396 protein-coding genes, 4 tRNA genes, 1 pseudogene and 1 riboswitch (1 of these 402 running past the window's edge) are annotated in these 454,178 nt (G+C 66.5%); of the genes and pseudogenes, 231 read left to right on the top strand and 170 right to left on the bottom strand.

The annotated features are described in order from the left end of the window. Positions 1–240: 240 nt before the first annotated feature. The 3 genes from Herbaro_RS13350 to prfB form a co-directional block, all read right to left on the bottom strand. The gene (locus tag Herbaro_RS13350) at positions 241–855 is read right to left on the bottom strand and encodes a glycine zipper 2TM domain-containing protein (protein ID WP_275010118.1); all 615 of its coding nucleotides are present in this window, start codon (positions 853–855) and stop codon (positions 241–243) included. Positions 856–1,147: 292 nt separating this feature from the next. Then, positions 1,148–2,689: a lysine--tRNA ligase gene (gene lysS, locus Herbaro_RS13345; RefSeq protein ID WP_275010117.1), complete on the bottom strand. Its 1,542-nt coding sequence runs from the start codon at positions 2,687–2,689 to the stop codon at positions 1,148–1,150. A gap of 72 nt (positions 2,690–2,761) precedes the next feature. Further along, positions 2,762–3,866 (bottom strand): peptide chain release factor 2 gene (gene prfB / locus Herbaro_RS13340; protein WP_275010116.1). Its coding sequence is split into 2 segments (ribosomal slippage): positions 2,762–3,784 and positions 3,786–3,866, totalling 1,104 coding nucleotides; the frame shifts between segments, so codons are not numbered across the junction. Positions 3,867–4,056: 190 nt separating this feature from the next. Here prfB and Herbaro_RS13335 point away from each other — a divergent pair. Beyond that, positions 4,057–6,000, top strand: a complete 1,944-nt coding sequence (locus Herbaro_RS13335) for a PhoX family protein (protein ID WP_275010115.1) — start codon at positions 4,057–4,059, stop codon at positions 5,998–6,000. A gap of 625 nt (positions 6,001–6,625) precedes the next feature. Next, the gene (locus tag Herbaro_RS13330) at positions 6,626–7,357 is read left to right on the top strand and encodes a hypothetical protein (RefSeq protein ID WP_275010114.1); all 732 of its coding nucleotides are present in this window, start codon (positions 6,626–6,628) and stop codon (positions 7,355–7,357) included. On the opposite strand, the gene Herbaro_RS13325 is transcribed toward Herbaro_RS13330, so the two are convergent. The 4 genes from Herbaro_RS13325 to Herbaro_RS13310 form a co-directional block, all read right to left on the bottom strand. Continuing rightward, positions 7,299–8,981 carry a bifunctional diguanylate cyclase/phosphodiesterase gene (locus tag Herbaro_RS13325; protein WP_275010113.1) on the bottom strand — a complete coding sequence of 561 codons (1,683 nt, stop codon included), beginning with the start codon at positions 8,979–8,981 and terminating at the stop codon, positions 7,299–7,301. The genes Herbaro_RS13330 and Herbaro_RS13325 overlap by 59 nt on opposite strands. A gap of 168 nt (positions 8,982–9,149) precedes the next feature. After that, entirely contained in the window at positions 9,150–10,844 is a 1,695-nt protein-coding gene (gene recJ, locus Herbaro_RS13320) for a single-stranded-DNA-specific exonuclease RecJ (RefSeq protein ID WP_275010112.1), read from the bottom strand. Further along, positions 10,841–11,872 carry a hypothetical protein gene (locus tag Herbaro_RS13315; RefSeq protein ID WP_275010111.1) on the bottom strand — a complete coding sequence of 344 codons (1,032 nt, stop codon included), beginning with the start codon at positions 11,870–11,872 and terminating at the stop codon, positions 10,841–10,843. Before Herbaro_RS13315 ends, recJ begins: the two co-directional genes overlap by 4 nt. 342 nt (positions 11,873–12,214) lie before the next feature. Next, positions 12,215–14,332 (bottom strand): ATP-dependent helicase, encoded by a 2,118-nt coding sequence (locus tag Herbaro_RS13310; RefSeq protein ID WP_275010110.1) that lies wholly within the window; start codon positions 14,330–14,332, stop codon positions 12,215–12,217. A gap of 363 nt (positions 14,333–14,695) precedes the next feature. On the opposite strand from Herbaro_RS13310, the gene Herbaro_RS13305 reads away from it, so the two are divergent. The 11 genes from Herbaro_RS13305 (at position 14,696) to pnuC (ending at position 27,742) form a co-directional block, all read left to right on the top strand. Beyond that, on the top strand, positions 14,696–15,961 hold the full coding sequence (locus Herbaro_RS13305) for a lipoprotein-releasing ABC transporter permease subunit (RefSeq protein ID WP_275010109.1): 1,266 nt from the start codon (positions 14,696–14,698) through the stop codon (positions 15,959–15,961). Positions 15,962–15,965: 4 nt separating this feature from the next. Beyond that, positions 15,966–16,661, top strand: coding sequence for a lipoprotein-releasing ABC transporter ATP-binding protein LolD (lolD, locus tag Herbaro_RS13300; protein WP_275010108.1), 696 nt, complete (start codon positions 15,966–15,968; stop codon positions 16,659–16,661). Positions 16,662–16,756: 95 nt separating this feature from the next. Then, positions 16,757–17,929 (top strand): acetylornithine deacetylase, encoded by a 1,173-nt coding sequence (argE, locus tag Herbaro_RS13295; protein WP_275010107.1) that lies wholly within the window; start codon positions 16,757–16,759, stop codon positions 17,927–17,929. A gap of 367 nt (positions 17,930–18,296) precedes the next feature. Then, entirely contained in the window at positions 18,297–19,103 is an 807-nt protein-coding gene (locus Herbaro_RS13290) for a TatD family hydrolase (RefSeq protein ID WP_275010106.1), read from the top strand. Next, a complete protein-coding gene (locus Herbaro_RS13285) occupies positions 19,103–21,577 on the top strand; it encodes a DNA internalization-related competence protein ComEC/Rec2 (protein WP_275010105.1) in 2,475 nt (824 codons plus the stop codon). Before Herbaro_RS13290 ends, Herbaro_RS13285 begins: the two co-directional genes overlap by 1 nt. A 108-nt stretch (positions 21,578–21,685) precedes the next feature. Beyond that, the gene (locus Herbaro_RS13280; protein ID WP_275010104.1) at positions 21,686–22,510 is read left to right on the top strand and encodes an alpha/beta fold hydrolase; all 825 of its coding nucleotides are present in this window, start codon (positions 21,686–21,688) and stop codon (positions 22,508–22,510) included. Between the two features lie 162 nt (positions 22,511–22,672). Next, a complete protein-coding gene (locus Herbaro_RS13275; protein ID WP_275010103.1) occupies positions 22,673–24,328 on the top strand; it encodes a CTP synthase in 1,656 nt (551 codons plus the stop codon). Then, positions 24,325–25,179 carry a 3-deoxy-8-phosphooctulonate synthase gene (gene kdsA, locus Herbaro_RS13270; protein WP_275010102.1) on the top strand — a complete coding sequence of 285 codons (855 nt, stop codon included), beginning with the start codon at positions 24,325–24,327 and terminating at the stop codon, positions 25,177–25,179. Before Herbaro_RS13275 ends, kdsA begins: the two co-directional genes overlap by 4 nt. A 126-nt stretch (positions 25,180–25,305) precedes the next feature. Next, a complete protein-coding gene (eno, locus tag Herbaro_RS13265; RefSeq protein WP_275010101.1) occupies positions 25,306–26,589 on the top strand; it encodes a phosphopyruvate hydratase in 1,284 nt (427 codons plus the stop codon). Between the two features lie 59 nt (positions 26,590–26,648). Beyond that, positions 26,649–27,050, top strand: a complete 402-nt coding sequence (gene ftsB, locus Herbaro_RS13260; protein ID WP_275010100.1) for a cell division protein FtsB — start codon at positions 26,649–26,651, stop codon at positions 27,048–27,050. 74 nt (positions 27,051–27,124) lie between these two features. Then, positions 27,125–27,742, top strand: a complete 618-nt coding sequence (pnuC, locus tag Herbaro_RS13255; protein ID WP_275010099.1) for a nicotinamide riboside transporter PnuC — start codon at positions 27,125–27,127, stop codon at positions 27,740–27,742. A 54-nt stretch (positions 27,743–27,796) separates the two neighbouring features. On the opposite strand, the gene Herbaro_RS13250 is transcribed toward pnuC, so the two are convergent. The 3 genes from Herbaro_RS13250 to Herbaro_RS13240 all read right to left on the bottom strand — a co-directional run bounded on the left by Herbaro_RS13250 (position 27,797) and on the right by Herbaro_RS13240 (position 31,050). After that, entirely contained in the window at positions 27,797–29,398 is a 1,602-nt protein-coding gene (locus Herbaro_RS13250; RefSeq protein WP_275010098.1) for a diguanylate cyclase, read from the bottom strand. Between the two features lie 270 nt (positions 29,399–29,668). Continuing rightward, the gene (locus Herbaro_RS13245) at positions 29,669–30,322 is read right to left on the bottom strand and encodes a response regulator (RefSeq protein WP_275010097.1); all 654 of its coding nucleotides are present in this window, start codon (positions 30,320–30,322) and stop codon (positions 29,669–29,671) included. Between the two features lie 53 nt (positions 30,323–30,375). Next, complete coding sequence (locus Herbaro_RS13240) at positions 30,376–31,050, bottom strand: sensor histidine kinase (RefSeq protein ID WP_275010096.1); 675 nt, start codon at positions 31,048–31,050, stop codon at positions 30,376–30,378. A 185-nt stretch (positions 31,051–31,235) separates the two neighbouring features. Here Herbaro_RS13240 and Herbaro_RS13235 point away from each other — a divergent pair. Beyond that, positions 31,236–31,312, top strand: a tRNA-Arg gene (locus tag Herbaro_RS13235). Between the two features lie 188 nt (positions 31,313–31,500). On the opposite strand, the gene Herbaro_RS13230 is transcribed toward Herbaro_RS13235, so the two are convergent. Both Herbaro_RS13230 and Herbaro_RS13225 read right to left on the bottom strand, forming a co-directional pair. Then, a complete protein-coding gene (locus tag Herbaro_RS13230) occupies positions 31,501–33,237 on the bottom strand; it encodes a methyl-accepting chemotaxis protein (RefSeq protein WP_275010095.1) in 1,737 nt (578 codons plus the stop codon). A gap of 238 nt (positions 33,238–33,475) precedes the next feature. Beyond that, positions 33,476–33,907: a response regulator gene (locus Herbaro_RS13225; protein ID WP_275010094.1), complete on the bottom strand. Its 432-nt coding sequence runs from the start codon at positions 33,905–33,907 to the stop codon at positions 33,476–33,478. Between the two features lie 435 nt (positions 33,908–34,342). Here Herbaro_RS13225 and Herbaro_RS13220 point away from each other — a divergent pair, with 435 nt between their 5' ends. The 8 genes from Herbaro_RS13220 (at position 34,343) to Herbaro_RS13185 (ending at position 42,515) form a co-directional block, all read left to right on the top strand. Next, entirely contained in the window at positions 34,343–35,458 is a 1,116-nt protein-coding gene (locus Herbaro_RS13220; RefSeq protein ID WP_275010093.1) for a patatin-like phospholipase family protein, read from the top strand. A gap of 156 nt (positions 35,459–35,614) precedes the next feature. Continuing rightward, complete coding sequence (locus Herbaro_RS13215) at positions 35,615–37,282, top strand: methyl-accepting chemotaxis protein (RefSeq protein ID WP_275010092.1); 1,668 nt, start codon at positions 35,615–35,617, stop codon at positions 37,280–37,282. 174 nt (positions 37,283–37,456) lie between these two features. Further along, the gene (locus tag Herbaro_RS13210) at positions 37,457–38,011 is read left to right on the top strand and encodes an iron transporter (protein WP_275010091.1); all 555 of its coding nucleotides are present in this window, start codon (positions 37,457–37,459) and stop codon (positions 38,009–38,011) included. A gap of 135 nt (positions 38,012–38,146) precedes the next feature. After that, positions 38,147–38,488 carry a cupredoxin domain-containing protein gene (locus Herbaro_RS13205; protein WP_275010090.1) on the top strand — a complete coding sequence of 114 codons (342 nt, stop codon included), beginning with the start codon at positions 38,147–38,149 and terminating at the stop codon, positions 38,486–38,488. A gap of 159 nt (positions 38,489–38,647) precedes the next feature. Then, positions 38,648–39,520, top strand: coding sequence for an FTR1 family iron permease (locus Herbaro_RS13200; RefSeq protein WP_275010089.1), 873 nt, complete (start codon positions 38,648–38,650; stop codon positions 39,518–39,520). A 58-nt stretch (positions 39,521–39,578) separates the two neighbouring features. Further along, positions 39,579–40,916 carry a 4Fe-4S binding protein gene (locus Herbaro_RS13195; protein ID WP_275014015.1) on the top strand — a complete coding sequence of 446 codons (1,338 nt, stop codon included), beginning with the start codon at positions 39,579–39,581 and terminating at the stop codon, positions 40,914–40,916. Between the two features lie 155 nt (positions 40,917–41,071). After that, positions 41,072–41,410, top strand: coding sequence for a zinc ribbon domain-containing protein YjdM (locus Herbaro_RS13190; protein ID WP_275010088.1), 339 nt, complete (start codon positions 41,072–41,074; stop codon positions 41,408–41,410). Positions 41,411–41,510: 100 nt separating this feature from the next. Continuing rightward, on the top strand, positions 41,511–42,515 hold the full coding sequence (locus tag Herbaro_RS13185; RefSeq protein WP_275010087.1) for a bile acid:sodium symporter family protein: 1,005 nt from the start codon (positions 41,511–41,513) through the stop codon (positions 42,513–42,515). A 71-nt stretch (positions 42,516–42,586) separates the two neighbouring features. Here Herbaro_RS13185 and Herbaro_RS13180 read toward each other — a convergent pair whose 3' ends face one another. Continuing rightward, positions 42,587–43,636, bottom strand: a complete 1,050-nt coding sequence (locus Herbaro_RS13180) for an NADP(H)-dependent aldo-keto reductase (RefSeq protein WP_275010086.1) — start codon at positions 43,634–43,636, stop codon at positions 42,587–42,589. Positions 43,637–43,841: 205 nt separating this feature from the next. On the opposite strand from Herbaro_RS13180, the gene Herbaro_RS13175 reads away from it, so the two are divergent. After that, the gene (locus Herbaro_RS13175; RefSeq protein ID WP_275010085.1) at positions 43,842–45,104 is read left to right on the top strand and encodes an MFS transporter; all 1,263 of its coding nucleotides are present in this window, start codon (positions 43,842–43,844) and stop codon (positions 45,102–45,104) included. A gap of 28 nt (positions 45,105–45,132) precedes the next feature. Here Herbaro_RS13175 and Herbaro_RS13170 read toward each other — a convergent pair whose 3' ends face one another. Continuing rightward, positions 45,133–48,336, bottom strand: a complete 3,204-nt coding sequence (locus Herbaro_RS13170) for an EAL domain-containing protein (protein WP_275010084.1) — start codon at positions 48,334–48,336, stop codon at positions 45,133–45,135. Positions 48,337–49,134: 798 nt separating this feature from the next. On the opposite strand from Herbaro_RS13170, the gene fghA reads away from it, so the two are divergent. Further along, entirely contained in the window at positions 49,135–49,983 is an 849-nt protein-coding gene (fghA, locus tag Herbaro_RS13165; protein ID WP_275014014.1) for an S-formylglutathione hydrolase, read from the top strand. Between the two features lie 79 nt (positions 49,984–50,062). Here fghA and Herbaro_RS13160 read toward each other — a convergent pair whose 3' ends face one another. From Herbaro_RS13160 to Herbaro_RS13150, 3 genes are all read right to left on the bottom strand, one after another. Beyond that, a complete protein-coding gene (locus tag Herbaro_RS13160) occupies positions 50,063–51,637 on the bottom strand; it encodes a DHA2 family efflux MFS transporter permease subunit (protein ID WP_275010083.1) in 1,575 nt (524 codons plus the stop codon). Between the two features lie 42 nt (positions 51,638–51,679). Continuing rightward, entirely contained in the window at positions 51,680–52,924 is a 1,245-nt protein-coding gene (locus tag Herbaro_RS13155) for an HlyD family secretion protein (protein ID WP_275010082.1), read from the bottom strand. A 126-nt stretch (positions 52,925–53,050) separates the two neighbouring features. Next, a complete protein-coding gene (locus Herbaro_RS13150; protein ID WP_275010081.1) occupies positions 53,051–54,586 on the bottom strand; it encodes an efflux transporter outer membrane subunit in 1,536 nt (511 codons plus the stop codon). 276 nt (positions 54,587–54,862) lie between these two features. Here Herbaro_RS13150 and Herbaro_RS13145 point away from each other — a divergent pair, with 276 nt between their 5' ends. The 13 genes from Herbaro_RS13145 to Herbaro_RS13085 all read left to right on the top strand — a co-directional run bounded on the left by Herbaro_RS13145 (position 54,863) and on the right by Herbaro_RS13085 (position 65,880). Beyond that, positions 54,863–55,489 carry a TetR/AcrR family transcriptional regulator gene (locus Herbaro_RS13145; RefSeq protein ID WP_275010080.1) on the top strand — a complete coding sequence of 209 codons (627 nt, stop codon included), beginning with the start codon at positions 54,863–54,865 and terminating at the stop codon, positions 55,487–55,489. A gap of 156 nt (positions 55,490–55,645) precedes the next feature. Next, on the top strand, positions 55,646–56,278 hold the full coding sequence (locus Herbaro_RS13140) for a methylamine utilization protein (RefSeq protein WP_275010079.1): 633 nt from the start codon (positions 55,646–55,648) through the stop codon (positions 56,276–56,278). A 43-nt stretch (positions 56,279–56,321) separates the two neighbouring features. Then, positions 56,322–58,712, top strand: coding sequence for a putative bifunctional diguanylate cyclase/phosphodiesterase (locus Herbaro_RS13135; RefSeq protein ID WP_275010078.1), 2,391 nt, complete (start codon positions 56,322–56,324; stop codon positions 58,710–58,712). A 113-nt stretch (positions 58,713–58,825) separates the two neighbouring features. Next, positions 58,826–59,857, top strand: coding sequence for a DUF3034 family protein (locus Herbaro_RS13130; protein ID WP_446719269.1), 1,032 nt, complete (start codon positions 58,826–58,828; stop codon positions 59,855–59,857). A gap of 10 nt (positions 59,858–59,867) precedes the next feature. Further along, positions 59,868–60,323, top strand: coding sequence for a group I truncated hemoglobin (locus Herbaro_RS13125; RefSeq protein WP_275010077.1), 456 nt, complete (start codon positions 59,868–59,870; stop codon positions 60,321–60,323). 120 nt (positions 60,324–60,443) lie between these two features. Next, entirely contained in the window at positions 60,444–60,824 is a 381-nt protein-coding gene (locus tag Herbaro_RS13120; RefSeq protein WP_275010076.1) for a COG4315 family predicted lipoprotein, read from the top strand. A gap of 22 nt (positions 60,825–60,846) precedes the next feature. After that, positions 60,847–61,410 carry an RNA polymerase sigma factor gene (locus Herbaro_RS13115; protein ID WP_275010075.1) on the top strand — a complete coding sequence of 188 codons (564 nt, stop codon included), beginning with the start codon at positions 60,847–60,849 and terminating at the stop codon, positions 61,408–61,410. Beyond that, on the top strand, positions 61,407–62,267 hold the full coding sequence (locus tag Herbaro_RS13110; protein ID WP_275010074.1) for an anti-sigma factor family protein: 861 nt from the start codon (positions 61,407–61,409) through the stop codon (positions 62,265–62,267). Before Herbaro_RS13115 ends, Herbaro_RS13110 begins: the two co-directional genes overlap by 4 nt. Before the next feature lie 196 nt (positions 62,268–62,463). Then, positions 62,464–62,652, top strand: a complete 189-nt coding sequence (locus Herbaro_RS13105) for a hypothetical protein (RefSeq protein WP_275010073.1) — start codon at positions 62,464–62,466, stop codon at positions 62,650–62,652. A 300-nt stretch (positions 62,653–62,952) separates the two neighbouring features. Further along, positions 62,953–63,141: a YjfB family protein gene (locus Herbaro_RS13100; RefSeq protein WP_275010072.1), complete on the top strand. Its 189-nt coding sequence runs from the start codon at positions 62,953–62,955 to the stop codon at positions 63,139–63,141. A gap of 200 nt (positions 63,142–63,341) precedes the next feature. After that, positions 63,342–63,650, top strand: a complete 309-nt coding sequence (locus Herbaro_RS13095) for a helix-turn-helix domain-containing protein (protein ID WP_275010071.1) — start codon at positions 63,342–63,344, stop codon at positions 63,648–63,650. After that, positions 63,647–64,984, top strand: coding sequence for a type II toxin-antitoxin system HipA family toxin (locus Herbaro_RS13090; protein WP_342456492.1), 1,338 nt, complete (start codon positions 63,647–63,649; stop codon positions 64,982–64,984). The genes Herbaro_RS13095 and Herbaro_RS13090 overlap by 4 nt, the downstream gene beginning before the upstream one ends. Beyond that, on the top strand, positions 64,981–65,880 hold the full coding sequence (locus tag Herbaro_RS13085) for a pseudouridine synthase (RefSeq protein ID WP_275010069.1): 900 nt from the start codon (positions 64,981–64,983) through the stop codon (positions 65,878–65,880). Before Herbaro_RS13090 ends, Herbaro_RS13085 begins: the two co-directional genes overlap by 4 nt. Before the next feature lie 12 nt (positions 65,881–65,892). On the opposite strand, the gene Herbaro_RS13080 is transcribed toward Herbaro_RS13085, so the two are convergent. Beyond that, positions 65,893–66,561: a GntR family transcriptional regulator gene (locus tag Herbaro_RS13080; RefSeq protein ID WP_275010068.1), complete on the bottom strand. Its 669-nt coding sequence runs from the start codon at positions 66,559–66,561 to the stop codon at positions 65,893–65,895. A 166-nt stretch (positions 66,562–66,727) separates the two neighbouring features. On the opposite strand from Herbaro_RS13080, the gene dctP reads away from it, so the two are divergent. The 14 genes from dctP (at position 66,728) to Herbaro_RS13010 (ending at position 78,447) form a co-directional block, all read left to right on the top strand. Then, on the top strand, positions 66,728–67,753 hold the full coding sequence (gene dctP / locus Herbaro_RS13075) for a TRAP transporter substrate-binding protein DctP (RefSeq protein WP_275010067.1): 1,026 nt from the start codon (positions 66,728–66,730) through the stop codon (positions 67,751–67,753). Next, positions 67,750–68,322, top strand: a complete 573-nt coding sequence (locus tag Herbaro_RS13070) for a TRAP transporter small permease (RefSeq protein WP_275010066.1) — start codon at positions 67,750–67,752, stop codon at positions 68,320–68,322. The genes dctP and Herbaro_RS13070 overlap by 4 nt, the downstream gene beginning before the upstream one ends. Then, positions 68,322–69,671, top strand: a complete 1,350-nt coding sequence (locus Herbaro_RS13065) for a TRAP transporter large permease (RefSeq protein WP_275010065.1) — start codon at positions 68,322–68,324, stop codon at positions 69,669–69,671. The genes Herbaro_RS13070 and Herbaro_RS13065 overlap by 1 nt, the downstream gene beginning before the upstream one ends. Position 69,672: 1 nt before the next feature. Next, complete coding sequence (mdcA, locus tag Herbaro_RS13060; protein ID WP_275010064.1) at positions 69,673–71,340, top strand: malonate decarboxylase subunit alpha; 1,668 nt, start codon at positions 69,673–69,675, stop codon at positions 71,338–71,340. A 1-nt stretch (position 71,341) separates the two neighbouring features. Beyond that, positions 71,342–71,656: a malonate decarboxylase acyl carrier protein gene (gene mdcC, locus Herbaro_RS13055; protein ID WP_275010063.1), complete on the top strand. Its 315-nt coding sequence runs from the start codon at positions 71,342–71,344 to the stop codon at positions 71,654–71,656. Beyond that, positions 71,653–72,549, top strand: coding sequence for a biotin-independent malonate decarboxylase subunit beta (locus Herbaro_RS13050; protein WP_275010062.1), 897 nt, complete (start codon positions 71,653–71,655; stop codon positions 72,547–72,549). Before mdcC ends, Herbaro_RS13050 begins: the two co-directional genes overlap by 4 nt. 12 nt (positions 72,550–72,561) lie before the next feature. After that, entirely contained in the window at positions 72,562–73,308 is a 747-nt protein-coding gene (mdcE, locus tag Herbaro_RS13045) for a biotin-independent malonate decarboxylase subunit gamma (RefSeq protein WP_275010061.1), read from the top strand. A 6-nt stretch (positions 73,309–73,314) separates the two neighbouring features. Next, positions 73,315–74,022 (top strand): malonate decarboxylase holo-[acyl-carrier-protein] synthase, encoded by a 708-nt coding sequence (gene mdcG, locus Herbaro_RS13040; protein WP_275010060.1) that lies wholly within the window; start codon positions 73,315–73,317, stop codon positions 74,020–74,022. After that, the gene (gene mdcB, locus Herbaro_RS13035) at positions 74,010–74,954 is read left to right on the top strand and encodes a triphosphoribosyl-dephospho-CoA synthase MdcB (RefSeq protein WP_275010059.1); all 945 of its coding nucleotides are present in this window, start codon (positions 74,010–74,012) and stop codon (positions 74,952–74,954) included. Before mdcG ends, mdcB begins: the two co-directional genes overlap by 13 nt. Next, positions 74,951–75,883, top strand: coding sequence for an ACP S-malonyltransferase (locus Herbaro_RS13030; RefSeq protein WP_275010058.1), 933 nt, complete (start codon positions 74,951–74,953; stop codon positions 75,881–75,883). Before mdcB ends, Herbaro_RS13030 begins: the two co-directional genes overlap by 4 nt. Before the next feature lie 236 nt (positions 75,884–76,119). Next, positions 76,120–76,395 carry a DUF6139 family protein gene (locus Herbaro_RS13025; protein WP_275010057.1) on the top strand — a complete coding sequence of 92 codons (276 nt, stop codon included), beginning with the start codon at positions 76,120–76,122 and terminating at the stop codon, positions 76,393–76,395. A gap of 55 nt (positions 76,396–76,450) precedes the next feature. Beyond that, positions 76,451–76,702, top strand: a complete 252-nt coding sequence (locus Herbaro_RS13020; protein ID WP_275010056.1) for a hypothetical protein — start codon at positions 76,451–76,453, stop codon at positions 76,700–76,702. Positions 76,703–76,856: 154 nt separating this feature from the next. Beyond that, positions 76,857–77,789, top strand: a complete 933-nt coding sequence (locus Herbaro_RS13015) for a 2-hydroxyacid dehydrogenase (RefSeq protein WP_275010055.1) — start codon at positions 76,857–76,859, stop codon at positions 77,787–77,789. A 178-nt stretch (positions 77,790–77,967) separates the two neighbouring features. Beyond that, positions 77,968–78,447, top strand: coding sequence for an acyl-CoA thioesterase (locus tag Herbaro_RS13010; protein ID WP_275010054.1), 480 nt, complete (start codon positions 77,968–77,970; stop codon positions 78,445–78,447). Between the two features lie 86 nt (positions 78,448–78,533). Here the strand turns inward: Herbaro_RS13010 and Herbaro_RS13005 are convergent, their stop codons facing one another. Continuing rightward, positions 78,534–79,322 (bottom strand): 2-keto-4-pentenoate hydratase, encoded by a 789-nt coding sequence (locus Herbaro_RS13005; RefSeq protein WP_275010053.1) that lies wholly within the window; start codon positions 79,320–79,322, stop codon positions 78,534–78,536. A 135-nt stretch (positions 79,323–79,457) separates the two neighbouring features. Continuing rightward, positions 79,458–79,907 carry a CopD family protein gene (locus tag Herbaro_RS13000; protein ID WP_275010052.1) on the bottom strand — a complete coding sequence of 150 codons (450 nt, stop codon included), beginning with the start codon at positions 79,905–79,907 and terminating at the stop codon, positions 79,458–79,460. A 162-nt stretch (positions 79,908–80,069) separates the two neighbouring features. On the opposite strand from Herbaro_RS13000, the gene Herbaro_RS12995 reads away from it, so the two are divergent. Then, complete coding sequence (locus tag Herbaro_RS12995; RefSeq protein WP_275010051.1) at positions 80,070–80,930, top strand: MOSC domain-containing protein; 861 nt, start codon at positions 80,070–80,072, stop codon at positions 80,928–80,930. Positions 80,931–81,026: 96 nt separating this feature from the next. Further along, positions 81,027–82,175, top strand: a complete 1,149-nt coding sequence (locus Herbaro_RS12990; protein ID WP_275010050.1) for a branched-chain amino acid ABC transporter substrate-binding protein — start codon at positions 81,027–81,029, stop codon at positions 82,173–82,175. Between the two features lie 1,080 nt (positions 82,176–83,255). Here the strand turns inward: Herbaro_RS12990 and Herbaro_RS12985 are convergent. The 3 genes from Herbaro_RS12985 to Herbaro_RS12975 all read right to left on the bottom strand — a co-directional run bounded on the left by Herbaro_RS12985 (position 83,256) and on the right by Herbaro_RS12975 (position 85,804). After that, complete coding sequence (locus Herbaro_RS12985; RefSeq protein ID WP_275010049.1) at positions 83,256–83,771, bottom strand: hypothetical protein; 516 nt, start codon at positions 83,769–83,771, stop codon at positions 83,256–83,258. A gap of 387 nt (positions 83,772–84,158) precedes the next feature. After that, the gene (galU, locus tag Herbaro_RS12980) at positions 84,159–85,190 is read right to left on the bottom strand and encodes a UTP--glucose-1-phosphate uridylyltransferase GalU (RefSeq protein WP_275010048.1); all 1,032 of its coding nucleotides are present in this window, start codon (positions 85,188–85,190) and stop codon (positions 84,159–84,161) included. 80 nt (positions 85,191–85,270) lie between these two features. After that, positions 85,271–85,804 (bottom strand): hypothetical protein, encoded by a 534-nt coding sequence (locus Herbaro_RS12975; protein ID WP_275010047.1) that lies wholly within the window; start codon positions 85,802–85,804, stop codon positions 85,271–85,273. 292 nt (positions 85,805–86,096) lie between these two features. On the opposite strand from Herbaro_RS12975, the gene Herbaro_RS12970 reads away from it, so the two are divergent. The 25 genes from Herbaro_RS12970 to Herbaro_RS12850 all read left to right on the top strand — a co-directional run bounded on the left by Herbaro_RS12970 (position 86,097) and on the right by Herbaro_RS12850 (position 112,956). Beyond that, the gene (locus tag Herbaro_RS12970) at positions 86,097–86,351 is read left to right on the top strand and encodes a GlsB/YeaQ/YmgE family stress response membrane protein (protein WP_275010046.1); all 255 of its coding nucleotides are present in this window, start codon (positions 86,097–86,099) and stop codon (positions 86,349–86,351) included. A gap of 195 nt (positions 86,352–86,546) precedes the next feature. After that, positions 86,547–88,196 carry a phosphoglucomutase (alpha-D-glucose-1,6-bisphosphate-dependent) gene (gene pgm / locus Herbaro_RS12965; protein ID WP_275010045.1) on the top strand — a complete coding sequence of 550 codons (1,650 nt, stop codon included), beginning with the start codon at positions 86,547–86,549 and terminating at the stop codon, positions 88,194–88,196. 300 nt (positions 88,197–88,496) lie between these two features. Continuing rightward, positions 88,497–88,793, top strand: a complete 297-nt coding sequence (locus Herbaro_RS12960; protein WP_275010044.1) for a hypothetical protein — start codon at positions 88,497–88,499, stop codon at positions 88,791–88,793. A gap of 171 nt (positions 88,794–88,964) precedes the next feature. Further along, positions 88,965–89,111 (top strand): hypothetical protein, encoded by a 147-nt coding sequence (locus Herbaro_RS12955; RefSeq protein ID WP_275010043.1) that lies wholly within the window; start codon positions 88,965–88,967, stop codon positions 89,109–89,111. Between the two features lie 64 nt (positions 89,112–89,175). Beyond that, positions 89,176–89,454, top strand: a complete 279-nt coding sequence (locus Herbaro_RS12950) for a hypothetical protein (protein WP_275010042.1) — start codon at positions 89,176–89,178, stop codon at positions 89,452–89,454. 95 nt (positions 89,455–89,549) lie between these two features. Further along, positions 89,550–89,778, top strand: a riboswitch (cobalamin riboswitch). 143 nt (positions 89,779–89,921) lie between these two features. Then, positions 89,922–90,128 carry a CbtB domain-containing protein gene (locus Herbaro_RS12945; RefSeq protein WP_275010041.1) on the top strand — a complete coding sequence of 69 codons (207 nt, stop codon included), beginning with the start codon at positions 89,922–89,924 and terminating at the stop codon, positions 90,126–90,128. Between the two features lie 9 nt (positions 90,129–90,137). Then, entirely contained in the window at positions 90,138–90,863 is a 726-nt protein-coding gene (locus tag Herbaro_RS12940; protein WP_275010040.1) for a CbtA family protein, read from the top strand. 263 nt (positions 90,864–91,126) lie between these two features. Beyond that, positions 91,127–91,468, top strand: coding sequence for a (2Fe-2S) ferredoxin domain-containing protein (locus tag Herbaro_RS12935; protein WP_275010039.1), 342 nt, complete (start codon positions 91,127–91,129; stop codon positions 91,466–91,468). Beyond that, a complete protein-coding gene (locus tag Herbaro_RS12930) occupies positions 91,461–95,612 on the top strand; it encodes a cobaltochelatase subunit CobN (protein ID WP_275010038.1) in 4,152 nt (1,383 codons plus the stop codon). The genes Herbaro_RS12935 and Herbaro_RS12930 overlap by 8 nt, the downstream gene beginning before the upstream one ends. After that, on the top strand, positions 95,609–97,582 hold the full coding sequence (locus tag Herbaro_RS12925) for a putative cobaltochelatase (RefSeq protein ID WP_275010037.1): 1,974 nt from the start codon (positions 95,609–95,611) through the stop codon (positions 97,580–97,582). The genes Herbaro_RS12930 and Herbaro_RS12925 overlap by 4 nt, the downstream gene beginning before the upstream one ends. A 21-nt stretch (positions 97,583–97,603) precedes the next feature. Then, positions 97,604–98,317: a cobalt-precorrin-7 (C(5))-methyltransferase gene (locus Herbaro_RS12920; RefSeq protein ID WP_275010036.1), complete on the top strand. Its 714-nt coding sequence runs from the start codon at positions 97,604–97,606 to the stop codon at positions 98,315–98,317. After that, complete coding sequence (locus tag Herbaro_RS12915; protein ID WP_275010035.1) at positions 98,314–99,900, top strand: precorrin-8X methylmutase; 1,587 nt, start codon at positions 98,314–98,316, stop codon at positions 99,898–99,900. Before Herbaro_RS12920 ends, Herbaro_RS12915 begins: the two co-directional genes overlap by 4 nt. Then, positions 99,900–101,108 carry a cobalt-precorrin-5B (C(1))-methyltransferase CbiD gene (gene cbiD, locus Herbaro_RS12910; RefSeq protein WP_275010034.1) on the top strand — a complete coding sequence of 403 codons (1,209 nt, stop codon included), beginning with the start codon at positions 99,900–99,902 and terminating at the stop codon, positions 101,106–101,108. Before Herbaro_RS12915 ends, cbiD begins: the two co-directional genes overlap by 1 nt. Next, positions 101,105–101,857, top strand: coding sequence for a precorrin-2 C(20)-methyltransferase (gene cobI, locus Herbaro_RS12905; protein ID WP_275010033.1), 753 nt, complete (start codon positions 101,105–101,107; stop codon positions 101,855–101,857). The genes cbiD and cobI overlap by 4 nt, the downstream gene beginning before the upstream one ends. Then, positions 101,854–102,657 carry a precorrin-4 C(11)-methyltransferase gene (gene cobM / locus Herbaro_RS12900; RefSeq protein WP_275010032.1) on the top strand — a complete coding sequence of 268 codons (804 nt, stop codon included), beginning with the start codon at positions 101,854–101,856 and terminating at the stop codon, positions 102,655–102,657. The genes cobI and cobM overlap by 4 nt, the downstream gene beginning before the upstream one ends. Further along, positions 102,654–103,454: a cobalamin biosynthesis protein gene (locus Herbaro_RS12895; RefSeq protein WP_275010031.1), complete on the top strand. Its 801-nt coding sequence runs from the start codon at positions 102,654–102,656 to the stop codon at positions 103,452–103,454. The genes cobM and Herbaro_RS12895 overlap by 4 nt, the downstream gene beginning before the upstream one ends. A gap of 147 nt (positions 103,455–103,601) precedes the next feature. Continuing rightward, positions 103,602–105,170: a precorrin-3B C(17)-methyltransferase gene (gene cobJ, locus Herbaro_RS12890; protein WP_275010030.1), complete on the top strand. Its 1,569-nt coding sequence runs from the start codon at positions 103,602–103,604 to the stop codon at positions 105,168–105,170. A gap of 2 nt (positions 105,171–105,172) precedes the next feature. Further along, a complete protein-coding gene (locus Herbaro_RS12885) occupies positions 105,173–106,324 on the top strand; it encodes a CobW family GTP-binding protein (RefSeq protein ID WP_275010029.1) in 1,152 nt (383 codons plus the stop codon). Positions 106,325–106,343: 19 nt separating this feature from the next. Beyond that, entirely contained in the window at positions 106,344–106,946 is a 603-nt protein-coding gene (gene cobO, locus Herbaro_RS12880) for a cob(I)yrinic acid a,c-diamide adenosyltransferase (protein ID WP_275010028.1), read from the top strand. Next, positions 106,946–108,280, top strand: coding sequence for a cobyrinic acid a,c-diamide synthase CobB (locus Herbaro_RS12875; protein WP_275010027.1), 1,335 nt, complete (start codon positions 106,946–106,948; stop codon positions 108,278–108,280). Before cobO ends, Herbaro_RS12875 begins: the two co-directional genes overlap by 1 nt. Beyond that, positions 108,277–108,939 carry a 5,6-dimethylbenzimidazole synthase gene (bluB, locus tag Herbaro_RS12870; protein ID WP_275010026.1) on the top strand — a complete coding sequence of 221 codons (663 nt, stop codon included), beginning with the start codon at positions 108,277–108,279 and terminating at the stop codon, positions 108,937–108,939. The genes Herbaro_RS12875 and bluB overlap by 4 nt, the downstream gene beginning before the upstream one ends. Further along, complete coding sequence (gene cobU / locus Herbaro_RS12865) at positions 108,936–109,541, top strand: bifunctional adenosylcobinamide kinase/adenosylcobinamide-phosphate guanylyltransferase (RefSeq protein ID WP_275010025.1); 606 nt, start codon at positions 108,936–108,938, stop codon at positions 109,539–109,541. Before bluB ends, cobU begins: the two co-directional genes overlap by 4 nt. Further along, complete coding sequence (gene cbiB, locus Herbaro_RS12860; protein ID WP_275010024.1) at positions 109,535–110,482, top strand: adenosylcobinamide-phosphate synthase CbiB; 948 nt, start codon at positions 109,535–109,537, stop codon at positions 110,480–110,482. Before cobU ends, cbiB begins: the two co-directional genes overlap by 7 nt. Continuing rightward, entirely contained in the window at positions 110,475–111,485 is a 1,011-nt protein-coding gene (gene cobD, locus Herbaro_RS12855) for a threonine-phosphate decarboxylase CobD (RefSeq protein WP_275010023.1), read from the top strand. Before cbiB ends, cobD begins: the two co-directional genes overlap by 8 nt. Further along, positions 111,475–112,956, top strand: a complete 1,482-nt coding sequence (locus Herbaro_RS12850) for a cobyric acid synthase (RefSeq protein ID WP_275010022.1) — start codon at positions 111,475–111,477, stop codon at positions 112,954–112,956. The genes cobD and Herbaro_RS12850 overlap by 11 nt, the downstream gene beginning before the upstream one ends. A 164-nt stretch (positions 112,957–113,120) precedes the next feature. Here the strand turns inward: Herbaro_RS12850 and Herbaro_RS12845 are convergent, their stop codons facing one another. The 3 genes from Herbaro_RS12845 to Herbaro_RS12835 all read right to left on the bottom strand — a co-directional run bounded on the left by Herbaro_RS12845 (position 113,121) and on the right by Herbaro_RS12835 (position 117,839). Then, positions 113,121–113,321 carry a hypothetical protein gene (locus Herbaro_RS12845; protein WP_275010021.1) on the bottom strand — a complete coding sequence of 67 codons (201 nt, stop codon included), beginning with the start codon at positions 113,319–113,321 and terminating at the stop codon, positions 113,121–113,123. A gap of 119 nt (positions 113,322–113,440) precedes the next feature. Beyond that, entirely contained in the window at positions 113,441–114,439 is a 999-nt protein-coding gene (locus tag Herbaro_RS12840) for a response regulator transcription factor (RefSeq protein WP_275010020.1), read from the bottom strand. Beyond that, positions 114,417–117,839: an ATP-binding protein gene (locus tag Herbaro_RS12835; RefSeq protein WP_275010019.1), complete on the bottom strand. Its 3,423-nt coding sequence runs from the start codon at positions 117,837–117,839 to the stop codon at positions 114,417–114,419. The genes Herbaro_RS12840 and Herbaro_RS12835 overlap by 23 nt, the downstream gene beginning before the upstream one ends. Before the next feature lie 505 nt (positions 117,840–118,344). Between Herbaro_RS12835 and urtA the strand changes: the two genes are divergently transcribed. The 8 genes from urtA (at position 118,345) to Herbaro_RS12795 (ending at position 126,216) form a co-directional block, all read left to right on the top strand. After that, positions 118,345–119,601: an urea ABC transporter substrate-binding protein gene (gene urtA, locus Herbaro_RS12830; RefSeq protein ID WP_275010018.1), complete on the top strand. Its 1,257-nt coding sequence runs from the start codon at positions 118,345–118,347 to the stop codon at positions 119,599–119,601. A 107-nt stretch (positions 119,602–119,708) separates the two neighbouring features. Next, on the top strand, positions 119,709–120,626 hold the full coding sequence (gene urtB, locus Herbaro_RS12825; RefSeq protein WP_275010017.1) for an urea ABC transporter permease subunit UrtB: 918 nt from the start codon (positions 119,709–119,711) through the stop codon (positions 120,624–120,626). 40 nt (positions 120,627–120,666) lie between these two features. Then, the gene (gene urtC, locus Herbaro_RS12820) at positions 120,667–121,863 is read left to right on the top strand and encodes an urea ABC transporter permease subunit UrtC (protein ID WP_275010016.1); all 1,197 of its coding nucleotides are present in this window, start codon (positions 120,667–120,669) and stop codon (positions 121,861–121,863) included. Beyond that, entirely contained in the window at positions 121,860–122,627 is a 768-nt protein-coding gene (gene urtD, locus Herbaro_RS12815; protein WP_275010015.1) for an urea ABC transporter ATP-binding protein UrtD, read from the top strand. The genes urtC and urtD overlap by 4 nt, the downstream gene beginning before the upstream one ends. 28 nt (positions 122,628–122,655) lie before the next feature. Beyond that, a complete protein-coding gene (urtE, locus tag Herbaro_RS12810) occupies positions 122,656–123,345 on the top strand; it encodes an urea ABC transporter ATP-binding subunit UrtE (RefSeq protein WP_275010014.1) in 690 nt (229 codons plus the stop codon). A 38-nt stretch (positions 123,346–123,383) separates the two neighbouring features. Further along, a complete protein-coding gene (locus Herbaro_RS12805; RefSeq protein WP_275010013.1) occupies positions 123,384–124,415 on the top strand; it encodes an aliphatic amidase in 1,032 nt (343 codons plus the stop codon). Positions 124,416–124,657: 242 nt separating this feature from the next. Next, the gene (gene fmdA / locus Herbaro_RS12800; protein WP_275010012.1) at positions 124,658–125,836 is read left to right on the top strand and encodes a formamidase; all 1,179 of its coding nucleotides are present in this window, start codon (positions 124,658–124,660) and stop codon (positions 125,834–125,836) included. Between the two features lie 83 nt (positions 125,837–125,919). After that, positions 125,920–126,216, top strand: coding sequence for an FmdB family zinc ribbon protein (locus Herbaro_RS12795; RefSeq protein WP_275010011.1), 297 nt, complete (start codon positions 125,920–125,922; stop codon positions 126,214–126,216). Between the two features lie 25 nt (positions 126,217–126,241). Here the strand turns inward: Herbaro_RS12795 and Herbaro_RS12790 are convergent, their stop codons facing one another. Both Herbaro_RS12790 and Herbaro_RS12785 read right to left on the bottom strand, forming a co-directional pair. Beyond that, entirely contained in the window at positions 126,242–126,472 is a 231-nt protein-coding gene (locus Herbaro_RS12790; RefSeq protein ID WP_446719268.1) for a hypothetical protein, read from the bottom strand. 10 nt (positions 126,473–126,482) lie between these two features. Then, entirely contained in the window at positions 126,483–127,355 is an 873-nt protein-coding gene (locus tag Herbaro_RS12785) for an HDOD domain-containing protein (RefSeq protein ID WP_275010010.1), read from the bottom strand. A gap of 130 nt (positions 127,356–127,485) precedes the next feature. Between Herbaro_RS12785 and Herbaro_RS12780 the strand changes: the two genes are divergently transcribed. Continuing rightward, the gene (locus Herbaro_RS12780; RefSeq protein WP_275010009.1) at positions 127,486–129,915 is read left to right on the top strand and encodes a DUF3141 domain-containing protein; all 2,430 of its coding nucleotides are present in this window, start codon (positions 127,486–127,488) and stop codon (positions 129,913–129,915) included. Here the strand turns inward: Herbaro_RS12780 and Herbaro_RS12775 are convergent, their stop codons facing one another. From Herbaro_RS12775 to phnD, 6 genes are all read right to left on the bottom strand, one after another. Further along, positions 129,916–130,647 carry a sulfite exporter TauE/SafE family protein gene (locus Herbaro_RS12775; RefSeq protein ID WP_275010008.1) on the bottom strand — a complete coding sequence of 244 codons (732 nt, stop codon included), beginning with the start codon at positions 130,645–130,647 and terminating at the stop codon, positions 129,916–129,918. Positions 130,648–130,901: 254 nt separating this feature from the next. Continuing rightward, complete coding sequence (phnX, locus tag Herbaro_RS12770) at positions 130,902–131,726, bottom strand: phosphonoacetaldehyde hydrolase (protein ID WP_275010007.1); 825 nt, start codon at positions 131,724–131,726, stop codon at positions 130,902–130,904. Positions 131,727–131,762: 36 nt separating this feature from the next. Then, positions 131,763–132,848, bottom strand: a complete 1,086-nt coding sequence (psrA, locus tag Herbaro_RS12765) for an iron-containing alcohol dehydrogenase PsrA (RefSeq protein ID WP_275010006.1) — start codon at positions 132,846–132,848, stop codon at positions 131,763–131,765. A 28-nt stretch (positions 132,849–132,876) separates the two neighbouring features. Continuing rightward, positions 132,877–133,725 (bottom strand): phosphonate ABC transporter, permease protein PhnE, encoded by an 849-nt coding sequence (gene phnE, locus Herbaro_RS12760; protein ID WP_275010005.1) that lies wholly within the window; start codon positions 133,723–133,725, stop codon positions 132,877–132,879. Continuing rightward, positions 133,725–134,525 (bottom strand): phosphonate ABC transporter ATP-binding protein, encoded by an 801-nt coding sequence (gene phnC / locus Herbaro_RS12755; RefSeq protein ID WP_275010004.1) that lies wholly within the window; start codon positions 134,523–134,525, stop codon positions 133,725–133,727. Before phnC ends, phnE begins: the two co-directional genes overlap by 1 nt. Beyond that, positions 134,522–135,394: a phosphonate ABC transporter substrate-binding protein gene (gene phnD, locus Herbaro_RS12750; protein ID WP_275010003.1), complete on the bottom strand. Its 873-nt coding sequence runs from the start codon at positions 135,392–135,394 to the stop codon at positions 134,522–134,524. The genes phnC and phnD overlap by 4 nt, the downstream gene beginning before the upstream one ends. 190 nt (positions 135,395–135,584) lie before the next feature. On the opposite strand from phnD, the gene Herbaro_RS12745 reads away from it, so the two are divergent. From Herbaro_RS12745 to Herbaro_RS12730, 4 genes are all read left to right on the top strand, one after another. After that, positions 135,585–136,445: a LysR substrate-binding domain-containing protein gene (locus Herbaro_RS12745; protein ID WP_275010002.1), complete on the top strand. Its 861-nt coding sequence runs from the start codon at positions 135,585–135,587 to the stop codon at positions 136,443–136,445. Positions 136,446–136,518: 73 nt separating this feature from the next. After that, the gene (locus Herbaro_RS12740; RefSeq protein ID WP_275010001.1) at positions 136,519–136,821 is read left to right on the top strand and encodes a Dabb family protein; all 303 of its coding nucleotides are present in this window, start codon (positions 136,519–136,521) and stop codon (positions 136,819–136,821) included. A gap of 11 nt (positions 136,822–136,832) precedes the next feature. Continuing rightward, a complete protein-coding gene (locus Herbaro_RS12735) occupies positions 136,833–137,264 on the top strand; it encodes a PaaI family thioesterase (protein WP_275010000.1) in 432 nt (143 codons plus the stop codon). A gap of 46 nt (positions 137,265–137,310) precedes the next feature. Next, entirely contained in the window at positions 137,311–137,730 is a 420-nt protein-coding gene (locus tag Herbaro_RS12730) for a GNAT family N-acetyltransferase (RefSeq protein WP_275009999.1), read from the top strand. Between the two features lie 63 nt (positions 137,731–137,793). Here the strand turns inward: Herbaro_RS12730 and Herbaro_RS12725 are convergent, their stop codons facing one another. Then, a complete protein-coding gene (locus Herbaro_RS12725) occupies positions 137,794–139,377 on the bottom strand; it encodes a HAMP domain-containing methyl-accepting chemotaxis protein (protein WP_275009998.1) in 1,584 nt (527 codons plus the stop codon). A 305-nt stretch (positions 139,378–139,682) separates the two neighbouring features. On the opposite strand from Herbaro_RS12725, the gene Herbaro_RS12720 reads away from it, so the two are divergent. Next, entirely contained in the window at positions 139,683–141,008 is a 1,326-nt protein-coding gene (locus Herbaro_RS12720; protein ID WP_275009997.1) for a dicarboxylate/amino acid:cation symporter, read from the top strand. Positions 141,009–141,350: 342 nt separating this feature from the next. Here the strand turns inward: Herbaro_RS12720 and Herbaro_RS12715 are convergent, their stop codons facing one another. From Herbaro_RS12715 to ygfZ, 3 genes are read right to left on the bottom strand one after another with little or no spacing between them, the layout of a single operon-like run. Beyond that, a complete protein-coding gene (locus tag Herbaro_RS12715; protein WP_275009996.1) occupies positions 141,351–142,223 on the bottom strand; it encodes an NRDE family protein in 873 nt (290 codons plus the stop codon). Continuing rightward, positions 142,214–142,513 (bottom strand): DUF4936 family protein, encoded by a 300-nt coding sequence (locus Herbaro_RS12710; protein ID WP_275009995.1) that lies wholly within the window; start codon positions 142,511–142,513, stop codon positions 142,214–142,216. Before Herbaro_RS12710 ends, Herbaro_RS12715 begins: the two co-directional genes overlap by 10 nt. A gap of 13 nt (positions 142,514–142,526) precedes the next feature. Continuing rightward, positions 142,527–143,591 carry a CAF17-like 4Fe-4S cluster assembly/insertion protein YgfZ gene (gene ygfZ / locus Herbaro_RS12705; protein WP_275009994.1) on the bottom strand — a complete coding sequence of 355 codons (1,065 nt, stop codon included), beginning with the start codon at positions 143,589–143,591 and terminating at the stop codon, positions 142,527–142,529. Between the two features lie 176 nt (positions 143,592–143,767). On the opposite strand from ygfZ, the gene mltG reads away from it, so the two are divergent. From mltG to Herbaro_RS22475, 4 genes and pseudogenes are all read left to right on the top strand, one after another. Continuing rightward, a complete protein-coding gene (gene mltG, locus Herbaro_RS12700) occupies positions 143,768–144,748 on the top strand; it encodes an endolytic transglycosylase MltG (RefSeq protein ID WP_275009993.1) in 981 nt (326 codons plus the stop codon). Positions 144,749–144,778: 30 nt separating this feature from the next. Then, positions 144,779–145,387, top strand: coding sequence for a dTMP kinase (tmk, locus tag Herbaro_RS12695; protein WP_275009992.1), 609 nt, complete (start codon positions 144,779–144,781; stop codon positions 145,385–145,387). Positions 145,388–145,399: 12 nt separating this feature from the next. Continuing rightward, positions 145,400–146,434 (top strand): DNA polymerase III subunit delta', encoded by a 1,035-nt coding sequence (locus tag Herbaro_RS12690; RefSeq protein WP_275009991.1) that lies wholly within the window; start codon positions 145,400–145,402, stop codon positions 146,432–146,434. Between the two features lie 67 nt (positions 146,435–146,501). Then, positions 146,502–146,774: pseudogene (locus tag Herbaro_RS22475) on the top strand (hypothetical protein). 82 nt (positions 146,775–146,856) lie between these two features. On the opposite strand, the gene Herbaro_RS12685 reads toward Herbaro_RS22475, so the two are convergent. Next, positions 146,857–149,064 carry a TonB-dependent receptor gene (locus tag Herbaro_RS12685; RefSeq protein WP_275009990.1) on the bottom strand — a complete coding sequence of 736 codons (2,208 nt, stop codon included), beginning with the start codon at positions 149,062–149,064 and terminating at the stop codon, positions 146,857–146,859. Positions 149,065–149,312: 248 nt separating this feature from the next. Here Herbaro_RS12685 and Herbaro_RS12680 point away from each other — a divergent pair, with 248 nt between their 5' ends. From Herbaro_RS12680 to Herbaro_RS12655, 6 genes are all read left to right on the top strand, one after another. Further along, positions 149,313–150,464 carry a PepSY-associated TM helix domain-containing protein gene (locus Herbaro_RS12680; protein ID WP_275009989.1) on the top strand — a complete coding sequence of 384 codons (1,152 nt, stop codon included), beginning with the start codon at positions 149,313–149,315 and terminating at the stop codon, positions 150,462–150,464. 70 nt (positions 150,465–150,534) lie between these two features. Further along, the gene (locus Herbaro_RS12675; protein WP_275009988.1) at positions 150,535–150,741 is read left to right on the top strand and encodes a hypothetical protein; all 207 of its coding nucleotides are present in this window, start codon (positions 150,535–150,537) and stop codon (positions 150,739–150,741) included. Positions 150,742–150,761: 20 nt separating this feature from the next. Further along, positions 150,762–152,093: an ATP-binding protein gene (locus tag Herbaro_RS12670; protein ID WP_275009987.1), complete on the top strand. Its 1,332-nt coding sequence runs from the start codon at positions 150,762–150,764 to the stop codon at positions 152,091–152,093. A 28-nt stretch (positions 152,094–152,121) separates the two neighbouring features. Continuing rightward, positions 152,122–152,658 carry a response regulator transcription factor gene (locus Herbaro_RS12665; protein WP_275009986.1) on the top strand — a complete coding sequence of 179 codons (537 nt, stop codon included), beginning with the start codon at positions 152,122–152,124 and terminating at the stop codon, positions 152,656–152,658. A 73-nt stretch (positions 152,659–152,731) separates the two neighbouring features. Further along, positions 152,732–153,511, top strand: a complete 780-nt coding sequence (locus Herbaro_RS12660) for a TatD family hydrolase (protein ID WP_275009985.1) — start codon at positions 152,732–152,734, stop codon at positions 153,509–153,511. Continuing rightward, the gene (locus tag Herbaro_RS12655; RefSeq protein ID WP_275014011.1) at positions 153,511–154,200 is read left to right on the top strand and encodes an ankyrin repeat domain-containing protein; all 690 of its coding nucleotides are present in this window, start codon (positions 153,511–153,513) and stop codon (positions 154,198–154,200) included. The genes Herbaro_RS12660 and Herbaro_RS12655 overlap by 1 nt, the downstream gene beginning before the upstream one ends. 104 nt (positions 154,201–154,304) lie before the next feature. Here Herbaro_RS12655 and Herbaro_RS12650 read toward each other — a convergent pair whose 3' ends face one another. From Herbaro_RS12650 to hpnD, 3 genes are all read right to left on the bottom strand, one after another. Next, the gene (locus Herbaro_RS12650) at positions 154,305–155,447 is read right to left on the bottom strand and encodes an alpha-hydroxy acid oxidase (RefSeq protein WP_275009984.1); all 1,143 of its coding nucleotides are present in this window, start codon (positions 155,445–155,447) and stop codon (positions 154,305–154,307) included. A 186-nt stretch (positions 155,448–155,633) separates the two neighbouring features. Next, positions 155,634–156,962 carry a hydroxysqualene dehydroxylase HpnE gene (gene hpnE, locus Herbaro_RS12645; protein ID WP_275009983.1) on the bottom strand — a complete coding sequence of 443 codons (1,329 nt, stop codon included), beginning with the start codon at positions 156,960–156,962 and terminating at the stop codon, positions 155,634–155,636. A gap of 19 nt (positions 156,963–156,981) precedes the next feature. Then, entirely contained in the window at positions 156,982–157,815 is an 834-nt protein-coding gene (gene hpnD, locus Herbaro_RS12640; RefSeq protein WP_275009982.1) for a presqualene diphosphate synthase HpnD, read from the bottom strand. 246 nt (positions 157,816–158,061) lie between these two features. Between hpnD and Herbaro_RS12635 the strand changes: the two genes are divergently transcribed. After that, complete coding sequence (locus tag Herbaro_RS12635) at positions 158,062–158,898, top strand: HDOD domain-containing protein (RefSeq protein WP_275009981.1); 837 nt, start codon at positions 158,062–158,064, stop codon at positions 158,896–158,898. 46 nt (positions 158,899–158,944) lie between these two features. Here Herbaro_RS12635 and hpnC read toward each other — a convergent pair whose 3' ends face one another. Both hpnC and Herbaro_RS12625 read right to left on the bottom strand, forming a co-directional pair. Beyond that, positions 158,945–159,754, bottom strand: a complete 810-nt coding sequence (gene hpnC, locus Herbaro_RS12630) for a squalene synthase HpnC (protein WP_275009980.1) — start codon at positions 159,752–159,754, stop codon at positions 158,945–158,947. A gap of 64 nt (positions 159,755–159,818) precedes the next feature. After that, positions 159,819–160,997 carry a GGDEF domain-containing protein gene (locus tag Herbaro_RS12625; protein ID WP_275009979.1) on the bottom strand — a complete coding sequence of 393 codons (1,179 nt, stop codon included), beginning with the start codon at positions 160,995–160,997 and terminating at the stop codon, positions 159,819–159,821. 104 nt (positions 160,998–161,101) lie between these two features. On the opposite strand from Herbaro_RS12625, the gene Herbaro_RS12620 reads away from it, so the two are divergent. Continuing rightward, on the top strand, positions 161,102–161,239 hold the full coding sequence (locus Herbaro_RS12620; protein WP_275009978.1) for a hypothetical protein: 138 nt from the start codon (positions 161,102–161,104) through the stop codon (positions 161,237–161,239). Between the two features lie 41 nt (positions 161,240–161,280). Here Herbaro_RS12620 and Herbaro_RS12615 read toward each other — a convergent pair whose 3' ends face one another. Then, the gene (locus Herbaro_RS12615) at positions 161,281–161,565 is read right to left on the bottom strand and encodes a hypothetical protein (RefSeq protein ID WP_275009977.1); all 285 of its coding nucleotides are present in this window, start codon (positions 161,563–161,565) and stop codon (positions 161,281–161,283) included. An 89-nt stretch (positions 161,566–161,654) separates the two neighbouring features. After that, a tRNA-Leu gene (locus Herbaro_RS12610) sits at positions 161,655–161,741 on the bottom strand. A gap of 213 nt (positions 161,742–161,954) precedes the next feature. Between Herbaro_RS12610 and Herbaro_RS12605 the strand changes: the two genes are divergently transcribed. From Herbaro_RS12605 to Herbaro_RS12565, 9 genes are all read left to right on the top strand, one after another. Beyond that, entirely contained in the window at positions 161,955–162,149 is a 195-nt protein-coding gene (locus Herbaro_RS12605) for a DUF1653 domain-containing protein (protein ID WP_275009976.1), read from the top strand. Between the two features lie 24 nt (positions 162,150–162,173). After that, positions 162,174–162,662: a CreA family protein gene (locus Herbaro_RS12600; protein ID WP_275009975.1), complete on the top strand. Its 489-nt coding sequence runs from the start codon at positions 162,174–162,176 to the stop codon at positions 162,660–162,662. A 261-nt stretch (positions 162,663–162,923) separates the two neighbouring features. Further along, positions 162,924–164,273 carry a trigger factor gene (gene tig / locus Herbaro_RS12595; RefSeq protein WP_275009974.1) on the top strand — a complete coding sequence of 450 codons (1,350 nt, stop codon included), beginning with the start codon at positions 162,924–162,926 and terminating at the stop codon, positions 164,271–164,273. 52 nt (positions 164,274–164,325) lie between these two features. Continuing rightward, positions 164,326–164,952: an ATP-dependent Clp endopeptidase proteolytic subunit ClpP gene (gene clpP, locus Herbaro_RS12590; RefSeq protein ID WP_275009973.1), complete on the top strand. Its 627-nt coding sequence runs from the start codon at positions 164,326–164,328 to the stop codon at positions 164,950–164,952. Positions 164,953–165,193: 241 nt separating this feature from the next. Then, positions 165,194–166,459 (top strand): ATP-dependent Clp protease ATP-binding subunit ClpX, encoded by a 1,266-nt coding sequence (clpX, locus tag Herbaro_RS12585; protein WP_275009972.1) that lies wholly within the window; start codon positions 165,194–165,196, stop codon positions 166,457–166,459. A gap of 294 nt (positions 166,460–166,753) precedes the next feature. Beyond that, positions 166,754–169,162, top strand: coding sequence for an endopeptidase La (lon, locus tag Herbaro_RS12580; protein ID WP_275009971.1), 2,409 nt, complete (start codon positions 166,754–166,756; stop codon positions 169,160–169,162). Between the two features lie 271 nt (positions 169,163–169,433). After that, positions 169,434–169,706: an HU family DNA-binding protein gene (locus Herbaro_RS12575; protein ID WP_275009970.1), complete on the top strand. Its 273-nt coding sequence runs from the start codon at positions 169,434–169,436 to the stop codon at positions 169,704–169,706. A gap of 46 nt (positions 169,707–169,752) precedes the next feature. Next, a tRNA-Val gene (locus Herbaro_RS12570) sits at positions 169,753–169,828 on the top strand. A gap of 25 nt (positions 169,829–169,853) precedes the next feature. Further along, positions 169,854–169,930 (top strand) — tRNA-Asp (locus Herbaro_RS12565). A 518-nt stretch (positions 169,931–170,448) separates the two neighbouring features. Here Herbaro_RS12565 and Herbaro_RS12560 read toward each other — a convergent pair. The 5 genes from Herbaro_RS12560 to Herbaro_RS12540 all read right to left on the bottom strand — a co-directional run bounded on the left by Herbaro_RS12560 (position 170,449) and on the right by Herbaro_RS12540 (position 175,425). Then, on the bottom strand, positions 170,449–170,946 hold the full coding sequence (locus Herbaro_RS12560) for a Csu type fimbrial protein (RefSeq protein ID WP_275009969.1): 498 nt from the start codon (positions 170,944–170,946) through the stop codon (positions 170,449–170,451). A gap of 208 nt (positions 170,947–171,154) precedes the next feature. After that, positions 171,155–171,625, bottom strand: a complete 471-nt coding sequence (locus tag Herbaro_RS12555) for a Csu type fimbrial protein (protein ID WP_275009968.1) — start codon at positions 171,623–171,625, stop codon at positions 171,155–171,157. A 16-nt stretch (positions 171,626–171,641) separates the two neighbouring features. Beyond that, the gene (locus tag Herbaro_RS12550; RefSeq protein WP_275009967.1) at positions 171,642–173,894 is read right to left on the bottom strand and encodes a fimbria/pilus outer membrane usher protein; all 2,253 of its coding nucleotides are present in this window, start codon (positions 173,892–173,894) and stop codon (positions 171,642–171,644) included. 41 nt (positions 173,895–173,935) lie between these two features. Next, positions 173,936–174,556, bottom strand: a complete 621-nt coding sequence (locus tag Herbaro_RS12545) for a fimbrial biogenesis chaperone (RefSeq protein WP_275009966.1) — start codon at positions 174,554–174,556, stop codon at positions 173,936–173,938. 380 nt (positions 174,557–174,936) lie between these two features. Beyond that, on the bottom strand, positions 174,937–175,425 hold the full coding sequence (locus Herbaro_RS12540; RefSeq protein WP_446719267.1) for a Csu type fimbrial protein: 489 nt from the start codon (positions 175,423–175,425) through the stop codon (positions 174,937–174,939). A 518-nt stretch (positions 175,426–175,943) separates the two neighbouring features. Here Herbaro_RS12540 and Herbaro_RS12535 point away from each other — a divergent pair. The 4 genes from Herbaro_RS12535 (at position 175,944) to Herbaro_RS12520 (ending at position 180,745) form a co-directional block, all read left to right on the top strand. Beyond that, positions 175,944–177,728 carry a sensor histidine kinase gene (locus Herbaro_RS12535; protein ID WP_275009964.1) on the top strand — a complete coding sequence of 595 codons (1,785 nt, stop codon included), beginning with the start codon at positions 175,944–175,946 and terminating at the stop codon, positions 177,726–177,728. A gap of 72 nt (positions 177,729–177,800) precedes the next feature. After that, positions 177,801–179,264, top strand: coding sequence for a hybrid sensor histidine kinase/response regulator (locus Herbaro_RS12530; RefSeq protein ID WP_275009963.1), 1,464 nt, complete (start codon positions 177,801–177,803; stop codon positions 179,262–179,264). A 2-nt stretch (positions 179,265–179,266) separates the two neighbouring features. Next, positions 179,267–179,917 carry a response regulator gene (locus Herbaro_RS12525; RefSeq protein ID WP_275009962.1) on the top strand — a complete coding sequence of 217 codons (651 nt, stop codon included), beginning with the start codon at positions 179,267–179,269 and terminating at the stop codon, positions 179,915–179,917. A 351-nt stretch (positions 179,918–180,268) separates the two neighbouring features. Continuing rightward, a complete protein-coding gene (locus tag Herbaro_RS12520; protein ID WP_275009961.1) occupies positions 180,269–180,745 on the top strand; it encodes a response regulator in 477 nt (158 codons plus the stop codon). 77 nt (positions 180,746–180,822) lie between these two features. Here Herbaro_RS12520 and Herbaro_RS12515 read toward each other — a convergent pair whose 3' ends face one another. Then, the gene (locus Herbaro_RS12515) at positions 180,823–181,479 is read right to left on the bottom strand and encodes a Crp/Fnr family transcriptional regulator (protein WP_245200433.1); all 657 of its coding nucleotides are present in this window, start codon (positions 181,477–181,479) and stop codon (positions 180,823–180,825) included. A gap of 259 nt (positions 181,480–181,738) precedes the next feature. Here Herbaro_RS12515 and Herbaro_RS12510 point away from each other — a divergent pair, with 259 nt between their 5' ends. From Herbaro_RS12510 to alaC, 8 genes are all read left to right on the top strand, one after another. Further along, positions 181,739–183,700 (top strand): AMP-dependent synthetase/ligase, encoded by a 1,962-nt coding sequence (locus Herbaro_RS12510; RefSeq protein WP_275009960.1) that lies wholly within the window; start codon positions 181,739–181,741, stop codon positions 183,698–183,700. A gap of 86 nt (positions 183,701–183,786) precedes the next feature. Continuing rightward, positions 183,787–184,680: an ABC transporter ATP-binding protein gene (locus Herbaro_RS12505; RefSeq protein ID WP_275009959.1), complete on the top strand. Its 894-nt coding sequence runs from the start codon at positions 183,787–183,789 to the stop codon at positions 184,678–184,680. Between the two features lie 59 nt (positions 184,681–184,739). Beyond that, positions 184,740–185,654, top strand: coding sequence for a branched-chain amino acid ABC transporter permease (locus Herbaro_RS12500; RefSeq protein WP_275009958.1), 915 nt, complete (start codon positions 184,740–184,742; stop codon positions 185,652–185,654). 179 nt (positions 185,655–185,833) lie between these two features. Further along, positions 185,834–186,910, top strand: a complete 1,077-nt coding sequence (locus Herbaro_RS12495; RefSeq protein WP_275009957.1) for a branched-chain amino acid ABC transporter permease — start codon at positions 185,834–185,836, stop codon at positions 186,908–186,910. An 89-nt stretch (positions 186,911–186,999) separates the two neighbouring features. Beyond that, a complete protein-coding gene (locus Herbaro_RS12490; RefSeq protein ID WP_275009956.1) occupies positions 187,000–188,322 on the top strand; it encodes an ABC transporter substrate-binding protein in 1,323 nt (440 codons plus the stop codon). A 61-nt stretch (positions 188,323–188,383) separates the two neighbouring features. Continuing rightward, positions 188,384–189,205 carry an ABC transporter ATP-binding protein gene (locus tag Herbaro_RS12485; protein ID WP_275009955.1) on the top strand — a complete coding sequence of 274 codons (822 nt, stop codon included), beginning with the start codon at positions 188,384–188,386 and terminating at the stop codon, positions 189,203–189,205. A gap of 23 nt (positions 189,206–189,228) precedes the next feature. Continuing rightward, positions 189,229–190,500, top strand: a complete 1,272-nt coding sequence (locus Herbaro_RS12480) for a phenylacetate--CoA ligase family protein (RefSeq protein ID WP_275009954.1) — start codon at positions 189,229–189,231, stop codon at positions 190,498–190,500. Positions 190,501–190,711: 211 nt separating this feature from the next. Beyond that, a complete protein-coding gene (gene alaC / locus Herbaro_RS12475) occupies positions 190,712–191,986 on the top strand; it encodes an alanine transaminase (protein ID WP_275009953.1) in 1,275 nt (424 codons plus the stop codon). Between the two features lie 60 nt (positions 191,987–192,046). On the opposite strand, the gene Herbaro_RS12470 is transcribed toward alaC, so the two are convergent. After that, positions 192,047–192,427, bottom strand: a complete 381-nt coding sequence (locus Herbaro_RS12470; RefSeq protein WP_275009952.1) for a cupin domain-containing protein — start codon at positions 192,425–192,427, stop codon at positions 192,047–192,049. Positions 192,428–192,526: 99 nt separating this feature from the next. Continuing rightward, positions 192,527–193,348 carry an AraC family transcriptional regulator gene (locus tag Herbaro_RS12465; protein WP_275009951.1) on the bottom strand — a complete coding sequence of 274 codons (822 nt, stop codon included), beginning with the start codon at positions 193,346–193,348 and terminating at the stop codon, positions 192,527–192,529. Between the two features lie 158 nt (positions 193,349–193,506). On the opposite strand from Herbaro_RS12465, the gene Herbaro_RS12460 reads away from it, so the two are divergent. The 14 genes from Herbaro_RS12460 (at position 193,507) to Herbaro_RS12395 (ending at position 207,420) form a co-directional block, all read left to right on the top strand. Beyond that, the gene (locus Herbaro_RS12460; protein ID WP_275009950.1) at positions 193,507–193,911 is read left to right on the top strand and encodes a YXWGXW repeat-containing protein; all 405 of its coding nucleotides are present in this window, start codon (positions 193,507–193,509) and stop codon (positions 193,909–193,911) included. A 296-nt stretch (positions 193,912–194,207) separates the two neighbouring features. Continuing rightward, the gene (locus Herbaro_RS12455) at positions 194,208–195,155 is read left to right on the top strand and encodes an NAD-dependent epimerase/dehydratase family protein (RefSeq protein ID WP_275009949.1); all 948 of its coding nucleotides are present in this window, start codon (positions 194,208–194,210) and stop codon (positions 195,153–195,155) included. Beyond that, positions 195,152–195,760 carry an SIS domain-containing protein gene (locus tag Herbaro_RS12450; RefSeq protein WP_275009948.1) on the top strand — a complete coding sequence of 203 codons (609 nt, stop codon included), beginning with the start codon at positions 195,152–195,154 and terminating at the stop codon, positions 195,758–195,760. The genes Herbaro_RS12455 and Herbaro_RS12450 overlap by 4 nt, the downstream gene beginning before the upstream one ends. Beyond that, entirely contained in the window at positions 195,726–196,754 is a 1,029-nt protein-coding gene (locus tag Herbaro_RS12445; protein ID WP_275009947.1) for a GDP-mannose 4,6-dehydratase, read from the top strand. Before Herbaro_RS12450 ends, Herbaro_RS12445 begins: the two co-directional genes overlap by 35 nt. 11 nt (positions 196,755–196,765) lie before the next feature. Continuing rightward, complete coding sequence (locus tag Herbaro_RS12440) at positions 196,766–197,425, top strand: class I SAM-dependent methyltransferase (protein WP_275009946.1); 660 nt, start codon at positions 196,766–196,768, stop codon at positions 197,423–197,425. Beyond that, positions 197,422–198,387, top strand: coding sequence for a thiamine pyrophosphate-dependent dehydrogenase E1 component subunit alpha (locus Herbaro_RS12435; RefSeq protein WP_275009945.1), 966 nt, complete (start codon positions 197,422–197,424; stop codon positions 198,385–198,387). The genes Herbaro_RS12440 and Herbaro_RS12435 overlap by 4 nt, the downstream gene beginning before the upstream one ends. Then, on the top strand, positions 198,362–199,459 hold the full coding sequence (locus Herbaro_RS12430) for an alpha-ketoacid dehydrogenase subunit beta (RefSeq protein WP_275009944.1): 1,098 nt from the start codon (positions 198,362–198,364) through the stop codon (positions 199,457–199,459). Before Herbaro_RS12435 ends, Herbaro_RS12430 begins: the two co-directional genes overlap by 26 nt. Continuing rightward, positions 199,459–200,256 (top strand): SDR family oxidoreductase, encoded by a 798-nt coding sequence (locus tag Herbaro_RS12425; RefSeq protein ID WP_275009943.1) that lies wholly within the window; start codon positions 199,459–199,461, stop codon positions 200,254–200,256. Before Herbaro_RS12430 ends, Herbaro_RS12425 begins: the two co-directional genes overlap by 1 nt. An 18-nt stretch (positions 200,257–200,274) precedes the next feature. After that, positions 200,275–202,041 carry a thiamine pyrophosphate-binding protein gene (locus tag Herbaro_RS12420; protein ID WP_275009942.1) on the top strand — a complete coding sequence of 589 codons (1,767 nt, stop codon included), beginning with the start codon at positions 200,275–200,277 and terminating at the stop codon, positions 202,039–202,041. An 8-nt stretch (positions 202,042–202,049) separates the two neighbouring features. Beyond that, the gene (locus tag Herbaro_RS12415) at positions 202,050–202,907 is read left to right on the top strand and encodes an FkbM family methyltransferase (protein WP_275009941.1); all 858 of its coding nucleotides are present in this window, start codon (positions 202,050–202,052) and stop codon (positions 202,905–202,907) included. A 23-nt stretch (positions 202,908–202,930) separates the two neighbouring features. After that, complete coding sequence (locus tag Herbaro_RS12410; RefSeq protein ID WP_275009940.1) at positions 202,931–203,995, top strand: zinc-binding dehydrogenase; 1,065 nt, start codon at positions 202,931–202,933, stop codon at positions 203,993–203,995. Further along, positions 203,992–205,473, top strand: a complete 1,482-nt coding sequence (locus tag Herbaro_RS12405) for a PfkB family carbohydrate kinase (RefSeq protein ID WP_275009939.1) — start codon at positions 203,992–203,994, stop codon at positions 205,471–205,473. The genes Herbaro_RS12410 and Herbaro_RS12405 overlap by 4 nt, the downstream gene beginning before the upstream one ends. A 2-nt stretch (positions 205,474–205,475) precedes the next feature. After that, complete coding sequence (locus Herbaro_RS12400; protein ID WP_275009938.1) at positions 205,476–206,288, top strand: nucleotidyltransferase family protein; 813 nt, start codon at positions 205,476–205,478, stop codon at positions 206,286–206,288. A gap of 7 nt (positions 206,289–206,295) precedes the next feature. Beyond that, positions 206,296–207,420 carry a hypothetical protein gene (locus Herbaro_RS12395; protein WP_275009937.1) on the top strand — a complete coding sequence of 375 codons (1,125 nt, stop codon included), beginning with the start codon at positions 206,296–206,298 and terminating at the stop codon, positions 207,418–207,420. A gap of 60 nt (positions 207,421–207,480) precedes the next feature. Here Herbaro_RS12395 and Herbaro_RS12390 read toward each other — a convergent pair whose 3' ends face one another. From Herbaro_RS12390 to Herbaro_RS12365, 6 genes are all read right to left on the bottom strand, one after another. Further along, positions 207,481–207,636, bottom strand: coding sequence for a hypothetical protein (locus Herbaro_RS12390; protein WP_169801830.1), 156 nt, complete (start codon positions 207,634–207,636; stop codon positions 207,481–207,483). Positions 207,637–207,699: 63 nt separating this feature from the next. Next, on the bottom strand, positions 207,700–208,704 hold the full coding sequence (locus Herbaro_RS12385; protein ID WP_275009936.1) for a CE1 family esterase: 1,005 nt from the start codon (positions 208,702–208,704) through the stop codon (positions 207,700–207,702). 158 nt (positions 208,705–208,862) lie between these two features. Beyond that, positions 208,863–209,570 (bottom strand): glutathione S-transferase N-terminal domain-containing protein, encoded by a 708-nt coding sequence (locus Herbaro_RS12380; RefSeq protein WP_275009935.1) that lies wholly within the window; start codon positions 209,568–209,570, stop codon positions 208,863–208,865. A gap of 9 nt (positions 209,571–209,579) precedes the next feature. After that, on the bottom strand, positions 209,580–212,690 hold the full coding sequence (locus Herbaro_RS12375) for a bifunctional diguanylate cyclase/phosphodiesterase (RefSeq protein WP_275009934.1): 3,111 nt from the start codon (positions 212,688–212,690) through the stop codon (positions 209,580–209,582). Further along, complete coding sequence (locus tag Herbaro_RS12370) at positions 212,687–213,457, bottom strand: substrate-binding periplasmic protein (protein ID WP_275014010.1); 771 nt, start codon at positions 213,455–213,457, stop codon at positions 212,687–212,689. The genes Herbaro_RS12375 and Herbaro_RS12370 overlap by 4 nt, the downstream gene beginning before the upstream one ends. A 546-nt stretch (positions 213,458–214,003) precedes the next feature. After that, positions 214,004–214,780 (bottom strand): SDR family NAD(P)-dependent oxidoreductase, encoded by a 777-nt coding sequence (locus Herbaro_RS12365; protein ID WP_275009933.1) that lies wholly within the window; start codon positions 214,778–214,780, stop codon positions 214,004–214,006. Positions 214,781–214,932: 152 nt separating this feature from the next. Here Herbaro_RS12365 and Herbaro_RS12360 point away from each other — a divergent pair, with 152 nt between their 5' ends. Beyond that, positions 214,933–215,856, top strand: a complete 924-nt coding sequence (locus Herbaro_RS12360; RefSeq protein WP_275009932.1) for a LysR family transcriptional regulator — start codon at positions 214,933–214,935, stop codon at positions 215,854–215,856. Positions 215,857–215,870: 14 nt separating this feature from the next. Here the strand turns inward: Herbaro_RS12360 and Herbaro_RS12355 are convergent, their stop codons facing one another. Both Herbaro_RS12355 and Herbaro_RS12350 read right to left on the bottom strand, forming a co-directional pair. After that, on the bottom strand, positions 215,871–216,761 hold the full coding sequence (locus Herbaro_RS12355) for a PhzF family protein (RefSeq protein WP_275009931.1): 891 nt from the start codon (positions 216,759–216,761) through the stop codon (positions 215,871–215,873). Positions 216,762–216,842: 81 nt separating this feature from the next. After that, a complete protein-coding gene (locus tag Herbaro_RS12350; protein ID WP_446719336.1) occupies positions 216,843–217,763 on the bottom strand; it encodes a sensor domain-containing diguanylate cyclase in 921 nt (306 codons plus the stop codon). Positions 217,764–218,148: 385 nt separating this feature from the next. Here Herbaro_RS12350 and Herbaro_RS12345 point away from each other — a divergent pair, with 385 nt between their 5' ends. The 5 genes from Herbaro_RS12345 to Herbaro_RS12325 all read left to right on the top strand — a co-directional run bounded on the left by Herbaro_RS12345 (position 218,149) and on the right by Herbaro_RS12325 (position 225,083). Next, positions 218,149–221,826, top strand: coding sequence for an indolepyruvate ferredoxin oxidoreductase family protein (locus Herbaro_RS12345; protein WP_275009929.1), 3,678 nt, complete (start codon positions 218,149–218,151; stop codon positions 221,824–221,826). A 231-nt stretch (positions 221,827–222,057) separates the two neighbouring features. After that, complete coding sequence (locus tag Herbaro_RS12340) at positions 222,058–223,218, top strand: acyl-CoA dehydrogenase family protein (RefSeq protein WP_275009928.1); 1,161 nt, start codon at positions 222,058–222,060, stop codon at positions 223,216–223,218. 13 nt (positions 223,219–223,231) lie between these two features. Beyond that, the gene (locus Herbaro_RS12335) at positions 223,232–224,011 is read left to right on the top strand and encodes an enoyl-CoA hydratase (RefSeq protein WP_275009927.1); all 780 of its coding nucleotides are present in this window, start codon (positions 223,232–223,234) and stop codon (positions 224,009–224,011) included. Positions 224,012–224,150: 139 nt separating this feature from the next. After that, positions 224,151–224,564 (top strand): GNAT family N-acetyltransferase, encoded by a 414-nt coding sequence (locus Herbaro_RS12330; RefSeq protein ID WP_275009926.1) that lies wholly within the window; start codon positions 224,151–224,153, stop codon positions 224,562–224,564. 33 nt (positions 224,565–224,597) lie between these two features. Further along, positions 224,598–225,083, top strand: coding sequence for a GNAT family N-acetyltransferase (locus Herbaro_RS12325; RefSeq protein ID WP_275009925.1), 486 nt, complete (start codon positions 224,598–224,600; stop codon positions 225,081–225,083). 539 nt (positions 225,084–225,622) lie between these two features. On the opposite strand, the gene Herbaro_RS12320 is transcribed toward Herbaro_RS12325, so the two are convergent. From Herbaro_RS12320 to zigA, 3 genes are all read right to left on the bottom strand, one after another. Next, positions 225,623–226,591 carry a M14 family metallopeptidase gene (locus tag Herbaro_RS12320; protein ID WP_275009924.1) on the bottom strand — a complete coding sequence of 323 codons (969 nt, stop codon included), beginning with the start codon at positions 226,589–226,591 and terminating at the stop codon, positions 225,623–225,625. A 70-nt stretch (positions 226,592–226,661) separates the two neighbouring features. Continuing rightward, on the bottom strand, positions 226,662–227,570 hold the full coding sequence (folE2, locus tag Herbaro_RS12315) for a GTP cyclohydrolase FolE2 (protein ID WP_275009923.1): 909 nt from the start codon (positions 227,568–227,570) through the stop codon (positions 226,662–226,664). A 2-nt stretch (positions 227,571–227,572) separates the two neighbouring features. Then, positions 227,573–228,787 (bottom strand): zinc metallochaperone GTPase ZigA, encoded by a 1,215-nt coding sequence (zigA, locus tag Herbaro_RS12310; RefSeq protein WP_275009922.1) that lies wholly within the window; start codon positions 228,785–228,787, stop codon positions 227,573–227,575. Positions 228,788–228,990: 203 nt separating this feature from the next. On the opposite strand from zigA, the gene Herbaro_RS12305 reads away from it, so the two are divergent. Then, positions 228,991–229,215 (top strand): hypothetical protein, encoded by a 225-nt coding sequence (locus Herbaro_RS12305; protein ID WP_275009921.1) that lies wholly within the window; start codon positions 228,991–228,993, stop codon positions 229,213–229,215. A gap of 119 nt (positions 229,216–229,334) precedes the next feature. Here the strand turns inward: Herbaro_RS12305 and Herbaro_RS12300 are convergent, their stop codons facing one another. The 5 genes from Herbaro_RS12300 to Herbaro_RS12280 all read right to left on the bottom strand — a co-directional run bounded on the left by Herbaro_RS12300 (position 229,335) and on the right by Herbaro_RS12280 (position 233,533). Next, entirely contained in the window at positions 229,335–230,204 is an 870-nt protein-coding gene (locus Herbaro_RS12300; RefSeq protein WP_275009920.1) for a metallophosphoesterase family protein, read from the bottom strand. Continuing rightward, positions 230,204–231,208 carry a diacylglycerol/lipid kinase family protein gene (locus tag Herbaro_RS12295; protein ID WP_275009919.1) on the bottom strand — a complete coding sequence of 335 codons (1,005 nt, stop codon included), beginning with the start codon at positions 231,206–231,208 and terminating at the stop codon, positions 230,204–230,206. Before Herbaro_RS12295 ends, Herbaro_RS12300 begins: the two co-directional genes overlap by 1 nt. A gap of 61 nt (positions 231,209–231,269) precedes the next feature. Beyond that, a complete protein-coding gene (locus Herbaro_RS12290) occupies positions 231,270–232,007 on the bottom strand; it encodes a phosphatase PAP2 family protein (RefSeq protein ID WP_275009918.1) in 738 nt (245 codons plus the stop codon). Between the two features lie 51 nt (positions 232,008–232,058). Next, positions 232,059–232,832, bottom strand: a complete 774-nt coding sequence (gene fnr, locus Herbaro_RS12285) for a fumarate/nitrate reduction transcriptional regulator Fnr (RefSeq protein ID WP_275009917.1) — start codon at positions 232,830–232,832, stop codon at positions 232,059–232,061. Positions 232,833–233,002: 170 nt separating this feature from the next. Further along, positions 233,003–233,533, bottom strand: a complete 531-nt coding sequence (locus Herbaro_RS12280; RefSeq protein WP_275009916.1) for an isochorismatase family protein — start codon at positions 233,531–233,533, stop codon at positions 233,003–233,005. A gap of 121 nt (positions 233,534–233,654) precedes the next feature. Here Herbaro_RS12280 and Herbaro_RS12275 point away from each other — a divergent pair, with 121 nt between their 5' ends. Further along, entirely contained in the window at positions 233,655–234,932 is a 1,278-nt protein-coding gene (locus Herbaro_RS12275; protein WP_275009915.1) for an MFS transporter, read from the top strand. Positions 234,933–234,971: 39 nt separating this feature from the next. After that, on the top strand, positions 234,972–235,982 hold the full coding sequence (locus Herbaro_RS12270) for a GlxA family transcriptional regulator (RefSeq protein ID WP_275009913.1): 1,011 nt from the start codon (positions 234,972–234,974) through the stop codon (positions 235,980–235,982). Positions 235,983–235,991: 9 nt separating this feature from the next. Here Herbaro_RS12270 and Herbaro_RS12265 read toward each other — a convergent pair whose 3' ends face one another. Continuing rightward, positions 235,992–236,909, bottom strand: coding sequence for a LysR family transcriptional regulator (locus Herbaro_RS12265; RefSeq protein ID WP_275009912.1), 918 nt, complete (start codon positions 236,907–236,909; stop codon positions 235,992–235,994). Positions 236,910–237,115: 206 nt separating this feature from the next. Between Herbaro_RS12265 and Herbaro_RS12260 the strand changes: the two genes are divergently transcribed. The 3 genes from Herbaro_RS12260 (at position 237,116) to Herbaro_RS12250 (ending at position 239,400) form a co-directional block, all read left to right on the top strand. Continuing rightward, on the top strand, positions 237,116–237,511 hold the full coding sequence (locus Herbaro_RS12260; protein WP_275009911.1) for a DoxX family protein: 396 nt from the start codon (positions 237,116–237,118) through the stop codon (positions 237,509–237,511). Positions 237,512–237,596: 85 nt separating this feature from the next. After that, positions 237,597–238,454 carry a pirin family protein gene (locus Herbaro_RS12255; RefSeq protein WP_275009910.1) on the top strand — a complete coding sequence of 286 codons (858 nt, stop codon included), beginning with the start codon at positions 237,597–237,599 and terminating at the stop codon, positions 238,452–238,454. A gap of 67 nt (positions 238,455–238,521) precedes the next feature. After that, positions 238,522–239,400, top strand: coding sequence for a pirin family protein (locus tag Herbaro_RS12250; protein ID WP_275009909.1), 879 nt, complete (start codon positions 238,522–238,524; stop codon positions 239,398–239,400). Between the two features lie 81 nt (positions 239,401–239,481). Here the strand turns inward: Herbaro_RS12250 and Herbaro_RS12245 are convergent, their stop codons facing one another. Next, positions 239,482–239,766 carry a hypothetical protein gene (locus Herbaro_RS12245; RefSeq protein WP_275009908.1) on the bottom strand — a complete coding sequence of 95 codons (285 nt, stop codon included), beginning with the start codon at positions 239,764–239,766 and terminating at the stop codon, positions 239,482–239,484. A gap of 214 nt (positions 239,767–239,980) precedes the next feature. On the opposite strand from Herbaro_RS12245, the gene Herbaro_RS12240 reads away from it, so the two are divergent. Both Herbaro_RS12240 and Herbaro_RS12235 read left to right on the top strand, forming a co-directional pair. Further along, positions 239,981–241,159 carry a 50S ribosomal protein L11 methyltransferase gene (locus tag Herbaro_RS12240; RefSeq protein WP_275009907.1) on the top strand — a complete coding sequence of 393 codons (1,179 nt, stop codon included), beginning with the start codon at positions 239,981–239,983 and terminating at the stop codon, positions 241,157–241,159. A 45-nt stretch (positions 241,160–241,204) separates the two neighbouring features. Beyond that, positions 241,205–241,654: a hypothetical protein gene (locus Herbaro_RS12235; RefSeq protein ID WP_275009906.1), complete on the top strand. Its 450-nt coding sequence runs from the start codon at positions 241,205–241,207 to the stop codon at positions 241,652–241,654. Positions 241,655–241,686: 32 nt separating this feature from the next. On the opposite strand, the gene Herbaro_RS12230 is transcribed toward Herbaro_RS12235, so the two are convergent. Beyond that, positions 241,687–242,631 (bottom strand): LysR family transcriptional regulator, encoded by a 945-nt coding sequence (locus Herbaro_RS12230; protein WP_275009905.1) that lies wholly within the window; start codon positions 242,629–242,631, stop codon positions 241,687–241,689. A 235-nt stretch (positions 242,632–242,866) separates the two neighbouring features. Between Herbaro_RS12230 and Herbaro_RS12225 the strand changes: the two genes are divergently transcribed. Beyond that, positions 242,867–244,147 carry a cation:dicarboxylate symporter family transporter gene (locus Herbaro_RS12225; protein ID WP_275009904.1) on the top strand — a complete coding sequence of 427 codons (1,281 nt, stop codon included), beginning with the start codon at positions 242,867–242,869 and terminating at the stop codon, positions 244,145–244,147. Here the strand turns inward: Herbaro_RS12225 and Herbaro_RS12220 are convergent. Next, positions 244,144–245,547 (bottom strand): sensor histidine kinase, encoded by a 1,404-nt coding sequence (locus tag Herbaro_RS12220; RefSeq protein ID WP_446719266.1) that lies wholly within the window; start codon positions 245,545–245,547, stop codon positions 244,144–244,146. The two genes, Herbaro_RS12225 and Herbaro_RS12220, sit on opposite strands and share 4 nt — an antisense overlap. Then, positions 245,547–246,236 carry a response regulator transcription factor gene (locus tag Herbaro_RS12215; protein WP_275009903.1) on the bottom strand — a complete coding sequence of 230 codons (690 nt, stop codon included), beginning with the start codon at positions 246,234–246,236 and terminating at the stop codon, positions 245,547–245,549. The genes Herbaro_RS12220 and Herbaro_RS12215 overlap by 1 nt, the downstream gene beginning before the upstream one ends. A gap of 181 nt (positions 246,237–246,417) precedes the next feature. Here Herbaro_RS12215 and Herbaro_RS12210 point away from each other — a divergent pair, with 181 nt between their 5' ends. The 3 genes from Herbaro_RS12210 to Herbaro_RS12200 are packed head-to-tail and all read left to right on the top strand — an operon-like array spanning position 246,418 to position 249,164. Continuing rightward, on the top strand, positions 246,418–247,212 hold the full coding sequence (locus Herbaro_RS12210; RefSeq protein WP_275009902.1) for an ABC transporter ATP-binding protein: 795 nt from the start codon (positions 246,418–246,420) through the stop codon (positions 247,210–247,212). A 22-nt stretch (positions 247,213–247,234) separates the two neighbouring features. Beyond that, positions 247,235–248,104: an ABC transporter permease gene (locus tag Herbaro_RS12205; protein ID WP_275009901.1), complete on the top strand. Its 870-nt coding sequence runs from the start codon at positions 247,235–247,237 to the stop codon at positions 248,102–248,104. Positions 248,105–248,147: 43 nt separating this feature from the next. Continuing rightward, on the top strand, positions 248,148–249,164 hold the full coding sequence (locus Herbaro_RS12200; protein ID WP_275009900.1) for an ABC transporter substrate-binding protein: 1,017 nt from the start codon (positions 248,148–248,150) through the stop codon (positions 249,162–249,164). A gap of 62 nt (positions 249,165–249,226) precedes the next feature. Here Herbaro_RS12200 and Herbaro_RS12195 read toward each other — a convergent pair whose 3' ends face one another. The 7 genes from Herbaro_RS12195 to tcuC all read right to left on the bottom strand — a co-directional run bounded on the left by Herbaro_RS12195 (position 249,227) and on the right by tcuC (position 266,894). After that, positions 249,227–251,101: a peptide transporter gene (locus Herbaro_RS12195; protein WP_275009899.1), complete on the bottom strand. Its 1,875-nt coding sequence runs from the start codon at positions 251,099–251,101 to the stop codon at positions 249,227–249,229. 149 nt (positions 251,102–251,250) lie between these two features. Next, positions 251,251–252,771 carry an argininosuccinate lyase gene (locus tag Herbaro_RS12190; protein WP_275009898.1) on the bottom strand — a complete coding sequence of 507 codons (1,521 nt, stop codon included), beginning with the start codon at positions 252,769–252,771 and terminating at the stop codon, positions 251,251–251,253. A gap of 35 nt (positions 252,772–252,806) precedes the next feature. Further along, positions 252,807–256,637, bottom strand: coding sequence for a beta strand repeat-containing protein (locus Herbaro_RS12185; protein ID WP_275009897.1), 3,831 nt, complete (start codon positions 256,635–256,637; stop codon positions 252,807–252,809). A gap of 37 nt (positions 256,638–256,674) precedes the next feature. Then, entirely contained in the window at positions 256,675–259,725 is a 3,051-nt protein-coding gene (locus Herbaro_RS12180; protein ID WP_275009896.1) for a ShlB/FhaC/HecB family hemolysin secretion/activation protein, read from the bottom strand. 116 nt (positions 259,726–259,841) lie between these two features. Beyond that, complete coding sequence (locus tag Herbaro_RS12175) at positions 259,842–260,966, bottom strand: hypothetical protein (protein ID WP_275009895.1); 1,125 nt, start codon at positions 260,964–260,966, stop codon at positions 259,842–259,844. A 2,037-nt stretch (positions 260,967–263,003) separates the two neighbouring features. After that, a complete protein-coding gene (locus Herbaro_RS12170) occupies positions 263,004–265,232 on the bottom strand; it encodes an NADP-dependent isocitrate dehydrogenase (RefSeq protein ID WP_275009894.1) in 2,229 nt (742 codons plus the stop codon). A gap of 375 nt (positions 265,233–265,607) precedes the next feature. Beyond that, a complete protein-coding gene (tcuC, locus tag Herbaro_RS12165) occupies positions 265,608–266,894 on the bottom strand; it encodes an MFS transporter (protein WP_275009893.1) in 1,287 nt (428 codons plus the stop codon). Positions 266,895–267,284: 390 nt separating this feature from the next. On the opposite strand from tcuC, the gene Herbaro_RS12160 reads away from it, so the two are divergent. Beyond that, the gene (locus tag Herbaro_RS12160) at positions 267,285–268,280 is read left to right on the top strand and encodes a 2-hydroxyacid dehydrogenase (RefSeq protein ID WP_275009892.1); all 996 of its coding nucleotides are present in this window, start codon (positions 267,285–267,287) and stop codon (positions 268,278–268,280) included. A 24-nt stretch (positions 268,281–268,304) separates the two neighbouring features. On the opposite strand, the gene Herbaro_RS12155 is transcribed toward Herbaro_RS12160, so the two are convergent. From Herbaro_RS12155 to hmpA, 3 genes are all read right to left on the bottom strand, one after another. Next, on the bottom strand, positions 268,305–268,652 hold the full coding sequence (locus tag Herbaro_RS12155) for a hypothetical protein (protein ID WP_275009891.1): 348 nt from the start codon (positions 268,650–268,652) through the stop codon (positions 268,305–268,307). 120 nt (positions 268,653–268,772) lie between these two features. Next, the gene (locus Herbaro_RS12150) at positions 268,773–269,180 is read right to left on the bottom strand and encodes a hemerythrin domain-containing protein (protein ID WP_275009890.1); all 408 of its coding nucleotides are present in this window, start codon (positions 269,178–269,180) and stop codon (positions 268,773–268,775) included. 29 nt (positions 269,181–269,209) lie between these two features. After that, the gene (hmpA, locus tag Herbaro_RS12145) at positions 269,210–270,403 is read right to left on the bottom strand and encodes an NO-inducible flavohemoprotein (protein WP_275009889.1); all 1,194 of its coding nucleotides are present in this window, start codon (positions 270,401–270,403) and stop codon (positions 269,210–269,212) included. 172 nt (positions 270,404–270,575) lie between these two features. Between hmpA and norR the strand changes: the two genes are divergently transcribed. Then, on the top strand, positions 270,576–272,147 hold the full coding sequence (gene norR, locus Herbaro_RS12140; protein WP_275009888.1) for a nitric oxide reductase transcriptional regulator NorR: 1,572 nt from the start codon (positions 270,576–270,578) through the stop codon (positions 272,145–272,147). A 215-nt stretch (positions 272,148–272,362) separates the two neighbouring features. On the opposite strand, the gene Herbaro_RS12135 is transcribed toward norR, so the two are convergent. Beyond that, complete coding sequence (locus tag Herbaro_RS12135) at positions 272,363–272,545, bottom strand: hypothetical protein (RefSeq protein WP_275009887.1); 183 nt, start codon at positions 272,543–272,545, stop codon at positions 272,363–272,365. Positions 272,546–272,822: 277 nt separating this feature from the next. Between Herbaro_RS12135 and Herbaro_RS12130 the strand changes: the two genes are divergently transcribed. From Herbaro_RS12130 to Herbaro_RS12075, 12 genes are all read left to right on the top strand, one after another. After that, positions 272,823–273,050 carry a dodecin gene (locus tag Herbaro_RS12130; RefSeq protein ID WP_275009886.1) on the top strand — a complete coding sequence of 76 codons (228 nt, stop codon included), beginning with the start codon at positions 272,823–272,825 and terminating at the stop codon, positions 273,048–273,050. A gap of 696 nt (positions 273,051–273,746) precedes the next feature. Next, complete coding sequence (gene glgA, locus Herbaro_RS12125; RefSeq protein WP_275009885.1) at positions 273,747–275,351, top strand: glycogen synthase GlgA; 1,605 nt, start codon at positions 273,747–273,749, stop codon at positions 275,349–275,351. 223 nt (positions 275,352–275,574) lie between these two features. Further along, complete coding sequence (gene glgB / locus Herbaro_RS12120; protein ID WP_275009884.1) at positions 275,575–277,881, top strand: 1,4-alpha-glucan branching protein GlgB; 2,307 nt, start codon at positions 275,575–275,577, stop codon at positions 277,879–277,881. A gap of 1 nt (position 277,882) precedes the next feature. Further along, positions 277,883–280,141 (top strand): glycogen debranching protein GlgX, encoded by a 2,259-nt coding sequence (gene glgX / locus Herbaro_RS12115; RefSeq protein WP_275009883.1) that lies wholly within the window; start codon positions 277,883–277,885, stop codon positions 280,139–280,141. Continuing rightward, the gene (gene treZ / locus Herbaro_RS12110; RefSeq protein ID WP_275009882.1) at positions 280,138–282,015 is read left to right on the top strand and encodes a malto-oligosyltrehalose trehalohydrolase; all 1,878 of its coding nucleotides are present in this window, start codon (positions 280,138–280,140) and stop codon (positions 282,013–282,015) included. Before glgX ends, treZ begins: the two co-directional genes overlap by 4 nt. A gap of 8 nt (positions 282,016–282,023) precedes the next feature. Continuing rightward, complete coding sequence (gene malQ / locus Herbaro_RS12105; RefSeq protein WP_275014008.1) at positions 282,024–284,312, top strand: 4-alpha-glucanotransferase; 2,289 nt, start codon at positions 282,024–282,026, stop codon at positions 284,310–284,312. Next, entirely contained in the window at positions 284,309–287,383 is a 3,075-nt protein-coding gene (locus tag Herbaro_RS12100) for a malto-oligosyltrehalose synthase (protein WP_275009881.1), read from the top strand. The genes malQ and Herbaro_RS12100 overlap by 4 nt, the downstream gene beginning before the upstream one ends. 321 nt (positions 287,384–287,704) lie before the next feature. Continuing rightward, a complete protein-coding gene (gene pgi / locus Herbaro_RS12095; protein WP_275009880.1) occupies positions 287,705–289,414 on the top strand; it encodes a glucose-6-phosphate isomerase in 1,710 nt (569 codons plus the stop codon). Between the two features lie 51 nt (positions 289,415–289,465). Continuing rightward, entirely contained in the window at positions 289,466–290,008 is a 543-nt protein-coding gene (locus Herbaro_RS12090; RefSeq protein ID WP_275009879.1) for a hypothetical protein, read from the top strand. A gap of 382 nt (positions 290,009–290,390) precedes the next feature. Further along, a complete protein-coding gene (locus Herbaro_RS12085) occupies positions 290,391–291,992 on the top strand; it encodes a sensor histidine kinase (RefSeq protein WP_275009878.1) in 1,602 nt (533 codons plus the stop codon). A 51-nt stretch (positions 291,993–292,043) separates the two neighbouring features. Further along, a complete protein-coding gene (locus Herbaro_RS12080; RefSeq protein ID WP_275009877.1) occupies positions 292,044–292,496 on the top strand; it encodes a response regulator in 453 nt (150 codons plus the stop codon). A 6-nt stretch (positions 292,497–292,502) separates the two neighbouring features. Next, positions 292,503–294,524: a hybrid sensor histidine kinase/response regulator gene (locus tag Herbaro_RS12075; protein WP_275009876.1), complete on the top strand. Its 2,022-nt coding sequence runs from the start codon at positions 292,503–292,505 to the stop codon at positions 294,522–294,524. A 73-nt stretch (positions 294,525–294,597) separates the two neighbouring features. Here Herbaro_RS12075 and Herbaro_RS12070 read toward each other — a convergent pair whose 3' ends face one another. Beyond that, positions 294,598–296,817, bottom strand: a complete 2,220-nt coding sequence (locus Herbaro_RS12070) for an ATP-binding protein (RefSeq protein WP_275009875.1) — start codon at positions 296,815–296,817, stop codon at positions 294,598–294,600. 692 nt (positions 296,818–297,509) lie between these two features. On the opposite strand from Herbaro_RS12070, the gene Herbaro_RS12065 reads away from it, so the two are divergent. From Herbaro_RS12065 to Herbaro_RS12055, 3 genes are all read left to right on the top strand, one after another. Then, positions 297,510–297,902: a hypothetical protein gene (locus Herbaro_RS12065; RefSeq protein ID WP_275009874.1), complete on the top strand. Its 393-nt coding sequence runs from the start codon at positions 297,510–297,512 to the stop codon at positions 297,900–297,902. A 342-nt stretch (positions 297,903–298,244) separates the two neighbouring features. After that, positions 298,245–302,168 carry a PAS domain S-box protein gene (locus Herbaro_RS12060; RefSeq protein WP_275009873.1) on the top strand — a complete coding sequence of 1,308 codons (3,924 nt, stop codon included), beginning with the start codon at positions 298,245–298,247 and terminating at the stop codon, positions 302,166–302,168. A 112-nt stretch (positions 302,169–302,280) separates the two neighbouring features. After that, positions 302,281–303,528, top strand: coding sequence for a PepSY-associated TM helix domain-containing protein (locus Herbaro_RS12055; RefSeq protein WP_275009872.1), 1,248 nt, complete (start codon positions 302,281–302,283; stop codon positions 303,526–303,528). A 10-nt stretch (positions 303,529–303,538) separates the two neighbouring features. On the opposite strand, the gene Herbaro_RS12050 is transcribed toward Herbaro_RS12055, so the two are convergent. The 3 genes from Herbaro_RS12050 to Herbaro_RS12040 form a co-directional block, all read right to left on the bottom strand. After that, the gene (locus tag Herbaro_RS12050) at positions 303,539–304,333 is read right to left on the bottom strand and encodes a 2OG-Fe(II) oxygenase (RefSeq protein ID WP_446719265.1); all 795 of its coding nucleotides are present in this window, start codon (positions 304,331–304,333) and stop codon (positions 303,539–303,541) included. A gap of 101 nt (positions 304,334–304,434) precedes the next feature. Then, positions 304,435–305,259: a universal stress protein gene (locus Herbaro_RS12045; protein ID WP_275009870.1), complete on the bottom strand. Its 825-nt coding sequence runs from the start codon at positions 305,257–305,259 to the stop codon at positions 304,435–304,437. A 140-nt stretch (positions 305,260–305,399) separates the two neighbouring features. Next, positions 305,400–306,266 (bottom strand): LysR substrate-binding domain-containing protein, encoded by an 867-nt coding sequence (locus Herbaro_RS12040; protein WP_275009869.1) that lies wholly within the window; start codon positions 306,264–306,266, stop codon positions 305,400–305,402. Positions 306,267–306,364: 98 nt separating this feature from the next. Between Herbaro_RS12040 and Herbaro_RS12035 the strand changes: the two genes are divergently transcribed. Then, entirely contained in the window at positions 306,365–306,781 is a 417-nt protein-coding gene (locus Herbaro_RS12035; RefSeq protein WP_275009868.1) for a VOC family protein, read from the top strand. Next, on the top strand, positions 306,778–307,728 hold the full coding sequence (locus Herbaro_RS12030) for a 2-hydroxyacid dehydrogenase (RefSeq protein ID WP_275009867.1): 951 nt from the start codon (positions 306,778–306,780) through the stop codon (positions 307,726–307,728). Before Herbaro_RS12035 ends, Herbaro_RS12030 begins: the two co-directional genes overlap by 4 nt. Before the next feature lie 1,205 nt (positions 307,729–308,933). On the opposite strand, the gene Herbaro_RS12025 is transcribed toward Herbaro_RS12030, so the two are convergent. From Herbaro_RS12025 to Herbaro_RS11970, 12 genes are all read right to left on the bottom strand, one after another. Then, positions 308,934–309,845: a bestrophin family protein gene (locus tag Herbaro_RS12025; RefSeq protein WP_275009866.1), complete on the bottom strand. Its 912-nt coding sequence runs from the start codon at positions 309,843–309,845 to the stop codon at positions 308,934–308,936. 100 nt (positions 309,846–309,945) lie between these two features. Further along, on the bottom strand, positions 309,946–311,385 hold the full coding sequence (locus tag Herbaro_RS12020) for a heavy metal sensor histidine kinase (RefSeq protein ID WP_275009865.1): 1,440 nt from the start codon (positions 311,383–311,385) through the stop codon (positions 309,946–309,948). Positions 311,386–311,392: 7 nt separating this feature from the next. Then, on the bottom strand, positions 311,393–312,085 hold the full coding sequence (locus Herbaro_RS12015) for a heavy metal response regulator transcription factor (RefSeq protein ID WP_275009864.1): 693 nt from the start codon (positions 312,083–312,085) through the stop codon (positions 311,393–311,395). 132 nt (positions 312,086–312,217) lie between these two features. Further along, positions 312,218–315,376: an efflux RND transporter permease subunit gene (locus tag Herbaro_RS12010; RefSeq protein ID WP_275009863.1), complete on the bottom strand. Its 3,159-nt coding sequence runs from the start codon at positions 315,374–315,376 to the stop codon at positions 312,218–312,220. Beyond that, positions 315,373–316,575, bottom strand: a complete 1,203-nt coding sequence (locus Herbaro_RS12005) for an efflux RND transporter periplasmic adaptor subunit (RefSeq protein WP_275009862.1) — start codon at positions 316,573–316,575, stop codon at positions 315,373–315,375. Before Herbaro_RS12005 ends, Herbaro_RS12010 begins: the two co-directional genes overlap by 4 nt. A gap of 52 nt (positions 316,576–316,627) precedes the next feature. Beyond that, positions 316,628–318,094, bottom strand: coding sequence for an efflux transporter outer membrane subunit (locus Herbaro_RS12000; RefSeq protein ID WP_275009861.1), 1,467 nt, complete (start codon positions 318,092–318,094; stop codon positions 316,628–316,630). A gap of 250 nt (positions 318,095–318,344) precedes the next feature. Next, positions 318,345–319,586 carry a multidrug effflux MFS transporter gene (locus Herbaro_RS11995; RefSeq protein ID WP_275009860.1) on the bottom strand — a complete coding sequence of 414 codons (1,242 nt, stop codon included), beginning with the start codon at positions 319,584–319,586 and terminating at the stop codon, positions 318,345–318,347. Between the two features lie 97 nt (positions 319,587–319,683). Continuing rightward, on the bottom strand, positions 319,684–320,748 hold the full coding sequence (locus Herbaro_RS11990) for a YncE family protein (RefSeq protein ID WP_275009859.1): 1,065 nt from the start codon (positions 320,746–320,748) through the stop codon (positions 319,684–319,686). 2 nt (positions 320,749–320,750) lie between these two features. Next, positions 320,751–323,207, bottom strand: a complete 2,457-nt coding sequence (locus tag Herbaro_RS11985) for a TonB-dependent siderophore receptor (protein ID WP_275009858.1) — start codon at positions 323,205–323,207, stop codon at positions 320,751–320,753. Positions 323,208–323,300: 93 nt separating this feature from the next. Further along, positions 323,301–324,347: a FecR domain-containing protein gene (locus Herbaro_RS11980; RefSeq protein ID WP_275009857.1), complete on the bottom strand. Its 1,047-nt coding sequence runs from the start codon at positions 324,345–324,347 to the stop codon at positions 323,301–323,303. Between the two features lie 38 nt (positions 324,348–324,385). Further along, positions 324,386–324,898 carry a sigma-70 family RNA polymerase sigma factor gene (locus Herbaro_RS11975; RefSeq protein ID WP_275009856.1) on the bottom strand — a complete coding sequence of 171 codons (513 nt, stop codon included), beginning with the start codon at positions 324,896–324,898 and terminating at the stop codon, positions 324,386–324,388. 215 nt (positions 324,899–325,113) lie between these two features. After that, positions 325,114–326,313, bottom strand: a complete 1,200-nt coding sequence (locus Herbaro_RS11970) for a citrate synthase family protein (protein WP_275009855.1) — start codon at positions 326,311–326,313, stop codon at positions 325,114–325,116. 112 nt (positions 326,314–326,425) lie between these two features. Between Herbaro_RS11970 and Herbaro_RS11965 the strand changes: the two genes are divergently transcribed. The 4 genes from Herbaro_RS11965 (at position 326,426) to Herbaro_RS11950 (ending at position 330,149) form a co-directional block, all read left to right on the top strand. Next, positions 326,426–327,826 (top strand): CoA transferase, encoded by a 1,401-nt coding sequence (locus Herbaro_RS11965; protein ID WP_275009854.1) that lies wholly within the window; start codon positions 326,426–326,428, stop codon positions 327,824–327,826. A gap of 80 nt (positions 327,827–327,906) precedes the next feature. Further along, positions 327,907–328,599, top strand: a complete 693-nt coding sequence (gene lepB / locus Herbaro_RS11960; protein ID WP_275009853.1) for a signal peptidase I — start codon at positions 327,907–327,909, stop codon at positions 328,597–328,599. A 189-nt stretch (positions 328,600–328,788) separates the two neighbouring features. Continuing rightward, entirely contained in the window at positions 328,789–329,448 is a 660-nt protein-coding gene (locus Herbaro_RS11955; protein ID WP_275009852.1) for a TetR/AcrR family transcriptional regulator, read from the top strand. A gap of 365 nt (positions 329,449–329,813) precedes the next feature. Continuing rightward, entirely contained in the window at positions 329,814–330,149 is a 336-nt protein-coding gene (locus Herbaro_RS11950; RefSeq protein WP_275009851.1) for a hypothetical protein, read from the top strand. A gap of 9 nt (positions 330,150–330,158) precedes the next feature. Here the strand turns inward: Herbaro_RS11950 and Herbaro_RS11945 are convergent, their stop codons facing one another. The 4 genes from Herbaro_RS11945 to Herbaro_RS11930 are packed head-to-tail and all read right to left on the bottom strand — an operon-like array spanning position 330,159 to position 333,731. Further along, positions 330,159–330,932: an endonuclease/exonuclease/phosphatase family protein gene (locus Herbaro_RS11945; protein ID WP_275009850.1), complete on the bottom strand. Its 774-nt coding sequence runs from the start codon at positions 330,930–330,932 to the stop codon at positions 330,159–330,161. Positions 330,933–330,943: 11 nt separating this feature from the next. Next, entirely contained in the window at positions 330,944–333,274 is a 2,331-nt protein-coding gene (locus tag Herbaro_RS11940; protein WP_275009849.1) for a VTT domain-containing protein, read from the bottom strand. 28 nt (positions 333,275–333,302) lie between these two features. Continuing rightward, positions 333,303–333,488 (bottom strand): hypothetical protein, encoded by a 186-nt coding sequence (locus Herbaro_RS11935; protein WP_275009848.1) that lies wholly within the window; start codon positions 333,486–333,488, stop codon positions 333,303–333,305. 33 nt (positions 333,489–333,521) lie between these two features. Continuing rightward, the gene (locus Herbaro_RS11930; protein WP_275009847.1) at positions 333,522–333,731 is read right to left on the bottom strand and encodes a hypothetical protein; all 210 of its coding nucleotides are present in this window, start codon (positions 333,729–333,731) and stop codon (positions 333,522–333,524) included. Between the two features lie 343 nt (positions 333,732–334,074). Between Herbaro_RS11930 and Herbaro_RS11925 the strand changes: the two genes are divergently transcribed. From Herbaro_RS11925 to Herbaro_RS11905, 5 genes are all read left to right on the top strand, one after another. Beyond that, positions 334,075–336,507, top strand: a complete 2,433-nt coding sequence (locus Herbaro_RS11925; protein WP_275009846.1) for an ATP-binding protein — start codon at positions 334,075–334,077, stop codon at positions 336,505–336,507. 42 nt (positions 336,508–336,549) lie between these two features. Further along, positions 336,550–337,275: a methyl-accepting chemotaxis protein gene (locus Herbaro_RS11920; protein ID WP_275009845.1), complete on the top strand. Its 726-nt coding sequence runs from the start codon at positions 336,550–336,552 to the stop codon at positions 337,273–337,275. A gap of 8 nt (positions 337,276–337,283) precedes the next feature. Further along, positions 337,284–337,850 carry a hypothetical protein gene (locus tag Herbaro_RS11915; protein WP_275009844.1) on the top strand — a complete coding sequence of 189 codons (567 nt, stop codon included), beginning with the start codon at positions 337,284–337,286 and terminating at the stop codon, positions 337,848–337,850. Positions 337,851–337,890: 40 nt separating this feature from the next. Next, positions 337,891–338,832 (top strand): chemotaxis protein CheX, encoded by a 942-nt coding sequence (locus Herbaro_RS11910; RefSeq protein ID WP_275009843.1) that lies wholly within the window; start codon positions 337,891–337,893, stop codon positions 338,830–338,832. A gap of 64 nt (positions 338,833–338,896) precedes the next feature. Further along, entirely contained in the window at positions 338,897–339,265 is a 369-nt protein-coding gene (locus tag Herbaro_RS11905; protein ID WP_275009842.1) for a response regulator, read from the top strand. A 286-nt stretch (positions 339,266–339,551) separates the two neighbouring features. On the opposite strand, the gene Herbaro_RS11900 is transcribed toward Herbaro_RS11905, so the two are convergent. Then, positions 339,552–340,433, bottom strand: a complete 882-nt coding sequence (locus Herbaro_RS11900; protein WP_275009841.1) for a PCC domain-containing protein — start codon at positions 340,431–340,433, stop codon at positions 339,552–339,554. A gap of 136 nt (positions 340,434–340,569) precedes the next feature. Beyond that, positions 340,570–340,866, bottom strand: coding sequence for a YciI-like protein (locus Herbaro_RS11895; protein WP_275009840.1), 297 nt, complete (start codon positions 340,864–340,866; stop codon positions 340,570–340,572). Between the two features lie 248 nt (positions 340,867–341,114). On the opposite strand from Herbaro_RS11895, the gene bla reads away from it, so the two are divergent. Beyond that, positions 341,115–342,011 (top strand): class A beta-lactamase, encoded by an 897-nt coding sequence (gene bla, locus Herbaro_RS11890; RefSeq protein WP_275009839.1) that lies wholly within the window; start codon positions 341,115–341,117, stop codon positions 342,009–342,011. Positions 342,012–342,122: 111 nt separating this feature from the next. Continuing rightward, complete coding sequence (locus Herbaro_RS11885) at positions 342,123–343,199, top strand: zinc-binding metallopeptidase family protein (protein ID WP_275009838.1); 1,077 nt, start codon at positions 342,123–342,125, stop codon at positions 343,197–343,199. On the opposite strand, the gene Herbaro_RS11880 is transcribed toward Herbaro_RS11885, so the two are convergent. Both Herbaro_RS11880 and Herbaro_RS11875 read right to left on the bottom strand, forming a co-directional pair. Next, complete coding sequence (locus tag Herbaro_RS11880; protein WP_275009837.1) at positions 343,193–343,690, bottom strand: Csu type fimbrial protein; 498 nt, start codon at positions 343,688–343,690, stop codon at positions 343,193–343,195. The two genes, Herbaro_RS11885 and Herbaro_RS11880, sit on opposite strands and share 7 nt — an antisense overlap. 274 nt (positions 343,691–343,964) lie before the next feature. Beyond that, entirely contained in the window at positions 343,965–345,308 is a 1,344-nt protein-coding gene (locus Herbaro_RS11875; RefSeq protein WP_275009836.1) for an MFS transporter, read from the bottom strand. 154 nt (positions 345,309–345,462) lie between these two features. Between Herbaro_RS11875 and cyoA the strand changes: the two genes are divergently transcribed. From cyoA to Herbaro_RS11815, 12 genes are all read left to right on the top strand, one after another. Further along, entirely contained in the window at positions 345,463–346,395 is a 933-nt protein-coding gene (gene cyoA, locus Herbaro_RS11870; RefSeq protein WP_275009835.1) for a ubiquinol oxidase subunit II, read from the top strand. Positions 346,396–346,473: 78 nt separating this feature from the next. Next, positions 346,474–348,477, top strand: a complete 2,004-nt coding sequence (cyoB, locus tag Herbaro_RS11865) for a cytochrome o ubiquinol oxidase subunit I (RefSeq protein ID WP_275009834.1) — start codon at positions 346,474–346,476, stop codon at positions 348,475–348,477. After that, a complete protein-coding gene (cyoC, locus tag Herbaro_RS11860; protein WP_275009833.1) occupies positions 348,470–349,096 on the top strand; it encodes a cytochrome o ubiquinol oxidase subunit III in 627 nt (208 codons plus the stop codon). The genes cyoB and cyoC overlap by 8 nt, the downstream gene beginning before the upstream one ends. Next, positions 349,093–349,584, top strand: a complete 492-nt coding sequence (cyoD, locus tag Herbaro_RS11855; protein WP_275009832.1) for a cytochrome o ubiquinol oxidase subunit IV — start codon at positions 349,093–349,095, stop codon at positions 349,582–349,584. Before cyoC ends, cyoD begins: the two co-directional genes overlap by 4 nt. Continuing rightward, a complete protein-coding gene (locus tag Herbaro_RS11850) occupies positions 349,581–350,411 on the top strand; it encodes an SURF1 family protein (RefSeq protein WP_275009831.1) in 831 nt (276 codons plus the stop codon). The genes cyoD and Herbaro_RS11850 overlap by 4 nt, the downstream gene beginning before the upstream one ends. Beyond that, a complete protein-coding gene (locus Herbaro_RS11845) occupies positions 350,408–351,763 on the top strand; it encodes an ATP-binding protein (protein WP_275009830.1) in 1,356 nt (451 codons plus the stop codon). Before Herbaro_RS11850 ends, Herbaro_RS11845 begins: the two co-directional genes overlap by 4 nt. A 156-nt stretch (positions 351,764–351,919) precedes the next feature. Beyond that, positions 351,920–352,456: a response regulator transcription factor gene (locus Herbaro_RS11840; RefSeq protein ID WP_275009829.1), complete on the top strand. Its 537-nt coding sequence runs from the start codon at positions 351,920–351,922 to the stop codon at positions 352,454–352,456. 123 nt (positions 352,457–352,579) lie between these two features. Further along, a complete protein-coding gene (locus tag Herbaro_RS11835; protein WP_446719264.1) occupies positions 352,580–353,797 on the top strand; it encodes an ABC transporter substrate-binding protein in 1,218 nt (405 codons plus the stop codon). 40 nt (positions 353,798–353,837) lie between these two features. Further along, on the top strand, positions 353,838–355,727 hold the full coding sequence (locus tag Herbaro_RS11830; RefSeq protein ID WP_275009828.1) for an ABC transporter permease: 1,890 nt from the start codon (positions 353,838–353,840) through the stop codon (positions 355,725–355,727). Continuing rightward, the gene (locus tag Herbaro_RS11825) at positions 355,724–356,488 is read left to right on the top strand and encodes an ABC transporter ATP-binding protein (protein WP_275009827.1); all 765 of its coding nucleotides are present in this window, start codon (positions 355,724–355,726) and stop codon (positions 356,486–356,488) included. Before Herbaro_RS11830 ends, Herbaro_RS11825 begins: the two co-directional genes overlap by 4 nt. After that, the gene (locus tag Herbaro_RS11820) at positions 356,485–357,186 is read left to right on the top strand and encodes an ABC transporter ATP-binding protein (protein WP_275009826.1); all 702 of its coding nucleotides are present in this window, start codon (positions 356,485–356,487) and stop codon (positions 357,184–357,186) included. The genes Herbaro_RS11825 and Herbaro_RS11820 overlap by 4 nt, the downstream gene beginning before the upstream one ends. Positions 357,187–357,337: 151 nt before the next feature. Then, the gene (locus Herbaro_RS11815) at positions 357,338–357,934 is read left to right on the top strand and encodes a DUF6988 family protein (RefSeq protein WP_275009825.1); all 597 of its coding nucleotides are present in this window, start codon (positions 357,338–357,340) and stop codon (positions 357,932–357,934) included. Here the strand turns inward: Herbaro_RS11815 and bioD are convergent. The 5 genes from bioD to bioB are packed head-to-tail and all read right to left on the bottom strand — an operon-like array spanning position 357,931 to position 363,253. Then, complete coding sequence (gene bioD, locus Herbaro_RS11810; RefSeq protein WP_275009824.1) at positions 357,931–358,632, bottom strand: dethiobiotin synthase; 702 nt, start codon at positions 358,630–358,632, stop codon at positions 357,931–357,933. The two genes, Herbaro_RS11815 and bioD, sit on opposite strands and share 4 nt — an antisense overlap. Continuing rightward, positions 358,629–359,972, bottom strand: coding sequence for an adenosylmethionine--8-amino-7-oxononanoate transaminase (gene bioA / locus Herbaro_RS11805; protein ID WP_275009823.1), 1,344 nt, complete (start codon positions 359,970–359,972; stop codon positions 358,629–358,631). The genes bioD and bioA overlap by 4 nt, the downstream gene beginning before the upstream one ends. Then, on the bottom strand, positions 359,969–361,135 hold the full coding sequence (bioF, locus tag Herbaro_RS11800) for an 8-amino-7-oxononanoate synthase (RefSeq protein ID WP_275009822.1): 1,167 nt from the start codon (positions 361,133–361,135) through the stop codon (positions 359,969–359,971). Before bioF ends, bioA begins: the two co-directional genes overlap by 4 nt. Then, a complete protein-coding gene (locus Herbaro_RS11795) occupies positions 361,128–362,321 on the bottom strand; it encodes a cytochrome P450 (RefSeq protein WP_275009821.1) in 1,194 nt (397 codons plus the stop codon). Before Herbaro_RS11795 ends, bioF begins: the two co-directional genes overlap by 8 nt. Continuing rightward, on the bottom strand, positions 362,321–363,253 hold the full coding sequence (gene bioB / locus Herbaro_RS11790; protein ID WP_275014006.1) for a biotin synthase BioB: 933 nt from the start codon (positions 363,251–363,253) through the stop codon (positions 362,321–362,323). The genes Herbaro_RS11795 and bioB overlap by 1 nt, the downstream gene beginning before the upstream one ends. Positions 363,254–363,456: 203 nt before the next feature. Here bioB and Herbaro_RS11785 point away from each other — a divergent pair, with 203 nt between their 5' ends. Then, positions 363,457–364,098, top strand: a complete 642-nt coding sequence (locus Herbaro_RS11785; protein ID WP_275009820.1) for a GntR family transcriptional regulator — start codon at positions 363,457–363,459, stop codon at positions 364,096–364,098. A 27-nt stretch (positions 364,099–364,125) separates the two neighbouring features. On the opposite strand, the gene prpE is transcribed toward Herbaro_RS11785, so the two are convergent. From prpE to Herbaro_RS11740, 9 genes are read right to left on the bottom strand one after another with little or no spacing between them, the layout of a single operon-like run. Next, on the bottom strand, positions 364,126–366,078 hold the full coding sequence (prpE, locus tag Herbaro_RS11780; protein WP_275009819.1) for a propionate--CoA ligase: 1,953 nt from the start codon (positions 366,076–366,078) through the stop codon (positions 364,126–364,128). Between the two features lie 14 nt (positions 366,079–366,092). Continuing rightward, the gene (locus Herbaro_RS11775) at positions 366,093–367,376 is read right to left on the bottom strand and encodes an MSMEG_0569 family flavin-dependent oxidoreductase (protein WP_275009818.1); all 1,284 of its coding nucleotides are present in this window, start codon (positions 367,374–367,376) and stop codon (positions 366,093–366,095) included. A 36-nt stretch (positions 367,377–367,412) separates the two neighbouring features. Next, the gene (locus Herbaro_RS11770) at positions 367,413–367,700 is read right to left on the bottom strand and encodes an MSMEG_0570 family nitrogen starvation response protein (RefSeq protein WP_275009817.1); all 288 of its coding nucleotides are present in this window, start codon (positions 367,698–367,700) and stop codon (positions 367,413–367,415) included. After that, positions 367,693–368,895, bottom strand: coding sequence for an MSMEG_0565 family glycosyltransferase (locus tag Herbaro_RS11765; protein ID WP_275009816.1), 1,203 nt, complete (start codon positions 368,893–368,895; stop codon positions 367,693–367,695). Before Herbaro_RS11765 ends, Herbaro_RS11770 begins: the two co-directional genes overlap by 8 nt. Next, positions 368,892–369,899 (bottom strand): sll0787 family AIR synthase-like protein, encoded by a 1,008-nt coding sequence (locus Herbaro_RS11760; protein ID WP_275009815.1) that lies wholly within the window; start codon positions 369,897–369,899, stop codon positions 368,892–368,894. The genes Herbaro_RS11765 and Herbaro_RS11760 overlap by 4 nt, the downstream gene beginning before the upstream one ends. Next, positions 369,896–370,462 (bottom strand): MSMEG_0567/Sll0786 family nitrogen starvation N-acetyltransferase, encoded by a 567-nt coding sequence (locus Herbaro_RS11755; RefSeq protein ID WP_275009814.1) that lies wholly within the window; start codon positions 370,460–370,462, stop codon positions 369,896–369,898. Before Herbaro_RS11755 ends, Herbaro_RS11760 begins: the two co-directional genes overlap by 4 nt. Positions 370,463–370,464: 2 nt before the next feature. Next, complete coding sequence (locus tag Herbaro_RS11750; protein WP_275009813.1) at positions 370,465–371,592, bottom strand: MSMEG_0568 family radical SAM protein; 1,128 nt, start codon at positions 371,590–371,592, stop codon at positions 370,465–370,467. After that, positions 371,504–372,586 (bottom strand): Nit6803 family nitrilase, encoded by a 1,083-nt coding sequence (locus Herbaro_RS11745; protein ID WP_275009812.1) that lies wholly within the window; start codon positions 372,584–372,586, stop codon positions 371,504–371,506. Before Herbaro_RS11745 ends, Herbaro_RS11750 begins: the two co-directional genes overlap by 89 nt. 17 nt (positions 372,587–372,603) lie before the next feature. Beyond that, positions 372,604–373,086: an MSMEG_0572/Sll0783 family nitrogen starvation response protein gene (locus Herbaro_RS11740; protein WP_275009811.1), complete on the bottom strand. Its 483-nt coding sequence runs from the start codon at positions 373,084–373,086 to the stop codon at positions 372,604–372,606. A gap of 443 nt (positions 373,087–373,529) precedes the next feature. Here Herbaro_RS11740 and Herbaro_RS11735 point away from each other — a divergent pair, with 443 nt between their 5' ends. Further along, a complete protein-coding gene (locus Herbaro_RS11735) occupies positions 373,530–374,924 on the top strand; it encodes an aminotransferase-like domain-containing protein (protein ID WP_275009810.1) in 1,395 nt (464 codons plus the stop codon). Positions 374,925–374,936: 12 nt separating this feature from the next. On the opposite strand, the gene Herbaro_RS11730 is transcribed toward Herbaro_RS11735, so the two are convergent. Next, positions 374,937–375,875, bottom strand: a complete 939-nt coding sequence (locus Herbaro_RS11730; RefSeq protein ID WP_275009809.1) for an AraC family transcriptional regulator — start codon at positions 375,873–375,875, stop codon at positions 374,937–374,939. A 99-nt stretch (positions 375,876–375,974) separates the two neighbouring features. Between Herbaro_RS11730 and Herbaro_RS11725 the strand changes: the two genes are divergently transcribed. Continuing rightward, positions 375,975–376,718 (top strand): SDR family oxidoreductase, encoded by a 744-nt coding sequence (locus tag Herbaro_RS11725; RefSeq protein ID WP_275009808.1) that lies wholly within the window; start codon positions 375,975–375,977, stop codon positions 376,716–376,718. A 3-nt stretch (positions 376,719–376,721) separates the two neighbouring features. On the opposite strand, the gene Herbaro_RS11720 is transcribed toward Herbaro_RS11725, so the two are convergent. After that, on the bottom strand, positions 376,722–377,444 hold the full coding sequence (locus Herbaro_RS11720) for an alpha/beta fold hydrolase (protein WP_275009807.1): 723 nt from the start codon (positions 377,442–377,444) through the stop codon (positions 376,722–376,724). A gap of 195 nt (positions 377,445–377,639) precedes the next feature. On the opposite strand from Herbaro_RS11720, the gene Herbaro_RS11715 reads away from it, so the two are divergent. Next, positions 377,640–379,031: an aminotransferase-like domain-containing protein gene (locus Herbaro_RS11715; RefSeq protein WP_275009806.1), complete on the top strand. Its 1,392-nt coding sequence runs from the start codon at positions 377,640–377,642 to the stop codon at positions 379,029–379,031. A 10-nt stretch (positions 379,032–379,041) separates the two neighbouring features. On the opposite strand, the gene Herbaro_RS11710 is transcribed toward Herbaro_RS11715, so the two are convergent. From Herbaro_RS11710 to Herbaro_RS11695, 4 genes are all read right to left on the bottom strand, one after another. Then, positions 379,042–379,833: an alpha/beta fold hydrolase gene (locus Herbaro_RS11710; RefSeq protein ID WP_275009805.1), complete on the bottom strand. Its 792-nt coding sequence runs from the start codon at positions 379,831–379,833 to the stop codon at positions 379,042–379,044. A 140-nt stretch (positions 379,834–379,973) separates the two neighbouring features. Beyond that, a complete protein-coding gene (locus Herbaro_RS11705; RefSeq protein ID WP_275009804.1) occupies positions 379,974–380,738 on the bottom strand; it encodes an anti-sigma factor family protein in 765 nt (254 codons plus the stop codon). Continuing rightward, on the bottom strand, positions 380,735–381,247 hold the full coding sequence (locus Herbaro_RS11700) for a sigma-70 family RNA polymerase sigma factor (protein WP_275009803.1): 513 nt from the start codon (positions 381,245–381,247) through the stop codon (positions 380,735–380,737). Before Herbaro_RS11700 ends, Herbaro_RS11705 begins: the two co-directional genes overlap by 4 nt. 154 nt (positions 381,248–381,401) lie before the next feature. After that, complete coding sequence (locus Herbaro_RS11695) at positions 381,402–382,211, bottom strand: lysozyme inhibitor LprI family protein (RefSeq protein WP_275009802.1); 810 nt, start codon at positions 382,209–382,211, stop codon at positions 381,402–381,404. A gap of 218 nt (positions 382,212–382,429) precedes the next feature. Between Herbaro_RS11695 and Herbaro_RS11690 the strand changes: the two genes are divergently transcribed. Together Herbaro_RS11690 and Herbaro_RS11685 are read left to right on the top strand one after the other, a co-directional pair. Next, the gene (locus Herbaro_RS11690) at positions 382,430–384,838 is read left to right on the top strand and encodes a DNA polymerase II (RefSeq protein WP_275009801.1); all 2,409 of its coding nucleotides are present in this window, start codon (positions 382,430–382,432) and stop codon (positions 384,836–384,838) included. Between the two features lie 68 nt (positions 384,839–384,906). Next, on the top strand, positions 384,907–385,596 hold the full coding sequence (locus Herbaro_RS11685; RefSeq protein WP_275009800.1) for an MBL fold metallo-hydrolase: 690 nt from the start codon (positions 384,907–384,909) through the stop codon (positions 385,594–385,596). A gap of 158 nt (positions 385,597–385,754) precedes the next feature. On the opposite strand, the gene Herbaro_RS11680 is transcribed toward Herbaro_RS11685, so the two are convergent. From Herbaro_RS11680 to Herbaro_RS11670, 3 genes are all read right to left on the bottom strand, one after another. Next, entirely contained in the window at positions 385,755–385,937 is a 183-nt protein-coding gene (locus Herbaro_RS11680) for a hypothetical protein (RefSeq protein ID WP_275009799.1), read from the bottom strand. Between the two features lie 329 nt (positions 385,938–386,266). After that, the gene (locus tag Herbaro_RS11675; RefSeq protein WP_275009798.1) at positions 386,267–387,508 is read right to left on the bottom strand and encodes a multidrug effflux MFS transporter; all 1,242 of its coding nucleotides are present in this window, start codon (positions 387,506–387,508) and stop codon (positions 386,267–386,269) included. A 115-nt stretch (positions 387,509–387,623) separates the two neighbouring features. Then, the gene (locus tag Herbaro_RS11670) at positions 387,624–388,607 is read right to left on the bottom strand and encodes an AraC family transcriptional regulator (RefSeq protein WP_275009797.1); all 984 of its coding nucleotides are present in this window, start codon (positions 388,605–388,607) and stop codon (positions 387,624–387,626) included. A gap of 158 nt (positions 388,608–388,765) precedes the next feature. On the opposite strand from Herbaro_RS11670, the gene Herbaro_RS11665 reads away from it, so the two are divergent. The 3 genes from Herbaro_RS11665 (at position 388,766) to Herbaro_RS11655 (ending at position 392,531) form a co-directional block, all read left to right on the top strand. After that, entirely contained in the window at positions 388,766–389,971 is a 1,206-nt protein-coding gene (locus Herbaro_RS11665; protein WP_275009796.1) for an MFS transporter, read from the top strand. A 164-nt stretch (positions 389,972–390,135) separates the two neighbouring features. Further along, entirely contained in the window at positions 390,136–392,106 is a 1,971-nt protein-coding gene (locus tag Herbaro_RS11660) for an AsmA family protein (RefSeq protein WP_275009795.1), read from the top strand. A gap of 107 nt (positions 392,107–392,213) precedes the next feature. After that, complete coding sequence (locus tag Herbaro_RS11655) at positions 392,214–392,531, top strand: hypothetical protein (RefSeq protein WP_275009794.1); 318 nt, start codon at positions 392,214–392,216, stop codon at positions 392,529–392,531. A 16-nt stretch (positions 392,532–392,547) separates the two neighbouring features. Here the strand turns inward: Herbaro_RS11655 and Herbaro_RS11650 are convergent, their stop codons facing one another. The 7 genes from Herbaro_RS11650 to Herbaro_RS11620 form a co-directional block, all read right to left on the bottom strand. After that, positions 392,548–394,305: a sensor domain-containing diguanylate cyclase gene (locus Herbaro_RS11650; protein ID WP_275009793.1), complete on the bottom strand. Its 1,758-nt coding sequence runs from the start codon at positions 394,303–394,305 to the stop codon at positions 392,548–392,550. A 116-nt stretch (positions 394,306–394,421) separates the two neighbouring features. Then, positions 394,422–395,174, bottom strand: a complete 753-nt coding sequence (locus tag Herbaro_RS11645) for an amino acid ABC transporter permease (protein WP_275014005.1) — start codon at positions 395,172–395,174, stop codon at positions 394,422–394,424. Further along, on the bottom strand, positions 395,174–395,944 hold the full coding sequence (locus Herbaro_RS11640; protein ID WP_275009792.1) for an amino acid ABC transporter permease: 771 nt from the start codon (positions 395,942–395,944) through the stop codon (positions 395,174–395,176). Before Herbaro_RS11640 ends, Herbaro_RS11645 begins: the two co-directional genes overlap by 1 nt. An 85-nt stretch (positions 395,945–396,029) precedes the next feature. Continuing rightward, positions 396,030–396,854, bottom strand: a complete 825-nt coding sequence (locus tag Herbaro_RS11635) for an ABC transporter substrate-binding protein (RefSeq protein ID WP_275009791.1) — start codon at positions 396,852–396,854, stop codon at positions 396,030–396,032. 163 nt (positions 396,855–397,017) lie between these two features. Beyond that, positions 397,018–397,836, bottom strand: coding sequence for an HAD-IIB family hydrolase (locus tag Herbaro_RS11630; protein ID WP_275009790.1), 819 nt, complete (start codon positions 397,834–397,836; stop codon positions 397,018–397,020). Between the two features lie 4 nt (positions 397,837–397,840). Beyond that, complete coding sequence (locus Herbaro_RS11625) at positions 397,841–399,175, bottom strand: LLM class flavin-dependent oxidoreductase (RefSeq protein WP_275009789.1); 1,335 nt, start codon at positions 399,173–399,175, stop codon at positions 397,841–397,843. 9 nt (positions 399,176–399,184) lie between these two features. Next, positions 399,185–400,636: an FAD/NAD(P)-binding protein gene (locus Herbaro_RS11620; RefSeq protein ID WP_275009788.1), complete on the bottom strand. Its 1,452-nt coding sequence runs from the start codon at positions 400,634–400,636 to the stop codon at positions 399,185–399,187. Positions 400,637–400,831: 195 nt separating this feature from the next. Here Herbaro_RS11620 and Herbaro_RS11615 point away from each other — a divergent pair, with 195 nt between their 5' ends. Further along, the gene (locus Herbaro_RS11615; protein WP_275009787.1) at positions 400,832–401,398 is read left to right on the top strand and encodes a DUF4865 family protein; all 567 of its coding nucleotides are present in this window, start codon (positions 400,832–400,834) and stop codon (positions 401,396–401,398) included. Between the two features lie 68 nt (positions 401,399–401,466). Here the strand turns inward: Herbaro_RS11615 and Herbaro_RS11610 are convergent, their stop codons facing one another. The 5 genes from Herbaro_RS11610 to Herbaro_RS11590 all read right to left on the bottom strand — a co-directional run bounded on the left by Herbaro_RS11610 (position 401,467) and on the right by Herbaro_RS11590 (position 406,174). Next, positions 401,467–403,326: a family 2A encapsulin nanocompartment cargo protein cysteine desulfurase gene (locus Herbaro_RS11610; RefSeq protein ID WP_275014004.1), complete on the bottom strand. Its 1,860-nt coding sequence runs from the start codon at positions 403,324–403,326 to the stop codon at positions 401,467–401,469. Between the two features lie 18 nt (positions 403,327–403,344). Next, complete coding sequence (locus Herbaro_RS11605; RefSeq protein WP_275009786.1) at positions 403,345–404,277, bottom strand: family 2A encapsulin nanocompartment shell protein; 933 nt, start codon at positions 404,275–404,277, stop codon at positions 403,345–403,347. Positions 404,278–404,356: 79 nt separating this feature from the next. Beyond that, positions 404,357–404,677 carry a helix-turn-helix domain-containing protein gene (locus tag Herbaro_RS11600; RefSeq protein WP_275009785.1) on the bottom strand — a complete coding sequence of 107 codons (321 nt, stop codon included), beginning with the start codon at positions 404,675–404,677 and terminating at the stop codon, positions 404,357–404,359. 11 nt (positions 404,678–404,688) lie between these two features. Further along, the gene (gene epsC, locus Herbaro_RS11595) at positions 404,689–405,612 is read right to left on the bottom strand and encodes a serine O-acetyltransferase EpsC (RefSeq protein WP_275009784.1); all 924 of its coding nucleotides are present in this window, start codon (positions 405,610–405,612) and stop codon (positions 404,689–404,691) included. A gap of 61 nt (positions 405,613–405,673) precedes the next feature. Continuing rightward, positions 405,674–406,174, bottom strand: a complete 501-nt coding sequence (locus Herbaro_RS11590) for a rhodanese-like domain-containing protein (RefSeq protein ID WP_275009783.1) — start codon at positions 406,172–406,174, stop codon at positions 405,674–405,676. A gap of 363 nt (positions 406,175–406,537) precedes the next feature. Here Herbaro_RS11590 and Herbaro_RS11585 point away from each other — a divergent pair, with 363 nt between their 5' ends. The 8 genes from Herbaro_RS11585 to Herbaro_RS11550 all read left to right on the top strand — a co-directional run bounded on the left by Herbaro_RS11585 (position 406,538) and on the right by Herbaro_RS11550 (position 415,140). Next, positions 406,538–408,136 carry an ABC transporter substrate-binding protein gene (locus tag Herbaro_RS11585; RefSeq protein WP_275009782.1) on the top strand — a complete coding sequence of 533 codons (1,599 nt, stop codon included), beginning with the start codon at positions 406,538–406,540 and terminating at the stop codon, positions 408,134–408,136. Between the two features lie 9 nt (positions 408,137–408,145). Continuing rightward, a complete protein-coding gene (locus Herbaro_RS11580) occupies positions 408,146–409,123 on the top strand; it encodes an ABC transporter permease (protein ID WP_275009781.1) in 978 nt (325 codons plus the stop codon). Between the two features lie 7 nt (positions 409,124–409,130). Next, positions 409,131–409,961 (top strand): ABC transporter permease, encoded by an 831-nt coding sequence (locus Herbaro_RS11575; protein WP_275009780.1) that lies wholly within the window; start codon positions 409,131–409,133, stop codon positions 409,959–409,961. Further along, positions 409,958–411,637: an ABC transporter ATP-binding protein gene (locus Herbaro_RS11570; protein ID WP_275009779.1), complete on the top strand. Its 1,680-nt coding sequence runs from the start codon at positions 409,958–409,960 to the stop codon at positions 411,635–411,637. Before Herbaro_RS11575 ends, Herbaro_RS11570 begins: the two co-directional genes overlap by 4 nt. Before the next feature lie 17 nt (positions 411,638–411,654). Beyond that, complete coding sequence (locus Herbaro_RS11565; RefSeq protein ID WP_275009778.1) at positions 411,655–412,497, top strand: VOC family protein; 843 nt, start codon at positions 411,655–411,657, stop codon at positions 412,495–412,497. 120 nt (positions 412,498–412,617) lie between these two features. Further along, complete coding sequence (locus Herbaro_RS11560; RefSeq protein WP_275009777.1) at positions 412,618–413,595, top strand: aliphatic sulfonate ABC transporter substrate-binding protein; 978 nt, start codon at positions 412,618–412,620, stop codon at positions 413,593–413,595. Between the two features lies 1 nt (position 413,596). Then, a complete protein-coding gene (locus Herbaro_RS11555) occupies positions 413,597–414,427 on the top strand; it encodes an ABC transporter permease (RefSeq protein ID WP_275009776.1) in 831 nt (276 codons plus the stop codon). Further along, positions 414,424–415,140: an ABC transporter ATP-binding protein gene (locus tag Herbaro_RS11550; RefSeq protein ID WP_275009775.1), complete on the top strand. Its 717-nt coding sequence runs from the start codon at positions 414,424–414,426 to the stop codon at positions 415,138–415,140. Before Herbaro_RS11555 ends, Herbaro_RS11550 begins: the two co-directional genes overlap by 4 nt. Positions 415,141–415,272: 132 nt before the next feature. Here the strand turns inward: Herbaro_RS11550 and Herbaro_RS11545 are convergent, their stop codons facing one another. The 3 genes from Herbaro_RS11545 to Herbaro_RS11535 form a co-directional block, all read right to left on the bottom strand. Beyond that, positions 415,273–415,395: a hypothetical protein gene (locus Herbaro_RS11545; protein WP_275009774.1), complete on the bottom strand. Its 123-nt coding sequence runs from the start codon at positions 415,393–415,395 to the stop codon at positions 415,273–415,275. A gap of 130 nt (positions 415,396–415,525) precedes the next feature. Beyond that, on the bottom strand, positions 415,526–415,918 hold the full coding sequence (locus Herbaro_RS11540) for a VOC family protein (RefSeq protein WP_275009773.1): 393 nt from the start codon (positions 415,916–415,918) through the stop codon (positions 415,526–415,528). Positions 415,919–415,945: 27 nt separating this feature from the next. Then, positions 415,946–416,704, bottom strand: coding sequence for an SDR family oxidoreductase (locus tag Herbaro_RS11535; protein WP_275009772.1), 759 nt, complete (start codon positions 416,702–416,704; stop codon positions 415,946–415,948). Between the two features lie 552 nt (positions 416,705–417,256). On the opposite strand from Herbaro_RS11535, the gene Herbaro_RS11530 reads away from it, so the two are divergent. Next, positions 417,257–418,831: a rhodanese-like domain-containing protein gene (locus tag Herbaro_RS11530; RefSeq protein ID WP_275009771.1), complete on the top strand. Its 1,575-nt coding sequence runs from the start codon at positions 417,257–417,259 to the stop codon at positions 418,829–418,831. A gap of 45 nt (positions 418,832–418,876) precedes the next feature. Here Herbaro_RS11530 and Herbaro_RS11525 read toward each other — a convergent pair whose 3' ends face one another. From Herbaro_RS11525 to Herbaro_RS11490, 8 genes are all read right to left on the bottom strand, one after another. Then, on the bottom strand, positions 418,877–419,836 hold the full coding sequence (locus Herbaro_RS11525) for an aliphatic sulfonate ABC transporter substrate-binding protein (protein WP_275009770.1): 960 nt from the start codon (positions 419,834–419,836) through the stop codon (positions 418,877–418,879). Positions 419,837–420,039: 203 nt separating this feature from the next. Further along, positions 420,040–421,086 (bottom strand): ABC transporter substrate-binding protein, encoded by a 1,047-nt coding sequence (locus Herbaro_RS11520; protein ID WP_275009769.1) that lies wholly within the window; start codon positions 421,084–421,086, stop codon positions 420,040–420,042. After that, a complete protein-coding gene (locus Herbaro_RS11515) occupies positions 421,083–422,252 on the bottom strand; it encodes an NAD(P)/FAD-dependent oxidoreductase (protein ID WP_275009768.1) in 1,170 nt (389 codons plus the stop codon). Before Herbaro_RS11515 ends, Herbaro_RS11520 begins: the two co-directional genes overlap by 4 nt. Beyond that, a complete protein-coding gene (locus Herbaro_RS11510) occupies positions 422,249–423,685 on the bottom strand; it encodes an FAD/NAD(P)-dependent oxidoreductase (RefSeq protein WP_275009767.1) in 1,437 nt (478 codons plus the stop codon). The genes Herbaro_RS11515 and Herbaro_RS11510 overlap by 4 nt, the downstream gene beginning before the upstream one ends. Then, complete coding sequence (locus Herbaro_RS11505) at positions 423,682–423,999, bottom strand: (2Fe-2S)-binding protein (RefSeq protein WP_275009766.1); 318 nt, start codon at positions 423,997–423,999, stop codon at positions 423,682–423,684. Before Herbaro_RS11505 ends, Herbaro_RS11510 begins: the two co-directional genes overlap by 4 nt. Then, positions 423,996–424,790: an ABC transporter permease gene (locus Herbaro_RS11500; protein ID WP_275009765.1), complete on the bottom strand. Its 795-nt coding sequence runs from the start codon at positions 424,788–424,790 to the stop codon at positions 423,996–423,998. Before Herbaro_RS11500 ends, Herbaro_RS11505 begins: the two co-directional genes overlap by 4 nt. A gap of 3 nt (positions 424,791–424,793) precedes the next feature. Further along, positions 424,794–425,681 (bottom strand): ABC transporter permease, encoded by an 888-nt coding sequence (locus Herbaro_RS11495; protein WP_275009764.1) that lies wholly within the window; start codon positions 425,679–425,681, stop codon positions 424,794–424,796. Continuing rightward, positions 425,678–426,763, bottom strand: coding sequence for an ABC transporter ATP-binding protein (locus Herbaro_RS11490; RefSeq protein WP_275009763.1), 1,086 nt, complete (start codon positions 426,761–426,763; stop codon positions 425,678–425,680). The genes Herbaro_RS11495 and Herbaro_RS11490 overlap by 4 nt, the downstream gene beginning before the upstream one ends. Positions 426,764–426,963: 200 nt before the next feature. On the opposite strand from Herbaro_RS11490, the gene Herbaro_RS11485 reads away from it, so the two are divergent. Together Herbaro_RS11485 and Herbaro_RS11480 are read left to right on the top strand one after the other, a co-directional pair. Beyond that, positions 426,964–427,806 carry an IclR family transcriptional regulator gene (locus Herbaro_RS11485; RefSeq protein WP_275009761.1) on the top strand — a complete coding sequence of 281 codons (843 nt, stop codon included), beginning with the start codon at positions 426,964–426,966 and terminating at the stop codon, positions 427,804–427,806. An 18-nt stretch (positions 427,807–427,824) separates the two neighbouring features. Next, positions 427,825–428,784 (top strand): 2-hydroxyacid dehydrogenase, encoded by a 960-nt coding sequence (locus Herbaro_RS11480; protein WP_275009760.1) that lies wholly within the window; start codon positions 427,825–427,827, stop codon positions 428,782–428,784. A gap of 3 nt (positions 428,785–428,787) precedes the next feature. On the opposite strand, the gene Herbaro_RS11475 is transcribed toward Herbaro_RS11480, so the two are convergent. Further along, complete coding sequence (locus Herbaro_RS11475) at positions 428,788–429,525, bottom strand: type 1 glutamine amidotransferase (RefSeq protein WP_275009759.1); 738 nt, start codon at positions 429,523–429,525, stop codon at positions 428,788–428,790. Between the two features lie 201 nt (positions 429,526–429,726). Between Herbaro_RS11475 and gcvA the strand changes: the two genes are divergently transcribed. From gcvA to Herbaro_RS11460, 3 genes are all read left to right on the top strand, one after another. Further along, positions 429,727–430,629 carry a transcriptional regulator GcvA gene (gcvA, locus tag Herbaro_RS11470; protein ID WP_275009758.1) on the top strand — a complete coding sequence of 301 codons (903 nt, stop codon included), beginning with the start codon at positions 429,727–429,729 and terminating at the stop codon, positions 430,627–430,629. An 88-nt stretch (positions 430,630–430,717) separates the two neighbouring features. Further along, positions 430,718–431,554 (top strand): EamA family transporter, encoded by an 837-nt coding sequence (locus Herbaro_RS11465; protein WP_275009757.1) that lies wholly within the window; start codon positions 430,718–430,720, stop codon positions 431,552–431,554. A 46-nt stretch (positions 431,555–431,600) separates the two neighbouring features. Continuing rightward, positions 431,601–432,362, top strand: a complete 762-nt coding sequence (locus Herbaro_RS11460; protein WP_275009756.1) for an SDR family oxidoreductase — start codon at positions 431,601–431,603, stop codon at positions 432,360–432,362. 53 nt (positions 432,363–432,415) lie between these two features. Here Herbaro_RS11460 and Herbaro_RS11455 read toward each other — a convergent pair whose 3' ends face one another. Together Herbaro_RS11455 and Herbaro_RS11450 are read right to left on the bottom strand one after the other, a co-directional pair. Then, positions 432,416–433,339, bottom strand: a complete 924-nt coding sequence (locus Herbaro_RS11455; RefSeq protein ID WP_275009755.1) for a Gfo/Idh/MocA family protein — start codon at positions 433,337–433,339, stop codon at positions 432,416–432,418. Between the two features lie 37 nt (positions 433,340–433,376). Beyond that, entirely contained in the window at positions 433,377–434,363 is a 987-nt protein-coding gene (locus tag Herbaro_RS11450) for an aldo/keto reductase (protein ID WP_275009754.1), read from the bottom strand. A gap of 134 nt (positions 434,364–434,497) precedes the next feature. Here Herbaro_RS11450 and Herbaro_RS11445 point away from each other — a divergent pair, with 134 nt between their 5' ends. The 3 genes from Herbaro_RS11445 to Herbaro_RS11435 all read left to right on the top strand — a co-directional run bounded on the left by Herbaro_RS11445 (position 434,498) and on the right by Herbaro_RS11435 (position 437,061). Next, positions 434,498–435,415: a LysR family transcriptional regulator gene (locus Herbaro_RS11445; RefSeq protein WP_275009753.1), complete on the top strand. Its 918-nt coding sequence runs from the start codon at positions 434,498–434,500 to the stop codon at positions 435,413–435,415. A gap of 204 nt (positions 435,416–435,619) precedes the next feature. Next, positions 435,620–436,492, top strand: a complete 873-nt coding sequence (locus tag Herbaro_RS11440; RefSeq protein ID WP_275009752.1) for a hypothetical protein — start codon at positions 435,620–435,622, stop codon at positions 436,490–436,492. Between the two features lie 188 nt (positions 436,493–436,680). Next, positions 436,681–437,061 (top strand): response regulator, encoded by a 381-nt coding sequence (locus Herbaro_RS11435; RefSeq protein ID WP_275009751.1) that lies wholly within the window; start codon positions 436,681–436,683, stop codon positions 437,059–437,061. Between the two features lie 46 nt (positions 437,062–437,107). Here Herbaro_RS11435 and Herbaro_RS11430 read toward each other — a convergent pair whose 3' ends face one another. The 3 genes from Herbaro_RS11430 to Herbaro_RS11420 form a co-directional block, all read right to left on the bottom strand. Then, the gene (locus Herbaro_RS11430; RefSeq protein WP_275009750.1) at positions 437,108–437,332 is read right to left on the bottom strand and encodes a hypothetical protein; all 225 of its coding nucleotides are present in this window, start codon (positions 437,330–437,332) and stop codon (positions 437,108–437,110) included. A gap of 74 nt (positions 437,333–437,406) precedes the next feature. Then, entirely contained in the window at positions 437,407–438,612 is a 1,206-nt protein-coding gene (locus Herbaro_RS11425) for an alcohol dehydrogenase catalytic domain-containing protein (protein ID WP_275009749.1), read from the bottom strand. Between the two features lie 100 nt (positions 438,613–438,712). Beyond that, positions 438,713–439,924 (bottom strand): GAF domain-containing sensor histidine kinase, encoded by a 1,212-nt coding sequence (locus Herbaro_RS11420; protein WP_275009748.1) that lies wholly within the window; start codon positions 439,922–439,924, stop codon positions 438,713–438,715. A 356-nt stretch (positions 439,925–440,280) separates the two neighbouring features. Here Herbaro_RS11420 and Herbaro_RS11415 point away from each other — a divergent pair, with 356 nt between their 5' ends. The 3 genes from Herbaro_RS11415 to Herbaro_RS11405 all read left to right on the top strand — a co-directional run bounded on the left by Herbaro_RS11415 (position 440,281) and on the right by Herbaro_RS11405 (position 444,292). Then, on the top strand, positions 440,281–440,973 hold the full coding sequence (locus tag Herbaro_RS11415; protein ID WP_275009747.1) for a gluconate 2-dehydrogenase subunit 3 family protein: 693 nt from the start codon (positions 440,281–440,283) through the stop codon (positions 440,971–440,973). A 70-nt stretch (positions 440,974–441,043) separates the two neighbouring features. Further along, positions 441,044–442,825 (top strand): GMC family oxidoreductase, encoded by a 1,782-nt coding sequence (locus tag Herbaro_RS11410; RefSeq protein WP_275009746.1) that lies wholly within the window; start codon positions 441,044–441,046, stop codon positions 442,823–442,825. A gap of 15 nt (positions 442,826–442,840) precedes the next feature. Beyond that, positions 442,841–444,292 carry a cytochrome c gene (locus Herbaro_RS11405; RefSeq protein ID WP_275009745.1) on the top strand — a complete coding sequence of 484 codons (1,452 nt, stop codon included), beginning with the start codon at positions 442,841–442,843 and terminating at the stop codon, positions 444,290–444,292. 137 nt (positions 444,293–444,429) lie between these two features. Here the strand turns inward: Herbaro_RS11405 and Herbaro_RS11400 are convergent, their stop codons facing one another. The 6 genes from Herbaro_RS11400 to Herbaro_RS11375 form a co-directional block, all read right to left on the bottom strand. Beyond that, positions 444,430–445,614, bottom strand: coding sequence for an extracellular catalytic domain type 1 short-chain-length polyhydroxyalkanoate depolymerase (locus Herbaro_RS11400; protein ID WP_275009744.1), 1,185 nt, complete (start codon positions 445,612–445,614; stop codon positions 444,430–444,432). 22 nt (positions 445,615–445,636) lie between these two features. Beyond that, positions 445,637–446,050 carry a ribbon-helix-helix domain-containing protein gene (locus Herbaro_RS11395; protein WP_275009743.1) on the bottom strand — a complete coding sequence of 138 codons (414 nt, stop codon included), beginning with the start codon at positions 446,048–446,050 and terminating at the stop codon, positions 445,637–445,639. Positions 446,051–446,237: 187 nt separating this feature from the next. Next, positions 446,238–447,398, bottom strand: a complete 1,161-nt coding sequence (locus tag Herbaro_RS11390; protein WP_275009742.1) for a zinc-dependent alcohol dehydrogenase — start codon at positions 447,396–447,398, stop codon at positions 446,238–446,240. 217 nt (positions 447,399–447,615) lie between these two features. Continuing rightward, the gene (chrA, locus tag Herbaro_RS11385) at positions 447,616–448,845 is read right to left on the bottom strand and encodes a chromate efflux transporter (RefSeq protein WP_275009741.1); all 1,230 of its coding nucleotides are present in this window, start codon (positions 448,843–448,845) and stop codon (positions 447,616–447,618) included. 286 nt (positions 448,846–449,131) lie between these two features. Then, positions 449,132–450,628 (bottom strand): monocarboxylate uptake permease MctP, encoded by a 1,497-nt coding sequence (gene mctP, locus Herbaro_RS11380; protein WP_275013935.1) that lies wholly within the window; start codon positions 450,626–450,628, stop codon positions 449,132–449,134. After that, positions 450,629–450,850: a DUF3311 domain-containing protein gene (locus tag Herbaro_RS11375; RefSeq protein ID WP_446719322.1), complete on the bottom strand. Its 222-nt coding sequence runs from the start codon at positions 450,848–450,850 to the stop codon at positions 450,629–450,631. Between the two features lie 323 nt (positions 450,851–451,173). Between Herbaro_RS11375 and Herbaro_RS11370 the strand changes: the two genes are divergently transcribed. Both Herbaro_RS11370 and Herbaro_RS11365 read left to right on the top strand, forming a co-directional pair. Further along, positions 451,174–452,544 (top strand): cache domain-containing protein, encoded by a 1,371-nt coding sequence (locus Herbaro_RS11370; protein ID WP_275013934.1) that lies wholly within the window; start codon positions 451,174–451,176, stop codon positions 452,542–452,544. Further along, entirely contained in the window at positions 452,537–453,175 is a 639-nt protein-coding gene (locus Herbaro_RS11365) for a response regulator transcription factor (protein WP_275013933.1), read from the top strand. The genes Herbaro_RS11370 and Herbaro_RS11365 overlap by 8 nt, the downstream gene beginning before the upstream one ends. Positions 453,176–453,266: 91 nt before the next feature. Here Herbaro_RS11365 and Herbaro_RS11360 read toward each other — a convergent pair whose 3' ends face one another. Together Herbaro_RS11360 and Herbaro_RS11355 are read right to left on the bottom strand one after the other, a co-directional pair. After that, a complete protein-coding gene (locus tag Herbaro_RS11360; RefSeq protein WP_275013932.1) occupies positions 453,267–454,022 on the bottom strand; it encodes a S1 family peptidase in 756 nt (251 codons plus the stop codon). 44 nt (positions 454,023–454,066) lie between these two features. Beyond that, positions 454,067–454,178, bottom strand: the 3' portion of a protein-coding gene (locus Herbaro_RS11355) for a hypothetical protein (protein ID WP_275013931.1). The gene runs 383 nt beyond the window's last position; 112 of the gene's 495 nt are visible here — the last part of the coding sequence; the start codon falls outside the window, past its right edge; it ends in the stop codon at positions 454,067–454,069.

The raw sequence follows: 454,178 nt of genomic DNA, 5'->3' as shown, positions 1-454,178 counted from the left end.
CGCAATGTTGCCAGTGTTAATCGTCTGCCCTGGCAGGTTTGACGTCATTGTGCACAAGCGAGTTTCATGCGGCGGGAACCGGCGGACTTGCCTTCCCCTGCCATTACAACGCGCAAGCCGGGCTTTGGTGCACCTGCCAGGCAATGTTGCTTATCGGATAATTTTTCCAGCGGCCTCGCGCCAACAAAAAAGCCCTTCGACTCGCATCGAAGGGCTTGGGGACCGAAGCCGCGCGGCAGATCAGCCGCGGCCTTGCAGGTGGCCGTTGACCACGCGCACCTGGTCGCCGGCGCGCCAGTTGTCGGCGCTCTGCGGGAAGCTGCGGGTCTTGCCGTTTTCCATGCGGACGTCGACCACATAGCTGGTGGTGGTGCGGGTGCGCTTCTCGACTTCGTTGCCGGCGTAACCGCCGCCGACCGCGCCGGCGATGGTGGCCAGGGTGCGGCCCGTGCCGCCGCCCACCTGGTTGCCCAGCAGGCCGCCGACTACCGCGCCGCCGGCGATGCCCACGCCGCTGGTGCTGGGGGTGTGCTGCACGGCGCGAACGCCGACGACTTCACCGCAGCTGTTGCAGACGGCGGGGGCGGGCGCTTGCGCCGGATAGGCCGGGGCAGCTTGCTTGAGCGGCGCCTGTTGCTGCGCCAGTTGTTGTTGTTGTTGCTGTTGCGGTTGTTGCGCCGCGTTCGGATCCATGGCCGCCATTTGCTGCGGCGAATTGGTGCTGTTGGAGCTGGGCAGAAGGCCTGTCATCGCGGCCACGCCGATCAGGCTGACCAGGATCAGGGCGATGGCGGCGCCTGCGACCAGCGGGTGCAGGCGGTTGGAAGATGACTTGGCGACAGTTGTGGTTTCCATGATGGGGGCCTCTCCGTTTATTGGTGTTGATGGTGACCTGATTATGGAGTGCCGAAAGGCCAAAAAAAATCCCGATTCTGTGTCAGTTGTAAAAACTTGTAATGCCCTGGAAGGCTCGCCCATGGCCGCTTTGAGCCGATGCGGCAGGCGTGAGGCGACAACCCCGCAAGCCTTGTTGCCGGCATGGCAATATCGTCGGAGGCGTCGTGAGGGAGAGCAATGCCGCATCCCGGGAGCGGGATGCGGGCGGGGGCGGGGAGGATCATCCGGCGCAGGACGATCCCATCGGCGTTCAGTCTTCGCGGCGCAGGTGCGGGAACAGGATGACGTCGCGGATGTTGGGCGAGTCGGTGATCAGCATCATCAGGCGGTCGATGCCGATGCCGCAGCCGCCGGCCGGCGGCATGCCGTATTCGAGCGCGCGGATGTAGTCGGCGTCGTAATACATGGCTTCCTCGTCGCCGGCGTCCTTGGCGGCCACCTGCGCGTGGAAGCGCGCGGCCTGGTCTTCGGCGTCGTTAAGCTCGGAGAAGCCGTTGGCGATCTCGCGGCCGGTGATGAACAGCTCGAAGCGCTCGGTGATGCCCGGCACCGTGTCGGAGGCGCGCGCCAGCGGCGAGACCTCGACCGGGTAGTCGATGATGTAGGTCGGGTTCCACAGCTGGGATTCGGCTGTCTCTTCGAACAGCGCCAGTTGCAGCGCGCCGATGCCGGCGCCGGCCAGGGGCGCCTGGTCGGTCTTGACGCCGAACTTCCTGAGTTCGGCGCGCAGGAACTCGATGTCGCCCAGTTGCGCCTCGGTGTACTGCGGGGCGTACTTCAGGATGGCGCCGCTGATGGTCAGGCGGTCGAAGGGCTTGGAGAGGTCCAGCTCGCGGCCCTGGTAGGTCAGGGTGGCGGTGCCGTGGGCGTCGATCGCGGCCTGGCGGATCACTTGCTCGGTGAAGCCCATCAGCCACTGGTAATCCACGTAGGCGGCGTAGAACTCCATCATCGTGAATTCAGGATTGTGGCGGGGCGAGACGCCTTCGTTGCGGAAGTTGCGGTTGACCTCGAACACGCGTTCGAAGCCGCCCACCACCAGGCGCTTCAGGTACAGCTCGGGGGCGATGCGCATGAACATCTGCATGTCCAGCGCGTTGTGGTGGGTGATGAAAGGCTTGGCCGCGGCGCCGCCCGGGATCGGGTGCAGCATCGGGGTTTCCACTTCCATGAAGCCGTTGGTTTCCATGAAGCGGCGGATCGACGACATCGCCGCGGTGCGCGCCTTGAAGGTGCGGCGGGTTTCCTCGCTGACGATCAGGTCGACGTAGCGCTGGCGATACTTCATTTCCTGGTCGGCCAGGCCGTGGAACTTGTCCGGCAGCGGGCGCAGCGACTTGGTGATCAGCTTCAAGGTGGTCACCTTGATCGACAGCTCGCCGGTCTTGGTCTTGAACAGCGTGCCTTCGGCGCCCAGGATGTCGCCCAGGTCGTAGTGCTTGAAGGCGGCCATGGCTTCTTCGCCGGTGACGTCGCGGGTCACGTAGAGCTGGATGCGGCCGTCGGCGCGCGCGCCGGAGGAATCCTGCAGGGTGGCGAAGGCCGCCTTGCCCATGACGCGCTTCAACATCATGCGGCCGGCCACCGACACGCTCACCGGATTGGCTTCCAGCGCCTCGTTGTCCAGCTCGCCGTACTTGGCGTGCAGGTCGGCAGCCTTGTCGGCCGGACGGAAATCGTTGGGGAAGGCGATGCCTTGCTCGCGGATGGCGGCCAGCTTGGCGCGGCGCTCGGCGATGATGCTGTTTTCGTCAGCTGCCGGCTGGGCGGCGTTGTTGTTTTGCGTGGTCATGGTTGGAAATCTTGAGTGTTGAACGGTCGGCCGGGGGATATCGCCGCGCAGCGGACTGCGCGGCGGGATCGGTCAGACGCCCTGTTTCAGCGAGGCGGCGATGAAGTCGTCCAGGTCGCCGTCGAGCACGGCCTTGGTGTTGCCGGTTTCATGGTTGGTGCGCAGGTCCTTGATGCGGGACTGGTCCAGCACGTAGGAGCGGATCTGGTGGCCCCAGCCGACGTCGGTCTTGGAGTCTTCCAGCTTCTGCTGCTCGCTCATGCGCTTGCGCAGTTCCAGTTCGAACAGCTTGGCGCGCAGCATGTCCCAGGCCTCGGCGCGGTTGCGGTGCTGGCTGCGGTCGTTCTGGCATTGCACGACGATGCCGCTGGGGCCGTGCGTCAGGCGCACCGCGGAGTCGGTCTTGTTGATGTGCTGGCCGCCGGCGCCGGAGGCGCGGTAGGTGTCTACGCGCACATCGGCCGGGTTGATCTCGATCTCGAAGGATTCATCCACTTCCGGATACACGAACAGGCTGGAGAACGAGGTATGGCGGCCGTTGCTGGAGTCGAACGGCGACTTGCGCACCAGGCGGTGCACGCCGGTCTCGGTGCGCAGGAAACCGTAGGCGTATTCGCCCTCGACCTTCAGGGTGGCGGTCTTGATGCCGGCCACTTCACCGTCGGACTGTTCCATGATCTCGACCTTGAAGCCCTTGCGCTCGCAGTAGCGCAGGTACTGGCGCAGCAGCATGGAGGCCCAGTCCTGGGCCTCGGTGCCGCCGGCGCCGGCCTGGATGTCGATGAAGCAGTTGTTGGCGTCCATCTGGCCGCTGAACATGCGGCGGAATTCCATTTCCTCCACCAGCTTCTTCAGGCCATCGGCATCGGCTTCGATGGCGGCGATGGTGTCCTCGTCCTTTTCCTCGCGCGCCATGTCGAACAGGTCGCGGGCATCGGTCAGATCGGTATCGATCTTGATCAGGGTGTGGACGATCGCTTCCAGCGATTTCTTTTCCTTGCCGAGGTCCTGGGCCCGCTTCTGGTCGTTCCAGACGTTCGGGTCTTCCAGTTCGGCGTTGACTTGCTCGAGTTTCTCCGACTTCACATCGAAGTCAAAGATACCTCCGTAGCTCGGTGGCGCGCGTGGCCAGGTCTTCGAGCAGGGATTGGAGGGAATTGAGGCGTTCTGCTTCCATGATGGTTTCTTTTGCGATCAAACCGCACATTATACAAGAGGAGCGGGCCGATTCGTCGGCTCGCCCGTCACAAGCCTGTCATTTTCGACCGCTACCATCGCAGCGCTTTGCATGACTGACAAAATACTGACAGCTGCGCCGACCTCAGGTTGCGCCGCGGCTGTTTTTCTGTTGATACGGAGAAACCACGATGAGACAGCCCGAGCCGCACGCCATCCAATCCCCCACGGCCGAGGCGCCGCAAGCCGGCCGCCGCAGCCTGCTCAAGGCCTTCGCCGCCGCGCCGCTGCTGCCGCTGGCCGGCGGCGCCGCCGCGCTGCTGTCGGCCTGCGCCGCGCCCGGCGCGGGCAAGCCCTTCGCCTCGGCGCGCTTTACCGGCATGCCGGCGCCGACGCTGGCCGATCCGGCCGCGATGGCCTCCACCACGGTCGGCTCGGCGCTGGAAGTGAGTTTCGCCGACGGCAGCAGGCAGAGCTACAAGTTGGCTTACCAGCCCTTCTTCATGACCGGCGACATGGTGCCGGACGGTCGCGGCGGCAGCATCCTGGCCGGCGGCTACGTGGACATCGACAACCGTCCCATCATCGACCGCTCGGTGCCGGGCCGCGAACGCCAGTTCTTCTCGGACTGCCCGGACGGCTCCTCGCTGCTCTCCATCAAGGGCGCCAGCGTGCCGGGCGTGAAGGGCAACACGGTGTTCGCCGTGGTCCAGTTCGAGTACACCACGCGCGACCAGAAACAGGCCGCCATGTACGGCCAGCTGCCGTCGCCGATCGCGGTGCTGACGCTGGACCAGGATCCGTCCACCGGCAAGCTGTCGCTGGTCAAGTACCACAACGTCGACACCTCGCAGGTCAACGGCTTGTGGATCACCTGCGGCGCCAGCCTGTCGCCGTGGAATACCCACCTGTCGTCGGAAGAGTATGAGCCGGACGCCTCGGCCATCGCTTCCAACCCGCAATTCAAGGGCTTCAGCCGCAACCTCTACGGCGATGAGGCCAAGGCCAATCCATACCACTACGGCCACCTGCCGGAAGTCACCGTCAACGCCGACGGCACCGGTTCGATCAGGAAGCACTATTGCCTGGGCCGCATCTCGCACGAGCTGGTGCAGGTCATGCCCGACCAGCGCACCGTGCTCATGGGCGACGATGCCACCAACGGCGGCCTGTTCATGTTCATCGCCGACCGCGCCGCCGACTTGTCGGCCGGCACGCTCTACGTGGCGCGCTGGGAGCAGGTCTCGGGCGAGGGGCCGGGCGCCGGCAAGCTGTCGTGGGTGAAACTGGGCAGCGCCACCAGCGCCGAGGTCAAGGCCATGGCCGACCGCTACAAGTCGACCGACATCATGGACATCCGCACCAGCGACCCGGCCGACGGCTCGTTCTCGAAGATCCCGTTCAACGGCAAGTTCAACTGGGTGCGCGTCAAGCCCGGCATGCAGAAGGCCGCCGCCTTCCTGGAAACCCACCGCTACGCGGCGCTGGCCGGCGGCAGCCTGGGCTTCACCAAGATGGAGGGCACCACCGTCAACGCGCGCGACAAGGTCGCCTACTCGGCCATGTCCTATGTACAGGCCTCGATGCTGGACGGCTCGGGCCACATCAAGGTGCAAGGCCCCAAGGCCGGCGCGGTGTACGCGCTGAACCTGCGCGGCGGCCAGCGCGACGCCGCCGGCGCGGCCATCGACAGCCAGTGGACGCCCGTCGACATGGCGCCGCCGGCTGAACTGGTGGGCGTGGACCTGAAGACGCCGGACGCCCTGGGCAACCTGGCCGCGCAGGACCGCATCGCCAATCCCGACAACATCAAGTTCTCGGAGAAGCTGCGCACCCTGTTCATCGGCGAGGACAGCGGCATGCACGTCAACAATTTCCTGTGGGCCTACAACGTCGACACGAAGGCGCTCACGCGCGTGCTGTCTTGCCCGGCCGGCGCCGAATCGACCGGCCTGCACGCGGTCGACGAGATCAACGGCTGGACCTACGTGATGAGCAATTTCCAGCACGCCGGCGACTGGGAGAAGGGCTTGCACGACAAGGTCAAGGACACCCTGGACCCGCTGGTGCGCGCCAACTACAAGGACCGCTTCGGCGCCACGGTGGGCTACCTGACGGGGCTGCCGCAGGTCTGACCGCAGCATCCGGGCCAGGCGCGCCTTCGATACGCGCCTGCGGCGCTACTCAGTCCGAACGGTGGTTGGGGATGTCGCGGCAGGAGAACCGCCCATCCGTTCGGGCTGAGTAGCCGCGCAGCGGCGTATCGAAGCATCCCGGGCAGGCGCGCCTTCGATACGCGCCTGCGGCGCTACTCAGTCCGAACGGTGGTCGGGGATGTCGCGGCAGAACCACCCATCCGTTCGGGCTGAGTAGCCGCGCAGCGGCGTATCGAAGCATCCCGGGCAGGTGCGCCTTCGATACGCGCCTGCGGCGCTACTCAGTCCGAACGGTGGTTGGGGATGTCGCGGTAGAAGAAGCACCTGTCCGTTCGCGCTGAGTAGCCGCGCAGCGGCGTATCGAAGCATCCCGGGCAGGTGCGCCTTCGATACGCGCCTGCGGCGCTGCTCGGTCGGAACGGAGGTCGGGGATGTCGCGGCAGGAGAACCGCCCATCCGTTCGGGCTGAGTAGCCGCGCAGCGGCGTATCGAAGCGGCGCCGACAGACGCGCCTGCAAGCGCATGGCGCGCCGCTGAAATATCAGGCGCCGGGAACGCAATCTGCTACGATCCGGTCGTATCAGCTTGCTCCGCCCGCCTGCCGATGACAAAAACGAAAACGAGACTGCTGTTCCCGCTGCTGTTAGGCGCCGCCGCCCTGGCCGGCTGCGCGGGGTCTCCGACGCCGCATGGCGAGGTCAAGGGATCGTCGGCCAGCTCGCGCGAAATGGCGCAGTCCGATACCAATCGCGTCGCCACCCTGGCCATGCGCGCCAACCTCGATGCGCTCTACCTGCTGATGGACAAGCTCTATCGCCGCAATCCGGGCGAATGGAAGAAGACCACAGTGGGGCGGGAAGAGGCGGAAAAGAAAGTCAGGGATGCCGTCGAATTGCGCCAACCCTGGCCGGAGCTGCAGGGCAAGCGCGACATCGCCGCCATGGCGCTGGCCCTGTCGCCGGATTTCAAGGGCGACCGCGTGGCCGCCTTCACCCATGCCACCGCCGACATGCTCATCGTTGCCCACGGCAACAAGATCGAGTTCTACCTGGTCGACGGGCTGGACGCCCAGCACCTCTACAACGCCGCGCGCAACGTCGAGATCGGCGCCTGGATCCTGGCCAGCCGGCGCAACGCCGCCGGCGCGCCGCTGCTGCTGTCCGACGAGATCGGCAGCGACGTGCGCAACCTCAGTTTCGAGCGGGAGTTCGGCAAGATCGTGGGCCGGCTCGACCTGATGGCGCTGTTCGTCACCGAGAAATACCGCCGCGCCGGCATCAGCTATGTGCAGAACCTGCTGGGCGGTTCGTTCCTGCAGTTCCTGCCGGTGCGTTGACCGCCGACTGGCCGCAACCCTCGCCGTGGGGCGCGATCACGTAGCCGCCGCGGCCGCTGGCCTTGGCGTGGTACATGGCCTTGTCGGCCGCCTGCAGCAGGCTGTCGGCGTCGCAGTTGCCGTCGCACAGCACGATGCCGATCGATACCCCGAGATGGAACTGCGCCGAGGCCAGCCATAGCGGCTCGGACACCGCCTTGATGCATTTCTCGGCCAGCACGCGGGCGCCGTGTTCCAACGGCGCTTCCAGGTCGGTCGCCAGCAGCACGAACTCATCGCCGCCCACCCGCGCCAGCGTGTCGCTGCGGCGCGCCACATGGCGCAGGCGCCGCGACACTTCCTGCAAGACCTGGTCGCCGGCCTTGTGGCCCAACTGGTCGTTGATCGGCTTGAAACCGTCGAGGTCGAGGAACAGCAGGACGATGCCGCTCTTGAGGCGGCTGGCGCGCGCCAGCGCTTCTCCCATGCGTTCGGCCAGCATCACGCGGTTGGGCAGGCCGGTCAGCACGTCGTGGTGGGCCTGGTGCTGCAGTTCCGACTGGTGCAGCTTGAGGCGGGCCAGCAGGCCGTTGAAAGCCATGGTGAGATGGCCGACCTCGTCGCGCCGCGCCACCGGCAGCGGCGACAGCGGGATCTCGCCGCGCGTCATCCCGTCGGCCAGCGCCGCGGCCAGGCGCAGCGGCCGGAAAAACCAGAAATAGGCCAGCACCACCAGCAGGAAGATCACGCCGCCCTGGATCATGCCGCCGCGCGCGATCAGGGCGCGCATGCGCTGCACCGTCGGCAGGGCCTGCGCCAGCGGCTGGCGCACTTCCACGAACCAGCTGGTGCCGGGCACCGAGGCGAAGGCCTTGATTTCATTCACGCCGTCGGCGTCGGGGCCGATGCCATGACCGCGAAAGCCCTGTACGGCGCTATCGAGCAAGCCGTCGGCGCCGGCCGGCAGCGGCTTGAAGATCAGCGCCGGATCGTTGGAGGCGATCACCAGCCGGCGCGCCGGGGAAACCAGCAGGAAGCTGCCGGCGATGCCCAGCCTGGCCTCTTGCAAGTGATTGAGGAAGCCCTCGGCATCGAGTTCGGTGGATGCGCCCAGCACGCCGGCGACCTTGCCCGAGGCGTCTTTCAGCGGCGCCAGCATGGCCAGGATCGGTTCCTTCGAGGCGGGGCTGATCAGCGGTTCGCTGATGACGACGGCGCCGTCCATCACCATCCGGTAGTCGGCGTAGGAGGCCAGCGAGAGGGCGCGGCGGCCGCTGATGGTGGGGTAGTCGAGTACGATCAGGCCGTCGTTGTTGGCTACGAACAGGCCGCGCGCGAAGATGGGTTGCAGCTCCTGCCGTTCCTTGATCCATTCGAGCAGGCCGGCCGGATCTTCCAGCAGCGCCGGCGGCACCTGGGCCGCCAGGCGTTCGAGGAAGTGGCGCCGCTCCTGGATGCGGTAGCCGATGTCCTGCGCCAGGTAGCCGGCGATGGTGCTTTGCTGCTCGGCGGCGACCTTGGCCTGGTCTTCTTCGAGGAAGCCGACCAGGATCTTGTAGCGGGCGATGGCGCTGATGACGACGACCAGGATGCCGAACAGCACGAGGCGGGTGATGAGGCTGTTGGCGAAGCGTCGGATCTTCATCGGCGGCGTTGGTCTTGTTTTTCTGCCTGGGCGCGCGATCCCTGTTTTCCGCGCGCGGCGTTTTCCCCCTTGGAAAACGGGCATTGCCCGCCATTGTGCCACCGCGCGGGAATTTTGTCGGGACGATTACATGCGTAACGATCCGGGGGCGCCGCCGGCGACAGCCCCTTACGCCGGCTCGGCGTGTTCCACCATCAGTTGCACCGTGGTCTTGCCGTTGTATTCGTTGGCGTCCAGGCGGAAGGCCACGGTGGCGTAGTCGGGCAGGGCGTCTGCGTGGCCGAACCAGATGGCGTCGTACTTGCGGCCGTCCTTCTCCAACTGCAACTTCAGGTGCTTTTCCTTGAGGATGCGCTGGTTGAGGACCCGGAAGCGGTCGCAGAACACCGGCGGCGCGAAGCCCTGGCCCCAGACCTGCTCGTCCATGACGCCGATGAACTGCACCGAATAGTAGGCGTCCTCCAGCGCGCCGTCGGTCTCGATCACGCGCTCCAGCTGGTTCTGCGTGAGCCAGTCGCGGCCGACTTCCTCGAAGGCCTGGCTGAAGGCGTCGAAGGCGTGGGCGTGGATGGTCAGGCCGGCCGCCATGGCGTGGCCGCCGAACTTGGTGATGACCGAGGGCGCGTGCTTGGACACCAGGTCGAGCGCGTCGCGCAGGTGGAAGCCGGCGATCGAGCGGCCGGAACCCTTGATGAAGCCTTCGTCGCCGGGCGCGAAGGTGATGGTGGGGCGATAGAAGCGGTCCTTCAGGCGCGAGGCCACGATGCCGATCACGCCCTGGTGCCAGGAGGGATCGAACACCGAGATGGTGCGGCGGTCGGCCGGGTTGAAGTCGTCCAGCAGGTTCAGCGCGGTGTCTTGCATGCCGGCTTCGATGTCGCGCCGCTCGCGGTTGATGGCGTCGAGCTGCTGGGCGATGGCCCAGGCGCGGCCCTCGTCGTCGGTGGTCAGGCATTCGATGCCCAGCGCCATGTCGGCCAGGCGGCCGGCGGCGTTCAGGCGCGGGCCGACGGCAAATCCCAGGTCGAACGGCGTGGCGCGCCGCGCCTCGCGTCCGGCGGCGCGAAACAGCGCGGCGATCCCGGGGTGCATCTTGCCGCTGCGCATGCGCTTCAAGCCCTGCGCCACCAGGATGCGGTTGTTGGCGTCGAGCTTGACCACGTCGGCCACGGTGCCCAGCGCCACCAGGTCCAGCAGGGCGTCCAGGCGCGGCTGGGTCTGGGCGTCGAAGATGCCGCGCTTGCGCATCTCCGCGCGCAGCGCCAGCAGCACGTAGAACATCACGCCCACGCCGGCCAGGTTCTTGCTGGGGAAGCCGCATTCGGGCTGGTTCGGGTTCACGATCACGCGCGCGTCGGGCAGGGTGTCGCCCGGCAAGTGGTGGTCGGTCACCACCACGTCGATGCCGCGCCGCTTGGCTTCGGCCACGCCGTCGATGCTGGCGATGCCGTTGTCGACCGTGACGATGATGTCCGGCGCCTTCTCGCGCACGGTCAGCTCGACGATCTCGGGCGTGAGGCCGTAGCCGTACTCGAAGCGGTTGGGCACGATGTAGTCGACCTGCGCGCCCAGCAAGCGCAGGCCACGCAGGCCGACCGCGCAGGCAGTGGCGCCGTCGCAGTCGTAGTCGGCCACGATGACTAGCTTCTTCTTGGCGGCGATGGCGTCGGCCAGGTACTGCGCGGCGGCGTCGATGTGTTTCAGGCCGGAAGGGGCGATCAGGGCGTTGAGCTCGCTGGACAGGTCGCGCGCGCTGGACAGGCCGCGCGCCGCATAGACGCGGGCGAGCACCGGATGCACGCCCTCGGCGATCAGCTGCTCGGCTTGCGGGATGGAGTAGGAACGGGTGGCGATGCGAATCATGCGGACAGTTTGGACAAGGAGGGTTGGCGCCAGAACTTGCGCAACGCGCCGCGTGTGACGGCGATGCCGGCCAGCCGGTCGGCGCCGCTCAGCAGCAGGTTGACGGCGTCGACGCCGCCGCTGCGCAGCGACTCCAACAGCGGCGAAAACCACTCGCGATCCAGTTCTTCCATGCGCTGCAGCCACAGGCCCCATTCCTCGGCCAGCGCCAACTCGCTCAGTTGATCCAGCAGCAGCAGGCGATGGCCGGAGCCGCCGATGACTTGGGCCGCTGCGGCCGACGCGGCCGGGCCGAAGGCGCGGGCCCAGCCGTCCAGCCCGAAGCTGGCGGCGTAGGGCGATTGCGCGGCCGCCGCGACGTCGGCGCCGCCCCAGATCCAGATCGAGTTGACGGCCTTCAGGCCCTGCATCTCGCGCTCCTCGTTGAGCGCTTCGGAGAACCACTGCATCTGCACTTCGTTCTGCAGCTTGCGCCAGGCCAGTTCGCCCGGGCCTTCCGGCATCCAGATGTCGATGTTGCGGCCGCTGGCGGCCGCCGGGGTCGAAGTGCGCAGGCCGTCCCAGGCGTCGGCGCGCAGGAACCAGGTGCGGGCGTCGCCGTAGACCAGCTCGTGGCCGATTTCGGTGAACAGCGGCGCGGCCGAGGCGAACAGCCGCCGCGACTGCGCCTCGTCCAGCGCCAGCTGGCCGATGTCGGTCAGCACCAGGTGGTCGCGCGCGACGTGGATGTGCGCCGGATGCAGCACGAACCAGCGGCCGGCTTGCGGCGCGTGTCCCAGCCCGCGCATGAGCGCGGCCGCTACCGCCGGGCTGCTGTCGGCGCCGCCGCGCGGCAGGCCGAAGCGCTGCGCCAGCCAGTGCTCGTGCGGCAGCGCGCGCGAGAAGGGGTCGTGCTCCTGCGCCGGCGCGGCGGCCCGGCCGCGGCCCAGCAGCATCGCCAGCGCCGGCGCCTGGCACTGGCGCAGCAGGTCGCGCGCGAGTTCGGCCGGGGGCAGGGCGAAGGGGATGAGGATGTCGAGTTGATTCATGGGACGGTATTTTAACGGGTGGCGGCGCGGGCTGGGCTGCGGCTGGAAAAAGGGAGCCGGTGCATTGAACGACGCTGGGTTCCTGCTTTCGCAGGAACGACAGGCAAGAGGGGCTCGAACAGGGAGAGGGGGGCACCTCCCCAGCGTCGTCCCCGCGAAAGCGGGGATCCAGTGACGTATGTCATGCATCAACGAAAGTCACTGGGTCCCGGCCTGCGCCGGGACGACACGCAGAAGAGAACTTGAACCCCCCGGTTGTTCGAGCCCATCCCTGACCTGTCGTCCCGGCGCAGGCCGGGACCCAGTGTCGTTCAGCGCAAATCGATATGCCGCCGAACTCGTCTATGTCTTCTTCCACGCATTCTTCGCCCGCTGCCGCACCAGCATCTTCACGCTGTCCGGCACCGGGGTGCGGGCGCCGTTGGTTTCGGCCGAGAGCCACAGGCTGTCCTCGAAGTGCGGCAGCATGCGCGGCGTGACGAAGCGGCTGCGGATGGCGTTGACGTGGCGGTCGCCCTGGGGCGTCTGCTGCGTGATGTAGAAGCGCTGCGGCACCACCAGGTGCAGGTGTTCCTTGGCGCGCGTCATGGCCACGTAGAGCAGGCGCCGCTCTTCGGCGATCTCGGCCTCGTTGCCGGTGGCCAGGTCGGACGGGATGCAGCCGTCCACCACGTTCAACACATGCACCGAACGCCATTCCTGGCCCTTGGCCGAATGGATGGTGGACAGCGTCAGGTAATCCTCGTCGCGGTAGGGCGGGGCGGAGTAGTCGCTGCTGGACTCGGGCGGGTCGAGCGTGAGCTCGGTCAGGAATTTCTCGCGCGAGGCGTAGCCGCCGGCCAGCGCGGCCAGTTGCTCGATATCGGCGGCGCGGGCGGAGGCGTCTTCATATTTGCGTTCCAGCTGCGGCAGGTACCAGTCGCGCGCGGCGTTGACGTCGGTCGGCCAGGGCGCGGCGGCGCGGCGCATCAGCGCGTAGGTGTCGGCGAAGGCCTGCCATTGCAGCGCGATGTTGGCCGGCGCGGCGAAGTTGAGGAGGATGTCGGCCGGATCCTGCGCCGCCGCCATCAGGTCCAGCACTTTCCTGGCGGTGGCCGGGCCCACGCCGGGGATCAGCTGCAGCGCGCGAAAGCCCGCCATGCGGCCGCTGGGGTTGTGCGCCAGCCGCAGCAGCGAGAGCAGGTCCTTGATGTGCGTGCTTTCCAGGAATTTCAGGCCGCCGAACTTGACGAAGGGGATGTTGCGCCGGGCCAGTTCCAGCTCCAGCGCCGCGCTGTGGGTGGCGGTGCGAAACAGCACCGCCTGCGACTTGAGCGTCATGCCCTCCTCGCGGTGCGCCAGCACCCGGTTGGCGACCCAGCGGGCCTGCTCCACCTCGTCCGGGATCAGCACCAGCTGCGGCTTCTGCGAGGACGGCCTGTCGCTCCACAGGTTTTTATGATGGCGCTCCGGCGCGTCGGCGATGACGGCGTTGGAAGCGGCCAGGATCGGTTGCGTGGAGCGGTAGTTCTGCTCCAGCGTCAGCACCCGCGCGGGTTGGGCGAACAGGGCCGGGAAGTCGAGGATGTTGCGCACCGTGGCGCCGCGGAAGGAGTAGATCGACTGGGCGTCGTCGCCTACCGCGGTGACGCCGGCGCCGTCGGGCTTCATACGGCGGAGGATATCGGCCTGCAGGCGGTTGGTGTCCTGGTACTCGTCCACCAGCACATGGTCGAAGCGCTCGCCCACCAGGCGTGCGAGCTCCTCGTCGCTGAGCATGTCGCACCAGAACAGCAGCAGGTCGTCGTAGTCCAGCACGTGCTGTTCTTCCTTGGCGTCGACGTAGCGCTCGAACAGCCCGGCCAATTGCGCCTCCCATTCGCGGCACCAGGGGAAGTGCGCCTGCAGCACCTGGCCCAGGTCTTCGCGGGTGTTGACCGCGCGCGAGTATATGTTGAGGCAGGTGCCCTTCAGCGGAAAGCGCTTGTCGGTGGCTGAGAGCCCCAGCTCATGGCGCAGCAGGCCCATCAGGTCCTCGGAGTCGCCGCGATCCTGGATGGTGAAGTCCGGCTCCAGCCCGATCTGCGCCGCGTAGTCGCGCAACAGGCGCGCGCCGATGGCGTGGAAGGTGCCCGACCACTGCAGCTCGGGCGGCGCGGCCGAAGGCGCCAGGCCCATCACCTGGCGGATCACCTGGCCCACGCGCCGGCCCATGTCGGCGGCGGCGCGGCGCGAGAAGGTGAGCAGCAGGATGCGGTGCGGATCGGCGCCGTCCAGGACCAGCCGGGCCACGCGATGCGCCAGCGTATTGGTCTTGCCGGAGCCGGCCCCGGCCACGATCAGCAGCGGGCTTTGCCGGGCCGGCGGCAGCTTGCTGCCGTGCTCGACGGCGGCGCGCTGTTCGGCGTTGAGCCTGGCGAAGGGATCGGCCGCGGTAGGGGGCAGGGCGTCGGCGTCGGGCGTGGCGAGATCGGGAGGCATGGGCGTGTTGCTCGGGCGGGTGCGGCGGGAAAGTCTGGTACTGTATATATAACCAGTCCACCCCGCAATACGGCCGGCGCGGCTGTTACCAAATCGCAGCGAAAGATTGCCCGCATGGCAACGAAAGCGGCGCGGCGGCCCCGGCCAAGTGTAAGCGTCGGTATCGGCCGCGAACCTCTGCCGTGATGCGCGCTCTATCGGTGACGGCCGGCGGGGCATGAGGACGGCGGGGCGGAACCCGGGGATGGGCCGCCTCTTCATTCTGTGGCAAACTTCGCGTTTCGCCTGTCGGATCGCATCGGCTCGCCCGGTCTTGATGACCTGGCCGAACCGACTTTCGTGGGTCCCTCTCTCGGAGCAATTTTGAGTCTGATTAAAAACCTGCCGTTCGAATGGCTGGTCGGCATCCGCTATACGCGCGCCGGCAAGCGCAGCGGCCGCAACAGCTTCATCTCTTTCATTTCCCTCATTTCCATGGCCGGCATCGCGCTGGGCGTGGCCGCGCTGATCGTGGTGCTCTCGGTCATGAACGGCTTCCAAAAGGAAGTGCGCGACCGCATGCTGTCGGTGCTGGCGCATATCGAAGTGTTCGACGCTTCGGGCGCCATGCGCGACTGGGAGGCCGTGGCCAAGCAGACCTTCCAGAACAAGGAAGTGCTGGGCGCCGCGCCCTACGTGGCGGCGCAGGCCATGATGACACGCGACGACAACGTGCGCGGCGTGCTGGTGCGCGGCGTGCTGCCGGACCAGGAGCCGAAGGTCTCGGACGTGGCCAAGCAAATCAAGCAGGGCGACTTCGGCGCGCTCAAGGCCGGCGAATTCAACATCGTGCTGGGCGGCGAACTGGCGCGCAGCCTGCGCGTGGGCCTGGGCGACAAGGTCACGCTGATCGCGCCGCAGGGGCAGGTCACGCCGGCCGGCGTGCTGCCGCGCCTGAAGCAGTTTACGGTGGGCGGCATCTTCGAGGCCGGCCACTATGAGTTCGACTCCTCGCTGGCCTTCATCCACCTGCAGGACGCGGAAACCCTGTTCCGCCTCGACGCCCCGACCGGCGTGCGGCTGCGCATCCGCGACATGCTGCAGGCGCCGCAGGTGACCCAGCAGCTGGCCGGCACGCTGACTGGCGACCTCTACCTGCGCGACTGGTCGCAGCAGAACAGCAACTGGTTCGCCGCGGTCAAGACCGAGAAGCGCATGATGTTCATCATCCTCACGCTGATCATCGCGGTGGCCGCCTTCAACCTGGTCTCGACGCTGGTGATGACGGTCACCGACAAGCAGGCCGACATCGCCATCCTGCGCACGCTGGGCGCCTCGCCCGGCTCCATCCTCAAGATCTTCATGATCCAGGGCGCGCTGGTGGGCCTGATCGGCACCGCCATCGGCATCGGCCTGGGCGTGGCGGTGGCGCTGAACATCGACGTGGTGGTGCCGGCCATCGAACGCGCCTTTCACGTGCAGTTCCTGCCCAAGAGCATCTATGTGATTTCCGAGCTGCCGTCCGACCTGATCTGGTCCGACGTCTACACCATCGGCGGGGTGGCGGTGGTGCTGGCCTTCCTGGCCACGCTCTACCCGAGCTGGTCGGCCGCCCGCGTCAAACCGGCGGAGGCGCTGCGCTATGAGTAATGACATGAACGACAACGGCAACAACGAGGTGGTATTGGCCGCGCGCGGCCTGGGCAAGACCTTCACCCAGGGCAAGTATTCGGTCAAGGTGTTGCAGGGCATCGACATCGACGTCAGGCGCGGCGAGCAGGCCGCCATCGTCGGCGCTTCCGGTTCCGGCAAGTCCACGCTGCTGCATTTGCTGGGCGGGCTGGATACGCCCAGCGCCGGTTCGGTAACGCTGATGGGCCGCGATTTCGCCACCCTGGGCGAATCGGCGCGCGGCGAGATGCGCAACAAGACGCTGGGCTTCGTCTACCAGTTCCACCACCTGCTGCCGGAATTCTCGGCGCTGGACAACGTGGCCATGCCGCTGATGATCCGCCGCATGAAGCGCAGCGAGGCGCAGCAGCAGGCGCGCGAGATGCTGGCCCGGGTCGGCCTGGAGCAGCGCGTCTCGCATGTGCCGGGCGAGCTCTCCGGCGGCGAGCGCCAGCGCGTGGCGCTGGCGCGCGCGCTGGTGACGCGCCCGGCCTGCGTGCTGGCCGACGAGCCCACCGGCAACCTCGACCGCGGCACCGCCGACAAGACCTTCGCGCTGATGATCGAGCTGTCGCAGACCCTGGGCACGGCCTTCGTCATCGTCACCCACGACAACGAGCTGGCCGGCCGCTGCGGTCGCGTGCTGCGCTTGTCCGAGCAGGGCTTGCAGCAGGATTGAGGCATTCCGGGTAAGCTTGCGGGATGCCGCAGGCAAGCCGCAGCAAACGAGCCGCGCGGGGAGCGCCGGCCTGAATTGAAATAGGAGCACTACGAATGAATACCCGCCAATGGCTGGAAACGCTGGTCGGCTTCGACACCACCAGCCGCAATTCCAACCTTGAACTGATCACGACCATCCGCGACAACCTGGAGCAGCAGGGCATCAAGTCCTGGCTTGCCCACAACAAGGAAAAGACCAAGGCCAACCTGTTCGCGACGCTGCCGGCCACGGCCGGCGCCAACGCCGGCGCGACCGAGGGCGGCATTGTGCTGTCCGGGCATACCGACGTGGTGCCGGTGGACGGCCAGAAGTGGGACACCGATCCGTTCAAGCTGGTCGAGAAGGACGGCGCCCTGTTCGCCCGCGGCAGCTGCGACATGAAGGGCTTCATCGCCACCGCCATGGCCATGGTGCCGGAATTCATGGCCATGCCGCGCGTCAAGCCCATGCACCTGGCGTTCTCGTACGACGAGGAAATCGGCTGCATCGGCGCGCCGGTGATGCTCGAGGAAATCGTCAGGCGCGGCATCAAGGTCGACGGCTGCGTGGTCGGCGAGCCCACCAGCATGAACGTGGTGGTGGCGCACAAGGGCATCAACGTGTTCGCCTGCAAGGTGCACGGCAAGTCGGCGCACTCGTCGCTGACACCGCAGGGCTGCAACGCCATCGAATACGCCGCGCGCATGATCTGCGCCATCCGCGATTTCGCCGACGCCTACAAGGCCAACGGCCCGTACGACCAGTTCTTCGATGTGCCGTTCACCACCATGACCACCAACCAGATCCGCGGCGGCATCGCGGTCAACACCATTCCCGAGCTGTGCGAGTTCACCTACGAGTTCCGCAACCTGCCGGGCATGACGGTGGCCGACATCCAGGCCCAGATCGATACCTACGTCAAGGAATCGCTGTTGCCGAAGATGCGCGCCGAGTTCGCCGACGCCCGCGTCGAGATCGACAACTTCGCCGGCAGCCCGGCGCTGGAAGCGGCCGAACAGGCGGCCATGACCGAGCTGGTGCGCGCGCTGACGGGCGACCGAGAAACCCGCAAGGTGGCCTACGGCACCGAGGCCGGGCTGTTCCAGAAGATCGGCATCCCGACCATCGTCTGCGGCCCCGGCGACATCGGCAACGCCCACAAGCCCAACGAGTTCGTGACCCTGGACCAGATGGCGCGCTGCGAGCAGTTCCTGCGCAAGCTGGGAACCTCGCTGCAAAGCGCGTAAGCGGCGCCGATCGCGGCGGCGCTTACAAGGCTCAGGAAAAAAGGACGCAAGCGATTGCGTCCTTTTTGTTTGCGCCATGCGGGTTTGTGCGGTTCTGCGTTAAATTCGGTGCGGGCGATTCTTTACTCATGTTAAGAGTTGCAAGCGGCGGTAAAACGGGCGACTTCACGGTAAACTCCCGCTTCCGAACCCGGTCTGAAACCGGGTATGCTGCGACGGAACGCAGCTCGCGCCGCTGGACGGCATGGGCTCCAATAACAATACGCTTCGGGGGAAGCATGCCAATCAGACAATGGCTGGCCCTCGGCGCGTGCGCCGCCCGACCCGGGCGTCGTCCTGATTCGGTTTCTGTTTTCACGCCAAGCACATGTGGGTCGACACGCACTGCCATCTCGACGCCGGGGAATTCGGCGGCCATTCTGTCTCCGTTGCCGACGACGCGGCGCAGGCAGGGGTGCGCGCCATCGTGATCCCGGCCATCGCGCGCGCAAACTTCGGCGCCGTGGCGCAGTTGGCGCGCGCGGTCGGCAACGGCGTCTATGCGCTGGGTATCCATCCGCTGTACGTGCCGACGGCCAAGGAGTCCGACCTTGAGGTCCTGCGCGCGGCCATCGAGGCGGCGCTGGCCGATCCGCTGTTCGTCGGCATCGGCGAGATCGGGCTGGATTTCTTCGTGCCCGAGCTGACCGAGCCGGCCATGCGCGAGAAGCAGGAGTTCTTCTTCGCCGGCCAGCTCAAGCTGGCGCGCGACTTCGGATTGCCGGTGCTGCTGCACGTGCGCCGCTCGCAGGACATCATCCTCAAGCACCTGCGACGCATCCGCGTGCCGGGCGGCATCGCCCACGCCTTCAACGGCAGCTTCCAGCAGGCGCAGACCTTCATCGAGCTGGGGCTGCGGCTGGGCTTCGGCGGCGCCATGACCTTCCCGCGCTCGCTGCAGATCCGCCGGCTGGCGGCCGAGCTGCCGTTGTCGTCCATCGTGCTGGAGACCGACGCGCCCGATATTTCCCCGGCCTGGCGCCATCCCGACGCCAACACGCCGGACCAGATCCCGCGCATCGGCGAGGTGCTGGCCGAACTGCGCGGCATGGCCGCGCCGGACGTCGCCGCCGCCACCACCGCCAATGCCCTGGCCGCCTTGCCGCGGCTGGCATCAGCCGGATTGCCGCTCTGATGCGCAGCCTCATCATCGGTTTCGCCATCGGCATCGGCTTGCTGCAGATGCAGGCCCGCTTGCCGGGCCTGGAGTGGTACGTGGCCGGCCTTGTGCTGGCGGCGCTGCTGGCCTTCACCGCCTGGAAATTCTGGCAACCCTTCCTGCGCGTGCCGCTGCTGCTGACCTGCGGCGCCTGGCTGGGCTTCCTGTGGGCGGCGGCGTTCGCCCAGTATTACCTCGACCAGGAGTTGCCGGCGGCCTGGGAAGGGCGCGAGGTCACCGTGATCGGCACCGTCGCCGATCTGCCTGATCGCGACGCGCAAGGGCTGCGCCTGCGCTTCGACATCGAGCAGGTGGTGATGCAGGGCATGGTCATCCCGCCGGTGCCGCCGCGGGTGTCGCTGGCCTGGTACGGCAACCGCCGCCAGCAGGCGCCGGCCGAGGACGGCGAGCAGGCCGCGCCGGCGCGCATCGCGCTGCCGGAGATGCAGCCGGGCTCGCGCTGGAAGCTCAACGTGCGGCTCAAGCGCCCCCATGGCAACGCCAATCCGGACGGCTTCGACTATGAGGTCTGGCTGCTGCAGGACGATGTGCGCGCCACCGGCTACGTGGTGGGCGCGCCGGCGCCGGCCGCCGCGGTCAACCGCCGCATCGACGCTTTCGTCTGGACCCCGTCCCACGCCGTCGAGTACGCGCGCGGCTGGCTGCGCGACCGCATCCTGGCGGCCTTGCCGGGCCAGCCCTATGCGCCGGCCATCGCCGCGCTCGTCATGGGCGACCAGCGCGGCATCAGCCAGTCCGACTGGAGCATTTTCAACCGCACCGGCGTGGGTCACCTGATGGCCATCTCCGGCCTGCACATCACCATGCTGGCGGCGTTGTTCGGCGGGCTGGCCAGCTGGCTTTGGCGGCGTTCCTTCTTCACGCGCGCGCAGCTGCCGCTGCGCTTCCCGGCGCAAAAGGTGGCGGTGGCGGCGGGCATCCTGACCGCCTTGCTGTACGTCGCGCTGGCCGGCTTCGGCGTGCCGGCGCAGCGCACCCTGTACATGCTGGTGGTGGTCGGCATCGCCTTCTGGCGCGCCCGCATCATGCGCGTGTCGGTGGTGCTGTGCCTGGCGCTGGGCCTGGTGCTGCTGCTCGATCCCTGGTCGCTGCTGTGGCCGGGCTTCTGGCTGTCCTTCGGGGCGGTGGGCTTGCTGATGTACGGCACGGTGGGGCGCATGCAGCCGCGCTACGCGATGGAGGCGGCGGCGCGCACGCTGTGGTGGCGCAAGCTATGGCTGGCGGTGAAGGAGGGCGCGCGCGCGCAATACATCGTGACGCTGGGGCTGGTGCCGCTGACCATGCTGCTGTTCGGCCAGTATTCGCTGGTCAGCCCGATCGCCAATGCCGTCGCCATTCCTCTGGTGGGCCTGGTGATCACGCCGCTGGCGCTGCTGGGCAGCCTGCTGCCGGCGTTCGCCGCCGAGTACGCGCTGCAGTTGCCGCACCAGCTGCTGGGTTGGCTGGCGGAGTTCCTGCAGTGGCTGGACGGCATGCCCTTCGCGGTCTGGCAGACGCCGCTGCCGAGCTGGTGGATGTTCCTGCTGGCGCTGGGCGGCACCATGCTGATGCTGGCGCCGCGCGGCTGGCCGGCGCGCTGGCTGGGGTTGTTCGGCTGGCTGCCGCTGGTCCTGAACGCGCCTACCGCGCCGCCCGACGGCAGCATGCGCGTGACCGCCTTCGACGTCGGCCAGGGCATGGCGCTGCTGGTGGAAACGCCGACCCATCGCCTGCTGTACGACACCGGCCCGTATTACACGCCGGAGTCCGACGGCGCCACCCGGGTGATCCTGCCTTACCTGCGCGCGCGCGGCATCGACCGCCTGGACCGGGTGGTGATCTCGCACAACGACAACGACCATTCCGGCGGCGCCGTCTCGCTGTTCAAGGGCATGCGGGTGGACAGCGTATATTCCTCGCTGGCCGGCAACAGCCCGATCCTGCGGGCGGCGCCGGCGCACACGCGCTGCATGGCGGGGCAGTCCTGGAACTGGGACGGCATCGGCTTCACCATGCTGCATCCCACGCCGGAGAGCTACGACAGCGACAAGTGGAAGCCCAACGCCCGCAGCTGCGTGCTGAAGGTGCAGATCGGCCGCCAGTCCATCCTGCTGGCCGGCGATATCGAGGCGGTCCAGGAAGACCAGTTGCTCAACGGCGCCGCCGCCGAGCAGTTGCAGTCCACCGTGCTGCTGGCGCCGCACCACGGCAGCGGCACCTCGTCGACCGAACCCTTCCTGCGCGCGGTGCGGCCGGAGCTGGCGATCTTCCAGGTCGGCTACCGCAACCGCTTCAACCATCCCAAGCCGGAAGTCTTCGAGCGTTACCGGCAGCTGGGCATCCGCCGCCTGCGCACCGACGATTCGGGCGCCATCATCATGAACCTGGGCGACCAGCTGGCGGCGGAGGGCTACCGCCAGGAGCATCCGCGCTACTGGTACGGACGCTGAACCGCGGTCGGGCTTTTTTCGCGCATTTCGCGATCCGGGAAAATAGCACGCTACGGCCGCGCGCCGTTTTGCTATGCTGCCGCCACAGCCTCTCCAGCCTTGCCCGACATGAGTTCTCCCAGCCTCCCCATTTTGCATTTCGCCCATGCCAACAGCTACCCGGCGGGTACCTACGGCATGTTCTTTGAACAACTGCGCCGGCACTACGACGTGCGCGCGCTGGCCATGCACGCGCACAATCCGCGCTATCCGGTCGACGACGGCTGGCGCAAGCTTTCGCGGGAGCTGATCGAGGAGCTGGAGCAGCGCTATCGCGAGCCGGTGATCCTGGTCGGGCATTCGATGGGCGGGATCCTCTCGCTGATGGCGGCGCGCAAGCGCCCCGAGCTGGTGCGCTGCGTGCTGCTGCTGGATTCGCCGGTGGTGGCCGGCTGGCGCGCCCAGCTGCTGCGGGCGGCCAAGTTCCTCAACTATGAGAGCCGGCGCTCGCCGGCGCTGGCCTCGGTCAAGCGTCGCAACGCCTGGCCGGACATGGAGGCGGCCTACCAGCACTACGCCGCCAAGGCCATGTTCGCGGCCTGGCCGCAGCGGGTGCTGCGCGACTACGTCGAGCACGGCGTCGAGCCGCACGAGGAGGGTGGGGTGCGCCTGCGCTTCACGCGCGAGGCCGAGACCGCGGTCTACCGCACCATTCCCCATCATCTCGGTTGCCTGACGCGCCGGCCGTATCCGGTGCCCATCGGGTTCGTCGGCGGCATCGATTCGGTGGAGTGCCGCCTGGCCGGATTGGACGCCACCAGGCGCCTGGTCGGGCGGCATTTCCGCCAGATCCCGGGCGGCCACCTGTTCCCCATGGAAGCGCCGGTGGCGGCGGCGCAGGCGGCCCACGGGATGATCGCCGAACTGCTGGCGGGCGAGGCGCGCCGGAACTGAAGCCCGGGCTCGCCGGTCAAGACGGGAGGCCCCGAGGGCGCGTGTTTTTCCCATGCAAGTTTCGCCGCGGCGAGACAGATATCGGAGATGGGGATTAAAAAAACGAGCGCTTTTGGGGTATAATTTGAATTTCCCGCATGTGCCGTTCGGCACTCATCTGTAATGACCAAGTTTGTATTTGTCACTGGCGGCGTCGTGTCTTCCCTGGGTAAAGGGATTGCCGCCGCGTCCCTGGCTGCCATCCTAGAATCGCGCGGCCTCAAAGTCACCCTCCTCAAGCTCGATCCCTATATCAACGTCGACCCCGGCACCATGAGCCCGCTGCAGCACGGCGAAGTGTTCGTGACCGACGACGGCGCCGAGACCGACCTCGACCTGGGCCACTATGAGCGCTTCATCTCCGCGAAGATGAAGAAGGTGAACAACTTCACCACCGGCCAGGTCTACGAATCGGTCATCCGCAAGGAGCGCCGCGGCGAGTACCTGGGCAAGACCGTGCAGGTGATCCCGCACATCACCAACGAGATCCAGGAATTCATCCATCGCGGCGCCGAAGGCTACGAGGTTGCCCTGGTGGAAATCGGCGGCACCGTCGGCGACATCGAGTCGCTGCCCTTCCTGGAAGCCGCCCGCCAGCTGAGCCTGCGCTCGGGCCGCAACGCCACCGCCTTCGTGCACCTGACCCTGGTGCCGTTCCTGGCCTCGGCCGGCGAGCTCAAGACCAAGCCGACCCAGCACAGCGTGCAGAAGCTGCGTGAAATCGGCATCTTGCCGGACGCGCTGCTGTGCCGCGCCGACCGCCGCATTCCCGACGACGAGCGCGACAAGATCTCGCTGTTCTCCAACGTGCCGACCGACGCCGTGATTTCGGTGTGGGACGCAGATAGCATCTATAAGATTCCGCAGATGCTGCACGACCAGGGACTGGATACCATCATCTGCGAAAAGCTGGGCCTGTCGCCGAAGGCGGCCGACCTGTCGATGTGGGACAAGCTGATCGACGCGCAGAACAATCCTTCGCATGAAGTGACCATCGGCATGGTCGGCAAGTACGTCGACCTGACCGAGTCGTACAAGTCGCTGACCGAAGCGCTGCGCCACGCCGGCATCCATACCGGCAGCCGCGTGAACATCGAATACCTGGATTCGGAAGAGATCGAGGCCAACGGCACCGACAGCCTGGCCAAGTACGATGCGATCCTGGTGCCGGGCGGTTTCGGCAAGCGCGGCGTGGAAGGCAAGATCGCCGCCGCCCGCTACGCCCGCGAGAACCAGGTGCCTTACCTGGGCATCTGCCTGGGCATGCAGGTGGCGCTGCTGGAATACGCGCGCAACAAGGCCGGCCTGGCCAAGGCCAACTCGACCGAGTTCGATCCTGAGACCGAGCAGCCGGTGGTGGCGCTGATCGACGAGTGGCAGAACCACGACGGCAAGGTCGAGCGCCGCGACGCCAATTCCGACCTGGGCGGCACCATGCGCCTGGGCGCGCAGACCTGCGCGGTCAAGCCGGGCACGCTGGCCGCGGAGATCTACGGCGACAGCGTGACCGAGCGTCACCGTCATCGTTATGAAGCGAACAACTTCTATCTCGGCCGCGTGGAAGAGGCCGGCATGGTGGTCTCGGCGCGTACGCCGTCCGAAGACCTGTGCGAGATCATGGAGCTGCCGCGCGTGGGCGAGAACGCCCACCCGTTCTACATCGGCGTGCAGTATCACCCGGAGTTCAAGTCGACCCCGCGTGACGGACACCCGCTGTTCATTTCGTACATCCGCGCCGCGCTGTCGCACCACGACGCGGCTGCAAAGGGCAAAGCATGAAACTCTGCGGTTTTGAGGTCGGCCTCGACCAGCCGTTCTTCCTGATCGCCGGCACCTGCGTCATCGAGTCCGAGCAGATGGCGCTGGACACCGCCGGCACGTTGAAGGAAATCACCGGCGAACTGGGCATCCCGTTCATCTACAAGTCGTCCTTCGACAAGGCCAACCGTTCCTCGGGCTCCTCGTTCCGCGGGCTGGGCATGGAGAAGGGCCTGGAGATCCTGGCCAAGGTCAGGAAGGAAATCGGCGTGCCGGTCTTGACCGACATCCACGAGATCGACGAGATCAAGCCCGTCGCCGCCGTGGTGGACGTGCTGCAGACCCCGGCCTTCCTGTGCCGCCAGACCGACTTCATCCGCGCCTGCGCGCAGTCCGGCAAGCCGGTGAACATCAAGAAGGGCCAGTTCCTGGCGCCGCACGACATGGTCAACGTGATCGACAAGGCCCGCGCCGCCGCAAAGGAAGCCGGCCTGCCGACCGACCAGTTCATGGCCTGCGAACGCGGCGTGTCCTTCGGCTACAACAACCTGGTCTCCGACATGCGCAGCCTGGCCATCATGCGCGAGACCGGCGCCCCCGTGGTGTTCGACGCCACCCACTCGGTGCAGCTGCCGGGCGGCCAGGGCACGTCCTCCGGCGGCCAGCGCGAGTTCGTGCCGGTGCTGGCGCGCGCCGCCATCGCCACCGGCGTGTCGGGCGTGTTCATGGAAACCCACCCGAATCCGGCCGAAGCCAAGTCGGACGGTCCCAATGCCGTGCCGCTGGCGCGCATGAAGGACTTGCTGGGCACGATGATCGAGCTCGATCGCATCGTGAAGAAAGCGGGCTTCCTGGAAAACAATTTTTCCTGATCGCACCTCAAACGGCTGCCGCCCGGCGGCCGTTTGAATATGAGGAGGCGCAAGAGGCGCCTGCTCCCGCCGGGCCGAGCGCCCCGCGTCCGCCAACAATTTTTAAAACCTCGATGGAGATCTGGAATGAGTGCAATCGTTGATATTATCGGCCGTGAAGTGATCGACTCGCGCGGCAATCCCACCGTGGAATGCGACGTGCTGCTGGAATCCGGCGTGCTGGGCCGCGCCGCCGTGCCGTCGGGCGCCTCGACCGGTTCGCGCGAAGCGATCGAACTGCGCGACGGCGACAAGAGCCGCTACTTCGGCAAGGGCGTGCTGCAAGCCTGCGAGAACATCAATACCGAGATCTCGGAAGCCATCATGGGCCTGGACGCCAATGAGCAAGCCTTCCTGGACCGCACCCTGATCGACCTGGACGGCACCGAGAACAAGAGCCGCCTGGGCGCCAACGCCATGCTGGCCGTCTCGATGGCCGTGGCCAAGGCCGCCGCCGAGGAATCGGGCCTGCCGCTGTACCGCTATTTCGGCGGCAGCGGTTCGATGCAGATGCCGGTGCCGATGATGAACGTCATCAACGGCGGCGCGCACGCCGACAACAACCTGGACATCCAGGAATTCATGATCATCCCGGTGGGCGCGCCGAGCTTCCGTGAAGCGCTGCGCTACGGCGCCGAGGTGTTCCACACCCTGAAGAAGATCCTGCACGACCGCGGCCTGGCGACCTCGGTGGGCGACGAAGGCGGCTTCGCGCCGAACGTCTCCAGCCATGAAGAAGCGATCAAGCTGATCATCGAAGCCATCGAGAAGGCCGGCTACGAGCCGGGTACGCAGATCGCCCTGGGCCTGGATTGCGCCGCTTCCGAGTACTACAAGGACGGCAACTATCACCTGGCTGGCGAGAACATGGTGCTGACCCCGGCGCAGAAGACCGGCCTCTTGGCATCGTGGTGCGACAAGTACCCGATCATCAGCATCGAGGACGGCATGGCCGAGAACGACTGGGCCGGCTGGAAGCTGCTGACCGAAACCCTGGGCAAGAAGGTGCAGCTGGTGGGCGACGACCTGTTCGTCACCAACACCAAGATCCTGAAGGAAGGCATCGACAAGGGCATCGGCAACTCGATCCTGATCAAGATCAACCAGATCGGCACCCTGACCGAGACCTTCGCCGCCATCGAGATGGCCAAGCGCGCCGGCTACACCGCCGTGATCTCGCACCGCTCGGGCGAAACCGAAGACTCGACCATCGCCGACATCGCCGTGGGCATGAACGCGCTGCAGATCAAGACCGGTTCCATGTCCCGTTCGGACCGCATGGCCAAGTACAACCAGCTGCTGCGCATCGAAGAAGACCTGGGCGATATCGCCACCTATCCGGGCCGTTCGGCGTTCTACAACCTGAAGTAAGAAGCAAGCGGCGCCTGCCTCGCGATGCGGGGCGGGTGCCGCGCTGAGAGCTCCCGGCTATGCGCCTGATTATCCTTTGCCTGTCCGTCCTGCTGGTGCTGATCCAGTATCCGCTTTGGCTTGGCAAAGGCGGATGGTTCAAGGTCTGGGAGTTCGACCGCCAGGTCCAGCAGGCGCGCAAGAAGAACGACGAGCTGCGCGAGCGCAACGCCAAGCTGGCTTCCGAAGTCGACGACCTGAAGCAGAGCAAGGGCGCGGTGGAAGAACGCGCACGTTTCGAGCTGGGCATGATCAAGCAGAACGAAGTCTTCGTCCAGGTGCTCGACGGCGCTTCGGGCAAGCCGTTCTCTTCGCCCAATCCGAATCCCTACATGCCGGGTTCCGGCCAGCCCAACAGCGTCTCGGTGCCCGTCGCGGCGCCGCCGGCGGCCAGCGGCGAGGCCGCAAGGCGCGCGCACTAGGCGATGTCGCGGCGGCCTGCCATGCACGCCTGACTGCGCTCTTTCTTTCCTCCTTCCTCCTCACATCGCGCCGCATGTCCATCGATACGCCGCTGTCGCTGTTGGGCCTGTCCACCACGCCGCTGGAGCTGGTGTCCTTCCTGCTGTCGGCGCTCACGGTCTGGCTCAATATCCGCCAGAACCATTGGGCCTGGCTGTTCTCCATCCTGGCTTCGCTGCTGTATGCGGCCGTGTTCGCCGATGCGCGCCTGTACGGCGACGCCGGATTGCAGTTCGTGTTCGTGGCGGTCTCGGTCTGGGGGTGGCGCCAGTGGCTGCGCGGCGGCGAGGCGCAGCGGCCGCTGCAGGTGTCGCGCCTGCAGGCCCGCGGCTGGATCTGGATGGCCATCGCCTGGGGCCTCGGTTTCCTGGCGCTTTCGTGGTTCCTGCACCGTTATACCGACACCGACGTGCCGCACATGGATGGCTTCCTGACTGCCGGCAGCCTGGTGGGGCAATTCCTGCTGTCGCGCAAGAAGATCGAGAACTGGCTGGTATGGATCGCGGTCGACGTGCTCTATGTCGGCCTGTACGTGTACAAGCACCTGACGCTGACGGCCGTGCTGTATGCGCTGTTCGTCGTCATGGCGGCGGCCGGCTGGCGCAGCTGGCAGCGTTCGGCCAGGCAGTGCGGGGACGTCGCGCCGGCCTGAAAAAAAGCCGGGGATCGCCCCGGCTTTTGATTGCCCTGTTGGTCCGCCTGCCGCTCAGGCGGCCGGCAGTGCGGCCGGCGCCGGCGGATCGGCGAACACGATGCGGTTCTTGCCGGCGTTCTTGGCCTTGTACAGCGCGACGTCGGCGCGCTTCAACAGCTCGGCCTGGTTTTCGTCCTTGTGATGCAGCGCCACGCCGGCGCTGAAGGTGATCAGCAGGCGCTGGCTCTCATGCATGAAGATGCGCTTGGTCAGCTCGCGCTGTACGCGGGTGATGATCTGCACCGCGTCTTCAGGTTCGGTCTCCGGCATCAGCACGATGAACTCCTCGCCGCCGAAGCGCGCGATCACATCCAGCTTGCGCAGCGTCTCGCGGATCACCTTGACCATGTGGATCAATACCTCGTCGCCGGTGGCGTGGCCGTGGGTGTCGTTGATGCGCTTGAAATCGTCCAGGTCGAGCAGGGCGATGCACAGGGGCGTGTCGCGGCGTTCGGCGTTGATGATCTCGCGATCCAGCGATTCGTCCATGCCGCGGCGATTCAGGCTGCCGGTGAGCTGGTCCTCGCGCACCAGTTCGCCCATCTGCACCAGCTGGTTCTCCAGCGCATGGATGCGCGCCTCGGCCTTTTCCACTTCCTGGCGCGCGCCTTCCATGGCGTCGCGCGAGCGGGTGGCCTCGTCCTGCGCGTTTTGCGTCTCGCGCATGATCTCGTTCAGGACCGTGTTCAGGTCGCTGATGTTGCCGGCCTGGCTGATCTGCTGCGAGAAGCCGCTGATGGTCTTCTGGTAGTTGTCGGTGGTCGAGACCATCGCCGAGAGGCGGTCGACGAAGGTCAGCATCATGTTCTTGACCACCACCTTTTCCTCGGACAGGGTGTTCTTCAGCAGGCCCTGCTTGTAGATCACTTCCTTGAGGTTCTTGGTGGCGTCGGCCAGCGAGGTCTGGCTGATCGGTCCGGTGATCAGGGTCTGCACCGTCTCGATCTGGCTGGAGAGCCAGGAGCCTTGCTCCAGAAGGCCATTGATGTTTTCCAGCAGCAGCTGGAACAGGCGCATCAGCAGCTCTTGCTGCTGCGCCATGTCGTCGGTCTTGAGCTCGATCTGGAAGCTCAGTTGCTTGACCCGCGCGGTGATCTCGTTCATGGCCTGCTCGGAGAAGGCCATCTTGATGTCCTGGCCGCTCGAGCGCGATTCGTTGGCCAGCTCCGGGGCGTTGTCCAGCAGCGAGGGCAGGTTGAACACCAGGATCCGGGCCAGCACCTCGCGCAGCATCTTTTCCTTCTTGCTGTCGCGGATGAACTGGCGCTCCAGGTCCATCGGCACCAATTCGCCGTGCGGGACGTTCGGGCGGTTTTGCCAGTTCTCCGAGGCAAATTCGTTCAACTGGCGCTCATATTCCAGCCAGTCGCCGTTTTCCTGCGCCCGCACCAGGCGGGTGCCGATCAGGCCGCCTTCGCCGGGCTGCTTGGCCAGCCTGGCCGCCAGGTTGGCCAGCAGCACTTCGGGGCCCGGGCCCGGCGGCTCGTCGCCCTGGATTTCCTCGTAGGCGATGCGATAGGCCTCCGGCGTCGGCGCGATGCGGCGGCTGCCAAGGCGCTGGAAAGCCTCGCGGGCGATTTCGACGGGAGTGAGCGTGGACGGTTTCTTGGACATGCCGGCTGACGATGTTGTTGGCTTCTTGTATTCGAAGCGACACGGGGATGCTGTTGCTGGTAACGACCGGCGCGCTCAGTTGCTTGAATCGCGCCGCAGCCCGCGGCTGACGCCCGATCCGTCCGCCCATCCCCGGATGCGGCGCGATCTCGGTCGCTACTGCGGGCGGCTCGAAAAATGTCGAATCATTTTACGTCAAGCGTTTTCGGCGTGAGTGCTTTTTAAAGCGGGAAAAGCGGGGGAAAGACGTGCCTGCGCAGAGTGTCGCTTTTATTCCACCAGATTGTTCTTCAGCGCGTAGTGGGTGAGTTCGGCGTTGTGGCGCATCTTCATCTTGGCCAGCACCCGAGAGCGATACATGCTGATGGTCTTGACCGACAGCAGCAGTTCGGCGGCGATGTCGCCCACGGTCTTGCCGGAGGCGATCATGACCATGGTCTGGTATTCGCGGTCGGAGAGGGTTTCGTGCAGCGGGGTCTCGTGGTCGAAGCCGATCTGGTTGGCCAGTTCCTGGGCCAGAGAAGGGCTGACGTACTTGCGGCCGGCGGCGGCCTGGCGGATCGCCGCCAGCAGTTCCGACGGCGCCACCTGCTTGTTGAGGAAGCCCGCCGCGCCGGCCTTGAGCGCGCGGATCGCGTACTGGTCTTCGCGGTGGATGGACAGGATCAGCACCGGCAGCCCGGGTTGCTCCTTGCGGATCTGCTTGAGGATTTCGATGCCGCTGCGGTCGGGCAGGATGATGTCGAGCAGCATCACGTCGCCGTTGCCCACACGCGCCAGCTTGATGGCTTCCAGCCCGTTGGCGGCGTTGCCCGCCACGACGATGTCCTTGGTGCCGGCGCAGATCTGGCGCAAGCCCTCACGCACGATGGCGTGATCGTCGACGATCAATACCTTGATGGCTGCGGTGGCTTTCTTGCTCATGGGCGGGCTGCGTCGCTCCTGGTTGTGACGAGCCCGTATTCTATAGCGTTCATTCAGTGTGCGACAGGCACGTCGACCTTGATCGCGGTGCCCTTGCCCGGCATCGTATTGAGATGCAGCGTGCCGTCCAGCGCCTGGGCGCGCCGCCGCATGTTGCTCAGGCCGCTGCCTTCGCGCGCGGCGCCGGCCAGGTCGAAGCCGCGGCCGTCGTCCTCGATGCGCAGGGTCAGCGTGCTGCCGGCGCGCTCGACGGTGATGCTGGCGTTGTCGGCCTGCGCGTACTTGGCGACGTTGCTGAGCGCTTCCCGTACGATGCGAAACAGCGTGATCACCTCGAACTCGCCCAGGCCGTCCAGGCCATCGGCGCAGCGCTGGCGGCAGACGATGCCGGTTTGCCGGGTGAACATGCGGCTCTGCCATTCGAGCGCCTCGGCCAGGCCGAACTCGACGATGGGCGGGCAGAGGTCGTCGATGATGCCGTGCATGGCGTCGCCGGCCTCGTCGATCAATTGCTCCGCGTAGCGGGCCTGCTCCCGCGGCTGTTCCATCCCGGCCGACCGTTCCAGGCCGGTGCGCAGCTGGGCCAGCGCCATCTTGATGCCGGTCAGGTGGGCGCCAAGCTCATCGTGCAGGTCGCGCGCGATGCGCGCCCGTTCTTGTTCACGGATTTTTTCCGCAAGGGAGAGGGCTTCCTGGGGACGGTCGCCGGAGATGGTGTCATGTTGCATGTCGGGCGTGACGGTGGATGGAAAGAGCCCATCATATCCGGCATGGGCGCTGCGGTCATCAGCGTGTTGCAAAGGGCGTTGAGCTGGCGCAGGGCCGGCATGCGGGCGCTTTTTTCGTTGCCCTGGGAGAAATTTCAATAAAGGGCTTCCAATGAGGAAAAGGCGCTGCTATAATTTCATCTTTCGCGGCTGTAGCTCAGCTGGATAGAGTACTTGGCTACGAACCAAGGGGTCGTGGGTTCGATTCCTGCCAGCCGCACCAGATATAAAGGGTCCATCGCAAGATGGGCCCTTTTTTCTTTTCTCCCTCCGTTTTTCCCGTCGTCCCATCGTGGTCTTGTCCGCGCGTCACCTCAGCTGCGGGGCGGGCTTCGGCCATCGGGAAAAGAAAACAGGCCGCAGCGCGGCCTGTTTTGCATTGCGGCCGTTGCGCCGCGAATTTCAGGACTGTCAGAACTGTTCCCAAGAGCCGTTGCTGTCGTCGGTGCCGGCGGGCAGCCTGGATCCCGATGCCGGCTTGGCCGTTTGCTCCAGCTTCTTCGGCGGCGCTTCCACGCTGCGCTTGCGCGGCGGCACGGCCACCCGCGGCGCGGCGCTCTTGAATCCGGAGGGCGCGCGCGGCGCCTCGGTGACGGCGCTGCGGTCGAGCTTGAAGACGCTGACGGTGCCGGTCAGCTTCTCGGCCTGTTCCTGCAGCGACTGGGCGGCGGCTGCCGCTTCTTCCACCAGCGCGGCGTTTTGCTGGGTCACTTCATCCATCTGCGAGATCGCGATGTTGACCTGCTCGATGCCCTGGCTCTGCTCCTGGCTGGCCGAACTGATCTCGGCCACGATGTCGGTGACGCGGCGCACGCTGTTGACCACCTCGACCATGGTGCTGCCGGCCTCTTCGACCAGCTTGCTGCCGATGTCCACCTGCGCCACCGAACCCTCGATGAGACCCTTGATCTCCTTGGCGGCGGCGGCCGAACGCTGGGCCAGCGAACGCACTTCGGAGGCCACCACCGCGAAGCCGCGACCCTGTTCGCCGGCGCGGGCGGCTTCCACCGCGGCGTTCAGCGCCAGGATGTTGGTCTGGAAGGCGATGCCGTCGATCACGCCGATGATGTCGGCAATCTTGCGCGAGGATTCGTTGATCGAGCCCATGGTGTCGACCACCTTGTTGACCACGTCGCCGCCTTGCGCCGCAACCTGCGAGGCCGATTCGGCCAGCTTGTTGGCCTGGCGCGCGTTGTCGGCGTTCTGCTTGACGGTGGAGGTCAGTTCTTCCATGGCGGAAGCGGTCTCTTCCAGCGAGCTGGCCTGCTCCTCGGTGCGCGAGGACAGGTCCAGGTTGCCGCTGGCGATTTCGGTCGAGGCGACGGTGATGGTGCCGGTGCCCTGGCGCACTTCGCTGACGATGTTGAGCAGGTTGTCGTTCATGCTCTTCAATGCGTGCAGCAACTGGCCGGCTTCGTCCTTGCCGGAGGGCTGGATGTCGGCGGTCAGGTCGCCCCCGGCCACGCGCTGTGCAACTGCCACGGCTTGCTCCAGCGGGCGCGCGATCAGGCGCGACACCCATACCGCCAGCAGCATGGCCAGCGCGATACAGGCGACCACGGTTACCACGATCCACAGGCGCGCCTGGCCATAGATGGCGTCGGCCAGGGCGTTGGAGGCATCGGCGCCCTTGTCGTTGACCTCGATGAGCTTGTCCAGGTTCTGCAGCACCTGGCGATAGGCGCGGGTGGCTTCGCCGCGCTGCAGGTTGCGTGCTTCCTCGTCCTTGCCTTGCCGCGAGATGACCGCGATCTTTTCATGTTCGGCGAGGAAGGAGGCGACCAGCTTTTCCACTTCGGGGTACAGCGCCTTTTCCTCGGGCTCGGAGATCTGCGAGACGTACAGCGCCTGCTGCTTCTTCAGGATCGCGATCTGCTTTTGCGCGCTTTGCTCGATTTCCTCATATTCCTTGGGATCCTTGGCCAGGATGTGCTGCATCTCGAAGCTGCGCACGCGGGCCAGGGTGAGCTCGATGGTCGACAGCGTGCGGATGCTGGGCAGCCAGTTGGTGGCGATTTCGGTCGACGCGGAGTTGACCTTGTCCAGTTGCCGGATGGAGAAAGCGCCCAGCGCAGCCACCATGGCCACGACGACCAGGAAGGTTGCGATCAGCTTATTGGAGATCCTCAGATCGTAGAACCAGTTCATTTTCTTTCTCCTTGTTTGATGGCCCCTGAAAAGGGGCCGCTTGCCGCGCTTACGAAAATATTGCAAAAAATATAATCAATTGCAAGAAAATACAGAGCGGCAGCAGCTCCTCGTTGACGCACGGCCTGGCATTGTCAGAATTGATAATGTTGGTGAAATCATAAGGGCGCGCGTCGGCGCGGGAAATCAGGATTTTCCCGGTAGATGCAGGGCAGGTATTGCAGGAGGGAAATGCGGTTCAGCGGCCGAGCTGGTTGCAGTTGAGCCAGTAGGAGACCGTGTCCACCACGGTTTTCATGAATTCGCGCGCGTCCACCGGCTTCAGGGCGTAGCCGTTGGCGCCGGCGGCGTAGGCCCGGGCGACGTCGGGCGCGTCGTTGGAGGAGGAGAACATCACCACCGGCAGGGTTCGGGTGTGCTCATGGCTGCGCAACTGCTGCAGGAATTCAAGGCCGTCCATGCGCGGCAGGCGCGACTCCAGCAGGATCAGGAAGGGCAGGGTGACGGCCGCCTGCGCGGCCGCTTCGTCCGAAAACAGCGAGTCCGCCGCCTGTTCCGCATCCTCGAACCAGCCGAACGAGCAATCCAGCTGGCTGCGCCAGAGCGAGAAACGCGCCAGTTCAACCGACTCGGGACTGGGGTCGATCATCAATATGCTGGGGCGGGTCATTGCTTGGGTCTGGGGCTGCCTGGGGAGTTTTCGCGTCTTCGGTAGAGCTCAAGTTTGACACAGGGAATTACAGAAATCCATTGCAAAGCGCTCGCGCGGTTCTCAACCGCAGTCAGGGCGCCGGGACCGTTGCCGGCGAAAGCGGGCGCCGCTGGCCGGTAGCTTATTTTCCTTACGGGAAGATTACATGAAATTGGCCTTACCGGTGAACGAGCGTTCGCTTTTCCCTGCAGGCTAAGCGCGGCGCGACTCATTCAATTTCTGAATGCCTGATATGCGGGAATTAAATCACGGCTTGTCATACAGGTGAATTGCTTTGCAGCTATATTCCAGCCGTACGCGATAGTTACGTTACCGGAAGTTTATTTCCGCGGGCGTGCTCAAGGATGGGGATGCCGGGAAGCATCCCGGCAACGCGCATACAGGGGGTATTACATGGGAAATCCGCAAGGGCAGGGGAAGAAGGCTCTGGTGATCGGGGGCGGCGCGCCCAACTCGACGTTGATCGCCGGTGCGCTGGCCGCATTCCTCGCCGAAGGAATCGAATTCGACGTCATCTCGGCCTCCGGCGCCGGCGTCCTGATGGGACTGCTGTACACCGCGCCGCGCGACGCCTCGCCGCGCGAAGCGCTGATGCGCTGGGCCGAGGTGGGCGTGGCCGACAGCATCTACAAGCTGTTCCCGGTCAACTACAAGGTATTCAAGAAGCCGGGTTCGCAGGCGGAGAGCTATCGCGATTCCGTCATGGCGCAGATGCAGAAGCTGCCCACGCTGGGCGGCAATCCCTTCGCCGACATGTTCACGCAGCACTTCGCCGACGCCTCGGCCAAGTGGAACGACTGGATGCACCTGATGATGTCGGCCATGTCGCCGTCCGACCTCAATTCCGGCAGCCTGGGCCTGTGCGCGCACCTGCCGTTCCTGGAGCAGTCGATCGACTTCGACGCGGTCGCCCGGATGCGTCCCGAGTTCTACATCAACGCCTACAACATCGAGCGCCAGCGGATGCAGATCTGGAACAAGGACGAAATCACGCCGGCCCATGTGCGCGCCTCGCTGTCCTTCCCCTTCCTGTACGCGCCGACCGAGATCGGCGGCGAGAACTACATCGAGGGCGCCGCGCTGGATACCCTCAATTTCGATCCCTTCATCGCCGGCCGGGACGGCGCGCCGGCGCGCGAAGCCGACGTCGACACGCTGGTGGTGCTCGACATCCTGGGCGAGGATCGCCTGATCCGCAAGCCGCGCAACCTGTACGACGCCTGGGTGCGCTCCATCATCACCCCGCTGGTCAAGATTTCCAAGGCGGAGCAGCGCCTGTTCGAACTCGAACACAACACCGATCCCGCCACCGGCAAGCCGTTGCGCAAGATGCTCAAGGTCGACCTGATGAAGGGCGTGCCCGAGCAGCACTGGCCGCAGGTGCTGGACTGGTCCGCCACCAACATGCAGCTGCTGTTCGACGTCGGCTACCAGGCCGGCCTCGAATTCTGCCGCACGCACGGCGATGCCCTGGGCGCGCCGTTGAAGGAAGCGCCATTGGCCGCGTGAGCGGCCCGTGCGCCGGATAGAGAAGTCCATTCCAACAAGCCGAGCAAGGCAACAACAAGAGCCGGCGATGGCAATTCGCATCGCGGGGTAGAGGGACAAAACCGGCTCCGGGGAAACTCGGGATTCAATCAATATCATTTCGTGGACTTTTACATCATGACGATCACCAAGCGCCTGATCATCACCTTATCGACAGCCCTGCTAGCGCTGTTGTTCGTGGGCGTGGACGGACTGTGGCAGTTGCAGCGCTCGCAGCAGAGACTGGAGTTGATCCAGAACCGCATCATCCCGGGCATGGACAGCCTGAACCTCCTGAAGGGCTACCTCGCCGACTCGCGCCTGGCCGGCTATCGCCTGTCGGTGTTCGCCAACCTGCCCGACAAGAGCGCCTTGCAGAAGGCGGTCGACGCCTCCAACAAATCGCTGGACGAAGAGTTCGCGCACTATGAGCGCGACCTGATCTTCGACGACAAGGACCGCGAGCTGATCAAGGCCGACAAGGCCAACATCGAAGCCTATCGCAAGGCCCTGGTGCCGTTCTTCGCCGCCGCCTACGCCAACGACATGGACGGCGTGCGCGCCACGCTGCAAGCCGGCACGCCGCTGGCGATCTCGGCCGGCGCCGCCAAGAAGGGCTTCGACGACCACATCCTGATCGGCCGCAAGATGATCGATGCCATCAAGGCCGAAAGCGACGAAGCCTATGCCTTCGCCTTCCGCACCATGGTCGCGGTGATCGTGGTGGCGATCCTGCTGACCGGCCTGCTGGCCCTGCAGGTGCTGCGCAACGTCAGCCGCAGCCTGGCCAGGATGCAGGACAATTTCGAACGCGTCAGCCAGACGCTGGACCTGTCGCGTCCGGTGCCGGTGGAGCGCATGGACGAGGTCGGACGCACCGCCGCCGCCTTCAACAAGCTGCAGTCGCGTATCGTGGACGTGGTCGCCACCACGCGTAGCTCGACCGATTCGGTGACCGTGGCCGCACGCCAGATCGCCGCCGGCAACGCCGACCTGTCGGCGCGCACCGAACAGCAGGCCGCCGCGCTGGAAGAAAGCGCCTCCAGCCTGGAGCAGTTGACGTCGGTGGTGCAGCAGAACAGCGAGAACGCCCGCCAGGCCAACCAGCTGGCGCAGTCGGCTTCCTCGATCGCATCGCAGGGTGGCGACGTGGTGCGCCAGGTGGTCGAGACCATGAATTCGATCAACGACTCCTCGCGCAAGATCGTCGACATCATCGCGGTGATCGACGGCATCGCCTTCCAGACCAACATCCTGGCGCTGAATGCAGCGGTGGAAGCCGCGCGCGCCGGCGAGCAGGGCCGCGGCTTCGCCGTGGTGGCCTCGGAAGTGCGTTCGCTGGCGCAACGCTCGGCGGCCGCCGCCAAGGAGATCAAGGGCTTGATCGATGATTCGGTGGAGAAGGTCGGCACCGGCAGCAAGCTGGTCGAACAGGCCGGCAGCACCATGGCCGAGATCGTCGACAGCGTGGCGCGCGTGACCCAGATCGTGGGCGATATTTCCGACGCCAGCCAGGAGCAGAGCTCGGGCATTTCGCAGGTCAACCAGGTCATCTCGCAGATGGACCAGACCACCCAGCAGAATGCCGCGCTGGTGGAAGAGGCGGCCGCAGCCGCGGCTGCGTTGCAGCAGCAGGCCGAGACGCTGGAACGCGTGGTCAGCGTGTTCAAGCTGGACACCAATCGCCTGTCCGCTCCCGTGTCGGCGGCGCCGGTCGCGCCGCGCAATGTCACTCCCTCCGCCGCCCGGCTGCGCAGCGAAAGCGGCGCTGTGAAAAAGCTGGAAATGGATCTCGAAGAGTTCTGATTCGCGGCTTCATGATGTTCCTAAAAAAGCTCCCTCATCTGGGAGCTTTTTTTGTTTCTGAAAAGCGGGCGCATTTTCCGCCGGGGGGACGGGCGCCGGCGCGTGCTTCGAGAGGCAAATGATGTTACACTTAATGCTAATCATTATCATTTGACCGACCAGGAGAACTCGAAGATGATTGGTATCAAAAAAATCGCCGCCGCAGCAGCCGTGGCCGCCGTGATGGCATGTACCGCCGGCGCCGCCTCGGCCGCCGAATACCCGATCGGCAAGCCGCAGATCCAGAACGGTTTCGAAGTCAACGCCGTGTACCTGCAACCGGTGAAGATGGAGCCGGACGGCATGATGCTCGACGCCGCCAAGTCCGACATCCACCTGGAAGCCGACATCCGCGCCGTCGCCAAGAACCCGAACGGTTTTGCCGAAGGCGACTGGATGCCCTACCTGGTCATCAAGTACGAACTGACCAAGGCCGGTTCGACCAAGTCCATCAAGGGCGACATGATGCCGATGGTGGCCAACGACGGTCCGCACTACGGCGACAACGTCAAGCTGGAAGGCCCCGGCAAGTACAAGCTGAAGCTGACCATTTCCTCGCCGCAGGCCAATGAGCATGCCCACTTCGGTCGCCACGTCGACAAGGAAACCGGCGTCGGCCCGTGGTTCAAGACCTTCGAACTGACCTACGATTTCACCTTCGCCGGCATCGGCAAGAAGGGCGGCTACTGATCCGCCTGGCCGGCGCGATGAGGGCAACGTCCTTTCCCGCGCCGGCAACGATCGACGCTGCAACATGAACGCCGGCTGCCTGGAGCGATGATTCTTCAGCACAGCCGGCTTCCTTTTTTGAATTCCGGAGAGTCCATGTTCCTATCGAAAGCCCGACCGGCCCTGGCCGCTGTTGCAATGCTGGCCGCCGCATCGCTGGCCTCGGCCGCCGACCTGCCGACCTTCAAGCTGGAAATGCAGGACGGCAAGCTGATCCCGCCGCGCATCGAGGTGCCGTCCGGCCAGCGCATCAAGATCGAGATCCACAACATCGGCAAATCCGCCGCCGAGTTCGAAAGCATCGAACTGCGCAAGGAAAAGGTGCTGGCGCCCGGCGCGCAGTCCTTTGTCGTGATCGCGCCGCTGCGTCCGGGCGAGTACAAGTTCTTCGACGACTTCCATCTCAACATGCCGCAGGGCGTGATCGTGGCGAAGTGAAGTGAGCGGATGAGTTCGACGAGGGCGCAGGCCGTGCGCCCCGTACAAGAAAGACGCCCGGAGCAGGGCGCGGGACGCGAGGAGCGCATGCGTCGCCCGGAACCGCTGCAGGCGGGCCGGCTGGTTTGAACGAAACAAGCTTTGCAAGGAAGGATTTCAATGGGACAGGTCATGTTCATCGTCTGGCGCGAGAGCGTCGAGGCGCTTCTGGTGGTCGGGATTCTGTATGCCTGGCTGAAGAACGGCGACGTCAGCGCGCGGCGCGGCTTGCCCTACCTGTGGAGCGGCGTGGTCGCCGGCGTGATGCTGGCGGCCGCCCTGGGCGCTGCGCTGCTGGGTTTCTCCGAGTTGCTGTCGGGCGACGCCCAGACCTGGTTCCAGATCGCCATCGTCCTGATCGCCTCGGTGCTGATCGTGCAGATGGTGTTCTGGATGCGCAAGCACGGCCGCACGCTCAAGAAGGACATGGAAAACTCCATGCAGGCCAGCGCCGACAGCGGCAGCTGGTGGGGCGTGTTCGTGCTGGTGGCGCTGGCCATTGCGCGCGAGGGCAGCGAGACCGCAGTGTTCCTTTACGGCATCGGCCTGGGGCAGCAGGACGCCAGCACCGGTTCGCTGATCCTGGCCGGCGTGATCGGCTTCGGCCTGGCCTTCCTGACCTTCTATATCCTGCAGCTGGGCGGCAAGGTATTCTCCTGGCGCCGCTTCTTCCAAGTCACGGAAGTGATTTTGCTGCTGCTGGCGGCCGGCCTCCTGGTGACCGGCATCGAGAAACTGTTCGACGTCCTGCTGGAAAGCTCGGATGCGCTGGCCTCTGCCGACTGGACCATGACCCTGACCGCGCCGCTGTGGGACACCTCCGGCCTGCTGGACGACTCCACCACCCTGGGCAGCCTGGTCTCCACGCTGACCGGCTACCGCGCCCGTCCGGCGCTGTTGTCGGTGATCGTTTATGCGCTCTATTGGCTTGTGGTATGCTCGGCCCTTTATCGCAAGCCGAAGCCTCAGCCAAAGAGGCAAGAAGCAGTCTGAGCACGCCATGAATACCTGTACGCAATCGCCGACCATGCTCTCGCGTACGGGCGAATGGATGCGCCGCAACGGCGCCTCCATTCGCGCTCTGCAGTGGATCGTGGTGGCGGTGTACGCCTTCCTGATCCTGGTGCCGGTGTTCCTGCCGCTGCCCGACGAAACCGCCCACCTCTGGTCCAACATCACGCTGATCGCCCAGTTCGCCTTCTGGGGCATCTGGTGGCCGTTCGTGCTGGTGAGCATGGTATTGATGGGGCGCGTGTGGTGCGGCGTGTTGTGCCCGGAAGGGGCGCTCACCGAGTTCGCCAGCCGGCACGGGCGCGGACGCGCGATTCCCAAATGGATACGCTGGGGCGGCTGGCCTTTCGTGGCCTTTGCCCTGACCACCGTCTACGGCCAGATGGTCAGCGTCTATCAATACCCCAAGGCAGTGTTGCTGGTGCTGGGCGGTTCGACCGTCGGCGCCATGATCGTCGGCTACCTCTACGGTCGCGACAAGCGCGTCTGGTGCAAGTACCTGTGCCCGGTCAACGGCGTGTTCGGCCTGCTCGCCAAGCTGGCGCCGCTGCACTACAAGGTCAACGAGGATGCCTGGCGCGCCTCATACCATCCCGAGCACAAGATCATCCCCATCAACTGCGCGCCGCTGGTGCCGCTGCGCAACATGAAGGGCGCGTCCGACTGCCACATGTGCGGACGCTGCGCCGGCCATCGCGACGCCATCGCGCTGACCTTCCGCCCGCCGGCGGTGGAAGTGGTCACCTTCGGCAAGACCCAGAACAACCTGTGGGAAAGCGCGCTGGTGCTGTACGGCCTGCTGGGCATCGCCATCGGCGCCTTCCACTGGACCGCCAGCCCCTGGTTCATCGCCGCCAAGCAGGAGATCGCCACCTGGCTGATCGACCGCGACATCATGTGGCCCTTCGGCACCCAGGCGCCGTGGTGGCTGCTCACCAACTACCCGCAGCAGAGCGACGTCTTCACCTGGCTCGACGGCGCCATGGTGGTCGGCTACATCATGGTCACCGCCTTGGTGCTGGGAACCGGCGTGGCGCTGATGTTCGCGCTGGCCACGCGCCTCCTGGGCAAGTGGGAGTGGAGCCGCTTCAACCACCTGGTGCAGGCGCTGATCCCGCTGGCCGGCTGCGGCGTGTTCGTCGGCCTCTCGGCCACCACCATCAGCCTCCTGCGCGCCGAGCACTGGCCGGTCTACTGGGCCAACGACGTGCGCGCCACGCTGCTGTCGGCGATGACGCTGTGGAGCTTGTGGCTGGGCTGGAAGATCATCGCGCGGCACACCTCGTCGTGGGCGCTGCGCCTGGCGACGCTGGCGCCGGTGATCGGCGGGCTGGCGCTGGTCAACTATGCCTGGCTGCTGATGTTCTGGCTCTGGTAGGCGCCGCGCGTCCACCATCCACGGAGGCAATCCGCGGCAGGCTTTCGGGCCTGCCGTTTTTCATGGCGGGCCTGCTGCAGATCATGGCGGCGGCCGGCCAGGCGGGTACAATGCGCGGCTTTCCCTGTTTGCAGTTCCCGTCCTGAGGATTTTTCATGAGCGCCTTGCCTTCCTGCCCCCAATGCCAGTCAGAGTTCACCTATGAGGATGCCGGCATGCTGGTCTGCCCGGAGTGCGCGCACGAGTGGAGCGCCCAGCAAGCGCCCGCCGCCGAGCAAGCCAAGGTATGGCGCGACGCCGCCGGCAACGTGCTGCAGGACGGCGATACCGTCACCGTGATCAAGGACCTGAAGCTCAAGGGCGGCGGCGGCGTGGTCAAGATCGGCACCAAGGTCAAGAACATCCGCCTGGTCGAAGGCGACCACGACATCGATTGCAAGATCGACGGCTTCGGCGCGATGGGACTCAAGACCGAGTTCGTCAAGAAGGCCTGAGTCGCCGGCCGATCCTCGGCAGTGGCGACAGTCACGTAAAATAGCGGGTTCCCGGCGGCTGCTGCCGTCCGGATTCCTTCAAGAACAACGAGACAACGCCATGGCCCGACCGCGCTTCCTGCCCGACAACCTGACCCTGATGCTGATCGCCGTGGTGGCGACGGCTTCCATCCTTCCCTGCACCGGCCAGGTCGCCGCCGTGTTCGACGGCCTGACCACCTTCATGATCGGGCTGCTGTTCTTCATGCACGGCGCCAAGCTGTCGCGCGAGGCGGTAGTGGCCGGTTTCACGCATTGGAAGCTGCATGTCACGGTGCTGCTGTGCACCTTCGCCATCTTCCCGTTGATCGGCCTGGCGTTGAAGCCGGTGCTGCTGCAGGTGATCACGCCCGAGCTCTATCTGGGCCTGCTGTTCCTGTGCGTGCTGCCGTCCACCGTACAATCCTCGATCGCCTTCACCTCGGTGGCGCGCGGCAATGTGCCGGCGGCGATCTGCGCCGCATCGGCCTCGAACCTGCTGGGCATCTTCCTGACGCCCTTGCTGGTTGGCGTGCTGGTGGTGGCCAATGGCGGCGAAGGGCATTCCTCGCTGGATTCCATCCTCAAGATCGTCTACCAGCTGCTGCTGCCGTTCGTGGCCGGCCAGATCGCCCGGCGCTGGATCGGCGCCTGGATCGAGCGCAACAAGTCCTGGCTCAAGTTCGTCGACCAGAGCTCCATCCTGCTGGTGGTCTACGTCGCCTTCAGCGAGGCCGTGGTGGAAGGGCTGTGGCGCCAGGTGCCCATCAGCATGCTGGTGGCGCTGCTGGTGATCAGTGCGGTGCTGCTGGCCATCATCATGGGCATCACCACCTGGGGCAGCCGTCGCCTGGGATTCAACAAGGAGGACGAGATCACCATCGTCTTTTGCGGCTCCAAGAAAAGCCTGGCCTCCGGCGTGCCGATGGCCAAGGTGCTGTTTTCCAGCGGCGCCATCGGCATGGTGCTGCTGCCGGTGATGCTGTTCCACCAGTTGCAGCTGATGGTGTGCGCGATCCTGGCCCAGCGCTACGGCGCGCGCCGGGATGAGGCGCAGGCGGCGGCCGCCGACGGCGGCGGCGACTAAGCGCAATATCGCGCGTCCAATGAAAAACCGGCCCGAGGGCCGGTTTTTTTCCGTGGATACTGCGTTGATGCTCAGGGCGCCGGGTTCGGCTGATTCCTGTGGATCGCCTCGATGCCGGCCAGCACTTCCTCGCTTAGCGTCAGCTCCAGGCTGTCCAGGTTGCTGCGCAACTGCTCCAGCGTGGTGGCGCCGATGATGTTGGAGGTGATGAATGGACGGCTGTTGACCCAGGCCAGCGCCATTTGCGCCGGATCCAGGCCATGCTGGCGGGCCAGCGCGACGTACTCTGCGGTGGCGCGCTCGGCCTGCGGATTGGTGTAGCGCACGAAACGTTCGAACAGCGTCAGGCGGCCGTCGGCCGGGCGCGCGCCGTTGAGGTATTTGCCGCTCAGCATGCCGAAGGCCAGCGGCGAATAGGCCAGCAGGCCGACCTGCTCGCGGTGGGCGAACTCGGCCAGGTTGATTTCAAAACTGCGGTTCAACAGGCTGTACGGGTTCTGGATGGTGACCACGCGCTCCAGGCCGTGCTGCTCGGCCGCGCGCAGGAACTGCGCCACGCCCCAGGAGGTTTCGTTGGACAGGCCGATATAGCGGATCTTGCCGGCCTTCACGAACTCGGAGAGCACCTTCAGCGTTTCCTCGATGGGTACCGTGGTCTCGTCGGCCACGTGCTGGTAGTTCAATTGGCCGAAGCTGTTCACGCTGCGGTCGGGCCAGTGCAGCTGGTACAGGTCGACGTGGTCCAGCTGCAGGCGCTCCAGGCTGCCGTTCAGGGCCTCGGTGAGACCCTTGCGGTCGAGGTTGTTGATGCCGCCGCGCACGTGGCGCGGATTGTGCGGCTTGCGCGCCGGGCCGGTGCACTTGGTGGCGATCAGCAGCCGCTCGCGCTTGCCCGACTTCTTCAGCCAGGTGCCGAGGTAGCGTTCGGTCAGGCCCTGGGTTTCGGCCTTGGGCGGCACCGGATACATCTCGGCGGCATCGATCAGGTTGACGCCGCGCTCCACCGCGTAGTCGAGCTGGGAATGCGCCTCGGCTTCGGTATTCTGCTGGCCCCAGGTCATGGTGCCCAGGGTGATCAGGCTGACCTTGGCGTCGGTGCGGCCGAGTTGGCGATACTGCATGGGATTCTCTCCTTGTTGTTGTCGGCGCCGGCGCCGGGGGCTGGCGGGGGCGGCGCGCCGGTTGCGGCGGGATCGGGTAGTATATCCGCGCCGGCGCCGCGTTGCAGGGCACGGCCGGGGCGGCGCAGATCGCTCCCGATACGCACACCGGAAAGCCGCAGGCTTTCACGGCCACGAGAACGCCATCCTTACGCCTCACCGCTTCATGTCATCCACATCCACTCCGAATCACGCGCCCGCCGGGCCCGACAGCCGGCCGTTGCGCCAGCACACGCCGTTCAAGTTGTTCTGGTGCGCCAACGTCGCCTCCACCATCGCGCTGCAGATGCAGATCGTCGCCGTCGGCTGGCAGGTCTACCAGCTCACCCACAGCGCCTTCGACCTGGGCATCGTCGGGCTGGTGCAGTTCATTCCCTCGCTGTTCCTGGTGTTCGTGGTCGGTCACGTGGCCGACAAGCACGATCGCCGCAATGTCGCGCGCATCTCCGCGCTGGTGGAGGCGCTGGCCGCCGCAATGCTGGCGCTGGGCAGCATCGGCGGCTGGCTCAACCGCGAGATCATCTTCGCCATCGTGTTCGTGATCGGCGCCGGACGGGCCTTTTCCAAGCCCACCATGTCGGCCATGCTGCCCAGCCTGATGCCGCCGGCGCTGTTGCCGCGCGCGGTCGCCGGATCGGCCTCGGCCACGCAGTTCGCCATCATCATCGGCCCGGCCGTGGGCGGCTTCCTCTACGTGGCCGGGCCGGCCGTGGTGTATGCCAGCAGTTGCGCGCTGTTCGCCGCCTGCAGCCTGCTGCTGACGCTGATCAAGCGGCCGCCGCAGGCCGCCGCGGCGCCGGCCCGGCCGACCGGCGCCAGCCTGTCGTCGGTGTTTGCCGGCCTGGCCTTCATCCGCAGCAAGCCGGCCATCTTCGGCGCCATCTCGCTGGACATGTTCGCCGTGCTGCTGGGCGGCGCCACCGCCTTGCTGCCGGTATATGCGCACGACATCCTGCATACCGACTCGACCGGCCTCGGCCTGCTGCGTTCGGCGCCGGCGGTCGGCGCGCTGGCGGTGGCGCTGTTCCTGGCGCGCAATCCCCTGCATGGCAGGGTGGGGCGCACCATGTTCATCGCCGTCGGCGTGTTCGGCCTGGCCACCATCGTGTTCGGCCTGTCGACCTCGTTCGCGCTGTCGCTGCTGGCGCTGGTGGTGCTGGGCGCATCCGACATGTTCAGCGTGGTGGTGCGCACTTCGTTCGTGCAGCTGGAGACGCCCGACGAGATGCGCGGCCGGGTGTCGGCAGTCAACTCGGTCTTCATCGGCACTTCCAATCAATTGGGGGAGTTCGAGTCCGGGTTGACCGCGGCCTGGTTCGGCGCGGTGCCGGCGGTGCTGATCGGCGGCATCGGCACCATCCTGATCGTGCTGCTGTGGGCGCGCCTGTTCCCGGCGCTCTACAAGGTCGACCGGCTGGTGTCGAAGTAGGCGCGATGCAGGCGGCGCGGGCCGCCGCTCAGGCTTGCTGGCCGTCGGCCTGCGCCGGCGCCTGCGCGACCCGGGCGGCGGGCGGCTGGGCCAGCAGCAGTTGCAGGAACTGCGCGTAGGGCACCGGCTTGCTGAAGTAGTAGCCCTGGTACTCGTCGGAGCCGAATTCGCGCAGCGCCCGCAGCTGCTTCTCGGTTTCCACGCCCTCGGTCACCACCTTCAGGTTCAGGGCATGGCCCATCGCGATGATGGCTTGCACGATGGCGCTGTCGTTGAGGTCGTCCGGAATGTCGTTGATGAAGGACTTGTCGATCTTCAGCGTATTGACCGGGAAACGCTTCAGGTAGGCCAGCGATGAATACCCGGTGCCGAAGTCGTCGATGGAGATGGTGAAGCCCTCGGCGCGGATGCCGTCCATGATGGCGATGGCCTGGTCGCGGTTGTGCATCACCATGCTTTCGGTGATCTCGAACTCCAGGCAAGAGGGCGGCGTGCCGTGGCTCTCGACCACGCGCTTGATGTCTTCCAGCAGGTTCTCGTCGCCGAACTGGCTGCCGGTGAGGTTGATCGACACCCGTCCGAACTCCAGCCCGCGCGCCAGCAACTGGCCGACGTCACGGCACGCCACATCCAGCACCGACAGGCCGATCTGGTCGATCAGGCGCGTTTCCTCGGCCAGCGTGATGAACTCGGCCGGCGGCAGCAGGCCGCGCACCGGGTGTTGCCAGCGCACCAGCGCCTCGGCGCCGACGATGGACGAACTCTCCAGGTTGACCTTGGGCTGGTAATGCACCACGAACTCGCCGCGCTCGATGGCGCGCCGCAGCTCGGACTCCAGCGCGATGCGCTCGACCGTGTTGGTGTTGATCTCGTCGGAGAAGAAGCGATAGTCGTCCTTGCCATGGTGCTTGGCGCGATACATCGCGATGTCGGCGTTCTTGATCAGCACCTGCGCGTTCATGCCGTCGCCGGGGTAGGTGGCGATGCCGATGCTGGCCGACAGCGTGGCTTCCTGGCCGTCGATGATGAAGGGCTTGCGCGCCTCGGCCAGCAGCTTCTGCGCAATCTCGCCCAGCTGCAGGGGATCGTCGAAATCGTCCACCAGCACGATGAATTCATCGCCGCCCACGCGCGCCAGGATGTCCAGTTCGCGCAGGCTGTTGCGGAAGCGCTGGGCGATCTCCTGCAGCACCGCTTCGCCGGTTTCGTGGCCGAAGGTATCGTTGATGTTCTTGAAGCGATCCAGGTCGAGCAGGAACACCGCCACCATGCCGTCGCGGTGCTCGGCGTGGGTGATGGCGTTGGAGACGTGCTGGGTGCACAGGAAGCGGTTGGGCAGGCCGGTCAGCTCGTCATAGTGCGCCAGGTGGCGGATGCGCTCGTCGGCGCGGCGGCTCTCGATGGCCACGCTGGCCAGGTCGGCGGCGATGTTGGCCAACTGCAGGTACTCGGTGCTGGGCGCCTGGTTCTCCTTGAGCAGCGCCGAGAACACGCCCAGCAGCTGGCCCTCCTTGCCGATGATCGGCCAGGCGCCGCAGGAAGGGTAGACCTCGGCGTCGATCATCGTGCGGATGTGCTCCACCACCGGATCGCGCGCGATGTCGGTGACGATGCAGGGCGCGCGCCGCAGCGCCGCTTCCGCGCCCACGCCGTTGCCGTGGCGGATCGCCATGCCTTGCAGCTGGCGCACCAGGTTCTCCGGATGGCGGTGGCTCAGGATGGAGGTGAAGTGCGAAGCCTGTTCGTTGACCAGCAGCACGCAGCAGGCGCTGTAGGGGATCTGGGAGTCGGCGAAGGCGACGATCTCGGAGATGATGGCGTCCAGGTCGTCGTCGGCCATCACCATGTGCAGCACGCGGTTCTGTTCGGTCTGCAGCAGCTCGGCGCGCTTGCGGGCGCTGATGTCGCGCAGGATGGCGAAGATCGCGTAACCGCGGTCCAGTTCGGCGCGGTTGAGGGTGACATCGGTATAGATGATCTTGTTGCGGCGTACCGTGATCCATTCGAACTGCTGTGGCTGGCCGGCCAGCGACTTGGCGACCAGGTCGTCGATGTCGGGCTGCTCGATGTGCACCGACTTCTGGCGCGAGAACAGGCCGACCTTGCGGCCGATGATGCGATCCTTGTCCGGCACGCCGAAGAAGCGCACCGCCGCCGCGTTGCAATCCAGGTAGCGCAGGTCGGCCGAGATCAGCACGATGGGATCGTTGCCTTCCTCGTAGAGCTTGCGGTAGCGGTATTCGCTGACCGACAGCGCGTTGTCCAGGCGGCGCTGGTAGCGGTAGTAGACCAGGAAGGAGATCAGCGCGATCAGGATGAAGCCGAGGATGCCGGTGGTCAGCAGGATGCGGTTCTCGGTGCGGCTGCGCCAGGGCGCCAGCACGTCGTCCATGCGGCGCGCATAGACCACCACCATCGGCCAGTCCTGCAGGCGTTTGTAGGTGAACAGCAATTGTTCGCCGGTAAGGTAGGAGTTTTCCTCGAAGCCGCCTTCCTCTGGGCCGCCGCGGATGCGCGCCATGCTGCGGGCGTCGGCCATGCTGGTATTGAGCCAGCGTTCCTCGAAGGGCGAGCGGATCATCATCGAGCCGTCTTCGGTGCGCAGCGAGACGATCGCCTCGAAGTTGGTGATGCGCTTGTAGAAGTCGAAGAAGTGGGACGCTCGGACCTCCGCCACCAGCATGCCTGCCGGATGGGCGGTACGGTCATACAGGTTCATCGCCACCGGCAGCACCAGCTCCTGGTTGCTGTGGCTGCGCATGAGGCGGCCCACGAACAGGCGCGGACGCGCCGGATTGCGGTCGACGTATTTCAGGTTCTGGTCTTCGGCAATGCTCTCCTGGTCTTGCGGGCGCAGGGAGCTGGCGCGGGAGAGGCCGTTGCGGTCGACGTAGCGCAGCGCCAGCACCGCCTGCTGCCGCTGCTTCTGGTTGCTCAGCAACTGGTACAGGGCCTGGTCGTCCTGCAGCAGGTCGCGGTCGGCATTGCGGATGGTGTCGGAGGTCGCCAGCAGCATGGCGTCGACATTGCGGAAGGCGCGCTCGGCGTGTTCCTGCACGCTGCGCACGGCGACCATGGAACTGGTCTTCTCCGATTCGATGGTCAGCAGGCGATCCTGGCGAACCTCCCACCAGGTCTGGATGACGATGAATGAGCCGACGAACGCGACGAAAAGCAACAGGGTCTTGAGGGTATAGCCCGCACGTCCGGCCGTTTTATTCTGTTTTCCCATGTAGACGAATATCGCAAAAACCTGTCGTTATGCAGCTCCCCGCTGCAACCCCTGAGCACCCGGCGCATGCCGCGTGTTCGTTTTCGACAGACTGCACCTGTAACCCGATGCCCCGCGCCGATGCCCGGCGCATCGGATGGATCCGTCGGCAAGGCTGGCGCCGCGGCCTTCCAGGCCTCCGGGCGCTTACGCGCAAGTTACGTAGATACTACCAATTCGGGTAACCAAACCGGCAGTATGCCACTATCCGTTCAATCAGATTGTTCTTGTTGCTATTCATGTAACGGACAGTGCGCATGTCTGTCTGTTTTATGTCCATACCCGGCGTCGACGAAGACGGCAAGCCTCCCCAAGCGCCGGAATGTTTCCTTGACGGGGCGGCCGCGCCGTCCCGTATTGATGCCGACGGAAGCCCTGTTCATGACCCATCGGCCGGGCGCCCGAAACCGGCGCCGCGCCAAACAGTAACGGTCCGACTTCGGAAACCTTGAGCCTCGCTTGCCTTATGTGCAGCAGAAAAACGTAATTTTCGCGTGCTTGCCGGATACGCGCCGCCTGCTACTTTTAATTGTCTGAACCATACCGCATGCGGCCGCCTTTGTCATTATCACCCATCGGGAAGGGCCGGGTTTGCGTGGCTTTTGCACGCTTTCATGCCGGTCGGAAATATTTTCCGCGCGGCCCGGCGGGCAGGGGCCGCGCCGGGCCGTTTGCAATGCGATAATACCGGCCGCTTTCAGGCTTCAGGCAATTCGCCGACGACTCATGATCAAACCATTGGGAAAGGACAACATCCCCATGCTGGAAACCATCAGCGAGCACGGCTGCTTCGGCGGCGTGCAAGGTTTTTATCGCCACGAACCGGCGGAAATCGGCCTGCCGATGCGCTTCTCGGTGTTCGTGCCGCCGCAGGCCGCGGCCGGCGCCAAACTGCCGGTGCTGTTCTACCTGGCCGGCCTCACCTGCACCGAGGAAACCTTCATGATCAAGGCCGGCGCGCAGCGCGTGGCGGCCGAGCTGGGGATCATCCTGGTGGCGCCCGACACCAGCCCGCGCGGGGCCGGCATCGCCGGCGAGAGCGACAGCTGGGACTTCGGCGTGGGCGCCGGCTTCTACCTCGATGCCACCGCGGCGCCGTGGGAACAGCATTACCGCATGTACTCCTATGTGGTGCACGGCCTGCGCCAGGCCGTCCTGCGCGAATTCCCGGCCGACCCGCAGCGCATCGGCATCTTCGGCCATTCGATGGGCGGCCACGGCGCGCTGACGCTGGCGCTGCGCAACCGCGACATCTACCGCTCGGTCTCGGCCTTCGCGCCGATCGCCGCTCCCACCAAATGCCCATGGGGGCACAAGGCCTTCGGCAACTACCTGGGCGCGGAGCGCGAGGCGTGGAAGCAGTACGACGCCAGCGAGCTGATGCGCGGCCTGCGCTCGCCCTATCCGCAAGGCATCCTGATCGACCAGGGCCTGGCCGACAAATTCCTGGCCGAGCAGTTGCTGCCGGAGGAGTTCGAAGCCGCCTGCAAGTCGGCGTCGCAGCCGCTGACCTTGCGCCGGCATGAAGGCTACGACCACGGCTATTACTTCATTTCCACCTTCATGGAAGACCACCTGCGCTTCCACCACAAGGTGCTGGCGGGCTGAGGTTTTTCCGCTGGAAAAGAAAAAGCGCCGGTCCGCGAGGACCGGCGCTTTTTTTCATGGACGCCGCAGTCGATGCCGCTCAGTGCGCGGCTGAAGCCTCGGCCGCGCCGGCGCCGCCCTTGGACGGCTTGATGATCCAGATCAGCGGGATGATCACCAGGAAGATCACCGCCGAGACATAGAAGATGTCGTTGATGCCCAGCATCGCCGCCTGGAAGGTGATGGTGCGCACCACCATGCCGGCCGTCTGCTCCTGGTTCAGGCCCAGCACGCTGCCGATGTTGCTGAAGGTCTGCTGCAGCCAGGGGCTGTAGGGCGTGGCGTGCTCGGTCAGCTGGGCGTGGTGCATGATGGTGCGGTTGTTCCAGGCGGTGGTGGAGATCGAGGTCCCCACCGCGCCGCAGAACACCCGCACGAAGGACGACAGGCCCGCTGCCGCCGGGATCCGTTCGGGCGGCAGGCCCGACAGCAGCAGCACGGTGAGCGGCACGAAGAACATCGCCGTCGGGATGCCCTGCAGCAGCGTGGGCAGGATCACGGTCACCTGGTCGACGTCCAGGTTGTAATGCGAGCGCAGCCAGAACACCAGGGCAAAGCCGATGAAGGACGCCGTGGCCACCTTGCGCGCATCGACCATCGGCAGGAAGCGCCCGATCAGCGGCATCAGGATCACCGCGAAGATGCCGATCGGCGCGGTCGACAGGCCCGAGTCGATGGAGCGGTAGCCCAGGTATTGCTGCAGCCACTGCGGCAGGATCACCAGGTTGCCGAAGAACACGCCGTAGCCGATCGAGATGGCGATGGTGCCGCCGGCGAAGTTGCGCCGCCCGAACAGGCGCAGGTCGACCACCGGGTGATCGTTGTTGAGCTCCCACACCACGAAGTAGGCGAAGGCCACCGCCGCGATGATGCCCAGCGTGACGATGGTGGGCGAGGAGAACCAGTCCAGGTCCTTGCCCTTGTCGAGCATGATCTGGAAGGCCGCCACCCAGGTCACCAGCAGCGCCAGGCCGATCTTGTCGATGGGCAGCTTGTGGATCGGCGTCTCGCGCGAGCGGTAGATGGCCAGCGTGACGCCGGCCGCGATCAGGCCGACCGGCACGTTGATGTAGAAGATCCAGGGCCAGGTGTAGCTATCGGTGATCCAGCCGCCCAGCGCCGGGCCGGCCACCGGCGCCACCACCGCGGTCATGCCCCATAGCGCGAGCGCGAACGAAGCCTTGGACTTGGGATAGGCGCCCAAGAGCAGCGACTGCGACAGCGGCACCATGGGGCCGGCCACCAGGCCCTGCAGCACGCGCGCGGCCAGCAGGATGGGCAGGGTGGGCGCCAGTCCGCACAGCCAGGAGGCGATCACGAACAGCAGCACCGAGGTGACGAACAGGCGCACCGCGCCCAGGCGTTGCGTGAGCCAGCCGGTCAGGGGAATCGAGATCGCATTGGCCGCCGCAAACGAGGTGATGACCCAGGTGCCCTCGTCGACGGAGACGCCGAGGTTGCCCGAGATGGTGGGGATGGCCACGTTGGCGATCGACGAGTCGAGCACGTTCATGAACACCGCCAGCGACACCGACAGCGTGCCCAGCACCAGGTTGGCGCCGGTCAGCGGCGGAGGCGGCGCGTACGGAGTGGAAGGGGTAGGGCTATTGGCCATAGGAATACCAGTCGCGTATCAGTTCAGCTCGATGAGCCCGGATCAGGTGTGCGGCACGGCCGCAGCGGCGGCGGGCTTGGCCTTCTTGGGCGCCGGCAGGCCGCTGGCGTTGTCGCCGATGATGCGTTCGACGATGGCGTCGGCCTGCTTGCCCAGGTCGTCATAGACGTTGGTCTGGTAGTTGGCCGGAGCGTTCTCCAACTGCTTGCCGTCGCCGTGGATGTCCACGGTGGCGGTGGTCGACAGGCCGATGCGCAGCGGATGCGCGCGCACCTGCTCGGGATCGAGCGCGATGCGCACCGGCACGCGTTGCACCACCTTGATCCAGTTGCCGGTGGCGTTCTGCGCCGGCAGCAGCGAGAAGGCGCCGCCGGTGCCGGCCGAGAAGCCGATCACGGTACCCTTGTACTTGACGTCCGAGCCGTACACGTCGGCCACCACTTCGACCGGCTGGCCGATGCGGATATGCTTGAGCTGGCCTTCCTTGAAGTTGGCGTCGATCCAGATCTGCTCCAGCGGCACGATGGCCATCAGCGGGCTGCCGGCGGCGATGCGCTGGCCGACCTGCACCGAACGCTTGGAGACGAAGCCCGACACCGGCGCCACGATGTTGACGCGGGCGTAGTTCAGGTAGGCGTTGCGCACGGCGGTGGCGGCCTGCAGCACGTTGGGGTGCTCGGTGACGCTGGTGTGGTCGGTCAGCGCGCGGTTGGCGGCGGCGGCGGCGCGGGTCTGGTCGAGCGCGGCGCTGGCGCTCTTGAGCGCGTCGCGGGCGTGCGAGACGTCTTCCTGCGAGACCGCACCGGACGCCAGGCCGGCCTGGCGGCGCTGCATGTCGTCCTGGGCGCGCGCCAGGTTGGATTCGGCGGCGGCGACATTGGCGGCCAGGGTATCGTTGTTGAGGAACAGCTGGCGGGTCTGGCGCACGGCCTGGGCCAGTGCGGCCTCGGCCTGCGACAGCGCCAGCCTGGTGTCGGCGGCGTCCAGCGTCACCAATTGCTGGCCGGCCTTGACGACCTGGGTGTCGTCGGCCTTGATCGAGGTCACCGTGCCGCCGAGCTGGGCGGAGATCTGCACGATATTGCCGCCGACGTAGGCGTCGTCGGTCTCTTCGAAGAAGCGGCCATGCAGCAGCCAGTACAGGAAGAAGGCGATGGCGACGATGACCAGCGCCAGCGTCAGCAGCAATAGCTGGCGCTTGCGTTTGCCGTTGCCGGCCGGTTTGCCGTTGGCGTTGGCGTTTTGGGCGGGAGCGCCGGGGGCGTTCTGGGTGGTGCTGTCACTCATGGATTACTCCGTTTGATTTTTTTCGTAAGCGATTGTCGGGCTGCGCCGCTTCAAGCCGCGCGGCGCGCCTTGCCCGCCGCCGGCCGGATGGATGAGAGTCCGGCGGCGGGCGCTGTGGTCATGGGGTCAGGGCTGCTTGACCTTGTCCGGGCCGGCCGGGCCGTTCAGGGCCAGGCCCGCCTGTCGCGCATCGAAGCCGCCGCCCAGCGCCTTGTACAGCGCCACCTGCTGGTCGCGGCGCGCCGCTTCCAGGCTGACCATGGCCTGGCGCTGCGCCAGCACCGCGGTCTCGGCCGAGAGCAGCGTCAGCTGCGACACCAGGCCGATGCGATAGCGTTCGCGCGCCAGGTCGTAGGCGCGTTCGGCCGCTTCCAGCGCCTCGCGGCGGATCGGCAACTGGCGCTCGGTCGAGTTGATCGAGGCGATCTGGCGCGCCACGTCGGCATAGGCGTCGTTGAGCGACTTGTTGTAGGTCGCCACGGCCAGCTCGTAGTTGGCGTATTCGCCCTTGAGGCCGGCGCGCAGGGCGCCGCCCTCGAAGATGGGCAGCGTGATCGCGGGCCCGTAGGCGATGCTCTTGCTGGCGGCGGTGAAGGGATTGCTGTTCAACAGCGTGTCGAAGCCGATCATCGCGGTCAGGTTGATGTCCGGATAGAAGCGCGCCTTGGCGACGTCGATGCCGTGGCTGGCGGCTTCCACCTGCCAGCGCGCGGCCACGATGTCGGGGCGGCGGCCCAGCAGGTTCAGCGGCAGGTCGGCCGGCAGTGCCGGCGTGGCCAGCCGGGTCATTTGCGGCGCCGCCAGCTGCAGGCCGCGGTCGGGGCCGCGGCCGGTCAGCGCGCCGAGCTGCTGGCGGGTCAGCAGGATCTGGCCTTCGCTTTGCTCCAGCTGGGCGCGGGCGTCGGCGCTGCTGCTGCGCGACTGGTTACGTTCGATCTGGGTATCCAGGCCGGTGCGCACGCGGTCGGCGGTGATCTTCTGCAGCGACTCGCGCTGGTCCACGGTGCGCCGGAGGATGTCGTGCAGCGCATACTGCGCGGCCAACTGGCTGTAGGCCGAGACGATGGAGGTGGTCAGCGCCAGGCGAGCTTCCTGCTCGCTCGCTTCGGCCGCCTTCTCGCTCGAGATCGCCTGCGCCAGCGCCGCGTGGTTCTTGTCCCACAGATCCAGTTCGTAGCCGACGTTGATGCCGGCCTTCTTTTCGTTGAACCAGTTGCCGCCGTAGGGTTCAGGATAGATAGTGGTATTGGAGAACTGGTTGCGGATGATCGAGGCTTCGGCGCTCACATTGGGCAACAGCGGCGCGCCGCGGGCTTCGGCCATGGCGCCGGCGGCGGCGATGCGGGCCCGCGCCTGCTGCAGGTTGGGGCTGGACGCCAGCGCTTCCTCGATCAGCGCGCTCAGCTGCGCGTCGCCGAACTGGCCAACCCAGTCGCTGCCGGGCCATTGGCCGGCGCCTGCTGGATTTTGCGGGTTCTGCTGATTTTGCTGCTGCGGATTCGACAAACTGCGTTGCGTGGCAAAATCGGAGGCTTGCGCGATGTGCTTGTCGCTGCCGATGCCGGCGAAGCTGGCGCAGCCCGTCAGGCCCACCACGCCGATCAGGGCGGCAACAGCGGCGATCGCCCGCGGACGGTAGGCGGGCGACGTGATGCGTTTCATAGGATTCTCCACGTTGAAATTTTGGCGATGCGAGTTATTTTGCGATCTCTCGTTACGGGTTCGTCGCGCTTGGCGCGGCACGGCTGGATCGGGCGATGCGGCAGGCGGGGCGGGGATTCCCGGCCGCCTGCAAATCTTTACGCGAGTCCGTTGCACGATGTCGCCGAGTGGCTGACGAGTAAAAACTCATTTTTGTATTATACTCTGAGATACGAACAATAACTCATGTTGTGAATTCGCGTCGGAGACCGGCGAATTCCTTACCGAAGCTGAAAAATGAAACTGCAACCCAGAAAAGAACCTCGCCAGGCGCGTTCGCGGGCGATGGTCGACACGATTCTCGATGCCATGTCGCGCGTGCTGGTCGAGCGCGGCTACGCCAAGACCAACACCAACCTGGTGGCGGAATCGGCCGGCATCAGCGTGGGCTCGTTGTACCAGTATTTTCCCAACAAGGATGCGTTGATCTTCGCGCTGCGCGAGCGCCACGTCACCCGCATGCTGGGCCTGTTCGAGGACGTGGCCGCGCACTTCGACGGCGCCGGCTCGCTGCAGAGCGACTTCGAGGCGCTGATCGACGCCCTAGTCGCGGCCCACCTGGTGGAGCCGGAACTCAATCGCATCCTGGAAGAAGAATTCCCGGCGTACAACCTGCCGGTCTCCACCGAAATCCGGCAGCGCTTCTTCGACGCCATCCGCAGCGTGCTGGAGAAGCATCGCGCCAGCATCACCACGCCCGACCTGGACGTGGCCACCTTCGTCATCCAGCGCATGCTGCGCGCGCTGATCAACGCGGTGGTGCTGACCGGCCCCGGCGGCCTCTCGCCGGGCAGCGTGCGGCCCGAGATCGTACCGGCGGTGATCGGTTACCTGACAGCATCCCGCAAGGATTCGCAGGCATAATGCCAAGCCCGTCCGCTGCCGCCGCCACGGCGCGGCAGTGACGCCCGGCAACTCAGAAACTTCCTTATTTCATTTCCTGCGGCCTGCCGTATAGTGGACGGAATTCTTGCCGGCGCGCACCTTGCGGCGGCTTCGTTCCAACCCTATTGATCGATCATGCGGCACACAATAATCAGCCTGACAAGGCGTGCGGGGGAAGCGGTGCTGCTGGCCGCCATGTTGACGGCCACGGCGGCGCAGGCGGCGGTGTCCGTCGAAGTGCTGGATGCGGCCGGCCAGCCGGTACCCAACGCCGTGGTCTATGCCGAGCCGGTGGGCGCGCCGGCGCCGTCGAGGCCGCCGCGGCCGACCGAGATCGAGCAGAAGAACAAGACCTTTTTCCCGCTGGTCTCCGTGGTGCAGACCGGAACGCCGATCCTGTTCCCCAACCGCGACACGGTGCGCCACCACGTCTATTCCTTTTCGCCCGCCAAGACCTTCGAGCTGAAGCTGTATTCAGGCACGCCCGGCAGCCCGGTGGTGTTCGACAAGCCCGGCACCGTGGTGCTGGGCTGCAATATCCACGACCAGATGGTGGCCTACGTGCAGGTGGTCAATACGCCGTATTTCGGCGTCACCGACCGCAGCGGCACGGTGAAGCTGGACGGCCTGGGCAACGGCAGGTACACGCTCAAGGCCTGGTATTTCACGATGGCGCAGAACCAGGCTGCGGTCGAGCAGCCCCTGCAGGTGCAGGGCGGCGAGCTCAAGGCGGCCATCAAGCTCAACGTCAAGGCGGTGCCGCTGTAAGGCGCGCACCCACACTATTCGGATAAAGGAAGCGGGGGCTTCGGTGCGTTTGTATCGCCTGGAAAGCAAGATCGTCGCGCTGTTCATCATCCTCATCGTGGTGGTGCAGCTGGCCGGCTTCGCCGCCATCCGCAAGGCGATCGACGGCAATGCCCGCAATGCGATCACCGACGAGCTGGCGATCGGCCAGCGGGTGTTCGCGCGGCTGCTGGACCAGAACGCGCAAAAGCTGACCCTGGGGGCGCGCCTGCTGGCCTCCGATTTCGGCTTCCGCCAGGCCATCGGCACCGACGACCGCGACACCATCAATTCGGTATTGGCCAACCACGGCGCCCGCATCGGCGCCTCGATGGCGATGCTGATCGGCACCGACGGCCAGATCCGCGCCTCCACCCTGGAATATCCCGACACCGACCTGCAGCGCAGCAGCATGGAGCTGATCCGCAAGCCCGAGGCCGAGAACGGCGCGGCCGACAACGTCATCGTCGGCGACAGCATGTTCCAGATCGTGGCCGTGCCGATCAAGGCCCCCGTCACCATCGCCTGGGTCGTCATGGGTTTCCCGGTGGATCGGCAACTGATCGCCGACATGCGCGCGCTGTCCTCGCTGCAGGTCTCCATCCTGGTGAGCAACCGCGGCGCCAGCGGCTGGGCCTCGGATGTGTCCACGCTGGCGCCGGATGCGGCCTCCATGCTGTCCAAGGAAATGCATGCGCCGGCGATGAAGGTTTCCGGCGTCTCCGACCTGCAGATCTACGGCAACGAATACCGCGCCCGCGTGTTGCCGCTGGCCCGCTCCAGCAGCGGCCAGGAAGCCGTGGTGGTGCTGCAGCGCTCGGTCAGCGAGGCGGTCGCGCCGTATCACCGGCTGCAGGTGATCCTGCTGACCATCACCATCCTGGGCGTGTTGATCGCCGCGCTGGCCAGCGCCGTGATGGCGCGCCGCATCACCAGTCCGCTGCGCGAGCTGGCCGCGGTCGCCAAGCGCCTCGGCGCGGGCGACTACAGCGAGGGCGTGCAGATCCGCCGGCATGACGAGATCGGCCGGCTGGCCGGCGCCTTCGAGACCATGCGCGCCGAGATTTCCACCCGTGAGCTCAAGATCAGCCGCCTGGCGTACCAGGACCAGTTGACCGACCTGCCCAACCGCGTGCAGTTCGCCGACCTGCTCAAGGACGCCATCGCCGCCGCGCGCGAAGTGCCGCACGGCACCTGCCATATCCTGATGATGGACCTGGACCGCTTCCAGCAGGTCAACGACGTGCTCGGCCACAGTTTCGGCGACGACCTGCTGCGCCAGGTGGCGCATCGCCTGGCCGACCAGTTGCTGCGTCCAGACGCCAAGGTGGCGCGCCTGGGCGGCGACGAGTTCGCCATCCTGCTTCCCGGCGCCGATCTTGACGAAGCGGTCGAGCAGGCGATTCACATCCTGCGCGCGCTGGAGCATCCCCTGTCGCTGCAGGAGCAGACGGTGGACCTGGGCGCCGGCATCGGCGTGGCCGGCTTCCCCGAACACGGCGAGACCAGCGACGTGCTGCTGAGCCACGTCGAGGTGGCGATGTACACCGCCAAGCGCAAGGGCAGCGGCGTGGTGGTCTACGATCCCGCGATCGACAAGACCAGCCAGGAAAGCCTGTCGCTGTTGTCCGAACTGCGCCGCGCGCTGGAGCGCGACGAATTCATGCTGTACCTGCAGCCCAAGCTGGACCTGGCCTCCGGCAGTGTGATCGGGGCCGAGGCGCTGGTGCGCTGGATCCATCCGGAGAAGGGATTCATCGGGCCGGATAATTTCATTCCTTTCGCCGAGACCACCGGCTTCGTGCGCATGCTGACCACCTGGATGATGGAAAAGGTGGCGCGCCTGTGCGGCGAGCTGCAGGGGCGCGGCATCCATCTCAAGTTTTCGGTCAACCTGTCCACGCGCGACCTGATGGACCAGGAACTGCCGTCGGCTTTCGGCGCCATCCTCAACACCTACCGGCTGTCGCCCGAGATGTTCTGCCTGGAGATCACCGAGAGCGCCATCATGGACGATCCGGCGCGCGCGCAGAACACGCTGGAACGCCTGTCGCGCATGGGCTTCGCGCTGGGCATCGACGATTTCGGCACCGGCTATTCGTCGCTGGCCTACCTGAAGAGCCTGCCGGTGGACGAGCTCAAGATCGACAAGTCCTTCGTCATGAAGATGGAGCAAGACCAGGACGACGCCAAGATCGTGCGCTCCACCATCGACCTCGGCCACAACCTTGGCCTGCGCGTGGTGGCCGAAGGCGTGGAAAGCGAGGCGGTGTGGTTCCTGCTGCGGCAGATGGGCTGCGACCAGGGGCAGGGCTATTTCATGGGCAAGCCGATGCCGGTGGACCGCTTCCTCGAATGGCTGCAGAGCTGGCGCGCGCCGGCCATGCTGGACCAGTCGGAGAACGTGGCGGTCTGAGCGGCGCGGGCGCCAATCAAATCAAATGGGGTAAGGCCGGCGGCGCATCCGCGAAGATGCGGGGCCGCGGGCATGGGGCAGCCGTAGCGATATGGCGCAAGCAAGAGGGGGGAATGATGGTTGAATTGAAACCGGGGAAGCGCATGGCGCTGTTCGCCGGCGCGGCGCTGGCCGTGCTGGCGGCGCCGGCCATGGCGCAGATGGCGGCGCAGATGAGCGCCGGCGAGCAGGAAGCCTGGGCCGCCGCGCAGGAGAAGAAGGCGGAGCGGGTCATGCAAGGCGCGCCCGCCGCCGGGCCCGATCCCGCCGACCCGGCGCAGAACCGGCGCTGGGTGCCCGACATGGGCAAGCTCACCGCCACCGGCGGCGTGATCCAGGTCGAAGGCGCCGGTGGCGGCGGGTTGACGCCCTGGGCGCTGATCACCGGCTACGGCACGCGCGACAGCTACGGCGCCAGCGCGCACTACACCTACGTCGCCACCCAGGACTACAAGCTCAAGTCCTACGGCGTGGCGGTGGGCATCCTGGATCGCGTCGAACTCTCCGCCGCCAAGCAGGAGTTCTACGGCAGCCTGGCGCCGCTGAACAATCTCAGGATCACCCAGGACATCTTCGGGGTGAAGCTCAAGCTGGCCGGCGACGCCGTCTACGACCAGGACCGGTGGCTGCCGCAGATCGCCGCCGGCGCCATGTTCAAGCGCAATAACGGCATCGGCGGCCTGGGCGCGGTCACCGGCGTGAAGCAGCTGGGCGCGGCCAGCGACGCCGGCATCGACTACTACATCGCCGCCACCAAGCTGTTCCTGGAACAGAGTCTGCTGCTCAACGCCACGGTGCGCCTGACCAAGGCCAACCAGATGGGCCTGCTGGGCTTCGGCGGCGATCTCAACGACCGCTACCAGCCGATGGGCGAGGTCTCGGCGGCCTACCTGATCAACCGCAAGCTGGCGCTGGGCGCGGAATACCGCATGAAGCCCCGCAACCTGTCGGCCGACAAGGAGAAGGACTACTACGACGTCTTCCTCGCCTGGTTCCCGACCAAGAACCTGTCGGCCACGCTGGCCTACGTGTCGCTGGGCGACATTACCGTCTACAACCCCAAGCGGCAGAACGGCGTCTATCTGTCGCTGCAGGCCGGATTCTGAGGAGGCCGCCATGATGTCACGCAAGATTTTCCTGCCGCTGGCGGCAGCCCTGCTGGTTCTTTGCTCGACGGCGCAGGCTCAGGCGCCCGCGCCCAAGGCAGCCGTGGCCGATCCCGCGCTGTTCAACGATCTCGGCGGCCTGCCGGTGATCAAGAAGGTGGTCAGCGATTTCGTCGCCCTGATGCTGGACGACGAGCGCATCCGCCACACCTTCGCCGGCACCAACCTGCAGCGCCTGGACGAAAAGCTGGTCGAGCAGTTCTGCGAGCTCAGCGGCGGCGGCTGCATCTATACCGGCGATCCCATGAAGGAAGTGCACCAGGGCCTGAAGCTGACCAATGCCCACTTCAACGCGCTGGTGGAAGACCTGCAGATCGCCATGGAGAAAAACGGTATCGCTTCGCGCACGCAGAACCGCCTGCTGTACCTGCTGGCGCCGATGCAGCGCGATACCGTCACCCGCTGACCGGCGGCGCGGGCAGGGCAAGAAATATTTTCCGGGAGCGGGAATAATCGCGGCATGCGCCGCGTATACCTCGGCATGGGTAAGGCACACCGCGCAACCCGACCAAGAAAAGGAAATGACATGAGACTGCTCGCTACCTCCCTCTTCGCACTGAGCGCACTGGCCTGCGCCGCCGCACCGTTCACCGCCTCGGCCCAGAGCGCCGGCGTCAAGACCATGGACGGCGTGCTGGTCGACGCCCGTGGCATGACCGTCTACACCTTCGACAAGGACACCGCCAACAGCGGCAAGAGCGCCTGCAACGGCCCTTGCGCCAAGCTGTGGCCGCCGGTCGCGCCGATGGGCACGCCGGCCGCGCCGTATTCGACCGTGACCCGCGACGACGGCAGCGCCCAACTGGCCTACCAGGGCAAGCCGCTGTACCTGTACGAGCAGGACAAGAAGGCGGGCGATCGCAGCGGCGACAACTTCAAGGACATCTGGCACGTGGTCAAGCCTTAAGCCTGCCCCGGACCCGCCCGCCATGTTCGGACGCAAGGCCAGGCAGGACCAGGCGCGGCAGGCCGACGAGCAGCTGATGCTCGCCTGCCTGCCGCGGCTGCGCCGCTACGCCCGCGCCCTGGTGGGCGACCGCAATGCCGCCGACGACCTGGTGCAGGACACCCTGGAGCGCGGCTGGCAAAAACTGGACAGCTGGCAGCGCGGCGGCGACATGCGTCCGTGGCTGTTCGCCATCATGCACAACCTGCACGCCGACCAGCGCAGGAAGCCGGTCTTGCCTACGGTCGAGCTGGACCAGCCGGAAGCGATGTCGGCCTACGTCATGCCGGCCGACCGCGGCCTGATGCTGGACCTGGAAGCGGCGCTGCGGCTGTTGCCCGAGGAGCAGCGCGAGATCATCCTGCTGGTGGTGCTGGAAGAGATGCGCTACGAAGAAGTGGCGGCGACCCTGGGCATTCCCGTGGGCACCGTGATGTCGCGCCTGTCGCGCGGCCGTGAACGCTTGCGGCTGCTGCTGGACGGCGAGCGCGGCGCGCGTCCGGACTCCGGCGCGCTCGCCGCAACTGCCTTGAAGGTGGTGAAATGACGATGCCGGCAATCAGCGAGAACGATCTGCACGCCTATGTCGACGGCCAGTTGCCGGCTGCGCGCGCGCAGGAGGTGGCTGCCTGGCTGGCGCAGGACCCGGGCAATGCCGACGCGCTGGAGCGCGTGCGCGCCTGGCGCGGGCAAAACGAGGCGCTGCACGGCTTGTTCGATGAAGTGCTGGACGAGCCGCCGCCGCCGCGGCTGACCGGTTTTTCGCGCACCGGCGGGCGTCGTCGCCTGGATCGGGCCGGCGCTGCGGCCAACGGTAGCGCCTGGCTGCGCCATGCTGCCATGCTGCTGATCGCGCTGGCCGGCGGCATAGGCGGCTGGCTGCTGCGCGATGCGGCCGGCGAGGGCGGCATGCAATGGATGCCAGGCGCACACTCGCCGATGGTGGCGGTAGCGCCCATCACGCTGGCGCGCCAGGCGGCGGTCGCGCATAACGTCTACAGCCCCGACCTGCGCCGCCCGGTGGAGGTTGGCGCAGACCAGGAGCAGGCCCTGGTCACCTGGCTTTCGCGCCGCATCGGCGCCAATGTGCGTGCGCCCAAGCTGGCGCCGCTGGGCTACGACCTGATCGGCGGACGCCTCTTGCCCGGCCAGAGCGGGCCGGTGGCGCAGTTCATGTACCAGGACGCCGGCGGCCAGCGGCTGACCCTGTATGTATCGCGCGACCAGGTGCAAAGCCAGGGCACGGGCTTCCGCTTTGCCCAGGAGGACAAGCTCAACGTCTTCTACTGGATCGACGGCCAGTTCGGCTATGCGCTCTCCGGCGGCATTGCCAGGAACGAGCTGTCGCGTATTGCCAGCTCGGTCTATGAACAGCTGGCGCCGGCGCCGCAACCGGCCAGGTGAGCGCCTCTCCGATCCGCTCAGCTGCGGATCGCTCCCGATTTGTTAACACCTGCAAATTAAGGTAAGGACACGGCAATCACTGTTAAGGGTGGGGCCTGCCTGCCGCTAACATGCTTAGCCATGACGTAAAGAGCGGGCGGCATACCCGCAAGCCCTCTGCGCATGGCCCGGTTGCACCTTCAACAAAGGAGTTCTCATGGAGATAGCAACTATCGCCGCCGGCGCCGCGACGGCCTGGCTGGCCGACAAGGCGGCGCAGTCCGTCGGGGTGGACCTGACCAAGGTAGCCAAGAAGGCGGCCGATGAAGTGATCGATACGGCAGCGGCAATTGCGCGGTTGCCGTCCAACACCAGCATCGGCCGCATCATCAATACGTTCGCCTAGCTTGGCACCGTTGTTTTTTTTATCGCATCCTTCGGGGTGCGATTTTTTTTGTTATATGGGCGGCAATGACGCTTCCCAAGGCCGCGCTTCGAACAAATCGGGCCGACGGCGTCAAACCTAAGCGGCTTCTGCCTTTTCTTGCTGTTTCATGCGGGAAATGTGAAAAGCGCGGCAAAGCGCCGTCGCTTCATGTCTTTAAATTTCTTGATTGACGTAAAGAAACAGGTTTGAATGCCGTTATGCAGATACTGTCCGGCGCAATACGGCCGGATGGTGACCTTCCCTCAACAGGAGTCGTTTATGGATGTTACGCAAATCGCAGCACAGGCCACCAGCATGGCATCGGCGCGGACCTCTGACCAGGTCAACGTCCTGATGCTCAAGAAGGCGCTCAATACGCAAGCCGCAGCGGCAATCGGCGTGCTGCAGGCGCTGCCGCCGGTGCCTGCCAACCCGAACATCGGTCGCAATATCAACACGACCGCCTGATCGCTTCATGTCGGGTTTGAAAATCGCAGCCTTCGGGCTGCGATTTTTTTTGTCTCCCGCAGTTGAGCTTGCCTGACAAAACGACCATTTAATTGGCTGTTATGTTTAATGACCAATAGAATAGATGATATGGACAAGAGCTCGATCAATGACTAATATGATGTTCATATAATCAATTGAACAATTTATTGGTCAATAAAATGACAAGCCTTCAAGACATCGGCGCACGCATCCGCAGCGCCCGCAAGGCGCGCGGCCTTACCGCCATCGAGCTGGCCGGCCTGGCCGGCATGCATCGCAACACCTTGCTGGCGCTGGAGACCGGCCGCGGCAATATCGAGCTGGGCAAGCTGCTGTCGCTGTGCGGCGAGCTGGGGCTGGAGCTGCTGCTGGTGCCGCGGCAGGCCGCGCAGATGCGCGCCGCCGAGGCGGCCGGGAGCGGCGCGGGCAGCCAGACCGAGCTGGCGCAGCGCCTGCAGCAACTGATGGACGAGGGCGGGCGGCCATGAGCATGCTGCGCTCCCTGCGCATCCGCCTGGGCACGGTGGATGCCGGCTCGCTGTTCGCGCTGGACGACGGCCGCTGCTACTTCCGTTTCGACGACGATTACGCCCTGCAGGGGGGGGGCCGGCCCATTCTCTCGCAGCTCTATTGCGCCTCCACCGAGGAGCGCACCCGCCTCCAACTGCTCGACCCGACGCTGGCCGCCAACCGCGGCGACGGCCGGGGCGGCCTGCCGCCGTTCTTCCAGAACCTGTTGCCGGAAGGCCAGCTGCGCAAGCACCTGGTGCAGCGCGCGGGCCTGGCGCCGGATGACGAATTCGGCCTGCTGGCCTACTGCGGAAAAGATCTCCCCGGCGACGTCTCGGCCGTGGCCGAGGAGCTGGACGAGCGCCGCCTGGGCCGCCTCCTGGGCCAGGGACATGACAGCTACGAGATGAGCTCGGGCCAGTTGCCGGCGCCGGACGGGGAATCGCTTTCCGGCGTGCAGCCCAAGCTGGCGCTGGTGAAGGAGCCGGGCGGGCGTTACGTGATGCGCTCCAGGGATCGCGCTGGCGCGCACTTCATCGCCAAATTGCCGGCCACCGACTATCCCAACATGCCGCAGGTGGAGTTTTCCTCGCTGACGCTGGCGGCGGCCGCCGGCGTGGACGTCTGCGGATTCGAGCTGGAGCCGCTGTCGGCGATCGCCGAACACCTGCCGTTCGGCCTGCGCAACGACGCCAGCCGCTTCCTGCTGGTGCATCGTTTCGACCGCGACGCCGACACCCCCACCGGGCGCCGGCACATGGAGGATTTCGCCCAGGTCACCGGCACCGCGCCCGGCGCCAAGTACGCCGGCACCTATGCCGCCATCGGCGTGGTGCTGGCCGAGCGCAGCGCGCGCGGGGTGGAGGACGTGTTCGAGCTGCTGCGCCGGATCAAGGTCAACGAACTGCTGGGCAATTTCGACGCTCACCTGAAGAACTTCAGCCTGCTCTACCGCACGCCGCAGGAGGCGGCATTGTCGCCCGCCTATGACATCGTCGCCTATGCCGCCTATGTCGGCGGCGAGGGCCATGCGCTGGCCTTCGTGCCGGGGCAGAGGGGCAAGCAGTTGCTCACGCCGGCCATCCTGCGCCGCCTGGCCAACATCTGGAGCCTGCCCGAACCCAAGCTGCAGGCGGTGCTGGTGGAAACCGTGGAGCGCGCCATGACGCAATGGCCGGCGCTGATCGCCGCGTTGCCGTTCACCGAGGCCCAGCGCGCCCGGCTGCTGGCGCACCTGGATGCCAACGCCAGCGTCGCCGCCTGGCGCCGTCGCGCCGCGCGCAAGGCAAACAAGGGCGGAGCGCCGGCATGAGGCCTACGCCGACGCTGCCCGTGCGCGACGGGCTCTCGCCCAGCTATCTCTGGCTGCAGCCGGGAGCGTGGCGCGACATGCAGTCTTTCCTTGCCGAGCGTTTTACCGCGGTGCCGCCGCAGGCCTGGCGCGAGCGCCTGCTGCGCGGCGAGGTGCGCAACCAGCATGGTGAGGCGCTGCGGCCGGATTCGCCTTACCGCGCGGGCGACTGCATCTTCTACTACCGTGAGCTGCCGCAGGGTGAGGCGCGCATTCCGGTCGAGGAAAAAATCCTGCACGTGGACGATCACTTGGTGGTGGCCGACAAGCCGCATTTCCTGCCGGTGATCCCGACCGGGCGCTTCGTGCAGGAGACGCTGCTGGTGCGGCTGAAGAAAGCCACCGGCTTCGAGGACCTGGCGCCCATCCATCGCCTCGACCGGGAGACCGCCGGGGTGATCGTGTTCTCGCGCAATCCGGCCAGCCGCGGCAAATACCAATCCATGTTCCAGCAGCGTTCCATGTTCAAGGCATACGAGGCGATCGCCCCGCTGCGCGCGGACCTGGCGCTGCCGCGCGTTCACCGCAGCCGGGTGGTGGAGATGCCCGGGCAGTTCTTCCGCATGCACGAAGCGCCCGGCGAACCCAACTCGGAAACCCATCTCTCGCTCATCGAGGCGCGCGGCGCGCTGGGTTTGTACCGGCTGGAGCCGGTCACCGGCCGGCGCCACCAGTTGCGTGTGCACATGGCGGCGCTGGGCATTCCCATCGTCAACGACCTGTTCTATCCCGACGCCGTGCCGGCAGGCGTGGCCGACCGCCTCGACCAGCCGCTGAAGCTGCTGGCGCGATCGCTGTTCTTCATCGATCCGCTGGATGGCAGCGAACGCTTCTTCGAGAGCGAACGCCAGCTGTAGCAGGCGGCGGCTTCAGGCCGCCGTTTTCAACTGGTGCAGCGACGCCACCAGGTCGGCAAAGCGCTGGCCCTGGATCGTGATGTGCTGGCGCAGCACTTCCACCGTCTTTTCCGCATCGCCCGCGACGATGGCGTTGACCGCCGCCTCGTGCTCGTCGAAGGACATCTTCAGGCGGTCGCGCACCCGCAGCTGCAAGCGGCGGTAGGGGCGCAGGCGGCGGTGCAGGGCGCGCGCCTGTTCGGCCAGGAAGGTATTGTGGCTGCCGGCGTAGATGTGGTCGTGGAAGACCTCGTTGAGGTAGAAGTAGGCGTCCGGATCGCTGGCGTCGCGCGCCGCCTTGCAGGCCTGGTGCGCGGCCAGCAGTTCGGCGTGCTCGGCCGGCGTCATACGGCGCGCGGCCAGGCGGCCGCACATGGCCTCGAACTCGGCCATCACCTCGAACATTTCAATGAGCTTTTGCGGGCCGATCTCGGCCACGATGGCGCCGCGCCGCGGGCGCATCTCGACGATGCCCATCGAGGCCAGCTGGATCAGCGCTTCCCGGATCGGCGTGCGCGATACCCCGAACTCCTCGGCCAGCGAGGTCTCGTCCAGGTGCTGGCCCGGTATCAGCTTGCCCACGGCGATCATTTCCTCGATCGACTCGCGCAGGGTCTCAGAACGTGTCTTGGCGGTTTCCATCGCAAAATCCTTATCTCGAAGCTTGCAGTTGCATACAAGACAATATTTTAAATTGGATTTGTGCTTGACAATGTATGCCTTTCGGAAGAAATTGTATACACAATGAGATCATAAAAAAACAAACTGACACACGCAGCATCCATCAATCCTTGGAGGAGACATAAAAATGACTGGAATCACGCGCCGCCATTTCATTGGCACGCTGGCAGCCGCCCCCCTCGCGGCAGCATTGCCCACCGCAGCATGGGCACAAACCACCAACCTGAAGATTTCCCACCAGTTCCCCGGCGGCACCATCACCGAGGGCGACTTCCGCGACCGCCTGGTGCGCACTTTCGCCCAGCAGGTCAGCGAACGCACCAAGGGCGCCCTGAAGTTCGAGATCTATCCCGGCTCCTCGCTGATGAAGACCAACGCGCAGTTCTCGGCCATGCGCAAGGGCGCGCTGGACATGTCGCTGGTGCCGCTGAACTACGCCGGCGGCGAAGTCCCCGAGACCAACATCGGCCTGATGCCGGGCCTGGTGACCTCCTACCAGCAGGGCGCCTCCTGGAAGAACGCTGAAGTGGGCAAGGAACTGGCGCGCATCCTCAACGAAAAGGGCATCGTCATCGTCAGCTGGATCTGGCAGGCCGGCGGCGTGGCCTCGCGCGGCAAGCCCATCGTCGATCCGGCCGACGCCAAGGGGATGAAGGTGCGCGGCGGTTCGCGCGAGATGGACCTGATCCTGAAGGAAGCCGGCGCGGCCGTGGTGACGCTGCCCTCCAATGAGATCTATGCCGCCATGCAGACCGGCGCGATGGATGCCGCGATGACCTCCTCGACCTCCTTCATGTCGTTCCGCCTGGAAGAGGTCGCCAAGGCGCTTACCACCGGCCGCGACAAGGCCTACTGGTACATGTTCGAGCCGCTGATGATGTCCAAGGCGGTGTTCGAGAAACTGCCCAAGGACCAGCAGGCCGTGGTCATGGCGGTCGGCGCCGAGATGGAACAGTTCGCCATGAAGGCCGCGCAGGCCGACGACGTGGCCGTGGCCCAGGTCTACCAGAAGGCCGGCGCCAAGGTGGTCGACCTGAACGCCGAGGTGGTCAAGAAGTGGCAGGACATCGCCCGCAACACCGCCTGGAAAGATTTCGCCGCGCGCAACGCCAACTGCGCCAAGCTGCTGTCGCTGGCGGAGAAGACCTTATGAGCCACGGGTTTGAAATGCCGGGCGCCGCCCCGGCGGCCAGGCCGGCGGTGCCGGCCAGCGCGCCGGTGGCGTGGCTGGCCGCGGCGCTGGCGCTGTTCCACAAGGCGGCCGTGTTCCTGGGCATGATCGCGCTGGTGGTGACCTCGTGCATCCTCACCTACTCGGTGGTGGTGCGCTACTTCTTCCACCATCCCACCGACTGGCAGGACGAGGCCTCGGTCTTCATGCTGGTGGGCGTGATTTTCCTGTGCTCGGCCCACGTGCAGTCGCTGCGCGGGCATATCGGCATCGAGGCGGTGGCGGGTCTGCTCTCGCCGGCGGCCAACCGGGTGCGCATGTTCATCGTCGACCTGGTGTCCTTCGCGTTCTGCGCCTTCTTCGCGTGGAAGTCGTGGACGCTGTTCCACGAGGCCTGGGTGGATGGCCAGACCACCTCGTCGACCTTCGCGCCGCCGCTGTGGATTCCCTATTCGATGATGGCGCTGGGCATGAGCATCCTCACGCTGCAGTTGCTGGTGCAGGTGCTGGTGCGCATCACCGGCACGGTGGACGCGAAGGAGGGCGCGTAATGAGCCCATTGACCCTCGGCGCCCTGTATGGCGTCATCACCATCGTCGTCATGTGCTCCGGCATGCCCATCGCCTTCGCGCTGGGCGTGGTGGCGACCGGCTTCATGTACTTCTTCATGCCGGAGTCGGCGCTGGACACCGTCACCCAGAACGTCTACGAAGAGATCGCCTCGATCACGCTGCTGTCGATCCCGCTGTTCATCCTGAAGGGCGCGGCCATCGGCAAGTCGCCGGCCGGCAAGGATCTGTACTCGGCCATCCACGCCTGGCTGAACCGGGTGCCGGGCGGCCTGGGCATCGCCAACGTGTTCGCCTGCGCGCTGTTCGCCGCCATGGCCGGCTCGTCGCCGGCGACCTGCTCGGCGATCGGATCGGCCGGCATTCCCGAGATGCGCCGGCGCGGCTATTCGCCGGGCTTCGCGGCCGGCATCATCGCCGCCGGCGGGACGCTGGGCATCCTGTTGCCGCCGTCGATCACCATGATCCTGTACGCGGTGGCCGCCGAGCAGTCGCTGGGCCGGCTGTTCCTGGCCGGCATCGGCCCGGGCGTGCTGCTGGTGATCCTGTTCGCCGGCTATGCCGTGTTCCGCGCCCGCAAGGAGTACAAGCTGGCGCACGCGGTCTACACCGCCGGCGGCGTGAAGTCGGCCTACCTGGACGACGAGCACTTCACGCTGGCGCAAAAGGTGGAGATGCTGCCGCGCGTGCTGCCGTTCCTGATCCTGCTGATCGGCGTGATGGTGGCGCTCTACGGCGGGCTGGCCACGCCCTCCGAGACCGCCGGGCTGGGCGCGCTGCTGGCGCTGGTGCTGATCGCCATCGTCTACCGCATCTACAAGCCGCGCGAGATCGCGCCGTTCCTGAGCTCCACCATCAAGGAATCGGGCATGCTGCTCCTGATCATCGGCATGTCGCTGCTGTATTCCTACGTGATGAGCTACCTGCACATCAGCCAGTCGGCGGCGCAGTGGGTGGTCGACCTGCACCTGTCCAGGTGGCTGCTGCTGGCGGTGATCCTGGCCATGGTGATCGTGCTGGGCTTCTTCCTGCCGCCGGTGTCGATCATCCTGATGACCGCGCCTATCATCCTGCCGCCGCTGAAGGCCGCCGGTTTCGACCTGATCTGGTTTGGCATCGTGATGACCGTGGTGATGGAGATGGGGCTGATCCACCCGCCGGTGGGGCTGAACCTGTTCGTGATCAAGAACATCGCGCCCGACATCCCGCTGGGCGACGTGATCAAGGGTACGATTCCTTTCCTGGCGTTGATGTTCCTCGCGGTCGTGCTGCTGTGCATGTTCCCGGGCATCGCGACCGTATTGCCTGACCTGTTGATGGGAGCGAAGTGAGATGAGTGGTAGCGAACGCGTCTGGAACGCGCGCCAGAAGAACCGGGAGGCGCGGCTGGCGCGCGCCGCGGCGGCGCTGGGCGGGGACCTGCAGGGCAAGATCGCGCCGGCCGGCAAGCTGGCCGAGCTGCTGTACGCGGTGCTGGAAAACGGCGACCGGGTTTGCGTCGAGGGCAACAACCAGAAGCAGGCCGATTTCCTGGCCAAGGGCCTGGCCTCGCTCGACCCGGCGCGCGTGCACGGCCTGCACATGCTGTTCTCGGTGCTGGCCCTGCCGGAGCACCTGGACGTGTTCGAGAAGGGCATCGCCGACCGCCTGGACTTCTCCTTCTCCGGCCCGCAGGCCGGGCGGCTGGCGAAGCTGGCCTCGGCCGGCAAACTCAACATCGGCGCCATCCATACCTACCTTGAACTGTTCGGCCGCTACTTCACCGACCTCACGCCGCGCGTGGCGCTGGTGGCAGCCCAGGCGGCCGACCGCCACGGCAACCTGTATACCGGCCCCAACACCGAGGACACCCCGGCAATCGCCGAGGCCACCGCGTTCTCCAGCGGCATCGTGATCGCCCAGGTCAACGAGATCGTCGACGTGCTGCCGCGCGTGGACATCCCGGCCGACTGGGTCGGCTTCGCCATCCAGGCACCCACGCCGCACTACATCGAACCGCTGTTCACGCGCGACCCGGCCCAGATCTCCGAGATCCAGGTGCTCATGGCGATGATGGCGATCAAGGGCATCTATGCCGAATACGGCGTGCAGCGCCTGAACCACGGCATCGGCTTCGACACCGCCGCCATCGAGCTGATCCTGCCGACCTATGCCGAGTCGCTCGGCCTGCGCGGCAAGATCTGCAAGCACTGGGCGCTCAATCCGCATCCGGCGCTGATCCCGGCGATCGAGGCCGGCTTCGTCGAGTCGATCCATTCCTTCGGCTCCGAGCTGGGCATGGAGGACTACATCCGAGCCCGGCCCGACGTCTTCTTCGTCGGCCCCGACGGCTCCATGCGCAGCAACCGCGCGCTCTCGCAGACCGCCGGCCACTACGGCTGCGACATGTTCATCGGTTCCACCCTGCAGATCGACCTGCAGGGCAACTCCTCCACCGCCACGCTGGGCCGCATCGCCGGCTTCGGCGGCGCTCCCAACATGGGCGCCGACGCCCGCGGTCGGCGTCACGCCAGCGAAGCGTGGCTCAAGGCCGGGGCGCAGGCGCGCGCCGGCAGGAACACCATCCCGCGCGGCCAGAAGCTGGTGGTGCAGACGGTGGAAACCTTCCGCGAACACATGCAGCCGGCCTTCGTCGAGAAGCTCGACGCCTGGCAACTGGGCGAGCAGGCCAGGATGCCGATACCGCCGGTGATGATCTACGGCGACGACGTCACCCACATCCTCACCGAGGAGGGCATCGCCAACCTGCTGCTGTGCCGCAGCGACGAGGAGCGCGAACAGGCCATCCGCGGCGTGGCGGGCTACACGGCGGTGGGGCTGGGACGCGACCGCCGCATGGTGGAAAACCTGCGCGACCGCGGCGTGATCCGGCGCGCCGAGGACATGGGCATCGACAAGCGCCTGGCCACGCGCGACCTGCTGGCCGCCAAGAACATGAAGGATCTGGTGCGGGCCTCGGGCGGTCTGTACAACCCGCCCAAACGTTTCAGGAACTGGTGACATGGAAACCTTGAACTATCGATTCGACAACGGCGCGCGCCGCCTGAAGGCCGCGCCCGAGCTGGTGGGCGTGGTCAGCTCCGGCAACCTGGAAGTGCTGATCGAGAACGCGGCGCTGGACGGCGCCTGCGCCATCGAGGTGAAGACCGCCGCGCGCGGCTTCGGCGCCATCTGGGAAGCGGTGATGCGCGACTTCTTCCAGCGCTGGCAACTGGCCGACGCGCGCATCTCCATCAACGACATGGGCGCCACCCCGGCGGTGGTCAGCCTGCGCCTGGACCAGGCGGTGGAAGCCATGGTGGAGGAACGCACATGAGCGCCAGCTATCTCGAAGCCAGCGCCCGCGAGCGCATCCTGGCGCTGCTCGATCCGGGCAGCTTCAACGAGCTGCTGCCGCCGGCGCAGCGCGTGGTCAGCCCGCACCTGGGCCAGCTCGACGCGCCGGTGTCCTTCGACGATGGCGTGGCCGTCGGCGAAGGCCGGCTGGGCGGGCGCGCGGTGATGGCCGCCGCGCAGGAGGGCGGCTTCATGGGCGGCGCGGTGGGCGAGGTGCATGGCGCCAAGCTGGTCGGCCTGTTGAAGCGCGCCATCCGCCAGCAAGCCGCCGGCGTGGTGCTGCTGCTGGAGACCGGCGGCGTGCGCCTGCATGAAGCCAACGCCGGCCTGATCGCCGTCTCGGAAGTGATGCGCGCCGTGCTCGACGCGCGCGCCGCCGGCATCCCGGTGATCGTGCTGGTGGGCGGCGCCAACGGCTGCTTCGGCGGCATGGGTATCGTCGCGCGCTGCGCCAACGCGGTGATCATGTCGGAGGAAGGGCGCCTGGCCATGTCCGGCCCGGAGGTGATCGAGACCGCCAACGGCGTCGAGGAATTCGATTCGCGCGACCGCGCGCTGGTCTGGCGCACCACCGGCGGCAAGCACCGCTACCTGATCGGCGATTGCCAGAGGCTGGTGGAGGACGACATTGCCGCGTTCCGGCAAGCCGCCATCGAGGCGCTGGAGAACGCCGGCCCGACCGCGCTCTCGCTGGTCGCGCTGGAAGCCGAGCAGGAGATGCTGCGCCGGCGCATGGCCGCCTTCGGTCACGCGCAAGATCCGATGGATATCTGGGCCGACCTTGGCGTGCCCAGGCCGGAATCGGTGCCGATGCTGGAGGCCGCCGCCTTCACCGCCATGGCCGACGGCCATCGCATCCAGAGCAAAGCCTGAGAGGAGCACCGCATGCAAACCGCAGTGACCGCCCCTGAAGCGAAACAAGTCGACTGGCGCGCGCTCGCGCAGCAACTGTTCCCGCTGGGGCACGACATCGCCGAGCAGGACAACTTCCTGTCCGGCACCGCCCGGGTCGGCGAGGCCAGCGTCGCCGTCATCGGCACCACCGGCCACACGCCCATCGGCATCGAGATCGCGCTGGCCCAGGCCACCGCCATCCTGGCCACGGTGCGCGAGCACCCCGGCCGTCCCATCGTGATCCTGGTGGATACGCAGGGCCAGCGCCTGCGCCATCGCGACGAGATGCTGGGCATCAACAGCTACATGGCGCACCTGGGCAAGTGCGTGGAACTGGCGCGCCGCTCGGGCCACCGCGTGGTGGGGCTGGTGTACGACCAGGCGCTGTCGGGCGGCTTCATCACCAGCGGGCTGATCGCCGACGCCTGCTATGCCTTGCCCGACGCCACCATCCGGGTCATGGGCCTGCCCGCCATGGCGCGCATCACCAAGGTGCCGGAAGAGCGGCTGACCGAACTGGCCCGCGGCAATCCGGTGTTCGCGCCCGGCCCGGAAAACTATCTGCGCATGGGCGGCGTGGCCGCTATCTGGAACGGCGACCTGGCGCAGTCGCTGCTGGATGCGCTGGCGGCGGACCGGTCGGACGACCGCCGCGCCCTCGACGGCCTGGAGCGCGGCGGGCGCAAGCTGGCCCGGCGCGTGATCGACGCCGTGGCCGACGACGTCCCGCTGAAATAATCCCGCATGCGCCAGCGCCATCACCTCATCTGGCCCAGCGACCCCGGCTGGCAGCGCCTGCAGGAGCAGGTTGCCGACGCGCGCCGGCGTGCAACGATGGCGCACTGGCAGAGCAACAACTGGCCGGTGGTGGCGCGGCGCGCCGACGCCGACGCCGCGACCGACGAGATCTGCGCCGGCATTGCCCTGCCGCCCGATGCGCAGGGCAACAAGCCGCGCATCGCCTTGCGCCTGCGCGCCGGCGAGGTCGCCGTCGCGCGCGCACCCATTCTGCTGCAAGATGTGCTCGCCGCGCGCCTGCCGGGCCTGCCGCCGGCCTGGCCCCGGGCCATGGCGGAGCTGCACGCGCAGGCATCGCGCGCCGGCATTGCGCTGTCCGTGTTCGGCTCGCTGGCGTGGCAGGCCCTCACCGGCCAGGCCTACCTGCGCGCCGGCTCCGACATCGACCTGCTGTTCCAGCCCGCCAGCCGTCGCCAGCTGGAACAGGGCGTGCGCCTGCTGGCCTACCATGCGATGTTCCTGCCGCTGGACGGCGAGATCGTATTCCCGGGCGAGGCCGCCGTATCGTGGAAGGAGTGGCGGCAGGTGGCCGTGCTGGGCGGCGATCCCGACGGCCGGGTGCTGCAGAAGGCGCCCGACGCGGTGCGGCTGGAACGCGTGGGCGCGCTGATGCAAAGCCTGCCGGCGCAAGACGAGGGACGATGCGCAGCCTGAGCCACGCACAGGTGCGCATCGAAGGCTGGCGCGCCGCCGTCACGCCCGCGCCGCATTACACGCAAAAGCGCCGCGACGCCCGCAACAGCCTCGCGTTCTGCCGCATGCTGGCGCGCCTGGCGCTGCGCAGCCTGCACCAGGAACTGGTGCTCTATCCCAAGCCCGGCCTGGTGTCGCCGGTGGATAACGGCAGCCATGAGGACATGGATGCCGGCACCTTCATGCGCAGCCTGTTCTCGCTGCGGCACTACTTCTTCCAGATCGCCCAGGCCGGCACGCAGGGCGCGCCGTTCCGTCGCCTGCAGGAGCTGGCCATTGCGGCCGAGGCGCGCATGCTGCGCGCCACCGGCGGCGTCAACACCCATCGCGGCGCCATCTTTGCGCTGGGCATGCTATGCGCGGCCGGCGCCTGGTGCCATGCCCGCAAGATGCCGCTCACCGATGCCGCCATCCGCGCCGCGCTGCTGATCCGCTGGGGCGACGCGCTGGCACGCCATACCCGTGTCGGGCCGTCCCCGGAGGCGCAAAGCCACGGCCAGCGCGTGGCGGCGGCGCATGCCGTGGGCGGCGCGCGCGAGGAGGGCGCGCTGGGCTTCCCGTCGGTATTCGAAGTGGCCTTGCCGCGCCTGCGCCAGACCCTGGCGCAGGGGCGCGGCTGGCGTGAGGCCAAGGTCGACGCGCTGTTCGCCCTGATGGGCCACATCAGCGACACCAACGTCTACCATCGCGGCGGCGCCGGCGGCGCCGAGCTGGTGCGCGCCCGCAGCGCCGCCTTCCTGGCCGCCGGCGGCACCGCCGATGCGCATTGGCAGGAGCGGGCGCTTGCGTGCCACCGCCTGTTCAGCCAGCGGCGCCTGTCGCCCGGCGGCGCGGCCGACCTGCTGGCGGCGGCCTGCCTGGTGCAGCAGATCTGCGCCGTGATGGCGGCATGAGCATGCGCCTGGCCCTTCTTTGTCCCGGCCAGGGCGGCCAGCACGCCGGCATGTTCGACCTCGCGCGCGCCGATGCGCGCGGCGCCGCCTTTCTCGACGGATGCGGGTTGGCGCCGCTGCTGGCGGCGCCGGTGGAGGAGGTCTTGTCCCAGCCGCGCCATCTCTACGCCAACCGCAACGCGCAGCCGCTGATCGTGGCCGCGCAGCTGGCGGCCTGGGATGCCTTGCGGGAAGAGCTGGGGGCGCCCGCCGTGGTGGCCGGCTACAGCGTCGGCGAGCTGTCGGCCTGTGCGATCGCCGGCGTGTTCGCGGCGCGGGAGATGCCGGCCATGGCCGCCCATCGCGCCCGCTTCATGGATGAGGCGGCCGCCGCCGCGCCCGACCAGGGCCTGATGTCGGTCGGCGGACTGGCTGTCGAGGCCGCGCGCGCCTGCCTGCAACGCCATGGCGCCTTCGTCGCCATCGAGACCGGCGACGATACGCTCATCGCCGGCGGCGCCGGCCCCGCCCTGGGAGGGGCCGCGACGGAGCTGGCGGCGCTCGGCGCACGCGTGGGCGAGTTGCCGGTTGGGCTGGCGTCGCATACCCCCTTGATGCAGGCGGCCATCGCGCCGTTCCTGCGCACGCTGTCGCAGGCGGGCGCGGAAACCCCGTCCTGCACCTTGCTGGCCGGCGTCAGCGGCCAGGCGGTGGCCGATGGCGCCCAGGCCGCCACGTTGCTGGCGCGGCAACTCGGCCAGACCATCCAGTGGTCGGCCTGCATGGACGCCTGCGCCGAACGCGGCGTCACGCTGGCGCTGGAACTGGGGCCGGGCAACGCGCTCTCGCGCATGCTGCGCGAACGCCATCCGCAGATCGAGTGCCGTTCCCTGGCCGACTTCCGCAGCCTGGCCGGCGCGCTGTCCTGGTTGCGCCGCCACGCCGGCTGAGGCCCCGGCTTCTCATTTCCCGGCTCGACCATTCTCATCCCCCATGCAAGGCAAGGCCGCGCTGGAATCGCCGCGGCCCAGGTGCTATGTTGAAAGCAGGCATGTGTCGCGCGAGCGCATCTGCCGGGATCGGCGCGGCTTGCATGGTTGCAATTCTTCCTTGAACCAATGCCTGGCGTGCCAGTCGGAAAAAATGAGGCGACCGGGAAACACTGCGGTCGCGGCAGTGCCATTCATTGTTCAACCTGACCTGGAGGCAAGAGATGAAAGTCGATGTGTACAAGCGCCCGGATAGCGATGGATTGTTTTCCTATCTCGTCATTCCCCACGAAAAGCCGTTGCCGCAGGAGGTCACCAATACCGATTGGCAGATGCATGAGTGGGATGTGAATTTCGAGCGCGACGGCAAGCGGCATTTCACGCTGCACACGGAAGATGCCTACAAGCAGATCGGCGAAAAGGGTTATGCCATCACGCACCTGAACGAACGCGCCGGCGACGGCGCATCCTGAGCGCGGACCGGCCGCGCGATCGACCAGAGCCAACTCAGACAAGAGGAGACCAGCCATGCCAACCGAACAGATGGGCGACTATGAAATCGAATACTCGGGCGTGCGCGTGATAGGCGGCGAGGAGTGGGTGGCCAACGTCGCCATCTTCGGCCATTCGACCAACCCTATGCACCGCAATCCGGTGTTCCCTTCACAGCGCGTACTGGCGGAGAAGACCTTCGCCGACGAGAAATCGGCCGAGGAGGGCGCCTTGCAGGTGGCCCATGAGATGCTGGAAGGCTGCAGCCAGTCCGCGACCCGCCACTGAGGCGCCGGGCCGCAGGCATGAAAGGGAAAGGCCCTGCCGCGCAAGCGCGGCGGGGCCTTTTTCATGGAGGCGGCGCAACAAGCCGGCGATTCGCAATAAAATATCAGCGCCCCAGCACTCCGACTCACTCCAACCGCAAGCGCCAAGAACAATCATGAAACCGCCTCTTCTCGTCCTGATCCACCTTTCCGAGGCCAGCCAGGCCACCATCGCCGCCCACTACGACATCCTCTACGCCCCCGACCGGGAGCGCCGCGCGGAGATGATCGCCGGACCCGCCCGCAAGGTCGCGGTGGTGCTGACCAACGGCTCCACCGGCCTGACCGCCGACGAGATGCGCGCCTTGCCGCACCTGCAGCTGGTGTGCGCGCTGGGCGCCGGCTACGAGAACGTGGACGTGGCCCACGCCGAGGCCAACGGCATCGAGATCGCCACCGGCGCCGGCACCAACGAGGATTGCGTGGCCGACCACGCCATGGGCCTGCTGCTGGCCGTCGTGCGCCACATCCCGGCGCTGGACAAGATCACCCGCGAAGGCGGCTGGCGCGAGAGCCTGCCGCTGCAGCCGCAACTGGCCGGCAAGCGCCTGGGCATCGTCGGCCTGGGCAGCATCGGCAAGAAGATCGCGCGGCGCGCCGCCGGCTTCGATATCGAGGTCGCCTACTGCAACCGCAAGCGGCGCGACGACGTCGACTTCCACTATTTCCCCGACGTCGCCCAACTGGCGGCCTGGGCCGACTTCCTGATCGTCGCCGCGCCGGGCGGGGCCGGCACCAGGCACCTGATCTCCGAGCGCGTGATCGATGAACTGGGCCCCAAGGGCTACCTGGTCAACATCGGCCGCGGCAGCATCGTCGACACCGCCGCGCTGGCCCGGGCGCTGGCCGGCGGACGCCTGGCCGGGGCCGGGCTGGACGTCTACGAAAGCGAACCCAAGCCGCCGCAGGAGCTGATCGGCCTGTCCAACGTGGTGCTCACGCCGCACATCGCCGGCTGGTCGCCCGACGCCATCGCCGCCTCCGTGCAGCGCTTCCTGCACAACTGCGAGGAGCATTTCGCCGCGGCCGAGCCGGCGGTGCGCGCCTGAGCGCGGGTTTTCCACCAAAACGGCCGGCATTTCGCCGATAATGTCGGCCGCGGCCTTGCCCAATGCGAGTCGGGGCAAGCCGCAAGGCCCGGGATGCGCGCACGGGGGCGCGCGCCGGGGCTGTCGCCATGCATCCTCATCATCCAATTTCAACGCAACGCAGAGAGAGCCAAGCACCATGGACCTGCCATCTCACCAACTCACCATGACGGTCCTGATGACGCCGGACATGGCCAACTTCGCCGGCAACGTGCACGGGGGCACCATCCTGAAACTGCTGGATCAGGTCGCCTATGCCTGCGGCAGCCGCTATGCCGCGCAATACGTGGTGACGCTGTCGGTGGACCAGGTGATGTTTCGCCAGCCCATCCACGTGGGCGAGCTGGTCACCTTCCTGGCCAGCGTCAACCACACCGGCACCTCGTCGATGGAAATCGGCGTCAAGGTCGTGGCCGAGAACATCCGCACCCAGGTCATGCGCCACGTCAACAGCTGCTTCTTCACGATGGTGGCGGTGGACGACCAGCGCAAGCCGATCCCGGTGCCGCCGCTGCGCCCGTTCTCGCAGGAAGAGAAGCGCCGCTTCGAGGCCGCCATCCTGCGCAAGTCGCTGCGCAAGGAACTGGAGCGCCGCTTCGAGGAAGTCAAGCCGGGCTGAACGGCTTCAAGCCGCGCGGCCGGCGCTGGAAATGAAAACGGGATGGCATCGCCATCCCGTTTGTTTTTTGCGCCCGCCCGGCTGCGTCAGGTCAGGTGCACCGTCACCGTGCCCAGCGCGCCAAGGTCGGCCAGCACGGTCTGGCCGGCGCGCACCGGCATGGGCACGATGGTCGAGCCGGAGGCCACCAGCTGGCCTTCTGCCAGCGTCAGCCCATGCTGCGACAGCTCGTTGGCCAGCCAGGTCAGCGCCGAGCGCGGATCACCCAGCACCTGGGCGCCGCTGCCCTCGCGCTGCTCGCCGCCGCTGATGCGGCCGAAGGTCTTGAGCGCGGCCAGGTCCAGCGCGCGCCAGTCGCCGGCGGCGGGCGCGCCCAGCACGAACTGGTCGGCGCAGGTATTGTCGGCGATCAGCTGGGCGGCGCCGACTTCCTTGAACCTGTCGTAGCGCGTATCGGGAATCTCGATGGCGGGGTGCAACGAACCCACCGCATTCATCACCTCGTCCTGCGTGTAGGGCGCGGCGCGCGGCGGCAGCGAACGGCGCATGCGGAAGGCGACTTCCACCTCGATCACGCTCATCAGGCTGTCGCCCAGCGAGATGGCGGCGCCGTTGCGATGGACGCGCTCGGCCAGCAGGCGGCCGGCCAGCGGCGCATCGACATTGAGCAGCTGCTGTCCGCCGGGGCCGGTGGCGCCGATCTTCCATCCGGCCAGCGGCGCAAAGCTGCGGGCTTCCAGCCTAGACTGGATGTCATAGGCCTCCTTGCGGTCGGCCGGACGCAGGCCTTCCGGCAGCTGCGCGATGCGGCGTCCGTGGGCCCAGCAGTCCCACAGCAGGTCGGCCGCCTGTTGGCGTTGCGATTCGGTCAGCACGTCGTTCCCCCCTTGTTTCTGATTGTTCTGGCTGTTGCGCCTGTGAGGACGGCGCCGCGAGGCGCCGGATCCCGTCATCATAGACAAATTTGGCCCGGCAGCGGGCGTCAGGAATGCAAAAAGACCGGCCCGGCCTCAGGCCGCAAGCGGGCCGAGCGCGCCCAGGGCGATGCACAGCAGGCCCAGGCACAGGTTGACGCCGACCAGCCGCCGGATCTGCCCCAGGGCGCGCGCGGCGCGATCCCAGTCCTGCTGCGCGGCGCCGAGCTTGAGGCGGCGGAACGGCGCGAAGAAGATGTGACCGAAGATCAGCATCATCAGGATGCCGATGCCGGCCATCGCATGCACCCAGGGCGGCGCGTGGCCGGCGCCCATCAGCGCCATCATGTGCAATCCGCTGCCCAGCACCAGCGCGATGGCGATCCACACCCAGGTGAAGAACGCGCCCAGCGTGGCGGCCATCAGCACCAGGCGCTGCGGCGGCTGCAGCGACGCCAGCGCCGGCCGCAGCGCCATGTGGGCGAAGAACATCCCGCCGACCCAGATCGTGGTGCCCAGCAGGTGGAAAAATTTTGCGATCAGCATGTCACTCCCGTCAGGTAAGAATCCGTTGCGCAACGATGCGGCATTGTCGCACGACGGCGCCGGTGCCGGCTTATGGTAAGGTCATGCGCAAACGGCACTACCGCGATCGCCCGATTCTGCGCACAATGCCGCCGCGACGACGCTCTTGGAGGCACCCCAGGCATGGCCACACTGCAAGCAATCACCATCTACCCGATCAAATCCTGCGCCGGCATCGCGTTGGAGCAGGCCGGCATCGGTCCGCTCGGGCTGGCGCTGGATCGCCACTGGATGGTGGTGGACGGCGAGGGCGGCTTCCTGAGCCAGCGCAGCCACCCGGGCATGGCCTGCATCGTGCCGCGCTTCGAAGGCGCTGATTTGGTGCTGGCTGCGCCGGGCATGCCGCAATTGCGCCTGGCCGCGGCCGGCGAAGAGGGCGAGCGCGGACGGGCGGTGACGGTGCAGGTCTGGAAGGACAGCGTGGTCGCGCTCGACCAGGGCGAGCGGGCGCGTCGTTGGTTCTCCGACTATCTCTCCATCGATGCCCGGCTGGTGCGCTTCAGTCCCGACGCCCAGCGCCTGTGCAGCGCGCGCTGGACCCAGCCGCAGCAGGCCGCCACGCAGTTCTCCGACGGCTATCCGCTGTTGGTGATCGGGCAGGCCTCGCTGGACGACCTCAACGCCCGGCTGGCGGCCAAGGGCGCGCCGGCCCTGCCGATGGAGCGCTTCCGCCCCAATCTCGTGATCGAGGGGCTGGAGGCCTACGAGGAGGATTTCATCGACACCATCCTGCTGGGCGCGGGCGAGGCGGCGGTGGAGCTGCGGCTGGTCAAGCCCTGCGCGCGCTGCCCCATGCCCGGCATCGACCAGCGCACCGGCCTGCGCGACCCGCAATGGCCGGACGAGCCGCTGGACACGCTGGCCGCATATCGCGCCAATGCGCGCGTGGACGGCGGCCTGTGCTTCGGCCAGAATGCCATTGTCAGCCGTGCCGGCGCAGAGATCCGGGTGGGCCAGGAGTGCAGCTGGGAGCTGCGCTTTTGATGCGGGCCTCCGCGGCGGCTGGCGCGAAACCTGCTACAGCAACATCAGCCGCGCAGCCTGCGCGGCAAAAGGAAACCGGAAGGGATGGGCAAGGCAATGCGTAACAAATTTCTGCTTGGCGCCGCGGCCCTGCTGGCGGCGCTGGGCATGCAGGCCGGGATGGCGCGGGCCGAGCCGCGCACCGTCCTGATCGGGCTGGCGGGCCCGATGACCGGCTTGTCCGGCAGCACCGGCCTGGCGCTGGAACGGGCGGCGCAGATGGCGATCGAGGATGTCAACGAGACGCGCCCGGTGATCGGCGGCGAGCAGGTGGCGTTCAAGCTGCTGGCGCAGGACGACCGCGCCGATCCGCGCACCGGCGAGCTGATCGCGGAGTATTTCGTCAAGAGCCGGGTGGCGGCGGTGGTCGGCCACTGGAACAGCGGCGTGGGCATTCCCGCCTCCAGGATCTATGCCGCCGCCGGCATACCGCACGTCTCGCCGGCGGTGACCGCCCCGGCCTATACCCGGCAGGGCTTCGCCACGGCGTTTCGCATCGTGCCGCACGACGGCGACGGCGCGCGCCACACGGCCGAATATGTACTGGGGCCGATGAAGGCGAAAAACGTCGTCATCATCGACGACCGCACCGTGTTCGGAGCGGCCTACGCAGCCGAGTTCGAGAAGTCGGTGAAGGCGCTGCAGGGCACCGTCGCCGCGCACTACACGGTCAGCAGCAAGACCTCCGACTTCAACGGCATCCTGCGTTCGGCGCGCAGCCTGAATCCGGACGTGGTGTTCTTCGCCGGCCTGGACGCCCAGGCCGCGCAGCTGGCCAACGACCTGCGGCGGCTGCAGATCAAGGCGCCGCTGGTGGGCATAGGTGGCCTGGTCGGCCCCACCTTCTTGAAGCTGGCCGGTGCGGCGGCCGAGGGCACGGTGGTGGTGGAGCCGGGGCTGCCGTCGTACAAGGGGCCGCAATGGAGCCGCTTCGAGGCTTCCTGGAAAACCCGCTATCGCGACGAGATCTATCTCTATGCGCCGTTCGCCTATGACGCCGTACGCATCATCGTGGCCGCCATGCGCGAAGCCAATTCGGTGGAGCACGACAAGGTCACGGCCGAGCTGCACAAGATCCGTTACCGCGGCATCAGCGGTAATCTCGCCTTCGACAAGGACGGCAACCTGCGCGACCCGATGTTCACGCTGTACGAAGTGAAGAACGGGCGCTGGAACGTGATCAGGACGATCGGCGACAAGGGCTGACCGGGCGCATGTCTTGCTCCGGCAGCCGCTGCACGACGCCGGGTTCCTGCTTCCGCAGGAACGACAGGGAGGAGTTTGCTTACGCCTCCATACGCTCGGGTTATCCCGCTCCCCGTCGTCCCGGCGAAGGCCAGGACCCAGCGACGTTTGTTGCGTATCACCGGCCATTGAACGACGCTGGGTTCCTGCTTTCGCAGGAACGACAGGGAGGAGTTTGCTTGCGGCTCCATACGCTCGGGTTACCCCGCTCCCCGTCGTCCCCGCGAAAGCGGGGACCCAGCGGCGTTTGTTGCGCCTCGACGGCCGTTGCACGACGCTGGGTTCCTGCTTCCGCAGGAACGACAGGGAGGAGTTTGCTTGCGCCTCCATACGCTCGGGTTACCCCGCTCCCTGTCGTCCCCGCGAAAGCGGGGACCCAGCGACGTTTGTTGCGTATCACCGGCCGTTGAACGACGCTGGGTTCCTGCTTTCGCAGGAACGACAGGGCGGAGTTTGCTTACGCCTCCATACGCTCGGGTTATCCCGCTCCCTGTCGTTCCGGCGAAGGCCGGGACCCAGCGACGTTTGTTGCGTATCACCGGCCGCTGAACGACGCTGGGTTCCTGCTTTCGCAGGAACGACAGGGAGGAGTTTGCTTGCGCCTCCATACGCTCGGGTTATCCCGCTCCCCGTCGTCCCCGCGAAAGCGGGGGCCCAGCGACGTTTGTTGCGTATCACCGGCTGTTGCACGACACTGGGTTCCTGCTTTCGCAGGAACGACAGGGAGGAGTTTGCTTGCGCCTCCATACGCTCGGGTTATCTCCCCCCCTGTCGTCCCCGCGAAAGCGGGGACCCAGCGGCGTTTGTTGCGCCTCGACGGCCGTTGCACGACGCTGGGTTCCTGCTTTCGCAGGAACGACAGGGAGGAGTTTGCGTACGCCTCCATACGCTCGGGTTATCCCGCTCCCTGTCGTCCCGGCGAAGGCCGGGACCCAGCGGCGTTCGTCGCACGCCGCCAGCCGCCCGCATAAAAAATGCCGCCGCGATGTTCATCGGGGCGGCATTTTCTACATCGGCAGGCGCTCGAAAGGCGCCGCCGGATCACTTCTTGGGACGACCGACCTTCAGCGGCGTCAGTCCGCCGAGGATGTCCTTCAGTTCGGCGATCTTCAGGTTCTTGATCAGCGACACGCCGATGCGCAGCAGGTCGCTCTTCTTGATCTCGACGCCGGCCTTCAGGCAGGACTTCTTGACCTGCGCCAGCACAGCGTATTCGTCCTCGGGCATGGTGAAGCTGTCGCGCACCTGCTTGACCTTCTTCGGCTTGGCGGCCTTCTTTTCGGCCTTGCTCAGCGCCGGCTTCGCAGCGGGCAGGGCCGGCTTCTTCGGCGCTGCGGGCTTCGCTGCGACCGCCTTCGGCGCCGGCTTGGGAGCCGGGACCTTCGGTGCGACCGCAGCCTTGGGGGCGGCGGCCGGCTTGGCGGCGACGACAGCCTTCGCGGCCGGACGGGCGGCGGGCTTCACGGCCGGTTTCTTGACGACGGCCTTGGCTGCGGGGGCGGCCTTGGCGACTGGGGTTTTCTTTGCGGTCGTTGCGGTTTGCGTTCTGGTTGCCATGAACCCTCCTCTGAAAATTAATATAAACAATATATATTTTTTAAATCCCTGTCGCAATCGCCATTACAAAATGTGAACGATTTCACAATGAATTGTTTGCGTTGCAAACGTTTACATCGGCGGTTCCTGTGACAAAAAAATGACATTCCCCCGGGGAATGCGCAAACCGGCCAGGCTGCCGCGCGCGCCGGGCGGCCGTGGGGAGCAAGCTCATTGATAGCCATGGCGGCGATCCTAGCAAGCCCAGGTTAAAGCTCTGTGACAATGCCGGAAAACAATTTACGGAGGAGGGATGGCCGGAGGAAGGGCGGGAGGCGCGAATAAAAAAAGCAGTCCGGCCGCGAACGGCGGGACTGCTGTGCAATTACATCGGTCTCTACTGGGGACTTACATGAAACTGCGAGTTGCTGCTGGCTTGTTTTCGGTGGACGCAGGCAGCGGCAAGCGCGACTGCACGGTGTCGAATTCCTTGATCTCGGCGCTCTTGACGGCGCCCATGGCGGCGGCCACCTTCAGCTGGGTGGCTTGCTGCAGGTCGTGATCGGTCTTGAAGTCGCGCAGGAAGTGGGCGAAGTTGCTGCCGACTTCGTGGTGCTTGATGCCCATGGCCACGGCCGCCTTCAGGTAGCCCAGCTTGGAGCCGCAATCGAAGCGCTGGCCTTCGTAGCGATAGGCCAGGATCTGTTCTTCGGCCAGCAGCGCAGAGATGGCGTCGGTGAGCTGCAGTTCGCCGCCGGCGCCGGTGCTGATGTTTTCCAGGCGCTCGAAGATCGCCGGGGTCAGCACGTAGCGGCCGACCACGGCCAGGGTCGAAGGGGCGACTTCCGGCGCCGGCTTCTCGACGATGCCGCTGACCAGCTCCAGGCGGTCGCGGTATTCGCTGCCGCTGACGATGCCGTACTGGCGGGTCTCCAGGCGCGGCACGTCCTGCACGGCCAGCAGGCTCTTGCCTTCCTGTTCGAACATGGCGGTCATTTGCGCCATGACGTTCTTCTGGCCGGCTTCGACGTCCATGAAGTCGTCGGCCAGCAGCACGGCGAAGGGCTCGTCGCCCACCAGCGGCTTGGCCAGCAGCACGGCGTGGCCCAGGCCCAGCGGCTCGGCCTGGCGCACGTAGACGCAATTGATGTGTTTGGGGATGACGGTCTGCACCATCTCCAGCAGCTTGGTCTTGCCGGCGGCTTCCAGTTCGCTCTCCAGCTCATAGGCCTTGTCGAAGTGATCCTCGATGGCGCGCTTGTTGCGGCCGGTGATGAAGATCATCTCGGTGATGCCGGCTTCGACGGCTTCCTCGACGGCGTACTGGATAAGCGGCTTGTCGACGATGGGCAGCATTTCCTTGGGTTGCGCCTTGGTGGCGGGCAGGAAACGGCTGCCCAGGCCGGCGACGGGAAAGACTGCTTTGGTGATTTTTTTCATGATAGGCCCAGGTAGAGTTGATTGAAGGACGTGGCATCCTCACCCAATGTTTGTTTCACAGGATCCCAAGCGCGCCGCGCTCAGGCCTGCTTCTTGTTCTTGATCATCTTCAGTTGCAGGAACGCGCGGCAGCCGTGAAACAGCGGCGCGTTGGCCGGAAAGGCGTGGCTCAGGAAACCTGCGGCGACGTCGAGCAGGGAGCCGCGATTGAAGCGGCGCAGGCCCTCTCCGCGCGACGGCTGCGACGGCTGTTCATCGCGTTCGACGAACTCGACGCCGCCTTCATGGAGCTGGTCCAGCACCGAAGCCAGCTGCGGCGCCTTGGCCGAGATCTGGCGCAGCAGCAGCGCGGACTCTTGCGCATGCCGGTCCGCCTCTTGCGCCAACGCTGCCGCCGCCGCTTCACTGCCGCCGGCCAACTTGCTGCCGTCGCGGCGTGCGCCGAACGAGAGCAGGGCAAAGCTGTTGGCAAAGGGGGAGGGCTGATCCAGGCAAGTCTCGGTGGTGTGCATGGCGTCGTGGCTTTCGTGGCGTTGTACCTGCGGTTGTAGTGTTGCGGTGGGAGACGCGGCCGTGGCCGCTTCCGTCCCGCTTATCCGATTTGACGCCAGCATAAGAAGCCGGCCGCCGGCGATCTATAGGAAAGCCGCCTTTTGAGATGTAGGAAAACAGGAAAAGATGACGCCATCCCGTCCGTCAAGCAGTGCGGGGGAATCCGGCGAGAATTTTTTAATGGGGGCGGAAAGCCTTTGCCAGACTGGCTCGAGGGCTTGTCCTACAAGGAGTCGGGGCGCCGTCCGATAGCTGCCGGGCCAGGCGATTCCTAACATTGCCTCATCTGTCGGCGCTCGCCGTGCGGCAGGCACGAACCACAAAATACCCTCCACCTATTTGAAAGGGAACATCATGGAACACGGACTCATTGCATGGCTCATCATCGGCGCGGTCGCAGGCTGGCTGGCCGGCGTGCTGGTGAAGGGCGGCGGCTTCGGCCTGCTCGCCGACATCCTGATCGGCATCGTCGGCGCCGTCATCGGCGGCTGGCTGGCCGGCCTGCTGGGGATCGCGGTCGGCGGCGGCGTCCTGGCCTCGATCGTGACGGCAACGCTGGGCGCGATCGTGCTGCTGGTGATCGTGCGGGCCTTCTCGCGACGCGCCTGACGCTGCCGTCGCCGCACCCTGAACAATGCGCCCGAGGCTTGCGCCCGGGCGCATTTTCTTCGTGCGCGGGGCGGCAGCCGTTACAATGCCCGCCGTCATGGCAATAAAAAGACTGGACTGCCGGTTCGATGAACGTTGAGCTTGGCGGCCTGTCGAAACGCTCAGTTTCCACTCATCAATCGACAAATACATCCCATGAGCAGCGTCAATCCACTGGCCGGCAAACGCGCGGCGCCCTCGGCACTGGTCAACCTGCCGGTGCTGATCTCCAACTACTACAGCCTGCGTCCCGACATGGCGGAGTCCACGCACCGCGTGGCCTTCGGCACCTCCGGCCATCGCGGCAACGCCAACGCGCACAGCTTCAACGAATGGCATGTGCTGGCCATCACCCAGGCCATCTGCGACTACCGGCGCGAGCAGGGCTTCAAGGGCCCGCTGTTCCTGGGCATCGACACCCATGCGCTGTCCGAGCCGGCCTGGCATAGCGCGCTGGAAGTGCTGGCCGCCAACGAGGTGGTCACCATGCTGGCCGAAGGCAGCCCCTATGCGCCCACGCCGGCGGTGTCGCACGCCATCCTCTGCCACAACCGCGTGCATCGCGACGCGCTGGCCGACGGCATCGTGGTCACGCCTTCGCACAACCCGCCCGACAACGGCGGCTTCAAGTACAACATGCCCAACGGCGGCCCGTCGGACTCCAACGTCACCGGCTGGATCGAGAAGCGCGCCAACGGCTACCTGGAAAAGCAACTGGAAGGCGTACGGCGCGTCACCTTCGAGAAAGCCATCAAGGCCGGTACCACGCGCCGTTATGACTACCTCGACAACTACGTCGGCGACCTGCCCAACATCATCGACCTGTCAGCCATCGCCGGCGCCAATGTCAAGATCGGGGTGGATCCGCTGGGCGGGGCAGGCGTGCATTACTGGTCGGCCATCGCCGACCGCTACAAGCTGAACCTGGAAGTGGTCAACACCGAGGTCGACGCCGCCTTCCGTTTCGTGCCGCAGGACTGGGACGGGCAGATCCGCATGGATCCGTCCTCGCCCTATGCGATGAGCGAGCTGATCGCGCTGAAGGAGCGCTTCGACGTCGCGCTGGCCTGCGACACCGACCATGATCGCCACGGCGTCATCGCCAAGAGCAGCGGCCTGCTGCCGGCCAACAGCTACCTTTCCACGGCGGTGTACTACCTGTTCCGCCATCGTCCCGCCTGGGGCGCCGGCGCCGCCATCGGCAAGACCCTGGTGTCGAGCCAGATGATCAACCGCGTGGCCGACCACCTCGGCCGCAAGCTGCTGGAGATGCCGGTCGGCTTCAAGTGGTTCGTGGACGGCCTGTACGACGGCAGCCTCGGCTTCGGCTGCGAGGAAAGCGCGGGCGCCTCCTTCCTGCGCTTCGACGGCCAGCCGTGGAGCACCGACAAGGACGGCATCACCGCCGCGCTGCTGGCCGCCGAGATGACCGCGCGCACCGGCAACGACCCGGGCCGCATCTACCAAGAGCTGACCCAGCAGCTGGGCGCGCCGCTCAATGGCCGCATCGAGGCCGCCGCCACGCCGGAACAGAAGGCGCGGCTGTCCAGGCTGTCGCCCGAGGATGTCAGCTCGACCGAGCTGGCCGGCGAGCCCATCCGCGAGGTGATGACCACCGCGCCGGCCAACGGCAAGGCGTTCGGCGGCCTCAAGATCGTCACCGACAACGGCTGGTTCGCCGCCCGTCCGTCCGGCACCGAGAGCATCTACAAGATCTACGGCGAGAGCTTCCGCGACCAGGCCCACCTGGACAAGATCTTCGCCGAGGCGCAGGAGATCGTCACGCGCGCGCTCAAGGCCGGCTGATCTCCGGCCTGCCGCCGCCCTGGCGAGAACGCCGGTTGCCCTGGGGCAATCGGCGTTTTTCATTGCGGGCCTGCGGCGGCGCATCGTTTCCGGAGTTCCTACAAGCGAATGCTCCGCTGTCCGGCTGATGCGCCCGGGCCGCGTTCGTAAGATGAAGTTGTTTCCTTTTCATCCCGACTCATCCGTCCAGGATCGCCAGAGAGGGCGGAGGGCCGGACGAAGCGAAACATCCGCCGGCGCAGGCGGGCTACTTGCCGCAGCGCCGCTTCGCTGGAACACATCGAGGCATGGAGGGCCGACATGGATAATCAAGCGCAAGGATCAGCACCATCGCAACCGGCAGCCGCTTTGCTGCGCCGTCCCGGGATTCCGCTGCCGGGCCGCGACGAGCGCGTCGATGTCGCGAAGGGCCCGCGCCCCGAGCGCATACCGTTGTCGCATCTGCCCCGTACGCCGCAAAAGCCGGTGCTGGAAACCGAGGAATTCCGCGTCGTCGAACCGGATGGTTCGGAAGATCCGGGCGCCAGCGCCGACGATGGTCTTGGGCCCGAACCGCCGGCCGACGATGTCGACGGACCGCGGCGCAAGGGCGCTTGATCCTGGCGGCGCCAGCGGCCGCCCTTTTTCAGGAGACGCACATGCACAAGCCACAGGACGTGCCGCCGGTCGAAGTGCCGCCGCTGGATCCCACGCCGCCGCAAGACCCGATTCCCCATCAACATCCGAGCGGCGCTTAGGTCATCGAGCCGCCAACGCAGGAGGCCCACATTGAAGCCAGCATTCCACACGCCCCAGGAGACGCCGCCGACGCACGATCCTCACCTGCCGCCGCCGGAGTTGCCCGACGACGATCCCATTCCGGTCGAGGATCCGCCGCTCAACCCGCGTCCCTCGGACAAGCCTATCCGCATGTAATGGAAAACCCGGCACGCCGCGCCGCGGCTGCCGGCAGCCGCTGTTCCGCACAGAGGAGCTTGCCATGCGCCATCCTGCTTCCCCCATCCCGGATTTCGCCCAGATCTTCGGCGCCGGCGTAGGCTCGGTCGAGTTGACGCCGGTCGCCCCCGGCGCGGCCGCGCCGCAGCCGGGCGGCCCCATCGACAAGGAAATCCGTCGCATCAACAGCGCGCACCAGCCCGAGGTGCGCGAAGTCGCCTCCGACAACGAGATCGGCCGCGACATCGTCGACGACGATGCGCGCCGCCTGGCCGCGCAGCAGCGTTCGGTGCGCAAGCATGAGCGCAGCCGCGGACGGTAGGCCGCCGGGAATCTTTTTGTTGTCCTTGCGGCAATCTTTCGTCGCCTGCGCTCCCGTCTGCGGTTGCCCCAACACCCCGCGCCCTTTATACTGCGCGCCATAGCATTGCTTCTGGTATCCCGCGCGCAGCCGCGCCAGGGATTGAAACGGGAAGCCGGTGCGGCCCGCCCGAACGCGGCGGCCCATTCCGGCGCTGCCCCCGCAACGGTAAGCGAGGAAGGACACGCAGCACGCCACTGTGCCCACGCATGGGAAGGCGCTTGTCCGCGAAGCCCCAGGCTTCATCCCGCGAGCCCGGAGACCGGCCCGAAGCGAATTCTGAATTGCATCGCGGAGGGCGATCGTACGGACAGCTTCCCTTATCCCGGTGACATCCACCCAGCCGCCCCGCATGGACGGCGCACCGGGACATGGGCGCCTTCGCCGTCGGCCTTTCGCTTCACCCATCCAGACTAGGGAAGAAGAACATGGCCAGCACATCCGGCATCAATCCGAGCAGCACCCTCGATCACGCGCAGGCCGGCGGCAATGTCCTGCGCGACCGCATCGCCCCTTCGCTGCTGGCTTTCGCCCTGGGTGCGGCGCTGATCTACGGCGCCGGCTTCGCCTCCAAGGTCGAGCTGCACAACGCCGCCCACGACGGCCGCCACTCGGCCGGCTTCCCCTGCCACTGAGGACCGCGCATGAACTGGACGATTTTCCGGCGCATGGCGTCGGCCGTGGTCATTGCCGGCGCGCTGTCGGGCATCCTGCTTTCGGGCGTGCAGCAACTGCAGGTGGAAAAGATCATCCTCAAGGCCGAGGAGTACGAAAAGGCCGGCGAGGCCGCCGAGCACGCGCACCAGCATGACGCAGCAGCCCCGGCGGCAGCGGCCGGCCACGAGCATGAGCACGGCCATGACGCCGACGAATGGGAGCCTGCCGACGGCGCCGAGCGCACCGGCTACACCGTGCTGGCCAATGTCAGCATGGCGATCGGCTTTGCCCTGATGCTGGTGGCGGCAATCGCCGTCAGCGGCCGCCAGGTCGGCTGGCGCAGCGGCCTGCTGTGGGGCCTGGCCGGCTACCTGGTGTTCTTCGTCGCGCCTTCCCTGGGGCTGCCGCCGGAAGTGCCGGGCACGCTGGCAGCGCCCCTGCATGCGCGCCAGCTGTGGTGGGTGATGACCGCCGGCATGACCGCCGTCGGCCTGGGCGCCATCGTCTATGCACGCGCCTGGCCATGGAAGTTGCTCGGCGCGCTGGTGCTGGTGGTGCCGCACGTGATCGGCGCGCCGCAGCCGGAAACGCACGGCGGCGTCGCGCCGGAAGAACTGGCGCAGGCCTTCATCCACGCCACCGCCATCGCCAACGCCGTGTTCTGGCTGGCGCTGGGCGGGCTGACCGGATTCTTCTACCGCAGGTTCGGCTGAAGCGAGCCGGCGGCTGCATCGGATGCGGCGGCAAGGGGCCTGGTGGCTCCTGCCGCCGCAACGCATTTGAGAGCGCATGGCTGCGGCAGGCCCTGATGGCGCTGAACGACACTGGCCCCCTGCTTTCGCAGGGGCGACGGAGATCGGGTGACAGGCTACCGGTCGTCCCTGCGAAAGCAGGGGCCCAGCGACGTTGACGGCAGGTGCAACAGCGCAGGAAAGCAGCAAGAGCAGGTCAAGCCCCTTTATTAAAGATTGACGCAATGAGAACCCATACCCGCCACGTGCTGATGTGCGTGGGCCCGCGCTGCACCGAGAACGGCGTGCTGGCCGAGTCCATGTTCGCCGTACTGGGCGAGCAGATCGATGCCCGTCCCGAGCTGCGCGTCAAGCGCACCCGCACCCATTGCATGGTGGCTTGCAAGGCGCAGGCGCCGGTGGTGGTGGTGTATCCGGAAGGCGTGTGGTACCGCTGCGAGGATGCCCGCGCCGTCGAGCGCGTGGTGGTCGAACACCTTGAAGGCGGGCGCGAAGTCAGCGACCTGATCTTCCACCGCCTGGGCACGGGCGACGTCAATCCCGAACCGGAGAACACCGATGCCTGATGCCTCGGCCCGCATCGCGCTGCTCACGCACGCGCCTACCGACCTGTCCATGCTGGCCAGCGCGCGCGCCCAGCTTCCCGACGACTTCCCGGCCGTGGCCGGTCATGACCTGCAGCGCCTGCAGGGCGATACCGACGACGACGGCAATCCGCGCCGCACCCTGGCCGGCCTGCTGCGCGGCGAGCTCGCCGGCGCCGGCGTGATCGTGCTGCGGGTGCTGGGCAACCTGGGCGCGGTGGCCGGCTTCCCCGAGCTGCTGCGCACCGTGCGCGCCGAGGGACGTCACCTGATCGTGCTGTCCGGCGCCGGCGAACCCGACGCCGAGCTGGCCGCCGCCTCGACCGCGCCGGCCGATGTCCAGCAGCAGGCGCTGGCCTATTTCAACGGCGGCGGCAGCGTCAACCTGGCGCAACTGCTGCGCTGCCTGTCGGACCGGCTGCTCTTGAGCGGCTACGGCTACGAACCCGCGCAAGCCTTGCCCGAGCACGGCATCCATCATCCCGACCTGGAGCCGGGCGCCACGCTGGACGACTGGCTGGCGCTGCGGGCCCGGGCGCCGGCCGGCAAGCCCGCAGTGGGCATCGTGTTCTATCGCGCGCACTGGCTGTCGGGCAACACCCGCTTCGTCGAGGCCCTGGCGGCGGCGCTGGAGGCGCGTGGCATGGACGTGCTGCCGGTGTTCACCTCGTCGTTGCGCGCCTCGAATGCCGGGCGCGAGGAACTGCCGCCGGCGCTGCGCTACTTCGGCGGCGCCGATGGCGCCGCGCCGCATGTGGACCTGCTGATCAACACCACCTCCTTCGCCATGGGCGAGATCACCGCCGGGGGCGTCACGCCGGCCGGCTGGTCGGTGTCGGTGCTGGAACGGCTGGGCCTGCCGGTGCTGCAGGCCATGACCAGCGGCATGACCCGGGCCCAGTGGGAGCAGTCCACGCGCGGCATGAATCCGCTGGACGCCGCCATGAACGTGGTGCTGCCCGAGTTCGACGGCCGCATCATCGGCGTGCCGCTGTCCTTCAAGCTGGCCACCGACTCCGGCGCCGTCGAATACCAAGCGCCGCCGGACCGCGTGCGCCGCATCGCCGGGCTGGCCGAGCGCTTCGTGCGCCTGCGCAGGAAACCCAACGCCGACAAGCGCATCGCCTTCATCTTCACCAACTCCAACAGCAAGGCTTCGCAGATCGGCAACGCCGTCGGCCTGGACGCGCCGGCCTCGCTGATGAACGTGTTGCGCGCGCTGGCCGCGGACGGCTACCGCATCGGCGAACTGCCCGAGAGCGGCACGCAGCTGATCCACGAGCTGGTGGACCGCTGCTCCTACGACGACATCATCCTCTCCGACGACCAGCTGCGCCGCGCCGCCGCGCGCATCCCGGCGGCGCGCTACGCGCAGTGGTTCGCCGCCTTGCCGGCCGCGCTGCAGGCGAAGATGCAGCGCCAGTGGGGCGAGGCGCCGGGCCAGGCCTATGTGCACGAGAAACATCTCGTGATCGCCGGCCTGGCGTTGGGCAACGCCTTCGTCGCGCTGCAGCCGCCGCGCGGCTACGGCATGGATCCGGACGCCATCTACCACCAGCCCGACCTGCCGCCCACACACCACTACTACGCGCTGTACCGCTGGCTGGACGAGGAGTGGGGCGCCGACGCCATCGTCCACGTGGGCAAGCACGGCACGCTGGAGTGGTTGCCGGGCAAGGGCGTGGGCCTGTCGGAGGAGTGCTTCCCCGACGCGCTGCTGGGCGACGTGCCGCTGTTCTACCCCTTCATCATCAACGACCCGGGCGAGGGCTCGCAGGCCAAGCGCCGCGCCCACGCCGTGGTGGTCGACCACCTGACGCCGCCGATGACCACCGCCGACAGCTACGGCGCGCTGGCCCAGCTGACGCAGCTGGTGGACGAGTACTACCAGGTCGAGGTGCTGGATCCGTCCAAGCTGCCGCTGCTGCAGCAGCAGATCTGGGAGCTGGTGCGCCAGACCAACCTGGACACCGACCTGCAGTTCAAGCTGCTGCATCACGACCATGATCATGACCACGGCCACGATCACGGCCATCACGACCACCACCATGCGCATGGCCATCACCATCATGACCACGGCCATGACCACGGACATGAACACCATCACCATCAGGACGGCGAACTGCCGCACGCGCTGACAGAACTCGACGGCGCCGGCGTGGCCCACCTGATCGAGGATCTCGACGGCTACCTGTGCGAGCTGGGCGCGGCGCAGATCCGCGACGGCCTGCACATCCTCGGGCGCGAGCCCGACCCGCAGCAGATGCCCGACATGCTGGTGGCCCTGACGCGCCTGCCCAACCAGGACTTGCCGGGCTTGCAGGAAGAGGTCGCGGCGCTGTTCGGCCTGTCGCTGGACATGCTGCTGGAGAACAAGGGCCGGCGCCTCAACATCAACGATGCGCTGGCCCGCTGCGCCGGCCGCGCGGTGGTTACCCGCGCCGACGCCATCGAAGCCATCGACGCCTTGTGCGTGACGCTGATGCAGTCGCTGCAGGACGCCGCCTTCGACGAGGCGGCCGTCGACGGCGTGCTCAAGCGCGTCTTCGCCGCGCTGGAAGAGGCCCCGGCCGACGACCAGCCGCGCCTGCAGCCGGCCGCCGCGAAAGCCTCCGGCAGCGTATTGGGCGGCATGCGCGCGATGGCGCGTCCGGCGCTGCTGAAGCCGGCGGCCGCGCCGAAACCGGCGTTGGCGAAACCCGCCTCCGACTACAACGACCTGCGCCGCGTGCTGTCCTTCGCCTGCGCCCAGCTGGTGCCGCGCCTGCGCCGCACCGGCGACGAGGTCGGCAACCTGCTGAAGGGCCTGTCCGGCGGCTACATCCCGGCCGGCCCCAGCGGCTCGCCCACGCGCGGCATGGCGCACATCCTGCCGACCGGGCGCAATTTCTATTCGGTCGATCCGCGCAGCGTGCCTTCGCAATCGGCCTGGCGCGTCGGCCAGCAGCTGGCGCGCGAAGTGCTGGAGCGGCACCGGCGCGAAGCCGGCAGCTACCCGGACAGCGTGGCCATCAGCATCTGGGGCACCAGCGCCATGCGCACCCACGGCGACGACGTCGCCCAGATCCTGTCGCTGATGGGCGCGCGCCCGGTCTGGCGCGCCGGCAACCGCCAGGTGGCGGGGGTCGAGCTGGTGCCGTTGGATGAACTGCAGCGCCCGCGCATCGACGTCACCACCCGCATCAGCGGCTTCTTCCGCGACGCCTTCCCGCAGCTGATCGACCTGATCGACGACGCCGTGCAGCTGGCCATCGCCGCCGACGAGCCGCCGGACATGAACTTCGTGCGCAAGCACTACCTGGAAGAAGTCGCGCAGGCCATGGCCGGCGGGCTGGGCCAGGCCGAGGCCACGGCGCAGGCCTCGTATCGCGTCTTCGGCGCCAAGCCTGGCAGCTACGGCGCCGGCGTCCTGCCCCTGATCCAGGAAAAGAACTGGCAGGACCAGGCCGATTTCGCCGAGGCCTACATCAACTGGGGCGGCTACGCCTACGGCCGCAAGGTGCAGGGCGCCGACCAGCGCGACGCCTTCCGCCAGCGGCTGTCCGGCGTGCAGGTGGCGCTGCACAACCAGGACAACCGCGAGCACGACATCTTCGACAGCGACGACTACATGCAATACCACGGCGGCATGATCGCCACCATCCGCGCCTTGTCCGGCCAGCAGCCGCGCCACTACTTCGGCGACAGCCACGACCCCTCGCGCGCGGCGGTGCGCGACCTCAAGGAAGAGACGCTGCGCGTGTTCCGCTCGCGCGTGGTCAACCCCAAGTGGCTCTCCGGCATCCGCCGCCACGGCTACAAGGGCGGGCTGGAACTGACGGCCACCGTCGACTACCTGTTCGGCTACGACGCCACCGCCCAGGTGCTGGACGACTGGATGTACCAGCAACTGGCCGAGAGCTACGGCTTCGACCCGGCCATGCGCGAGTTCCTGGAAGAGGCCAACCCCTGGGCCCAGAACGCCATCGCCGAGCGGCTGCTGGAAGCGGCCGGGCGCGGCATGTGGGAAAAGCCCGACGAGCAGACCCTGGAGCAGCTGCGCCAGCTCTACCTGCACAGCGAGACGCTGCTGGAGGCGCGCGGCGAAACCGTGCGCGGCAGCGAGCACGCCAAGGATCTGCCATGAGCGCCGTCTATCCGTTCGCCGCCATCGTCGGCCAGCCGCTGTTGAAGCAGGCGCTGCTGCTGTGCGCGGTCGATCCCGGCATCGGCGGCGTGCTGATCCGCGGCGACAAGGGAACGGCGAAGAGCACCGCCGCGCGCGGCCTGACGCAGGTGCTGCCGGGCATCGCCCGCGTGCCCGGTTGCGCCTTCAACTGCGCGCCGGGCCAGCCGGCTGCCGCCTGCGAAGTCTGCCAGGCCGGCCAGGGCGGCGCGCTCGACGGCGAGGTGCCGTTCGTGACGCTGCCGCTGGGCGCCACCGAAGACCGCGTGCTGGGCGCGCTGGACCTGCAGAAGGCCTTGCAGGGGGCGCAGCGCGCCTTCCAGCCGGGCCTGCTGGCGGCGGCGCATCGCGGCATCCTCTACATCGATGAAGTCAACCTGCTGGCCGACCACCTGGTCGACGTGCTGCTGGACGTGGCCGCCATGGGCGTGAACGCGGTGCAGCGCGAAGGCCTGTCGATGTCGCACCCGGCGCGCTTCACGCTGGTGGGCACCATGAACCTGGAAGAGGGCGACCTGCGCCCGCAGTTGCTGGACCGCTTCGGCCTGATGGTGGAAGTGGCCGCGCCGCGGGACAAGGCCGTGCGCGCCGACGTGGTGCGCCGGCGCATCGCCTACGAAGCCGATCCGGCCGCCTTCGCCGCGCACTGGCAGGAACAGCAGGACGCGCTGCGCGCGCAGGTGGCGCAGGCCCAGCGCCTGCTGCCGCAGGTGGCGCTGGACGACGCCATGCTGGAGCTGATCAGCCACCTGTGTTGCGAATTCGAAGTCGCCAGCCTGCGCGCCGACATCGTCATGCACAAGACCGCGCGCGCCATCGCCGCGCTGCAAGAGCGATCCCGCGTCACGCCCGACGACGTGAAGGCCGCGGCGCAACTGGCGCTGCCGCACCGCCGCCGCCGCAAGCCCTTCGAGCAGGCCGGCATGGACCAGGACAAGCTGGACGAGCTGGTCGAGCAGGCGCGCGCGCCGGACCAACCGGATCGGCAGCGGGACGACGGCGAAAGCGGTCGACCCGAGACGGACGATGCCCGCGACGAAGCGGAGCAGGGCGAAGACCAGGGCGAGGGCGGCGAACGCACCTTCGCCGTTGCCGCCGCCGGCGCCGCGCGCAAGATCAGCGTCGAGGCGATGCCGGCGTCACCGGCGCCGGCCCAGGCCGCCGCCGGCCGCCGCAGCGCCGTGCAGGACGCCAAGCGGGGCAGCGCCCTGCGCGCCGTGCCGGACGCCAATCCCGACCGCCTGGCGGTAGGCGCCACCTTGCGCAGCGCCGCCGTGCGCGGCGCGCTGGCCGAGGATGCGCCGCAGGGCGGCGCCATCCGCGTCACCCCGGCCGACCTGCATCGCCAGGTGCGCAGCGGAAAGAGCGCCAACCTGATCGTGTTCGTGGTCGACGCCTCCGGCTCCATGGCCGCGCAGCGCCGCATGGAAGCGGTCAAGGGCGCGGTGCTGGCGCTGCTGACCGACGCCTACCAGCGGCGCGACCAACTGGCCGTGATCGCCTTCCGTGGCGAATCGGCCGAGTTGCTGCTGGAACCCACGCGCAGCGTCGACCTCGCCGAGCAGGGCCTGCGCGAGCTGCCCACCGGCGGGCGCACGCCGTTGCCGCACGCTCTGCAGCTGGCGTTGCGCTTGCTGGAGAAGTCGGCGCAGCAGGAGGCGCCGCCGCTGTTGGTGATCCTGTCGGACGGCCGCGCCAACGTCGGCCTGCCCGGCGATGAATCCGACCCCTGGCGGCAGACCCTGGCCGCGGCCGAACTTCTGGCCGCGCGCGGCACGCCGGCGCTGGTGCTGGACACCGAGACCGGCTACATCCGCCTGGGCCGCGCGGCGCAATTGGCCCAGGCGCTGGGCGCGCCTTGCCTGACCCTGGAACAACTGACCGGCGACGCCCTGGCGTTGACGGTGCGCGCGCAACTGGGCGCGCGCTGAACCAACAAGGAAGAACGCAACATGATCATCTGCATCGGCGCCGGCCCCGGCGACCACTCTTACCTGACCCTGCGCGGCGCGGAGCTGATCCGCAACGCCGACGTGGTGGCCGGCTTCAACGCCGTGGTGGACGTGGTGAAGGAGCTGATCCCGCCCAGCGCCGAAGTGGTGCTGATGGGCTACCGCGACCAGGTGGCCCAGCTCGACCAGGTGGCCGCCATGCACCATGCCGGCAAGCGCTGCGTGGTGGTCTTCATGGGCGACATCCACTTCAGCGGCTTCCAGTACCTGGAGCGCGTCGAGCGCGCCTGCGGCCATCGGGTGGAGACCCTGCCGGGGATTTCATCGGCGCAGATCCTGGCCTCGCGCGCGCGGGTGTGCTTCGACGAGACCACCTTCATCACCTTCCATCGCCGCGGCGACCTGGAACCCTTCAAGCGCCACCTGGTGCATGTCCTGAACGACGGCCGCAACGCCATCGTCATCCCCTGCCCGTGGGATGCCGCGCGCTCCTTCATGCCGCGCCACATTGCGGCCTATTTGTTGCAGCAGGGCGTGGCTCCCGACCATCCGACCGAAGTGTGGGAGAACCTCACGCGCGGCGACGCCGAATGGCACGGCCGCCTGGCCGACTGCGCCGACCAGGAGTTCAGCGACATGAGCATCATGCTGATCCGCACCCACACGCCGATGGCCAGCCAGATCGAGCCGCCGCCGGCCAAGGAAGGCGCATGAGCGGCACGGCGCAAAGATCGGCCGTGGTGATCGCCGGCCACGGCAGCCGCGATCCGGATGCGCTGCGCGAGTTCGAGGCGCTGGTGGAATTGGTGCGCGCACGCGCGGGCGAACGCATGGTGCGCCACGGCTACCTGGAATTCGCCGCGCCGACCATCGCCGAGGCCGCCGCCGCCTGCGTGGCAGAGGGCGCCACCGAGATCTCGGTGGTGCCCGGCGTGCTGCTGGGCGCGCGCCACGCCAAGAACGACATGCCGGCCGAATTGCTGGCGCTGGCGCAACAATATCCGCAGGTCGATTTCCATTTCGGCGCGCCGATGGACCTGCATCCGCTGCTGCTGCAGCTGGCGCAGCAACGCGTGGTCGAGGCCGAGGCCGGATCGGGCGAGATCGTCAATCGCCAGGACAGCTGCCTGGTGCTGGTCGGGCGCGGCACCACCGATCCCGATGCCAACGGCGAAGTCGCCAAGCTGGCGCGCATGCTGCAGGAGGGCATGGGCTTCGGCGGCGTGAAGTTGTGCTTCTCCGGCACCGCCGCGCCGCTGGTGCGCGACGGCCTGTCGCTGGCCGCCGGCCAGGGTTGGCAGCGACTGGTGGTGCTGCCGTTCTTCCTGTTCGACGGCGTGCTGGTCAAGCGCATCTACGCCGCCGCCGACGAGGCGGCGCAGCGCGAGCCGGGCGTGGAGGTGCTCAAGGCCGGCTACCTCGGCGTGCATCCGCATGTGGCCGACGTCCTGCTGGAGCGCGCCCGGGAGGCGGTGCAGGGCCGCGCCGCGATGAACTGCTCGCTGTGCAAGTACCGGGTGCAGATCGTCGGCTTCGAGCAGCAGGTGGGCGAGCCGCAGCGCGCGCATCACCTGCAGGTGCGCGACCTGTCGGCGCGCGAGATGGCGATGCCGGCGGCCGTGGCGGCGCGCACCGCGCCTTACGTGCCGCACCCGATCGAGGCCGAGAGCATGCGCATCATCGGCGAGGGCCGCGACTGGAGCGTGTTTCCGCCCGAGCACCTGACCGTGCTGCAGCGCCTGGTGCATACCAGCGGCGACTTTGCCGCCGCCGACGAACTGTATTTCTCCGCCGGCGCGGCGCAGACCGGCATGCTGGCGCTGCTGCGCTGCAAGCGCGTGGTGACCGACGTCACCATGGTGCAAACCGGCCTGAAGCGCCAGTTGCTGGAGCAGCTGGGCATCGAGACCTGGTGCGGCGTGCACGATCCCGAGTCGCACCTCATGGCGCAGGCCCAGGGCATGACGCGCTCGGCCGCCGGCATCCGCCGCGCCTGGCAGAAATTCGGCAACGACGTGGTGCTGGCCATCGGCGACGCGCCTACCGCCATCGTCGAGGCTACGCGCCTGATCCGCGAGCACGGCTGGCGCCCGCAACTGGTGGTCGGCCTGCCGGTGGGCTTTGTCGGCACGCGCGAGAGCAAGGATGAATTGCGCCGCTGCCTGCAGGTGCCGCGCATCACCAATGCCGGCACGCGCGGCGGCTCGCCTTGGGCGGCCACGGTGGTGAACGCGCTGATGATCGATGCCGTCGCCTGGCTGATCGGGCAAGAGCAGGGCGCCGAGGGCGCGGCCTGATGGATCCGGTCGCGCGCGAGCTGCAGCGAGCCGAGTACGACTTGTCCGTGCTCGCGCCCAACGGCTTGCGGCGCGGCCGCAGCACCGGCAGCTGCGCCACCGCCGCGGTGCGCGCGGCGCTGTACCGCCTGCTGGCCGGAAACCGGCTGGAGCGCGCCGAAGTGAGCCTGCCCGACGGCCTGCATTTCATTTCGGTGCCGGTCGAACGGGTGGACGACCTGGGCGACGGCGTCGTCCAGGCCGAGGTATTGAAGGACGGCGGCGACGACCCCGACAACACCCACGGCGCCACCATCGTCGCCCAGGTCAGGCGCAACGACGCCGGCGAGATCCGCTTCTTCGCCGGCGAGGGCGTGGGCACGGCCACCATGCCCGGCCTGCGGGTGGCGGTGGGCGAGCCGGCCATCAATCCGGTGCCGCGCGCGATGATGCGCGCGGCGGTGGCCGAGGTGCTGGAGGAATTGCGTCCGCCGGAACGTATCGGCGACCAGGCCTGGCCGGCGCAGGGCTTCGACCTGACCATCGGTTGCCGCGAGGGCCGCGCGATCGCGCCCAAGACCTTCAATCCGAGGCTGGGCATCGTCGGCGGGATTTCCATCCTGGGCACCTCGGGCATCGTCGAGCCGATGTCGATGGCCTCGTGGATCGCCTCCATCGAGGTCTATATCCGGGTGGCGCTGGCCGATTGCGGCGACGACGGCACGGTGGCCTACCTGCCCGGCAAGATCGGGCGCGCCTTCGTGGCGCAGGAGCTGGGCCTGCCGGACAAGCGCAGCGTGCAGATCGCCAATTTCCTCGGCGACGCGCTGGACTTCACCCAGCAGGCGCTGGCCGAAGAGAAGCGGCGCCTGCCGGTGCTGTGGCTGGCCGGCCATCCGGGCAAGCTGGCCAAGGTGCTGGACGGCGTGTGGGACACGCACTCCAGCAAGAGCAACATGGCCATGCAGGGCGTGGCCCGCGTGGCGCAGAACATGAACGCGCCGCTTTACGTATTCGATACGGAGCTGGTGCAGCAAATGAAGGAAGCCAATACGGTGGAAGCGGTAATCGATCTGGTGCGCGGACGGGACGAGTCCCTTTCGCGCCTGCTTTGGACGGAAATCGAGGCGCGCATCGCGGCGCTGGCGGCGGCGCGCGTGCCCAGCGTGGAGCGGGTGGAGGTGCGCCTGTTCGACCTGGACGGACGGCAACTGGGAGCGGGCGCATGAGCGGCAAAGGAAAACTCTCCGGCATCGGCGTCGGCCCCGGCCCGGCCGGCTACCTGCCGCTGGCGGCGCTGGACGCGCTGCGCGCGGCCGACGTGATCTATCTGCCGCGCGCGCGCGGCGCGGACATGTCGGTGGCCCTGCAATGCCTGGACGGCGTGGAGTTCGATCGCGCCCGCCTGCGCGAGATCGAGTTCAACATGGACCCCGACCGCCAGGTGCTGCAGGAGCACTATGCGCAGCTGGGCGCGGAGCTGGCGGCGCAATTGCGCGCGGGCCTGCACGTGGCCTACCTGACCATCGGCGACTCGCTGACCTACTCGACCTACGGCTACGTGCTGGCGGCGGTGCGCGACCTGTATCCGGACTGCGACTGCGCGACCTATCCCGGCATCACCAGCTACGCGGCCGCCGCCTCGGCGCTGGAGTGGCCGCTGGGCGTGGGCAAGGAACGCACGCTGATCCTGCCGTGCCCGGAAGACGCGGCCGCGCTGCGCGCCGAGATCGAGAGCCATGACATCGTGGTGCTGATGAAGGTCGGCGCGCGCCTGCCGTGGGTGCTGGAACTGCTGCGCGAGATGGACATCGCCCGCCATTGCGGCTTCGCCCGCCGCATCGGGCTGGAGGGCGAGGTGCTGGCCAGCGACCTCACCACGCTGGACGGGGCGCAGGCCAGCGGCTACCTGGCGGTGCTGCTGATCCGCAAGACCGCGCAAGACAAGAGGCATTTGCCTGCGAAAGGACAAGCATGAAGGTGTATTTCATCGGCGCCGGCCCCGGCGCGGCCGACCTGATCACGCTGCGCGGCGCGCGCCTGCTCGGCGCGGTGCAAATGGTGCTGTACGCCGGCTCGCTGGTGCCCGCCGCCATGCTGGAGCATTGCCGCGCCGACGCCGAGCTGATCGACACCGCCGCGCTGGACCTGGAGCAGCAGCAGGCCTGCTACCTGCGCGCGCGGGAGATGGGCATCGACGTGGTGCGCCTGCATTCCGGCGACCCGGCGATCTACGGCGCCACGGCCGAGCAGATGCGCCGGCTGGACGCGCTGGGCATCGCCTATGAGGTGGTGCCGGGCGTGTCTTCGTTCACGGCGGCGGCGGCGGCGGTCGCCGCCGAGCTGACCAAGCCGGAGGTCTCGCAGAGCGTGATCCTGACCCGCGTTTCCGGTCGCGCCTCGGCGGTGCCGGAGTCGGAATCGATCGCTTCGCTGGCGGCGCACCGCGCCACCATGTGCATCTTCCTCTCCGGACCGCACTTGAAGAAGATCGTCGCCGACCTGCTGCTGCACTATCCGCCGGCCACGCCGGTGACGCTGGTGTACCGCGCCAGCTGGCCGGAGCAGCGGGTCTACCAGGGCACGCTGGAAAAGGTGCTGGACGAGAACAAGCGCGGCGAGTGGAACCTGACCACCATGATGCTGGTGGGCGCGGCGCTGGACAAGGCGCAGGTGGCGGAGTCCAGCCTGTACTCCAAGGACTTCACGCACCTGTTTCGCGTGGTAAAGAAGAACAAGGCGGAGCAGGCCCGGGCCGAACAGGAGACGCAATCATGACGCCGCCGCTGGCCGAAGCCGAGCTGGGCATCTGGCCGGTGCGCGCCGAGGCCGAGTTGCTGGCCGCGCGTTTGCAGGGGACGCTGGGCGGCACGCTGTACCGGCCGTGGCTCAACAGCGAAGCCGGCGAGGGCGAGGCGGTGCTGACGCAGCGCCAGCAGTTCGCGCTGGCCTATCGCCGCCACCGCCGCTGGATCATGATCGGCGCGGCCGGCATCGCCGTGCGCTTCCTGGACGGCCAGCCGCAGGACAAGCACAGCGACCCCGCGGTCGTGGTGCTGGATGAGGCGGCGCGTTTCGCCATCTCGCTGCTGGCCGGCCACGAAGGCGGCGCCAACCGCCTGGCCTACCGCGTGGCCCAGCTCACCGGCGCGCAGCCGGTGGTGAGCACGGCGACCGAGGCGATCAAGCCGCTGGTGCTGGGCATCGGTTGCCGCAAGCACGCCTCGGCCGGGCAGGTCTCGCAAGCCGTCGCCCATGCGCTGGCGCAGCTGGATGGCGCGACGCTGGCGCAGGTGAGGGAAGTCGCCACCATCGACATCAAGGCGGAAGAGCCGGGCCTGCTGGCTTTTTGCGCCACGCACGACTTGCCGCTGCGGGTGATCTCCACCCGGCAGATCGCGCAGCGCGCCTGGGTCGGCAAGCCGTCGGAATGGGTGAAACAGAATGTCGGCGTGGACGGCGTGTGCGAACCGGCGGCCCTGATCGCCTCGCCGCGCGGCCGGCTGGCGCTGGGCAAGACGGCGTTGGATGGCGTGACGGTGGCGGTGGTGGATGACACGTTTGAAGGCATGTAGGGCGCCGGACGACACTGGGCCCCTGCTTTCGCAGGGGCGACAGCGGTGCAATAGCGGTTTGCCTGTCGTCCCTGCGAAAGCAGGGACCCAGCGACGTCAACGGCAGCTTGAAGTATGGTGCGGCTCACGCAAGAGCGAGCATCCAGAATGACGAACAAGGAACAAGCAGTGAACAAAGGCGTACTAAACCTGGTCTCGGTCGGCCCCGGCTTCGAGGAAATGATCATCCCGCGCGCGATCGAAGCATTGCGCGACAGCGACGTGATCGTCGCCTACGAGCTCTACCTGCGCTGGATCCAGCCTCACATCGCCGGAAAGGAAATCCATACCCCGCCGCTGACGCAGGAACGCGAACGCGCGCTGCTGGCCATCGAGCACGCCCGCGCCGGCCGCAAGGTGGCCCTGATCTCCAGCGGCGACATCGGCATCTACGCCATGGCCGCGCTGGCCTTCGACGACATGCAGCACGACGACACTTATGAGGTCAACGTCATCCCGGGCGTCACCTCGGCCAACGCCTGCGCCTCGCTGCTGGGCTCGCCGCTGTCGCACGACTTCGCCACGCTGTCGCTGTCCAACCTGCTGTGCCCCTGGGAGTGGATCGAGCAGCGCGCCAGCCACATCGCCCAGGCCGACCTGGCCTGCGTGCTCTACAACGTGCAGAGCGCCGGGCGCCAGGAAGGCGTCTACCGCATCCTCCAGCTGATGCTGGAACACAAGGCGCCGCACACGCTGTGCGGCGTGGTCAAGAACGCCTACCGGCCCGGCCAGGAGGTCTCCATCCATCGCCTGGACGAACTGCCGGCGCTGCGCTTCGACATGCTGACCTCGATCGTCATCGGCAACCGCTTCACGCAGAGGAAGCGCGACTGGATCTTCACCCCGCGCGGCTACAACGACTGGAGCGAGGATTCGCAGGCGGCGGCCGCCGCCGAGCTGCCGCGCCAGGCCGCGTGGGTGTTCTCGGGCACCGGCGACGGCAACGCGCTGGCGGCGGAGTTGGCGGCCGCGGGGCAGCGCGTGGTGATCTCGGCGGCCACCGGCTACGGCGGCGAACTGGCGCGGCGGGATTGCCCCGGCGCCTTCGTCTGGGCCGGCCGCCAGGGCGTGGAAGCGCGTCGCCAGGCGCTGCGCGCGGCCGGGGCGCGCGTGCTGGTGGACGCCACGCATCCCTTCGCCACGCAGATGTCGCAGCAGCTCATCGAGCTGTCGCAGGAGCTCGGCATTCCCTACCTGCGCTATGAACGCTCCAGCGAACTGGCCGCCGATGACGCCGGCGCCTGCGCCGACATGGAGGAGGCCGCGCGCCGCGCCATCGCAGCGGGCAAGCGCATCTTCCTCGCCACCGGCTCCAAGGACCTGGCCGGCTTCCTGCAGGCGCCGGGCGCCGGCCAGCGCCAATGGTTCGCCCGCGTCACGGCCGATCCGGACTTCGTGCGGCGCGCGCTGGAGCTGGGCGTGCCGCACGCCAACCTGTGCGCCATGCAGGGGCCGTTCTCGCAAGCCTTCAACGAAGCGCTGTGGCGCGACTGGGGTATCGACTGCGTGGTGACCAAGGATTCGGGCGAGGCCGGCGGCTATCGCGCCAAGGCCGATGCCGCGCGCGCGCTGGGCATCCCGCTGCTGACGGTGCGCCGTCCGCAGCTGGCGTATCCGCGCGTGGCGCGGGATTTCGATGCGGTGCGCGCGCAACTGGCGCAGTGGCCGGGAGCCTGAGCATGCCGACGCAAGACCTGCCGCCGCCGCAGCTGCCGCCGATCCCGGTGACGGTGGTGACCGGCTTTCTCGGCGCCGGCAAGACCACGCTCTTGCGCGGCCTGGTGAAAAGCCGGCAGTCGCGGCGGCTGGCCTTGCTGATCAACGAGTTCGGCGAGGTGGCGATCGACGGCGCGTTGTTGCGCGCCGACGAAGGCGGGCGCGGCCAGGTGCAGGTCCAGGATTTCGCGCACGGCCTGATCGCCTATGGCGACGATGTGCACTTCGTGCCGGCCATGCTGGCGCTGGCGGCGCCGCATCACCGGGCGCAGATCGACCATGTGCTGATCGAGACCTCCGGCCTGGCGCTGCCCAGCGCGGTGATGGAGGTGCTGCAATCGGAGCAGCTGGCGCCGCACTTCGTGCTGGATGCCACGCTGGCCGTGGTCGATACGCCGTTGCTGCTGGAAGACGCCTTCGAGGGCGCGCAGGCTGCCGCCGGCGCCACCGCGCAGCTGTTTCGCCAGCAGCTGGAATGCGCCGATGTGGTGGTCCTGAACAAGATCGACGCCATGGACGAGCCGCAGCTGCTGCAGGCCGAAGGGCGCGTGCGGGCGCTGGCGCCCAACGTGCGCTTCCTTGAGCTGGCCTACGGCGCGCGGCTGGATATCCGCCTGGCGCTGGGCCTGCGCCTGCACCAGGCGGGCGCGACGGTGCACCGCCACTACACGCCGCTGGCCATGCCCGGCGAACGCGCGGCGCCGGCGGCCGACCAGGGGCGCTTCAACGGCCACGCGCATTCCGGCCTGGGCGCGCACAGCCACGGGCTGGCCACGCACAAGCACTTCCATGAACAGGATCCGGGCTGGTTGTCGTTCACCCTGCGCAGCAGCGAGCCGCAGAGCGGCGAACGGGTGCGCGGCGCGGTGGCCGCCGCCGCGCTGGCCGAGCCCATCCTGCGCGCCAAGGGCTTCGTGCATGCCGGCCCGGGCGCGACGCCGCTGCTGGTGCAGGGCGTGCGCGCGCGGGTCGCGGTGGCCGGCGGCGAGGGCGCGGCCAACGACGGCAACAAGGTGGTCTCGGCCTGTTCGGAACTGGTGTTCATCGGCTACCACCCCAGCCGCACCCGGGTTGCGCAGCTGCTGAGCGAGATGACGGGAACAGAGTGGAAATGAACGCACAGAGGAGCAAGCAATGAAGACCGATCCGGAATCGCACAAGCGCATGACCCAGCGCCATAAAGAGGGCTTCGAGAAGAAGAAGGCCGCGGCCCAGAACGAGAAGGGCCTGCTGATCGTCAACACCGGCACCGGCAAGGGCAAGTCCAGCGCCGCCTTCGGCATGGGCATGCGCATCCTCGGCCACGGCATGAAGCTGGGCGTGGTGCAGTTCATCAAGGGCGCGCTCTACAGCGCCGAGCGCGACTTCCTGGGCGGCCACGCCAACTGCGATTTCCACGTGGTGGGCGAGGGCTATACCTGGGACACCCAGGACCGCGAGGCCGACACCCGCACCGCCCGTCGCGGCTGGGCCGAGGCGCAACGCATGATTGCCGACCCGAGCTACGACATGGTGATCCTCGACGAGCTCAACATCGTCCTCAAGTACCAGTACCTCGACCTGGAGGAGGTGCTGAGCGCCTTCGCCGGCCGGCGCGAGATGCTGCACATCGTGGTCACCGGGCGCCACGCGCCGGAGGCGCTGATCGAGCAGGCCGACCTGGTCAGCGAGATGCGCCCGCTCAAGCACCCGTACAAGGAACAAGGGGTGAAGGCCCAGAAAGGCGTGGAGTTCTGATGCAGGCGAGCGAGTACCGCAGCCCGGCGCTGTTCATCTCGGCGCCGGCCTCCGGCCACGGCAAGACCACCATCACCGCCGCGCTGGCGCGGCTGTATCGGCGCGACGGCAAGCGGGTGCGGGTGTTCAAGACCGGTCCCGATTTCCTCGACCCGATGGTGCTGGCGCAGGCCAGCGGCCATCCAGTGGTCAACCTCGACCTCTGGCTGGGCGGCGAAGACCATTGCCGGCGCCAGGTCGCGCTGGCCGCGCGCGAGGCCGACGTGGTGCTGGTCGAAGGCGTGATGGGGCTGTACGACGGCGAGCCCAGCAGCGCCGACCTGGCGCAGTTGCTGGGCATTCCGGTGATGACGGTGATCAACGCGCGCGGCATGGGCCAGACCGTGGGCGCGCTGGCGCAGGGGCTGATGGCCTACCGCCCCGAGCTGAAGTTTGCCGGCGTGCTGGCCAACGGCGTGGCCAGCCCGCGCCACGCGCAGATGCTGCGCCAGGGCCTGCAGAACGCGCGCCCTTCGGTGCAGTTGCTGACCGGCTTGCAGCGCGACATGCAGTTCGCGCTGCCGGAGCGCCACCTCGGCCTGGTGGCCGCGCCCGAGATCGCCGACCTCGACGCGCGCCTGGACGCCATCGCCGACCGCATGGCCAGCACCTCGCTGGCCGGCCTGCCGGAACCGGTGGAGTTCGGCGCGCCGCCGCCGGAGCGCGAGTTCCCGCGCCTGCTGGCCGGCAAGACCATCGCCGTGGCGCGCGACCTGGCGTTCTCCTTCATCTACACCGCCAACCTGGCGCTGCTGGAAAGCATGGGGGCGCAGCTGGCCTTCTTCTCGCCGCTGGCCAACCAGCCGCTGCCGCCGTGCGACGCCGTGTGGCTGCCCGGCGGCTATCCCGAGCTGTACCTGGGACAGCTGCAGGAGGCCGACGCCACCGGGCAATCGCTGCGCGCGCATGCCGACGCCGGCAAGCCGCTGTACGCCGAGTGCGGCGGCATGCTCTACCTGCTGGAGACGGTCACCGGCCAGGACGGCGCCAGCGGGCGCATGTGCGGCGTGTTGCCGGGGCAGGCTGCGGTGCAGCCGCGGCTGCAGGGGCTGGGCTACCAGACGCTGTCGCTGAACCTGCCGGGCGCGGCCGGCGAGCACCTGCGCTGCCACACCTTCCATTACTCGCGCGCGGCAGTCGGCGCCCAGTTCATGGCGCGCGGCGAGCGCCTGTTCGACTCCTCCGAGGGCGAGGTGGTGTATCGCCGCGACAAGGTGGTGGCGAGCTACCTGCACGCCTATTTCCGCTCGGCGCCGCGCACCGTGGCGGCCCTGTTCGGCGGCGCTTCCTCATGAGCGCCGGCATGCCGCACCGTTATCCGCAAGCCGAGATCGACGCGCTCTACCGCGCCATCCGCGAGCGGCGCGACATGCGTCACTTCCTGCCGGACGCGGTCGATCCGGCGTTGCTGGAGCGCCTGCTGCAGGCGGCGCATCACGCGCCCAGCGTGGGCTTCATGCAACCGTGGCGCTTCATCCGTATCCGCGACGACGGCCTGCGCCGGCGCATCCACGCGCTGGTGGAAGAAGAGCGTGTGGCGACGGCGCAGGCGCTGGGTGAGCGCGAGGACGAATTCATGAAGCTCAAGGTCGAGGGCATCCTCGATTGCGGCGAGCTGCTGGTGGCCGGGTTGATGGATGGTCGCGCGCCGCACGTGTTCGGCCGCCGCACCATGCCGCAGATGGACCTGGCCTCGCTGGCCTGCGCGCTGCAAAACATGTGGCTGGCGGCGCGCGCCGAAGGGTTGGGCATGGGCTGGGTGTCGCTGTTCGAGCCGACCCAGCTGGCGCGGCTGCTGGCCATGCCGGCCGGCGCCGAACCGGTGGCGGTGGTGTGCCTGGGCCACGTGCCCGCCTTCTATGAAAAACCGATGCTGGAGCAGCAGAACTGGGCCGCGCGCCGGTCCTTGCATGAACTGGTGTCCGACGACAAATGGCCGGGAGGGGAAGAATGACTACAGCGACCACGCGCCGCACGCTGGTGTTCGGCGGCGCCCGTTCCGGCAAGAGCGCCTACGCCGAGAAGGAGGCGCTGGCGGCGTTGCAGGGCGATGGCGGCGAGATCGTCTACATCGCCACCGCCGGCAACCGGGCCAGCGCCGGCGACGCCGAGATGAGCGCGCGCATCGCGCACCATCGCCAGCGCCGCGAGGCGCAGGGCGGCCGCTGGCGCACGGTGGAGGAACCTCTGGCGCTGGGCCGGGCGCTGCGTGAGCACGCCGGGCCGGGGCGCGTGGTGCTGGTCGATTGCCTCACGGTGTGGCTGTCCAACCTGCTGTTCGTCCAGGGCCATGACTTCCCCGAATCGGGGCCGATCGAGGCGCCGGCCGACTTCACGCTGCAGCGGGTGGATTTCCTGCGCGCGCTGCAGGAGGCAAAGGGCACCGTGATCCTGGTGTCCAACGAGGTCGGCATGGGCATCGTGCCGATGGGCGCGGTGTCGCGCTGGTTCGTGGACGAGGCCGGGCGGCTGAACCAATCGGCGGCGGCGCTGTGCGAACGGGTGCAGTGGGTGGCGGCCGGCTTGCCGCTGACCTTCAAGGATACGGCGTGCTAGCCGGCCTGTCCTGGCCCTGGCTGGCGCTGCTGATGGCCGCCGGCATCGGGCTCGACCTGCTGCTGGGCGAGGCGCGGCGCTGGCATCCGCTGGTGGGCTTCGGCAGCCTGGCCAAGCGCATCGAGCACACTCTCAACCGCGCGCCAGGATTGCGCCTGCGCGGCCTGCTGGCCTGGGCGCTGGCGGTGTTGCCGGGCGTGGCGCTGGCGGCCTGGATCATCCATCTGGCGCCGTGGTGGCTGGCCTGCCTGCTGCATGCGGCGCTGCTGTACTTCTGCATCGGCCTGCGCAGCCTGCGCGAGCACACCATGCCGATCGCCCGCGCGTTGGCGCTGGGAGACCTGCCTGCGGCGCGCATGCTGACCTCGTTCATCGTCAGCCGTGACACGCGCGCCGCCGACGAGGCCGATCTCGCCAAAGCCGGCGTGGAGTCGCTGCTGGAGAACGGCAACGACGCCGTGTTCGGCACGCTGTTCTGGTTCGCGCTGGCGGGCGGCCCCGGCGCACTGTTGTTCCGGTTGGCCAACACGCTGGATGCGATGTGGGGCTACCGCAACGAACGCTTCTTTTATTTCGGCTGGGCGGCGGCGCGCATCGACGATGTGCTGAACTGGATTCCCGCGCGCCTCACTGCCTTCAGCTACGCCTGGCTGGGCGACCACACCGTCGCGCTGGCCTGCTGGAAGGAGCAGGCGCCGGCCTGGGGCAGCCCCAACGCCGGGCCGGTGATGGCCGCCGGCGCCGGCGCGCTGGGTGTGGCGCTGGGCGGCCCGGCGATCTACGACGGCGAGCTTGAACAGCGTCCGCCGCTGGGTCGCGGGCAGCCGGCGCAGGGCGCCGATATCGTGCGCGCCTGGCGGCTGGTGGCCATGTCCACCGCCTTGTGGCTGGCGGTCGTATCGGCGCTGGCCGTGGTTTCCTTCGGAGTCTTCCATGCTTGAACACGGCGGCAACCTCAACGACGCCGCGCTGCGCTACGGCCGCCCGCGCGGCGAGTGGCTGGACCTGTCGACCGGCATCAACCCGGTGCCCTATCCGGCGCCGGCGCCCGCCGCCGATGCCTGGCACCGCCTGCCGGAACCGTCGACCGAACTGGCGCGTGCCGCCTGCGACTATTACGGCGCGCCGCGCCTGCTGCCGGTGGCCGGCACCCAGGCGGCGATCCAGGCGCTGCCGCAACTGCGCCTGCGCCAGGACGGCAAGCCCGCGCGCGTGGCGGTGGCCGCGCCCATCTACGCCGAGCACGCGCATTGCTGGCGGCGCGCCGGGCATGCGGTGCGCGAAGTCCCCTACGCGCAGCTGGACGAGGCCGCCGCCGGCGACTGCGAGGTGCTGGTGCTGTGCAATCCCAACAACCCGACCGGCGCCATGGTCGAGCCGCAACGCCTGCTGCGCTGGGCGCGGCAGTTGCATGCGCGCGGCGGCTGGCTGGTGGTGGACGAGGCCTTCGGTGACACCGTGCGCGAGGCCAGCGTGGCGGCGCAAGCCGGGCAGGAGGGCCTGATCGTGCTGCGCTCGGTGGGCAAGTTCTTCGGCCTGGCCGGGTTGCGGCTGGGCTTCGTCGCTGCCGCGCAAGACTTGCTCGACGCGCTGGCCGACTGGCTCGGGCCATGGACGGTGGCCGGCCCCGCGCAGCAGGTCGGGATTGCCGCCTTGCGCGACGCCGCATGGCAGCGCGCTACCCTGATCCGCCTGCAGGGCGAGGGCGAGCGGCTGCGCGCCACGCTGGCGCGGCACGGCATCGCCGCGGCCGGCAGCGCCTTGTTCCAATGGTGGCCGGAACCGCGCGCGGCGCAGTTCCATGAAGCGATGGCGCGCCAAGGCGTGTGGGTGCGCCTGTTCACGCGCGGCGCCGGCGGCATCCGCATCGGCCTGCCGCCGGATGAAGCGGGATGGCAGCGGCTTGAACAGGCCCTGCAACAATGGAGCGCGCATGGCCGCTGAGTTTCCCTTCCACACCCTGATGATCCAGGGCACCACCTCGGACGCCGGCAAGAGCACGCTGGCGGCGGCCTTGTGCCGGCTGCTCAGGCGCGACGGCATTGCGGTGGCGCCATTCAAGCCGCAGAACATGGCCCTGAACAGCGCGGTCACCGCCGACGGCGGCGAGATCGGCCGGGCCCAGGCGCTGCAGGCGCAGGCCGCCGGCATCGCGCCGCACACCGACATGAACCCGGTGTTGCTGAAACCCTCGAGCGACACCGGCGCGCAGGTCATCGTGCACGGCCGCGTGCGCGCCGACATGAACGCGCGCGACTACCACCGCTACAAGACCCAGGCCATGCAGGCGGTGCTGGAGTCCTATCATCGCCTGCGCGCGCAATACAGCACCATCGTCGTCGAGGGCGCCGGCAGCCCGGCCGAGATCAACCTGCGCGCGCGCGACATCGCCAACATGGGCTTCGCCGAGGCGGTGGATTGCCCGGTCATCATCGTCGCCGACATCGACCGCGGCGGCGTCTTCGCGCACCTCACGGGCACGCTGGACTGCCTCTCCGAGAGCGAGCGGGCGCGTGTGATCGGCTTCGTCATCAACCGTTTCCGCGGCGACATCGGCCTGCTGCAGCCCGGCCTGGAGTGGCTGGAGCAACGCACCGGCAAGCCGGTGCTGGCGGTGCTGCCATACCTGCACGGCCTGCACCTGGACGCTGAGGATGCCATCGCGCCGGCGCAAAGCGCGCGCGGCGCGTTCCGCGTGCTGGTGCCGGTGCTGCCGCGCATCAGCAACCACACCGACTTCGACGCGCTGCGCGCGCATCCCGACATCGACCTGCAATTCATCGGCTCCGGCCAGGCGATCCCGCCGGCTGACCTGATCATCCTGCCCGGCAGCAAGAACACCCGCGGCGACCTGCAATGGCTGAAGGACAACGGCTGGCCCGGCGCCCTGCGCAAGCACCTGCGCTACGGCGGCAAGCTGATCGGCATCTGCGGCGGCTTCCAGATGCTGGGCCAAGGCGTGGACGACCCGCACGGCGTGGAAGGCGCGCCCGGTGAAAGCGTCGGCCTGGGCCTGCTGGCCATGCGCACCGAGCTCACGCGCGACAAGCGCCTGCTGCAGGTGTCGGGACATTGCGCCTTCGCGCAAGAGGGCGAGGCCGCCACCGTCAGCGGCTACGAGATCCACATGGGCGTGTCTTCAGGCGCGGCGCTGCAGCGGCCGGCCTTTGTCATCGACGGCCGCGCCGAAGGCGCGTGTTCCGAAGACGGGCAGATCCTCGGCAGCTACCTGCATGGCATGTTCGACACGCCGCAGGCATTCGCGGCGCTGATGGCCTGGGCCGGACTGGGTGGCGCCGAGGCGGTCGACCTCAATGAACTGCGCGAGGCCAGCCTGGAGCGGCTGGCGGATGCGACGCGGCCCTTGTATGAGGCGCTGTGCGGGGTTGGGGAAAAGAACCCATCCACAGCCTGACTGTTCAGTAAATTGCGGTGTTCATAAAAAATGAACGATAAAAAACAGTGAACAGAAGCTGAGATCGCCGGCAGGCTGGAGGGGCTGCCGGATGACTTCGCATACGGCTTGCGGGAAAAAATTCCCGGCGCGAAGCCGGGATTGGGGGGAGAGTCGGAGCCGGCTCAGGCCAATGCTTCCTTGGCCGCCTCTTCAGGGGTAAGACCGTCGTAGAACATGTCGGTAAACCATTCCACTTCTTCCTCGATGTGTTCCTGGGCCTGGTCCAGCGTGGCGCCGCCCTTGACCAGGAACTGTTCGACTTCGGTGCACCACTGGATCAGGGCTTCGGTTTCCGGATCCAGCTTCTCTTCTTTCTTTGGCATGATATTTCCTTGCGTCGTTGAGTTACAGCTTCGACGCGTCGCACGGGGGATGAGGCAAGGTGCGCCGCGCCTTGCAAGGATATGCCAAACGCGGCGATCGCGCCGGACTATCTCCGCCGCTATTGCAGCAGGCCGCCGGCCGGCTGGGCCATGGCGCTGGCCATGACGGCGGCGGCCGAGCGCGTTTCCACGCCGAGCTTCACGAAGATGTGCTCCAGGTGCTTGTTCACGGTGCGCGGGCTCATGCCGAGGATGTCGGCGATGTCGCGGTTGGTCTTGCCCTTGCCCAGCCACATCAGCACGTCGTTCTCGCGCGGCGTCAGGCGGAAGTTTTCGCCCGGCGCGGCGGCGGCGTCCTCCGTCGCGGGGGCCATCGGCGGCGCGCCGGCGGCGATGCGTTTTTCTTCCAGCAACAATGTGATGCCGTGGCCTTGCCCGCCCGGGGAGATGGCGATGCTGAGTTCGCCTTGCTCATCCCTGACCACCAGCGGGGCGATCTCGGCGACGCCGCCCAGGCCGCCCTGGCGCTGGCGCGCCAGGCTGTCGTTGAGCCAGGACTGCAGCCGGGGCGGCAGCTTGTGGCCGGAGGGCGCGCCGGCGCTTGCCGGGAAATAGCGTTCCAGCCACAGCGAGGCCTTGCTGGTTTGCCACAGCGGCAAGCCGTTGCCGCCGAGCACGATGACGGCGTGCGCGGCCTGCTCCAGCACGCCGCGCGTCTGCGACATCATGCGCGCGGTGCGGATGTGCGAGCCGATGCGCGCCATCACTTCCTGCGGGCGGATCGGCTTGGTCACGTAGTCGATGCCGCCGACCTCGAAGCCGCGCACCACGTGTTCGGTCTCGGACAGGCCGGTCATGAACACCACCGGCACATGGCTCACGCTCTTGATCAGCTTGATGCGGCGGCAGGTCTCGAAGCCGTCGATCCCGGGCATCATCGCGTCCAGCAGGATCAGGTCGGGCGTGACGCAGTCCAGGCGCTCCAGCGCGCTCATGCCGTCGGTGGCGACCAGCACGATGTGGCCGCTGTCGTCGAGCGAGTCCGAGAGCATGGACAGGTTGTCAGGCATGTCGTCGACGATGAGGACGACATGCCTATCGAACGTCGTTGAGATCATGGCGGATCATCTCCTTGATGCGGGTGACATATTCGTTGAGGCGGAACTGCTTGACCAGCTGCCTGAGCTCGGTGGTGAAGGGCAGGTAGGCCGGATTCTGGCGCTCCATGTCGTCCAGCTGCCTGAGGATTTCCTTGGCGTAGCCGATGCTGCCCAGCTCCAGCAGCGCGCGCAGCTTCTTCTGCGCCGGCACCAGCATCAGCGGCTGCGCGGCGGGGCCGGAAGCGGCGGCAGAGGCTGCGGGCAGGGCCGCCGCCGGCAGCCACTCGATGCGCAGCTGCTGCTTGATCTTGGCCAGCAGCTCGTTGTAGGAGACCGGCTTGACCACGAAGTCGTTGTACAGCGGCGGATCGGCGCGCTCATGCGCGTTCTCGAAGGCGTCGGCCGAGACGAAGATCACCGGCAGGCGCGTCAGGCCGCGCGCGCGGATGGCGCGCGCCACCGACCAGCCGTCCATCTGCGGCATGGCGATGTCGAGCAGCACCAGGTCCGGCACCTCGCGTCCCAGCGCCTCCATGCAGGCGATGCCGCCGGCCGCCTCGCGCACCTCGAATCCCAGCGGCAGCAGCATCTCCTTGAGGATCTGCCGCTGCGAGGCCTGGTCGTCCACCACCAGCACCCGCTTGGAGGGGCCGAGGTAGCCCGGCATCTGGTCTTCCAGTTTCAGGCTGGGGCGCGGCACGTGCACCTCCGGCAAATAGAGCTTGAGGTGGAAGCTGCTGCCGCGGCCGACTTCGCTGTCCACCGCCAGCTCGCCGCCCATGATGTGGGTCAGCATGCGGCTGATGGCCAGGCCCAGGCCGGTGCCGATGTCGCCGCGCAGGTTGGCCGCGCTGCTGCGCTCGAAGGGCAGGAAGATGCGCTCCAGGTCGTCGCCGGCGATGCCGATGCCGGTGTCGACAATATCGAAATAGGCGATCTCGCGCGCGTAGCGCACCTGCAGGGTGACGCTGCCGCAGTCGGTGAACTTGACCGCGTTGCCCAGCAGGTTGATCAGGATCTGGCGCAGGCGCTTCTGGTCGGCGTGGACGATCGCCGGCAGGCGGCCGACCTGCTCGAAGCGAAATGCCAGCCCCTTCTGCTCGGCCTGCGGCGCGAACATGCCGGCGATCTGCTCCAGCAGGGCCGGCAGCGCGACTTCATCGGAGGCCAGGCGCATCTTGCCGGCCTCGATCTTGGCGATGTCGAGCAGGCCGTCGATCAGGCTCAGAAGGTGCTCGCCGCTGCGCCGGATGATGGCGATGGCGTCCTTGCGCGCCGGCGGGATGGTGGCGTCCACGTGCAGGATCTGGGCGTAGCCGAGGATGCTGTTGAGCGGGGTGCGCAGCTCGTGGCTCATGCCGGCCACGAAGCGGCTCTTGGCCAGGTTGGCCGATTCGGCGGCTTCCTTGGCGCGCTGCAGTTCGGCGTCGGTCTGCTTGTGCGCCTCGATTTCCTGCAGCAGCAGGTTGGTCTGGCGCTCCGATTCTTCCTGCGCCACGGTGCGGCTCTCGTTGGTCAGCACCAGCCACCAGGCGCCCACGCCCAGCACCACCAGCAGCATGCAGAACAGCTTGATGAAAACCGCCCGGATCGAGTCGGGCGAGCCCGGCGCCACGCCGGAGAGATCCGCCATCTGCTGGAAATACAGCATCCACAGCATGATCGCCAGGCCGCCGGCCAGCACGCCGAAGACGATCAGGTAATGGCCGATGCGGGTGTTGAGCTTGAGCGAGAAGCGCGCCGGCATCAGGCTGCGCAGCGTGAGGAAGATCTGGTTGGGCAGGCGCGCCGCCGGCGTCTTGCAGCGGTCGTTGCAGCGCGCGTCGAGCGAGCAGCACAGCGAGCAGATCGCGCCCTGGTAGGCCGGGCAGTGCGCCATGTCGGGCGTCTCGAAGCGGTTGCCGCAGATCACGCAGTCGAGCTGGCCCTGCGCGTGCTCATGGTCGGAGAGCGTGTCGCGCCGCGCAATGTAGTAGCGGCTGCCGGTGGCCAGCGCGATCAGCGGCGCGCACAGCAGCGCGGTGCCCAGCGCGATGAAGGGCGCCATCGCCGCCGCCGTCCTGCCCAGCACGCCCGACATGGCCACCGCCGACAGCGCCGAGGCGATCGCCATCGAACCGACGCCCACCGGATTGACATCGTACAGGTGGGCGCGCTTGAACTCGATGTGGGCCGGCGAGAGCTTGAGCGGCTTGTTGATCACCAGGTCCGAGACCACCGCGCCTATCCATGAGATCGCCACCAGGCTGTACAGCGCCAGCACGTGCTCGAGCGCATTGAACACGCCCAGCTCCATGAGCAGCACGGCGATGAGCACATTGAACACCAGCCACACCACGCGGCCCGGGTGGCTGTGCGTGAGCCGCGCAAAGAAGTTGGACCAGGCCAGCGAGCCGGCGTAGGCGTTGGTGACGTTGATCTTGATCTGCGACACCACCACGAACAGCACCACCGCGCCCAGCGCCAGCGCCGGATTGCCGAACACGTACTGGTAGCCGACCAGGTACATGCGCGTCGGCTCCACCGCCTTGTCCATCGGGATCTCGTGCTGGATCGCCAGGAAGGCCAGCAGGGCGCCGCCCAGCATCTTGGCGCCGCCCAGCAGGATCCAGCCGGGCCCGGCCAGCAGCAGGGCGCTCCACCAGCGCACGCGGTTGGCGGCGGTCTTCTCGGGCAGGAAGCGCAGGAAGTCGACCTGCTCGCCGATCTGCGCGATCAGCGAGAAGGCCACCGTGGCGGCGGCGCCGAACAGCAGCAGGTTGAACGAGCTGCCGTCCTCGGCGCGGCCGGCGAAGGTGATCAGGTTGGAGAGCGCCTCCGGCTCCTTGTACAGCACGCAGATGAAGGGCAGGGCCAGCAAGACGATCCACAGCGGCTGGGTCCACATCTGCAGGCGGTTGATCAAGGTGATGCCGTAGGCCACCATGGGGATGATGATCAGGGAGCACAGCACGTAGCCGTAGACCAGCGGCAGCTTGAAATACATCTCGATGGCCTGCGCCATGATCGCCGCTTCCAGCGCGAAGAAGATGAAGGTGAAGCTGGCGTAGATCAGCGAGGTCACGGTCGAGCCGATGTAGCCGAAGCCGGCGCCGCGCGTCAACAGGTCCATGTCGACGCCGTAGCGGGCGGCGTAGTAGCTGATCGGCAATCCGGTCAGGAAGAACAGCAGCACCACGCAGGCGATCGCCCAGAAGGTATTGGTGAAACCGTAGCTCAGGGTGATGGCGCCGCTGATGGCCTCCAGCGCCAGGAACGAGGTCGCGCCCAGGGCCGTGTTGGCCAGGCGGAATTCCGACCAGCGCCGGAACGAGCGCGGCGTGTAGCGCAGCGCGTAGTCTTCCAGCGTCTCGTTGGCGACCCAGGTGTTGTAGTCGCGCCGGACCTTGACGATCCGTTGTATGGCGGGATTGCTCACATTTAGCTCGTGTTCTGGTGGACGGCGCGCGGCCGCCCGGCGCGGCTTGCGCGGCCGGCCGGATGGCGCGCCACGGCATGGCGCCCGGGGCCGGCCGCTCAGCCTCTTCTGAAAGCAATTTTCAAACCAATCGGCGGCCGATGGCATACGTCAAATGACGTACTGCGCGAAGGCGCTTGCGCGGCGTTTCACCAAAAGGCGGCACGTCGCGGGGCGCGCGGTTCGCCGCAATGGGGGAGGTGCGCGTCGGCGCGCACCAATACCATGCCGGCCGTGTGCGAAAGCTGTGCATGCGGTCGCGGCGGGAGCGGCGCGGGCGTTACGTCAAACAACGTATTGTTGCGCCGCATCGCCAATCCTATTCTTCGTCCCAGAACGAACGGCGAAGCAAGGCCCGTCAGCGGCAGAAGAAAAAGCTCGCATGTCCGTTCCGACCGCTCTTGTTCGGTCCATCACGCCACGATCGCGTCCAATGACGTCCAACAATGCCCGAAAGGAGTACCGCATGTCGCACCGTTCCTCTTCCAGACCACCCTCGTCCCAACGGCGCAAGATCCTGATGGGGCTGGCCGCCGGTGCGGCTGCCGCGGCGCTGCCGGGGATCGCTTCGGCGCAGCAGTTCCCGACCGCCAAGGTCAACACCACCAAGCTGGCCATCACCGACACCGAAGTCACCGTCGGCCAGCTGCACTCGGCCACCGGCACCATGGCCATCAGCGAGACCGGTTCGATCCAGGCCGAGCGCCTGGCCATCGACCAGATCAATTCCATGGGCGGCATCCTCGGCCGCAAGATCAAGATCATCCAGGAAGACGGCGCCAGCGACTGGCCCACCTTCGCCGAGAAGGCCAAGAAGCTGCTGGAGAACGACCGCGTCGCGGCGGTCTTCGGCTGCTGGACCTCGGCCTCGCGCAAGGCGGTGCTGCCGGTGTTCGAGAAGGACAACGGCCTGCTCTACTACCCGACCTTCTACGAAGGCCTGGAACAATCGAAGAACGTGTTCTACACGGGGCAGGAGGCGACGCAGCAGGTGCTGGCGGGCCTGAACTGGGTGGCCAAGGAAAAGAAGGCCAAGACCTTCTTCCTGGTCGGTTCGGACTACATCTGGCCGCGCACCTCCAACAAGATCGCCCGCAAGCACATCGAGAACGTGCTCAAGGGTTCGGTGGTGGGCGAGGAGTACTACCCGCTGGGCAATACCCAGTTCGGCTCGCTGATCAACAAGATCAAGCTGAAGAAGCCCGACGTCATCTTCGCCGACGTGGTCGGCGGTAGCAACGTGGCCTTCTACAAGCAGTTGAAGGCCGCCGGCGTCACCGCCAAGACCCAGAACCTGCTGACCATCTCGGTGACCGAGGATGAGATGCTGGGCATCGGCGGCGAGAACGTGGAAGGCTTCTTCGCCTCGATGAAGTATTTCCAGAGCCTGGACAACGCCAACAACAAGAAATTCGTGGCCGAGTTCAAGGCCAAGTTTGGCGCCAACTCGGTCATCGGCGACGTCACCCAGGCCGCTTACCTCGGCCCCTGGCTGTGGAAGGCGGCGGTCGAGAAGGCCGGCAGCTTCGACGTCGACAAGGTGGTCGCGGCCTCGCCAGGCATCGAGTTGAAGACCGCGCCGGAAGGCTACGTCAAGGTGCACGAGAACCATCACCTGTGGAGCAAGACGCGCATCGGCCAGGCGCAGAAGGACGGCCAGTTCAAGGTCATCTACGAGTCCGACCTGATCGAACCCAATCCCTTCCCCAAGGGCTACCAGTAAGACCGGCGCCGGACCCGCGCGTCCGGCTACCTCGCAGCAAAGCGGCGGCGCCTGTAGTGACATGCGGGCGCTGCCGCCCTCCGATTCATCCCACGTCGGGAGTCAACATGGTTTCTCTATCCGAATTCGGCGCCATCTTCGCCATGCAGGGCTTCAACGGCCTCTCGGTGTTCTGCGTGCTGCTGCTCATGGCATTGGGCCTGGCCATCATCTTCGGCCAGATGGGCGTGATCAACATGGCGCATGGCGAGTTCCTCACCATCGGCGCCTACATCACCTACCTGCTGTCGCACCTGACCACCACCTACGCGCCCAGCCTGCAGCCGTTCTATTTCTTCGGCGCGGTCGTGCTGTCCTTCATCGTGGCCTACGGCGTGGGCTACCTGACCGAGCTGCTCCTGATCAGCCGCCTCTACAAGCGCCCGCTGGATACGCTCCTGGCGACCTGGGGACTGTCGCTGGCGATGCAGCAGACCTTCCGTTCCATCTTCGGCGCCAAGGAGGTGAGCGCGACGCTGCCGGACTGGCTGCTGGGCTCGTTCAAGCCGACCGAGGACATCGACATCCCGATCAACGGCCTGTTCATGATGGGACTGACGGTGCTGCTCACCGGCGCCATCTTCGTGCTGCTGTTCCGCTCGCGCTGGGGCTTGCAGGTGCGGGCCACGATGCAGAACCGGGTCATGAGCGGCGCCGTGGGCATCAACACCCGCAAGGTCGACCGCACCACCTTCGCGCTGGGTTGCGGCGTGGCGGGCGTGGCCGGCGCGGCGTTCACCACCATCGGTTCGACCGGCCCCACCAGCGGATCGCTGTACATCGTCGACACCTTCCTGGTGGTGGTCTTCGGCGGCGCCCAGAGCCTGATCGGCACTATCGCCTCGGCCTTCTCGATCGCCCAGACGCAATCCACCGCCGAGTTCTTCCTGACCGGATCGATGGCCAAGGTGCTGACCCTGTCGGCGGTGATCCTGATCCTGATGCTGCGCCCGCAGGGACTGTTCTCGTCCAAGGTGCGCAAGTGACGCCGGCGGCTCCCACAGATTTCACCAACGAGGTCAGACCATGAATGCGGCATACGAAAAGATATTGGGCGGCAGGTCCGGGCTGACGGGGCTGCTGGTGATGGCGGCGCTGCTGCTGGTGGTGTTCCCGCTGACGATGGACATGTTCCGCCTCAACCTGGTGGGCAAGTACCTGTCCTACGCCTTCGTGGCGGTGGGCCTGGTGCTGTGCTGGGGCTACGGCGGCATCCTGAGCCTGGGGCAGGGCGTGTTCTTCGGCCTGGGCGGCTACTGCATGGCGATGTTCCTGAAGCTGGAAGCGTCCGACCCGATCAGCACCAAGATCCAGTCGACCCCGGGCATTCCCGACTTCATGGACTGGAACCAGATCACCGCCTTGCCGGCCATGTGGCAACCCTTCCACAGCCTGGGCTTCACCGTGCTGGCGGTGCTGGCGGTGCCCACGCTGCTGGCTTTCCTGATCGGCATCGCGATGTTCAAGCGGCGCGTGGGGGACGTGTATTTCTCCATCGTGACCCAGGCCATCGCCGCCATCCTGGCGATCCTGATCATCGGCCAGCAGGGCCTGACCGGCGGCGTCAACGGCATCACCGACCTGAAGACGATGCTGGGCTGGGACATCCGCACCGACAGCGCCAAGCTGATCCTGTACTTCGTCAACGCCGGTCTGCTGTTCGCCTGCATCCTGCTGGGCCGCTACATCCTCTCCTCCAAGCTCGGGCGCCTGCTGGTGGCGATGCGCGACAAGGAAGAGCGGGTGCGCTTCTCGGGCTACGACGTGGCCAGCTTCAAGGTCTTCGTGTTCTGCGCCGCGGCCATGTTCTCGGCCATCGGCGGCGCCATGTTCACGCTGCAGGTGGGCTTCATGTCGCCGTCCTTCGTGGGCATCGTGCCGTCCATCGAGATGGTGATCTACGCCGCGGTCGGCGGGCGCATGTCGCTCCTGGGAGCGGTGTACGGCACGCTGCTGGTGAACTTCGGCAAGACCTACTTCTCCGAGACCTTCCCCGAACTGTGGCTGTTCCTGATGGGCGGCCTGTTCATCGCGGTGGTGATGTACTTCCCCAACGGCCTGGCCGGCCTGTACCAGAGCCAGGGCAAGCGACTGCTGGCGCGCCTGCGCCGCCAGCCCGCCGGCCCCGACAGCACCAAGCCCAAGGCGCCGGCCAAAGCGGCGCCCGCCGACACCACCCGCGACGGCATCGAGCCCGGCGCCACCCTGGAGGCCAGCAAATGAGCGACGCACCCATCGGATTCCAATCGGATGCCCACCCGGTACTGGCGATCGAAGACCTGACCGTTTCCTTCGACGGCTTCAAGGCGGTCGACAAGCTCAACCTGTACGTGCACCGCAACGAGGTGCGGGTGGTGATCGGCCCCAACGGCGCCGGCAAGACCACGGTGCTGGACCTGATCTGCGGCAAGACGCGCGCCACCTCGGGCAGCATCCGCTTCAACGACCACGAGCTGACCAGGATGAGCGAGCACGCCATCGTGCGCGCCGGCGTCGGCCGCAAGTTCCAGACGCCGTCGATTTACGAGAACCTCTCCGTGTTCGAGAACCTGGAGATGTCCTTCCCGCGCGGGCGCAAGGTGTTCGGCGCGCTGACCTTCAAGCGCTCGCCCGACGTGGTGGCGCGGGTCGAGTCGGTGGCCGCCGAGATCTTCCTCGACGCGCACCTGCACACCCAGGCCGACCTGCTTTCGCACGGCCAGAAGCAGTGGCTGGAGATCGGCATGCTGCTCATGCAGGAGCCTGAGCTGCTGATGCTGGACGAGCCGGTGGCCGGCATGAGCGTGTCCGAGCGCGAGAAGACGGCGCAGCTGCTGGGCCGCATCAGCCAGGGCCGCTCGGTGGTGGTGATCGAGCACGACATGGATTTCGTCAAGAGCATCGCGCACAAGGTGACCGTGCTGCACCAGGGCAAGATCCTGGCCGAAGGCAACATGGAGACGGTGCAGTCGGACCCGCGCGTGATCGACGTCTACCTTGGCCACTGACCACCATCCATCATTCGCGGAGCCCGCCATGTTCAAAGTCTCAAACCTCGCCTCCGGCTACGGCCAGAGCGCGGTCATCCACGACATCAACCTGTCGGTCGCCAGGGAGGAAATCGTCGCCGTCATGGGCCGCAACGGCATGGGCAAGACCACGCTGTTCAAGACCCTGATGGGGATCCTGCCGCTGCGCGACGGCAGCATCGCCATCGATGGCGTCGAGCTGGGCGGCATGGAGAGCCACCAGCGCGTCTCGCGCGGCGTGGCCTATGTGCCGCAGGGACGCATGATCTTCCCCGGCATGACGGTGCTGGAAAACATCCAGACCGGACTCGGCCCGGCCGCCCGCGGCAAGGTGCCCGACGAGCTGTACGCGCTGTTCCCCGTGCTCTACGACATGCGCACCCGCAAGGGCGGCAACCTGTCGGGCGGGCAGCAGCAGCAGCTGGCGATCGCCCGCGCGCTGGCGACCAACCCGCGGGTGCTGCTGCTGGACGAGCCGACCGAGGGCATCCAGCCGTCCATCATCAAGGACATCGCGCGCAGCCTGAAGGAGATCCGCAAGATCCGCCAGCTCACCATCATCGTCTCGGAGCAGGTGCTGAGCTTCACGCTGGAGATCGCCGATCGTTTCCTGGTGATCGACAAGGGCCGCTTCGTCTATGAAGACACGCGCGACAACGTCGACGCGCCCACCATCAGCAAGTACCTGTCCGTGTAATTCCGTTTTCGTTTTCCGTTCTGCAAAGGAGCAAGGCCATGAGGCATGGAGACATATCGAGTAGCAAGGACGCAGTCGGCGTGGCGGTGGTCAATTACAAGATGCCGCGCCTGCATACCCGCGGCGAAGTGCTGGACAACGCCCGCAAGATCGCCGCCATGCTGGTGGGGATGAAGCAGGGCCTGCCGGGGCTGGACCTGGTGGTGTTCCCCGAGTATTCGACGCACGGCATCATGTACGACGAGAAGGAAATGTACGAGACCGCCGCCGCCGTGCCGGGAGACGAGACGCGCATCTTCTCCGAGGCTTGCCGCATCGCCGGCGTATGGGGCGTGTTCTCGCTGACCGGCGAGCGCCACGAGGAGCATCCGCGCAAGGCGCCGTACAACACGCTGATCCTGATCAACGACCAGGGCGAGATCGTGCAGAAGTACCGCAAGATCATGCCGTGGACGCCCATCGAAGGCTGGTATCCCGGCGACGCGACCTATGTCTGCGACGGCCCCAAGGGCCTGAAGATCAGCCTGATCATCTGCGACGACGGCAACTATCCCGAAATCTGGCGCGACTGCGCCATGAAGGGCGCCGAGCTGGTGGTGCGCTGCCAGGGCTACATGTACCCGGCCAAGGAGCAGCAGGTGCTGGTGGCCAAAGCCATGGCCTGGATGAACAACGTGTATGTGGCCGTGGCCAACGCGGCCGGTTTCGACGGCGTGTATTCGTACTTCGGCCACTCTGCCATCGTCGGTTTCGACGGCCGCACGCTGGGCGAATGCGGCACCGAGGAGATGGGCATCCAGTACGCCGAGCTGTCGGTTTCCGCCATCCGCGACGCCCGCCGCAACTGGCAGTCGCAGAACCACCTGTTCAAGCTGCTGCACCGCGGCTACACCGGCAAGATCAATTCCGGCGAGGCGCCCGCCGGCGTGGCCGATTGCCCCTTCGATTTCTACAAGACCTGGGTCAACGACCCGCAGGCCGCGCGCGCCGCGGCCGAGGCCATCACGCGCAAGACCGCCGGCACGCCGGAGTGCCCGGTGCCGGGCATCCCGGCCGGGCCGGCCGATTGATCGACGAACAGTCTCCCGCTTCTGGAGACCGGAATTCCGTTCGGACTGAGTAGGCCCGAAGGGGCGTATCGAAGGCGTACAGACAGTTCGCCAGGGGCTGGAGCATCTTCGATACGCCGCTATGCGGCTACTCAGTCCGAACGGGAGGAGAAACGCAGGAAAAACTCGGAGAAGAGAGGACTGATCCGGGTGATTTTCTGCGGGCAGTATTCAAGGAACCTACCTACCACCAAGGAGCTCGCATGCAACACTTCAAGATCAAGCCCGGCGTTCCGCTGGCGGAGCAGCCTGAACTCGGCCACAACCGTTGGCACCCGGACCTGCCGTTCCTGTCCTCGGTCAAGCCGGGCGAATCGATATTGATCGAATCGCTGGATTTCCTGGACGCCCAGATCAAGGACACCGACGACGTCTCCGACGTCAAGAACGTCGACCTCACGCGCGCCCATCCGCTGACCGGGCCGTTCCACGTCGAAGGCGCCGAGCCGGGCGACCTGTTGGTGATCGACCTGCTGGACATCAAGCCGGTGACGCCGGTGGGCTTCTCGGGCGTGTTCGCCAAGGAGAACGGCGGCGGTTTCCTGGCCGATTACTTCCCGGATGCGGATAAGGCGATCTGGGACCTCAAGGGCCTCTACGCCACCTCGCGCCACATTCCCGGCGTGCGCATCGCCGGCCTCACGCACCCGGGCCTGATGGGCTGCCTGCCGTCGCACGACCTGCTGGCCGAATGGAACCGCCGCGAGGCGCCGCTGGCCGCCAAGGGCCTGGCCAAGCCGCCCGATCCATCCACCGCGGTGCTGCGCGGCCTGACCGGCGCCAAGTTCGACGAGATGGCCAAGATCGCCGCGCGCACCGTGCCGCCGCGCGAGCATGGCGGCAATACCGACATCAAGGATCTCTCGGCCGGCACCCGCATCTTCTTCCCGGTGTACGTGAAGGGCGCGGGCTTCTCGATGGGCGACCTGCACTTCTCGCAGGGCGACGGCGAGATCGGCTTCTGCGGCGCCATCGAGATGGACGGCGTGAGCCACGTCGGCTTCGACCTGATCAAGGGCGGCATGGCGAAGTACAACATCACCTCGCCGATCTTCATGCCCAGCATCGTCAAGCCGCACTACGAGCAGTGGCTGACCTTCGAAGGCATCAGCGTCGAGAACGGCACCAACTATTACCTCGACGCCACCGTGGCCTATCGCCAGGCCTGCCTCAAGGCGATCGATTACCTCACGCACTTCGGCTACACCGGCAGCCAGGCCTACATGCTGCTGACGGCGGCGCCCGTGGAAGGGCGCATCGGCGGCATCGTCGATATCCCGAACTGCGCCTGCACGGTGGCCTTGCCGACTTCGATCTTCGACCAGGACATCACGCCCAAGGGCATGCTCAACGACAAGTCGTATTGGGGACGCAAGCCATAGCGCGGGCGCGGGAAGGCGGCGGCCGGGGCATTGGCCGCCGCATCGGTCACATCATCGGGATTCATTGCCAGATCGGAGCAGACATGCCGCTATACGATATCCGCTGCAGCCATTGCGAAGGCATCTTCGAGAAATTGCTCAGCATGCAGGCGCTGGGCGGCGAGCTCGCCTGTCCCTATTGCCGGCAGCAGACTGCGGCCGCGCCGATGCTCTCGGGCGGGCGCGTGGGAGTGGAGGTGAGGGAGCGCTGGCGGCCGCGCAACGGCGCCCAGCAACTGGCGGGACAGGGCGCGGCCGGCCCCGGCGCGCACGCGGGCGCCGCGCGCAGCAGCGTGCTGCACAACTGCAAGGGGCACAGCTGCAGCATCTGCGCGACTTGAGCCGGGAGAGTTAAAAGGGAAGGTGTCAGGCGAGGCGGTTCAACAGAACCGCCAGCCCGACCGTGCACAGCAGGCCGAAGATCGCCACCAGCTCGAGCTCGGAGAAGCCCTGGCGCGCGTTCTCGCGCAGGTGCCGCGCGCGCGGGTAGCGGCCCAGCGTCAGCAGCTTGAGGACGGCGTTGCCAATGGCGTAGAACACGCCCTGGAAGGCCAGCCAGCGCAGCAGGCCGCCGAACAGTCCCAGCATCGTGTCCACGGCGGCCTCCTTATTCCAGCATCGCGTCCAGGCCGGCCGAGAGTTCCTTGAGCGCCGGCATCGCCAGCCCGGCCTTGTCCTGCGCATGCTTCACCATCACCGGCGCCCAGGCCGGATCGACGCCCAGCTTCTTGGCCACCTGCGCCGGATAGCAGGCGCGCGCGGCCTCATCGTCCAGCTTGAGCACTTCCACGCGGGCGATCCATGCGCCCAGATGCACCCAGCCGGCGGCGCGGTCGAGCTTGCCCGAGGCCAGCGGATCGGGAACGTCGCGCAGGGCGGCGGCCAGCGGTTCGGGGAAGTTCCAGATGCGCGCCAGTTCGGCGGAGACGTCGGCGTAGTGGAAGCCCCAGTGTTCCTTTTCTTTCCCGGCGCGGGACGCGTCGAGCACGTTGACCTGCTTGTCCAGCGGCGCCGCCTCGGCCGCGGCGACCGCGTGCAGCTGCAGCTGGCCGATACCGTGCATCATGCCGACGGTGAAGACGGCGTCGCCGTTGTCGTCGCCATGGTTGCCGGCGTGCATCGCCAGCCAGCGCGCGGCCACCGCTGTGTAGAGGTTGTGCCGCCAGAACTGCGGCAGGTCCATGCCCTTTGTATTCTTGAAGGCGGCCACCATGCCGTTGCCCAGCACCAGGTTGCGCACCATGACGAAGCCCAGCATGCGCAGCGCGTCGTCGACCGTGCCGACGGTGCGCGAGACGTGGAAGAAGGCGGAGTTGGCCAGCCGCAGGAGCTTGGCCGAGAGCGCCGGATCGGCCGCCAGCTGGCGCGCGATGTCGGCGGAGGAGACGTCTTCGGAATTGAAGCTGGCAATCAGTTGCTGGACTACCTTGGGAACAGTGGGCAACTTGCCGGGCTGGTCGACCAGGCTTTTGAGCTCCATCAAGATTTCCTCCATGTAATTGTTTTACGGTCAATACCGGGAAATGCGGTTCCATTGTCGCAGAGATCGAACGATTTGCCGCTCCCTTTCTCCGTATGATGGAGTCGACCAACACCCTGGGAGGGAGTACATGGCAAGCCGCAAGAAACCCGTCGAACCCGCAACCGACCGCGCCACCGCAACCGCAACAGCCGCAGCAACCGACACCGCCGGCTGGGGCGACGTCAACGCCTACCTGACCGATTCCCTGCAGCGGACCTTCCTGTTCCTGGACACCTTGTTGGATCGCGGCAACGCCTACCTGGAGCACCTGGAGCAGGGCACGCCGCCGCTGCTCAAGTTCGGGCATGAACTGGTGGTCGACGGCCACGACCTGCCGCAACCCTGCAACTATGCGCTGCTGCGGCTGCAGCCGCCGCCCGGCTTGCCGGTCGATGCGCAGGCGCGGCCGGTGGTGGTGGTCGATCCGCGCGCCGGCCACGGCCCCGGCATCGGCGGCTTCAAGTTCGATTCCGAGGTGGGCATGGCGATGAAGGCCGGCCACACGGTGTATTTCGTCACCTTCCGCCCGGAGCCGGAAGACGGCCAGACGCTGACCTCGGTGATGGACGCCGAGGCCAGCTTCCTGGAAGAGGTGATCCGCCGCCATCCGCAATGCAAGGCCAAGCCGGTGGTGATCGGCAACTGCCAGGCCGGCTGGGCCATGATGACGCTGGACGCGGTTCGGCCCGAGCTGTTCGGCCCGCTGATGATGGTCGGCGCGCCGGCCTCGTACTGGGCCGGCAGCTCGACCCTGAACCCGATGCGCTACAGCGGCGCCACGCTGGGCGGCACCTGGCTGGCCTCGCTGGCGGCCGACCTCGGCGCCGACCGTTTCGACGGCGCCTACCTGGTGGAGAACTTCGAGAAGCTCAATCCCGCCAACACCCTGTGGAACAAGTACTACAGCCTGTGGTCGGCGGTCGATACCGAAGGCCCGCGCTTCCTGGAGTTCGAGCGCTGGTGGGGCGGCTTCTTCCGCATGACCGGCGCCGAGATCGAGTCGATCACCGAGAACCTGTTCGTGGGCAACAAGCTGGCGCGCGGCGAGCTGATGGTCAAGGGCCGCGCGGTGAACCTGCGCGACATCACCGCGCCCATCGTGGTGTTCGCCTCCTGGGGCGACAACATCACGCCGCCGCCACAGGCGCTGAACTGGATCGTCGACACCTGGGGCGACGAGCGGGCCATCGCCGCCGCCGGCCGCACCATCATCTACGTGCTGCATGAGAGCGTGGGCCACCTCGGCATCTTCGTAGGCGGCTCGGTGGCGCTGAAGGAGCACGACCAGCTGGTGAGCTCCCTGGACGTGATCGAGAGCCTGCCGCCCGGCCTCTACGAGATGAAGCTGGAGCGCAAGGACGGCCTGCAGGCGCAGCGCTGGGACGAGCTGGAACCGGGCGACTACACGGTGCACTACGAGCACCGCACCATGGACGACATCCGCAAGATCAATCCGGAGGGGCGCGAGGAGGAGCAGGTGTTCTCCACCATCAGCCAGTGGTCGGAGATCAATTCGCAGTTCTACAAGACCTGGCTGCGCCCCTGGGTGCGCATGGCCTCCACGCCGGCCACCGCCGGCGCGCTGATGAAATTCAATCCGCTGCGCATGCAGCGCCAGCTGTTCTCCGACACCCATCCGGCCGCCGCCTTCATCCGCCAGCAGGCGGCCGAGGCGCGCGCCAAGCGGGTGCAGCTGGCCGAGGACCATCCGCTCAAGCAATTCGAGCGCAAGATGGCCCAGCGCATCACCGACGAGCTCAACGCCTTCCGCGACCAGCGCGACGCCCGCACCGTGAAGACCACGCGCCAACTGTTCGGCCCCAACGGCCTGGGCGCCTGGCTGCCGCCGCGCGAGCCCGACGCCGAGGTGGCGCATCGCCGCGCGCTGGCCGACCTTGGCGCCTATCGCGATACCGTGCTGCAGGACATCGGGCAGGGCGGCTTTGCCGAGGCGGTGTGTCGCATCGTGATCGCCGGCATGGTCTCCATCGGCGCCTTCGAGCGCCGCAGCCTGCGCCTGGCGCGCTTGCTGGCGCAGTTGCCCAACATGCACGCCAGCGTCTCGCCGCAGACCAATTGGGTGCAGCTGCTGAAGGACCAGGCGCGCATCACCGCGGTGGCGCCGGTGGAGGCGCTCAATGCGCTGGAACGCATGCTGCCCGACACCGCCACCCGCGAACGCGCGCTGGCGCTGGCGGCGGCGGTGATGATGATCGAGCCGACGCTGGCCAACCCGCGTTCGGAGATCATCGAATTCCTGATCGGCACGCTGGGCGTGGATCCGGACAAGGTGATCGCGCTGGCGCGCAAGCTCACCAGCGCCATCGGCGAGCAGCCCGACGAGATCCGCCTGCCGGCCAGGAAGAGCGCCGCGGCCAAGCCGGTGAAGGCGCCGGCGCGCAAGGCGGCGCCAGCCAAGGCCGCGGTCAAGCCGCCAGCGAAGAAAACGGTAGTGAAGAAAGCCGTGGCGAAGAAAGCGCCAAGCCGTCCGGCGCGCGCGAGGAAGGCGGCGGCCTGATCAGGCGCCGTGTATCGCCGCCCATAGCAGCGACAGTCCCGAGGCCACCAGCAGCGCATCCAGCAGGCGCTGGTGGTGGCGCTCGCTCATCTTCATGACGAAGGCGCGGCCGGCGAAGGTGCCGGCCATCAGCGACGATCCCACCAGCACTCCTTGCAGGAAGACATCCAGCGGCATCGCGCCGAGCTCGCGGAAGGTCAGCACCTTGCTCACGTACAGCGCCAGCGAACTGGCCGCCTCGGTGGACAGGAACGCGCCCTTGGCCAGGCCATAGGAGGTGAAGGCGGGCACGCTCAGCGGGCCGGTGGAGAGCACGATGCCGGTGAGGTAGCCGATGACGGCGCCGCACAGGGAGAGTTGCCACAGCTTCAGCGTGACATTGCGCCGCTTGAGCCAGTGCCGCACCGGCACCATCGCGAGGAAGAACACGCCCAGGCCGATGTCGATCCAGTGAGCAGGCAGGCGCAGCAGCGTGCGCGCGCCGAGGATGGCGGCCGGCACGCCGGTGACGGAATAGGCGGCGAAGGCGCGCCAGTCGACCGCCCGCCACCACGCCATCACGCGCGACAGGTTCGCCATCACCGCCGCCACGGCCATGATGGGCACGGCCCGCTTGGGCCCGAAGTTGTAGACCAGCACCGGCAGCAGCATGATGGAAGAGCCGGTGCCGATGACGCCGCTGATCATGCCGGTCAGCAGGCCGACGGCGAGGACGAAGAGGTAGGCTGCCACGGGGTGTTGTTGTGGTTGGTGGTGGGGGAATTATAGAAGCCGGCGCTGTTCAGCGGTTGCAGGAGTGCGACGAACGACGCTGGGTCCCGGCCTGCGCCGGGACGACAGGGAGTGGGGTGTTTGAGCCCACGGAGGTGTTTGCAACTTCCAGCTTGTCGTTCCTGCGAAAGCAGGAACCCAGTGTCGTTCCGTGGACGTTGCGTCACCAGGAACGCCACTGGATCCCGGCCTGCGCCGGGATGACGGAGGTGGCTTTACGGGCGCCCGCCCGCCGCCAGTCGCTTCTCGATCTGCGCCAGCACGCCCGGCAAGTCCGCCACCGAATCGATCACGTAATGCGCACCCGCCGCGCGCAGCCGCTCTTCGGCGCGGGCCTTCAGCGCCGCCGCCTCGGCCGGCGCCAGCGCCGCCAGTTGCGCCGGCGTCTGGCCGACCTCGTTGCCTGAGAGCGTCACGCCTACGCTCCACATGCCGGCGCGGATGCCTTCCTCGATGCCCGGCACGGTGTCGTCCACCTTGACGCAGCCGGCCACGTCGCCGATCTTCAGCGCCAGCACATTGGCCAGCGCCATGAACGGGCCGGGACGGCCGCCGGCGGCCAGTTCGTCGCCGGCCACCACATGATCGGGGGCGATGCCGTCGCGCGCGGCCAGCGGCAGCAGCACGTCCAGCACCACGCGCGGATAACCCGAGCAGGAGCCCACCTTCAGGCCGCGCGCGCGCAGCTGCGCCAGCATGTCGGCGGCGCCGGGGATCGGCTGCGAGTACTCGCCGACCTTGGCGATCTGCATCGGCATGAAGCGCGCGTAGATGGCGTCGACGTCCTGGTCGGTCGGCGCGCGGCCGGTGTGGCGCTGCCATTGCGCGGCGATCGACGCGTCGTCCAGCAGCGTGCGGATGTGCTGCCACTTGGACAGGCCCATCGGGCCGCGCGCCTGTTCCAGCGTGATGGCGATGTCGAAGCTCTTGAAGGCGTCGACGAAGATCTGGGTCGGCGCCAGCGAGCCGAAGTCGACCAGGGTGCCGGCCCAGTCGAAGATCACGGCTTGCAGGGCGATGGCGGGGCGGATGGCGGACATGTGGGGTTCCTTGTTCATGGGGCGGAGTCGGGGGAGTCAGTGCGCGGCGGCGATGAAGTTGCGTCCGCGCGGGCCTTGCAGGGCGCGCTGCACCAGCGCGTCCCAGGCGTCGGCGATGCCGTAGCGGGCGGGGTCGGTGGAGACGCCGAGGTCTTCCAGGAAGCCGGACAGGCGGGCGACGGCACCGTCCTTGTCGGCGGCGCCGAAGATCTGCAGCAGCAGGGCGTCGACGGCGGCGTCGCGGCCGAAGGCCAGGCGCATCACATGCGGCAGCGAGAAGGAGCAGGCGATGCCGTGCGCCACGCCGTGGTGCAGCGTGATGTCGTAGGAGAGCGAATGCGCCAGCGCGGTCTTGGTGTTGGAGAAGGCCAGGCCGGCCTGCAGCGCGGCCACCGCCATGCGTTCGCGCAGGGCGACGTCGTTGGGCTTGCGCATGAGCGGCGGCAGCGTGGCGATGATCTCGCGCGCGGCGCAGGCCGCCAGGTTGGACGAGACCGGATTGCGGTTGACGTTCCAGATCGCCTCCAGCGCATGCGACAGCGCGTCCAGGCCGCTGGCCAGCGTGACGCCGGGCGGCAGCGAGAGCATCAGCTTGGCGTCGACGATGGCGGCCTCGGGCCAGGTCCAGGGGCGGTGCAGCGAATACTTGCTGCCGGCGGCGGCATCCCAGATGGTGGCCCAGGGCGTGACTTCGCTGCCGGTGCCGGCGGTGGTGGGGATGGCGACCAGCGCCTTGGCGCCGGCGCCGTCCAGCGGCGCGCCGTCGCGCAGGTGCGCCAGCAGCTCGTCGAAGCGGCCCGAGGGCGTGGGGGCCAGCATGGCCTTGGCGCAGTCGATCACGCTGCCGCCGCCGAAGGCGACCACGCACTCGACCTCGCGGTGCTGCGTCCACACGCGTTCATACATGGCCGACAGCCAGCTGACGTCGGGGTTGGGCCGGACCGCGTTCTCGATGCCGGCCAGCTGCGCGCCGAGCAGGTTGGCCAGGTATTGCTCCAATCCCAGCGCGCGCGCTTCGGGGAAGGTGACCAGCAGCGCGCGGCGGCCGGCCAGCAGGGCGGGAAGGCGTTCCAGGCTGCCGGCGCCGGCGTGCACGGCGACCGGATTGTGAAAATTCCACATGGGCTTGTTTCTTGAAAAAGTTACGGGTTCAGTGCGCGCGGCCGTCCTGGATGGACTGGCGCAGGCGGCTGGAGACGGCGTCGGCGATCACCACCATCAGCGTCACGACGACGATGCAGGTGGCGGTGTCCTGGTACTTGAACAGCTTGAGGCTGTTGACCAGCTCGAAACCGAGGCCGCCGGCGCCGACCATGCCCAGCACGGTGGCCTGGCGCAGGTTGACCTCGAAGCGGTACAGCACGGTGGCGATCCAGGCGGTGATCACCTGCGGCAGCACGCCGAAGGCGATCACCTGCAGCGGCCGGGCGCCGGTGGCGCGCAGCGCTTCCAGCGGGCCGTCGTCGATCTCCTCGATGCTCTCGGCGAAGAACTTGCCGACCATGCCCACGCCGTGCAGCGCCAGCGCCAGCACGCCGGGGAAGGGCCCCAGGCCGACCGCCGAGACAAACACCAGCGCCAGGATCAGCTCGTTGATGCTGCGCGTGACGTTCAGGGCCTGGCGCACCGCCTGGTAGACGGCGCGGTTGCGGTTCAGGTTGCGCGCCGCCAGGAAGGACACGGGAATGGCGCCGAGCACGCCCAGCAGCGTGCCCCACAGGGCGATCTGCACGGTCTCGACGGCCGGCGTCACCAGCCTGCCGAGGATGCTCCAGTTGGGCGGGAAGGAGCGCGCGATGAAGTCGCCGATCTGCGGCAGGCCGTCGGCCAGTTCGCCCCACGAGAGCTGCGTGCCTTGCGCGCTCCAGGCCAGCACGAAGGCGGCCAGCGCGACCGCCGCCACGCACAGCAGCCAGGCGCGCAGGTTCAACGGGCGCGGGCCGGTCCAGACGTAGTCGTGGTAGCTGCCATGGGCGTTGGATTGGTTCGGGGCGTTCATCACAGGGCTCCTTGCGTGGCCAGTTCCGGCGCCGGCATGCGCGCGGCCGGCGCTTCGGCGTTCTGGACCTGGTCCAGGCCGGCGTAGATCAGGTTGAGGTGGGCCTCGCGCAGCTCGTCGCCGCGGCCGTCGAACACCAGCTTGCCGCCGGCGAGACCCACGATGCGGTCGCCGAACTCGCGGGCGTAGTCGACCTGGTGCAGGTTGCACACCACCGTGATGCCCAGCTCGCGGCAGGCCGCGCGCAGGTAGTGCAGCACCAGGCGCGAGGTCTTGGGGTCGAGGCTGGCTACCGGCTCGTCGGCCAGGATCACCTGCGGCCGCTGGGCCAGGGCGCGGGCGATGCCCACGCGCTGGCGCTGGCCGCCGGAGAGGGCGTCGGTGCGTTCATGCGCCTTGTGGTCGAGCTCGACGCGGCGCAGGCAATCCATCGCCAGCGCCACGTCCTGCCGCGAGAACAGCTGCAGCAGCGAGGCCGGCGTGGACACCTGGCCGAGCCGGCCGGTCAGCACGTTCTTGAGCACCGACAGGCGCGGCACCACGTTGTGATGCTGGAAGATCATGGCCACGTTGCGGCGCAGGGCGCGTTGCTTGCGCGTGTCGGTGGCGTCGAATCCGGCCGCCACCAGCTCGCCGGAGCTCGGTGCGACCAGGCCGTTGATACAGCGCAGCAGGGTCGATTTGCCGGCGCCCGAGGGGCCCAGCACCACCAGGAACTCGCCGGCGGCGACATCGAGGTCGATGCCGCGCAGCACGGCATTGCTGCCGTATTGCTTGGTGAGCGAACGGATCCGGATCATTTCATCGCCTTGAGGTCGAGGTTGAGGATCTTGGCGGTATCGCGCACCACATCGTAGGCGGCGTCGCTGGTGGGCACGAAGCCGTTGAGCACGCCCTGGTCGCCCCATTGCACGTCCTTGATGGATGCGAAGGCGGCGGCGATCTTCTGCTTGAAGGCCGGATCGAGGTCGCGGCGCCAGACCATGGGCGACTCCGGGATGTCGGGCGAGGTCCACACCACGTTCAGGTCGGACTGCTGCACCACGCCCTTGGCGACGGCCGCGGCCAGGATGCGGTCGGCCACTGCGGCGGCGTCCACCTTCTTGTTGGCCACGGCCAGGATGCTGGCGTCATGCGAGCCCGAGAAGATCACCCGCGAGAAATACTTGTTGGGATCGATGTTGAGCTTTTGCAGGCCGGCGCTGGGGAACAGGTGGCCGGAGGCCGACGAGGGATCGACGAAGGCCATGGTGCGGCCCTTGAGCTGCTCGACATTCTGGATGCCGCTGTCCTTGCGGGTGATGATCAGGCTCTTGTAGTAGCTCTTGCCGCTCTTCTTGGTCTCGGCCACCGAGAAGGCCTCGACGTTGGCCACGGTGGTCGCCAGCACGTAGGAGAAGGGGCCGAGGTAGGCCACGTCCAGCTTTTTGGAGCGCAGCGCTTCGATGATGCCGTTGTAGTCGGTGGCGATGAAGGGCTTGACGGTCACGCCCAATTGCTTTTGCAGGCTGTCGATGACGGCCTTGCTGTTTTCCAGCATGGCCTGGGAATCCTCCGCGGGGATCAGGCCCACGGTCAGGATCTGCGGCTGGGCGGCCAGGGCGGGCAGGGCCGGCAGCGCGCCGGCGAAGGCGGCCAGGCACAGGGCGAGGAGGGAGCGTCGTTTCATGTTCATCCTTTGTTCGGAGTTTGGTATCGGTCGGTGGCGCGCAAGGCGGGGGCAACAATGCAAAACAGGCAATCAAGCCCAGTGGGAAAGGCTTTTGGTCCGGACAGGGAGAAGATTAATGAGGCTTTGTGACGGCTGTATTATCGATATAATCCCAAAAACGTTTGGAAACTATTGATTGGATCTATAGATGACGCCCTCCCAGCTCCGCGCCTTCCTCGCCGTGGCCCGCCATCGCGGCTTTTCCGCCGCCGCGCGCGCCCTGGGCGTGAGCCAGCCGACCCTGACCACCCAGGTGCAATCGCTGGAGCGCGAGCACAACGTCGAGCTGTTCTTCCGCCGCGGGCGTCGCCTGGACCTGTCGGAGACCGCGCAGCGCCTGCTGCCGATCGCCCAGAACATCGCCGAGCTGGAGCTCGATGCGCTCAACCTGCTGGTCAATTCGGGCGCGCTGCATGTGGGCCACCTGCGCATCGGCGCAGTCGGGCCGTTCCACGTGATCGAGATGGTGGATGCCTACCGCGCGCGCTATCCCAAGGTGGAGCTGTCGATCAAGCTGGGCAACTCCAAGCAGTCGCTGGCGGACCTGGAGAACTACGTCACCGATGTCGCGGTGCTGGCCAGTTTCAACGACGACGCGCGTTTCCACGCCGTGCCCTATGCCGACCACGCGGTGGTGCTGTTCGCCCACCGCAGCCATCCTTTCTTCAAGCGCGAATCGGTGGCGCTGGCCGAGCTGGCAGGCCAGCCCATGCTCATGCGCGAGCGCGGCTCGACCACCCGCCTGGCGCTGGAGCAGGTGATGCAGGAGGCCGGCGTGAGCCCGCAGGTGGTGATGGAAATCGGCAGCCGCGAGGCGCTGCGCGAAGCGGTGGCGCGCGGCCTGGGGCTGGGCGCGGTGTCGGAGGCGGAGTACGTGCCGGATCCAAGCTTTCGCATGGTGCGCATCCAGGGCGACCCGATCAGCACGCACACCTACGTCTACTGCCTGGCCGAGCGGCGCGAGGGGCGACTGGTGGGCTCGTTCATGAAGATCGCCGCGCGCGCCTGAGGCGGCCTGCCTGAAGCGGGCCTTTGGCTTATCATTACGGTTTGCCCAAATTTTCAAGCAATCGGAGACCCGTGTGATCAAGCATATCGTGATGTGGAAGTTGAAGGATCAGGCCGAAGGCGGCGACAAGGCCACCAATATCGCCAAGATGAAAGCGCTGCTCGACAGCTGCGCCGACATCGTGCCCGGCATCCTCAAATTCGAGGCCGTGGTGGCCCAGCCCGGCCTGGAAGCCACCTACGACGTGGTGCTGTATTCGGAGTTCGCATCGCGCGCGGCGCTGGACGCCTACCAGGACCATCCCGACCACGTCGCCATCAAACCCTTCATCGGCGCGGTGCGCGAGGCGCGCCAGTGCATGGACTACGAGATCTGATCGGAAGCGCGATGAGCCTGGCCCTGACCGACGTCTTCCCGCAGGGGAATCCCTATTTGCAAGAGCTGGGCGTGCAAGTGCTGGACTACGGCGACGACCGCGCCGTGATGGCGCTGCTGCTCAAGCCCGAGTTCATGAACAGCTGGCAGGTGGCGCAGGGCGGCATTTCGATGACGCTGATGGACGTGGCCATGGGCCTGGCCGCGCGCGCCGGCACCGACGCCAAGTCGTCGGCCACGGTGGAGATGAACAGCAGCTTCCTGCAGCCGGCCGGTCGCGCCGGCGACACCCTGGTCGCGCGCGGGCATACCTACCACCGCTCCACCACGCTGTGCTTCTGCCAGGCCGAGCTGTGGAACGGCGAGAAGCTGGTGGCCAAGGCCATGGGCACGTTCAAGCTGGTGCGCCGCCTCGACATTTCAAAGAAGCTTGAGCACGAGTGAGCGGCAGGGCTGCCAGGTACAACAGAACATACAGAAGGAACGCCAAATGAAAATCATCGTGGGCAATTGGGACGACTTGCGCGCGCACGCGCAGCCGATCCGTTTTGAAGTCTTCGTCGACGAGCAGCAGGTGCCGGCCGAGATCGAGCTCGACGAGATGGACGCGGTCTGCGTGCACGCCGTGGCCTATGCCGAAGACGGCTCGCCCCTGGCCACCGGCCGCCTGCTGCCGGACGGTCACATCGGCCGCATGGCGGTGAAGAAGGCGGGACGCGGCAAGGGCGTCGGCGGCGCGGTGCTGCAGGCGCTGATCAAGGCGGCGCGCGAGCGCGGCGACGGCGAGGTGATCCTCAACGCCCAGACCCACGCCGAGAAGTTCTACGCCGCCCATGGCTTCGCCCGCGAGGGCGGCGAGTTCATGGAAGCCGGCATTCCCCACATCACCATGCGCGCCAGCCTGGCGTAGGCATCCCCGGCCGCTCGCCCGCACTGCGGACGGGCGGCGCCTTGTTTTTTCTTTGCGGATTTTTCAGCGCTGGCGGGCCAGCGCCAGGGCTTCTTCGTGCGTATCTGCCAGGCGGAAGTAGCACAGTTGCGCCCCCAGTTCGCGCGCATGCTCGGCCACCAGCTCGGCCGTCGAGGCCAGCTCTTCGGACGCGGCGGCGTTGCGCTGGGTGGTTTCGTTGAGCTGCATGACAGCCATGCCGATTTCGCGCACGCCTTCTTCCTGCGTGCCGGTGGAGAGGGTGATGCGGTTGATCTGCTGCGACGCCTGGCGGATGCCTTGCAGCGTGCCTTCCAGCAGCCGCTGGCTGGTTTCTTCAGCCATGTTCACGCTTTGCTCGGCGATCTCGCTGATCTCGCGCGCGCTGTCCTGGCTGCGTTCGGCCAGCTTGCGGATTTCCGCCGCCACGACCGAGAAGCCGCGTCCGTGTTCGCCGGCGCGCGAGGCTTCGATGGCAGCGTTGAGCGCCAGCAGGTTGGTCTGGTAGGCAATGTCGTCGATCACGCCGACCTGGCGCGCGATGCCGCGCATGGCCGAGACCGTGGATTGCACCGCCGCGCCGCTCTTGTCGGCGTCGGCCGCGGCGGCCTCGGCGATGAGGTCGGTGCGGCGCGCGTGTTCGCCGGTTTCCTGGATGGCTTCGCTCACGCCCGAGATGGCGGCGTGGACTTCTTCCACGGCGGCGGCCTGTTCGCTGGAAGCGTGCGCCAGCGCCTGGGCGGTGGCGTTCAACTGGTGCGAGGAGTTGCCCAGCGAATGGGTCGAGAGGGTGACGCGCTGCATGATCTCGGTCAGGCGGCCGCGCATCGAGTGCATGGCGTGCAGCAGGCTGCTTTCGTCGTTGCGGCGCAGCCTGACCTCGATGCCGAGGTTGCCGTCGGCGATCTGGCGCACGATATGGGCGGCATAGCCGGGTTCGCCGCCCAGCTCGCGGCGCAGGCCGACGATGATCCACACCGCCAGCGCGATGCCCAGCAGCAGGCTGGCGCCGGCCAGTTGCAGGTTGTGCTGGCGCAGGCGCCGGTATTCGGCGGTGGCGTCGCCATAGGCGATGCGGGTCAACTGTTCCTGCAACTGGCCGAGGCCGGCCAGTTGCGTGGCCAAGGTGCCCAGCAGCGGCGTGATTTGCGGCCACATCTGGTTGGCCTGGCTGACCTCGCCGGAACCGATCAGCTCGGCGACGCGGGTGCGCTGCTCCAGGTACTGGCGCCAGTCGCGTTCGAAGCGGGCGGCGGCGGCGCTTTCCTCGCCGGTCATGCGGGTCGACATGTAGGCCTTCCAGCTTTCCTTGCAGGCCGCGTCCAGGGCGGCCAGCCGGGACAGCAACTCCGGAATCTGCTGCTGCGGCGACAGGCCGTCGCGCACCGGGCCGTCCGGCACGTTGGCCAGCATCAGCGCGCGCCCCATGACGTCGCGGTTGCTGTAGAGCGCGTCGCGCACCCTGGAGAGCTGGATCAGCGCCAGTGTGCGGTCTTCGTAGACGAAGCGCAGTTTTTCATTGCTGGAGGCCATGCCCAGCGTGCCGTACCAGGCCACCAGGACCACGCTGGCGCACAGCACCGCCACCAGTATCCCCAGGCGGACGGTGACCGTCAGTTTCCCTTGCACAATATTTTCCTTGTTATCCCTTCCCACGGGTAGCCGACTATACCGCGCCTTGTTGCCGTCCAGAACGCAGAATAAAGGGAAAAAAACGGCCTGCAAGCGGCCTTTCTCCCGCGCATGTGGTTTCCCACAATACAAACGGGAGGTGCTCTGGTTCATACTTGCGCCCGAACCGGGGAGGGGGAGTCTCCCGGACAAAAAAATGCCTGAGCGGACGACGATCCGCATACGGCCAGCGGTCTGCCCGGCGCGCAAGCGCCTATCCACACCGGGGCAGGCTGGAGATTGATGTTTATGGAGAATGAAAAATGACAACGGCGAAGCAGCCTATCTACAAATCCCTGTACTTCCAGGTTCTGGTCGCGATCGTGATCGGCGTCCTGCTGGGACACTTCTATCCTTCCACCGGCGAGGCGATGAAGCCGCTCGGCGACGGCTTCGTCAAGCTGATCAAGATGATCATCGCGCCCGTCATCTTCTGCACCGTGGTCACCGGCATCGCGGGCATGGAAGACATGAAGAAGGTCGGCAAGACCGGCGGCCTGGCGCTGCTGTACTTTGAAGTGGTCAGCACCCTGGCGCTGATCATCGGCCTGGTGCTGGTCAATGTGCTGCAGCCCGGCGTGGGCATGAACATCGACCCGGCCTCGCTGGACACCAAGTCGATCGCCTCCTATACCGCTCCCGGCAAGCTGGGCACGGTGACCGATTTCGTCCTGTCGGTGATCCCGACCAGCATGGTCGACGCGTTCGCCAAGGGCGACGTGCTGCAGGTGCTGCTGGTGGCGGTCCTGTTCGGCTTCGCGCTGCACAAGTTCGGCGGCCGCGGCACCCTGATCTTCGACTTCATCGAGAAGATCTCGCACGTGCTGTTCGCCGTGGTGGGCACCATCATGAAGGTGGCGCCGATCGGCGCGTTCGGCGCGATGGCCTTCACCATCGGCAAGTACGGCGTCGGCTCGCTGTTCTCGCTGGCCAAGCTGATGGGCACCTTCTACCTGACCTGCCTGCTGTTCATCTTCGTCGTGCTGGGCATCATCACCCGCCTGCATGGCTTCTCGGTCTGGAAGTTCGTCAAGTACATCAAGGAAGAGCTGCTGATCGTGCTGGGCACCTCGTCCTCTGAATCGGTGCTGCCGCGCATGCTGGCCAAGATGGAAAACGCCGGCGCCAAGAAGACCGTGGTCGGCCTGGTGATCCCCACCGGCTACTCCTTCAACCTGGACGGCACCGCGATCTACCTGACCATGGCGGCCGTGTTCATCGCCCAGGCGACCAACACCCCGATGACCTTCGTGCAGGAGCTGACGCTGCTGGGCGTGCTGCTGCTGACCTCCAAGGGCGCGGCGGGCATCACCGGCTCCGGCTTCATCGTGCTGGCGGCGACGCTGTCGGCGGTCGGTCACCTGCCGGTGGCGGGCCTGGCGCTGATCCTGGGCATCGACCGCTTCATGTCCGAGGCGCGCGCGCTGACCAACACCATCGGCAACGGCGTGGCGACCCTGGTGGTGGCCAAGTGGAGCGGCGAGCTCGACACCAAGCGCTTGAATGCCGTGCTGAACAACGAGACCGTCGAGGAGGCAAATGCACCTGAAACCGTGCTGGATCGCACGGAATCGAAGATGCATCATTAAAAGAGCGCATCCGCAGGCGGCCGGCGACGGCCGCCGGGATGACGCCGGAAAAGGAAAAGGCGGACTTCGGTCCGCTTTTTCTTTTTGCGTCGGGTGCGCGTGATCGGCCGACCGGGCAAGGCCGGGCGGATCGCTTGGGGTATGTGCGGGAAGAGGCGCCGGGTACCGGCGAAAAAAAAGCCCACGACCTTGCGGTGTGGGCTTCAATCCAATTCTTTAAGGAGGAAATTGGAGGAGACAGGTGCTACTTTACTGCTCCGCATCAAATCAGGCCAATTTATCTTACAAATATCAGATATACGCTTTGTTTATTTCTTGCCGATATCGATATCCCGCCCGGCATCAGTCGATGCGTCCCGTCCCTGGCGCCTTTGCGCCCGATCCCTCCTGGTCCTGCGCGTATCCCGTGGTCTCTTCCTGCGTCTTGGGCTTGCAGGGGATCTTGCATTTCGAGTCGCTTTTGGACTCGGCCGAATATTGCACCGCCATGGGATCGGCCACATGCTCGGTCAGGACCGGCTCGCCCAGGATGGGCACGCGCAGCACGGTCGAGCAGCGGGTGCCGTAGTCGGGTGAGCGGATGAAGATGGGCGACAGCATGCGTTCCTTCTCGATGCCGACGCCGGTATCGGGCAGGCGGCAGTCGTTGGCATGCGTGGCGTCGGTCAGCATCTCGAAGAAGGTTTCCTCCGGCGCGCCCTGGCACAACAGGCTGGCGAATTGCGCCTTGGCGCGCGTGACCTTGGGCCAGGGCGTGTCCAGCTGGGCGTTGGAGAGGCCGTAGACGCCGTACTCCAGCGGCTTGCCGTTGCGGGCGTCGCCTTCGCCGCGGTTGGAATACCAGAGCATGGTCTCGCGGTCGCCGACGATCAGGTTGAAGCCGTTGAACTCCTGCGCCTTGGGCTCGATGTGGCGAAGGTAGGCGGCTGGATCCATGCCGCCGCTCAGGTAATCCGAGACCAGTTGCCCGCGCGTGGGCGCGTCCGCGCGCCGCTCCGAGGGCGAGCGCACGTTGGTCAGGGCGGCGAAGCGCCCCTCGCGGGTCACGCCCAGCCAGGTGCCGCCGCCTTGCAGGTCGCGCCCGGCGAAGACCTGCGGGTAATCGCTCCACCAGCCGGCATCGGCGGCCGGGCGGGCGTAGAACTCGTCACGGTTGGCCGCCAGGATCAGCGGCATGCCGGGGATGACTTTCCAGGCGAAGATGATCAGGCACATGTGGCGACATCCTCGAAACGCTCGACATGGCGTTCTCCCTCGATCAGGGCGGCGATGCAGGCATCCTTCAAGGCCCGCTCCAGCGCGCGGCCGAACTCGTCCTCCTGGCCTGGGGCGATGCGTTCGTACACTTCCATCCAGGTCTGCAGGCCGTCCTGCTCGCCGGGGCGGCGCTTCAAGCCGCCGGCGATGCCGAAGCGGCCCTGCAGCACCGCCTGCACGGCCTTGAGCTTGCCGTGCAGCTGCTGCGTGTGCGCGGCGGCGACGCGGTAGTAGATATAGAGATCCATGGGTCGCTGCCGCTTACTGCGGATCGGCCAGTTCGTAGGGCAGGTCGTGGAAGTGCAGGGCCGGGCCGGTGGCCGAGCCCAGGTGCACTTCGCCGTCGGCGGCCGCCAGCTTCATCTCCACCAGCGCCAGCGAGCGCCCCTCGCCGGCGCGCTCGGCGTTGACCACCATGCCGCACGGCTGCTGCGGATCGGCCGAGGAAAACACCTCGTTGCCGGCCAGCGCGGCGTCGCTGTCGATGGTGGCCAGCATGGTGCGGCGCTTGAGCTTGCCCAGGTATTGGCTGCGCGCCACGATTTCCTGGCCGGGGTAGCAGCCCTTCTTGAAGTTCACGCCGCCGACCAGCTCGAAATTGACCATCTGCGGCACGAACTGCTCCTGCGTTGCCGCCGTGATGCCGGGCACGCCGGAGCGGATCTCGGACAGGCGCCAGGCTTGCGGCGACGTCGGCGTGAGGTGCTGGGCCAGCTTGGGCCAGGCTGCGATGGCCAGCTCGGGCGTGGTGATCCACTGGTAGCGGGCGCTGCCGGAGGCATCGGCCACGCGGATCAGCGTGCCGTTGGCGTTGTCGATCTTGGCGTAGGGTTCGGCCGGCAGCACCGGATACCACTCGGCCAGCGAGTTCCTGGCCGCCGGGCCGGCCAGGCCGATGACCGCAGTGGCGGCGCCCTGGTCGGACAGCTTGGCCTTGGCGCGCAGCACGAACATCTGCAGTCGCTTCTGGATGGCCGGCTGCAGCGCGCGCGGCAGCTGCAGGAAAATGGTTTCCGCATTGCGCCAGACCAGGAAGCTGGCCAGCAGGCGCCCCTTGGGCGAGCAATAGCCGGCCAGGCGCGCGGCCGAGGTGTCGAGGCGCTCGACGTCGTTGGTCAGCTGGCTGTGCAGGAAGCTGGCGGCGTCGTCGCCGGCCACGCCGATGAGGCCCAGCCCGGTGAGCGGCGCCATGAAGCTCTCCAGGGTCTCCGGCGCGGGCGCGGTGGGGCCGAAGCCCAGCAGCTCGGCGCCGTCGGCATCGAAGCGGGCGCCGTTCTGTTTGAGGAAGTCGAGCCAGACGGAGGTCGAGGCGGTCAGTTCGGTCATAGATATTTACGCGTTGTCGGATGCGGGCGCAGCCGGCGGAATTGCCGGAATGGCGCCTGAAAATCCGCTGGCCGCGAAGCAAATTAGGCAACTCTCGTGCCAGCGATTATCATTGATGCCTCGATTATAGTGATCTCCGAAAAATCGCGTCGGGGAATGGGGATTTTGCATCCGGTATGAAGAAGTTATTTGTGACATTGCTCCTGCTGGCGGCCCTGGTGGCGGGCGCCGGCTATTATTGGTCGAAGCAGCCCATCGTCGCCGCGGGCGGCCAGAACATCGCCTTCACGGTCACGCCAGGCGCCGGCGTCAACGGCGCGGCCCAGGAGATCGCGGCGGCCGGCGTGCCGGTCAACCCCGACCTGTTCGCGTTGTATGCGCGGCTGTCGGGCGAGGGCGCCCGCATCAAGGCCGGCAGCTATGAGCTCAAGCCCGGCTACACGCCGCAGCGCCTCTTGCTGCAGCTGGTGCGCGGCGAGTTCGCCCAGGAGGCGCTGACGGTGATCGAAGGCTGGAGCTTCAAGCAAATGCGCCGCGCCATCGCCGAGCAGCCCTCGCTGAAGCACGACACCGTCAGCTGGACCGACCAGCAGGTGCTGCAGAAGCTGACCACCGAATACGCTTTCCCGGAAGGCCTGTTCTTCCCCGATACCTATCTGTTCGCCAAGGGCGCGAGCGACATGCAGATCTACAAGCAGGCCTTCGCGCTGATGAACAAGAAGCTCAACGAGGCCTGGAGCCGGCGCGACCTGTCGCTGCCATACCGTACGCCCTACGAGGCGCTGGTCATGGCCTCCATCGTCGAGAAGGAGACCGGCCAGAAGTCCGAGCGCGGCATGGTGGCCGGGGTGTTCGCCAACCGCCTGCGCGTGGGCATGCTGCTGCAGACCGATCCCACGGTGATCTACGGCATGGGCGAGCGCTACCAGGGCAAGATCCGCAAGGTCGACCTGCTGACCGACACGCCCTACAACACCTACACCCGCGCCGGCCTGCCGCCCACGCCGATCGCACTGCCCGGCGCCGCCTCGCTGGCCGCGGCGATGAACCCGGACAAGACCGACGCCTTATACTTCGTGGCGCGCGGCGACGGCACCAGCCATTTCTCCAGCAGCCTCAACGAACACAACCAGGCCGTCAACCGCTACCAGCGCTGACCTGCTCACTTACCTTTTAGCGATTCCTTCATGGCATCAGGCAAATTCATCACCTTCGAAGGCATCGACGGCGCCGGCAAATCGACCCATATCTCCTTCGTCGCCGAGCTGCTGCGCGCGCGCGGCCTGACCGTGGTCGCCACGCGCGAACCCGGCGGCACCGAACTGGGCGAGGGCCTGCGCGAGCTGCTGCTGCACCAGAAAATGCACCTGGAAACGGAAGCCTTGCTGATGTTCGCCTCACGCCGCGAGCACCTGGCCCAGGTGATCGAGCCGGCGCTGGCGCGCGGCGACTGGGTCATTTCCGACCGCTTCACCGACGCCAGCTTCGCCTACCAGGGCGGCGGCCGCCGGCTGGCGCTGGACAAGCTGGAAGCGCTGGAGCGCTGGGTGCACCCGCACCTGCAGCCGGACCTGACGCTGCTGTTCGATGTCCCGCTGGAAGTGGCGCGCGCGCGCCTGGACGCCGAGCGCACCCCCGACAAGTTCGAGCAGGAGAAGGCCGATTTCTTCGCCGCCACCCGCGGCGAATACCTGCGCCGCGCGGCCGAATTCCCGGCGCGTTTTCGCATCATCGACTCCACCCGGCCGATTCCCGAGATCCAGCAGGAGCTGCGCGGCATCATTGCGGCCCTGTAACTGACGAGCGCCATGAGTTCATCCGATTCTTCACTGCTGCCCTGGCAGCACGACAGCTGGCGACAGCTGCAGCAGCTGCGCGAGCGCCTGCCGCACGCCTTGCTGTTCTACGGCGCGGCCGGCACCGGCAAGACCGCCTTCGTCGAAGCCTTCGCCAAGTCGCTGCTGTGCGAGGCCCCGACGCCCGAGGCGCACGCCTGCGGCGCCTGCGCTTCCTGCAACTGGTTCGCGCAGTACAACCATCCCGACTATCGCCGCGTGCGCCCCGAGGCGCTGGAAGACGAGCTGGCCGACGAGGAGGGCGGCGAGGACAAGAAGACCGCCAAGGCCAGCAAGACGCCATCCAAGGAAATCAAGATCGACCAGATCCGTGCGCTGGCCGATTTCATGAATGTCTCCACGCACCGCTCGGGCCTGCGCGTGGTGATGCTGTATCCGGCCGAGGCGCTCAACACCGCCGCCGCCAACGCGCTCCTGAAGACGCTGGAAGAGCCGCCGCCGGGCACCATGTTCCTGCTGCTCTCCAACCGCCTGGACCGCCTGCTGCCCACCATCCTCTCGCGCTGCCGCAAGTTCGCGCTGGCCGGCCCTTCGCACGAGGCCGGCCTGGCCTGGCTCAAGGCCCAGGGCGTCAAGGACGCCGACGCCTGGTTGGCCGAGCAGGGCGGCGCGCCGCTGGCGGCGCTGGAAGCGGCCCAGGGCGACAGCCGGGATGTGCTTGACGAACTGCTGCGCCACCTGGCCCAGCCCGGCGTCGACGGCGTCCTGCGCACCGCCGACAAGCTGCAGAAGGTCCAGGTATCGGAGCTGGTCGGCTGGGTGCAGCGCTGGCTGTACGACCTGCTCTCGCTGAAGTCCGCCGGCGTCATCCGCTACTACCCGCGCTACGCCAAGGAACTGGGCCGCCTGGCCGAACGCGCCGACGTCATCACCATCTCGCGCGCCATCAAGGGCATGGGCGAGCGTCGGGCGATCGCCGATCATCCCTTGTCGGCCAAGCTGTTCATCGAGGAGATGCTGATGGATTATGCGGGGGTGTTTGACTGATTCTCCGTTTTGTCACGCAATTCACTACCACCTGAGTTTTCTTTATCCATGAGCACTACCCGGGCACTTGTCGGCTGGCCGTCAAGCCGAGCTGCCGGCCATCATCGCCATCTACAACAGCACCATCGCCTCGCTTCCGGTGACCGCCGACAGGACTTGGACGCTACTGCCCGGAACTGGCTATAGTCCACGCTCCTAACGTCAAACTGTATACGCTGCTGAGCTTCGTGTTCGGCCACAATGAACGGAGCCGAAGCTGTTCGAGCCCTTTGCATTTGGTCGCTTGGCGCATACGCCGCGCGTGGGTACGCAGGATGGGATGGAACGTGATTCTGGGTAAGCGGGTGGGATGAGGCGCTTGCGGATGCAGGAATGAAAAAAGGGAAGCCGAGGCTTCCCTTTTTCCTGCACTGCTTCCTGTCTTAGAAATCGACGGAAGCGGAGGTCACGAAGGTACGCGGCGCTCCCTGGACGAGGTAGCCCAGTGCCGAAGAACCACCAGCCGATTCCCAGTAGTTGCGGTTGGCGACGTTCTGGATGCCGCCGCGCAGGGTCACCACCTTGCCGCCGATTTCGGCCATGTAGCGGGCGCCCAGGTCAATACGGGTCCATGCCGGGATAGCTTGGGTGTTGGCCGAATCGGCATATTGCTTGGACGTGTAGATCACGCGGCTGTTCACGGTCAGTCCGTGGACGCCGGGGATGTCCCAGTCCGCGCCGACGTTGGCCATGGTCTTGGCGGTGCCGATCGCATCCTTTCCGTCATAGGTGCCGTTCTGGGTGCGCTTTTGCTTCGCATCCAGTAGGGTCAGACCGGCCAGCAGGCGCAGGCCACGCATCGGTTCGCCGAAGGCGCCGATTTCTACGCCATTGTTTTCCTGCTTGCCACTGGTCGTGTAGGTCGGCGTTGCAGTAGGCCCGGTCGTGATGACGTTCGGCTTCTCGATGGTGAACAGCGCCACCGTCAGGCCGACCTTGCCTGCATCATATTTGACGCCGATTTCCTTTTGCTTGGACTTGTAGGGGGCCAGCATGGCGCCGAAGTTGGTCGCCGTGGTGTCAGACACCTTGGTGCCCGGTTGCAAGCCTTCGATGTAGTTGCCGTACAGTGAGACTTCCTTGGTCAGCTTGTAGAGCAGGCCTGCCACTGGGGTAACGGTGCCGTCGTTGTAGTAGTCGCTCTGCAGGTGGGTGTTGTAGTCGTAGTTGATCGTCTTCAGACGCTGGTAACGCGCGCCCAAGCTAAGCTGCAGGCGCTCATCCAGGACCGACAGCGTGTCTGCCAGCGCGATGCTGGACAGCTGGGTCTTGATAGTGGTCTGCGGGCTGGCCAAGCTGCCGCCGAAGAAGTCGAGGGAGGGTTGGGCCGATTGGGTCGGTGAATACAGGTTGCCGGTGGTCGCTGTGCCCAGGGCCATCGCATAGGCGTTGCGCGAATCCTGCCAATAGCTGGACGCGCTGGCGCTCACACTATGCTTGACGCCGCCTGTGTTGAATTTTCCGCGCACACCGACTTCGCCGGTCCACACCTGGTCTTCACGCGAGTTGTCAAAGCGATTGGAGGTGAAATTACCGTTGGTGCTGTTCACATTGGGCGTCGCCAAGCTGTTGTTCTCGGTGCCTTGGCGCATGCCTAGCGCGAACCAGGAGGTGATGTTGTCGCTGAGGTCCCATTCACCGCGCACGGTGCCGAAAATGTCGCGCTCATTCGAATAGAACCACTTCTGGCCGTAGTTCGACGATGCGCTAGGGGCCGCAGGCACGTATCCTGCCGGCGCGGTGGCGATACGTACGCTGGGGCGGGTCGAGGTGAGGTCGTATTCCTGCACCCCGATGTCGGCCGACAGGCGGAAGCTGTTGCCCCGGTAGTCCAGGCCGATGGTGCCCATGTTCAGTTCGCGGTTTTCATTGCTGATGGCGGTGCCGCCGGCACGACGCACAGCATTCACACGCAGACCGACGCGGTCTTCGGGACCGAAGCGGCGGCCGATATCGGCCGCAGCATAAAGCTGGCCGCCCGACTCGACGCCCAGGCTGACGGAGGTAATCGGATCGGTTCCCGCGCGCTTGGGCAGCAGGTTGATAGTGCCGCCGATGGCGTTGCCGCCGGGCGTGGCGCCGTTGAGGAAGGCGCTGGCGCCACGGAATACTTCCACGCGCTCCAGCATTTCAGCCGCCACATATTGACGCGGCAGCAGGCCGTACAGGCCGTTGTAGGCCAGGTCGTCGGAGTTGGTGATGAAGCCGCGGATCATATACGACTCCTGGTAGTTGCCGTAACCGCGGGTGACGCGAATGGTCGGGTCGTTCAGCAGCACGTCGCCCACGCCTTTTGCCTGCTGGTCCTTGATCAGCTGTTCGGTGTAGGCGATGCTGTTGAACGGCGTGTCCAGGAAATCCTTATTGCCTAAAATGCCGACTCGGCCGCCGCGCGCGACCTGGCCGCCGGCATACGGCGTCTGCAGGCCTTCCGCTGAAGCATCTGCGGAAGCATTGACGGTCACGGTCGGGAGCGCCTGCCCATCCTTCTGTTCGGCGGCATTGTTGCCGGCGGTCTGTGCGAAGGTGGTGACGGGGGCGATGAAGGCGAGCGCCAGGGCGGTAGTGAGCGGGGTAAGGCGAAGGGACATGTTTTTTGTCTGGGAGCGGACAGGAACTTGGCGTTCTGTTATGTGGATCGGAATGATACTAAATCGCGAGAAATTATAATTGAGAATGGTTACTATTTGTAATATCGATCTCAATTTGAGTGGATAATTTACTTTAGCTCAGTTATATGTTGTGAAAACACCAATGACTCTGCATTCCTCTTCAAACCTCATTGCCCGAAGAGGCTGGCTCGCCGTATCGGGCCTTGCTTATTTTTTATTGATTCCCGATGTCCTCCAACACGTCCTTCAAACGCTGGCATTTCATCCACACCTGGAGCAGCCTCATCTGCACGGTGTTCCTGCTGTTGCTGTGCCTGACCGGGCTGCCGCTGATCTTCAACCATGAGCTCGACGACCTGCTGGGCAACCACATCGCCGCGCCCGAGATGGCGCCCGGCACGCCGCCGGCGGCGCTGGACAAGCTGGCCGAACAGGCCCGCACCCATCGGCCGGGCGAGGTGATCCAGTACATGATCTGGGAGCGCGGCGAGGAGGAGACCGCCACGCTGGTCATGGCGCCGCGCCCCGACACCCATCCCGACAGCACCCAGAGCCTGGTCTCGGACACCCGCAGCGGCGCCGTGCTGGGCCAGCCGCCGTCGCGCGGACTGGTGTTCATCCTGCTCAAGCTGCATACCGACATGTTTGCCGGGTTGCCGGGCAAGCTCTTCCTGGGGTTCATGGGGCTGCTGTTCGTGGTGTCGATCGTCTCGGGCGCGGTGGTCTACGGGCCGCTGATGCGCAAGCTGGATTTCGGCGCCATCCGCCGCCGCAAGGGGCGCCGCCTGCGCTGGCTGGATATCCACAACCTGCTGGGCGCGGCCACGCTGGTGTGGGTGATGGTGGTCGGCCTGACCGGCGTGGTCTGCACGCTGGCAGACGTGCTGCTGACGGCCTGGCGCAACGACCAACTGGCCGAGATGGTGGCGCCGTACAAGAACCTGCCGCCGCCTTCACACCTGGCTTCGCTGGATGTCTCGGTGGCCAGCGCGCGGGCGGCGACGCCGGGTATGGTGCCGTCCTTCATCGCCTTCCCCGGCACCAATTTCTCCAGCGGCCACCACTACGCCATCTTCATGCGCGGCGATACCGCGCTGACCTCCAACCTGCTGCGCCCGGTGCTGGTGGATGCCGAGAGCGGGCAACTGACCGAGAGCCGCGAGCTGCCCTGGTATGTGACGGCGGTGCTGGTGGCCAAGCCGCTGCATTTCGGCGACTATGCCGGCATGCCCTTGAAACTGATGTGGGCCGCGCTCGACCTGGCCACGCTGGCGGTGCTGGGCAGCGGCGTCTACCTGTGGTTCGCGCGGCGCGGGCAGTCGCGCCGGCGGCTGGAGATGCTGCACGCCAAAGCCGCGCCGCCGCTGGCGGTAAAATGAGGGCGCGCGTTGCCATTGCGCGCCCATCCTGCATCCAATACTGAGAAATACTGAGAAAGAGTTTGCGCTCATGAACCCCCAATCCGGACAATCCGAATTCCTGCGCCTGTGGGGCATGCCCATCCTGCTGGGCGTATTGACCGCCTTCGGGCTGCTGGCCGCCTTGCTGGGCCAGGGCGTATGGCACTGGCTGGCGTGGGCGGCCATCGCCACGCCGATTGCGGTGATGGCGTATCACCTGTGCAAGCGCGAGGCGGGCGCGGACGGGCGCGGTTGAGCGGCCTGTCCAATCACGCCATGCAGTCATCCTTCCAGGCCGTCCAATCCGTCATCGGACCGACGCTGAACGCATCCTCCTCCGGCGCGCTGCCGCAGCATCAGTTGCTGTCCCGCCTGTTCTGGCTGCGCTGGGCCACCATCGCCGGCGAGCTGGTGGTGCTGGCGGGCGCGCATTTCTGGCTGGAGATCGCCTTGCCGCTGCCGGTTTTGCTGGCCTTGATCCTCCTGCAGGCGGCGCTCAACATCGTCACGCTGGGGCGCATGCGCTGGGCGCGGCCGGCCGGGCAGGGCGAGCTGTTCCTGCAACTGCTGCTGGACCTGGCGCTGCTGTCGGCGCTGCTGTATTTCTCGGGCGGCGCCACCAATCCCTTCGTCTCCTTCTACCTGCCGGCGTTGGCGGCGGGCGCGGCCACGCTGGCCTGGCCTTATGCGCTGTCGCTGGCGCTGTGCGCGCTGGCCGCGTATTCGGGGCTGGTCTATTTCTACGAGCCGCTGCATATCCACGACCACGGCCAGGCAATGGCCTACCACCTGGCCGGGATGTGGATCAACTTCTCGATCTCGGCGCTGCTGATCACCTGGTTCGTCACCCGCATCGCCGCCGCCGTGCGCTCGCGCGACGGCCAGCTGGCGCAGGCGCGCGAGCGCCAGCTGCAGGGCCAGCGCATCCTGGCGCTGGGCACGCAGGCGGCGGGCGCGGCGCATGCGCTCAATACGCCGCTGTCGACGGTGGCCGTGATCGCCGGCGAGATGCGACGCGACATGGCCGGCAATGCCGCGCTGGCGCTGTATGAGGAAGACCTGCGGGTGGTCGAGGAGCAGATCGCGGTGTGCAAGGCCGCGCTGGAGAGCATGCGCCTGGACGCCGACGCCCCGGACGACCGCAGCGCGCCGCTGGGGCCGTGGCTGGCCACGCTGATCGACGGCTGGCGGCTGCGCCATCCGGCCGTGCTGCTGGCGGCCGACCTGAGGCAGGAGGGCGTGTGCGCCGGCCAGTTGCAGGACCTGTCGCAGATCCTGTTGACCTTGCTCGACAATGCCGCGCAGGCGATCCGCCAGCACGGCCATGAGGGCGAGGTGCGCCTGTCGCTGGAAACCGATGCCGGCGACGGCGCCGATGCGCAGGAGCGGCCGCGCGCCGCGATCATCCGGATTGCCGACAACGGCAGCGGTATCGCTCCGGAACTGCTGGCGCGGCTGGGCCATGCGCCGGTCGCCAGCAGCTCGGGCGGCAAGGGCATCGGCCTGCTGCTGGCCTTTGCCGCCGCCGCCCACATGGGCGGCAAGCTGCGCCTGCGCTCGGCGGTAGGCGCGGGCACGGTGGCCGAATTGCAGTTTCCCGTATCCTGACCCTTTTGATGTGAGACGCTGAGATCCCATGAGCGCGGCCTTCCTGATTCTTGACGACAACGATGTGTTCGCCGACACGCTGGCGCGTTCGCTGGTGCGCCGGGGCTTTCGCGCCACCGTCGCCCGCAGCGGCGAGGAAGCGCTGGCGGCGGCGCGGCGCGAGGCCTTCGACTACGCCACCATCGACCTGCAACTGGCGCAGGACTCGGGCCTGCAATGGATTTCGCCGCTGCGCGAGGCGCTGCCGCTGGCGCGCCTGCTGGTGCTGACCGGCTACGCCAGCATCGCCACCACGGTGCAGGCGATCAAGTCGGGCGCCGACAATTACCTGGCCAAGCCGGCCAACGTCGATTCCATCCTCTCGGCGATGGCGCATGCGGCCGAGGGCGACGCCGGCGCGTCGGCGGAGGGCGCCACGCCGCTTTCGCTGGACCGGCTGGAATGGGAGCACATCCAGCGCGTGCTGGCCGAGCACCAGGGCAACGTCTCGTCCACGGCGCGCGCGCTGAACATGCATCGCCGCACCCTGCAGCGCAAGCTGGCCAAGCGTCCCGTGGCGAAATAAGCGCGGGCGCGCCGGCTGCCGGCGACGGCAAGCGGGCGCGACACCCGCGCCGCATCGTTTTACAATAGCGCCCATGTTTATCGATTCCCACTGCCACATCAATTTCCCCGACCTGGCCGCCCGCCTGCCCGAGATATTCGGCAAGATGGCCGAGAACAAGGTCAGCCATGCGCTGTGCGTCTCGGTCGACCTGCCCGATTTCCCGCAGGTGCTGGCCCTGGCTGAGCAATATCCCAACATCTACGCCTCGGTCGGCGTGCATCCCGACTACGAGGACACGCCCGAACCGGACGTCGCCCAGCTGGTCCGCCTGGCGGACCATCCGCGCATCGTCGCCATCGGCGAGACCGGGCTGGATTACTACCGCCTGCAGGGCGACCTGGAGTGGCAGCGCGAGCGCTTCCGCACCCATATCCGCGCCTCGCGCGAGACCGGCAAGCCGCTCATCATCCACACCCGCTCGGCCTCGGAAGACACCATCCGCATCATGCGCGAGGAGGGCGCCAATCCTGAAGCCGGAGGCGCGGCCGGCGTGATGCATTGCTTCACCGAGTCCCAGGAAGTGGCGGACGCGGCCATCGAGCTGGGCTTCTACATTTCCTTCTCCGGCATCGTCACCTTCAAGTCCGCCAGGGATTTGCAGCAGGTGGCGCGCACCATCCCGCTGGAGCGCATGCTGATCGAAACCGATTCGCCCTACCTAGCGCCGGTGCCGTTCCGCGGCAAGACCAATGAGCCCGGTTATGTGCGTCACGTCGGCGAATTCATCGCCGACCTGCGCGGCATCCCGGTCGAGGAGCTCGCGCGCCAGACCTCCGCCAATTTCTTCAAGCTGTTCGGAATCAAACAATGATGTCTCTGCTGGAAAAGATACGCGCCCGCATCTCTCGCTTCCCGCGCGTGCGCGGCCTCGGCCGCGCACTGCTGTACACCTCGCTGCTGCTGCCGGGCGCGGCGCGCGCCGGCGCCTATGAAGACTACTTCCAGGCGATCCGCATGGACAACGTCTACTTCCTCAAGCAGCTGATGCAGCGCGGCATGGGCCCTAACCTGATCGAGCCCAAGCGCGGCTACACCGGCCTCATGCTGTCGATCCGCGAGGATTCGATGCAGGCCTTCCAGGTGTTGGTCAACGCCCCCGACGTCAACCTGGAGGCCCAGGCCACCAACGGCGATACGCCGCTGATGCTGGCTTCGTTCTATGGCAACGTGCCGGTGGTCAAGCTGCTATTGTCGCGCGAGGTGGAGGTCAACCGCCAGGGCTGGGCAGCGCTGCATTACGCCGCCATCAACGGCAACGCGGCCATCGTCAAGCTGCTGCTGGATGCCTCGGCGTACATCGACGCCGAATCGCCGGACGACAAGATGACCCCGGTCATGCTGGCCGCCATGCGCGGCCGGACCGCGGCGGTAGAGGCGCTGCGCGACGGCGGCGCCGACCTGACGCTGGTCAACAAGGACGGCCTGACCGCAATGGACCTGGCGCGGCGCTACGGCCAGACCGAGGTGATCGAGGCGCTGCAGCAAAAGCCGCGGCAATAAGCCGGGCGGGCCTGAGGCCTTTCCCCGCACGTAAAAAATCCCGGAGCGCCGCAAGGCGTCCGGGATTTTTGTTTGGCCTGAACCAGCGCTCCGGCGCCCGGCGATCAGGGCACGAGGATCTGCGGGCCGACGTCCTTGATGTCCTTGGTGCCGGTCAGGGCCATGCTGACGTCGAGCTCCTTGCGCAGGATTTCCAGCATCTGCGAGACGCCGTCGCCGCCCATGGCGCCCAGGCTGTAGAGGAAGGCGCGGCCGATCATGGTGCCCTTGGCGCCCAGCGCGGTGGCCTTGAGGATGTCCTGGCCGCTGCGGATGCCGCCGTCGAACCAGACTTCGATCTGGTCGCCCACGGCCTGCGCGATCTGGGGCAGCGCCTGGATCGACGACATCGCGCCGTCCAGCTGGCGGCCGCCGTGGTTGGACACCACCAGCGCGTCGGCGCCGGTCTGCGCGGCGATCTTGGCATCTTCCACGTCCAGGATGCCCTTGAGGATCAGCTTGCCGCCCCATTGTTCCTTGATCCAGGCGACGTCGTCCCAGTTCAGGGTCGGGTCGAACTGGCTGGCGGTCCACTTCGAGAGCGTTTGCACGCCGCTGCCGCTGTTGCCGCCGTTGATGTGGCCGGCCAGGTTGCCGAAGGTCTTGCGCCCGCCCAGCGCGCGCAGCGCCCAGCCCGGCTTGCCGGCCAGGTCCAGCAGGGTGTCCAGGGTCAGCTTGGGCGGCACCGACATGCCGTTCTTCAGGTCCTTGTGGCGCTGGCCGAGGATCTGCAGGTCCAGCGTGAGCACCAGCGCCGAGCACTTGGCGGCCTTGGCGCGGTCGATCATCGATTTCACGAAGCCGCGGTCGCGCATCACGTAGAGCTGGAACCAGAAAGGCTTCTTGGTGACGCTGGCGACGTCTTCGATGGAGCAGATGCTCATGGTCGACAGCGTGAAGGGGATGCCGAACTTCTCGGCGGCGATGGCGCCCAGCATTTCGCCGTTGGCCCATTGCATGCCGGTCAGGCCGGTGGGGGCGATCGCCACCGGCATGGTGACGTCGTGGCCGATCATGGTGGTGCGCGTGCTGCGGTCGTCGACGTTGATCGCCACGCGCTGGCGCAGCTTGATGGCGGCCAGGTCGTCGCTGTTGGCGCGGTAGGTGCCTTCGGTGTAGGAGCCGCTGTCGGCGTAGTCGTAGAAGGCCTTGGGAACGCGTTTCTTGGCCAGCAGGCGGAAGTCTTCGACACAGGTCATGACCGGCATATTGTTATCTCCGTAAGAATGGAACGCGGCGTCACGAGGCGCCGCCGGGGTGTTTGGATGGCAGGCAAGAACCGGAATCGGGGCTGCTGCGAGTGTGACCGTATGCTAGATCAAAGCCGCCATGCGTGGGGTGAATCCATTTCCGGCAATCCATGAAAATTTTATATGAGGCCGATGAGCCCCGGTTCATCGGCGGCCCGCAAGCAGCCTGGCCGCCGCCATGCCGCTGCGCACCGCGCCTTCCAGCGTGGCCGGGTAGTCGCCGGCCACGTAATCGCCGGCCAGCGCCAGGCCGGCGGGCATGCCGGCATTGTCCGGGCGCTGCAATCCCGGCGTGCAGGAAAAGGTCGCGCGCTTCTCGGTGATGAGCTTGCTCCATTGCGGATTTGCCAATGCCGGCAGGCCGAAGTCGGCGGCCAGTTGCCGCGCGACGCCGTCTTCCAGCGCGGCATGGCCGTCGGCGATGGCATGGCCGGCCGCGCTCACCACGACTGCCAGCAGGCCGGCATCGGCGCCGAGCTGGCCGCGGTCGAACACGAACTGGCCCCAGGCGCGGCGCTGCGGGTCGTCGGCCAGCGCATAGAAGGGCCGGGGCAGGCGCAGGCCGGGGTCATATTGCAGATAGCAGGTGGTGATCGGTTCATGGGCCAGCGCGCGCAGCGGGGCGGTGTCGGCGATACCGTCGAGCAGTTGCGCCGCCGCTTCCGGGCCGGTGGCTAGGACCACGCCGGCGAACTCGCCCAGGCTTTCGCCCTGGCGGTCGTCCAGGCGCCAGCCGCCGCCGGCCTGGCGCAGGGCGCCTGCCGTGGTGCCGGCGCGCACCAGTGCGCCGTGCCGTTCAAGATAGGCGGCCGCCGCGTCGGGCAACAGGGCGCTCAGGTCGACCCGCGGGATCAGCATGTCGGAGGCGGCGCGGCGCGCGCCCAGGCTGTCGCGCAGCACGTTCAGGAAGACCCGGGCCGAGGCGCGCTCGGGCGGGGTGTTCAGGGCGGCGATGCACAGCGGGTTCCACATCAGGCGGATCAGGCGCGGCGTCTGCTCGAAGCGTTCCAGCAGCTCGGCCACGCTGCAGTCCTGGTACAGCTGCCAGCCCATCCAGCGCGCGCTGCTGGAAAAGCGCGCCAGCGACATCTTGTCGCTGCGCGAGAGGCCCTTGGCGCGCAGCAGGGCGACGGCCAGGTGCAGCGGCGCCGGCAGGCGCGGCGCGACGAAGTCCATGCCGTCGGCGCCGGCTCCCAGCGGGTAGCGCATCTGCAGCGGCAAGCGCAGCAAGGCCCGGGACGGCTGCACGCCCACCTGCTTCATCAGCTTCAGGCAGGCGCCGTAGGCGCCCAGCAGGATGTGCTGGCCGTTGTCCAGCGCGCGGCCGTCGGCCTCTACGCGGCGCGCGCGGCCGCCCAGGGTGCGCGCGGCTTCGAACAGGCTGACGCGGTGGCCGGCTGCGGCCAGGCCGACTGCCGCCGCGCAGCCGGCCCAGCCGGCGCCGACGACGGCGTAGTGAAGTGGGGCTGTCATGCGGCAGGCGCGTGCGGCATCAGCCGAACACGTAGGTTTTCCACGCCAGCCACAGCTTGCGGATGGGGGTGAGCGAAATGCGCTGGTTGAGGACGTGGTAGCCGTCGCGCTCGATCTCCTCGAGCACGGTGCGGTAGATGGCCGCCATCATCAGGCCGGGGCGCTGGGCGCGGCGGTCGGCCTTGGGCAGCAGGGCCATGGCTTCGTCGTAGGCGGCATGGGCGCGCTGCACCTGGAATTTCATCAGCGCCTCGAAGCGCTCGCTGTGGCGGCCGTTGAGGATGTCGGCCGCGGTCACGTTGAACTGCTGCAATTCATTGACGGGCAGGTAGATCCGACCCTTGCGGCCGTCCTCGCCGACATCGCGGATGATGTTGGTGAGCTGGAAGGCCAGGCCGAGTTTCTCGGCGTAGAGCAGGGTCGCGCCCTGGGTGTGGCCGAAGATGCTGGCCGAGAGGATGCCGACCACGCCGGCCACATGCCAGCAATAGCGCTGCAGGCCGGGATAGTCCAGGTAGCGGCTCTGGTCGAGGTCCATCTCCATGCCGTCGATGATGGCCTGCAGGTGTTCGCCCTTGAGCTGGTAGGTGGCCACGTGCGGATGCAGGGCCTTGGTCACCGGGTGGCTGGGATTGCCTTCCAGCATGGCGGCGATTTCCTTGCGCCACCACATCAGCTTGGTGCGCGCCACCATCGGATCCTCGATTTCGTCGACGGTGTCGTCGACCTCGCGGCAGAAGGCGTACAGCGCCGTGATCGCGCGCCGGCGTTCGGGCGGCAGGAACAGGAAGCTGTAATAGAAGCTGGAGCCGCTGGCGGCGGCCTTCTGCTGGCAGTATTCGTCTGGAGACATGGATGGCGGTGGCTGCGTTCGATGCACGGCCGGCGCGCGGGCGAAGCCCGGCAAGACCCGGCAAAGGCGCTATGCTAGCCGAGTGCGCACGGCAGGGCAAATGCGGTGATGGCGAGGCGCCCGGATCGTATTGCGGCGGCTTGCTTTGTCCATTAAGCTCAAGGCATCGACGCCCTGTGAAAAAAACAATCCGAGCATGGAAGACCGGGCAGCCGAAGGCGAACCTACAAGGAGGCTGGAGACGTCATGGACAGACTTGAAATCTTTCGCAACATCGCATCGCAGGCCGGACGCGGAGAACTGGTGTTCCCCGCCAACGTCAGCGCCTCGATCAAGCTGCAGCAGGCATTGGCCGATCCCGACTGCCACCTGGAGCAGGCCGCCAAGCTGGTGATGGCCGAGCCGCTGGTGTCGGCGCGCACCGTGGCCATCGCCAATTCGGCCGCCTACAACCGCTCCGGCGGCGAGATCAACAACGTGCGCACCGCGGTCATGCGGCTGGGTTTCCGCACGCTCAACACGATCACCACCTCGGTCATCGTGCGCCAGCTGGGACGCACCATCTCCAACCCGGCCATGCGCATCAAGTCGGCGCAGCTGTGGGAGCATTGCGCCCACGTTGCGGCGACCGCCCACGTGCTGACCGGCAAGCTGACCAACGGCGACCCGGAAACCGCGATGTTCGCCGGCATCGTGCATGAGGTGGGCGGCTTCTACCTGCTCTCGCGCACGGATGAGTTTCCGGGCCTGCTGGAGGGCGGTATCGAGGATTGGGCGGAATACGGCGAGAAGATGATCGGCCGCGCCGTCTTGAAGAAGCTGGGCGTGCCGCAACCGGTGGTAGATGCGATCGAGTCGCTGTGGCACGGCGTGCGCGTGTTGCCGCCGCAGTCCATCGGCGACGTGCTGCTGCTGGCCAAGGAGCTCTCGCCGGTGCCTTCGCCGCTGCAGCGCTCGGTGGCCGAAGCCGGCATCGGCGGCGAGAACCTGGTCGACGATTACGTCGGCGACCAGTCGCTGCGCGGCCTGCTGGACGACTCGGAAGAGCAGATCCGCTCGCTGACGGCGGCCTTGCTGGTCTGATCACGCCTTCGCCGGTTCGGCCCTTTGGCCCTCCCGGCGTCGCACCTTACATCGTCAGCGCGCGCCACAGCACGACCAGCCAGTCGGCCCGGCCCAGCTTGGGGCGGCGCCGGAAGACATCGCCTTGCGCCGCCTCGATGCGCGCCAGGATCCGTAGTCCCCCCTGGACCACCAGCCGCAGCTCCCAGCCGATGCGTCCCGGCAGGCGCTTGGCCAGCGGCGCGCCTGACAGCATCAGCGCCCGCGCGCGCTCCACTTCGAATTGCATCAAGCGCTTCCAATTGTCGCCGCCATCGCCGCGGGCAATGTCGTCTTCGCTCACGCCGAAGCGCTGCAGGTCTTCCAGCGGCAGGTAGATGCGGCCCTTTTGCCAGTCGATCGCAATGTCCTGCCAGAAATTGATCAACTGCAGGGCGCTGCAGATGGCGTCCGAATCGCGCAGGTTGCGTTCGGTCGGCGTCTCGTAGAGATGCAGCATCAACGCGCCGACGGGGTTGGCGGAGCGGCGGCAGTAGTCGAGCAGGTCGTCGTAGCGGGCATAGCGGGTGGTGACCACATCCTGCTTGAACGCGGACAGCAGGTCGCGCAGCGGTTGCAGCGGCAGTCGGTGCGCGCGGAGGGTGTGCTGGAGGCGATCGAACATCGGCGTGCCGCCTGGAGCGCCGGCCTCGATCAGGTCGAGCCGGGTTTCGTAATCCTGCAAGGCGGCCAGCCGCTCGCGGTCCGGCGCATCGCCTTCATCGGCCAGGTCGTCGGCGCTGCGCGCGAAGGCGTAGATGGCGGTGACCGCAGGGCGCAGGCGGGCCGGCAGGAGCAGCGAGGCAACGGGAAAGTTTTCGTAGTGATCGACGGCCATGCTGGCGCTTTTCGGATGATTTTGCAGCCCGCATAGTAAAGGAAAACCCCGCCGTCCCGGCGCCTTATGCCGCTTGCACCTGGGTAGTGCCGTCCGGCTGGGCCTTGTAGATCTCGTAGCCGCTCTTGCCGTTGCGCTTGACCTGGTACATCGCGCTGTCGGCGCACTGGATCAGCTTGGACAGGTCGCGCGCATGGTGCGGATACAGGCTGATGCCGATGCTGGCGCCCAGCAGGTATTGCGATTCGCCGACCTGCACCTGCTGCATCATCTGCGCCAGCAGCTTCTTGGCCACTTCGAAGGCCTGGGCTTCGTTCTCCAGCTGGGTGCCGATCACGATGAATTCATCGCCACCCACGCGCGCGCAGATGTCGGTGCTGCGCACGATGCCCTTGATGCGCAGGGCGATGGCCTTGAGCACCTCGTCGCCCACGTGGTGTCCGGCCGCGTCGTTGATGGGCTTGAAATTGTCGAGGTCGATGTAGAAGATCGCCACCATGTGATGCGGCCGCGTGGCCAGCAGCAGCGCGTGGTCGAACAGGGTGTTCATGTAGCGCTTGTTGTTGAGCCCGGTCAGCGGGTCGAGGAAGGCCATGTCCAGCGCCTTGGCTTCGGCTTCCAGCAAGCGCCGCTGGAATTGCGAGAGCACCATGGCCAGCAGCGACATGTAGACCAGCAGCATGAGCACCGTGCCGAGCAGGAATCCATGCCTGAACCAGCCCGGGTAATGCTCCACCAGCAGCGGGCCGCAGGCCCAATGCGCCGCCATGGCCGCCGCCGACAGGGAGGCCAGGCGCAGCCAGCGCGGCTCTTCCTTGCTGTTGCGGTGGCATTGCAGCGCCACGTACAGCATGCATCCGGCATTGACCAGAGAGTACCCGAGGCCGCGCGCCAGCGCCGAGGTGTCGCCTATCCACGCCGCCAGCAGCCAGAGTTCGCCCAGCCCGGCGGCCGCCCAGAACCAGGCGCTGTTCGTCCCGAGGTTGAGGAAACGCTTAAGGCCGCTCAGCAGGAAGGGCTTCTCCAGCAGGTTCAGCGCGGCGTAGGCGGTGACGATGGTGCGCATGTCGTTGCCGGGGATGAGCAGCACCAGGGACAAGCGCGAGAGCAGGGCGAAGAAGATTGACGCGGCCCACCAGCCGGAACCGGAATTGGTGCGCGGGATGCGGCAGGTCCAGAGCAGCAGGAGGAAGAGAACCAGGTAGACGCTGAAGCCGAAGGTATGCACCATCTCGTACGACATGACCGATCACCCTGCCTTTGCAAGTAGCTTCATCCGTTTTTCGGTGGACGCCAGGATCCGGGAAGAGCGGCTTCAGGACGAAGCGCCAGGTCATGATCCCCCTCATGGCTGAGCTGGATGATAAACAAGCAAGCAGGCGCGGTAAACATCCGCATGAGCTTGCGTGCGGTTTGGCCACAAGCCTTGCGTGGCAAGGCTTTGCGGGCATCGAAAATGATTTCCGCGCGGCTATTTCCGCGTGAGTTTCCGTGGTTTCGAAAGGGCCGGCGCGGCCCTTGGGGGATCAGTCGAACTTGTCTTTCAGCAGCGCCTCGATGGTGGCGATGCGGGTCTCCACGGTCTCCAGCAGCGCCTTGGGCATGGCGCCGCCGGTGCCCAGTTGTGCGGCCAGAGAACGGGCGATGCCCATGGCGCCTTCGGTGAACTGGCGGCCGTCCTTGGACAGCACCGCCGCCGCGGTGAACAGCGTCGAGAACAGGATCTGGTCGGCGGTATTATTTTCGATGAACTTGTTGAGCAGCGCGTTGTGGCTTTGCTTGAGCGCGTCGAATTCTTCCTGGGTGGGCATGGCGGTTCCTGGAAAGTGACCTGAAGGCCGCGCTGCCTGCGCGTTCAAGACGTGCAGGGCAAAGCGGCGCGCGTGTTCAGGGAATCATCTGGTGCGAGGAGGGGGACTCGAACCCCCACACCATTGCTGGCGTCAGGACCTAAACCTGGTGCGTCTACCAATTTCGCCATCCTCGCTGAAGGTGTCGGACATCGGCGCGATAGCAGTCTGGGAGCGGTGCCGCTGCAGATTTGCCGCCACCGATGCGGGTAGCATTTTCGTAAAGCGCGCTATTGTACTGCAAGCCGATGACCATGTCCGTTTTTTTGCGGAAAGCTTTTCGCCCGCGCGGACAGGGCGGCGCAGGCGGTATCATGCGGCCTCGGTTCACTTACGCTTATCCAATTCCCATGACACGCTATCGCCATTACAAGGGCGGCATCTACGAATTCGTCGGCGACGCCATCCTCGAGTCCGATCTCTCTCCCATGGTCGTCTACCGCGCCGCCGACGGCCGGTTGTGGATCCGGCCGCAAGCCGTGTTCCATGAGATGGTCGAGGTCGACGGCAAGCAACTGCCGCGCTTCGAAAAGATGGCCGATTGATTCATCCAACCTGGCAGGCATTCCATGAAACCTAAACTACACGCACTCGCCTGCGCCATGCTGTGCGCCGGCGCATCCCTCGCTCAGGGCGCATTGGCCGAGGAGCTGGCCGACGTCAGCACGGCCTTCCGCTGGCTGGGCAAGAACGACAGGGTGGTCATCGAGGCCTACGACGATCCCAAGGTAGGGGGCGTCACCTGTTATGTATCGCGGGCCCGCACCGGCGGCGTCAAGGGCACGGTGGGCCTGGCCGAGGATCGGGCCGAGGCGTCGATCGCCTGCCGCCAGGTCGCCGCCACGGTGCAGTTCAACGGCAAGCTGCCGCTGCAGGAAGATGTGTTTACCGAGCGCATGTCGATCCTGTTCAAGCGCCTGCACGTGGTGCGCGTGGTCGATCCCAAGCGCAATACGCTGGTCTACCTGACTTATTCCGACAAGCTGATCGACGGCAGCCCGATGAATGCGGTCACGGCGGTGCCGGTGGCGGCGTCGCAGCCGATTCCGGTGAAGTAGGGCGGCCCGCGTCGCGCCGGCTTGCCATGGCGCAACGGCAAGCGCGGCAGCCCGCGCCAGCGTGGCTTCGCGGCCTGCGCACGGGCTTTGCGGATTGTTTGCGGCGCGGCAAGGGCAATTTTGGACTCGCGGCGGTTTTTGCGTATAAAATAGCGAGCTTTAGCGCGGTCGGGCTGGCCGTTTTTCGTCTGGAAAACATTCGATGCGGACGGGAAATGAATGCTTCGGCTTAAAGAATTCTTAATTATTTGGACGATTTAAATGGCAACTGCAGTCGAAACCCTGAGCAAACTCGAACGTCGTATGACCCTGTCTTTCCCGCTGGCCGATGTTCAGGCTGAAGTGGAAAAGCGCCTGAAGGTGCGCGCGCGCACTGCCAAGGCGCCGGGTTTCCGTCCGGGTAAAGTGCCGATGAAGATGGTTGCCGCACAGTTCGGCTACCAGGTCGAAACCGAAGTGCTGAACGACAAGGTCGGCCGCGCATTCAACGACGCCGCCGTCGAGAACAACCTGCGCGTGGCAGGTTTCCCCTCGATCGAGCCGAAGACCAGCGAAGAAGCCGGTGAAGGCCAGCTGGCCTTCAACGCCACCTTCGAAGTCTATCCGGAAGTGGCCGTCGGCGACCTGGCCGGCGCCGAAGTCGAGAAGACCGTGGCATCGGTCTCCGACGCTGAAATCGACAAGACCATCGACATCCTGCGCAAGCAGCGCGTGCACTACCACGTCAAGGGCGAGCAGGGCGCGCACGGCGACGGCGGCGCTGACCAGTCGGCGCAAAACGGCGACCGCGTGACCGTGGACTTCGTGGGCAAGATCGACGGCGTGGAATTCCAGGGCGGCAAGGCCGACGCCTTCCCGTTCGTGCTGGGCGAAGGCCGCATGCTGCCGGAATTCGAAGCCGCCACCATCGGCCTGAAGGTCGGCGAATCGAAGGTCTTCCCGCTGGCTTTCCCCGAGGATTACCACGGCAAGGACGTGGCCGGCAAGACTGCCGAATTCACCATCACCCTGAAGAAGGTCGAATGGGCGCACATGCCTGAAGTCGACGCCGTGTTCGCGCAATCGCTGGGCATCGAAGACGGTGACCTGGGCAAGATGCGCGAAGACATCAAGAAGAACCTGGAGCGCGAAGTTTCCGCCCGCACCAAGGCCCAGACCAAGGACAGCGTGATGAACGCCCTGATCAAGGCCAGCGAACTGGAAGTGCCGAAGGCGCTGGTCGAGCAGGACGTCGAGCGCCTGGCTGAAATGGCCAAGCAGGACATGGCGCAGCGCGGCATGGACCCGAAGGTCATGCAGCTGCCCCGCGAACTGTTCACCGCGCAGGCCGAGCGCCGCGTGCGCCTGGGCCTGATCCTGGCGGAAGTGGTCAAGGCCAACAAGCTGGAAGCCACCGAAGACCAGGTCAAGGCGCAGATCGAAGATTTCGCGCAAAGCTACGAAGACCCGCAGCAAGTGCTGAAGTACTACTTCTCCGACCGTCGCCGCCTGGCCGAAGTCGAAGCTCTTGTTTTGGAAGAAAACGTCGTCAACTACGTTCTCGGCAAAGCCAAGGTTTCGGAAAAGCCGGTTTCGTTCGACGAGCTGATGGGCAATCAGGCGCAAGCGTAATCGGGTTTTCTCGCGTAGTATCGGAAAACATTTTTACGCTAAGGATGCACACATGACAGGTCTGATCAGAGGTTCCGCACTGGACACGCAAATGCTCGGCATGGTGCCGATGGTGATCGAACAGAGCGGTCGCGGCGAGCGCGCGTACGACATCTACTCGCGCCTGCTGAAGGAACGCATCATTTTCCTGGTCGGACCGGTCAATGACGCAACCGCCAACGTGATCGTCGCCCAGTTGCTGTTCCTGGAAAGCGAAAATCCGGACAAGGACATTTCGCTGTACATCAACTCGCCGGGCGGCTCGGTCTCGGCCGGCATGGCGATCTTCGACACCATGCAGTTCATCAAGCCGCAAGTGTCGACGCTGTGCACCGGCCTGGCCGCGTCCATGGGCGCCTTCCTGCTGGCGGCAGGCGCCAAGGGCAAGCGTTTCTCGCTGCCGAACTCTCGCATCATGATTCACCAGCCCTTGGGCGGCGCCCAGGGCCAGGCATCCGACATCGAGATCCAGGCACGCGAAATCCTGTACCTGCGCGAACGCCTCAACGGCATTCTGGCCGAACGCACCGGCCAGGACGTGGAGAAGATCGCACGCGACACCGATCGCGACAACTTCATGTCGGCCGACGCCGCCGTGGAGTATGGCCTGATCGACAAGGTGCTGACCGAGCGCGCTTGAGTCGGCATCGCGGTAAACCGCATAAAAATGCCCGGATGGATTGCCGTCCGGGCATTTTTTTTGCGGATTCCGCAAAGAGAGGCTTTTCGGGCTCTGTTTCCTTGATAAATCGGCGTCTCGATGACATATAAGTGTCATGAAGCGAACCGGAATCAAGGGTTGGCGTCGAAAAATGACCAAGCCGTGACGAATCCGTATTTCGCGGGTATGATCAAGTCGTAAATTCTATCCTTGTAGCTCTATGTCTGAGAAAAAATCCTCCAGCGGCGAAAAGTTGCTTTATTGCTCCTTCTGCGGCAAAAGCCAGCACGAAGTCAAGAAGCTGATCGCCGGCCCTTCGGTCTTCATCTGCGACGAATGCATCGACCTGTGCAATGACATCATCCGTGATGAAGCTGCCAGCGTGGAAGCCGTTCCGGGCGCCAAGTCGGACCTGCCGACGCCGCAGGAAATCAGCGACCTGCTGGACCAGTACGTCATCGGGCAATCCACCGCCAAGCGCATCCTGTCGGTGGCGGTGTACAACCACTACAAGCGCCTGAAGCACCTCGGCAAGAAGGACGATGTCGAGCTTGCCAAGAGCAACATCCTGCTGGTGGGCCCGACCGGCTCCGGCAAGACCCTGCTGGCGCAGACGCTGGCGCGCATGCTCAACGTCCCGTTCGTGATCGCCGACGCGACCACGCTGACCGAAGCCGGCTATGTCGGCGAGGACGTCGAGAACATCATCCAGAAACTGCTCCAGAATTGCAATTACGAAGTCGAGAAGGCGCAGCGCGGCATCGTCTACATCGATGAGATCGACAAGATCTCCCGCAAGTCGGATAACCCGTCCATCACGCGCGACGTCTCCGGCGAAGGCGTGCAGCAAGCCTTGCTCAAGCTCATCGAAGGCACCATGGCGTCGGTGCCGCCGCAGGGCGGCCGCAAGCATCCGAACCAGGACTTCGTGCAGATCGACACGACCAACATCATGTTCATCTGCGGCGGCGCTTTCGACGGCCTGGCCAAGATCATTTCCGATCGCTCCGAGAAGAGCGGCATCGGTTTCTCGGCCAGCGTGAAGAGCCAGACCCAGAAGACCAATTCCGAGGTGCTGCTCAACGCCGAGCCGGAAGATTTGGTCAAGTTCGGCCTGATTCCAGAGCTGGTCGGCCGCCTGCCGGTCATCGCCACCCTGAACGAACTGGATGAGGAAGCCCTGATCCAGATCCTGGTCGAGCCGAAGAACGCCCTGATCAAGCAATACGCCAAGCTGCTGCAGATGGAAGGCGCGGAGCTGGAAATCCGTCCGGCGGCCATGCATGCCATCGCCAAGAAGGCGCTGGCGCGCAAGACCGGCGCGCGCGGATTGCGCTCGATCCTGGAGCATGCCTTGCTCGACGTGATGTATGAATTGCCCAGCCAGCAGAATGTGGCCAAGATCGTGGTCGACGAGAACACCATCACCAACGGCGCCAAGCCGCTGATGATCTACCACGACCAGCCGAAGGTGTCCGGCGCCTGATCGTATTGGTCAGGCGACGGGTGTCGCAGGAGCGGTGATGCCGCGCATGAAGATGCGCGGCATTCCGCAAAAAGGCCGCACACAGTCCGGTAGCCGCAAAAGCGGTAAAATGAACCGGCGGAATTTACTCTGGCTTCCATCGAAAAGCCACCCGGAGGAAACTTCGTGTGTGGCTTTTTTTATTTTGTTGCGATCTTGACATCGGTCTTCCGGCCGTGATTTTTAGCTCTGCCGGACTTGTGTTTTGATCACTCGTGCCAACATCATTCACAGTATTCTTTGATAAGGCCCGCCATGACGACTCCAATACTTACAGAACAATCGCAATTGCCGCTGTTGCCGTTACGGGATGTGGTGGTCTTCCCGCACATGGTGATTCCGCTCTTCGTCGGCCGCCCGAAGTCGATCAAGGCATTGGAAGCGGCCATGGAACAGGGCAAGAGCATCATGCTCGCGGCCCAGAAAGCCGCCGCCAAGGACGAGCCTTCGGCTGACGATATCTACGAAATCGGCTGCGTGGCCAATATCCTGCAAATGCTGAAGCTGCCCGACGGCACCGTGAAGGTGCTGGTCGAAGGCGCGCAGCGCGCACGCATCCATCACATCAGCGAACTGGAAACCCACTTCGTGGCCGACCTGACCCCGGTCGAGTCGGAGCAGGGCGACGAAGCGGAAGTCGAGGCAATGCGCCGCACCATCGTGCAGCAGTTCGACCAGTACGTGAAACTGAACAAGAAGATCCCGCCTGAGATCCTGACCTCGCTGGCCGGCATCGACGACGCCGGCCGCCTGGCCGACACCATTGCCGCGCACCTGCCGCTGAAGCTCGAGCAGAAGCAGGTCATCCTGGAGATCTTCAACGTCGCCAAGCGTTACGAGCACCTGCTCGGCCAGCTGGAAGGCGAACTGGACATCCTGCAGGTGGAGAAGCGCATCCGCGGCCGCGTCAAGCGCCAGATGGAGAAATCCCAGCGCGAGTACTACCTGAACGAGCAGGTCAAGGCCATCCAGAAGGAACTTGGCGAAGGCGAAGACGGCGCCGACATGGAAGAGCTGGAGAAGAAGATCCTGGCCGCCAAGATGCCCAAGGAAGCGCTGGAAAAGGCCCAGGGCGAGCTCAAGAAGCTCAAGCTGATGTCGCCCATGTCGGCCGAGGCCACCGTGGTGCGCAACTACATCGACACCCTGGTCGGCTTGCCGTGGAAGAAAAAGTCCAAGGTCAACAACGACCTGTCCAACGCCGAGAAGGTGCTGGAAGGCGACCACTATGGCCTGGACAAGGTCAAGGAACGCATTCTCGAGTATCTCGCCGTGCAACAGCGCGTCGACAAGCTCAAGGCGCCGATCCTGTGCTTCGTCGGTCCCCCGGGCGTCGGCAAGACGTCGCTGGGCCAGTCGATCGCCCGCGCCACGAACCGCAAGTTCGTGCGCATGGCCCTGGGCGGCGTGCGCGATGAAGCGGAAATCCGCGGTCACCGCCGCACCTACATCGGTTCGATGCCGGGCAAGATCCTGCAGAGCCTGTCCAAGGTCGGTGTGCGCAACCCGCTGTTCCTGCTCGACGAAATCGACAAGCTGGGCATGGACTTCCGCGGCGACCCGTCGTCGGCATTGCTGGAAGTGCTCGATCCGGAACAGAACCACACCTTCTCCGACCACTACATCGAAGTCGATTTCGACCTCTCCGATGTGATGTTCGTGGCGACCTCGAACTCGTTCAACATCCCGCCGGCGCTGCTGGACCGGATGGAAGTGATCCGCCTGTCGGGTTACACCGAGGACGAGAAGACCAGCATTGCGCAGCGCTACCTGCTGCCCAAGCAGATCAAGAACAACGGCCTGAAGGAGGGCGAGATCAGCGTCGCCGAATCGGCGATCCGCGACATCATCCGCTACTACACCCGTGAAGCCGGCGTGCGTTCGCTGGAACGCGAAGTCTCGAAGATCTGCCGCAAGGTAGTCAAGCTGCTGCTGCTGAAGAAGCAGGAGAAGAAGGTCGCCGTTACGTCGCGCAACCTGGACAAGTTCCTGGGCGTGCGCCGCTTCGACTTCGGCATCGCCGAGAAGGAAAACCAGATCGGCCAGGTGGTCGGCCTGGCATGGACCGAGGTGGGCGGCGATCTGCTGACCATCGAGGCGGTGAACATGCCCGGCAAGGGCCAGATCATCCGCACCGGTACCCTGGGCGACGTGATGAAGGAATCGATCGAAGCGGCCCGCACGGTGGTGCGCAGCCGTGCCCGCAAGCTGGGCATCAAGAACGAAGTGTTCGAGAAGAGCGACATCCACATCCACGTGCCCGAAGGCGCCACGCCCAAAGACGGTCCGTCCGCGGGCATCGCGATGACCACCGCGCTGGTATCCATCTTCAGCGGCATCCCGGTGCGCGCGGATGTGGCGATGACCGGCGAGATCACGCTGCGGGGCGAAGTGCTGCCCATCGGCGGCCTGAAGGAAAAGCTGCTGGCGGCGCATCGCGGCGGCATCAAGACGGTGCTCATTCCCGAGCAGAACGTGAAGGACCTTGCCGAGATTCCGGACAACGTCAAGAACAAGCTCGAGATCATTCCGGTGCGCTGGATCGACAAGGTGCTGGAAGTGGCGCTGGAGCGTCAACCGGCGCCGCTGCCGGAAGACGAGGCCATCGTCGAGTCGACCGTCGCCGCCAAGGACGGTGCGACCGATCCGGTGGTCAAGCACTGATCCCGGCTCAGGTATCTGCCCTCGAAAGCGCCTCTTCGGAGGCGCTTTTTTATTGTCCCGCGGCTGGGCGCATTTGATTTCCGTCAGGAAAATGAGCGCCGCCCCTGAAAATCACCGCAAATGGCGCAAAGCCGCTTGACACCTGGTTTTGCGGCTTGTTTAATAGCCGCTTGCGGAATTTTTCCGCAAGGCAATCGACGGTGAGGGGGCTCTGTCGTTGAGTCGCAAACGCTGTCACCAATAAACAAACTTATTTGTACAAGGGGCGTAAGTGAATAAAGGCGAACTGATTGAACACATTGCCGATGCGGCAGACATCTCCAAGGCCGCAGCCGGCCGCGCGGTGGACGCATTCATCGGAGCGGTGAAGACCACGCTGAAGAAGAACGGCACCGTGACCCTGGTCGGGTTCGGCACCTTCGCCGTCGGCCAGCGCGCGGCCCGCACCGGCCGCAATCCCCAGACCGGCGCCGCGATCAAGATCAAGGCTTCGAAGGTTCCTAAATTTAAGGCTGGCAAAGGCCTGAAAGATGCTATAAAATAACGTTCTTTCGTCGCCAGTGACATGGCGGCAGACTGTTAAGGTAGCCGGGCGCTTAGCTCAGTTGGTAGAGCGGAGCCCTTACAAGGCTTAGGTCGGGAGTTCGAGCCTCTCAGCGCCCACCAGCACCAGGCAGTCGAGCAAGTTTTAGGAGTGGTAGTTCAGTTGGTTAGAATACCGGCCTGTCACGCCGGGGGTCGCGGGTTCGAGCCCCGTCCACTCCGCCAGATAAAAGCCCTGTTCATCGAACAGGGCTTTTTCTTTTTGCGCAGCAAAAACAGCGGAGTGGAGGGAGCCGCCTGCGCGGCTCCCGGCGGGGCGAGAAGGGAATCGCTTGCAAGCGATTCCGCGGCCTGCAGCATGTAGGAGAGCCCCGTCCACTCCGCCAGATAAAAGCCCTGTTCATCGAACAGGGCTTTTTCTTTTTGCGCAGCAAAAACAGCGGAGTGGAGGGAGCCGCCTGCGCGGCTCCCGGCGGGGCGAGAAGGGAATCGCTTGCAAGCGATTCCGCGGCCTGCAGCATGTGGGAGAGCCCCGTCCACTCCGCCAGATAAAAGCCCTGTTCATCGAACAGGGCTTTTTCTTTTTGCGCGGCAGAATTTTCCGAGCAAAAAAAACGGCGCACTCCTCGCGAAGTGCGCCGCATCCCCCTCCGGGTTTAGCCCCGATATAAAGCCTTGCGTCTTGCATCCCGAACCCCTCCGGGATTTATTGCCGGCGGCGCATGCCGCCGTTGAATCGATGATCAGTAGGTCAGCGTGACGGTCACGGTGTCCGAGTAGGCGCCGGCCAGCGGCGTCTGCGCGGCCGCGATCTGGCCGTACACCGTCAGCGTTTGCACCAGGCCCGAGCCGGTGCCGGTCTGCGTGTCGGTGCCGATGGTCGAACCCCAGTTGTTGGTGCGGCCCGAGTCGCGGTACAGCGCGTAGTTCAGCGTGCCGCCGCCGGTGGCGCTCATCTTGCGGCTGGTGACCGTCGAGCCGCTGCCGGTGCCGGCGTCAAGGCCGACGTTGTAGCTGGTGCCGTTGGTGCACAGCACCGTGATGCTGCCGGTCTGGTTCACCAGCGCCTGGGTGTAGGCGCCGAAGGCGATCGCCGAACCGACCACGGTGCAGGCGGCGACCACCGAGGCGCTGATCGTCAGCGAGGCGCTGGCCGTGGCCGCGTGCGACGGGGCCGAGGAAGCCAGCATGACAGCGGCGATGGATGCGCAGACGAAGCGATTTTTCTTGGCAAAAAACATGTTGATTCTCCTGTGGATCCCTGCGCTGTCCTCGCCCTGTGCGAGAACTTCTGTGTGCAGCGGGTATGGAGACACTTTAATTTTCTGACGGCTTCGACGGCATCCGGGGATTCCTGAAAGCGGCGCCGACGAGCTCAGGGAAAACCTGAATTGCGGCGGAAATGCAGCAATGGCGGCAAGAAGCTTGCCGCCCGTCATCGTTTCCAGGCTAATACGAGACCAGGATGGTCAAGGTGTCGGTGTAAGAACCGGCGGCGATGTTCTGGCTGCCGGGGATTTTTCCGTAGACGGTATATGTCTTGACGACCGGCGTGAGCACCTGGAGCAGGTAGCCGTCGAGGATGTAATTGGTGCTCGACGAGCCGTCGCCCCAGATCGTGGAGCGCGTCGCATCCAGGTAGGCCTGGTAGTTCATGGCCGACGTGCCGGCGAGCATCTTGCGTTGGGCATATGCGCCGCTGTTGCCGGCGCTGAGCTTGACCGTATAGGTGATCAGCAGCGAAATCGTGGCCTGGCAAGTGACGGTGATGTTGCCGGTGTTTTCGACCGGGGTGCTGGATTGCGGGTTGTAGGTGCCGAACGAGAGCGTTGACGCCGAGGCCGTGCAGCCCTGGGCCTGCGCCGTGGCGCAGGCGGCGCCGAGGCAGAGCATGAGCAGCAATGTGAAGAGCGTTTTCATGAGGGCTCCAATGGATTCATTGACACACCACGACTTCATTGGTCATGCCGCCTTCGGAGCGGGTGGGCGGTGTGAGGGTTGCGTGGCATTGGCCGCCCGAGGGCAGCAATACGTCCAGCGTGTTCACCGGCGCGAGTTCCTGCAGGTAGCTCACGCCGTCATAGCCGACCGGGGCCTGCAGGCCGGTTTCCCTGACCCGGATCGATGCGCCCATGGGGATGTAATTGCCGGCGGCGTCCTTGAGCGTGATGGTCACGTCGGAGGCTTTCTTGGCGGTGAAGTTGACCAGCACGCCGGAGCGGTCGCGCGGCTTGATGTACTGGTCGGTCTGGTCCAGCTGCAGCGTGAGCGGCAGGTCGAGGACATCGACCGAGATCTTGTTGATGTCGTAGGCGCGCAGGTCGGTCAGCAACAGCTGGCCGTTGTCGTCGGTGCGGCCTGCGTAGCGGTTCTCGGTGTAGATGCCGACGTTCTTCACGCCGCTGGCGTTGACCACCGCAAAGCTGTCCTCGATCCAGTCGGAGGCGAATACGCCGCCATCCATCATGGCGAAGGAGCCGCGCGCCCCGACGCGCTGGCTGGTCACGTTGCCCGATTGCGCGGTGGCGGCATTGAAGCTGCCGTAGCGGCTCTTGTAGCTCAGCTGGCCCAGGCGCTGCCGGTAGCTGCCCTCGGTGTCCTGCAGTTGCCAGCCGACGTCGCCGATGGCGATGGTCGGGCGGCTGGCCTGCACCGAGGTGGTCCGCTGGCCATTGTTGTTGTTCACGCTGACGCCGCCGGCGTCGCGGCCGCCGAACGGAATGATCACGCCCACCGTCGCGCCGTAGCCGCTGTTGCGGAAGTCGCGGAAGGCGGTCATGTAGAGGTTGGAGGCGGCGCCGACCGATTTGAAATAGGTCAGGGTCAGCGTCTCGCTATCTGACAAGCCCGTGGTGCCCAGGTCGGTGAAGAGGATCGGGCTCTTGGTCATGGCATAGGCCATGCTCAGCGAACCGGCGCTGCCCAGGCTCAAGCCCAGGGTGGCGATGGTCGAGGAGCGCGAGACCGGGGCGCCCTGGATTGCGCCGATGTCCTGGTAATGGCGGGTGGCCTGGATGCGGGTGAGCGACATGCTGATCGGATTGGCATTGCGCTCGATGGCCACCGAGACCTGCTGGCCCGAGCCGGCATCCGAGCTGCTGGTGGCCAGCGCGGTCGCCAGCACGGCCCGGCTGTTCAGGTTGAACACCGCGCCGCCGCCCAGTAGCTTGAGCCCGCGCATGGCCTCGGCGTGCGTCTCCAGCGTCAGCCAATCGCTCATGCCGCGCCGCGCGGTGCCGGACATCGCAAATTGGCCATAGTCGTTGCTGCGCAGCGCGTAATTGCGGCGCACCCAGCCGCCTTCGGCCGAATAGGAGTTCAGGCCTTCCTTGAGCAGGCGGTCGGTCGCGTAGAAATTGATGGTGCGCAGGGTCTGCCGGCCCAGCTCATCGGTGACCGCCACGGCAATCTGGCCCGCGCCGCTGGCAATCGGCGGCTGGCGGATGTCGAACGGTCCCGGCGGCACCGGTTGCGACAGCTGGCGAACGCCGTTGACGAACAGGTCCACCGTCGACGGCACCACCGTCTCGCCGCCCAGCGAAGGCGTGGGGAAGCGGACCAGGTCGGGACGCAGGTTGAAGTCCGACGCGAACTGGAAGCCGCCCAGGCGCACCGAACGGCTCCACGCGAGGCTGCCGTTGATGACGTCGCCCACGCGATAGCGCCGCAACGAGGCCGGTTCGGAATAGGTGTAGGTCGTCTCCAACCGCGCCGAGACGCCGCCGCTGTTGCCCAGGTAGCCCAGGCCGGTGGTGCTGAACACGCCGCTGCCGGCGAACCAGCGCCCGTCGAACAGGCCGCCCAAGGCGTGTATGCCCTGGCTGGAGGTGGCCAGCAGGTCGTAGTTCAGCACCAGCCCGCGCCCGCCCGGCGACAGCGGGACATTGCTGGTGCTGATGTTGGCGTCGATATCGGTGGTGTTCATGAACCGTGCCGGGATGTCGAGGTTGACCTTGGCGGCGGCCTCGTCGAGTTGGATGCGGGTCGCGATCGTGTTCAGCGCGACCAGGTCGTTGTCCGTTCCGTCGACCTTCAATTTGAGGCTGCGCAGTTCGGACACCGTGGTGTACAGCGTCTGCTGCCGACGCGTGAATTGCACTACCAGGTCGGTGCCGCGGCCGTTGATCGATACTTCCAGCAGTAAAGCCTCATCCCCCGGTTCGGCGGCGCGCGCCAAGGCGCTCAGCATGACCAGGGAGGCGAGGGTGATCCAATGTGACAGCCGTCGTCTCAAGGCGCCACGGTCAGTTCGGTTTCAATCGGACCCGAGTCGCCTGTCGCGGTCATCTTGACCTTGCTGCCGGCCGCCAGCGGGGTATCAGTTTCGATCAGGTACTGGCGGGTGATTCCTGCCAGCGTGTAGGGATTGCCACCGGCCGGGGGGGTGATCTTCTTGCCGTTGGGCAGGGTGAACGCCAGGTCCAGCAAGCGCGCGCGCCGGTTGCCGGTGTTGCGCACGATCAGCTTGGCCGGCTTGCCGGCGTGCAGGGAGTAATCCATCTGCAGCTTGGACACGCCGTTGGCCGCGATGAACACCGGCATGGAAATGCGGAATTTAAAGTTGATGGTGGCGCCTTCGGCCGCCGACGGGATCTCGTCGATCAGCATGCGGAACGCGATCTCGTTGGGACCGGAAGGCTGCTTGGAGACGATGCGGATCACCTGGGAAGCGCCCGGCGCCAGGCTGAACACTGGCGGGCTGATGATCAGGTTCTGCGTCGGCTGCAGGTCATCCTTGTTGTCGCTCTGGTTCCACTCGAAGGCGCGCAGTTGCAGCGAGACATCGTGATTGTCGTTGTTGACGATCTTCACCACACCGGCAGTGCGCGAAGACGACAGCTCCAGCACCACCGGAGCGATCTCGAAGTTGGAAGCATGTGCTGTACCGCATACCCCAGCTGCGGCGACGCAGACTATTGGCCATACCCGAGCCAGTCTCTGAATGATGGTTCTCGTCACTGTGCGAAAACTCCGATTTAGTTGTCAGGTATCTCGATATTGTTTCTAGAGTAAAACGAAATGTGATTCTAGTAATGCTTTTGGTTGCACGCTCACCACAGAATTTGATTGAAAGTTAATTCTAAGCGTGATTGATGGTGACCGGCATTTTCATTTTGGCAGACTATCTCCAAACAAGCAGGGAGTTAAGCGCAATGGCCCGCACAAACGGAAATGGCGCGCATCCTCGCGGAGCGCGCCATTTGCTGGCAAGAGAAAAACGGGCTGGCGGTTCAGTAGGACAGGGTGATGGCCACGACGTCGCTGTAGCTGCCGGCGCGCGCGGCTTGTCCGGATGGGATATAGCCATACACCGGGATGGTCTGGGACACGCCGCTGCCCACACCGCTGATGGTGTCGGCGCCGTTGGCGTTACCCCAGGATTTGGTGCGGGCCGCATCTTGATACAGCGCGTAGTTCAGCGTGCTGCTGCCGTCGGCGTTGGCCAGTTTACGGCTTGCCGTGCTGGCGCCGGTTCCCGCGCCGGCATCCAGGCTCACCGTATAGCTGGTGCCGTTGGAGCAGGTCACGCCGATCTGGGCGTTTTGCTGGATCGCGCTGGAGTTGTACACGCCGAACGGCAGCGCCGCGCTCTGTACGACGCACTGCGCGGTCACCACGGCGGTCATGGTCAGGTTGCCGTTGACCGACGCCGCGAAGCTGTCCGCACCGAACGACAGGGCTAGTCCGGCTGCAAGCATGAAAACATGTATTTTTTTCATTATTGAAGGATGCCGTCTAGTAACAGATTTGGGTTGAGACTATTATAGAATAAATTCGAATAAAAACTATAAAAGTGCAGGGACGCAACAGCTTGAAAAACGAAAAAAGCGGGACGATGACGAATCTTGCTGCTTGAATGAAAACATTTGATGGCATTAAGCAAATGCGAACTCATCAACATGTCGCATCTGTTGTTCAGGGGATATCTCAGAAGCTTCTGCACGCGCTGGCGTGACGCCCTCGCGATACGTGGCGGTTCGCCCGCATCGGTGAGCGGTGAGCGCGCATCCCTGCGGTTGACGCAATTCAAGAGTGGTCGAACACACCGCGCCTGATGCAAGGGTGCAGGATTCAGTCGACATCGGTGGTAACAAAGTAGTAAGTTCGGAATGTGACTGGGCGAGCAGCAGGCGCAATGCCCGAAACTATGCCTGCGCGCCAGGGCTCGAAGGCAGGAGCGTAAGGATGCGCATGAAGATAAGCGGAAACCTTGGAACCTTGCAGCACAAAGAAAAAGATGCCGATCTTCAATAAAACCAGGCTGGCAACCACCAGCACGGCCATATTCTTCTTTCTGGCGCTGATGCTGTCGGTGGGGGTGGCCGCTTTTTCCTTCTACAGCGTGCGCGACTTCGAGGAGCGCGCCGTCTGGGTCCAGCACACGCACACGGTGCTCAACGTGCTGGAGGAGGCCCATTCCACGCTGCGCGACACGGTCAGCAGCGCGCGCGGCTATGCCCTGTCGGGCAATGACGAATATCGCGGCAATTTCGAGGCGGGAGTGCGCCAGCTCAATTCGCTGATGCATGAACTGCGCCGCATGATGCGCGACAACCCGGAGCAGATGAAGCGGCTTACCGCCACCGAAGACATGATCACGCAGCGCCTGATGATGGCGCGCGGCCTGTTGGAAATGAATTCGACGGTGGCCCAGGCGCAACTGCTTGCGGGCAAGTCGCTCAGCGACGACATCCGCGCCAACTTCGCCGAGATGAAGGGCGCCGAAAACGCCTTGCTGGCCACACGCTCGCAGGAGACCGCCACCAGCGCCGACGTCACCATCCTCACCGTGGTCGGCGGCAGCCTGCTCAGTGTGGCGCTGCTGGTGCTGGTCTACAGCAAGCTCAGGCGCGAGATGTGGCGCCGCGTGGAAGCCCAGCAACGCGCGCAGGCCTACTCGGACGAGATCGAGGACCTGTACAACAATGCGCCCTGCGGTTACCACTCGGTCGATGAGACCGACAAGAAGATCATCAAGATCAACGACACCGAACTGAAGTGGCTGGGCTACACCCGCGGACAGGTGGTGGGCAAGCTGACGCACGCCGACCTGATGACGCCGGAAAGCGCCGAGCTCTATACCCGCGAGCTGCTGCCGCAGTTCCTGCTGCGCCGGGAGATCAACGGCGTCGACCTGAACTACCGGCGCGCCGACGGCACGGAGTTCACCGCGCTGGTCAATGCCACCGCAGTGCCGAACCAGGAGAGCGGGCGCCTGATCAGCCGCACCGTGATGTACGACATTTCGGAGCGCAAGCAGGCCGAAGACGAAATCGAGGCGCTCAATGCCGACCTCAAGCGCCAGGCGCTGCACCTGCATAGCGTGAACCGCGAACTGGAAAGTTTCTCCTATTCGGTCTCGCACGACCTGCGCGCGCCGCTGCGCGCCATTTCCGGTTATGCCATGATCCTCGAGGAAGACTACGCCGAGGCCCTCGACGACAAGGGGCGCGAACAGCTGCAGGTGATTCGCCGCAACGTCAAGAAGATGGACGAGCTGATCAACGACCTGCTCAAGCTGGCCAAGTCGACCACCGGCGAACTCACGCTGGAGCGTTTCTCGATGGAGGAGCTGGTGACCCAGGTGGTGGCCGGCCTGAAGCAGGAAAACCCGGAGGTCGACTTCGAGCTGCCGGCCATGGACGGCGTGGTCGCCAACCGGGGCCTGATTACCCAGGTATGGGAAAACCTGCTCAGCAATGCCGTCAAGTTCAGCAGCAGGAGCGAGCATCCGCTGGTGCGCGTGAGCATGCAGCTCAACGACGACGAGATCGTCTATGGCGTGCACGACAACGGTGTCGGCTTCGACATGCGCTATGCCCACAAGCTGTTCGGCACCTTCCAGCGCCTGCATCGCCAGGAAGAATATGCCGGCACTGGCATCGGCCTGGCGCTGGTGCAGCGTATCGTGATCCGCCACACCGGCCGCGTGTGGGCCGAGAGCAAGCCGAAGGAAGGCGCGAGCTTCTATTTCTCGCTGCCGCGCAAAGGACTGATGCCGACCCTGGTCGAGCCGGAATAAACGCAATAGGGCGCAGGCTGGCGTCGTCGGCGCCGGGCTGCATTGTTCAATGAAATCGTGAGATCAGAGGCCATGAGTATCCCGCTTCGCGTGTTGTTTGTGGAGGACATGGAAGAAGACGCCGTGCTGATGGTGCGCGAGCTCAAGCGCGGCGGCTTCGAGCCGACCTGGCAGCGCGTGGACGACGAGCCGGCGCTGCTGGCGGCGCTGTGCGAGCAGCGCTGGGACATCGTCATTTCCGACTACTCGATGCCGACCTTCAGCGGCGTCGAGGCGCTGAAGCTGGTCAAGAAGGACAACGACCAGACGCCGTTCATCATCGTCTCGGGCGTCATCGGCGAGCAGACCGCGGTCGAGGTGATGAAGGCCGGCGCCCAGGATTATTTCCTCAAGAGCGCGATTGCCCGCCTGCCGCACGCGGTCGACCGCGAACTGCGCGACGCCCAGGCGCGGCGCAAGCAGCGCGCCAGCGCCCAGGCCCTGCGCGAGATGCAGGCGCGCTTCAACGCCTTCATGAACGCCGCGCCGATGCCGACCTGGATCAAGGATTCGCAGCTGCGCTACAGCTACGTCAATCCTGCCCAGTCGGCCTTCTTCGGCATGACGCCCGGCGACATGGACGGCCTCAGCGATTTCGACCTGATGTCCACCGGCGCCGCCGAGGCGTCCCAGGACAACGACCGCAAGGTGCTGGAGGACAAGCGCGAGCTGCACACCCAGGAGACCGTGTTCGACCACAACCACAACGCGCGCATCCTCGACGTGGTGCGCTTTCCCATCTATGGCGACGGCAAGGGCGACATGGTGGCCGGCCTGGCGATCGACGTCACCGAGCGCGAGCAGTCGCGGCGCGAGCTGGAGCTGGCGATCCAGCGCCAGCAGCTGCTGTCGTCGCGGGTCATCGAAGTGCAGGAGCGCGAGCGCCAGCACCTGGCGCGCGGCCTGCATGACGACGTCGGCCAGTCGCTCACGGCGCTGAAGATCAACCTCGAGACCATCAAGAAGATCGGCACCCTGGAAGGCCCGTCGCTGCAGAATGGCATCGACATCGTGACCGCGGTGCTGGCCCAGGTGCGCAGCCTGTCGCTGGACCTGCGCCCGCCGCAGCTGGATAACCTGGGGTTGGTGGCCGCGCTGCGCGCCTATGTCGAGCAGAAGTCCAAGCTGGCCGAGGTCAACGGCTGGTTCGAAAGCAGCGGCGTCGACGGCGGCCTGCACCACGACATCGAGAACACCGCCTTCCGCATCGTGCAGGAAGCGGTCACCAACATCCTGCGCCACGCCAAGTGCAAGAACATCTGGGTCACGATCGACCGCAAGCAGGAGCAGATCTATCTCAGCATCCGCGACGACGGTCGCGGCTTCGATCTGGAACGCGCGCGCAGCAACGCCATTTCCGGCACCAGCTTCGGCATACTCAACATGGAAGAGCGCGCGGTGTTGGTGGGTGGTTCCATGGATATTTCATCAGCGCCCGGCGAGGGGACGGAAATCGTCATGCATTTGCCGGTCGCACCTATCGTGAGGAGGATATGACCATGTTGACTCGCATCATGCTGGCCGATGATCACGCGCTCGTGCGCAGCGGCATCAAGGCGCTGCTGGCGGCCATGCCGGGAGTGGAAGTGGTCGGCGAAGCGTCGGACGGCGCCGAGGTGATCGAAATGATAGGCAGCCTGAAACCCGACCTGGTGGTGATGGACATCGCCATGAAAGGCATGAACGGCCTGGAGGCGCTGCGCCGCCTGCGCGGCGACTATCCGACCACGCGCTTCCTGATGCTCTCCATGTACGGCAGCGAGGAGTACGTGATGCAGGCGCTCAACGCCGGCGCCAACGGCTACCTGTTCAAGGACTCCGCGGCCACCGAGCTGGAGAAGGCGCTCTACGAGGTCAAGCATGGCCGCCAGTACCTGGACTCGCACATCTCGCGCGAGGCGCTGGACAACTACATGAAGCGCGTGGCGCAGAACGGCACGCCGGTGGAAGTATTGACGCCGCGACAACGCGAGATCCTGCAGCTGATCGCCGAGGGCAACAACACCAAGGAGATCGCCTACCAGCTCAACGTCAGCGCCAAGACCATCGAAACGCACCGGGCGCAATTGATGGACCGGCTGGACATCCGCGACGTGCCCGGGCTGGTGCGCTATGCCATTCGCACCGGCATCGCCACGCCCGACAAGTGAGCCCGGCGCGTAGATCGGATAGCAACAGGAACAGGCGAAAAGGGCCTGGGAAAATTCTGGCCGGAAAGCATTTCAGGCGCTTTTCATGGCTCTCAGGAAAATTCTGATTCCTTTTGAAAGTGCCTGTGCAATAATCGCCTCACAGTGCTGAAATCGGCGTCGGCACTGGTTTTCAAGCGGTTCGCCGATGTTGGACAACATTGCTGAGAGGCGGTAGTGGCGTGAACAGGTGCATGGCGGAAAGATCCGCGGCACGCGGGCGCGGTGCGATGCGGACGGGGAGGCCGGGAACGTGGTCAAACCAACAACAATAGTTCCAGCTTGAAACTTACTGAAGAAAGCGATCCTTATATGGATATCGAGCAATACGACATCATCCTCGTCGACGACAGCCCCGAAGTGGCCGAGTTGACCCGCCTGGCGCTGGGTACCCGCAAGCTTGCGGACAACATGACCTGGTTTGCCGACGCAGAACTGGCGGAGGAATTCTTCTTCCAGGGGGGATATGCGGATCGCAAGGACCTGCATCCGTACCTGATCCTGCTGGACTTGAACCTGCCGCTGATGAGCGGCCATGATTTCCTGAAGATCATCAAGTCCAATTCGGCCACCTCCCACATCCCGGTGGTGATGTTCTCGTCCTCGGACGACCAGCGCGACATCGACCACAGCTACGAACTGGGCGCCAACGGCTATGTCGTGAAGTGCACCGATCCCAAGGAGTTCATGGGCACCGTGGCCGACACCGGCGTCTACTGGCTCAACCGCAACCGGCCTGCGCGCGGCGGCGAGGGCAGCCAGCCCGGACGGCTCGCCACCAGCCAGTGAACCAATAAAAAAGCTGCCCCGGGCAGCTTTTTTTACGTCCGCGGCAGTCGCGCTCAGCCAGCGTGCGCGAGGCGGCGTCAGGCGTGAAACTGGCGCAGGCCGTCGAGGTCGTTGATGGTGATGCTGCCGTAGTCCACCTTCAGCAGGCCGGCTTTTTCCAGCACTTGCAGCGCCTGGTTGGCGCGCTGGCGGGACGTGCCGGAGAGGTTGCCCACTTCCTCCTGGGAAATCTGCAGGTTCAATCCGATGCCGGGATTGAGATAGGGATTGAACAGCGCCGCCAAACAGCGCGCCACGCGTGCATCGGGCTCCAGCATGCGGTCGTATTCCACCAGCGAGATGAACAGGCCGAGACGCTCGTTCAGCTGCGTCACCAGAAAACGGTTGAAGGGGATGCTATTGTCCAGCAGCCAGGTGTAGGTGGCCTTGGGCATGTAGATCAGCTCGCTCTCGCGCAGCGCCACCACATCGTACTTGCGCGGCTCGTCCTTGAGCAGCGAACCCTCGCCCAGCCAGCCGCCGTTGGCCATGCCGGCGAACGACACCGTCTTGCCTTCGGGCGAGACGCTGCTCATCTTCAGCAAGCCTTCATGCACGCCTATCCAATGCGTCACCGGATCGCCCTTGCGGCAGACATAACCGCCGGCGGGGATCTTGCGGCTGAACACTTCGGATTCGACCCGGGCCAGCTGATCTTCCGTCAGCGCCTGCGCCCAGATGCTTTTCTTCAGCATGCTTCTTATTGATGTCTCCATGATGATGCGTCGCAATATCGAAAGTTTGACAATTGTCGGTGAGATGACAACCGCTGGCAACAACTGCCTCTACTATCATCGCAGAAAAGCAGTCATGAAAAAGACAGGGCGGCTGGCACGCACGGCGACGCGGCAACGGCAGTAAGAGCGGCGTAAGCAATGCGGCACAGACTGACCCGACACCGGATCTCCTGCATCACGGGAGCATCCTCCGAACCTACAAAAAGAAGGTGGGACGATGGTGGAGACGAGACACGACACGGAAGCGGCGACGTTTCCGCGGCTGCTGCTGGCGCACGCGCAAACGCGCGGACAGCGCGCCGCCTTCCGCGAGAAGGACCTGGGCATCTGGCAGGCCACGAGCTGGCGGCAGGTGGCCGACGAGGTCAGGGCGTTCGCCTGCGGATTGGCCGCGCTGGGATTCAAGCGCGGCATGAGCCTGGCCATCATCGGCAACAACTGCCCACGCCTGTACTGGGCGATGTCGGCCGCGCAGGCGCTGGGCGGCGTGCCGGTGCCGCTGTACCAGGATGCGCCGGCGGCCGACATGGCCTACGTGCTCACCGATGCCAATGTCGACTTCGTCATGGCCGAAGACCAGGAGCAGGTCGACAAGGTCTTCGAGATCAAGCAAAGCCTGCCGCGCATCGCGCACGTCATTTACGACGACGAACGCGGCATGCGCAACTACCACCAGCCCGAGCTGCTGTCGTTCGCCCGCGTGCAGGAACTGGGCCGCGCCTACGATCGCCAGCATCCCGATTTCTTCATGGGCGAGGTCGATGCCGGCACGCCCGACGACGTCGCCATCATCCTCTACACCTCCGGCACCACCGGCAAGCCCAAGGGCGTGTGCCACTCGCACCGCGCGATGATCGCCACCGCGCGCACGCTGGTGGAGTTCGACGGGCTCAATGAGGACGACGACATCCTCTGCTACCTGCCGCTGGCCTGGGTCGGCGACTTCCTCTACTCGTTCGCGCAGCAGCACGTGGCGGGCTTCTGTTTGAACTGCCCGGAGTCGCCCAACACCGTGATGAGCGACCTGCGCGAGATCGGGCCGACCTATTATTTCGCGCCGCCGCGCATCTACGAGAACATCCTCACCCAGGTGATGATCCGCATCGAGGACGCCGGCTGGATCAAGCGCCGCATGTTCCACGGCTTCATGCGCGTGGCGCGCCGCATGGGCATGCGCATCCTGGACGGCAAGCCGGGCGTGTCGCTCCTCGATCGCCTCCAATATGCGCTGGGCAACCTGCTGGTCTATGGCCCGCTGAAGAACGTGCTGGGCATGTCGCGTCTGCGCGTGGCCTATACCGGCGGCGAGGCCATCGGCCCCGACCTGTTCGACTTCTACCGCTCCATGGGCATCAACCTGAAGCAGCTCTACGGCATGACCGAGACCTGCGTGACGGTCTGCATGCAGCCGTCCGGCGACGTCAAGCTCGACAGCGTCGGGCGCCCGATGAAAGGCGTCGAGGTGCGCATCGACGACAACGGCGAAGTGCTGGTGCGCTCGCCGGGGCTGATGAAGGAATACTTCAAGCGGCCCGATGCCACCGCCGAGGCGATCGACCCGCAGGGCTACTTCCACACCGGCGACGCCGGCTTCTTCGACAGCGACGGCCACCTCAAGATCATCGACCGCGCCAAGGATGTCGGCAAGATGGCCTGCGGCAGCATGTTCGCGCCCAAGTACATCGAGAACAAGCTGAAGTTCTTCCCCTTCATCAAGGAAGCGGTCACCTTCGGCAACGGCCGCGAGCAATGCATGGCCTTCATCAACATCGACATGGACGCGGTCGGCAACTGGGCCGAGCGGCGCAACCTGCCGTACAGCGGCTATACCGACCTGGCCGCCAACCCGGCGGTCTACGAGCTGGTGCGCGAGTGCGTGGAGAAGGTCAACGGCGACCTGGTGGCCGATCCGCTGCTGGCGGACTCGCAGATCCACCGCTTCCTGATCCTGCACAAGGAGCTCGATCCGGACGACGAGGAGCTGACCCGCACGCGCAAGGTGCGGCGCGGCTTCATCGCCGAGAAGTACGGGGTGCTGATCGAGGCCCTGTACGACGGCCGCGGCACGCAGTATATCGAGACCCAGGTGAAGTTCGAGGATGGCCGGCAGGGCATGATCTCGGCCGACCTGAAGATCGCCGAGGCCAGGACCTTCGGCGCGCTCAAGAGCGCGGCCTGAACCTGTCCCGGTCCGCACGCCACCGCAGCCATCGCCCCGGAAGCAGCCTCCGGCCAACAGCGCAGCAGCACCAAGACCAACGCTGAATGAACACGACCATGAAACGACACATGACCGCAGAAATCATCCCCTCCGGGATGCCGCCCGTATCCAGTCCCGACATCAGTCCCGACTCGGCGGCGCCGGCCATGGCCGCCAACGGCCGCCGCATCGGCGAGGTGATCCTCGACCTGCAGAACATCTCGCTGTCCTTCGGCGGCGTGAAGGCGCTCACCGATATCTCCTTCAACGTGCGCGAGCATGAGATCCGCGCCATCATCGGCCCCAACGGCGCCGGCAAGAGTTCGATGATCAACGTCATCAACGGCGTCTACCATCCGCAGAAGGGCAGCATCGTCTACCGCGGACAGGAGCGCCGCGGCATGCATCCCAGCGCCATCGCGCGCCAGGGGATCGCGCGCACCTTCCAGAACATCGCGCTGTTCAAGGGCATGAGCGTGCTGGACAACATCATGACCGGACGCAACACCAAGATGCGCTCGGGCCTGTTCGCCAACGCCATCTGGTGGGGCGCGGCGCGGCGCGAGGAGATGGAGCATCGCCACAAGGTGGAGGAGGTGATCGATTTCCTCGAGATCCAGCACATCCGCAAGACGCCGGTCGGGCGCCTGCCTTACGGCCTGCAAAAGCGCGTCGAGCTGGCGCGCGCGCTGGCCGCCGAGCCCGGCATGCTGCTGCTGGACGAGCCGATGGCCGGCATGAACGTGGAAGAGAAGCAGGACATGTGCCGCTTCATCCTCGACGTCAATGACCAGTTCGGCACCACCATCGTGCTGATCGAACACGACATGGGCGTGGTGATGGACATCTCCGACCGCGTGGTGGTGCTGGACTACGGCAAGAAGATCGGCGACGGCACGCCCGACGAAGTGATGGCCAACGAGGAAGTGATCAAGGCCTATCTCGGCACCTCGCACTGAGCGCGGCGGCCGCAAGACAAGACAACAGAAGAACAAGAAAAACGCAGCAAGGAGACGATATGCAATTCTTTCTCGAAGTGACCCTGAGCGGCCTGCTCTCCGGGCTCATGTATTCACTGGTGGCGCTGGGCTTCGTGCTGATCTACAAGGCCTCGGGCGTGTTCAACTTCGCCCAGGGCGCGATGGTCTATTTCGCCGCGCTGGCGGTGGTGGGCCTGATGGAGAAGGGCATGCCGATGTGGGCTGCCATCATCGGCGCCTTCGCGGTGATGATCCTGGTGGGGCTGGCGACCGAGCGCTTCGTGCTGCGCAAGCTGGTCAACCAGCCGCCGATCACCCTGTTCATGGCCACCATCGGCCTGACCTTCTTCCTCGAAGGCCTGGGCCCCTTGCTGTTCGGCAGCGAGGTGCGGCCGATCGACCTGGGCATCGTCGACGAACCGATCATGTCGGTGATGGACAGCCTGGGCATCGGCATCTCCAAGTTCGACCTGTTCGCCTCCGGCATGGTGGTGGCGCTGGTGGCGGCGCTGGCGCTGTTTTTCCAGAAGACCAAGGTCGGCCGCGCGCTGCGCGCCGTGGCCGACGACCACCAGGCGGCGCTGTCGCTGGGCATTCCGCTGCAGCACATCTGGGCCGTGGTGTGGGGCGTGGCCGGCTTTGTCGCGCTGATCGCGGGCCTGCTCTGGGGCTCGCGCAACGGCGTGCAGTTCGCGCTGACCATGACCGCCCTGAAGGCGCTGCCGGTGCTGATCCTGGGCGGCTTCACCTCGATTCCCGGGGCCATCGTCGGCGGGCTCATCATCGGCGCCTCCGAGAAGCTGGCCGAGATCTACATCCCACCGGTCATGCAGGACGCCTTCGGCGGCAACTTCGGCGGCATCGAGGGCTGGTTCCCGTATGTGTTCGCGCTGCTGTTCCTGCTGGTACGGCCGGAAGGGCTGTTCGGCGAGCGGCATATCGACCGGGTGTGAGCCGAGAGGGCGTGTCGTTCCTGCTTTGGCGAGAACGGCGGAGATTGGATTGCAAATGAGGTGTCGTTCCTGCGAACGCAGGAACCCAGTGGCGTATGTGATGCGCCACCGCAGGTTGATCGACGCTGGGTCCCTGCTTTCGCAGGGACGACAGCTAGTTGATACATTGGAGATACGCCATGCTGTACCGTGAAGCAGGACAATTCAAGACAAGCTACATCGCCGACAGCCAGATCTTCCCGATCCGCCAGGATCGCATCGTCTTCGCGCTGTTCATGGCCTTCGCCTTCATCGCAGTGCCTTTCCTCGGCAGCGAATACTGGTTCTCCGCGATCCTGATTCCCTTCCTGGTGTTTGCGCTGGCGGCGCTGGGGCTCAACGTCCTGACCGGCTACGCCGGCCAGCTCTCGCTGGGCTCGGCCGCCTTCATGGCGGTCGGCGCCTACGCCGCCTACAACTTCCAGCTGCGGGTGGAGGGCATTCCCATCCTGCTGACCTTCATCCTGGCCGGCGGCTGCGCCGCGCTGGTGGGCGTATTGTTCGGCTTGCCCTCGCTGCGCATCAAGGGTTTCTACCTGGCCGTGGCGACGCTGGCGGCGCAGTTCTTCGTGGTGTGGGCGCTGACCAAATTCCCCTGGTTCTCCAACAACAGCTCCTCGGGCGTGATCAGCACGCCCAAGATCGACCTGTTCGGCCTGGCCATCGACACGCCGGTCAGGAAGTACCTGTTCGTGCTGGGCATCGTGTGCGCCATGGCGCTGCTGGCCAAGAACCTGGTGCGCTCTTCCACCGGGCGCGCCTGGATGGCGGTGCGCGACATGGACGTGGCGGCCGAGGTGATCGGCATCCCGCTGATGCGCACCAAGCTGACCGCCTTCGCGGTGAGCTCCTTCTTCTGCGGCGTGGCCGGCGCCTTGTACGCGTTCTGCTACCTGGGCTCGGTCGAGCCGGACGGCTTCTCGCTGGACCTCTCGTTCCGCATCCTGTTCATGATCATCATCGGCGGGGTGGGCAGCATCCTCGGTTCCTTCCTGGGCTCGGCCTTCATCCTGCTGCTGCCGATCTTCCTCGACAACGTCCTGCCGCCGCTGGCCGCGCTGCTGCACCTGCCGTTCACCAACGCCACGGTGTCGCACATCCAGCTGATGGTGTTCGGCGCGCTGATCATCTTCTTCCTGATCGCCGAGCCGCACGGCCTGGCGCGGCTGTGGCAGATCGCCAAGGAAAAATTGCGCCTGTGGCCGTTCCCGCACTGAGGGGCCGCGCACGGAAATTCATGAGTTGGAAGGGCCGGGGTTCCGGTACAGCATAAGTCGGCAACGACAATACAAAAGGAGACGAGACCATGAAGCGACTGAAACACCTGATGCTTGCAGGCGCCTGCGCTGCGGGCCTGCTGTCGGCCGCGCTACCTGCGGCGGCGCAAAGCAGCGACCAGTTCATCGCCATTCCCAGCTACCGGGTCGGCCCTTACGGCACCAACGGCCAGTCCTACTACGGCGGCTACGTGGACTACTTGAACTACGTCAACTTGAAGGACGGCGGCATCAACGGCGTCAAGCTGTCCTGGGAGGAGTGCGAGACCGAGTACAACAACGCCAAGGGCGTGGAGTGCTACGAGCGCATGAAGAACAAGAACGCCACCACCAAGGGCACCGCCATCAACCCGATGGCCACCGGCATTTCCTACGCGCTGATCGACAAGACCGCCGAGGACAAGGTGCCGCTGCTGATGATCGGCTACGGCCGCACCGACGCGGTGGACGGCTCGGTGTTCCCGTACGCCTTCCCGCTGGTGACCACCTACCAGATGCAGGTCTCGGCCATCGTCAAGTACCTGGCCGGCAAGAACGGCGGCTCGCTGGCCGGCAAGAAAATCGTGTTCCTGTATCACGACTCGGCCTACGGCAAGGAACCCATCGTGGCGCTGCAGGCTGAGTCCTCGATCGGCAAGTTCAAGCTGGTGGAAATCCCGGTGGCGCACCCCGGCAACGAGCAGGGCGCGCAGTGGCTGCGCATCCGCCAGGAGAACCCCGACTACGTGATCTTCTGGGGCTGGGGCGTGATGAACCAGACCGCGCTGAAGGCGGCGCAGAAGGTCGGCTTCGCGCGCGACAAGATCGTCGGTTCCTGGTGGGCCGGCTCCGAGGAAGACACGGTGCCCGCGGGGGACGCCGCCAAGGGCTACCTGTCGGCCACCTGGAACGTCGCCGGCCGCGACGTGCCGGTGATCGCCGACATCGACAAGGTGGTCTACGGCGCGGGCAAAGGCAACATGCAGGACAAGAACAAGCTCGGCTCGGTGCTGTACAACCGCGGCGTGTCGGCGGCCATCGCCACCGTCGAGGGCGTGCGCACCGCGCAGGACAAGTTCGGCAAAGGCAAGGTGATGAGCGGCGAGCAGGTGCGCTGGGGCCTGGAGAACCTGAACATCACCAATGCCCGCCTGCAGCAGCTCGGCGCGACCGGCTTGCTGCCCGAGATCAAGACCTCGTGCGACAACCATGAGGGTTCGGGCAAGGTGAAGATCCAGCAGTGGGACGGCGCCAAGTGGGTGCTGGTGTCGGACTGGATCGAGGGCAACAAGAACCTGATCCACCCGCTGTTCAAGGCTTCCGCTGCCAAATACGCAAAGGAAAAGGGCATTACTCCTGCCTGCATGAAGTAGGCGCTTGCGCCGGCGGTATTGCACGTCTCCCAACCGCCGCCGGCGCTTTTTTGGATTGCGAATGAACATGAATGTCAACACCAGCACGGCGCTGTCGATCAACAATATCGAGGTCATCTACGACCACGTGATCCTGGTCCTGAAAGGCGTCTCCCTGGACGTGCCCGAGGGCAAGATCGTGGCGCTCCTGGGCGCCAACGGCGCCGGCAAGAGCACCACGCTCAAGGCCATCTCCAACCTGCTGCGCGCCGAACGCGGCGACGTCACCAAGGGCAGCATCGAGTTCCGCGGCGAGCGGGTCGACAGCATGACGCCCAACGACCTGGTCAAGCGCGGCGTGATCCAGGTGATGGAAGGGCGGCACTGCTTCGGCCACCTGACGGTGGAGGAGAACCTGCTGACCGGCGCCTACACGCGCGGCATCAGCAACGCCGAGGTGAAGCAGGAGCTGGAAAAGATCTACGACTACTTCCCGCGCCTGAAGGTCAGGCGCAAATCGCAGTCGGGCTACACCTCCGGCGGCGAGCAGCAGATGACGGCCATCGGCCGCGCCATGATGGCCAAGCCCTCGATGATCTTGCTGGACGAGCCCTCGATGGGCCTGGCGCCGCAGATCGTCGAAGAGATCTTCGAGATTGTCAGGGACTTGAACACCAAGGAGAAGGTGTCGTTCCTGCTGGCCGAGCAGAACACCATGGTGGCGCTGCGCTACGCCGACTTCGGCTACATCCTGGAGAACGGCCGGGTGGTGATGGAAGGGGCGGCGCAGGATCTGTCGGATAACGAGGACGTCAAGGAGTTCTACCTGGGCGTCTCGGCCGCCGGCCGCAAGAACTTCCGCGACATGAAATTCTATCGCCGCCGCAAGCGCTGGCTGGCGTGAGGCGAGGGGACGATATGGGTAACATGGCCAATCCCAGCCAGATCCTGGCGGAACTGGACGCGCTGGAGCGGCGCGATGCGCAACAGCGCGAAGAGCAGCTCATGCAGCGCCTGCCGCAATTGCTGGCGCGCGCGCAGGCAGCGCCCGGATGGGCGCGCATCCTGCACGGCGTCGACGCCAGGGCGGTGCGCTCACGCGCCGATCTCGCGCGCTTGCCGGTGACGCGCAAGTCCGATCTCAAGGCGCTGCAAACGCGCGAGACGCCCTTCGGCGGCCTGAACACCACGCCGGCCAGGCAGTTGCGGCGGCTGTTCGTCTCGCCCGGCCCGATCTACGATCCGGAGGGGCACGGCGCCGACTGGTGGCGCTTCGCCAGCCCGATGAAGGCGCTCGGCCTGCAGGCCGGCCACATCCTGCAGAACTGCTTCGCCTACCATTTCACGCCAGCCGCCTTCATGGTCGAAGGCGCGGCGGCCAGGCTGGGCTGCGCGGTGATCCCGGCCGGCATCGGCCAGACCGAATTGCAGGTCAACGCGATGGCGGCATTGAAGCCCGACGCTTACGTCGGCACGCCGTCCTTCCTCAAGATCATCATCGAGAAGGCGCAGGAGATCGGCGCCGACATTTCCAGCGTGCAGCGCGCGCTGGTGAGCGCGGAGGCCTTGCCGCCGTCGTTGCGCGCCTGGTTCCATGAGCACGGCGTGCCGCAGGTGCTGCAGCTGTACGCCTCGGCCGACATCGGCAACATTGCCTACGAAACCATGAGCGAAGGGGCGGTCCATCCCGGCATGGTGCTGGACGAGGAGCTGATCCTGGAGATCGTGCGCCCCGGCACCGGCGATCCGGTGGCCGCGGGCGAGGTGGGCGAGGTGGTGGTGACCTCGTTCAATCCCGACTATCCGCTGATCCGCTTCGGCACCGGCGACCTCTCGGCGGTGATGGCCGACGCCTCGCCCTGCGGGCGCACCAACACCCGCATCAAGGGCTGGATGGGGCGCGCCGACCAGACCACCAAGGTGCGCGGCATGTTCGTGCATCCCTCGCAGGTGGCCGATGTGTTGCGCCGCCATGGCGACCTGATCCGCGCGCGCCTGGTGGTCAGCGGCGAGATGGCCAACGACGTGATGACGCTGCACTGCGAAGTCGGCGACCCGGAGAACCCTGCGGTCGACGTGTCCGCGGTGGCCGGCAGTCTGCGCGAGGTGACCAAGCTGCGCGGCGAGGTATTGCTGGTGGGCCCGGGCAGCCTGCCCAACGACGGCAAGGTGATCGAGGACGCGCGCAAGTACGAGTGAGCCGCGGCCGCGAGGGGAATGCCGTGGGGAGGAGGGGAAGGAAACGCGCGGCGCCGCAGTCGGCGCCGCGCCGTTGCCTTGCATGCGCCCGCGGCGCTGAAGAAAATGCGGTGCGCGTATTGTGCGTGCGGACGATCCCGCATAGAATCGTTCGCGGAACATCTGTTCCAACGTCGCTCGGACGGTTCCGGGCGCTTACGTGAAAGCCACCATGACGCAATCCGCAGATTCGCGCGACCCTTCGCGCACGCCTGACGTTTCTTCTCCCGCTTCTTCTCCCGCTTCTTCCGGCACCGCCATCCCGGTCAGCTTCCCGCGCATCGAGCGGCTGCCGCCCTACGTCTTCAACATCACCGCCGAACTCAAGATGGCCGCGCGCCGTCGCGGTGAGGACATCATCGACATGTCCATGGGCAATCCGGACGGCGCCACGCCGCCGCACATCGTCGCCAAGCTGGTGGAGGTGGCGCAGCGACCGGACACGCACGGGTATTCGTCCTCCAAGGGCATCCCCCGCCTGCGCCGCGCGATCGCGCACTGGTACAAGTCGCGCTACGAGGTCGACTTCGATCCCGACAGCGAAGCCATCGTCACCATCGGCTCCAAGGAAGGCCTGGCGCACCTCATGCTGGCCACGCTGGACAAGGGCGACACCGTGCTGGTGCCCAATCCCAGCTACCCGATCCACATCTACGGCGCGGTGATCGCCGGCGCCAATATCCGTTCGGTGCGCATGAGCCCGGACGTCGACTTCTTCGCCGAGCTGGAGCGCGCGGTGCGCGAGAGCTATCCCAAGCCCAAGATGATGGTGCTGGGCTTCCCCTCCAACCCGACTGCGCAATGCGTCGAGCTGGAGTTCTTCGAGCGCGTGGTGGCGCTGGCGCGCGAGCACAATATCCTGGTGGTGCACGACCTGGCCTACGCCGATATCACCTTCGACGGCTGGAAGGCGCCGTCCATCATGCAGGTGCCCGGCGCGCGCGACGTCGCGGTGGAGTTCTTCACGCTCTCCAAGAGCTACAACATGGCCGGCTGGCGGATCGGTTTCATGGTCGGCAACAGCAAGCTGGTGGCGGCGCTGGCGCGCATCAAGAGCTACCACGACTACGGCAGCTTCACGCCGGTGCAGGTGGCCGCGATCGCCGCGCTGGAAGGCGACCAGTCTTGCGTGGAAGAGATCCGCGCCAACTACGAGAAGCGCCGCAACGTGCTGGTCAAGGGCCTGCACGAAGCGGGCTGGATGGTGGACGTGCCCAAGGCCTCGATGTACATCTGGGCGCGGATTCCGGAACCCTATCGCGCCCTCGGTTCGCTGGAGTTCTCCAAGATACTGATGGAGCAGGCCAAGGTATGCGTCTCGCCCGGCATCGGCTTCGGCGAGTACGGCGATGAGTACGTGCGTTTCGCGCTGATCGAGAACGAGGCGCGCATCCGCCAGGCGGTGCGCGGCATCAAGACTATGTTCAAGGCGGCCAGGGGCGGCTGAGGCGAAGCGCTTCCCGCATGAGAAACGGCGCCATGCGGGGCGCCGTTTTTCATGCAAGGTTCAGATCCAGACGTCGCCCGGCGTGGTGCGCGCTCCGCCCTGGTCGCCGGTGTTGGGCGTGCCGCGCGGCTCGACCAGCAACAGCTTGACCTCCCTTTCGGCCACCGGCTTGTGCTCGCGTCCCTTGGGCACGACGTACATCTCGCCGGTGCGCAGCGTCACCTCGCCGTCGCGGAACTCGATGCGCAGTTCGCCCTCGACCACGATGAAGGCCTCGTCGGTGTCGGCATGCGTGTGCCAGATGAATTCGCCTTGCAGGCGCGCCAGCTTGAACTGGTAGTCGTTCATCTCGGCGATGATCTTCTGCGACCACTGTTCGCTGAACAGCGAGAATTTATGGGCGAGGTTGACCGCTTGGCGGCGGGTGGATGTTGCAGGCATGGGGCGCTCCCTTCGATGGAAAGCGCCCAGTCTAGGCGGCGCGCGAAGCCGCGTCTTGAACGATTGTGCAACTCTGGCGCTTGCACTTCGCAAGCGGCCTCAGCGTGCGCGCGCCCTGAGCATGCGCAGCCAGGCGCCGGGCGCCAGCCCGTAGGCGCGCACGAAGTGGCGCGTCATGTGGCTCTGGTCGGAGAAGCCCGCCGCCGCCGCCGCCGAAGCCAGGTCGGCGCCTGCCGCCGCCATCCTGCGCGCCAGCTCCAGCCGGCGCATGGTCAAATAGCGATAGGGGCTGGTGCCGTACAGCGCGCGAAAATCCCGGGACAGGCTCCAGCGGTCGTTGCCGCTGACGGCGCTGAGCTCGTCCAGCGTGACCTGGCGCTCCAGCGAGGCGAGGATCAGCTCACGCGCCCGTTCGGCGCCGGCGAAGTCGAGGGACCTGCGTGCGCGGGGCGTGCCGGCCACCGCGCTCATGGCCTGCGCCAGGTCGTAGAGGGCGTCTTCCTCCTCCTGGTCGTCGAGCCGGCGGTCCATGCCGCGCAACAGGGTGTCGATGGTATGGAACAGGCGCGGATCCTGCGACAGGCCGGTCTCGATGTAGGGCAGCGCGCGCCCGCCCAGGGCTTGCTGCAGCAAGGCCGGCTGCACGTAGATCATGCGGTAGCGAAAGCCGTCGCGGTGGCCGGCCTGGCCGTCGTGCAGCTCGTCGGGATGCAGGATGATGGAGCCGCCCGGCATGCTGTGGCGCAGCTCGCCCCGGTAGTGGAAGCTTTGCACGCCGGCCAGTGTGCGGCCGATGGCGTAGGTGTCATGGCGGTGGAAGTCGTAGCCGCGGCCGCTGAAATAGGCCTCGATGCGTTCCATGCGCGGCGACTGCGGCGCGCTCAGCACCCAGTCTCGGGAAGAGTGGCGGATGGCGGTCATGGCGATGCGCGAAAGGACGGATCTCCGGATTGTAGTTCAAGCCTGCGCGCGGCGGCGAAGGATGTTATTGTCTCGCGGCAACCGCGACGGGGCTCTTCAGGAACCGCGCCGCGCGTTGGCCGGTCTCATCCGTATCTTCACCCGCATCATGGAACATCATGAAAAAAATAATACTCGCCATCGTCCTGGCGGCCGCATCGTCGGCCGCCTTGCTGCCTGAGGCGCAAGCCCAGGTTTCCGTCAACATCAACATCGGCGCGCCGCCGCCGCCGCGCGCCGAGCGCCTGCCGCCGCCGCGCCATGGCTACGTCTGGGTGCCCGGCTACTGGGACTGGAACGGCCATGCCCACTACTGGCGCAGCGGCCGCTGGGTGCGCGAGCGCCGCGGCTATGCCTACGCCCAGCCGGTCTGGCATGAAGGCCCGCACGGCTGGGAGCTGGATCGCGGCGGCTGGCGCGGCGGTCCGCCGCCCCGTCCGGCGGCGCCGCCACCGCGCCATGGCTACGAGCGCCACGGCCATCACTGCCCGCCGGGGCACGAGCGCCGCGGCGAGTGCGGTTGAGCTGATGCACAATCAAGATTGACGAATGCCCGGTCGCACGCACTGGGAAAAAATGAGGCCCAAGGATGGCCTCATTTTTTTGGGGGATATGGCTTATTCGAGCGATTCAGATATTTCAGTATCTCCATGGTGCAACTAAAAATGCGATGATGTTTAAATTGCAATATTTTCGTGAGTAGTGCCGGCCAAAATTGCTTTTGGGGGGCATAGAGCGCTCTATTTATCGGACGGGGGGGGCAGGCGCATCGATATAATTCCGTCGTTTCGAAGTTTCACTGGTCGATAAACGGGGATATATGAAGATTTTGGTGACAGGCGCATGTGGTTACAAAGGAACCGTTCTGGTTCCAAAATTATTGGCGCGTGGCTATAAGGTGCATGCGCTGGATGCCCAATGGTTTGGTAACTATTTGCAGCCTCATCCTGGCTTGACGATTATCAAAGGCGATGTGCGAGATATAGATGCGATCTCTCTCGACGGCGTCGATATCATCATTCATCTATCGTCAGTGGCCAATGATCCTTGCGGAGATCTGGATCCAAAATTAACTTGGGAAATCAGCGCGCTGGCCACAATGCAACTGGCGGATAAAGCGGTGCGTAAGGGAGTCAAACAGTTCATCTATGCCTCTTCTGGCAGCGTCTATGGCGTCAAGAATGAGCCGCAAGTTACTGAAGACCTTGAACTCAAGCCAATTTCTGAATACAACAAGACCAAGATGGTTTCGGAACCGGTATTGCTGAGCTATCGTGATCGCATGATTGTCCAGATCGTGCGTCCGGCGACGGTTTGCGGGTATTCACCGCGTATGCGGCTCGATGTGTCTGTCAATTTGTTGACTATGCAAGCACTGTCGAAGGGGAAAATTACAGTGTTCGGCGGCACACAGGTTCGTCCCAATATCCATATCGATGACATTACAGACGTGTATTTGCATCTGATCGATCATCCCGAGTTAACCGGTGTCTATAACGCCGGGTTCGAGAATATTTCCATTCTGGAGATTGCGCAGATGGTGGCGCGGCATATTCCAGTGGAAATCGTAGTGACCGAATCCAGCGACCCTCGCTCTTATCGGGTCAATTCCGACAAGCTGCTGGCGACCGGATTCAAACCATCCAAGTCTGTGGAGATGGCGATCACGGAAATCATCGATAAATATCGCGGTGGGGAGTTAAAGGACGAAGATCGCTATTACAACCTAAAGTGGATGGAGCAAACCGTCCTGGCGCCCAAAGCATGAGTGCCGTGATGCTTGCGCCGAATCTGGATACACACACCTTCAGGCAATACGCGTCTCGCCTGCAAAAACTGCTTGATGAAACGGATTGGTCCGGTGCGGCGCAGTTGGCCCAAGAGATGCGGCAATGTTGGATGAATGGCCGGCAGGTGTTTTTTTGCGGTAACGGCGGCAGTGCCGGCAATGCCAATCATCTGGCCAACGATTTCTTGTATGGTATTGCAAAACGCACCGGCGGGGGCATGCGAGTTTTGTCGTTGTCAGCCAATCCTGCGGTGTTGACCTGTTTGGCCAATGATATTGGTTACGACAACATTTATTCTGAGCAGCTCGCGGTACAGGCGCACGCAGATGATCTGCTGATTGTGTTATCTGGGAGCGGAAACTCTCCCAATATTGTCAAGGTGCTTGAACAAGCCAGGGTCATGGGTGTTAAATCCTGCGCCCTTCTTGGCTATAGCGGTGGCCGCGCCCTTGGCTTGGCGGATTTGCCGATTCATTTCGCGATTGATGACATGCAGATCGCGGAAGACATGCAAGTCATCTTGGGTCACATGATCATGCAATGGCTTTGTGAAAATCCTTTACCAGCCAAGACTGTCAGTTGAAATGCGAGATACTTTCTTCGTCATAGGATCCAATTCATTCTCCGGTTCCAGCTTTTGCTTCGCGGCGCTTAAGGAAGGTTCCCGCGTAGTCGGGGTGAGCCGCTCCGATGAGCCGACGGATGCATTTCTTCCATATCGGTGGGGCGGGGCACAACCTGATTTCCAATTTCGACGGCTCGACCTTAATCAGGATCTTGAAGGGATCATTAATCTGATCGCCGAGATCAAGCCGCGTTACGTGGTCAATTTCGCGGCCCAGAGCATGGTTGCCGAGAGTTGGCAAAACCCCGATCACTGGTTTCAGACCAATGTGGTATCGACAGTCCGGTTGCATGATCGACTTAGGCATTTCACGTTCCTAGACAGGTATGTTCATATCTCGACTCCAGAGGTATATGGCAGTTGTACGGGTTTCGTGGGTGAAGAAACGAATTTCAATCCGAGCACTCCCTACGCGGTGTCACGTGCCGCGGCCGACATGAGCCTTCGCACATTCCATGCTGCTTACCGCTTTCCTGTGGTGTGGACTCGTGCGGCCAACGTGTACGGACCAGGTCAGCAGTTATATCGCATCATTCCCCGCACGGTATTGTTCATTCGACTGGGTAAAAAAATCCAATTGCATGGTGGAGGAGTATCTAGCCGTTCCTTCATTCACATCGACGACGTGTCGGATGCAACGCTTAAGATTGCGCGCGACGGTGTGGACGGACAGGTCTATCATATTTCCACGCAGCGGGCCATCACTATCCGGGCCCTCGTGGAAATGATCTGCGAGCGCATGAACGTGGACTTCGATAAGCATGTTGAAGTCGTCGGAGAACGGCTAGGCAAGGATGCCGCCTATCTGCTGGATAGTTCCAAACTTCGGACTACTCTAAAGTGGAAAGATCATGTACAGCTCGAAGAAGGCATTGACGAGGTTATCAAATGGGTGGATGAGCACTTTGATGTACTGTCGCAGCAAGAAATGAATTACATCCATAAGCCATAACGGAGTCAATTTTGAAGCAAGAAATCGATCTGCTAGTCAATTATCCCAAAGCCAAGCGTAATGTCGAAGAGCGCGGAAATGAAAAAACGGAGGCCGATCGCGCACTGGCGCGTCAATTCGGTCGCGATTTCTTCGACGGTGATCGACGAGTCGGGTACGGGGGATTCAATTATTTTCCGCGGTTCTGGCAGCCGGTAATTCCGACTTTTCAGGAGCATTTCGGATTGTCTGGCGCCAGCTCTGTGTTGGATGTGGGATGCGCAAAGGGGTTCATGATGCATGATCTGGCCGAGCTGATTCCCGGCATCGTGGTCAAGGGCATCGACATATCCTCGTACGCTGTCGAAAACGCCATTGAGGACATGCGTCCGTATGTGCAGGTCGGAGACGCGCGAAATCTGGAGTTTCCCAATGATTCTTTCGACGTGGTCATCTCGATCAATACGATCCATAACTTGGGCAGGGACGATTGCGCACGCGCCTTGCGAGAGATCGAGCGCGTCAGCAAAGGACATTCCTATATAACGGTCGACGCATATCGCACCGATGAAGAAAAGAAGCGGATGTATGCCTGGAATCTGACTGCGCAAACAATAATGCATGTCGACGAATGGAAGGCATTCTTCGACGAGGTCGGATATACGGGCGACTATTATTGGTTCATTCCATGACGCCGGACATTGCTCGCCAGTTGCTGTTCGGTATGATGCGCATCCGGCATGTGGAAGAGGCAATCAGTGCTCGCTATGCCGAGCAGGCCATGCGCTGCCCTGTGCACTTGTGCAGTGGACAGGAGGCCGTTTCTACGGCAGCCGGCCTGGCGCTGAGGCGCAGCGATTTCGCTGTCAGTGGCCATCGAGCCCATGGACATTATCTAGGTAAGGGCGGTGATCTGCCCGCAATGCTTGCTGAAATTTACGGCAAGAAAACGGGTTGTGCAGGTGGGCGTGGCGGATCTATGCATCTGATCGACGAATCGGTCGGTTTCATGGGAAGCACAGCGATTGTCGGCAATACAATTCCGGTCGGTGTCGGTCTGGGCTTGTCGATTAAACTTTCCGGCGGCGACCAAGTAAGTTGCGTCTTCTTGGGCGACGGGGCGGTTGAGACAGGTGTCTTTTTCGAGTCTCTCAATTTTGCTGCCGTAAGAAAATTGCCGGTGCTGTTCATTTGCGAAAATAATCTTTATTCGGTCTACTCGCCATTGCACGTGCGCCAGCCTGTGGGGCGGCGAATATTCGAATTGGCTCAGGCCATTGGCGTAGATGCTGCCCATGGCGATGGCAACGATGTCGAAACCGTGTTTGGTCTGATTGAGTCAGCCATTGCCCAAATCCGCGAAGGAGGTGGTCCTCGCTTTTTGGAGTTCGACACCTATCGTTGGCGTGAGCATTGCGGGCCGAATTTCGATAATGATATCGGTTACCGGACGGAGCAGGAATATCTTAAGAACCGTGCACTGGAACCGATAGCGCGTCAGCGCCAGAAGCTCTTGTTGGAAGGCTTGCTCACCGACGAACAGATCGCATCCGTCGAAGACTCGATTCAGAGAGAAACCGAGGCTGCCTTCCACTTTGCGATCGAATCTCCCTTTCCGGACGCGGGAGATGCTCATACAAGAATCTATGCGTGAATCAAATCAAGCTACATCGAGGCAATTGAGTTTTTCCAAAGCGATCAATGAAGCTCTGCAAATCGCGCTTGCTGCCGATGACAATGTCATTTGTTATGGCCTTGGTACTGACGATCCCAAAGGTATTTTCGGTACGACGCTGGGGTTACAGGAGCGGTTCGGCAACGACCGCGTGTTCGACATGCCGCTCTCCGAAAATGCCATGACAGGTGTCGCTATCGGAGCTTCGCTCAATGGGATTCGTCCAGTCATGTGTCACCAAAGGCTGGATTTCTTTTTGCTGGCGATGGACCAATTGGTCAACAATGCGGCCAAGTGGTTCTACATGTTTGACGGACAGCGTTCTGTACCGATCACCATTCGCCTGATTCTTGGCCGCGGGTGGGGGCAAGGTCCTACGCATTCACAAAACCTTCAGGCATGGTTTGCCCATATTCCCGGGCTCAAGGTGGTCATGCCATCGTCTCCCGCTGATGCCAAGGGGCTATTGCTGGCCTCAATTTTCGATCCCAATCCGGTAGTCTTCATTGAACATCGCTGGTTGCATAACACTATAGGTGAGGTGCCCGAGGGCGACGCACGTGTAGAGATAGGTCCCTTGCGAATCGCCCGCGAAGGCGGCGATATTACGATTGTGAGTATGTCCTACATGACAATCGAAGCGCTGCATGCCGCGAACTACCTTGAAGAGCGAGGAGTATCTTGTGAAATTCTCGATCTGCGCTGTGTGAATCCCATAGATTGGCCCGCAATTTTTGCCTCCGTTGAAAAGACCGGCAAGTTATTGGTGCTTGACACTGGAGCCCAGACCGGATCGATTGCAGGCGAAATCGTCGCCAGGGTAGCGATGCAACGCATGAGCAGTTTGACAGCGCCTCCTGCGAGATTGGCCATGCCGGATGTTCCCGAACCGACGAGTTTTGGGATGACAGCGGGATTCTACATCCGGGCAGGGGACGTAGCTCGCCAAGTACTAGACATGCTTCAACTTGATCGGGCCGATGTTGCAGTCCGCCTTGCGGAGCCGGTACCGCACGATGTCCCAGGTTCCTGGTTCACCGGACCCTTCTGATGGCTGCACCGCGTGTTTTGGTCGTGGCCGCAGGCAGCGATATCGGCGCCCATTTGGTTGAGCACCATCTGAGTCAGGGGGCAATCGTCTATGGCTCATATCGCCAAAAGGACGAAAGAATAAAGCGTCTGGAGCAAAAAGGCGCCGTTCTGTTCCCTCTTGACATCAATTCCAAGGAGCAAGTCAGTGACTTCGCCCGACAATTGGAACAAGTCGATTTCCGCTGGGATGTATTGATCAGCGCTCCTGGCCTGCTAGAACCCATAGGCAAGTTCTTTTCGCTCGATTTCGATACATGGGAACGCAGCGTGTTGACCAATTCGACGTCGCAGCTGCGGGTGTTGCACGCAGTGTATGGTTTGCGCGGAGAGCGTCCCAAGCTCATTTTCTTCGCCGGTGGTGGCACTAATGGCACCTTCGATAATTATTCAGCTTATTGCATTGGCAAAATGTCGCTGATAAAGATGACGGAATTGCTCGACAGCGAATGTCCTGAGCTGCAGGTGTCCATCATTGGCACCGGCTGGGTAGATACCAAGATACACCGGCAGACGCTGGCGGCAGGAGAGGCAGCCGGGGCCAATTTTGATCGAACTCGGGAATATCTGGCTGGCGCACAAGCAAAGGGCGCCAGCGTGGAAGATGTTGCCCAATGCATCGATTGGTGCATTCGCGCGGACAGGGACGCTGTGGGAGGCCGGAATTTTTCTTTGGTGCATGACAGTTGGCGCGATCTCGATTTTACGGAACATTTGAAGCGCAATCCCGATATCTACAAGCTGCGGCGAAGATCTTGACCGGGAATGGGGGCATATATGAAATTAAGCGACTATGTGATTGATTATCTCCATCTGCAAGGCACCAAGCATGTGTTTGGCATGTCCGGCGGCGCAGCTGTGCATTTGTTCGATTCGGCATCCAGGCACCCGGAAGTACAACCAGTGTTCATGGCGCACGAGCAATCCGCCGCGATCGCTGCGGACGGCTACTATCGAGTCTCGGGTCAGGTCGGGGCGTGTGTGGTGACGTCTGGCCCCGGCGCCACCAATCTTCTGACCGGTGTGTGTTGCTCCTACTACGATTCTGTGCCGACGCTGATGCTAACCGGGCAGGTTGCAACCAACCGCCTGAAAGGGGCGCGGCAGGTGCGCCAAGTGGGCTTCCAGGAGACCGATACGCTCTCCATCTATTCGAGCGTGACCAAGTCCGCGCAGCAGATTGCTGACCCCAAGGAGATCGGCACGGCTCTTGAGCATGCGTATCTTGCGGCGCGCGGTGGACGCCCCGGCCCGGTGCTCATCGACATACCAGACGATCTGCAACGAGCTGATGTCGAAGCCGCAGTGGGATCCGAAGTTGTTGAGGCCGCCCACACATTGCCATCGCTGCTCCTGCAGCAGGTGAAGACATTGCTGCAGCAGATCAGTTCGGCCCGGAGGCCCGTCATCGTCGTCGGCGGAGGTTTTAGTACTCCGCGCAGGACGGAAGAGCTGCGAGCTTTCTTGCGCGACATTGAAGTGCCGGTAGTGCAGACTTGGGCAGGACTGGATTTGCTGCCGTCGGACTGGACCAATCGCATCGGCACCTTTGGGGTATATGGTTCGCGACTTGGCAATTTCGTCGTACAAAATGCCGACTTGTTGATTTGCCTTGGAACCAGGTTGTCACAAAACCTGACGGGCGGCGCGCTCAAGGATTTCGCTCCAAGCGCGCGTATTGTTATGGTCGACATTGATCGGGGTGAAATGGATAAATTCGATGGCTACGGTATCGAGATCTCGGAGCGTATCCATGCATCCATGGAAGAATTCCTCCGGGCTGCCGTTTCTGTCGCTTCGGACTTCGTGCCACCGGACATTTCGGCCTGGTTATCCAAGATCGCACATTGGAGGCGAGAGTTGCCTGAGGACGTTCTCCCAGAACCCGCCGCCGGTTCGGGCTTTGTCGATGCCAATCATTTTGTACGGGCACTGTCGGATGCTCTGGCGGACGACGAGATTATCTTTGTCGATACGGGCGGCAATCTGACGTGGACCTGCAACAACCTGCGCGTCAAGGCCCGGCAGCGCTTGCTTTCGGCATGGAATTTCACCCCTATGGGTTACGCGGTGCCCGCTGCCATCGGGGGAGCTTTTGCCGCCCCTGGTTCACCCATTACCTGCATCATCGGTGATGGCGGGCTGCAGTTATGCCTGGGAGAGCTGGCTACCGTGGTGCGTCATGGACTGCCGATCAAGATTATCTTGTTCAATAACCATTCGCACGGAATTCAAAAGCAGACATTGGAAACTTGGCTGGAAGGGCACTACGCAGGCGTCGATCCGAACTCCGGACTTGGTCTGTCGGACTTTCGGGCTGTGGCGGCCGCCATGGGGCTACCGGTTATTACCATCGATGACAGCGCACATATTACCCGGCGATTGGATGAGGTCTATCGCAGACCCGGGCCGGTATTTTGCAACGTCGAGATTCGCATAGACCAAAAGCTTTATCCGGTGCTCAAGTCTGGAGCGCCGCTGGACGACCAAATGCCCCTCATGCCACGGGAAAAACTCGTGGCCTTACGTTCTTTTGAAAATTGAGAGTCGAGATGCTATTAGACCGCTTTGAAACACTGTTGGAATTCCTGGCCACGAATCCTGCCCAACACCCGCGAGGCAGCGCGTTCTATAGTTTTGTCGATGGAGTGGTCAAACAGGCCTTTCTGGAAGCAAAGCCTGTCTTTGAGGCTGGCAAACCGGTTCTCCTCGCTGAGTTTGGCGAGTTGACGCTACCTTATGAAAAGATGGGGGCAATCGACTCGATCGATTTGTTTGGCTTGGACGAGCTGTTAATGTTCGCTTTCTATTACCGCAACAAGGGGCGTTATCAGCGCGCTGCCGATATTGGCGCAAACATGGGGCTGCATACTGTCCTGCTGTCCAGGGCGGGATGCGAAGTAGAAGCGTTCGAACCGGACCCAGCTCACTATGACAAGCTGATGCGTAATCTGGCACTGAACGATGTCACCAATGCCAAAGTGTATAAGGCGGCCGTATCGGAGAAGGTCGGCCAGATGCAATTCGTGCGTGTCCTTGGCAATACCACCAGCAGTCATCTTGCCGGCGCCAAGGCTAGCCCATATGGAGATCTTGAGCGGTTCGATGTCGATGTTCTTGACATCAAGGATATTGTCAAACGCGTCGATTTCCTCAAAATCGATGCGGAAGGACACGAGGCGGTAATCCTCAAGGCCATCGAGCTGGAAGACTGGGACCGTATCGATGCCTTCGTTGAAATTGGCTCGCCCGAAAACGCTCGAGATGTGTTCGATAAGTTTGACGGTAGCTCCATCAACATTTTTGCCCAAAAACTTGGATGGCAGTCGGTCAGGGACTTCGCGCACATGCCGATATCGTACAAAGAAGGCGGTATCTTCATCAGTACCAAGGCGGAGATGCCTTGGTGAGAGATCCGTCCCAACCACTGCACATGAAGGCTGCCGTTCTGACCGAGACCGGTCAACCGCTAAGCATTGTCAATGGTGTCGCATTGGCAGCTCCGCAACGAGGCCAGCTTCTGGTGAAGCTGGCATATAGCGGCGTGTGCCACAGCCAGTTGATGGAAGTGCGGGGGAAGCGTGGACCCGATGCCTATCTTCCCCACATGCTGGGGCACGAGGGGTCGGGCCGGGTGATTTCTGTGGGGGATGGAGTGACCAAGGTCTCGCCCGGGGATTTAGTCGTCTTGGGTTGGATCAGGGGAGAGGGCCTCGACGGCGGCGGCGTGCGTTACGAATGCAATTGTCCTAGGCATTCTGCCATTAATGCCGGCGGCGTGACTACCTTCAACGAGTACGCCTTGGTGTCCGAAAACCGTGTGGTGCCGTTGCCAGCCGGTATTCCTCTTGACGTCGCTGTGCTATTCGGATGCGCCATTCCTACCGGAGCCGGCATTGTAACGAACGACATCAGGCCCGTGCCGGGGAATACAATCGCGGTCTTCGGCCTTGGTGGCATAGGAATGAGCGCATTGATGGCGACCAAGCTGTTCGATTGCGCTCGGGTCATCGCGGTGGATGTGGAGGAAGACAAATTGTTGCTGGCGCAATCGCTGGGCGCGACCGATGCTATCAATGCCCGACAGGTAGACCCGGTAGCCGCCATCAAGGCGTTGACGGGCGGTATGGGTGTCGACTACGCAATTGAAGCTTCGGGCCAGGCAGCAGTGATTGAGCAGGCCTTCGCCTCCGTGCGGCGCAGCGGGGGAACTTGTGTATTCGCCTCTCATCCGGAACATGGTACGCGAATTTCCATCGATCCCTTCGAACTGATTTGCGGTAAACAGATTCGCGGAAGCTGGGGGGGAGGGAGCAACCCCGATCGTGATATACCGCTTTTCGCAAAGTTATATTTGGACGGGAAATTGCCGCTGGAGAAATTGCTGACGCGCCGCTACAGCTTGGCGCAGATCAACGAGGCACTGGATGACATGGAACACCACAGGGTTGGACGGCCGCTGATCGAAATTGATGGGAATATGGAGACGCCTCGATGAATGCCATGGCGGCGGTTCAACGGGAAGTAGAACTAATCAGACGGCTTGCCGGCGAGGATAAGCGCATTGTCTTCGTCTCGGGGAATTTCAACACGATTCATCCGGGGCATCTCCGCTTGCTGCAATTCGCCGCCGAGTGCGGAGACTTTCTGGTTGTCGGTATCAGTAACGATCACACCGACGGGACAATGGTTCCACAAGAGCTTCGTCTCGAAAGCATGCGTTCCATTGGGTTGGTTGACTACACATTTGGGATGGCCGATTCGCCGGAATCCATCATCACGCTGTTGCAGCCGACTATCGTAGTAAAGGGACGTGAGCACGAGTCACAGTCCAATCCTGAGCAGACTGCGGTAGAAAGCTACGGAGGAAAGCTGTTGTTCAGTTCCGGCGAAATGCGATTTTCGTCAATGGACCTTCTCAAGCGCGAGATGGCCGAGCCGAATTTCTCGTCGATTATATTGCCGCAGGATTTCCCTGTACGCCATGGGTTCACCAAGTCCGGACTGCGCGCCATCACGCAGCGATTTTCGGGGCTCAGGGTGACGGTGTTGGGAGATTTGATCGTTGACGAATATATCAACTGCGATGCGCTGGGGATGTCGCAAGAAGATCCTACCTTGGTCGTGACGCCGATACAATCAGACCGTTTTGTGGGCGGAGCGGGAATCGTCGCTGCTCATGCCGGGAGTCTAGGTGCAGAGGTCCGCTACTTCACGGTTGCCGGTGGCGATGCTGCTTCGACGTTTGCGAAGGAGCGACTTGAAGAATATCGTGTATCAGCACTGTTGCTCAAAGACGATAGCCGCCCCACGACGCTTAAGCAGCGTTACCGGGCCAGCGGTAAGACTCTGTTGCGGGTCAGTCATCTGCGCCAGCATCCGATTGGCCGAGAGTTGGCTGATAAATTGCTGGCAGCCGTCAAAAAGTCACTGAACAAAACGGATTTATTGATTTTTTCGGATTTCAACTATGGTTGTCTGCCTCAAGTCCTGGTGGACGAAGTCATCTCGTTGTGCAAGCGTAGGGGCGTCCTGATGGTGGCTGATAGCCAGTCGTCATCTCAGGTTGGCGACGTGTCACGCTTCGGAGATATGATGCTGTTGACCCCGACCGAAAGGGAGGCTCGCCTCGCGGTGGGGGACTTCGATTCCGGACTGGTCGTCCTAGCGGAGAAGCTTCTCAAGAAGTCCGGAGCGAAAAACATACTGATGACCTTGGGTGCGGAAGGGATGATCGCTCATTCCATGGTTCAGGATGCTTGGCATACCGACCGATTACCGGCGTTCAACATGGCGCCGAAAGATCCTGCCGGCGCCGGCGACAGTTTGTTGACTTGTTGTTCCATGGCGTTGGCGCTTGGCGCCGATATTTGGCAGAGCATGTATCTCGGTGCAATAGCGGCGTCATGCCAGGTTGGGCGAGTGGGTAATACTCCATTGTCCCTGAAGGATATTTCAACGGAATTGGTGGATTGACGATGCGTGCGTTGTTGCTCAGTGCAGGATTGGGGACGCGCCTGAAGCCATTAACCGATCTCTTGCCGAAATGTCTGGTGCCAATCAATGGCCGACCGCTGCTCGATTTTTGGCTCGAAAACCTCTTTTCGCAAGGAATTGAGGACATCCTTGTCAACACCCACTACCGGGCGTCCTTGGTGAGAGAGTATCTTGCTCGCAGCACTTGGAGTGGCCTAGTGAAACTCGTTCATGAAGAGCGCCTGCTGGGAACCGGGGGAACATTGGTCGCAAATCGCGATTTTTTTTCCGGTCACCGGGTTTTGCTGATTCACGCAGACAATCTCACCCGTTTTAATTGCCGCGATTTCATCGCAGCGCATGAGCAGCGGCCGGCTGGTACTGCATTGACCATGATGCTGTTCCATACTTCTAATCCCCGGTCATGTGGGATCGTCGAATTGGACTCGGCGGGGATAGTGCAGGGATTTCATGAGAAAGTTGACAATCCACCGGGCGACTTGGCCAATGCTGCCGTTTATATCCTAGAGCCGGAAGTGCTGCAGTTCATTGCATCCCTCGAGCGCGCCGAAGTTGACTTCAGCACCGAAGTGATTCCCTATTTTGTGGGTAGAATCTTCACGTATCTCAATGATGACTATCATCGCGATATTGGAACAGTCGCCAGTTGGCGCGAGGCCCAGGACGATTTTTCGATGCCTTCCGCATTGCCTGAGAATCATGCCGCATGGGCTCAGTTGACTGCGCCAATGGCGTGTGAACTGGAACGTTTGGCACACGGTCTTCGGGAAATCCGAACTGATTCAAAGAGCTAAAAAGACGATGAACATCCAAAGAAAAGCAAACTACGACGCGATACTCAGAAAACTCAGGCATCCGGAGAAGCGGACCTGGATAATCATGAATCCAGGCGCTATCGGGGAAACCGCAATGATGTGCGGTTTTGCAAAGTCTTTTATCGAGACTCACGGGTATGGCATCACCATGGTGATACGGCCGGAGCACTCCCCCATCACGAGCATGTATCCAGGTCGTTTCGAGCAGGTGATAGAAGTATCGAAGGAGGAAATGGACGGGATGATGCGTTATTTTCCGCCAGATCAGTTTGAGGTGGATGTACCTTTTGCCGCGTTTCCTTATTTCCTGGGCGATGCGCGTGCGGACAGACTGACGTATCTCTACAAATATCCGGGACGAGGTGGACTATCGTTTAACGATGTGTACCGACATATCCTGATGTTGCCATGGGATGCGCCGATCGAACGTCCGCAGGTGCCACGAGAGTGGGAGCTCGAAGCGCGCCGATATGCAGATGAGATCGGCTTGGAACCGGGAAAATCTGTCATCTTGTTCCCATCCGCCAATACGGTGAATGAACAATTCCCGGACATGTTATGGGAATCCTTGGCTGAACGCCTCAATGAGAACGGTTGTAAGGTCTATTGCAACATGACCGGTGGGCGCTACCGGCCGTCGCTGATGCCTGTTGCCAATACTATTCCGATCGAGGTGCCACTGCGGCTGGGATTGACGCTGGTCAGTATCGCAGGACGAATGATCAGCTTGCCCCATGGATTTCAGTATTTTCAAACGGTGGGGGGGGACTTTACCAACATCTCCGTGTTGTTGCCTTTTTCAGGCAAGTCCACTGATGTGGTTTACCACACGAGAACCTACGACCGAACCTTTGCGTTTTGTGCCTATATGTGTCCGGAATTGATCGCCGACCTGCCACGAGACGCCTTCTTGGAGTTCATGATGCCAACCGATGCCAGCGAAGAGGAGTTCCGCCGCTTTGCCATGGCGGTGGCTGATCAGGACACCTGCCATCCTGCCATCGTGCGACGCCAAGGCATGAACGGTGGATTGTTCTGCGAAGAACATAGCGATTGGTTGAGGCCGCTCGCGGGGCCGCGCAGAACTCATGCGGCTGTTGACGCCAAGTAGGACTTTCTTGTCAAACAACTGGCTCACAGATCTCCATTTGTATGCTTCTTTTGTCTTGCTTCAGACCCTGTCCATCAGCGCCGAGACCGCGAAGGAAACGATGCCGGCGCTGATGCACCACACCGCCAGGCGGTACTGCGGAATGAACTTGGTCACGAAGGGCAGCAGGAAGTAAAGCACGACGGCGATCAGGATGCTGGTGATGAGTCTTTTCATTGTCATGGCGATGTTGGTTGAACGCTGCCCGCTATGATAGTGCGATTTCGTTGCCGGTGGCCATCATCTTGCCGGCGTCTCCGGTTTGAGCGGCGCGGCGCCGGGCGGCAGGTTGTCCTCGGTCGCCTCGGCCGGCTTGCCGCCGCCATGGCGATTGAAGAAATCGACGATGACACGCGAGGCGTCCAGGTTCTGGGAGGTCTTGCCGCCGTTGATCATCGGCGCCACGCTGCCCGGCCAGTTGTGGCCGCCGCCCTTGATCTCGTAGAGCACCACGGCCTGGGTGTCGGTCTTGCTGCGGTAGGTGTACTGGCGCACCGTGGTGCCGTCGCCGGCGGCGTCGGCGATGTCGCTGACTTCCGGCTTGGGATCGGCGCCGTTGGCCTTGACCCAGGCGTCGATGGTCCTGGCCACCGACTGGCGCGGCACCTGCGAGGGTTCCTTGCTGCCGATGCCGCCCAGGAAGGGGATGAAGGGATCGTCGCTGCCGTGGATATGCAGCACCGGCACGCCGGTCTTCACGCTCTCCGGCGGGATGTCCAGCACTGCGCTCACCACCGCCACGCCCTTGAACAGCTCGGGCGCCTCGGCCGCCAGGCGATAGGCCATCATGCCGCCGTTGGACAGGCCCGCAAGGTAGACCCGCTTGCGGTCGGCCAGGCCTTCGGCGGCGAGCTTGTCGATCAGCGCGCGGATGAAGGCCACGTCATCCACCTTGTGCATCTGGGCGTAGCCGCAGCAGCCGCCCGAATTCCAGGTGCGGGCGTCGATGGTCAGCCCGGTGCCGTTGGGATACACCACCATGTAGCCGGCGGCCTCGGCGATCTCGGTCAGGCCGGTGCTGCGCGCCATCAGCGAGCCTGTGGAGCTGCTCGCGTGCAGCGCGATCAGCAGCGGCCTGGGCTCGCCCTGGCCGCCGCGCTCCGAGAAGTAGGCGCGCGACAGGCTGCCCACGCGCACCGTCTTGAGCGACAGGTCGACCGCCTGGGACGGGATGGCCGGCAAGCCGGCGAAGGCGCCGCACAGCGCGGCGAGAAGGGCGGTTCGGGGCAGGATGCGGATCGTCATGGGGCAAGCGGGGCAGTCGCAGCTGTCATGGATGTTGACGCGATGTTAATGCTTTGCCTTCGATGCGGGAAGGGGATTTACATGCGGCCGATGAAAAAATGGCCGGCTCCCGCAGGGCCGGCCATCGTGTTCGTCCCGGGAACGGTCCGGCGCGGCGTTCAGCCGCGGGCAGGGATATTGAGGCCCTTGGCCACCGCCGGACGCGCGACGAAGGCTTCCAGCGCGCGCTGCACGTTGGGGAAGTCCTTGAAGCCGACCAGCTCGCCGGCCTCGTAGAAACCGACCAGGTTGCGCACCCAGGGGAAGGTGGCGATGTCGGCGATCGAGTACTCGTCGCCGCCCAGCCACTTGCTGTCGGCCAGGCGCTTGTCCATCACGCCCAGCAGGCGCTTGGATTCGTTGACGTAACGGTCGCGCGGGCGCTTGTCTTCATATTCCTTGCCGGCGAAGCGGTGGAAGAAACCGAGCTGGCCGAACATCGGGCCAACGCCGCCCATCTGGAACATCACCCACTGGATCACCTGGTAGCGCTCGGCCGGATCGGCCGGGATGAACTTGCCGCTTTTCTCGGCCAGGTAGATCAGGATCGCGCCCGACTCGAACAGCGACAGCGGCCGGCCGCCCGGGCCATTGGGGTCGATGATCGCGGGGATCTTGTTGTTCGGGTTCAGCGACAGGAACTCGGGCGAGAACTGGTCGTTGCTATCGAAGCTGACCAGGTGCGGCTCGTAGGGCAGGCCGGTCTCTTCCAGCATGATCGATACCTTCACGCCGTTGGGAGTGGGCAGAGAATACAGCTGGATACGCTCGGGATGCTGCGCGGGCCACTTGCTGTTGATGGGCAGGCCTGTGAATACGTTGCTCATGTGCTTTTCCTATGCGGCGGTGAATTGGGGATCGAATTCCTGCGCGAACTTCTCGAAGGCATCGACCGTCACCGGGCGGCAGAAGAAATAACCCTGGTAGGCATGGCATCCGGCATCGGCCAGGAAGCTGCGCTGGGCATCGGTTTCCACGCCCTCGGCGATGACGCCCAGGCCCAGGCTCTGGGCGAGGTTGACGATGGTCTTGGCGATCGATGCATCGTTGGGATCGATCAAGACGTCGCGCACGAAAGACTGGTCGATTTTAAGCTGATTCAGCGGCAGCCGCTTGAGGTAGGACAGCGAGGAGTAACCGATGCCGAAATCGTCCAGCGAGAACTCCACGCCATAGGCCTTGAGCGCGAACATCTTCTGGATGATGTCTTCCACGTTGTCCACCAGCAGGCTCTCGGTAAGCTCCAGCTTCAAGCGCTTGGGATTGGCGCCGGTGCGTTCGATCACCTCCAGCACCGCCTGTACGAAATCGGCCTCGCGGAACTGCTGGGCGCTGACGTTGACGGCGATGGTCAGGTGCGCGGTCTGCGGCGCCTGCGACCAGGCGGCCAGCTGGCGGCAGGCGGTTTCCAGCACCCAGTTGCCCAGCGAGAGGATCAGGCCGGTCTCTTCGGCCAGGGGGATGAAGTCGCCCGGCGGCACCATGCCGCGCTGCGGATGCTGCCAGCGCACCAGTACCTCGGCGCCGGTGACGCGGCCGCCCTCGACTACCTGCGGCTGGTAGTGCAGCAGCAGCTGGTCGCCCTCGATCGCCTTGCGCAGGCCGGCTTCCAGCGCGGCGCGTTCCAGCACCACGGTCTGCATCGCAGGGTCGAAGAAGCGCAGCGCGTTGCGGCCGGTTTCCTTGGCCTTGTACATGGCCAGGTCGGCCTGTTTCATCAGCTCGTCCACCGCCGCCTGGCGGCCGCGGAACACCGTGGCGCCGACGCTGGCGGTGGTGCGGTATTCGACCTCGTCGAGCTGGTAGGTGCTGCCCAGCGCGGCCAGGATCTTCTCGCCCACGGCCTTGGTCTGGTTGGCGGCTTCCTGCAGGTGCTCGTTCAAGCCTTCCAGCACCACCACGAACTCGTCGCCGCCCACGCGCGCCACGGTATCGTTTTCGCGCACGCTGGCCACCAGGCGTTGCGCCACCTGCTTGAGCAGCAGGTCCCCTTTCTCGTGGCCGACCGTGTCGTTCAGGGTCTTGAAGTGATCCAGGTCGATGAACAGCAGCGCGCCGCAGCTCTTGGTGCGGCCCGACAGCGCGATGGCTTGCTTGAGGCGATCCAGCAGCAGCGTGCGGTTGGGCAGGCGCGTGAGGGCGTCGAAGAAGGCCAGCTCGCGGATGCGCTCCTCGGCCAGCTTGCGGTCGCTGATGTCGTGGTGGGTGCTGACGTAGTGCGTGACGTTGCCGTCCTTGTTCTTCACGGCGGAGATGGTCAGCCATTCCGGATAGATCTCGCCGTTCTTGCGGCGGTCCCAGATTTCGCCCTGCCACTTGCCGAAGCGGCGGATGCTCTCGCGCATCTCCTGGAAGAAGGCCGGGCCGTGGCGGTCCGAGCGCAGGATGTTGGGATGCTTGCCGACGATTTCCTCGGCGCTGTAGCCGGTGATCTCGGTGAAGGCCTTGTTCACGCGCAGGATCTTGCTGCCGGCGTCGGTGATCAGCATGCCCTCGCGCGAGTCGAAGGCCACCGCCGAGATGCGCAGCTCGGCCTCGATCTGCTTGCGTTCGGTGATGTCGCGGCTGCTGGTGCGGAAACCCGTGAAGGCGCCCTGCGCATCGGTGATCGGCGCCGACGACAGCGCCAGCCAGAACACCGAGCCGTCCTTGCGCACGCAGCGGAACTCGACGTCCTCGCGCCGCTGGCCGTCCATGCAGCGCTCCAGTTCGGCGCGGATGCGCCGCTCGTCTTCCGGATAGACGATGGTGGCGACGATATCCTTCATCGCCAGGCATTCCTCGACGCTGTAGCCGGTATAGTCGCGCACCGCATGGTTGACCCAGCGCGGGCGGCCGTCCAGGCCCCACCAGATTTCCCAGTTGACGGTGCAGTCGGCGATGGCGCGGAACTGCTCCTCGCTGGCGCGCAGCTCGGTGGTCATCTTCTGCGCCAGGCGCACCGCGCGCACCCGCGAGGACATCATCAGCCAGGCCAGCAGCGCCAGCGTCATGCTCATGCCGATGCCGGTGGCGGCGATCAGGTGTTCGGCATTGCGGCCGTACTGCAGGGTAAAGCTGTCCTGCGAGCTCATCGTGAGCGTCCAGTTGTGGTTGGCCACGACCAGGTATTCGGTGGACGAGATACGCTGCGGCAGCATCTGCGGCCCGTCGTCATGCGAGCGGTAGAGCAGGGCGCCGGGGGCCGGCTCGACGCCGTCGTAGAGCGCGAACGAAATGCCGCGCGCGCTCTCGCCGTACAGGCTGGCGATCACGTCGGTCATGCGGAACACCGCATGCACCCAGCCCACCAGGCTGGCGCGGCGTTCGGCGATGGTGGCCTGCGGCTTGCCGCGCTCATACAGCGGCAGGTACATCAGGAAGGACGGCTCGGTCTTGCCGCCGTTCTCCAGGTCGAGCTCGATCTTGCCCGAGATGGCGGCCATGCCGGAGTCGCGCGCCTTTTCCATGGCCACGCGGCGCACCGGGTCGGACCAATGGTCGAAGCCGAAGGGAATGCGGTTGCGGCCGACGTAGGGCTCCAGCAGCACCATCGGCGCATAGGCGTTGCGCTCGCCGGCCGGGCGGATCTCGTAGTCGTCCACGCCCTGCTTGCGCATGCGCGCCATGTGCGCGTCCAGGCGCGCGGCCGGGGTCCATTCCTCCACGCTGATGGCCTGGATGCCGGAGAAGTTGGCGTCCAGGTTGAGCGCGCTGACGTAGTCGTGGAAGTCGTTGCGGTCGATCGCGCCGGTGGCCGAGATCAGTCCCTGCACGCCGTGCAGCATCTGCTCATAGGAGGCCATGCGCTGTTCGATGCGGCTGACCGTCTCGCGCAGGGCCGAGGCGAACTGCGAATGCAGTTCCTTGTGCGAGGCCTGGCGTTCGTGGTCCCAGGCCACCCAGGTGACGCCGAACCCGGTGAACAGGATCAGCAGCGGCAGCAGTATCAGGCGTATCCAGTTCACGGCTTGCCCTGGAATTCAACCATCGAAGCCGCCAGTTCCGGGTTGAAGTATTTCTCGAAGATCTTGCGCACGGTGCCGTCGGCCAGCATGCCGTCCACCAGCGCGCGCCATTTTTCCTGCTCCGCCGGCGGCAGGGCCTTCTTGGACATGATCAGGCCGTGCGGCACCGAAGGGTCGTTGAAGCTGATGATGGAGGTGACGTCGCGGATGCGCTTTTCCTGCACGGCGGGGTAGTCGAAGGGTTCCATGATCATGCCCTGGATGCGGTTGAGCAGCAGCGCCTCGTACAGCGGCTCCAGCCCGCCGGCCAGGCTGACGCGGTTGGATGAGGCCAGCCGGTCTACCAGGCGGTTGGCGTTATCGCTGTAGCGGAAGCTGCGGATCACGCCGAGCTGGAAGCGCTCGTTGCGGGCGAAGTCTTCCAGGCGCGTGATGCCGGAATCCTTGCGCACCAGCAGGTAGTACTTGTTGCTGAAGTACCAGGCGAAGGAGGCGAACTGCTCGCGCTCGCGGTTGGAGATGCCCGACAGGCTGAAGTCCAGCGCGCCGGACTCGATCAGTTGCCAGATGCGGGCGCGCGACATCAGGCTGACGTTGACCTTGCAGCCGCTGCGGCGAATCAGCTCGTCGGCGAAGTCCTTGTCGATACCGGTATCGGTCGGGGCGGAATACAGCAGGCCGTGGTCATGCAGGGCCAGGGTGTAGGGACGCGAGCAATCCGGGCCGGCGGCGAACGCGGTGCAAGCAAGTCCGTACAGGACAGTCAGAACGGCAGCAGCGCCGAGGCAGGCGCGCCATGCGCGATTGCTGAAAAATTGACTGAAAATACCGCCCCCTATTCGTACTCCGCCTCGGACGCCCGGACGATCGGAGCCGGCGCGCGGCCGGCCCGGTCTCAGCGGCGCCTATCCTCATGCAACCGCACTGGCGCGGTTGCGATTTCTCCTGCGTTGCCTTCGGCGATCTGTGCATTGGTATGACCATTCGGTCAACATACCAATTGCGCGGAACTCGCTGATTTATCGAAGAATTTCTAGATCAACGCCGAGCGATGTTACCCGAGCACAATCCAATCCGCAACACAATGGAGAGACCTTTGCAATCGTTGGCGCGCGGGGTGTTCACGATGTGGTCGCGGCGCGTGGGAAAAGGGTGGCGCAAGCGAAACGAAGCCGAGGCGACAGGGCCGCGACAGCGCCTGACGGGCGTTGCGAAGGGCTCGGCGCGATGAAAGCTGTCCGACGGGGGATGCGCTGCGCGCGGCGATGCGATGATCGCCGCGCGCAGGCGGGGTGGCGGGACGGCGGCGCGGGTCAGATCAGCATGCCGCCCGAGACCTCGATGCGCTGGGCATTGATCCAGCCGTTGTCCGGACGCAGCAGCGAGACCACCGCGGCGCCGATGTCTTCCGGCAGGCCGGCGCGGCCCAGGGCGGTCTGGCCGGCGACGAAGGCGTTGAGCTCGGCGTTGTCGCGCACGCGGCCGCCGCCGAAGTCGGTTTCGATCGCGCCCGGCGCCACCGTGTTGACGGCGATGCCGCGCGCGCCGAATTCCTTGGCCATGTAGCGCGTCATCACCTCGACGCCGCCCTTCATCGCGGCGTAGGCCGCGTAGCCCGGCAGCGAGAAGCGCGCCAGGCCGCTGGAGGTGTTGATGATGCGGCCGCCGTCGGCGATCAGCGGCAGCAGCGCCTGGGTCAGGAAGAAGGTGCCCTTGAGGTGCACGTTGCACAGCTCGTCGAAGACCTCTTCGGTGGTCTCGGCGATGCTGGCGTGCATGCCCATGCCGCCGTTGTTGACCAGGTAGCTGAAGCGCTCGGTGTTCCAGGTGGCCTTGAGTGTTTCGCGCACGGCGTCGGCGAAGTCGGGGAAGCTGCGGCTCTTGGCCAGGTCCAGCTGCAGGGCCACCGCCTTGGCGCCGGCCGCTTCGATCTCGGTCACGGTCTGCTCGGCCGCGGCGCGGTTGCCGACGTAGGTGAGGATGATGCCCACGCCGTCGCGCGCCAGGTGCAGGGCGGCGCTCTTGCCGAGGCCGCGGCTGCCGCCGGTGATCAGGGCGATGCGGGGGGGAGGGGTGTTGGCTTGGGTCATGTCTGGCTCCTGTAGAAAGATCGATGGTGGAGGAAGGCCCCGCTCGGAGGCCGTTCCCTGACTACGGAGACCAGTATATTGATCGAAAATGGCTTAATAAATTATCGATTTAATATTAGACTTTTCAATATTAGATAATAATCGGAGCCGTCATGAACCAGCTGGACACCCTCCAGATCTTCCAGCGCGTGGCCGAACTGGCCAGCTTCAGCGGCGCCGCGCGCCAGCTCGGCCTGCCCAATGCGACCGTCTCGCTGGCGGTGCAGCAGCTGGAGCAGATGCTGGGCACGCGTTTGCTCCAGCGCACCACGCGCCGGGTGCAGATGACCGGCGACGGCGAGCGCTTCTACCAGCGCAGCAAGGAGCTGCTGGACGATTTCGAATCGCTGCGCGCCATGTTCCGCCACGGCGGCAAGGCGCTGACCGGCAAGCTGCGGGTCGACATGTCCAGCGCCATGGCGCGCGAGGTGGTGCTGCCGGCGCTGCCGGCTTTCCTCGAGCTTCATCCGCAGCTGGACGTGGAGCTGTCGGCCAGCGACCGCCGCGTCGACCTGGTCAGCGAAGGTTTCGACTGCGTGCTGCGCACCGGCGCGCTGGACGACTCCTCGCTGGTGGCGCGTCCCATCGGCCACCTGGTGCAGGTCAACTGCGCCAGCCCGGCCTATCTCGAGCGCTACGGCGTGCCGCGCACGCTGGAGGACCTGGCCGGCCACAAGCTGGTGCACTACCGGCAGGTGCTGGGCGGGCGTTCGCCCGGCTGGGAATGGTTCGACGGCAAGCAGACGCACTGGGTGCCCATGGGCGGGCGCGTCACCGTCAACAGCACCGAGACCTACGACGCCGCCTGCCAGGCGGGGCTGGGCATGATCCAGCTGCCGCTGGTGGGCGCCAACAAGCGGCGCCTGCTGGACCAGGGCGCCCTGGTGGAGGTGCTGCCGCAATACCGGCCGGCGCCGATGCCGGTTTCGCTGCTCTACGCCAGCCGGCGCCACGTGCCGGCGCGGCTGGCCGAATTCATGGCGTGGCTGCATGCGCTGATCTTCCCGCTGACGCGGGAAGGCGGCATGGTGGTTTGATGGTTTGACGGAGTTCAGGCCAGCAGCGTGCGGCCGACCGGATCGATGCTGACCGTGCCGCGGCCGATCTCGATCACCCGTCCGCCGACCTGGATGGCGCCCTCGGCGGAGACCGCCAGGTGCAGCAGCGAAGGGCGATCCACCGCGGCGCCCTGGGCGACCGCATGGCGCGCCGGCAGCGCGCGGCCGGTGGCCAGGAGCCAGCCGCCGAGGTTGGCGCAGGCCGAGCCGGTGCCCGGATCCTCGGCCACGCCACCGCCTTGCTTGGTGAAGAAATAACGCGCCAGCACATGGCCGGGTTCGGTCTCGTCGAAAGCAAACACATAAGCCGTCTTGCGGCCCAGGCTGCTGACCGGCCAGCGCTCCAGCGAGCCGCTGTCGGGCCGGGCGCGGCGCACCGCGTCGGCGGATTTGAGCGGGATCAGGAATTGGTCGGCCCCGGTGTCCACCCACATCGGTTCGCCCGCCAGGTCGTCGGCCGCGAGGCCGACCAGCGCCGCCGCCTCGGCCGCAGGCAAGGGCGAGGGCGCGGTCCTGGGCGCGCCATCGGTGGGCGCGGTGAAGGTCCACACGTCGCCGGCCGCCGTCACCGGCACCACGCCGGCCTTGAACTCCAGCGTCAGCGCGTCGCCGGTTCCCAGCAGTTCGCGCACCACGTGCGCGGTGCCCAGCGTGGGATGGCCGGCGAAGGGCATCTCGTAGCCGGTGGTGAAGATGCGCACGCGCGCATCGGCCGCCGCGGAGGGCAGGATGAAGGTGGTCTCCGACAGGTTGAACTGCAGCGCCAGCGCCTGCATGGTGGCGTCGTCGATGCCGCGCGCATCCTCGAACACGCACAGCGGATTGCCGCCGAAGGTCGATTCGGCGAAGACGTTGAGCAGGCGATAGGCGTAGGTGGCAGGCATGTGTGTCTCGTAGAAAATGAGCTGAAGGGCTGAATGATGCGGCTATCTTATCGGCCCGTTTTCATGCGAGACAGATACAGTTCACTCGTCCACGGCGATACAGTTGCGGCCGAGCTGCTTGGCCTTGTAGAGCCTTTCGTCCACGCGCTCCAGGAAGGCGATGCGATGGTCCTGCGTCGAGGGGATGATGGTCGATACGCCCAGGCTGATGGTGACCACCTCGGCCACCTGCGATTTCGCGTGCGGGATGGCGGCGTCCAGCACCAGCTTGCGGCAGCGTTGCGCCACCTGCAGCGCGGCCTTGGCGTCGGCCTCCGGCAGGACCAGCACGAACTCCTCGCCGCCGTAGCGCGCGAAGAAATCGCGGCTGCGCGTGGCCGCGCCGCTCAGCGCCTGCGCCACCTGCTTGAGGCATTCGTCGCCGCGGATATGGCCGTACTGGTCGTTGTATTGCTTGAAGTAGTCGATGTCGAGCATGACCAGCGAGAGCGGGGTGCGGTTGTTGACCGCGTTGGCCCACTCAACCTCCAGCGCCGAGTCGAACATGCGGCGGTTGGCGACATTGGTGAGGCCGTCGCGGTAGGACAGCGCCTCCAGCTCCTTCTGCAACTCGATCAGGCGCGCCTCGGTCTTCTTGCGCTCGGTGATGTCGAACATGAAGCCGATCAGCGCGTTGGGGCTGCCGTCCGGGTTGCGCACCACATGCACCACGTCGCGGATCCAGATGTGCTCGCCGTCGCGCGTGAGCGCGCGATAGTCGGCCTCGTGATCCACGCCCGACTTCGATTGCGAGATGCAGAAGTTGACCACCGCCTCGCGGTCCTCTGCATGGATGCGCATGGCCCAGTCGTCGGCGCTCTGCCAGCTCTCGGGCGTCCAGCCCAGCAACTCCTCGATCTGCGGGCCGATGTAGGTGAACTTCATCGTGCTCCAGTCGATCTTCCAGGGAATCGCCTTGGTCGATTCCAGCAGCGTCTTGTAGACAGCGCTGTCGGGTTCCATCTCTTTGATCTGTTCGCTCATTGTTCTATCGGGAAGTTGTGAACGCAGCCATGTCACGCCGTTGCGTGAGGGAAACGATCCGCCGCCGGCAGTGCGGCAAGGGAACATTGGCCTGGCGCAAGGATACCCCGGATCGATGACGCCGGGATGAACGCGGCCATGCGAGGAAGGCGAGGGGCAATGGGCTATCGTTTTTTCTTATGACCCTATCCCCAATCGGTATTTCCTTGCCGGCGCGGCGCGGGGATAGACTTCAGTCACAGCAGTTTTCAAGACGGAGATTGTTGTGTTGACCGCTACCACGGTCCAAGTGTCTGGCAGTGATGCGCCGTACCCGGCGCGGTAATGGCAGATGCTATCTGAAGCAAAATTTTGGAGACAAGCAATGGAAATCCGTTCGGCAGCTGAGCCTGTCGGAACGACGGCGCCAACCGTAGAAGGCGTTCGCGATTCCGATCTGGCTGCGACCCAAGTGAGCGCTCACTCGCCGGTCCCGCAAGGGAACACCGGCGTCCCCGCAGCAGGCGGCTTGCATACCGCCGTTGCAAACCCGCAGGAACCGGTCCCGCTGGCATCGGTCAGCCTGGACGACAAATATACCGCCACCGAAGGCTCGATCTACCTCTCCGGCATCCAGGCTCTGGTGCGCCTGCCGATGCTGCAGCAGATCCGCGACCGCCGGGCCGGCCTCAACACGGCCGGCTTCATTTCCGGCTATCGCGGCTCGCCCCTGGGCGGGCTGGACGAAGCGCTGTGGAAGGCGCAGCCGCAGCTGGCCGCGCAGCGCGTCAGGTTCCAGCCGGGCGTGAACGAAGACATGGCCGCCACGGCTGTCTGGGGCACGCAGCAGGTCAAGCTGATCGGTCCGTCCGAATACGACGGCGTGTTCGCCATGTGGTACGGCAAGGGCCCGGGCGTGGACCGCTGCGGCGACGTGCTCAAGCACATGAACCATGCCGGCACTTCCGCCCACGGCGGCGTGCTGCTGGTGGCCGGCGACGACCATGGCGCCTACTCCTCGACGCTGCCGCACCAGTCCGACCATATCTTCTCGGCATCGATGATCCCGATGCTCTACCCCTGCAACGTGCAGGAATACCTCGACCTCGGCCTGCACGGCTGGGCCATGTCGCGCTATTCCGGCTGCGTGGTGGGCTTCAAGGCGCTGGCCGACACGGTCGAGTCGAGCGCCTCGGTGGACGCCGATCCCTTCCGCGTGCAGATCAATACGCCGGCCGACTTCGTCATGCCCGAAGGCGGTCTCAACGCCCGGCTCTCGACCGACACGCTGGGCGTGCAGGCGCGCAAGCAGGAAGCGCTGATGCAGGACTACAAGATCTACGCGGCCCTGGCCTATGCGCGCGCCAACAAGCTCAACCGCGTGATGATCGACAGCCCGAAGGCGCGGCTGGGCATCATCGCCTCCGGCAAGTCCTACCTCGATGTGCTGGAAGCCCTGTCCGAGCTGGGGATAGATGAGCAGTTCGCCGCCGAGATCGGCTTGCGCCTGTTCAAGGTCTCGATGCCGTGGCCGCTGGAGCCGGAAGGCGTGCGCGAGTTTGCCCAGGGCCTGGATGAAATCCTGGTGGTGGAAGAAAAACGCCAGATGGTCGAGTACCAGCTCAAGGAGCAGCTCTACAACTGGCGCGACGACGTGCGCCCGCGCGTGATCGGCAAGTTCGATGAAAAGGGCGAGTGGGTGGCGCCGCGCGGCGAATGGCTCCTGACCTCCAAGGCCGACTTCTCGGTGGCGCAGATCGCCCGCGTGATCGCCGCGCGCATCGCCCGCTTCCACACCAGCGACCTGATCCGCGCGCGCCTGGCCTTCCTCGACGCCAAGGACGCGGTGCTGTCGAAGGCGGTCAGCACGCCGCCGCGCCCGGCCTATTACTGCTCAGGCTGCCCGCACAACACCTCGACCAAGGTGCCCGAGGGCAGCTTCGCGCTGGCCGGCATCGGTTGCCACGTGATGGCCACCGCCATCTATCCCGAATACAACAAGCTGACCACCCACATGGGCGGCGAGGGCGCGCCCTGGATCGGCCAGGCGCCGTTCTCGCAGGTGCCGCACGTGTTCGCCAACCTGGGCGACGGCACCTATTTCCATTCCGGTTACCTGGCCATCCGCGCGGCCGTGGCGGCCAAGGTCAACATGACCTACAAGATCCTCTACAACGACGCGGTGGCGATGACCGGCGGCCAGCCGGTGGACGGCACGGTGTCGGTGCCGATGATCGCGCAACAGATGGCGGCCGAGGGTATCCTGCGCATCGCGCTGGTGTCCGAAGACATCGGGCGCTATGCCGATCGTTCCAACCTGCCGGCGGTGGCCACCGTGCACGACCGCAAGGACATGGACGCGGTGCAGCGCGAACTGCGCGAGCTGCCGGGCGTGACCGTGATCATCTACGACCAGACCTGCGCCGCCGAGAAGCGCCGCCGCCGCAAGAAGGGCGAGTTCCCCGACCCCAACCAGCGCCTGTTCATCAACGAGGCCGTGTGCGAGGGCTGCGGCGATTGCGGGGTGCAGTCCAACTGCACCTCGATCCTGCCGCTGGAGACCGAGTTCGGCCGCAAGCGCGCGATCGACCAGTCGTCCTGCAACAAGGATTACTCTTGCGTGAAGGGCTTCTGCCCGAGCTTCGTCACCGTCACCGGCGGCAAGCTGAAGAAGTCCCGGACCGGCGTGGCCGCGAAGGGCGAGGCCGACGAGTTCGGCGCGCTGCCGCAACCGGCAATCCCGTCCTGCGACACGCCGTTCAACATCCTCATCAACGGCATCGGCGGCACCGGCGTGATCACCATCGGCGCCCTGATGGGCATGGCGGCGCACCTGGAGGGCAAGGGAGCCTCGGTGCTGGACATGACCGGCATGTCGCAGAAGAACGGCTCGGTCACTTCGCACGTGCGCATCGCCGCCACGCGCGAGGCCATCCGCGCCCAGCGCATCGCCACCGGCGAGGCCGACCTGATCCTCGGCTGCGACATGCTGACGGCCGGCTCCTTCGACGCCATCTCCAAGATGCGCCCCGGCCGCACGCGCGCCGTGGTCAACGTGCACCAGCAGCCGCCGGGCCAGTTCGCCAAGAATCCCGACTGGCAATTCCCGTTCGAGGAGGTCAAGGCGCTGATCGTCGAGTCGGTGGAGCAGCAGGCCGACTTCATCGACGCCACCCGCCTGGCCACCGCCCTGATGGGCGACTCCATCGCCACCAACCTGTTCATGCTGGGCTATGCCTGGCAGCGCGGCGAGCTGCCGTTGTCCGAGGCGTCGCTGTTGCGCGCCATCGAGATGAACGGCGTGGCCGTGGAGGCCAACAAGACCGCCTTCCTGTGGGGCCGCCGCGCGGCGGTGGACCTGGCGAAGGTGGAGCGCATCGCGGTGCCGGCCCAGCCGGTGGTGCTGCGCATGCCGGAGTCGCTGGACAAGCTGGTCAAGCGCCGCACCGCCTTCCTGGCCGAATACCAGAACGCCGCCTATGCCGCGCAGTTCGCCGAGGTGGTGGAGGCGGTGCGCGCGGCCGAGGCGCCGCTGGGCGGCGACAAGTTGTCGATGGCGGTGGCGCGCAATCTCTCCAAGCTGATGGCCTACAAGGACGAGTACGAAGTCGCGCGCCTGTACACCGACGGCAAGTTCATGCAACAGCTGGAGCAGCAATTCGAGGGCGACTTCTCGCTCAGCTTCAACCTGGCGCCGCCGATCTTCGCCAGCAAGGATGGCGATGGCCACCTGGTCAAGGCGCGCTACGGCAGCTGGATGTTCAGCGCCTTCAAGCTGCTGGCGAAGATGAAGGGCTTGCGCGGCACCGCGCTGGATCTCTTCGGGCGCGCCGCGGAGCGCCGCATGGAGCGCCGGTTGATCGTGGAGTATCGCGAAATGGTGCTGGGCCTGCTGCCCAAGCTGGATGCCTCCAACCACGCGCTCGCCATCGAGCTGGCGCAGCTGCCGGAGCAGGTGCGCGGCTATGGTCATGTCAAGGACAAGGCGGTGCAGGCGATGCAGGCGCGGCGCGCGGAGTTGCTGGCGCAGTTCGGCCAGCCGGCGCTGGACCGGGCGGCATAAGCAGGCGGCGCGCAACGCCACTGGGCTCCTGCTTTCGCAGGAGCGACGGCGCTCAAATTGGAGGTTAGCCGTCGTCCCCGCGAAAGCGGGGACCCAGCGACGTTCAGCGTTGCCCGCCAGCCAAGCCCCCCAATGTCGCGCTAACGACAACTCCCTATCCCAAATTCCATTACCCTAGATGCCAAACGGGCGCCACCGCCCCGGCAAAACAACAACGAACAGGAGACGCACATGGACTTCGAACTCAACGAGGATCAACTGGCCTTCCAGCAAAGCGCGCGCGACTTCGCCGCCGGCGAGATGGCGCCGCACGCCGCCAAGTGGGACGAGGAGGCGCACTTCCCGCTGGATGTGATCGCCAAGGCCGGCGAGCTCGGTTTCTGCGGCCTGTACACGCCGGAGGAGCTGGGTGGCCTGGGCCTGAGCCGGCTGGACGCCACCGTGGTGTTCGAGGAGCTGGCGCGCGCCTGTCCCTCCACCGCGGCCTACCTGACCATCCATAACATGGTGAGCTGGATGATCGCCTCCTGGGGCACGGCGGCGATCAAGGACGAGTGGTGCGAGAAGCTGGCCGCCGGCCGCAAGATCGGCTCCTACTGCCTGACCGAACCGGGCTCGGGTTCCGACGCGGCCTCGCTCAAGACCTCCGCCAAACTGGTCGATGGCCACTACGTCATCAACGGCTCCAAGGCCTTCATCTCCGGCGCCGGTTCGACCGATGTGCTGGTGGTGATGGCGCGCACCGGCGGCGAAGGCGCCCGCGGCGTGTCGGCCTTCGTGGTGCCGGGCAACGCCGCCGGCATCAGCTACGGCAAGAAGGAAAGCAAGATGGGCTGGAACAGCCAGCCCACCCGCACCATCAGCTTCGACAACGTCAAGGTGCCGGCCAGCCACTTGCTGGGCAGTGAAGGCGAGGGCTTCGTGTTTGCGATGAAGGGCCTGGACGGCGGCCGCATCAACATCGCCACCTGTTCTGTCGGCGCCGCGCAGGCGGCGCTGGACGCGGCGCACGCCTACATGAAGGAGCGCAAGCAGTTCGGCCGCCCGATCGCCGACTTCCAGGCGCTGCAGTTCAAGCTGGCCGACATGCAGACCGAGCTGGTCGCGGCGCGCCAGATGGTGCGCCTGGCCGCCGTCAAGCTGGATGCCAAATCGCCCCAGGCCACCACCTATTGCGCCATGGCCAAGCGCCTGGCCACCGACCTCGGCTTCAAGGTCTGCAACGAGGCGCTGCAGCTGCACGGCGGGTACGGCTACATCCGCGAATATCCGCTGGAGCGGTATTTCCGCGACGTGCGCGTGCACCAGATCCTGGAAGGCACCAACGAGATCATGCGCGTGATCGTCTCGCGCCAGCTCCTCAACAGCGACAACCTGGACGACATCCGATAAGCACAAGGAAGCCATGACCTATACCAACCTGAAGCTCGAAAAGATCAATCACACCGCGCTGCTGACCCTGTCCAATCCGCCGGCCAACACCTGGACCCGCGAAGCGCTGGCCGACCTGACGCGGCTGGTCAAGGACCTCAACGCCGACCGCGGCATCTACACGCTGGTGGTGACCGGCGAGGGCGAGAAGTTCTTCTCGGCCGGCGCCGACCTCAAGCTCTTCGCCGACGGCGACCGCGCCATGGCGCGCGAGATGGCGCGCCGTTTCGGCGAGGCCTTCGAGACCCTGTCGGCCTTCCGCGGCGTCTCGATCGCCGCCATCAACGGCTACGCCATGGGCGGTGGCCTGGAGTGCGCGCTGGCCTGCGATATCCGCATCGCCGAGGAGCAGGCGCAGATGGCCTTGCCGGAAGCGGCGGTGGGCCTCTTGCCCTGCGCCGGCGGCACGCAGAACCTGCCGTGGCTGGTGGGCGAAGGCTGGGCCAAGCGCATGATCCTGTGCGGCGAGCGCGTCAATGCGCAGACCGCGCTGCGCATCGGCCTGGTGGAGGAGGTAGTGGCCAAGGGCCAGGGCCGTGCGCGCGCACTGGAGCTGGCATTGCAGGCCGAAAAACAGAGCCCGTCCTCGGTGGCGGCCAGCAAGCGATTGATCCAGGGCGCGCGCCACAATCCGCTGGGCACGATCCTGCAGACCGAGCGCGAGCTGTTCGTCGACCTGTTCGACACGCAGGACCAGAAGGAGGGCGTCAACGCTTTCCTCGAAAAGCGCAGCCCCGAGTGGAAGAACGCCTGAACCCGGCGCCGCCATGGGCAGGCATCGCCGGCTCCGCGCCGGCGATTTTTTTTCACCGGCGATTCTTTACATGGGCATGCGGACGGCGCGCCCGCGGGTTCGGTATGATGTGGTCTTGAGCCACCGACCGCACGGCACCATGAGCATCGCTTACAAGACCGACGTATCCCTTACCGTCGAGCAGTTCATCGACGTCCTTTCCCGCACTTCATTGGGCCCGCGGCGTCCGCTGGACGACCGCGCCTGCATGCAGGCCATGATCGCCAACGCCAACCTGGTCGCCACCGCCTGGGATGGAGAATTGCTGATCGGCGTGGCGCGCTGCGTCACCGATTTCGCTTATGCCTGCTACATGTCGGAACTGGCGGTGGACGAGAACTACCAGCGCCGCGGCATCGGCAAGGAGCTGATCCGCCATGCGCGCGCGCGGCTCGGCCCGCGTTGCCGCCTGCGCCTGCTGGCCGCGCCCGACGCCGCCGACTACTACGGCCACATCGGCTTCACGCACAGCCCGCGCTGCTGGGAGCTCACGCCCGGCAACGAACTCAAGTAAGCATTTTTCCGCGTTCGCCACCTTGATAAGACCATGATCGAGATTCGTCCTTTTTCTTCCGAGCACGCCGCCGGCGTGGTCGACGTCATCCTGCCGATCCAGCAACAGGAGTTCGGCATTCCCATCACGCTGGAAGGCCAGCCCGACCTGAACGACATCCCCGGTTTCTACCAGAAGGGGCGCGGCAATTTCTGGGTGGCGCTGGACGGCGGCAAGGTGGTCGGCACGGTGTCGCTGCTCGATATCGGCAATAACCAGGTGGCCTTGCGCAAGATGTTCGTGGCCGCCACGCACCGCGGCAAGGAGCACGGCACGGCCAAGCGATTGTTGGACGGCGCGGTGGCATGGGCCAGTGACAAGGGCGTGGCGCAGATCTACCTCGGCACCACCGCCAAGTTCCTGGCGGCGCACCGCTTCTACGAGAAGAACGGCTTCAGGTTGGTGGAGAAGGCCGAGCTGCCGGAGGCGTTTCCGGTGATGGTGGTGGATACGCGTTTCTATGTGCTGGATTGCGCTTGAGCTGCTGCAGTGCGCGCAGCCTGTTCGCGTTCATTCCACTGACAGCATTCTTTCATCTCCCCGTCGTCCCGGCGCAGGCCGGGACCCAGTGTCGTTGGTTGCGCCCGAACGAAGCATGAGCGGCGCCACAAAAGCCGCTGGGTCCTGACCTTCGTCAGGACGACGGAGGGGAGGCGATGGTGTCCTGTCTTATAAACGCCGATGGCTTCTCACGCCGAAGTAAAACCATTGTTTTCTTGTCGTCCCGACGCAGGCCGGGACCCAGTGTCGTTGGCTGCGCCCGAACGAAGCATGAGCGGCGCGGCAAAAGCCGCTGGGTCCTGACCTTCGTCAGGACGACGGAGGGGAGGCGATGGTGTCCTGTCTTATAAACGCCGATGGCTCCTCACGCCGAAGTAAAACCATTGTTTTCTTGTCGTCCCGGCGCAGGCCGGGACCCAGTGTCGTTGGCTGCGCCTGAACGAAGCATGAGCGGCGCGACAAAAGCCGCTGGGTCCTGAGCTTTGTCAGGACGACGGAGGGATGTGAGGGGGGCTGTCTTACAAGCTCCTGTCGCTCTTCACACCGAAGTAAAACCACTCATTGCCCGCCAGCGCCTTCGGATTCGGAAACACAATGTAGCCGTCGTCGGGCGCCGTCACCGCCGCGCCGCCATGGCGGTGGCCGATCACTTCTCCCTTGCGCACCTGATCGAAGCTGGCCCACTCGCGGGTGAAGCTGTCGGCCGCATGTTCCATGTCGATCACGTCGACCAGGCGGATGATGTCGATCTCGCCCTGCGGCGGCTGCAGCGCGATGTCGGCCATGCCCAGTAGCGCCAGGGTCTGCCGGATCGCGTGGTAGGCCACCTCCGGCGCGCGCGGATCCTCGTGCTGGCCGCATTCCAGCGTGATGCCGTAGGCGCCGGCGGTGCGCGCGAATTCGGTGGTGCCCACGCCATAGCCGCGGTCGAGCAGGTCGGGCGCATTCACTTTGCCTTCACGGCGGCGCCGCTCGACGCCGCGCGCGTAGGTGCCCATCCAGCCTTCCACGATCCGCGTGGCGCCCAGGTGCGCCGCCATGCGCTGTTCGGCGGCCGCATGGCTGAACGGCTCGATGTCGCCCTCGTTGTCTTCCGGCCCCAGCATGGCGAAGGGCACGCCGCCGGTGTGGAAGGAGTGCAGGTCCAGCAGCACGTCATGTTCGGCGATCCATGGGCACAGCAGGTTGGAGATGCGATCTTCGAAGTTGTCCGGCGCCGGGTTCACGCGCATGTTGCGGTTGAGGTTGCGTTCGCCCTGGCGCTGTTTCCTGGCATAGGCCAGCGGATTGGTGACCGGCACCAGCGTCAGCAGCCCGCGCCGGATCGCCAGCGCGCCGCTCTCCAGCTCCTGCAGCAGCCGCGCCATGGCCTGCGTGCCGCAGGTCTCGTTGCCGTGCACTGCGCCCAGCACCAGCAGGCGCGGGCCTTGTTCGAGCGCGGCGAACTGGTGGCGTTGCAGGGCGGCGGGGAAGGCGTTGGAAGTCATGATGCGATATCGTGGTCGGGGCGAAGCCAGCACGATACCGCGCTTCGCGCCGGTCCGCCAGTCGTGGCGCTCACGGCAGCGGTCGCCATCCGGGCGTGGAGGCGGCGGCCGTGGCGTCGTGGGCATGCAGGCTCTCGAAGTGCTCGACCTGCACCGAACAGGGGCCGAAGCCGGCTTCCAGCGCCAGTCGCAGCCGCCGTGCGGCATCTTCCACGTACATCAGGTTGGCGCCGTTGCTGAGCGCGAAGGCTTGCTCGTCGGCGCGCTTGACGGCGGTCTGCACCGGCGTGCCAAGCGCCTGCTCTGCGGTATCGATCAGGGCGCGCAGCGGAAGATGATCGGCATGGCCGGCCAGCCCGATGCTGAGGGCAGCCTGGCTGCGCTGGCTGTGCGGCGTGGCCAGGCTGGCGCGTGCGGCCAGCCAGTCCAGCACGGCGTCGCGGGCCACGGCGGGCGCATCGGCGAAGTCGCCGGCGAAGGCGTAGCGCAGCGCCTGCCGCGACAGCGCCGCCGAGCAGGGGCAGGTGGAGGAATACTCCACGCGCACCGTCAGTTGCAGCCGCACGGCCGCATCGCGCAGTTCTGCGTGCAGCCTCACCGGATAGTGCTTCCATCCCGCCAGGCCGGGCGTGACCAGCGCCGGGCGGCGCAGCGGCAGGGCGAAGTCCAGCGCCACGCGCGCGGCCCGCGAGCCGCAATCGGCGTGGCTCTCGACCGCCTGTTGCAGCAGCTGCGACAAGGCCTGCGGCGACAGGATCCGATGCGCGGCGAAGTCGTCGAGCAGGCGGTACAGGCGCGACATGTGGATGCCCTTGGCGCGCGGGTCCGGCAGGTCCACCGAGATGGCGGCGCTGGCCGCGACCTGCAGGCCGGCGTCCAGCCGCAACGGCACGGCGATGCCGCTCATGCCGACCCAGTCCAGCGGCAGGGGAATGGCGGCGCGTTCCTCGCGCGCCACGTCGGGCAGGCGGGCCGTCAACTTCAACCCCACAGCGGAAACGGATCGGCCATGCGCGCCCAGCCGGCCGGGCCCTGCGCCATCTCGGCGGCGTCCAGCAGGCAGGCGTCGAGCCTGGCGCGCAGCGCGGGGATGTCCATGTCCATGCCGATCAGCACCAGCTCCTGGCGGGCGTCGCCCACGTTGTCATCCCATTGGTCGAGGATCAATTGCATCGATTCGGCATCCTGCGGCCAGCGCTCGCGCGGCACCGCCGCCCACCACTTGCCCGCCAGGCCATGGCGGCACACGCCGCCGGCCTGCGACCAGGAACCGGCCTGGGCGGGCCGGCTGGCCAGCCAGAAGAAACCCTTGGAGCGCACCACGCCCGGCCATTCGGTGTTGATCAGCGCGAAGAAGCGTTGCGGATGCAAGGGCCGGCGCGCGCGCCAGGCGAAGCTGGCGATGCCGTACTGTTCAGTCTCGGGGACATGCTCGCCGCGCAACTCCTGCAGCCAGCCCGGCGCCTGGCTGGCCTGCTCGAAATCGAACAGGCCGGTGCCCAGCACCTGGTCCAGCGGCACCCGGCCGAACTCGGCGCCGACGATGCGCGCGCGCGGATTGAGGCGGCGCAGGATGGCTTGCAGGCGCTCGCGCTGTTGCTGCGTGACGAGGTCGAGCTTGTTCACCACCAGCACGTCGCAGAATTCAACCTGTTCGACCAGCAGGTCGACCACGGTGCGCTCGTCCTCTTCGCCCATCGATTCGCCGCGCTGCTCCAGGCTGTCCTGCGAACCGTAGTCCTTGAGGAAATTGAAGGCGTCGACCACGGTGACCATGGTGTCCAGCCGCGCCACATCGGACAGGCTGGCGCCATCCTCATCGCTGAAGGTGAAGGTCTCGGCCACCGGCAGCGGTTCGGAGATGCCGGTGGACTCGATCACCAGCTGGTCGAAGCGGCGCTCGCGCGCCAGCTTGCGCACCTCCAGCAGCAGGTCTTCGCGCAGCGTGCAGCAGATGCAGCCATTGCTCATCTCGACCAGCTTCTCGTCGGTGCGCGAGAGGCCGGCGCCGCCGTCGCGCACCAGCGCGGCGTCGATGTTGACTTCCGACATGTCGTTGACGATCACCGCCACGCGGCGGCCTTCGCGGTTGTGCAGGATGTGGTTGAGCAGGGTGGTCTTGCCGGCGCCGAGGAAGCCGGAGAGCACGGTGACGGGAAGCCTGCGGTCGGCAGGCGGGCGGATGGCGGCTGACATGGACGATGGGAGATGGATGGGGTGGAAGGAAATGGCAAATGCCGGATCAGGGATCAAACGCAACTTAAAATGCAACTGTGTTGCGAATATCTCATAAATGCAACTATGTTGCAAATATTGTCGATCAGGATCCCGCCCGGCCGGTCCCCGGAAGGAAGCGGGCGCTTGTGCTAGCATTGCGCCTCGCAACAAGGAGGTTCTTCATGTCCCAGATCTTCCCGTACAAGGGAAACGCAGTGATTCCGGATGTTCGAAAAACGGACGGCGGAAAATTCATGTCCTGCTTCGTGATTCACGCAGGCAAGGACGGCAGCGGCGAGCTGCGCTACCAGCGCAAGGCGCCCACCAACGAATTCGATTCCGAGGACGAGGCGATTGCCTACATCCTGGATTTCTCGGGCGATTGGATCGACCAGAACCCGCTGTAGGCCGACGCAGCCGGCGATTCATTCCGGCATCGGGCCATTCCCGTGAAAAACAAAAAGAGCCGCGCACTGCGGCTCTTTTTCATGGCGCGTCCTGATTCGGGCCGTTTTCGATCGGGCCCTCAGCCCGATGCCGGCCGCGCCGCGCTGGCCGCCGGCTCGGCGCCGAGGCTGCCGTCCGGCTCGCGCTCGAACCATTCGCTGCCGCGCTGGACGAAGGTCTGCGAGGCGGCCAGCGCGAAGGACTTCCGTTCCGGCTCCCAGCCCAGCCGGTGCACCACGATCTGGTGCGCCTCTACCTGCAGCACATTGAATGAATTGCTCTCGCCGCGGCCGCGGGTGGACGTCGCCGTGCCCGCCTGCACCACCAGCGCCGAGTAGCCGGGGATATCGTAGCGCCCGGCGCTGCTGACCGCGGAGCTGGTGTGCACATGGCCCGCCAGCAGCAGGTCGGCGCCGCATAGCGCGAAGGCGCGCATGGCCGGCACCGCCTTGCCGACCAGGTCGTGGTGCTGCGGCCCAGGCGGCAGGTCGAAGGGGTGGTGGGTGACGATGATCTTGACCATGTTGTCGCCCACCGCCGCCAGCTGGCGCCGCGCCATCTCGATCTGGCGGTCGTTGACGCGGCCGTCCTTGATGGTCAGCGAGCGTGCGGTGTTGATGCCGACCACCACCATCTCATCATCCATGTAGACCGGTTGCAGATCCTCGCCGATGTGACGGCGATACTTGCGCAGCGGCTGCAACAGGCGCGCGGCGACGTTGAACAGCGGCACGTCGTGGTTGCCGGGCACCACCAGCTGCGGATGCGGCAGCGCGTCCAGGAATTGCCGCGCCTCCTTGAACTGGACGCTGCGCGCGCGCTGGGTGAGGTCGCCCGAGACCACCACCAGGTCAGGCTGCAACTCATGCACCTGGGCGATCAGCGGCGCGATGATCTCAGGATCGGTGCGGCCGAAGTGCAGGTCGGAGAGATGGATGACGGTGCGCATCAGTCGTCCCCCCACAGCTTGGCCAGCATGCCCGGTGGCGCCTCCGGCGGCGCGGCCGGCTGCTCCAGCGGCGGCACGATCACCTCCAGCGAGGCGGGACGCACGCGATACTGCAGCGGCGTCTGCATCACCGTGACCTCGCCGTCGGTGGCCACGCGCATGCGTGTCTTGTGGGTCTCGATCAGGATGTCGGTGGCGGTCAGGGCGTCGAAGTCGTGCGCTTCGCGCAGCCGGCCGAACAGCGCGTTGAGCGCCAGCCTCAGCAGGCCGAGGCGGCCGGTGCGGTGGCACACGTAGAGGCTCAGCTTGCCGTCCATCAGGGTGGAGCGCTTGCCGATGTCCAGCCCGCTCATCAGGTATTCGTTGTTGCCGATGAAGACGAAGGGCGTGCGCCGCCAGTGATCCTGCCCGCCCACGCGCAGCCGCACCCGCAGGAAGGGATAGCGGCGCAGCGCGCCCATTGCCGCCCACGAAAAGGCCAGCCACTTGCCGCGCCCCAAGCGCGCCTGTTGCTTCTCGCGCTCGCGCACGATGTCGGGATACAAACCCAGGCTGGAGTTGTTGATGAAGGGCACGCCGTTGACCTCGCCGCTGTCGACGCGGATGCGGCGGCCGGTGGCGATGTTTGCGATCGCATCGTCCAGCAGCAAGGGGATGCCGAGGTCCTTTGCGAAGTGGTTCAGCGTGCCCAGCGGCAGCACGCCCAGCGCGCTCTCGCACCCTTCCTGCTGGATCAGGATGGAGGCCACGGCATTGACGCTGCCGTCGCCGCCGCCCACGGCGACAATGCCGACCTTGTCGCGCACGGCGCGTCGCGCCGCCGTCAGCATGTCCTTGCCACTGGCGGCCAGGCATACCTCTGCGCGCAATCCATGGCGCGCGAACTGTGCCGTGATGTGGGCCGCCAGCTCTTGCGCGTGACCGCCGCCAGCCCTGGCGTTGATGGCGGCGACCACGTCCGGTCGTCCGCTGTCGGGGATGGTTTTCTGTTTGCTTTCCGGCAATTCTTCCGTCCGATTTCTTGTCGTGGGCAGCCGCTGGAACGCCGGCCGCCTGGGTGGAAAATCAGTTGGAGCGCGTCCGTGCCGAATAGTGCCGCCGCGCGGTGAAAAGCGCGGTGGTCCAGAAGGCGAACCAGGCGAGGCCCAGCAGCGCGGCGGCCAGCACGTCGCTCAGGAAATGGGCGCCGAGGTAGACCCGGCTGAACGCCGTCAGCGCCACCAGCAGCAGCGCGGCGGCGATCACCGCAACCGTGGTCCCGCGCCGCCGCGCCGGGACCGGCTGGTTCAGCAAGTAGGCCGCCAGCATCGCATACAGCAGCGTGGCGCCGATGGTGTGGCCGCTGGGGAAGCTGTAGCTGTGCAGCACCAGGATGGGATCGTCGAAACTTGGCCGCAGCCGCGCAAAGACGTGCTTGAGCCCGAAGTTGAACAGCATCCCGCCCGGCAGCACCAGCAGCAGGTCGGCCGCCCACAGCCATTGCCGCAGGCGCAGCATGCGCCATAGCGCCAGGGCGCCGATGGCCAGCACGCCGACCGTGCCGTGCAGGTGGGTGTAAGCCAGCACCATGTCGGTCAGCGGCGAGAAGGCGCGGCGATTGAACCAGTCGGCCAGCTGCTGGTCCAGCCGCGTCAGGTCGCCGTGGGTGCTGACCTCCCAGGCGACCAGCGCGAACAGCAAGAGGGTGGCGGTCACGGCCAGCAGGCCGGTGGTCAGCGGCAGGCCGAGATGGTGGCGGCGGTCGAAGCGGCGGCGCAGGAAGCCGGGAGCAGGAGCGGGGGGCTTGCGGAGGGGATCTGTCATCCGGCAATTCTAACGCGCCGGACGCGGCCGGCCCCGCGCTTCAGCCGCGGTTCAGGCGCAGGGATCGTTACCCAGGGCGATGGCGCGCAGCGTGGGCAGGTCCAGCAATTCGAGGTCGCGGTGGTTGACCTCGATGACGCCGGTCTTCTTGAAGCCGGACAGCAGGCGGCTCACGCTCTCCACCGCCAGGCCCAGGTAGTTGCCGATTTCCTCGCGCGTCATGCGCAGCTGGAAGCGGGTGGAGGAGTAGCCGCGGCTGGCGTAGCGCGTGGACAGGTTGAGCAGGAAGGCCGCCATCTTCTGCTGGGCGGTCATGCTGCCCAGGGTCAGCATCACGCGCTGTTCGCGCGAGATCTCCAGGCTCATCATGCGGTGGAACTGGCGCAGCAGCGTGGGCATGTCGCGGAAAAGGTCCTCCAGGCTGGCGAAGGGGATCTCGCAGACCTCGCTGTCTTCCAGCGCGACCGCGTCGCACAGGTGGTGCCCGGCGCCGATGGCGTCCATGCCCAGCAGCTCGCCGGCCATCTGGAAGCCGGTGATCTGTTCGCCGCCGTTGGAGTTGCGCTGGAAGGTCTTGAAGTGGCCCAGGCGGATCGCGTACAGCATGTCGAACTTGTCGTCGAGGCGGTACAGGGTCTCGTCGCGCCGGACCTTGCGGCGGCGGCTGATGACCTGCTCCAGCCGCTGCATGTCGCCCTGGTCCAGGCCCATCGGCAGGCACAGCTGGTGCATGCTGCAGGCCGAGCAGCTGGCGCGCAGCGCCTGCACGTTGACGGCCGGGGTCGAACGGGAGGAGGCGGGAGCGGGAGACGGTAGGCTGGACATGGGCGGTTCGGGTTCCTTCTTCATGTAATGCGGTCTGGCGCGCCGCGGATCGCAGCCGCGCGCAATTGCTTGTACCACAGTTCCGGGCCGGACAATGTCGTCCGGGTAACGCTTGGAGAAACTTTCATCAGTTCAACAGGGCCGGTGAGTTCCGGTTACGTTCCCGGCGCTCACTTGATCAGCTTGAGCACCTCGCGGAACTGCGCATGGCGGCTATCGCGCATCCACTCGTAGGCCACCATCTCCACCGTCACCGGTTCGGCGCCGGCCTGGCGCAGGCGGGCGAAGGCGGCGTCGCGGTCGCTGGTCTTGCGCGAGCCGCAGGCGTCCAGCAGCGGCAGCACCCGGTAGCCGCGCTCGAGCAGCGAGAGCGCGGTCTGCAGCACGCAGATGTGGGTCTCGCAGCCGCTGATGACGATCTGCCGCACGGCCGTGGGCAGGGCCGGCAGCAGGCCCTCGGCGCAGGCGTCGAAGTGGCTCTTGGCCAGGATCTTGTCGCACAGCCGGGCTACGGCGGGATGGTTGGGGCCCAGCTTGTCAGGGATCTGCGCGGTACCGATCACCGGCACGCCCAGCAAGCCGGCAATGGTCGCCAGGCGCACGGCCTGGGCCAGGATGGTTTCGTTGTCATGGATCGCCGGCAGCAGCTTTTGCTGCAGGTCGACCACCAGCAGGGCGGATTGGCTTGCATTGATCAGCATCGTTGGCGCTCCTCGTTCCGGGCGGTGCAGGGGCTTGGCAGGAATTGAACGGTTTGTGTCATTGACGCCATTTTGCGCCAATTCGACAATTTTCCCATCGCCAACCTTCCGGAGCAAACCGATGACCCGCCCGCAGACCGACCATGATAGTAGAGCCGCTTCCTTACCGCAGGCTTATTCGCCGGCGGCGGGCAAGCGCAACGCCTCCGTGCTGGCCGTGTGCCAGGGCCTGTTCACCTGCGCCATCTCGATCGACCTGACCCTGACCGCATTGACCGGATGGCAACTGGCCCCGGACAAGGCGCTGGCGACCTTGCCCTTCGCCCTGATCACCGTGGCCGGGGCGCTGGTCACCTGGTTCGCCGCCTTCCTGATCCAGCGGCTGGGGCGGCGCCTGTCCTTCGCGTTGGGCGCGGCCAGCTGCTGCGTGGGCGGGCTGGTGTCGGTGTGGTCGGTGTTCCATGCGCAGTTCTGGACCTTCTGCGCCGGCACGGCGATGGTCGGCGTGTTCCAGGCCTTCGCGCAATATTACCGGCTGGCCGCGGCCGACGCCGTGGCCGACGAGGCCAAGAGCCGCGCCATTTCCACCGTGCTGGCCGGCGGCGTGATCGCCGCCATCGCCGGCCCCGCGCTGGCGGCGTGGAGCAAGGACCTGTTCCCCGCGGCCCTGTTCGCCGGCGCCTACCTGGTGGTGGCCGCCATGGGGCTGCTCTCGGTGGTGGTGCTGCTGGCGTTCTACCGCGACCTGGGCGCAGCCCCGGCCGCCGCCGACGCCGGCAGTGCGGACGCGCCGGCGCGGCCCCTGGCCGAGATCGCGCGCACCCCGGTGTTCATGGCGTCGGTGGCCAACAACGTGGCCGGCTCCATGGTGATGATGCTGATCATGACCGCCGCGCCGCTTGCGGCAGTGGCCTGCCACCACGGCATCGACGACGGCGCCGCCATCATCCAGTGGCACCTGGTCGGCATGTACGCGCCATCCTTCTTCGCCGGACGCCTGATCAAGCGCTTCGGCCTGGGTTCGGTGCTGCTGGCCGGGCTGGCGCTGAACCTGGCCTGCGCCGCCACGGCGATGGCCTCGACCAGCCTGCCGGCCTTCTATGCCGCCTTGCTGTTCCTGGGCGTGGGCTGGAATTTCATGTTCGTCGGCGGCACCACCTTGCTGGCGCAGTCCTATGCGCCCTCCGAGCGGGCCAAGACCCAGGGCTTCTCCGAACTGCTGCGCTACGGCGCCACCGCGCTGGCCACGCTGGGCGCCGGCCCCTTGCTGGCGCGCTTCGGCTGGGAGACGCTCAATGCCGCCATCCTGCCGATCCTGCTGCTGTCCACGCTGGCCACGGCGCGCTGGATGATCGGGCAACGCGCGGCGCGCGCGCAGGCGGCCGGGAGCATGGGATAACATGGGACGCATGGACAATACCCCTACGGCAGGCGCCGCATGAGCCCGCGCCCGTCTTCTTCCACCGCATCCGCGGCGCCGCGCCGGGTGGCGCTGCTGGCCTACGGCGGCATGAACCTGCTCGACCTTTCCGGCCCCTTGCAGGTGTTCGCCACCGCGAACCGCCTGGCAGGCAGCGAGCGCTATCGCCTGCATGTGGCGTCGGCCGCCGGCGGCGTCATCGTCACCAATGCCGGGCTGCCGCTGGCCACCGAATCGCTGGCGACGCTGGACCGGGCGCTGCGGGACGAGGCCGGCCTGCATACCCTGATCTCGCCGGGCGGCAGCCTGGGCGACGATTTCGACATCGATGCCGACCTGGTGGCGTGGATACGCCGCCATGCCGCGCAGGCGCAGCGGGTGTGCTCGGTCTGCACCGGCGCCTTCCACCTGGCGGAGGCCGGCGTGCTCGACGGCTTGCGGGTGACCACCCATTGGGACTGGGCCGGAGAATTGCAGCGCCGTTATCCGCAATTGCAGGTGGACGCCGACCCGATCTTCATCCGCCAGGGCCGCATCTGGACCTCGGCCGGCGTCACCGCCGGCATCGACCTGGCGCTGGCGCTGCTGGAGCAGGATCTCGGCCATCAAAGCGCGATCGCCGTGGCGCGCCAGCTGGTGATGTTCATCAAGCGCCCCGGCGGCCAGTCGCAGTTCAGCGCGCCGCTGGCCTCGCAGGCGTCCGGCGCCGGTCGCTTCGCCGAACTGCACGCCTGGATCGCCGGCAACCTGGGGCAGGACCTGCGGGTGGAGAACCTGGCGCAGCGCATGCACATGAGCCCGCGCACCTTCGCCCGCGCCTATGCCGCCGAAACCGGACGCACGCCCGCGCGCACCGTCGAGCTGATGCGGCTGGAAGCGGCGCGCCGGGCGCTGGAAGAAACCTCCTTGCCCTTGAAGCGCATCGCCAACGATGCCGGCTACGGCGAGGAGCAGAACCTGCGCCGCGTGTTCCAGCGCCAGCTGGGCGTGAGTCCGGCGCAGTACCGGGAGCGGTTTTCGGCGTATTGACGTGCGGTTTCAGGCGGCCGGCGCTTCCAGCGTCGTCAGCGCCGCCAGCGAATCCAGCCACCACGACAGCGCCGGCCCGGCCTTGTGATCCGGCTTGTAGACGCACTGCACCGGCAAGTCGGAGCCTTGCGGCGGGTGGTGGATGGTGGCGATGGTCACCAGCCGGCCGGCGTCGATGTCGTCCCTCACCACGTGCAGCGGCATGTTGCCCCAGCCCATGCCGGCGCGCAGCAGGGCGTGCTTGGTGCCGAGGTCGCTCATGCGCCAGGTCAGGCGCGAGTGCACCGAGAAATCCTGGCGCGCGGTCAGTTCGCTGCGGTCCGACAGCACCAGCTGGGTCTGCTGCGCCAGCAGCTTTTCCGCGACCCGTCCCTTGACCCGCGCCAGCGGATGATGCGGCGCCACCACCGCCACCAGGCGCACCGCCGGCAGGCTGATGCGCAGCAGGTTGGGCGGCGTGGTGGGCAGCGTGCCGAGGATGCCCAGCATGGCGCGTCCGTCCAGCACCCGCTCGGCCACCGCGCCCAGCGCCTCGATATCCAGCCGCACCGTGACGGCGGGGAAGGCGTCGCGGAAGCGCTGGAGCAAATCCACCAGGCAGCCGGTGGGGAAGAACACGTCCACCGCCAGCGCCACCTCCAGCTCCTGCCCCTTGGCGTAGGAATTGGCCCGCACCTGCAGCGAATCCACATGATCCAGCACCTGCCGGGCGTCGGCCAGCAGCGCCACGCCCGGATCGGTCAGCTGCGGCCGGTAGCCGCTGCGGTCGAACAGCAGCACGCCCAGCTGGTCTTCCAGCGAGGCGATGGCGTAGCTGACCGCGGACTGGGCGCGCACCAGCTTGCGCGCGGCGGCGAGGAAGCTGCCGCTGTCGGCGACCTTCACGAAGACGCGCAACTGGTCCAGGGAAAGGCGTTCGATGTTCATGGGTGGGCGCTCAACATTATCTAATTATCAGATATTGATTATAAAAAGATAATCAGTTTTTTGTGTGGGTGATTTTGCTTATTCTGTCGTCACTGGCTCAGCGAAACGGGCAAAACGAACAAGCGAAAGCCGGCGCAGTTGAATACAGGAAATAAGAAGGCAAATCGAAGGAACATTCCCAACCCAACATACGAAAGAGGCACATCATGATCACCAACCAAAACATCTTCCGCATCGGCCGCGTCCTGCTGGCTTCCCTGTTCGTCATCTCCGGGGTCTTCAAGATCATCGGCTTCGCCGGCACCGTCGGTTACTTCGACAGCCTGGGCCTGCCCATGCCGACCATCGCCGTGCTGGTGACCATCCTGGTGGAAGTCGGCGGCGGCCTGCTGCTGATGACCGGTCGCGGCGTCAAGCCGGTGGCGCTGATCATCGCGCTGTTCACGGTCGGCGCGACGCTCTCGGCCCACCACTTCTGGACCCTGGACGGCGCCGCCGCGCAAGCGCAGCTGACCCACTTCCTGAAGAACGTCTCGATCATCGGCGCCTTGCTGCTGGTCTCGACCATCGACACCGAAGCCGAGCCGGAACAGCGCCGCTGATCCCAGGGCCGTCCGCCGCACCGATATATCGAATCACCACTGGCCCGCTTCCACAAGAAGCGGGCCGACCACAGGAGATAAGCAAATGAGCACCGCCTACACCCGCCAGATCGAACGTCTCGTCAACGGCATCCCCACCCAGGATGGCGCCGGCGTCAGCCTGACCCGCGTGCTGACCCATGACCTGCAACGCCGCCTGGATCCGTTCCTGATGCTGGACGCCTTTCACTCCGACGAGCCCAGCGATTACCTGGCCGGCTTCCCCGACCACCCGCATCGCGGCTTCGAGACCGTGACCTACATGCTGGCCGGCCGCATGCGCCACCGCGACACCGCGGGCAACGAAGGCCTGCTGGAACCGGGCGGCATGCAATGGATGACTGCCGGCCGCGGCCTGGTGCATTCGGAACTGCCGGAGCAGGAAGACGGCCTGATGAGCGGCTTCCAGCTGTGGGTCAACCTGGCCGGCAAGGACAAGATGACCGAGCCCGGCTACAGCGACATCCCGTCGGCCGGCATTCCCGAGACCGCACCCCGGCCCGGCGTGAAGGTGCGGGTGCTGGCAGGCGAGGCCTTCGGCAAGGCCGGCGCGATCCGACGCGACACCACCGAGCCGATCTACCTCGACCTGGCGCTGGAAGCCGGCGTGACGCTGGACCTGCCGATCCCGGCCACGCACAATGCCTTCCTGTACGTGTATGAAGGCAAGCTGGCGGTGGGCGCCGAGGGCGAGAGCCGTCCGGCCGACGCCGGCCGCATGGCGGTGCTGTCCAACGCGATCGGTTCGGCCGGCGTGCGGGTGACGGCCGAGCAGGGCAGCCGCTTCCTGCTGATCGCCGGCAAGCCCTTGAATGAGCCGATCGCCCAATGGGGCCCGTTCGTGATGAATACCCGCGAACAGGTCGAGCAAGCGATCGACGATTTCCGCGGCGGCCGTTTCTGAGCCGGCTGACCCAGTCAAACCAAACAGGCGCATGCCAATCCGGGCATGCGCCGCCAGGGAGAACACCATGAGCAACATCCGCCACATGATCCACGGCCTGACCCGCGACATCGGCTTTCCGGTGCGCCGCCTCTTGCCGGCCGCCGCCGCCCGCACCGTCGGCCCCTTCGTCTTCTTCGATCACATGGGGCCGGTCGAATTCGACGCCGGCACCACCGAGGGCGACGTCCGCCCGCACCCGCACATCGGCCTGGCCACCGTGACCTACCTGTTCTCCGGCGCCATGATGCATCGCGACAGCCTGGGCGTGGTCCAGCGCATCACCCCGGGGGCGGTCAACTGGATGTCCGCCGGCCGCGGCATCGTGCACTCGGAGCGCGTTCCCGACGACATCCGCGCGCAGAAGGTGCCGGTGCATGGCCTGCAGATGTGGGTGGCGCTGCCGGCCGACGAGGAGATCTGCGATCCGCTGTTCCGCCATTACGCCTCGGAAGAAATGCCGACCGCCCAGGTCGGCGGCGCGAAACTGCATGTACTGGCAGGCTCGGTCTTCGGCGTGACTTCGCCGGTGGTGACCTCCAGCCCGACGCTGTACGTGGCCGGCAGCACCGCCGAGGGCGGCGAGATCGAGGTCCCGGCCGAGGTCTCCGAGCGCGCGGTCTATGTGGTCAAGGGCGAGGTCACGCTCGACGGCGAACGCCTGGAAGCCGGCACGCTGGCGATCCTGGAGCCGGGCGCCGCGGTGGCGCTCAAGGCGGTGGGCGAGACGGTCTTCATGATCCTGGGCGGCGAGCCGCTGGACGGCCCGCGCTTCGTCTGGTGGAACTTCGTGGCCACCTCGCGCGAGAAGATCGAGGCCGCCAAGCAGGCCTGGAACAGCCGCGACAAGGATGTCTTCCCCGATATCCCCGGCGAGACCGAATGGATCCCGCTGCCGGCGCACTGACGGCAATCCTGTCGCGCCAAGAAAAAACCGCCTGCCGCAATCACTGCGGCAGGCGGTTTTCGCTTGGGCGGCGGGCGCCGCTCAGAGCAGGCCGATGATGCGGCCCATCTCGGCGATGTAGGGGCTGTCCTTCAGGACCGCGTTTTCGACGCTGTCGGCCGCGCGCCGCAGCGATTGCCAGGAATCCTGCACCGCGCCGGCATGGGGCTGCGGCGCCGACAGGTGTTGCCTGAGGCGGGCGATGTCCTCGCGCAGTTGGCTCGCCTCGCCGCTGCCGGCGGGCAGCTTTTGCAGCTCCTGCTCGAACTCGCCGACCATCTCCAGCAATCGCTGGTGGTCGAAGCGGGGCGTTTGCTGTTCGTTCATGTGATCTCCTTCGGTGGGTTGGCCGGTCTTCATCATAGGCGCATTGGCGCCCGGCGGGCGGAAAAAGCCGCCGGAACTTGCCCGGCATCAAATGCTTTCGGTTTGTCGCCATCCGCAAAGCGAAGTTCCTGCGCGGTGGCAAGGGGTTGCTTTGTTACACTGGCGGCTGTTTCGGCGCTTTCGTGCCGCCCGCCTACAGGATCAATCCAGATACATGACTCAAACCGACGATTCCATTCCCCAGCTCGCCTGGCAATCGGGCGATGTCCGGCACACGCTGCGCTGGCACTCGGAGGCGGGCAACCCGCCGCCCAAGCGCGTGGTGGAAGCGGACGACCAGATCCCCGCCGACACCGCCTACAAGCTGGCCTGCGAAGGCACCGGCCTGCTGTGGCGCGGCGACTTCCAGAACGCGCGCCTGCTGCTGCAGGCGCTGGGCCGGCGCATCGACCGCGCGCGCGAACGCGCCGAGGCCAAGAAGAAGGGCGCGCCCGCATCTCCCGATGCCGCCCAGCCAGGCCATGCTTTCCACCACCAGCGCCAGATGCAGGCGCAGCGCGCGCGCATCCTCGGCATGCTGCTCATCCCCTTCGAGCCCGGCTTCAGCGTACCGCTGCGCCGCGCACCGGACGTGCAGGCGGCGTGCCGCGAGGCCTATGGCGAGGCGCTGGCCGGCGAAGCCTTCGCGGCCTCGCTGCGCGAGCTGCAGGGTTTGATCGGCGCCCACGAATGGCGCAAGAAGGGCGTGGCGATTGCCGCGCTGGACGGCGCCATCCATCCCTACTACGGCGTGTTTTCCCCGGTGCGCGGCGAGTATGTCGACCTGGTCGCGCAGGCGCCGCTGCCGTCCACCGAGCTGGCGTTCGACATCGGCGTGGGCAGCGGCGTGCTGTCGGCGGTGCTGGCGCGGCGCGGCGTGCGCAAGATCGTGGCGACCGACACCGACCCGCGCGCGCTGGCCTGCGCGGCTGAGAACCTCACTGCGCTGGCGGTACGCAAGCAGGTCGAGCTGAAGCAGGCCGACCTGTTTCCCGAAGGCCGCGCGCCGGTGATCGTGTGCAATCCGCCATGGCTGCCGGCGCGCCCCAGTTCGCCCATCGAACACGCGGTCTACGACCCTGACAGCCGCATGTTGCTCGGCTTCCTGAACGGCCTGGCGCAGCACCTGGCGCCGGGTGGCGAGGGCTGGCTGATCATGTCCGATTTCGCCGAGCACCTGGGTTTGCGTCCGCGCGGCATGCTGGCCGGTGCGATCGCCGGCGCCGGCCTGGAAGTGGCCGGCCGGCACGACATCAAGCCGCGCCACGGCAAGGCCGCCGACCGCGACGATCCGCTGCATGCCGCGCGCAGCAAGGAAACCACCACGCTGTGGCGGCTCAAGGCGCGCGCCTGAGCCGATTCAGCCCGAGAGACGAGAGACAAGAAGAGGAGATTGGCCATGACCGTTCCGCGCACCCTGTTACGCCACGCGCTCGCAGCCCTGGCTTGCGTTATCGCGGCGCAGGCCGGCGCCCAGGTCACCACGCGCGACCTGGGCGGCAGCTACGGCACGCATAACAACCGCATCCCGGTTCCGGTGCCGGTACCGGTGCCTGACGCGCTCAACCGCGGCGCCCAGCCCGGCGAACCGATCAACACTTCCGGCAACAGCTGCAGCTGCCAGGTGGCCGACAACGGCGGCGCCTGCATGATCTTCCTGCGCACCAATTCGGCCGACTGGATCAGCAAGAACGCGCCGCAGACCGCGCTGCGTTCCTCTGCATCGGGCCGCTACTACGATGCGCCGTTCGCGCTGGCCGCCAGCGCCTGCGCCGCTCGCAAGGTGGCGCCCGGCGGCGTGAAGGTGCATTGGCTGGATCGCAAGAGCGCCATCCTCGAATGGAAGTGATGGAAAGGTGAGCGCCGCCCCGGCGCGGCGCTTCAGCCGCCGGCGCGCCCGGGGAATTCCCGCGCCAGCTTCAGGAAGTTCTGCTGCGTCGGCCCGGCGGGCTCGCCGCGGCAGACCAGGTTGATCGGCGCCAGCAACGCCGGCCTGGCGTCCTTCACCCGGCAATACACCACGCTCTCGCGGTGGAAACTCTTCATCGAGGCCGGCACCACCGATATCCCCACGCCCGCGGCCACCAGGCTGATGTTGGTCAGCATGCGGTCGATCTCCAGCGCGATCTTCGGCGTGAAGCCGGCGTTCTCGCACGCCGCGATCAGGTTGGAATACATGCCCGGCGCGCCATGGCGGCGCACCAGGATGAACTCCTCGCCCGCCAGCGCCTTGAGCGAGACCTCGGGCATCGCATCGTCCCCGGCGCGCCGGCCGCGCTTGCGCGCATCGGCCAGCAGGGGATGGCCGGCGGGCAGGATCAGCAACATTTCCTCTTCCACCAGCGCGTGAAAGGCGATGCCCTGCGGCTGCGCCACCGGCTGGCGCAGGAAACCCATGTCGACCTTGCCGTGCATGACATCCTCGGTCAGTTCGGCGGCGTTGGCCTCGGTCAGCGCCATGTGCACGCCCGGATAGGCCTGGCGGTAGGCGCGGATGATGCCGGGGATCAGCGGGTGGGCGGCGGCCGAGCTGGTGAAGCCGATCGAGATGGTGCCGGCGAAGCCTTGCGCCGCGCGCGCGGCCTTCTGCGAGGCCAGCTCGACGCTGCGCAGGATGGCCTTGGCCTCCTCCAGGAACACCTTGCCGCCGGCGGTCAGGTCGGCGCCCTTGGGATGGCGGCGGAACAGCTCGAAGCCCAGCTCCTGTTCCAGCAAGCGGATCTGCTGCGACAACGGGGGCTGCTGCATGCCCAGGCGTTCGGCGGCGCGCGTGAAGTGCTGCTCCTCGGCGACCACCAGGAAATAGCGGAGATGACGCAGTTCCATGGCGTTCTGTTCGTCCCTGTCTCTATATTTTGTTTGTTGGCGATTTGAATTGTCGATACATTTTACAGATGCCGAACCGCCGCCGCCATGGGCAGCGCCTGCGGCAATGACGGATATCCCTTAGAGTACGCGGGCGGCTTCGCCGGTAGACTTGCGGCAGGGCAAAACAAGGCCGGCTTCGAGGCCGCGCCATAACGACAAGAGAGGGAGACGGCGCCGCCCCGGCGCCTGCAAGATGGCAGGGAGGATCTTCAGCAACGGACTGGTGCAGATGGCGGCGGCGATCGCGGCCGGCATTGCGCTGGGCCAATGGCTGCCGGATGTGGCGGTGCAGTTGAAGCCGTTGTCGGACGGCTTCGTCAAGCTGATCGGCATGCTGATCGGCGTGATCATGTTCATGCTGGTGGTGTCGGGCATCGCCGGCATGCAGGGCCGGGCCCGCGCCGCCAGGCTCGGCGGCAAGGCCGTGCTCTACTTCGAGGCCATGGCCTTGCTCTCGCTGGTGGTGGGCATTGCCGCCGGCGTCTTGCTGCAACCGGGCGGCGGCTTCCATCTCGATCTCTCGACCGACGCCGCGCAGGCGGCCGGCGGCGAACTGGCGGCGGGCTACATCCGCCGCGCCGAGGATTTCCGCATCGACCAGTTTGCGCTGGGGCTGATCCCGGACAGCTTCATCGGCGCCTTCGTCCACAACAACAGCCTGCAGATCCTGCTGGTGGCGGTGTTCTTCGGCGTCGCGCTGGGCAAGCTGTCGGCCCGCGACGAACGCTTCGGCCGGCTGCGCGATTTTCTTGAGGCGGTGCTGGGCGTGCTGTTCGGGATGATCAACATCATCCTCAGGCTGGCGCCGCTGGCCGCCTTCGGCGCGATGGCCTTCACCATCGGCCGCTACGGCATGGGGTCGATGCTGCCGCTGCTGCGCTTCGTCGGCGCGATCTACCTGGCCAGCCTGTTCTTCGTGATCGCGGTGATGGCCCTGATCGCGCGCGGCCTGGGCGTGAACCTGTTCCGCCTGATCGCCTATGTGCGCGACGAGCTGCTGCTGGTGATCTTCACCGCCTCCTCGGTGGCGGCGCTGCCCGGCCTGATCAACAAGATGGAACGGCTGGGCTGCTCGCGCAGCGTGGTGCGCCTGGTGCTGCCGGCGGGCTACAGTTTCAACCTCTCCGGCACCAACCTCTACCTCGCCATGGCCACGCTGTTCCTGGCGCAGGCGTCCGGCGTGCACCTCGGGCCGTGGCAACTGGCCACGCTGCTGGCCATCGCCATGCTCACCTCCAAGGGCGCCACCAGCGTCACCGGTTCCGGCTTCATCGCCCTGGCCGCCACGCTGACCGCCTTGCAACTGGTGCCCGTGGGCGGCATCGTGCTGCTGCTGGGCGTGGAGCGGCTGATGAAATGCCGCTCGCTCACCAACGTCATCGGCAATTGCCTGGCGTGCGTGGTGATCGCGGTATGGGAGAAGGAGTTCGACCGTGCGGCGATGCGGCGGGAGCTGGGCCTGATCCCGGACTAGGGGAACGCCAGAGACTCCTGCCAGGCAGGAAACTCCAGCACCACCGCAAAATGCCCCTCGGGCAGATGTTCGAAGCGCATCTCGCCGTCGTGCGCGCGCATGACTTCCTCCACGATGGACAGGCCCAGGCTGGCGCCCATGCGTCCTTCGCCGCGCGGCGCGAAGGGCTTGCGCAGGCGTTCCCAGTCGGCCGCCGCGATGCCGGGGCCGTCGTCGACGAAGCGCAGTTCGCAGCGCTCAGGGCGCGTCTCCAGGCGCACGTGCAGCAGGCCGGGCGCGCCGTATTGCAGGGCGTTGTCGAGGATGTTCTTGATCGCCTCGGCCAGGCTGATGGCGTCGCCGCGGATCAGGCAGGGCGCCTGCGGCGTGTCCAGCGCCAGGTCGTCGGGCGTGCGCGCGCGGTTGGAGAGCACCTCGGTCATCTGCCGGCGCACCAGCTCGCCCAGGTCGATGCGCCCGCGCAGGCTGATGTCGTTGCGGTGCTGGACCATCGCGTGGTTGATCAGCTGGTTCACCAGCGCGCCCAGGCTGCGCGTGCGCTCGCGCAGCTGGTCCAGGTGGCGGCGGCGCCTGTCGTCGTCGGTCTGCGACTCCAGCAATTCCATCTGCGACAAGAGCGCCGTGACCGGGGTGCGCAACTGGTGCGCGGCGTCGCCGATCACGCGGCGCATGGTGGCGCGGTGCACCGCCAGGCGCTGCATGAAGGCGTTGATGGCCGACACCAGCGCGTGGGTCTCGGCCGGCACCGTCAGCGTCAGCGGCGAGAGGTCGTTCAGGTCGCGCTCGCGGATCGCCGCCTCGATGCGTTTGAGGGGCGCCAGCGCCTGGTACAGCGTGAACATGGCCGCCACCAGCGTCAGTGCGCTCATGGCCACGATCAGCAGCAGCGCCTTGGTGCCCAGGCTCTGGGCGAAGGAGGTGCGGGCGTTGTTGGTCTGCGCCAGCACGATCACCGCCCACGGGTGGGGCCCGGCCACCGGCATGCGGCGGCCGATGACGGCCATGCGCACCGGCGTGCCGAGGTACTCGCCGTCGCGCAGCAGCGGGCCTTGCTCCAGTTCGTCCCAGGGAATCTCGGGGCGGAACTCGCCGTCGCCGGCGATCACCCGGCCTTGCGGGTCGAACACCGCGTAGATCGCGTGGTCGCCCGTGCCCAGCATCGACAGCGCGGCCAGCGGCACGTCGACGTTGACGGCGCCGTTCTCGTACCAGGTGTTCTCGGCGATCTGCAGCGCGCTGCCGGAGAGGATGCGGTCGTAGGCGTCATTGGCGGCCAGCTGGGTGGAGATCCAGATGGCGATCAGCAGCACCGCGGCGCTCACCGCCAGCACCGCCCCCATGCGCGTGACCAGCCGGACATACAGCGAGCGCCCGGCGACGACGTGCTGCGAACGCTGCATCAGTGGAGGGCCCCGGCGTCGGCCGGCGCGTGCAGCACCAGCTGGTAGCCCAGGCCGCGCAGCGTGCGGATCTCGAAGGCGGCGCCGACCAGCTTCTTGCGCAGGCGCGCCACGTATTGTTCGACGGTGTTGGCGTTGGGTGTGTCGTCCACGGTGAAGAGGCGATCCATCAGTTCTTCCTTGTTGAAGATGCGTCCCGGGCGGGCGGCGATGATCTCCAGCAGCGTCACCTCGCGCCGGGTCAGCTCGATGGGTGCGCCGTCCAGCGTGGCGCTGCGGCTCTTGCGGTCGATGCTGACGTTGGCGCAGTGGATCAGGTTGGTCGATTCGCCGCCGCTGCGCCGCAGCAGGACGCGGATGCGGGCGTCCAGCTCGCGGAAGTCGAAGGGCTTGATCAGGTAGTCGTCGGCGCCCAGGTCCAGCGCGCGCACCCGCTCCTCGATCTCGGCGCAGGCGGTCAGCATCAGCACCGGCGTGTGCTGGCCGCGCCCGCGCAGCTGCTCCAGCAGCGAGAAGCCGTCCTGCTGCGGCAGCATCACGTCCAGGATCACCAGGTCGTAGGCGTCGGCCATGCGGCGGCCGGCGGCGGCGCCGTTGCTTTCCCATTCCACGGTGTGGCCGATGCGGGCGAGGTGGGAGACGATGGCTTCGGCCACGTCGGGGGTGTCTTCGACCAGCAGGATGCGCATGGTGTTATCTCCAGTCTTATGCTGATGCTGCAGCTGTGGCGCTGCTTGGGCAGGCGCAATTGTATGCCCGCCGGCGTCGCCGGGGCGCGAAAAAAAGCCACGCGTCAGGATTTAGTCAGATTCGTTACAGCTTCGCGCCCTAGCATGCGATCCAACTACTAAAACCAGATTGGAGACTTGCATGAGCGACAATGCCCATGACGCCGCATCCGCCGTCGATCCTTCGCGCCCGCTGCTGGAGATCGACAACGTCACCCTGCAATACAAGACCAGCGATTCGCTGGTGACCGCCACCCAGCAGGTCAGCTTCAACGTCCATCCTTCCGACCGCTACATCTTGCTCGGCCCCTCGGGTTGCGGCAAGTCCACGCTGTTGAAGGCCATCGGCGGCTACCTGCAGCCGACCTCGGGCGCGATCCGCCTCAAGGGCCGCGAGGTGCGCGAGCCGGGGCCGGACCGCATGATGGTGTTCCAGGAGTTCGACCAGCTGCTGCCGTGGAAGACGGTGCGCCAGAACGTCGAGTTCGCGCTCAGCGCCAGCGGTCGCCTGCAAGGCGTGGCCGCCGCCGAACGCGCCGAGTACTACATCGAGAAAGTGGGCCTGGCCAAGTTCATCGACAGCTATCCCCACATGCTTTCGGGCGGCATGAAGCAGCGCGTCTCGATCGCGCGCGGCATGGCCATGGAGCCGGACGTGCTGCTGATGGACGAACCCTTCGCCGCGCTGGACGCGCTCACGCGCCGCAAGATGCAGGACGAGCTGCTGCGCCTGTGGGACGACACCCAGTTCACCGTGCTGTTCGTGACGCACTCGATCGAAGAGGCGATCCGCATCGGCACCCGCATCCTGCTGCTGACCCCGCACCCGGGCCAGGTGCGCGCCGAACTCAACAGCATCGCGCCGGAGCAGATGGGCACCGCGGCCCAGGCCGAACTGGAAACCCGCATCAACGACATGCTGTTCGCGCATCACTGATCCGCGAGCAAGGAGACAGAACATGAACAAGAACCTGCCCTTCGTCCGCCCGGAAATCGTGGTCGAACCCAATCTCAACGCCACCGCCGAAGTCCAGCGCCCGCTGTCGGCCTTCGAGTCGCTCTACCGCATGGGCTGGCTGCGCAAGACCGTGATCCTGCTGGCGCTGGCGGCGATCTGGGAGATCTACGGCCGCTGGCTGGACAACGCGCTGCTGTTTCCCAGTTTCAGCGAGACGGTGCACGCCTTCCTCTCCGGCATCGCCAGCGGCGTGCTGATCGAGCGCGCCGCGGTGTCGATGCAGACACTGCTGGTGGGCTACGGCCTGGGCATCCTGCTGGCGGGCCTGCTGACGACACTGGCCATCAGCTCGCGCATCGGCAATGACCTGCTGGAAACCCTGACCTCGATGTTCAACCCCTTGCCGGCCATCGCCTTGCTGCCGCTGGCGCTGATCTGGTTCGGCCTGGGCACAGGCAGCATCATCTTCGTGCTGGTGCACTCGGTGCTGTGGGCGGTGGCCCTGAATACCCACGGAGGTTTCCGCGCGGTGTCCAACACGCTGCGCATGGTGGGGCAGAACTACGGCCTGCGCCGCTTCTCGCTGGTCAAGGCGATCCTGATCCCGGCCGCCTTCCCCAGCATCCTGACCGGCCTGAAGGTGGGCTGGGCCTTCGCCTGGCGCACGCTGATCGCCGCCGAGCTGGTGTTCGGCGTGTCGTCCGGCTCCGGCGGCCTGGGCTGGTACATCTTCGAAAACCGCAACCAGCTGGAAACCGCCAACGTGTTCTCTGGCCTGTTCTTCGTGATCATCATCGGCCTGGTGGTCGAGAACCTGGTCTTCGCCCAAGTGGAGAAGCGCACCATCCGCCGCTGGGGCATGCAGCACTGAACACCGATAACACCTACACTGACGATCCAAAAAGGAGACAAGAATGAAACGCCGCGCTTTTTCCAGCATGATGATCGCCGCCGCACTGGCGTTGTCCACCGCATCCGGCGCCGTGCGCGCCGAGGCCCAGGCGGTGCGCATCTCGCACGGCTACGGCCTGCTGTACCTGCCGCTGATGGTGATCCGCGACCAGGGCCTGGTCGAGAAGCACGCCAAGGCGCTCGGCCTGGGCGAGGTCAAGACCAACTGGGTGCTGCTGGACGGCGGCAACGTGATCAACGACGCCATGCTGGCCGGTAACCTGGACGTGGCCGGCACCGGCGCGCCGGGCTTCGTGACGCTGTGGTCCAAGGCGCATGGCATCCCGCGCTCGGAGGTGGTGGGCCTGGGCGCGCTGTCGACCTCGCCGCTGTGGTTGAACACCAATAATCCCAACGTCAAGTCGCTCAAGGACTTTACGCCCAAGGACAAGATCGCCATCCCCGGCATCAAGACCTCGCTGTCGGCGGTGCTGCTGCAGATGGCCGTGGCCAAGACCTTCGGCATCGAGAACTACGCCAAGCTCGATCCGCTGACGGTGAGCCTGTCGCACCCCGAGGCCATGGGCTCGCTGCTCTCGGGCAAGACCGAGATCACCGCCCACTTCACCTCGCCGCCGTTCTCCTACCAGGAGGCCAAGGATCCGCGCATCACCCGCGTGCTCAATTCGTCGGACGTGCTGGGCAACATCACCATCGACGTGGTGTTCGCGCTGAAGTCCTTCACCGACAAGAACCCCAAGCTGACCCAGGCCTTCATGGCCGCGCAGGAGGAGGCCAACGCCTACATCGCCAAGAACCGCAAGGGCGCGGCCGAAACCTTCCTGCGCGTCTCCAAGCTCAAGCTGCCGCAGGAGGAAGTGGAGCAGATGCTGGCCGATCCCGGCACCCAGTTCTCGACCACGCCGGTGGACATCATGCAATACGTGCTGTTCATGAGCAAAGCCGGCACCATCAAGACCAAGCCGGCGACGTGGAACGAGATGTTCGTGCCGGCCTTCAAGGACCGCAAGGGCAGCTGATTGCGCTGGCCCATGAAAATGCCGTCCCGCTTGCGCCGGACGGCATTTTTCTTGCGCGTTCCTCAGCGGCCGCGGATGAGCTCGGCCAGCGCGTCGCCCAGCGATTCCGGGCGTCCCTCGAACAGGCGCTGCAGGTATTGCGGGTCGGCCAGGTAGCGGTACAGGCGCTCGCGCTCGCCGAAGCCGGTCGCCATGCGCACGGCCGCCAGGATGTAGTCGTCCAGCGTGGCGGCGATGGTCCAGTCGGGCATGCCGATGCGGCGGAACAGGCCTTCGTCGATGTGCTCGAACACTTCCGGGCCGGTCTTGCACACGCCCGGCAGGCCCACCGTGAAGGCGTCGATGATGCCGTTGGTGTTGCCGAAGGGCAGGGGCGAGAGGAACATGTCGCACTGGTTGAAGATGGACAGGTACTCCTGGTAAGGCTGGTGCGGATAGACGCTGGCGCCGGGCACGTAGCGCAGGATCAGGCGCTGCAGCTGCGGATACAGCAGCCCCTGCGCCTGGCCCACCAGGAAATGGAAGCGCACCTGCTTGCCTGGTCGGCCGTCAGGCGGCTGCAGCGCCAGTTCGGCGATCTTCTGGCAGGCCATCAGGAAGCGCGGGTTCATCTTCATCGTGGTGGCGGCAATGGCCACGTTGACGTAGGGCTTGTCGGTGCGTTCCAGGCGCGGCACGCTGAACGGAACGGCCGACGGACGGTAGGGCTGGCCGTCGGCCGGCAGGCGCAGCAGTTTCTCGCTGAAGCAGGCCGGGTCGCCGACGAAGTCGTCCTCCACGCTGATGTAGTCGATGCGCTTGGAGTGCGTGGTGGCCGGGTGGCCCAGCGCGGCCACCTGCAGCGGCGCCACGCGCAGGTTGGCGGCGAACATGGTGATGGGGAACATGCCCACGCTGGGCATGTACAGCACGCGCGGCTTGCGCTGCACGGCAAGCGCGCGCAGCTGCGCCAGGCAGGCCAGCATGTCGCCCGGCTTGTCGAAGGCGATGAACTCGTCGAACACGGCGCGGCCCAGTTCGTCGGTATTGGCCTCGTAGCCGATGGCCACCAGGCGGAAGTGGCGGCGCGCCGCCTCCAGCGTCTTGGAGTGGGTGCGGTAGATCGAGTGGCCGCCGGAGAACCATTCCAGCAACACCAGCATGACCGGTTTTTCATCGTCCGCCGCGGTCGCACCGCCTTCAGCGGATTCGATGTCGTGCAGCCCGGCTTCGCGCAGCTTCTTCTCGATCAGGACGTTGATGGCGCCCTTGATGCGATGGCGCTGCGGCAGGTCGGCGTAGCTGCAGTGCATGTAGACGTCATGCAGCACCGCCACCGGCAGGCCGTCCAGCGAATCCAGTTCCTGCAGGCGGTCGGGCAGCCAACCGAGCAGCGCTTCGCGCTTGGAGTGCGCGGCCGGCGTGCCCAGGAAGCGCGGCGACATCAGCGCCATGAACAGGGCCGCCGCCAGCGGCTTGTTCTGTTGCCACAGCATCTCCACGTCCAGCGGCAATTCCGACTCCGGCGAATAGAGGATGCAGAACTTCACCAGGTCCAGCGGCTTGATCTGGAACACGGTGGCGTCCGGACCGCCGAGGTTGAGCGAGCGCAGGATGTGGTCGCAGTTGATGAAGTGGCTGGCGCCGAACAGGGACGACAGCCAGCGCTGGAAGTTGATCAGCTGGCCGAAGCCGTCCGGGCTGATATGGAAGCCGGGATCCGAGAACAAGGCCGAGATCGCGCTGGTCACGCGCGTGAGCACATGCTGCTCCAGCGCCGCGGCCGATACCGCCGGCGACACCGACAGCGAGAAATTGCTGGCCAGCTTGCCGTAGTTGCGGTCGATCAGCACCAGCAGGCGCACCAGCTCGCGCGCGGCCGGCTCCTGCTGGCGCGAGTAGCAGAGGTATTCGAATTTTTCCAGGGAGAAAATGTCGTCGGTCGTGGTGGCCGTCATGGCTGGATTCGCTTCTCGCATGAAATAAAAAAGGACGCACCCGGCATTGTGCCGCCGAAGTGCGTCCGCCGCCAGCTCCCAAGCCAGGCGTCAACCCCGGGCCGCCGGATTGCGTGGCCCGTTTCCCCCACAAAGGGTATTCGTGCTCCTTATTGGCCCAGCTTGTAGAAAGCCGTATCCAGCTTCTGCTGCGCCGCGGCCAGCTTGTCGCGCTGGCCCTTGAGCCATTGCTCGTCCTGCGCCAGGCGCGCGCGCTCGGCGGTGAGCATGCGCTGCACCTCGGCGCGCTGCGGGCCGCCCAGGCCGCGGCTGGAATCGATCATGTTCTGCGCGGTCAGGGCCTGGCGGAAGCGCTCCTGCGTCAGCGGGAAGCGGGCGTGGTCGAAGTCGAAGGCCTTCAGGGCGTCGCCGTAGATCTTCTGCACCTGGTCGAACGGGATGTCGGCCGGCTTGATCTTGTTCAGGCGGCCGTAGGTCACCAGGTCGGAGGCGAAGTGGTGGCCCACGCGGAAGGGCACGTTGGAGTCGCGTTGCAGGATGTCGGCCAGCTCGGTGGTGGTGGAGTAGTCGGCATCCACCTCGGCCAGGGCGCGATCCTTGTCGATCACCAGGTTGGTCATCAGGTCGGCCAGCTTGCCGAAGGAGTTGGCGGTCAGGTCCAGCGTCTTCTCGACCTGGTCGCGCTTGTAGTCGGGCATGCCGGGCGTGACGTTGTGCGCCTCGACCTGGAAGGTCATGGCGCCGCCCACCACCTCGCTGGCTTGCAGCCGCAGCACGTTCAGGCCGTAGGGGTTGCGCTTCTGCGGCATGATGCTGGAGGTGCCGGTCAGGCGGCCCTCGCGGATCATGATCCACGGGTAGGGGTTGTGGTACTGGGTGTGCATGTCCTGCATCAGGATGCCGATGGTCAGCGCGGCGTTGCTGCAGATGCCGACCAGTTCCACGCCGATGTCGAGCGCGCCCAGCTGGGCCGCGTCATAGGAGTTCTCCACCGGGCCATCGAAGCCCAGCAGCTCGGCCAGGCGGTTGCGGTCCACCGGGAAGCTGGAGGTGCCCAGCGCGGCCGCGCCCAGCGGATTGAGGTTCAGGCGCGCATAGGCTTCCCGGAAGCGGGCGGCGTCGCGGCCGAAGGCGGCGGCGAAGGCCAGCAGGTAATGCGCATAGGTGGTCGGCTGCGCCTGCACGCCGTTGGTGTAGGCGGGGACGATGGTGTCGAGGTTGTCTTCGGCCAGCTTCAGGAACACCGCCTTGGACTTGTTCATCTGCTCCATCAGCGCCAGCACGCGCTCGCGCTGCATCAGGCGGCGCGTGGTCGAGAGGATGTCCTGGCGGCTGCGTCCGGAGTGCATGCGCGAGCCGTCCGGGCCGGCGTAGGCCAGGATCAGCGGCTCGTACTGCAGGTAGTCGGCGGGGCGCTTGGCGCCGGGCTGGTCGCCGTCCCTGATCACCTGGTCGACCGCCTTGACGATGGTCTTGCCCAGCTCCGGCGGCACGATCTTGTTCTCGATCGTCATCACGGTCGAGGCCTTGTTCATTTCCCCGAGGAAGTAGAAATTGTCATGCGGATTCTTGTCCGCCGCGAAGGCCGGCAGCATGCAGGCCGCCAGCGTCAGGACGGCCAGCTTGCGCAGGCGCGGCACGCGTGGGGTGCGGAGGTGATTGGCTTTCATGGTGTTGGCTCTCTGTGGATGAGTGATGGGATATCTCAATCGGAAACCGGGCGGCCCAATTGCGCCAGGTCGATGCTGACGCGGTCGGCGTCGCCGCCGATGGGCGTCAGGCGCATCGATGCCGGCGCCGGCGTGATCCATGTCTTGTCGACCTGGCTGCTCTGCACCGAAGTCGAGGCCGGCGTCACGACCGGATTGGTCAGGGTGTTGCTGGTGAAGCCGCCCAGGTTGCGGATCACCACGCCGCTGCCCAGGGCGGCGATGGTGGTGGTGTCGCCGGATTGGCCGATCGGCGTGCCGCCGGCGGCGCGCGCGGTGATCGACAACACGCCGTCCTGCACCAGCAGCGCGTTGTTGCCGCCGTTGAAGCGCAAGCCGTAGGCGCCGTTGCTGATGGCGGTGACGTTCAGGTTGCCGCTGCCGCCGGCGGCCACCGTGTTGTAGCCGTTGCTGCTGGTGCCGACGAAGGAAATGCCTTCGCCCGAACCCAGGCCGGTGCCGGAGAGGCTGACGTTGCCGCTGGCCGAGGCGATGGACACGCCGTTGGCCGGCGTCGCGGCGGCGGCGCGGATCAGGATGCCCGCAGCTGAAGAAGAGGCGCTGCTCACGCCGGTCAGCGCGAGGTCGCCGCTGACGGTGGCGATGATATTGGCGCTGGCGTTGCCGGACGGGTAGATGCTGATGCCGCTGCCGAACACCGAGCTGCCGTTGAGGGCCACCGATCCGCTGCCGGTGGCGCGGATGGTGTTGATGCCGGTCTGCATGCCGATGCCGTCGCCGTAGTTGCTGGTGCCGGTAATGGACAGCTTGCCGTTTTCCACGCTCACGGTGGCGCGGCCGTTGCCGTAGAAGGCCACGCCGTTGCCCTGGTCGCCGGCGTTGCCGGTGAGCGTGACGTTGCCGTTGCCGGTGGTGCTGATCACGTTGGTGACGGAGAGGATGGCGATGCCGTGGTCCAGCTCGGGCAGGTTGGGCGAATGGAAGTTGCCGTTCAGCGTGATGTTGCCGCCCTGCGAGGTGATGCGGTTGGCCGAGGCGGTGCCGTTGCCGCCCAGCGCGATGGCGTCCGAGGTACCCACCGAGTCGCCCGTCAGCGTGATGTTGCCGGTCGTGGTGGAGACGGTCACGCCCTGCGAGCCGCCGGTCGAGTTGAAGAAGATGCCGTAGCCGCCGAAGCTGTTGGTGCTGTTGCCGTTGATGACGATGTCGCCGCTGGTGGTGCTGAGGTTGATGGCGGCATTGGCGCCGGAGGGCGAGATGTCGACGCCGCGGCCGGAGGCGCTGGTGCCGTCCAGGCGCAGCTGGCCGGTGGTGGCGCCCACGTTGATCGTGGCGTAGGCGCCGCCGGCGTCCAGCGAGAGCGCCTTGAACGAGCCGCTGGAGTTGTTGACCTGGGTGTTGTTGGCGGCCAGGTTGACGTTGCCGGCGCTGCTGCGCACGGTGATGTTGGCGCCCGGGGCGGAGGCCGAAGTGCCCGCGCCCGAAGCGATGAAGGCCATCGACGGCGTGGTGCCGCCGGCGCTGTTGCCGGTGATGGCGATGTTGCCGCCGGTGAGCACCGAGATGGTCGACGCCGCGGCCGAGCCGTTCAACAGGGCGCCGTAGCTGCCGCCGCTGCTGCCGGTGATGGAAATGTTGCCGGTGGTCGAACTGAGCGCAATGCCCGATCCGGCGCCCAGCGTCAGCAACTCCACCGCGCGGCCCGCGCTGCTGGCGCCGCTGATGGTGATGTTGCCGCCGGCGGTCGCGGCCAGTTTGACGTTGCCGCCGGAGCCGCTGCTGGTGTTGGCCGCGATGAACACGCCGCGCCCGCTGCCGGCGAAGCCGTTGGCATTGGCCTGGATGGTCAGGTTGCCGCTGCCCACCGTGATGTTCTGGGACGAGGTCGCCGCCGTGGAGCAGATCAGCACGCCGAAGCCCGACGTGGCGTTGCCGCTGATGTTGACGTCGCCCGAGCCAGTGGCGGCGATGGTGTTGTTGGTGCTGAAGATGCGGGTGGCGTTGCCGCTGCCCAGGTTGGTGCTGTCGATCTTGATCGAACCGGCGCCGCTGGTGAGCAGCTTGCTGCCGCCGGTCAGGATGAAGGCGTCGCCGGTGCCGCCGGCGTTGCCCTGGATCGCGCTGATGTTGATGTTGCCGCCGCCGGCGTCCAGCGTGCTGCCGCCGGCGATGGCGGTGGCGTTGCCGTTGCCGCCGGTGGTGTTGCTGATCAGGGTGATGTTGCCGCCGTTGGTGGTGATGGAGGCATTGCTGAGGGCGATCGAGCCGTTGCCCGCGGTGCTGGAGTTGAGCGTGACGTTGAGCGTCTTGCCGGCGGCGTTGCTGATGCTGGTGTTGGTCATCGAGATGTTGCGATGCGCCAGCAGCGTCAGCGAGGCGTTGCCGACGGCCCGGATGTTGTCGGAGACGGTGATGTCGCCGCCGGTCGCCGCCCCTCCGGTGGTGGTCTGCACGATGATGTTGGCGCCTTCGCTGAGCGAGGCGTTCAGCGTGGCCGAGCTCAGCGTCGAATTGGTCGTGCCCGACGGCTGGAACGGGCTGCTGGCGTTCATGCCGCTGCTGGCGCCGCTGGTGATGTTGATGCTCACCGGATCGAGCAGCCAGGTGCCGCCGCGGGAAAGGTTCACGGCGCCGCTCACGTCGAGGTAATGCCCGGACGTCTCCACCAGGCCGCCCGCGCCGGCTGCGCCGCCGGCCACGTTGATGTCGCCGTAGAAGCGCGTGGCGTCCTCCGACCACAGGATCACCTTGCCGCCGTTGCCCGAGGAGCGCGCCGAGGCGTCGATGCTGGCGTTGGCGTCCATGTAGGTGGCGCTGGCCTGGAACACGCCGTTGCCGCCCTGGTAGTCGCCGCCGGCCAGCACGGTGCCGCCGCCGGCGTCGCCCGAGGCGTCGATGCGGCTGCCGTCGAACATGCCCACGTACTGGCCCAGCAGCTTCACGCTGCCGCCGGTCTCGCCGGCATTGCGGCCGGAGACGTCGATGACGCCGCGATTGGCGACCACGCCGCTGTCGCCGCCGTCGAGCACCACCACGCCGTTGCGCTGTTGCAGGCTGGTGGCTTCGATGATGCCGCTGTTGTTGACCACTTCGGCCATCAGCGCATTGCCGGCGTGCGCGCTCATCAGCACCGTGCCGCCGTTGGCCTGGATCAGCCCGGCGTTGGCGACGCCGGCGTTGACGGCGGGATTGTTGACCTCCATGTTGATGAGGCCGTCGCCGTTGAAGTCGAGCGTGATCTTCTGGCCCGCGCCCAGCGCCACCGAACCGAGCCGGGCGGCGATGGCGCCTTCGTTGCGCACCTGCGCGCCCAGCAGCGCCACGTAGCCGCCGTCGGTGGCGGTGATGTTGCCCAGGTTGACTACCGTTCCATTGCCGCCTTCAAGCTCGAACACATTGCGCCCGGCCATGAAGTTGGCGTCCGAGATGTTGAGCGTGCTGGCCACCAGGCCGCCGACGCTGACCGAGGACCCGGCGCCGAACAGCACGCCGTTGGGGTTGACCAGGTAGACCTGGCCGTTGGCGTTCAGGGCGCCCATGATCTGCGAAGCGTCGCTGGAGAGCACGCGGTTCAGCGCCACCGACGAGGAGGTCGGTTGCACGAAGTTGACCGAGGCGGCGCTGCCGATGTTGAAGGTGTCCCAGTTGGTCACCATGCGGCCGCTGTTTTGCGTCACGGTCATGGTGTTGCCGGAACTGCTGATGGCGCCGCTGCCGGCAACGATCTGGCCGTTGGTGGGCAGGGCGCCGGCGTCCAGCGCGGCGGCGGTCAGCGGCGCCAGGCCGAAGGCCGCGCACAGCGCCGCGTGGGCGATCGGCGACAGGGCGGGCAGGCGCGGGCGGCGGGCGGGTGGTCGGTGGTTCATCTGGTCTCCTCTTGTGTCCTTCGGAAGCTCTGCGTCTTCAGAAGGAGTAGTTCGCACCCACGCCGATGGCGCGGATGGCGGTGCCCACGCCGGGCGAGAAGCCCGAGGCGCCGAGCACGCCCGACACTGCGTAGTTATAGTTGGCCAGCGCGTTGTTGCGCAGGATCACGTACTGGCCGAACAGGCGCAGCTGCTTGCTCCAGGCGTAGGAGAAGCCGTAGGCCTGCTGGCTGGCGCCCATGCCCTCGGTGGAGCATTTCACGCCGTTGCCCGAGATCATGCTGCACTCGCCGGGCAGGGCGCGGCCGGCGCTGGCCAGGAGCGTCCAGTCGCGGATCTTGTGCGACAGCCCCAGCATGTAGGCGCGGCGGCGATAGTTCTGCATGTCGGTGGAGGTGGTGCTGGTATTGACGACGCCGTATTCCGAGTAGGACAGGTCGTCGGCGATCAGCGAGACCTTGGTGGCGCCGAAGTCGTACGCCAGGCCGTAGCGCAAGCTGAAGTCCGACGACGAGGTGCCGGCGGTCACCGCGGTGTTGCTGCCCACGCCGCGCGCATTGCGGCCCAGGCTGGCGATGCCGAAGTAGTTGATGTGCTGCTCGGCCGACACCACCGCGGTCAGGCCGCCGTATTCCCAGGTCAGGCTGCCGCTGTACATGTAGCCGGTGGAGACGTCGTCGGCCGCCTTCATGCTGTTGTCGGAAAGGGCGATCTTGGCCTGCAGGCCGTTCCACTTGGGCGTCCAGTAGGCGAACATGCCGGCCTGGCGGCGGTTGAAGGCGGCGTCATCGTTATTGGAGCTGTTGGCCGTGCCCACCGGACCGGAGTTCTTGGTGATGCTGGTGACGAAGCCGGGCGAGCCGATCAGGTTGTAGTGCGCGGCGCTGGTGCGGCCCTGGAAGGGATCGAGCGAGGTCATGCTCTCCTTCATGGGGGTATCCCAGTTGCCGTACATCAGCGTGCCCCAGGAGGGATTGTTCAGCGCCACGCCGGTGTTGCGCAGGTCCTGCGCATGCGTCCAGTCGGGCACCGACGGGTCGCTGCGGTTGGTGTAGTTCAGCGTCAGGCCAAGCTCCAGCTGCCACAGGAATTTCCATTGCTCATAGAGCTGCACGCCGCTGTGGGCGCCGACATAGGAGACGTTGTCGCGCACGCGCCAGAAGCTGTTCATGTTGCGTCCGTTGGGCGTGGCCAGCTGGCTCTGGTTGGCGGCGGCCTGCGGCGTGGCGCCGTAGCGGCTGACGTATTCCGGCACCAGGCCCAGCGAACCGTACAGCACGAAGGCGGTTTCGGGTTCCTCGAAATCCTCGCCCTTGCCGCCGAGATCGCTGGCCAGTCCCGCGAAGGCCTTGGGCGAACCGGAGACCGAGACCCACACCCGGCGCGCGTTGCGCTGCTCGGTGGTCGGATCGACGCCGGGCGAGATCGCGAAGGCGGCGTTCATCACGATGTCCTTGTGGTACAGGTTCAGGCCCACGCCGTAGCCGGAACGCGAAAGGCGGTTGACGCTGCTGTCCCATGGCGTCTTGTTGACGGTGACGCGACCGGCGTCGCCGAACAGCACGCCCTCGGCCACGGCGCCGCCGATCATGCCCAGGCGCTTGCGCAGTTCCAGCCGCGCCAGCACGCCTTCGTCGCCGGCGGCTTCGCCCACCGGATAGGCGCGTACGCCATTGGGGCCGCCCAGGCTCATTTTTTCAGAGGCGTCCAGGTTCTTGTCGGCCCATTGCGCCGATATCGAGCCGAGCAGCGCATAACCGCCGCCCAGCTGTTGCAGGCGCGAGAAGCCGACATTGACCTTCTTGTAGTTGCCGGCGGCCTTGGCGGTGATGCGGTCGAGCGCGGCGTCGTTGGGCGTTTCCTTGTCCAGCGAACCGCGCCCGGCGCGGATGCTCCACAGGCTGCTGCCGCCGCCCAGCAGGCCGTCGCGCCAGTCGCCGGAGAGCGTGGCGCTGTTGAAGTTGGACGACTTGTTGACCACGGTGGCCGAGGTGATGTCCTGGAAATGGCGGTACTCGGACGCCAGCCCGAGGTTGATGTTGGCGTTGCGGCTGCGCAGGAGCGAGCTGTTGGCGAAGAAGGTCGAGACCTTGGCCGAACCGCTGGCCTGCGCCGTCTTCAGGTTCTTGCCGACTTCATATTGCAGCTCGGCGAAGTTGGCGCCGATGGAAACGCCGGTGGCGCCGATGGGCATCGAGTAGCCCAGGCCGGCGATGCGCAGGCCTTCGAACGAGTCCTGGGTGTTGAGCGTGAAGCTTTCGCCCAGGCCCAGGGTGTCGTTGAGCGACAGGTTGGCCGACAGGCGGTTGGCGCCGTTGTAGTAGTTGCCATAGTTGTCGAAGGAGGCGCGCGCGGTCCAGGCCGTCATCTCGGAGAGCTTGAGCACGATGTCGGCCGCGCCCGGGGTGGAGGAGGGACGCAGCACCGCGCGCACCGTGACGCCGGCGATGTCCGACAGGCGCAGCAGCACGCGTTCCAGGTCGGCCTCGCGGATCACGTCGCCGGGATGCAGGGCGTCGATGAAGTGCTGCAGCGTATCCTTGCCCAGGCGGGTATGCGGATCGGTCTCGGCGCTGACCGCGCCGATCACGCCCTCGCGCACGCCGATGGCGACCACGCCGCCGGCGATCTCTTGCGCCGGCAGGTAGGCGCGCGCCACCGGGTAGCCTTCGGCGCGGTACAGCGCGGTAATGCGGGCGGCCGCTTCGCGCAGGCCGCGCAAGTCGAGTTCCTGGCCGACCAGCGATGCCAGCTCGGCCTGCAGGCGCGCCTCGGGCAGCGAGGCGTTGCCCGACAGCTTGAAGCCGGCGACATGCACGCGCAGGTCGCCGCCGGCCGGGGGCTGGCTGTCGTCGCCGGGTTCGCTTTCCTTCTCGATGCGCACGCGCGGTTGCTGCTGCGCGGGCGTGCGTTCGGCGGGAGAGAGCGCGCCGCGGTTGCTTTCGAAGATGCTGCCGGCGGAGGGCTGGGCGCTCTGCGCCAGGGCGTCCGCCGGCAGCAGCGGCAAGACGGGCGCGGCCGCCATCAGCGTGAATATGCGCCGCGCCAGCGTATGCCGCGCGGCCCCGGAAAATCGGAGCTTCTTCATGGTGTCTCGATTGTTTTAGTTATGTCGCAACCGGCCTGGTTGTTGTTGTGCTGGGCCGGCTCCTCCTCGCGCGCGCCCTCCGGCGCGCGTGCCGCTTCACTTCAATGCCGCATCGCTCAGCGCTGCGGGAACAGCTTCAGGGCCGTCTCTTCCGAACGGAACAGCTTGTCGGCCTCGTGCGCCGCGCCCGGCACCTGGAATTCCGGATGGTTCACGGCGACTTTCCATTGCGCCGACAGGAACGCTTCATAGCGCACGAAATTGAGCTGGCGCTCGACCCGGTTGCTGCCCTGCATGGCCGCGCCGCAGGCCTTGTCCAGGTAGCGGTGGTTGCCGTTGTTGTCGCGCGCGCCGACCATGTAGGTGATGTTGCGGGCGGCATAGCGGGCGAACAGCTGCTGGCCGGAGAGGTGCTGGCGCGCCAGGTACTCGGGCGGATTGTCGATGCCGTAGCGGTAGTTGTTGTAGCCCGGGCACATGATGGACTTGGGCAGGTCGAAGCCGTCGCCGTCCGGGCGATGCGCCTCGAAATAGACATAGGACGACGGGCTGGAGATGATGTAGCGGATGGCGATGCCGGCTTGTTGCAGCGGCGCGTCCAGGTCGTTCATCACGGCGAAGCGCTGCATCAGCTGGGCGCCGGCCGAGTGGCCCATCATCACGATCTCCTTCAATTGCGGGAAGCGCTTGCGGTCGGACAGCCAGTGCACGATGTCTTCCAATGCCTGGAACGAGCTCAGGCCCTCGACGCCGCGTTCCGACGCCTCGCCCTGCATCCACGTGCCGCCGCCCCACAGCGGCATGGCGGAGCTCGCGCCTTCATCGGCCTGCACCATGAAGTTGGGCGCCAGCAGCAGCGTGCCCGAGGCCGGCAGCCTGGCCTGCTTGAGCAGGTGCTGGCCGACGCCGAAATAGTCATCGGCGTTGCGCTTGACGCCATGCACCAACACCACCGCGCGCGACACCTGGAGCGGCTGCGAGAGATCGTTGTTGGCGTAGACGGCGAAGGAGTAGGGCTGCTGCGCGCCGAGCTGGATGGTCTGGCGCGCGGGGGCGGCGTCGTCGGCGGCGCGGGCGTGGAGCATGGGGACGGTCAGTGCCACCAGGGTAAAGATCAGCGCGGCGATGCCGGGCGCGAAGGAGGCCGCGTTCTCAAGCCGGCGCGCCAGCTTGCCGTGAATGGGCGATGCGTTCTTGCGCGCGCCGGCGCCGTGTTGCTGGGTCTGTTCCTGTGCCGCCATGATCCTGAGTCCGCCTGGTGCTGTGGTCGTGCAGGTGCGCGCGGCAGGATGGTGCTGCTGTCTCCCTCCGCAGGCAGGAATCCTGCTGCTGGTTGTTGTTATTGATGCAGCGGATTATAGGAGCGTGGTTTGGCTATGTAAAATATCTGGAACGCGCTAGCAGCAGATTTTAAAAGTATGGAATGAGCATCGTGGAGGCAGTATCGTGGATCTTCATGCGTTCGAGTTATCCCGCTCCCCGTCGTCCCCGCGAAAGCGGGGATCCAGCGACGTTTGCTGCGCATCGCCGGCCGTTGGACGACACTGGGTTCCTGCTGTCGCAGGAACGACAAGCAGTTGGTCACTTGAGCGGATGAAGGCTGATGCCATCCTTTCCCTGTCGTCCTGACGAAGGTCAGGACCCAGCGTCGTTCAGCGGTCATCGATGCATGACAAACGTCACTGGATCCCGGCCTGCGCCGGGACGACAGGCAAGAGGGGCTAGAACAGGGAGAGGGATTGGCTATCTCCTCATTGTCGTCCCCGCGAAAGCGGGGATCCAGCGACGTTTGCTGCGCATCGCCGGCCGTTGGACGACACTGGGTTCCTGCTGTCGCAGGAACGACAAGCAGTTGGTCACTTGAGCGGATGAAGGCTGATGCCATCCTTTCCCTGTCGTCCTGACGAAGGCCAGGACCCAGCGTCGTTCAGCGGTCATCGATGCATGACAAACGTCACTGGATCCCGGCCTGCGCCGGGACGACAGGCAAGAGGGGCTAGAACAGGGAGAGGGATTGGCTATCTCCTCATTGTCGTCCCCGCGAAAGCGGGGATCCAGCGACGTTTGCTGCACATCGCCGGCCGTTGGACGACGCTGGGTTCCTGCTTTCGCAGGTGCGACAAGTAGTTGGTCACTTGAGCGGATGAAGGCTGATGCCATCCTTTCCCTGTCGTCCTGACGAAGGTCAGGGCCCAGCGTCGTTCAGCGGTCATCGATGCATGACAAACGCCACTGGATCCCGGCCTGCGCCGGGACGACAGGCAAGAGGGGCTAGAACAGGGAGAGGGATTGGCTATCTCCTCATTGTCGTCCCCGCGAAAGCGGGGACCCAGCGACGTTGGTTGCGCATCGCCGGCCGTTGGACGACGCTGGGTTGCTGCTTTCGCAGGAACGACAAGTAGTTGGTCACTTGAGCGGATGAAGGCTGATGCCATCCTTTCCCTGTCGTCCTGACGAAGGTCAGGACCCAGCGTCGTTCAGCGGTCATCGATGCATGACAAACGTCACTGGATCCCGGCCTGCGCCGGGACGACAGGCAAGAGGGGCTAGAACAGGGAGAGGGATTGGCTATCTCCTCATTGTCGTCCCCGCGAAAGCGGGGATCCAGCGACGTTTGCTGCACATCGCCGGCCGTTGGACGACGCTGGGTTGCTGCTTTCGCAGGTGCGACAAGTAGTTGGTCACTTGAGCGGATGAAGGCTGATGCCATCCTTTCCCTGTCGTCCTGACGAAGGTCAGGACCCAGCGTCGTTCAGCGGTCATCGATGCATGACAAACGCCACTGGATCCCGGCCTGCGCCGGGACGACAGGCAAGAGGGGCTAGAACAGGGAGAGGGATTGGCTATCTCCTCATTGTCGTCCCCGCGAAAGCGGGGATCCAGCGACGTTTGCTGCGCATCGCCGGCCGTTGGACGACACTGGGTTCCTGCTGTCGCAGGAACGACAAGCAGTTGGTCACTTGAGCGGATGAAGGCTGATGCCATCCTTTCCCTGTCGTCCTGACGAAGGTCAGGACCCAGCGTCGTTCAGCGGTCATCGATGCATGACAAACGCCACTGGATCCCGGCCTGCGCCGGGACGACAGGAAGGTGAGGGACTCGTACAACCGAGAGATCAAGTTCCTCCTTCTGTGTCGTTCCTGCGAAAGCAGGAACCCAGCGCCGTCCACCGCATCTCTCCACAAACCAAGCAGGCAAGAAAAAAGCCGCGGACTTGCGTTCGCGGCTTTCTCCCTTTGCCAGGCAACGCGCCGCAACCCGGCGCGCATCCAGATGGATCAGACTGCGTCCAGCGCCTTGTTCAGCGTTTCGCTGGGGCGCATGACGGCGAAGGTCTTGGCGCGGTCCGGCATGTAGTAGCCGCCGATGTCGACCTGCTTGCCTTGCACCGCGTTCAGCTCGCCGACGATCTTCTGCTCGTTCTCGGCCAGGGCCTTGGCCAGCGGCGCGAAGTGCTTGGCCAGGTCGGCGTCGTCCTTCTGCGCGGCCAGTTCCTGCGCCCAGTACAGGGCCAGGTAGAAGTGGCTGCCGCGGTTGTCGAGCTCGCCGGTCTTGGCCGAAGGCGACTTGTTGTTGTCCAGCAGCTTGCCGGTGGCGGCGTCCAGCGTCTTGGCCAGCAGCTTGGCCTTTGCGTTGCCGGTCTTGATGCCGACGTCTTCGATCGACACGGCCAGCGCCAGGAATTCACCCAGCGAGTCCCAGCGCAGGTGGTTTTCGCCAACCAGCTGCTGCACGTGCTTGGGCGCCGAACCGCCGGCGCCGGTCTCGAACATGCCGCCGCCGGCCATCAGCGGGACGATCGACAGCATCTTGGCCGAGGTGCCCAGTTCCATGATCGGGAACAGGTCGGTCAGGTAGTCGCGCAGGATGTTGCCGGTCACCGAGATCGTGTCCAGGCCGCGGATCACGCGTTCCAGGGTGTAGCGCATGGCGCGCACCTGCGACATGATCTGGATGTCGACGCCGTTGGTGTCGTGATCCTTCAGGTAGGTGCGGACCTTCTTGATCAGCTCGGCTTCGTGCGGACGGTACGGGTCCAGCCAGAACACCGCCGGCATGCCCGACAGGCGCGCGCGGGTGACCGCCAGCTTGACCCAGTCGCGCACCGCCGGATCCTTGACCTGGCACATGCGCCAGATATCGCCTTCTTCCACGTTCTGCTCCAGCAGGACCTCGCCGTCCAGGGTGACGATGCGCGCCACACCGGCCTGGGCGATTTCGAAGGTCTTGTCGTGCGAACCGTATTCCTCGGCCTTCTGGGCCATCAGGCCGACGTTGGGCACGGTGCCCATGGTGACCGGGTCGAAGGCGCCGTTGGTCTTGCAGAAGTTGATGATTTCCTGGTAGATGCGGGCGAAGGTCGATTCCGGCAGCAGGGCCTTGGTGTCTTCGGTCTTGTTGTCGGCGTTCCACATCTTGCCGCCGGCACGGATCATGGCCGGCATGGAGGCGTCGACGATCACGTCGTTGGGCGCGTGCAGGTTGGTGATGCCCTTGGCGGAGTCGACCATGGCCAGGCGCGGGCGCTTGGCTTCGTCGGCCTTCAGGTCGGCCAGCACTTCAGCCTTCTTGGCTTCCGGCAGGGTGTTGATCTTCTCGTACACGCCGGACATGCCGTTGTTCGGGTTCACGCCGATCTCGGCGAACAGGGCGGCGTGCTTGGCGAAGGTGTCCTTGTAGTAGGTGCGCACGGCGTGACCGAACACGATCGGGTGCGAGACCTTCATCATGGTCGCCTTGACGTGCACCGACAGCAGCAGGTTGGTGTCGAAGGCGTCCTGCATCTGCTCTTCGTAGTAGGCGCACAGCGCCTTCTTGCTCATGAACATGCTGTCGATGATTTCGCCGGCCTGCAACGAGACCTTGGGCTTCAGCACGATGGTCTCGCCGGACTTGGTGACCAGGTCCATCTTGACGTCCACGGCCTTCTCGATGGTCAGGCTCTTTTCGCCGGCGTAGAAGTCGCCGCCGTGCATGTGCGCCACGTGGGTGCGCGAAGCCATGCTCCACTTGGACATCGAGTGCGGGTGCTTGCGGGCGTAGTTCTTGACGGCGTTGGGCGCGCGGCGGTCGGAGTTGCCTTCGCGCAGGACCGGGTTCACGGCGCTGCCGGAGACCTTGGCGTAGCGCTTCTGGATGGCCTTTTCCTCGTCGTTGGCCGGGCTTTCCGGATAGTCCGGCAGCTTGTAGCCGCGTGCCTGCAGTTCGCGGATGGCCGCTTGCAGCTGCAGCACCGAGGCGCTGATGTTGGGCAGCTTGATGATGTTGGCTTCCGGCTTCTGGGTCAGCGCGCCCAGCTCGGCCAGGGTGTCGGGGACTTTCTGTTCATCGGTCAGGAACTCGGAGAATTCAGCCAGGATACGCGCGGCCACGGAGATATCGCTTTCGACGACGTCGATGCCGGCTTGCGCGGTGAACTTCTTGACGATGGGCAGCAGCGAATGCGTCGCCAGGTAAGGTGCCTCGTCAGTCAGCGTATAGATGATGGTCGGGTTGCCAGTAGTCACGATGATGTCCTTGCTGTTGGTGTGTTGGTGTGCTGTGGTGCGTGATCCGTCCGCTGCCGCCGGTGGATGTCTCGTGTGCTTTTGGCTGAGGCATCCGCATGTCCCTGGCTGCTTTCCGGAAGGAAATTCGTCTCCCCGGGCGGCCTCCTGAGGTCGTCCCGTCGGACGCCGCGGCAAAAAACAGCGGTAGTTTACTCCTAAGCGCGGGGAAATGCTTCAACTCTTATATAAGACTTGAAGAATTTTTTGCATGCGACTTGATACCGATGTTGCATGTCATGCAACGAAAGCCCGCGGGCGGAGGAAAACGGGACGAAAAAAAGGCCGCTCGAAAGCGGCCCGTTTCAATAGCTTCAGCAGACTGGCCGCGCCGGATCAGGCCGCGACCGCCTGGCCGGCCGTCTTGTTGCGGTAGAGCACGAAGGTGGCGATCAGGCCGCACACGGCTGCCGCGCTCATCCAGATGCCGGGCGCCGCCTTGTCGCCGGTGGCGTGGATCAGGCCGGTGGCAATCGCCGGGGTGAAGCCGCCGAACAGCGCCGTGGCCAGGCTGTAGGCCAGCGAGAAGCCGGCGGTGCGCACGTCGGCCGGCATCACCTCGGTCAGCGCCACCACCATCGCGCCGTTGTAGCTGGCGTAGAGGAAGGACAGCCACAGCTCGACGATGAGCATCTTGCTGAAGCTGGCGTCATGCACCAGCCAGTTCACGGCCGGGTAGGCGGTCAGGATGGTCAGCACGGTGAAGGCGATCAGGATCGGACGGCGGCCGATGCGGTCCGACAGGGCGCCCATGATGGGCAGCCAGATGAAGTTGGACAGGCCCACGCACAGCGTGACGATCAGGCTGGCCTCGGTCGACAGCTTCAACACGCTCTTGCCGAAGGTCGGGGTGTAGACGGTGATCAGGTAGAACGACACGGTGGTCATCGACACCAGCATCATGCCGGCGATCACCAGCTTCCAGTTCTCCAGCATCGAGCGGAAGATCTGGCCGGTGCTCGGGCGGTGCTTGCGGCGCATGAACTCTTCGGTTTCCTGCAGCGAGCGGCGGATCACGAACAGCACCGGCACGATCAGGCAGCCGATGAAGAAGGGAATGCGCCAGCCCCATTCGCCGATTTCCAGCGGGGTCAGGGTGGTCGAGAGCACGTAGCCGATGGCGGCCGCCACGATGATGGCGACCTGCTGGCTGCCCGACTGCCAGCTCACGTAGAAGCCCTTGTTGCCGGGCGTGGCCATTTCGGCCAGGTAGACCGACACGCCGCCCAGTTCCACGCCGGCCGAGAAGCCCTGCAGCAGGCGGCCGACCAGCACCAGGATCGGGGCCAAGGCGCCGATCGAGGAGTAGGCCGGGACGAAGGCGATCAGCATGGTGCCCAGCGCCATCAGCGCCAGCGTGACGATCAGGCCCTGGCGGCGGCCCACGCGGTCGACGTAGGCGCCCAGGATGATGGCGCCCAGCGGACGCATCAGGAAGCCGGCGCCGAAGGTCATGAAGGTCAGCATCAGCGAGGCGAACTCGTTGTCGCCGGGGAAGAATGCCTTCGAGATGTGGGTGGCGTAGAAGCCGAACAGGAAGAAATCGAACATTTCCATGAAGTTGCCGCTGGTCACGCGCAGCACGGTGGAAAGCTTCGATTGCGAAGATGTGGATGTACTCATGATGTGTGCCTCATTGTGTGTTTGGCGGACCGTGTATCCGGTCTTGCGCCTGTCTCGGCCGGCGCGGGACGCCGGTTCTGGTCAGGATCTTTTCTCGGTGGTTCTTGTGTTGTCAGCTATTGCGCCGCCGATTCTATCCCCGAAAACCGGCGCGCGAACGGCGCGGCGGGCTCGGCGATGCAGATATCGGTTTTTTCGAAAGCTGGATGAAGGGTTGGCGTTAAAAAACCGCATGAATTTTGGAAAAAACGCGCAAACCGCGGGTCGCCGGCGGCCTGCGTTGCGTCAAGGCGCAGGCGCCGCAATTGTGGTGCAATGCAGGAGGACGATCGCGGCGCGCCGCCGCGACGATGCCGACGGAAATCGACAGAGGAAAGGCACAAGATCGCCATGAAGACAGCCGTATTCAGCGCCAGGCGCTATGACCAGACCCTGTTGGCTCGCGCCAATGCAGATGGCCGCCACCAGTTGCTGTTCCTGCAGGACCGGCTGGGCCCGGACACCGCGGCGCTGGCCGCCGGCTGCGAAGCCGTCGCCGTGTTCGTCAATGACGACGTCGGCGCCGCCGTGCTGGCGCAACTGGCCGCGCAGGGCACGCGCTTCGTCACCACGCGCTCGACCGGCTTCAACCATATCGACGCTCGCGCGGCGAGCCGGCAGGGCATCGCCGTGGCGCGCGTGGCCGATTACTCGCCGCACTCGGTGGCTGAGTTCGCGGTTGGCCTGTTGCTGGCGGTCAACCGCAAGATCGCGCGCGCCAGCATGCGCACGCGCGAGGGCAATTTCGAGCTGGACGGATTGATGGGCTTCGACCTTTACGGCAAGACCGTGGGCGTGATCGGCACCGGCAAGATCGGCGTCATCTTTGCCCGCATCATGGCCGGCTTCGGCTGCGCCATCCTCGGCAGCGACGTGCACCGCAATCCCGAGTTCGAGGCGCTGGGCGGACGCTATGTGGAGCATGCGCAATTGTTTGCAGCCAGCGACGTGGTGTCGCTGCATTGCCCGCTGACCGAGCAGACGCGCTACATCGTCAATGCCGCCTCGCTGGCGGCGGCCAAGCCCGGCAGCATCCTGGTCAACACCAGCCGCGGCGGCCTGGTCGACACCGAGGCGGCCATCGCCGCATTGAAGAGCGGCCGCCTGCGCGGGCTGGCGATCGACGTCTACGAGCAGGAGGCCAGCCTGTTCTTCCAGGACTTGTCGTCCACGGTGATCACCGACGACGTGATCCAGCGGCTGGTGTCCTTCCCCAACGTGATCGTCACCGGCCACCAGGCCTTCTTCACCGAAGAGGCGATCGGGCAGATCATGGACACTACCATTCGCAACCTCACCGAATTCGAGGCCGGGCAGGATCTTGGCGAGCGCCAGGTTCGCCCCTGACGCCGGCCCGGTGCCCGTGCGCGTTCAGCGACCCGGGCGAAACAGCAGGTCCATCTGGTCGCCGATGCGCGGCAACAGGTGCTCGCGCACGCGGTGGATGATCTGCTCGGCGTTGGCCACGCCATAGGCTTGGGTCAACTCCTTCTGCATCTCGAAGTGCAGGTAGAGCAGGCCGCGCAGGGTCTCGAAGGCCTTCGGGTGATGATCGCCGCAGACCAGCGCGTTGTCGTTGAGCACATGGCCGATCACGCCCGGATCGAACAGGCGCACCTGGCAGATCACGGCGTGGCGCACGATCTCCATGTCCAGCGCTTCCAGGTCGTGGCTGAATTCGCCGGGGGTATGGCGCTCGGCGCCCAGTTTCTCTTCCATGGCATTTCTCCCGGTAGTGGCGACGCTCCACAATAGCAGAGCGGATCGCGCCATTCCTTGTCCGGGGTCAATAAAGGACGCCCGGCGGGGCCGGGCGTCTTGCCGCTGCGCAGGCCGGACTCAGCCGGCCTCGATCATCGGATAGAACTCGCGGTTCTCGCGGCCGATGCGGTCGAACAGCACCTTGAGCACCCGGTTGGCATCGGCGCGGAAACCTTCCGGCTGCTCGGCGATGCGCTGGGCGTCGTTCCATTGGCGCGAGAAACGGCCGTACTGGGCGGCGATGTCGGCCATCTCCTCCTGGTACTGGCGACCCTTGGCGGCCAGGGCGGCGCCGGCCTGCTGCAGCGCCGGGTAGAGGAAGCGGTCTTCCACCGACAGGTGCAGCTTGATCACCGAACTCATGGCGATGACTTCGCGCGCGATGGCGGCGGCCTGCTCGGCGATGCCTTGCCCGGTCAGCCGCTTGAGCTCCTGCACGTGGTGGATGATGTCGGCGTGTTCGCGGCGGTATTTGTCGAGGTTCATGGTTTTTCCTTGTTCGATAGGGGATAGCTTCAGTCCAGGGCGGCGGCCGGGCCGAAGAACTCGTAGCGGCTCTGCGCCTCGGGCACGCCGATCTCGCGCAGGTAGCGCTTGATCGCCTTCATGAAGGGCTTGGGACCGACGAAGTAGGCGTCGACGTCGGTGGCGGCCGGCATCCAGCTCTGCAGCAGCGCGCGGTCGATCATGCCGGCGGCGTCGGCCTGGCCGTCGCCGGCGCGGGCGCGCTCGTAGCAGAAGAAGCGGCGCAGTTGCGGGTGGCGCGCGGCCAGTTCTTCCACATGCTCGCGGAAGGCGTGCACGCCGGCGTCGCGCGCGGCGTGGATGAAGTGGATCGGGCGGCCGGTGGGCAGCGCGGCGTCCAGCATGGCCAGCATCGGCGTGATGCCGACGCCGCCGCTGATGAGCACCAGCGGCTTGTCGCCGGCTGCGAGCGAAAAGTCGCCCGAGGGCGGGAACAGCTCGACTACCGAACCCTCGTGGATTTCATCGTGCAGGTGGCGCGAGACCTTGCCGGCCGCCTCGCGCTTGACGCTGATGCGGTATTGCGGCGGCTGGCCGGGCAGGTTCAGCGGCGCCGACAGCGAGTACTGGCGGCGCTGCTCCTCGCCGTCCACCACCATGCGCAGGCCGATGTACTGGCCGGGTTCGAAATCGAGCAGGGCGCCGCCGTCCTGCGGGCGGAAGTAGAAGGAGGTGATCTCGCCGCTCTCGGCCACCTTGCGCGCCACGATGAAGTTGCGCGCGCCCCGCCAGCCGCCGGGCGCTGCGGCCTTGGCGTCGTAGGTCTGCTTCTCGGCGCCGATCAGGATGTCGGCCAGCTGGCCGTAGGCCACGCCCCAGGCTTCGATCACGGCGTCGGTGGCGATCTCGGCGCCCAGCACTTCGCGGATGGCGCGCAGCAGGCAGTCGCCCACCATCGGATAGTGCTCGGGCATGATCTGCACCGCCACGTGCTTGTTGACGATCTGCGCGGCCAGCGGGCCCAGCGCTTCCAGGCGGTCGATATGGCGCGCGTACATCAGCACGCCGTTGGCCAGCGCGCGCGGTTGGTCGCCGCTGGCCTGGTGGGTGCGGTTGAACAGCGGCCGCACTTGCGGGTAGTCGCGCATGAGCATCTTGTAGAAGTGCGTGGTCAGCGCCTCGCCGCCGGATTCGAGCAGCGGGACGGTGGATTTGACGATCGCGAGTTGGGCATCGGTAAGCATGCTGGCCTTTCAGTGGTGGAGTGGAGGGTCGAGCATCCGGAGGGCCGGACTTGCCCTTGGTATTACAAGAGCTGTGCCAGCCGCCATACCCAATGAAATCAATGGCTTGGATTCTTATGAAGTCAAATTAACCGTGTCATAATGACCCTCATCGATATTGAATAGAGTCGAAATGACTTCAAGAAACCTGCTTGACGCCTTGCTCCCCCTGGTGGCCGATCTCTCGCGTGAGATCGACGACCGGGAGCGCTACCGCCGCCTGCTGCAGACCATGCGCGCGCTGTTCCCCTGCGACGCCGCGGCGCTGCTGCGGCTGGACGGCGACCTGCTGGTGCCGATGGCCATCGACGGCCTGTCGGGCGACACCCTGGGCCGGCGCTTCCGGGTGGCCGAGCATCCGCGCTTCGCCGCGCTGCTGGCCAATGCGGCGCCGACGCGCTTCCCCGCCGACTCGCCGCTGCCCGATCCCTACGACGGCCTGGTCGACGGCCTCAACGACGCGCACGGCGAACTGGAAGTGCACGACTGCATGGGTTGCGCGCTGACCGTCAACGGCCGCCCCTGGGGGCTGGTGACGCTGGACGCCCTGGGCGCGGGCCGCTTCGACAGCGTCGACATGGCGTCGCTGCGGGCCTTCGCCGACCTGGCGGCGGCCACCGTCAACGTCGCCGAACGCATCGACGGACTCTCGGCCGCCGGTGAGCAGGAGCGCCAGCGCGCCGAGGCCTACCGGCTGGGGCTGGAGGAGAGCCGCGGCAAGCGCGAGCTGATCGGCCAGAGCCCGGCCCACCTGCAGCTGATGCAGGAGATCCGCATGGCCGCGCCCAGCGACATGACGGTGCTGGTCACCGGCGAGACCGGCACCGGCAAGGAGCTGGTAGCGCATGCGCTGCACGCCGCCTCGCCGCGCGCGCGCAAGCCGATGATCAGCCTGAACTGCGCGGCCTTGCCCGATACGCTGGTGGAGAGCGAACTGTTCGGCCACGTGCGCGGCGCCTTCTCCGGCGCGGTGGCCGACCGGCGCGGCAAGTTCGAGATGGCCGACGGCGGCACGCTGTTCCTCGATGAGGTGGGGGAGTTGCCGCTGGCGGTGCAGGCCAAGCTGCTGCGCGTCTTGCAGAGCGGGCAGCTGCAGCGGGTCGGCTCCGACCGCGAGCATCGCGTGGACGTGCGCCTGATCGCCGCCACCAACCGCGACCTGGCCGATGAGGTGAAGCAGGGGCGTTTTCGCGCCGACTTCTACCATCGTCTCTCGGTGTTCCCGATCCGGGTGCCGCCGCTGCGCGAGCGCGGGCGCGACGTGCTGCTGCTGGCCGGCTTCTTCCTGGAAGAGAATCGCGCGCGGCTGGGCCTCTCCAGCCTGCGCCTGGCGGCCGACGCCCAGCGCGCGCTGCTGGACTATGCCTGGCCCGGCAACATCCGCGAACTGGAGCACCTGGTTGGCCGCAGCGCCTTGCGCGCGCTGGCCGGGCACAAGACGCGCCCGAGCATCCTCACGCTGGATGCGCAGGCGCTTGAATTGCATGGACAGGACGGCATTGCGCAAACGGCAAACCAGGCGGCGACATCCGCGCCTTCGCCCGCCCAGGCGGTGAACCTGCGCGACGCGCTCGCGCGCTATGAGCGCGAGCTGGTGGGCGAGAGCCTGGCGCGCAATGCCGGCAACCTGGCTGCCGCCGCGCGCGAGCTGGGCTTGGACCGGGCCAATCTGGCGCGGCTGGCCAAGCGCCTGGGGCTGAAGTGAGGTGAGGTGAGGCGAGGGACGCTGCTTCGATGAAGCCGTCTTGCAAAGATTGCGGCGAAGCCGCACAAAAAAAATCAGGACAGGCCGTCAAGCCTGTCCTGATCCGTTCGCACCGGGTCGATGCCCGGGGCTGTCGTTGTCGCGGCTGTCGGACCTGGGTCCTTGGCCTGTCTCCACATCTCCTGCTTGAAACTTGTGGTGCGTTGCGGCGCGTCTCAGGCCTGCGGCGCCTGGTTTTCCGCATCGGCCAGCTGACCGCGGATGCGGATGGCAGTCAGGTGGCGCGCCGCCGCCGCATCGTCGTTGACGTGCTGCAGGTCCTCGGCCGTATCGTTGGCGGCCTGGGCCTGCGCTTGTTGTTGTGGTGTGGCGATGCCTCCGTGATTGAGTTGCGGCATGATGATCTCCAAAGCGATGAAAATGTCGTGCCGGCCCGGGGCCGGGGCCGTCGCAAGGACGACCTGTTGGCTGAACCTTATGCGTTCGCGTTGCGCTGCAATATCGGTTTCAGTCCTATTTCCGTGTAGGACACACGGCAATTGCCCGCCGGAAAAGACGTTCTCTCCGCTTCCCCGCATGCCTTCCTACACCGATAGTCGCGCGCGGCCGATGGGAGGCGCGCAGGGTTTTCCCTAGGATGGAAGCTCCATACTTTCCGATGCGAAGGAGATTCCCATGAGCGAACGCAAGCAGGACGATTCCAGCACCTACAAGGTCATCGAGGTGGTCGGCACCTCACCCAAGGGCAGCGACGAAGCCATCCGCAACGCCATCGCCGATGTCGTCAAGACGGTCAAGCACGTCGACTGGTTCGAAGTTACCGAATGCCGCGGCCATGTCGAGAACGGCAACATCGGCCATTTCCAGGTGAGCCTGCGCGTCGGCTTCCGCGTCGAGGCCTGATCCCGGCAGCTCATCCATGAAGCTCATCCATGCGGCCAGCCCATCGGTGCGCATCGGCTCGCGGCGCGGCCGGCGCCGGCGCGCCATGGACGAGCGATACAGGCATCCAATAGGGCGGCCGGCCGCATAGGCAAGCTCAATTTGCGCACGTTGGACATCGCTGATTAACTATGAACAAGCGCGAAAGCAGCGACGCCGGCCGGCAGGAACAGACGGGGAATACGGCGCGCCCACCGCTTTCACGCTGCGGCGCAACGCCGCCATGCGCATGGGAATGCACGCGTCGCCGGAAGGGACGAGGCAAGCGGTCGCCGTTCAGGCGATCCGGTTTTCCAGGGTGAGGACACGACAAGGACACGCAGTGGAGTCTTTGCCGCCGGTTCGCGCAGGGCGTTCGTCCGTATCGCGCAATGCCGCTTCCAGCAAGGGTTCGCCGCGATGCAACAGTAGGATTCATCCTACGCCATGTCGGGCTGCTGTCCGATAGTGAGTGCCCGGCGGCAACCGCTATAACGTCAACCATCGGCGCACAAGAATTTCCAGTCGCAATAAAAAAACACAGGACTCGTCGACGTCTCCCCCATGCCCGCCAGCGGATCAAGCCCCGGCGCCCAGGGAACGTTGCTGAAGTCTGCCGGCGACCATCATCACAGCGTGCTTTCCATCTCAGGTGCTTTCGACATTTAGGGGATTATCTTGCAAGCTCGAGTTCTGTTAGTCAGTTCCGAGGCCGTGCCACTCGTCAAGACTGGCGGCCTGGCGGACGTCATCACCGCGCTCGCGGTGTCTCTGCGCAAAGCCGGCATCGATGCCAGCATTCTCATGCCGGCCTATCCCGAAGCGGTTCGCAACCTTGGCGAAACTTCCCAGGTCGGCCTCAAGAACGGCTTGCCCGGCGGCGCCGGACGGCTGCTGCGCGGGGTCATTCCCGGCACCGACGTGCCGGCGCTGCTGCTGGACACGGCGCGTTTCCGCCAGCGCGGCGCCAATCCCTATCTCGACCACGACGGTGTCGAGTTCAACGACAACGCGCTGTGCTTTGCCGACCTGTCGCATGCCGCAGTGGCGATCTGCGCCGGCGAGACCAGCCTGCCGGCGCCGCACGTGGTGCATGCCAACGACTGGCACGCCGGCCTGATCCCATGCCTGCTGAAGTTGCGCGGGCTGGATCACATCGGCACCATGCTGACCATCCACAACCTGGCCTTCCAGGGCAACTTCGACCTGCGCTGGGCCGAGCAGGTCGGCATCCCCCAACACTTGCTGACCGGCGACGGCGTCGAGTACTGGGGCAAGCTGTCCTTCCTCAAGGCCGGCATCCGCTTCTCGGATTGCGTCTCCACCGTGAGCCGCAATTACGCGCATGAAATCATGACGCAGCGTTTCGGCTGCGGCATGGACGGCGTGCTCTCGTTCCGCAAGCTGGACCTGCGCGCCATCCCCAACGCCATCGACGCCGAGCTTTGGAATCCGGCCGACGATACGCTGATCGCGCGCAATTTCAGCGTCGGCCACATGAAGGGCAAGGCGGTCTGCAAGCGCGACCTGCAAAAGCTGTTCGGGCTGACCCCGGCCGACCCGTTCGCGCCGGTGCTGGGCATCGGCAGCCGCATCTCGCACCAGAAGATGGCCGATGTCGTGCTGGCGTCGCTGCCGGGCATCCTGGCGCGCCATGAGCGCCTCCAAGTGGTGGTGCTGGGCTGCGGCGAGCGCGAATACGAAGAGGGCTTCCTGGCCCTGGCCGAGCGCTATCCCGGCCGCGTCGGCGTGCACATCGGCTACGACGAGCGGCGCGCCCACGCGCTGCATGCCGGTAGCGACATGCTGCTGCACCCGACCCGCTTCGAGCCGTACGGCCTGACCCCGATCTACGCCATGCGCTACGGCGCCATCCCGATCGGCTCGCGCGTGGGCGGCCTGGTCGACACCGTGCGCGACGCCGGGCTCGATCCGGCCAACGCCACCGGCGTGCTGTTCGACGGCGAGACGGTCGCCGACATGCAGGACGCCGTCGCCCGCGCCTTCGAGCTGTACGCCGACACCCGTCGCTGGCAAGCCATCCAGCGCAACGCCATGAGCGTCGATTGCGACTGGTCCGGTCCGACCCAGGCCTATATCGATGCCTACGCGCACGTAGCCGACATGGCGGTGCGCCCGCTGTTCGCGCGGCCGCGCAGCGCGCCGGTGACTGCGGTCGAGCGCCCGGTCAGCAACGCCGATCGCATGGCGCGTCCGGCTGCGGCGATTGCCGCGGCCATCGCCGGCGTGGTCGGCGGCGCGTCCTCGGTGGCGGCCGCCTGACCTACCTCCGGGGCGGAAAGAAAGACCGCCGCCGCCAGGCGCGCCCTGCGGCGCGGCTGGCGGCGGTTTTTGCTGGCGCGTGGCCACGGCGCGCGCCGGCGCTTGATCAACATCGACAACAAGAACAGGAACCTGCATGTCCGGCATGGCCTATCGCGAAACAGTGGAACCGCCACCATCTTCCGGCGCCGCATCCCCATCGGGCGCCATTCATTCCCTTCCCATGAAGAACAGCGTCCTCCCGGCGCAAGAGCAGGCGTTGACCCGCGCGCTGCTGGAAGGGCGCCTGTCGCAACCGTTCGCCTTGCTCGGCCTGCGCTGGCTGACCGACGGCGAAGGCGAGGGCGGCGTTGCCGCCATCCGCACCTTCCAACCCGGCGCGGCGGCGGTGCGCGTGATGTGCCGCGCCAGCGGCCGCCTGCTGGGCAAGCTGGAGCAGCAGGCCGGACGCGGCGGCGAGGACAGCGGCCTGTTCGTCGGCGCGGTGGTCGGCCTGGAGCGCCACACCCATGCCGTCCCGTATGTGCTGGAGATCGACTGGCGCGAGAACGACGGCAGCGTCAGCGTGCAGTCCACCGAAGACCCCTATGCCTTCGGCCTGCTGCTGGGCGAGCTCGACCTGCACCTGCTGCGCGAAGGCCGCCATCGCCAACTGGCCGATTGCCTGGGCGCGCGTGCGCTGGAGATCGACGGCGTGCCCGGCACCCGCTTCGCAGTGTGGGCGCCCAATGCCGAGCGCGTCTCGGTGGTGGGCGACTTCAACCAGTGGGACGGCCGGCGCCACGTGATGCGCCTGCGCCATGAGTCGGGCGTATGGGAGCTGTTCATCCCGCGCATCGGCCCGGGCGACGTCTACAAGTATGAAATCCTCGGTCGCGACGGCGTGCTGCTGCCGTTGAAGGCCGACCCGGTGGCGCGCGCCACCGAGCTGCCGCCGGCCACCGCTTCGGTGGTGGCCGATGCGCGCGATTACGACTGGGGCGACCAGGAGTGGATGGCGCGGCGCCGCGAGCGCCAGTCGTTGTCCGCGCCGATGTCCATCTACGAAGTGCATCCGGCCTCATGGCGACGGGTGCCGGAAGAGGGCGCGCGCAACCTCAGCTGGGATGAGCTGGCCGAGCAATTGATTCCTTATGTGGTGGGCCTCGGGTTCACCCACATCGAGCTCATGCCGGTGATGGAGCATCCCTTCGGCGGCTCCTGGGGCTACCAGCCGATCAGCATGTTTGCGCCCAGCGCGCGCTTCGGCAAGCCGGAGCGCTTTGCCGCCTTCGTCGACCGTTGCCACCAGGCCGGCCTGGGCGTGCTGCTGGACTGGGTGCCGGCGCATTTCCCCAGCGACCAGCACGGCCTGGCCCAGTTCGACGGCACCGCGCTCTACGAGCATGCCGATCCGCGCGAGGGCTTCCACCAGGACTGGAACACCCTGATCTTCAACCTCGGCCGTAACGAGGTGCGCGGCTTCCTGATCGCCAGCGCGCTGGAATGGCTGGAGCATTTCCATGTCGACGGACTGCGCGTGGACGCGGTGGCCTCGATGCTTTACCGCGACTACAGCCGCAAGTCCGGCGAGTGGGTACCCAATATCCACGGCGGGCGCGAGAACCTGGAGGCGGTAGCCTTCTTGCGCGAGCTCAACGGCGTGGTGGCCGAACGCTGCCCGGGCGCGCTGATGATCGCCGAGGAGTCGACCTCCTGGCCCGGCGTCACCTCCGAGATCAAGCACGAGGGCGACCATCACGGCCTGGGTTTCAACTACAAGTGGAACATGGGCTGGATGAACGACACCCTGCGCTACATGCAGTACGACCCCCTGTTCCGCCGCTATCACCATCACGACATGACCTTCGGGCTGCTGTACGCCTTCTCCGAGAACTTCATCCTGCCGATCTCGCACGACGAGGTGGTGCACGGCAAGCGCGCCTTGCTCAACAAGATGCCGGGCGACGAATGGCGGCGCTTCGCCAACCTGCGCGCCTACTACGGCTTCATGTGGGCGCATCCCGGCAAGAAGCTGCTGTTCATGGGCAGCGAGTTCGGCCAGCAGGAGGAGTTCGACCACGACTGCTCTCCGCCCTGGCACCTGCTCGACGAGCACGGTGGCCATCCGGCCGGCCACCGCCAGCTGCAGGCCCTGGTGGGCGACCTGAACCAGCTCTACCGGCGCGAGCCGGCGCTGCACCAGCGCGATTGCAGCGCCGACGGCTTCGCCTGGGCGGTGGGCGACGACAGCGTCAACAGCGTGTTTGCGTTCTTCCGCTTTGCCGACAACGCCGCGCCGGTGCTGGTGGTGGTCAACATGACGCCGGTGCCGCGCGAGAACTACCGCATCGGCGTGCCGCCGCTGGCGCCCGGCCACAACGGCATCTGGCGCGAGATCCTCAACACCGACGCCGCGGCCTATGGCGGCAGCAACAACGGCAACATGGGCACGGTGCGCGCCGTGCCGTTCGCCTGGCATGGTCATGCCGCTTCGCTGGAGCTGACGCTGCCGCCGCTGTCCACCCTGATCCTGCGCCGGGAGGCTTGAGATGAGCGTCGCCTTTCCCGATCGCCTGCTGCCGGGGCAGCCTTATCCGCTGGGCGCAAGCTCCGATGGCCTGGGCGTGAATTTCGCCGTGTTCTCGGCGCACGCCACCCGTATCGACCTGTGCCTGTTCGATCCTTCCGGCAAGCGCGAGTTGAAGCGCATCCCGCTGCCCGAATGCACCGACGAGGTATGGCACGGCTACCTGCCGGGCGCCTCGCCCGGCCTGGTGTACGGCTATCGCGCCCATGGTCCCTACGAGCCCAACAAGGGGCATCGCTTCAATCCGCACAAGCTGCTGCTGGATCCGTATGCCAAGCGGCTGGTGGGGCAGGTGCGCTGGACCGATGCGCTGTACGGCTACCGCCTGCATTCGCCGCGCGCCGATCTCTCGTTCGACCGCCGCGACAGCGCCGCCGCCATGCCCAAGGCGATGGTCGCCGAGGACGCCTTCGTCTGGGAGCACGACCGCCTGCCGCAGGTGCCGTGGAACAAGACGGTGATCTACGAGGCCCACGTGCGCGGCATCTCGCGCATGCGCGAGGACCTGCTGCCGCATGAGCGCGGCACCTTCGCCGCGCTGGCCGACCCGGCCTTCATCGACCACCTGCTGCGGCTGGGCGTGACCACGCTGGAGCTGATGCCGATCCATTCCTTCCTGCAGGACAGCTTCCTGGTCGAGCGGGGGCTGTCCAACTACTGGGGCTACAGCACGCTGGGCTACTTCGCGCCCGAGCCGTCCTACATGTCCACCGGCGACCCCAACGAGCTGCGCATGGCGGTGCGCCGGCTGCACAGCGCCGGCATCGAGGTCATCCTCGACGTGGTCTACAACCACACCAGCTGCGGCAGCGAGCTGGGGCCGACGCTGTCGTTCCGCGGGCTGGACAACGCCAGCTACTTCCGCCTCCTGCCCGGGCAGGAGCGCTATCACATCAACGACACCGGTTGCGGCAACACGCTCAACCTGTCGCATCCGCGCGTGCTGCAGATGGTGATGGACTCGCTGCGCTACTGGGCGCAGTCCTTCCACATCGATGGCTTCCGTTTCGACCTCGGCTCCACGCTGGGGCGCGAACCGGGCGGCTTCGATCCCGGCTCGGGCTTCTTCGACGCGTTGCTGCAGGATCCGGTGCTGTCGCGCCTGAAGCTGATCTCCGAGCCCTGGGACATCGGCCCCGGCGGCTACCAGCTGGGCAACCACCCGGCGCGCTTCGCCGAGTGGAACGACAAGTTCCGCGACGACATCCGCAAGTTCTGGAAGGGCGATGAGGCCATGCGCGGCGGCTTTGCCCAGCGCATGCTGGGCTCGGCCGAGTTGTTCGAGCACAATCGCCGCAAGCCCTGGGCCTCGGTCAACTTCATCGCCTCGCACGACGGCTTCACGCTGCGCGACCTGGTCAGCTACAACGGCAAGCACAACGAAGCCAATGGCGAGAACGGCAACGACGGCCACAACGACAACGCCAGCTACAACTGGGGCGCCGAGGGCGATACCGAGGACGCCGCCATCCTGGCCGCGCGCGGCTGCGCCCAGCGCTCGATGCTGGCCTCGACCCTGCTGGCGCAGGGCACGCCGATGCTGCTGGCCGGCGACGAATTCCACCGCAGCCAGGGCGGCAACAACAATGCCTATTGCCAGGACAACCCGATCTCCTGGATCGACTGGGAGCGCGCGCGCTCGCCCGAGGGCGCCGCGCTGACCGCCTTCGTCGGCCGCCTGACAGCGATCCGGCGCGACTTCGAGGTGCTGCGCGCAAGCTACTTCCTGCACGGCAGGGAGAAGGTAGCCGAGGGCCTGCAGGACGTGGCCTGGTTCGATGAGGCGGCGCGCCCGGTGTCGGAAGAGGACTGGCGCAACCCGGTGGCGCGCGCCATCACGCTGCAGCTGGCCGGCAAGCGCCAGGAGCCGCACAAGCAGCTGAGCTCGCGCATCAGCGACGCCGCCAATACCGAGACCGCAAGCGAACTGGCCGAGGCGGTGCCGGACGTTCTGCTGATCTTCGTCAATGCCGGCCATGAAGCCATCGAGTTCAGTTTCCCGTACGTCAAGGGCAACTACTTCCTGCTGCTCGACACCGCCTGTGAAACCGGCATGCCGGAGGACGGCGGCGACGTCAACGTGGCCGGCAGCGCGCAGGTGACGGTGGCCGCGCACAGCCTGCAGGTGTACGCCAACCGTCCCTTGCACCTGTCGTCGTCGATCTATCCGCTGGCGGCCAATGAATGGATCGCCCGCAATGAATGGGGAGAACGCGCATGAGCGCCCAATTTTCCTGGCCGCTGCCGTTCGGCGCGCAGGTGACCGCGCCCGGTAGGGTGCGCTTCCGTGTCTGGGCGCCGGGCGCCAAGACCGTCGCGGTGGAGATCGACGGTCGCGGCCGCGTGCCAATGTCGGCCGAGGTGGGCAGCGACGGCGAGGACGAAGGCTGGTTCTCGCTGGATACCGAGTGCGATCCCGGCAGCCGTTATCGCTACGTCTTCATGTCGCAGGTCGATGGCGAGCTGGTGGCGCCCGACCCGGCCTCGCGCGGCCAGGCCGGCGACGTCTTCGATCCCAGCGTGGTGGTCGATGCCGCCGCCTATCAATGGCAATACCCCAACTGGGCCGGACGGCCATGGCATGAAGCGGTGCTCTACGAGCTGCATCCCGGCGCCATGGGCGGCTTTGCCGGCATCTGCCAGCGCCTGCCGGAGCTGGCCGAGCTGGGCATCACCGCGGTCGAGCTGATGCCGGTGGGCGAGTTTCCCGGCGCCCACAACTGGGGCTACGACGGGGTGCTGCCGTTCGCGCCTGACGCCGCCTATGGCACGCCGGAGCAACTGAAGGCGCTGGTCGATACCGCCCACGGCCTGGGCATGATGGTGTTCCTGGACGTGGTATACAACCACTTCGGCCCCGACGGCAACTATCTCAACAGCTACGCCCCGGCCTTCTTCCGGCACGACATGAATACGCTATGGGGCGCCACCATCGATTTCCGCCGCCCCGAGGTGGACGATTTCTTTACCCAGAACGCCTTGTACTGGCTGCAGGAATTCCGCTTCGACGGCCTGCGCCTGGACGCGGTGCACGCCATCTGCGTGCCGCAGTGGCTGGAAAAGCTGGGGCGCCGCATCCGTCGCGAGATCGGCGGCCAGCGCCACGTGCACCTGGTGCTGGAACATGACGGCAACGCCGCGCACCTGCTCGGCTTCGCCGCCGGCGACGATGCGGATGAAGGCGCCACGCAGCTCTACGACGCGCAGTGGAACGACGACGCCCACCACGCGCTGCATGTGCTGCTGACCGGCGAGACCGGCGGCTACTACGCCGCCTATGCCGAGGGCGCGGCCGAGCACCTGGCGCGCTGCCTGAAGGAGGGCTTCGCCTACCAGGGCGAGGTCTCGCCGTATTCGGGCGAGTCGCGCGGCGAACCCAGCGCCGGCTTGCCGCCGACGGCCTTCGTCAACTTCCTGCAGAACCACGACCAGATCGGCAACCGCGCCTTCGGCGAGCGCCTGACGACGCTGGCGCATCCGCAGGCGCTGCGGGCGGCGCAGGCATTGCTGCTGCTGGCGCCGCAAGTCCCGATGCTGTTCATGGGCGAGGAGTTCGGCGCCGAGCAGCCCTTCCTGTATTTCACCAGCCACCGCAACGAGGAGCTGGCGCGCGCGGTGCGCGAAGGGCGGCGCCGCGAGTTCGCACGCTTCCCGCAGTTCGCCGACGAAACCTTGCTGGATCGCTTGCCCGACCCCAACAGTTTTTCCACCTTCATGGCGTCGATCCCGGAACCGGGGCCGGCGCCGGCTGCGGCCGCGCAGATGGGGCGCGTCGCCCACTTGCTGCGCCTGCGCGCCCAGCACGTGACGCCGTTCCTGCGCGGCGCGCGCGCCATCGAGGCGCGCGCCATCGGGCCCAAGGCGGTCCATGCGCGCTGGATGCTCTCAAACCGCACGGTGCTCAACATCACCGTCAACCTGGCCGAAGAAGGCCTCACCGGATCGCTGGAGCAATTGGCCGAGACCGCCGGCCTGGCCGGCGCCGACGTGCTGTTCGACAGCGGCGGCGCGTTGCAAGGCGTGGCCGGGGGAGGTTTCCCGGGCCATTCGATCCTGGCCATCCGCGAGCCGGCCGCACCGATGGGGAGTTTGTGATGAATGCCATGACAGGCGCCGCGCTGGCGCGCAATGGTGCGCCGGCCGCAAGCCCGGCCCAGATCGCCCCGGCCAGCGAGACACCCTTGCACCTGCTGGCCGCCCGCGCCGGCATCGCGGTGCGCTGGACCGATGCCTACGACCAGCCGCAGCAGGTCTCCGATGAAGCGCAGCGCGCCATCCTGGAGGCGTTGGGCCTGCCGTGCGCGAGCGACGCCGATTGTCGCGACAGCCTGGCGCTGCTGGAGCGCGAGCAGGCCGTCGGCCAGTTGCCGCCGCTGATCACCGGCGTGCAGCGCCAGCCGGTGGAGTTGCCGATGTCCTCGCGCCTGCACGGCCAGTCCTGCCGCGTCGAGCTGGAGAACGGCGCGCGCCTGACGCTGCTGATCTCGGGCGACCTCTCGCGTCCGCCCTGCATTCCGGCCATCGAGCTGGCGGGCTATCACCGCCTGCTGGTGGCCGGCCACATCCTGACGCTGGCGATCGCGCCGCCGCGCTGCTACACCATCGCCGACGCGCTGCGCGAAGGCGGGGCGCAGCGCGGCTGGGCCTTGTCGGCGCAGCTCTACAGCCTGCGCAGCGACAGCCTCAAGCCGGCGCGCAAGGTCTATGGCGACGGCGGCATCGGCCACTTCAGCGCGCTGGCCGAGCTGGCCGAGGCCGCGGCCGGCTACGGCGCCGCAGCGCTGGCGATGTCGCCGGTGCATGCGATGTTCGCGGCCGAGCCGGGTCGCAGCAGTCCGTATTCGCCATCCAGCCGGCTGTTCCTGAATCCTTTGCTGGTCGACCCGGCGGCGGTGCTGGGCGAGGCCGCGCAAGCCCAGGCGCTGGCCGAGGGCGGACCGGAGATGATCTCCGGCCACGAACGCCTGCAACGCGCCGGCCTGATCGACTGGGAGCGCGCCGGCGCCCATCGCATGGCGCTGCTGCGCCGGCTGTATGCGCTGCACCAGATCGAGGCGGCGCGCGAGGGCGGAGGCCAGGCCGCCTTTGCCGCGTTCAAGCTCGACGGCGGCCGCGCGCTGCATGCGCACGCGCTCTACGAGGCGTACAGCCATGCACGCTCGCTGCAAGGTTTGGCCGGCGCCTGCGACTGGCGCAGCTGGGGCGAGGCCGGGCGCGATCCGGACACGCCGCAGATGCGCCAGTTCGCGCGCGAGCAGGGCGGCGAGATCGATTTCCACCTGTTCCTGCAATGGCAGGCCGCGCGTGGCCTGGCGCAGGCGCAGCGGCGGGCGCAGGAGGCCGGCATGCCGATCGGCCTCATCGCCGACCTGGCGGTGGGCGCCGACAACGGCGGCAGCCAGGCCTGGAGCCACCAGGGCGAGATCGCCGCCGGGCTGACCGTGGGCGCGCCGCCCGACCTGCTGGCGCCGCAAGGACAGAACTGGGGCCTGGGCGCATTCTCGCCGCTGGCCTTGCGCCGCAGCGGCTACCAGGGCTACCTGGCAATGCTGCGCGCTTCGTTCGCGCAGGGCGGCGGCGTGCGCATCGATCACGTGCTGGGCCTGAACCGGCTGTGGCTGGTGCCCAGCGCGCTGGGCGCCGAGGCCGGCGCCTACGTGCGCTACCCGCTGCAGGACATGCTGCGCCTGATCGCGCTGGAGTCCTGGCGCCATCGTTCGGTGGTGATCGGCGAAGACCTCGGCACCGTGCCGCCCGGCTACGACCGGGTGCTGGACGATGCCGGTGTGGCCGGCATCCGGGTGCTGTGGTTCCAGCGCGAGAAGGAGCGCTTCATGGCGCCGCAAGCCTGGTCGGACAAATCCATCGCCGTCACCACCACGCACGACCTGCCCACGGTGGCCGGCTGGTGGGCCGGCGCCGACATCGCCTGGCGCGCGCGCCTGGGCCAGCTCGACGGCGAGCGCGGCCTGGCCGATGCGCTGGCGCAGCGCGCGCTTGAGCGGGAGCGCCTGTGGCAGGGCTTCCTTGAACAGGGCTTGTCCAGCGGCGAGGCGCCGCAGGCCGCCGCAGAGGAAATCGATGCGATGGCCGAGAACGGCGAACAGCCCGAGCAGCCGCAGTCGCTGCAGTCCTGCGCCGCGGCGGTGGACGCGGCGTTGGAGTTCGTCGCCGCCACGCCGGCGCCGCTGGCGGTGGTGCCGGTGGAAGACATCCTCGGCCTGGCGCAGCAGCCCAACCTGCCGGGCCTGACCGAGCCGCACCCCAACTGGCGGCGGCGCCTGCCGGAAGACGTGGGGCAATTGTTCGCCCCTTACGAGGCGCGCGCCCGGCTGGAGCGGCTGCGCCGCGCGCGCGGCGTACAGCGCAAGTCACACCTGGAGACAAGATGAACCTGGATACCCGCGAGAACGCCCGCGCCGAGCGCCTGGCGCAGAGAGCCGCGGATCGCCTGCCGCAGCGGCAAAGCCGGCGCGATGTCCCGCGCGCCACGGCGCGGCTGCAATTGAACCGCGACTTCCGCTTCGAGCACGCGGCCGGGCTGGTGGGCTACTACAACACGCTGGGCGTGAGTCATGTCTACGCTTCGCCCATCCTGGTGGCGCGGCCCGGCTCCACGCACGGCTACGATGTGGTCGATCCGGGCCGCGTCAATCCCGAGCTGGGCGGCGAGAAGGGCCTGCGCATCCTGTGCCGCCAATTGCAAGAGCATGGCATGGGCCTGATCGTCGACATCGTCCCCAACCACATGGCGGTGGGCAAGCACAACCCCTGGTGGCAGGACGTGCTGCGCTGGGGCCGTCGCAGCCGCTACGCCGACTGGTTCGACATCGACTGGGAGAGCCCGGATCCGGCGCTGGCCGGCAAGCTGCTGCTGCCGTTCCTGGGTCGCCACTATGCCGACGCGCTGGAAGCCGGCGAGCTGGCGCTGCGCTTCGACGAGCAGCACGGGCAGCTGCACATCGTCCATCACGACCAGGACTTTCCGCTCTCGCCGTACGACTACGCGACGGTGCTGGCGGGCGCCGGCAGCGCACACCTGCAAGACGCGATCACACTGTTCAGCGCGCTCGACGCCGGCGGGCCTGCGGCCGGGCAGCAGGCGGCGGCCGGCTGGGCGCTGCTGCGCGCGCTGGCGCAGGACGCCGACGGCATGGCCGGCATCCATGCCGCGCTGGCCGCTTTTTCGGCGGAGCGGCCGCAGGGTCGGGAGGCGCTGCACCGGTTGCTGGAGCGCCAGCACTATCGGCTGGCCTTCTGGCGCAACGCCGCCGACGAGATCAACTGGCGCCGTTTCTTCGAAGTCAGCGAGCTGGCCGGCATGCGGGTGGAAACCGAGGAAGTGTTCGAGGCCATGCACGCCGAGATCTTCCGACTCTACGCCGAGGGCCTGATCGACGGCGTGCGGCTGGACCACATCGACGGCCTGGCCGACCCCGGCGGCTATTGCCGCCTGCTGCGCCGCCGCCTGCGCGCGCTGCGCGCCGGACATGAGCCCTGGATCATCGCCGAGAAGATCCTGGCGCGCGACGAGCGGCTGCCGCCCGAATGGGAACTGGACGGCACTACCGGCTACGAATTCATGGACCAATGCGCCGCCGTGCTGCACGACCCCGAGGGCGAGCCGGTGCTCGACGATATCTGGCGCGACATCGTCGGCGAGCTGGGCGGCGCGCCGATGGAGCCGGCGCCGGTTCCCGGTCGCGCCGACCAGCAGGAGCGCAGCGATGCGCCGGCGGCGCAAGCGACGCCGGCGCCGCTGATCCGCCAGCGCTGTGAGCTGGCCGATTTCGACGCCATCGTGCGCGAGGCGCGGCGCGGCTTCCTGGTGCGCAACTTCGCCGCCGAATTCAATGCGCTCACGCTGTGCCTGCACCGGCTGGCGCGCAGCGCCGTGCAGACGCGCGATATCTCGCTGATGGCGATCCGCCGCAGCGTGGCCGAGCTGCTGGTGCATTTCCCGGTGTATCGCACCTACGCCACCGCCGCCGGCATGCCCGCGGCCGAACGCGAGACGCTGGCCTGCGCCGCCATCGCCGCCGGCGCCACGCTGCATGCGGCCGACCATGCAGCCTTGCATGTCGTGGAGGGGTGGCTGGGCGGCGACCTGCTGCACGACGTGGCCGACGAGCATCGGCACGCGCTGCAGCTGCGCGCCATCGCGCGCTTCCAGCAACTCACGCCGCCGCTGACGGCCAAATCGGTGGAGGACACCGCCTTCTATCGCTACGGACGCCTGCTTTCGCGCAACGAGGTCGGCTCCGATCCCTCACAGCTGACCCTGCCGGTGCGTGACTTCCATCGCCTGGCCACGCTGCGCGCCGCGCATGCGCCGTACAGCCTGCTGGCCACCGCCACCCATGACCACAAGCGCGGCGAGGATGCGCGCATGCGGCTGGCCGCGCTGTCGGAGATCCCGGAGGAATGGCATACGGTGCTGCGCCACTGGCGCAGCATGAATGCGCCCATCGTGCAGGCCACGGCCGGCGCGCAGGGCGCCATCGACGCCGCCGACGAATGCATGCTGTACCAGACCCTGATCGGGGCCTGGCCGGACGGCATGCGCGCCGTCGACGACGACCTGCGTCCGCTGGAGCAGCTGGCGCAACGCGTGGTCGAATGGCAGCGCAAGGCGCTGCGCGAGGGCAAGCGACGCAGCGACTGGCTGGCGCCGCAGCTGGACTACGAAGCGGCGTGCGAACGCTTCGTGCGCGCGCTGCTGTGCGATCCGGGGCTGGACCCGCGCCATCATCCCTTCCTGGTCGAGCTGGAGGAGTTCGTGCGCCGGCTGGCGCCGCTGGGCACCGTCAACAGCCTGAGCCAGACCATGCTCAAGCTGTGCGCTCCCGGCATTCCCGATTTCTACCAGGGCACCGAGCTGTGGGACCTGAGCCTGGTCGATCCCGACAACCGCAGCGCGGTCGATTTCCCGCAGCGCATCCGCCGATTGGCCGATGCGGTGAGCCGGCCGGTGTCGCTGCGCGAATGGCATAACGGCGGCGCCAAGCTGCAGCTGATCCGCGCGGTGCTGCAGTATCGGCGCAGCCATGCCGAGCTGTTCGGGAACGGCGGCTACATCCCGCTGTCCACCCATGGCAAGCTGGCGCGCCACGTCATCGCCTTCGCCCGCATCCTGCCGCCCGGCGGCGATGAGGAGGGCGCGCCGCATGCCGCGCTGGTGGTCTGCACGCGCCTGGCGGGGCGCTTGCTGAACTTCGAGGGGCCGCGCGACGATGCCTTGCCGTTGGTGTCCGCCGGCGTCTGGGGCGACACCCGCATCGCCATTCCGGCCGTGCTCTCGCACGGCGACGGCAAGTCGGTGCGGCGCTGGCGCAGCGCGCTCACCAGCGGGCACGGCGCGCTGGAGGAATGCGCCATGCCGGATGGCGAGCAGGGCGGCCAGATCGCGGTGGCAGAGATCCTCGGCAGCCTGCCGGTAGAGCTGCTCGAACTGCACGGTTGAGGGCCTTGTCGCCGCCGCGCGACAGCCGCCGCATCCGTTGATTGCAGTGCAGCAATTTCCGTTTTTCCTACACGGAAATGGGCGGCAGTCCTATCGCTCCACGCTTGTTGCCGCCGCTACCATGGCCCGAGCCTGACGCCCCGCCCGCATGGGTTGGGGCGCGCCGGCAAGCCTTCTGCCACGAGATGGCGAAGCGGGAACCATGCGGATGCGATGCGGAAAACTGCCCGGAAAAGCGCTTGATGCATCGCGGCATGAACGTCCGGCCTGCAGGGCCGCCGTGTTCCCCGCCGTCCACATCAAGAACAAGGAGCAGCACCCATGACGACTTTGCCCGCCAGCGACATCCAGCTACCCCTCTTCATCTACGCCCAGCGCGAACCGCTCACCAAGAAGAGCGCCTGGATTGCGCTGGAGGAACACTACCGCGACCGCGCCCGCCATTTCCAGCTGAGCCGGCTGTTCGCCGCCAACGAGAAGCGCGGCGAGACCATGAGCGCCGAGGGCGTGGGCATCTATCTCGACTACTCCAAGAACCTGGTCACCTCCGAAACCATGGCGCTGCTGATGCAGCTGGCGCGCCAGTGCGGCTTGCAGGACCGCATCGAGGCCATGTTCCGCGGCGACAAGATCAACAACACGGAGGGGCGCGCGGTGCTGCACACGGCGCTGCGCAAGCCCGCCGGCGAACGCCTGGTGGTGGACGGCGAGGACGTCGTGGCCCAGGTGCAGGAAGTGCTGGGCCGCATGGAACGCTTCGCCCGGCAGGTGCGTTCCGGCGAATGGCTGGGCCACACCGGCCGCCCGATCCGGCACGTGGTCAACATCGGCATCGGCGGCTCCGACCTCGGCCCCATGATGGCCAGCGAGGCGCTGCGCCACTACAGCAAGCGCGACATCAGCCTGCACTTCCTGTCCGACGTCGACGGCGCCGCGCTGCAGGAAACCGTGCGCGGCCTGCCGGCCGAACAGACCCTGTTCATCGTCTGCTCCAAGACCTTCACCACGCTGGAAACCATCACCAACGCCAACGCCGCGCGCCGCTGGCTGGTGGCGCAGCTGGGCGATGAACGGGCGGTGGCGCGTCACTTCGCCGGCGTCACCACCAACATCGAGGAAGCCACCCGCTTCGGCATCGATCCGGACAACATGTTCGGCTTCTGGGACTGGGTCGGCGGCCGCTATTCGCTGACCAGCGCGATCGGCCTGTCGACCATGGTGGCCATCGGCCCCGAGAATTTCCGCGAGCTGCTGCGCGGCTTCCATGCGATGGACGAGCACTTCCGCAGCGCGCCGCCGGAGCGCAACCTGCCGGTGATCCTGGGCCTGCTCACGGTGTGGTACACCAGCTTCTTCGGCGCCGCCAGCCAGGCCGTGCTGCCGTACAGCCAGTACCTCAAGAGCCTGCCGTCCTACCTGCAGCAGCTCACCATGGAGAGCAACGGCAAGCACATCACCGTCAACGGCGAGCCGGTGGACTACCAGACCTCGCCGGTCTACTGGGGCGACAACGGCATCAACGGCCAGCATTCCTTCTACCAGATGCTGCACCAGGGCACGCAGCTGGTGCCGTGCGACTTCATCGGCTTCTGCCAGCCGCTGGAACCGCTGGGCGAGCAGCAGGAGCTGCTGATGGCCAACATGTTCGCGCAATCGGAGGCGCTGGCGTTCGGCAAGAGCGCCGAGCTGGTGCGCGAGGAAGGCACCGCCGAGGAACTGGTGCCGCACCGCGTGTTCGACGGCAACCGTCCCAGCAACAGCATGCTGGTCGAGCAGCTGACCCCGTACAGCCTGGGCACGCTGGTGGCGCTGTATGAGCACAGCGTATTTACCCAGGGCGTGATCTGGAACGTCGACTCCTTCGACCAATGGGGCGTGGAGCTGGGCAAGCAGCTGGCCAAGCGCACCGCCAAGCAGTTGATCGACCACAGCCAGCCGTTGCACCACGACAGCTCCACCAACGCGCTGATCCGCCGCTATCGCGGCAGCAAGACCGAGCAGGGCGGGCGCCTGCAAGCCAGGGCCGCCTGAAGGCCGCCCACGGCGGGCGCGCGCGGACACGAGCATAAAGAGGAGACCATCATGAGCACCATCATCGCAGGGCGCTTCCAGTTGCAGGACGAAGCCACGCATGCCGTCGATGAATTGCTGGTCGCCGGCTACGAACGCGGCGGCATCAGCAGTTTCTTCGTCAACCCGGCCGGGCAGCACGACACCTTTCCTGTCGGCGGCGATCGCGACAAATCGCCAGGCGCCGAGGATACCGGCCGTGGCGCGGCCGCCGGCGCCGCCGCGGGCGCCGCAGCCGGTGCTGCGGTGGGCCTGGCGGCCGCGCCCGTGAGCGGGCCTGCGGGCCCGGCGCTGGGCGTCCTGGTGGGCGGCCATCTCGGCAGCCTGGTCGGCACGCTGGGTGCGACCGAGGACAGCGCCGACCATCCGCAGCGCCGTCGCGAAGCCGGGATGCTGGTGGCGGTCGAAGTGTATGGCGAGGAGCAGGAACGGCGCGCCATCGAGGTGCTGCATCGGCTGCATGCCGACGCCATCGAGCGCAACCAGGGCCACATCCGCGACGGCGACTGGGAGGACTTCGATCCGCTCTCGCCGCCGGCGCTGATCGCCGCCTGAGCGTCGCGCCGGGCGCGGCATCATCCGGCGCCTGCTCCGATCTTCTCTGCCGGCACTTTCGTGGCCGGCTTTTTGCGTTTACCGCGCCGGGCTGACACAGCTCATCTTTGGCGCAAACGGTACAAAAACAGCTCATCCGTTGCGCGTAATTCCCATCTTGTGAGTTTATAATCGTCCGTAATAATTGATTACCGGAAAGCGGCCTGCCGGCAACGACGGCGAGCACGATGACAAGGCGATAACAACAAGACGGCGCCGGTGGTCTCGCTGCAAAAATGACAAGATGACGCGCACGGACGGCGCCACGGCGGCGCAATGCCGCAAGCCGGGCGAACGATCCGCGCGATCCATGGCATGCTGGTTCAGAGGCGGGTGAACGCACATGAAATTATTGACCAAAGGTTTGCTGATCGTTGCAATCCCGAGCTTGTTCGAGCTGCTGCTGCTGGCGTCGCTGTTCAAGACCCAGGCCGACGCCGAGGAGGCCGAACGCTGGACCGCCCATTCCGCGATGGTGATGAACAAGGCCGCCGAGGTGCGCGAGCCGATGCTGCTGGAGTCGTCGCGCATCCGCAATTCCGTGATCGTCAACGATCCCAAGCCGATCAGCCGTCCCGAGATGTGGGCCGACGTCGAGATCAAGATGGGCGAACTCGAAAAGCTGGTCTCGGACAATCCCGAGCAGAGCCGGGTCGCACAGGAGGTGCGCCAGTCGATCGCCAGCTATCGCGCCTGGGCCGACAGCGCGCGCGAGCGCATGGAGAACGGCAAGCGCGACGAACTGGTGCTGCAGCTGCGCGACGAACGCGGTCCGCACCGCCTGGCCGACTTCCGCGAGCGGCTCAATAAATTCATCGACAATGAACGCAAGCTCGGCGCCGAGCGCGACGAAGACCTGCAAGACGCCCGCGAGTCGCAGACCATCCTGCTCATGGCGGCCGTGCTGGGCTCGATCATGGCCGCCGGCATGGCCTCGTATGCCTTCACGCGCAACATCTCCACCCGCATCGCCGTGCTGACCGACAATGCCCAGCGCCTGGCCGACGGCCGCGAACTGGCCGCGCGGGTGCGCGGCAGCGATGAGATATCGATGCTCGACAATGTCCTGCACAACACCGGCGAGCGCTTGATCGAAGCCAGCCGGCTGGCGCAGGCCTACCGCGAGGAAGTGGAGCAACGCGCGGGCGAACTGGCCGAGGTCAACACCCACCTGCGTCAGCAGACCCAGGACAACGAGATGTTCATCTACAGCGTCTCGCACGACCTGCGCTCGCCGCTGGTGAACCTGCAGGGCTTCAGCAAGGAGCTCACGCATTCCACCCGGGAGCTGAGCGAGGAGGTCGGGAAGCTCGACCTGCCGGAAGCCAAGACGGAGAAGATCCGCACCCTGATCGAGGACGACCTGCCGACTTCGCTGCGCTTCATCCAGAACGCCGTCACCCGTTCGGCCGGCATCATCGACGCCATGCTGCGCCTGTCGCGCGCGGGCCGGGTGGAGTACCAGCAGGTGATGCTGGACATCAACGTCATGACGCAACGCATCGTCGACGCCATGAGCGGCAGCATCCGTTCGCGCGAGGCGGTAGTCAGCATCCAGCCCGGCATGCCGCAGGCCTGGGGCGACCCCACGGCGATCGAGCAGGTGTTCGGCAACCTGGTGGGCAATGCGGTCAACTACCTCGATCCCAAGCGCGCCGGCCGCATCGAAATCGGCTGCATGAGCGTGGACGGCGCCGGCGACGGCGAGGGCTTGAACACCTACTACGTGCGCGACAACGGCCTGGGCATTCCGGCCGGCCACATGGGCCGGATGTTCACCGCCTTCCAGCGCCTGCACGGCAACGTCGCGCAGGGCGAGGGCATCGGCCTGGCGCTGGTCAAGCGCGTGGTGGAGCGGCACGGCGGCAAGATCTGGGTGGAGTCGGCCGAGGGCATCGGCACCACCTTCTTCGTGGCGCTGCCGGCGCAGCCGGCGACGATCTGAGGTTCAGGCAAGGCAATCTTCAAAACGGCACGACATGCGAGTGGAGCGATCATGGCGACAGAACAAAGCGTAAATATCATCCTGGTCGAGGACGACGACGGGCACGCGCTGCTGGTGGAAAAGAACCTGCGGCGCGCCGGGCTGGTCAACGGCTTCCTGCGCCTGAAGGACGGCCAGGAGGCGCTGGACTATTTTTTCAACGGTGCAGGCAGCCGCCCCGACATGCAGCAGGTGGTGGTGCTGCTGGATGTGAACATGCCCCGGGTGACCGGCGTGGAGGTGTTGAAGCAGCTCAAGAGCGATGCCACCACCACCGCCATCCCCGTGATCATGCTGACCACCACGGACGACCCGCGCGAGATCGAGCGCTGCTATGAATACGGCTGCAACGTCTACATCACCAAGCCGGTGGAGTACGACGATTTCATCGAGGCGGTGCGCCGCCTGGGCTTCTTCCTGCAGGTGGTCAAGCTGCCGGCCAACGGCGCCGGCCAGAAGGGTTGATACGCAATGAGCGAAGCCGCAGCGGCCACGGCGCCGGCGCATGTCCTGATCCTGGAGGATGACGAAGGCCTGCAGGCCCTGGCCAGCCGCGTGCTGAAAAAGCATGGCCACCGCGTCACCGCCGTGGGCGATGCCGACGCGGCGCGCGCGGCGGTGGCGCAGGATCCTCCCGACCTGCTGATCGTCGACTACAACTTGCAGGCGCTGGACACGGGCCTGGATTTCTTCCGCGCGCTGCGCGCCGCCGGCGTCGATATCCCGGCCATCATGGTGTCGGGCGTGTCGGACGAGCCGCGCATCATCGAGGCGCTGCGCGCCGGCGTTTCCGACGTGCTGCCCAAGACCAGCGATTACCTCGACTACCTGCCGGAGGCGGTCGATCGCCTGCTCAACCAGTTGCGCCTGCAGCGGCAGGCCGAAGAGTCGGCGCGCCTGCTGCAGCAGGAGCAGTACTACCGCATGGTGTCGGAAGCGATACCGCACCTGGTGTGGTCGTGCCTGCCCGACGGCCAGTTCGATTTCCTCAGCAAGCAATGGCTGGACTACACCGGCGTGGGCGTGGAGCCGCAGCTGGGCCTGCGCTGGATCGACCTCGTGGTGCATCCCGACGACCGCGCGGCCACGCGCGAGACGCTGCTGCAAGCCGGCAGCGGCGACCATCGCCAGATCCTGGCGGAGTTCCGGCTGCGCCGGCAAGACGGCCGCTACCGCTGGTTCATCTGCAACGGCGCGCCGTTGCTGTGCTCGGAAGGGCGCGTGCTGAAATGGCTGGGCACCTGCACCGACATCGACGACCTCAAGCGCGCCGAGCACGATCGTGAGATGCTGCTGGCGGCCGAGCGCGCCGCGCGCGCCGAGGCCGAGCGCATGACGCGGGTCAAGGACGAATTCGTGGCGACGCTTTCGCACGAGCTGCGCACGCCGCTCAACGCCATCATCGGCTGGAGCCAGTACCTGCTGCGCGATCCCGGCGACGCCGCCAAGCTGCAGAAGGGCCTGCAGGTGATCGAGCGCAACGCCAAGCTGCAGGCGCAGATGGTGGAGGACCTGCTGGACATGAGCCGCATCCTCTCCGGCAAGCTGCGGCTGGACGTGCAGCGCGTCGACATGGCGACCGTCATCGACGACGCCGTCGCCTCCGTGCAGTCCGCCGCCGACGCCAAGGAGATCGAACTGGTGGCCGACTTCGATTCGGTCGGGCAGGTGCTGGGCGACCCCTCGCGCTTGCAGCAGGTGGCCTGGAACCTGCTGATGAACGCCATCAAGTTCACGCCGCGCCTGGGCCGCGTCACGGTCGCGTTGCGCGAGTCCGGCGGCGAGGTGGAGATGGAAGTGGCCGACAACGGCCAGGGCATCAAGGCCGAATTCCTGCCCAGCGTGTTCGACCGGTTCAGCCAGGAAGATCCCAGCATCAGCCGTGTGGCCGCCGGCCTGGGGCTGGGGCTGTCGATCACGCGCCAGCTGGTGGAGTTGCACGGCGGCCGGGTGCGCGCCGCCAGCCCCGGTCCCGGCCTGGGCGCGACCTTCAGCATCCAGCTGCCGCAGGCCGCGGTGCAGCGCGATGAGGGCGGGGCCACCCTGCTGCGCGAGGACGGGCCGGAGGAGCCGCCGGAACTGTCCGGGTTGCATATCCTGCTGGTGGAGGACGAGGTCGACGCGCGCGAACTGGTGCAGCGCATGCTGGAAGAACGCGGCGCCACCGTGGATGCGGTAGGCACCGCCGGCGAGGCGCTGGATGCGTTTCGCCATACGCGACCCAACGTGATCGTGAGCGATATCGGCCTGCCGGGCCAGGATGGTTACGACTTCATGCGCAGCCTGCGCGCGCTGGAAGACAGCCGGCACGACGGCCTGCCCATGACGCCGGCGGCGGCGCTGACCGCGCTGGCGCGCTCCGAGGACAGGCGGCGCGCATTGATGGCGGGGTTCCAGGCGCACATCGCCAAGCCGGTCGACCCGCTGGAGCTGCTGTTCCTGATCGCCGCGCTGTCGGGACGCACGGGCAGCCGCTCGCACATGATCAATTGAATCCCGGCCAGGCATGAGAAAGCCCGCCGCGCATGATGTCGCGCGGCGGGCTTTTTTTCGGCCTGGCGCACGCTCAGGCGGCGGCCTGTCCCGGGCCGCCCACCGGCAACGTCACGGTGAAGGTGATGATGCCGTCTTCGCAATCGACGGCGATCCTGCCGCCGTGCCCGTTGACGATCTCGCTGACGATGTACAGGCCCAGCCCCAGTCCGCGGCTGTTGCGCTGGTTGCCCAGCGATTCCTTCTTGTAGGGCTTGAACAGGTTGCCGCGCACCTGCTCCGGAATCGGCGCGCCGTGGTTGGAGACCGAGATGGTCAGCACGTCGTCGCGCCGGAAGGCGATGATGGTCGAGGGCTTGTTGATCTCGCCATGGTGGCGGGTATTCGACAGCAGGTTGGAAATCACCTGGCTGACGCGGTCGCTGTCGAGCTCGGTCTCGCCGCAATCCTCCGCTTCCATGATGATCTCGTTGTCGGGGTAGGCCATGCGCGCCTCGTTGACGATCTCGCCGATCATCTTGCGCACGTCGACGCTGCGACGCTGGATGTCCAGCCCCAGGCCGCTTTGCAGGCGGCTGATGTCGAGCACCTGGGAGATCAGGCGATGCATGCGGCTGGAGGACGATGAGATGCGCTTGCTGAGGTTGGAGCTGGAGGGCGAATGCTCGCGCACCTCGATCATGCGCGCTGCCATCATGATGGCCTGCAGCGGATCGCGCAGGTCGTGGCCCAGCGTGGCCAGCAGGGTCTCCCGAGCGCGCTTGAGCATGTTCTCGCCGGACAGCGCCACCTCCTGCAGGTCCAGCCGCAGTTGCGAGGCCACCTCCAGTTGCGTCTTTTCCCACGGCAGGCTCTTGCCGCGCACGGTTTCCTTCCACACGGCGAAGGAACCGCGCGGCGTCAGGCGCGGGCCCAGCGGACCGATGGTGTATTTCTTCTCGGGGTTGCCGCCCCAGCGCACGTCCTCGACCTGCTCGCTGCGGAACCAGAAGGCGTAGCCGTTCTGCTCCCGGTAGAAGCGGATCGCCAGCACGCCGCAGGCCTCGCCCAGCGCCGCCTTCAGGTCCGGCACGTCGGCCCCCAGCGCGCTGGTATGGAAGATGTCGCCGCTTTCGTTTTCGTTGAGCCAGTTGACCAGCGCATTGACGCCTTCACGCGAGGGCGCCTTGCCGAAGGTCTGGGTCTTGCGGTCAAGCGAGATGGCGCCGCCGTGGCTGGACATCAGCCGCAGGAAGCCGTGGTAATCGGCCGACAGCGCCAGCACGATGTCTTCGCGGTCGGTGACCTGGGCCACGATCTCGCGGCGCAGCGCGGCCGAGTGTTCCAGCGCGCGGGCATGCTCGCCGTTGATGTTGCGCTCCACCAGCGTGCTGACGAACTGCGACAGCAGCTGGCAGGACATGCGCACCGCGTGCGGCACGAGGTGAGGCGTCATGTGGTGGCAGGCGATCAGGCCCCACAGGCGGTCGCCGATGACGATGGACAAGCTCATCGACGCGCCCACGCCCATGTTCGACAGGTATTCGATATGTACCGGCGAAACGCTGCGCAGGTTGCTGTGCGAGAGATCGAGCGGACGGCCGGTGAGCGGGTTGAGGTCGGGTTCGATCGGCGCCGGCTGGTAGCCGACGTCGGCGATCAGCCGGATCGGATTGATTACGTACAGGCGCCGCGCCTGGGCCGGGATGTCGCTGGCCGGATAGCGCTGGCCGAGGAAGGGCTCGAGGTCGGCGCGCTTGTGTTCGGCGATGACCTCGCCGCTGTCGTCATGCAGGAAGCGATAAGCCATCACACGGTCGAAACCGGTGATGCGCGCGATCTCGTCGACGGCCAGGGTGAGCAGGTCTTCCACGCCTTGCTGGCGCTGGATGCGCTGGATCGCCTGGTGCGCGGACAGGGCGAAGGAGTCGAGCGCGAGCGCGTCGCTGGGGCGCTTCTCGAACTCGGCGATCAGCATGCCTTCTGACTTGTGCGTGACCACATCGAAGGGGCCCGAGGCCAGCGTCAGCAGACGGGCATCGATGTAGCCGTGGCGGTCGTCAAGTGCGGCGTGGATGGCGGCGCGCGCCTCGGCATTGAGGTGGCGCTGGTCGAGCGCCTCGCCGGTCGCGGGCAGGGGGCCGAGCAGGTCGCCGGCGTTGCTGCTGCGGCCGGCCAGCGTGCCGTCGGGCGCAAAGGTCAGCAGCGCGCCGTGCGCCTGGATGGAGCCGGGAATATGGATCGGTTCCTGGTCGCAGTTGCTGAGGTCGACGTGGCGCTTGCGGCGTTCGTTCTGGTAGTACGGATTGCTCATGCTGCGTGTATCTCCCGGAGCCGCTCTGGTGTGGGCGCGTGCGCGCCGCAGGCAGTTTGCGCCGCGGCCGCATCGGATTGCGGAGGCAGGGATGATCCTGGCCGGCGCCGCCTGGGCGCACGTCCGGCTGCGTTCGGGAACTGCCTCTTGAAGATCGCAATTATAGGCGTCTTGCCGGAATTGATGGGAAGTAATTCCCCCCTCATCCCGGTGCGACCGCAAAGCGCCTGCGGGAAACTTCCGCTTTGTCCTACAAATGAATACGAGGGCGTCCGATATGACTCATCAATGCCACACATTACGATCGCCAGGCTCGGAAAAAAATCGTCTTGAAGGCGATCGCAACGAGGCGGATTCGCGCGCGATGAACGAACTTGCGGGCGCGATTGCGCGATGATGTTCAGAGGCAATGTTGCACTGTCGATTCGCTCAAACAAAGTCAGCCGGGAACGCAGAGTTTGGCTAAAATAATTTCGTCGGCGACCGCAGTGCATCGAAACGCAAACGGGAGTAAACACCTATGCTGTCGATGAAACGCACGGAGAAAATCGATTGCAGCTTCGGCGGCTCCGCATGCCTGGCGGACTGCTGGAAGCGGGCCTCGCGGCGCTGCGCGGCCGAGCCGAAACGGCGCGCGGCGCAATGCGCCTGGCGCAGATCGCCAGCATTGGTACTTTGACAGGGGTAGCATCATGGACAAGTCCGATTCCGCACATCCGTCCGACAAGAACATCTCGATCCAGCAAGGCGATTGGGATGCCTATCGCAATCACGTCGGCAACCACAACGGCGCTCATGCCGTCCATCCATCCGATACGCTCAAGGCCGACGACGGCGACGAGGAGATGCATGCCGCGTTCGCCGAACCGCGCGACTCGTCCGGCGCGCCGCTGACCGGCGAGGACGGCATCATGGCCTATCGCCGCGAATGCGCGCGCGCCTACATCGGCATGAACGGCCGTCTGGGCGGACGCGCCTACCACGCCAACGAACCGGTGATCCTGACCCAGGACGCCGTCAACGAGCTGGCCGAGCTCAATCGCATCCTGCGGGAAGAGCGGGCGCAAAAGAAGAAGGGACGCTGAACGCTCGTCGATGCCGGTTCACTGTCGGTGGACTGCTCAAAACTTTGTAGGAAAACAGGAAGGGGTCGTAAAGCCTTGCACAGCCTGGCTTTGCGGCCCTTCATCCAACATCGGCCGGGCTTGTCGCGCATGCCGTGAAAAAGCGGGCTTCCCGTATAATCGATCGAAACATTGTTGACACGCCGGGACTTCGCGATGACGGAGCTGGCCGGTGCGGGGGAAGGCGGTTCTCGCAGGACCGGGACGCGCCGAACAATCATTCGAAAGCGCACAGACGATGGCAGCGCCGGACAGGGCGGCTGCCGACCAGACCTAAAAGTGCTTACACGAACGTTTCACGACATGGCAGAAATTTCTTGGTTGCGCGGCGGCGGCGGGGCCGGCCGCATCATATCCGCTTCGGACTGGTCGGGCTCCGCATTGGGCCAGCCGGCGTGGTGGCCGGCGTCATTGCGCACCGCGCTCAATATCGCGCTGCATTCGCCGTCACCCATGCTGCTGGTGTGGGGCGATGCGCGCAGCATGCTCTACAACGACGCCTTCGCCGCCTGTATCGGCCAGCACCATCCTGCCGCCTTCGGCGCCAGCCTGAGCGAGGTCCTGTTCTGGCCCGACATCCGCGAAGCGCATGAAGCCGCGATCGACGCCTGCTTCGAGGGGCGCCAGCAACTGCTGGAAGACCAGCGCGTGACCCTGCCGGCCGACGCCGGCACGGATGAAACCTGGTTCGATTTCTCTTACGTGCCGGTGTTCGCCGAGGACGGCTTGCGCGTCGAGGGCGTGATGTGCGCCATCATCGACTCCACCCGTCTGCCGCGCGTGGGAAAACGCATGCCGCCGGACGCGCGGCGCCTCGACGAGATCAACCGCGAGCTGACGATGGAACGCGACAGCGCGCAGCAGGCGCAACGCCGGTTATCGGCCGAGACGCGTTTCCTGCGCGAGCTGCTGGAGCAGTCGCCCAGCTTCATGGCCGTGGTGCGCGGGCCGGAGCACATCTTCGAGATGGTCAACCGCGCCTATTTCCATTTGTTCGGCGAACGTCCCGTAATCGGCCGTCCCGCTCGCGAAGCATTTCCGCAATTGCTGGATGAAGACTTGTTCCAGTTGCTCGACCGCGTCTACCGCAGCGGCGAGACCTATACCGCGCGTGGCGCCAAGCTGTTCCTGCGGCGCGGCGCAGACGGCCGGGATGGCGAGTTCTCCGAGGTGGTGCTCGACTTCGTGCTGCAGCCCATGAACGGCGCCGACGGCCGGGTGGACGGCATCTTCATCGAGGGTGTCGACGTTACCGAACGCTTCGTTGCCGAGGAGCGCCTGCGCATCGCCGACAGCGCCGGCGGCATCGGCATCTTCGAGTGGTTCCCGGAATCCGGCAAGCTGCTGGTGTCGGACCGTTTCCGCCAGTTGTGGGGCCTGCCGCCGGGCGGCGAGGTCGAGGCCGACCGGCTGGTGGAAATGATCGACGAGCAGTACCGGCCGCGCCTGGGCATCGCCACGATCCAGGCGCAGGACGATCGCAATCCGCTGGAATATACCGAGTACCACATCACCCGTCCGGACGGCCAGCGGCGCTGGCTGGCGCGCAAGGGCGAGGTGGTGCGCGACGATCCGCGCACCGACAAGCGCTACGTCGGCGTGGTGTTCGACGTTACCGAGCGCAAGCAGATGGAGCACGCACTGGCCGCGTCCGAGACCAGCATGCGCGCCAACAACGCCTTCGTGCGCCAGCTGCTGGATTCCACCGACCAGGGTTTCTACTCGATCGACCGCAACGGCCTGGTCACGCTGTGCAATGCCGCCTTCCTGCGCATGCTCGGCTTCGCCGGCGAGCAGGATGTGCTGGGCCGCGCCGCGCATGACGTGATCCACCATTCGCATCCGGACGGCAGCCCCTATGCGCTGGCCGACAGCCCGGTCTACCTGGCCGCGCGCGATGGCGTGTCGGCCCAGGTCGACAGCGAAGTGTTCTTCCGCGCCGACGGCAGCAGCTTCCCGGTGCAGTACCAGGCGCATCCGGTGTGGCAGGACGGCGTGCTGCAGGGGGCGCTGTGCACCTTCGTCGACCTGACCGAGCGTCGGCGCGGCATGCAGGCGCTGCTGTGGAGCGAGAATCGCCTGACCGCGATCTTCAACCAGGCCTCGGTCTGCTTCTCCGAGCTCGACCTGCAGGGCCGCTACCTGCGCGTCAACGACGCGCTGTGCCGCATGCTTTGCCGCAGCGAGGACGAGCTGCTTGAGATGACGCTGGCTGACGTCACCCATCCGGAGGACGTGCCGCTGAACATGGCGATGTTCAACCGCTGTATCGAGGACGGCGAATCCTTCACCCTGGAAAAACGCTACGTGCGGCCGGATGGCTCGACCTTCTGGGTCTCCAGCAATATCAGCCGCATCGTCGACGCCGACGGCCGTCCGCAGGCCATGATCGCGGTGTCCACCGACATCACCGAGCGGCGCCGCGCGGAGGAAGCGCTGCGCGAGCTCAACGATACCCTGGAGCAGCGCGTGGTCGAGGAGATCCTGGAGCGCAGCCGCGCCGAGGCGGCGCTGGGCCAGATGCAGAAGATGGAAGCGGTGGGGCAGCTGACCGGCGGCGTGGCGCATGACTTCAACAACGTGCTGCAGATCATCGGCGGCAACCTGCAGCTGCTGCAATCGGATCCAGCGCTGGAAGAGCGCGGCCGCCAGCGCGTCAAGATCGCGATTGCCGCAGTCGACCGCGGCGCCAAGCTCTCTTCGCAGTTGCTGGCCTTCGCCCGGCGCCAGCCGCTGCAGCCGCGCAGCATCAACCTGGAACGGGTGGTGCAGAACATGGCCGACCTGCTGCGCCGCGCGGTGGGCGAGACCATCGAGATCTCGACCGTCATCACACGCCAGCTGTGGAACACCATGCTCGACCCCAATCAGGTCGAGAACCTCATCATCAATACCGCCATCAATGCGCGCGACGCCATGCCCAGCGGCGGCCGGCTGACGCTGCAGATCGAGAACGTACAGTTGTCCGACCCGCATTTCCTGTCGCAGGCCGACCTGAGTCCGGGCGAGTATGTGGAGCTGTCGATTTCAGATAACGGCCACGGCATGTCGCCCCACGTGCGCGAGCGCGCCTTCGAGCCGTTCTTCACCACCAAGAAGGAAGGTGAGGGCACCGGCCTGGGCTTGTCGATGGCCTACGGTTTCGTCAAGCAGAGCAAGGGCCACATCAGCATCCACAGCGAGCAGGGCCACGGCACCACGATCCGTATCTATTTCCCGCGCTCACGCGAGGATGAGGTCGCCATCGAAGACAACCGCGAGATGGAAGTGCGCGGCGGCGACGAGACCATCCTGGTGGTAGAGGACGATCCCAACCTGCAGCTGACCGTGATCGATACGCTGTCGTCGCTGGGTTACCAGGTGCTTAAGGCCGACAACGGCGAGCGCGCGCTGGGCATCGTGCAGAGCGGGATCCATATCGACATGCTGTTTACCGACGTGGTGATGCCGGGCAGCGTGCCGGCCACCGAACTGGCGCGCCAGGCGCGCCTGCTGTTGCCGGACATCGAGGTGCTGTTCACCTCGGGCTATCCGCGCGACGCCATCGTGCATGAGGGGCGCCTGGACGCCGGCGTGGAGCTGTTGTCCAAGCCTTACCGCATCAACCAGCTGGCGCGCCGTATCCGCCACATGCTGTCCAACCGGGTGCATGACGCGCAGTTGGCGCAGCGCGCGCATCAACGGTCGGCCGCGCAGGCCGAGGGCGAGGCGGCGGCATCGGCCACGATCCATGTATTGCCGGTGGCCGAGCGCCAGCGCAAGTCGGAGCAGGCGCCGGAACAGCTGGAGCAGGCCCAGGCGCAGGCCGGCTACGCCGCCTCCAACGGCGCGGCCGTGCCGCAAGCGGCATCGGCGTCGATGCCGGCCGCCGGCGGCTTGCGCCTGTTGGTGGTGGAAGACAACATCGACTCGCAGCAGCTGGTGTGCGAGCTGCTGGAAACCCTGGGCCACGCGGCCCGCGGCGTGACCAGCGGGGAAGAGGCGGAGCAGGCGCTGGAGGAGCAGACCTTCGACGTCCTGTTTACCGACGTCAACCTGCCGGGCATCTCCGGCGTGGACCTGGCCAAGAAGGCGCTGGTGCGTTTCCCCGAGCTGGCGGTGATCTTCGCGTCCGGCTACGGCGCGATGGTGGCGCGCAATGTGGGCTTTGCTTCGCATTCGCTGCCCAAGCCCTACGACATCGACCAGTTGCAGGACATCCTGAAGAAGATCGCAGCCGCGGCCTGAGGCCCGGCAGGCAGCCATGGCGCCGGCAGGTAGTACAATGCCTGCCGGCGCATCCGCCGCCATCGATCCGAACAATTCAACAGGACCAAGCCACCCGCCAGGTACACAAGCAATGCGCGCATTCTTCGTCATCATCCACCGCTGGTTCGGCCTGGCTGCGGCGGTCTTCCTTTTCATTGCGGGCGCCACCGGCGCGGTGATTTCCTGGGATCACGAACTGGATGCGTGGCTCAATCCCCATCTGTTCCATGCCAAGAGCGCCGACCAGCCGAACGCCGGCGCGCCCAGGCCGGGGCTGGAGCTGGCCAACCTGGTGGAGAAGGCCGAGCCCAAGCTGCGCGTGACCTACGTGCTGACCGCCGAAGAGCCCGGCCATACCATGAACATGATGGTGGAGCCGCGGATCGACCCGGCCACCGGCAAGCTCTACGTCCTGGACTACAACCAGATCGCGGTCGACCCCGTCACCGCCGAGATCCAGGGGCGCCGGATGTGGGGCGCGATCTCGCTCTCGCGCGAGAACCTGCTGCCCTTCCTCTACAAGCTGCACTACACCATGCACCTGCCCGACATGGGCGGCATCGAGACCGGGATCTGGCTGATGGGCATCATCGGCATCGTGTGGATGCTGGACTGCTTCATCGCGATCTACCTGTCCTTCCCCAACTGGCGCAGCTGGCGCAAGTCGTTCGCGTTGCGCTGGCGCGACGGCGGCCACAAGCTCAACTTCGACCTGCACCGTTCCGGCGGCGTGTGGGTCTGGGGATTGCTGCTGGTGCTGGCGGTGACCTCGATATCGATGAACCTGGAGCGCCAGGTGATGCGGCCCATCCTGCAGACGGTATCGACGCTGACCGCCGGCCCCTTCGAGACGCGCGCGCCGCTGGCGCCGGAGAAGGTGGGCGAGCCGGCGGTCTCGCGCGAGCGGGCCATCGCGCTGGGACGGCAGCAGGCCGCCAAGCTGGGGCTGAGCGAGCCGGCCGGCGGGGTGTTCTATTCGGGCATGTTCGGCGTCTATGGCGTGGGCTTTTTCGCGCCCGGCAACGACCACGGCGACGGCGGCCTGGGCAATGCCTGGCTGTACTTCGACGCCGCCAGCGGCGCCTACGAGGGCGGACGCCTGCCGGGCAGCGGCAGCGCCGGCGACATCTTCCTGCAAGCGCAATTCCCGCTGCATTCGGGGCGCATCCTGGGCTTGCCCGGCCGCATCCTGATCTCCTTCATGGGCGCGCTGGTGGCGATGCTCTCGGTGACCGGCGTGATCATCTGGGTGCGCAAGCGCCGCGCCCGCCTGCAACAGCGCGCCAGGCTCGCCGGCGGCCCCGCGCCGATGCCGGGCGCGGCGGCCGGGCCGCGCTGAGGTTCACGCCTCAGGCGGCGTCATGGAAGATGATGCCCAACGTATGCCGTGATCCCCAGCGCAGGCGCGACACGCCGTGCCGCATGCCGACCCGGTAGACATGGCCGGGGCCGCGCGCCCCTTGCACCGGCCGCTGGCTGACGGCGAACGCCACCGCATCGCCGCGGCGCAGCGGCACCACCTCGGGCCGCGACTGCATGCGCGGCCGCTGCTCGGTCAGCACGAACTCGCCGCCTTCGAAATCCGCTCCGGGCTCGGACAGCAGGATCGCTACCTGCAGCGGAAACACATGCTCCCCGTACAGATCCTGGTGCAGGCAGTTGTAGTCGCCCGCCCCGTAGCGCAGCAACAGCGGCGTGGGCCGCACTTGCCCGGCCTGGTGGCAGCGGCGCAGGAAATCGACGTGCTCGTCGGGGTAGCGCACGTCAATGCCCATCTGCGCATTCCAGCGGTTGGCCAGCGGCGCCAGGCGCGGATACAGCGCGCCGCGCAGCGCCTGCACCGGCGACGGCAGCGGATAGCGGAAATACTTGTACTCGCCCAGGCCGAAATTGTGGCGCGCCATCAGGATGCGCGAACGGAACAACCGGTCGTCGTCGTAGCAACCGGCCAGCAGCGCCGTCTCGCGCGCATCCAGCAGGCCGGGAATGAGCGCCCGGCCGGCGTCGTCGAGTTCGGCGACCAGCGCCGTCCAGGGTAGGGCTTCGATGCGCGCGGCAAGAGCGTCGAAGGGAGCTGGCGCGAGGGCCGGGGAGGTGGCATGCATGGGAATTCCTGGTGGTGGGATGCCAGCCAGTGTGCGCATGCCGGGTTTATCCCGCACTCCGCCGCTTGCTTTTGAATTGGCGACGCGGGTAAAAAAGGGCATGCCGCGGCATGCCCTTTTTCATGCCTGCGCGATGGCGCTCAGTGCGTCATCAGCACCGGGATGGTCATGGTCTTGAGCACCGTGAGCGTCACGCCGCCCAGCAGCACTTCGCGAAAGCGCGTGTGACCGTAGCCGCCCATCACCAGCAGGTCCGAACCGCGGTCGGCCGCCAGCGAGAGCATGGCGTTGCCGATGTCGATGTCGGTGCGCTCCTGCGCCACTTCCACCTTCACGCCATGGCGCGCCAGGTAGAGCGCGATGTCGGCCCCGGGCTGCTCGCCGTGCGCACCCAGGCGCTTGTCCGGATTGAAGATGGCCACCGTGACGTTGTCAGCCTGGCGCAGCAGCGGCAACGCGGCGGTGACCGCGCGCGTGGCCTGCATGCTGCCGTCCCAGGCGATCAGCGCGTTGCGGCCCACTTCCTCGAACAGGCCTGCCGAGGGCACGATCAGCACCGGGCGCGGGGCGTTGAGCATCACGTATTCCGGCAGGTCGGCGATGAAGGCGGTATCGGGCTGGTCGAGATCGTTCTGGCTCAGCACCACCAGGTCGGCGTAGCGCGCCTGCAGCGCCAGGCCGCCGGCGACGTCGTCATCGATGAAGCGCTTCTCGTGGGACAGCGCGCCCACGCTGCGGGCGATGCCATCGAATACTTCCAGCGCGGCCAGCGCGCGATCGCGAAAACCGTCGATGTGGGTGGCTACGAAGGCCGCGCCTTCCATCTGGATGAAGCTGGAGATGCCGGTCATGGCGCTGCCGATCAGGTGCGCTTGCTGGTTGCGGGCGATTTCGGCGGCGACGCGGATGCGTTGCGCGGCATGGCGCGATTGGTCGACGTGGACCAGGATGGACTTGTAGCTCATGGCAGTTCCTCGAAGGGATGGCAAGGATCCGGAATCGGATCCATGCCTTCAGCCTATGGCTACGGCCGCCTGGCGTCCAGACGCGCGAAGCACGGCGCTTGAGCCACATCAAGAAGGCGGCGCGCAGGTCGTCATCGACCTCATGCGGGGATCGCCTCGGCCAGCAATTGCAGCATGTTGGGGCGGGCGCCTTGCACGGGCGTGAGCAGGATGAGCTCGCGCCGGTACAGGCCTGCCTGGCCGCTTTCCACCGCCTCCATGCGGCAGCCGGCGGCCAGTTTCTCCAGTCCGTTCCAGCGCGGCACCAGGCTCACGCCGACGCCGTCGGCCGCCAGCAGGGCGATGGTCTCCAGCGCGTCGAGATCGCACAGCAGCGCCGGCCGCAGGCCCTGGTCGTCCAGGTAGCGCTGCGCCAGGCGCCCGCCCCAGGCGTTCGGGTCGTAGCGGATGTAGGGCTGGCTTTGCAGCAGCGCGGCGGCGTCGCCGCGCAGCCTGCGGCGCGCCAGCAGGATCAGTTCTTCCTGCCGCAGCAGGCGGGCGCGCAGCGTGCGCGGCAACTCGAAGGGCGGCGCCACCAGGATGGCGGCGTCGATCTCGCCGGCTAGCAGCGCCTGGTACAGCCAGCGCGAGGTGCCCGGCACGATGGCCGGGCGCAGCCCCGGAGCGCGTTCGGTCAGTGTGCGCAGCACGCGGGGCAGCATGCCGGTCAGCGCGGTGGAGATGGCGCCGATGCGCAGCGTGCCGGTCAGGCCTTCGTCGTCGGCGTCGCCGGCCAGCAAGGCCACCTCGCCGACGATGCGGCGCGCCCGCGGCAGCAAGGCGACGCAGGCGTCGGTGGCCCTGGCCGCATGGCCGGCGCGCGACAGCAGCTCCACGCCCAGCTCCCGCTCCAGCGCTTGGATGCGCTGGCTGACGGCGGCCGCGGTCAAGCCCTCGGCGCGCGCGGCGTCGGCGATGGAGCCGCTGTCGACGACTGCGATCAGGCTTTTGAGGTAACGGCTATCCATAAGAAATACTTTCGAATGAGATAAAAATAACATGCTATCTCTTTTGGTGGGCAGCGGCTATCCTTCAAGCCTTACGTCATCGCCTTCGAGGGAATCCCATGAAATCCATCTTCCACCTTGCCTACCACGTGCGCGACCTGGACCAGGCGCGACGCTTCTATTGCGGCTTGCTGGGCTGCGAGGAAGGCCGCAGCACCGACACCTGGGTCGACATCGACTTCTTCGGCCACCAGCTGTCGCTGCACCTGGGCGAGCCGTTCGCCGTCGCCAACACCGGCAAGGTCGGCAACCACATGGTGCCGATGCCGCACCTGGGCATCATCCTGGCGATGGACGACTGGAAGCAACTGGCCGAGACGCTGACCGAGAGCCGCGAGGTCGACTTCGTGCTGAGGCCGCAGATCCGCTTCGCCGGCGAGCCGGGCGAGCAGGCCACCATGTTCTTCCTCGATCCCTTCGGCAATCCGATCGAGGTGAAGGGCTTCAACAGCCTGGAACAGGTCTACGCCAAATGAGCGCAGCCGGGCCGATTCCCTTCGTCAGCCAGTCCGACGCCGTGTCGGTGCAGCAATGGATCAAGGCGCTCAATGCCGCCATGCCCGGCGAGCGGGTGGTGGCGTTCGCCGGGCTGGACGAGGCCGAGCGCGCGCAATGCCGGCTGGCCATCGTCGCCAATCCCGATCCCGCGCAACTGAAAATGATGCCGCGGCTGGAATGGGTGCATAGCGTGTGGGCCGGCGTCGAGCGGCTGGTGGCCGACCTCGGCGACAGCGCGCTGCAGCTCACGCGCCTGGTCGACCCGCGCCTGGCGGCCACCATGGCCGAGGCGGTGCTGGCGTGGACGCTCTACCTGCATCGCGACATGCCGCTGTACGCCCAGCGCCAGCGCTTCCGCATCTGGCAGGCGGAGGAGTACGTGCTGCCCGAGAACCGGGTGGTCGGCATCCTAGGCCTGGGCACGCTGGGCGAGGCGGCGGCCGTCGCCTTGCGCCAGGCGCGCTTCAAGGTATGCGGCTGGAGCCGCAGCCGGCGCGAGGTGGAGGGTGTGCAAAGCTTCAGCGGCGACGAGGGCCTGAAGCAGATGCTGGCCATGAGCGACATCCTGGTCTGCCTGCTGCCGCTGACCGCCGAGACGCGCGGCCTGCTCAATGCCGGGCGTTTGGCGCTGCTGCCGCCGCAGGCGCAACTGATCAACTTCGCGCGCGGCGCCATCGTCGACGACCAGGCGCTGTGCGCGGCGCTGGACGAACGCCGCCTGCGCCACGCGGTGCTCGACGTGTTCGCAGTCGAACCGTTGCCGGCCGACAGCTGGCACTGGACCCATCCCGACGTCACCGTGCTGCCGCACATCTCCGCGCCCACCAACCGCGAGACCGCCTCGGCCATCGTGGCCGGCAATGTGCGGCGTTACCGGGAGAGCGGGGAAATTGCGGCGAATGTGGATATGCAGCGGGGGTATTGAGTGCCGAAGTGTCGGCCGGATGCCGTTTGCCTGTTTCGAACGCACATGACCGCCCGGAGCGGGTGGCGCCGCAGGCGCATATTTGAAGGCGCGTGGGCGGGAGGCTTCGATACGCCGCTGCGCGGCTACTCAGCCCGAACGGCATGCTTTGGTGCGCGCTGAACGACGCTGGATCCCCGCTTTCGCGGGGACGACAGGTAGTGAGGTAACTCGAGCGCACGAGGCCTGACGCCGACTTATCCTTGTCGTCCCGGCGAAGGCCGGGATCCAGCGACGTTCGTTGTGCGCTGACGACCGCCGGGAGGCGTCGATGTGCCGCTACTCACTCCAGACGGATGGAGATGAGGGTTTTTCTTCAAAACACACGCCACCGTTCGGACTGAGTAGCGCCGCAGGCGCATATTTGAAGGCGAGTGGGCGGGAGGCTTCGATACGCCGCTGCGCGGCTACTCAGCCCGAACGGGATGCTTTGGTGCGCGCTGAACGACGCTGGGTCCCCGCTTTCGCGGGGACGACAGGTAGTGAGGTAACTCGAGCGCACGAGGCCTGACGCCGACTTATCCTTGTCGTCCCGGCGAAGGCCGGGATCCAGCGACGTTCGTTGTGCGCTGACGACCGCCGGGAGGCGTCGATGTGCCGCTACTCACTCCAGACGGATGGAGATGAGGGTTTTTCTTCAAAACACACGCCACCGTTCGGACTGAGCAGCGCCGCAGGCACGTATCGAAGGCGCGCCTGCCCGGGGTGCTTCGATACGCCGCTGCGCGGCTACTCAGCCCGAACGGCATGCTTTGGTGCGCGCTGAACGACGCTGGGTCCCGGCCTTCGCGGGGACGACAGGTAGTGAGGTAACTCGAGCGCACGAGGCCTGACGCCGACTTATCCTTGTCGTCCCGGCGAAGGCCGGGATCCAGCGACGTTCGTTGCGCTGAAGACCGCTGCGAGGCGTCGATGTGCCGCTACTCACTCCAGACGGATGGAGATGAGGGTTTTTCTTCAAAACACACGCCACCGTTCGGACTGAGTAGCGCCGCAGGCGCGTATCGAAGGCGCGCCTGCCCGGGGTGCTTCGATACGCCGCTGCGCGGCTACTTAGCCCGAACGGGATGCTTTGGTGCGGACTGAACGACGCCGGGTCCCCGCTTTCGCGGGGACGACAGGTAGCGAGCTTGCTTGAACGCACGAAGTCTGACGCCCGGCCATGATCAACTGAGCCGATAATCCTTGCCGCAACGCGCCGGCTCCGGTATTTCCTCGCCCGTCATCTCCAGTACCGAGCGCTCGATCTCCAGGCACATGGCGTCCAGCGAGAGGCTGTTGGGCGCTTCGCCGAATGGGTCGGCGATCTCGCCGGCGATCGCCTCCAGCGCCAGGAAGGTGTAGGACACGAACACCGAGATCAGCGGCGTGGCGTAGCCGATCGCATCGACCAGGCCGAAGGGCAGCAGCAGGCAATAGATGTAGACGGTACGGTGCAGCAGCACGCCGTAGGGAAATGGAATCGGCGTGGAGGCGATGCGCTCGCAGGCGCCGATGCAGTGGTTCAGTTCGTTGAGCTGGCCGTCGGCGCACCACAGCGCGGCGTCCGACAGCTGGCCGTCGCGCCGCGCCAGCGCCAGCATGGCGCGCAGCTCGTGCATCAGCTGCACCGGCAGGTAGTGCGCGTGGCGCAGTCGCAGGCCGGCGTCGGGCGGCAGCAAGCGGGCCAGGTCGGCGTCGGGCGCAGTCTTGCGCAGCTGGTGCTTGAGCGCGTAGGCCAGCATCACCACGCGAGCTGTCAACAGCTTGCGGTCAAGGTCGCCGCCAGCGTACTGCTGCGCCTGCGACACCAGCGCGCGCGCCGAGATCAGCAGCGCGCCCCAGATCTTGCGGCCTTCCCAGAAACGGTCGTAGCTGGCCGTGTTGCGAAAGGCCAGGAAGATCGCCAGCGCCACGCCCAGCAGGGTGAAGGTGGAGGTGTTCAAGGGCAGCTTGTCGCCGAAGACCTTGCCGCCGGTGAACACGGCCAGCGTCGAGAAGGCGGTCATCAGCGCCATCTGAGGCAGGATGGAGGGCAGCACCGAGCCGTTCCAGACGAACAGCATGCGGAACCAGTTCGGCTGGGGACGGACGATCATGTTGGCGCGATCCTGATGTTGGTATGTCGTCAGGATAGGCCAGCCGCGCGGCGGCGGCGTGTACAGATTCGGATGGGGTGCGAGGGTACAGCCGGCGGATTCAGTCGCGCGCGATGGTGAATCCGATGCTGTTGCGGCCGTCCTCGGAGGAGGCGAAGGCGCGTCCGCCATGCATGCGGGCCACCGCCTTGACGATGGCCAGGCCCAGGCCGTGGCCGTGGCTGCCATTGATCTCGTGGCGCGAGGTGTCGACCCGGTAGAAGCGGTCGAACAGGCGCGGCAGGTGGCGCGCGTCGATGGCCTCGCCGGGGTTGGTGACGGCGATGCGCACGGCATCGTCCTGGCTGGCGATGTCGACCCGGATCAGCGCACCCACCGGCGAATGCTGGATGGCGTTCTGGATCAGGTTGGTGAGGGCGCGCTTGAACAGCGCCGTCTCCATCAGCGCGGTGGTCTCGGTGTCGCCGCTGACGCTGATGCTCATGCCGGTGTCGTCGAGCACGAACTCGAAGAAATCGACGGTCTTGCGCACCTCGTCGGCCACCCGCGACTGCACCAGCGCGGTGGCGGCCTCGCCCTGGTCGGAACGGGCCAGGAACAGCATGTCGTTGACGATGGAGCGGATCCGGTCCAGCTCTTCCAGGTTCGATTGCAGCACGTCCTTGAACTCGCCGGCGCTGCGCTCGCGCGCCAGCGCCACCTGGGTCTCGCCGATCAGGTTGGCCAGCGGCGTGCGCAGTTCGTGGGCGACGTCGGCGTTGAAGGATTCGAGCTGGGTATAGGCTTCCTCGATGCGCTCCAGCGCACCGTTGAAGGCGTGCGCCAGCACCGACAGCTCCTCCGGCAGCGATTCGGCCGACATGCGCGCCGACAGCTTGCGCGGCGTGAAGCTCTGGGCGCGCGCCGACATGCGGCGCAGCGGCGCCAGGCCCGCGCGCGCGATCCAGTAGCTGGAGATCACCGCCAGCACGATGCCCAGCAGCGAGAACACGGAGGTCGCCACCAGGAAGGTGCGGCGCATCTCGAAATACGGCTCGGTGTCGATGCCGACCGTGACATAGACCTCGGGCCGCTCCTCGAAGGCCGGCAGCGTGCGGGTCATGATGTGCAGCGGGTATTCCTTGCCGGGCACCTTGAGCATGCCGACCGCGTTGCTGTCGGGCGTGATGGCCTCGGGCTTGAGGCGCGCCAGGTCGCCGTAGCGGAAGCGCTCGTCCTCGCCGGAAATCCAGAACGAGACGCGCTGGTCGGCCTGCGACAGCGCCGCCAGCTTGAGCTGCACCCGGCCCCAGCGATCGGTATTGCCGGCGCGCGAGATCTGGTAGCTGATGTCGTTCAAGGTAGTGACCAGGCCGTCGCGTTCGTGGCGCAGCAGCTCGCCCTTGAGTACGGTATAGAGCACCAGGCCGGTCAGGGCGAAGATCAGCAGCGCCGAGGCCGCCGACATGAGCACCAGCCGCGCGGTGATCGACTGGCGCCGCGGCAGGCGGCGCCTGGGCGCGGATGCCGGAGCGTCGGCGGGTAGGTCGTGGCGCGCCATGGCCGGGTCAGTCGTCGCCGGCGTCGCCGGCGGCGCGCGGCTCCAGCACGTAGCCCATGCCGCGCACCGTGTGCAGCAGCTTCTGGTCGAACGGGATATCGATCTTGGCGCGCAGGCGCTTGATGGCGACCTCGACCACGTTGGTGTTGCTGTCGAAGTTCATGTCCCAGACCAGTTCTGCGATGGCGGTCTTGGACAGGATCTCGCCCTGGCGCCGCGCCATCACCGCCAGCAGCGCGAACTCCTTGGCGGTCAGGTCGATGCGGGTGCCGCTGCGGAAGGCCTTGCGCGAGATCAGGTCGATCTGCAGGTCGCCGATGCGCAGCTGCGCGGGTTCCTGCGAGCGGCCGCGGCGGGTCAGCGCCTGCAGCCGGGCCAGCAGTTCGAGGAAGGAGAATGGCTTGATCAGGTAATCGTCGGCGCCGTCGTGCAGGCCCTTGATGCGGTCCTCCACGCTGTCGCGCGCCGTCAGCATGATCACCGGCGTCTGCTTGACGGTGCGCAGCGAGCGCAGCACCGAGAAGCCGTCCATCCCGGGCAGCATCACGTCCAGCACGATGACGTCGTAGTCGTGCTGGATCGCCAGGTGCTGGCCGTCCACTCCGTTGAAGGCGAGATCGACCGCGCATCCCTGCTCGGTCAGGCCCTTGCAGAGGTATTCGGACATCTTTTGTTCGTCTTCGACTATCAGGATCTTCATGCGGTCTCCACCCGCCGCGCCGGGACAAGATGTCCCGGTCGTGGCCCAGCCAGAATTCTAACCCCTGGGCTTTTTATTATTGTTCTCCGCGCAATTTTTTCATGCGCAGCCCATGCCCTTGTTTCCAAAATCCTAATGTCCCTGCGCTTGCGCCTGCCTGGCGGCCTTGCGCTGCAGCCGGGCCTCTTTCTTGCGCACGTACCAGTAGTGCGCGCGATCCAGGTAAAGATAAACCACCGGAGTGGAAAACAGCGTCAATGCCTGCGACAGCACCAGGCCGCCCACCATCGCGTAGCCCAGCGGGCGGCGCAGCTCGGAGCCGGCGCCGTGGCCCAGCATCAGCGGCAGGCCCGAGAGCAGGGCGCACATGGTGGTCATCATGATCGGGCGGAAGCGCAGCAGGCAAGCCTGGTAGATCGCCTGCTCCGGCGCCATGCCGTGCTCGCGCTCGGCCGTGAGGGCGAAGTCGATCATCATGATGCCGTTCTTCTTGACGATGCCGATCAGCAGGATGATGCCGATCAACGCGATCACCGAGAGGTCGTAGCCGCCCGCCATCAGGATCAGCAGCGCGCCCACGCCGGCCGAGGGCAGCGTCGAGAGGATGGTCAGCGGGTGGATGTAGCTTTCATAGAGCAGGCCCAGCACGATGTACACGGCGATCAGCGCGGCCGCGATCAGGTAGGGCTGCGAGGACAGCGAATCGCCGAAGGCCTTGGCCGTGCCCTGGAAGTTGCCGATCACGGTCTGCGGCACGCCCATCTCGTCCTTGGTCTTGTTGATGACGTCCACCGCCTCGCCCAGCGATACGCCCTTGGCCAGGTTGAAGGAAATCGTCACCGCCGGGAACTGGCTCTGGTGGCTGATCGAGAGGTAGGCGGTCTTGGTGGTGTCGACCTTCACGAAGGTCGACAGCGGCACCTGCTGGCCGGTCAGGGGCGAGGTCAGGTAGAGCTTGTTGAACAGCGCCGGATCCTTCTGCAGCTCGGGCGTGACTTCCATGATCACGCGGTAGCTGTTGATCTGAGTGAAGTACTGCGCGACCTGGCGCTGGCCGATGGCGTCGTAGATGGTGGCGTCGATCAGCGAGGGCGAGATGCCGAAGCTGGAGGCGCGCGCGCGGTCGATGGTGATGACGGCGGCGGCAGCCTGGTTCTGCTGGTCGGAGGCGACGTCGGCCAGCTGCGGCAGCTGGCGGAAGCGCTCCAGCATCCTGGGGGCCCAGACGTTGAGCTCGTCGAGGTCGGTGTCGGTCACCGTGTACTGGTACTGGGTGCGCGAGAGGCGGCCGCCGACGTTGATGTCCTGGCTGGCCTGCATGAACAGGTTGATGCCCTGCACCTGCGAGGCCTTGGGGCGCAGCCGCGCGATGATCTCGTCGGCGTTGGTGGTGCGGCCCTGGTCCTTGGGTTTCAGCGCGATGAAGAACTGGCCGGTGTTGAAGGTGGTGGAGCCGGCGCTCATGGCAAAGCCGATTACGTCGGGATCCTGGCGCACGATGTCGGCCACCTTCAGCAGGCGTTCATGCATGGCCGCAGAGGAGGTGTCCTGGGCCGATTCGGCGAAGCCGACGATCACGCCGTTGTCCTGCTGCGGGAAGAAGCCCTTGGGGATGAAGATGAACAGCACCACCGTCAGCGCCACCGTGGCCAGGAAGCCCATCAGGGTGATGAACTGGTGCTTCATCACCACGTCCAGGCCGCGCTTGTAGCCGGCCAGCATGGCGTCGAAGCCGCGCTCGAAGAGCTGGTAGAGCTTGCCGTGCTGGTTGCCGTGTTCATTCTTGAGGAAGCGCGAGCACAGCATGGGCGTGAGCGTGAGGGAGATGATCACCGACACGCCGATGGTCAGCGTCACCGTCACCGCGAACTCGCGGAACAGGCGACCGACGATGCCGCCCATGAGCAGCAGCGGGATGAACACCGCCACCAGCGAGACCGAGATCGAGATGATGGTGAAGCCGATCTCACCGGCGCCCTTGAGCGCCGCTTCCATCGGCGCCATGCCTTCCTCGACGTAGCGGTAGATGTTCTCCAGCATGACGATGGCATCGTCCACCACGAAGCCCACTGCGATGGTCAGCGCCATCAGCGACAGGTTGTCCAGGCTGTAGCCGACCACGTACATCACGCCGGCCGTGCCCATGATGGCCAGCGGCACGGTGATGCTGGGGATGATGGTGGCGGCCACGTTGCGCAGGAACACGAAGATCACCATCACCACCAGGGCGATGGTCAGGATCAGCGTGAACTCGACGTCTTCCACCGAGGCGCGGATGGTCTGGGTGCGGTCGATCAGGGTGTTGACGTGGATCGAGGCCGGGATGGCCGCGCGCAGGCGCGGCATGGCGGCGTTGATGCGGCCGACCGTCTCGATCACGTTGGCGCCCGGCTGCTTGGTGACGGCCAGCACGATGGAGCGGCCGTTGGTGATGCTGTGGTCGTCGCCGGCGGCCGCGCCCGCGAAGGCCCAGGCGGCGATCTTGTTGTTCTCGGGGCCATCCACCGCCACGCCGATGTCCTTGACCCGGATCGGCGCGCCGTTGCGCCATGCCAGCACCATGTCGTTCCACTGCTCGGCCTTGAGCAGCTGGTCGTTGGTGTAGACGGTGAAGCTCTGGCGCGCGCCGTCCACCGTGCCCTTGGGCTGGTTGACGGTGGTGGTGGCGATGACGCCGCGGATGTCTTCCAGGCTGATGCCCAGCGTGGCGATCTTGGCCGGATCGACCTGGATGCGCACGGCCGGCTTCTGCTGGCCGTTGACGTTGACCAGGCCCACGCCGGAGATCTGCGAGATCTGCTGCGCCAGGATGTTGTCGGCGTAGTCGTTGACCACCGTCAGCGGCAGCGCCTCGGACTGCACCGACATGATCATGATCGGCGAGTCGGCCGGGTTGATCTTGCGGAAGGTGGGCGGGTTCGGCATGTTGGCCGGCAACTGCCCGGTGGAGGCGTTGATGGCGGCCTGCACGTCCAGCGCGGCGGCGTCGATGTTGCGGTTCAGGTCGAACTGCAGGGTGATCTGCGTGGTGCCCAGCGAGCTCTGCGAGGTCATCTGGGAGAGGCCGGCGATCAGCGAGAACTGGCGCTCCAGCGGCTGCGCCACGTTGGAGGCCATGGTCTCGGGGTTGCCTCCGGGCAGTTGGGCGGTGACCTGGATGGTGGGGAAGTCGACCTGCGGCAGCGGCGCCACCGGCAGCAACGGCCAGACGGCCGCGCCGACCAGCAGGATGGCGATGGCCAGCAGGGTGGTGCCGATCGGGCGCTTGATGAATGCGGCGGAGACGCTCACTTGCTGCTTCCTTTCGCGTCGGCGCCGGCGGCGGCTTTCTGCTGCGGCTTGCTTTCGACGATCCTGGCGCCCGGCTTGAGCTTGTACTGGCCGTCCAGCACCACGCGCTGGCCGGCGGCCACGCCCGCGTCGCCGGCCAGGACCGCGATGCCGTCCTGGATGCGCTCGACCTTGACCGGTTTCATCGACGCGCGCTCCTGCTCATCCACCGCGTACACGTAGGTGCCTTGCTGGTTGCGCTGGATGGCCGAGGCCGGCAGCGTCAGCGCGTTGCCGTGGTCGTGCATCTGCAGGCGCACGTTGACGTACTGGCCCGGCCACAGCTTGTGACCGGCGTTGTCGAAGCGGGCCTTGAGCTGTACGGTGCCGCTGGTGGTGTTGATCTGGTTGTCCAGCAGGATCAGCTTGCCGGTGGCCAGCGGTTCCTGTGATTCCCGGGCGTAGGCGGTCACCTTGAGCGACTGGCCCGCCAGCTGCGACTTGTTGATGGCCGGCACCGATTCCTCGGGCAGCGTGAAGAGCAGGGTGATCGGATCGATCTGGTTGATCACCACCAGGCCGTTGGCGTCGGCGGCGTGCACGATGTTGCCCGGGTCCACCAGGCGCGCGCCCACGCGGCCGGAGATCGGCGCGGTGATGGTGGTGTAGCTCAACTGCACCTTGGCATAGCCGATCTGCGCCTCGTCGGTCTTGACCGCCGCTTCCAGCTGGGTCACCAGCGCCTTTTGCGTATCGAGCTGCTGCTGGGTCGCCGCGTCCTGGCTGCGCAGCGTGGTGTAGCGCTGCAGGTCGAGCCGGGCGTTGGCCAACTGGGCGGCGTCCCTGGCGCGTTGCGCCTCGACCTGCGCCAGCTGCGCCTGCAGCGCGCGCGGATCGATCTGGGCCAGCAACTGGCCCTTCTTCACTTCCTCGCCTTCCTTGAAGCCGACCTTGTCGAGCTGGCCGTCGATGCGCACCTTCACGGTCACGCTGGCGTTGGCGGTCACGGTGCCCACCCCGGCCAGGTACAGCGGCACGTCGCGCTCCTGCACGCTGGTGAGGGACACGGCCACCGGCGGCGCGTCCTTGGCCTGCGGCTTGTCGGCGGCGCTGGCGCCTTGCGTGTGCAGCCAGCCGCCGATGCCGGCGGCGGCCACGATGGCGGCGGTCGCCGCGACGGCGAGGGAAGTGCGCTTGGGAGTGTTGGGTGAGGTTGTCATGCCTGAAACTCGTCTTGAAGAGGTCGCTTGGAATGTTCGGGAGCGCGGCGCTTCAGCGCGCCGGCGCTTGCGGGGGCTGCGGTGCTTGCGGCGGCTCGGCCTGGCCCGCGCGCCAGCCGCCGCCGGTGGCCTTGATCAGCGCCACGCTGGCCACCAGCTGGCGGCCCAGCAGCGTGACGGCGGTGCGCTGGTTGGTCAGCGAGGTGGCCTGGGTGGTTACCACCGACAGGTAGGTCACGGTGCCGGCCTGGTACTGGCTCATCGCCAGGCGCTCAGCCAGCTGCGCGGATTTCACTGCCTGCGCCTGGACCGCGTTTTCCTGGTCCAGCACGCGCAGGGTGGAGAGGTTGTCTTCCACCTCCTGCAGGCCGCCCAGCACGGTTTGTTTGTACTGCGCGACGGCGGCGTCGAAGGCGGCCGTGGCGGCGTCGTTGCGCGCGCTGCGGGCGCCGCCGTCGAACAGGGTCTCGGCCAGCGCCGCGCCCAGCGACCAGACGCGGCTGGGGGTATCGAACAGCTGGGCATAGGCCAGGCTGCTGTAGCCGCCGCCGGCCGACAGCGTCAGCGCGGGGAAGTAGGCCGCCCGCGCCACGCCGATGTTGGCGTTGGCCGCGGCCGCCAGGCGTTCGGCGTTGGCGATGTCGGGGCGGCGCTCCAGCAGGTCGGAAGGCAGGCCGGCCGGGATCTGCGGCAGGCTGGCCAGCAGGCGCTGGGCGTTGGCGTCCATCGCGCTGTCGCTGGCCGGCGCCGCCGGCAGCGCGGGCAGCGAGAAGGCGGCGGGCGCGCGGCCCATCAGGATGGCGATGGCGTGCTCAAGCTGGTTGCGGGTGGCGTCGAGGTCGATCAGCTGGGCCTGGGCCGAGCGCAATTGCGTTTCGGCCTGGGCCACGTCGGAGCGCAGCGCGGTGCCGGCCTCATACTGGTGGGTGGTCAGCTGCAGCGAACGGGTGTAGGCGTCCACCGTGCGGCGGTACAGGTCTTTCTGCAGGTCGGTCACGCGCAGTTGCAGGTAGTCTTGCGCCAGGGTGGACTGGATCGACAGCCGCGCGGCGGCCAGGCTGGCCGCGATGGCCTCGGCGGAGGCGTCGCCGGCCTCGGCGCCGCGGCGGATGCGGCCCCAGATGTCGGCCTCCCATGAGGCATTCAGGCCCACGGTGTAGCTGTCGGCCAGGCGCTGCACTCCGTTGGTGTTGGTCTGCGCGCGGCTGGCGCCGGCCTGGGCGCCGATGGTCGGCCACAGGCTGGCGCGCGCGATCTGCGCGGTGGCCTGGGCCTGGCGGTATTGCGCTTCGGATTGGCGGATGTTCTGGTTGGCGGCGTTGGCCTGGCTCACCAGCTCATTGAGAATGGGGTCGCCGTAGGCTTCCCACCAGCGCTGGTTGTCGTCGATGCGGCCGGGCGCGGCAACCTTCCACGGGCCGTCTTCCTTGTAGGCCTGCGGCAGGTCCATGGCCGGGCGCACGTAGTCGGGGCCGACGGCGCAACCGCCCAGCAGCGCGGCCAGCGCCAGCGCAGTCATTCCCCTTGCGGCGCGGAAGGGGGATTGATGTTGGGAATGAGTGAAATGACTGACGCTGACGCTGGCTGCGGCACGGCGAAACGGAACGACCATAGGGTACACGCGGATGGGCATACGGATGAAGGACAGGCCGGCATTACACGCCCCTCAGCGCGAAACCATCGGCCACTGCTGCTACTGTGCGCCACTGTAATCCCTGCCGCTCAACCCCATGCTGACGTCAATATGACATTTCTGTCAGTTTGCCGGCCTAGGCCTGGCCCATGTCCCTGCGCGGCACGCTCAGGGCCGACAGGGCGCAGCCCACGCCGCACACCGCGATGATCAGGCCCATCGGCCACGGCGTGCCGTCGGCCAGCAGGCCGACCAGGGCCGAGCCCAGGATGCCGGTGCCGTAGTGGGCCGCGCCCACCAGCGCCGACACCGCGCCGGCGCGCTCGCCGTAGCCGGTCAGCGCGCCGGCGATGGCGTTGGCCACGATCAGCCCGTTGGCGGCGACAAAGACGAACAGCGGCAGCGCCAGCCCGGCCACGCCGCCGATGTCGAAGCCGGCGGTGACGGCCAGCAGCAATCCCGAGGCGGCCGCGCTGAGCGCCCCGATGCGCATCAGGCGGTCGCTGCCCAGCTTGAGCACCAGCCGCGAGCTGACCTGGTTGGAGAGCATGATGCCGACGATGCCCAGCGAGAACAGCACGCCGTAGGCCTGCGGCGACATGTGGTGGTAGCTGATGTAGGCCGCCGGCGTGCCGGCCACGTAGGCATAGATGCCGCCGTAGAAGAAACCGCCGGTGCCCATGTAGGCCAGGATGGGGCGCTGGCCCAGCAGGCTGGCGTAGATGGATAGCGCGCCGTCCAGCGCGCGTGGATTGCGGCGCTCGGCGGGCAAGGTCTCCGGCAGGCGCCGCAGCGCCGCCAGCGTCACGATGCCCACGCCCACCAGGGCCCAGAAGATGGCGCGCCACGAGGCCGCCTGCAGGATCAGGCTGCCCACGGCGGGGCCGATCAGCGGGGCGATGGCGGTGACGGTCATCAGCGTGGACATCATGCGCGCGGCCTGCGGGCCGGCGTAGAGGTCGCGCACCATGGCGCGCGCCAGCACCACGCTGGCGCAGGCGCCCACGGCCTGCAGCACGCGCCAGGCGATCATGGTGCCGACGCTGCCCGACAGCGCGCAGCCCACTGAACCGATGATGAACAGCACCAGCCCGATGGCCACCGGCAGGCGGCGCCCGTAGCGGTCGCTGATCGGGCCCCAGGCCAGCTGGCCCAGGCTGAAGCCGATCAGGTAGCCGGAGATGGTGAGCTCCATCGCGCCGTGGCCGGCGTTCAAGGCCAGCGCCATGGCCGGCAGCGCGGGCAGGTAGACGTCGGTGGAGATCGAGGCGAACGCCATCAGGGCGCTCAGGACGCCCAGCGTGAACAGGCCTTGGCGTGCGGGAACAGGGATGGCGGCGGCTTGGTTCGGGTCGGAACCGGGGGCGGAGGATGACATGGAGCGGGCGGCGGGGGCAGGTAGTGACGTCGGGCAACGCCGCCCACTGTAACGCAAAAGCGGGCGGCGCGCCCGCCGCCGCCCGGATGCGTCGCGCTCAGGGGCGCAAGCTCACGCTCAGTACCGTGAAGCTGTCGGGGTGGAATTGCGGATCCTGCTTTTGCCCGGCCGCGTCGGGAGCCGGCTGGCTGAAGTCCATGGTGAACAGGTAAGCCACGCCGCGCGCGGCGTCGTAGGCCATGTTGTGCGCCCACGGGCGGGTGCCGGCAAAGCCCAGCGCGCGGTAGGCGCCGCCAGCATCCTGGCCGACCAGCGTCAGGCTGGCGGCGTCGCCGCTGGGGACCAGCAGCAGGCGGCGCGCGCCGTCCCAGGCCAGGGCATTGATCGCCGGCGCGGCGGGCAGCCACGCCAGCGGCGCGCCGTCATCCAGGCCGGCGATCGTCAACTGCGGTTTCTTGCCGCGGCAGGCCACGAACAGGCGCCCTTGCTTTTCGTCGGCGGCCAGCGCGGAGGGATGCTCGCAGCCGGGAAACTGCTTGCCGCTCCAGCCCGGCAGCGTCTCCAGCGTTGCCGCCGAGATGCGCATCACGCGGCCTTCGTCGCGCAGCGGCAGCAGCACGCTGCCGTCGGCCAGGCCGAGCGGAGCGTCGAACTTGCGGGCGTCGAATTCGCGGCGCTTGACGACGCGCCCGTCGCGCGGGTCGAACAGCCAGATCGCCGAGCGCCCCGCGCGGCGTCCGCTGGTGATGAGCAAGTGGCCGGAGACGGCGTCGAAGACCAGGTTGTTGAGGTTGCCGTCGTCCACCGCGATGCGCTGCAATTGCGTCAGGTCCGACAGGCGCAGCACGCCCAGCGAGCCGTCCATGTAGGCCACGTAGGCGCGATCGAGCTGCGGGGCGAAGGCCACCGCGTTGGCGCCCTCGGTGCCGGCCACGTTCTTCACCGGCGCGTGGGCGGCGGTATCGAACACCGTGAGGCCGTTCTCGCGCCGCGCCAGGAACAGGTAGGGGCGGGTCGGATCGAGCGCGCCCAGGCCCCAGCTGTGGCCGCTGCCGGGCAGCACGTCGGCGCGCAGCGAGAGCGCCGGCATGGCGTCGGCTGCGCCGGCGCTGCCGGCCTGCAGGCCGCCGGCCAGCAGGAGCGTTGCGATCATGGCGCGCATGTTCAGAACTCCAGCGAGGTCAGCAGCGAGAACTGGCGCGCATCGCCCATCGAGACGAAGTTCTGGTTGGCGCTGGAGGTGTAGTAGACCTTGTTGAACAGGTTCTTGATGTTGAACTGGAGCTTCACCGCGCGCCCGCCGATGGTGGTGTCGTAGGTGGCGAAGGCGTCGGCTACCGTATAGGACGGCAGGATGAAGCTGTTGGCCGAATCGCCCGGGCGATCGCCCACATAGCGCGCGCCGCCGCCCACGCGCAGCTTGTCGTTGCCGCCGGCAATCGAGCCGACGTCGTAGGCCAGCGTCATGGCGGCGGTCTGCCTGGCCACGTTCCACAGGCGCAGGCCGGCGTACAGCGGGTCTTCGGTGGTCTTGGCGTCGAGCCAGGAATAGCTGCCGATCATCGACAGGCGGCGGCTCAACTGGCCGGTCACGTCCAGCTCCACGCCGCGCGAACGCGCCGCGCCCGAGGTGCGCCAGTCGGTCAGGCCGGTGACGTTGTTGAGCTGCGAGACCAGCACGTTCTTCTTCTTGATGTCGAACACCGCCAGCGAGCCGGACAGGCCGCTCGGGTTGTCGTACTTGAGGCCGCCTTCCCACGAGGTGGCCTGTTCGGGCGCGACGTTGGAGTCGATCACCGTGCCGCCGGTCAGCGGCGCGATGGTGGAGGTCGGCTTGAGCGACTTGGTGTAGCTGGCGTACAGCGAAAGCTCTTCGCTGAGCTTGTAGATCAGGCCGGCGCGCGGCAGCCACTTGCTGTCCGCGAGGTTGGTGTTGGCCTTGAACGGGCGGCCGCGGCCGGCCAGCTGGCTGTAGCTCTGGTAGCGCAGGCCGCCCACCAGGATCCAGTTCTGGCCCAGGTGCAGCGCGTCCTGCGCGAACAGCGACTTGTTGTGCAACAGGTCGGTCTGGGCGCTGTCGCCGGCCGAGACCACGCTGGCCGGCTGCGGCAGGCCGTAGACCGGGTTGTAGATGTTGAAGGTGGTGCTGTTGCTGGCGCCGCGCAGCAGGTTGGCGCGATAGATCTTGCGGTACTCGATGTCGCTGCCGAACTGGATGTCGTGGCGCATGCCGCCCAGGTCCAGGTGGCCGTCCAGGTAGGCGATGGCGTAGTTGTCGGTCGACAGCGCGCCGCGGGTGCCGTCGTTGCTGCGCGTGACCACGCCCGTGACCGGGTTCACGCTGGCCACGCGCAACTGGCGCGCGTCGTAGATCTCGCGGTTGTAGCTCAGCCCGATGTGGGCCTTCCAGTCGGCATCGAGGCGGTGGTCGATGCTCAGCTGCGCCGTCTCGCTGCTGCCCTTCATGTCGTTGCCGGGCTCGTCCATGCGGCGATCGGCCGGTACGGCGAGCGGCCTTCCGGTGCGCGAATCGATCGCGGTGCCGCGGTCGAAGGGGTAGAGGAAATCGCGCTGCTCCATCGAGAACACCACCTGGGTGTCGCGGCCGTACCAGGCCAGCGAGGGGGCGACCACGGTTTCCTGGATCTGGCCGTAGTTGCGCCAGTAGTTCTGGTCGGTGCGGTCGACGATGAGGCGATAGGCCAGGCCGGAGTCGCCGATGGGGCCGGTGGTGTCCAGCGTGAGCTGGCCGCCGTTCTTGCCGTCGCCATAGCTGGAGCCGGCGAAGGAGAGCTCGTTGCGCTGCGCCAGCTGCGGTTTCTTGGTGATGATGTTGATCACGCCGCCCGGATCCATCAGGCCGTACAGCAGCGAGGATGGGCCCTTGAGCACTTCCACGCTCTCGGCGGTGGCGTTGAAGGCGCGGCCCTGCACCAGCGGCATGCCGTTGCGCATCACCGAACCGTCGCGGTTGCCGCCGAAGCCGCGCTTCATGATGGTGTCCTGGGTGCCGGCCAGGGTATTGCCCTGGGTCAGGCCGCTGACGGCGCCGACGGCGTCGTCCAGGTTGCGCGGGCGCTGGTCCTTGATGACCTGGGCCGGCACCACGTTGACGACCTGCGGCACTTCCAGCGCCGAGACGGCGCCGCGCAGGGTGGAGGCGTTCGGCACGGCGCGATAGGTGCCGTCGGCTTCGCCGGAGGCCGCGCCCACCACGGCCACCTGCGGCAGCTGGCCGTCGGCGCTGGCGCCGGTCGTGCCGGCGTCGATCACCACGAAGCTGCCGTCCGGCTGGCGCACCGCCGACAGGCCGCTGCCGGCCAGCAAACGCTCCAGGGCCTGTTCGAACGAGGCGCTGCCTTGCAGGCCGGCGGAAGTCTTGCCCTGGGTCAGGCGGGCGTCGGCCGAGAGCAGGATCCCGGCTTCGGCGGCGAACTGGCGCAGCGCCTGTCCCAGCGGGCCGGCGGCGATGGCGTAGCTGCGGGAGGCCTGGGCCTGCGTCTGCTGGGCGTGGGCGGCAGGGGCCGCCAGCAAGGGCAGCGACAGCGCGGCGAGGTGAACCGCCAGCGCCAGGGTGCGCAGGCGCGGCTGGCCGCAGAGGGGCGATGGAGTGGGGCGCATGGTGATCCTTCCTGAATTCGTTGGTCTATTGCTTCCATTGCCAAGCGAGATTCGGAAAAGGGAACCGCCGACGCGAAAAAATCCGATTATTTTTCAGCCCGGCTTGCGCGCGGCGCCGGCGGCCTCGGCCGCGTCCACCGTGACCCACCACGGCAGGATGCGGTGCACCTTGACCGGCAGGCTGGCTTCCAGCGCGTTGAGCACGCGCTCGGTGTCGTCCAGCGGATAGACGCCGACCAGCCGCAGCGCCGCCACCTCCGGCGCGCAGCCGAGATAGCCGCGGCGATAGCGGCCCAGTTCGGCGAGGAACTCGTCGAGTCGCATGCCGTCGGGCATCAGCAGCTTGCGCGACCAGGCGGCCATGCTCTCGTCGGCCGGCGTGGCCGCATCGACGCGGCCGGCGTCGAACCGCACGCGCCAGCCGGCGCCGATGAGCGTTGGCGCGCCGCCGCCGGCGGGGGTGATCATGACCTTGCCTTCGAGCACCGTGAGCGTGGCGCCGTGTTCCTCCAGTCGCACCAGGAAGCGCGTTCCCAGCGCCTGCAGGCGCCCGGCCGGGACGTCCACCACCAGCGGCCGGGCCGGGGTGCGTCCGTCGTGCGCGGTCTGGATCATGATCTCGCCGCGATGCAGGATCAGGCGGCGCAGCACGTCGCTGTAGTCGGCGTCGGCGGCGCTGGCGGTGTTGAGCCAGAGCAGCGAGCCGTCGGCCAGCTGCTGGCGCTCGATCTGGCCCACGCCGGTGCGGTAGCGGGCGTTGAGCGCGGCCAGGTAGCCGCGCAATTCGCGCGAGCTGCCGGCGCCGCCGGCAACCATGACGCCGGCGGCCAGCCAGGCCAGCGCCTTGATCGCCTTGCGGCGGCGCTGGCCGTTCTGGGCCAGCACCCGGTGGCCCACGGCCGGCGGCATCAGGCCGAATTCGGCGTTGACGGCTTCGACCCGCTTCCAGGCGGCGCGGTGGCGCTCGTCCCGCTCCAGCCACTGGCGCCAGCGCAGGCGCTCGGGCTCGCCGGCGTCATCGGCGCGCAGGATGGCGAACCATTCGGCGGCCTGTTGCAGTTCGGCATAGGAGGGGCCGGGGTCGAGCGCGGGCGGCGGCGGGGATTCCTGGGGGCGGTGCAGCTGAAGGCGGTCCTGCATGGCGGATGGCTGGCTGGAGTGGGAGTGAGGGGAGCGGATTACTGATCGAGCAGGAGCATGCACTGGAGCATGGCCTGCGCCATGTATTTCTTGATCATGCGGTCGGAGACGCCGAGCTGCCGGGCGATCTGCAGGTAGGTCAGGCCGTCCAGCTGCGACATCAGGAAAGCCTGGCGCACCTTGGGCGCCAGCCGGTCGAGCATGGCGTCGATGCGCATCAGGGTTTCCAGCACCAGCGCGCGCTGCTCGGGCGAGGGTTCCACCAGCTCGGGGCGGGCGGCCAGGGCGTCGAGATAGGCGCGCTCCAGTTCCAGCCGGCGCCAGTGGTTGACCACCAGCCCGCTGGCCACGGTGCGCAGGTAGGCGCGGGGCTCCAGCAAGCGTTCGGACGGCTTGCTGGACAACAGGCGCAGGAAGGTGTCCTGGGCCAGGTCGGCGGCGTCCTCGCGCGAGCCCAGCTTGCGCCATAGCCAGGCGTGCAGCCACCCATGATGGCTGCTGTAGACCTGTTCGAGGGAGTCGCCCAAGGGCGGATTGCTGGAGTAAGCCACGATGCTGTCGGAAGTAGGACTGGACGAGGACGAAACGCAGGGCGGCGGAGCGGCGGGGCGAATCGAACGATGATCGTGGCAGAAGCGGCTGGATCCGGCACGAACCCGCCGCCTGGCGGCGGGTCTGCGCATCGGCTGATTATATTAGGAACAATTCTTATTCACAAATTTTAACCGCCTCATCGTTGCATTTCGAACGCATGCGTGCGCGCCGTTCATGCGGCCGGTGGGCGCTGTCCGGTGTAGGCGGCCCGCGGGCGGATCAGGCTGCCGGTCGCGCGCTGCTCCAGCGCATGGGCGATCCAGCCCAGCGAGCGGCCCAGCGCGAAGATGCCGAAGGCGCTGCCCGGCGGCAGGCCGAGGTGACGGCGCAGCGCGGCCAGCGCAAAGTCGACCGAGGGCGGATGGCCGGTGAGGGCGCGGATGCGCTCGATGGCGGCTTGCCAGTCGGGATGGGCCGGCAGGATGGTGGCCAGCAATGCGGCGGCGCGGACGTCTCCGGCCGGGTAAAGGTGGTGGCCGAACCCGGGAAGGTCGTCGCCGCGCGCCAGCCTGGCGTCGATGCGCGCGGCCGCGCCGGGCGCGCCGGCGGCCATATCCAGCTCGTCCAGCAAGGCCTCCACCCGCGCCGTGGTGCCGCCGTGACGCGGGCCGCTCAGGGCGGCCAGCCCGCCGGTGACGCAGGCCTGCAGGCTGGCGTCGGTGGAGGCGATGCAGCGGGCGGTGAAGCCGGAGGCGTTCAGTTCATGGTCGGCGCACAGCACCAGCGCGCGCCGGACCAGGGCGGCGCCGCCGGCGTCCAGCCGCCACGCCATGGCGCATTGCTCATGCAAGGGCGCGGCCGAGGGCGCGCTGCCCAGCAGGCAGGCCGCCAGGCGCCGCACCAGCGCGCCGCAGCTGGCCAGGCGCCGGCCGGGCGGCAATTGCCATTGGGCGCCGAGGTCGTCGGCCGCGGCCAGCGCGAACAGCGGCAGCAGCGCGTGTTCGGCGCGGCGGCCGGCGAAGGCCGCGCGCCACTCGGCGAAGCCGGCGGCGACCGCGGGCGGCTCGGGGCCGAAGGCGTCTTGCGGCGCGCAATCCCAGAGCAGCGCGGCAGCCTCCTCGACGCTGGCCTGCTCGCTGAAGGCCACCGCGTCCCGTCCACGGTAGTAGAGGCGTCCGTCCTCGATCAGCGTCAGCGCCGATTCCAGCACCGGCAGGCCCCAGCTCAGCGCGGCCTTGGCGGCTTCCTTGGGCTTGCGGCCGCGCGGGCGATGATCTGCCAGGCGCTGCACGTCCTCGGCCAGGTAGCGGCTCTCGCGCGGGTCGACGGCAGGATGGGCGTGCAGCAGGCCGCGGCTGACGTAGGCGTACAGGGTCTGGCGCGACACGCCCAGCAGGGCGGCGGCGTCGGCGGAGGACAAATAGGCGCTCATGGAGTCCGATGGAAATCGATATGTTGACTAAATTAATCAATATTGACGATTAATTCAAGCGGAGTAAGCTGGCTTCATCACGATACGAACCATGCAAAAAAAGGAGTCCGCCATGTCGCAGCAATCTCTGACTTCCCCCGTGGCCGCGCGCATGCTGGCCGAGATCTGGCAGGCCCTGGAGGGCGCGCCGCCGCTGTTGTCGGCCGTCAGCCTGGACGGCGGCGGGGCCTTGCCGTCGGTATTTGCCGCCAGCGACCTGGCGCAAGCCTCGGTGGCCGCCGCCGGGTTGGCGCTGGCGGAGCTGGCGCAGGCCGCGGGCGGCTGTTTGCCGGCCGTCGGCTGCGACCGCCGGCTTGCCTCGATGTGGTTCTCCAGCTCGCTGCGCGCGCACGGCTGGACGCCGCCGGCGCTGTGGGATGCGGTCGCCGGCGATTATCGCGGCGCCGACGGCTGGATCCGGCTGCACACCAATGCCCCGCATCATCGCGCGGCGGCCTTGCAGGTGCTGGGACTGGATCCGCAATCCGCGCCGCGCGAAGAGGTCGCCCGGGCGGTGGCGCGCTGGAAGGCCGGGGAGCTGGAGGCCGCCATCGTCGCCAACCGCGGCTGCGCGGCCGAGATGCGCAGCCTGGAGCAGTGGGCCGGGCATCCACAGGGCATTGCCGTGGCCGCCGAGCCGCTGGTGTGGCGACAGGGCTTCGACGCCTCCCATCGAAGCGCCGCGCCCTTCGACCCGGTGCGGCCGCTGGCCGGCGTGCGGGTGCTGGACCTGACCCGGGTGCTGGCCGGGCCGACCGCGACGCGCTTCCTGGCCGGCTTCGGCGCCGACGTGCTGCGCATCGATCCGCTTTCATGGGACGAGCCCGGCGTGGTGCCGGAGATGACGCTGGGCAAGCGCTGCGCCCATCTCGACCTGGCGCAACCGGAGCAGCGCAGGCGGCTGGAGCGGTTGCTGGCGCAGGCCGATGTGCTGGTGCACGGCTACCGGCCGCAGGCGCTGGAGCAACTGGGCCTGGGACCGTCGCGCCGCCGCCAGCTCAATCCCGGGTTGGTGGACGTGGCGCTGGATGCCTATGGCTGGAGCGGCCCCTGGGCCGGGCGGCGCGGCTTCGACAGCCTGGTGCAGATGAGCAGCGGCATCGCCGACGCCGGCATGCGGCGGCAGGGCGGCGACAAACCCGCGCCCTTGCCGGTGCAGGCGTTGGATCATGCGACCGGCTACCTGCTGGCGGCCTCGGCGCTGCGCGGGCTGACGCGCCGCCGGCAGTCGGGCGAGGGCAGCGAATACCGGCTCTCGCTGGCGCGCACCGCGCGGCTGCTGGCGGCATATCCGACCGGGCCGGCGCAACCGGCCTTCGCCGCCGAGACCGGCGAGGATCTCGACGCCGAAGAGGAAAACACGGTCTGGGGGCCGGCGCGCCGGCTACGGGCGCCGCTGCGCGTCGCCGGCATGGCGATGCGCTGGGACTTGCCGGCCTCGCCATTGCGATCGGTTCCGGCAGAGTGGCGCTGAACGCGGTAGCATGGCGAGCGCGCCGGCCGACCCATCGGCCGGCGCATCCGCATACCGCCATCGACTGCCAGGGACCTGCCATGCCGCCAATCAAGAAACAACTGGGCCAATACAAGGGCCTCATGGTCTTCCTCGCGCTGATGGTGGTGTTTCGCAGCGCCATCGCCGACTACAACGTGGTGCCCAGCGGCTCCATGCTGCCCACGGTGCTGATCGGGGACCGCATCCTGGTCGACAAGCTGGCCTACGACCTGCGCCTGCCGCTCACCCATATCAGCCTGGCCCGCCTGGGCGAACCGCGCCGCGGCGATATCGTGACGGTGGACTCGAAAGAGGCCGGCGAGCTGTTGCTCAAGCGCGTCATCGGCCTGCCGGGCGACGTGGTGGAGCTGCGCGACAACGTGCTCTACATCAACGGCCAGGCCGCCAGCTACAGCCGCGCCAGCGTGCGTCCGCTGGAGGGCGACGGCGCCGAGCAGGCCGCGTACCGCGACGAACAGCTGGACGGCATGTCGCACCTGGTGCGGCTATCCGAAAGCCATCCCAGCCTGCGCAGCAGCTACGGCCCGGTGGTGGTGCCGCCCGAGCATTACCTGATGCTGGGCGACAACCGCGACAACAGCGCGGACTCCCGCTATTACGGCTTCTTCGCCCGCAGCGAGCTGATGGGGCGCACCCGCCGCATCGCCTTTTCGCTCGACACCGAGAACGGCTACCGGCCGCGTTTCGGCCGTTTCGGCGCTTTGCTGGATGTGGCTGCGGCAGGGAAGTGAAGCGAGGAGCACTTGAAGTCGGATGAGAAAGCGCATCAAGTCACTTTAAGTTTGCGTTCCAGGTAATTGATTTCAAATATAAATATTATTTCCATCCGTCCCTGGTCGGACCGTCGGCCTGGGCGGCGTCCCGGATTCGCGCCGCCCCTGTTCCATTGATGACAAAAAACGCTCAAGTTGTTGCAGAGCATGCCGATATATATCTCGGATTACCTGCAATTGTCATTGGAGCACATCATTTCACTCACCTTCATTTCCGATCCGGCAACCGGCCGCCGCAGAAACGCGGTCAGCCATGACGCCATCCTCGACGCCACGTACGTGATGCTCGAGGAGATCGGCTTCGACAAGCTGTCGCTGGAAGGTGTGGCCGCGCGCGCCGGCGTGGGCAAGGCGACCATCTATCGCTGGTGGCCCAACAAGAGCGCGCTTGCCATGGAGGCGCTGCTGCGCGCCGTCGAGCCGATGCCCCCCATCGGCGACAGCGGCGCTTCGCGCCACGACATCGAAGACCACATGACGCGCCTGTCCCAGCTGCTGCGCGGCAAATCCGGCCGGGTGGTGCGCGAGATGATCGCGCTGGCCCAGTTCGATGACGAGACCATGCGCATCTTCAATGACAATTACCTCGAACCGCGCCGCGTGGCGCTGGTGAATGTACTGCGCCGCGGCGCCCAGCGCGGCGAGTTCAGGGAAGATCTCGACCTGAACCTGGTATTCGATCTGCTGTACGCCCCCTTGCTGCAGCGGCTCCTGACCGGCAGCGCCGACATCGACGAGCGCCAGATTCAGTCCCAGCTGAAGCTGGTGTTGGGCAGCATCGCCCTCGATCAACCCTTGGTACAGTGACTGGTAAATATTCGAGCTAACAAGCGTAAATTTTGTTGAGTGCAAGATAATTTGCACCTAGAATCCGAGACGAAACGTATCGTATTGGTTCTGGGTGCATTGCCTATTGCGCAACAAAATGTCTTTTGCGGTTGCAATGGCTGCGTTTGCCGCGTTTGCCGCGCGAACGCCGTCACGGCGTCGCCACCCTGATGCGCCTGTAGATGGCAGGCGTCCTTCCCGTCCGATACCTTCATTCAGATTCGAACAAGATCCGGCCTCCCGCAGGGCGGCCGGCTGGCGGTTGTCGTCCGGCGGAGGACGCCTTGCAGGCGGCCGGCGGCAATCCAGGGGTGTAACGACAGATGCAAGTGCAAGGGGGAAAAATGCACAGCGAGGCAATGAACGGATGCGCCGGCGACGGCCCGTTAGGCAAGATCGACTGGTGCCGCAGGCACCGCCACACCCGGCGCTGGTGCGCGGCGGGCGTCGTGATGATTCCGTTGGTGTTCGGCTTCCTGTGGCTGCAGTTCGCCGCCGCGCGCGAGACCGGCGAGCTGCTTTACGCCGACCAGGTATGCGGCTGCCGCGACGTGGTGACCAGCTGGGTCAGCGATTACGTGTGGACCCAGATGATCTGGCTGCCCTGCAATACCCTGTTCCTGCTGATCTGGGTGGCGCTGGCGGTCAAGCTGTGGAACGGCAAGCGGCGCATCTGCTGAGGCGGCGCGTCAGCCGTCGATGTGCGCGATCAGCGGCAGGTGGTCGGAGGCCACCCGCGCCAGCGGCGTCTGGTGCACCTCCACATGCAGCAGCCGGTGGCGCGGGCTGATCCATATCCGGTCCAGTGAGAACAGCGGCCAGCGCGACGGGAAGGTGCGCGGCGCCGGCGCCGCCTCGAAGTGCGAGACCAGCCAGCGCAGCGCGCGTCCCCAGACGAACCACTCGTTGACATCCCCCATCAAAATCACAGGCGCCTGGTCGGTATCGAAGGCCTGCAGCAGGCGCTTGATCTGCTGGCGCCGCTCGGCCGGCTTCAATCCCAGGTGGGTGGCCACCACCCTCAGCATGTGGCCGCGGCAGTCGATGTCGGCGTCCAGCGCGCCGCGCGGCTCGCGGCTGCCGAAGGAGAGGTCGATGCTCTGGGTGGCCAGCACCGGGTAGCGGCTCAGCACCGCATTGCCGTAGCGCCGGTCGGGCGTTTGCATGGTCGGGCCTTCGACCGCGTGGAAACCCGTGCTCCGCCGCAGCAGGTCCAGCACGTCGGGCTGGGCGCTGCCGCCCAGCGGCACTTCCTGCAGCGCGATGACGTCGGCTTCGATTTCCCCCAGCACGGCGGCAATGCGCTCGGGCGCGAACCTGCCGTCGGTGCCGACGGCGCCATGGATGTTGTAGGTGGCCACGGTCAGCGGCCAGGGATCGAGATTGTCCAGCGGCACGTCGGCGCTGAGCACCAGTTCGGTATCCGATGCCTGCTCAGGGCTGCGCCGCAGCGGCGCTTGCATCGCGGTGTCCGTCACGCCCGGCGCGCCTCCACGTGCGCATGCCGGCCGGAGGGCGCCTGCAGTTCCTGGTAGTGCGTCCCGCTCTTCACGTCGGCCTTGGGCTCGTCGCGTCGCAGCGCCTGCTGCTCGCGCTCGCCCATAGGCTGGCTGGCGCGCGTGCGCTTGCCTGCCTCGCGCGGCTTGAGCAGCTTTTGCAGGCCGAAGGCGGTGAGCATCAGCGCGCTGGTCACCAGGGCCAGCACCAGCACGGTCTGCAGGCTGGGATGGCGGATCGCCTCGGCCAGGTTGTGCGAGAAGATCACCGTCAGCACGATGCCCGGCACCATGCCGATCAGCGTGCCGATCATGTAGTCGCGCAGGCCCAGGTGGGAAGCGCCGGCCACCACGTTGACCACCGTGAAGGGGGCGATCGGCAGCAGCCGGATCACCGCCATGGCGGCGATGCCGCGCTGGGCGAAGCGGCGGCTCAGGTTGTTGATGCGCGGCCCCAGCATCTGGCGCAGCGCGTCGTGGCCCAGCCAGTTGCCCAGGTAGAAACCCAGCGCCGCGCTCAGCGCCACGCCGGTGGTGGCGTAGAGGCCGCCGTAGAGCGGCCCGAATACCACCCCGGCCACGGCGATCAGCACCGTGATGGGCACCATCAGCATGCCGGCCGCGACGAAGGCGGCGATCACGATCACCGGGGTGAACGGCATCTTGTCCACGCTGCGCGCCAGCGCGATCATCGAACTCAGGTTGATCCATTCGCGCAGCGGCGTGAAGCGCCAGGCCAGGGCGAAGGCCACCAGCGCGACCGCCAGCAGGCACAAGCCGATCATGCGGCGCGGCACCGGTTTGCGGGCGCCGTGGGGCACGTAGGCGTCGACGATCTCATCGGGGCTGATCGGACGTTCGGGGTCGAACACGGCGTTGTCCTGGGTCAGGGCATCGAGCTCGGGGATCAGTCGCGGATCCAGCGGCGCCAGGTGGCGCCCGTCCGGCTGGCGCAGTTCGGCGATGGCGGCGTGCAGGCTGCCGCCGGCGTCGATGCGCTCGGCCACCGCCTGGGGCTGCGCGCCCAGGTGTTCGGCCAGCAGGCGGTTGCGCATCAGGGCGATGGCGGCGCGCACCTCGGCCTCTTTGGCGGCGTCGCCCTGCGCCTCGATGCTGAGGTTGCATTCGGTATCGACGGCCATCGAGCGGTTGCTCATGTTGGCCGACCCCACCGAGAACAGGCGATCGTCCATCGCAAATACCTTGCTGTGCACGTTCAGGCAATCCTCGCCCAGGCCCGGCAGGCAGGGGCTGTACATCTGGTAGCGCGTCGCCGCCCGGTCGTCGCGGCCGGGCGGCGCATGCTTGAGGCGATGGTGGATGCGCGCGCGCAGGGCACCCATGGTGGCCTGTTCCAGCCAGCCGCTCTGGGTGCGCGGCGAAACCACCGCGACCTCGGGGCCGTCGGCTTCGCGCAGGCGCGCGCCCAGCGCCTCGGACAGGACGTTGGAGGTGAAATACTGGTTCTCGAAGAACAGGAAATCGCGTGCGCCGGCGATCGCATCCAGGTACAGCTGGCGGATCTCGAACACGCCGGCGCGACCGTCATGGTCGGGTTCGGTGCGCGAGATGCCGACGCGGATATCGCGCAGGTCGGGCTCGAAGCCGTCCGGCCAGACATCGGTGGCGTCGGGCGAGGCCTGCACCGTTTTGCCGGCCTCGCCGTAACCGGCCTGGCGCCAGCGGCGGCGCGCCAGCTCGCCCAGCGCCTGGGCGGCGTCGCCTTCGACCATGGCCTGCACGTCGTGGAAGGGCGCGTAGGGCTTGCCATCGGGATCGCGGCGCAGCGGATTGTCGGGCGCGTGCTCGGGCGTATCCCAGCGGCAGCGGGTCAGGTCAAGGCCGCCGACGAAGGCCAGGCGGTCGTCGATCACCACCACCTTCTGGTGATGCGAGGCGCCCACGGGATGGTGCGCGTCGGTGTGGAAATGGAGGCGCTTGCTGCGCTCGCGTCCCGGCTTCCTGGCCATCAGCCACTCGCGCTCCAGCGCGTAGAGCATGGCGTAGTCCCAGTTCAGCACATGCATGTGCAGGCGCGGCCGCTGCGCCACCAGCGCGTGCAGCAAATCGCCCAACTGGGCAGGGAAGCCGTCGTCCGCGCCCTCGGGCGCCAGGTCGGTGCGGCTGTCGATGTCCCAGCCCAGGATGAAGACGCTGTGCTGCGCCTTCAGCAGGGCCGAGCGCAGCGCGGCGAAATATTGCGCAGCATCCACCAGCAGCTTGAAGCGGTCGGCGTGCTCCAGCCGCCAGCAGTTGCGGCCGGGTTGAAGCAGGCCGCCTTCGGTATCGGGTTGGGCGGGATCTCGCATGCTGGCTCCGGAGTGTGATGCTGCGCACTCAGGGCTTGCCGACCGAAATCGGATGCTCTTCGCGCGCCTTGTTCTTGCCGTCCATGGGACGCGCCGAGGCGCCGCTCTGGATCTGCGGTTGCTCCTGCCTGGGGAAGCGCTCGGGCTTGCTCTTGTCGAGGCTGGTTTCGGTCGAGTTGGCGTATTCCTGCGCCAGCGGTTTGGTGTTGCTCATGATGTGCTCCTTGTCGGTTGGGTGTCAGGAGGCTCAGGAGCCGTTGCGCGACTTGTCCGGCTGCTTGATGTGCGCGTTGCCTTGTTCCACGTGCGCGCGGGAAGCGGCCTGGCGTTCGCTTTCGGCGGCCATCGCCTGCTGCTGCTTTTCGGACTGGGCCTGCGCCTGGTCGGCAAACGGATTGCCGGGCGTATTGGCGTCGTGCTGTTGCGGGGCGGCCTGAGGAGAGTGCTTGTGCTGCATGGTGTTCTCCTTTCAACGATGGAGCAGCCACCATAGCGCCGGTCGCGCCGACGCAACATCGGACAGGTGCCCAAGCTGATGTAGGACGACTCTGTCGCCTGTTACGAGTCTGCGGGATTGCAATACGGCACTGTTCCCGCAGGGCGCCTGGCGGCCGGCCTCCGTTGCGGTCCGGACGGATGCGAGCCTGCGGCCGCCTCGAGCCGGCGCCCGTGCCTTGTCACGCAGCAGTAATACTTGAATGCAACAATTCGCCCCGCATCCGCCAAGTCCTGATCGTCTGTTCACGCTCCTGGGATGAGCCTGAAACGGTGCAGCGGATCGCCACTACAAGGGGAATTCAATGACCATCCGTATGCGCATCACGCTGCTCGTGATGCTCACCTTCATCGCCATCGCCGGCATCGGCGGCTACGCGATGTACCAGTCGCGCGGCAGCGCGGTCGAAGTCAAATCCGTGACCGAAGGCGTGATGCCCAGCGTGCTGGCGTCGTCCGACCTGATGGGGCAACTGAAGGATGTGCAGCTGGCGGCGATGGTTATGGTGACCGAGACCGACAACCAGCTGGTGACCCAGGAAAACGAAAAGCTGGCCGAGAAGAAGGCGGTGCTGGAACAGGCGCTGGCGCTGCAGGAGAAGCAGGCCGACGGCGTGGCCCAGCGCGGCCTGATCGAGCAGGCGCGCGAGAGCCTGGACAACTATTTCGGCGCCATCGACAACACCGCCAAGTTCAAGCTGGCCGGCAAGAACGAGATCGCCCAGGCGCAGTTCTTCGGCGGCGTGATGCAGTACCAGACCGAGCTGGAAGGCATCGTCAACACGCTGCGCATCGAGAAGAACCGCTTCAAGGACGGCGCCATCGCCTCCCTGAACGACAAGCTCTCGCAGACCACCACCACCATCACCATCGTCACCGCGGTGGCGGTGCTGCTGCTGGGCGGGCTGGGCTTCCTGTTGTACCGCCAGATCACCGGCCCGATCAGCCGCATGTCGTCCATGATGGGCGAGATCGCGGCCAGCCAGGACTTCACCCGCCGCCTGCCGGTGCAGCGCATGGACGAGGTCGGCCACTCCATCGTCGCCTTCAACGGCATGGTGGAAAAGATCGAGGAGGCTTCGGCCCAGGTGCGCCAGAAGACCGCCGACATGCAGGCCATGCTGCAGAACATCCCGCAGGGCATCCTGACCATCGTCGACGGCAACAAGATCCATCCCGAGTATTCAGCCTTCCTGGAAACCGTGTTCGAGACCGCCGACATCGCCGGGCGCGACATGATGGAGCTGGTGTTCTCCGGCACCAACCTGGGCGCCGACACGCTGTCGCAGATCGAGGCCATCGGCGGCGCCTGCATCGGCGAGGACGTGATGAACTTCGCGTTCAACGAACACCTGATGGTGGGCGAGGTCGAGAAGACCATGGCCGGCGGCGCCCGCAAGATACTCGACCTCTCGTGGTCGCCGATCACCGACGACAACGACACGGTGATCCGCCTGATGCTGTGCGTGCGCGACGTCACCGAGTTGCGCCACCTGGCGGCCGAGGCCAACGAGCAAAAGCGCGAGCTGGAGATGATCGGCGAGATCCTCGCCGTGGCGCCGGCCAAGTTCGCCGAGTTCATCGGCAGCGCGCGCCGCTTCCTGGACGAGAACGAGCAGATCGTGCACCAGAATCCGGAGGCCACCGCCTTCGCCATCGCCAAGCTGTTCCGCAACATGCATACCATCAAGGGTAACGGCCGTACCTACGGCCTGCTGCACCTGGCCAACGTGGTGCACGAGGCCGAGCAGCACTACGACGACCTGCGCCATCCGGAAACCGGCGCCGTCTGGCAGCAGGAAGACCTGCTGCTGCAGCTGGCCCAGGTGCGCGAGATCATCGACCGCTACGCCCGCATCAACGAGGTCACGCTGGGACGCGCAAGCGCCGGCGCCGCCGATGCCGCGACCGCCGCTCCAGGCTACGAGCGCCATGTGCTGACCATCGACCGCAAGCACATCCAGGAAAGCCTGCATCGCCTGGAGCACGTCAATACCGCCAACCTGCACGAGCTGGTGGCGGTGCGCAACGAAGTGCGCCGCACGCTGCGTCTGCTGGGCACCGAAGCCGTGCAGGACGTGCTGGCGCCGGTCACCGGCTCGCTGCCGGCGCTGGCTGCCGACCTGGGCAAGGCCGCGCCGCTGGTGGAGATCGAGGACAACGGTTATGTGATCCACAGCTACGCCTCCCCGCTGCTGCAGAACGTGTTCATGCACCTGATCCGCAACGCCATGGACCATGGCCTGGAAAGCGTGGAAGAGCGCCTGGCCAAGGGCAAGGCGCAAGCCGGCTCCATCAAGCTGGAGATGGGCGTGATGGGCGGCATGCTGCATATGGCGCTGTCCGACGACGGCCGCGGCCTGGCGCTGGAGCGCGTGCGCCAGACCGGCATCGAAAAGAACATGATCACCGTCGACCAGGCGCTCTCGGATGCGGAACTGGCGCGCCTGATCCTGCAGCCGGGCTTCTCCACCCGCAGCGAGGTGACCGAGGTTTCCGGCCGCGGCGTGGGCATGGACGCGGTGCTGGACTTCGTCATCCGCGAGCACGGCAAGATCGAGATCCGCTTCACCGACACCGCCGAAGGCGCCGCCTTCCGGCCGTTCCAGATCATCGTGATGCTGCCGGAGAGCGTGGCGGTGGAAGTGGACGGCATCGACGTGCCTTATCCGGTGGCCGGCCAGGAACAGCCCCACCCGGTGCAATTGCCGGCCGACGGCAATCCACAGGTGGCCTGAAGCGGCGATGCGCTAACGAAGCAATGATGCGGAAATGAATCCATGTGGAACTCGATAGTCTTCCTGGCGCTGGGCGCCTTGCTGGCCGGAGCGCCGATGGCGTGGCTGTGGCGGCGGCAGAAGGCGCGCGCGGCGCGCATGATCGACCTGGAGCAGGTCGAGGCCCTCAAGCGCAGCATCCAGGAGACGCTGGAAGAGCAGCGGCGCGATGTCGCCGGGCACCAGCTGCAATTGGAGCAGGAGCGCCGCGACGGCGAGCGCCGCATGGAAGAAATGCGCCGCGACGGTGAAGAGATGATTGCGAGGCTGTCGTCGCGCAAGTCGGAAAGCGTGGCGCGCATGATGGAGAACTGCGACGCCTCGCAGGACACCATCGCCAGGCTGCTGGGTTTGATCCGCACCTTCGAGCGCTGGCACGACGACATGAACGTGCTGATCTCCCACAACCGCGAGATGCACCGCAAGAACGACGAGTTCGCGCTGATCGTCAACCAGGTCATCATCGTTGCGCTCAATGCGTCCATCGAAGCCGCGCGCGCCGGCGCCCACGGCCGCGGCTTCGCGGTGGTGGCCTCCGAGGTGCGCGACCTGGCGCAGCGCGCCGAGAAACTCTCCAAGAGCTATCGCGCCAACCTGTACCAGAACGACCTGATCACCACCACCACCTTCCAGGACCTGCAGGCCGGCGGCAAGATGATCATGGGCGCGGTGATCGGCCTGGACCTGATCAACAAGAAGACCAGGGACACGCTGGCCGAGGCCGCATGAACGAGGCAATGGAAAGTGCGAACCTGATCAGCCAGTCCGCCCGGGACGGCTTCGACACGCTGCTGCAGCAGGCCTTGAAGGCCAGCATGGTGCCGGCGGAGTCGAGCGTGGAGATTTCCGCGATCGAGGATATATCCGCCATCAGCGAAAAGAAGATCGTGGTGCTGACTGTGTCGTCCTATCTGTTTCGCCTGATGGTGATGTTTTACTTCACGCCGGACGCGGCCACCCGCGGCCACTTCGCGCGCCTGAACCGGGTCGACGCGGAAGAGATGGGCGAGCAGGGCTTCATGGACGCCATCGCCGAATGCGGCAACCTGTGCTGCGGCATCCTGAACCGCGACCTGGGCCGCTTCTTCCCGCACCTGGGCATGTCCACGCCCAACGTGATCGACCGCAATTGCGCGGCCTACCTGCAACGCCTCAACGCCGCGCACATCCGGCATTTCGCCGTGGAAATCCCGGAGTCGCCGCGTTTGCACGTCTCGCTGTGCATTTCGGCCTACGACGCGATGGATTTCACGGTGTCGGCCGAAGAGGAGGATGTCAGCACCGGCGAGCTGGAATTGTTCTGAGCCGGGATCGGCGCGATCGGATACGGAGAAAAGAGTGAGCATGGATGCGGCAATCACCAGCAAGGTGCTGGTGCTGGACAAGGATGCCGACTGCTACGGCACCATCAAGTCGTTTTGCGAGCGCCACAACCTGGTGGGCCTGAAGGCGCACGAGGAGCATGTGATGGCGGTGCTGCGCAGCAACGTCGACCTGGGCGGCGTGATGCTCTCGGAGAGCCTGGCCGGCCTGGGCGAGTCCGGCCGCGGCCTGGCGCGCCGCATCCACGAGGTGCGCCCCGAACTGCCGCTGTTCCTGCGCCGTCGTCGCGAGGCCGGCGCCGACGACCGCATCGACCCGCGCGAGGCCGACCTGTTCAGCGCCATCTACCGCATCGAGGATATCGACGCGCTGGCGCCGGCGGTGGCGTCGTCCATCTTCAGCCAGAGCTATCCGAACGCGCTGGTGCGCGGCATCGCCGAGATCAGCCGCATGGTGCTGGAGAGCCAGTTCCCGTCGATGACGGTGGAGATCGACAAGCCCTACCTGGTGCGCGACCGCATCATCTTCGGCGAGGTGTTCACGCTGATCCCGCTGGAGAGCAGCTGGTGCCGCGGCTACATGATGCTGCAGGCCGAGCAGCGCGCGCTGCAGACCCTGGTGCCGGGCGAGACCGAGGATTTCCGCGACCTCAACAACGCGCTGGGCGAGGTCACCAACCTGATCTGGGGCTGGTTCAAGAACCGCTTCATCAACCAGGCCCAGCCGATACCGCAGCAAAGCCAGGTGCCCATCGTCATCAACCACCAGCACCGCTACATCTCGTTCGGCTCGGACGACCCGCAGCTGTGCTTCAAGTATGTGCTGACGGGCAAGGACGGCGGCGCGCCGGTGGCGCTGCTGCAACGCTTCATCTTCAACCTGTCGTGGTCGCCCGAGGCGTTCGCCGAGAACCAGGCGTCGGTGGAAGAACTGTTCGAAAGCGGCGAGCTGGAGCTGTTCTGAAGGCGCGGCCGCACCCATCAAGCAATCACGCAAATCAAGCAAACATCACTGAGAGAGAAACGATATGGCACAAATCCTGGTAGTGGACGATTCGAGCACCGTGCGCGCCGAGGTCGGCGATTTCCTGAAGAAGAACGGCCTGGACGTGGCGCTGGCCGTGGACGGCCGCGACGGCCTCAACAAGCTCAAGGGCGATCCGGCCATCAAGCTGGTGGTGTCCGACGTCAACATGCCCAACATGGACGGCCTGACCATGGCCGAGAAGATCCGCAGCGAACTGGGCAATGCCAGCGTGAACATCATCATGCTGACTACGGAGAACTCGCCGATCATGAAGGAACGCGGCAAGGCGGCCGGCATCAAGGGCTGGATCGTCAAGCCGTTCAAGGGCGACGCGGTGCTGCCGACGTTCAAGAAGCTGGTGGGGGCCTGAAGCGGCGTTCGCCGTGTCTTGAGGTTCGCTCAACGCCGCTGGGTTCTGACCTGCGTCAGGACGACAGGGAGACGGTAAGCTGAACCCTTGGTTGTTCGAGGCCATTCATTGGCTGTGGTCCCTGCGAAAGCAGGAACCCAGCGGCGTTGGTCGCGCGCGGTGGATCGACAAAAGTACTCGTGGGGCCGGCCGCAAGGTCGGAAAAGGGGGAGGCAGCGCAGGGCCGACAAGAGCCCGCGATTTGTCTCGGTGAAACGCCGCCTTCGGGCGGCGTTTTGCTTGGCGCCTAGCGTTCTTCCAGCACCAGCTCGAAGCAGATCAGTACGGGGTTGCGCCCGCGCGCCAGCACGCCTTCGCAGACCTTGCCTTCGGGATTGATCAACCCGATCTCCAGCCGCGCGCGCAGGCCTTGCGGGCCGTCTTTCACTTCGCCGGCGCGCACCAGGATCTCGGTGGCGCGGTCTTCCAGCACGCGGCCGTCCTCGAAGTCGGCGCCGATGATGCTGCCCACGCTGCCGCGCACGATGGCGTCGGCAATGCCGTGCGAGCGGCAAGCGTCTTCCACCGCCATGGTGAGGTCTTCGTCGGGGCGGATGCGCGCCAGCACCACGCGCTTGCCGCCGGCGGCCGGCGGCGCGGCGTCGTTCAGGCGGGTAGGGTGGAACAGGGTGAAATTGGTTTCCGGATCGTACCTGGTCGCCATGGTGGCGTCGCGCACGCCCCAGGCCTGCGCCTGGCCGGACGCGGCGACCACGGTCTTGTCCATCATCAGGTGGCCGCCCTGGCGCTGGCCGTCGCGGCCGCGCCAGACCGCGTGGCAATGCACGAAGGGCTCGCCGTCTTTGCGGCCATAGGTGGCCACCGCATACTCGATCAGGGTGCCTTCCTCCATGCTGTGCGGGTCGCTGTAGAAGGCGGCGTGCTGGTCGTCCACGGCCAGCGCCGGCATCAGGAAGTGCAACGGCTTCACCTGCAGGTTCTCGAAGCGCACCGTGCCGCCGTCGATACCGGCCTGGGCCAGCGGGATGCTCATGGCGTCGCGCAGGTTGTGGCCGGCCTGCAGCGTGAAATCGTGCCGCAGGGCGGGGGCTTCGAGGGTGACGATGCGAACGGGATCGGGCTTGCCGGGGTGGCGGACGGTGCGGGCGAATGCGGGGCGTGCGGACATGGGGTCTCCTTGGTGCGTCCTGTCGTGGCTGAGCGGCTCGTCGGCGGCTTTTCTGTATTCAGTAGACGATAAGGCATTATCCGGTTTTCCGGCGCGGCCTGCTGGTGAATGTTTTTAACCGGTCGCGCGAGGCGGCTTACAGCGGATCCGGCACCAGCGCGGCAATGCCGGTGACGGTGTTCCATTGCTTGACCTGCCAGCGCGTGACCAGGCCGTGCAGCACATAGGGGTCGGCGGCGGCGAAGCGCTCGGCATGGGCGGCTTGCCCCAGGAAGAGCAGCAGGCCGCTCTCCGGCGGATCGCCCACGGCGCCGCCGGCGGCCAGCTCGCCGCGCGCGACGGCTTGCTTGCACAGCGCCAGGTGTTCGGCGCGATGGGCGGCGCGGCGTTCGAGGTAGTCGGGGACGAAATCGTACATGAGAAGGTAGTTCATGGCCTTGTCCTTTATCCTGGCGGCGGGGAAAGCGAGGACTATAGCACCGGCCGAAAAGCCATGCGGCAGCCCTTGAGTTTCTCCATTGCATGCCCATATCCGTCGCCATGCGGCAGCGGGCGCGGCGAATATGAAATCTTGCTGACAGCCCGGAACCATTCCGGTCGCCGCGCGCCTGATACAGATCACCGAACCCACATGCGGCGGCGCGGATGGCCCAGCGGCATGCCAATAACAAAGACAAGACCATGACTCCATCGCCAAACCGCCGCACGTTGCTCATCGCAGGCGGCCTCTCCACGCTCCTGGGCGGCTGCGCCCTGGTGCGCGAACGTCCCGACAACAGCGCCGTCATCCGGCAGAAACTGGCCGAACTGGAAAAACAATCCGGCGGGCGGCTGGGCGTGATGGCCATCGACAACGCCGGCGGCGCCTCGTCGGCCCGCGTCGGCTATCGCGAGACCGAGCGCTTCCCGTTCTGCAGCACCTTCAAGATCGTGCTGGTGGGCGCCGTGCTGACCCGCAGCCTGGAGGACTCCACGCTGCTGCAGCGCCGCGTGCGCTATGGCGCCGGCGACCTGGTGGCCTATTCGCCCGTGACCGAGAAGGCGATCGGCGCCGGCATGTCGGTCAGCGGCCTGTGCGCGGCGGCCCTCCAATACAGCGACAACACCGCCGGCAACCTGCTCATCCGCGAGCTGGGCGGGATCAGGGCGGTCAACGAGTACGCGCGCAAGATCGGCGACCAGGGCTTCCGCCTGGACCGCATGGAGACCGAGCTCAACAGCGCCGCGCCCGGCGACGAGCGCGACACCACCACGCCGCTGGCGATGGCGCAGACGCTGCAGGGCCTGCTGCTGGGCGAGTTCCTGCCCGAGCTGCAGCGCCGCATGCTGGTGGACTGGATGCGCGGCAACACCACCGGCGGCACCCGCATCCGTTCGGTCATGCCGCGCGACTGGATCATCGGCGACAAGACCGGCGGCGGCGACTACGGCACCACCAACGATGTCGCGGTGATCTGGCCGGGCAACGAATCGCCGGTGGTGCTGGCGATCTACTTCACCCAGACCGCCAAGGACGCGCCGATGCGCAACGACGTGGTGGCGGCCGCCGCCCGCATCGTCGGCGAACACTTCATCTGAACATCCGGGCCCGCCCGGATACCCGGCGGCGCGGAACGTAATGCGCCATCCTTCTTCCAATGGATCATCAGCGGCCCGGCGCCGCGGCGATGACGACCACGAGGGGAGACGATGAAGACTTTTCACTGCGACAACTGCGGCAAGCAGGTGTTCTTCGAGAACACGGTATGCGGCAATTGCGGCTGGATGCTGGGCTACCAGCCGGAACTGCAGGCCATTACCAGCTTTTCGCCGATCGAGGAAGACGGCGCGGCGCCGCAACGCTGGCGCAGCGCGCGGCCGGAGCACCGCGGGCGCGCGTTCCGGCAATGCGTGAACTACTGGCGCGAGAACGTCTGCAACTGGATGGTGGACGCGCAGAGCCCGCATGAACTGTGCGCCTCATGCCGCCTGACGCGGGTGATCCCCTCGCTGGAGGACGGCAACAATCGCGTGCTGTGGAGTCGCCTGGAAACCGCCAAGCGCCGCCTGCTGCATTCGCTGTGGACGTTGCGGCTGCAGCCGGTGCCCAAGACCGAGGACGAGGAGGCCGGGCTGGCCTTCGAGTTCCTGCAGGACATGCCGCACGGCGAGCGTGTGCTGACCGGGCATGCCGACGGCGTGATCACCATCAACGCAGCCGAGGCCGACCCCGCCTACCGTGAGAAGGCGCGCGAGCAGATGGCCGAGCCTTACCGCACGCTGCTGGGGCATTTCCGCCACGAGAGCGGCCATTACTATTTCGACCGGCTGGTGGCGCAGAGCGCTTGGCTCGACGGTTTTCGCGCGCTGTTCGGCGATGAGCGCGAGGACTACGGCGCCAGCCTGCAACGGCACTACGAGAACGGGCCGCCCGAGCAGTGGGAAGAACGCTTCGTCAGCGCCTATGCCAGCAGCCATCCCTGGGAAGACTGGGCCGAGACCTGGGCCCATTACCTGCACATGTTCGACACGCTGGAGACGGCCTACGCCTGCGGCGTGCAGCTGCGCCCGCGCAACGCCGACGAGCAGAAACTGGTGATCAGGGCGTCGCCGGCCGCCACCGATTCCTTCGACGAGCTGGCCGGGGAATGGTTTGCGCTGACCTATGTGCTCAACAGCCTGAACCGCAGCATCGGCATGCCGGACTCCTATCCGTTCACGCTGTCCACGCCGGTGCTGGACAAGCTGCGCTTCGTCCACGAAGTGGTGGGCGGCCAGGTTCAGTAGGTGAGGGTGATGGTGACGGTGTCGGAGTAGAGGTCGGCCTTGGGCGCCTGGCCCGAGGGAATGCGGCCGTATACGGTCAGGCTCTGCAGCAGGCCGTTGGCGGTGCCGGCGACGGTATCGGCGCCGACCGTCGAGCCCCACAGGCTGGAGCGGGCGGCGTTGCGGTACAGCGCGTAGTGCAGCGTATCGCCTCCCAGGCCGGTCATCTTGCGCACCGTGGTGGTAGCGCCGGCGCCCGAGCCGGCATCGAGGCCGACGTTGTAGCTGGTGCCGAAGGTGCACAGCACGGTGATGGTGCCGGTCTGGTCCAGCTGCGCCGCGGTGTTGTAGGTGCCGAATGCGATGGTCGAGCCGCTGACCAGGCATAGCGACAGCACATTGGTGCCGACGCTGATGCTGCCCACGCCGGTGGCCGCCTGCGACGGCGCGCATGGCGTCGCCAGGACGACGGCCAGCGCAAGGCCGGTTGATTTGAAGCATTTCCTGAGCATTGTCGTTCCTCTGGCCGGACTTGGCGGCGATCTTGCCGCCTCTGCATTGTTGTGACCCGGCAGTGGGAACTTTAGGTTGCGCTGCGTCACCCGCTAATCGGGTATTCCCCTAGCCAGGAGGCAATCGCCGTCAGGGTTTTCCCTAAAATCCATCAAAAATCACATTCTGTCGCGCGGATGCATCAGGCCGGCGATTTTTTCAGCGGCCCAAAAAGACAAAACCCGGAAGCGGACTTCCGGGTTTTGCGATGCGCCTGGCGAGGACTTCAGGCGCTTACTCTTCCTTCGACTCCAGCGCCCGGTTCAGGCTCAGCGCCGCCAGCGAGCCGACTGCGCCCGACAGCAGGTAGAAGCTCACATAGGCCATGCCGAAGTGCGCCGACAGGCCCAGCGCCACCAGCGGGGCGAAGCCTGCGCCCACCAGCCAGGCGACGTCCTGGGTCAGGGCGGCGCCGGTATAGCGATAGCGGCTCTGGAAGTTGGCGGTCACGGCGCCGGCAGCCTGGCCGTAGGACAGGCCCAGCAAGGCGAAGCCGATCAGGATGAAGGTGTTCTGGCCGGACTCGCCGCCGTTCATCAGGGCCGGCACGAAGGCCGAGAGGATGGCGATCAGCAGCGCCATCGAGCCCAGCGTGGTGCGGCGGCCGAAGCGGTCGGCGATCAGGCCGGAGGCCAGGATGCCCAGCGCCATGATGGCGCCGCCGATGATCTGCACCACCAGGAAGTCGGCCGTCTCGCGCAGCGAGTACAGCTTGATCCAGGACAGCGGGAACACCGTCACCAGGTGGAACAGCGCATAGCTGGCCAGGGCGGCGAGGGCGCCGATGATGATGTTGCGGCCCTGCGTGGTGGTCAGCTCGATGATGCCGGCCGGCTCCAGTTCGCGCTCGTCCAGCAGCTTGGCGTATTCCGGGGTGGAAACCAGGCGCAGGCGGGCGAACAGCGCTACAACGTTAATCGCGAAAGCGACATAAAAAGGAAAGCGCCAGCCCCAATCCAGGAAATCTTCCGTGGTAAGATTTGCCAGCATATAGGCAAACAGGCTCGCCGCAATCACGAAACCAAGCGGCGCGCCAAGCTGGCCGAGGGCTGCATACCATCCGCGCTTGTTCTGGGGGGCGTTCATGGCCAGCAGCGAAGGCAAGCCGTCCCAGGCCCCGCCCAGCGCAATGCCTTGTCCGACCCGCAGCAGCGACAGCAGGACAATGGCCCACACGCCTATATGATCAAAAGTTGGCAGCAAGGCAATACCCGCCGTTGAAAAACCAAGCAGGAACAGCGCCAGCGTCAGCTTCACTTCTCTTCCGTACGCCCGCTGGATCGCCATGAATATCGCTGTGCCGATAGGTCTGGCCAGGAACGCGAACGCAAAGATCACGAACGCGTAGAGCGTGCCTTCCAGCCTCTGTTCGAAAGGAAAGAAAATGGCCGGAAACACCAATACCGACGCCAAGGCGTATACGAAGAAGTCGAAATACTCGGACGCTCGTCCGATGACCACGCCGACGGCGATTTCACCGGGCTCGATGTGCCCATGATCGCGGGCGGCGGGAGGGACGTTGGAATTCGGCCGGAACTCGCTGGAACCTTGACCGTTGTGGATGCTGGTGCTTGCCATGGCTTTGTCTCCCACTGTTAGAGGTTTAGTCGCAGTACGAAAATCCCATCCCGGCGGTCGTGGCTTGTGGGGTGGGACAAAACGTCCAATCGCCAACACACTTTATTGCCGTTACATTAGCATGCTCTGCTACATACGACTGGACTTTTCCTCCATGGTTTCTCAAATACTCCGTCGCGGATTGCTTCTTCTGCCTGCTCTTTTGTTGGCTGGATGCAACACCGTAGTCATGAATCCCTCCGGCGACATCGCGAACCAACAGGCTCGCCTGATCGTTATCTCCACCGTCCTGATGCTCATCATCATCATCCCGGTGATCATCCTGACCCTGCTGTTCGCCTGGCGCTACCGCAAGGGCAACACCTCCGCGCCCTACGAGCCGGACTGGGATCACTCGACCCGCCTGGAGCTGATCATCTGGGGCGCGCCGCTGCTGATCATCATCGCGCTGGGCCTGCTGACCTGGATCACCACCCACACGCTGGATCCGTACCGTCCGCTGTCGCGCATCGACGCCGAGCGTCCGCTGTCGCCGCAGGCCAAGACCCTGACGGTCGAAGTGGTGGCGCTGGACTGGAAGTGGCTGTTCATCTATCCGGAGCAGGGCATCGCCACCGTGAATGAACTGGCGGCCCCGGTCGATACGCAGATCCAGTTCAAGATCACCGCCTCCAACGTGATGAACTCGTTCTACATCCCCGCGCTGGCCGGCCAGATCTACGCCATGCCGAGCATGGAGACCAAGCTGCACGCCGTGATCAACAAGCCCGGCGAATATGAAGGCTTCTCGGCCAACTACAGCGGCGCCGGCTTCTCGCACATGCGCTTCAAGTTCCATGGCCTGGACCAGCAAGGGTTCGACGAGTGGGTCAAGAAGGCCAAGGCCGACTCCGGCACCATGAGCCGCGCCGACTACCTGAAGCTGGAGCAGCCCAGCGAGCGCGAGCCCGCACGCCTGTTCGGCACTGTCGATGCCGGTTTGTTCCACGCCATCGTGAATCGCTGCGTCGCGCCCAATTCGGTCTGCCTGGACAAGATGATGTCCACCGACCTGAATGTGAAGCCCGGCCAGCAGAAGCATGAGTGATCGTTCCGAGCGCAGTAGCCGTATTGGCGCGGTGGCCCGCCGCCGCGCCGTGATTTCCTTTTTCCCCGGGAAGTAAAGATGTCCGACAATTTTGACCTGATAAAGCTGATCTTCGGTCGCCTCAGCCTGGAAGCGATTCCATACCATGAGCCGATCCTGCTCGGTACCTTCGCCATGGTGGCGGTGGGCGGCCTGGTAATGCTGGCCCTGCTCACCAAATACCGCCTGTGGGGCATGCTCTGGCGCGACTGGTTCACCAGTATCGACCACAAGCGCATTGGCATCATGTACATCGTACTGGCCATCGTCATGCTGCTGCGCGGCTTCGCCGACGCGCTGATGATGCGCGCCCAGCAGGCCATCGCCTTCGGCGACAACGCCGGCTTCCTGCCGCCGCACCACTACGACCAGGTGTTCACCGCCCACGGCGTGATCATGATCTTCTTCGTGGCCATGCCCCTGGTGACCGGCCTGATGAACTACGTCGTGCCCCTGCAGATCGGCGCGCGCGACGTGGCCTTCCCGTTCCTGAACAACTTCAGCTTCTGGATGACCACCTTCGGCGCGCTGCTGGTGATGGCCTCGCTGTTCGTGGGCGAATTCGCCCGCACCGGCTGGCTGGCGTATCCGCCGCTGTCGGGCATCCTGTACAGCCCGGACGTCGGGGTCGACTACTACATATGGGCGCTGCAGATTGCCGGGGTAGGGACCTTGCTCTCGGGCATCAACCTGGTGGTGACCATCGTCAAGATGCGCGCCCCGGGCATGAACATGATGAAGATGCCCGTCTTCACCTGGACCTCGCTGTGCACCAACGTGCTGATCGTGGCCGCCTTCCCGGTGCTGACCGCGGTGCTGGCCATGCTGTCGCTGGACCGCGTGTTCGGCACCAACTTCTTCACCAACGACATGGGCGGCAACGCCATGATGTACGTGAACCTGATCTGGATCTGGGGCCACCCCGAGGTCTACATCCTGGTTCTGCCGGCGTTCGGCATCTTCTCCGAAGTCGTCTCGACCTTCAGCGGCAAGCGCCTGTTCGGCTACACCTCCATGGTGTACGCGACCGTCGTGATCACCATCCTGTCCTACCTGGTGTGGCTGCACCACTTCTTCACCATGGGTTCGGGCGCCAGCGTGAACTCGTTCTTCGGCATCACGACGATGATCATCTCGATCCCGACGGGCGCCAAGATCTTCAACTGGCTGTTCACCATGTATCGCGGCCGCATCCGCTTCGAAGTCCCCATGCTGTGGACCATCGGCTTCATGATCACCTTCGTGATCGGCGGCATGACCGGCGTGCTGCTGGCCGTTCCCCCGGCCGACTTCGTGCTGCACAACAGCCTGTTCCTGATTGCCCACTTCCACAACGTGATCATCGGCGGCGTGGTGTTCGGCATGTTCGCCGGCATCAACTTCTGGTTCCCGAAGGCCTTCGGCTTCAAGCTCAACGCCTTCTGGGGCAAGTGCTCCTTCTGGTTCTGGTTCGTCGGCTTCTACCTGGCCTTCATGCCGCTGTACGTGCTGGGCCTGATGGGCGTGACCCGCCGCATGAGCCACTTCGACGATCCGTCGCTGCAGATCTGGTTCGTGATTGCCGCCGTCGGCGCCGCGCTGGTCGGCCTGGGCATCCTGTCGTTCATCATCCAGATCGCCGTCTCGATCCGCGACCGCAAGCAACTGGCCGACGTCACCGGCGACCCGTGGAACGCCCGCACCCTGGAATGGTCGACCTCGTCGCCGCCGCCTGACTACAACTTCGCCTTCACCCCGGTCGTGTACGACAACGACGCCTGGGCCGACATGAAGAAGAACAAGTACCAGCGTCCGCTGGGCGACTTCGTCGAGATCCACATGCCCAAGAACACCGGCGCCGGCTTCATCATCGCTGCGCTGTCGGCAGCCTGCGGCTTCGCCCTGATCTGGCAGATGTGGATTCCGGCCGTGGCCGCCTTCATCGCCGTGGTGGTGGCCACTATCGTCCACACCTTTAATTACAACCGCGACTACTACATCCCGGCCGACGAAGTCGTCCGTGTCGAAGCAGAGCGCACTCGCCTGTTGAATAGCCATGTCTGAAGCAATCAACCACACGGCCGACGCGACGCCAAGCTCGCGCTACTTCGTCCGCCATCATCATCCGGAGAACGGCACCATGCTGGGCTTCTGGATCTACCTGATGAGCGATTGCCTGATCTTCGCCTGCCTGTTCGCGTGCTATGCGGTCCTCGGCCGCAACTACGCCGGCGGCCCGACCGGCGCCGAGCTGTTCGACCTGCCGCTGGTGGCGCTCAACACCGCGCTGCTGCTGCTGTCGTCGATCACCTACGGCTTCGCCATGCTGGCCATGCAGGCCAAGAAGCAGCAGAACACGATCGTCTGGCTGGTCATCACCGGCCTCCTGGGCGCCGGGTTCATCTACTTCGAACTGTATGAGTTCCTGCACCTGATCCACGAAGGCGCGGGTCCCGCGCGCAGCGGTTTCCTGACCTCGTTCTTCGCGCTGGTCGGCACCCACGGCCTGCACGTGTCCTTCGGCATCATCTGGCTGGTCGTGCTGCTGTTCCAGATCAACAAGCACGGCCTGACCGAGGCCAACGGCCGTCGCCTGATGTGCCTGTCGATGTTCTGGCACTTCCTGGACGTGGTCTGGATCGGCGTCTTCACCTTTGTCTACCTGATGGGAGTCCTGCCATGAGCCGCGGCCACCAAGAACACCCGGCCCGACCGATGGGCCATCACGACGAGCATGACCACGGCCACGAGCATGGCCACGGTCATGGCGACCACGCCGCGCACGGCTCGATGAAGGACTACGTCACCGGTTTCGTGCTGGCCGTGATCCTGACCGCGATCCCGTTCTGGCTGGTGATGAGCAAGTCGATCGAAAGCTCGGCGCGCCTCGGCATCGTCCTGCTGGCGTTCGCCGCCGTGCAGATCGTGGTGCACATCAAGTACTTCCTGCACATGAACAGCAAGTCCGAAGGCGGCTGGAACATGCTGTCGATGATCTTCACCATCATCATCGTCGGCATCGCCTTGTCCGGTTCGCTGTGGGTCATGTACCACATGAACCACAACATGATGCCGACCATGTCGCCGGAAAACATGCCTACTGAAACCGTGCCGCAATCGATGCAGCAAAGCATGCCCGGCATGCAGCACGGCGCAGCGCAATCGAAATGAGCCAAACGCCAAGCAATGGCGTGACGCAAGGCAAGGAAAACGGGGCCGCGAAGGCGGCTCCGGCATCCCGCTCAAAGGCCAGCCTGGTTTTCCTGGCCCTTTGCGCGGGATTTTTCTTTCTGGCCTTCGCCGCGCTGGGAACCTGGCAGGTCTACCGCCTGCAATGGAAACTTGCCCTGATCGCCAAGGTCGACGCGCGGGTGCACGCCGCGCCATCGCCGGCGCCGGCGCGTGAGCTCTGGCCGCAGGTCTCGGCGGACCGGGACGAGTACCGCCGCGTCGCACTCACCGGCCGCTACCTGTACAGCAAGACCACCGCCGTGCAGGCCAGCACGGATCTCGGCAGCGGCTCCTGGCTGATGACCCCGCTGCAGGCCGCCAACGGCGATATCGTGCTGGTCAACCGCGGCTTCGTCAGCACCTCGCCGATCAAGCTGATCGCCAGCACCGCGCCCGACGGCGCCGCCGACCGGCCGGTCGAGGTGGTCGGCCTGCTGCGCGTGAGCGAGCAGGGCGGCGGTTTCCTGCGCAGCAACGACGCCGCGCAGAACCGCTGGTATTCGCGCGACGTCGACGCGATCGCCGCCGCGCGCGGGCTGGGCGCTGTCGCGCCTTACTTCGTCGACGCCGACAAGGCCAGCTCGGAGTCCAATGCCGCCGCCGCGCCCGACGCCGAGAAACCGGTGGGCGGGCTGACCGTGATCGCCTTCCACAACAGCCATCTGGTCTATGCGCTGACCTGGTATGCGCTGGCCCTGATGATGGCTGCGGCCGGGTGGTGGGTGGTGCGCGACGAGCGCCGCCGTCGCGGGATAAGCCGGGCATGACCGCCACCGATACGCCGGTCAAGCGCAGGACGCTCAGGGAACGCTGGGCGCGCCTGCGCCAGGGCGAGGAGAACCCGGCCGGCCACCAGAACATGCTGCTGCTGATCCAGCTGCGCTGGCTGGCGGTGCTGGGGCAGATCTCCACCATCGCCTTCGTGGTGCTGGTGTTCGGCATCCACCTGCCGTTGCCGCACATGCTGGAGGTGCTGTCCTGCCTGATCGCCTTCAACGTCGCCAGCCACCTGCGCTGGCACGAGCGGCGCACGGTCTCCAACGCCGAGCTGTTCCTGGCCTTGCTGGTGGACGTGGCGGTGCTGAGCTTCCAGCTCTATCTCTCCGGCGGCATCTCCAATCCGTTCGCCTTCCTCTACCTGATGCAGATCATCCTCTCGGCGGTGCTCCTGAAGCCCTGGTCGAGCTGGACCATCGTCGGCGTCACCATGGCTTGCCTGGCCAGCCTGGCGCTGTTCTCGGAGCCGCTGGCGCTGCCGCCCGACCACAGCGCCGGCCTGTTCAGCCTGTACGTGGAAGGCACGCTGATCTGCTTCCTGCTCAACGCCGGCCTGATGGTGTTCTTCATCACCCGCATCAACAGCAACCTGCGCGCCGGCGACGCCTTGCTGGCCGACCTGCGCCAGCGCTCGGCCGAGGAGGACCACATCGTGCGCATGGGCCTGCTGGCCTCGGGCGCGGCCCACGAGCTGGGCACGCCGCTGGCGACCGTCTCGGTGATCCTGGGCGACTGGCGCCGCATGCCCGAGATCAGCCAGCGCCCCGAGCTGGTGGACGACATCGCCGAGATGGAAGCGCAACTGCAGCGCTGCAAGTCCATCGTCAGCGGCGTGCTGCTGTCGGCCGGCCAGGCGCGCGGCGAGTCCTCGGTCAAGACCACGCTCAATACCTTCCTCGACAGCGTCGCCGACGACTGGCGCCGCTCGCGCCCGGTGGAGGTGTTCGAATACCGCAACCTGATCGAGCACGACCTGCCGGTGGCCTTCGATTCGGCCATCAAGCAGATGCTGGGCAACGTGCTGGACAACGCCTTCGAGGTCTCGCCCCAGTGGCTCTCGCTGCTGGTGCGGCGCGATGGCGACCTGTTGCTGGTGGAGGTGACCGACCACGGCCCCGGTTTCCCGGACTGGATGATCAACCAGCTCGGCAAGCCCTACCAGTCCACCAAGGGCAAGCCAGGGCGGGGCCTGGGCCTGTTCTTCGTGGTCAACGTCGCGCGCAAGCTGGGCGGGCGCATCTCGGCCAGCAACCGCGAGGCCGGGGGCGCGCGGGTGACGCTGTCCCTGCCGCTGTCGGCCATCAGCCTGGAAGAGGCCGCCGACGGGCCCGGCGACGCCTGACTTTTTCGTCGCGCATCTTTTTTTGATCCTCCTCAAGCCTTGCCGGGCGGGCGTTTGACGCCGATCAATCCCGATTTCATACCTTGGTGTAAGTGCCAACGTCCAAACTCGCAATACAATAGCGGGTTGGGAAAATAGAAATACTGGGAAAGCAACATGCCGGCTGATCGCCTGCTCCTGATCATCGAGGACGACGCCGCCTTCGCCCGCACCCTGGGCCGCTCGTTCGAGCGCCGCGGCTACACGGTGCTGCAAGCCTCCAACCAGGAGGAAGCGGCCCTTCATCTGAAGGATCACAACCCCGGCTATGCCGTGGTCGACCTGAAACTCTCCGGCAACGCCTCGGGCCTGGCCTGCGTGCAGATGCTGCACGCCCACGACGACGCCATGCTGATCGTGGTGCTGACCGGCTTCGCCAGCATCACCACGGCGGTCGAGGCGATCAAGCTGGGCGCCTGCCAATACCTCGCCAAGCCCTCCAACACCGACGACATCGAAGCCGCCTTCGGCCATGTGGCCGGCATCGCCGACCTCGAGCTTTCGGCGCGCGTCACCTCCATCAAGACGCTGGAATGGGAGCGCATCCACGAGGTGCTGGTGGAAACCGACTTCAACATCTCCGAAACCGCCCGCCGGCTCGGCATGCATCGCCGCACCCTGGCCCGCAAGCTGGAAAAGCAGCGCATCAAGTAAGCGCCGGGTTGCGCGCGGCGTCGGCCTGATGGCGCCACAACGGGTATCATTACGCCCGCAGCGCCGCCGGCGGACCACGCGCCGGGCGGCGCAAGAACGCAACGACACCAAAAAGGAAATGACGTGACCCATCGCATCGGTTTTTTCCAGCGCGGCCTGCTGTTGGCCAGCGCCGCCGTCACACTGGCCGCGGCCGGCGGCGCGCAGGCGCAGTCCACCATCCGCATCGGCGAGATCAACAGCTACAAGGCGCAGCCGGCTTTCCTCGAGCCGTACCGCCGCGGCTGGGAGATGGCGCTGGAGGAAGTCAACGCCGCCGGCGGCGTGCTGGGCAAGAAGCTGGAAGTGGTGGCGCGCGACGACAACGGCAATCCGGGCGACTCGGTGCGCATTGCCGAGGAACTGGTGGCGCGCGAGCGCGTGGCGCTGCTGTTCGGCGGCTTCCTCTCCAACACCGGCCTGGCGCTGACCGACTACGCGAAGCAGCACAAGGTGTTCTTCCTGGCCGCCGAGCCGCTGACCGACAAGATCGTCTGGCAGAACGGCAACAAGTACACTTATCGCCTGCGCCCTTCGACCTACATGCTGGTGGCCTCGGTGGTGAAGGAGGCCGTCAAGCTCAAGAAGAAGCGCTGGGCGCTGGTCTATCCCAACTATGAATACGGCCAGTCCGCCGTGGCCAGCTTCAAGGCGCTGCTGAAGCAGGCGCAGCCGGACGTGGAGTTCGTCGCCGAGCAAGCCACGCCGCTGGGCAAGATCGACGCCGGCCCGGTCACCCAGGCGCTGGCCGACGCCAGGCCCGACGCCATCTTCAACGCGCTGTTCGCCGCCGACCTCGGCAAGTTCGTGCGCGAGGGCAATACCCGCGGCCTGTTCGAGGGTGTCGAGGTGGTGTCGCTGCTGACCGGCGAGCCGGAATACCTGGATCCGTTGAAGGGCGAAGCCCCGGTCAACTGGATCGTCACCGGCTATCCCTGGTATGCGATCAACACGCCCGAGCACAAGAAGTTCGTCGAGGCCTACCGCAAGAAATTCAACGACTATCCTCGCAACGGCTCGCTGGTCGGCTACTCCGCGCTGATGTCGATCGCCGCCGGCATCAGGAAGGCCGGCAGCGTCGACGCCGACAAGCTGGCCGCTGCCTTTTCCGGCCTCAAGGTCGATACCCCGGTGGCGCCCATCGTCTACCGCGCGCAAGACCACCAGTCCACGCTGGGCGCCTTCGTCGGCCGCACCGGCGTGAAGGACGGCCGCGGCATCATGACCAGCTTCACCTACGTCGACGGCGCCGCGCTGCAGTTGCCCGACGCCGAAGTGAAGAAGCTGCGTCCGGCCGACTGATTGCCCATTTGATGTCCCGCCCGATCCGGCCGGCGCTGCCATGACGCTTGCCAGCCTCACCGTCCAGCTGCTCAACGGCCTGGCCGACGCCTCCGCCATGTTCCTGGTGGCGGCCGGGCTGTCGCTGATCTTCGGCGTCACGCGCATCGTCAACTTCGCCCACGGCTCGTTCTACATGCTGGGCATCTACATCGCCTACAGCCTGGTGGACGCCATCGGCGCCACCGGCCTGGGTTTCTGGGCGGCCGTGCTGCTGGCGGCGCTGGCTGTCGCGGCCATCGGGGCGGCAGTCGAGATCGCCGTCCTGCGTCGCATCTACCGCGCGCCCGAACTGTTCCAGCTGCTGGCTACCTTCGCGCTGGTGCTGGTGATCAAGGACGCCGCGCTCTGGCACTGGGGGCCGGAAGACCTGTTCGCGCCGCGCGCGCCAGGGTTGTCCGGCGCGGTGCAGCTGCTGGGCCGGCGCCTGCCGCAATACGACCTGCTGCTGATCTGCATCGGTCCGCTGGTGTTCGCGCTGCTGTGGCTGCTGACCAACCGCACGCGCTGGGGCACGCTGATCCGCGCCGCCACCCAGGATCGCGAGATGCTGGGCGCGCTGGGCGTGAACCAGGCGTGGCTGTTCACCGGCGTGTTCGCGCTGGGCTGCTTCCTGGCCGGCCTGGGCGGCGCGCTGCAAGGGCCGCGCATGCCGGCCAACCTGGCGCTGGACCTGGACGTCATCAGCAACGCCTTCGTGGTGGTGGTGGTCGGCGGCATGGGCTCGATCGGCGGCGCCTTCGCCGCAGCCTTGCTGATCGCCGAGATCAAGGCGCTGTGCATCGCGCTGGGCGATGTCTCGCTGCTGGGCATCGACATCTCGCTCTCGCGCCTGACCCTGGTGGCGGAGTTCCTGGTGATGGCGGCGATCCTGGTGGCGCGTCCCTGGGGCCTGTTCGGCAAGCCGCCGCCGGCGCCGCGCCATACCGGCCACGACGCGCCGCTGCCGGCGCCGGGCCGGGCCTCGCGCCTGGCAGGCGGCGCGCTGCTGCTGGCGCTGATCGCCTTGCCGCTGGTCGCCGGCAGCTTCCCTTATCTGCCGGTGCTGATGGTGGAGATCCTGGTGGCCGTGCTGTTCGCCGCCAGCCTGCATTTCATGATGGGACCGGGCGGCATGGCCTCGTTCGGGCACGCCGCCTATTTCGGCCTGGGCGCGTACGGCGCCGCGCTGTTCGCCTTGAAGCTGCACTGGGGCATGGCTGCCGCCTTCGTCGCCGGGCCGCTGGTCGCGCTGCTGGGCGCCTTGCTGTTCGGCTGGTTCTGCGTGCGCCTGTCGGGCGTCTACCTGGCCATGCTCACGCTGGCCTTCGCCCAGATCGTCTGGGCCGTGATCTTCCAATGGGACGACCTTACCGGCGGCAGCAACGGCCTGGTCGGCCTTCGTCCGGCCGAGGGTTTCGCTTCGCCGGTGGCTTATTACTACCTGGCGCTGGCCTGCACCGCCATCGGCGTATGGCTGCTGCGCCGGGTGGTCTATTCGCCGTTCGGGCTGGCGCTGCGCGCCGCGCGCGACTCCTCGGCGCGGGCCGCGGCGCTGGGCATGGACGTACGCCGCATCCAATGGCTGGGCTTTGCCGTGGCGGGCCTGTTCTGCGGGCTGGCCGGCGTGCTGTTTGCGTTTTCCAAGGGCAGCATCTCGCCGGAGGCCGCCAGCGTGGGCCGCTCGGTGGATGGCCTGGTAATGGTGATGCTGGGCGGCGTGCAAAGCCTGGCCGGGCCGCTCGTGGGCGGGGCGCTGTTCACCTGGCTGCAAGATGCGGTGGCGCGCCAGACCGACTACTGGCGCGCCTTGCTCGGCCTGGTGATGCTGGCGCTGGTGCTGCTGTTCCCGGGCGGCCTGGCCGGCGCGTGGCGGCGCCTGCTGCCGGGCCGCAACGGGGAGGGCGCATGAGCCTGCTGCAAGTCAGCCATCTGGCCAAGGCCTTCGGCGGCGTGAAGGCGCTCGACGATGTCTCCTTCGAGCTGCCGGCCGGGCAGCTGCTGGCGCTGATCGGTCCCAACGGCGCCGGCAAGTCGACCTGCTTCAACATCATCAATGGCCAGCTGCGCCCCGACGGCGGCGCCGTGCTGCTGCAAGGCGAGGATATCGCCGGCCTCGACGCGCGCCATATCTGGCGCCGCGGCGTGGGGCGCACCTTCCAGGTATCGGCCGCGTTTCATTCGATGACGGTGCTGGAGAACGTGCAGGCGGCCTTGCTCTCGCACCGGCGCCTGCTGGGCCGGTGGTGGCGTCCGGCCTCGGCTTATTTCCGCGACGAGGCGATGCAGCTGCTGGAGCAGGTGGGCATGGCGTCGCAGGCGGGGCGCGCCTGCGGCGTGCTGGCCTATGGCGACATCAAGCGCGTCGAGCTGGCCATGGCGCTGTCGAATGCGCCGCGCCTGCTGCTGATGGACGAGCCCACCGCCGGCATGGCCGCGCGCGAGCGCCACGACATGATGGCGCTGACGCAGCGGCTGGTGCGCGAGCGCGGCATGTCGGTGCTGTTTACCGAACACAGCATGGATGTGGTGTTCGCCTACGCCGATCGCGTGATCGTGCTGGCGCGCGGCCTCCTGATCGCCGACGGCAGCGCGCGGGAGGTGCGCGACGACGCCCGTGTGCGCGAGGTCTACTTCGGCTCGGGCGCCACCTTCGGCGGGAGTGCGGCATGAGCGAACCCTTGCTCCGCGCGCGCGGCCTGAACGCCTTCTACGGGCGCGCCCACATCCTGTTCGATCTCGACCTCGAGGTCGGGCGCGGCGAGGTGGTGGCGCTGATGGGGCGCAACGGCGCGGGCAAATCGACTACGTTGAAGGCGCTGATGGGCTTGCTCGACGGCACCCGGGGCCGGGTCGAGTTCGACGGCCGCGAGATGTCGGGTCTTGCGCCGTATCGCCGCGCGCGGCTGGGCCTGGGCTTCGTGCCCGAGGACCGGCGCGTGTTCAGCGGCCTGACGGTGTTGCAGAACCTGGAAACCGGCCGCCAGCCGCCGCGCGAGGGCGTGCCGCACTGGACGCCGGCGGCCTTGTTCGATCTCTTTCCCAACCTGGGCGCCATGCCCGGGCGCGCCGGCGGCCAGATGAGCGGCGGCGAGCAGCAGATGCTGGCCATCGCGCGCACGCTGATGGGCAATCCCGGCCTGGTGCTGCTGGATGAGCCGTCCGAAGGCGTGGCGCCGGTGATCGTCGAGCAGATGGCCGACACCATCGCGCGGCTGAAGGCGGCGGGCATGGCGGTGCTGCTGTGCGAACAGAATTTTCATTTCGCGCGCCTGGTCAGCGACCGCGCCTGCCTGCTCGACCATGGCCGCATCGTCTACCGCGGCGACCTCGACGGCGCGCAAGCTCATCAGTCGGCCGACGGCCTCTGACGCGGCTTGCCGGGATGCCGGCGAAATCCGCCGCCAGTTGCCGAAAATCAAGGGGAACCGTGAGCCGATGACGTGTCCAACGAGAACAAGCTGAACCGCCGCCTGCCGCCAGCTCAAGCGTGGCAGGCGCACGCATCCGGGAAGGATTCCCATGGAACTGGAACACATGCTGGCCAGGGCAGAGTCCCTGGCCTATCGTATTTCCTCCGAGCTGAACGGCCAGCGATTGCCGGACGACCCGCGCGCCTGCGCCGCCATCGGCTGCCTGACGGTGGCCCAGCAGCACCATAGCGCCATCATCATCCTATTGCGCAACGACATGCCGGTGCACGCCTCGGCCTTCGCGCTGCTGCGCCACCAGATCGAGACCGCCTTCAACGCCGTGTGGCTGTGGTACTGCGCCGGCGACGACGAGATCGAGCGCTTCATGCGCGACGGTAGCGGCAAGACCGTGCGCCAGCTGGTGGCGCAGGTGGACGGCGTGCTGGCCGGTCGGGAAGAAGAGGAGGCCGCCATCATCCGCGACCACTGGTCGCAGCTGAGCGACTTCGTTTTCGCGGGCGATCGTCGGATTCGCCACTGGCTGGAGTCCAACGAGGTCGATGCGATCTATTCCGAAGACGCCGTGGCCGAGCTGGCGGCCCTGTCCAACTCGATCGCCGAGCTGGGCCTGGCCACCTATCGCAGCCTGAGCGGCATCGCCGGCGAGGTGGCGCCGCCGCAGGCGCGCGGCAGAACCGCGAGCTAGGGGCGCAGGCCCAGCGGCGCCGGATCGATCAGCGCCGCGGCACGCGCGGCGTCGGGCTGCGCCATCCACGGCAGGTCGGCCAGCAGCGGCGCGCCGATGCGTTGCGACAGGCTCTCCAGCATGGCTAGCGCATAGGGTTCGGCCGGATCGATGCGATTGGCCACCCAGCCCGCCAGCGGCAGCGACCTGGCGCGGATGGCCTGCTGCGTCAGCAGCGCATGGCTGATGCAACCCAGCCGTATCCCCACCACCATGATCACCGGCAGGCCCAGCGCCGCCGCCAGATCGTCCGTGTTGCTGCAATCGTCGAGCGGCACCATGAAGCCTCCCGCGCCTTCCACCACGACCACCTGCGCCGCCTCGGCGATGCGGCGGTGACAACCGCGCAAGTAGTCGATATCGATGGCCACGCCTTCCTCGGCCGCCGCAATATGCGGCGCCGTCGCGCTCCTGAAGAGATACGGGTTGAGCAGCGCCGGCGGCAAGGCGACGTTGGCGGCGGCGACCAGGGCATCGGCGTCTTCGTTGCGCCAGCGCCGGCCGTCGTGGAAGGCGCCGGAGGCGACCGGCTTCATGCCGGCCGCGCGCAGGCCGCGCCCGGCGAACAGGCGGATCAGCGCCGCAGCCGCCAGCGTCTTGCCCACCCCGGTATCGGTGCCGGTGACGAAAAAGCCGCGTGCGGGCTGAGCGGCCGTCATGCAGCCTCCATGACGGTATCGAACACTTCATGCACGCGGGCGGCCAGCCATTGCACGTCCTCTTCGCCGAGGATGTAGGGCGGCATCAGGTACAGCGTGTTGCCGATGGGGCGCAGCAGCAGCTCCCGGCGCGCGGCCTCCTGCGCGAAGCGGCGCGAGAAGGCGCCGGCATCGGCCGGATCGTCCAGCCGCGCGTCGCAGGCCCAGATCATGCCGGTGCGACGCGGGCGGGCGATGCGCGCGTCCTGCGCCAGCGGCTGCAACGCGCGCTCCATGGCTTGGGCCAGGCCGCGGTTGCGTTCCAGCACCTGCTCATCCTCGAAGATCGCCAGCGTCTCCAGCGCGGCGCGGCAGGCCAGCGGGTTGCCGGTGTAGGAGTGCGAATGCAGGAAGCCGCGGCGCACGTCGTCATCGTAGAAGGCCTGGTAGACATACTCCTGCGTCATCACCAGCGAGAGCGGCAGGTAGCCGCCGCTGATGCCCTTGGACAGGCACAGGAAGTCCGGCCAGACGCCGGCTTGCTCGCAGGCGAAGAAACTGCCGCTGCGGCCGCAGCCCACGGCGATCTCGTCGGCGATCAGGTGCGCGCCGTAGGCGTCGCACAGGGCGCGCAGGCCGGCCACGTAGGCGGCGTCGTGCATCGCCATGCCGGCGGCGCACTGCACCAGCGGCTCCACGATCACTGCCGCGACCTGGCCATGGCGCTCCTGCAGCAGCCGTTCCATGTCGGCCAGCGCACGCGCGGCGACCTCGGCCGCGCCTTCTCCCGGCAAGGCGTGGCGCGCGTCGGGCGAGGCGGCGATGTGCGCCGGGCGCAGCATGGACTCATAGGGCGCCCGAAACAGCGCCGTGTCGGTCACGCCCAGCGCGCCCAGCGTCTCGCCGTGATAGCCGCCGGCGACGCAGATGAATTCGGTCTTGGCGCCATGCCCGGCATTGCGCCAGGCATGCACGCTCATCTTGAGCGCGATTTCCACCGCCGAGGCGCCGTCCGAGGCATAGAAGCAGCGGCCCAGCGCGTGGCCGGTGAGGGCGGAGAGCTTTTCCGACAGCGCCACCACCGGCTCATGCGTGAAGCCGGCCAGCATGGCGTGCTCCAGCCGCTCCAGCTGGTCGACCAAGGCGCGGTTGATGCGCGCATTGGTATGGCCGAACAGGTTGACCCACCATGAACTGATCGCATCGAAGTAGCGCCGGCCGTCGGCGTCGTACAGCCAGGGGCCGTGGCCGCGCGCGACGGCGATCGGCGGCATGTCCTCGTGGCGGCGCATCTGGGTGCAGGGATGCCAGACGCTGCGCAGGCTGCGCGCGGCCAGGTCCATCGACGTCGGCGCGTTCATGATGGCGCTCCGGCCGCATGGCGCAAGGCGGCAAGCAGTTGTTCGACATGCGCCGGCGTATGCAGCGCCGACAGGCTGATGCGCAGGCGCGCCGTTCCCCGCGGCACGGTGGGCGGGCAGATTGCCGGCGCCCAGATGCCCAGCTGGCGCAGCCTCTGCGCCAGCGCGCGCGCCGCCGCGTTGTCGCCGACGAGTAGCGGCTGGATCGCGGTGACCGAGGGCAGCAGCCGCCACGGTAGCCCGTCCAGGCCCTGGCGCAGCAGCCGGGCCAGCTCCCGCAAGCGCTCGCGCCGCCATTCGTCGCGCGCGATGACGCCGAGCGCGGCCGACGCGGCGGCCGCCAGCATGGGCGGATGGGCCGTGGTGAACATATAGGTGCGGGCGCGCTGCATGATCCATTCGAGCAGCGCGGCGTGGCCGGCCACGAAGGCGCCGGCTGCGCCGGCCGCCTTACCCAATGTGCCCATGTACAGCACATGGGGCGAGCGCGACGCGCACAGGCCGGCATGCGCCAGGCTGCCGCGTCCCTGCGGCCCCAGCACGCCGAAGCCATGGGCGTCATCCACCAGCAGCCAGGCGCCGTGGCGCTCGCACAGCGCGGCCAGTTCGGGCAAGGGCGCCAGGTCGCCGTCCATGCTGAACACGGCGTCGGTGATCACCAGCTTGCGCCGGCTCTTGCAGCGCGCCAGCACCTGTTCAAGGCGCGCGGTGTCGTTGTGCGGGAAGACGCGGAACTCCGCGCCCGCCAGCCGCGCGCCGTCGATCAGCGAGGCATGGCTCAGGCGATCGAGGAAGACGGTATCGCCGGCGCCCACCAGGGCGCCGATGATGCCGAGGTTGGCCATGTAGCCGCTGGAGAAGCACAGCGCGCGCGGCAGGCCGGTGAAGGCGGCCAGCTCCTGCTCCAGCCGCTCGTGCGCGCTGGCGTGGCCGGAGATCAGCGCGGAGGCGGCGGCGCCCACGCCGTATTGCGCGGCGGCCGAGACGCAGGCCGCGACCAGCTCGGGATGGTTGGCCAGCCCGAGGTAGTCGTTGCTGCAGAAGGACAGGCAGGCTTGCCCGTCCACCTCCAACACCGGCCCCTGGGGGCCGTCCACTACGTGCCGCGTGCGCGCCAGGCTCTGTGCGGCGAGTCCGGCGAGTTCCTGGGTGAAGTCATGCATGAAGAGCTTTCCTTGAAATGACGGGCAGGCGCTCCAGCGCACGATAGGCGCCGGGCGGCTGCCATGCCGGCGGCGCGGCACCGGCTTCGATGCCGGGCAGCTCGCGCAGCAGGGCGCCGAAGGCGATCTCCGCTTCCAGCTGCGTCAATGCCGCGCCCAGGCAGGCGTGGGGGCCGCGGCCGAAGGACAAATGCAGGCCCTGGTCACGGGTGATATCGAAACGCTGCGGTTCCGGGAAGCGCCGCGCATCGTGGTTGGCCGCGCCGATGTGGAGGATCGCCAACTGGCCGCGGCGCAAGCGCCTGCCGCCGATGTCGACGTCGTCCACCAGGCGGCGGCCGGTGTATTGCACCGGGCTGTCGTAGCGCAGCATCTCGCGCACGGCGGCGCGCAGACCGGCAGGAGAAGCTCGCAGCGCCGCCCATTGCGCGGGATGGCGCAGCAGCGCCAGCAGGCCGTTGCCCAGCAGGTTGCGGGTGGTCTCATAACCGGCGAAGAGCAGGGTGCAGCACTGCGCCAGCGCCTCGACGGCGCTGAGCCGGTGCGCCTGCCGCGCCGCCGCGATGCGCGCCAGCAGGCCGTCGCCCTGGTGCGCATCGGGGCGCGCCAGGAGCTGCGCGAAGTATTCGCCCATCTCGGCCAGCGCCTGCTGCGCCGCCAGCGTCTGCCGGGCATCCGGCGTGGGGCTGCCGATGAAGGCGGCGAGCTCGGCGGCCCAGGCGATGAAGTCATCCGTCGCCTGCTCCGGCAAGCCCAGCAGGCCGGCGATCACCAGCGCCGGCAGCGGTCGCGCGAAGGCCTGCACGAAGTCGAACTCCGGCGCGCCGCGCTGGTCGATCCGCGCGATCAGGTCTTGCGCGATGGCGGCGATGGCCGGCGCCTGGCGCTGCAGGTCGGACGGCTTGAAGCCGACCTGCACCACGTCGCGCAGGCGGCGATGCGCACGGCCGTCGAGAAACAGCAACGAGCGCGCGAACACCCGCTTGAAGCCGAGCTGCGCCGGCGATGGCCGGCCGCCGGCGGCCATGCCGCTGTTGATCCAGCGCGCCGCGCGCCGCACCGAGAAGCGCGGATCGCGCAAGGCCGCCGCCACCTCGTCGTAGCCGCTCAGCACCCAGGCGCCGTCGCCATAGTCCTCGCTCCACACCGGGCCATGCTCCGTCCCGGCCGTTGGCGCATCCGACATCACGGCTTGCCCGCGGCCGGTCGGATGCCCAGGCGCGCCAGCAGTTCGAGGTCGGCCGAGACCGGCGCGTTGGGCGTGGTCAGCAGCTTGCTGCCGAGGAAGATGGAGTTGGCGCCGGCGGCGAAGCACAGCGCTTGGGTGGCGTCGCTCATGCTCTCGCGCCCGGCCGACAGGCGGATCACCGCGCCGGGCACGGCAATGCGCGCCACCGCCACGGTCCGCACGAACTCGAACTCGTCCAGCGCCGGCGCGTCCTCCAGCGGCGTGCCCTTGATCGGCACCAGGTGGTTGATCGGCACCGACTCCGGCTGCGGCGTCAATGCCGCCAGCTGGGCGATCAGCCCGGCGCGCTGGCGGCGCGTCTCGCCCATGCCGACGATGCCGCCGCTGCATACGTTCAGGCCGGCCTGCTGCACCTTGCGGATGGTGTCGAGCCGGTCCTGGTAGCTGCGGGTGGAGATGACGTGGCCGTAGAAGTCAGGGGCGGTGTCAAGGTTGTGGTTGTAGAAATCGAGGCCGGCCTGCTTCAGCGAGCGCGCCTGTTGTTCTTCCAGCATGCCCAGCGTCATGCAGGTCTCCAGGCCGAGCGCACGCACGTCCCTGACCATCGCGGTCAGGGTGTCCATGTCCCGATCCTTGGGATTGCGCCAGGCCGCGCCCATGCAAAAGCGCGTGGCGCCCTGGGCGCGCGCCGCCTGCGCCGCTTCCAGCACGGCCGCCGGCGCCATCAGCTTGCCGGCCGCCACGCCCGCCTCCTTGTGGTGGGACGACTGCGAGCAATAGCCGCAGTCTTCCGGGCAGCCGCCGGTCTTGATCGAGAGCAGGCTCGAGAGCTGCACCTCGTTGGCGGGATGGTGCGCGCGGTGCACGCCTTGGGCCCGGTACAGCAGGTCGAGGAAGGGCAGCTCGAAGAGGGCCTCGACGGTGGCCATGTCGAGCCGGGAGTCGTCAGTCGATGCGGCGGTGGCGGCAGTGGCCGGGGAGGAAACGGCGGCTCGGCCGTGGAAGGTGATGGCGCTCAGGCTCATAGATAAAATCCAAAGCAAGGTTTGAAAAGCTTAAAATTCTGCTTCGGCGGATTCTATCTTCGTGCTTTTTCATTCAACAATAAGTTTTATCATAGATTATCTATAAAATGAGCGCCTCAAAGAACGCCTCGGCGACGATCGTCGAACGCATCGCCGACACCCTGCGCATGCGCATCGTGCGCGGTGAAATCGCCGGCGGCGCGGCGCTGAAGCAGGATCACATCGCGCAGGAATTCCAATCCAGCCACGTGCCGGTGCGCGAGGCGTTCCGACGGCTGGAGGCGCAAGGGTTGGCAGTCGCCTTGCCGCGTCGCGGCGTGCGGGTGACCGTGCTCGATCCGGTCATCGTCAAGGAAAACGTGGTGATGCGCGCGTCGCTGGAATTGCTGGCCCTGAAGCATGGCGCGCCGCGCTTTTCCTCGCTGCACATCGGTCGCCTGGAGCAGGCGCACGAGGCCTGCTCGCAAGCCGCCTCGCTGGCCGAGTGGGACGCCGCCAACAACTTGTTCCACGACATCCTCTCCAGCGAATGCGGCATGCCGCGCCTGCTGGCGGTGTTGGCGCAACTGCAGCTGACCAACTCGCGCTACCTGTTTTCCACCGGCATGAAACGCGGCTGGCAGCCGCGCTCCGACCACGACCACCTGCTGATCATCGATGCCCTCAAGGAGAAGAAGATCGAGCGCGCGCTGCAGTTGTTGAGCATGCATATCGGGACGATGGAGCGGGTCGGCTTCAAGCTTTCGTGAGCGGGAAGCACGGCGTTCGGATCGCCCTCAGCCGGTTCCCGGGAGCGTCGCTTCCCGCGCCGCAGCGGCGAACGCGCGTCCCATGTCTTCCATGATCGACCGCAGCTCGTCGGCGCCCAGCTCAGCGGCCGGCACGCCGGCCATCAACTCGCGCATCAGCCGGCGCAGCACCTTGCCCGAGCGCGTGCGCGGCAAGGCCCGCACCAGCACCACCTTGCGCGGCCGCGCCAGCGAACCCAGGGCGGCGGCGACCGCCTGGGCCAGCCTCGGCCCGAGCTCGTGCGGCCCATGCGCGCCGGCGATGCGCGGCACCACGAAGGCGACCGGAACCTGGCCGCGCAGGGCATGCGGCATGCCCACCACAGCAGCCTCGGCCACGGCATTGTCGTCCAGCAGCACCTCCTCGATCTCTCGCGTGCCGATGCGTTTGCCGGCCACGTTGATGACGTCGTCGGCGCGGCCCAGGACACGCAGGTGCCCATCCTCATCCACGCAGGCCCAATCGAAAGTCGCGTAGCGCCAGTGATCGCCGGCGCGGCTCCAGTAGATGCGCAGGAACTCCTCGTCGCGCCGCCACAGGGTGGAAAAGCAACCGGGCGGCAGCATGCCGCGCGCCATCAGCAGGCCCTTGGCGCCGGCGGCGCAGGGCAAGCCGCTTTCTTCGTCTAGCACCTCCAGCCGGTAACCGGCCGCGGCCAGCCCCGGCGAGCCGCGGCTGCGGCGCAGGGGCGTGCGGCCGTCCAGGTCGGTGAGCGGCAATCCGACTACCGGCGTGCCGGTCTCGGTCTGCCAGTAGTGATCGATCACCGGCTTGCCCAGCGTCTCTTCGATCCAGGCTGCGGTCGGTTCGTCCAGCGGCTCGCCCGCCAGGAACAGGCAACGCAGCCTCGACAGGTCGGCGTCGGCGGCGTGCCGGCCGCCGCGCTTGAACAGCCGCATGGCAGTGGCCGACGACAACATCAGGTCGACCCGGTATGTCTCTGCCAGCCGCCACCAGGCGCCGGCGTCAGGGCGCAGCGGCGAACCTTCGTAGAGTACGCTGCTCATGCCGGCCAGCAGCGGCGCATAGACCCCGTAGCTGTGGCCGACTACCCAGCCCAGGTCGGAGGTGGTGAAGATGGTGTCGCCTGCGCTGGCCTGGAACAGCAGCGCCATCGATGTTGCCAGCGCTACCGCGTGGCCGCCGGTATCGCGTTGGACGCCCTTGGGGCTGCCGGTGGTGCCGGAGGTGTAGAGCAGGTAGGAGGGCTCGTTTGATTCCAGCCAGGCGCAGGGCACGTCGGCCAGGACGTGGCGCGCGCGCATCTCGGCATAGCAGTGGTCGCGACCGGGCGTGGCCGGCCAGGGCAGGAGGCCGCGATCGACCACCAGCACCGGACACTCCGCCTGCGCCAATGAGATGGCCTGGTCGATCCAGTCCTTGTATCCCGTCAGCACCCCGTTCTGGAATCCAGCGTCGGCGCAAATCACCAGGGACGGCTGCGCATCGGCGATGCGCGCGGCCAGGCTGGCCGGGGCGAATCCGCCGAACACCACCGAGTGCACGGCGCCGATGCGTGCGCATGCCAGCATGGCGATGGCGGCCTCGGCCACCATGGGAAGGTAGGTCAGTACGCGGTCGCCGCGTTGCACGCCCAGCTCCAGCATGATGGCGGCCATGGCATTGACCTCGCGATGCAGCTGGCGGTAGCTCAGGATCCGCTCCGTTCCGGTTTCGCCGGAGACGAAGATCAGTGCGGCCTGCTCGCCGCGTTCGTCCAGATGGCGATCCACGGCGTTGTGGCAGAGATTGGTGCGGCCGCCAGCAAACCAGCGTGGAAAGGGAGCCCGGCTGTCGTCGAGCACCTGGTCGAAAGGACGCTCCCACTCGATGCGGCGCGCTTGCTCTGCCCAGAAACCGGCCGGATCCTCTTGCGAATTGGCGATCAGCCGTCCATAGGCGGAAGCGGCGGCGTCGATCGGTGCAGGTGCGGGGGACATGGCGACGGCGCGCTTCAGGCCGCTTGCGACAGCTCGGCCTGGCCGGAGCGTGCGCGCAGCGCTGCAATGTGTTCGAACAGGTAGTGGGCGTCGCGCGCGATACCCGAGAAACGGCCCGAACCCCAGGTGTATTGCCATGGCAATCCAAGGAAGTACAGGCCCGGCGCAGCGGTGACGCCGCGCTCATGGCCGGGATAGCCGCGGCCGTCGAAGATGGGCTCGGCTATCCAGCTGAAGTCGGTGCGAAAACCGATGCACCAGACTACCGCCGAGATTGCCGAGGCGCGCAGGTCGAGCCGCTGCGGGGCGTCGGAGGCCGGTTGCCATACCGGCGCGTAGCGTGCCTCGTGCGGCGCCTCGATGCCGTTGGCGGCGATGAATTTGTCGATGCTGTCCTTGATGCTTTCCGAAACCGCGTCGGCGTCGTCGAGATAGCCCCGCAGCCCGGCGCCGAACTGTGCCACGCCATCGTCGATGCCGTCGAAGCGGCCATAGAGTTGCATGCCTTCCAGCGCGAACTTGCGCAGGTCGATGTCGCGTCCGCCGTCGCGGCCGGTGACATAGTGGTTGGTCTTCTCGCGCACCCCGGTGCCCAGGGGATGGCGATCTACCGGCAGGTCGTAGTACTTCATCTTGTCCAGCCACTCCACCACGTCGCGCCCGCGATAGGCGCGCGCCACGCGCGGCGCATCGCCCACGCACAAGTGCACGCGCCGGCCGGCCAGGTGCAGGTCCTCGGCGATCTGGCAGCCGGATTGGCCCGTGCCCACCACCAGCACTTCGCCTTCGGGCAGCGACTCCGGATTGAGATAGTCGCTGGAATGGATCTGCGCGATCCCTGGGGGCAGCTTCTCGGCCGCGCGCGGCACCACCGGAATGTGATAGCCGCCCACCGCCACCACCACCTGGTCGGCCGAGTATTCGCCGTCGCTGCCGGTGATGCGCCAGAGCGCCCCCTCGCGCCACAGCTTGCTGACGGTCACGCCTTCGCGCACCGGCGGCGCGAAGCTGGCGGCGAAACCGTCGATGTATTCCACGATCTCGTCCTTTTTCATGAAGCCGTGGGGATCGCTGCCGCGATAGGGGTAGCCCGGCAGGGTGCATTGCCAGTTGGGGGTCACCAGGCAGAAGGTGTCCCAGCGTTCGCTGCGCCAGGCGTGCCCGATACGGTGCTTTTCCAGCACCAGATGGTCGATGCCAGCGTCTTTCAGGTACCAGCTGGCCGACAGGCCGGCCTGGCCGCCGCCGATGATGATCACGCTGTGATGGCGCGGCGCGCCCGGGGTTGGTGTGTTCATGTTCTTCCTTTGTCAGTATGGGGGCGGGACGGCGTTTCAGGGCGCGAAGGATTCGACCAGCACTTGCGCATCGGCGGCGCCCTCGAAGCGCGCGGCGGTCTCTTCGATGCGGCGCAACTGGTCCATGGCCGACGAGCAGGCAAAGCCGTATTTCTGGCGCACCCGCTCGCTGCCGATATTGAGCGCGGTGGCGCTGCGCTCGACGAACTCGGCCAGCCGATAGCGGCGGCCGGCTTCCAGGTGCTCCTTCACCACCAGGGAGGGGGAATAGCAGTCGGTGACCGTGTCGTCCGGCCAGCGGACGCGGAAGTGCATTTCAGGCATGGCTTTCCTCTTTTGCGTGGGCCGCCTGGTCGCGGCGGAATGTGTGATAGATGTCCTGGTGGCGCAGCGCCGATTTCATCCAGGTGAAGCGCGCCGCGACCTCCCTGCCGGCCGCGATCAGCCCGGTGCGCACGGCCGGGTCGCAGGCATGCGCCATGGCGGCGGCGATGGATGCCGGATCTTCCGGATCGGCCCAGGCGCAGCAGCTTCCGTCCAGGTGTTCAGTGAAGGGGGCGATGCGCGGCACCACGGCCGGAATACCGCAGGCCATCGCCTCCAGCGCCACCAGGCCAAAGCCTTCCTTGAGCGAAGGAAAGACCAGCGCGTCGGCGCAGCGCATCAGCGGAGGCATGTCGGCATCGTCGACTTGCCCCAGGATGCGCACCGTCCCGGGCGCCAGCGCCGCGGCCGACAATTCGGCATCGAAGCGATGCCGGTAGTCCTGGTGGTCGAGCACGCTGGCGCCGCCGGCGATCACCAGCCGCGCGGCGGGCCGCACCCGATGCAGTCGCAGGAAGGCGCGCAGGATGCCCAGCGTGTTCTTGCGCGGTTCGATGCCGCCCACGGCCAGCAGCAGCGGCGCGCCATGCAAGCCGGCCTGGGCGCGCAACGCGGCGTCGCGCGGCGATGGCTGCGGCGAGTAGCGCGCGGCATCGACGCCGTTGCCCACCAGCTCGCTGCGCAGGCCGTGTTCACGCCACAGGATGTCCTGCCACATGCGGCTCACGCACAGCAGCCGGCTTGCCCGGCGATAGCCGCGTTCCTGCCAGGCGTGCAGGCGCGGATCCTCGAAGGTGTCCAGGTGGTGCACCGTACGCACGTAGCCGGGGATCGCGCCGCGTTCGGCCAGGGTGGCCATGGCGTTGGCGCTGATCGAATCCTGCGCATGCCAGATGTCGAAGCAATCCATCCCGGGACGTTCGAAGCAGCGCAGGTAGTCGGCGATGCGCTGGCGCACCATGTCGGCCACGTCGGCGGTATGCGCCGGCCCGGGAATTGCGTGAAAGGCGCACGAAGCTTGCCGGAACAGGCCGCGGCCGCGGGCATCCGGCGCGAACAGCGTGACCTGGTGGCCCAGCGCCTGCAAGGATTCGGACAACTGCAGCGCATGCACCACGCCGCCGCGCGGATTGACCGAATGGGTCAGCATGGCGATCCTGAGGGGGGCTTTCCCGGGAGCGGCGAGCGTGTTCATGTCGTGCCTTCCCGACGTGGGCCGCAGCCGATCAGCGCCTCGTCGGCGAAGTTCCAGAACGGCAGCTCGCGGCCTTGCATGGACAGGCGCACCTCGCGGCTGTCGTCGATGCGGCCGATGGCAGCGCAGGCGATGCCGCGCGTATCGAAGCGCCGCAGCACCTCGGGCAGGTCGGTGTCGGCCACGCTGAGCAGGAAGCCGTAGCTGGGGAAGGCCGTCAGCCAGCGCAGGAAGTCCACGCCGGGCGGGCGCGGTATGGCGTCCAGGTTGATCGTCGCGCCCTTGTCCGAACATTCCAGCAACATCAGCGCGGTGCCGACCACGCCGGCCATACTGATATCCTTGGCCGAGGGCGAGAGGCCGCCTTCGGCGATCGCCGGCAGCAGTTCAAGGTCGCCGCGCAGGCGCTCGGCGGGCGCGCCGGAACTGGCGTTCCAGTAGGCGTAGGGTTCCTGGAAGCGGCCGCGCAGGTCGATCGCCGCCACCAGGTGATGCCCGGCTTGCGCGTCGAAGCTGGTCAGCAGCCGCTTGGCGCGGCCGACGATGGCGACCGACAGCTGTTCGCGATCGTTGCGGCGGTTGCTGTGGCCGCCCACCAGCGGTACGCCGTACACGCGCGATCCCTCGCGCAAGCCCTCCAGCACCGGACGGGCAGCTTCGCCGCCGCGGCTCCAGAGCGCATCGACCACCGCTGCCGGGCGGCCGCCCATCGCATAGATGTCGCTGACGTTGACCATCACGCCGCAATAGCCGGCGAACCACGGCTGCTGGTCGACGAATTCGTTGAGGAAACCCTCGATGGCGAACAGCAGGTAGCCGTCGCCGTCGGGAATGGCGGCGCAGTCGTCGCCCATCGCGATGGTGCTGCCCTGGTGCTGCACCGGCAAAGCCGGGTGCAGGGTCTGCATGACCTCGTCGATGTCGCGCTTATGGGCGATGCCGCGCGAGGCGCGCAGGGCCTGGACGATGCCGGCCAGGTCCAGGGGCGCGTCGTCCGTCCTCATGAACGCGCTCCTTCTCGCCTGCCCACGAGGAAGCCAACGTCGCCGTCGCTGATGGGCGGGTAGAAAGGCAGCTCGGCCTGCATCACGTGGTGCGGACGGCCGTGGATCTCGATTTCGGACAAAGTGTTCCAGTGCAGCCGCCGGAACAGCGGCGCATTCTGGCTTTGTACCTGGGCCAGGAAGGTGTGGCAGCCGTGGGCGTGGGCGGTTGATACGGCCAGCCTGATCAGGCCGCTGCCGATCGAACCGATGCGGCGCGCATGCTGCGCCACCGCCAGGCGCGAACCGTGCCATACGCCCGGGGCGGGCTCATGGATACGCACGGTGCCGACCACTTCGCGGCTGCCGTCGGCGGCCTCCAGCACCGCCACGATGGGCATGGCGATGGCGTCGATCTCATCGGTGTCGTCGTCGCGGAAGATGCCTTGCTCGGCGCAGAAGACGTCGCGTCGCAGGCGGCGCGCTTCTTCGCGCTCCCATTTGCCCAGCGCCAGCTTGATGCGCACCGCCTGCGCGGGCGTCTCTTGCGCCGCGAGGGCGATCTTGTCGGCGAGTTCAGCCATGATCATTTCCTTTCGAAGGACGACAGCGAGGAGCAGGCGCCGCATTTGCCGCAACCGGCCTTGGCGTCGCCGGAGCGCATGCCGGCCGCTTCCAGCATCGCCGCCAGCGGCGAGAGCAGGGCGCGCATGTAACCGGCGTCGGGCGAAGGATGGTCTTCCAGCGGCGTGCCGGATATAGGCACGAACGGCACCACGAAGGGATAGACGCCCAGCGCGATGAGCCTCTCGCTGGCTTCCAGGATGGTCTCCGGGCTGTCGCCCAGGCCGGCCAGGATGTAGGTGCTGACCTGGCCCTTGCCGAAGACGTCCACTGCCGCAGCGAAGGCCTCGAAGTAGCGCTCCACCGGGACCGTCGCCTTGCCGGGCATGATGCGGCGGCGCACTTCGGGGGTGACCGCTTCCAGGTGCATGCCGAGCGTATCGATGCCGGCGTCGCGCATGCGGCGGAACCAGGCGTCGTCGTCGGGCGGCTCGCACTGGCCCTGGATCGGCAGGTCGACCGCCGACTTCACGCCGAATGCGCTCTCGCACAGGATCTGCGCGCCGCGGTCGGTGGCGTTGGGGGTGCCGGTGGTCATCACCATGTGCTTTACGCCATCCAGCAGCACCGCCGCCCGCGCCACTTCGCCCAACTGCTCGGGCGTCTTGCGCAGGATGGTGCGTCCGGCGGCCAGCGACTGGCCGATGGCGCAGAACTGGCAGGACTTGCGGCGGCTTTCATAGCGGATGCAGCTTTGCAGCACCGTCGTCGCCAGCACGTCAGCGCCGTGCAGCGTGGCGATCTTGCCGTAGGGGATACCGTCGAAGGTTTGCATTCCGTAGAAGCGCGGCTGGCGCGGGAAAGACACCACGCCGACCTCGACGCCGTCGCGCAGGATGCGCGCGGCGCCGTCGGCGCCCGGCTGCGTGGCCACATAAGGAGAGGACCAGGAGCCGGCGGTATGCACCGGGATCATCACGGTGTGGCCGTCCACCGTCACGGCCTTGTGGTCGGACGGGCCGGCGCCGCCGCGTCGGCTCTGCGCGCCGGCGCCCGGTGCATCAAGGCGCAGCCCGAGGGATTGCAGTTCCGAGATCAGTTCCGTCGGGGTGTTTCGCTTGGGATGCAATTGGATGGTGGCTGTCTGCATGAGGGAACCTCGCGTGATTGGGGGTGACGGCGGATAGAGATCCCGCCGTGTCGGCAGGGAACAGGGATGTCATGGGGGAGGCGCGGCGATCATCCAGCACGAGGTGCAGCAGCTCGGGGCGCGCGTAGTGGCCGACCGAATCCATCATGCGCTTGCGCTTGGTGACCAGTTCCATATCGAGATCGGCCACCAGGATGCCTTCGCCGCTGCGCAGCGGCTCGCCCAGCAGCTTGCCCTCCGGCGAGACGATGGCGGTGCAGCAGCCGCCGCGCAGCGCCTTTTGCGCGGCCGGATCGGGTTCGATCGCGGCGATCTGGGCATCGCTCAGCCAGCCGGTGGCGTTGACCACGAAGCAGCCCGACTCCAGCGCGTGGTGGCGTATCGTCACCTCCATCTGGTCGGCGAATATCTGGCCGACCATGGAGCCGGGGAATTGCGCGCAGTGGATTTCCTCGTGCTGCGCCATCAGGCTGTAACGCGCCAGCGGGTTGTAGTGCTCCCAACATGCCAGCGCGCCCAGGCGACCGACGGCGGTGTCGGTTACCTTGAGGCCGCTGCCGTCGCCCTGGCCCCAGATCATGCGCTCGTGATAAGTCGGCGTGATCTTGCGTCGCTTGAGCACCAGTTCGCCGTCGGCATCGAACACCAGCTGGGTGTTGTACAGCGTGCCGTGGTCGCGCTCGTTCACCCCCAGCACGACCACCGTCCCATGCTGGCGCGCCGCAGCGGAGACGGCCTGCGTTACCGGGCCGGGCACCTGCACCGCGCGTTCATAGAGCAGCAGGTGTTCCGGCCCGGAAGCGTAGGGCGGCCTCACAAAGGAGAAGTACGGGTAGTACGGCACGAAGGTCTCCGGGAACACCACCAGCTGCGCGCCCTGGGCGGCGGCATCGGCGATGGCCCGGCACACCTTGGCTACGGTGCCGTCTGCGCTGTCGAGGTCGGGCGCGATCTGCACCGCCGCCGCCCGTACCGTTCTCTTGTCGTTCGCCATGGTCGCCGCCGCTTCGCTTAGAGCGTCCAGGTGTCGAGGATGAAGGCGTTGTCGCGGCGATGCAGCAGCACCAGGTCCAGCACGTCGAGCGGGTTGATCGGACGGATGCCGGGGATCAGCGACGGCTCGCCGTGGCCGTACAGCGCCTGCAACGCGAAGCGGCAGGCGTAGACCTTGCCGCCTTCTTCCATGAACTTGACGATCTGCTTGTTGAAGTTCTGGTGACCCGGGAACGCCTCGTCGCCCAGGGTCGGGAAGCCGCGTTGCACGCCCAGCGTCACGCCAGGGCCATACAGCAGGATCGAGGTTTCGAAGCCCTTGCGCTTGAGGCGAGTGGCCTGCAGCAGGTTGACGAAGCCGATCGAACCTTCGAAGGCCACGGTGTGGAAGGTCACCAGCGCTTTCTCGCCCGGCTCGGCCTTGACGTCTTCAAATACCTTCTCTTCGTAATCCACCAGGAAGTCGCCGGGGGCATGGGCTGCTTTGGTCACTGCGGGCATGGTGTTACTCCTCTCGGTTGGTAGTGATGTCTGCTGCTTGCCGTGGCGGCAAGAGGCCGCGGCTGCGTTGCTGCGACGCCGGCATTGAATGCATCGGGCGTGCCAAGCAAACGGCAGGAACGGGCAAATTGACTGCAAAAAAATCCTGTCAATTCCGTTGGCCAGGACGCCCATGCCGATGGCTTGCGGCTTCGCCGGAGGGCCGGCGGCAAGCGCCTTTCAGCGGTTTTTCGGGGATCCATTCAATCGCTCCATACAATCGCCGGAAGTCGCGCGCACCCTGATGTGGCGGCGTGTTTTCGGATGGTGCGGACAAGTGCCTGTCGCTGGTGTAAACCGGTGCGCGAGAGTGCTTGCCGGGGCGCGATTGCATGGAACGCGAATTGCATTCAATCGTGGATATGAATGCAGTCAATGCTGTGGATTCTCATGAAGGAATCGCCATGCCCAAGAGCGCCAATATGTGGATGCCCAAATTGAAGAAGGGCGGCGGCCCGGCCTACCTCGCCATCGCCAACGCGATTGCCGAGGACGTGGCTACCGGCCAGCTGCAAGCGGAGCAGCGGCTGCCGCCGCAGCGCAGGCTGGCCGAGGCGCTGGGCCTGGACTTCACCACCGTCGCTCGCGCCTATGCGGAAGCTCACCGTCGCGGCCTGGTCGATTCGGTGGTGGGACGCGGCACCTTCGTATGCGGCAAGCGGCGCCCGCGCATTCCACGGGTGACTGAAGGGCGGCCCAACGTCGATATGTCGATGAACATGCCTCCGGAACCGGAGTCGCCCGAATTGCTTGCGCTGATGCAAGATGGTTGGGCCCACGTCAACGGCAGGCTGCGCGACCTGATGCGCTATCAGGACTTCGGCGGTTCGGTCGAGGATCGGGAGGCCGGGGCGCTGTGGCTGCGCCGGCGCGGCATGGCGGTGGAGCCGGAACGGGTGCTGGTGGTTCCAGGAGCACAGTGCGCCTTGCTGGCGATCCTGACCATGATGGTTGGGCCCGGCGGCGTGCTGTGCTGCGAAGACATCACTTATCCCGGCCTGCGCGCGCTGGCCGGCCAACTCGGCATCAAGCTGGTGGGACTGCCGATGGACAACGAAGGCATCGATGCCGTGGCCTTTGCCGGTGCATGCGCCCAGTACGCGCCCAAGGCTCTCTATTGCAACCCGACATTGCTCAACCCGACCACGCTGACGACCTCGCTGTCGCGCCGGCAGGCCCTGGTGGATATCGCGCGCCACTACGAGGTGGCGCTCATCGAGGATGACGCCTACGGCTTCCTGCCGCGGGCGGCGCCGCCGGCCATCGCCAGCATCGGGCCGGATGTGACCTTCTACGTGACCGGGCTGGCAAAGAGCGTAGGCGCCGGCTTGCGCATCGCCTATATGGTGGCGCCGGACGACCAGTACGCGGCGCGCCTGGCCGCCTCGCTGCGCGCGACCACGGTGATGGCCTCGCCGATTACATCGGCGCTGGCGACGCGCTGGATCCGCGACGGCGTGGCCGACCTGGCGCTGGCCAATATCCGCAAGGAATCGATGGCGCGCCAGAAGATGGCGGCGCGTATCCTGCCCGAGCACAGTTACGACTCGGTGCCGGAGGCCTTTCACCTGTGGATCAAGTTGCAAGGCGCGTGGCAGGCCAAGGCGTTTGCCGCGCAGATGCGCGCGTCCGGCATCGGTGTCGTGGACAGCTCCGCCTTCGCCGTGTCCAACCAGCCGCCCGAGGCGGTGCGGGTCTGCATCGGCGGCGTCGCCAATCGCGAGGATATCCAGCATGCGCTGGAGCTGATCCGGGATACCTTGAGGCAGCCGCCGCCGGTCATGCCCGCAGTGGTATAGCAAGGGGCGGCTTCAGGCCGCCTGCGTCGGTTGCAAGCGCTCCTGCACATAACGCGACGGCGGCATCCCCACATGCCGGCCGAAGGCCACGCTGAAGGTGCTGGCCGAGCTGTAGCCGACCTGCTGCGCCACTTCGGCGACACCGGCTTGCTGACGCAGCAGCAGGTTCTTGGCCAGCGCCATGCGCCAGGCCAGCAGGTATTCCATCGGCGCCACGCCGACTTCCCGGCGGAAGCGCTCGAAGAAGGCCGAGCGCGACAGCGCCGCTTGCTTCGCCAGCCGCTCCACGCTCCAGGCCTGGGCCGGATCCTGGTGCATGCGCCGCAGCGCCTGCGCCAGGCGCGCGTCGGCAAGTCCGCGCAACAGGCCGGGCGAGGCCTCGGGACCGAAACCCGACCCAGAGCGCAGGGCTTCGATCAGCAATACCTCCAGCAAGCGCGCCATGATCATCTCGCGCGCCGGGCGCTGCGCCCGGAATTCCTCGCTCACCAGCCGCACCAGCGTTGCCAGGCGCGGTTCGCCGCGCACCAGCACCAGCCTGGGCAACAGCGACACCAGCAAGGACGAGTCGGGCGAGCCGAACACGCAATGCCCCACCAGGAAGCGCACCTCGGCCTCGGCCTCCACCGTGCCCAACCGATATTCGCCGCCCGGCAATTGCGGCGGCGGATTGTCCTCGCTGATCTCGACGCCGGCCGGGTCCTGCAGGCTGGCCATGGCGAAGCCGTACACGGAGGGGATCAGGATGAAGTCGCCGGCGCGCAGGATGATCGGCTCCATGCCGTCGACCAACAGGCGGCAGGCGCCCTCGACGATGGCGCCGTAGAAGGACTGCCCGGGCTCGGTGCGCTGCACCCGCCAGGGGCCGGCGCCGGAGACCGACTTGTTGAAGCGCGCCGCCGGCTGCAGCAGCGCGACTACCTCGGCGAGCGGGTCGACGGCTTCGGTCATGATTGGACTATTGCTAAAGAAAAATGGACTTTTGATTGTAGCAAGTCCTGATGCGGGCATCTATGCTCCCTACATCGCAACCCACCCAAAGGAATTCCCATGAACACTATCCTCATCACCGGCTGCTCGTCCGGCTTCGGCCTGGAGATCGCCAAGTATTTCCTCGAACGCGACTGGAACGTGGTCGCCACCATGCGCACGCCGCGTCACGACCTGCTGCCGGCCTCGCCGAAGCTGCGCATCCTGCCGCTGGACGTGGCCGACGCCGGCAGCATCCAGGCCGCGATCGCGGCCGCCGGCCCGATCGACGTGCTGGTCAACAACGCCGGCATCGGCCTGCTGGGGGCGGTGGAGGCGATCACGATGGAACGGGTGCGCGAGATCTTCGAGACCAATACCTTCGGCACCATCGCCATGACGCAGGCGGTGCTGCCGCAGATGCGCGAGCGCAATTCGGGCGTGGTGGTCAACGTCACTTCCAGCGTGACGCTAAAGTCGCTGTCGCTGCTGGCCGTGTACACCGCCAGCAAGGCCGCGGTGAACGGCTTTACCGAATCGCTGGCGCTGGAGCTGGCGCCGTTCGGCGTGCGCGCCCGCGTGGTGCTGCCCGGGCGTTCGCCGAGCACCCGCTTTGCGGAGAACGCGGGTTCGCGCATGGAGGGGACGATTCCCGAGGCCTATGCCGGCATCGCGGCGGCCGTGTTCGAGAACTTCAAGGACGATTCGCAGGTGACCTATGCGCACGATGTGGCCGAAGCCGTCTGGCGCGCCGCCACCGATGCGTCTTCGCCGGTGCGCATCCCGGCCGGCGAAGACGCTGTCGCCTGGGCGGCGGCAGCCTGAGCTTCAGACTTCGGTGACCAGCCGGTGCAGCATCTCGGCGGTCTCGGTGGGGCGCGAGAGGAAGGGCGAGTGGCCGCTGTCGAGTTCCTTGATGCGCCCGCAGCCCGAGCGCGCCGCCATCGCCCGTTGCAGCATCGGGTCGATGGCGCGGTCGCGGGTGCAGACGATGTAGCTCTTGGGCACCTTGCCGTAGCGCTCCTCGGTCAACGCCACCGGCGTGACCATGGGCGCGACGGCCTGCGGGCCGAAGCGCGGCGCGGCCCAGGATGCCACCGCGTGCGGCGCGTCGTGCATGAAGGCGTCCACGCGCGAGGAGGGACGGGTGTTGGCAACCTGGTTGTCGCCATCCATCTCCACCGGCGATATCCGGCGCGGCGGCGTCAGCGCCGACAGCGAGACCAATGAATCGCCGTTGCCCGGCACGAAGGCGCACATGTAGATGATGCGCGCCAGGCTGTCGGCCGCCTGCTCGGCGCCAGCGCTGACGGCGATGCCGCCCATGCCGTGGCCCACCAGCGTGACCCGCTTGCCGATGGCCTTGACCGCGCGCACGATGGCATCGGCATGCATGGCCAGCGTGACCTCGCCCAGCGGCGTGGCGTCGTCGCCGCTACCGGGCAGGTCGATGGCATACACCTCGTGGCCGCGCATGGTCAGCTCGGCGCTGACCGCGGGCCATATCCACTTCCCCTGCCAGGGGCCGTGGACGAGCAGGAAGTTGGCCATGGCGTTTCCCTTTACCTTTCCCTTTATTCGTTGATGCGCGCCATGGGCGCGATGCCGGTGTCGGCGCCATGATCTTCCGGTCGGAAAATGTATGGATTTGTGTTTTAATTGAATCCATACTAGCATCCGGAATGTGGCCGAACAATCCGGACAAAGTCCGTACATCCGCCATCTTCACAACATCGGGACAGTCACATGGGACGAGGAGACATCGCATTGGAGTGGATCAGCGGATTCACCGCCGACGGCGGTCCGCGCTACCTGCAGATCGTGGGATTCATGGAGCACGCGATCTCCGACGAGCGCCTGAAGGCGGGCGACCGGCTGCCGCCCCAGCGCCTGCTGGCGGAGCGCCTGGGCGTGGACCTGACCACGGTGACGCGCGCCTACACCGAGGCGCGCCGACGCAACCTGCTGGAGGCGCGCGGCGCCGCCGGCACCTTCATCGCGGCGCCGCGGGTGGACCTGACGCAGGTGATCGACCTGTCGATGAACATCCCGCCGCCGCCGGCCGGCATCGATCTCGACGACTTGCTGCGCCAGGGCGTGTCGCAAGTGCTGATCCACAGCGACGTCGACCTGCTGATGACCTACCACCTGGGCGGCGGCAGCAGCGCCGACCGCGCGGCCGGCGCCATGTGGATGGCGCCGATGCTGGGCGCGGTGGACGAGGAGAGGATATTGGCTTGCCCCGGCGCGCAGTCGGCGCTGGCGGCGCTGATCCTGTCGCAGACCCGGCCGGGCGAGACGATCCTGGCCGAACCCTTGGCCTATCCCGGCCTGCTGACGGCGGCCGCGCAGCTGGAGCGCCGGGTGGCGGCGGTCGACACCGACCGCGACGGCATGCTGCCGGATGCGCTGGAAATGATGGTCAAGAAGCACCAGGCGCGGCTGGTCTACCTCAACCCGACGCTGCAGAACCCCACCACCCACACCATGCCGGCGCTGCGCCGCGCCGAGCTGGCGGCGGTTGCGCAGAAGCTGGACCTGCGCATCATCGAGGACGATCCCTACTGGCTGTTCAGCCCGCAGCCGCCCAGGCCGCTGGCGCACTACGCGCCGCGCCACGTGTTCTATGTCTCGACCCTGTCGAAGTGCCTGCTGCCGGGCTTGCGCACCGCTTACGTGGTGATGCCCGAGCTGATGCCGCAGGAGGAGGTGCTGGGCGCGCTGCGCTCCTTCGTGCTGATGTCGACGCCGCTGATGAGCGCGCTCTCCACGCAGTGGATACACGACGGCACCGCCGCCTCGCTGCTGGAAGGCATACGCACCGAAGCCTGGGCGCGCCTGGAGCTGGCGCATCGCACGCTGGGCGACAGCAAGCTGGCGGAGTCCGGCGGCATCCACCTCTGGAAGGCGCTGCCTTCGCACTGGCGCGGCCCCGACTTCGTGCAGAGGGCGCGCGTGGAAGGCCTCAACGTGGTGTCGCACGCGGCGTTCCGGGTGGCGCCGGAAGACGCTCCCGGCGCGCAGGCATACATCCGCATCTCGCTGGGCCGCTCGCGCAGCCGCTTCGAGCTGGTCAATGCGCTGCGGCGGCTGGCCGAACTGGCCCACCGCCGCGGCCAGCGCGAAGTGGTGGTCTGAGCCGCCGGTCTTACTGCCTGGCGGGGACGTTGTTGGCCGCCTCCAGGATCAGGTTGGCGATCTCGTCGGGATGCGACAGCATCGACACGTGCGACGAGGCCACCTCGATGGTCTTGGCCTTCATGCGCGCGGCCAGGAAACGCTCCAGCTCGGGCGAAGTCGTGCGGTCGTTGGTCGAGACGGCATACCAGGTCGGCTTGCTGCGCCATGCGGCCTGGGTGGTGCGCCCGGCGAACAGCGTCTCCGAGATGCGGCCTTGCACCGCCGACAGCGCGCGCGCCTTGACCGGGTCGACATCGCCGGCGAAGTCGCGCACGAAGGCCTGCTCGCTCAACTGGGCGAAGCCGTTGGCCTTGACCAGCCCGGCCGAGGCCGGCGGCGCCGGGAACCTGGCGGCCAGCGCGCCGTAGTCCTCGCCCGCATCCGGCGCGCGCGCCGCCACATACACCAGTCCCGCGACCTTGGCGTCGTTGCCGGCCTCGCTGATCACGGTGCCGGCCCACGAGTGGCCGACCAGGATGGTCGGGCCGTCCTGCAGGGCCAGGATGCGCTTGGTGGCTTCGACGTCGTCGGCCAGCGAAGACAGCGGGTTTTGCACCGCCGTCACGTGCAGGCCGGCCTTCTGCAGGCGTTCGATGACGTCGGTCCAGCAGGAGCCGTCGGCATAGGCGCCATGCACCAGCACGACGTTGCGGATGGCGGGCGCCTTGGCGTCCTGGGCCATGGCGCCGGGCGCCAGGCTCAATGCCGCGGCGGCGGTTGCGGTGGCGATCAGGGTCTTCAGGAATTGGCGTTTGATCATGATGTTTCCTCGTTGGATGATGGAGTGTTGCGGGTGGGACGATCGGTCGTTTCAGGCGGCGTTCGTCGCGTCGGGACGAGCGCCGCCCGCCGCCCCGATCAGGGCGGGAGATGCGTGCATCAGGGGTTTGTCGGGAGTGCCTAGGAGAGCGGCCTGCCGGGCTCCACCGCGCGCTGCAGCGGCAGCGTCTCTGGCGAGTCGGGGCTCACCACCGCATAGAAGTAGCGGCCTTGCCGCCAGTACTGCGTGAGCAGCTTGCCGTCGCGCCGGTTGCCGCTGCCGAAGTTGAACAGCTCGCCCGGCGGGCGCAGGTAGTAGACGATGGCCTGGCCCTGGCCGTTCTGGTAGACCACCATCGCCGCCGGCCCCTTGTCGCTGGCCATCAGGCGGCCGCCGACCGGTTTGAAGCCGTAGGCGCTGAAATCGGGCAGCGGCGCGGCCTGCACGAAGTTGCGGTCGAGCCATTGCTGCAGCTGGCGCGGGTCGTCGTCGCGCACATCCACCATCGACGCCTGCCGGGCGCCGGCGAACATCCGGTAAGCCTGGGTGGCGTCGGCCATCGGCAGGTAGGTCTTGCGCATGTCGAGGTCGCGCCATTGCCAGCCGCCCAGTGCGCCCAGCGAGAGCGTCAGCAGCAGCGAGGCGGCGATGCCCCAGTGGCGCCGGCTGCGCGAACGCAGTTCGCGGCGGATGCGGAACGGGTCGAGCCGGGCCGGCGTCGGCGAAGCCGGGACGTTCTCCAGCGCGGCGCGCAGGCGCTGGGCTTCGGCCTTGAGCGTTTCCACGTGGCGGGCCGCCTCCGGGTGCGCGGCGAGATGGCGCTCCACGCTCTGGCGCAGCGCCGGATCGAGCTGGCCGTCGGCATAGGCTTGCAGCTCATGTTCGGTGGGCAGGGGACTGTTCATTTCATGATCCGCAGGTTGGGCGCGGCGACGGCGCCTTCGTTGAGGTCGCGCAGCGCGCGGCGTGCGCGCGAGAGGCGCGACATCACGGTGCCGATGGGAATTTCCAGCGTCGTGGCGGCCTCCTGGTAGCTCAGGCCCTCGACCGACACCAGCAGCAACAGGGCGCGCTGCTCCGGCTGCAGGCGCGAGAAATCGTCCAGCGCGGCGCGCGAGAGGGCGATGTCCTCGGGCGAGGGCGCCAGCGCCTCCTCGCGCGACGAGAACAACGAGAGCAGGCCGGCATAACGCTTGGCGCGCCGTTCGCCGTCGATGAAGCGGCGATACATGATCTGGAACAACCAGGCCCGCAGGTCGCCCTCGGCGCGGCGTTCGCGTCGGGACAGCGCGCGCTCCAGGCAGGACTGCACCAGGTCGTCGGCGCTGCTCTCGTTACGCGTGAGCGAACAGGCGAAGCGCCGCAGCCGCGGCAGCAGTTCGCGCAGGTCGTCATCGGTGAAATCTTGGCTCATGGCAATCGTCATCAGGCGCCGCAATGGCGCGTCGTGTTGCGTTATGCCGGTAAAACGAACGGGCGCGGGGTTTATTCCCGCCGAGGTGAAGATTTTATGCCGCCCCGGGGAAGTGGGGCGGCGGAAGGATGGAAAAGGCGGCGGCGGGATGCGCTCAGCGCACGGCCGATTGCGCCAGCAGGCCGTTGACGGCGTCGTTGACGATCAGCGAAGGCAGCGAGCTGCGGTCGTTCCTGACGATGACCATGTCCTTCTCGACGTCGCCCGGCAGCGCCAGCTGGCCGATGTAAGTGCAGTCGGCGCTGCAGGTGTAGCGCAGCACGGCATTGCCGCGGTTGACCTCCAGGATGTACTGGCCGTTCTCGATGCCGTAGTAGCGCACCGCCGCCATGGCGTCCTTGGCGCCGCCCTGCGGATCGGCATAGAAATATTGCCCTTGCTCCACACGCACATAGTGCGGCCAGGGCGTGGCGCCTTCGGGAGCGACCCCGGCGATCTGCGCGCTGCTGAGGCGCAAGTGCAACGGCGCGGCGACCGGCTCGGTTTGCGCCAGGGCGGGCGCGGGGACGGCCGCGGCGGCTGTCGTCACCGGCTGGGCCGGCAGGCGCGCGGCCTCGGCGATGGAGCCGCCGGCCAGCGCGTCCAGCTCGGTCTGGCGGCGCCGGTACCAATCCAGCAGGCAGGCGCGGTCGCGGCAGTTCTGCTCGCGCCAGCGCCATTGCCTGTCGGACTCGGTGGTGAAGGCGCGGCGGTCGGCCGCGCGCTGGCGCGCCTGGCGGAAGGCCTTGCCGAGGCGGTCGTCCAGCGCGGAGAGCTCGGCATCGCCGCAGATGATCTTTTCGTTGGCCGCGCCGGCGCGGGCGCAGTCGAAGCTGGCGCCGAAGGAGGGCGCGTGCGCCAGCAATCCGGCCGCGAAGGCCGCCGCGCAAAACGAGGAAAGACGGGGCTGGCGGGCGATCTTCATGGTGTTCTCCGATGTTGCTGCGATGCGATGGACGCAAGCTTCGCATCGCCCCGGGCAGCCCAAAACGACAAGAAGAGAGGTTTTTTTTGGAAAAAATTTACAGCTGAAAAAGCGTGTTCGGGGCTCTTTACATTCGCGCCCCGCGAGCGATCCGGCGACGCCGCCGGCATCCAAGTAAAATCGCGTTTTCCGCGACGACGGAGACCATGGAGCGGGCAATGCAGGGCAGGCAAGACAGCGGCAGGACAGACGAGTTGCGCCAGGGCGAGCGACGGGGATTCATCCTCAGCCGCCACTGGCGCGACACGCCCGCCGGCGTCGAGATCGAGCTGTGGCTGGCCACCGACGACGGCCCGCAATGCCTGCGCCTGCCGCCGCAGCAGGCGGTGGCCTTCCTGCCGCAGGCGGACCGCGAGCGCGCCGAGGCGCTGCTGCGCGGCGACGCCTCTTTCGAACTGCGCGCGCTGGACAATCTCAAGGACTTCAGCCAACGCCCCGTGATGGGCCTCTACGCGCGCCAGTACCGCAAGCTCCTGAAGATGGAGAAGCAACTGCTGCAAGCCGGCATCGCGGTCTATGAGGCCGACGTGCGGCCGCCCGAGCGCTACCTGATGGAGCGCTTCATCAACGCGCCGCTGGCCTTCTCCGGCACGCCCGGCGCCGACGGCGTGCTGGAGGATGCGCGCATCCGGCCCATCGAGGCCTATCGACCGACGCTGAAGCTGGCCTCGCTGGACATCGAGACCAGCTGGCATGGCGAGCTCTATTCGATCGCCATCGAGGGCTGCGGCCAGCGCACGGTCTATGCGCTGGCGCCGGGCAGCGGGGCGGTCGATGCGGTGGATTTCGATTTGCATTTCGTCGACTCGCGCAAGGCCCTGATCGAGGCGCTGAACGACTGGATGGCGCGCCACGACCCGGACGCCGTGATCGGCTGGAACCTGATCCAGTTCGACCTCAACGTGCTGCGCAAGCAAGCCGAGAAATACCAGACCACGCTGCGCCTGGGGCGCGCCGGCCGGCCGCTGGAGTGGCGCGAGCACGGCTTTCGCGCCAACCACATGCTGGTGACGGCGCCGGGCCGGCTGATGATCGACGGTATCGAGAGCCTGCGGCAGGCGTTCTGGAATTTCCCCTCGTTCAGCCTGGAGAACGTGGCGCAGTCGCTGCTGGGCGAGGGCAAGGCGATCGCCACGCCCTACCAGCGCATGGACGAGATCGACCGCATGTTCGCCGAGGACCGCGCGGCGCTGGCCACCTACAATCTCAAGGACTGCGAATTGGTCACGCGCATCTTCGCCAGGACCGAGATCCTTGAATTCCTGCTCGAACGCGCCAGCGTCACCGGCCTGCAGGCCGACCGCAGCGGCGGCTCGGTGGCGGCCTTCACCCACCTTTACATGCCGCAGATGCACCGCAAGGGCTATGTGGCGCCCAACCTGGGCGACGCCGAAGCCATCGCCAGCCCGGGCGGCTTCGTCATGGATTCACGCTCGGGACTGTACGACTCGGTGATCGTGCTGGACTACAAGAGCCTGTATCCAAGCATCATCCGCAGCTTCCTGATCGATCCGGTGGGACTGGTGGACGGCACCTTGAACGAGCCCGAGGCCGACACCGTGCCCGGCTTCAACGGCGCGCGCTTTTCGCGCCGCAGCCACAGCCTGCCGGCCATCATCGAACAGATCTGGCAGAGCCGGGAAGCGGCCAAGCGGCGCGGCGACAAGCCGCTGCAGCAGGCGCTGAAGATCATCATGAACTCTTTCTACGGCGTGCTGGGCTCGACCGTCTGCCGCTTCTTCGATTCGCGCCTGGCCTCGTCGATCACGCGGCGCGGGCACGAGATCATGCACCGCACGCGCGAGCTGATCGAGGAGCAGGGCTATGAGGTCATCTACGGCGACACCGACTCCACCTTCGTCTGGCTCAAGCGCGCCCATGGCGACGACGAGGCGCGCGCCATCGGCCTGGCGCTGGTGGACGGCATCAACGCCTGGTGGCGCCAGCGGCTGGCGAGCGAATACGGGCTGGAGAGCGCGCTGGAGCTGCAGTTCGAAGTGCACTACCAGCGCTTCCTCATGCCCAGCGTGCGCGGCGCCGACATCGGCAGCAAGAAGCGCTACGCCGGCTACGTGCGCACCGCCGCCGGCGAGGACAAGGTGACCTACAAGGGCCTGGAGACGGTGCGCACCGACTGGACGCCGCTGGCCCAGCAGTTCCAGCAGGAGCTGTACCTGCGCATCTTCCGCAAGCAGCCGTACCGCGACTACATCGCCGGCTACGTGGCCGACCTCCTGGCCGGCAAGCTGGACGAGCAGCTGGTCTATCGCAAGCGCCTGCGGCGCCAGCTCGATCACTATGAGAAGAACGTGCCGCCGCACGTGCGGGCGGCGCGCATGGCCGACGAGGTCAACCGGGAAGACGGCCGGCCGCTGCAATACCAGCAGGGCGGCTGGATCAACTATGTGATGACCGCGGCCGGCCCCGAACCGCTGGAAAAACGCAGCGCCGCCATCGACTACGAGCACTACCTGGAGCGCCAGCTGGCGCCGGTGGCCGACGCCATCCTGGCCTTCGTCGGCGACAGCTTCGCCGGCATCACCTCGCGCCAGCAAACCTTGTTCTGAAGTAAGGGAAAGGCGTATGCTGGCGCCTGTACCGTATCCGTCTTCCCGCGGCGCGTCCCGGAGGTTCCATGCACTCACTGCCCATCCAGCTCTTCGATCCCGAGTCGAGCACCTACACCTACATCCTCGCCGCCGATGGCGAGGCGGCGCTGATCGACCCGGTCGACCAGCACTGCGAACGCGACCTGGCGCACCTGGAGCGGCTCGGCCTGCGCCTGGCCTGTATCCTGGAAACCCACAACCATGCCGACCACGTGACCTCGGCCGGCCGCCTGTGCCAGCTGACCGGCGCCCGGACCGCCGCGCCCAGCGGTTGCGGCATCGCGCCGGCGGACGTGCAGCTCAACCATGGCGACACGCTGCGTTTCGGACGAGACGAGGAGATCCAGGTCATCCATACGCCCGGCCACACCGCCGGCAGCATGTGCTACCTGTGGCGCGGCAACCTGTTCTCGGGCGATACCCTGCTCATCGACGGCTGCGGCCGCACCGATTTCCAGAGCGGCAGCGCCGAGGCCTTGTACCGCAGCGTCACCGAGCGCCTGTTCTCGTTGCCCGATGAGACGTTGCTGTGGCCGGCGCACGACTACAAGAGCCGCTCGGTGTCGACCATCGGTTGGGAGAAGCGCCACAACAGCCGGTTGTCCGGCCGCTCGCTGGACGACTTCGTGGAATTGATGAACAACCTGAAATTGCCACCGCCGCGGCTCATGGACGTGGCGGTGCCGGCCAACCGCAACCTCGGCTTGCCGCATTGAGGGCGTTAAGAACGTGGAAATGGAAAGGGCCGGATTCAACGGAATCCGGCCCTTTTTTGTGTCTGGCATGCGCAGCCGGCGCCGGCTGTCGGCCGGTATTGCCGTTCATTGCGCGCCGCTGCCTGGCGGGTGATCGAAGTCAGGCGCGGGGAGGAGGCTCAGCCCAGGTGCGAATCGCCGTCGCGCAGGTTGCGGGCGACCGTCACCGGCTTGGCCGGGGCGCCGCTGTAGACGCGGCGCCAGATGTAGTAGCCGAAAGCCAGCGAACCCGCCACCACGTACAGGGCGTAGAAAGCCAGTGCGTAGGAGCCGTAGTGCATCAAAGACTGGAAGATGTTCATTTTTCCCTCGTGAAGGATGGCCAAGGTTGATTCGATGGCGCCATCCTATTCCCCATACAGTTGACCGAATATCAGGATTTTTCTGATGTGCCGGTCCGGCAACATCCGGAAATTGTTTTCCCTCAAAAACAGTTTCCGTCGCAAGTAATCCCCAGGTGCCAATTGTGCCCGCTTTCATTGGCCCGCGCATGCTCACGTGAGCGAAGATGATGTATTTCTCGGGCTTTTACGGGCGCCTGTCTCGGCGCCGCAACGGCGTCGGCACACAAAGAAAAGGCCGCGGGTCGCGCGGCCTTTTCTTTGTGTGCCGGCTGGCCGGCAGCCGTCGTTCAGCTCTGTTCGGCGGCGCCCGCGCGCGCCGGGATGGCGGCCGGCTGCTTGAGGTGGTGCAACAGCTTGCCGACCATGGCGATGACGGTGAAGCCGACGATCACGAAGAACAGCGCCAGCGGCGTCAGGCTGTGGATGGAGACGAACCCGGCCAGTCCCATCATGATCGAGGACACCACCAGCAGCGCGAAGCCGAGGATGGCGCTGGTCAGCCCGGCGATGTGCGGGAAGATGGAGTTGCCCTTGGCCATCAGCGTCGGGTACATGGCGCCGGCGCACAGGCCCATCACCAGCACCGGGGCAGTCAGCGTCCACACCTGCAGGCCCACGGTCAGGGCCAGCGCCAGCATGGCGACGGCGGCGCCGGTCATCACCCGCGCCCCGATGCGCAGGCGCTGCTCGGCGCTCGGCAGGCGCGGGTGCTGGATGCGGTTGGAGATGCCGCCCAGGAAATACATCAGGCCGATGGCCAGCGCCAGGTAGCCGAAGGCGGTCGGCGGCAGGTGCAGCGTGTTCTGCACCATGAACGGGCCGACGATGTTGAACACCAGCAGGATGCTGTAGCACAAGCCCTGCGCCAGGAAGCAGCTCTGGAACACCGGGCTGGCCAGCACCAGGCGGGCGTTCTTCATCAGCGTCTGCGGATGCAGGCGCACCGGGCGCGCCAGCGTCTCGCGGTAGCGCCACAGCACGGCCCACATGCCGAAGGAATAGACCAGCAGGAAGATCAGGCAGGAGCGCCAGCCGAAGGCCTCCTGCAGGTGGGCGCCGATCACCGGCGCGATGATCGGCGCCAGGCCCCAGGCGATCGACATGTAGGTGAAGGCATGCACCAGCGCCATGCCGGCGAAGGAGTCGGCGATGATGGCCTTGGCCAGCAGGTTGGTGGCGGCGATGCCGAAGCCTTGCAGCACGCGCGCGCCGACGAAGGTTTCCAGGTTGGTGGCCGCCAGCGACAGCACGCAGCCCAGCGTGAACAGCGCCAGCCCGGCCTGCAGCACGCGCTTGCGGCCGTAGGCGTCGGCCAGCGGACCGAACACCAGTTGGCCGATGGCGTAGGCGAACAGGTAGCTGGTCACGCTGGACTGGATCGCCTGCGGCGAGGTCTGGTAGAAGTGCGCCATGGTGGGCAGCGCCGGCACGTAGATGTCGATGGCGAGCTGGCCGGCGGAAGCGAAGGCGCAGACCAGGAACAGCAGGAAGCGCGGATGATTGGGCGGATGTTTGGCGGTGGAGCTCATGAGGGGCGGCGGATGGCGTGGATGACGCGGTGCAAAGGACGCTATTGTGCCGAGTTGTCGGGATTCCTGCTGGCGGCGCCCCAAACCAACGCGCCGCACCGCCGCCGCGGCCGCCTCAACCCATGCGCGCCTCGCTGGGCGGATGCCCGATGATGCGCTTGAAGGCGCGGCTGAACGAAGCCTCCGAGTCGTAGCCCAGGCGGCTGGCGACCACCGCCACGCGCATGCCTTCGCGCGCGATCCAGTGGCGCGCCTGGAACATCTTCACGCGCGCCACGTACTTGGCCGGCGTCTCGCCCACGGTGCTGGAAAACTTCTCGATGAAGCTGGAGCGCGAGGCGCCCATGACCTCGGCCAGTTCGGCCACCGACCATTCGCGCTCGGGCTGTTTGTGCACCGCGGCCAGCACCCGGCCGATCTGCGGGCAGCGCACCGCAGCGATCCAGCCGGTGGCGTCCGAGCAGGCGCATTCCACCCACGCGCGGATGATGCTGGCGGCCAGCACGTCGGCCAGGCGGGCCAGGATGCCGCAGGCGCCGATGCGGTTGAGTTCGATCTCGCGCTCCATGGCCTCCAGCATGGCCAGCACCGCCGGATCGCGCTGGCCCAGGTCGCAGGCGCGCATGACGTCGGGCATCATCGCCAGCAGCGGATGCAGCGGATCCAGGTTGAAGCGCATCGAACCGCAGAACAGCACTTGCGAGGGCGGCCCGGCGGTGTCGGCCAGCAGGCTGTCGCCGCCGGCGCCGTTGACCAGGAACAGGTTTTCCGACACCGGCTGGCGGGCCAGCGCCTCGATATCCACGCACGGCACGTCGGGCGAACTGGCCAGCACATGGAAGGTGCTGCGCGGCAGCAGCAGGGCGTCGCCGGGGTTGAGCTGCATCCAGTCGGTGGACTGGGTGCGCATCCAGCAGCCGCCCTGGGCGACGAAATGGAAGCTGGCCTCAGGCTTGGGATGGAAGGCGATGGCCCAGGGCTCGCGCATCACGCAGCGGCCGTATTCGACGCCATCCAGGCGCAGGCCGAGCAGGATGTCGGTGAGGGTGTCGGGCATATCCGGCACCTGGGGCAGGTTGCGGATGTCGTTGGCGTTCATGGCGGGTTCTCCTTGCTCATGTTCGGGCCTGGGTTTCAAGCTTCGGACGAATAGTCATGAGAATAAGCGTTATAGGCATGGAAAGTCCAGGCTCTTGCGCCTACACTGCCACATCTCCGCATTCCCGATCATTTTTGATTTCCTCCCGGAAAGACGCCATGCTTGAAGCTTCCCCCGCCGGTTCCGCCGGCTCGCAATCGATATCCTCTGTGTCCCACGCCAACTGGGGCGGCATCGCCAGCCTGGCGCTGGGCGTGTTCGGCCTGGTCACGGCGGAGTTCCTGCCGGCCAGCCTGCTGACCGCCATGTCCACCGACCTCGGCGTGACCGATGGCGCCGCAGGCCAGGCGGTGACGGCCACCGCCATCGTCGGCGCCATCGCCGCGCCGACCATCCCGGTGCTCACCCGCAACTTCGACCGCAAGCGCGTGATCATCGCGCTCACGCTGCTGCTGATCATCTCCAATGCGCTCGCGGTGTCGGCCACCAACCTGCCGGTGCTCCTGGTGTCGCGCGTGATGCTGGGCATCGCGCTCGGCGGTTTCTGGTCGATGGCGGCGGCGCTGGCCATGCGCATGGTGCCGGAGCAGGTCTTTGCGCGCGCCATGTCGGTGATCCTGGCCGGGGTCTCGATCGCCACCGTCTGCGCCGCGCCGATCGGCGCCTACATGGGCAACCTGTGGGGCTGGCGCAGCGCCTTCGTCGCCGCCGGCGTGGTGAGCGTAATCACCCTGGTGGCGCAGGTGTTCGCCATTCCCAAGCTGCCGCCCAAGGACAACCCCAGCCTGTCCGTGCTGTTCCACCTGCTGGGCCGCGGCGACGTGCGCGTGGCCTTGCTGGCGGTGCTGCTGGTGATCTCCGGCCACTTCGCCGGCTTCACCTATATCCGTCCGCTGATGGAACACGTCACGCACCTGACGGTATCGGCCATCTCGGCGGTGCTGCTGGGCTACGGCGTGGGCGGCTTCATCGGCAACTTCGTCGGCGGCTTCATCGCCGAGCGCAGCGAGCGCCTGGCCATCGTGGCCGGCGGCGCGCTGATCGCGGCGCTGGCCGCCACCCTGTGGGTGGCCGGTTCCTCGCCCACGGTGGCGGCGATCTCGATCGCGCTGTGGGGCTTCGCCTTCGGCGCCTTCCCGGTCGGCTTCCAGACCTGGATCGTGCGCGCCGCGCCGGACCACGCCGAAGGCGCGGGCGGCCTGCTGGTGGCGGCGTTCCAGATCGCCATCGCCAGCGGCGCCATCGGCGGCGGCGTGCTGGTGGACCAGGTCGGCGCGCTGGGCGGCACCATCTTCGCCACCGTCACGCTGACCCTTGGCACCTTGCTGACGCTGCGCTACGGCCCGCGTCCGGCACGCGCCTGAGCCGCCGGGCCGGGCGGCTGCCGCAAGCCCTACAGCCGGACTGCCGCCTTTCCTATAGCTGGGCCGGCCGCCGTATCCGATACTGCTGATCTTGAGCTCAACGCGTCCACAGCTGCTGCGGATCGCCGACAATAAGCACAAGGAAAACGGATACGGAGGCGTGGATGCATCATCGGCTGCGATGGCTGCGGTGGCCGCTGCTGGTCGCCGGAGGGCTGCTGGCGGCGCTGGCTGCCCTGGCGCTGGCCGTGCAGTTGCTCGACTGGAACCTGGCCAAGCCCTGGGTGCTGGCGCGGCTCTCGGCAGTGCTGGAGCGGCGCGTGAGCGTGGACGGCGAGCTGCGGCTGGGCTGGTCGCGCGGGCCGGACAGCGAGTCCGGCGATACGCGCTGGCTGCCGCGCCTGGCGCTCAGCGCGCGCCAGGTCGCCATTGCCAATACCGACTGGTCCACCAGCGGGCCGCTGCTGGCCCGCGCCGATTCGGTGGCCCTCACATTTTCACCGCTGCAGCTGCTGCGCAAGCACTGGCTCATCACCGACCTGCGCCTGCAAGGCGTTGAGCTGGTGATGGAGCGCGCTTCCGACCGGCGCAAGAACTGGCGCTTCTCGCAAGCCGAGGAGCCGGCCTGGTCCTATGACATCCGCCGCCTGGAGTTCGAGCGCGCCAAGGTGCGCTATGTCGACCTGCCGCTGAAGATGGACCTGGCCTTCGACATCTCGCCCTTGCCCGGCAAGCCGCAAGGCGCGCTCAAGGACGGCACGCCCGACTTTGCCATCGCGGGCGCCATCAGCGGACGCTACAACCAGGCCCAGCTCAGCGCCAGGGCGCAGGGCGGCCCCTTGCTCGATTTGCTCAACGACGGCGCGCTCTATCCCCTGCGCGCCGAGGGCGAGATCGGCCGCGTGCGCGCCGCCATCGACGGCACCCTCACCAATCCGCACCGGCTGGCGCGGGCCGACCTAAACCTGAAGCTCTCCGGCGCCACGCTGGCCGACCTCTACCCCGCCACCGGCGTGCTGCTGCCGCCATCGCGCGCGTTCCGCACGCAAGGCCAACTGGCCATCATCCGCGCCGGCGGCAAGCCGCCGACGTGGGATTGGCGCTACGAGCGCTTCACCGGCACGGTGGGCGAGAGCGACTTCGCCGGCGACGCCCGCTACCTGCGCGGCCAGGGCAAGCCGCAGCTGCGCACCACGGTGCATTCGCGGCTGCTGCGGCTGGCGGACCTGGTGCCGCCCAACCAGGAGGGCGGCAAGGGCAGCAGGGGCGGCAAGTTGCTGCCGGCGCACCCGTTCGAACCACAGCGCTGGGACGCGCTGGACGCCGAGATCAGCTTCTCCGGCGATCGTTTTGCGCTGCTGCCCAAGGCGATCTGGCAGGATGCGCGCGCCGAGATCCGGCTCAAGGACCGGGTGCTCAGCTTCGATCCGCTGCGCTTCTCGATGGCCGGCGGCCGGGCCGAGGGCGCGCTGCTGCTGGACGGGCGGCAAGACCTGATCGGCGCGCGCCTGCGGCTGGCCGCGCATGGCTTGCAGGTCAAGCAGCTGTTCCCAGGCCTGGGCGCGCTGCAGGCCAGCTTCGGCCAGCTCGACGGCAGCGTCGAACTGGCCGGCGCCGGCAACTCCATCGGCGCCATGCTGGGCACGGCCGACGGCAAGCTCGACGCCCGCATCAGCGAGGGGTCGATCAGCAAGTTCATCCTGGAGGCCGCCGGGCTCAACCTGGCCGATGCCGTGTTCGCGAAGTTCTACCGGGACAAGCAGGTGCGATTGCACTGCGCCGTGGCCGATGTGCGCGTCGCCAAGGGACAGGCGGAGCTGCGCAGGTTCGAGCTCAATACCGAGGACGCCCTGATCGAGGTAGGCGGCCGCATCGACCTGGCGCGCGAAGCGCTGGACCTGAGCATCCATCCGCATACCAAGCGCCTGCGCGTGCTGTCGCTGCGCACGCCGCTGTCGGTGACGGGCAGCTTCAGCCATCCGGTGGTCGGCGCCGAGGGCGGGTCGCTGGCCGCCCGGGCCGGCGCCGCCGCGGCGTTGGCGCTGGTGGCGCCGCTGGCGGCGTTGGCGCCCCTGATCACCCCCGGCGAGGACATTCCCGACGACTGCCGCGCGCCGCTCACGCACAAGCGCTGACAAGGCTGACAGCGGATCCCCACGCCGGCAAGGGTGTCACGCCGATACGGCTCGGCACTGGAGGCGCGCATGCTGCTGGGCATCGCAACCCGACCGAGGAGCACATCATGGCCAAGCACAGCACGCTGGACGACACACCCTCGCACGCCACTACGCTGCCCGAGGCGCAGGCCGACCGCCTGCTCAACGACGATGCGCAGCCCGACCAGGACGATGCCGACGCGCCGGCGGACGCCAGCCAGCTGCGCCGGCGCGAGGAGCGCCACGCGCCGCACTCGCTGGATGAGGAGAGCATCGGCCTGGATCGCGTCAGCGGCACCGATGAGGAAGAAATCGGCAAGGAGCTCAACATCGGCGGCGCCGAAGACGCCGACGAAGACGAATACGGCAACACCGTGAGCCCGGACGGCGATCCCAACCGCTGACCCGCCCGCGCCGGGCTCAGCGGCCCGGCGCGGCGCGTCCGGCTGCCTTGTCTTCGTACATGCCCTGGTCGGCCAGCTTGATCAGGGTCTCCACATCCTTGCCGTCCCGCGGATAGAACGCCGCCCCGAGCGACGCGCCCACCGTCATGCCTTCGGCCCCCTTTACCTCGCGCAGGCACTGCAGCGGCGGCGCCAGCGCGCGGTCGATCTTCTCCCTGACCCGGGCGGCGAACCCGGCCGTGGCGATGCCCCAGAACACCAGCACGAATTCATCACCGCCGAAGCGCGCCACGATGTCGTCCTCGCGCACGATGCCGCGCAGGCGCTGGCCGACCTCGATCAGCGTCAGGTCGCCGTAGTCGTGGCCCAGCGTGTCGTTGATGGCCTTGAAGCGATTCAGGTCGATGAACATCAGCGTAAATTGCGAGAACAGCTCGCCGGCGCGCCGGCCGCGCTTGTTGACCGCCGCATCCAGGTAGCGCAGCAGGGCGGCCCGGCTGGTCACGCCGGTCAGCTTGTCGGTATTGAGCTCGGCCTGCATGTCCATGAAGCTGCGCGCCAGCTGGCCGATCTCGTCGCTGCGCTCGATCTTCAGCGCCACGTTCATCTGGCCCTTGCCGATCTGCGCGGCCGCGCGCGAGAGCCGGCGCACGTCGCGCACCACCCAGCGCACCACGCTCAGGCCCACCAGCAGGGCAATGATCACCGTCACCACGGAAATCAGCAGGGTCCAGCGCACGTTGCGGTCGAGCGCGCCGAGGATGTCGCTGCGCGGCACCGCCACCACGGTCACCCACGACAGCCCGGCGTTGTCGCGCACCCAGGAGTAGGCGGCGTAGATCGTTTCGCCATCGGGCCGGATAAAGGTGAAGGTGCGCCGGGTGCCGCCGAGCAGTTGTTCCTCGGCCAGGTGCGCCTGCAGCGTGCCGTAGATGTTGCGCACCGTGGCGTTTTCGCTGTCGGCCGCGCGCAGCCGGCCGATGCCGCCGGAGCCATCGACATGGATGCTGTTGCCGTCGGAGGCGGCGATCAGGTCGCCGTTGGTTTCCATCACGAAGGCCACGCCGCGCGAGCTGATGTGCAGGTCGCCGATGAAATCGTTGAGCGCCTTGAGCGAGACGTCGGCCGCCACCACGCCCTCGAAGCGGCCGTCCATTCCCAGCACCTGGCGCGAGCGGGTGATCACCAGGTCGCGATCCCAATAGTTGATGTAGATCTCGCTCCAGGCCTCGCGCCCGGTGCTGCGGGCGGCCACGTACCACGGCCGCGCGCGCGGATCGAAGTCGGTGTCGTCGTTCTTGGGCATGCCCAGCGGGCCGCGGATGCCCTGCACCGAATAGGCGCTGCGGTAATCCTGCGCGGCCAGCTTGACGCGCAATTCGGCTTCGCCCGCGCCATGCCGGAACAGGCCGACGAAGTCGCCCTGGCTGTTGCCGTAGAAGACATAGTTGCTCAGGCCCGGATGCATCGAGGTGGCGCTCCAGAAGCGCGCGCGCAAGCCGTCGAGATCGGCGCTGACGTCGGCGGCCACCGGCATGTCGCGCGGCAGCGCCGACTCCAGCACTTCGGTGGCGCCGTCCACGTGCCGCTGCACGGTCAGGGCGATGCGGTCGGCGGTCTGGTTCAGCATCTGCTCGGCCACCGACACCACGGCGCGGCTTCCTGCCGAATAGGACAGCATTCCTATGAGCAGGGACAAGACGATGATGAGGACCACGAACGGCAGCACCAGCACCCTGGCCAGCGAGGATGAAGAACGGAGAATCTGGATCATTGCCTTCCTTGCGCTTGTGTTGCGGCTGTTGTTCTGGCGGCGGCAGGACGGCGTTCGTGGCGTCGCCGTCTCTGCCCGTTATCGGCAGCGACGGCGACAAAATGAAGGGTGCGGCCTCAGGGTTGCAGGCCGGGCCGGGCAGGCAACGCGGCGGCCGCCGCTTCGGCGCGACCGGCGCGCAGCGCGATGCGCTCCGGATGAAAGCAGCGGCCCACCCACAGCGCGAACTGTTCCAGGGCCGAGCACAGGATGAAGTACAGCACGCCCACGCACAGGAACACTTCCGCCGGATGCACCATCAGCCGGCTGTTGACCTGGGCCGCCACGAACGACAACTCGCCCACGCCGACGATATAGGCCAGCGAACTGTCCTTGACCAGCGTGACCCATTGGTTGACGAAGGACGGCAGCATGATCTGCAGCGCCTGCGGCAGCACGATATGGCGCAGCACCGCCAGCCGCGGCAGGCCCAGCGACATGCCGGCCTCCCACTGGCCCTGGCTGACGCCGGCGATGCCGGCCGCCACCGAATGCGCCAGGTAGGCGCCGCTCACCAGCGACAGCGCCAGCATCACCGAGAGCACGCCCGGCACGTCGATGCCGAAGGCGATGGGCAGCAGGAAGTAGGTCCAGAAGATCAGCATCAGCACCGGAATGGCGCGCAAGAATCCCAGAACCAGCAACAGCAGCCGGTGCCAGGCGCCGGCGCCGACGGCCAGCGGGATGCCCAGCGCCAGGCCCAGCAGCGCCGACAGCAGCGCCGAACCGGCCGCCAGCAGCAGCGTGAGCGCGGCGCCGCCGAGCGGGCCGTCGGGGTAGTTTCCCCACAGCAGGTAGGGCAGGTTGTCCAGCAGGATGGCGAGATCCATCATGTCCTCCCCTGGCGCAAGCGGCGCGCGCGCAGATGGAGGTGACCCGCCGCCTCGATCACGGCGATGGCGCCGATGTAGAGCAGCGTGGCCACGCCGAAGGCCTGGAAGGCCAGGAAGGTTTCCGACTCCACCTGGCGCGAGGTGTAGGACAGCTCGGCCAGGCCGATGCCCATGGTCAGCGAGGTGTTCTTGAGGATGTTCATGTATTGGCCCAGCAGCGAAGGCAAGGTCAGGCGGATCGCCTGCGGCAGCACGATGTGACGCAGCACCTGCCAGCGCGCCATGCCGATGGCGGCGCCCGCCAGCGCCTGACCCGGCGGCACGCCGCGCATGCCGGCGCGGATCTCCTCGCTGACGTAGGCGGTGGAATAGCACACCAGCCCGCACAGCGCGGCCAGGAACTCGAAAGAGGGCCAGTGCAGCGCCAGCGGCCCGAAGAGCGGCAGCGCGTGCTCGCCGTTGAGCCAGTCCATTGCGCCTTCCGGGAAGAAGCTGGGCACGCCGAAATACCAGAACAGCAACTGCACCAGCAGCGGCGTATTGCGAAACAGCGAGGTGTAGGCCATGGCCGGCAGCTGCAGCGCCCGGATCCCGCCGGAGCGCGCCGCCGCCAGCAGCATGCCCAGCAAGGTGGCGAGCAGGGCCGCCAGCGCGGTCAGCCACAAGGTGGTGAGGAAGCCGCGCCACATCCAGAGCAGGTACTTGGGCGCGAGGACAGGACCGGAAAACAGCGGCCCGGAAAGCAGGGAGGCGAAGTGCTCGAACATGATGGCAGGAGGCAGGCAGGAAAGACAAAAGCCAGCGGCCGGCGCGATGCCGGCCGCTGGCCTTGCCGGGAAGGGCGGTTTACTTCTAGCTCAGCTTGCTGTCGCCGATCTTGAACAGGCGCGGCAGCGGCTGCGCGCTCTGCGGGCCGAACCACTTGTCGTAGATCTGCTGGGCGGTGCCGTTCTTCTCCAGCTCGCGCAGCCAGTCGTTGAGGAAGCCCACCAGGCGCGTCTCGCCCTTGGGCACGCCGACGCCTTCATATTCCTCAGAGATGGCGAAGGGCGGGATCTCGTACTTCTCCTTGTCCGGCAGCGTGGCCAGGATCGCGGTCAGCTTGGTGCCGTCCTGGCTGAAAGCCTGGATGTTGCCGTTGCGCAGGGCGGCCAGGCCCAGCGGGGTGTCGTCGTACAGCACCACCTTGGTGTCGGGATACTTCTCGCGCAGCGTGGTCTCCATGGTGGTGCCCTTGTCGGTGCCCACGCGCACCTTCCTGATGTCCTCGGCGCCCTTGAGCACGCCCTTCCTGGCCAGGAACTGCTGGCCCGAGGCGATGTAGGGGATGCTGAAGTCGATCACCTTGGCGCGGTCTTCGGTGATGGTGAAGTTGGCGAACACCAGGTCGACCTTGTTGGAAGTCAGCAGCGGGATGCGGTTGGCCGGATTGGTCGGCACGATCTCGACCTTCACGCCCAGCTTCTTGCCCAGTTCGTTGGCGTAGTCGATGTCCAGGCCGACGATCTTCTTGCTGGCGCCGTCGACGTAGCCGAACGGCGGATTGCCGTCGAAGGCCGCCACGCGCAGCACGCCGGCCTTCTTGATGTCGTCCAGCTTGTCGGCATGGGCCGCGCCCGAGACCAGCGCCAGGGCCAGGGTCATGGCCAGCGGGGTGAATGAAGCATGCAGTTTCATGAAGTGTTTTCCTTGTTGTTGTGGGTTCCGGAACGCAGGCCGCCGCGACGCCCGCAGAGCTCGTGGCACTCGTGACGATGCGCAGGCGCGGGCGGTGCGATCTGGCGCATGGCATGCACCAAATGGGAGCGAGTATAGGAAGCGGGAAGCGGATCGGGAACGACTATTTCCGGCTTTGAATATGCGGAAAATCGGCGCCGGCCTGCGCGCCGCGATCGAGCAGGATCGCCTGCGCGAACTCGACGAAGCCCGCGCCGCCCGGCCCCTCGGTGATCCAGGCCGGCGCCTTCGGCAATTCGGCCAGGCACTCCCTGACGGTGGAGACGCCCACCGTATGCCGGTAGCGCGCGAACATCGGCGCGTCGTTGATCGAATCGCCGCTGTAGGCCAGCACCTGCTGCGCCTGCGCGTCGTCGATCGCGTACTCTTCTTCCAGCGCCTTGCGCGCCGCGGCCAGCTTGTCGTAGCCGCCTATCCAGCCCAGCACCCACAGGTTGTTCACCGTGACGTCGAGGCCGGCCTCGCGCATGGCCGCGGCCAGTTCCCGATCCTGCCCGGCATCGCCGCTGCGCGAGAAGGCCAGGCTGGCCAGCCGGAACGGCTGGTCGTCGGCCAGCCTGGCGGCGGGGATGCGGCGCAGGAGGATGTCGCCCTTGTCGCGCAACTGCTGCATGACTGCCGGGGCGTATTGGCCGTGCCAGAAATGGCGCGCCAGGCCATGCGCGCCGTCGAGCCGGAAGAAGAAGCCGCCGTTTTCGCCGATCACGCCATCCACCGGCCACATGCGCGCCATCTGGTCGCACCAGCCGGCCGGCGCGGCGGTAACCGGGATCACCCGGATCCCGGCCTGCTGCAGTTGTTCCAATGCCTGATAGGTGGACGCGCCCAGGCGTCCACGGAAGGTCAGGGTCTCGTCCATGTCGGTCAGCACGAAGCGCACGCCGGCGAAGGTCGCGCTCGGCCGTTGGGCCAGGGGCCGCATCGGGTCAGGCGGCCGCGGCGCGATGCCCGGGCCGGCGCAAGCCCAGGTGCTCGCGCAGCGTGCGGCCTTCATATTCGCTGCGGAACAGACCGCGCCGGCGCAGTTCCGGCAGCAGCAGCTCGATGAAGTCGCCCAGTCCGGCCGGATGCGCCGGCGACATGATGTTGAAGCCGTCGGCGCCGCCGTCCCGGAACCACGATTCCATCAGGTCGGCGATCTCGCTCACCGAGCCGACCACCTGCAGGTGGCCGCGCGCGCCGGCGATGCGCAGGTAGGTCTGGCGGATCGACAGGCCGTCGCGTCGCGCCAGGTCCACCATCAGCTGCTGGCGGCTCTTGGCGCCGTTGGTCGGCGGCAGCTCCGGCAAGGGGCCGTCCACCGGGAAGGGCGCGAGGTCGAAGCCCACCAGCTGCGACAGCAGCCCCACGCCCACCACGGTGGGAATGAGCTCCTGCAGGCGCCGGAATTTCTCTTCGGCCTCGGCGCGCGTGGGCGCCACCACCGGGAAGATGCCCGGCATGATCCTGATCTCGCCGGCCGCGCGCCCGTAGGCCGCCGCGCGGCCCTTGAGGTCGGCGTAGAAGCCGCGCGCCTCGTCGAATGTCTGGTGCGCCACGAACACCACCTCGGCGGTGCGCGCGGCCAGGTCGCGCCCGGCCTCGGAGGCGCCGGCCTGCACGATCACCGGCTGCCCCTGCGGCGAGCGCGAGACGTTCAGCGGCCCGCGCACCGAGAAGTGCTTGCCCTTGTGGTTCAGCACATGCAGCTTGGCCGGATCGAAGTACTGGCCGCTCTCCTTGTCGCGCAGGAAGGCGTCATCCTCCCAGCTGTCCCACAGGCCGGTCACCACCTGGTGGAACTCGGCCGCGCGCTCGTAGCGCAGCGCGTGGTCGATATGCTTGAGCAGGTTGAAGTTCTCGGCCTCGCCGTCGCCGCTGGAGGTCACCAGGTTCCAGCCGGCGCGGCCGCCGCTGATCTGGTCCAGCGAGGCGAACTTGCGGGCGATGTTGTAGGGCTCGTTGAAGGAGGTCGAGGCGGTGGCGATCAGGCCGATGCGCTCGGTCACCGCCGCCAGCGCCGAGAGCAGCGTGAGCGGCTCGAACTGGTCGGAGCGCGCGGTGCGCGAGAGCGAGGCGATGTCGCGGTTGCGCACGCCCACCGAGTCGGAGATGAAGATGGCGTCGAACTTGGCCTCTTCGGCCTGGCGGGCGAGCTTGACGTAGTGCGCGAAGTTGCTGCCGGCGTCGGCCTGGGCGCCGGGATGGCGCCAGCCGGCGATGTGGTGGCCGGTCTGCATCAGGAAGGCGCCGAGCGCGAGTTGTGAACGGGTATCTGGCATGGAAGCGATTTACAGGGTATCGGCGGTTTGCAGCTGGAGGGCCAGCGCCTGGGCGGTGTTGCCGGCGCCGGCCACCTGCTCGGAGATGGCGTTGGACTCCCACACCGCGCCGCGCATCGGATGGCCGACGGCATACAGCGTGCCGGGATGGGCGATGGCGGCAGCGCGCACTTCGCCGGTGGCGGGATCGGCATCGATGCCGAAACCGGTGGCGTGCGGACGCACCAGCTTGCGCGCCAGCAGGGCGCGCACCAGCGGATCCTCGATGCGCAGCCAGTCGAACTCGTAGCCGGCCGCATTGGCCACGCGGTCCACCAACAGGGTCTGGACGGTGTCCTCGCCGCGCGGCGTCCATTCCACGGCGACCTTGTCGCCGGCCGCGCGCAGCGAACGTATGCGCCCGGTCAGCTGCCGCAGGCGGCCCGAGCCGACCAGGCCGTCGAGCCGCTTGCCCGACTCGGGGCCGGCGCGGTGCAGGGAGATCTCCCAGAACGGCCGGATATGCCGCAGGAAACGCTGGCGGTCGGCGTTGCCGGCCCTGGCCCACAGCGCCGGGACATGCGGCCGGATGGCCGGCGGCAGCTGCTGCCAGTCGGCTCCGGCCGCCTTGATCGCACGGCGCGCGTGGCGCGTGGCGCGCAGCAGTTCGCGCAGGCTTGACGGCAGCCGGTCGGCGTCGAACAGGCCCGGCCAGGGCGCCAGCTGCCGGCGCTGGTGCACCAGCAGGCCGCGCCGCGAGAGGGCGTGGAAGCGGCCCCTGAAGCCGGCGCGCTCGGCGTTCAGGGCCGCATCCAGCGCGGTCAGGCTGGAGCCGATCAGGAGGATGTCCTGGTCGCGCCCGGCCTGCTCCCAGGCGCGGGCGTTCCAGACGTCGTCGATATAGCGTTCGCCGAGATCGCGGCGCTGCGCCGGCGTGGCGAAGAAGCCCTCGCCGGCGGTGCGGAACAGGCCCAGCGCCAGCACCACGCGCCGGGCCGCGAGGCGGCGTCCATCCTCCAGCGTGAGATCGTAGCCGTGCGCGCCGGCGCGCAGGTCGAGCGCCCGGCCCTGGATGAACTCCACGCTGGCCTGCGGGCCGGCGTCCCGCTGCGCCGCCTTGAGCTCGTCCTGCACATAGGTGCCGTACAGCCAGCGCGGCGGAAACGCATCGGCGAAGGCCACGCCCTCGGGCGGCGTCCAGCCGTGCCGCGCGGCGTTGGCGGCAAGCCAGTCGGGCAGGTGCGCCGGCTGCTCGGGATACAGGCCGAAGGCCTGCGCCGGGCCGTTGACGATGTGTTCCGGGTTCTCGGTGCTGTAGGCGATGCCGCGGCCGACTTCGTTGCGGCTCTCGATGATGCGGATCGACAGCGGCGGCGCACTGCCGTCGCCCGCGGCGGTGACCGCGCGCAGCAGCTTGATGGCGGTCACCGCGCCGGCGAAGCCGCCGCCGACGATGGCGATGTCTGGGATCTGTTCTGTCATGTTCATGAGGGAAAGAGGGGACGGTCCTGCCCGAGCATAAGGCAGGAGCAAGGCCTGCGTTGCGCTGAATTCTTCTGTGCTTATGCACTTTCCGATCATGTGGAAAACTGATCGCAGAAATAACGACGGCGCCCTGTCCAGGCAAGCGCGCGCGGGCTAAGTTGGGGCCTCCAACAACAACCCGAAAGCCGCGCCATGCTTATCGCCCATTACGAACACCGCCTTCCCGCCGACTACGACCTCGGCATCATCCGCAGCCGCGCCGCGCAGCGCGGCCGGCTCTGGGACGACGTCCCGGAGCTTTACTTCAAGGCCTTCCTGCTGCGCGAGTCGGGCCGCCATGGCGCCACCGGGCACAGTTACTCCTCGCTCTACCTGTGGCGCAAGGAGGAGGCATTTGCGTCCTTCATCTCCGGCCGCTTTCGTTCCGTGATCGACAGTTTCGGCCGGCCCGCCATCGATACGCGCTTCGCGCTCGACGCCCGCCGCGGCCAGGGACGCGTCGCCCGCTTCGCCTATCGCCAGGACATCGATATTCCACGCGAGGCCGACCTGGCCGAGGTGCTGGCGGCCGAGGCCGCGCGCAACCAGGAGGCGGCGTCCAGGCCGGCCGTGGTGGCGGCGGCGGTCGGGGTCGACGTGCGGCAATGGCGCATCACGCGCGTGCAGCTGTCGGAAGGCGCACTGGAGGCGCCGCCCGACAGCGTCGCCTACCAGGTGCTGTACCTGGCCCGTCCCTTGCTGGACGAGTTGCCGGGCTGAGCGCCGCGCCATGAAAAAACGGCCGCGATGTCTGCACATCGCGGCCGTTCTCCGCTTGCCGAGCCTCTTCAGCGTCGTCCGCGCTGGGCCGACAAGCCGCGCACCACCGTCACCAGGCGGTCGATCTCGTCGAAGGTGTTGTAGAACGCCAGCGACGGCCGCACCGTGGTTTCCACCCCGAAGCGGCGCAGGATGGGTTGCGCGCAGTGGTGGCCGGTACGCACCGCGATGCCTTCCCGGTTCAGCGCGCGGCCGACCTCCTCGGTGCTGTAGCCGTCCAGCACGAAGGACATCACGCTGGCCTTGTGCGCCGCGGTGCCGATCAGCCGCAGGCCCGGGATCTCGCCCAGCTTCTGCATGCCGTATTCCAGCAGGGCGTGCTCGTAGCTGGCGATGTTCTCGATGCCGATGCGGTTGACATAGTCGATCGCCGCGCCCAGCCCGACGGCGTCGGCGATGTTGCCGGTGCCGGCCTCGAAGGTGTTGGGCAAGGGCTGGAACACGGTCTTCTCGAAGGTGACGTCGGCGATCATGTTGCCGCCGCCTTGCCACGGCGGCATGTCTTCCAGCACCGCGCGCTTGCCCCAGACCACGCCGATGCCGGTCGGGCCGAACACCTTGTGGCCGGAGAACACGAAGAAGTCCGCGCCCAGCGCCTGCACGTCGGTGCGCATGTGCGACACCGATTGCGCGCCGTCCACCAGCGCCAGGGCGCCGGCGCGGTGCGCCATCTCGACGATCTCCCTGACCGGCGTGACCGTGCCCAGCGCGTTGGAGACCTGGGTGACGGCCACGATCCTGGTGCGCTCGTTGAGCAGCTTGGCGTACTCGTCCAGCAGCACCTGGCCCGAATCGTCCACCGGGATCACGCGCAGCTTCGCGCCTTTCTCGGCCGCCAGCTGCTGCCAGGGCACGATGTTGGCGTGGTGCTCCAGGTGCGAGACGACGATCTCGTCGCCCGCGCCCACGTGCTTGCCGCCCCAGCTCTTTGCCACCAGGTTGATGGCCTCGGTGGTGCCGCGCACGAAGATCACCTCGTTCACGTCCGGCGCGTTGATGAAGCCGCGCACGCGTTCGCGCGCTCCCTCGTAGGCGTCGGTGGCGCGCGCCGCCAGCTCATGCGCGGCGCGGTGGATGTTGGAGTTCTCGCGGCGATAGAACTCGCTGATGCGGTCGATCACCGCCTGCGGCTTGTGCGTGGTGGCGGCGTTGTCGAACCACACCAGCTGGCGGCCGTTGACGCGCTCCTGCAGGATCGGGAAGTCGCGCCGCACCGCCTGCACGTCGAAGGGCGCGGCGTGGCGCGCGCCGCCCGGCGCGTGCGTCGGGTGCGGATCGCCCTTGGCCGGCGTGACGAAGCCGCTGGGCAGTTCCATCGCGTGCACGAAGTAATACTGCGGCGCGGGGGATGCCGCCGGCGCGGCGGAGACTGACGCAGGCGCTGCGCCGGCCGTGGGATGGCCATGGCCGCGATCGAGGAAGTAATAAGCGGCCTCGGGCGCCGTTCCGGTCGCCGGCGCCGGCGACGATTGCGGCGCGCCGGTCAGGGCGCCGCCCAGGCGCGGCTCATAGGCCGGGGCCGATGACAGCAGCTTGTCGGGCACGCCGTTGCCGGCTTGCGCCGCAGGCAGCAGCGCTGGCGCGCGGTTGCCCAGCGACAGCACCTGGTGCGGCGACGACGGCGCCAGGTTCAGCCCGGGCGCCAACCCTTGCGGGATGGCGGTGCCGGGCACGCCCTGGCCCAGTCCGGCCGGGCCGGACAAGGGCGAGGCCGGCGGCGCCGGGTTGACCGGCGCCTGCGCGCCATGCGGCGCGAACGGCGGGGCGCCGGGCGATTGCGCAAACAGCTCGGTCGCCAGGCGCGCCAGCAGCGCCGGGTCGAACGGCGCGCCGGCCGGTTCCGGCGCGGCGGGGTTGTTGGAGAGGATGCTCACTGGCCGGACCTCTTATTTGTAGGTGTCGGGATAGTCGTGGTACTTGTTGATCTCGACGTCGTCCAGCACTGCCAGCGCGTCGGTGGTCAGCACCGCCAGCGAGCAATACAGCGAGATCAGGTACGACGAGATCGCATGGTTGTTGATGCCCATGAAGCGCACCGACAGGCCCGGGCTCTGTTCGCCCGGCAGGCCCGGCTGGAACAGGCCGACCACGCCCTGGCGCTTGTCGCCCACGCGCAGCAGCAGGATCTTGCTCTTGCCGTCGGCCACCGGCACCTTGTCGGAGGGGATCAGCGGCACGCCGCGCCAGGTGATGAACTGCGAACCGAACAGGCTGACGGTGGGCGGCGGGGTGCCGCGGCGCGTGGCTTCGCGGCCGAAGGCGGCGATCGCCAGCGGGTGCGCCAGGAAGAAGGCCGGCTCCTTCCAGACCTTGGTCAGCAGCTCGTCGAGGTCATCCGGGGTGGGCGCGCCGGTCAGCGGGAAGATGCGCTGCTCGTCGGTAACCTGGGCCAGCAGGCCGTAGTCGGGGTTGTTGATCAGTTCGCTTTCCTGGTTTTCCTTGATGGTCTCGATGGTCAGGCGCAGCTGTTCCTTGATCTGGTCATGCGGGCTGCTGTACAGGTCGGAGACGCGGGTATGCACGTCCAGGATGGTCGAGACCGCGTTGAGGAAGTACTCGCGCGGCTGCTCCTCGTAGTCCACGAAGGTGCGCGGCAGCTGGTTCTCTTCTTCGCGCGCGGTGCAGGTGACCTTGATCGATTCCGGGTTCTTCACCTTGTTGAGGCGATAGATGCCGGCTTCCACCGGCACCCATTGCAGCAGGTGCGTGAGCCAGCGCGGGCTGATGGTCTCAAGCTGGGGTGCGGTCTTGGTGGCATTGGCTAGTTGCCTTGCTGCGTTATCGCCGAGTGCGGTGGTGCCGCCGACAGTTGCCGACATCTGGACTCCAATCAGGTGAGGTTAAGCAAAATTGCAGGTGAAACGACGGGCAAAGTGTCGCGGCTCATGGGCTGCCGGCTCAACATGCTATAGCCATCAACTTGAGGCCGCGCACCAGGTTTTCCTGGTTGATGCTCTCGCCGCGCGTGACCAGCGCCGAGGGCGAGAGGGTCAGCGCATGGGCCAGCTTTTCCACCGTCACCAGCGAGGCGATGGCGGTGCCGCGCTCGATCTCGCCGATGTAGGAGCGGTTCAGGTTGGAGTTCTCGGCCAGCCGCTCCTGCGACCAGCCGCGCGCGCGGCGCAGCTGGCGCACGCCGATGCCGAAGCTTTGCACCAGGGCGCTGGAGAGCGCTTCGTCGTCGGCGCGCGGCTTGGCCGGTTCGGGGAGGATGTCCATGCGGCCTCCGCTCAGGCCGCCGCCGCGCTCAGCGAGCGGGCTTCCTCGCGCGAGGCCGCCTGCGAGATGTTGGCCCCGGCCGGCACGTCGTGGGTGAGCCAGACATTGCCGCCGATCACCGCGCCGCGGCCCAGCGTGATGCGGCCCAGGATGGTGGCGCCGGCATAGATGACGACGTCGTCCTCGACGATGGGATGACGCGCCAGGCCTTTTTCCAGCTTGCCCTGGGCATCGGTGGGGAAGCGCTTGGCGCCCAGCGTCACCGCCTGGTAGATGCGCACGTTGTTGCCGATCACCGCGGTCTCGCCGATCACCACGCCGGTGCCGTGGTCGATGAAGAAGCCCGAGCCGATCTGCGCGCCGGGGTGGATGTCGATGCCGGTGGCGGCGTGCGCCAGCTCGGCGATGATGCGCGCCAGCAGCGGCAGCCCGAGCTGGTAGAGCCGGTGCGCCAGGCGGTAGTGGATCATCGCCAGCGTGCCGGGATAGCACAGCAGCACCTCATCCACGCTGCGCGCGGCGGGGTCGCCGTGGTAGGCGGCCAGCACGTCGGTGTCGAGCAGGCTGCGGATGTCGGGCAGGGAGGCGCCGAAGGCGCGGGTGACGGACAGCGCGTCCTCGTCCAGGTTGGGCGTGGGCCGTCCCTTGAGGCTGGCGCTGTACTTCAGCTCCAGCCGCACCTGCTCCAACAGGCCGTGCAGGGCCGCGTCCAGCGCGTGGGCGACGTGGAAGTTTTCGCTCTCCTGGCGCAGGTCGGGCGGCCCCAGCCGCATCGGGAACAGCACGCCCTTGAGCGCATCGACGATCTTGCCCAGCGCGTCGCGCGAGGGAAATTCGCGGCCGTTGGAGTCGTTGTTGCGCCGCTGCGAGAGGCGCCAGTCCAGCCGCGCCTCATGCAGCGACTGGACGATCTGGTGAATGTCGAAATTGGCCACGTGGTCCTCGTGAATGTTCTTGTTGGCGGGCAGGCGGCGGGCAGGCGTCAGTCCTCAGTCCTCAGTCCTGTATCCAGGGCAGGCCGTGGAAGCGCCAGCCGTCCGCTTTCCCGCGCTGTTGCGACTCGTCGATCTCGCCTTCGAATCCCTCCAGCACATTGAAAATACAGGTGAGGCCGGCCTTGGTCGCCGCCTCTGCAGCGGCGGCCGAGCGCTTGCCGCTGCGGCACAGCAGCAGCGCCGGCACGTCCTTGCCGCCGATCTTGCTCTCCAGTTCGCGCACGAAGCGCGGATTGCGCGACAGCGAGGTGCCGGTGGCCCAGGCCACGTGCAGCGTGCCAGGCACGTGGCCGACGAACTTGCGCTCCTCGGCGGTGCGCACGTCGACGATGCGCACCAGCCCGGCGGAGAACAGTTCCCAGGCGGCGCGCGGCGCGACGCCGCCGGCATAGCCCAGGCCGGAAGCGGCGGCCTGCGCGCGCAGCGCGGCCAGCTCCGGCGGCAGTTCGGCGGTGGCTGCCTGGTTGTCGGGAACGGCGCTCAAGGGGGCTGCGGATGACATTGTCGGATCTCCTGTTGCTGTGGATGCATGGCCGGTCGCCGCGCCGTTTTGGTGGCTATAGACGGCAACCCATGGCCAGACTCTAAGACCGGCCATGCATAAAGCGAACGAATAAAACGGAGGTTTGAAAGAAGGAAACCGCATAAGAAAGGCGATGCCCCGACGCCGGCCGCGGCGCGCAAAGGCTGCCCGGCCAGGCGCAAACCGATTCGTTGCGCCGTTGCGGCGCGCCTGGATTTTCTCAGCGCGCGGCCACGCAACGGCAAACGCATTTGCAAATGCGAAATCGGTCCTTCCTCCCCGGTCGCCGCCTGCCTTACCCTCCGCGCTTGCTTCATCCCCCAACATCGTCACAGGAAAACAATGAGCGCAAACCGCCGGCAATTTCTTTTGTCCACCGGAGCCTTGCTGGTCACAGCGGCCTGGCCGACCATCTCCTTCTCGCAGACCGAGCCGCGCCGCGGCGGCGTGCTCAACGTCCACCTGGGCTCGGAGCAGCGCATCCTGAATCCGTCGCTGCGCGCGTCCACCGGCGTCTACATCGTCACCAGCAAGATCATCGAATCGCTGGTGGACCTGGACGCCGACGGCAAGCCGGTGCCGCAGCTGGCCACTTCCTGGACCAGCTCGGCCGACGGCAAGACCATCACCTTCAAGCTGCGCGAAGGCGTGAAATGGCACGACGGCAAGCCCTTCACCTCGTCGGACGTGCAGTACAACGCGCTGGAGCTGTGGAAGAAGCAGCTCAACTTCGCCACCGCGCTGCAGCTCTACCTGCACGCGGTCGATACGCCCGACGCCCATACCGTGGTGTTCCGCTACGAGCGCCCGATGCCGCTGGACCTGCTGCTGCGCGCGCTGGCCGACCTCGGCTACGTGGTGCCGCGCCATGTCTACGAAAAGACCAATGTGCTGGAGAACCCCGCCAACACCGCGCCCATCGGCACCGGCCCGTTCAGGTTCGTGGAATACCAGCGCGGCCAGCACATCATCGCCGAGCGCAATCCCAATTACTGGCGTAAGGGATTGCCTTACCTGGATCGCGTGGTCTGGCGCATCATCACCGACAAGTCGGCCGCCACCGCCGCGCTGGAGACCGGCCAGGTCCAGCTCTCGGCCTACTCCCAGCTGTCGCTGGCCGACCTCGACCGCCTGCGCAAGAACCCCAAGTTCGAGGTGCGCAGCAAGGGCCTGGAAGCCAACGTCTTCAACAACACGCTGGAATTCAACTTCCGCCGCAAGGAGCTGTCCGACGTGCGCGTGCGCCGCGCCATCGTGCATGCGATCGACATCGGCTTCTTCATCGATAACTTCCTGTACGGCCTGGGCAAGCCGGCCACCGGTCCGATCCCGTCGAGCTCCTCGTTCTTCCCCAAGGGCAGCAAGCCGCCGTATCCGTTCGACACCAAGCGCGCCGAGTCGCTGCTGGACGAGGCCGGCTACAAGCGCGGCAAGGGCGGCGTGCGCTTCACCCTCAAGCTGGTGCCGATCCAGAACGGCGAAGACGTGCCGCTGCTGGCCACGTTTGTCCAGCAGTCGCTGGAGCAGGTGGGCATCAAGGTCGAGATCGTGCAGTACGACATCGCCGGCGCCCTGAACGCGGTCTACAAGGACGCCGCCTTCGACATCGCCACCGGCTGGCACCAGTACCGCGGCGACCCGGCGGTCTCGACCACCGTCTGGTACCGCTCCGGCAGCCCGGCCGGCGCGCCGTGGACCAACCAGTACGGCTGGAAGTCCGACAAGGTCGACAAGCTGATCGACGACGCCGCCACCGAGATCGATCCGGCCAAGCGCCGCGCGCTGTACGCCGACTGGGTCAAGGCGGTGAACGAGGACCTGCCGATCTGGATGGCGACCGAGCGCGAGTTCTATTCGGTGGTCAGCCGCAACGTGCAGAACGGCCACAACAACGCCCGCTGGCCGTCCAGCAGCTGGCACGACACCTGGCTGAAGGCATAAGGAACCGCGATGCGTCTGTTTGCCCTGGCCGGACGCCGCCTGCTGGCGGCGCTGCCGGCCTTGCTGATCATCCTGGCCGGGCTGTTCCTGCTGCTGCAGCTGGCGCCGGGCGATACCGTGGACGCGCTGGTGGCGCAGATGGGCGGCGGCGACGCCACCATGATCGCCAACCTGCGCGAGTACTATCGCCTGAACGACTCGGTCTCGGTGCGCCTGGGCGACTACCTGTGGCGCCTGGTCCACCTCGACCTCGGCCACTCGGCCATCTACGGCAAGCCGGTGGCGCTGGTGATCGCCGAGCGCCTGCCGGCCACCTTGCTGCTGATGGGCTCGTCGCTGGCGATCGCCTTCGCCGTCGGCATGGCCTTCGGCGTGCTGGCCGCGCGCCGCGTCAACCGCTGGCCCGACACCCTGATCTCGACCCTGGGCCTGGTGTTCTACGCCACGCCCTCGTTCTGGTTCGGCCTGATGGGGATCTTCGTGTTCGCCATCTGGCTGGATTGGCTGCCCTCGGGCGGCTTCGAGTCGATCGACGTCTCGCTGCACGGGCTGGCGCGCGTGGCCGACATCGCCTGGCACCTGACGCTGCCGACCGTGACGCTGTCGCTGATCTTCCTGGCGGTGTACCTGCGCATCATGCGCGCCTCGATGCTGGAGGTCTCGACCCAGGACTTCGTGCGCACCGCGCGCGCCAAGGGCGTGGGCGAGACCGCCGTGGTGGTGCGCCACATGCTGCGCAACGCGCTCTTGCCGATGGTCACGCTGATCGGGCTGCAAGCCGGCACCATGCTGGGCGGCTCGGTGGTGGTGGAGACCGTGTTCGCGCTGCCCGGCCTGGGCCGCCTGGCCTACGAGTCGGTGGTGCAGCGCGACCTCAACACGCTGCTGGGCATCGTGTTCGTTTCGGCGCTGCTGGTGATCGCCATCAATTTCCTGGTCGACCTGCTGTATGCGCGCCTGGATCCGCGCATCGCGGGCACCCATTGAGTTTTCCATGAACCTGATCAAACGTTACCTGCGCAATCCCGCCGCCGTGGTGGGGCTGGCGCTGCTGTTGCTGGTCGTGGCCGGCGCGCTGGGCGCCGGCTGGGCCTATCCGCGCAACCCGCTGTCGCTGGCCGGGCGCCCGCTGCAGTGGCCGGGCGACAGCGCGCGCTTCCTGTTCGGCACCGACCAGGTCGGGCGCGACATCGCCGCCCAGATCCTGCACGGCGCGCGCATCTCGCTGGGCATCGGCGTGGTGGCCACCGCCATCGCGGCGGCCATCGGCGTGGCGCTGGGCGCCGTGGCCGGCTACTACGGCGGCTGGATCGACGACGCCCTGATGCGCGTCACCGAGGCTTTCCAGATCCTGCCCAACTTCCTGTTGCTGCTGGTGCTGGTGGCGGTGTTCGGCTCCGACATCGGCACCGTGGTGCTGTCCATCGGCGTGGTCTCCTGGCCGCCGGTGGCGCGGCTGACGCGCTCCGAGTTCCTCTCGCTGCGCCATCGCGAGTTCGTGCAGGCCGCGCGCAGCCTGGGCGTGGGCGACGCCAAGCTGATCTTCCGCGAGATCCTGCCCAATGCGCTGCCGCCGGTGATCGTCTACGCCAGCGTGATCATGGCCGTGGCCATCCTGCTGGAGAGTGCGCTGGCCTTCCTTAACCTGTCCGACCCCAACGTGCCGTCCTGGGGCAACCTGATCGGCGCCGGGCGCGGCGTGATCCGCGTGCAGTGGTATGTCTCGGCCATTCCCGGCGTGGCCATCCTGGTGACGGTGCTGGCCATCTCGCTGGTCGGCCAGGGCCTCAACGACGCGCTCAACCCGAGGCTGCATCGCTCATGAACGCTCCCCATCCATTTCCCGACGCGGCGCTGCAGGCGCCTTCCGGCGCGCCGCTGCTGTCGGTGCGCCATCTCTCGGTGGCCTTGCCCCGCGGCGCCGACCGCGCGCTGGCGCTGGACGACGTCTCCTTCGACCTGCATGCCGGCGAGATCCTGTGCGTGGTCGGCGAGAGCGGCTCCGGCAAGTCGCTCACCACCGGCGCCTTGCTGGGCCTGTTGCCTGACGGCGTGAAAGTGGCCGGCGGCGCGGCCGTCTGGCAGGGCGGCGACGACCTGCTGACGCTGTCGCCGCAGGCGCTGCGCCGGCTGCGCGGACAGGGCATCGGCATGATCTTCCAGGAGCCGATGAGTGCATTGAACCCGCTGCACACCATCGGCAGCCAGCTCGCCGAGGTGTTCCGGGTGCACACGCGCCTGGGCCGCCGCGAGATCGCCGCGCGCGTGCTGGAGTTGCTCGAGTCGGTCCAGATCCCCGACCCGGCGCGCACGCTCAAGGCCTATCCGCATGAACTCTCCGGCGGCCAGCGCCAGCGCGTGATGATCGCCATGGCGCTGGCGCTGGAGCCGGCGCTGCTGATCGCCGACGAGCCGACCACCGCGCTCGACGTCACCACCCAGGCGCAGATCCTGCGCCTGATCCACGACCTGCAGCGCCGCCGCGGCACCGCGGTGCTGTTCATCACGCACGACTTCGGCGTGGTGGCGGAGATCGCCGACCGGGTCGCCGTCATGCAGCGCGGCAAGCTGGTCGAAGCGGGCCAGGCCGAGGCGGTGCTAAACCGGCCGGCCCACCCCTACACGCAAAGCCTGATCGCCGCCGTGCCTTCGCTGGCGCCGCCGGCATGGCGCCCGGCGGCGCCTGTCGGCGGCACGCCGGCGCTGGAAATCGCGAGCATCAGCAAGACCTATCGCGCGCGCGGCTGGTTCAAGCGCAACGCCCGCGTCACGCCTGCGGTCGACGACCTCAGCCTGACGCTGCGGGCCGGCGCCACGCTGGGCATCGTCGGCGAGAGCGGCTCCGGAAAGTCGACCCTGGCGCGGCTGATCCTGGGCCTGCTGGAGCCCGACGCCGGGCAACTGCTGGTGGCCGGCAGCGTCTTGCCGCAAGGCGGTGCGCGCCAGCGCCGCGAACGCGCGCGCAAGATACAGATGGTGTTCCAGGATCCCTACGGCTCGCTCAATCCGCGCCATCGCGTGGGCGACATCGTGGCCCAGGGGCCGCAGGAACAGGGCGTGCCGCGCCGCCAGGCGCTGGCGCGTGCGCGCGAGCTGTTCGAGCTGGTGGGGCTGGATCCCAACGCGCTGCAACGCTATCCGCATGAGTTCTCCGGCGGCCAGCGCCAGCGCATTGGCCTGGCCCGCGCGCTGGCGCTGGAGCCGCAGATCCTGCTGGCCGACGAGCCGGTGTCGGCGCTGGACGTCTCGGTGCAGGCCCAGGTGCTGGCGCTGCTGGCGCGCCTGCGCGAGCAGCTCGGCTTGTCGATCCTGTTCATCACGCACGACCTGCGCGTGGCCGCGCAGGTGTGCGACCGCATCGCCGTCATGAAGAACGGCCGGGTGGTGGAGCAGGGCGAGTGCGCCCAGGTGTTCGGCGCGCCGGCCCATCCCTATACGCAAGAACTGCTGGCGGCCGTGCCCGGCCGGCAGTGGATCCATACGGCCGCCGCCGGCGGCTGACCTCACAGGAGACAGGCATGGCAGAACGCATCGACCACGTAGTGATCCACGTCGAAGAGCAGCTCGACGACGCCGAGGAGAAATACACCCGGCTCGGCTTCACGCTCACCCCGCGCGGCCATCATTCCAAGGGCACCAGCAATCACCTGGCCATCTTCGGCGACGACTACCTGGAGCTGCTGGGCGTGGAGCCGCGCAACTCCTCGGTGCGCTGGGGCCACCCGGCGGGGCTGGCCGGCCTGGTGTTCAAGACCGCCGACGCCGACCATACCTGGCGCCACCTGGCCGAGCGCGGCGTGCCGCTGGAGGGCAGCGGGCCGCAGGGCTTCCACCGCCCGGTGGTGGTCGATGGCGAGAACCTGGGCGACGCGCGCTTTCGCACGCTGCGCATCGCCGCCGACCGCATCCCCAACGGCCGCGTGTTCTTTTGCGAGCACGGCACGCCCGAGCTGGTCTGGCGCAAGCAGTGGCAGGAGCACGCCAACGGCGCCAAGGGGCTGGCCGAGTTCGTCTACGTGGCGGTCGATCCGAACGCCGCCGCCGCGATCCTGCAGCAAGCCTTCGGCGGCGCGACGGTGACCCGGCATGAGCACGGCGTGCGCTTCCAGGCCGGCCCGACCGCGATCTGGCATCTCACCCGCGAAGGCGTGGCGCGCCACTACGGCGTGGACGTCGCGCTGGTGCCGCAGGGCTTCGAACGCGCGGTCGGCCTGACGCTGCGGGTGGACTCGGCGCAACGCACGCAGGGCGTGCTGGCCGCCAACGGCATCGCCGACAGCGTCCTCGACGCGCAGGCGGGCAGGGTGGTGGTGCCGCCGGCCCATGCGCACGGCGTCATCCTGGCCTTTGCCCAACCCTGATGCATGGCCGTCGCATATCCATGCGCAAAGCGCGCATGGATATGCGGTAACGGTCTTTGTCTGCGGGGCGCTTTCTCTTTAGGATGGACGGCTTCACTCCTTACCTCCATGACAATAACAATGCTCTCCATCCTCAGGAAATTCAGCTTCGCCCTCGGCCTCGGCGCCGCCGCGCTGGTCGCCGCGCCGGTTCACGCCGAGCCGCTCAAGGAAGTCAAACTCGACTTCGCCTACTACTCGCCGGAAAGCCTGGTCATCAAGCGCAACGGCTGGCTGGAAGAGGCCTTCAAGGCGCAGGGCACGAGCGTGCAGTGGGTGTTCTCGCGCGGCAGCAACAACTCGCTGGAATTCCTCAACAGCGGCGCCTCCAACTTCGCGCTGACCTCCAGCATCTCGGCGCTGGTGGCGCGCGTGAACGGGCAGCCGGTCAAGGCCGTCTACAGCTACCTGTGGGCCGAGCCCAGCGCGCTGGTGGTGACGGCCAATTCGCCGATCAAGTCGGTGGCCGACATCAAGGGCAAGAAGATCGCCGCCACCAAGGGCACCGATCCCTACTTCTTCCTGTTGCGCGCGCTGGACGCCAACCACCTGAAACCGTCCGACGTCGAGATCGTCCACCTGCAGCATCCTGACGGTCGCGTGGCGCTGGAACAGGGCCGCGTCGATGTCTGGGCCGGGCTGGATCCGCATATGGCCGGCGCCCAGGCGGCCGGCGCGCGTTTCATCTACCGCAACCCGGCGTTCGGCTTGTCGGCCTTCCTCAACACCAGCGAATCCTTCCTGAAGCAGAACCCGGAAGCGGTGCGCATCGTGCTGCGCGCCTATGAACGCGCGCGCCGCTGGATCATCGAGCATCCGGCCGACGCCGTGGCGCTGCTGTCCGAAGAGATCAAGCTGCCGCCGGAAGTGATCAAGCTGCAGCTGGGCCGCTACGATTTCAGCCGTCCGCTGCCGGGCGCCGCCCACCTCGACGCCATCCGCCCGGTGGTGCCGCTGCTGCTGCAGGACGGCATCCTGCGCCGCAACGCCAAGGTGGATGAACCGCTCAACACGCTGATCGACGGGCGCATCGCCGCCGCCGTGATCGCGGAAAAATAAGATGCCGCGCTCGGTCTCCTCGATCCCGGTGGCCGGCGCCGGGCGCGTCGCGCGCTGGCGCCTGCCGCTGCGCGCGGCGGTGCTGCGCGGGTTGGCCATCCCGGTGCTGCTGCTGGCGGCGCTGGAAGCGGCCGGGCGCGCCGGCTGGGTGCCCAATTACCTGATGCCCATGCCCAGCGAGCTGCTGTCCACGCTGCTGGAACTGGGCGAGGGGCCGCTGTGGAAGCACATCGGCGCCAGCACCGCGCGGGTGGCCGCCGGCTTCGGCATCGGCGCGGCGCTGGCGCTGGTGTTCGGCGCCTGGGTCGGGCTGAGCCGCCTGGCCGAGGACTACATCGAGCCCATCTTCCAGGCGCTGCGCGCCGTCCCTGGCCTGGCCTGGGTGCCGCTGCTCCTGATCTGGCTGGGCATCGACGAGACCTCCAAGATCACGCTGATCGCCATCGGCTCCTTCTTCCCGGTATACGTCAACCTGGTGGCGGGGATCCGCAACGTCGACCGCAAGCTGGTCGAGGTCGGCAGCATGTACCGCTTCAGCCGCATCGAGCTGATCCGCCGCATCTTCATCCCGGCCGCCAAGCCCTACCTGTTCACCGGCATGCGCAGCGGCCTCTCGATGGCCTGGCTGTGCGTAGTCGCCGCCGAGCTGCTGGCGGCCACCCAGGGCATCGGCTACCTGCTTACCGACGGCCGCGAGGTGTCGCGTCCCGACCTTGTGCTGGTGGCCATCGTGGTGCTGGCCGTGATGGGCAAGCTGAGCGACTCCATCCTCAAGTTCTGGGAGGCGCGCAGCCTGTCGTGGCGCGACGCCTTCTCGGGGGAGCGCGCATGAGCGCCGTGCTCGACATCCGCGTCGACCGCAAGGCCTTCGGCGACGACCTCATCCTGCAATCCATCGAACTCAGGCTGGCCGAGCGCGAGACCGTCGCGCTGCTGGGCCCCAGCGGCTGCGGCAAGAGCACGCTGCTGCGCATCGCCGCCGGCCTGGATCGCGACTTCCGCGGCGCAGTGAAGCGTGCCGGCGAGGGCGACGGCGTGGCCTTCGTGTTCCAGGAGCCGCGCCTGATGCCCTGGCTCACCGTGGCCCAGAACGTCGGCTTTGCAGACGGCGAGCGCGCCGACGGCGCCTGGATCTCGCAACTGTTGGCCGAGGTCGGCCTGGCCGGTTTCGAGCACAGCCTGCCCAAGCAGCTCTCGGGCGGCATGGCGCAGCGCGTGGCGATCGCCCGCGGCCTGTATTCGCGCCCGCGCATCCTGTTGCTGGACGAGCCCTTCAGCGCGGTGGACGCCTTCACCCGCATGAAGCTGCAAGACCTGCTGCTGGAGCTGGCGCGCCAGCATCAGATCTCGCTGCTGCTGGTCACGCACGACATCGACGAATCGCTCTACCTGGGCGACCGCGTGCTGATCATGGGCAGCCGGCCCGGCGTGATCCGCGACATCATCGAAGTCGACCTGCCGCGCCCGCGCCAACGCGCCGACGCCCGCCTGGCCGGGTTCAAGGCGCGCGCGCTGGCCGAGCTGCACGAGGCGCATGCGTTCTGAGCGCACGGTTCCGGGCGCTTTCATTTTCCCGCGCGCAAAAAAATAGCCCGATCGCTCGGGCTATCTTGTTTCGGATGCAAGGCAAGACCGGCCGGGAAGGCCGGCTTTACTTTATCATCCGCGCCGGGCGTCTCAGCCCGCGTTCTTGGCGTCCTGGACCGATTCTTCCAGGTCCAGCAGCGATTCGATCGCGGCAATCAACAGGCCGATGCGATGGCGGCGGTAAATCAGTCTTTTCTTCGAGCGGTTGTTCATGTTTTCTCCAACGACCAGCACCATGCTGGCTCTTTCACGGGCAAAACCGCGTCAAGCGCGGCGACCGCCATTATAGCCGGGCGGCGGGGGCGTGGTTGGCGTTTGACGACCGCAAGCACGCCCCGGTCGACTAGAACAGCCGTTGCCAGCCGTCTTGCTTGTCCTCGCGGGTGTTGATCTCAAGCATCACGCCCTCCGGCGTACGGCAGAAGAAGCGCGATCCGCGCGAGTTGTTGAACACGTCGGTCTCCATGTGCACGCCGGCCGCGGCGAAGGCCTGGTGCAGCTCCTCGACCTCGCGCAGCGTCGCCATTTCGAATCCCAGGTGGAAATTGCCGGGCCATTGCGGTTCGCCGGCGACGCGGTCGAGCACGATGTCGACGCCGTCCCGCTTCAACAGCACGTGCTCGCCCGCGGTCACGATCTCGCAGGCGAAGTGGCGCTCCAGGAAGCGGGCGGTGGCGATCGGGTCTTTGGTGGGGAGGCTGAGATGGTTCAGCGTTCCGGTGCATTGCTTGTTCATGGTGATGTGCTTTCGTATGGGTTGTCGTTATCGGGCCGGATTCATGGCCGAGAAGATGGCGTCGTAGGCGCCGTCGCGTTCGGCCCAGCGGCGCGGCAGGTCGCGCTCCAGCAGGATCTCCCCGCGCGGGACGGGGCCGGTCTCCAGCAAGCGGAACACGTCGGCGATGTAGTCCTCCAGCGGCATCGCGCGCGGATCCCCCAGCTGCTGCACGCCGGTGAGCGCGGTCCTGACATAGGGCGGCGACAGTTCCAGCACCTCCAGCGCGCAATGCCGCATCTGGTGCCGCAGCGATTGCAGCCAGGAATGCAGGAAGGCCTTGCTGGCGCAATAGGTGGGGAAGTCCGCGCGCGGCACGAAGGCCAGCGCCGAGCTGGTGGCCAGGAAGGCGGCGCCGCTGCGATCCTTGATCTGCGGCAGGATCGCGGCGGCCACCCGCAGCACGCCGAGGATGTTGGTCTGCACGATGGCTTCGGCATCATCCATGTTCCAGTCGGCGGCGCTCAGGTCTTCGCTGCGCGAGACGCCGGCATTGGCCACCAGGACGTTGAGCCCGGGAAAATCGTCGCGCATGCGGCCGGCAAAGCGCCGCACGGCGGCGGCGTCGCCCAGGTCGAGCTGCAGCGCGGTCAGCCCCGGTCGGGCGGCGCTGATCTGGTCCAGCAGGGATTGGCGGCGCCCGGTCACGATGACGCGGTTGCCGCGGTCGTGAAGCGCTTCGGCCAGCGCGCGGCCGATGCCGCTGGTGCCGCCGGTGATGAGGATGGTGTTTCCGGTGAGTTTCATAGGTCTGCCTTGGTTGGCGACGACGCCGCCAGCCCGACCGGCAGGCCTCCCCGGCACCTCGCGCCATCCATGCCGGCCGGCGCCATGCGTGGGAGCATGACGGCAGCCGCCGGGCCGCATGAAAACGGCAACGGAAGGACGGTCTCGGAGTGTGGAAGTCCCGGGCAGGCATGGCCTGGGACGGTGGAATATGCAGTCATCGAACGGCGTCGCGGATCGTCGGAAACTGCCCTGCGGGGCTCCTTCCGAAATGGACGCGTTGGATGACGGTAACGCCTACGGCAGCCCCGTGGAAGGACTGCGGCGCCAAGTGTAGCCGCAACGGCCGGCCGCGGTCAATGGGGCGCGCATCGGCCTGGCGCGCGTCGCCTTGCGCAACATGGCGACGAACCGCCGGTGCTTTCATGGCCCGGCCGGTCCGCCGCGATGGAGCATGGAAAACCGTCAAAAGCCAAGCTTGGAAAATCGCCTTGCTAATGCAAAATCCTTTGTTGACGCTCGCGCCGGCGCCGCCGTAAGGTGCAAAGCCCTTCCATTCGCGCCGAGTCCCCCATGTCCAACGCCAGCCCCAATGAATTGGCAGCCCGCCTGCTCGAGCCGCACGAAATTGCCTTCCTCGACGTGCGCGAAGCGAGGCAGTTCGCGAGCGGCCATCCCAACCTGGCCAGGCACGCGCCGCTTGGCAGCCTTGAGCTGCGCGTCGGGCGCCTGGTGCCGCGCGCCGCGACGCCGGTCTTCATGCTCGACCGGGACGGCGCCGCAGGCGGCCCGGCCCATCGCGCGGCGCAGCTGCTGGCCCGGCTCGGCTATGCGGACGTCAGGATAGTGGAGGGCGGGGCAGACGCCTGGGCCGCCGCCGGGCTGCCGCTGACGCAAGGCTATAACACCCTGGTCAAGGCGTTTGCGGACCTGGCGCGGCAACGCTACCGCACGCCCACCATCGACGTCGACGCCTTGCGCAAGCGCAGCCTGGAACAGCTGCCGACCACCTTCATCGATGCCCGGCCGCGCAATGAATACCATGCGCTCACCATCGCCGGCGCCCATAACATTCCCGGCGCCGAACTGGCGCTGCGGCGCTTCGACCGGGACAAGACGGGCCTCTTGGCCATCAATTGCTTCAGCCGCACGCGCGGGATCATCGGCGCCACCACCTTGCGCCTGCTGGGCCTGGCCGAGGAAGTGGCCTTCGTCGACAACGGCGTGATGGAATGGGGGCTCCACGGCCTCCCGCTGGAGCAGAACGCGGACTCGCCCCTGGGCCTGCCGGAGCTGCCAGAAGCGGAGCTGGCCGCGATCGCAGGCCAGCTGATCGGCCGGCATGCGCTGAAGACGGCCGATGCCGCCGCGCTGCGCAGCTGGCTGGCTGACGGGGATCGTTCGCTGTACGCCTTCGATGTTCGCGAGACCGCGCCCGATACGGCCCACAGCATCGTCAGGAAGGTCGCCGGCGGCCAGCTCCTCATGCACTACGAGAACCATGTGGCGACGAAGGGGGCGCGCATCGTGCTGATCGACGATGCGCATCGCCTGCGCGCCGCGGTGACCGCCTTCTGGCTGAGCCAGCTGAACCAGGCCGAGGTCTTCATCCTCGATGCGGGCGCTGCCGATTTCCCGGCATACGAAGAACGCGAGGCGATCGATGAGCCGCCGACGGGACTGTCGACGCAAGACCTTGAAGGGCGGCTGGAGCGCTTCTTCATCGTCGATGTCGGGCCCAGCCTGGACTTCGAGCAAGGGCACCTGCCTGGCGCGCACTTCCTGATTCCATCCTATCCGGACGACCTCGCCAAGCCGTTGAGGCAGGACAAGCCCATTCTCTTCACCTCACCCGACGGCCATGCCGCAAGGCTGGCCGGCCGCGACGCCGCGCGCCTGGAACAAGGCCGCGGCGATGTGTTCTGGCTCAAGGGGGGAACGGAGAACTGGAAGCGGGAAGGCGGGAAGACCGAAACCCGCTACGAGGCGCGGCACCTGCTCTCACCGTTCGACGATGACTGGGGTTCGGTCATGCGCGTCTTCGGGCCTCAACGCGACCAGGCATGGCAAGCCTACCTGGATTGGGAAAGCAGCTTCAGCGCCGATATCGGGCAAGACCGTACCGTACGCTTCCAGTTCTTCGCATAGCCGGGCCGGGAAGGCGAGGACGGCCGGCCTTCCCGCGACGACACATCAGCGGCCTGCCGGTTTCCAGACGATCTTCTGGACGTCTACGCGCCTGGGCACCAGTCCCAGGTCGGCGAAGCGATTGGCCACATCCTGCTGCTGGCCCGTGATGCTGTCGTCCAGGTACTTGATGCCGAAGGTGCCGCGTTCCACCACGATCTTCTCGATGTCGAGGGGGATGCCGGTCTGGTCGGTCAGCAGTTGCGCCAGCTGTCCACGGTTGCCCTCGGCCCAGGCGCCGATGTCGATCAGGCGGTCCACCAGGCGCTTGAGCAGGTCCGGATGCCGGGTGGCGAATTCACGGTTGGCCATGAGGTAGTTGTTGGAAAAGACGATGCGCTGGTCCCTGGTGATGTTGCGGGCATCGTGCACCCGCTCGCCGATGGCCAGGTAAGGATCCCAGATCACCCAGGCGTCGATGTCGCCGCGATCGAATGCGGCCGTCGCGTCCGAGGGCGCGAGATAGGACACCTTGATGTCGTCCAGCTTGATCTTCGCCTTGTCCAGCGCGGCCACCAGGAAGTGGTGCGAGCTGGTGCCCTTGGCGACGCCGATCCGCTTGCCCCGCAGGTCATCGATTCCCTTGATCGCCGAACCCTTCTTGACCAGGATGCCTTCGCTGTTGAGGCCGGCCGGCTGGGTCGCCGCATACACCAGGTTCTCGCTGGCCGCCTGGGCGAAGATCGGCGGGGCGCTGCCGGCCGACCCGAAGTCCAGCTTGTTCGCGTTCAGCGCTTCCAGCAGTGGATTGCTGTAGGCGAACTCGTACCATTTGATCTCGATGTTCTGCTGCTTGAATTCCTGCTCCAGCACCTGGCGCTGCTTGGCGATGGCCAGCAGCCCGCCTTTCTGCAGGGCGACCCGGATTTCCTTCACCTCCTGCGCGCTTGCCGTGCCCGCCGACAGCAGCAGGACTGCGGTCGCCGAGATTGATGCCAATGCCTTGAGTCGTTTTCTGATTTGCATACTGCCCCCACGATTGATCGGAGGGCAAAGCGTAGTGGGGCGACGGGATGTTTAGAAGGAAGCATTTCGTCTATGGATATCTGAAATCGCGCCCGTTCCACCCCTGAACGCCCAACGCCGCGGCGATGCCGGCGCTCCGCAAAAAAAAAGCACCTCTCGCCGGAGAGGTGCAAACACAGCCAGAGAAGTTACGGTATCGCGCTTCAACGTTCGATCGAACGCGTCCAGCGGCTGTTCCACGCGCTGCGATTCTTGTTGATCTCTTCCCAGTCGACCACGCGCGCGTTCTTGACGAAATCCATCATCCTTTGCTGCTCTGCGGCCGAGGCGCCGCCGGCCTTGACCTTGGTGTTGGTCGGATTGTAGTTGCCGCCGTCGAGCGCCTTCGCCTGCGCTTCCGGGCTCAGCAGGTAGGCCGCCAGTTCCTGCGCCAGTTGGGGTTCGCTGTTGTTGGCGATGACGCATTGCGCCACCATCAGCACCACGGCGCCTTCCTTGGGCTGCACGTATTCCACCGGGATGCCCTTGCTCTTGAGGATGGTGGACTGGGTCGGCGTGTAGGGGAACAGCGCCGCTTCGCCGGTCTGCGCCATCTCGGAAATCTTGGCGGAGTTGGAGATGTATTCCACGACATTGGGGCCGATGCTGGCCGGCCAGGCCTTGAAGCCGGGATCGACGTTGGCGTCGGTGCCGCCCTTGAGCTTGTTGAAGGCCAGGAAGGCATGCAGGCCGAAGGTGGACGAGGGCAGCGACTGGAACACCACCTTGCCCTTGAGCTTGGGATCGGCCAGGTCCAGCCAGGAGGTGGGCGGAGCCCAGCCCTTCTCGGCATAGACCTTGGTGTTGTAGGCCAGGCCGGTGACGCTGATGGTCACGCCGGTGGCCATGTCGTCCTTGATGTGCGCCGCCGGCAGCAGGCTGGCCAGGTTCGGATTGGTTTTTTGCTTCTCGCACAGGCCCATGCCCACGGCGCGGAACATCACGCCGTCGTCGAGGAACATGACGTGCATCTGCGGCTTGTCCCGCGCGGCCTGGGCCTTGGCCAGGATATCGGCCGAGCCTCCCGGCACCACCACGACCTTCACATTGTGCTTTTGCTCGAAGGGCCCAAACACGAACTGCGTGAAGGTCTTTTCCATATTTCCGCCGTTCATGCCGATGTACAGCGTCTTGGTCTGGGCCTGCGCGGAGCCGGCGGCGGCCAGCATGGCCAGGGCGGCGCAGGCGCCGAAGCGGGTGAACGGGATCATGAGATTTTCCTTTCCGGGACAAGTGGGTGGGACGATGCGTCTGCGGCGACTGCGTTGAAACGGGAAATCGAGAAGGCGTCCAGCGGCACCGGGCTGCGGGCGCGCAGCACCAGTTCTGCCAGGGCTTCGCCGGCGGCCGGGCCGATCTGGAAGCCGGCGCCGCAGAAGCCGAAGCCGTGGAACAGGCCGGCCTGCGTGGCGCTGGGGCCGAGCACGGGCTGGCGATCTGGCAGGTAGCCTTCGACCCCGCTCCAGGTGCGGATGATCTGCACATGGCGCAGCGCCGGCAGCAGTTCGACCGCCTGCGGCAGCAATCCCAGGATGGAGTCGTGCGAGGCGCGCGCGCGGTCGGCGTCGAGCACGTAGCCGCGTCCGCCGCCCAGCACCACGTTGCCGCGCGCCACCTGCCGGCAATAGATGGAGCCGCCTTCCACGCCCAGGCTCCACGGCAGGAAATGCGGAATGGGTTCGGTTACCGCCATGCTGGGGTGGCCGCTGGTCATGGGCACGTCTTCGCCGAAGGCGGCGGCCAGTTTGCCGGCCCAGGCGCCGGCGCAATTGATGAGGACCGCGGCGCGCGCCTGCAGCGCCTGGCCGCCATGGCGCGCCTCAAGCACGAAGGCGCTGCCGTCATGCCCGGCCTGCAGCACTTCGCAGCCTTCCAGCACGGCCGCGCCGGCGGCCGTCGCGGCGCGGGCGAATGCGGGCGACACCAGGCGCGGGTTGGCCTGGCCGTCTTCCGGGCACAGCGAACCGCCCATCACCGCGCCGCCCAGCCAGGGACATTGCCGGCGCAGGCGCTCGCCGCTGATCAGTTCGATGTCCAGGCCATAGGGGCGGCTGAGCTCGGCATAGGCTTCCAGCGCCTGCATGTCGGCGGCGCTGCGCGCGAGCTTGAAATGGCCGCTGCGCACGTACTCGCCGTCGATGCCGATCAGCTCGCGCAGGCCGGACCAGATATGGTGCGCGCGCTGGGCCAGCGGCAGCTGCACGGCGGCCCGGCCCTGGCGGCGTACCCCGCCATAGTTGATGCCGCTGGAACGCGCGCCGCACAGGTCACGCTCCAGCACCGCGACGCGACGCCCGGCGCGCGCCAGCGCCAGCGCCGCCGCGCTGCCGACGATGCCGCCGCCGATGACCAGGATCTCGCTATCGAGGCGCTTCATGCGTCTTCTCCCGGCGCTGCGGCCGGCGCCGCATGCGGCATCTGCCGGCAGTGCATGCCGATGGGAATCGGCTTGACCGGCGCCTGGCCGCGCAGCCGTCCGACCTGGGACAGCGGCACCTGAGCGGCTGCGGCCAGGATCTCGCCGGCGGCCACGCCGCACATGCGCCCCTGGCAGCGCCCCATGCCGACCCGGGTCAGCGCCTTGAGCCGGTTGAGCTCGCCCGCGCCGCAATCGCGCACGGCGCCGCGCAGCTCGCCTGCGCTGATGTTCTCGCAGCGGCACACCAGCAATGCGTCGGGGGCCGTCTCGGCCCAGCGCCGGGGAAACGGGAAGGCCCGCTCCAGTCCTTGGCGGAACGCGCCGATGCGGCGCAGTCGCGCCTCCAGGGTGTGGATGCGGGCGCGGTCGACGGCCATGCCGCGGTCCTGCAAGAGCGCCAGGGCGGCCCGTTCGCCGGCCAATTCGGCGGCGTCGGCGCCCATGATGCCGGCGCCGTCGCCGGCCAGGTAGACGCCCGCCACGCTGCTGCGGCCGGCGGGGTCGCGCAGCGGCAGTTGGGCGCGCTGCACGGGATCGAATCCGAAACGGCAGCCGAGCAGGTCGGCCAGTTGGGTCTCCGGGCGCAAGGCGTGGCCGAAGCCGACGGCGTCGCATTCGATGCGTTGCTCGGGGCCGGGGCTGGCCTGCGCGTCGTTCATGTCTTCGCGGCGCCAGACCAGCGCCTCGACGCGCGCCCCGCCTTCGGCGCGCAACACGCGGGCTCGGGTATGCACCGCAACCCCATGCAGGCGCAGCCAGGCCAGGTAATACATGCCTTTGGCCAGCACCGCCGGCTGGTTCAGCATGGCGGGCAGGGCGGCGAGGCGGTCGCCCATGCTGCCGCTGTCGAGCACCGCCATGACCCTGGCGCCGGCCTTCGCATACTGGTAGGCCACCAGGTACAGAAGGGGGCCGGAGCCTGCCAGCGCCACCCGCTCGCCGATGGCGCAGCCCTGGAACTTGAGCGCGACCTGGGCGCCGCCCAGGGTAAAGACGCCGGGCGTGGTCCAGCCCGGGAAGGGCAGCACGCGATCGGTGGCGCCGGTGGCCACGATCAGGTCGTCCCACGACAGGGACGAGGCCGCCAGGGTGCCGGTCTCCATCAGGTCCAGCAGGCCCGGCTGGGCGTTCCAGACCAGGGTCTGGGGGCGATAGTCGAGCTGCCCGCGCAGGCTGGCGAAGGTCTCGTGCAGGGCGCGCGCGCGGCCGGCCTCGAAGCCGTAGAGCTGCGTGCGGCGGCGCGTGAATCCGGACGGCGGCTGGCGGTAGATCTGGCCGCCGGCGCGCGGCGCTTCGTCCAGCAGCACCGGGCGCAGGCCGTATGCGGCCAGGGTCTGTGCGGCGCGCATGCCGGCCGGGCCGGCGCCGATGATCACCGGCGGCCGGCTCATGGCGCGCCTCCGGCGCCGGTCAGCAGCCGCATGCCGGCGCGGATGAAGGTCGAGCAGGCGCGCAGCCGTTCGCCGTCGGCGGTGGCGACCCAGCAATCCTGGCAGGCGCCCATCATGCAAAAGCCGGCGCGCGGCTGCTCGCCGAACTCATGGATGCGCAGGCGCGCCCGGCAGGTCAGCACGGCGGTCAGCACGGTGTCGCCCTCCAGCGCCGTGGCCGGCTGGCCATCCAGCGTGAAGGCCACGGGCAGGCGCTCGCGCTCGGCCAGGCGCACCAGCTGGCGGCGTTCCCGCTGGTCGATGGTGGTCTTCATGCGCGGCCCACCAATACCCGATCCAGCCCGTAGATGCGGTCGAGGATGAACATGGCTGCGGCCGTGACGGCCACCATCAGCGCCGATACCGCCGCCATCATGGGATCGATCGATTCGGTGGCGTACATGTACATGCGCACCGGCAAGGTCACCGTCGAAGGCGAGGTGACGAAGATCGACATGGTCACTTCGTCGAAGCTGTTGATGAAGGCCAGCAGCCAGCCGCCGGTAATGCCCGGCAGGATCATGGGCAAGGTGATGCGCAGGAACACCGTGGCGCGGCCGGCCCCCAGCGACAGCGCCGCCTGCTCGGCGCTGCGGTCGAAGCCGACCAGGGCCGACATCACCAGGCGCATGGTGTAAGGCATCACCACCAGCGCATGCGCGGCGACCAGCCAGCTGAAGCTGCCGGCACCGCCCACCAGCGCGAACAGCCGCAGCAGGGCCACTCCCAGCACCAGGTGCGGGATGATCAGCGGCGACAGGAACAGCCCCTGCAGCACCCCCGACCAGCGGTGCGGATGGCGGATCAGCGCCATCGCCGCCGGCACCGAGATCACGGTGGAAATGGTGGCCGACAGCAGCGCCAGCCACAGGCTGTTCCAGAAGGCGCTGACGAAATCGGGATAGTCGAACACTGCCCTGAACCAGCGCAGCGACAATTGCGGTCCATGGATGGTGAGCGTGTTTTCGGGCGTGAAGGCAATCACGCAGACCACCAGGATCGGCGCCAGCATGAAGCCGATCACCAGCGCGTTGAACAGCAGGGCGGCAGGTCCGTTCTTGTTCATTTCTTACCCCAGTGCTTTCTTGTAGCGGCGCTCGACCATGCGGTTCCAGCCCAGCATCACCACCAGGTTGGCCGCCAGCAGCAGCAAGGCGATGGCGGCGCCCAGCGGCCAGTTCAGTTCGTGCAGGTATTCGTCGTAGACCAGGGTCGCCATCATCTTCAGGCGGCGTCCGCCCAGGAGGCCGGGAATGGCGAAGGAGCTGGCCGACAGGCCGAACACGATCAGGCTGCCCGACAGCAGCCCGGGCATCACCTGCGGCAGCACGATGCGGCGCAGCGCCGTGGCCGGCGAGGCGTTGAGCGAGAGCGCGGCATGGATGAGCGAGGGATCGAGCTTCTGCAGCGAGGTCCATACCGGGATCACCATGAACGGCAGCATCACGTGCACCAGCGCGATGATCACCGCCAGGTCGGTGTAGAGGATCTTGTAAGGCCCCATGCCGAACAGCGCGAAGGCGCCGTTGACCAGGCCTTCCGGGCCCAGCAGCATGCTCCAGCCGAAGGCCCGCACCACCACCGAGATCATCAGCGGCGCCAGCACCACCAGCAGCATGATGGAGCGCCAGGGACGGGTCATGCGGTTGAGGATCCAGGCCTCGGGCGCGCCCACCAGCGCGCAGATCAGGGTCACCGCCGCCGATATCCAGAAGGTGCGCCAGAAGATGGCGTAGTACCAGGGATCGGACAGCACGTCGGCATAGTGCTGCAGCGTGAAGGTGCCGGCCCGGGGGCCGGCGTCGGCGTCGAACACGTTAAACGACAGCACCACCGTGAGCAGCAGCGGCACCAGCAGCATCACCGTGCACAGGGCGATGGCCGGCGCCGACATCCACCAGGCTGCCTGGCTGCGGCGGGCCGGCGTCGATACGGAAGCGGTGGCGGCGATCCTCATGCCGGCACCTCGGCTGCGCCGCGCGCGCTCGACACCAGGCGCAGGCTGTGGTCGTTCCAGGACAGGCCGATGCTTGCGCCGGGTTCGGCCACGCCGGCGCCGTCGTTGGCCAGCAGCACCGATAGCTTGCCCAGCGGGGTCGCCGCCTCAAGCAGCCACTGGCTGCCCAGGAAGAAGCGCCGCAGCACAAGACCGTCGCAACGGCCCTGGCCGGGGGCCACGCAACGGATCTTCTCCGGGCGTAAGCCGAGCAGCGCTCGCGCGCCGCTGCGCAGGCCGGTGTCGGGCGCCTCCAGCGTCAGCAGGATATCGCCCACCGCCAGTTCGGCGCGCTCGCCGGCCGCACCCAGCACCTCCGCTTCGAGCAGGTTGGCCTTGCCCACGAAGCCCGAGATGAAACGGTTGGCCGGATGCTCGTAGACCTGCAGCGGGCGCCCGACCTGGGTCACGTGCCCGGCTTCCATCACCACCACCCGATCGCTGATCGACATGGCTTCGCTCTGGTCGTGGGTGACCATGATGGTGGTGGTGCCTACCTTGCGCTGGATATCGCGCAATTCGAACTGCATCTCCTCGCGCAGCTTGGCATCGAGGTTGGAGAGGGGTTCATCCAGCAGCAGCACCGGCGGCTTGATCACCAGCGCGCGCGCCAGGGCCACGCGCTGGCGCTGGCCGCCGGAGAGTTCGCGCGGATAACGCCGGCCGTGTTTCTCCAGGTGCACCAGCGCCAGCGCCTGGGCCACCCGCTCGGCGCGTTCGGCCGCGGGGCACTTGCGCATCTCCAGGCCGAAGGCGACGTTTTGCTCCACCGTCATGTGCGGGAACAAGGCATAGGTCTGGAACACGATGCCCAGGCCGCGGGTATTCGGCCTGGCATGGGTGATGTCGCGCCCGTCCAGTTCGATGCGTCCGCCGCTGACGGCCTCGAAACCGGCGATCATCTGCAGGGTGGTGGTCTTGCCGCAGCCGGAGGGGCCCAGCAGGGAAATGAATTCCCCTTGCTCCACGCTGAGGCTGAAGGACGACACCGCCTGGGTATCACCGTAGAACTTGCTGACATTGGTCAGCGTGAGGAACGACATGGCAAGCCCCTTTACCGGTTGGAGTGACGGCGGTCGCAGAATCGATATGCACCGCCAACTTGTTCCCAACGGTATGCAATTTCCTTGCCAATTCTGATATCGTATTTCATCTGTCAGGATATTTTTAATAAATATTCCGACCAATGAAATGGTTTGCTGCGCCCGCCGCGCAGCATTCCATCCACCAGGCAAGCCGCACCATGAACAGCGACCACGCAGAGAGCTCCCCGGACAAGCAGGCGCCCGTCAACGGCATCGCACGCACCTTCGCGGTGTTGCGCGCATTGGCCGACGCACCGCCGCAAGGCATGCGCGTCACCCAGGTGGCCAAGGCGGTCGGCCTGACCCAGGGCACTACCCACCGCCTGCTGCAGTCGCTGGTGGGCGAGGCGATGGTGGAGCAGGACGAGCGCAGCAAGTTCTATCGCCTGGGCATGGATTTGTTTTCACTGGCCGCGCGCGCCGGCAATGCCTCGGACATGCGCAGCCTGTGCCGTCCGGCTTTGCTGCGCCTGTGCGGCAGCCTGGGGGATACGGTGTTCCTGCTGGTGCGCTCCCGCTTCGACGCCGTCTGCGTGGATCGCGTCGACGGCCCGCTGCCGATCCGCGCCTTCACCGGCGACATCGGCGGACGCGTGGCGCTGGGCGTGGGGCAGGGCGCGCTGGCCATCCTCGCCTTCTTGCCCGAGGCCGAGCGCGATGAAGTGATTCGCTACAACGTGCCGCGCCTGCGCGAGTTCGGCGTGTATGACGAGGTCTACCTGCGCACCGAGATCGATCGCGTGCGCGAGACCGGCTACGCGGCGCGCCAGCAGGGGCTGCTGGATGGCATGGCGGGCCTGGGCGTGCCCTTGTTCGACAGCGCCGGCGGCATCGTCGGCGCCCTCAGCGTGGGCACCATCACGGCGCGCCTGAACGCGGAACGCTTGCCGGTGGTGGTGCAGATGCTGCAGCGGGAGGCCGCGGCGCTGTCAGCCCGCATCAACCCATTCGACCCCGCGTTGCGCCGTCCCATGCACAGCCCGACCGCAGAATCCAACTGAACCGACGGATAACCAACGATGACTTCTCCCACTCCCATCCTGCTGGTCAAGTCCGGCGGCGCGGCCGCCGTCGAAGAATGGCGTGCCGGCCTGGCCGAGTTCAGCGCCGGCCTGCCGCTGGAGGTGCGCTGGTGGGACGACCCCGCGGTCGATCCGCAAGCCGTCGAATATGCCCTGGTATGGCAGCCCGAAGCCGGGCGCCTGGCGCGCTATCCCAATTTGAAGGCCATCCTCAGCAGCGCCGCCGGCGTCGACCACATCCTGGCCGATCCGGAGTTGCCGGCCGCGCTGCCCGTCGTGCGCATGGTCACGCCGGAGACCCGGCAGCGCATGGCCGAATTCACCGTGATGGCCAGCCTGATGCTGCAGAAGGACATGCCGCGCATGATCGCCCAGCAGGCGCGCCGCGATTGGGTCGAGTTCGCCTCCCCGCGCAGCGCGCGCGAGATGCGCGTCGGCGTCATGGGCCTGGGTGCGCTGGGCCTGGCCTGTGCGCGCATGCACGCGGCCATCGGCTTTGCCGTCGCCGGCTGGGCGCGCTCGCCGCGCGACGAGGCCGGCATGGATTGCTATGCGGGGGCGGCGCAGTTGCCGGATTTCCTGGCCCGTACCGACATTCTGATCTGCCTCCTGCCGGACACGCCCGACACCCATCACATCATCGACGCGCGGCTGCTGGCCCAGCTGCCGGCCGGCGCGATGATCGTCAACGTCGGCCGCGGCAGCCACGTGCATGCGCCCGACCTGCTGGCCGCGCTCGATGCAGGCCACATCGGCGCGGCGCTGCTCGACGTCTTCGAGCGGGAACCGCTGCCGCCCGATGCGCCGTTCTGGCGGCATCCCCGCATCATGGTCACGCCTCACGCCGCGGCCACGCCTTCGCGACGCGAACGCGCGCGCCAGGCGGCCGCCACCATCCTCGCCCTGCGGGCCGGCAAGACGCCTGAGCACGTCTACGACCGCGAACGCGGCTACTGACATTCACGCCCAGCTGGCGGCGCGGCCGGGTGCAACCAGGATCGGCCTGTCCAGCTGCGCGGTCCAGGCCCGATAGGTTTGATCCGCGATCACGCGCAAGGCGGCAATGCGCTCGCGCAACTCGCTGAGGATCTGTGCCTCGCTTTGCACCGCCGGCCCTTGCGCGCGCAGGAGCTCGGCCCGGCCGGCGGCGCACCAGTTCCTGACGCTCTCGACGGTCACCTCAAGATGCCCCTGGAACGCCCAGTGGCGGCCGCGCAGGAAACCCTTGTTCAGGCAATGGCTGCCGTACATTGCGCGGACGGCGCCGGCGGGGATTTCAAAAGTGTCGTAATGCCAGTTGAAGATGGTCGCCTGCCTGGGCAAGGCCATGCGCTGTTGCGCGGGTGGCGTGACCCATACCGGGCTCCAGCCGATGTTCGGGCAGATATTGCGGGTGACCCGCGCGCCCATGGCGCGCGCCAGCATCTGCGCGCCGAAGCAGTGCCCGAGCACCGGCACCTCACGCCTGACGGCGTCTTGCAGCAGGGTCAGCTCATCGGCTATCCACGGCAGGGTTTCATTGACGCTGTGATCGCTGCCCAACACGACGATGCCGCCGAACTTGCCCGCATCGACAGGCGCCCGCCCATCCGACGCGGGTGAGATCAGCCGGTACGCGATGCCTCTTTCATCCAGGTGATCGCGCAGCACACCCGGCCCTTGCGTGGATTCGTGTTGGAGAATGGCGATGGGTCTCATGGAGTCGCGGCTTGCGTCGGCAAGCCTGTAGTGAAGAAGTCCCCAATTTAGGATCCGCGGCATAAAAACCGGATTTCATTTGCAGTGATTGGCGTTAACAACGCGTAAAAACCACCGGCTCGTTCCTGCCCGCGCTGCGGATTGCTATCATGAGTTCCCATTCATAATCGGCATCCGACCCTGCCTCCCGGAACCAACGCCATGAGAGACCTGCCTTCCACCGCCACGCTGCGCGCCTTCGAGGTCGCCACCCGGCACGCCACGTTCACCTCCGCCTCGGAGGAGCTGCATGTCACGCAGAGCGCGGTGAGCCACCAGTTGAGGCATCTTGAAGAACTCTGGGGCGTGCAGCTCTTCCTGCGCGGGAAATCGCTCACGCTGACGCCCGCCGGGGCCGCGCTGGCGCCGGTGGTGCGCGAGTTCTTCATGAAGCTGGAGTCCACGCTGGCAGACCTGCGGGAGCAGAAGGGGCGCGTCAGGCTGAAGGTCAGCACCACTTATTCGTTCGCCCTGAAATGGCTGCTGCCGCGGCTGCCGGGCCTGTCGCTGCAGCACCCGGAGATCGTCGTCACGCTGGAGACCACCGATGCCGCGATCAACTTCACGCCGTCCGAACCGGATGTGGCGATCCGCTTCGGCGCCGGGAATTATCCCAACCTGTATTCCGAGTTCCTGTTCCGGGAGCAGATCTTCCCGGTCGCCAGCCCGCCGTTGCTGGAGCGCCTGGGCGCGCCGCGCAAGCCGGCCGAGCTGTTGCGCTATCCCTTGCTGACCCGCGCCGGCGCGGACATGGTGCCGAAATGGGACCTCTGGTTCCAGCAGGCCGGCGTCGCCGTGTCCTCGCTGAAGGAGAGCGTGCGCTTCGCCGACACCAACATGACCATCGAGGCCGCGCTCCTGGGCCAGGGCGTCGCCCTGGCGCGCAGCGGCCACGTGGAGAACGAGATCGCCAACGGCAGCCTGGTCAGATTGTTCGACGTGCCGCTGCCGTCGCCGCTGGCCTATTACTTCGTCTGCCCGAAGGGCACCGAGGCCCAGCCGCATGTCGTCAGTTTTCGCGAGTGGATCATGGCCGAGTCGATCCGCGCCGGGGCCGGCTACTGAGCCGCTGGCGGCATGGCATGAGAAATTGCTCATGCCATGATGAGGAGACTTCGCTTTAGTCCCGGCGCCGTCGTGCTTACCATGGCGCATGCCTTTTCACATCGTCCTGCTCATCCTGTTCGCGGCCTTGCTGCATGCCAGCTGGAACGCGCTGCTGCGCGCCGGCCACGACCGCCTCTGGTCGATGACCGTCATGTGCCTGGCGGTCGCCCTGGCCAGCGCCGCGGCCGCCTTGTTCCTTGCGCCGCCGGCCAGCGCCAGCTGGGGCTATGCGGCGCTGTCGGCGGTGCTGCACGTCGGCTACAACCTGTTCCTGGTGAGGAGCTACCGGGCCGGCGACCTCGGGCAAAGCTATCCGATCGCGCGCGGCTCCTCGCCCATCCTGGTGACCATCGGCGCATCGCTGTTCGCCGGTGAGAAGGTGGGGGCGGGCGCGCTGATCGGGATCGCCCTGGTGTCGGGCGGGATCGTCTGCCTCGCATTCAGGGGACGCAAGCTGGAAGCGTCCAGCCTGCGGTACGCGCTGGGCACCGGCTGCTTCATCGCCGCCTACAGCGTGGCCGACGGCATCGGCGTGCGCCTGTCGGGGGCGCCGATGGCCTATACCGCATGGATGTGCGCGCTCTGGGGGATCCTGATGCCGGCGGTGTATGTCGGCCTGCGCGGCTGGCCCGGCGTCGGCAACCTGCTCGCCGTCAGGCCCGGCTTCGGCGCGGCGTTCGCCGGTGGCCTGGTGTCGCTGCTGGCCTACGGCATCGTCATCTACGCCATGTCGAACGCGCCCATGGGCGCCGTCTCGGCGCTGCGCGAAACCAGCGTGCTGTTCGCAGCCCTGATCGGCTACCTGTTCCTGGGCGAGTCCCTGGGCATCCCACGGCTGCTGGCCTGCGCGGCCATTGCCGCCGGCACGGTCATGATCGGCTGAGCCCGGACGGGCGCCGGATTCTTTTTACGACAAGGAGGGTTCTCGAATGAACAACGCATCGCAGGCGCCGGTCATCCTGATCACCGGCGGCAGCCGCGGCATGGGCGCGGCAACCGCGCGCCTGGCTGCGGCCCGGGGGTATGACGTGGCCTTGAGCTATGTCGCCAATGCGTCCGCGGCCCGGGCGGTGGCGGACGATGTGCGCGCGCAGGGCCGTCGCGCGCTGGCCGTGCAGGCCGACAGCGCCGATCCGGCGCAGGTGGCCAGGCTATTCGAGGCGATCGACGGCGCATTTGGGCGCATCGACGTGCTGGTCAACAATGCCGCAATACTTGAGCGCCAGTCGCGGCTGGAAGATCTCGGTTTCGAGCGCATGCAGCGCATCTTCGCGGTCAACGCGATCGGTCCCATCCTGTGCGCGCAGCAGGCCGTCAGGCGCATGTCGTTCCGCCACGGCGGGCGCGGCGGCGCGGTGGTCAATATCTCGTCGGCCTCCGCCAGGCTAGGCAGCCCGAACGAATACGTCGACTATGCCGCCTCCAAGGGCGCCCTGGAGACCTTCACGACCGGATTGGCCAAGGAAGTCGCGCGCGAAGGCATACGCGTGAACTGCATCCGGCCCGGCCACATCTACACGGAGATGCACGCCAGCGGCGGCGAGCCGGGCAGGGTGGAGCGCGTCAAGGACTCGATCCCGATGGGGCGCGGCGGCCAGCCCGAGGAGGTGGCGCGTGCGGTCTTGTGGCTGGCGGGCGAGGAGGCGTCTTTCATCACCGGCACCTTCCTCGACGCTACCGGCGGCAAGTGAGGGAGCCCTTGCCGCGTTGGCAAGGCTGCAATCCGGCGCCTGCGCAGCTGCCGTCAGATGAACGGATCCGTGACAACATGCTGCCCCAGCATGAAGGCGTCGGCGACATGGCGAAGCGGCGCGACGTCCACGTCGGAGGACCGGCCCCGGATCAGGTCGGCAAAGTGCCTGTAAAGAGACGGGTACTCGCCCTCGAGCGGCAGATCGCGCCGGACCGCATCGATCCAAAGCTCGTGCCCGCCCTTCTTGAGGTGGAGATGGGTGCTGTCCGTGTCGATAAGGATGTCCCAGGTCTGTTCGCCCGTCTGCCGCCAATCGAAGTCGGCATGCACGTCGGTGCCGGTGGCGTCGGTGAATGACAATTGCGCGCCGATCGGCGCTTGTCGGTTGGACGGGAATTCCAACGCCGCCGTGCGCAGGAAGATTTCCTCCGGAAGTATCTCGGTGACGATGGAAAGCGCATTGATGCCCGGGTCGAACACGCCGAGGCCGCCGGGTTGCCAGATCCACTCCTGGTCGGGATGCCAGTGGCGCACGTCTTCGCGCCAGATCACCTTGACCCGCCGGGGCGGATGCTCGTTCAGGTGGCTTTTGACGACCTGCACGGCCGGAGCATGCCGGGAGTGCCAGCTTGCGAAAAGCGTGACCGCATACTCGGCGGCCAGCTTCTTCAGCGACTCGATCTCGGAAAGGGTGGCGCCCGGCGGCTTTTCCAGGAACACGCTTTTCCCGGCGCGAATCGCCAGCCGCGCCGCCTCATACCGATACTGCGGCGGCATGCACAGGGACACGGCGTCGATATCCCGCTGGGACGAGAGCATTTCCTGAATGCCCTTGAATGCGGGAACGCCGTCGACGGTATGGTTGCGGCTGGCCGTGGCCACCAGTTCAAAATCCTGGTTGCCCCGGATGGCGGGAAGGTGTTGGTCGTAGACGATTTTGCCGACGCCGGCGATGGCGATTTTGAGCGGTTTCATTGGTGTCCTTGGGGTTCGGTTCGGATCGTTGATTGCATCACCAGCGCTGATGAACGAACGGCGCGATATCTTGCAGATAGATTTGCCGGAGCGCATGCATGACTGGCGCCGGGATCGCCGGCAGCGCGCTTGCCGCACTGTTGGCCTGGGCCTGCTGCACGTTCTTTGCGCCGGGAATGACGGTCGTCACGCCGCTGTCCATCAAGATCCAGCGAAGCGCAAACTGCGCCATGGGTACGCCTTCCGGAACCAGCTCGCGAATCTTCTCCACGGCCGCAAGCGCCACCTCGTAAGGCACGCCGGAGAAGGTCTCGCCCACGTCGAAGGCTTCGCCATGGCGGTTGAAGCTGCGGTGGTCGTCGGTTGCGAACGCGGTCTGGGCCGACATTTTCCCGGTCAGCAGGCCCGAGGCCAATGGAACGCGGGCGATGACCGCAATGTTGCGGCGCTTGGCTTCCTGCAGGAAGAGGGCGGCCGGGCGCTGGCGGAAGATGTTGAAGATGATCTGGATGGACGCCACGTTCGGGAATTCGATCGCCTTGAGCGCTTCCTCCACCTTCTCGACCGACACGCCGTAATGCCGTATTTTCCCGGCGGCGACGAGATCGTCCATATATCCGAAGACTTCCTGTTGGTAGTAGACCTCCGGCGGCGGGCAGTGCAATTGGACCAGGTCCAGGCAATCCACGTCCAGGTTGACGAGCGAACGTTCGACGAACGCCGTGAGGTTTTCCCGGGTATAGCCGCTTGCGATATGCGGCGACAATCTGCGGCCGGCCTTGGTCGCCACGAAGGGCCTGGCGCCACCCCGCTGCTTGAGGACTTCGGCGATGAGCTGCTCCGACCGTCCGTCGCCATAGACGTCGGCGGTATCGATGAAGGACACCCCCGCATCGAGCGCAGCGTTCAATGCCGCCTTGGCGTCCTGGCTGGAGACATCGCCCCAGGAGCCGCCGATGGCCCATGCGCCGAAACCGATTTCCGACACGTCGGCGCCGGTGCGGCCGAAAGTTCTTGAGTTCATATTGCCAATCCTTTTGCATTGAGGCACGAGGGCGCGAAGGCATGCGCCATGCTCTACTTATACCGCGTGGCCGGGAGGAAAGCTTATGGTTTAACATGAGCCTAATTAATTCATGAAGTGATTGGAATTCATCCATGTCCTTGCTGGACCACATCGATTTTTCAGACCTGCGGGTGTTCGTCACGATCTTGCGCACGGGCAGCTTCAAGGCCGCCGCCATCCAATTGGGACTGACCCCGTCGGCCGCCAGCCACGCAATGAAGCGCCTGGAGGATAAGCTGTCCACCCAACTGCTGTACCGCTCAAGCCGCGCGGTCTCACCGACGGCGGCCGGGGCGGAGTTGGCGCTGCAATTGGAGGAGGGCTTCGATAAGATAGGCGCAGCGCTGGGCATGCTTGACGCCGCGGCGGCGAGCAGCCTGGGCGAGCTGCGCATCAATGTCTTTGCCGACGCGGCCCACCTGCTGGTCGAGCCGGCGATACCCGAGTTCGTGAAGCAATGCCCCAATGTCAAACTGGCAATTGTCGTGGACGACAGGCCCATCGATATCGTCAGCGAAGGTTACGACGCAGGAATCCGCTACGGTCACTACGTGCCCGAGGGCATGGTGACTGCGCCGCTGACCCGCGCTCACCGATGGGTGGCGGCCGCGTCGCCCGGCTACCTTCGGAAATACGGCCGTCCTGTCCAGCTTGAGGATCTGGCGAACCATAACTGTCTCCAGCTGCTACTGGGCGACAACTCCAGCTACAAATGGGAATTTGGAAAGGGGAAGGGCAAGCAGCGCATCCGCGTTCCCGGGCTGGTGACCATCAACAACACGGCAGCGACCATCACCGCGGCAAAGGCGGGGGTAGGGATCGCCTACCTGCTGGAGGCAAGGATCCGCAAGGAAATCGAGGAGAAGTCGCTGGAAGTCGTCCTGCCCGACTTCGCCGCGCCCAGCGAGCCGTTTCACATGTACTACAGCAACCGGCGCCACGCACATCCCGCGCTGCGAAAGCTGATCGACATCATCCGCATCCAGCATGGGCTCGCCAGGCTGCGTTAGGGACGGGCCGCACTCGTCCCGGACGGGGCCATCCACGCAGGCCAAGTTTTTTTTCACGTTCACGCGCCGGCGGGCTTCTTTGTCAGGATTTCGTCAGAAAAAAACCAACGCGCTCGGCTATATTCCCGGCTGCTGGAACCGACTTCCAGCGTCCCGCAGGTCGGCGCCGACCGGGACTGACAATAAGAAACCGGGGAAAAACCAATGTTAAGAATTCTGGTGTTGTCGATTGCCGTCCTGCTGACCGGGTGCGCTTCGATTACAGGATCGCAGGAGCAGCCGATCTCGGTGCAGGCCACGCAGGGAAGCACCATCGTCTCAGGCGCCAGCTGCACCCTGAGCAATGACGTCGGCAAGTGGTACGTGAAGACGCCGGGCAGCGTCTCGGTCAAGAAGAGCACGGGCGACCTGATGGTGGAATGCGCCAAGAACGACGCTTCGGGCAACGAGAAGATCGTCTCCAAGGCCAACGTCAACGTCTGGGGCAACGTGCTGATCGGCGGCCTCATCGGCTACGCCATCGACCGCAACAGCGGCGCCGGCTTCGACTACCCCGAAGCGATCACGATCAAGCTGGGGATCAACGGCAGCAACGGTTTTTCCGGCGCCGGCCGCGCCGCGGGAGGGCCGGTGGTCGCCGACGGGCGCTGGCGCGCCGTGATGTCCTGCGACGCCAACCGCCTGGCGGCGGACAAGCCGGCCTACCAGGCCAGGTTCGCAGCCGAGGTCAATGGCGACAAGGTCACGCTGCACCGGAAGAACGCCGTCGCCGAGGAAGTGCTGTCGGGCACCATCAACGACGACAACCTGCCGCTCGCAGGCATGGGCTACCGCTTCAAGCAGAGCAACTTCCCATGGACCTTCAAGTTCACCGGCGCCTTCACCGGTAACGGCAAGATCTATACGGGCAACGGCGAGATGCTCAACACGCGCGGGCGCACCGCGCGCGTCTGCACGCTCGTGATGATCCACACCGACGTGCCGCCGCCGGTGAAGGATGGCGTCGGCGAAGGACAGGCCGACAGCAAGCCGGATACTCCCAAGGCGGCCGCGCCGGCGCCGGCCGCCGCCCGTTAGATCCCGCGCGAGGCCGCATTGCGTGGCGGGGCGGCCATGCTTGTTCTTGCACGGGGATTGTCGAATTGATACTCTTCAGCGGCGCATGTCGCCGCCAGGCGACGTCGATTGAATCTTTATCTCGTTGTCACGTCATAGCTCCAGATGATTTGTGATATTTCGACAGTGCGGTGCCTTGATTGCTCTTGATGAATGAAACCACCCGGCAGCAAGCGTCAGTTCTTGTTGTGGAAGACAACGCCGACGCCCGCGAGATCTTCGCGTTTACTCTCTCCAACCAGGGTTATCGGGTGATCGAGGCCGGGGACGGCGCGGAAGCCCTGCTCAGGTTGGAAGAAGGCCCCATCGACGTCATCCTGACCGACCTGCGCATGCCGCGCATCGATGGCATTACCTTGGCCTCCACCGTCCGCAAACTGCCGCACCTGCGCAACATTCCCATCATTGCCATCACGGCAACGCCACTGACGGACAAATCGTGGATGCTTGGCTTGTTCGACGAGGTGCTGCTCAAGCCATGCTCGATCCAGGATCTTGTCGAGGCAATAACAAGATTTGCCGCGACCTGAGCATCGCCGGATCCGACTCCCCGGCGCAGGCATTGACGCGGTTCAGCTACTCCAGGCTCGTGGTTTTTTTCATGATGGCCAGATGGGCCGTCCAGATTCCCATGCTCCGCAGGCTTGCGAAGTCGGGATAGACGCTTTCCGCGTCGCGCAGTATTTCCACCTCATCCCCTTTCCGCAATTCGACAGCCAGCCGCCATCCGCCGGGGATTTCATACCCGACGATGGTCACATCGAAGTTGCGATAAGAGAAACTGCAGGTCAAGGATGACATGGACGCGCGCGAATGCTTCCGGAGATACCGTTTCTTTACGGCAAATATACCGGAAGCTTAACATCCGCCGGGCCTCATTGCTCCGAAGCCGGCGCGCCCTTGCCGGATCGTTCGTTCAATCCGGGAACAAGGACGATCTTGCGTCGTTCGTCCAGATGGCCGTTGGCCATGTTGTAGGCGCGCGGCGCCTCCTCAAGATCGAGGTGATGGGACACGATGATCTCGGGCCGGATCTTCTTCTCCAGGATCCAATCCAGCAACGTGGGCAGGTGCTCCTGCACGTTGGTGCGCCCTGCGCGCAGGGTGATGTTCTTCTCGAAGATCTCCCCGAACGGGAATCCATGCAACAGCCCTTGATAGGTCCCCGCCACGCTGATATGCCCGCCGCGTCGGACCGTGGCAATGGCATGGCGCAGCACCTTGCTGCTGCCGCCCTCCAGCTTGACCGCGGCCAGGGCTGTTTCCAGCGGACTTCCGCCTGCTTCGAACCCCACCGCATCGATCACGCAGTCGGCGCCGCGATAGCCGGTATGTTCGACAACGAAGCGTTCGGTTGCCGACGAGCAGAAGTTGATGGGGATCACGTCGTAGTTGTCGCTGGCAAATCGCAAAAGATAATCGTGTCGATCCACCATGTAGATCCTGCCGACGTCCATCGCCCTGGCGCAAGCGGCGCACAGTTGTCCGATCGGGCCGGCGCCGAAGATCACCAGCGTATCGCCGGGCCGGATGGCGGCATTGATTGCGGCCTGGTAGGCCGTGGGGAGCGCATCAGAGAGGAAGATGGCCTGGTCGTCGCTGACTTGCTCCGGCAGCGCCAGAGGGCCGCTGTTGGCGCGCGGCACGCGCACCAGCTCAGCCTGGCCGCCCGGCAGGCCGCCATGAAAATGGCCGTAGCCGAAGAAGGCGGCGCCTGAGCGGATGACCTTTTCATTCATCAACGTGCTGCGGTCGAAGTTGCTGATCTCGCACGCCGAATAGAGCTTTCGCCGGCAAAAGAAACACTTGCCGCAAGCAATCACCGAGGGAACCGCCACGCGGTCGCCGACCTTGACGGCGCTGACAGCCGGGCCCGCTTCCTCGACGATCCCCATGAACTCCCGGCCAAGGACGTCGCGCTCCTTCAGGCCGGAGATTTGTCCGCGATAGATGTGAAGATCGACGCCGCCCAATGCCGCAGCCGTGACGCGCACGATGATGTCATCCGGGAGGTCGATGACCGGCGCCGACACATGCTCGACGCGGATGTCGTGACCGGAGTTGAAGACAACTGCGCGCATGGATCAGCCCTGGATGTGGTTGTGCCGACCCTATCATCCAATGGACGGCCAGTCATGTCGGACGGACGCTGAAGGCGATGTAGCTGTCCCGGCCGCCGTTTCAGGCCGGCGCCGTTCCCGGGGCGTTTGGCATCTCGAACACGAAGGACGTCACACCGGGATCCGACGTCGCGGTGAGGACGCCGCCATGCGCCCTGGCGATCTCGGAGGCGATGTACAGACCCAGGCCGAGTCCCAGGCTGTTTTTGCCGGCCCGGTCGCCGCCCCGTGAAAATGGCTGGAACAGACGGCGCATGACGTCGGGCGCGATCGGCTCCCCGGCATTGCGTATTTCGATGTGCAGGCGGCGATCGTCGCCTTCGATCAGGCAATCGACGTCGCTGTCGCGCGCACCGTGCGTCAATGCGTTCGACAGGACGTTCGAAAACATCTGGCTGATTCGGGCGCTGTCGCAGTTGATCGGGGATGAGAGCGCCATGCCGGTATGGATGTGCTTGCCGGGCCATGCGGCGCTCAATTCGGAGATCACCTGGGAGAGATGGTCGTGCAAATGATGTTCGATGCGCCGGTCCAATTCGAACCCGCCGCCCAGGCGCGCCCTTGAGAAATCAAGCGTATTGGCGATCAGGGACTCCATGCGCTGGATGCTGCGCTCCATGCGCATGATGGTGGGGAGCTTGTCGGGAGAAATGCCGTCTTTTAACAGGCGCGTCCCTACGGAGATCGAATTGAGCGGGTTGCGCAGGTCGTGTCCCAGGATCGCGATGAACTGGTCTCTCAGGGTTGCCACCTCGCGTTCCAGCAGCAGTTGCATATCCGAGGCCGCCTCTCTCTCCCGGGCGTCGATATGCTTGCCGATCAGCTCCGCAAACAGCTGGAAGGTGGCGATGATCTCGGGAGTGTTCACCTTTGCCGGGTTGGCATCGATGGCGCACAGGGTGCCGAAGAACTCCGTGCCCTTGCGGTAGATGGGCACGGAAATATAACTTTTAAGCCCGTAGATGCGGGGCGTGTGATGGTCGCAAAATGCAGGATCTTCCGCTGCATTGTCGAATATCACCATCTTGCCGCTATCCCTGATTTCATCGCAAATGGTCGTATCGACCGCCAGCTCCCCGCCGGCCGCCAACCCGAAACCGACCTTGTCCAGCACCTGGCCGGCGATCCAACGCTCCTTGGTCACCCGCGCGACGGCGGCGAAGCCCATGCCGGTGGTCTTGCAGATCACGTCCAGGATGGCCGGGATCGCATCGATTTGGGCGATGAGTTCAATGTCTTTCCTGAGCTGCTGATCAGTATCTTGAGAGGTCATGGGTGATGGTCTGGCGGCGGATCTGCGGGGGCGAACCCAAGGCGCGCGGGTGCAAGCCGCTGTCGCCATGTCGGGGCCGGCGCAACCGTTGTACCAGAATTGGAGAGGATCCGCTTCGAAATGTCGTCCGCTTGCTGATGAGCTGCGGGGATCATGCCTGCCGGGGAGGCCAGCCCGATCTTTCCGCGGCCAGTCATTTTCCGGAACTATCCGTTCGGAAAAGACCTCCATTCAAGCGGACCGGACGCAATGCGCCTGGCCGTGCAAGGCAAATGAACGCGCGTCGCCTTCCAGCCAAAGAAGGCGGCGATGAAATAAAGAAGGCGACAAGACTTCTCTTCGAGCGGGAATTACCTATGAAGAAAATCAGCATTTCGGCCAACCGCCGCAGCTTCCTGCGCGGCGCCATCACTGCGGCGCCGGCCGCGGCGCTGGCATTGGCGGCGGTCCCGGCGATGCGCGGGCAGGCGCAAGGCGCGGCGCCCTACAAGCCGTCCTTTTTCAGCCAGGAAGAATTCACGCTGCTCAGCGCCATGGCCGATACCTTGATCCCGGCTGACGAGACCGGCCCGGGCGCCATCGAGGCCGGCGTCCCGGAATTCATCGATGCCCAGATGAACACGCCCTATGGCCGGGGCCAGCTGTGGTACATGCAAGGTCCCTTCGACCGCGATGCCCCGGCGGTGTTCGGCTACCAGCTTCCATATCCTCCCGCCGATCTCTATCGGAAAAGCCTGGCCGGCTTCTCGGCCGCGATACGGCAGCAATACGGCAAGGACTTTCCCGCACTGGCGCAAGCGCAGCGCATCGAGGCGATCACCGATCTTGAGAAGGGTTCGCTGAAGATGGGGGAGATCCCGGCAGCGGCGTTCTTTACGCAATTGCTGCAGAACGTGCGCGAAGGCTACTTCTGCGACCCGGCCGACGGCGGCAACAAGGGCATGCTGTCGTGGAAGATGATCGGATTCCCGGGCGCCCGCGCCGACTACTTCGATTGGGTCGAGCAGTACGGCAAGAAGTATCCGCTGCCGCCGGTATCGCGCGGCTGAGAGGCGCTGCGCCGGGGCGCCGCAGGCCCCGGGAGCGCCTTCCCCCGATTGACCAGAACAGGACAAGAACGTGGCCCAGAAGAAGATGAAGCCAGTGGACGTCGCCATCGTCGGTTTCGGATGGACCGGCGCCATCATGGCCAAGGAAATGACGGAGGCGGGCTTGAGCGTGGTAGCGCTGGAGCGCGGCGTCTATCGCGACACCTATCCCGACGGCGCCTATCCCAAGACCATCGACGAACTCGACTACCAGCAGCGTTTCAAGCTGTTCCAGAACATCGCGAAGTCCTCCTTCACCTTCCGCCGCAAGATGGCCGACACGGCCATTCCCTACCGCCAGATCGCCATGTTCAAGCCGGGCGAGGGCGTCGGCGGGGCCGGGCTGCACTGGTCCGGCTGCCATTGGCGCATCCTGCCGGAGGAGTTGCGCATGCGCAGCCACTACGAGGAGCGCTACGGCAAGAAATTCATCCCCCAGGACATGACCCTGCAGGACTGGGGCGTGAGCTACGAGGAACTCGAACCCTTCTTCGACTTCGGCGAGAAGATGATGGGCACTTCCGGCACTGCCTACCGGGTTGGCGGCAAGGTGATCAACGACCGCGGCAATCCCTTCGAGGCCGACCGCTCCGACGCCTTTCCCTTGCCGGCGCAAAAGGAGCAATACCAGTCGGCGCTGTTTCGCAAGGCGGCCGAGGAGGCCGGCTTCCATCCCTTCGCGCTGCCCTCGGCCAACGCCTCGGCGCCCTACGTCAACCAGTACGGCTGCCAGATGGGGCCGTGCACCTTCTGCGGCTTTTGCTCCGGCTACGCCTGCTATAACTATTCGAAGGCCTCGCCCAACGTCAACATCCTCCCGGCGCTGCGCCTGACCCGGCTGTTCGAACTGCGCACCGAATGCAACGTGCTGCGCATCGAGCTGGACGACAGCAAGAAGAAGGCCACCGGCGTCACCTACATCGACGGCCGCGGCGACACCGTATTCCAGCCTGCCGGCATCGTCATCGCCAGCACCTTCGCCTACAACAATGCGCGCCTGTTCCTGCTCTCGGGGATCGGGAAACCCTATGATCCGGTGTCGGGCAGTGGGGTAGTGGGGCGCAACGTCGCCTTCCAGATGATGGCCACTGTCAACGCCTTCTTCGAGCCCGGCAAGAACATCAACGGTTTCATCGGCGCCGGCGGCAACGGCGTGGCCATCGACGATTTCAACGGCGACCACTTCGATCACGGCCCGCTGGGCTTTGTCGGCGGCTCGCCGATCTGGTCCAACCCCGCCGGCTCCAAGCCGATCTCCGGCATCGCCGTGCCGCCCGGCACGCCCAAGTGGGGCCGGCAGTGGAAGAGTGCGGTCCGGGACAGCTACCTGAACACCATGTCCTTCGACGCCCACGGCGCCAACATGGTGTACCGCGACGTCTACGTCGACCTCGATCCCACCTACAAGGACGCCTTCGGCCAGCCCTTGCTACGCTTTACCTTCGACTGGAAGGACAACGACATCCGCATGAGCCGTTACGTCACCGAACAGGCGACGAAGATCGCGCGCAACCTGAACCCGAAGGCCATCAACGTCACCGTCAAGCAGATCGGCGACGCGCCCGACCTGCGCTCGTACCAGACCACGCACTGGGCCGGCGGCGTGGCCATGGGCATGGATCCGGGCACCAGCGTGCTGAACCGGTACCTGCAGAGCTGGGACGTCCACAACGTGTTCGCGGTGGGCTCCGGCGTGTTCGCGCAAGGCATCGGCTACAACCCGACCGGGGCCGCCGTCGCCCTGGCTTACTGGTCGGCCCGGGCCATTCGCGAGAACTATCTCAAAGACCCGCGCCCGCTGGTCGACGCCTGACGCCGGATGCCCGCCATGAGAACCCCAAGCCTGACATTTTCCGCCGCGCTCTGCGCCGTTGCCCTGGCTGCCTGCGGGCTGGCATTGGCGGACGGGGCGCTGACGATCACCGCGCCGCCCGCGCCGGCGCCGTCCGAGAGGCTGGCCACCGTGGAAGCGAAACGCCGCCAGGAGTTCACCGTGCCGCCGGCCGACGCGGCCCTGAACGAACGCCTGGAGAAGAAGGGCGCGGCCGGCCAGCCGCTGACGGACGCCGACCGCGAGCTGCAGCGCGGCGCCTACCTGGCGCGGGCCGGCGATTGCGTGGCCTGCCACACGGCCAAGGGCGGCGCGCCATTCGCCGGCGGCCTGCCGATCGACTCGCCGATCGGCACCATCTACTCGACCAACATCACGCCCGACAAGACCCATGGCATCGGCAACTGGCGCTATGAAGACTTCGCCAGGCTGATGCGCACCGGCGTCACCAAGGACGGATACACCACCTATCCGGCCATGCCGTATCCGTCCTATTCGCGCCTGAGCGAGGAAGACATCCACGCGCTGTACGCTTATTTCTCGCAGGCGGTGCCGGCCGTGCCGCAAGCCAATCGCGACAACGCCATTCCATGGCCCTTGTCGATGCGCTGGCCGCTGGGCATCTGGCGCAAGGTGTTCGCGCCCACGCCGACGCCATATGCAGCGCCGGCCGGCGCCGACCGGCAGACCGTGCGCGGCGCCTACCTGGTGGAAGGCCTGGGCCACTGCGGCAGCTGCCACACCCCGCGCTCCCTCACCATGCAGGAAAAGGCGCTCTCCGATGACGACAGCAAGCTGTTCCTCTCCGGCGGGCAGGTCATCGACGGCTGGACCGTGCCGTCGCTGCGCAACGAACACGGCGGCGGCCTGGCCGGCTGGAGCCAGGCCGACCTGGTGGAGTTCCTGCGCACCGGACGCAACCGGCATGCCGCCTCGTTCGGCGCGATGAACGACGTCATCGAGCACTCGATGCAATACATGAGCGACGCCGACCTCAACGCAATGGCCAAGTATCTGCTGGGCCTGCCGGGCAGGAACGGCGCGGCGCCCTTCAAGTATGACGACGCCAGTGCGCGGGAGGCGTATGCGGGGCGCCCACAGGGCGCCGGCGCGGCGTTGTACCTGGACCGCTGCGCGGCCTGCCATCGGGCCAACGGCACCGGCTACGGCAAGGCATTCCCGCCACTGGCAGGTAACCCGGTGCTGCAGGGAAAAGACGGCATCTCGGCCATCCACATCATCCTGTCGGGCGGGGCGCAGCCGTCCACGCACGCGGCGACGGCCGGACTGGCGATGGCGCCGTATGCGAATATCCTCGACGACCAGCAGGTTGCCGATGTGGCGACCTACATCCAGACGGCATGGGGCAACCGGGGCGGCAAGGTAAGCGCATCCGACGTCGCCAACATCAGGAAGGACGCCAGGCCCATCGAAGCGCGAAAGAATTGAACGCCAGCTTATCCAGCGCTGGCGATGCTCGCCCGCATCGGCATTTTTTCCGGCGGCATTCGCTGGTTCTCGACATCTGCGCCGGCAGGGCCTGATGAGTCGCTCTTGCGCCACTCGGAGGCCTGCCGTTGCCGTCTTTATTTGGCGCGATGGCCTGCCGGACCGCGTGAAGACTGGGTATCGAAAAACCTCAGCATTTCCTGCGAAGCATCCGGCCCGCCGGCATCGGTGAACGTACCTCTCGGACTTCCCCCCGCCCATGCATGGCCGGCGCCCCGGATGACCCAATGCTCCGCCAGTACGGGGCGCCCCTCGGCGTGCAGCGACGTGCGCGAAAAGCCGCGCCCGCCGGATGCCTTTCCTTCTTCGATGAGGGTCGTTATTTTTTCGCCGTCCGGGAAGCGCGCAACAAAATCGTCGATCAGGATCGCGCCGTTCGCCGGACTCACCGTCGTGTCGCGATCCCCATGGAAGACGATGATCGGCACCGGTTCGGTGGAGGATGCGCCCTCGGTGCCGGGCCGACGTCGACTCGCGATGCCCTTCATCGCACTGAACGCCGAAGGCAGGTCCGAAGCGGAAGCATAGGGCAGTCCGGAGTGAACGCCGACGGCGCTGTAGAGATCCGGATAGGTGGATCCCATGATGACGGCCATGGCGCCGCCTGCCGACAGGCCTGCGACGTAGACTTTGTCGCCATCCAGCGCATAGCGAGCGATCACCTCGGTGGTGATGCCCGCGATCAGCGAGGGCTCGCCTTGTCCGCGTTGCTGGTCGATGGCGTGGAACCAGTTCCAGCACTTCGACGTATTGGCCTGGGCGTCCTGCGCCGGGTAGACCACCATGAATCCCTTTTCCTCCGCCAGCGCATTCATCTGCGTGCCGCGCGCAAAGTCGTCGGGATCTTGGGTGCACCCATGCAGCATCACCACCAGCGGCATGGCCTGGCCGGTGTAGGCCGCTGGAATATAAACCTTGTAGCGGCGCGTTCCCGCTTCATTGGAGAAAGCGCCGTCCACGAAGCGCCCGCCGATCGTTGCTCCAGCGGCTTCGGTGTCTGCCTGCTCCCGCCATGCCGGCGCGGCTCCCAGTCCGGCCAATAATTCATTCACCACGCGCATCGAGCCGCGCTCATGGGGAGCAGCGGCGCTGCGGGCGGCCGGATCGCCCTTGCCCGGCGGATCGTTCTCCGGATTACGGGGCAGGAGGCCGGCAGCCGAGAGGGCGTTGTGGATCACCTGTGCGACATTGCCTGCATGTGGCGACTGGTGCGAGCTTGCCATGGCGGCGAGTCGCGCTTGTAGATCGCGGAGCTTGGACATGTATTTCCTTTGAGGGGTGACGCTATTGGATCCTGCCGGCTAGCGCGGCTTTCACCGCGTTGCTGGCATGGAAGGCACCGAGCACCGTGACCGATTCGACCACCGCCGCCGCCAATTCCGGCGAGACGTCGGCGGCGATCGTGGCCAGCCCCACCACCTGAATCTGCAACTTTTCGCCCGCGGCCCGGAACGACTCCAACTGCTGACGGGTATAGGTTTGCAGTCCAAGGACGAGGCTTTTGCGAACGACGGTCTGCTTGACCACATCGGCATGCACGCCCAGCTGGTTGCGGATGGCCGTGCGGATGAGGTCGGTGCGGTTGGAATAAAACCCTTCCTGAACCAACAAGTCGATTTGTCCAAGATCGACGACCCCGAGATTGATTGTGATTTTTTCACTATCGCCAACGCGCGGCCTGAGTTCAGTGACTGACATTTATTCCCTCGATGTAGATTTATTACCATCCATATGGATGGTGCATGGATGGTTCATGGAGTATGCGCCTTTAATTTGAAAGAAGGGTAAATTTTTTGCCGAACGGCGCAACGGCTCATCCCATCAGGGTTGCGGCCAAAAAAAAGCCCGCTCATGGGCAGCGGGCGGGAAGCTCTTCATTGGCGAACTACGGCGTCAGGATCACCTTGCGACAGTCTTCTTCCTTCTCGTCGAAGATGTGGTAGCCGCGCTGCGCCTCCGCCAAGGGCAGGCGATGGGTAATGATGGCCTCAGGCTTGATCTTGCCTTCTTCGATGCACCTGAGCAGTTCCGGCATGTGATGTTGGACGTGGGTCTGGCCGGCGCGAACCGACACGCCCTTTTCGAAAATATCGCCGAACAGGAACCCATGGATGAATCCCGCGTAGACGCCCGGCGCGCTGATCACGCCGCCGCGCCGCACCGCCGAGATGCACTGACGGATCGCCTCGCCGCTGCTGCCTTCGAGCTTGACCGCAGTCAGCGCCGTTTCGATGGCGCTGCCCTTGGCCTCGAAACCGACCGCGTCGATCACCGCATCGACGCCGCGGTTCGAGGTGTTCGCGACGATAAATTCCCCCGGATCGACCTCATCGAAGTTGATGGGAATGACGCCGTACTGGGCGACGGCAAATTGCAGCCGGTAGTCGTGGTGATCCACCATGAAAATTTGTTCGGCGCCCAGCATGCGCGCACTCGCCGCCGCCATCTGGCCGACCGGGCCGGCGCCGAAGATGGCGACGTTGCTTCCCGGCCCCACATTGGCATTGACGACCGCCTGGTATCCCGTGGGCAGGATGTCGCTGAGAAAGAGCACTTGCTCATCCGCCAGGTTCGACGGGATCTTGATCGGACCGACGTTTGCCTTGGGCACGCGGACATATTCGGCTTGCCCGCCGGGCACACCGCCGTACAGGTGGCTAAATCCGAAGAGGGCGGCCCCGGAGCGAATGCCTTTGCGATTCATGATGCTCCCGCGATCCGGGTTGGTCGTCTCACAGGCGGAATAGAGACTCATATCGCAGAAGAAGCACTTCCCGCATGCAATGACAAAGGGCACGACGACACGGTCGCCTTTCTGGAGCGTCCTGACTTCCGGCCCCGCTTCGACGACGATTCCCATGAATTCATGGCCGAGGATATCGCCCGATTTCATGCCGGGCATCTTGCCGCGGTAGAGGTGCAGGTCGGAGCCGCAGATCGCCGTGGCCGTGACCTTCAGGATGATGTCGTCCGGTTCCTGGATGATCGGATCGGGCACATTATCGACACGGACGTCGTGGGCAGAATGGTAGGTCAAGGCGCGCATGGGGCTCTCCGGTGATTCGCTGGCTCATGGATTGATGAGTGCGGCCAGCATGCGGCAGAAAAAACCATTGGGGAGTAGGGAATCCACCTTTCTCCGTGTAAGGAGGCGTTACATGAGCTTTTGAGGGGGCGGCTTGAAGAAGATGGACAGGCCGAGGTCGATGCCTTGGTCCGGCGCCTCGGAAGCGGGACGCGATCACCGACCGCGCACACTGAAATCAGGCAAGCTTTTCAATCAGGGGACCTGCAATGGCGCTGATCATCACCACAAGCCACGGGGGCGCCTTTCCAAACGAGAGAGCGACAAACGCCGTTAGCGCCAGCGCAAAATCGGACGGATGATGTATAGCGCCAATCCATACCGGATCATATAGCGCTGCCAGCAGCATACCCACCACTGCTGAGTTGACCCCGCCCAGAGAGGCCTGCGCTCCGGCATTGCGTCGCAGTGCATTCCAAAATGGGATCGTTCCGGCCACCAGCAAGAATGAAGGCAAGAAAATAGCAAACAAACACAGCAGCCCCCCACCCAAGCCTGTCGGACCTACCGTCATGGATGCGCCTAGAAAGGCGGTGAAGGTGAACAGCGGCCCCGGCATTGCCTGGGTGATGCCGTAACCGGCGAGAAAGGTATCGTTGCCGACCAAACCATTCGGCACTACCTCCGCTTGCAAAAGCGGCAATACAACATGCCCGCCGCCGAACACAAGAGAGCCGACCCGGAAGAAAGCGTCGAAGTTGCTCAGTGCCTGTGAGTCCGCGAAGCGGGAAACGATCGGTAAGCCGATGAGCAGCAGCAAAAAGATGGCCAACCAGATTAATCCCGACCTGGAGCTTGCGGCGATAGGAAGTGCATCAGCCTGCCGCTGTGGCGCGCCGCCGCACAAAACCAGTCCCGCAATGGCGGCCAGGAGGATGATTGCGATCTGGGACAGGCCGCCAGGGAATGCCAGGCACGCGCAGGCGGCAACCACCATGATTACGATGCGGGAAACATCGATGCAGATAGCTCGCCCCATCCCCCATACCGCTTGAGCCACCACCGCGACGGCCACGACCTTCAATCCATGCAAGCTTGCTGGCGACAGCGTGTCTTCATGCAGCGAAATACCTGCCGCGAACAGAATCAGCGCAGTGGCCGACGGCAGGGTGAAGCCCGCCCAAGACACGAGCGCGCCAGAATAGCCTCCTCTGAGCATTCCGATCGCCATTCCCACCTGGCTACTGGCCGGTCCCGGCAGGAACTGGCATAATCCGACCAAGTCGGTGAAGCTTCTTTCAGAAAGCCATTGGCGGCGCGAAACGAACTCTTCTCGAAAGTACCCCAGATGAGCCACGGGGCCGCCGAACGAAGTCAGGCCCAGGCGAAGGAAGATGAGAAAGAGCGCCCACAGGCTTTCCCTCTCGGACGGAAGATGGAACGAAGAGTTGTTCTCGGCGGCTGACATTTGGCGACTTCGGCTGATGATTGGCATTGCGCCGACAGGACTCTACAGCAAAGTCCGGGCAAAGACATTGAGGGTCGCTCTTGGCGGCCTGAGCTCGCCTCCCGGGTGGGCGCGGGATTGCGCAAGGTCTTGGCCCGCCTTGGACGCGAACCGCTCAATGCACCTGCAAGCGCAGATGTTGCTGGCGCCCGGACGCGCAACGTTCTGGGCCGCAGACGCGTTCATGATGAAAAAAAGCCGTGCCCCGCGTGATGGCGGGCACGGCTTTTTGCAAGGCTCCGGAGACTTACGACTGCTTCAGCGCAGGCTGCGAGCCTTTGCCCAGCGCCAGGTTGGCAATGACCGCCACCACGATGTTCATGGCCAGCGCGATCAGGCCGGTGTACATGGTGTAGGAGTCGCCGCCCACCACGAAGGTGTGCACCGGCTTGATGCCGTCGGCGAAGGCCATCCAGCTGCCGCCGACGATGCCCACGGCCCAGCCGCACAGCAGGGCGCGCGCGCCGAACCAGCCGACGAACAGGCCGAACACCAGCGCCGGGAAGGTCTGCAGGATCCACACGCCGCCCAGGAGCTGCAGGTCCAGCGCGAACTTGGTCGGCAGGAACAGGATGAACACCAGCGCGCCGAACTTGACCACCAGCGAGACGATCTTGGCGACCTTGGCTTCACCCTCGGCATTGATGCCGGGGTTGATGTAAGGCTTCCAGAAGTTGCGGGTGAACAGGTTGGAGGCGCCGATCGACATCACCGCCGCCGGCACCAGCGCGCCGATGGCGATCGCGGCGAAGGCGAAGCCTGCGAACCAGCCCGGGAACAGGCCGTTGAACAGCGCCGGCACCACGTCGTTGTTGGTCTGCACCTTGATGCCAGCGGCATAGGCCATGTAGCCCAAGAGCGCGATCAGTCCCAGCAGCACGGTATAGGCCGGCAGGAACACGGCGTTCTTGCGGATCGTGTTGGCATCCTTGGCGGCGAAGATGCCGGTCAGGGTGTGCGGGTACATGAAGGCCGCCATGGCCGAGCCCAGCGCCAGGGTCGCGAACGGCAGGAACTGCGTCGGCTTCAGGGTCAGGCCGGTGGCGCCGCCCTTGAGGGCAAAGGCGTCGCGCGCCGAGCTGAACACCGCGCCGTAGCCGCCCAGCTTGGCCGGCACCACGATCACCGCCACCAGCACCACGATGTAGATCATGATGTCCTTGACGAAGGCGATCAGCGCGGGAGCGCGCAGGCCGGCCGAGTAGGTGTACAAGGCCAGGATCACGAAGGCGGCCAGCAACGGCAGTTCGCCGGTCAGGCCCAGCGCCTTGATCACCACTTCCATGCCGATCAGCTGCAGGGCGATGTAGGGCATGGTCGCGACCACGCCGGTCAGCGCGATGGCGAACTCCAGCGGACGCGACTTGTAGCGGCCCCAGACGACGTCGGCGGCGGTCACGTGGCCGGCCTTGTGCGCGGCATGCCACAGCTTGGGCATGATCACGAACACGATCGGGTAGACCAGGATGGTGTAGGGCAGGGCGAAGAAGCCATAGGCGCCGACCGCATAGACCAGCGCCGGCACCGCGATGACGGTATAGGCGGTGTAGAAGTCGCCGCCGACCAGGAACCAGGTGATCCAGGTGCCGAAGTTGCGGCCGCCCAGGCCCCATTCATCGAGGTGGGCGCCCTTGTTCTTGGGGCCGGCCATCCATTTGGAGGCCCAGAAGCCCATGATGGTGACCAGCGCGAAGAAGAAGATGAAGACCCAGAGGGCCGACCAGTGAATGTTGTTGGTCTCCATTTACTCGACTCCTTTCTTCAGGCCGTCGCGGTAGACGATCCAGATGATCAGGGAGGTCAGCGGCACCCACAGCAGCTGGTACCAGTAGAAGAAGGGGAAACCGAGCAGCTCGGGCGTTTCGGTGTTGTAGAACGGGACCCAGAGCAAGGCAATGAAGGGCAGCAGCAGCAGGGCTTTCAGATAGCTCCGCTCCCCTTTTCCGGACGAAATGTCGGTGGACATCAGATCTCCTATGTCGTTATGAAAAATGGATAGGTGGCCTGGAGTACATCCGCGACATGGCGTGCGACGGGTTTTGCGGGGATGTCTCCGGATATAAACAATTGCGGTCCATATCGTTTCTTGGGCATTTTTTTATGTGCCGTAGTATTCGCAACTCCACGCTGCCGGACAAGCGGGGGATCACTTAGCGCGCCTACGTAGGAACACGTAGATGGCCGTGCGCGATCCGGCATAAAATCGCGGGCAAACTAACGGGACAATGCGTGGGGACGCGCGTCGGGAGAGGGCGCAGCGACTTGTCCGCCCGAGGAGATATTGCTGCAATGAAACTAAGACACAAGATCATTTTCTATGCCGCCACGCCGCTGCTGATCTCGTTCGCCGTGATCGCCGTCGTCGTCTGGCACCAGACCATCCAGCTCGGCGAACAGCAGCGCCAGTCCATCGAGCAGGCCTACAAGAGCAGCAAGGATGCGGAGCTGCGCCACTACGTCGACCTGGCCGAGCATTCCATCGCGCACCTCTACGCACGCGCCGACACCGAGAACGCCAAGCGCGAAGCCCTGAAGATCCTGGCGCAGCTCGATTACGGCGACGACGGCTATTTCTTCGCCTACGATTTCGATGCCAATACGCTGGTGCATCCGCGCCAGCCCGAGCTGCTCGGGAAAAACATGTGGGATTGGGAGAACGTGGACGGCACCAAGACCATCCGGATCCTCATCGACCGCGCCCGCAACGGCGGCGGGTACGAGCGCTACCTGTGGAGCAAGCCATCCAGCAGCACGGTTGCGCCGAAGCTGGCCTATGTGATCGCACTGCCCAAGTGGGGCTGGATCATGGGCACCGGCATCTATCTCGACGACGTGGACGCCGCACTGGCCAAGATCGACGAGCAGGTTTCCGGACACAATCGCGACACCATGCGCATGATCGGCATCATCGCGCTGCTCGCCGTGGCGGCCGTCGCCAGTCTCGGCCTGCTGTTCAATCTCAGCGAACAGCGCGTGGCCGACGTCAAGCTGCGGGAACTGGCCCAGCGCGTCGTGCTATCGCAGGAGGAAGAGCGGGCGCGCGTGGCGCGCGACCTGCACGACGGCATCAGCCAGCACCTGGTGTCCATCAAACTGCAGACCGAGGCCGCCATCATCCGCCTGGAAGCGCCGCAGCAGGCCGAGGCCGCGCGCCAGGCGTTCGAGCATACCGTGCAGCAGATGAACCGCCTGCTGGGCGAGATCCGGCATATCTCGCATGACCTGCGGCCGGCCATCCTCGACGACCTGGGCCTGGGCAGCGCGCTGCAGTTCCTGTGCGACGAATGGGGCGCGCATGGCAAAATGCAGGTCGATTTCAGCTGCAGGACACCGGAAAATCCATCGTCCGCCATGATCAACACCGTCATGTTCAGGGTGGCACAGGAGGCCTTGAACAACACCTGGCGCCACGCGCAAGCCACCGCGGTATCGCTTGAGCTGGCCCAGGAGCATGGCTGGCTGGTGCTGGTGATCCGCGACAATGGCGCCGGCTTCGACACCGGACAGATCGCCAAGCATCCCAAGCAAGGGATAGGCTTGCGCAACATGGCCGAGCGGCTGGGCGCCGTCGGCGGCAGCTTTTCCCTGTCATCCGGCCCGGACGGAACGACGGTAACCGCGCGGGTTTCGCTGTCGGCAAAGGAGATATCGCATGCTTGAGGGAACGGCAACCAAAAACATCATGATCGTCGACGACCATCCGATGATCAGGGATGGCTTGCGCGCGCGCCTGGAGAGCATGTCCGGGGTGCGCGTCGCCGCCGAGGCCGGCAATGCGGCCGAGGCCCTGCAGCACGCCGTGCGCCAGCCGATCGACCTGGTGCTGATGGACATCAACCTCAACGGCGTAAGCGGCATCGAACTCACCGGAAAATTCCAGGCCGACTTCCCCGGCATTGCGGTTCTGATCCTCAGCATGCACAACAAGGCCGAATACGTCCTGCAATCGATCCGCGCCGGCGCCCGGGGCTACGTGCTGAAGGACGCGCCGGGCAGCGACATCGTGCGCGCCATCGAGGCGGTGCTCAACGGCGGCATCTACTACAGCGCCGCGCTGATGCCCATCATCGCGCAGCCGCGGATCAAGGAAGAATCGCTGACCGCGCGCGAACGCCAGGTGCTGGAGCAGATCGCCAGAGGCGCATCGAACAAGAGCATCGCCGATACGCTGGACCTGAGCGTGCGCACCGTCGAGACCCATTGCCTGAACATCAAGCGCAAGCTGAATATCGAGGGCCGGACCGAATTGATCAAATTCGCCCTGGAAAACCTGATGATGGGCGGCGGGTGATAACAGGGGCGTGAACGATGATCTGGGGGAGGGCTTGATCAGGCGAGACTCTGTGGGGAGCAAAGTCCGGTGAGGCGCCGGCGACCAAATGTTATTTTTTGCGCATGGTTTCTTTTAGCCATTGATTGAATCCGTCTGCACGGACATAGTCAACTTTGTTTGGGGTGGAGGGGAGAACGCCAACTAGAACACCAAGAGATACCAGGCTTCCATATTGTTCATACTGTTCATACACGGCCGGCCCGCCACTATCCCCCTTAGCTGTTCTTTTTGCTCCGTTTTCTGGAAATATTCCGCAAATATGGGCCTGCTGCTCACAGCGATCCAGTGTCAAATCGTCTAGTTTCTGAAGGTCATTCGCGCCGCGGATATCGGTTGACCGCACAAGCCCCCAGCCGACGGCCGTAAATCGCGTTCCTGGAGCTGGCGGATATCCCTGGCGCAGCGGAATGCTAACTACCGAATTCGAAGTGATTTTCTCATTCAATTTGATGAGGGCCACATCTAGCTTGTCTGTGTTGAAAAAAACCTGATTGCTGGAAAAATCCTTCCCCTCCGTCATATTGCGGCCGGTTCTAACTACGAAGGGCGCATCTTTCGGTCTTATTGTTCCGTCAAGACAGTGCTTTGCGGTTAGCACCCAATAATCACCGACGATCTGTCCGGTACAAAATACCCTTTTATCTCTCGTATCGCGAAGCGCGACAACAAAGGAATACTCCCCCTTCATTACCGGCTTACCGCCAATGATTCCCAAATTAGGTTTCATTGCCGGACTGTCTTGTGCAGCTGAATGGGGCGAGCAGATGAGAGCCATAGGTAAAAATGCTGCGGCCGTTCTGCTCATGCAGATCGTACTCAAACTCTTCAAACGACCTGGATGCCGATTGCTCATAATGGCGTTCCGGTAAACAACGCCGTGTTAATAAAACGCCACTCCTGATGTTCTTTCGACTGCCACTTTGACGGCTTTACCGGCTGTCCGAGAAGTAAATTCCCCGCC

It is taken from the genome of Herbaspirillum sp. WKF16, assembly GCF_028993615.1.
Classification (GTDB): domain Bacteria; phylum Pseudomonadota; class Gammaproteobacteria; order Burkholderiales; family Burkholderiaceae_D; genus Herbaspirillum.
The sequence above is the reverse complement of the archived record's forward strand: the minus strand, read 5'-3'. Positions and strand labels throughout refer to the sequence as shown.

Bases quoted from the DNA above. Each gene is read 5' to 3' on its own strand.
- Herbaro_RS13350 (WP_275010118.1), bottom strand. From the start codon at position 855: ATGGAAACCACAACTGTCGCCAAGTCATCTTCCAACCGCCTGCACCCG.
- lysS (WP_275010117.1), bottom strand. From the start codon at position 2,689: ATGACCACGCAAAACAACAACGCCGCCCAGCCGGCAGCTGACGAAAAC.
- Herbaro_RS13335 (WP_275010115.1), top strand. From the start codon at position 4,057: ATGAGACAGCCCGAGCCGCACGCCATCCAATCCCCCACGGCCGAGGCG.
- Herbaro_RS13330 (WP_275010114.1), top strand. From the start codon at position 6,626: ATGACAAAAACGAAAACGAGACTGCTGTTCCCGCTGCTGTTAGGCGCC.
- Herbaro_RS13325 (WP_275010113.1), bottom strand. From the start codon at position 8,981: ATGAAGATCCGACGCTTCGCCAACAGCCTCATCACCCGCCTCGTGCTG.
- recJ (WP_275010112.1), bottom strand. From the start codon at position 10,844: ATGATTCGCATCGCCACCCGTTCCTACTCCATCCCGCAAGCCGAGCAG.
- Herbaro_RS13315 (WP_275010111.1), bottom strand. From the start codon at position 11,872: ATGAATCAACTCGACATCCTCATCCCCTTCGCCCTGCCCCCGGCCGAA.
- Herbaro_RS13310 (WP_275010110.1), bottom strand. From the start codon at position 14,332: ATGCCTCCCGATCTCGCCACGCCCGACGCCGACGCCCTGCCCCCTACC.
- lolD (WP_275010108.1), top strand. From the start codon at position 15,966: ATGAACGACAACGGCAACAACGAGGTGGTATTGGCCGCGCGCGGCCTG.
- argE (WP_275010107.1), top strand. From the start codon at position 16,757: ATGAATACCCGCCAATGGCTGGAAACGCTGGTCGGCTTCGACACCACC.
- Herbaro_RS13290 (WP_275010106.1), top strand. From the start codon at position 18,297: ATGTGGGTCGACACGCACTGCCATCTCGACGCCGGGGAATTCGGCGGC.
- Herbaro_RS13285 (WP_275010105.1), top strand. From the start codon at position 19,103: ATGCGCAGCCTCATCATCGGTTTCGCCATCGGCATCGGCTTGCTGCAG.
- Herbaro_RS13280 (WP_275010104.1), top strand. From the start codon at position 21,686: ATGAGTTCTCCCAGCCTCCCCATTTTGCATTTCGCCCATGCCAACAGC.
- Herbaro_RS13275 (WP_275010103.1), top strand. From the start codon at position 22,673: ATGACCAAGTTTGTATTTGTCACTGGCGGCGTCGTGTCTTCCCTGGGT.
- kdsA (WP_275010102.1), top strand. From the start codon at position 24,325: ATGAAACTCTGCGGTTTTGAGGTCGGCCTCGACCAGCCGTTCTTCCTG.
- eno (WP_275010101.1), top strand. From the start codon at position 25,306: ATGAGTGCAATCGTTGATATTATCGGCCGTGAAGTGATCGACTCGCGC.
- ftsB (WP_275010100.1), top strand. From the start codon at position 26,649: ATGCGCCTGATTATCCTTTGCCTGTCCGTCCTGCTGGTGCTGATCCAG.
- pnuC (WP_275010099.1), top strand. From the start codon at position 27,125: ATGTCCATCGATACGCCGCTGTCGCTGTTGGGCCTGTCCACCACGCCG.
- Herbaro_RS13250 (WP_275010098.1), bottom strand. From the start codon at position 29,398: ATGTCCAAGAAACCGTCCACGCTCACTCCCGTCGAAATCGCCCGCGAG.
- Herbaro_RS13245 (WP_275010097.1), bottom strand. From the start codon at position 30,322: ATGAGCAAGAAAGCCACCGCAGCCATCAAGGTATTGATCGTCGACGAT.
- Herbaro_RS13240 (WP_275010096.1), bottom strand. From the start codon at position 31,050: ATGCAACATGACACCATCTCCGGCGACCGTCCCCAGGAAGCCCTCTCC.
- Herbaro_RS13230 (WP_275010095.1), bottom strand. From the start codon at position 33,237: ATGAACTGGTTCTACGATCTGAGGATCTCCAATAAGCTGATCGCAACC.
- Herbaro_RS13225 (WP_275010094.1), bottom strand. From the start codon at position 33,907: ATGACCCGCCCCAGCATATTGATGATCGACCCCAGTCCCGAGTCGGTT.
- Herbaro_RS13220 (WP_275010093.1), top strand. From the start codon at position 34,343: ATGGGAAATCCGCAAGGGCAGGGGAAGAAGGCTCTGGTGATCGGGGGC.
- Herbaro_RS13215 (WP_275010092.1), top strand. From the start codon at position 35,615: ATGACGATCACCAAGCGCCTGATCATCACCTTATCGACAGCCCTGCTA.
- Herbaro_RS13210 (WP_275010091.1), top strand. From the start codon at position 37,457: ATGATTGGTATCAAAAAAATCGCCGCCGCAGCAGCCGTGGCCGCCGTG.
- Herbaro_RS13205 (WP_275010090.1), top strand. From the start codon at position 38,147: ATGTTCCTATCGAAAGCCCGACCGGCCCTGGCCGCTGTTGCAATGCTG.
- Herbaro_RS13200 (WP_275010089.1), top strand. From the start codon at position 38,648: ATGGGACAGGTCATGTTCATCGTCTGGCGCGAGAGCGTCGAGGCGCTT.
- Herbaro_RS13195 (WP_275014015.1), top strand. From the start codon at position 39,579: ATGCGCCGCAACGGCGCCTCCATTCGCGCTCTGCAGTGGATCGTGGTG.
- Herbaro_RS13190 (WP_275010088.1), top strand. From the start codon at position 41,072: ATGAGCGCCTTGCCTTCCTGCCCCCAATGCCAGTCAGAGTTCACCTAT.
- Herbaro_RS13185 (WP_275010087.1), top strand. From the start codon at position 41,511: ATGGCCCGACCGCGCTTCCTGCCCGACAACCTGACCCTGATGCTGATC.
- Herbaro_RS13180 (WP_275010086.1), bottom strand. From the start codon at position 43,636: ATGCAGTATCGCCAACTCGGCCGCACCGACGCCAAGGTCAGCCTGATC.
- Herbaro_RS13175 (WP_275010085.1), top strand. From the start codon at position 43,842: ATGTCATCCACATCCACTCCGAATCACGCGCCCGCCGGGCCCGACAGC.
- Herbaro_RS13170 (WP_275010084.1), bottom strand. From the start codon at position 48,336: ATGGGAAAACAGAATAAAACGGCCGGACGTGCGGGCTATACCCTCAAG.
- fghA (WP_275014014.1), top strand. From the start codon at position 49,135: ATGCTGGAAACCATCAGCGAGCACGGCTGCTTCGGCGGCGTGCAAGGT.
- Herbaro_RS13160 (WP_275010083.1), bottom strand. From the start codon at position 51,637: ATGGCCAATAGCCCTACCCCTTCCACTCCGTACGCGCCGCCTCCGCCG.
- Herbaro_RS13155 (WP_275010082.1), bottom strand. From the start codon at position 52,924: ATGAGTGACAGCACCACCCAGAACGCCCCCGGCGCTCCCGCCCAAAAC.
- Herbaro_RS13150 (WP_275010081.1), bottom strand. From the start codon at position 54,586: ATGAAACGCATCACGTCGCCCGCCTACCGTCCGCGGGCGATCGCCGCT.
- Herbaro_RS13145 (WP_275010080.1), top strand. From the start codon at position 54,863: ATGAAACTGCAACCCAGAAAAGAACCTCGCCAGGCGCGTTCGCGGGCG.
- Herbaro_RS13140 (WP_275010079.1), top strand. From the start codon at position 55,646: ATGCGGCACACAATAATCAGCCTGACAAGGCGTGCGGGGGAAGCGGTG.
- Herbaro_RS13130 (WP_446719269.1), top strand. From the start codon at position 58,826: ATGATGGTTGAATTGAAACCGGGGAAGCGCATGGCGCTGTTCGCCGGC.
- Herbaro_RS13125 (WP_275010077.1), top strand. From the start codon at position 59,868: ATGATGTCACGCAAGATTTTCCTGCCGCTGGCGGCAGCCCTGCTGGTT.
- Herbaro_RS13120 (WP_275010076.1), top strand. From the start codon at position 60,444: ATGAGACTGCTCGCTACCTCCCTCTTCGCACTGAGCGCACTGGCCTGC.
- Herbaro_RS13115 (WP_275010075.1), top strand. From the start codon at position 60,847: ATGTTCGGACGCAAGGCCAGGCAGGACCAGGCGCGGCAGGCCGACGAG.
- Herbaro_RS13110 (WP_275010074.1), top strand. From the start codon at position 61,407: ATGACGATGCCGGCAATCAGCGAGAACGATCTGCACGCCTATGTCGAC.
- Herbaro_RS13105 (WP_275010073.1), top strand. From the start codon at position 62,464: ATGGAGATAGCAACTATCGCCGCCGGCGCCGCGACGGCCTGGCTGGCC.
- Herbaro_RS13100 (WP_275010072.1), top strand. From the start codon at position 62,953: ATGGATGTTACGCAAATCGCAGCACAGGCCACCAGCATGGCATCGGCG.
- Herbaro_RS13095 (WP_275010071.1), top strand. From the start codon at position 63,342: ATGACAAGCCTTCAAGACATCGGCGCACGCATCCGCAGCGCCCGCAAG.
- Herbaro_RS13090 (WP_342456492.1), top strand. From the start codon at position 63,647: ATGAGCATGCTGCGCTCCCTGCGCATCCGCCTGGGCACGGTGGATGCC.
- Herbaro_RS13085 (WP_275010069.1), top strand. From the start codon at position 64,981: ATGAGGCCTACGCCGACGCTGCCCGTGCGCGACGGGCTCTCGCCCAGC.
- Herbaro_RS13080 (WP_275010068.1), bottom strand. From the start codon at position 66,561: ATGGAAACCGCCAAGACACGTTCTGAGACCCTGCGCGAGTCGATCGAG.
- dctP (WP_275010067.1), top strand. From the start codon at position 66,728: ATGACTGGAATCACGCGCCGCCATTTCATTGGCACGCTGGCAGCCGCC.
- Herbaro_RS13070 (WP_275010066.1), top strand. From the start codon at position 67,750: ATGAGCCACGGGTTTGAAATGCCGGGCGCCGCCCCGGCGGCCAGGCCG.
- Herbaro_RS13065 (WP_275010065.1), top strand. From the start codon at position 68,322: ATGAGCCCATTGACCCTCGGCGCCCTGTATGGCGTCATCACCATCGTC.
- mdcA (WP_275010064.1), top strand. From the start codon at position 69,673: ATGAGTGGTAGCGAACGCGTCTGGAACGCGCGCCAGAAGAACCGGGAG.
- mdcC (WP_275010063.1), top strand. From the start codon at position 71,342: ATGGAAACCTTGAACTATCGATTCGACAACGGCGCGCGCCGCCTGAAG.
- Herbaro_RS13050 (WP_275010062.1), top strand. From the start codon at position 71,653: ATGAGCGCCAGCTATCTCGAAGCCAGCGCCCGCGAGCGCATCCTGGCG.
- mdcE (WP_275010061.1), top strand. From the start codon at position 72,562: ATGCAAACCGCAGTGACCGCCCCTGAAGCGAAACAAGTCGACTGGCGC.
- mdcG (WP_275010060.1), top strand. From the start codon at position 73,315: ATGCGCCAGCGCCATCACCTCATCTGGCCCAGCGACCCCGGCTGGCAG.
- mdcB (WP_275010059.1), top strand. From the start codon at position 74,010: ATGCGCAGCCTGAGCCACGCACAGGTGCGCATCGAAGGCTGGCGCGCC.
- Herbaro_RS13030 (WP_275010058.1), top strand. From the start codon at position 74,951: ATGAGCATGCGCCTGGCCCTTCTTTGTCCCGGCCAGGGCGGCCAGCAC.
- Herbaro_RS13020 (WP_275010056.1), top strand. From the start codon at position 76,451: ATGCCAACCGAACAGATGGGCGACTATGAAATCGAATACTCGGGCGTG.
- Herbaro_RS13015 (WP_275010055.1), top strand. From the start codon at position 76,857: ATGAAACCGCCTCTTCTCGTCCTGATCCACCTTTCCGAGGCCAGCCAG.
- Herbaro_RS13010 (WP_275010054.1), top strand. From the start codon at position 77,968: ATGGACCTGCCATCTCACCAACTCACCATGACGGTCCTGATGACGCCG.
- Herbaro_RS13000 (WP_275010052.1), bottom strand. From the start codon at position 79,907: ATGCTGATCGCAAAATTTTTCCACCTGCTGGGCACCACGATCTGGGTC.
- Herbaro_RS12995 (WP_275010051.1), top strand. From the start codon at position 80,070: ATGGCCACACTGCAAGCAATCACCATCTACCCGATCAAATCCTGCGCC.
- Herbaro_RS12990 (WP_275010050.1), top strand. From the start codon at position 81,027: ATGCGTAACAAATTTCTGCTTGGCGCCGCGGCCCTGCTGGCGGCGCTG.
- Herbaro_RS12985 (WP_275010049.1), bottom strand. From the start codon at position 83,771: ATGGCAACCAGAACGCAAACCGCAACGACCGCAAAGAAAACCCCAGTC.
- galU (WP_275010048.1), bottom strand. From the start codon at position 85,190: ATGAAAAAAATCACCAAAGCAGTCTTTCCCGTCGCCGGCCTGGGCAGC.
- Herbaro_RS12975 (WP_275010047.1), bottom strand. From the start codon at position 85,804: ATGCTGGCGTCAAATCGGATAAGCGGGACGGAAGCGGCCACGGCCGCG.
- Herbaro_RS12970 (WP_275010046.1), top strand. From the start codon at position 86,097: ATGGAACACGGACTCATTGCATGGCTCATCATCGGCGCGGTCGCAGGC.
- pgm (WP_275010045.1), top strand. From the start codon at position 86,547: ATGAGCAGCGTCAATCCACTGGCCGGCAAACGCGCGGCGCCCTCGGCA.
- Herbaro_RS12960 (WP_275010044.1), top strand. From the start codon at position 88,497: ATGGATAATCAAGCGCAAGGATCAGCACCATCGCAACCGGCAGCCGCT.
- Herbaro_RS12950 (WP_275010042.1), top strand. From the start codon at position 89,176: ATGCGCCATCCTGCTTCCCCCATCCCGGATTTCGCCCAGATCTTCGGC.
- Herbaro_RS12945 (WP_275010041.1), top strand. From the start codon at position 89,922: ATGGCCAGCACATCCGGCATCAATCCGAGCAGCACCCTCGATCACGCG.
- Herbaro_RS12940 (WP_275010040.1), top strand. From the start codon at position 90,138: ATGAACTGGACGATTTTCCGGCGCATGGCGTCGGCCGTGGTCATTGCC.
- Herbaro_RS12935 (WP_275010039.1), top strand. From the start codon at position 91,127: ATGAGAACCCATACCCGCCACGTGCTGATGTGCGTGGGCCCGCGCTGC.
- Herbaro_RS12930 (WP_275010038.1), top strand. From the start codon at position 91,461: ATGCCTGATGCCTCGGCCCGCATCGCGCTGCTCACGCACGCGCCTACC.
- Herbaro_RS12925 (WP_275010037.1), top strand. From the start codon at position 95,609: ATGAGCGCCGTCTATCCGTTCGCCGCCATCGTCGGCCAGCCGCTGTTG.
- Herbaro_RS12920 (WP_275010036.1), top strand. From the start codon at position 97,604: ATGATCATCTGCATCGGCGCCGGCCCCGGCGACCACTCTTACCTGACC.
- Herbaro_RS12915 (WP_275010035.1), top strand. From the start codon at position 98,314: ATGAGCGGCACGGCGCAAAGATCGGCCGTGGTGATCGCCGGCCACGGC.
- cbiD (WP_275010034.1), top strand. From the start codon at position 99,900: ATGGATCCGGTCGCGCGCGAGCTGCAGCGAGCCGAGTACGACTTGTCC.
- cobI (WP_275010033.1), top strand. From the start codon at position 101,105: ATGAGCGGCAAAGGAAAACTCTCCGGCATCGGCGTCGGCCCCGGCCCG.
- cobM (WP_275010032.1), top strand. From the start codon at position 101,854: ATGAAGGTGTATTTCATCGGCGCCGGCCCCGGCGCGGCCGACCTGATC.
- Herbaro_RS12895 (WP_275010031.1), top strand. From the start codon at position 102,654: ATGACGCCGCCGCTGGCCGAAGCCGAGCTGGGCATCTGGCCGGTGCGC.
- cobJ (WP_275010030.1), top strand. From the start codon at position 103,602: ATGACGAACAAGGAACAAGCAGTGAACAAAGGCGTACTAAACCTGGTC.
- Herbaro_RS12885 (WP_275010029.1), top strand. From the start codon at position 105,173: ATGCCGACGCAAGACCTGCCGCCGCCGCAGCTGCCGCCGATCCCGGTG.
- cobO (WP_275010028.1), top strand. From the start codon at position 106,344: ATGAAGACCGATCCGGAATCGCACAAGCGCATGACCCAGCGCCATAAA.
- Herbaro_RS12875 (WP_275010027.1), top strand. From the start codon at position 106,946: ATGCAGGCGAGCGAGTACCGCAGCCCGGCGCTGTTCATCTCGGCGCCG.
- bluB (WP_275010026.1), top strand. From the start codon at position 108,277: ATGAGCGCCGGCATGCCGCACCGTTATCCGCAAGCCGAGATCGACGCG.
- cobU (WP_275010025.1), top strand. From the start codon at position 108,936: ATGACTACAGCGACCACGCGCCGCACGCTGGTGTTCGGCGGCGCCCGT.
- cobD (WP_275010023.1), top strand. From the start codon at position 110,475: ATGCTTGAACACGGCGGCAACCTCAACGACGCCGCGCTGCGCTACGGC.
- Herbaro_RS12850 (WP_275010022.1), top strand. From the start codon at position 111,475: ATGGCCGCTGAGTTTCCCTTCCACACCCTGATGATCCAGGGCACCACC.
- Herbaro_RS12845 (WP_275010021.1), bottom strand. From the start codon at position 113,321: ATGCCAAAGAAAGAAGAGAAGCTGGATCCGGAAACCGAAGCCCTGATC.
- Herbaro_RS12840 (WP_275010020.1), bottom strand. From the start codon at position 114,439: ATGATCTCAACGACGTTCGATAGGCATGTCGTCCTCATCGTCGACGAC.
- urtA (WP_275010018.1), top strand. From the start codon at position 118,345: ATGTCGCACCGTTCCTCTTCCAGACCACCCTCGTCCCAACGGCGCAAG.
- urtB (WP_275010017.1), top strand. From the start codon at position 119,709: ATGGTTTCTCTATCCGAATTCGGCGCCATCTTCGCCATGCAGGGCTTC.
- urtC (WP_275010016.1), top strand. From the start codon at position 120,667: ATGAATGCGGCATACGAAAAGATATTGGGCGGCAGGTCCGGGCTGACG.
- urtD (WP_275010015.1), top strand. From the start codon at position 121,860: ATGAGCGACGCACCCATCGGATTCCAATCGGATGCCCACCCGGTACTG.
- urtE (WP_275010014.1), top strand. From the start codon at position 122,656: ATGTTCAAAGTCTCAAACCTCGCCTCCGGCTACGGCCAGAGCGCGGTC.
- Herbaro_RS12805 (WP_275010013.1), top strand. From the start codon at position 123,384: ATGAGGCATGGAGACATATCGAGTAGCAAGGACGCAGTCGGCGTGGCG.
- fmdA (WP_275010012.1), top strand. From the start codon at position 124,658: ATGCAACACTTCAAGATCAAGCCCGGCGTTCCGCTGGCGGAGCAGCCT.
- Herbaro_RS12795 (WP_275010011.1), top strand. From the start codon at position 125,920: ATGCCGCTATACGATATCCGCTGCAGCCATTGCGAAGGCATCTTCGAG.
- Herbaro_RS12785 (WP_275010010.1), bottom strand. From the start codon at position 127,355: ATGGAGCTCAAAAGCCTGGTCGACCAGCCCGGCAAGTTGCCCACTGTT.
- Herbaro_RS12780 (WP_275010009.1), top strand. From the start codon at position 127,486: ATGGCAAGCCGCAAGAAACCCGTCGAACCCGCAACCGACCGCGCCACC.
- phnX (WP_275010007.1), bottom strand. From the start codon at position 131,726: ATGTCCGCCATCCGCCCCGCCATCGCCCTGCAAGCCGTGATCTTCGAC.
- psrA (WP_275010006.1), bottom strand. From the start codon at position 132,848: ATGTGGAATTTTCACAATCCGGTCGCCGTGCACGCCGGCGCCGGCAGC.
- phnE (WP_275010005.1), bottom strand. From the start codon at position 133,725: ATGAACGCCCCGAACCAATCCAACGCCCATGGCAGCTACCACGACTAC.
- phnC (WP_275010004.1), bottom strand. From the start codon at position 134,525: ATGATCCGGATCCGTTCGCTCACCAAGCAATACGGCAGCAATGCCGTG.
- phnD (WP_275010003.1), bottom strand. From the start codon at position 135,394: ATGAAACGACGCTCCCTCCTCGCCCTGTGCCTGGCCGCCTTCGCCGGC.
- Herbaro_RS12745 (WP_275010002.1), top strand. From the start codon at position 135,585: ATGACGCCCTCCCAGCTCCGCGCCTTCCTCGCCGTGGCCCGCCATCGC.
- Herbaro_RS12735 (WP_275010000.1), top strand. From the start codon at position 136,833: ATGAGCCTGGCCCTGACCGACGTCTTCCCGCAGGGGAATCCCTATTTG.
- Herbaro_RS12730 (WP_275009999.1), top strand. From the start codon at position 137,311: ATGAAAATCATCGTGGGCAATTGGGACGACTTGCGCGCGCACGCGCAG.
- Herbaro_RS12720 (WP_275009997.1), top strand. From the start codon at position 139,683: ATGACAACGGCGAAGCAGCCTATCTACAAATCCCTGTACTTCCAGGTT.
- Herbaro_RS12715 (WP_275009996.1), bottom strand. From the start codon at position 142,223: ATGTGCCTGATCATCTTCGCCTGGAAAGTCATCCCCGGCATGCCGCTG.
- Herbaro_RS12710 (WP_275009995.1), bottom strand. From the start codon at position 142,513: ATGGATCTCTATATCTACTACCGCGTCGCCGCCGCGCACACGCAGCAG.
- ygfZ (WP_275009994.1), bottom strand. From the start codon at position 143,591: ATGACCGAACTGACCGCCTCGACCTCCGTCTGGCTCGACTTCCTCAAA.
- mltG (WP_275009993.1), top strand. From the start codon at position 143,768: ATGAAGAAGTTATTTGTGACATTGCTCCTGCTGGCGGCCCTGGTGGCG.
- tmk (WP_275009992.1), top strand. From the start codon at position 144,779: ATGGCATCAGGCAAATTCATCACCTTCGAAGGCATCGACGGCGCCGGC.
- Herbaro_RS12690 (WP_275009991.1), top strand. From the start codon at position 145,400: ATGAGTTCATCCGATTCTTCACTGCTGCCCTGGCAGCACGACAGCTGG.
- Herbaro_RS12685 (WP_275009990.1), bottom strand. From the start codon at position 149,064: ATGTCCCTTCGCCTTACCCCGCTCACTACCGCCCTGGCGCTCGCCTTC.
- Herbaro_RS12680 (WP_275009989.1), top strand. From the start codon at position 149,313: ATGTCCTCCAACACGTCCTTCAAACGCTGGCATTTCATCCACACCTGG.
- Herbaro_RS12675 (WP_275009988.1), top strand. From the start codon at position 150,535: ATGAACCCCCAATCCGGACAATCCGAATTCCTGCGCCTGTGGGGCATG.
- Herbaro_RS12670 (WP_275009987.1), top strand. From the start codon at position 150,762: ATGCAGTCATCCTTCCAGGCCGTCCAATCCGTCATCGGACCGACGCTG.
- Herbaro_RS12665 (WP_275009986.1), top strand. From the start codon at position 152,122: ATGAGCGCGGCCTTCCTGATTCTTGACGACAACGATGTGTTCGCCGAC.
- Herbaro_RS12660 (WP_275009985.1), top strand. From the start codon at position 152,732: ATGTTTATCGATTCCCACTGCCACATCAATTTCCCCGACCTGGCCGCC.
- Herbaro_RS12655 (WP_275014011.1), top strand. From the start codon at position 153,511: ATGTCTCTGCTGGAAAAGATACGCGCCCGCATCTCTCGCTTCCCGCGC.
- Herbaro_RS12650 (WP_275009984.1), bottom strand. From the start codon at position 155,447: ATGCCGGTCATGACCTGTGTCGAAGACTTCCGCCTGCTGGCCAAGAAA.
- hpnE (WP_275009983.1), bottom strand. From the start codon at position 156,962: ATGACAGCCCCACTTCACTACGCCGTCGTCGGCGCCGGCTGGGCCGGC.
- hpnD (WP_275009982.1), bottom strand. From the start codon at position 157,815: ATGTCTCCAGACGAATACTGCCAGCAGAAGGCCGCCGCCAGCGGCTCC.
- Herbaro_RS12635 (WP_275009981.1), top strand. From the start codon at position 158,062: ATGGACAGACTTGAAATCTTTCGCAACATCGCATCGCAGGCCGGACGC.
- hpnC (WP_275009980.1), bottom strand. From the start codon at position 159,754: ATGGCCGTCGATCACTACGAAAACTTTCCCGTTGCCTCGCTGCTCCTG.
- Herbaro_RS12625 (WP_275009979.1), bottom strand. From the start codon at position 160,997: ATGTCGTACGAGATGGTGCATACCTTCGGCTTCAGCGTCTACCTGGTT.
- Herbaro_RS12620 (WP_275009978.1), top strand. From the start codon at position 161,102: ATGGCTGAGCTGGATGATAAACAAGCAAGCAGGCGCGGTAAACATCCG.
- Herbaro_RS12615 (WP_275009977.1), bottom strand. From the start codon at position 161,565: ATGCCCACCCAGGAAGAATTCGACGCGCTCAAGCAAAGCCACAACGCG.
- Herbaro_RS12605 (WP_275009976.1), top strand. From the start codon at position 161,955: ATGACACGCTATCGCCATTACAAGGGCGGCATCTACGAATTCGTCGGC.
- Herbaro_RS12600 (WP_275009975.1), top strand. From the start codon at position 162,174: ATGAAACCTAAACTACACGCACTCGCCTGCGCCATGCTGTGCGCCGGC.
- tig (WP_275009974.1), top strand. From the start codon at position 162,924: ATGGCAACTGCAGTCGAAACCCTGAGCAAACTCGAACGTCGTATGACC.
- clpP (WP_275009973.1), top strand. From the start codon at position 164,326: ATGACAGGTCTGATCAGAGGTTCCGCACTGGACACGCAAATGCTCGGC.
- clpX (WP_275009972.1), top strand. From the start codon at position 165,194: ATGTCTGAGAAAAAATCCTCCAGCGGCGAAAAGTTGCTTTATTGCTCC.
- lon (WP_275009971.1), top strand. From the start codon at position 166,754: ATGACGACTCCAATACTTACAGAACAATCGCAATTGCCGCTGTTGCCG.
- Herbaro_RS12560 (WP_275009969.1), bottom strand. From the start codon at position 170,946: ATGTTTTTTGCCAAGAAAAATCGCTTCGTCTGCGCATCCATCGCCGCT.
- Herbaro_RS12555 (WP_275009968.1), bottom strand. From the start codon at position 171,625: ATGAAAACGCTCTTCACATTGCTGCTCATGCTCTGCCTCGGCGCCGCC.
- Herbaro_RS12550 (WP_275009967.1), bottom strand. From the start codon at position 173,894: ATGCTGAGCGCCTTGGCGCGCGCCGCCGAACCGGGGGATGAGGCTTTA.
- Herbaro_RS12540 (WP_446719267.1), bottom strand. From the start codon at position 175,425: ATGAAAAAAATACATGTTTTCATGCTTGCAGCCGGACTAGCCCTGTCG.
- Herbaro_RS12535 (WP_275009964.1), top strand. From the start codon at position 175,944: ATGCCGATCTTCAATAAAACCAGGCTGGCAACCACCAGCACGGCCATA.
- Herbaro_RS12530 (WP_275009963.1), top strand. From the start codon at position 177,801: ATGAGTATCCCGCTTCGCGTGTTGTTTGTGGAGGACATGGAAGAAGAC.
- Herbaro_RS12525 (WP_275009962.1), top strand. From the start codon at position 179,267: ATGTTGACTCGCATCATGCTGGCCGATGATCACGCGCTCGTGCGCAGC.
- Herbaro_RS12520 (WP_275009961.1), top strand. From the start codon at position 180,269: ATGGATATCGAGCAATACGACATCATCCTCGTCGACGACAGCCCCGAA.
- Herbaro_RS12515 (WP_245200433.1), bottom strand. From the start codon at position 181,479: ATGCTGAAGAAAAGCATCTGGGCGCAGGCGCTGACGGAAGATCAGCTG.
- Herbaro_RS12510 (WP_275009960.1), top strand. From the start codon at position 181,739: ATGGTGGAGACGAGACACGACACGGAAGCGGCGACGTTTCCGCGGCTG.
- Herbaro_RS12505 (WP_275009959.1), top strand. From the start codon at position 183,787: ATGAACACGACCATGAAACGACACATGACCGCAGAAATCATCCCCTCC.
- Herbaro_RS12500 (WP_275009958.1), top strand. From the start codon at position 184,740: ATGCAATTCTTTCTCGAAGTGACCCTGAGCGGCCTGCTCTCCGGGCTC.
- Herbaro_RS12495 (WP_275009957.1), top strand. From the start codon at position 185,834: ATGCTGTACCGTGAAGCAGGACAATTCAAGACAAGCTACATCGCCGAC.
- Herbaro_RS12490 (WP_275009956.1), top strand. From the start codon at position 187,000: ATGAAGCGACTGAAACACCTGATGCTTGCAGGCGCCTGCGCTGCGGGC.
- Herbaro_RS12485 (WP_275009955.1), top strand. From the start codon at position 188,384: ATGAACATGAATGTCAACACCAGCACGGCGCTGTCGATCAACAATATC.
- Herbaro_RS12480 (WP_275009954.1), top strand. From the start codon at position 189,229: ATGGCCAATCCCAGCCAGATCCTGGCGGAACTGGACGCGCTGGAGCGG.
- alaC (WP_275009953.1), top strand. From the start codon at position 190,712: ATGACGCAATCCGCAGATTCGCGCGACCCTTCGCGCACGCCTGACGTT.
- Herbaro_RS12470 (WP_275009952.1), bottom strand. From the start codon at position 192,427: ATGCCTGCAACATCCACCCGCCGCCAAGCGGTCAACCTCGCCCATAAA.
- Herbaro_RS12465 (WP_275009951.1), bottom strand. From the start codon at position 193,348: ATGACCGCCATCCGCCACTCTTCCCGAGACTGGGTGCTGAGCGCGCCG.
- Herbaro_RS12460 (WP_275009950.1), top strand. From the start codon at position 193,507: ATGAAAAAAATAATACTCGCCATCGTCCTGGCGGCCGCATCGTCGGCC.
- Herbaro_RS12455 (WP_275009949.1), top strand. From the start codon at position 194,208: ATGAAGATTTTGGTGACAGGCGCATGTGGTTACAAAGGAACCGTTCTG.
- Herbaro_RS12450 (WP_275009948.1), top strand. From the start codon at position 195,152: ATGAGTGCCGTGATGCTTGCGCCGAATCTGGATACACACACCTTCAGG.
- Herbaro_RS12435 (WP_275009945.1), top strand. From the start codon at position 197,422: ATGACGCCGGACATTGCTCGCCAGTTGCTGTTCGGTATGATGCGCATC.
- Herbaro_RS12430 (WP_275009944.1), top strand. From the start codon at position 198,362: ATGCTCATACAAGAATCTATGCGTGAATCAAATCAAGCTACATCGAGG.
- Herbaro_RS12425 (WP_275009943.1), top strand. From the start codon at position 199,459: ATGGCTGCACCGCGTGTTTTGGTCGTGGCCGCAGGCAGCGATATCGGC.
- Herbaro_RS12420 (WP_275009942.1), top strand. From the start codon at position 200,275: ATGAAATTAAGCGACTATGTGATTGATTATCTCCATCTGCAAGGCACC.
- Herbaro_RS12415 (WP_275009941.1), top strand. From the start codon at position 202,050: ATGCTATTAGACCGCTTTGAAACACTGTTGGAATTCCTGGCCACGAAT.
- Herbaro_RS12410 (WP_275009940.1), top strand. From the start codon at position 202,931: ATGAAGGCTGCCGTTCTGACCGAGACCGGTCAACCGCTAAGCATTGTC.
- Herbaro_RS12405 (WP_275009939.1), top strand. From the start codon at position 203,992: ATGAATGCCATGGCGGCGGTTCAACGGGAAGTAGAACTAATCAGACGG.
- Herbaro_RS12400 (WP_275009938.1), top strand. From the start codon at position 205,476: ATGCGTGCGTTGTTGCTCAGTGCAGGATTGGGGACGCGCCTGAAGCCA.
- Herbaro_RS12395 (WP_275009937.1), top strand. From the start codon at position 206,296: ATGAACATCCAAAGAAAAGCAAACTACGACGCGATACTCAGAAAACTC.
- Herbaro_RS12390 (WP_169801830.1), bottom strand. From the start codon at position 207,636: ATGAAAAGACTCATCACCAGCATCCTGATCGCCGTCGTGCTTTACTTC.
- Herbaro_RS12385 (WP_275009936.1), bottom strand. From the start codon at position 208,704: ATGACGATCCGCATCCTGCCCCGAACCGCCCTTCTCGCCGCGCTGTGC.
- Herbaro_RS12380 (WP_275009935.1), bottom strand. From the start codon at position 209,570: ATGAGCAACGTATTCACAGGCCTGCCCATCAACAGCAAGTGGCCCGCG.
- Herbaro_RS12365 (WP_275009933.1), bottom strand. From the start codon at position 214,780: ATGACCCAAGCCAACACCCCTCCCCCCCGCATCGCCCTGATCACCGGC.
- Herbaro_RS12360 (WP_275009932.1), top strand. From the start codon at position 214,933: ATGAACCAGCTGGACACCCTCCAGATCTTCCAGCGCGTGGCCGAACTG.
- Herbaro_RS12355 (WP_275009931.1), bottom strand. From the start codon at position 216,761: ATGCCTGCCACCTACGCCTATCGCCTGCTCAACGTCTTCGCCGAATCG.
- Herbaro_RS12350 (WP_446719336.1), bottom strand. From the start codon at position 217,763: ATGGAACCCGACAGCGCTGTCTACAAGACGCTGCTGGAATCGACCAAG.
- Herbaro_RS12345 (WP_275009929.1), top strand. From the start codon at position 218,149: ATGGAAATCCGTTCGGCAGCTGAGCCTGTCGGAACGACGGCGCCAACC.
- Herbaro_RS12340 (WP_275009928.1), top strand. From the start codon at position 222,058: ATGGACTTCGAACTCAACGAGGATCAACTGGCCTTCCAGCAAAGCGCG.
- Herbaro_RS12335 (WP_275009927.1), top strand. From the start codon at position 223,232: ATGACCTATACCAACCTGAAGCTCGAAAAGATCAATCACACCGCGCTG.
- Herbaro_RS12330 (WP_275009926.1), top strand. From the start codon at position 224,151: ATGAGCATCGCTTACAAGACCGACGTATCCCTTACCGTCGAGCAGTTC.
- Herbaro_RS12325 (WP_275009925.1), top strand. From the start codon at position 224,598: ATGATCGAGATTCGTCCTTTTTCTTCCGAGCACGCCGCCGGCGTGGTC.
- Herbaro_RS12320 (WP_275009924.1), bottom strand. From the start codon at position 226,591: ATGACTTCCAACGCCTTCCCCGCCGCCCTGCAACGCCACCAGTTCGCC.
- zigA (WP_275009922.1), bottom strand. From the start codon at position 228,787: ATGTCAGCCGCCATCCGCCCGCCTGCCGACCGCAGGCTTCCCGTCACC.
- Herbaro_RS12305 (WP_275009921.1), top strand. From the start codon at position 228,991: ATGTCCCAGATCTTCCCGTACAAGGGAAACGCAGTGATTCCGGATGTT.
- Herbaro_RS12300 (WP_275009920.1), bottom strand. From the start codon at position 230,204: ATGCGCACCGTCATCCATCTCTCCGACCTGCACTTCGGCCGCACCGAT.
- Herbaro_RS12290 (WP_275009918.1), bottom strand. From the start codon at position 232,007: ATGACAGATCCCCTCCGCAAGCCCCCCGCTCCTGCTCCCGGCTTCCTG.
- fnr (WP_275009917.1), bottom strand. From the start codon at position 232,832: ATGTCCAGCCTACCGTCTCCCGCTCCCGCCTCCTCCCGTTCGACCCCG.
- Herbaro_RS12280 (WP_275009916.1), bottom strand. From the start codon at position 233,533: ATGCTGATCAATGCAAGCCAATCCGCCCTGCTGGTGGTCGACCTGCAG.
- Herbaro_RS12275 (WP_275009915.1), top strand. From the start codon at position 233,655: ATGACCCGCCCGCAGACCGACCATGATAGTAGAGCCGCTTCCTTACCG.
- Herbaro_RS12270 (WP_275009913.1), top strand. From the start codon at position 234,972: ATGAGCCCGCGCCCGTCTTCTTCCACCGCATCCGCGGCGCCGCGCCGG.
- Herbaro_RS12265 (WP_275009912.1), bottom strand. From the start codon at position 236,909: ATGAACATCGAACGCCTTTCCCTGGACCAGTTGCGCGTCTTCGTGAAG.
- Herbaro_RS12260 (WP_275009911.1), top strand. From the start codon at position 237,116: ATGATCACCAACCAAAACATCTTCCGCATCGGCCGCGTCCTGCTGGCT.
- Herbaro_RS12255 (WP_275009910.1), top strand. From the start codon at position 237,597: ATGAGCACCGCCTACACCCGCCAGATCGAACGTCTCGTCAACGGCATC.
- Herbaro_RS12250 (WP_275009909.1), top strand. From the start codon at position 238,522: ATGAGCAACATCCGCCACATGATCCACGGCCTGACCCGCGACATCGGC.
- Herbaro_RS12245 (WP_275009908.1), bottom strand. From the start codon at position 239,766: ATGAACGAACAGCAAACGCCCCGCTTCGACCACCAGCGATTGCTGGAG.
- Herbaro_RS12240 (WP_275009907.1), top strand. From the start codon at position 239,981: ATGACTCAAACCGACGATTCCATTCCCCAGCTCGCCTGGCAATCGGGC.
- Herbaro_RS12235 (WP_275009906.1), top strand. From the start codon at position 241,205: ATGACCGTTCCGCGCACCCTGTTACGCCACGCGCTCGCAGCCCTGGCT.
- Herbaro_RS12230 (WP_275009905.1), bottom strand. From the start codon at position 242,631: ATGGAACTGCGTCATCTCCGCTATTTCCTGGTGGTCGCCGAGGAGCAG.
- Herbaro_RS12225 (WP_275009904.1), top strand. From the start codon at position 242,867: ATGGCAGGGAGGATCTTCAGCAACGGACTGGTGCAGATGGCGGCGGCG.
- Herbaro_RS12220 (WP_446719266.1), bottom strand. From the start codon at position 245,547: ATGCAGCGTTCGCAGCACGTCGTCGCCGGGCGCTCGCTGTATGTCCGG.
- Herbaro_RS12215 (WP_275009903.1), bottom strand. From the start codon at position 246,236: ATGCGCATCCTGCTGGTCGAAGACACCCCCGACGTGGCCGAAGCCATC.
- Herbaro_RS12210 (WP_275009902.1), top strand. From the start codon at position 246,418: ATGAGCGACAATGCCCATGACGCCGCATCCGCCGTCGATCCTTCGCGC.
- Herbaro_RS12205 (WP_275009901.1), top strand. From the start codon at position 247,235: ATGAACAAGAACCTGCCCTTCGTCCGCCCGGAAATCGTGGTCGAACCC.
- Herbaro_RS12200 (WP_275009900.1), top strand. From the start codon at position 248,148: ATGAAACGCCGCGCTTTTTCCAGCATGATGATCGCCGCCGCACTGGCG.
- Herbaro_RS12195 (WP_275009899.1), bottom strand. From the start codon at position 251,101: ATGACGGCCACCACGACCGACGACATTTTCTCCCTGGAAAAATTCGAA.
- Herbaro_RS12190 (WP_275009898.1), bottom strand. From the start codon at position 252,771: ATGAAAGCCAATCACCTCCGCACCCCACGCGTGCCGCGCCTGCGCAAG.
- Herbaro_RS12185 (WP_275009897.1), bottom strand. From the start codon at position 256,637: ATGAACCACCGACCACCCGCCCGCCGCCCGCGCCTGCCCGCCCTGTCG.
- Herbaro_RS12180 (WP_275009896.1), bottom strand. From the start codon at position 259,725: ATGAAGAAGCTCCGATTTTCCGGGGCCGCGCGGCATACGCTGGCGCGG.
- Herbaro_RS12175 (WP_275009895.1), bottom strand. From the start codon at position 260,966: ATGGCGGCACAGGAACAGACCCAGCAACACGGCGCCGGCGCGCGCAAG.
- tcuC (WP_275009893.1), bottom strand. From the start codon at position 266,894: ATGAGTACATCCACATCTTCGCAATCGAAGCTTTCCACCGTGCTGCGC.
- Herbaro_RS12160 (WP_275009892.1), top strand. From the start codon at position 267,285: ATGAAGACAGCCGTATTCAGCGCCAGGCGCTATGACCAGACCCTGTTG.
- Herbaro_RS12155 (WP_275009891.1), bottom strand. From the start codon at position 268,652: ATGGAAGAGAAACTGGGCGCCGAGCGCCATACCCCCGGCGAATTCAGC.
- Herbaro_RS12150 (WP_275009890.1), bottom strand. From the start codon at position 269,180: ATGAACCTCGACAAATACCGCCGCGAACACGCCGACATCATCCACCAC.
- hmpA (WP_275009889.1), bottom strand. From the start codon at position 270,403: ATGCTTACCGATGCCCAACTCGCGATCGTCAAATCCACCGTCCCGCTG.
- norR (WP_275009888.1), top strand. From the start codon at position 270,576: ATGACTTCAAGAAACCTGCTTGACGCCTTGCTCCCCCTGGTGGCCGAT.
- Herbaro_RS12135 (WP_275009887.1), bottom strand. From the start codon at position 272,545: ATGCCGCAACTCAATCACGGAGGCATCGCCACACCACAACAACAAGCG.
- Herbaro_RS12130 (WP_275009886.1), top strand. From the start codon at position 272,823: ATGAGCGAACGCAAGCAGGACGATTCCAGCACCTACAAGGTCATCGAG.
- glgB (WP_275009884.1), top strand. From the start codon at position 275,575: ATGAAGAACAGCGTCCTCCCGGCGCAAGAGCAGGCGTTGACCCGCGCG.
- glgX (WP_275009883.1), top strand. From the start codon at position 277,883: ATGAGCGTCGCCTTTCCCGATCGCCTGCTGCCGGGGCAGCCTTATCCG.
- treZ (WP_275009882.1), top strand. From the start codon at position 280,138: ATGAGCGCCCAATTTTCCTGGCCGCTGCCGTTCGGCGCGCAGGTGACC.
- malQ (WP_275014008.1), top strand. From the start codon at position 282,024: ATGACAGGCGCCGCGCTGGCGCGCAATGGTGCGCCGGCCGCAAGCCCG.
- Herbaro_RS12100 (WP_275009881.1), top strand. From the start codon at position 284,309: ATGAACCTGGATACCCGCGAGAACGCCCGCGCCGAGCGCCTGGCGCAG.
- pgi (WP_275009880.1), top strand. From the start codon at position 287,705: ATGACGACTTTGCCCGCCAGCGACATCCAGCTACCCCTCTTCATCTAC.
- Herbaro_RS12090 (WP_275009879.1), top strand. From the start codon at position 289,466: ATGAGCACCATCATCGCAGGGCGCTTCCAGTTGCAGGACGAAGCCACG.
- Herbaro_RS12085 (WP_275009878.1), top strand. From the start codon at position 290,391: ATGAAATTATTGACCAAAGGTTTGCTGATCGTTGCAATCCCGAGCTTG.
- Herbaro_RS12080 (WP_275009877.1), top strand. From the start codon at position 292,044: ATGGCGACAGAACAAAGCGTAAATATCATCCTGGTCGAGGACGACGAC.
- Herbaro_RS12075 (WP_275009876.1), top strand. From the start codon at position 292,503: ATGAGCGAAGCCGCAGCGGCCACGGCGCCGGCGCATGTCCTGATCCTG.
- Herbaro_RS12070 (WP_275009875.1), bottom strand. From the start codon at position 296,817: ATGAGCAATCCGTACTACCAGAACGAACGCCGCAAGCGCCACGTCGAC.
- Herbaro_RS12065 (WP_275009874.1), top strand. From the start codon at position 297,510: ATGGACAAGTCCGATTCCGCACATCCGTCCGACAAGAACATCTCGATC.
- Herbaro_RS12060 (WP_275009873.1), top strand. From the start codon at position 298,245: ATGGCAGAAATTTCTTGGTTGCGCGGCGGCGGCGGGGCCGGCCGCATC.
- Herbaro_RS12055 (WP_275009872.1), top strand. From the start codon at position 302,281: ATGCGCGCATTCTTCGTCATCATCCACCGCTGGTTCGGCCTGGCTGCG.
- Herbaro_RS12050 (WP_446719265.1), bottom strand. From the start codon at position 304,333: ATGCGCACACTGGCTGGCATCCCACCACCAGGAATTCCCATGCATGCC.
- Herbaro_RS12045 (WP_275009870.1), bottom strand. From the start codon at position 305,259: ATGAGCTACAAGTCCATCCTGGTCCACGTCGACCAATCGCGCCATGCC.
- Herbaro_RS12040 (WP_275009869.1), bottom strand. From the start codon at position 306,266: ATGGATAGCCGTTACCTCAAAAGCCTGATCGCAGTCGTCGACAGCGGC.
- Herbaro_RS12035 (WP_275009868.1), top strand. From the start codon at position 306,365: ATGAAATCCATCTTCCACCTTGCCTACCACGTGCGCGACCTGGACCAG.
- Herbaro_RS12030 (WP_275009867.1), top strand. From the start codon at position 306,778: ATGAGCGCAGCCGGGCCGATTCCCTTCGTCAGCCAGTCCGACGCCGTG.
- Herbaro_RS12025 (WP_275009866.1), bottom strand. From the start codon at position 309,845: ATGATCGTCCGTCCCCAGCCGAACTGGTTCCGCATGCTGTTCGTCTGG.
- Herbaro_RS12020 (WP_275009865.1), bottom strand. From the start codon at position 311,385: ATGGCGCGCCACGACCTACCCGCCGACGCTCCGGCATCCGCGCCCAGG.
- Herbaro_RS12015 (WP_275009864.1), bottom strand. From the start codon at position 312,085: ATGAAGATCCTGATAGTCGAAGACGAACAAAAGATGTCCGAATACCTC.
- Herbaro_RS12005 (WP_275009862.1), bottom strand. From the start codon at position 316,575: ATGACAACCTCACCCAACACTCCCAAGCGCACTTCCCTCGCCGTCGCG.
- Herbaro_RS12000 (WP_275009861.1), bottom strand. From the start codon at position 318,094: ATGACTGCGCTGGCGCTGGCCGCGCTGCTGGGCGGTTGCGCCGTCGGC.
- Herbaro_RS11995 (WP_275009860.1), bottom strand. From the start codon at position 319,586: ATGTCATCCTCCGCCCCCGGTTCCGACCCGAACCAAGCCGCCGCCATC.
- Herbaro_RS11990 (WP_275009859.1), bottom strand. From the start codon at position 320,748: ATGCGCGCCATGATCGCAACGCTCCTGCTGGCCGGCGGCCTGCAGGCC.
- Herbaro_RS11985 (WP_275009858.1), bottom strand. From the start codon at position 323,207: ATGCGCCCCACTCCATCGCCCCTCTGCGGCCAGCCGCGCCTGCGCACC.
- Herbaro_RS11980 (WP_275009857.1), bottom strand. From the start codon at position 324,347: ATGCAGGACCGCCTTCAGCTGCACCGCCCCCAGGAATCCCCGCCGCCG.
- Herbaro_RS11970 (WP_275009855.1), bottom strand. From the start codon at position 326,313: ATGAGCGCCTATTTGTCCTCCGCCGACGCCGCCGCCCTGCTGGGCGTG.
- Herbaro_RS11965 (WP_275009854.1), top strand. From the start codon at position 326,426: ATGTCGCAGCAATCTCTGACTTCCCCCGTGGCCGCGCGCATGCTGGCC.
- lepB (WP_275009853.1), top strand. From the start codon at position 327,907: ATGCCGCCAATCAAGAAACAACTGGGCCAATACAAGGGCCTCATGGTC.
- Herbaro_RS11955 (WP_275009852.1), top strand. From the start codon at position 328,789: ATGCCGATATATATCTCGGATTACCTGCAATTGTCATTGGAGCACATC.
- Herbaro_RS11950 (WP_275009851.1), top strand. From the start codon at position 329,814: ATGCACAGCGAGGCAATGAACGGATGCGCCGGCGACGGCCCGTTAGGC.
- Herbaro_RS11945 (WP_275009850.1), bottom strand. From the start codon at position 330,932: ATGCAAGCGCCGCTGCGGCGCAGCCCTGAGCAGGCATCGGATACCGAA.
- Herbaro_RS11940 (WP_275009849.1), bottom strand. From the start codon at position 333,274: ATGCGAGATCCCGCCCAACCCGATACCGAAGGCGGCCTGCTTCAACCC.
- Herbaro_RS11935 (WP_275009848.1), bottom strand. From the start codon at position 333,488: ATGAGCAACACCAAACCGCTGGCGCAGGAATACGCCAACTCGACCGAA.
- Herbaro_RS11930 (WP_275009847.1), bottom strand. From the start codon at position 333,731: ATGCAGCACAAGCACTCTCCTCAGGCCGCCCCGCAACAGCACGACGCC.
- Herbaro_RS11925 (WP_275009846.1), top strand. From the start codon at position 334,075: ATGACCATCCGTATGCGCATCACGCTGCTCGTGATGCTCACCTTCATC.
- Herbaro_RS11920 (WP_275009845.1), top strand. From the start codon at position 336,550: ATGTGGAACTCGATAGTCTTCCTGGCGCTGGGCGCCTTGCTGGCCGGA.
- Herbaro_RS11915 (WP_275009844.1), top strand. From the start codon at position 337,284: ATGGAAAGTGCGAACCTGATCAGCCAGTCCGCCCGGGACGGCTTCGAC.
- Herbaro_RS11910 (WP_275009843.1), top strand. From the start codon at position 337,891: ATGGATGCGGCAATCACCAGCAAGGTGCTGGTGCTGGACAAGGATGCC.
- Herbaro_RS11905 (WP_275009842.1), top strand. From the start codon at position 338,897: ATGGCACAAATCCTGGTAGTGGACGATTCGAGCACCGTGCGCGCCGAG.
- Herbaro_RS11900 (WP_275009841.1), bottom strand. From the start codon at position 340,433: ATGTCCGCACGCCCCGCATTCGCCCGCACCGTCCGCCACCCCGGCAAG.
- Herbaro_RS11895 (WP_275009840.1), bottom strand. From the start codon at position 340,866: ATGAACTACCTTCTCATGTACGATTTCGTCCCCGACTACCTCGAACGC.
- bla (WP_275009839.1), top strand. From the start codon at position 341,115: ATGACTCCATCGCCAAACCGCCGCACGTTGCTCATCGCAGGCGGCCTC.
- Herbaro_RS11885 (WP_275009838.1), top strand. From the start codon at position 342,123: ATGAAGACTTTTCACTGCGACAACTGCGGCAAGCAGGTGTTCTTCGAG.
- Herbaro_RS11880 (WP_275009837.1), bottom strand. From the start codon at position 343,690: ATGCTCAGGAAATGCTTCAAATCAACCGGCCTTGCGCTGGCCGTCGTC.
- Herbaro_RS11875 (WP_275009836.1), bottom strand. From the start codon at position 345,308: ATGGCAAGCACCAGCATCCACAACGGTCAAGGTTCCAGCGAGTTCCGG.
- cyoA (WP_275009835.1), top strand. From the start codon at position 345,463: ATGGTTTCTCAAATACTCCGTCGCGGATTGCTTCTTCTGCCTGCTCTT.
- cyoB (WP_275009834.1), top strand. From the start codon at position 346,474: ATGTCCGACAATTTTGACCTGATAAAGCTGATCTTCGGTCGCCTCAGC.
- cyoC (WP_275009833.1), top strand. From the start codon at position 348,470: ATGTCTGAAGCAATCAACCACACGGCCGACGCGACGCCAAGCTCGCGC.
- cyoD (WP_275009832.1), top strand. From the start codon at position 349,093: ATGAGCCGCGGCCACCAAGAACACCCGGCCCGACCGATGGGCCATCAC.
- Herbaro_RS11850 (WP_275009831.1), top strand. From the start codon at position 349,581: ATGAGCCAAACGCCAAGCAATGGCGTGACGCAAGGCAAGGAAAACGGG.
- Herbaro_RS11845 (WP_275009830.1), top strand. From the start codon at position 350,408: ATGACCGCCACCGATACGCCGGTCAAGCGCAGGACGCTCAGGGAACGC.
- Herbaro_RS11840 (WP_275009829.1), top strand. From the start codon at position 351,920: ATGCCGGCTGATCGCCTGCTCCTGATCATCGAGGACGACGCCGCCTTC.
- Herbaro_RS11830 (WP_275009828.1), top strand. From the start codon at position 353,838: ATGACGCTTGCCAGCCTCACCGTCCAGCTGCTCAACGGCCTGGCCGAC.
- Herbaro_RS11825 (WP_275009827.1), top strand. From the start codon at position 355,724: ATGAGCCTGCTGCAAGTCAGCCATCTGGCCAAGGCCTTCGGCGGCGTG.
- Herbaro_RS11820 (WP_275009826.1), top strand. From the start codon at position 356,485: ATGAGCGAACCCTTGCTCCGCGCGCGCGGCCTGAACGCCTTCTACGGG.
- Herbaro_RS11815 (WP_275009825.1), top strand. From the start codon at position 357,338: ATGGAACTGGAACACATGCTGGCCAGGGCAGAGTCCCTGGCCTATCGT.
- bioD (WP_275009824.1), bottom strand. From the start codon at position 358,632: ATGACGGCCGCTCAGCCCGCACGCGGCTTTTTCGTCACCGGCACCGAT.
- bioA (WP_275009823.1), bottom strand. From the start codon at position 359,972: ATGAACGCGCCGACGTCGATGGACCTGGCCGCGCGCAGCCTGCGCAGC.
- bioF (WP_275009822.1), bottom strand. From the start codon at position 361,135: ATGCATGACTTCACCCAGGAACTCGCCGGACTCGCCGCACAGAGCCTG.
- Herbaro_RS11795 (WP_275009821.1), bottom strand. From the start codon at position 362,321: ATGTCGGATGCGCCAACGGCCGGGACGGAGCATGGCCCGGTGTGGAGC.
- bioB (WP_275014006.1), bottom strand. From the start codon at position 363,253: ATGGCCACCGTCGAGGCCCTCTTCGAGCTGCCCTTCCTCGACCTGCTG.
- Herbaro_RS11785 (WP_275009820.1), top strand. From the start codon at position 363,457: ATGAGCGCCTCAAAGAACGCCTCGGCGACGATCGTCGAACGCATCGCC.
- prpE (WP_275009819.1), bottom strand. From the start codon at position 366,078: ATGTCCCCCGCACCTGCACCGATCGACGCCGCCGCTTCCGCCTATGGA.
- Herbaro_RS11775 (WP_275009818.1), bottom strand. From the start codon at position 367,376: ATGAACACACCAACCCCGGGCGCGCCGCGCCATCACAGCGTGATCATC.
- Herbaro_RS11770 (WP_275009817.1), bottom strand. From the start codon at position 367,700: ATGCCTGAAATGCACTTCCGCGTCCGCTGGCCGGACGACACGGTCACC.
- Herbaro_RS11765 (WP_275009816.1), bottom strand. From the start codon at position 368,895: ATGAACACGCTCGCCGCTCCCGGGAAAGCCCCCCTCAGGATCGCCATG.
- Herbaro_RS11760 (WP_275009815.1), bottom strand. From the start codon at position 369,899: ATGAGGACGGACGACGCGCCCCTGGACCTGGCCGGCATCGTCCAGGCC.
- Herbaro_RS11755 (WP_275009814.1), bottom strand. From the start codon at position 370,462: ATGGCTGAACTCGCCGACAAGATCGCCCTCGCGGCGCAAGAGACGCCC.
- Herbaro_RS11750 (WP_275009813.1), bottom strand. From the start codon at position 371,592: ATGCAGACAGCCACCATCCAATTGCATCCCAAGCGAAACACCCCGACG.
- Herbaro_RS11745 (WP_275009812.1), bottom strand. From the start codon at position 372,586: ATGGCGAACGACAAGAGAACGGTACGGGCGGCGGCGGTGCAGATCGCG.
- Herbaro_RS11740 (WP_275009811.1), bottom strand. From the start codon at position 373,086: ATGCCCGCAGTGACCAAAGCAGCCCATGCCCCCGGCGACTTCCTGGTG.
- Herbaro_RS11735 (WP_275009810.1), top strand. From the start codon at position 373,530: ATGCCCAAGAGCGCCAATATGTGGATGCCCAAATTGAAGAAGGGCGGC.
- Herbaro_RS11730 (WP_275009809.1), bottom strand. From the start codon at position 375,875: ATGACCGAAGCCGTCGACCCGCTCGCCGAGGTAGTCGCGCTGCTGCAG.
- Herbaro_RS11725 (WP_275009808.1), top strand. From the start codon at position 375,975: ATGAACACTATCCTCATCACCGGCTGCTCGTCCGGCTTCGGCCTGGAG.
- Herbaro_RS11720 (WP_275009807.1), bottom strand. From the start codon at position 377,444: ATGGCCAACTTCCTGCTCGTCCACGGCCCCTGGCAGGGGAAGTGGATA.
- Herbaro_RS11715 (WP_275009806.1), top strand. From the start codon at position 377,640: ATGGGACGAGGAGACATCGCATTGGAGTGGATCAGCGGATTCACCGCC.
- Herbaro_RS11710 (WP_275009805.1), bottom strand. From the start codon at position 379,833: ATGATCAAACGCCAATTCCTGAAGACCCTGATCGCCACCGCAACCGCC.
- Herbaro_RS11705 (WP_275009804.1), bottom strand. From the start codon at position 380,738: ATGAACAGTCCCCTGCCCACCGAACATGAGCTGCAAGCCTATGCCGAC.
- Herbaro_RS11700 (WP_275009803.1), bottom strand. From the start codon at position 381,247: ATGAGCCAAGATTTCACCGATGACGACCTGCGCGAACTGCTGCCGCGG.
- Herbaro_RS11695 (WP_275009802.1), bottom strand. From the start codon at position 382,211: ATGAAGATCGCCCGCCAGCCCCGTCTTTCCTCGTTTTGCGCGGCGGCC.
- Herbaro_RS11690 (WP_275009801.1), top strand. From the start codon at position 382,430: ATGCAGGGCAGGCAAGACAGCGGCAGGACAGACGAGTTGCGCCAGGGC.
- Herbaro_RS11685 (WP_275009800.1), top strand. From the start codon at position 384,907: ATGCACTCACTGCCCATCCAGCTCTTCGATCCCGAGTCGAGCACCTAC.
- Herbaro_RS11680 (WP_275009799.1), bottom strand. From the start codon at position 385,937: ATGAACATCTTCCAGTCTTTGATGCACTACGGCTCCTACGCACTGGCT.
- Herbaro_RS11675 (WP_275009798.1), bottom strand. From the start codon at position 387,508: ATGAGCTCCACCGCCAAACATCCGCCCAATCATCCGCGCTTCCTGCTG.
- Herbaro_RS11670 (WP_275009797.1), bottom strand. From the start codon at position 388,607: ATGAACGCCAACGACATCCGCAACCTGCCCCAGGTGCCGGATATGCCC.
- Herbaro_RS11665 (WP_275009796.1), top strand. From the start codon at position 388,766: ATGCTTGAAGCTTCCCCCGCCGGTTCCGCCGGCTCGCAATCGATATCC.
- Herbaro_RS11660 (WP_275009795.1), top strand. From the start codon at position 390,136: ATGCATCATCGGCTGCGATGGCTGCGGTGGCCGCTGCTGGTCGCCGGA.
- Herbaro_RS11655 (WP_275009794.1), top strand. From the start codon at position 392,214: ATGGCCAAGCACAGCACGCTGGACGACACACCCTCGCACGCCACTACG.
- Herbaro_RS11650 (WP_275009793.1), bottom strand. From the start codon at position 394,305: ATGATCCAGATTCTCCGTTCTTCATCCTCGCTGGCCAGGGTGCTGGTG.
- Herbaro_RS11645 (WP_275014005.1), bottom strand. From the start codon at position 395,174: ATGGATCTCGCCATCCTGCTGGACAACCTGCCCTACCTGCTGTGGGGA.
- Herbaro_RS11640 (WP_275009792.1), bottom strand. From the start codon at position 395,944: ATGTTCGAGCACTTCGCCTCCCTGCTTTCCGGGCCGCTGTTTTCCGGT.
- Herbaro_RS11635 (WP_275009791.1), bottom strand. From the start codon at position 396,854: ATGAAACTGCATGCTTCATTCACCCCGCTGGCCATGACCCTGGCCCTG.
- Herbaro_RS11630 (WP_275009790.1), bottom strand. From the start codon at position 397,836: ATGCGGCCCCTGGCCCAACGGCCGAGCGCGACCTTCGCCGGCGTGCGC.
- Herbaro_RS11625 (WP_275009789.1), bottom strand. From the start codon at position 399,175: ATGCCAGATACCCGTTCACAACTCGCGCTCGGCGCCTTCCTGATGCAG.
- Herbaro_RS11620 (WP_275009788.1), bottom strand. From the start codon at position 400,636: ATGACAGAACAGATCCCAGACATCGCCATCGTCGGCGGCGGCTTCGCC.
- Herbaro_RS11615 (WP_275009787.1), top strand. From the start codon at position 400,832: ATGCTTATCGCCCATTACGAACACCGCCTTCCCGCCGACTACGACCTC.
- Herbaro_RS11605 (WP_275009786.1), bottom strand. From the start codon at position 404,277: ATGTCGGCAACTGTCGGCGGCACCACCGCACTCGGCGATAACGCAGCA.
- Herbaro_RS11600 (WP_275009785.1), bottom strand. From the start codon at position 404,677: ATGGACATCCTCCCCGAACCGGCCAAGCCGCGCGCCGACGACGAAGCG.
- Herbaro_RS11590 (WP_275009783.1), bottom strand. From the start codon at position 406,174: ATGTCATCCGCAGCCCCCTTGAGCGCCGTTCCCGACAACCAGGCAGCC.
- Herbaro_RS11585 (WP_275009782.1), top strand. From the start codon at position 406,538: ATGAGCGCAAACCGCCGGCAATTTCTTTTGTCCACCGGAGCCTTGCTG.
- Herbaro_RS11580 (WP_275009781.1), top strand. From the start codon at position 408,146: ATGCGTCTGTTTGCCCTGGCCGGACGCCGCCTGCTGGCGGCGCTGCCG.
- Herbaro_RS11575 (WP_275009780.1), top strand. From the start codon at position 409,131: ATGAACCTGATCAAACGTTACCTGCGCAATCCCGCCGCCGTGGTGGGG.
- Herbaro_RS11570 (WP_275009779.1), top strand. From the start codon at position 409,958: ATGAACGCTCCCCATCCATTTCCCGACGCGGCGCTGCAGGCGCCTTCC.
- Herbaro_RS11565 (WP_275009778.1), top strand. From the start codon at position 411,655: ATGGCAGAACGCATCGACCACGTAGTGATCCACGTCGAAGAGCAGCTC.
- Herbaro_RS11560 (WP_275009777.1), top strand. From the start codon at position 412,618: ATGCTCTCCATCCTCAGGAAATTCAGCTTCGCCCTCGGCCTCGGCGCC.
- Herbaro_RS11555 (WP_275009776.1), top strand. From the start codon at position 413,597: ATGCCGCGCTCGGTCTCCTCGATCCCGGTGGCCGGCGCCGGGCGCGTC.
- Herbaro_RS11550 (WP_275009775.1), top strand. From the start codon at position 414,424: ATGAGCGCCGTGCTCGACATCCGCGTCGACCGCAAGGCCTTCGGCGAC.
- Herbaro_RS11545 (WP_275009774.1), bottom strand. From the start codon at position 415,395: ATGAACAACCGCTCGAAGAAAAGACTGATTTACCGCCGCCATCGCATC.
- Herbaro_RS11540 (WP_275009773.1), bottom strand. From the start codon at position 415,918: ATGAACAAGCAATGCACCGGAACGCTGAACCATCTCAGCCTCCCCACC.
- Herbaro_RS11535 (WP_275009772.1), bottom strand. From the start codon at position 416,704: ATGAAACTCACCGGAAACACCATCCTCATCACCGGCGGCACCAGCGGC.
- Herbaro_RS11530 (WP_275009771.1), top strand. From the start codon at position 417,257: ATGTCCAACGCCAGCCCCAATGAATTGGCAGCCCGCCTGCTCGAGCCG.
- Herbaro_RS11525 (WP_275009770.1), bottom strand. From the start codon at position 419,836: ATGCAAATCAGAAAACGACTCAAGGCATTGGCATCAATCTCGGCGACC.
- Herbaro_RS11520 (WP_275009769.1), bottom strand. From the start codon at position 421,086: ATGATCCCGTTCACCCGCTTCGGCGCCTGCGCCGCCCTGGCCATGCTG.
- Herbaro_RS11515 (WP_275009768.1), bottom strand. From the start codon at position 422,252: ATGAAGCGCCTCGATAGCGAGATCCTGGTCATCGGCGGCGGCATCGTC.
- Herbaro_RS11510 (WP_275009767.1), bottom strand. From the start codon at position 423,685: ATGAGCCGGCCGCCGGTGATCATCGGCGCCGGCCCGGCCGGCATGCGC.
- Herbaro_RS11505 (WP_275009766.1), bottom strand. From the start codon at position 423,999: ATGAAGACCACCATCGACCAGCGGGAACGCCGCCAGCTGGTGCGCCTG.
- Herbaro_RS11500 (WP_275009765.1), bottom strand. From the start codon at position 424,790: ATGAACAAGAACGGACCTGCCGCCCTGCTGTTCAACGCGCTGGTGATC.
- Herbaro_RS11495 (WP_275009764.1), bottom strand. From the start codon at position 425,681: ATGAGGATCGCCGCCACCGCTTCCGTATCGACGCCGGCCCGCCGCAGC.
- Herbaro_RS11490 (WP_275009763.1), bottom strand. From the start codon at position 426,763: ATGTCGTTCCTCACGCTGACCAATGTCAGCAAGTTCTACGGTGATACC.
- Herbaro_RS11485 (WP_275009761.1), top strand. From the start codon at position 426,964: ATGAACAGCGACCACGCAGAGAGCTCCCCGGACAAGCAGGCGCCCGTC.
- Herbaro_RS11480 (WP_275009760.1), top strand. From the start codon at position 427,825: ATGACTTCTCCCACTCCCATCCTGCTGGTCAAGTCCGGCGGCGCGGCC.
- Herbaro_RS11475 (WP_275009759.1), bottom strand. From the start codon at position 429,525: ATGAGACCCATCGCCATTCTCCAACACGAATCCACGCAAGGGCCGGGT.
- gcvA (WP_275009758.1), top strand. From the start codon at position 429,727: ATGAGAGACCTGCCTTCCACCGCCACGCTGCGCGCCTTCGAGGTCGCC.
- Herbaro_RS11465 (WP_275009757.1), top strand. From the start codon at position 430,718: ATGCCTTTTCACATCGTCCTGCTCATCCTGTTCGCGGCCTTGCTGCAT.
- Herbaro_RS11460 (WP_275009756.1), top strand. From the start codon at position 431,601: ATGAACAACGCATCGCAGGCGCCGGTCATCCTGATCACCGGCGGCAGC.
- Herbaro_RS11455 (WP_275009755.1), bottom strand. From the start codon at position 433,339: ATGAAACCGCTCAAAATCGCCATCGCCGGCGTCGGCAAAATCGTCTAC.
- Herbaro_RS11450 (WP_275009754.1), bottom strand. From the start codon at position 434,363: ATGAACTCAAGAACTTTCGGCCGCACCGGCGCCGACGTGTCGGAAATC.
- Herbaro_RS11445 (WP_275009753.1), top strand. From the start codon at position 434,498: ATGTCCTTGCTGGACCACATCGATTTTTCAGACCTGCGGGTGTTCGTC.
- Herbaro_RS11440 (WP_275009752.1), top strand. From the start codon at position 435,620: ATGTTAAGAATTCTGGTGTTGTCGATTGCCGTCCTGCTGACCGGGTGC.
- Herbaro_RS11435 (WP_275009751.1), top strand. From the start codon at position 436,681: ATGAATGAAACCACCCGGCAGCAAGCGTCAGTTCTTGTTGTGGAAGAC.
- Herbaro_RS11430 (WP_275009750.1), bottom strand. From the start codon at position 437,332: ATGTCATCCTTGACCTGCAGTTTCTCTTATCGCAACTTCGATGTGACC.
- Herbaro_RS11425 (WP_275009749.1), bottom strand. From the start codon at position 438,612: ATGCGCGCAGTTGTCTTCAACTCCGGTCACGACATCCGCGTCGAGCAT.
- Herbaro_RS11420 (WP_275009748.1), bottom strand. From the start codon at position 439,924: ATGACCTCTCAAGATACTGATCAGCAGCTCAGGAAAGACATTGAACTC.
- Herbaro_RS11415 (WP_275009747.1), top strand. From the start codon at position 440,281: ATGAAGAAAATCAGCATTTCGGCCAACCGCCGCAGCTTCCTGCGCGGC.
- Herbaro_RS11405 (WP_275009745.1), top strand. From the start codon at position 442,841: ATGAGAACCCCAAGCCTGACATTTTCCGCCGCGCTCTGCGCCGTTGCC.
- Herbaro_RS11400 (WP_275009744.1), bottom strand. From the start codon at position 445,614: ATGTCCAAGCTCCGCGATCTACAAGCGCGACTCGCCGCCATGGCAAGC.
- Herbaro_RS11395 (WP_275009743.1), bottom strand. From the start codon at position 446,050: ATGTCAGTCACTGAACTCAGGCCGCGCGTTGGCGATAGTGAAAAAATC.
- Herbaro_RS11390 (WP_275009742.1), bottom strand. From the start codon at position 447,398: ATGCGCGCCTTGACCTACCATTCTGCCCACGACGTCCGTGTCGATAAT.
- chrA (WP_275009741.1), bottom strand. From the start codon at position 448,845: ATGTCAGCCGCCGAGAACAACTCTTCGTTCCATCTTCCGTCCGAGAGG.
- mctP (WP_275013935.1), bottom strand. From the start codon at position 450,628: ATGGAGACCAACAACATTCACTGGTCGGCCCTCTGGGTCTTCATCTTC.
- Herbaro_RS11375 (WP_446719322.1), bottom strand. From the start codon at position 450,850: ATGTCCACCGACATTTCGTCCGGAAAAGGGGAGCGGAGCTATCTGAAA.
- Herbaro_RS11370 (WP_275013934.1), top strand. From the start codon at position 451,174: ATGAAACTAAGACACAAGATCATTTTCTATGCCGCCACGCCGCTGCTG.
- Herbaro_RS11365 (WP_275013933.1), top strand. From the start codon at position 452,537: ATGCTTGAGGGAACGGCAACCAAAAACATCATGATCGTCGACGACCAT.
- Herbaro_RS11360 (WP_275013932.1), bottom strand. From the start codon at position 454,022: ATGAGCAGAACGGCCGCAGCATTTTTACCTATGGCTCTCATCTGCTCG.